This is a genomic window from Microbacterium sp. PI-SA-G, from assembly GCF_057215335.1.
Genome location: NZ_CM170103.1, coordinates 562,889 through 1,016,047 on the forward strand (window position 1 = coordinate 562,889; position 453,159 = coordinate 1,016,047).

Genomic DNA, 453,159 nt, shown 5'->3' on the forward strand with positions numbered 1-453,159 from the left:
GAGCCGTGCGCTCCGGGCGCTGAGCGATGTAGGCGTTGAGGGTCATCGCGTCGTCGCGCAACGCCAGCGCCGCGATGTCGAACTGCGCCGCGTGGAGGTCTGCGACGGCTGACTCCCAGTCCGTGATGCGCGTCCACGGCACCTGGAAGACGGTGCCCATGCTCACCCGCACACTGCGGCGATAAAGCGGATCCGCTCCCCCCGGCGATACCAGCACAGCGTCGGCCCCGAGAGCGGCGGCCGCACGGAACGCGGCACCCACGTTGGTGTGGTCGCCGATGTTCTCGAGGACGAGCACGACCTTCGCGCCCTCGATCACCTCACGGACGGTGGGCAGCTGCGGACGATGCATCGAGGCGATCGTCCCCCGGTGCACGGCGAAGCCGGTCACCGCCTCTGCGACATCGTCCGGAACGACGTACACGGGCACGTCGAGAGCGCCGACGACCTCGCGGATGTCGTCCACCCGCTTCGCCTGCACGAGCACCGAGCGCGGAACATGCCCGGCCGCGACAGCGCGGGCGATGACCTTGGTCGACTCGGCGATGTACAACCCTCCGGAGGGCTCCTGCCGAGTGCGCAGAGCCGTGTCGGTGAGTCCGCGATAGTCGTTGAGGCGTGGGTCGTCGGCGGAGTCGACGGGATGCAGTTCCATAGATCTCCACTGTCGCACGTGCGCGGGGCCGCTGACGCCTCCTCCCATGGTCGGGCACCGTAGAATCTCTCGAGGAGGTGCTGTGAGCGCGATGACGGATGATGAGCGGGATGCTCGCATCGCCGACGCTGCGGAGCTTCTTCGCGGACGGCGCATCGCCCTCCTGACCGGAGCCGGGATCTCGACCGACTCCGGCATCCCCGCGTATCGCGGCCTGGGCGCTCCGGCCCGCAACGATCCGATGACCATCCAGACGTACCTCGGTGACGAGCGTGCGCGGCGTCGGTACTGGGTCGGCGGCCACCTCGGATGGCGTGCGTTCGCGCAGGCCGCGCCGAACGCCGGCCACACTGCGGTCGCCGAGATGGAGCAGTCCGGCGTCGTCTCGGGCGTCATCACGCAGAACGTCGACGGTCTGCATCTGCGCGCCGGCAGCTCGCACGTCATCGAAGTGCACGGCACCATGCGCCGGGTGCACTGCCTCCACTGCGGACAGGTCTTCGACCGGCGTGACATCGCGGTGCAGATCGAGGAGCTGAACCCCTGGATCACCGTGCCCGAGAACATCGCCCTGAACCCCGACGGCGACGTGCTGCCCGAGTCGATCGACGGCTTCGTCATCCCGGTGTGCACGGTGTGCGAGGGGATGTTGAAGCCCGACGTCGTGTTCTTCGGCGAGTACGTGCCGCAGGACCGGTTCCGGGCGGCGGAATCACTGCTGCGTGCCAGCACCGCGCTGATCGTGGCGGGCTCCTCTCTCGTCGTCAACTCCGGAGTGCGTCTGGTCGAACGGGCACGTCGTCGCAGCATTCCGCTGATCATCGTCAATCACGAGCCGACTCGCGCGGATCCCTGGGCGCATGTGACCATCGCCGCGGGCACCAGCGATGTGCTCCCCGCGCTCCAGGAGCTTCTCCGATGACTCTGCTCACCCTCGTCCGTCACGGTCAGACCGACTGGAACCTCAGCCGTCGCATCCAGGGGTCGACCGACATCCCGCTCAACGAGACCGGCCGTGCTGACGCGCACGCGGCCGCCGATCGGCTCGTCGGAACCACGCACCACGCGGTGTACTCCAGCCCGCTCGTGCGTGCGCGGGAGACCGCCGAGATCATCGCCGAGCGACTCGGACTGCCGCTGGCCGACCCGGTGGGCGACCTGCGCGAGCGCGAGTTCGGCGAAGGCGAGGGGATGCTCGTCGAGGAGTACATCGCGGCCTATGGCGACTGGCACTCCCCCGTTCCCGGCGCGGAATCGCTCGACGCCGTCGGACTGCGCGCCCGCGATGCGCTGCACCGCATCGCGCGGGAGGCACGGCGCCGCTCGGCACCCGCCGCCGAATCGGTCATCGTCGTCGCACACGGGGGCGTCATCCGCGCGCTGATCGACCAGGTCTCCGGCGGGACCCTCCCGACGCTCGGTCAGGTGATCGCGAACGGATCGGCCCACCGCTTCGAGGTGTCGCCGGACTCGCTGCGGCTGCTCGATCAGTACACGCTGGTCTGATTCGTCCGGTGCCCGCGACGCTCAGTCGGCGCGCGCCACGACCGACCGGGCATGCCGGAGCACCGGCTCGTCGATCATGCGTCCCTCGAAGCGGAACACCCCGCGTTCCTCGGCCGCAGCGGCGAGCACGCCGCGCGCCCACGTCACCATGGCGTCGTCGGGACGGTAGGCCGCTCGGATGACGGCGACCTGACTCGGGTGGATGCACGCCGTCGCGGCGAACCCCGAGGACGCGGCATCACGTGCTTCGCTCTCGAGCCCGTCGACGTCACCGATGTCGACGTGCACCGCATCGATCGCGCCCTTGCCGCGCGCACCCGCTTCGAGGAGAACTCGCGAACGCGCGTACCTGGCGACATCGCGGTAGGTGCCGTCCGGATGACGGCTGGAGGTGCCGCCGAGCGAGGCGACCAGGTCCTCCGCCCCCCACATCATCGCGACCACGCGCGGATGCGCCGCGATGGTGTCGGCCGCGTGCACGCCGCGAGCCGTCTCGCACAGCGCGATCAGCGAATGCCGCTCGTCGAACGCTGAAAGGGCCTCCGGATCCTCGGTCTTGGCAATCATCACCGTCTGGAACGGAGTCTGACGCAGAGCGTCGAGGTCTGCCGCGAACTCGTCACTCGTCGGTGCGTTCACGCGCACGATGACCCGTTGCGGATCCAGGTCTGCCGCGGTCAGGTTCGCCCGGGCCTCAGACTTGGCGGCCGGGAGCACCGCATCCTCAAGGTCGATGATCACGGCGTCGGCCCGATCGAGCGCTGTACCGAAGCGCTCCGGTCGGTCGCCGGGACAGAACAGCAGCGCGGGTCCGAGCGAGAACGTCATGCCGCGGGTGTCCTTCCCTCAAGTGTGCGCACCAGGACGGTGCGGTGGGCCGTGGCGACGACGGTGTCGTCCTGTGTGCGGCCGGTGTGCGCGATCTCGACGATCCCCTGGCCGGGGCGTGACGACGAGAGCCGCTTCGAGACGATGACGCTCTCGGTGTACAGCGTGTCGCCGGGGAACAGCGGATTCGGGAAGGAGATGTCGCTCAGCCCGAGCTGCGCCACGAGCGTGCCCTGCGTCAGCTGAGCGACGGAGGCGCCGACCATCGTCGACAGTGTCCACATCGAGTTCATCAGGCGCGCGTGGAACGGTTCCTGCGTCTCGGCGAATGCCGCATCGAGGTGCAGCGCCTGCGTGTTCATGGTGAGCGTGGTGAAGAGCACGTTGTCGGCCTCCGTGGCCGTCCGCCCAGGGCGGTGCAGATAGCGGGCCCCAACCACGAACTCCTCGAGGTACAGCCCCCGCTGCACGATGTCGTGACCGGTCATACGGCCACGCTACCCGGTGAGTCCGAGCGCGCGAGCGATCACGAGCAGCTGCACCTCGGTCGTGCCCTCGCCGATCTCGAGGATCTTGGAGTCGCGATAGTGCCGCGCCACCGGGAACTCGTTCATGAAGCCGTTGCCGCCGAAGATCTGTGTCGCGTCGCGCGCGTTGTCCATCGCGGCCTCACCAGACACCAGCTTCGCGATGGCGGCCTGCTCGGCGAACGGCCGGCCCGCGTCTCGCAGTCGCGCCGCGTGATGCCAGGCCAGGCGTGCGGTGTGCACGCGCGCTCGCATGCGCGCCAGGGTGAACTGCGCGTTCTGCCGAGTGCTGAGCGCACTGCCGAAAATCGTCCGGCTCTTGGCGTAGTCGACCGCCGCTTCGAGGCATCCTTCCGCGGCACCGGTCGACAGCGCGGCGATGGCGATGCGGCCCTCGTCAAGGATGCTGAGGAAGTTGCGGAACCCGCGACCCTCGTCGCCGAGCAGGTTCGATGCGGGCACACGGGCGCCGACGAACGTGAGCGGATGCGTGTCGGAGGCATTCCACCCGACCTTGTCGTACGGGGCCTCGACCGTGAACCCCGGGGTCGAGTTCGGGACGATGATGGTGGAGATCTGCTTGCGACCGTCGGAGATGCCCGTCACCGCGGTCACCGTCACGAAGCGTGTGATCGGCGTGCCCGAGTTCGTGATGAACTGCTTGGAACCGTCGATCACCCATTCGTCACCCTCCAGGCGCGCGGTGGTGCGGGTCGCACCCGCATCGCTTCCGGCCTCGGGTTCGGTGAGCCCGAAGCCGGCGAGAGCACGGCCGGCCAGCAGATCCGGGAGGTACTCCTGCTTCTGCTCATCGGTGCCGAAGCGGTGGATGGGCATCGCGCCCAGGCTCACCCCGGCCTCGAGCGTGATCGCGATCGACTGATCGACGCGCCCCAGTGCCTCGATGGCCAGGCAGAGCGCCATATAGTCGCCGCCCTGCCCTCCATGCTCCTCGGGGAACGGGAGACCGAACAACCCGAGGTCTCCCATCTGTGCCACCACATCCATCGAGAGGGTATGCGTGCGGTCGGCCTCGTAGGACTGCGGGGCGACGACGGTGTCAGCGAACTCCCGCACCATCGCGGCGAGTTCACGCTCTTCGTCGGTCAGATCCTCGATCATCGGTTCTCCTCCGTGGTGTGGTCGTCTGTGTGGTCGTTCGTGTGGTCGTCTGACCGGCCGTCGGCGCCCTGCGTCGTGTCGACGACGCGGGCGACGACCTGATCGCGCCGCACCTGGTCGCCGGGTGACACCAGCAGATGCACGGTGCCGTCGTGTGGGGCGAGTACCGGGTGCTCCATCTTCATCGCCTCGATCGAGAGCAGCGGGGCGCCGGTCGTCACGCGCGCTCCCTCCACCACGTGCACTGCGACGACGGCTCCGGGCATCGGTGCTGTCGCTTCCGGTCCGGTGGCGCCCGGACCGGAGTGCTCGGCGGCGAGTCGTCGTCGCAGCCGTGCCCGCCGGTCGAGCGGGCGCAGTCGTGCACCATGCCCGGCATGCATGACCCACACGGCGCCGTCGCGGTCGATCGCCGCCCGGGCTCCCTCGGCCCCGTCGGCATCCGCGGGGCTCTCCTCGATCACCTGGTCATCGTCGGTGAGAAACGCCGCCCTCGTCGCCGAAGCCGCGAGCGCCCCGAGCCGCCAGCCCGGCAGGTCTCGCCACAGCCCACCCGAGCGCTGCGGGGCACCGGTCGGCGCGCTCACCCGCGCGGCCTCTGCGAGCAATGCTGCGCCGGGTCGCTCGGGCGTCCACGGGAGCAGCGTCTCGATCAGCCCCGTGTCGAGGTCGCCCGCGACCACGCGCTCGTCACGGCACAGGCGGCGAAGGAACGCGATGTTCGTGTCGACGCCCAGCACGACGGTGTCGGCAAGAGCACGATCCAGTCGCGCGAGCGCGGTGGCGCGGTCGGGGGCATGAGCGATCACCTTGGCGATGAGCGGGTCGTAGAAGCCCGAGACCACGCTGCCCGTCTCGATCGCGGCATCCACCTGCACGCCCGTCGGCGGCTCGAACAGCAGCACCGTGCCGGTCGAGGGCAGGAACCCGCGCTCGGGCGACTCGGCGTAGATACGTGCCTCGACCGCGTGTCCGCGCAGCTGCGGGGTGATGTTCAAGGGCCTGCCCGCCGCGACCTGCAACTGCAGCGCGACGAGGTCCAGGCCTGTCACCGCTTCGGTCACCGGGTGCTCGACCTGCAGCCGGGTGTTCATCTCGATGAAGAACACTTCGTCCGGAGCGTCGGCATCGATCAGGAACTCGACTGTCCCCGCTCCGACGTAGTCCACGCTCTGCGCGGCCTGCACGGCGGCCTCGAGGAGAGCCTGCCGCGTGGCATCCGCGAGCCCTGCGGACGGAGCCTCCTCGATGACCTTCTGGTGTCGGCGCTGCAGCGTGCATTCACGCTCGCCGATCGCGATCACCTGGCCGTGCGCGTCGCCGAACACCTGCACCTCGATGTGACGCGGGCGTCGGATGAGCCTCTCGAGGATCAGCGCGTCGTCTCCGAAGGCCGATGCCGCGACGCGTCGTGCCGACGCGAGAGCGGTCGGGAGCCCGGCCGCGTCGGCGACGACCTCCATGCCCTTGCCGCCGCCGCCCGCGCTCGGCTTGACCAGCAGCGGGTACCCGATCCGCTCTGCGGATTCGGCGATCTGCTCGTCCGTGAGACCTGCGGCGTCGAAGCCGGGAACGACGGGGACCCCGTGGGCGACCACGTGTTCGCGTGCGCGTGCCTTGTCGCCCATGATCTGGAGCGCCGTGATGCCCGGACCGACGAAGACGATGCCGTTCTGCGCACACGCCTCGGCCAGGCCCACGCTCTCGGACAGGAACCCGTAGCCCGGGTGAACGGCCTGCGCCCCGGTTCGGAGGGCTGCCGCGATGACCGCGGACACGTCGAGGTACGACTCCGTCGCGGGCGCCGGTCCGATCCGCACGGCGACATCGGCCTCGCGGACATGTGGGGCATCCGCGTCGGCGTCGCTGTACACCGCGACGCTGCGGATGCCGCGTGCGCGGAGGGTGCGAATGATGCGCCGCGCGATCTCTCCGCGATTCGCCACGAGCACGGTGTCGAACCCGGTGTCGAACTCGCTCTCGGACTCTCGGCGGAGTTCTGGTCTCTGGATCTCAGTCATCAGGCTCACATCCGGAAGACGCCGAAGTTCGGCGTGGGAAGAGGGGTGCGGGAGACCACGTCGAGCGCCAGCCCGAGCAGGTCACGGGTCTGTTCAGGATCGACGATGCCGTCGTCCCAGAGGCGGGCGGTCGCGTAGTACGGCTCGCCCTGCTCCTCGTACTGGGCCCGGATCGGCGCCTCGAACTCGGCGCGCTCCTGTTCGGACCACTCCGCGCCGCGGGATGCGAGCTGATCCTCGCGGACCGTGGCGAGCACCGACGCCGCCTGCGGACCGCCCATGACAGAGATCCGGCTGGCCGGCCACGTCCACAGGAAGCGGGGCGAGTACGCCCGTCCGCACATCGAGTAGTTGCCCGCGCCGAAGGAGCCGCCGACGATCACGGTGAGCTTCGGCACGCGGGTGCTGGCGACGGCGGTGACCATCTTGGCGCCGTCCTTGGCGATGCCACCGGCCTCGGCGTCGGATCCGACCATGAACCCGGTGATGTTCTGCAGGAACAGCAGCGGGATCCCGCGCTGATCGCACAGCTCGATGAAATGCGCACCCTTGAGCGCGGACTCGCTGAACAGCACCCCGTTGTTGGCGACGATGCCCACGGGGTGGCCATGCAGTCGAGCGAATCCGGTGACGAGCGTCGTGCCGTACTCGGCCTTGAACTCCCGGAAGCTGTCGCCGTCGACCAGTCGTGCGATGACCTCGCGCACGTCGTACGCGGCGTTCACGTCGACCGGCACCACGTCGTACAGCGACGACGTCTCGGCCGGGGCCACGGACTCGTGCACCTCCCACGCGGGGGGCAGGGGCGGCGGAAGCGTCGCCACGATGTCGCGCAGGATCTCGAGGGCGTGCTCGTCGTCTTCCGCGAGGTGATCCACCACACCGCTCCGGCGTGCGTGCAACTCGCCCCCGCCGAGCTCCTCCGCCGTGACGATCTCGCCGATCGCGGCCTTCACCAGCGGCGGCCCGCCGAGGAAGATCGTGCCCTGGCCGCGCACGATCACCGTCTCATCGCTCATCGCCGGAACGTACGCGCCACCCGCGGTGCAGGAGCCCAGTACAGCCGCGAGCTGCGGGATGCCGTCGGCCGACATCCGGGCCTGATTGAAGAAGATCCGTCCGAAGTGGTCGCGGTCCGGGAACACCTCGTCCTGCTTCGGCAGGAACGCTCCCCCCGAGTCCACGAGGTACAGACACGGAAGGCGATTCTCGCGCGCGATCTCCTGCGCACGCAGATGCTTCTTGACGGTGAGCGGGAGATAGGTGCCGCCCTTGACGGTCGCGTCGTTGCAGACCACCATCACGTGCCGGCCGTGCACGAGGCCGATTCCGGCGATGACGCCGGCTCCGGGAGCCTCTCCCCCGTACAGCCCGTCGGCGGCGAGCGGGGCGACCTCGAGGAAGGGGCTTCCTTCGTCGAGCAGGCGGTCGACGCGATCGCGCGGCAGGAGCTTGCCGCGAGCGATATGGCGCTCGCGCGATGCGTCCGGTCCGCCTCGTGCGGCGACCGCGAGGCGCGCGCGCAGCTGCTCCGCCAGGGACTCCTGGGTGTCGGCCATCGTGAAGTCCTCCTCGACCCACGCCGGTGCACGCGTCATACGGTGGCGCGCCCCATGCTGCTTCGGTTAGTGTGCACTAACCCGTTCATTCAGGTTAGCGAGGATTAACTGAGATGACAACCCCGACGACCGCCCGTGATCGCGCGAAAGCGGAGCGTTCCGACGCGATCCTGCACGAGGCCGCGCGGCTCTTCGCCGAGCGCGGATACAACGGTGTGAGCCTGGAGGACATCGGCGCCGCCGTCGGTGTGTCCGGCCCCGCGGTGTACCGACACTTCGCCGGCAAGCAGGCTCTGCTCGGAAGCGTGCTGGTGAAGGTCAGTGACGACCTGGTCAGCGGCGGGACGGCCGTCGCGGCATCCGCACCGGACGAGGTCGAGCGGATGCGCGCGCTGATCCGATTCCACGTGGAGTTCGCGCTCGGCAGCGCCGATGTGATCCAGGTGCACGACCGCGATGTCGCGCACCTCGATGACACCGACCGTGCCGCCGTCCGCCGCCTGCAGCGCGCGTACATCGAACTGTGGATCGACGCGCTGGCCCCTCTGCTCGAGGCGAGTCCCGAGGAGCTCCGCCTGCGCGTGCAGGCCTGCTTCGGCCTGATCAACTCCACGCCCCACAGCACGCGTTCGGCCTCGCGCCGGCACGCCGCCACCGCGACGGTGCTCGCCGCGATGGCGGAAGCCGCACTGCGAGCTCCCTGCTGAGCGCCGGCTCTCACCCGAACAGCATCGCCCGACCCGGCTCCTCGAGGACGTCGGCGACGTCCTTGAGGAATCGCGCGCCCTCGGCACCGTCGACCAGACGGTGATCGAACGAGAGGCTCAGCGTCATCATCTGACGCAGGGCGATCTCACCGCGGTACTCCCACGGTTGACGACGAACGGCCCCGACGGCGAGGATGCCGGACTGCCCCGGAGGCAGGATCGGCGTGCCCGCATCGACGCCGAACACGCCGATGTTGGAGATCGAGAACGTCCCGCCCGCCAGTTCCGCCGGCGACGTCCGGCCGGCGCGAGCCGTGTCGGCCAGCGACTTCAGCGCCGCGCTCAGCTGGCTCAGCGTCATCGCCTCGGCGTTGCGGATGTTCGGCACGATGAGGCCGCGATCGGTGGCGGCGGCGATGCCGAGATCGACATAGTCGTACTGGACGATCTCACCGGCCTGCTCGTCCCAGTGCGCATTCAGGCCCGGAGTGCGGCTGAGTGCCAGGCACACGACCTTCGCGATCACCGCGAGGGGGCCGATGCGCAGCTCGCCGAGAGAGCGGTCGTCGCGCAGTCTCGCGAGCAGGTCCATGGTCTCCGTGACATCGACCGTGTGGAACACCGTCACGTGCGGGGCTGTGAAGGCACTCTGCACCATCGCCGCCGCGGTGTGCTTGCGCACGCCGCGGATCGGCGTGCGGGTCTCGCCGCGCGTGCCGCGGGTCGGTCCGGTGTCCGCAGCGGAGGGGTTCCGGGCGAGATGGCCCTGGTCGGACGAGGGCGCTTCGGCCGCCCTGTCGGAATGCCGTTCGGCGTACGCATCGACGTCCCGACGGGTGATCACGCGATCGCCGACCCCGGCAGCCACCAGCACGAGGTCGACACCCAGTCGCTTCGCGTGGGCGCGCACCGGCGGCGTCGAGCGCGGGCGCTCGAACACCCGCTCCACCGTCACCGAGGGAGCCGCGTCGTGCGGTGCCGCCTCGAGCACAGCGGTGTCGGTGACGCGTGACCCAGCGGTGGATCGACGCGTGCGCCGTGCCGGCCGACCGCTGTTCGCCGGAGCGGCTCCGTAGCCGACGAGATTCGGCTGCGACTTTTCTTGGGTCTCCTCCCGCGAGGTTTCCCCGGTCGGCGCAGCCGGGGCGGCGTCATCCTCCCCGACGACCTCGAAGGCGATGAGCGGCGAGCCGACAGCGACCGTCTCCCCCGCCTCGGCGTGCAGCGTCGTGACCGTGCCCTCGTAGGGCGACGGCAGCTCGACCACGGCCTTCGCGGTCTCCACCTCGGCGAGCGTCTGGTTGAGTGCCACCGCGTCACCGGGAGCGACCAGCCACTGCACCACCTCCGCCTCGGCGAGACCCTCGCCGAGGTCGGGCAGCCGGAACTCCGCGATCATGCGTGCACCCCTGTCATGCTGTTCGGGCGGTCGAGCACTCTGTCGACCGCATCGAGAAGTCGGTCGAGGTCGGGCAGGTGGTACTTCTCGAGCTTGGCGGGCGGGTAGGGGATGTCATGTCCTGTCACGCGCAGCGGCGCGGACTCGAGGTACTCGAAGCAGCGCTCGGTGATGCTCGCGATCACCTCGGCGGCGACGCCGGCCTCGCGCGATGCTTCATGCGCGACGACGACTCGACCCGTCCTGCGCACCGACGCGGCGACGGAGTCGTAGTCCACCGGCGAGAGGGATCGCAGATCGATCACCTCGATCGACACCCCCTCGTCCTCTGCGGCCTCGGCCGCCTGCAGAGCCGTCGACACCATCGCACCGTAGGTGATCAGCGTCACGTCGTCTCCGGCACGCACGACGTCGGCGAGGCCCATGGGCGGGGCGTCGGCGAGCGAGGCGGCGAGGTCGACCTCGCCCTTGTGGTGGTAGAGCCGCTTGGGCTCGAAGAAGATGACCGGGTCATCTGAGGCGATCGCCTGGCGCAGGCTGCGGTAGGCGTCGGCGGGATTCGACACCGTGATCACGCGCAGCCCCGCGGTGTGCACGAAGTACGCCTCGGGCGACTCGGAGTGATGCTCGGCGGCCCCGATCCCTCCGGCCCACGGGATGCGGATGGTGATCGGCATCTTCACGCGTCCCTGCGTGCGGTAGTGCAGCTTGGCGACCTGCGCCACGATCTGATCGAAGGCGGGGTAGACGAATCCGTCGAACTGGATCTCGACCACGGGCCGATACCCGCGGAAGGCCAGTCCGACTGCAGTTCCCACGATGCCGGACTCGGCGAGCGGGGTGTCGATGACGCGCTTCGAGCCGAACTCGTCGAGCAGTCCGTCGGTGATGCGGAACACCCCGCCGAGCTTGCCGATGTCCTCCCCCAGCAGCACGACCCGGTCGTCGTCGCGCATGGCCTGACGAAGCCCGGCGCCGAGGGCCTTGCCCAGTGTGAGCTCGGTCATCTCAGGCCTCGCTCTCGAAGGACTCGAGATAGGCGGCGTACTCGTCGCGCTGGCGTCCGAGCCCGATGTGCGGCTCGGCGTAGACACCGTCGAACACCGCGAGTGGCGGTCGCGTGACCATGCCCAGGCACGCCGCGCGCATCTCCTTGGCGACGGCATCGGCCGCCGCCTGGGTGTCAGCGAGATGCTGCTCGTCGAGCTCGCCGGCCGCACGCAGATGCGCCTCGATCCGCGAGATCGGGTCGCGCCGGCGCCAGGACTCCAGCTCCGCCTCGTCGCGGTATCGGGTCGGGTCGTCAGCTGTCGTGTGCGGACCCATCCGGTAGGTCACTGCCTCGATGTAGGCAGGGCCCTTTCCTGAGCGCGCGTGCGCGAGCGCCCAGCGCATCGCGGCCATGCAGGCGAGCACGTCGTTGCCGTCGACCCGCAGGCTCGGGATGCCGAATCCCGGAGCCCGGCCGGCGATCGGGTACTGCGACTGCACAGCGACGGGCTCCGAGATCGCCCAGTGGTTGTTCTGGCACACGAACACCACGGGCGCCTGGTAGGAGGCGGCGAAGATCATGGCCTCGTTCACATCGCCTTGACTGGTCGCGCCGTCGCCGAAGTACGTCACCGCGACCTCGTCGGCCTCGTCGTGGCTGATGCCGAGCGCGTAGCCCACCGCGTGCAGGGTCTGTGCTCCGATGATGATCTGCAGCGGCGCGACGCGCAGGGCTGCGGGGTCGTATGCGGCACCCTCCTCGCCGCGCCACATGCGGACGTAGTCGCCCGGCTGCGCGCCCCGGGCGTAGATCACTCCGGTCTCGCGGTAGCTGGGGAAGACGTAGTCCCGCGCCTCGAGCGCTCGAGCCGTCCCGATCTGGGTGGCCTCCTGCCCCTGGCATGGCGCCCACAGCCCGAGCTGTCCCTGGCGCTGCAGCGCGACCCCCTCTGCATCGATGCGGCGCAGGATGACCATGTCGCGATGCAGCGACCGCAGCCGCGCGGCGTCGACGTCGGTGATGAACGGATCCAGTCGGGGGTTCGCGATGCGCGTCCCGTCCGGCATCAGGAGGCGCTCGGAGAGCTCCAGGTCCTGGGCGGTGTCGGCGATGGGGGTGATCTGCGGTGACATCATCGTCCTCCAGTCTCGGCGGCCTTCGTGGGGCTGTGCGTGACGCACGCGGCGTCATCGCCGGCCTGCTCCGAGGGTACGTCCGCTCATCACGTCGCTCAAGCAATGCGTGACGGCTTGAGCATGTTGCTCAATTTCGACCCGATCGACCCTGCTATGGTTTGGCACTATGTCCGGACTCGATCGCATCGACCTCGAACTGCTCGCCGCGCTGTCGGACGATCCGCGCATCACGATCGTCGCTCTGGCCGAGACTCTCGGCCTCTCTCGCAACACCATCCAGGCGCGCATGGCGCGGCTGGAGCAGAGCGGGATCTTCCTCTCGTACGAGCGATCCTTTGCCCCGGAGGTCCTCGGCTTCCCGCTGCAGGCGTTCGTCAGCATCGGCGTGCGTCAGATCGAGCTGCCTCGGATCATCAGCGAACTCGCGCGCATCCCCGAGGTCGTGCAGGCGCATGGGCTCAGCGGGTCGATCGATCTGCTCGCCCGCGTCGCGTGCCGTGACGCGCGCCACCTCTTCGACACCGACGCGCGCATCCTCTCGATCGAGGGTGTGGAGCGCACCGAGACCTCACTCGCCATGGGCGAGGTGATCCCGTTCCGGGTGGCCGGGCTCATCGGCCTCGCGCGACGGGAATCCTGAGGAAGCGACGGATGGCGCCCGCGGCTTCGGCGGGCGTCTCGTAGTGGATCAGATGCCCGACGTGGGCGATCTCGACCAGGGTGGCGTCGGCGAACAGTGTCGCGAGCACGCGCTCCGCTTCGATGGGCGTGATGTCGTCGCGCTCGGCGGCCACCAGAAGCGTCGGGACGGAGATCAGGGGCGCGAACTCACGGACGTCGTTCGAGACACTCGCCACGAACGCGTCGCGGAGCACATCGCGATCCGCGAAGCGCGAGAAGTAGGTGTCGTGCTGATCATGGATGAAGCGGCGCAGCGCGCGGTCTCGGGTCTTCGCCATCGAGATGCTCATCACCCGGACGATCACGCGGTTGCGCAGGAGCGCCGTTCCCAGACGAGCCGGGAGGCGGGCTCCGAGCCCGTAGTACAGCACCGCCAGGCGCGTCAGCACGCCTTTGGGACCCTCTAGCGCGGGCGCGCCGATGGGGTTGATCAGGATGAGCCGCGGGGTCGCGAGTCCACCGGCGACCGCGGCGGAGACGACGATCGATCCGAAGGAGTGTCCGAGGATGACGGCGCCGGGAGCGACGGCGGCGGCGAACTCCGTCAACCAGCCCGCATAGGCGTCGAGGTCATGGGTGCGATCAGGCAGCGGCGCCGTCTCGCCGAACCCCGGGAGGTCGGGCGCGATGACGCGCGCCTCGGGCAGGAAGGCGAGCACGGGCTCGAGCCCATGATGATCGCCGCGAAAACCGTGCACCGCGATGACCGTGGTCTCGGCGTCGTCGGGGCCGTAGACCCAGTAGGCCGTCGTTCCCCCGGCGACCTCGACCTCTGCGCGTCGCACCGGAAGTCGACCCAGTCGTTCGGCGTACGGAGAAGGAGCGGTCATGGGTCGATTCTACGGAGTCGCCGGTGGGCGTCTCGCGGATGTCGGGGGTCCGTCCTACGGTGAGGTCATGGCGACCCCACCTGTGCTCCCCGGCTGGCTGACCCGCGTCGCGGTGTTCGATCTCGAGACCACCGGCATCGACGTCACGCGTGATCGCGTCGTCACCGCACACATCGGCGTGCTCGACGCGCAGGGCGACCAGATCGCGGCCCGCTCCTGGATCGCCGACCCGGGCGTGCCGATTCCAGAGGGGGCGACCGCCGTGCACGGAGTCACGACGGCCTACGCACGTGAGCACGGTCGTCCGGCCGTCGAGGTGGTGTACGAGATCACGTCGGCGTTGCGATCGCTTCTCGATCAGGGCGTGCCGGTCGTGGCCTACAACGCCGCCTACGACTTCTCGCTGCTGTCGCACGAGGCGCGACGGCACGGCGTCGAGCCCCTCGACGACCCGTCGCCGGTCATCGACCCGTTCGTGATCGACAAGGCCTACGACCGCTACCGACGAGGCAAGCGCACCCTCGAGGTGGTCGCGGCGCACTATGCGGTCGTCCTCGACGGCGCACATGAGGCGTCCGCCGACGCGATCGCCGCCGGACGTGTGGCGCAGGCTCTCGCCCGGCAGTTCGTGCTGCCCGACAGCCTCATCGAGCTGCACACGCGTCAGATCGGGTGGGCGCGCACGCAGGCGGCCAGCCTGACCGAGTACTTCATCCGCATCGGGCGGCTCGACCCCGAGGAGATGCGGTCGTACTGCGCGATCGTGGTCGTGTACAGGCGAAAGAGCAGGCTCGCGGCCAGCAGCACCGCGATCGTCGAGCTCGCCCCGAAGGTCATCCACCGGAAGCGCGGGTGCCGCACATTCGAGGAGAAGTACGACAGGCACGCCAGCGCCAGCACCACGACGAGGGCGAGCAGTGGCCAGCGCACGATCCGCCAGGTGATGAGGACCGCGTCGCCCCAGCCGAGCTGATCGTCGATCGCTTCGACGACCCGATCCGAGACGCCGAGCACGATGACCGCGACGACGCCTGCGACCAGCAGAGCGAGAGCGATCAGCAGATGGGTGACGCGCATCTTCCACAGCCGTCGGCCCTCGTCGGCTCGGTAGATCTCGTTCATCGATCGTCCGAACGCGGCGGCGTACCGCGCGCCGCTCCAGAGCGTGAGCGCCAGGCCGCCGAGCAGCGCGATCCAGGCGATCGACGACGACGCCAGCTCCTCGATCAGGTCTCGCAGCAGGTCGGATGCCTCGGAGGAGACGAGCGTCGAGACCACAGTCACGACCAGGCGCAGCAGCTCGGAGTCCGATCCGAGGATGCTGACCAGCGACACCACGACCATCGCGGCAGGGATCACCGCGAGGATCGCGTAGAACGTCAGCGCCGCCGCCGCGTCCGGGCAGCGATCAGGGACGAACCTACGCACGACGGACCGCGCGACGTACGCCCAGGACGCCGCATCCAGATCCCGGATCGTGGTGTCCTCGCCGGTCGCCTTCGACGCGCTCATCGGCGCATCCGTCTCTGCCCGCTCGCGTGCCTCATCGCCGGATCCTGCCTTCCTCGTCGCCACCCCGACCATCCTCGCCCCTGTCGGGCCTGCGACCGCGCAGGCCGCGTCGAGCGCGCCCCATCCGATCGTCGTCCCAGCCTGATCCGATATCCTGCTGCCTCGCCTGTATCGAGGCGAGGGGAGGACCAGCAGTGCGTTTCACTTCGCGCGATGTCTCACGCGTGGAGACGACATGGCGGGACTACGTGCCGTCCGCGGTGCTGCAGAAAGCCGATCCGCAGCGTTTCCGCTTTGCCTGGCACTCTGCCGACCTCGCAGGTGTGAGCCTGGTGCGCTACGCACTCGCCGCGGAGATCCGCTCCCTCGTGGAGCCTCAGGACCAGCTGCTCGTCTGTCGCGTGGACGGACCGGACGCCGCGGTGTGGTCAGGTCGCGACGACCTCGACCCGACGATGCCCTGGGTGACCGACGGCGCGCAGGTGCGGGCGCGATGGGAGCAGGACGCCGAGGTGCGCGCCCTCATCTTCGATCGCGACGCCGTCAACGCTTTCGCGCGTCAGCTCAGCGGCGACGATCAACTCATCCTGCGCGTGCAGGATCTGCGTCCGCGCGACGCCGCGTCTGCGGCGCAGTGGGAGCGCACGTTCCGCTATCTCGAGCAGAGCGTCGACGACGACTCCCCCGACCCGCTTCTGCGCGCCGAACTCGGCCGTCATGCGCTGTCGGTCACTCTGGGCGCCTTCGCCACATCTCTGTATGACCTGGTCGGTCGCCCTGCTCAGACCAGCCCCGCCCCGGCCGCCGTGCGGCGCGCGCTGGCGTACATCAGTGAGAACGCCCACCGCGCCATCACCGTCGACGATGTCGCCGCGGCCGTCCACATGTCGACGCGCGGGCTCCAGTACGCCTTCCGGCGCTCTCTGGATGCGACACCGGCGGAGTCTCTGCGTCGCGCCCGACTCGAGGGAGCCCACCGCGATCTGCGTTCATCGCCTCAGGATTCCGTCGCGACCATCGCGCGCCGGTGGGGCTATGCGCACCCGTCGCGATTCGCTGCCGCCTACCGAGCGGTGTACGGCGTGCATCCGTCGGAGACCCGTCGCCGCAGCGGATGATGACATAACGCGCAATACCTGTGCGCGCCGTCCGCGAGTCGTCCTCGAGTCGAACGAACGTTTCGCGCACGAAACATAGGGTCGGAACGTGGGCAGTCTCTACTACGGCAACTCCGGTGACCCGATCCAGATCGAGGACCGCGCTCTCGCGCACCTGAAGGTGGTGACCGCGACCAAGCTGCGAAGGAACGAGAGCTTCACGCTGTCGTGGCGGCATCCCGAGCACGACGCACCCGGGCGCTCGACCATCTGGCTGCATCCGTCGATTCCGCTCCGGTTCGACTTCCAGGAGCCGAACACGCCCGAACTCAGCCGGCAGTGGATCGAAGACCTGGCGCTCTCCGCCAACACCAGCGGCGGCATCACACTGATCGAGGAGCACCTCGAGGTCGGACCGCCCGACTGATCGGGCCGCAGGGAATCCGGGCCCGATCCGCCGTGCGCATCGGTAGGGCGGGTGGGACTTGAACCCACGATCGTCGGGTTATGAGCCCGCTGCCTTGACCAGCTTGGCCACCGCCCCTTGCACTTCCAGCCTAGCGCCGAGCGGCCCTCAGACCGGAGTCGCGCCGCTGTGCGTCTTCCGGTGGCCGAGGTAGATCTGCGCGTTCGCGATCAGCCCAGCCTTCTCGTCGTCGTCCAGCATTCGCCGTACCTTCGCCGGGACCCCGGCGACCAACGATCCGTCGGGGACGACCGTGCCTCCCAGCACCACCGCCCCGCCGGCGATCAGGCACCCCACCCCGATCACGGCTCCGCTCAGGATCACCGCTCCCGTGCCGATCAGCGAACCGTCGCCGATCGTGCAGCCGTGCACGACGGCGTTGTGACCGATCGACACCCGCGCGCCGATCACGACCGGGTGCCCGTCGTCCACATGCACCGACACGTTGTCCTGCACGTTGCTGTCGTCGCCGACCGTGATGGATGACGAATCCGCCCGCAGCACCGCGTTGTACCAGACGCTCGATCCGGGTCGCAGCTCGACGCGGCCGACGACGCGCGCGCCGTCGGCGATGAATGCGTCAGCGGCGATGTCCGGCGTGCCGGTCGGCAGGGCGAGGACCGAGGCTCCCGATGCGATGCTCATAAGGCGAGACTACCCTCAGATGCCCGGTATTCCGCGGGAAAACGGACCGGTAAGCGGAGCCTCAGCTTGCTTGCGGAATGTCTGAGGCTGAGTAGCGTTGTGTCCAAGACATACGATTCGGCATCCCTGGAGGAGCACATCATGAGCAAGGTACACACCGTTTCCACCACCGCCGGCGACCCGACCGTCGCGGCAGCAGCCGCGCAGTTCCTCTCCCCTGTCGTCCTCGGCCTCGAGGCCCTGACCGTCAACGGCAAGCAGGCGCACTGGCACGTGCGCGGCGCCAACTTCATCGGCGTCCACGAACTCCTCGACACGATCGTCTCCCACGCCGGAGACTTCGCCGACACCGCAGCGGAGCGCATCGTCGCTCTCGGCCTCCCGATCGACGCCCGCCTCAGCACGGTCGCCGAGAAGGCCGGCACGAGCGCTGTCCCCGCCGGGTTCACCCAGTCGGACGAGCTCGTCCGCGCCGTGATCTCCGACATCGACGCGATCCTCGTCGACGTGAAGGCAGCCATCGACGGACTCGACGAGGTCGACCTCACCAGCCAGGACGTCGCGATCGAGATCATGCGCGGACTCGAGAAGGACCGCTGGTTCCTCGTCTCGCACATCGCCGCGTAACACCGCTCGAATCGCGAAGGGCCCCGGGGTGCGATCCCCGGGGCCCTTCGCGTTGCGTCACGCGCGCTGCGTCATGAGCTGTAGGTGAGACGACCGCCCAGCACCGTCGCCTCTACGGGCATCCCCCTCAGCCGATCGCCGGATGCGGTGAGCGGATCCTCTGCGCACACGACGACATCCGCCATCTCGCCAGGACGGAGTGCCGACCGCACGCTCGCCGCCAGAGCCTCGTCGATGCTGAGACGCTCTTCCGGGTGCCAGGGCTCACGCTCGTCATCGGTACGGGTCACCGCGGCGCCGATCGCCTGCCACGGGTCGAGAGCCGCCACCGGTGCGTCCGACCCGAAGCGCAGTTCGACGCCGGCCGCGCGGAGGGACGCCAGCGGATAGCCGATCGACGTCTGCTCCGCCCACAGCCGGTGCGCCAGATCACGGTCGTCGAGCGCATGCTGTGGTTGCACGCTCGCGATGACTCCGAGCCGAGCGAAACGGGCGAGGTCCGCATGGCGGACGAGCTGGGCATGCTCGATCGTGCCGCTCGCCCCGGTGGCGGTGAAGGCGTCGAGCGCCGATGTCGTGGCGCGGTCGCCGATCGCGTGCAGGGCGACCCCGAGGCCCGCACCGGTCGCGCGCATCAGCAGCGCATGGAGCTCTTCTGGCTGCACGTTCAAGACGCCGTGACCGGCCTCGACGCCGGGGTAGGCATGCGAGCACGCGGCGGTGCGGGTGCCGAGCGAGCCGTCGGTGATGATCTTGAGCGGGCCCATGCGCACGAGTCCGCGCGCGTGCTCGGCGGTGTCAGCGTCGTCCAGCAGCTCGCCCGTCTGAAGCCCGGCCGCGATCGCCCGTTCCAGGTCGAAGGGGTACACCGCGAACTCGACCCGGTGCGCCGCGAAACCGGCGGCGACCCGGCGCGGCCATGCCTCGGCGCTCCACGCCATGTCGAAGTCGACCAGTCCCGTCACTCCCCGAGCGGCCGCCCGCTCCCCCGCCGCGCGCACCGCGCGGTCGCCGTGATCGGCCTCGACGGCGTTCAGGCGTCGCGAGATCTCGAAGGCGTCCTCTTCGCGCAGCACCCCGTCGTCGGCGACGAACCCCTCACGACGCAGCGCGGCGGAGTTCAGCCAGACGCTGTGGACGTCGGCGTTGATCAGGTAGGTCGGCACGACTCCGGTCGCGCGGTCGAGCAGGGCCAGGCTGGGCTGGTCCGGCCACAGCGCGTCGCGGTACCCGCTGCCCACCCGACGCCCGTCGCGCAGCGGCGCGACATCTGCCATGCGGGCCGCGGCCCCAGCCGCCGTGGTCGTGTCATCCAGCGGCTCGCGTTCCGACGAGAGAGCCCACTGCACCGTGTGCACGTGGTTGTCCCACAGCCCCGGCACCGCCCAGGCGCCGGCGCCGTCGAGCACCTCGCCCTGCGCACGGAGCGCTCCTGTCGGCGCGATGTCGACGATGCGGTCTCCACGGATGTGGATGTCGACGGGTTCGTCATCGATCAGGAACTCGCGCCCGGGACCGGCGATGCGCACGGCACGGATCATCGAGACGGGTTGGCCCACCGCGGTCATGTCGTCGCCTGGCACCGCGGGCACCAGTAGAGCTTGCGGGCGCCGATCTCCTCGAGGGCGATCTCGGTGCCGCACACCCGGCACGGGAGCCCGGCCCGGTGGTACACCCAGTGGCGATCGTCGCGGTGCGCCATCGCGGCGCGGTACTGCTCGGACGACAGATCGTCCATGGTCATCATCTGACCGGTCTCGACGCCGATGGCCAGCAGACGCACCCAGTCGCGCCAGAGCTCCCGCACGAGTTCTTCGGGCACGTCGCGGCCCGGCGTGTGCGGGTTCAGGCGCGCACGGAACAGCATCTCGGCGCGGTACACGTTGCCGATGCCGCTCACCACCGCCTGGTCCATGAGCAGGAGTGCGATGGGCGTGGGCTTCTTGCGCACGGCCCGTACGAAACGCTCCTCGTTCTCGGCCGGGTCGCCCACGAGCGGGTCCGGGCCCAACCGTGCCACGGACGCGAGCATCTCGTCGGGGGTCTGCAGCACGCACGCGGTCGGACCGCGCAGGTCGGCAGCCGTGATGTCGGTCATCAGGCGCAGCCGCACCTGTCCGACCACCGGCGGCGGCCACTCCGCGTCGTCCTCGTCGGCCAGCCCGCGCGTCTGCTCCGACATGCGCACGTGCACGCGGGCGCGACGGGGAGCGCCGATCGATGACAGCGAGTTCTCGCCGGCATCATCGAGGATCGCCTCGTCGTCTGAGCTCTCGTCGGCGTTCAGGTCGGCGACGTCGGGAGTCTCGTGCGCGACGCCGGTGAGGTCGGTGCCGCGCTGATTCGTCTGTCCCATCCGCCCGTTCGCCGAGGCGATGGTCGGATCGAGCAGGATCTCTCCCGCGAAGTCCCAGGCTCCGTAGAGTCCGAGGTGCACGCGTAGCCAGAGGTCGCCCTCAGCCTCGAGGAACATCTGCTTCCCGACGGCCTTCACGCTCATCGCGGTGCGACCGTCGAGCTCCGCAGCGCCCTCGGCGAATCTCCCCTGCGGGCTCGAGGCGTGCAGGACCTTCCCGATGAAGTTGCGATCGAACTGGCGCGCGATCCGATGGACGGAGTGACCCTCAGGCATGTCAGGCTCGCGGGTCCGGCAGCAGCGAGCCGTCGCGCTCGAACTGCGCGATCTGCGCGATGCGACGCGCGTGGCGCTCGTCACCCGAGAACGGCGTCTGGATGAACCGATCGATCAGCGCGATGACCTCGTCATAGGTGTGCTGGCGCGCACCGATCGCGATCACGTTCGCATCGTTGTGCTCGCGGGCGAGTTCGGCCGTCGACAGGTTCCACACCAGCGCAGCACGCACACCCTCGACCTTGTTCGCCGCGATCTGCTCGCCGTTCCCGGAACCGCCGAAGACGATGCCGAGCGTCTCGACGCCCGTGGCCTGATCACGCACGACCGCCTGTGCTGCACGGATGCAGAACGCCGGGTAGTCGTCCACCGCGTCGTACACGATCGGACCGTGATCGACGACCTCGTGCCCGGCGGTGCGCAGGTGCTCCTGCAGCTGGGTGGAGAAGTCGAGACCGGCGTGATCGGTGGCGATATGGATGCGCATGGCTCCCATCCTAGAAGCGCCGAGCGGTCATCGTGATGTCAGGGTGCGACACCGGATGCGGCGGGCTTGAAGCCTGCGCGGACGTTCTCGCAGCAGCCGGGACGGCAGACATCGAAGCCGCCCGGAAGCGACGTGACGTGCGGGCGCTCTTCGTTGGGGCGTCCCTGCAGACGCTCTTCGATGAGATCGACGATCCCGGCGACGAAGGTCGCAGACACACCCGGGGTCGGCGTGCGGGTGAAGCGCAGCCCCGCCTCCTCCGCTGCTTCGGACGCCTCGGTGTCGAGGTCCCAGAGGACTTCCATGTGGTCGCTCATGAACCCCACCGGGACGACGGCGACGGCCTTGCGCCCGAGTGCGGGAAGTTCGGCGATCACGTCGCAGACATCCGGCTCGAGCCACGGCTGCGACGCGGGTCCCGACCGGGACTGATACACGAGCTGCCACGACACGTCGGCGGACTCGGGCACCGAGGCACGGACCTGGTCCATGACCCACGCGGCGACGGCGAGGTGCTGGGCCGCATACGCGCCGCCCTCGCCCCAGTCGATGTCGCGGGCGCCGGAGCGCTCGGCGTCGGCGGTGGGGATGCTGTGCGTCGAGAAGAGGATCTCGATGTCGGATGCCGCGACGCCCTCGGCGAGGAAGGTCTCGATGGCCTCGCGGACGCCGGTCTCGAACGCGTCGACGAATCCAGGGTGGTCATAGAACGGGCGGATCTTGTCGATGGTGACGCGCTCGCTCAGGCCGGTGTCCAAGAGGACGCGGGCGAAGTCCTCGCGGTACTGCCGGCAGCTCGAGAACGAACTGTAGGCGCTGGTGGCGAAGGCCAGCAGCGTGGTGCGTCCCTCATCGGCGGCGGTCGTGATGACCTCTTCGAGGTACGGGGTCCAGTTGCGGTTGCCCCAGTACACCGGCAGATCGATGCCGCGGCGCCGCAGCTCCGCTTCGAGAGCAGCTTTGAGCACGCGGTTCTGACCGTTGATCGGGCTCACACCGCCGAAGTGACGGTAGTGATGCGCGACCTCTTCGAGGCGCTCGTCGGGGATGCCGCGGCCGCGCGTCACGTTGCGCAGGAACGGGATCACATCCTCCTGCCCTTCCGGCCCGCCGAACCCGGCGAGAAGAATGCCGTCGTAGGCGACCGGGGTCGTCACGAAGGGGCCACCAGCCGAAGCTGCGGCGGAGGAGAAGTGGACGGTGTTCGGCTCGATCGCGGTCACCCCTCCATCCTTCCATCTCCGAAGGAGTGAAGGCGCACGCCTCCTGGCGTAGGCTGTCAGGGTTGCCGTCGGCGCCAACTGCGCCACCCTCCGGTGACATCCCCTCACCCCTGGGAGTAACGCTGTGCCTGGAGAGAACCTCACCCGTATCGAAGCGCAGGAGCGCCGTGACGTCGTCGACACTCAGTCGTACGAGGTCGCCCTCGATCTGACGAAGGGCGAGGAGGTCTTCGGATCTCGGAGCGTCGTGCGCTTCACAGCCACACCCGACAGCTTCACCTTCATCGACCTGATCGCGCGCGACGTGCGGGAGATCTCGCTGAACGGTGAGCAGCTGGACCCCGCCGCGGTGTTCGCGGATTCGCGGATCGCGCTCAACGGCCTGCGTGAAGAGAACGTCCTCGTCGTCGACGCCGACTGCGAGTACACGAACACGGGCGAGGGACTGCACCGCTTCGTCGACCCGGTCGACGGCGAGGTCTACCTCTACTCCCAGTTCGAGGTGCCCGACTCGCGCCGCGTGTTCGCCGTGTTCGAGCAGCCCGACCTCAAGGCGACGTTCCAGTTCACGATCACGGCTCCCGCCGCGTGGAAGGTCATCTCCAACTCGCCCACGCCCGAGCCCATCGTGCACGACGACCCCACGATCGCCACGTGGGGCTTCGAGCCCACGCCGCGCATCTCGTCGTACATCACCGCGCTGATCGCCGGTCCCTACGAGTCCACCTTCTCAGAGCTCACCAGCGCCTCCGGCCGGGTCGTCCCGCTCGGCGTCTACGGTCGCCGGAGCCTGTGGCAGCACCTCGACGCCGACTACATCTTCGACAAGACCCGTGAGGGCTTCGCCTACTACGAGTCGAAGTTCGGTGTGCCGTACCCCTTCGCCAAGTACGACCAGCTGTTCGTCCCCGAGTTCAACGCCGGTGCCATGGAGAACGCCGGTGCAGTGACGTTCACCGAGACGTACGTGTTCCGCAGCAAGGTCACGGATGCGGTCAAGGAGCGTCGCGTCGTGACGATCCTGCACGAGCTCGCCCACATGTGGTTCGGCGACCTGGTCACCATGAAGTGGTGGAACGACCTGTGGCTCAACGAGTCCTTCGCCGAATGGGCCTCGACCATCGCCACCGCCGAGGCCACCGAGTGGACCGAGGCGTGGACGACGTTCAACGCCATGGAGAAGACCTGGGCCTACCGTCAGGATCAGCTCCCCTCGACCCACCCGATCGTCGCGGAGATCAACGATCTCGAAGACGTGCAGGTGAACTTCGACGGCATCACCTACGCCAAGGGCGGATCCGTGCTCAAGCAGCTCGCCGCGTGGGTGGGCATCGAGGCGTTCTTCGGCGGCGTCTCGCAGTACTTCCAGAAGCACTCCTGGGGCAACACCGAGCTCAGCGACCTGCTCGTCGAGCTCGAGTCCACCAGCGGCCGCGACCTCAGCACCTGGTCGAAGAAGTGGCTCGAGACCGCGGGCGTCAACACGCTTGAGCCGGTCATCGCCGACGACGCGAACGGCGCCATCTCACGATTCGCCGTCACGCAGACCGCTCCGGCGGACTATCCGACGATCCGCCCGCACCGCCTGGGCATCGGCTTCTACACCCTCAAGGGTGGAGCTCTCACCCGCACCCACTACGTCGAGGTCGACGTCGACGGCGACCGCACCGAGGTCCCCGAGCTGCAGGGTCTGCAGCGTCCCGACCTCGTGCTGCTCAACGACAACGACCTGGCCTACGCCAAGATCCGCCTCGACGAGCGCTCGCTCGCCACCGCGATCGCCCACCTCGCCGACATCACCGACCCGCTGGCCCGCTCGCTGGTCTGGGGTGCAGCTTGGGATCAGACGCGCGACGCCGAGACCGCGGCATCCGAGTACATCGACCTCGTCCTGGGCAACATCGGTCGCGAGACCGAGTCCACCACGGTGCGCACGACGCTCGCCCAGTTGCGCACGGCCGCAACGCTCTACGTCGATCCCGCGCAGCGCACGCATGCGCGGGTGAAGGTCGCCGACGGACTCTGGGCCCTCGCCGAGGCGGCCGAGGCCGGCAGCGACAGCCAGCTGCAGTTCGTCACCGCGTTCGCGAACTCGCTGGTCACCCCGGAGCACGCCGGCATCATCGGGCGCCTGCGCTCCGGCGAGGAGACGCTCCCCGGTCTGGAGATCGACGCGGACCTCAGCTGGCAGCTGCTGGTCGGCCTCGCGACGATCGGTGCGACCGACGCGGCGAAGATCGACAACGCCCTCGCGTCGGACAACACCGCCAAGGGCGCCGAGTTCGCAGCGCAGGCACGCGCAGCTCTCCCCGACGTCGACTCGAAGAAGGCCGCCTGGGCGTCGCTGATCGAGCGCGATGACGCACCGAACACGATCGTGCGCTCGGCCGCGCTCGGCTTCGTGCACCCGGCCAGCGTCGACGCGCTCGCGGAGTTCGTGCCCGCGTACTTCGACATGCTGCTCCCGATCTGGGAATCCCGTAGCTATCAGATCGCGCAGTACCTCGTCGTCGGGCTGTTCCCCACCGCGCTGGCGAACGTCGCACTCCGCGACGCGACCCGCGGCTGGTTGTCGGCCAACTCGGATGCCGCGCCGGCTCTGCGCCGTCTGGTGCTCGAGAACCTTGCCGATGTGGAGCGTTCGCTGGCTGCGCAGGCGTTCGACTCGGAGGACTGACCCCGTCGGGTGGGCTCGGGAATCCCTGAGCCCACCGCAGCGCGCTGATCCCGTCGCGCCGCTGCTGAGCGTATGACGCATCCAGCCCGTGCAGAGACCCGCTCGGTAGAATCAGCGGTGATGATGCTCCCGTTCGAAGTCACTCCCCCGCCCGAAGAGACCCCTGTGCCCGTCTGGTGGTCGAACACGCTCGAGGTCCTGGGCCAAGTGGGCGGCAAGGCCCTCGCGGTCGCCATCATCATCGCGAGTTGCGCACTGATCGGTCTCGTGCTGCGAGTCGTCATCCGCCGTGTGGTGCACCGCATCGTCGACAGCGCGAAGAACAAGGCATCGGTCGACGATACGCAGGCGCTCGAGCGGTCGCCACTGGCCGATATGCGTCTGGTGCAGCGCACCCGCACGCTCGGCTCGATCCTGCAGAACATCGTCAACGTGATGCTCGTGGTGGTCGCCCTCGTGCTGGTGGTGAACGCGGTAGACACCAGTCTTCTCGGCTCGCTCACGCTGCTCACCGCCGCTGTCGGCGCGGGCCTGGGCTTCGGCGCGCAGAACATCGTGAAGGACGTGCTGAACGGCATCTTCCTGGTGGCAGAGGATCAGATCGGCATCGGCGACGTCGTCGATCTGGGGCTCGCCAGCGGTGTGGTGGAGTACGTCAGCGTGCGCATCACCCAGGTGCGCGACGTGAACGGCACCCTCTGGTACGTCCGCAACGGCGAGGTGACCCGGATCGGCAACATGTCACAGGGGTGGGCGCGCGCCATCATCGACATCGGCGTGCCGCCGGAGTCCGACCTCGACCGCGTCGAGGAGATCATGCTCGACACCGCGGTGGGCCTTTCGAAGGACTCGAAGTGGCGCACGCGCATCATCGAGAAGCCGGAGCTGTGGGGCCTCGAGTCCATCGACGGCGACGCACTCGTGGTGCGGCTGGTCATCAAGACCCGCGCCAACGCGAAGGACGATGTCGCCCAGGAGCTCCGCAAGCGCGTGCGCGCCGCGCTGCTCGAGAACGAGATCACGCTCCCCCGGATGACCACCGTGACTCCGACCGGCCTCGAGGGGGCGCGTCGCGTTCGGGGAGCGAACCCGCCCAAGACCCGTCCGAACGCCGTGACCGGTGTGCCCACCGTGCCCGACCGGGGCATCTGGCGTCGCAAGAAGCTCACGGACGGCAAGACGACGAAACCCACCGATGACGGGAGCACCCACCAGTGACGTTCTATGACGAGGTCGGCGGGCGCGACACCTTCGCTCGGATCGTGTCGGTGTTCTACCGCGAGGTGGCACTGGACCCGGTCCTGAAGCCGATGTACCCCGAAGATGATCTCGGCCCCGCCGAGGAGCGGCTGCTGCTGTTCCTCGAACAGTACTGGGGCGGCCCGACGACGTACGGCGATACCCGAGGGCACCCGCGACTGCGCATGCGGCACATGCCGTTCCACGTCGACCCTGACGCGCGTGATCGGTGGTTGCGGCACATGCGGACGGCTGTGGACGAGGCGCAGTTGTCGCCCCTGCACGAAGCCACGCTCTGGGACTACCTCGAGCGCGCGGCATATGCCATGGTGAACACACTCGAGCCGTCGGGCATCGGCACCGCAGCCGACGGGCGTCCGACGCTCGACGCCCGCTCACGTCAGGAATCAACGGAGAACACATGACGAACGCGCCCCTGTCCACAGATGTCCTGGTCATCGGATGGGGGCTGTCGGGGCTCGTCGCGGCGGTCGAAGCACTGGAGGCGGGACGCCGCGTCGTCATCATCGACCAGGAGCCGCGCACGAACCTCGGCGGGCAGGCGTGGTGGTCGTTCGGTGGGCTGTTCTTGGTCGACTCTCCGGAGCAGCGACGGCTCGGCATCCGCGACTCGCTCGAACTCGCCACGCAGGACTGGTTCGGCAACGCCGGCTTCGACCGCGCGGAGGACGAGTGGCCACGGCGGTGGGCCGAGGCGTATCTGCAGTTCGCCGCGGGAGAGAAGCGCGCATGGCTCCGAGAACGCGGAGTGGGGTTCTTCCCCGTGGTCGGCTGGGCGGAACGCGGCGGATACGGTGCGATCGGCCCCGGCAACTCCGTGCCGCGCTTTCACATCACCTGGGGCACCGGCCCCGGCATCGTCGCCCCCTTCGCCCGGGCGGCGGAACAGGCCGAACGGGAGGGCCGCCTGACCGTCCTCCCCCGCCACCGGGTCGCCGAGCTGATCGTGACCGACGGCGGGGTCACCGGCGCACGCGGTGCCGTGCTGCAGTCGAGCGGCGCGGTGCGTGGGGCGGTCTCCTCGCGCGAGCCCATCGGAGAGTTCGAGATCCGTGCCTCGGCGACGATCGTGGCGTCCGGCGGCATCGGCGGCAATCACGATCTCGTGCGTGCGGCCTGGCCCGCGCGGCTCGGCACCCCGCCGCAGCAAATGCTCACCGGCGTCCCCGCCTACGTGGACGGCTCGATGCAGGCCGTCAGCGCGCACGCCGGAGCCCGCCTCATCAACGGCGACCGGATGTGGCACTACGTCGAGGGCATCACCAACTGGGACCCGGTGTGGCCGGCCCACGGCATTCGCATCCTGCCCGGCCCGTCCTCGCTGTGGCTCGATGCGACGGGATCGCGCCTGCCGGTGCCGCTGTTCCCCGGCTTCGACACTTTGGGCACGCTCGCCCACCTGCGCAAGACCGGTCACGACCATTCCTGGTTCGTCACGTCGCGGCAGATCGTCGAGAAGGAGTTCGCGCTCTCGGGCAGCGAGCAGAACCCGGACCTGACCGGCAAGGACGTGGGACTGCTGCTCCGCTCGCGCCTGGCGAAAGGGCCCACCGGCCCCGTGCAGTCGTTCCTCGACGAGGGAGCGGATTTCATCGTCGAGAACGACCTCGAGGCGCTGCTCGAACAGATGCAGCGTCATCCCGGCGGCGAGGCGCTCGACATCGACACCGTCCGGCGCGAGGTCGTCGCCCGCGACCGAGAGATCGACAACGACTTCACCAAGGATGCCCAGATCGCCATGCTGCGGTCGATGCGCGGCTATCGCGGAGACAAGCTCATCCGCACCGCAGTCCCGCATCGACTGCAGGATCCCTCCGCGGGACCGCTCATCGCGGTCAAGCTGCACGTGCTGACGCGCAAGTCGCTGGGTGGCATCAACACGGACCTCGACGGGCGTGCGCTCGACGCGAACGGCGACGCGATCCCCGGGCTCTTCGCCGCAGGCGAGGCCAGCGGCTTCGGAGGCGGGGGCGTTCACGGCTATCGCGCGCTGGAGGGCACGTTCCTGGGCGGATGCCTGTTCTCGGGTCGCCAGGCGGGGCGCGCGGCGGCGCGCTGACCGCCGCGATCAGTCTGTCGAGCCGGTCCCGCGTACGGCAGTGAGTCCCGTGGCGACCGGGCCTCGGCAGAGAACGTGCCCGCGTCGGAAGGCCAAGCGTGTCCACCGCCCGGAACGGGTGACCGGCACCTGCTCCTCGCCGGAGATGAACCCGAGCGCGTCCGCGGCGAAGGCGACTCCGCGGGGAAGGCCCGCGAGATCCTCGTCGGGCTCGCCCCAGATCGCCGCTCGCAGGGCGCGCACGGCCTCCTCCCCCGCGCCGGGAGTCGCTCCGCGGGCGACGGCGGAGATCCCCCACTGGGCGCGCTGAGCGATCATGGATGCCGGGAGGGACGACGCCTGCTCCCATCCGGAGCGCGGTGGCGCGACGCCCACCCAGGACGGCGAGAGTCCGGTGTCGGGCAGAGCGAGGCTGTGCGCGGAGTCACCGGCCCCAAGCTCGGAGACGACGATGTCGCACTGCAGTTCCGGATCGGCATGCACGATCCGCATCGCGAGGACGGTCGGCGTCTGATCGAAGAGTCCGTGCGGTGCGAGCGCCGCCGTCGTCAGCGCCAGCACGCCGTTCGCCGCCTGCAACCGCACCCCCTCGTCGCTGATGCGGGCGGCCCGTCCGACGAAGGTCAGAACGTCCTTCGAGGTCTCGGAGTCGGCGAGGAGAAGCTGATGGGGCACGCGTTCTAAACTATCAACCGTGCCGTGCCCGCGGTCGCAGAGAGGTTCAGATGAGCGCCGAGAAGCATGCCGCCGACACCGTCGAGCGGTTCCTGCAGGTCCTCGATCTCGACGCGTCGCAGGCGCGCACCACCGAGGACATCTTCACCGGGGCCTCGCACCCGATGCCGACCGGTCGGATCTACGGCGGGCAGGTTCTCGCGCAGACTCTGATCGCGGCGGAGCGGACCCTGCCCGAGAACAGGCCGGTGCACTCTATGCACGGCTACTTCCTGCGCGCCGGCGACGCGAGCCAGGGAATCACCATCGCGGTCGACCGCATCCACGACGGCCGTTCGTTCTCCACACGACGCTCGCAGGCCTATCAGAACGGCGTGCCGATCTTCTCGATGATCGCGTCGTTCCAGGATGAGGATCCGGGCGTCGAACATGCGGAGCCGATGCCGAAGGGCGTGCCCTCGCCCGAGGACCTCGCGCCCGACGAGGAACGGGTGGTGGGGCTGCCCGGCGGCACCGCACGCATGTTGAGCGAGCGGCCCGCCGACATCCGGCACATCGATCATCCGCTCTACATGCCGAGCAGCGACGAGAAGGTACCCCGCCAGGGGGTGTGGATGCGCATGCGGGCGCCTCTGCCCGACGATCCCCGTCTGCATCGCGCGGCGCTGGCGTACCTGAGCGACATGACGATCCAGGAGTCGATCCTGCGGGCGCACGGCGTGTTCTGGGCGATGCCGGGACTCAAGGTCGCAAGTCTTGACCACGCGATGTGGTGGCATCGTCCGGCGCGGGTCGACGAGTGGCTGCTCTACGTGCAGGAATCGCCGAACGCGCGGGGTGGGCGCGGACTCGCGACCGGACGCATCTACACGCAGGACGGCACGCTCGTCGCCAGCGTGGCGCAGGAGATCATGATTCGCGTCCCGTCGGGAGACTGACCCGGGAGCAGCCTCGGCTGCGGTCGTGGTTATCGGTGCGCGTACTCGATGGAGGGCCCGGTGAAGGGCTCCCACGCGTCGCGCATCTCCTGGGTAAGCCGCGTCGGGCGTCCGCTCGCGGCGTCGACGAGCACGATGACGGCGGTCGATCGAGCGTAGAGCGTGCGCGGTTCGGCACTGGGATCGTTGTGCACCTCGTAGCAGACCTCGACGCTGGAGCCGCCGAGCTTACCGAACCACATCTGCACCTCGAGCGGGCGCCGCTGGTACGGCACCGGGGCGAGATACTCGATCTCCTGGCGGGCGATGAGCGTGAGGATGCCCTCGTCGATCCCGGAGTCGAGTACCGCGGTCGACGGCGCGACCTCGCCCGGACCCGCCCGCCAGAACGCGCGCACCCGCGCCTCCTCGAGAAGTTTGAGCATCGAGGTGTTATTGACGTGGTTGAACGCGTCGAGATCGCCCCACCGGAGTTGGATCGGGACGTGCAAGCGGGTTCCGGGCGTGGTGTCCGTCATCGTGAGGGTTCCCTGAGCCGTCGCCGGATCAGTCGCGCGTGAGCTTGCGGTGGGTGGAGCGGTGCGGGTTGGCGGCATCTGCTCCCAGTCGCTCGATCTTGTTCTCCTCGTATGCTTCGAAGTTGCCCTCGAACCAGTACCACTTCGCCGGCTCCTCGTCGGTGCCCTCGTAAGAGAGGATGTGCGTCGCGATGCGGTCGAGGAACCACCGGTCGTGGGTGATGACCACGGCGCAGCCGGGGAACTCCAAAAGGGCGTTCTCGAGCGAGCCGAGCGTCTCGACGTCCAGGTCGTTGGTGGGCTCATCGAGGAGGAGCAGGTTGCCGCCCTCCTTGAGGGTGAGTGCGAGGTTCAGACGGTTGCGCTCTCCACCGGAGAGCACGCCTGCCTTCTTCTGCTGGTCCGGGCCCTTGAACCCGAACTTCGACACGTATGCGCGCGACGGGATCTCGGTCTTGCCGACCGTGATGTAGTCGAGGCCGTCAGAGACGACCTCCCAGAGCGTCTTGGTCGGGTCGATGTTGGAGCGTGACTGGTCGACGTAGCTGATCTTGACGGTCTCGCCGATCTTCAGGTCTCCCGCGTCGAGGGGCTCGAGTCCGACGATCGTCTTGAACAGCGTCGTCTTTCCCACACCGTTCGGACCGATCACGCCGACGATGCCGTTCGGCGGCAGGTTGAAGCTGAGCCCGTCGATGAGCATGCGGCCGTCGAAGCCCTTCTGCAGCTTTTTCGCGTCGATGACGATGCTTCCCAGACGCGGGCCTGCGGGGATCTGGATCTCCTCGAAGTCCAGCTTCCTGGTCCGCTCCGCCTCGGATGCCATCTCCTCGTAGCGGGCCAGACGAGCCTTGGACTTGGTCTGACGCCCCTTCGCGCTCGAGCGCACCCACTCGAGTTCTTCCTTGAGCCGCTTGGCGAGCTTCGCGTCCTTCTTGCCCTGGACCTCGAGGCGCTCGCCCTTCTTCTCGAGATAGGTCGAATAGTTTCCCTCGTAGCCGATGAGGCGACCGCGGTCGACCTCGGCGATCCACTCGGCGACGTGGTCGAGGAAGTACCGGTCGTGGGTGATCGCGATCACCGCACCCTTGTAGGCCTGGAGGTGCTGCTCGAGCCAGAGCACGCTCTCGGCGTCGAGGTGGTTGGTGGGCTCATCGAGGAGCAGCAGATCGGGCTTCTGAAGCAGCAGCTTCGCCAGTGCGACGCGTCGCTTCTCACCACCGGACAGCGGGGCGATGGCGGCGTCCGCCGGCGGCGTGCGCAGCGCGTCCATGGCCTGGTCCAGCTGCGAGTCGAGGTCCCAGCCGTCGGCCGCGTCGATCTCCTCCTGAAGCGTGCCCATTTCGGCGAGCAGTGCGTCGAAGTCGGCGTCGGGGTCGGCCATGAGTTGAGAGATCTCGTTGAACCGGTCGACCTTCGCCTTGATCGCGATGCCCTCCTGGATGTTCTCCAGCACGGTCTTGGTCTCGTCGAGCACGGGCTCCTGCATCAGGATGCCGACGCTGAACCCGGGCGAGAGCTTCGCCTCGCCGTTGGACGGCGTGTCGAGACCCGCCATGATCTTCAGAATCGTCGACTTACCGGCACCGTTCGGTCCCACCATGCCGATCTTCGCCCCTGGGAGGAACGCCATGGTGACGTCGTCGAGGATGAGCTTCTCACCCACCGCCTTGCGCGCACGAACCATCGAGTAGATGTACTCAGCCACCGAAAACCGCTCCTTCTGTTGGCGTCGAAGATCGACACTCCAGCCTACCGGCCCTCCCGGAGATCACCAGTCGATCGGACGCGTCGTCCCGATCAGGCAACGTCCCTCGGCGAGCTGTGGCATCACCGCGGTGACCGCCTGCCCGGTCGACGGGCCCACCTGTCCGATCAGGCACTCGGTCTCACCCCAGCGAACCGAGAACTGCAGGCTCTCCGCCGGGTTGCCCACCGTGGTCGCATCCTGCGTGACCTGCATCGCCTCGCGGTCGAAGCCGGCCGCGACGAGTGCGTCGATGTAGGCCCGCCCCGCCCCGCGAGAGTCCGTGGCCCACACGCTCTGCGCCACAGCTGTGAAGAGCGGGAGGTTGTCGTCTGCCGTTCCGTCCGGCACGAGCACGGGTCCGGCGGGTGCGACTGATTCCGCAGGTGTCGGTGCGGGGGTCTCGGCGGTCCCGGTGTCGCCGCCGGGCGTGCACGCGACGAGGCCGATCGCGAGTGCGGCGAGTGCCGCGGCCGCCCAAGCGTGATGCGAAGCAGAGGAACGGGATCGACGGAGCACGTGCCGAGTCTACGTGTCGGGCTGCAGCGACTGCTCGACCGCAGCCCGACACCCGCGCCTGCGCTCGGCAGACTCAGTAAGCCACCGGTTCCGGTTCGGACTCGGCTGGCATCCACGTCACAGCCAGGTCCGCGGCACCGTCCTCGTCGGATGCGGACGAGTCCTCATCCGCGCGGTCCTCCGTCACTGCTCGCTGTCCGCCGTCATTGGCTGCGGCACGAGACGCCCGCAGGTACGCGGAGGTGCCCCACCGGAGGTCGTGCCCGATCGCGTCCGCCTCGATGTCGACGCTCGTGCCGCTCTTGCCGTTGCCCTCCCAGTTGCGGATCTTGAGACGTCCCGTCACGATCACGCTGTCGCCGCACCGCAGAGACGCCTTGGCATGTTCGCCCAGCTGCCGGAAGGCGGCGACCGAGTACCAGTTGGTGTTCACGTCAACTACATTTACGCAGTATGAGCACACGACGCAGGGCGGCGATCTACGCCCGCATCTCCCAGGACGCTGAGGGCACCCAGGTTGGCGTCACCAATCAGCTGGACAGCTGCCGCGCGCTGGCCGATGAGCACGGTTTCGAAGTGGTTACGACCTTCACAGACAATGACCGTGGCGCGTCCAGCTTGTCGCGGAAGAAGCGCCCTCAGTTCGATGCGCTGCTCGAAGCCGCGGAGCGCCGTGAGTTCGACGTGATCCTCGCCTACTCGATGAGCCGCCTCACCCGGCGCCCTTCGGAGTGGGAAACGCTCATCACGCTCGCGCAGACGCACGGCATCGAGTACACATACAAAGTCAGCCCGAAGTATGACCTGAACACCGCCGACGGGCGCGGCGTGGCCCGCACGGTTGCCGCGTGGGATGCCGCCGAGGCCGAGCGCACGGGCGAGCGCGTGAAGGTGGCCAAGTCCGCGGCGCTCGCGCAGGGCAAGGACATCGGCGGGCCGCGCCCGTTCGGCTGGGAGCCGGACAGGCGGACGCATAGGGCGGCCGAGGCGGCGCTCATCCGCTCAGGCGTGGCCGCTGTCCTCGAAGGGGCGTCGATCAAATCGATTGCGCACGCATGGAATGACTCGGGTGTCCTACCGCCACGCGCGGGCCGGCCTAGCCGCGGTGATCGGTCAGCTAGCGCTCACTGGCGCCCGCAGACCGTGCGCAACATCTTGAGTAACCCGCGCCAGGCGGGGCACATGGTGGTGAAGGGTGTCGACTACGGGCAGGTAGCTGAGCCCATCGTCTCGGACGCCGACCACGCGGCACTACTCGCAATCCTCTCCAACCCTGCACGCAAGCCGAAACGTGGGCCTGAGCCGATGTCGTCGAGCGCTCAGCAGCTCGTGCGCTGCGGAGCGTGCGGCGGCCATATGGGCATGGGGCACTCGCGCGGTGCCAGCTTCATCCGGTGCAGTGACACTTCGTACGTTCCAGGGAGCCACCCGTCGGTCGCTCTGCACATCACGGAAGACCAGCTTGGCATTGGAGCGCTCTGGGCGATCCTCGCTCTCCAGCCTGATGAGATCACGGACGCTCGACCCGAGGTGGCGACGCTGCAGCTGCAGATCGCGGAATTGAAGCAGCGACTCGGGCGGATTACTGCCGCCTACGTGGCTGGAATCGGAGACCTTGACCACCTAGGCCGAGAGTCGGCAACGACCAACCTGGAGCTAGCCGCAGCTCAAGGCCGTCTCGACGAGTCACTCGCGTCCTCCGACTCCACCGCCGCCGTCCTGATGGCGAAACAGTTCGTACCCGCCGGCTGGGGCGCCGATGCGAGCTTGGTCGACTTCACCCACGAGAACGCCGAGCGCTGGCTAGTGGAGTACTGGCGCCCGCTCGACGTCGCTGCCCGTCGGCGCCTACTGCGCGGACTCTTCCGCGAGATCCGCACGCTGCCGGCCGACAGAACGGACCCGTCCCGATTCGAGTTCGACGGAAGGCGCCTGCTCATTGGGCGCACGACGAATTCCCCGTACGAAGTTGGTCACCTGGCCGACGAAGCCTTTTAGACTGCGCCGCACAACACCGAATACCACCCCAGAAAGGAAGACCCCATGGTCTACACCCTCCCCCTCCAAGGACGCGTGATGTCTGCATGAGCGACCACCGCCTCAGCGACTCCGAATGGTCCAACGCACTGGATGCCGCCTTCTCGGCCCACCGCAGAGAGTTCAGCAAGATGATGGAAGGCGAGGACCCGGAGGATGGGAACCCAGCCATCACCGCCATCCTGGCCGGCCGCAAGCACGGCGATGAGTCGGCCTTGCTTCACGAACTCGTGAAGGGTCGCGAGAAAGCGATCGCAATCATCGCCGACGCAAAGCGGCAGGGTCAGACGGACCTCATCGCTCAGGGCGAGGCGGCAATCAAGCTCACCGATGAGGAGATACGCAAAATCATCGAGGGAAGATCGGCGCGTAGCTCATGACCGAGGCGAAGCGAGTTGTATCTGTCTCCGAGCTGCGCGACGCTGACCGTGCCCTCACCCTCATCCGCCAGTGGGATGGCATGACCCCGACGCAAAAAGACGCCGAGCGCGCGAAGGGATCCGAGTCAGCGTTCAGCGACGTGGCCGGATCGCCTGAGCTTGGCTTCGACGGCTTCGAGGTCAACGCATGACCGTCCGGCTGCTTGAAAGCGGCGAGACTGCCGCGGCCGGGCGTTTCACACGGGCCGTCGAGATCGATGCAAGCGCCCCAGACTCGGAGTACGTCTTCATCGAGACCGTGCGAGCGGTCGGCGGCGGCGAGGAGAGGCATTGCTTCGCTCTCGACCGCGCGGAGTTCATCGCGGCGGTGAAGGCCGAGTTCGGCCTGATGGATCCGCTCGAGGTAGCGCTCCTCGCCGCGTAGGAGACTGGACGCATGGAACCCCTGCTTCACACGCTCCAAGAGGCCGCCGAGATACTTCGGCTGCCCTATCGGAAAGTCCGTGATGAGGTGTTCGCCGGGCGATGGCCTCACGTGCGGGTCTCCCCGCGAAAGCGGCTGATGACCGACCGTGATATCAAGGCGGTGATCGAGGCGCTGCACCAAGCCCCGACTCCGCCAATCAGCACGGCGCGGTATTCACGCGACGCGGTTCTGCAATACCTGAACCGTTAGCGCCGCCATCAAGAAGCACCCGAGACAAGATCAGTGTCTCGGGTGCTTCTTGATGGGGCAGTCTATGCGGCCGCTTGCGTGCGTGATGCGTCGGTCAGCGCGCAGTACATCCCGCGCGACACACGATTGAGCTGCCCCGATGACGCCAGACGCGTGAGCGTCCTTGTGATGATGTCGCGGCCGCTCGTGCCTTGGTAGCTGTTCACAATGTCCTCCACGCTCCATAGCCTGGAAGCATCGGACTCGACGAGCTGCAGAACACCGTGCGCGACGGAGCCCAGGCGCTCGCGCTCGCGCTGCGAGGCGACACGCTCATGCTCGCGCTGGGCTTCGGCCGGATCCCCGCCCACGAGCTGCCATCGGAGATCACGGAGCGTCATGGCGAACTCGCCGCCTTCGAAGTCGCGGGCCATCACATTCAGCACACCATCGGGCGAGTGACGGTCGGGCCTGTCGAGCACGATCGGAGTATCGACGGCGCCGGCAATCCCGTTCGTGCCGCTCACGCGGTCCATCGGGTCATCGCCCGTCATCTTCCGCGTGTGGTGAGCGATGATGAACGCAGATCCCGGGTCGGACTTCGTCAACCGCTGGAACTCGGCCAGCGTCTCATACTCGTGCTTGTACTGAGTGCGATCCTTCGGCTTATCGCTCATCACGCCTGCCAAGGTGTCGAGCACGACGAGCGGGCGCCCGCCCTCATGGCGCAGCATGAATTCCGAGATAATCTCCATCGCACTCTCACGCTCGAGCAAGTACTCGAAGCTGCCGTAGCTCGTCCACCCTTGCTTGCGCACTCGGTCCTGGAACCGGCGCTCCCCGCTCTCCAGGTCGACGTACAGGACCGGGCGGGGCTCGCCTACCTTGATCCCACCGAGCGCCGCTCCCCCGGTGGCCGCCGCGAGGGCAACGTCCAACACAAGCCAGGACTTACCAGCCTTCGGCGGGGAAACGACGAGCGTCGTCCCCTCCGGGATGATGCCGGGAACAACCCAGTCCAGCGGAGCGAACTCTCGGTCCATCAGCGCGGACAGGTGGCGAGTCCGAGAAGCGGCGGCGATCGGCGTGACCGGTGCCAGCACCGGCACGTCGGGAAATAGCTGCTCAGGCATCCCATCGACCGCGATCGCGCGATCGAAGGCGCGGGCGGCCGCACGCCGGTGCTCGGCGGTCGCCCAGGCGCCAGAGGCGTAGAGCGCAATGAATCGCTCGCGAGCGGCTCCACCACCGGGCGCCCAGTCGGCGGCCCGGACAATACTCAGCGCGAGCGGCACGAGCTGATCGTTAGACCACCCCGCCGACCCGTGTTCGGGTAGCTGGCCGAGCGCTTCCGCCACCCCGCCCGCGGGCTCGCCGGGATGGCCCGCAATCCAATCGCCGGCATCCGGCCCGGTGGCCTCCACAGAGGCGGCGCTGCGCGCGCGATGCATCCACGCTGGTGCCGATGGGAACACCCACACCTCGGGAACGTTGCCGTTCCATGCGACCCACGATGACCCCGCCTTGACGTCTACACCGGGCATGAGGTTGCCGGGTGCGATCTCGACACCATCGGGCGCGGAGAAGATGACGTGTTCCCCGAGGCCGCTCACAGACGAATAGCGCGTCGGGGACTCCGGGACATCGATCGCCTCGGCTTCGAGCGTGGCGTAGCCGTCGGCGCCGCCAGCATGGCGGTCGATGTCGAGCACTGCGATCCCGTTCGCGCCGGTGGGCACGCCGACGCCGTTCGCGCCGTTCGCCGCGAAGAACATGTCCGCGACCACCTGCGGATCAGCCGACGCATCCAGGTGCCCTCGCGCGGTGAGCGGACGCTTGCGCCAGGCTCCGGCCGAGTCTTGCTCGATGCGAATCGGGAACGTCGCCACTCCGAGCGTCGCGAACCGCTGTGCAACCGTCTCCGGCGCAGCGGTCCCTGCAGCGCCCATCAGGCTGCCCGTGCCGCTTGGCGCTCGGCGAGAAGCTCGCCTGCTTGCGCCATGATGCCACGCCAACGCTCGTGCCGGCGCCGTTCTAGGTGGCCCTGTTCCCACGCCTCCGACGCCATCTCAGCGATCATGGCCCTCGCGTCCGCGCGTCGCTGTTCGTACGTCGCCGCGCGATCGGCGACTACCGCAAGCGCGGCACAATCGTCGGCCGAGATCGACGTTACGTTCGCCAGGCCGGGCACGTCGAGGACGAAGTCGCGCCCGGTCATCGACCAGATGCGCAGCCCCGTGTCACCAATCGTGCGGTCGAAGACCGGCTCGCTCATCACGCAGCCTCTCGCGTCACCTCGATGCGTGCGATTTGACTCCAGGGCACGACGTGATCGTAATGACCGTTTCCGTGCACACGCAGCGCCAGCTCGTCATCCTCGATGACTTCGCCGATGATCGGGTGCCAGTCTGCCGTAGCGATTGGCCGAATCTTGACGCGTTCGCCTGCCTTGATCATGTTTCACACTTCCTGTCGAATCCTGCGGCCGAATGCCGCCTCACAGATTCAGGCTACGTGCGATGACAGACACTAATAATGGCGGCCCGTGACCGCCTATTACACATTCGCGTCACTACTTACATATTCCCGTCGGTATTACACATTCGAACCGCTAGGGGCACGCATCTGCGGGAATAAGTACATATTCCTTTCGCCCGTTCAGCAGATTCCCAGGTCCGGCTTCCCGCTGCCACGGCCGGGTCTCCACAGGTGTCCGAAGTGTCCGAAGTGTCCGTAAGCCTTTGAGCGAATCCGTTCTCCTGCAAGTAATATCGCGAGATTTCGGGTTTTATGTCGACAACTGAAGCGCGGGACACTTCGGGCACTTCGGACACTCATGTCGATGAGTGTCCCCAGAATTAGCGTCCACGATCCTGCCTAGGCTTGGAATGTGGATACCGGGAAAGCAATTGTTGGGCACGAGTTGGTTGATCACGACCGCACGTCCTTTTCGGAGGTGGCTCTCTGCCAGTGCGGCCGCTCGTTCCTGGGAGGAGTGGCATCGGCTCGTGCGCAATGGCGTGCGCACGCCATCGGCGAGACCGGAACGGCGAGCCCACATCCTCCGAAGCACACCCCCGCTGCCACGCTCAGCGAGCTTGTTGCCGGGATCGACCCCCGGCACGTCGTGCTGTCGGTGCCATGGACCCTGAGCGGCCCCGCCAGTCGTAAGCAGTCGGCCGCATGAGTAAGCAATCATCGCGCGGTGCCGCATGGCAACGCCTGCGGCGTGAGGTGCTGGACCGCGACGGCTGGACCTGTCAGTACTGCGGCAACGATCTGCACGAGGACGATCCGAGGCCTGAGCACGATGCAACGGCTGACCACATCACGCCTAAGACCTCAGGCGGACGCGATGAGCGCTCGAATCTGGTCGCCGCGTGCCGACGATGCAACGGCATCAAGTCAGACAAGACCCTCGTACGCGTCGATTGGCTCAACCCCGAATGGCTGGCGGGCGCGGCGTGAACGTCCGATTTATTCGACCAGCGGTGCAGATCACCCCGCCCCACGTGTTCTTTTTACCGACAGGCCCGAAATATTCGGGAGAACGGCGCAGATCATGACGGATAGCACCCCAGACAGCTTCGGCGACGCCGTGGCCGAGTTCCAATCGTCCGCACCATGGCTGGGACCGGCGCACATGCCCGCGCTCGTCACGCTACGCAAGCTCGCCGAGGCGCTCGACACTGGCGACCTCACCCCCGCGCTCGTCGCACAGTTCGGGCTGACGTACCGCAACCTCGCAAAGCTCGCGCCCAGCGCCAGCGGTCCCGAGAGCCCGCTCGGGCAAGCGCTTCGAGAGGCAGGCGGGGGGTGACCGTGCCGCCGTTCGCCGACATCGCCGCGTGGCCGCCCCCGAGATTCACCCCGCCGCTCTCCGCAAACTTCGAGAGCGCGTTCGATCGATACGCGAAGGTATTCGCCGTCGCATGGGTAATGGCGTTCGGCTACGCGCTCGAAGAGTGGCAAGTACAGCTGATCCGAGCGGTGCTCGAGATTTACCCATCGGGGCACGCCCGTGCCGGCCAACTGCGCTGGCAGCAAGCTGTTATCTCGCTCGGCCGCCAGAACGGAAAGAGCGAGATCGCGGCGGCGCTCGGGCTCTGGCGTCTGCTCTCTAAGCCGACTGCTCTCGTCATCGGCATCGCATCCAATGCTGATCAGGCGGGGCTCGTCTATAACCGCGCGCGCCGCGCTATCGACAACAACCCCGAGATCGCCGAGATGTTCACGCGCTCGACCGAGACGCGCGGTCTACAGATGAAGGCGGGCGGCTCGTACAAAATCAAAGCCGCGAAGAGCGCTGCGCTGCAGGGTCTCCCGATCGACCTCGGGCTCGTGGATGAGTTGCACCTCCTCCGCCGCGCGCTCTGGGGCGATCTACTGTCAGGCACGGGCGGGCGGCCGAGTTGCCTCGTCGCTGGCATCACGACCGCGGGCGACAGCGACAGTGAACTCCTCATCGACCTCTACCGTCTCGGCGAGCAGTCGATCGAGGACGGCGGTGCCGCTCGAGTGTTCTTCGCGGTCTGGGAGGCGCCAGAGGCACGCGTGCCGGACGATGAGGAGACTCTCGGACGCTGGCTGGCGATGGCTAACCCTGCGGTCGCCAGCGGGCGCATAGACCTCGAAGCGCTGATCACTTTGGTGCGCACCAAGCCGCCGACGGATGCCGTTCGCTATCACCTGAATCGGTTCCTCACCTCGACCCGCGCTCCCTTCGTCGAGCCCGCGCTCTGGGTCAGTGCCTTGCGCCGGCCGGATGCCACGTTCCCGCGCGACGCGCGCCTAGTATTTAGCGTCGACGCCACCCCCGGTCTCGACTTCGCCTCCATTGTCGCCACCGCCCGTGCGACGAACGGACAGGTGCACTCCGAGCTGGTGGCGTCACTCCGCGCGCCGTCGATCGACCGCCTACTCGCGATCTGCCTGCACCTCTGGCGGTACCACCCCGCGACGTTCGCCATCGACGGCGGAGCGGCGAAGGCGCTCGGCAAGCGCCTCGCAGAGCGAGGCCTCCCCGTGATGATGGGCAGCTACTCCGACGCGATCAGCGCATCGGCGATGCTCTACCGCCTCATCTCGACCCGCAAACTCGAGCACGGCGGCGACCCTCTTCGAACGGTTCAGATCCAGCGCGCCACGCGCAAGAACGTAGGCGACGCCTTCGTGATCGCTCGCACGCCTGGTGGCGAGGTGGACGCGCTCAAAGCCACCGCTCTGGGAGTGCTGGCGCTCGAAGCGGCACCCGCCGCGACCGGCGTCCAGGTCTTCTAGCTGCTCAGAATTAAGGCCCCAAATCCGCCCTAGCCTTGGATACAGGGAAAGCATTTCCCGGTATTGAGTTTAGGGGGATCGGTTGGGTTTCGTCTCGAAGATGTTCGGGCGAGGCGAGCTTCAGGCCCGCGCCGAGACTCCTGAGATCCCAACGCGATCCGACGCCGCATCGCCGGATGTCTCCCCTGCTGAAGCTCTGACGCTGGGCGCGGTGTATCGCGCGGTTGCCATCCGTGTCGCGGCACTCTGTCAGCTCTCGATCGATGTCGAGCGGGCGGGGCAGGTCATCGACTCGCCGTCCCTGCTCCGCCGTCCGGACATCGATACTTCCTACCGCGCGTTCATCGAACAGACAGCCGTCAGCCTCTCGCTGAGCGGCAATGCCTATTGGCGCATTCGTCGCAATGATCGCGGCGAAGTGCTGACGCTCGAGGTGCTCAACCCCCACGACGTAACCATTCGCACGACAAGCGGCGGACGCATTGCGGGCTTCACTCACCTCGGGTACGACCTGAAACGCGAAGAAGTGAAGCACCTCTCAAAGCTTCGAGTCCCCGGCACCCCCTACGGCCTCGGCCCGATCCAGGCAGCTCGTGCTGAGCTGCGCGGTGCAATCGACCTCCGCGACTACGCCTCCAAGGTGCTCACCGAGGACGACCGCCCGTCCGGAGTGCTGTCGATCGATTCGCCAATCTCCGACGACGAAGCCAAGCAGACGCGGCAGCGTTGGGATGAGAGCCACGGTGGCAAGCGCGGTGTCGCTGTGCTCGGCCATGGCGCGGCGTACCAGTCCGTCTATCTCTCCCCCGCCGACGCCCAGTTCTTGGAAAGTCAGCGATTCAGCATCATCGCGATTGCTCGCCTCTTCGGAGTGCCGGCATCGCTCATGCTCTCCGGCATCGACGGCTCGGCGCTGACCTACGCAAACATCTCGCAAGAGTGGCTCGGCTTCGTGAAGTTCGGCCTCGCCGATGACATCGCGGAGATCGAAGAGGCGTTCACCGATCTGCTGCCCCGCGGGCAGCGCGCCCGCTTCAACGCTGAGGCCCTGCTCCGCCTTGACACCGCCGCCCGCTACACCGCGCACGCCGCCGCGATCGCGGCCGGCTGGCTACTCCCCAGCGAGGTACGCACCATCGAGAACCTGCCCGAGGTATCGGGCATTGACGATCGCGTGCCGCCCGCACGCCCAAGCGAGAAGGCGGCAGCATGACCGACCTCGAAACACGATCTTTCGCCGTCCGCGCGAGCGCTGATGACTCCGAGCGGACCTTCAGCGGCATTGCGGTGCCGTGGGACTCACCTGTCGACATCGCTGGCCTCTACAGCGAGAGCTTCGAGCGCGGCTCGGTCGAGCTTCCGGCATCCGGCCGCGTCCTCGTCTACTGGCGACACTCCGAGCCCATTGGCGTCCTCACGGCGCACGGCGATACCGACGCTGGCTGGGAGGTCACCGGCAAGCTCTCGGACACCCCGCGAGGCCGCGAGGCATACACGCTGCTGCGCGATGGCGTCCTCGACGAACTCTCGATCGGCTTTCTGCCCGTCGATCACCGCGAGGACGACGAGACCGGCGACATCACCCGTACTCGCGTCGAAGCTCGCGAAGTCTCCCTCGTGCCGTTCGGCGCCTATGGCCGAGATGCACTCATCACCGATGTTCGCGCGGCGAACTCGACCAACGCGGCAGACGCCGCAGAAAGGGCAACCATGCCTGAGACCGACAACACCGCCGCGGAGATCGTAGAGATCCGCTCGGCAATCGACGAGATCGACCGCAAGATGTCGACCCTGAGCGTCCGCGAGGACGACCGACCGCGCGTTGACTCGCGCAGTGCCGGCGAGATCCTTAAGGCGATCGCCTCCGGCGACGAGTCGACCATCCGCGAGTATGAGGCCCTGTACGAAGAGCGCGCCTACAGCGGCGGCACCACCTCCGATGCCGTGGTCAAGCCTCAGGGCATCGTGAACCTCGTCCGACTCTTCGACTCCTCGTCCGGAGTCCTCTCCAACATCTTCGGCACCGGCACTCTGCCGGCGACCGGCAACTCGATCGAGTACGCCGAGATCGCTTCGAACACGATCACCGTCACCGAGCAGGTCCAGGAAGGCGACGACATTCCGTTCGGAAAGGTCGCCATCACGACGCGATCGGCTCCCGTGAAGACCTACGCCGGTGGCACCGAACTGACTCGACAGAGCATCGAGCGCTCGTCGGTCGGCGTGCTGAACACGTCGCTGGAGGCGCTCGCCACGGCTGCCGGTGCACGCAAGAAGGCTGTGCTCCGCGCGGCGTTCAACGCGCTCGTCGCCCAGCGGAAGGCCATCGCCTCCAACGGCGGTGTTGTCGTCCTCGGCGCCACGCTGGCCAACGCTTCCGCCTTCGACTGGACGGACATCGTCATTGACGCCGCCATTCGCTTCGAGGCGGAGAATCTCGGCATCGACGCGCTGGTGGTCTCGCCGAACGTGTTCAAGCGGTTCAACCGCCTGTCCTCGGTGGTCGACGGTTCGTCGACCGGCGAGCGCCTGTTCAAGGTGTCGAAGGCCGACCGTGGCGTCGGCGAGCTGTCACTGCCTGGCCTCGAAGGTGACCTCGCGGGCATCCGCGTGGTTGCCGACACGGGCGCCACCGGCGACGAGGCAGCGTTCGTCAATGGCCGCGCGATCCGCGCCTATGACTCGCCCCTTGTCTCGCTCACCGACGAGAACATCGTCAACCTCAGCAAGAGCTTCGCGGTGTACCGCTACGGTGCGGTGGCTCCGGAAGTTCCCGCCGCCGTCGTGCCGGTGAAGCTGGCTGCTTCCTGACCATGGCCGCCGCCGATCTGCTCGCGTACGTCTCCACGACGGGGCTCACACCGACCCCTGCCGAAGAGACGTTCGCGGGCGCGTGCTGGGCGCAGGCCGCCGCGCTTGTCGCCCAGCACGTCGGCGCTGCCGAGATCCCCGAGGCGATCAGCGAACGCGCCACGCTCGAGGTCGGCGCCGAGCTGTTCCACCGCCGCGACACCAAGAATGGCGTCTCGCAGTTCGCGAGCCCCGACACGGGCGCGGCCATCCGCATCGCCCGTGACCCGATGGTCGCCGCCTATCCGATCCTCGCCCCGTTCGCCGGAAGAGGGATCGCGTGAACCTCACCGCAGAGCGCCAGGCAGTAGCCGACCTCCTCACCACTGGAGGCGTCAGGGCGATCACGCATGTACCCAGCAAGGTCACGCCGCCTTTCGCCATGGCCCTCCCCGGTTCCCCGTACCTCAGCGCCGCTGAGACCTTCGGCGGCGCCAAGACTTTCCGAGTCGATGTCTGGCTCGTCGAAGGCACCGCCGCGAGCAATGCGGCACTCACCGACGCGCTGGACGCTCGCATTGCCGAGACGCTCACGATCCTCGAAGCCGATGAGTGGCTTGTCGAAGACGTGCAGATCGACGAGTGGCAGCCGAGCGCAGGCGGCAAGTTCCCCGTCGCGATCATCGGCATCCGCACCACCCTCACCCCCTAACACGATTGGACAATCGCATGTCAACACGCATCAAGGGCAAGCGGCTCGGGCTCACGCTCGGCACGCCCAGTACTCAGGTCTGGCAGGACATCCGCGGCCTGACTCTCCAGTCCGACGAGCCCGACGACCCCACCTTCGGCGACATCGCGGCGGGCCTCGCCAAGTGGCTGCTCTCGGGCAATGCCATCCAGTCGACCGACCCGACGTCTTTTTGGTCCTACGTCTGGGAGAACTCCGGTCAGCGCGTCGCGTACACCTACGCGGTGCACGGCAATGCCACGCCCAGCCCGGCACAGCCCCACTTCACCGGCTACGTCTACATCGGCCGCAAGCCTTCGCTCGGTGGCGAGGCGAACTCGGCCGGCTATGAGTTCGAGTTCGAGTGGGAGGTCGACGGCGAGCCCGAGCGCGACACCGGTGTCTATGCGAACTGGAGCGCCACCACGGCGTACCCGCTGAACCGCCGCGTCAAGGTTGGCGCGGCAACCCTCGAAGCCGCGGTCGCCGGCACGTCCGGTGCCGCCGCTCCCACGGCGCCAGCCACCGTCGGCGGCACCGTCGTCGATGGATCGGTCACCTGGAAGAAGATCGCGTAGCCGTGACCTTCCGCAGACTCGGCCCGCGCTCTCGACCGTCGATCACCCTCGACGGCCTTGAGCGCGCGGTCGAGCTGCTCGACTACCGGCTGACCCCGACGCCGAGCGAAGACATGACCATCCTCGACCCGTTTCCCGAATCGGAATGGGCGCTCAGAGGCTCGGCGTATCAGTCGCTCGACTCGGGCAGTCTCTATCGCTACGCCCGAGACCACTCCGGCGAAACGGTGGCGTTCATTGTGCGGCCACTCGGCAACACGGTGCCGACCATGAACGCACCGCACTACGCGGGCCAGGTTGTGATTGGCCCGAAGCCGGAACTGGGCGGCGGCGCAAGCTCCCGATCGTTCCTCTTCGAATTCGCATGGCTCGTGCCGGACGAACCCACCGAGGTCACCGCGTGAGCGATATCCAGCTGAGCCTGTCGGGCGGGCGAGTCCGCGTCGAAGGCCTCCGCAAGGCGATCCGAGCACTCGATCAAGCGGGTGTCGACGCGCAGGACATGCGCGACCTCATGCACTCGATCGGCATGCTCGTCGTCAACGCCGCAACGCCACCCACAGCGTCCGGCAACCTCGCTGGCACCCTGCGCGCCGGACGCGGCAAGACAAAGGCCGTGGCCCGCGCTGGAGGCGCTCGCGCGCCGTATGCGGGCGTCACTCACTACGGCTGGCCCGCCCGTGGCATGCGGGCTCAGCCGTTCCTCACGGAGGCACTCAGCCGCAAACGTGGCGAAGTCTTCCGCACGCTCGATCAGGGCGTCTCTCAGATCCTCGAATCCAACGACCTGTAACACCCACCCTCCGAAAGCGAGACCATCATGGCCAAGGCCACCGCACCCGAGTACGACTTCAACTCCCTCACGATGCGCGAGATCAGCCAGCTCGAGCTGCTCTCCGGTCAGGGACTCTCCAGCCTGAGCGATGACGAGCGCCCCAAGGGTCTCGTCCTCGCCGCGATCGCGTACACCTTCCGCCGTCGCGAGAACCCCGCGTTCACATGGGATGAGGCGCAGGATCTCACGCTCAAGGAGGTCTCGGAGATCACCGCAGCTCTCAGAGACCTCAACGCCTCCGACGCCCTCCCTGAGGCCGCCTGAGTCGATGGACGACGCGGCCGACGAGCGCTTGCGAGACATGGCCTCTTTCGTCGTGAGTTTCCACTGGCGTCCCACGGACTACTGGTCGATGACACTCGCGGAGCGCGAGGCCATCCTCACCGAACACCGCCGCCAGTCGAAGCGGAACTGAACCGCCTGCCCGGCAACTCGCGCCGGGCAGGCCCCACCCTCTTGAGGAGGCGCGCCGCATGGCCGGGCAGAACATCGTCATCAGTGTCCTAGCCGACACGAAGAAGCTCGCCAGCGGACTGAACGAAGCCACCGGCATGCTCGGCGGCCTCGGCAGCGTCGCGGCCACGGGCGCCAAAGTCGCGCTCGGAGCACTTACCGCTGTCGGCGTCGCCGCTGCCGGCGTCGGCATCAAGGCGGTCTCCAGCGCCTCCGGCCTCGAACAGGCAATGGGCGCCATGGGCTCGGTGTTCAAAGACAGCACCGGCCAGATGACGGAGTGGGCCAACAGCGCCGCCTCCAATGTCGGCCTCGCCAAGAGCGAGTACGCAGGCCTGGCCACCACCCTCGGCGCGCAGCTCAAGAACATGGGAGTGAGCACCGACGCGCTCGGCGGGCAGACCAATGACCTGATCGGCCTCGGCTCCGACCTCGCCGCCCAGTTCGGCGGCTCGACCTCTGAAGCAGTCAGCGCGCTGTCATCGCTGCTCCGCGGAGAGCGCGACCCGATCGAGCGCTATGGCGTCTCGATGAATGAGGCCGCGGTCAAGGCGAAGCTCGCCGAGATGGGCCTGTCCGGACTCACCGGCGAGGCCGAGAAGAACGCCAAGCTGCAGGCCACCCTCGCGCTGCTGTATGAGCAGACCGCCGACGCGCAGGGCGCATTTTCTCGGGAATCGACCACGCTCGCTGGCGCTCAACAGCGCCTAGGCGCTGGCACCGAGAACCTGTACGCCACCCTCGGCACGTCTCTGCTACCCGCGGTCACTGCGGTCACCGCAGCGATGGGCTCGCTCATCAACCGCGTGCAAGAGTCGGCCGCGTTCCAGGCCCTCACCGGCTGGCTCACCGAGGCCTCCAACAGCTTCGCCGACTTCGTCTTCGGGCTCATCAACGGCACCGACTCGCTCGACTTCTCAGGCATCCTCACCGGGATCCAGAACGGGATCGGCAACGCGCTCGCCTGGCTCGCAAACGGCGGGCTGCAGAGCATCTTCACCACACTCTCCAGCGCTCGTGAAGGTATCCTCGGCGCGGCACTCAACGCCTTCCCCGGCATCCTCCAGGCGCTCGTACTCATCGCCCCGCAGGTGGTCGCCACGGTCGCCGCGCTCATCACGCAGATCGTCGCATTCCTAGCCACCAACGCCACCACTCTCCTCGGCGCTGCTGTAACCATGCTTTCCGGGCTCATCGACGCCGTGGCTCAGATCCTCCCGCCGATGATCTCTTCGCTGATCAGCGTGCTGCCGATGCTCGTCACCACGATTCTGGCGATGGTGCCGCAGATCCTCGATTCGGCAATCCAACTGTTTGCGGCACTGGTCAATGCGATCCCCGAAATCGTGCCTCCGCTGATCGCCGCCATCGTGCAGACTCTTCCGGTCTTGGTCGAGTCGCTTCTCGGCATGATCCCTGGCATCCTCGATGGCGCGATAGCCCTCTTCGCGGCTCTAGTCGAGGCGCTTCCGGTCATTTTGCCGCTGCTGATCACGGCGATTCTCGATCTGCTGCCGAAGCTGATCACGACCGTTCTCGGAATGATCCCGAAGCTGCTTGATGCGGCCGTGAAGCTGTTCACTGGCCTCGTCGAGGCTGTATCGAAGATTGTGCCCAAGCTGATCCCCGCACTGCTCGATCTCGCGCCCAAGATGATCTCGACCATCATCGGCCTCATTCCCCAGCTACTGCAGGCGGGCGTCGACCTCATCGGCGGACTCATCAGCGGCCTCTGGAAGGCCGCGGGCTCGGTCGGGAAAGCGCTGCTCGACATCGCCAAGGGTGCTATCGACGGCTTCCTCGGCTTCCTAGGCATCCACTCGCCGTCCCGACTCTTCGCCGGCTACGGCAAGAACCTCGTGCAGGGCCTCGTCGGCGGTCTCGACGCCAACCGCGGACTCTTCGAGCGCTCGCTAGACGGACTGGCCGGCATGGCCTCAGACTTCAGCCCCGAGCCGCTCAGCATCTCGCCCGCTGGCGCGCTCTCCGCTCAGACGGTGACCAGCACGCCCAGCGTGACCACCACACCGAGCGAACCGGCCATCGTCGATCTGTCCGCGCAGAGCGCCCGTCTACTCGCCGACCTGATCGCGGCCGGGCTCACCGTGGTGCTCCCCGGCGCTCAGCTCGCGGGATCGGTCGGCGCGCACAATGTCGTGCGGGCGGCGCGGGGGAACGGCTAGCCGAAGCCGGACTAGCGTCCCTGCAGAACATCGGTCAAGTTGTTGGCGATGATACTCAGCACGACCGCACCGACGGCGCCGCCTAGCCACGCAACAACCAAGCGTCCCCTCGACCTCGCGCCATCAGCGGTGACCTCGAACGCACGAATCCACCGCCTGGCAGCTGTCACAGCTATCGTCGCAGCCGAAAGCGTGACGATCGTCCAGATCAGCCAGGCCCAGGAACCAGCGTTGTCAGCGAACTTGCCGGATTCGTTCGTAAGCTTCGCGACGAAATCGAACACGTTGTAGAAGACGAAACCGAACACCACTAGGAAGAACGGGAAGAGCACCCCCGTCATGCGCATGAAACGCCACCAAGGCGCCGCCGTCTTCGCTTCCGCGGTGAGGTAGGTCATGACCGCCGTTGCCCACCCGTCTTCGGTTGAGAAGACCCGGAACCGCAGGCCACCTTCGCGGTTAGCGGCGAGGACGATCTCGTAGTCGCGCGAGCCAAACGCGGGGGCATCCACTTGGATAGATTCATAGTCCCTCCCGACGAGGCGCGCAACGCAGGATTCGGCGTCACCGCTGAATACGCGGCGTCCACCTTTTTCCTCGATCGCCAGCGTTAACAAAGGAACGGCCCCCGCATCAGCTATCTGCTGCTCGAGGACTCGGGTTGCATTCTCAAGTCTCTCCTTGTAGTCCTCCGAACGGGCTTGCTCAAAAGGGAGGGGGTCGCTGCCTCGCATCACAAGCTCAGCGGTCAAACTCTCGAGCGAGTCACGGTACCGCTCGACGTCCAGTCGCGCACTCCGAGTTTTTGCGTCGACGTGGATCGGCAGCAAGGACGCGGCCTCGCGTTCCATGATCGACAATATGCGCGTCATATCCGAATGGTTACCAGTCCACATCGGGTAGCGCTGATTGAGGGTCACGTGCTCTTGCGAAATCTCCACGATTCAGACACTAGCGGCAGCGCCCGCGAAACTCGCACACGTGCCTGCGCGCGCAGGCACCCTAAGCTCTGGCTCTATGAGCGACCGTTTCTCGCAAGACATCGACCTGGACTTCGCTACGCCCGTCGCGCCCTGGCCCATCGCTACCGATGTGGAGGCTGTACTGGAGGGGGCCTTCGGAACACTTTGGAAGGATCTCGAGAAGAGATACGTCTCCACAACTAAGTCGCAGATCCAGTTCGAAGCCGATGACTTGATCGCCTTACGCGATGATGTCACGCGCCACGGTGGCGACTTGCGCGACATCGTGATCGATGTGAGCTACTGGGATGGCAGCGCCTGGCTCCTGTGTTCAACCTACGTGTGGCCCCGTGAATCGCAACTAGTTCCGCGCGTGCATATCGCGATTAGAGGACCAGTTCGTGTCGAGATCGAAGCTTTCGGGCTCGCTGTCGAGCGAATGGTTCAGGCGCTGCGTAGGCGCAAGCGTTGGGAGGAGGCGACCGTTAATATCCGCCCTCTCGAGGTCAGTAGCAGCGCCAAGGCGGCTGCCCAAGCGCAGCGTCCTTCCCTGATCGTCGCAAATGGGATGCGGTCTCGCGGGCGGCGGTGGCTCGTGCGCAACCGGGACGGGATCATCGTGAGCCTCGGAGGGTCGCTCGTCGTAAGCGTCGGCATCATCGTGGTTCAAGCGTTGTTGCCCCGCTAATTCGAACTGCCTGATTTGACTTAACGCCTTCACGTCGACCCAGGTCTGCGTCGCCTGGTCGAGACGACGATGCGTGGTCGCGAGCCGGAAGTTCGTCACGGGGATGCCTCCGCCCGTCCTCCCCTGAGTCGGATCCGTGGCCACCTTGCCGACGATGGTCAGCGTGTCTGTCATGTTGACTCCTCGAGAAGCCGGATCGAAAGTCCGGATGGAGTCCAGGATGCGCGGCGAGATGCGCACGGAATCGCGGATGGAGTTCGGTGCCGCGCGATCGGTGGAGAACCCGCTGTCCGCCGCATCCGCGCAGGACCAGAGCGGGTCGCGCGTCCGCGTGCACCCGTTGCACATCCACGCCCAGGCGTCTCGGCCTCGGCGTGTCGAATGTCGGTGGTCGGTCATACGTTCGAATCACGAAAGGAGAACCACATGTCCGACCTGCAGACCACATCCCTTCCCGAGATCCCCTACGCCTCTCCCCCACTGACCTCGACGCGCGAGCATCTCGTCCGCGCCTCCGATCACCTGTGGCGCGTCCTCGACCGATCCGACCGCGTGCTCGGACACCTCCGGATCGTCGCCGATCCGCTCGGGCTGCGCTACCGCGCCGAGCGTCTGCACTTGGCCACCGGCTCCTTCCGCATCGTCGGCGAGTTCTGGCGCGCCGACGATGCTGTCTCGGTGCTTCGGTATTCCTGACAGCTCCGGTCGACACTGATGCCGAAGAACTCCGAGCAGGCGAGTAATCTGGAAACGCCCCCTCGTAGCTCAATGGATAGAGCAACGGCCTTCTAATCCGTCGGTTGCGCGTTCGAGTCGCGCCGAGGGGACCAGTTCGTCGACTGCCCCTGCGGTGTCTGCGCCAGTTCCCATGCGCAGGCAGTCGATGTCGGTGGCGTCGATAAGATGACGACATGGTATCTGCGTCGGAGAATGATCGACTCGTCTGGATCGACTGCGAGATGACGGGACTCGATCTCTCGGTCGACGAACTCGTCGAGATCGCCGTCGTCATCACCGATTTCGAACTCCGCCCCATCGACCCCGGGTTCCAGGTCGTGATCCGCCCGAGCGCCGAGGCACTGTCGAACATGAACGACTTCGTCACCAAGATGCACGAGACATCGGGCCTGATCGAGGAGATCCCCCACGGCGTCTCGCTCGAGGAGGCGCAGGAGCAGACACTCGCGTACATCAAGCGGTTCGCTCCCGTGGAGCGGAGGGCGCCTCTCGCGGGCAACACGATCGGCACCGACCGAATGTTCCTCGCCAAGTACATGCCACACGTCGACCACTGGCTCCACTATCGCAACGTCGATGTGTCGAGCATCAAGGAGCTCGCACGCCGCTGGTACCCGCGGGTGTTCTTCCAGGCCCCGAGCAAAGACGGCGGTCACCGGGCACTGGCCGACATCCTCGAGTCGATTCGCGAGCTCCGGTACTACCGCGAGGCGGTATTCGTCGACGAGCCCGGACCCTCGAGCGACGACGCGCGTGAGATCGCCACCCGCACGGTGTCAGAGTTCACTCCAAACCTGTAATAGACTTGTCTGGTTGCCCGGTTGCCCGGGCACATGGTGGGTATAGCTCAGCTGGTAGAGCGCTGGCTTGTGGTGCCGGATGTCGCGGGTTCGAGTCCCGTTACTCACCCCACCGACGAGAGGCCCGAATCACTGCGATTCGGGCCTCTCGTGTCTCACCGCGCCCTCGGGTCTGAACGTCCGTCCGTGAATCGACCTCGGCTAGTCGGACCTAGACTTGCGACGTGTCACTCGCGGTCTGGTTCTCTCTTCTCACCGCGTCCGTGGTGATCAGCTTCACGCCCGGTGCCGGCGCCATCAACACGATGTCGAACGCGCTGAGCCAAGGTTGGCGACGGTCGATCTGGGGCATCATCGGACAGCAGCTCGCACTGATCGTGCACGTCGCGGTCGTCGCGGCCGGTGTCGGGCTCCTCGTGTCCCGCTCCGAACTGCTGTTCAACGGGATCCGGTACGCCGGCGCCGCCTATCTCGTGTTCCTCGGCATCCGCCTGATGCTGTCGAAGCCCACGGGTCTCGAGTCCGACGAACTCTCCCTGGTCGATGCGCGCGAGGGACACTGGTCGATGATCCGCCGCGGCTTCTGGGTGAATCTGCTCAACCCGAAGGCGATCGTGTTCTTCCTCGCCTTCATCCCGCAGTTCATCCGTCTGGACCAGCCTCCGCTTCCTCAGTACCTGGTACTGATGACCACGGTGATCGTCATCGACGTGATCGTGATGTGGGGCTTCTTCGCCGCCGCGGCACGCCCGTTCCGTCGTCTCACCCGGTCGGCCCGGGGCCAGCGAATCCTGAATGCGGTCTTCGGCTCCCTCTTCATCGGTGTCGCGGCGCTCCTTCTGGTGATCCACTGACGCTCTCTGTGACCTGGCCGCCCACCGCGCGTCTAGGCTGGACCGTGATGGAGATGGATGCCGCAGCCTTCGAAGCGCTCGTGATCGACGAGCTCGACCGTCTACCGGATGACATGGTGGACGGACTCGACAACGTGGTGTTCGTGGTCGAGGACCGCCCAGAGGACGGCAGCCTCGACCTGCTCGGCCTCTACGACGGACTCGCTCTGACGGAGCGGACGCAGTACGGCATGGGCGAGCTGCCGGATCGGATCGTGCTCTTCCGCGAGCCGCACCTGGCCGGATGCGAGAACGATGACGAGTTGCGCGACGAGATCCACACCACGCTCGTGCATGAGATCGCGCACTTCTACGGGATCGACGACGAGCAGCTGCACGAGATGGGCTGGGCATGAACGTGCCCCTGGCGAGTCCCGAGATCGACGAGACGGTGCGACTCGACGCCGCGCCGCTCGAGCCCTGGCAGGTGGTGGTCTGGAATGACCCGGTCAATCTGATGAGCTACGTCGTACGCGTCTTCCGGACCTATTTCGGGTACTCGAAGGACCGCGCGACCACGCTGATGCTCGCCGTGCACCATGACGGCCACGCGATCGTCGCGACGGGTCCACGCGAGACGATGGAAGTGCATGCGCAGGCGATGCATGACTACGGGCTGTGGGCGACCGTCAGAAAGGCACCGCAGTGACCGCTCGTCAGATCACCACGACGTTCGCGTTCCTCGAAGGGCTGCACCTCTTCCGCCTGGTCCAGGACTTCCGCGAACTCATCGGAGCCGACCGCGACCTCGCAGACCCTGCAGTGGTGCGTCTCACCCCGACTCCCTACCCCGACGATGCCGAGGCCGCACAGGCATTCGCATCGAGTACGCGTGAGGAACTGCTGGACCGCCGCGTTCTCGACGCCGACACCGTGCGGCTCGCTCTCACGCTGTTCGAGGTGGACTCCGATTCCGTCCGCGAAGAGGACGCCCTCGCAGCCCACGACATCACGATCGACGAGACCGATGTGGATTCGTGGTTGCGAACGCTCACCGCGATCCGTCTCGTCATCGCCGAGCGTCTCGGAATCACCGCCGACGATCAGCCCATCGACGACGACGAGCGATCGGGTGTGTACGAATGGCTCGGATATCGATTGGAACTGTTGATCCAGGCCGCCGACGAACTCGACGCCTGACCTACGGGATCTCGATCACGCGGGTGGCGTGAGCGCGCGGGTCGTGAAGACGCAGGTGCTCCTGTTCCTGCGCGGCCCACCGATCCCAATGCGGACGATACGTGTCGCCGTCGCGCGCCAGCGCTCGCGACTTGCGCACGGATTCCGCCGCGTCCAACCAGATCCGGATGTCGGCGAGCCGCGAGGTGGCAGCTCGGAGAATGCCGCTGCCCTCGAGGATCACGCCGAGGGCGGGGTCAACCGCATGGCTCTCAGCCTCTTCACCGCGCGTCCAGTCCCAGCGCTGCCAGCTGCCGAGGTACCCACGACCGTGCGGTTTGAGGATGCCGTCGACGGCCTTCTGCACGCCCGCCTCGAGCCCGCCCCACCCGGGATAGAGCGAGTCGAGTGCCACCACCTGCACGCGACCCTTCAGAGGCCAGCGCGCGGCCAGCATGGCGGCCAGAGTCGACTTGCCGGCTCCGCTGCCCCCGTCGATCAGGACGACCGGGTTCGCCGCTGCCAGCTCGCGGATGTCCCCGTCGATCAGCGATGCCGCGCGGTGGAGTGCGCGGGCGACCGCATCGTCACTTCTTGAGTGCACGGATGATGCGCGAGAGAGCCGGACCGGTGACCCAGATGAACGGCACAGCCACCGCGAGGAGCGTCACGAGATTCGGCTCGAACCGCAGCCCCTCCTCCCGGCGCACGTAGACGCCGACGGGAATCGAGACTCCTCCGCCACCGCCTCCTTCAGCCCCGTCGCCGCTCCCGCCGCCGAAGGCGGCATATGTGAAGGCGACCGGCGTGATGCTGACGCCGTCGACATCCTGCGGCTCTCCGTAGGCGGTCTTCACTCCGAAGGACGCGACGTGCTTTCCGAGTTCCAGTGCAATGTTCGGCATGGGTCCACGCTAGTCGAGACCGTGGTCCTTCGGGTGCCTGGCCGCACCCCGTCCGTCACCACGGCCCAGATGCCGGGCGCGGGTGATGGTCGCATTGCCGAAGCGCGCCACAGCCGAGTCCATCGCGCCCTCCACGCGGCGCCAGTCCTCATCGTCGTCCCAGAGCCCGAGACCGCCGCCGCCGGCCGGTCGGAGCTTCTCAGCGCGGACACCGACCAGTCGCACTGGGTCGCGTCGATCGATCTGCTCGAACAGCGTCTGAGCGGCCTCGCCGATCCGCTGCCCCACCGCCGTCGGCTCCGTCAGCGTCTGTGAGCGGTTCACCGTGCGGAAGTCATCGAACCTGATCTTGATCGAGATGGTGCCGGCCTCCCAGCCGGCACGCCGCAGGCGCGCTGCGACGCGATCGGCCAGGCGCAGCAGCTCTGCCCGCAGGAACACTCGATCGGCGGTGTCCTGCTCGAACGTGTCCTCGTGGCCGACGCTCTTCTCGATCCGATCGGTTTCGATCTCCCGCGCGTCCTCACCCCGGGCGAGATGTCCCAGACGCTCGCTGAGTGCCGGTCCGACCGCCCGCTCGAGCATGTCGCGGGGAGCTTCACGGATGTCACCGATCGTCCGGATCCCACGCGCTTCCAGAGCCTCAGCCGCCTTCGGTCCGACGCCCCACATCGCACGTACGGGACGGGGCGAGAGGAAGTCGATCGTGTCAGCCGCCGCGACGACGAGCATGCCGTCGGGCTTGGCGACGGTGGACGCCATCTTCGCAACGTGCTTGGTCGCCGCGACTCCCACACTGCAGGTGATGCCCACCTCCTGCTCCACCCGCTCGCGGATCAGCTCGGCGATCTGGGCGGGGCTCCCCCACAGCCGCCGAACGCCCTGCACGTCGAGGAAGGCCTCATCGACCGACAGCGGCTCGACGAGAGGGGTGAAAGACTCGAAGATCGCCATCACCTGGCGCGACACCGCCTGATACCGCGGGAAGTGCGGGGGGACGATGCGCGCCGTCGGGCACAGTCGCATCGCCTGCGACACCGGCATCGCCGCGCGCACGCCGTAGCGTCGGGCTTCGTACGACGCGCTCGACACCACCGAGCGGCCGTCCGGGGATCCGATGATCAGGGGCAGGCCGCGAAGAGTCGGATCGTCGAGCACCTCGACCGCCGCGTAGAAGGCATCCATGTCGACGTGGAGGATTCGAGTGCCACTGTCATCCGCGTTCTCGGCGGAGACGACGCGCCCTCTTCCGTCACCGTGTCCCATCGGGATACATCCTCTCCCGGACCACCGACATCGCGGGCGGAGGGGCTCAGCGGATCAGATCCGCCGAGCCCATCCACGCGCTACTGAGCTGCGCGCTCGAGGATCAGCTCGCGAACGCGCGCGGCGTCGGCCTGGCCCTTCATCGCCTTCATGACCGCTCCGATCACGGCGCCGGCTGCCTGGACCTTGCCGTCCTTGATCTTCGCCATGACGTCCGGCTGCGCGGCGAGTGCCTCGTCGATGGCGGCGATCAGCGCGCCGTCATCCGACACCACGGCGAGGCCTCGCGCGTCGACGACCTCCTGCGGGGTGCCCTCGCCGGCGATGACGCCCTCGAGCACCTGGCGTGCGAGCTTGTCGGTGAGCGTTCCCGCGTCGACCAGCTGCTGCAGCGCCGCGACGTTCTCGGGACTGATCGACCCGGCCGCATCCTTCTCCTGCGCGTTGGCCAGGCGTGTGATCTCGCCCGTCCACCACTTGCGGGCGGCCGCCGGAGACGCGCCGGCGGCGATCGTCGCCTCGACCTCGTCGAGCAGGCCGCCGTTTCGCACGTCCTGGAACTCCAGGTCGGTGAAGCCCCACTCCGTCATCAGCCGGCGGCGGCGCGCGACCGGCTGCTCCGGCAGGGCTGCACGCAGCTCCTCGATCATCTCGAGTGCGGGGCGCACCGGCAGCAGATCGGGCTCCGGGAAGTAGCGGTAGTCGTCCGCGTCGGACTTCGGACGCCCCGGCGAGGTCGTACCGGTGTCCTCGTGCCAGTGCCGGGTCTCCTGCGTGATGGTGCCGCCCTCCGAGAGGATCTGGGCCTGACGCTGGATCTCGTAGCGAACCGCGCGCTCGACGGAGCGCATCGAGTTGACGTTCTTCGTCTCGGTGCGGGTGCCGAGCTTCTCGGCGCCGCGCGGGCGGAGCGAGATGTTCGCGTCGCACCGCAGGTTTCCGCGCTCGAGACGTGCCTCGGAGATGCCGAGTCCGCGCACGATGTCACGAATGGTCTGGACGTACGCCTTGGCGACCTCGGGGGCGCGGTGCTCGGTGCCGGTGATCACCTTGGTGACGATCTCGACCAGCGGAACGCCCGCGCGGTTGTAGTCGACCAGCGAGTACTCGGCACCCTGGATGCGTCCGGTCGCTCCTCCCATATGGGTGAGCTTGCCGGCGTCCTCCTCCATGTGCGCGCGCTCGATCGGGATGGTCACGATCGTGCCGTCCTCGAGCTCGACCTCGACGGAGCCCTCGAAGGCGATCGGCTCGTCGTACTGCGAGATCTGATAGTTCTTGCCCAGGTCGGGGTAGAAATAGTTCTTGCGCGCGAATCGGCTCGATTCCGCGATCGAGCAGCCGAGCGCGAGGCCGAGGCTGATCGACGAACGGATGGCGGTCTCGTTCACCACAGGCATCGCCCCGGGGAGTCCGAGATCGACCGGTGCGATCAGGGTGTTCGGCGCTGCGGCGTGATAGGCCTCGTTCGCGGGGTTCGGAGCGTCGGAGAACATCTTGGTGTTCGTGTTGAGTTCGACGTGCACCTCGAAACCGAGGACCGGCTCGTACAGCTCGAGCGCCCTGTCGAAGTCCATGAGCTTGGCGGTGGCGGCCATCAGCGGGTTCCTCCGTTACTGAGTCCCTGAGCGTGTCGGAGTTCCGGGGCACGGCTCAGGAGCGGAGCGCCCCAGGAATCGACGAGCAGTGCTTCGAGTGCGGCACCCACACGGTAGAGGCGCGCATCCTCCCGCGCCGGTGCCAGGAACTGGATGCCGACGGGCAGCCCGTCCTCGGCGGCGAGGCCGCTGGGGATCGAGATGCCGGGAACGCCGGCGAGGTTCGCCGGGATGGTGGTGATGTCGTTCAGGTACATCTGCAGGGGATCGTCGATCTTCTCGCCGATCTTGAACGCCGTGGTCGGCGCGGTGGGCGTGGCGATCACGTCGACGTCGGCGAAGGCCGCTGTGAAGTCCTGCTGGATGAGCGTGCGGACCTTCTGCGCGCTGCCGTAGTAGGCGTCGTAGTACCCCGCCGAGAGCGCGTAGGTGCCGAGGATGATGCGACGCTTCACCTCGTCGCCAAAACCGGCGTCACGGGTCGCGGACATGACATCCTCGACGGTCGGGTTGCCGGCCGGCGTCACGCGCAGACCGAACCGCACCGAGTCGAACTTCGCCAGGTTGCTGGAGGCCTCGGCCGGGAGGATCAGGTAGTAGGCGGCGACACCGTACTCGAAGTGAGGGGCGTCGATCTCGACGATCTCGGCTCCCTGCGCCTCCATCATCGACAGAGACGCGCGGAACGATGCCGCGACACCCGACTGGAAGCCGCTGTCGGGGAGCTCGCGGATGACTCCGACCTTGAGGCCCTTCAGGACATCTCCCCTGGCACCCTCACGGGCGGCCTCGGCGAAGGACGGCCACTCGTCGCGGAGCGAGGTGGAGTCCTTCGGGTCATGCCCGCCGATCGCGTCGTGCAGCAGGCCGGCGTCGAGGACGGTGCGCGTCACAGGGCCGACCTGGTCGAGACTCGAGGCCAGCGCGATCGCGCCGTAGCGGCTGACGCCTCCGTAGGTCGGCTTCACACCCACCGTGCCGGTGACATGTGCCGGCTGACGGATCGAGCCGCCGGTGTCGGATCCCAGGGCCAGCGGGGCTTCGAAAGCGGCGACAGCAGCCGCCGAGCCGCCGCCCGAGCCGCCGGGGATGCGGTCGAGATCCCACGGGTTCCTGGTCGGTCCGTAGGCCGAGTGCTCAGTGGAGGAACCCATCGCGAACTCGTCCATGTTGGTCTTGCCGAGCGGGATCAGTCCCGCCGCGCGCGAGCGGGCGACCACGGTCGCGTCGTACGGCGAGCGGTAGCCCTCGAGGATCCGCGAGCCGCTCGTCGTCGGCTGATCGTTCGTGACGAGCACGTCCTTGATCGCGAGCGGAACGCCGGCGATCGGGCCGAGCTTCTCACCCGCGGCACGCTGCGCGTCGATCGAAGCGGCAGCCTCGAGCGCATGCTCGTTGATGTGCAGGAAGGCGTGCACGTCGCCGTCGACTGCGGCGATGCGATCGAGATGCGCCCGGGTGGCCTCGACGCTCGAGACCTCGCGCGACTCGAGCTTGGCGGCGAGCTCCGCCGCGGTCAGCCGGATGATGTCGCTCACTGCTCTTCTCCCAGGATCGCGGTCACGCGGAAACGGCCGTCCGCGGCGTCCGGCGCGTTCTGCAGCACCTGTTCGTGGGTGAGCGTCTCGCCGACCTCGTCGGGACGGAAGACGTTGCTCAGCGGAATCGGATGGCTCGTGGCGACGACGTCGGCGGTGGCGACCTCGGACACCTTCGCGATGTTGTCGACGATGGCGTCGAGCTGGCCGGTGAGCCGCGACACCTCGTCGTCGCTCAGCTGGATGCGCGCGAGCACGCCGAGATGACGTACAAGATCAGGGGTGATTTCAGACACGTCGCAAGTCTAGTTGGCGCGTCCGCCCGCCCGTGCTCGCCGCCGGAGCTCGCCCCTAAGCTGGGCTCGTGAGCACCTTCCAGCCTCCTCGTCCGTGGGTCGCCAGCTACGCCGCCGGGGTGCCGGAGGACCTCGACCCGGTCACCGGCTCCCTCATCGACATCGTCGCAGCCTCAGCGCGGGACTACCCCGACGCGCCCGCGCTGCAGTTCTTCGAACGGGAGACGAGCTACGCGCAGCTGCAGGACGCCATCGAGCGCGCGGCCACCGGGCTCCGCGACCTGGGCGTGCGAGCGGGCGATCCCGTCGCGATCGTGCTGCCGAACTGCCCGCAGCACATCATCGCGTTCTATGCGGTGCTGCGCCTCGGCGCCGTCGTCGTGGAGCACAATCCGCTGTACACGCCGCGGGAGCTGCGCAAGCAGTTCGAGGACCACGGCGCGAAGCACGCGATCGTGTGGAACAAGGTCGTCGCGACCCTGCAGGAGTTCCCCGCCGACCTCGCCGTCGCCTCCCTTGTCTCCGTCGACATCACCCGCGCCATGCCCTTCCTCACCCGCGCGGCTCTGCGTCTGCCTGTGGCGAAGGCGCGCGAGTCGCGGGCGGCCCTCACCGAGAAGGTGCGCGGGACGGTGCCGTGGGAGACCCTCGTCGCGGCTTCTCCGCTGCCCGCCGGTTACCCGTCGCCGTCGACCGACGACCTCGCCATCATCCAGTACACCTCGGGGACGACGGGCACGCCGAAGGGCGCCGCGCTGACCCACCGCAACCTGCTCTCGAACGCGGCGCAGTCCCGAGCCTGGGTCCCCTCGATCCACCGCGGCGAGGGATGCGTCGTCTACGCCGTGCTGCCGATGTTCCATGCCTACGGGCTCACGCTCTGCCTCACGTTCGCGATGTCGATGGGCGCCCGTCTGGTGCTGTTCCCGAAGTTCGATCCCGATCTGGTGCTGGCCGTCATGAAGAAGCATCCGGCGACCTTCCTGCCTCTCGTGCCGCCGATCGCGGATCGGCTGCTGTCCGCCGCGACGGCGAAGGGCGTGTCGCTGGCCGGTGTGGAGGTGGCGATCTCGGGTGCGATGGCGCTGCCGCACGAGTTGGTCGTCCCGTTCGAGGCTGCGACGAACGGCTATCTCGTCGAGGGATACGGACTGAGCGAGTGCTCCCCCGTGCTCATGGCCAACCCGGTCGCCGAGCATCGGGTGCCCGGGACCGTCGGGCTGCCGATTCCCGGTACCGAGTGCCGCGTCGTCGATCCGGAGAACCCGACGCAGGATGTCGCGGACGGCGCCCCCGGTGAGTTGCTCGTGCGCGGACCGCAGGTGTTCTCGGGGTACTACGGCAAGCCCGAGGAGACCGAAGCGGTGTTCGTCGACGGATGGTTCCGCACCGGCGACATCGTCACGATCGATGCCGCGGGGTTCGTCCGCATCGTCGATCGCATCAAAGAGCTCATCATCACGGGTGGCTTCAACGTCGCGCCCACCGAGGTCGAGAGCGTGCTGCGGCAGCACCCGCGCGTCGTGGATGCCGCCGTCGTGGGGCTGCCGAGCGATCACTCGGGCGAAGAGGTCGTCGCGGCGATCGTCGTCGACGGAGAAGGCGACGTCGACGTCGAGGCCATCCGCGAGTACAGCCGCACGATCCTCACCCCGTACAAGGTGCCGCGGCGGATCTTCGTGGTCGACGAACTGCCGAAGTCCCTCATCGGCAAGGTGCTCCGACGCCAGGTGAAAGAGAAGCTCGTCGCCCTCACGACCGACGGCTGAGGCGTGCCTCACAGGCACGACGCGGCCAGGGGCGCTACCCTTGGTCAGTGACTCCTGAAGATGCAGTGCTGACCGACGCCCCCGACGAATCCCCCGCGACCCCCGGATTCGAGGAGCTCGGCATCACCGGGCCCGTCCTCAAGGCGATCCGTGATCTCGGATACGAGACCCCCTCCCCCATCCAGGCCGCGACGATTCCGACGCTGCTCGCCGGCCGCGACGTCGTGGGCCAGGCGCAGACCGGCACGGGCAAGACCGCCGCCTTCGCGCTTCCCGTCCTCGAACGCCTCGACGTGTCGCAGAAGTCGCCGCAGGCGCTCGTTCTCGCACCGACCCGTGAGCTTGCGCTCCAGGTGTGCGAGGCCTTCGAGTCGTACGCCTCGAAGATGAAGGGCGTCCACGTCCTTCCCGTCTACGGCGGCCAGGGCTATGGCGTTCAGCTGTCGGCTCTCCGCCGCGGCGTGCATGTGATCGTCGGCACGCCCGGTCGCATCATGGACCACCTCGCCAAGGGCACCCTCGACCTGTCGGAGCTGAAGTACCTCGTGCTCGACGAGGCCGACGAGATGCTGAAGATGGGCTTCGCGGAGGACGTGGAGCAGATCCTTGCGCAGACGCCGTCGACGAAGCAGGTCGCGCTGTTCTCCGCGACCATGCCCCCGCAGATCCGACGCCTGGCGCAGAAGTACCTGAGCGACCCCGAAGAGATCAGCATCAAGTCGAAGACCGCCACCGGAACCAACATCACCCAGCGGTACCTCGTCGTCTCGTACCAGCAGAAGGTCGATGCGCTGACCCGCATCCTCGAGGTCGAGAACTTCGACGGCATGATCGTGTTCGTCCGCACCAAGAACGAGACCGAGACCCTCGCCGAGAAGCTCCGCGCCCGCGGCTACTCCGCGACAGCGATCAACGGTGACGTGGCGCAGGTGCAGCGCGAGCGCAGCGTCAACCAGCTCAAGGCCGGCAAGCTCGACATCCTCGTCGCGACCGACGTCGCGGCCCGAGGTCTCGACGTGGAGCGCATCAGCCACGTCATCAACTTCGACATCCCGACCGACACCGAGTCCTACGTGCATCGCATCGGCCGCACGGGTCGCGCCGGCCGCTCGGGTGACGCCATCAGCTTCATCACCCCGCGCGAGCGCTACCTGCTCAAGCACATCGAGAAGGCCACGCGTCAGCAGCCGACTCAGATGCAGCTGCCGAGCATGGACGACGTGAACACCACGCGTCTGGCCCGGTTCGACGACGCGATCACCGCGGCGCTGGGTGACTCGGCCCGGGTCGAGAAGTTCCGCGACGTCATCTCTCACTACGTGCGTAACCACGACGTTCCCGAGACGGATGTCGCGGCGGCACTCGCCATCGTCGCGCAGGGCGACACACCGCTGCTGCTCGACCCGGCCGACGACCCGCTGTCGAGGGCCGTCGAGGCCGACAACCGTCCCGCGCGCGAGCGCGCGGACCGTGGCCCCCGTGAGACGCGCGAGCCGCGCACGGAGCGTCGTGGGCGTGGCGACTACACCGCCTACCGCATCGAGGTCGGTCGGCGCCATCGCGTCGAGCCGCGTCAGATCGTGGGCGCGCTCGCCAACGAGGGTGGGCTCGGACGTGATGACTTCGGCGTGATCAACATCCGTCCCGACTTCTCGACCGTCGAGCTGCCGTCGAGCCTCAGCCCGTCAGTGCTCGAGAAGCTGCGCGACACGCGCATCTCCGGTCGACTGATCGAGATCAAGCCGGATCGCGGTCCGGTCGGCCGTCGCGACCGCGACGAGCGTCCTGCACGCACCGATCACGACGACCGTCCGGCGCGCACCGACCGCGACGAGAAGCCGTTCCGCAAGCCGCGCCACAAGGCCTGATCGTCTGAACGCTCGTTCGTGCCGTCTTCCGCGGCACGGACGAGCGTTTCTCTTTGCCGGCACTGGATGCGGGACCTTGCGTCGCGTCGCACAGACAGCGCGACGTGGTCTAGGTGGAGGTGCGAGCCATCCGCGCAGCGATGTCGATCAGCGGCTCGGGGTGTGCGAGAAGTGCGCGCTGTGCGGGCACGTCGATCAGGTGCGCCAGCAGGCGATGCGCACCTGTCACTGTCGGATTCCAGTACCCGCCGACGTGGTGCCGACTCAGCGGCGAGATGCGCGATTCGCCGTCGACGGTGAGCGTGACGTGACCGTCGTCGGGGTCGGCGCCGAGGTCCGACAGCACCAGCACCGTGAGCGCTCCCAAGGCGAGGGTACTGACGAGTCCGGGCAGGCGGAACCGCGTGGTGGGCACGTCGAGGGTGATTCCCTCGACGCTCTCCCAGGCGACGATGCCGCGATTCTCGGTCCCCGCGCGAAGGATCACCGCTTCCGGCGTCAGCCTGAGGTGGTTCCGGCCTGGGTCGCCGACAGCCAGAGCGTTCGGAACAGCGATCAGCGGACCATAGCGCCTCACGACTCGTCAGGTGCAGCGGCGTCCAAGGCTCCGGGCCCCTGGGTGACGAGCACGTGGAACTGGGCAGCGTCGAGGATGCGCAGCCCCAACTCCTCCGCCTTGGCCAGCTTGGAGCCGGCACCGGGGCCAGCCGCGACGAAGTCGGTCTTCTTCGAGACGCTCGACGCCGCCTTGCCGCCCGCGCGGATGATGGCCTCCTGGGCACCGTCGCGGGTGTATCCCTCGAGCGACCCGGTCGCCACGACCGTGAGCCCTCCGAGCACACCGCCTTCGACGACGGCGGCACCCGGCCCCGGGTGCCCGGGCGTCGCCCACTGCACTCCCGCGTCGGCCCAGGCCTGGATGATCTCCTGATGCCAGTCCACCTCGAACCAGTCGAGCAGCGAATCGGCGATGATGCCGCCCACGCCCTCGACGGCGGCGAGCTCTTCGCGAGATGCCGCTCGGATCGCGTCGAGCGAGCCGAACCACTGCGCGAGTGCTCGGGCGGCGACCGGACCCACGTGACGGATGTTCAGGGAGACCAGCAGTCGCCACAACTCCTTGGTCTTGGCCTTCTCGAGCTCGGCGATCAGCGTGAGCGCCTGCGATGAAGGCTGCGGGCCGTGCCGACCGTTCTTCTTCTCCGCCGCCGAGGCGTTGCGACGGAACGGTGCTCGCGTCTTGACCAGACCGTCGTCGTCTTCCTTCGGCAGCCCCGTCTCGGCGTCGCGCACGACGACCTCGATCGGAACGATCTGCTCGAGGGTCAACGCGAACAGACCGGCCTCCGTGACCAACGGCGGCACCTCGGGCGTGGTCGGCTGGGTCAGCGCGGCGGCGGTCACCTCACCGAGCGCTTCGACGTCGAGGGCTCCGCGCGAGCCGATGTGCTCCACGCGTCCTCGGACCTGCGCCGGGCAGGAGCGCGCGTTCGGGCAGCGAAGGTCGATGTCGCCCTCCTTCATCGCGCGCAGGGGTGTGCCGCATTCCGGGCATTCGGTCGGCATCACGAATTCGCGCTCGGTGCCGTCTCGTCGCTCCACCACCGGCCCGAGGACCTCGGGGATGACGTCGCCGGCCTTGCGCAGCACGACGGTGTCGCCGATGAGTACGCCCTTGGCCTTGACCACGTCTTTGTTATGCAGCGTGGCCTGGCGGACCACCGACCCCGCCACATGTGCGGGCGCCATCACGGCGAACGGTGTCGCGCGTCCGGTGCGGCCGACCGAGACGACGATGTCGAGCAACGTCGTCTGCACCTCTTCGGGCGGGTACTTGTAGGCGATCGCCCATCGCGGGGCTCGGCTGGTCGCGCCCAGCTCGTCGTGCAGCGCGAGTTCGTCGACCTTGACGACGATGCCGTCGAGCTCGTGCTCGATGTCGTGGCGGTGCTCGCCGAAGTACTCGACGAACGCCGACACCTCGTCGATGTCATGGCACACCTTCGTGTGCGGGCTGGTGGGCAGCCCCCACTCCGAGAGCAGCTCGTACACCTCGCTCTGCGCACCTACCGGGGGGTTCTCCCAGGCGCCGATCCCGTGCACGTAGAGCGCGAGCGATTCGATGCGCAGAAGTCCCGCCTCGAGCTCGAGTCCGTCCTTCTTGTCGATCTGCTGACGGAGACCGCCGCTGGCTGCGTTGCGGGGGTTCGCGAAGGCGGGAAAACGGCGCGCCGCGGCGGTGCGAGCCTTCTCGTCGTCGAAGGGCTTCTTCGCTCCCCCTCCGCGAGACTCCCAACGAGCCAGGGCATCGGCATAGGCGCGCTCGCGGAACTCCGCCTGCGCGGCGTTCAGCCTCTCGAAGGCGGCGACAGGGATGAAGACCTCGCCGCGTACCTCGACGATCGGCGGGTGCCCCTCACCGTCGAGGTGCTCCGGAATCTCGGGCAGCCGCAGAGCGTTCTCGGTGACGATCTCACCCACACGACCGTCTCCGCGCGTGGCTGCGGAGGTGAGGCGGCCGTTCTCATAGCGCAGGTTGATGGCGAGTCCGTCGATCTTGAGCTCGGTGAGCCAGGCGACGTCGCGCCCGGCAGAGGCGCGCGTCTTGACGGCCCAATCGCGGAGTTCGTCGATCGAGAACACGTTGTCGAGGCTCAGCATCCGCTCGGCGTGCTCGATGGTCGCCAGTCCCGTCGCCTCGGCGGCGCCCACCATCTGCGTGGGCGAATCCTGCCCCTGCACTTCCGGGTGCAGGCGCTCGAGCTCCTCGAGGCGGTGCATCCAGCCGTCGTACGTGGCGTCGTCGACGAGCGAGGTGTCGCGACCGTAGTACGCGTCCTTTGCTCCGAGGATGCGCGTCGTCAGCGCCTCGGCTTCGATTCGGGCGTCTTCCAGCGAGATGTTCTCCGGCACCCCGTCAGTCTACGAGCGGCGTCCGACATCGACCGAGTCCCGGTCAGACGGTGGCCGGCACCGCCGAGACCGTGCGATCGATCGTGAACTGGCCGAGGACGCGTGTCGCGACATAGAGCACCGCCGTCTGTCCGGGCGCGACGCCGTCGAGCGGCTGTTCCGGCACGACCCGCACGCCGTCGGCCGACGCGAAAGCGGTGGCGGCCACGGGCTCCGCATGCGCGCGGATCTGCACCTCGCACGAGAACTCCGCCTCCGTCGGCGCGGCGCCGGCCCAACTGAAACGCTCTCCCGAGATCTCGCCGATGGCGAGGGCTTCCTTCGGACCCACCACGACGGTGTTCGACACCGGACGCACCTCGAGCACAAAGCGCGGCTTGCCGTCGGCTGCGGGCACACCGAGCTTGAGCCCCCGCCGCTGTCCGACGGTGAATCCGTGCGCGCCCTCGTGTGAGCCCACGACGGCGCCGGAGCGATCGACGATCTCTCCCGTGGCCGTGCCGACCTTCTCGGCCAGCCAGCCGCGCGTGTCGCCGTCGGGGATGAAGCAGATGTCGTGACTGTCGGGCTTCTGCGCCACGGTGAGGCCGCGTTCAGCGGCTTCGGCGCGCACGACCGCCTTCGATGGCGTCGTGCCCAGGGGGAAGTAGGTGTGCGCGAGCTGCTCCGCCGTGAGCACGCCGAGGACGTATGACTGGTCCTTGGCGTTGTCCGCGGCTCGATGCAGCTCGAGACCGTGCTCGCCGTCGATCAGCGTGGCGTAGTGCCCGGTGCAGACGGCGTCGAAGCCGAGTTCGATCGCGCGCTCGAGCAATGCGGCGAACTTGATCTTCTCGTTGCACCGCATGCAGGGGTTGGGTGTGCGTCCGGCCTGGTACTCGGCGACGAAGTCGTCGATCACGTCGTCGCGGAAGCGCTCCGAGAAGTCCCACACGTAGAACGGGATGCCGAGTCGATCCGACGCCCGGCGCGCGTCCATGGCGTCTTCGATGGTGCAGCACCCACGGCTGCCCGTCCGAAGCGTTCCTCCGGCACGCGAGAGCGCCAAGTGAACGCCGACCACCTCGTGCCCGGCGTCGACGGCACGGGCGGCCGCGACCGCAGAGTCCACGCCACCGCTCATGGCCGCCAGAATACGCATGAAGCCAGTCTACGAGCGCGCGGCTGTGCCGGACCCGGATGCCCGCAGGTAGACGTCCGAGATCGACGCGAGCACGGCGTCGACGTCAGCGTCGGTCGAGGTGCGTCCGAGCGTGAAACGCAGCACGCTGCGTGCATCCGCGGCGGAGCGGCCCATCGCGATCACGACGTGCGAGGGCTCGGCGACCCCCGCCTGACAAGCCGACCCTGTCGACGCCGCGACGCCGACGGTGTCGAACAGGAACAGCAGGCTCTCTCCCACGGCGCCCGGAAAGAGGAAGTGCGCGTTGCCGGGCAGCCGATCGACAGGGTCCCCGAGCAGCACAGCCTCGGGAACGCGGGTGCGGATGCCGGGGATGAGGCGGTCGCGCAGGACCGCGAGGCGGGCGGTCTCCGACTCCCGCTCGATCTCGGCCAGCTCGAGCGCGGTCGCGAATGCCACGGCGCCCGGGACATCCTGGGTTCCGGCCCGGAGTCCGCGCTGCTGAGCACCACCGCGCAGCATCGCCTCCAGACGCGCCGTACGGGCCACGACGAGCGCGCCCACCCCGACAGGAGCGCCGATCTTGTGGCCGGCCACACTCAAGGCGACGAGCCCTGCACCCGCTCGCGCCCCGCCCCGCAGGCGCCGGAACGACAGCGGAAGATGGCCCAGCGCGGCGACGGCATCGAGGTGCAGAGGAACACCAGCGTCTGCGGCCGCAGCGGCGAGGGCGCCGGCATCGTTGACCGTGCCGACCTCGTTGTTGGCCACCAGCGCCGTGGCCAGAGCTGCGCCCGGCAACGCCTCGGCGAACGCGGAGGGATCGATGCGTGCCTGGTCCGTGACCGCCACGCGGCGCACGGTCGCTCCGTGTCCGGCGATGGCCGCGACCGTGTCCATGGTCGCGTGGTGCTCCGCGTCCGGCAGGACGATGGCCTCGCTCCCCTCGCCTCTGGCGTTCCAGAGCCCTTGGAGGGCGAGGTTGATCGCCTCAGTTCCCCCCGAGGTGAAGACGACCTCGATCGGGTCGGCGTCGAGCACGGCGGCAGCACGCTCGCGCGCTTCCTCCAGCACCCTCCGAGCATCCTGCCCCGCACCGTGGGTGGACGAGGCATTGCCCACGGTGTCCGACGCGGCGAGCCACGCATCGCGGACTTCGGCGCGCAGCGGCGTGGTGGCCGCGTGATCGAGGTAGTGCCGCATTCCTCCATGTTCTCGCATCTGGCGCCCCCCAGGTCGCGGGGAACTGGGAGCACGCTGTCCGGACAGGCCCAGAGCGCCCTCTAGTGTGTATTCATGCCCGCGACTCGAGACTTCACTGCGCCCGGCGGTACGTCCCTCGACAACCTCGGTGTCCGCCTGCACGACGGCGTCGGGACCCTGCGTGTGTGGTCCCAGAACGCGTCATCGGTCGAGCTGATCGTCTTCGACTCGACCGACCTCGACTGGGCCGTCGACCAGGTCGGCCTCTCCCGCCTCCCCGGGGGAATCTGGGAGGTCACCACTCCCCTGCTCCAGGCAGGAACGCGGTACGCCATCCGCGTCGGTGGTCCGCACGGCCCCGGCAACACCTTCAACCCCGAGACCATGCTGCTCGACCCCTATGCGCGGGGGCTGGCGCAGGGCGACGGCTACGAGGAGTGGCGCAGCGTCGTGATCGTCGACGGGTTCGACTGGGGTGACTCGACCAAGCCGCGCGTTCCTCTGGACCGCACGATCATCTACGAGGGTCATCTCAAAGGTCTGAGCAAACGCCACCCGGGGGTTCCACCCGCGCTGCACGGCACCTACGCGGGTCTCGCGCATCCGGCCATGATCGAGCACTTCCACTCACTGGGCATCACCTCAGTCGAGCTGCTCCCGGTGCACGCGTTCGTTCCGGAGCCGCGCCTGCTCGAGCGCGGGCTCACCAACTACTGGGGCTACAACACCCTCAACTTCTTCACCCCCCACACCGCCTACGCGACCGAGGCGGCCCGACGGGGCGGTCCGGAGGCCGTTCTCGCAGAGTTCAAGGGAATGGTGCGTCTGCTCCACGAAGCGGGACTCGAGGTGATCCTCGACGTGGTCTACAACCACACCTCCGAGGAGGGCATCGGCGGGCCCCGCTCGAGTCTGCGCGGCATCGACAACTCCGGTTACTACCGCCAGGATCCGTCCGGCGTCTACATCGACACGACCGGCTGCGGCAACACGCTCGACACGTCAACCGATGCCGGAGCGCGTCTGGTCCTCGACTCGCTGCGCTACTGGGCCCAGGAGATGCAGATCGACGGTTTCCGGTTCGACCTCGCGACGGCGCTCGCGCGCGACGCGGCGCACACCTACACGCCCGAGCACCCGCTGCTCACCGCCATCGCGGCGGACCCGGTCCTACGCGACACCAAGCTCATCGCCGAACCGTGGGATGTGGGTCTCGGCGGCTGGCAGACCGGGAATTTCCCATCGGGCTGGCATGAATGGAACGACCGCTACCGCGACCGGGTCCGCAACTTCTGGCTCAGCGACATCGACTACGCGCGCCGTGCGTCCGCGCCCGTCGGCATCGGCGGTTTCGCCCCACGCCTCGCGGGATCGTCGAACACCTTCGCCGACGAACGCGGCCCTCTCGCCAGCGTGAACTTCGTCACCGCGCACGACGGCTTCACGCTGCATGACCTGGTGTCGTACGACGTCAAGCACAACGAGGCGAACGGCGAACACAATCGCGACGGCGCCGACACCAACCGCGCGTTCAATCACGGACTCGAGGGCCCGACCGACGATCCGGCGATCGTGGCGGCGCGCCGCAAGGCGATGCGAAATCTGCTCGGAACGCTCCTGCTCTCGGCGGGAATCCCGATGCTCACCGCGGGCGACGAGGTCGGCCGGACGCAGCGGGGCAACAACAACGCGTATGCGCAGGACTCGGCACTCACCTGGCTCGGCTGGGACCTCGAACCGTGGCAGCAGGACCTCCGCGCCCATGTGGCCCGCCTGATCCGCCTGCGCGACGAGAATCCCGCGCTGCGCCCCAGCAGATACGCACGTCTGGGCGAGCACATCCCCAACGCCTCGGTCATGGACTGGTTCGACCAGAACGGCGAGACCATGGAGAGCGGTCAGTGGAACGACCCCAGCAATCGCACGTTGCAGTACGTCGCCGCGTCGACGCCCGAGAACGAGGCGTTCAATCGAATCCTCCTCATCGTGCACGGCACGGAGTCGCCGATCGACGTGCGTCTTCCCGACCGGATCGACGACGCGACGAGATTCGTGTCGCTCTGGTCGAGCGCTGACGACCGCCCGTCCGATGACGCCGTCGTGCACGCGCCGGGAGACGTGCTCCCCATCCCGGGCACGTCGATGCACCTCTTCCGCGTTGAATGATGCGGGTGCCGACGCACCCTGTCAAGACGTTTTCTGCATCTGCCGGCGGACGGTACATTCGGGGTGTGGCTGCACGTAGTGGTACCCGTCCCCCTGCTCTTCGGAGTTCCTCCCAGATCCCCACGCGTCCTCTGGGCGCGGCAAGCGGTCGTTCCGACACGATCGCTCCTCGTATCCCGCTGGTCGGCGGGACCCCCGTCGTTCCCGGCGGATATCCGGCGAAGGCATTCGTCGGCGAGGTCGTTCCGTTCAGCGTGGTCTCCTTCCGTGAGGGGCACGACGCGATCGGCGTGCATCTGCGGCTGACCGATCCTGAGGGCGGTGAGACACTGCATCGCCTCACCGCCCGCGCCGACGGCACGGACCGGTGGGCTACCGAGGTCGCGATCGATCTGCAGGGCAGCTGGACCTATCGGTTCGAGGCCTTCGCCGACGACTTCGCCACGTGGGCGCACGCCGCATCGCTGAAGGTCGCCGCCGGCGTCGACGTCGAGGTGATGGGCGCTCTCGGCGCCGAGATCCTTTCGCGCGCCGCCGCCGAGACCGACCGTCCCGCGGCGGAACGACGCAGGCTCCTGGCCGATGCCGAGGTGCTCGGCCGCGGCGAGTCGGAGCCGACGCTCGCGCTGTCCCTCGACCCCGACCTCGCCCGCATCTTCGCCGATCGTCCCGTCACGTCGCTCCGTTCCGCGAGTGAGCCCCATGCGCTGGCGGTCGATCGGACGACGGCGGGCGTCGCCTCGTGGTACGAATTCTTCCCCCGATCCGAAGGCGCCAAGCGTCTCAAGGACGGCAGTGTGAAGAGCGGAACGTTCCGTACGGCGATGAAGCGCCTGCCCGGCGTCGCCGCCATGGGCTTCGACGTGCTGTACCTGGTGCCGATCCATCCGATCGGCACGACCAACCGCAAGGGTCGCAACAACACCCTCGTCACCGAGCCCGGCGACCCCGGCTCCCCGTACGCCATCGGTTCCGCCGAGGGCGGGCACGACGCGATCCATCCCGATCTCGGCACGCTTCAGGATTTCCGCGCCTTCGTGAAGGCCGCGCAGAAGCAGGGTCTCGAGGTGGCGCTCGACCTCGCACTGCAGGCGTCGCCGGACCACCCCTGGGTCGCCGAGCACCCGGAGTGGTTCACCAGCCTCCCCGACGGCTCGATCGCCTACGCCGAGAACCCGCCGAAGAAGTATCAGGACATCTACCCGGTCAACTTCGACAACGACCCGGCGGGCATCTACGCCGAGGTGCTGAGGATCGTGCAGCACTGGGTCGCGCAGGGCGTGAAGATCTTCCGCGTCGACAACCCGCACACCAAGCCCCTGCAGTTCTGGGAGTGGCTCATCGCCACCGTGAACGTGCAGGACCCCGACGTGATCTTCCTCGCGGAGGCCTTCACTCGCCCGGCCGTCATGCGCGCGTTGGCCGCCGTCGGATTCCAGCAGAGCTACAGCTACTTCACATGGCGCAACACGAAGGACGAGCTCGAGGAGTTCCTCACCTCCGTGTCGCAGGAGACGAGCGACTATATGCGCCCGAACCTCTTCGTGAACACGCACGACATCCTCACGGAGTATCTCCAGTACGGCGGACCGGCGGCGTATCGCATCCGCGCCTGCATCGCCGCCACGGCAGCGCCGCTCTGGGGTGTCTACGCCGGCTACGAGCTCATCGAGAACGTCGCGCGTCCCGGTTCCGAAGAGAATATCGACAACGAGAAGTACGAGTACAAGTTCCGAGACTGGGACGGTGCCGAGGAGCGCGGAGAGTCCCTCGCTCCCCTGCTGCGCAGACTCAACGCCATCCGCCACGCGCACCCGGCGCTCCGCCAGCTGCGCAACTTCCAGGCTCACTGGAGCGACGACGAGGCGGTGCTCGTGTACAGCAAGCATCTCGACGCCGCGTTCACCGGCACGGGCCGAGCGGACACCATCATCGTCGTCGTGAACGTGGACCCGCACTCGATGCGCGAGACCACCGTGCACCTCGACAGCACCGTGTGGGGCGTGCCGAACGGCGAGCCCTTCGAGGTGGAGGATCTCCTCACCGGCCAGGTCTGGACCTGGGCGGACCACAACTACGTGCGGCTCGACGCCTTCGCCGAGCCCGTGCACATCCTGAAGGTGAGGGAACGAGCATGAGCCATACCGAGGACATCACCGCATCGGCCGAGTGGGCGGCTGTCGCCGGCGGAACCCACCACGACCCGCACTCCGTGCTCGGGGCGCACCCGGAGAAGGACGCCTCCGGTCGCACCTCAACCGTCATCCGGGTTCGTCGGCCGCTGGCCGACTCGGTCGCCGCGGTCTTCGCAGACGACAGCCGTCTCGAGCTCGACCATGTCGCCGACGGAATCTGGGAGGCCTCTCACGACGGCCCGCCGGTGCCGTACCGAGTGGCCGCCGTCTACGGAGACGAGCCCGAGTGGATCGTCGGCGACCCGTACCGGCATCTGCCGACCCTCGGCGACATCGATGTGCACCTGATCGCCGAAGGGCGCCACGAGCGCCTCTGGGACGCGCTGGGAGCGCATCCGCGCACGATCGGCGGCGATGATGGAGTCGCGTTCGCCGTCTGGGCGCCGAACGCCAAGGCGGTGCGCGTCGTGGGCGACCACAACGGGTGGAACGGTGAGATCCACGCGATGCGCTCGATGGGCGTGAGCGGGCTCTGGGAACTCTTCATCCCGGATGTTCCGGTCGGAACCCGATACAAGTACCACATCCGGACGCGCTCAGGCGACTGGATCATGAAGGCCGACCCGATGGCGCTGCTCGCCGAGACTCCGCCCGACACCGCCTCGGTCGTCACCGCCGGACACCACGAGTGGTCGGACGGCGCGTGGATGACCCGCCGGGCCGCGACGCACGCCGTGGCGCAGCCCCTTTCGATCTACGAGATCCACCTCGGCTCGTGGAAGACCGGCCTCGGCTATCGCGAAGCGGCCGATCCCCTGATCGCGCACGTCCTCGAGACCGGCTTCACTCACGTCGAGTTCATGCCGCTCTCCGAGCACCCGTTCGGCGGTTCATGGGGCTACCAGGTCAGCGGCTACTACGCCCCGACCAGCCGGTACGGCACCCCGGACGACCTGCGGTATCTCATCGACCGCCTGCACCAGGCCGGCATCGGAGTGATCATGGACTGGGTGCCCGGCCACTTCCCGAAGGACGCCTTCGCCCTGGCCCGGTTCGACGGCCAGGCCCTGTACGAGCACCCGGACCCCCGTCGCGGTGAGCACCAGGACTGGGGCACCCTCATCTTCGACTACGGCCGCCCCGAGGTTCGCAACTTCCTGGTCGCGAACGCCCTGTACTGGTTCAGCGAGTTCCACGTCGACGGTCTGCGTGTCGACGCAGTGGCGTCGATGCTGTACCTCGACTACTCGCGCAACGCAGGCGAATGGGAGCCGAACATCCACGGCGGCCGCGAGAACCTCGAAGCGATCCGCTTCCTGCAGGAGGTCAACGCCACCTCTTACCGGCTGCACCCAGGGGTCATGATGATCGCCGAGGAGTCCACGAGCTTCCCGGGCGTCACCGCCCCCACGAGTCACGCCGGTCTGGGCTTCGGCTTCAAGTGGAACATGGGCTGGATGAACGACTCGCTGCAGTACATACAGCGCGATCCGATGTTCCGCGCGCATCACGAGGGCGAGATGACGTTCTCGTTCGTCTACGCATTCGGCGAGAACTACCTGCTGCCCATCAGTCACGACGAGGTCGTGCACGGCAAGGGCAGTCTGGTCACCAAGATGCCGGGTGACCACTGGCACAAGCTCGCCAACGTCCGCGCCTACCTGTCGTACATGTGGGGGCACCCCGGCAAGAAGCTGCTGTTCATGGGTCAGGAGTTCGGCCAGCTCGGCGAGTGGTCCGAGGGCCGGGAACTCGACTGGTGGCTGCGTGAGCAGCCGGCTCACCACCAGCTGCAGACGTTCGTCGGGGCGCTCAACGACACCTACCGCGCGCAGGCGCCGCTCTGGGAGCGCGACAACGACGCGACCTCGTTCACTCGACTCGGCGCACCGAGCTGGGATCCGACGGTGATCGCGTTCGAACGGCGAGACGCGCACGGAGGACGGCTCGTGGTCATCACGAACTTCTCCGGTGTCGAGCACGCCGGCTACCGGCTCGCGCTGCCCCGTGAGGGCGTGTGGCAGGAAGTGCTGAACTCCGACGCCGGCGAATACGGCGGCCGCGGTTCGGGCAACCTCGGTATGGTCATCGCGCACGCGGAAGGCGATTCCGCAGTGGCGACGATCACCCTTCCGGCGCTGTCGACGCTGTGGTTGCGCCACGAGCCGGAGCCACACGTGCCGACGATCAGCAAGGGCTGACGACAGAACCCCTCTGGCCCGCGGTATCACCGAGGTCAGAGGGGTTTCAGTTTGTGCGCGAACGGGCGAGAAGCCCGCTCAGAAAAGCAGCGAGGTGAGTCGGTTTCGCGCGGCGACGACCCGCGGGTCGGTCACACCGATGAGGCCGAAGAGCTCGACCAGGCGCTCGCGCACGGGAGCGCGCTCGTCGGCAGGGAGCTGCGGGAACAAGGCCAGCAGGCGCGCGAACGCGTCGTCGACGTGACCGCCGGCCAGGTCGAGGTCGGCCACATCGAACTGCGCCTGCACGTCGAGAGGCCCGGCCGCTGCCGCCGCACGTGCTGACTGCAGGTTGAGACCCTGCACGCGGTGCAGCAGCCGAACCTGTCCGAGCCCGGCGATCGCATCCTCGTCGCGCGGGTTCTCGGCGAGAGCACGCTCGTACGCGGTGATGGCGCGCGCGTAGTCGCCGTTCTCGATGGCCGCGAAGGCCTCGGCGTGCAGCGGCGGAAGCTCCGGTTCCTCGGCCGGGGCATCTGTCGCGGGATCGGCGTCGCCGGTCGGGAGCGTGCCGGTGACGCCGTTCTGGGCGGCCACCTGCAGGAGCTGAGCGAAGACCTCGCGGACCTGGGCCTCGGGCACCGCCCCCGTGAACATCGGAACGGGCTGACCGGCGATGAGTGCCACCACCATCGGGATGGACTGCGCACGAAAGCTCTGGGCGAGCTGCGGGTTCGCATCGACGTCGACCTTGGCGAGCAGCACGCGTCCGCCGAGCTCGCGCGTCACCTTCTCGATGATCGGACTGAGCTGCTTGCAGGGGCCGCACCATTCGGCCCAGAGGTCCACCACGACGGGAACCGTCCGGGAGATCTCGAGGATCTGGCCGAAGGTCGCATCGGTCACATCCACCACGACATCCCCGACGCGCGGCTGTGCGCCACCGTCGGCGGGCGCGGACGCACCGCCCGCTGGAGCGGCACCCGACGGCCGATTGCGAAGAGAGGACAGGTCGACGGCACCGCGGAGGGCCGCAGGAGAGATATCGGTCACTTGATCACCTTCACGGAGACGAGGTCCTGACGGACGGCGAGGAGTCGGATCTGCTCGGACGAGCCCTGGGCGGGAACCGAGAAGAAGAGCTGGAATTCGTACGTGGTCTCGACGCCCTTGGCCGACTCGGAGACGCCGGTCAGTGCTTTCGCCTGCGCGTTGTCCCCGAACCGGATCACCGCGTCTGCGGACGTCGGCGCGATCGTCTCGGCGTCTGTCAGAGCCACGCTCACGATCGCTCCGCTGTCGAGGGTGGTCAACGAGACGGGAGCGTCGCCGGTCGGCGCGATGTCGAACGTCGCGGTCGAGGTTTCGGCCGCGCCGTTGTCGGCGAGCGTCTGGACGACCGCCTGGCGGCTGTCGCGGATCGAGGTCGCCAGGCTGAGCGCCTGCTCGTCGAACAGGCTGGAGAAGGCACTGGTCTCGCCGGTGTCCACGACATCGGCGAACGCGGCGGCGATGTCCGCCGGCGGCAGCGTGAGGAAGGCGGAGTCTGCGGGTACCATCGACGTGCCGAGCCACGCGGCTGCGACGTCCGGCAGCGCGACGTCGGCGGCCATGTCGGCGATGTTCGTCACCTTGTAGGTCGACCAGGGATCCTGCTGCGTGGCCGTCAGGATGACCGGCGGCACCGTGTCATCGGTGGTGCTCTTGGAGAGCAGCAGGACGGTCCGCGGCCAGCGATCCGTTGCCTCCGGGAGCACGACCTCGACCTTGTCGGTGGGGATCGCCGCCGGTGGCGTCGACTCGGGCAGCGCGGTCCGCAGCGCGTACTCGGTGGTCCGCGCGGTCAGCGCGGGACCGTCGAGCCGCGTCGCCGCAAGATCGATGTCCATGGTGGCGTCCGCCTCCGCGACTGTGGCCGAGATCTCGGTGAGGATCCGCATCGCCTGTGACTCCGTGACGGCGGGCGGCTTCTGGTTCTCGGGGGCGATGACGGTGGGAGACGGAGAGGGCGTGGGCGTGGCTCCCTCGAACTGGGGCCAGGAGTCCGACGAGCATCCGGCCACGAGCAGCGCCGTGAGACCGAGCGCGGGGATGGCCAGCAGGCGACGTCGCGGACGGTGCGCGCGAATCGCGTTCGCCGCTCCGCCCTTGTTCTCCTGCGCCACATCGGCCTCCGGTGAGTCATCGGGCGTCGTCGGTGCGTCCGGCGTGGCCGACGCGGGCGGCGCGATCGCCTCGCGCTCAGCAGGCGGCAATGACGCGAGATCGATCGGCTCGGTGACCGGAAGCGGACCCGGACCCTTGCGGCGCGGACCGCGACCGCGACGCTGATGACGGATGCCGAGCACGTACAGGATCAATCCGACGAGCAGGACAACCGCTCCCGCGGCCATCAGCGGGCCGGCCAACGGCGTCGAGCGGTCCAGCGGCCACGAGACGACGACGTCAGAGGGAGCGTTCCGCAGGCCGTCATACGCGATGAGCACGCTGACACCCTCCGGCAGCTGCATGTCGTCCGAGATGAGCCTGTCGGTCTCGGTGAACGAATCCAGCCAGAGATCGGAACCGACCGGGTTGCGCGTCACCGGCTCTTCGGTGGGCGTCTCCGTCGCGTCGGTCTCCGGCGCAGGCGCGGTGATGTGCTCGACGTCGAGCGCCCCCTCATCACCGACCGACACCTGGTTGTAGTCGGAGTCGGCGAGCCAGGCCTCCATGTCGTCGGTGCGGCCGTAGGCGGCGAAGATCTCGCCCTCGCCCCGGATCAGCAGCGTCTGCGAGCCGGGGTTGGTACGCAGAACATCACCGTCCATCAGCAGGAACGGGGCGGGCTCTTCCACCTCCACACGGGTCTGCTGCGTTTCCGGGCCCAGGAAGACGGTTCGCTGAGCGATTCCGGCTCCGATGAGCAGCGCGGCCAGGACGAAGGCCACGACGGCCCATACGAAACGCACGAATAGTCTCCTCACGCACCCCGGGACAACGCCCGAGACGCCACTCTCGACATTCCAGACTAGCGACATCATCTGTGTGTTGCCCACGAGGAGCCTCGACTGCCTCCCCCACGGCACGTCGCGGGTCACGAAGGGCCGCCTCTCGATAGCCTGACAGCAGCCGTTTCGAGGAGCACACATGAAGATCCATAACCCGTTCCGCACGGCCCTCGTGGCGACGCTCGGCGTCGGTCTGGGCATCCTCCTGATCGGGAGCCTGCAGAGCCTTTCGACGGTGCTCCTCTATGTCGGAACCGCGCTGTTCCTGAGCCTCGGTCTCGACCCGCTGGTCACCTTCCTCGAGCGCCGAAAGCTGCCGCGCTGGCTTGCCGTGCTGGTCACGATCCTCGGCGTGCTGGCGATCTTCGTCGGGATCATCCTGATCGTGCTGCCGGTGCTGGTGGAGCAGATCTCCCAGCTGGTCAGCGAGATCACCACCATCGCGCTACGTGGCACGCTCCTCGACGACGTGCGCCAGTGGATGGAGACCGCCTTTCCGAACCTGCAGGTCGATGTCGTCTTCGCCTACGTCGCCGACTGGCTCGAGACGAACCTGACGACGATCGGCGGGTCGATCGGCCAGGGGGTGATCGCCGCCAGCGGGGCGCTGCTCGCCGGCACCTTCGGAGCGTTCATCGTGCTGATCCTGACCATCTACCTGACCGCGTCCACACCGTCGCTGAAGCGTGCGGTGTACCAGCTCGCGCCCGCTTCGAAGCGCGAGCGCTTCATCGACCTCGCGGACCAGATCACCGACTCCGTGGGCTACTACGTGATGGGTCAGGTCTCTCTCGGCGTCATCAACGGCGTGCTCAGCGCGATCTACCTGTCGATCATCCAGGCGCCGTTCCCCGCCGTGCTCGCCGTCATCGCCTTCTTCTTCTCGCTCATCCCTCTGGTGGGAACGCTCACCGGGTCGACGCTGATCGTGCTGATCTGCCTGCTCCCCGGGCTGGGATCGCCCGAGACGGCTCTCGCGGCCGGCATCTACTATCTGATCTACATGCAGATCGAGGCGTACGTCATCTCTCCGCGCATCATGAGCCGTGCGGTGTCGGTGCCCGGCGCGGTCGTGGTCGTCGCGGCTCTCGCAGGCGGAAGCCTGCTGGGTCTGCTCGGGGCGCTGATCGCGATCCCGGTCGCGGCGAGCATCCTGATCATCTACCGCCAGGTGCTCATCCCCCGGATGAACGAGCTCTGACCCGGATCAGTCCTCGGCGGGCCAATGCGTCGCGAGCGGCAGGGCTGCGGGGTTCACGGCCGCGACGATCTCGGTGAGCACCGTACGGGTCTGGGTCTCACCGACCCAGAGGTGCTTCCCTCCCTCGACCGGGATCAGGGTGGCGTGCGGGACCGATGCGAAGCGCTCTCGCGCCTCGTCGGGGCGCAGGTAGTCGTCGAACTCCGGCACCAGAACGATGAGGGGGACATCGGTGTGCGCCCATGCCGCCACGTCAGCGGCTGTCGCCCTGTGCAGAGGTGGAGACAGCAGAATCACGCCGGCGATGTCGTGATCACGGCCGTACTTCAGCGCCAGCTCCGTGCCGAACGACCACCCGAGCAGCCAGGGCGCGGGAAGACCGCGCTGCCGCACGAAGTCCATCGCAGCGGCCACGTCGAACTGCTCCGCCGCTCCCCCATCGAAGGCTCCCTGACTCACGCCACGCGGCGATGCCGTGCCGCGCGTGTTGAATCGCAGAACCGCGAGGTCCGCGAGGGCAGGCAGCCGCGCAGCCGCCTTGCGGAGGATGTGCGAGTCCATGAAGCCGCCTGCCGTCGGCAGCGGGTGCAGGGTGACGAGGGTGGCCACAGGAGGCCGCTCGGCGGGGGACGCGAGTTCACCGACCAGAGTCAGGCCGTCCGCCGTCTCCAGCTCGATCTCCTCGCGCCGGGCCGGAAGCTCCAACGGTCCGCGGATCTCCATGCTCATGCCATCCTCCAGCAGTGTGTGTGCCAATGCCTGCGGGCCGCCAGGTCGGCTGCGTCGCCCAGGACGCCGTCTGCGCGCCACACCACGAGGTGCGCTTCCGCGACCTCGATCGGCCGCACGCATCCGGGGCAGACGTAGGACTTCTGCGCCTGCGCTCCCGAGATCGGCTGAACGCTCCACTCAGTCCCGCGCCGCGTCTCCGTCCGCTTCCACCCCGCGATGAGTCGGTTCAGGGAGTCGTCGGGATCAGGGCGCGCCGGAGTCCTTCGTCGTGAGCGTGGCATCGCGCCGACTCACCACCAGTGGTTGTTGATCCAGAAGTCGTACGCGCCGGACCAGCTTCCGTAACGTCCGGTCGCGTATCCGTTCGCCCAGCGGAGATTGTCGACGGGATCGTAGCCGTTGCCGGGCACCTTGCTGCAGGGCAGCGCCTGCACGAGACCGCAGGCGCCGGAGGACTTGTTGGTGGCGTTGGGGTTCCAGCCGCTCTCGCGCGACACGACGTAGTCGACGTAACCCCAGTCCGACTCGGCGATGCCGGCCGCGGCCATCCACTCGGCGGGGGCACCACCGCCGGTGTAGAACACCGGCCCGCCGCCGCCGTTGTCGTTCGAGGTCGTCTTGGTCTTCGTCGACGTCGTCGTGGGCGGAGGAGGCGGAGGGGGCGTGGGCTTCGGCGTGACGTACACCTCGAAAGTCCCGCGAGCGACCGGTGCGATCGCGGCACCCTCGACGGTGACGGTGAGGTTCTGCGTGTCTTCGAGAGCGACGGAATACGCGCTGTCCGGGGCGTCGGGAGTGATCGGGTCGGCCAGCGCGATTCCGGTCGGCGCCACGATCGCACCCGCGAACGCGACGACGGCGAGAGTGGCGAAGACACTGACGACCCCGCGCCGCCGTGACCACCGGCGCGTGCCGGCGCGCGGGGACGCCGCGACCGCCGCGGGCACCGGCGAGGCGTCGCTTCGTTCAGGAGTCATGTCGATTCGGGAGTTCACGATGCAGAACAGTCTACGCAATTCGGGCTGGGACGACCATGGGAGCTGTCACCGCACCGCCAGGATCACGTCGATCGTGGCATCCAACAGGGCATCGACCTGCTCTTCGCGGTAGCCGCCGCGCTGCATGCGGAAGGCCGCAGAGCGCAGTTGCTCGGCTGAGAGCGCCTCGCCGTCACGCAGGTACCGCACGACGCGATCCGAGACGTGGTCAACCTCGTCCAGACGGTAGCCGAACGTGAGGAGGCCCGTGCGTGCGAACCGGTGGCGCGGCGGTCGCGCCAGGTGGTCGAGGATCGTCTGGGCATCCTGACGCGCCTGCTCGACCCACACGCCCGCGCCCCGTGTGCGCACGATCCGCTCGCGTTCGCGCGCGGCGAAGGCGTCTTCCACGCGACCGAGCGCGGCATCGACGTCGGCCACGACATAGCCGCCCTTGACCAGTGGGAACGACGCGGTACGCACGTCCGCTGCCTCGAGCTGGTCTCCCCCGGTCTCGAACTCACGACGAGCGGATGCCAAGAAGTTGTCGACCGCGGAACGGTGGTAGCCCAGCGTCTTTCCCGTCGTCAGTGCGAACGCCGGGGGCGTATCGCTCACGGCGTTCTCGTCGACTGCCTGATCGTCGGTCACAGCACCACCCAAGGAGAGAAGAGGAAATAGAGTGCCAGCGCAGGAATCGTCGACGGCAGGATGCTGTCCAGCCGGTCGAGGAGGCCGCCGTGCCCGGGCAACCAGGAACTCATGTCCTTGATGCCGATGTCGCGCTTGAGCATGGACTCGCCGAGGTCACCGAGAGTCGCCGTGAGCAGAATCGATGCGCCGAAGATGAGGCCGAACCACCACGGAAGCTCGAGCAGGAAGAGTGCGAGCAGCACACCGGCCGCCAGCGATGCGACGACGGCGCCGCCGAAACCCTCCCAGGTCTTCTTGGGACTGATCCTCGGCGCCATGGGGTGTCGCCCGAAGGCGAGACCGGCGGCATACGCGCCGGTGTCGGCCGCGACCGCCACCGCGATGAACCCGAGGACCCACCACTGGCCGCCGTCCTGCTTCAACAGGATCAGCGCGACGCCGGCGAGGAACGGAACGTAGATCTGGACGAAACCTCCGACGATCGCATCCGTCAGCACGTCGCCGTATGTGCGACCGTCCTGCTCGAGCATCTGCGCCATCAGACGCCACACGATCACGAAGGCGACCGCGAGGAACAGCACGATCCAGCACAGCCAGACTTCGGCGAAGTAGGCCGAGAGCACCAGGAGCGTCGCCGCGATCAGCTGCGGGATGACGTCGATACGGCGTCCTGAGGAGCGCAGCGCCCGCGAGAGCTCGTACGTGCCCAGCAGCGCAGCCGCCAGCGCGAACGGCACGAACAGGATCTTGATGAACAGCAGGGATCCGAGCAGTGCGGCCCCGAAGCCGAGGCCGATCAGGATCGCGAGGATCAGGTCGCGACCGGTTCGTTGCTTGATGCGCTCGTTCGCCTGATCGAGCTGATCACGCGCGTACGAGACATGCGTGCCGAGTTCGTCGCGCGCCGCGCGCCACTGCTCGCGGATCGCATTGTGATCGGCTGTGTCGAGGACGTGCACGCCAGGAGTCGCCCCGGCAACGGGGTTCTGGTGGTCGACGGGCAACGGCGGCCGCGGGGGCACACCCGTCGTGTCGAAGCCGGAGATCGAGCCGTCGGCCAGCGGGACACCGCCGTCGGAGACGGACGCGTCGCGCACCGGTCCTTCGTGCTCGGCGTCTCGCTTGTCGTCGGTCATCCCGCTTACACCTCGAGGAGTTCGGCCTCTTTGCGCTTGAGAGCGTCGTCGATCAGATCCACGTGCTGACGGGTCAGAGCATCGAGCTCCTTCTCGCCGCGCGAGATCTCGTCTTCGCCCAACTCGCTCTTCAGCGCATCGAGTTCATCCTTCGCCTTGCGACGGATGCCCCGGACGTGCACCTTCGCGTCCTCGGCCTTGGTCTTGACGAGCTTGACGTACTCCTTGCGGCGATCCGCCGTGAGCTCGGGCATCGAGACGCGCACGATGTTGCCATCGTTGGAGGGGTTAGCGCCGAGGTTCGGCATGTCGCGGATCGCCTGCTCGATCGCCTTCAGCGCCGACTTGTCGTAGGGCGTGACGACGAGGGTGCGCGCCTCCTGGTTCGCCAGCGAAGCCAGCTGTCCGAGGGGGGTCGGCGTGCCGTAGTAGTCGACGAGGACCTTCTGGAACAGCTGGGGGTTGGCCCGACCGGTGCGCACCGTGGAGAAGTCCTCCTTGGCGGCCTCGACCGCCCGTGCCATTCGGGAGGTGGTTTCAGCGAGGACATCCGCGATCACGGTGACTCCTATCGTCGAGGTGTTCTGAAATTCTATCGCCCGCGAGAGGCGACGCCCGCCCGCCGCTCAGGCGGTGACGAGAGTGCCGATCGGCTCGCCGAGCAGCGCGCGGGTCACATTGCCCGCCGGCTCCATGCCGAACACGCGCATGTCCATGTTGTTGTCCATGCACAGGCTGAAAGCGGTGGAGTCGACGACCTTGAGGTCGCGCTGCAGCGCGTCGCGGTATGTGACCCGTTCGATGCGCTCCGCGTCGGCATGTTTGTTCGGGTCTGCGGTGTAGATCGCATCGACGCCGTTCTTGGCGACGAGGACCTCCTGCGCGCCGATCTCCAGCGCGCGCTGCGCGGCGACGGTGTCGGTCGAGAAGTACGGAAGCCCCGCTCCGGCGCCGAAGATCACGACGCGCCCCTTCTCGAGGTGCCGTTCGGCGCGACGCGGGATGTAGGGCTCGGCGACCTGGGTCATCGAGATGGCGGACTGCACGCGTGTGGCGGCTCCGGCCTGCTCCAGGAAGTCCTGGAGGGCAAGGGCGTTCATCACCGTTCCCAGCATGCCCATGTAGTCCGCACGGCCGCGGTCCATGCCGCGCTGGCTGAGCTCGGCTCCGCGGAAGAAGTTGCCGCCGCCGACGACGATCGCCACCTCGACACGGTCGACCGCTGCGGCGATGTCGCGGGCGATCTGCGAGACGACGTCCGGGCTGACGCCCAGCTGACCGGCTCCGAATGCTTCGCCGGAGAGCTTGAGAAGGACGCGACGGCGTCCGGTTCGTTCAGTCATGGGTGGGGGTGTCCTCTCGTCCCGATTCAAGATAGTGCCTCGTGGGCATGAAGAAGGGGTTCGGATCTCGATGATCCGAACCCCTTCGACGGTGCTACGCGCCGACCTTGAAGCGCGCGAAGTCCGTCACGGTGATACCGGCGTCCTTCGCCACCTGGGCGACGGAGAGCTTGTTGTCCTTCGCGTAGTCCTGCTCGAGCAGTGCGACCTGCTTGATGAACGCGGACACGCGACCCTCGACGATCTTGGGCAGAGCCGCTTCCGGCTTGCCCTCGTTGCGGGAGATCTCGGTGACGATCGCGCGCTCCTTCTCGACGGCGTCCGCGGGGACGTCCTCACGAGACAGGTACGACGGGTTCGCGAACGAGATGTGCTGGGCGATGCTGCGCGCAGTCTCGGCGTCGTCACCCGTGTAGGCGACGACGACACCGATCTGCGGCGGCAGGTCCTTGCTGGTGCGGTGCAGGTAGACCTCGACGTTGTCGCCGACAATCGTGCGCACGCGACGCAGTTCGACCTTCTCGCCGATGATCGCTGCCTCTTCCGAGATCAGCTGGTCGACGGTCTGGCCGCCGGCCGTGGCGGCGAGTGCCGCCTCGACCGAGTCGGCCTTCACGGCGGCGACAGCGTCGGCGACCTTCTCGGCCAGTGTGATGAACCGCTCGTTCTTCGCGACGAAGTCGGTCTCGCAGGCGAGCTCGATGAGCGTCACGGAACCGTCCTGCTCGCGAGCGACGATCAGTCCCTCGCTCGTCGAGCGGTCGGCGCGCTTGGCGTTGCCCTTGGCACCCTTCAGACGCAGGATCTCGGTGGCCTTCTGGACGTCGCCGTCAGCCTCCTCGAGCGCCTTCTTGGTGTCGACCATTCCCGTGCCGAGCTGCTCACGCAGCGCCTTGAGGTCGGCGATGGTGAAGTTGGCCATGTGTGGTGGCTCCTTGCTTCGTGATGTGTAAGTGGTCGCGGAAATTACTTGGCGTCTGCCTCGGCGGGGGCGACCTCAGCGGTCTCCTCAGCGGAAGCGTCAGCAGCGGGCGCCTCAGCGGCGGCCTCGTCGGCTGCAGGTGCCTCGACGGCGGCCTCATCGGCTGCGGTCTCGACGACCTCGGCCTCAGCGGCGGGTGCCTCAGCCTCGACGGCGGGTGCCTCGGCGTCAGCCGCGGGTGCCTCGTCGGCGGGAGTCTCGAGAAGCTCCTTCTCCCACTCGGCCAGCGGCTCAGCGTCGCCGGACTCGGGGTTGTGCTTCTGCTGCAGGCCCTCGGCAGCGGCGTCCGCGATGATGCGGGTCAGCAGCGAGACGGACCGGATCGCGTCGTCGTTGCCGGGGATCGGGTACTGGAAGTCATCCGGGTCGGCGTTCGTGTCGAGGATTCCGATCACGGGGATGCCGAGCTTCTTGGCCTCATCGATCGCGAGGTGCTCGCGCTTGGCGTCGACGACCCAGATGGCGGACGGCGTCTTGGTGAGGTTGCGGATACCGCCGAGCGACTTGTGCAGCTTGTCGAGCTCGCGCTTCTTGAGCAGGAGCTCCTTCTTGGTGAAGCCGCTGTTCGCGGGGGTCTCGTAGTCGAGCTCCTCGAGCTCCTTCATGCGTGCGAGACGCTTGGAGATCGTCTGGAAGTTCGTCAGGAGTCCACCGAGCCAGCGCTGGTTTACGAAGGGCTGGCCGACGCGCGTCGCCTGCTCGGCGAGGATCTCCTGCGCCTGCTTCTTGGTGCCGACGAAGAGGATCGTGCCACCGTGAGCGACGGTCTCCTTGACGAAGTCGTAGGCCTTGTCGATGTAGCCGAGCGACTGCTGCAGGTCGATGATGTGGATGCCGCTGCGCTCGGTGAGGATGAAGCGCTTCACCTTCGGGTTCCACCGGCGAGTCTGGTGTCCGAAGTGCACGCCGCTGTCGAGCAGCTGGCGGATGGTGACCACAGCCATGGTCGTCTCCTGGTTCTGGCGCGTCAGGCGCCGTTGAGGTTGTCAAGCCGATCGGTGGATCGGACTTCCTGGTGCCCGGCGCACACCCGCCTTCTCGGAAGAAGGACCTGAGGGAGTGGATGCCACGACCGGAGTCGCTCTGGGCACGCGTAGTCACCTCGAAGTCGAGGCGCCCTTCCAGCATACAGGACACCGACGGTGGGCCGATGCTGGGCTACGTGTTCATCCGGACTGCACGGAGTCCGTGATCGAGCGATCTCTCCCCCGCCCGCGTGGAGCGCTGTCGCACCTCGCTCCCCCGGGGGCCCAGGGCGACGACGATATCGCCATGACCGTTCGTCCCCGCCTGCTGGGCCCGCTCGTCCTCCTGCTGCTGCTGTCACCGCTCGGAGTGACAGCCGCTTCCGCGGCTCAGCCGCATCGTGCGACGACTGTGCCCGCCCCGCCGTGGATCTGGCCGGCGCAGGAGCCACGCGTGATCGTCGAGCCCTACCGCGCTCCGGCGCACGCGTACGGCACAGGGCACCGCGGAGTCGATGTCGTTGCCATGCGAGGCTCTCCCGTGCTCTCGCCAGCGGCCGGCGTCGTGGCCTTCCGCGGGACCGTGGTCGATCGCCCGCTCGTCACGATCACCCACGACAGCGGGGTGGTGACCACTCTCGAGCCGGTGGAGTCATCGTTGACGCCCGGCGACGTCCTGACCGCAGGTGACCAGGTCGGCACGGTGGGCACCGGTGGTCATAGCGCGGCGGACACCCTGCACATCGGCGTTCGGGTGGACGGCGCGTACGTCGATCCGCTTTCGATGTTCGGCGGGGCGGAGCGAGCGGTGCTGCTTCCGTGCTGCGACCCGTGACTGCGGACGAGTCCGTGCTCGCTCGTACTTATGCCCGGGGGTGCGCGAGGCGGTATGTCGCCGTCAGTCGCTCCGCCGAGACGTGGGTGTAGATCTGAGTGGTGCCGAGGCTCGCGTGTCCGAGGATCTCCTGCACGGCGCGGAGGTCGGCGCCGCCGTCGAGGAGGTGTGTCGCGGCAGTGTGACGGAGCGCGTGCGGGCCGACAGTCTCGGCGCCCACCAGCGGCGACAACACCCGCGCGACGAGCTCGTACACGGCCCGCGGCCCGATTCGCGCGCCCCGGGCGCCGAGGAACATGGCCGGGGTCGACGCCGCCCCCCGCGCCACGAGCACCGGGCGCCCGCGCGTCAGGTGCGCCGAGATCGCGTCTCGGGCCGGTCCCCCGAATGGCACGACACGCTCCTTCGACCCTTTGCCGAGCACGCGCGCGGTGCCGCGGTCGAGGTCGATGTCATCGACATCCAGCCCGCACAGCTCCGAGACGCGGATGCCGGCGCCGTAGAGCAGCTCGAGCATCGCGTGATCCCGCAGTGCGAGGGGGTCCCCGTCCGCGGCGTGAGCCCGGTGCTCCTCGAGGAGCCCGGACATGGTGTCGCGCGAGGCGACGGTGGGAAGCGACCGCCCGCGTTTGGGAGCGATGAGGCGCAGGCTCGGGTCATGCTCGATGAGCTCGCTCTCGTGCGCCCACCGGAAGAAAGAACGCGCAGTGGCGGCACGCCGAGCGAGCGTCGCCCGGGCGTCGCCGCGCTGAGTCGCCTGCCATAACCATTCGCGGAGCGTCTCGAGATCGACGGCATCCAGTGCGACATCGCCGGCGGCACGCTCGAGATCGGCCAGGTCCGAGCGGTAGGCGCGCGCGGTGGCCGGCGACAGACGCCGCACCTGCTGCAGGTGTTCGACGAACGCGTGCGTGGCTGCCCCGAGTTGCATGCTCACAGCTTGCAACGGATACGTCGGCTCCGGGTCACGCCCCGCCGTTGCCGGCGTGCGGTCGCGTCGAGAACGATGGCACGACCGCGTCTCACCGCACCGCCGAACGCCGCCAGCCCTCCCTCACGCGACGGACGACGCCCTCGAGTTCGAGCAGGCCGAGCCCCGACAGAACGGCCGTGGTCGACAGTCCGGACCGACGCGCCAGCTCCGCCACCGACACTGAGGTACGCGTGCTCATCGCGTCGAGCAGCCGTGCGCGTTCCGGATCGAGGCTCTCAGCGGCGGGGACGCTCGCCGGTGCTCCCCCGCACAGTTCCCGCACATCGCTGGACGACGTCACGCAGACCGCGTCATACTCCCGCAGCAGGCGGTGGCACCCTGCTGAGGTCGCCGACGTCACCGGCCCGGGCACGGCGCCAAGCGGTCGGCCCAGCGTCGACGCGTGGCCGGCGGTGTTGAGCGATCCGCTACGCCATCCGGCTTCCACCACCACCGTCGCGTCGCCGAGCGCGGCGATCAGTCTGTTCCGCGAGAGGAACCTCCACTTTGTCGGTGCGGCGCCGCAGGGCAGTTCGCTGACGACGGCCCCGTGGTCGACCACCCGCCTCAGAAGCTGCGCGTGACCCGCCGGATACGCGCGGTCGACGCCGCCCGCGAGGAACGCGACCGTGGGTCCTCCCACCCCGAGGGCAGCGCGGTGAGCGGCGCCGTCGATCCCGTACGCGCCGCCGGAGACGATCACGGTTCCGGTGTCGGCCAGGTCTCCGGCGATCTCTGACGCGAGCAGGTCGCCATACGCGGTCGAGGCCCGCGCTCCGACGATTGAGAGGTGCTGTCCTTCGCCGACCAGGCGAGAGTCGCCGCGGACCCAGAGCGCTCCGGGAGCATTGATACCGAGGTCGTCGAGCGCCGTGGGCCAGTGCGCATCGCCGGGGATCAGCAGCGTGGCGTCGACCTCACCGGCGCCGCGGAGAGCGTCGTGAACGCCTTGCGCCGACGCCCGGGGTCGCCACCGTGCGCGCGCCTCACTGAGCGCACGCGTCGAGCGAGCCGACGACGAGGGAGGAATGAGCAGCCCACGCCGGTCATCGACGCCGACGCGCAGCGCCTCGGCCGCTCCCAACTCACTGATGAGCGCTCCGGCGACCCCGTCGCCCGGCTCGGCGAGCACACTCCATGCTGCCCGTGCGATCGCATCGGTCACGTCGTCGGCGGCGGGTCGCAACGCTCTCGCCGCGGCGACGATGTCGGCGTCTTCCGTCAGAACATCGATCATGCCGTGCCCGCCCGTCGGAGGTGCAGAGCGCGCCCGACGTCATCGAGTCCGGGGCGCTCGCGCTCCCCCAGATCCGCCATCGTCCACGCGAGTCGCAGGACCCGGTCGTACCCGCGAAGTGTGAGCAGTCCTCGCTCGAGGGCTCTGTCCAGCGGCGCGCGATGGGCGGCGGCCAATCGCAGCGCGCCCTGCCGCATCCATGCACCGGGAATGTCGGCGTTGCGCTGCCAGGGCGTCGCTCGCCAGCGCTCCGCTGCTCGCGCACGCGCCAGCCGCACGCGCTCGGCCGCGGCCTCCGTCGTCACCGGAGACCCGCCTCCAGCCATGGCGGTGCGCGCAGACACCCGAGCCACCTGCAGATCGATGTCGATCCGATCACGCAAGGGACCGGAGAGTCGCGTGGCGTAACGCCGGATTGCCACGGGCGGGCAGACGCACTCCGCCCCGCGCACTCCGTAGTTGCCGCACGGGCACGGATTCATGGCGAGAACGAGCTGGAACCGCGCAGGGAAGCGAGCCGTGAAGCCTGCTCTGTGCACCTCGATCGATCCGGATTCGAGCGGCTGGCGCAGGGCATCCAGGGCGACTCGCGAGAACTCCGCAGCCTCGTCGAGAAACAGCACGCCGCGGTGTGCGCGTGCGATGGCGCCCGGGCGCGCCGTCCGGGAGCCGCCGCCGACGAGCGACGCCACGGATGCACTGTGGTGCGGCGACTCCAGCGGGGGCCGCGGGTCGAGGTGCACCGGAGCTCCCCCGCTGAGTGAGCGCACGGCCGCCACTTCGAGGGCGCCGTCGTCGCTGAGCCGTGGCAGGATTCCGGGCAGGCGGCGGGCGAGCATCGTCTTGCCTGCTCCCGGAGGTCCGCTCAGCAGCATGTGGTGTCCACCCGCGGCCGCCGCGATGAGCGCCTCGACGGCTTCCTCCTGCCCGACCACATCTGCCAGATCGAGCGGCTCGTGCTGTGGTTCGTCGTCAGCAGCGGAGGTCACGACGTCGACGTCGGGAACCTCGACGTCCGCGCGGTGCCACACCGCGACCTCTGCGAGTGATGCGGCCGCGCGCACCTCCACCCCGGGCACGAGACGGGCCTCCTCCTCGTTCGCCTTCGGAACGATCACTCGCTGGAACCCCGCCTTCGCGGCGGCGAACACCGCGGGAAGGACCCCCGGCACGGGACGCAGTCGGCCGTCGAGTCCGAGCTCTCCGATGTGCACGGTGCCGGCGATCGAGCGCCCGCTGAGGGCGCCGCCCGCGGCGAGTGTCGAGACGGCGATGCTCAGGTCGAACCCCGCACCCTGCTTCGGCAGGCTGGCCGGGGACAGGTTCACGGTCAGGCGTCGCCGCGGCAGATCCAGGCCGGAGTTCTTACAGGCGTTGTGCACGCGCTGCACCGCCTCGCCGAGCGACTTGTCAGGGAGACCGATGATGTGGAAATCAGGGGTCTGGTTCGACAGATCCGCTTCGACCTCCACCATATGGCCGTCCACCCCGGTGAGCGCGACCGCCCAGGTGCGCGCGGTGCTCACGCGATGTCCTCGAGGTGCTCGACCACGGCGGACGCCGGGTTCGGACCGGTGATGCCGATGATCTCGAGACGGAGCACCAGCCCTCGCGCCTGATCCGGATGCGCCTCCCGCCACGCGTACCCGAGCTTCCACAGACGACGGCGTTTGCGTTCGTCGACCGCCTCGAACGGATGCCCGAAGGCGTCCGATCTGCGGGTCTTGACCTCGATCACGCACAGGTGCGCGTCGCACATCGCCACGATGTCGATCTCGCCCTGATCGCACCGCCAATTGCGATCCAGCACCACATACCCGAGCGCAGTCAGATACCGTGCTGCCCGCTCTTCACCTGCACGTCCGAGGAGATCTTTCGCTGCCATGAGGTCAGCATCTCAACGCCCCGACCCGTCACACGAAGGCGATCGGGCGGCATCACGGCAACCGCGGAGAACTCCGCGGCATCACCGTCTGTGGAGAACAACCGGATGGCGGCCGGTCACTCGCCGTCGAGAGACAGCTCCTGCGGCAGTTCGAACTCGCGCCGCTGCAGTTCTTCGACGTTGACGTCCTTGAACGTGAGCACGCGCACCGCCTTGACGAAGCGGTCGGCGCGGTAGATGTCCCACACCCAGACATCGGTCATCGAGATCTCGAAGTAGAAGTCGTGTTCGGTGTCGCGACGGACGACGTTGACTTCGTTCGCGAGGTAGAAGCGACGTTCGGTCTCGACGACGTACTGGAACTGCGACACGACATCCCGGTACTCCCGGAACAGCGCCAGCTCGAGTTCGCGGTCGTAGTCGTCGAAGGCTTCCTCATCCATGATGACTCCATCCTAGAGTCGCCGCGACACGATGCCGCACTCAGAAGAGAGTGGGTGCGTCCGTGATGGCCCACGACGACCGGTGGAAAGGCGACAGCCCGCGCTCCCGGATCGCCTCGCGATGCTCGAGGCTGGCGTATCCCTTGTTGCGATTCCATTGGTACGCGGGGTGATCGACGTGCAGCTCGGCCATGTAGGTGTCGCGTGCGACCTTGGCGATCACCGACGCGGCGGAGACCGAGGCGCAGTCGCGGTCCGCCTTGATCACCGGGCGCACCCGGAGCGCTCCGGGATGCACGGCTGACACGTAGTCGTGGTTCCCGTCCAGCAGCACCACCGCGTCCTCGGTGGAGACACCCTGCGCCATGACGCCCAGGACCGCCCGCGATGCCGCGAGTCCGAGTGCGCGCATGATGCCGATCTCGTCGACCTCCGCAGCGCTCGCCCACCCCACCGACGACGCCTGCACCCAGGCCGCGGCGCGGGACGCCACGTCCGGGCGGCGCTTCTCGGTCACGAGCTTCGAATCACGCAGTCCTTCAGGCACGCGGCGGCGGGCGCCCGCGGCATCCATCACGGCGGCGCCGACGGCGACCGGGCCGGCAAGGGCACCGCGTCCGACCTCATCGAGGGAGATGATCAGAGCGCATTCCCCCAGCAGCCGGCGCTCCAGGGTCAGCTTCGGCGCGATCACGGTCATTCCGGATCCGGCACGCCGTTGAACGTCTGGTGGTGGCCGTCGATCGCGCCCACGCGATCCAGTGGCCACGTGGTCAGGAATGCCTTGCCCACGATGTTCGCGATCGGCACGAAGCCCCCGCTGGGAAGGTCCTGATGCGCACGGGCGTCACGCGAGCGATCGCGGTTGTCGCCCAGCAGCCACACCGACCCCTCGGGGACCACGACGTCGAAGGGCTCGTTCGACGCGGCCGTGTCGCCGTCGGGCAGGTTCAAGTAGCCCAGCTCGTCGATGGGCGCGCCGTTGACGGTGATCTGTCCGAGGGCGTTGCAGCACACCACATGATCGCCGGGGAGTCCGATGACGCGCTTGACGAGGTGGTCCTGCGAGTCGGATGCGGAGATCCCGACGAAGTTCAGCACCCAGTCGATCGCCTCGGTGAGCGGCGGACCGGCGGGCGTCTGCGGCATGGCGTCGAGCCACCCGCCTGGATCCTTGAACACCACGACGTCGCCGCGCTCGTAGCTCGACCAGCGCGGCGTCAGCTCGTCGACGAGGATGCGGTCGTTGACCAGGAGCGTCCGCTCCATCGAGGCCGACGGGATGTAGAAGGATCGGACCACGAAGGTCTTCACGACGAAGGAGACCACCGCGGCGATCACCACGATCACCAGGACATCCCGGAGGAAGATGAGGAGACCTCGGCGGCGTCGCGACGTGGAAACCGCCGGAGAGTCAGTCGTCATCAGGTTCCTTCGAGATCAAGCACCGCAAGAAGGGCGGCCGTAGTCAAGGTTCGCACACGGCGGAGAGAACACAGCACCCCGGGACATCGTGTCCCGGGGTGCTGTGGAGAACCTGCGCGTCAGCGGTCGCGCTTCTCCTTGATCTTGGCCTTCTTGCCGCGAAGCTGGCGGAGGTAGTAGAGCTTCGCGCGACGCACGTCACCGCGGGTGACGACCTCGATGTGGTCGATCACCGGCGAGTGCACCGGGAAGGTACGCTCGACGCCCACCTGGAAGCTGATCTTGCGGACGCAGAACGTCTCGCGCACGCTGTCGCCCTGGCGGCCGATGACGACGCCCTGGAAGACCTGGATACGAGAGCGGGTGCCCTCGGTGATGTTGACGTGCACCTTGACGGTGTCACCCGGGAAGAAGTCCGGAATGTCTGTACGAAGGGAAGCCGCGTCTACGGCGTCGAGGATCTGCATGATCATCTCTCTCTGCACTCGCCACAGGTCGGATGCGTGATGGAAGGAACGAAAAGGTGTGTGTGCCGAACGGCGCTGATGCGACCGCGGGCTCCCCTGTGGCAGAGCGGATCACGGCACAAACATCCATTCTGCCACGGATGGGAGCCGCGGCCAAAACGGCATAGTCAGAGTCGGGTGTCGTCCTCGCGCACCACGATGACCTCTGGGGTCCGGGTCCTCGGATTCTCATCCCCGGCCTGCGGGATGGTCTGCCAGGTGATGGTCTCGCGCAGGCGCACTCCGCTTCCCTTGGCCTCGTTCCACAACTGCCAGAACTGCAGCCAGAACAGGCCGATCCCGACCACGATCGCTGCGGTGAGCAGCCATCCGAAAGCGCCGTCGATGAAGAATCCCACCGCGATCGTGAGACCGTGCCAGAGCGCGAACCCTGCGACGTCCCACCACGAGACCGCACGCTCGGAACGCACAGACGGCCGCGAACGGGTGAGCAGCGTCAGCAGGAGCTGGCCCACCAGGACGGAGGGGATGGCGATGAAGAGCACCCAGAGGATCGCCCACCCTCCCTGGAACACGGCCCATCCGATGAACAGCCAGAGGGGCAGCAGGAACGCCGCCGGAAGAAGCCAGCGGAAGAACGCCTGTCGCAGCCACATGGCTCGATCGTACGGCGCTCCCCTGCGCGACGCCCCGATGTTCGCTGTGAGCGCGCGGCATCTGAGGCGGCGTTCATCGGAGAGAATGGAGAGGACGGAAGGACACCGATGATCGAACTGCGCACCCCCGCCGAGATCGAAGAGATGCGCGCGGCAGGACGCTTCGTGGCCGAGACACTCGCGACGCTGCGTGCCGACACGAAGGTGGGAACGAACCTGCTGTCGATCGATCGTCGCGCGCACGAGCTGATCCGCAAGGCCGGCGCGGAGTCCTGCTACATCGACTACCACCCGTCGTTCGGGGCGAGCCCCTTCGGCAAGGTGATCTGCACCTCCATCAATGACGCCGTCCTGCATGGACTCCCCCACGACTACACCCTCCGCGATGGCGACCTGGTGTCGCTCGACTTCGCGGTCTCGGTCGACGGCTGGGTCGCGGACTCCGCCGTCTCCTTCGTCGTGGGCACCGCTCGAGACGAGGATCTCCGGCTGATCGACACGACGAAGCGCGCTCTCGACGCCGCGATCGGTTCCGCGGTCGTCGGCAACAGGATCGGCGACATCTCGGCATCAGTCGCCGCGGTCGCCCACGGCGAGGGCTACTCGATCAACACGGACTTCGGCGGTCACGGCGTGGGGCGCACCATGCACGGCGATCCGCACGTGCCGAACGACGGTCGCCCCGGCCGCGGTTTCCCGCTGCGCGACGGCCTCGTGCTCGCGCTGGAGCCCTGGTTCCTCGCCACGACCGACGAGCTCGTCACCGATCCCGACGGCTGGACCCTGCGCAGCGCCGACGGGTCTCGAGGCGCGCACTCCGAGCACACCGTCGCGATCACGGCCGACGGCCCCATCGTCCTGACCGACAGATCGTTCCTCGGCGTCGACTGACCTGGGGACGCGGATCCACCGGTCCTCAGTCGGGCTCGAGCACGCGCTCCCACGAGGCGACCGGGCCCTCGACCACGGTGAAGAGCGGGTGGGGTACGGGGAGGACGACCCCGCTCCAGCGCTCCAGGAGATGGGGGTTGCGAACGCGCAGCTTGCCGCGCAGGTGCGCCCATTCGAGTTCGAGCTGCCCGGTCGTCACCGGGATCAGCTCCATCGCCGTCGACGAGGCATCGTCGATGCGTATCCGGTCGAATCGATATCCCCGCGCGTCGGCCTCGACCGCGACTTCCTCGAGGTAACGACCGATCGCCGCCACAGGCGCGCTGACCGAACGGAACCGCTCCAGCTGCGGGTGAGCCACGTAGCCCTTCGTCCTCCCGGCGAGCACCGCCTGGGCGAGCAGCGTCTCCCGCCAGCACGCGACGAGTCCTTGACGATCGAGATAGCGCGGATGCAGCGACCAGACCCTCATGCCCGGCGATACACGAACACGTCGGTCACCTGCGGCAGATCGAGCTCCATCCGTCCCCTCGTGTCGGCGGCATGGTCGAGGACGGATTCGACCTCGGTCAACATGCGAGCGCGTTCGGCCTCGTCGGCGACCAGGAAGGCGCTGACGGTCGTCCAGCGACGCACGTAGTGGGTACGAGCGATGCGCTCGCTCCAGCGCACCTCCTCGTGCCGCACGAACACGAAGCCGGGCAGCTCCTCGACCGCCGTGTCGGTCGTCGTGTCGGACACCCCCACCGCCGGATGCACGATCCGGTGGCACGCGCGGTCCCAGTCGCATGCCGGGTCGGAGTGGTTCCACAGCAGTCCGAGCACGCCGCCGGGGACCAGCGCGCGAGCGATCTCGGCACAGGCCGGGTCGCGATCGAACCAGTGGAACGCCTGTGCCACGGTCACGGCGTCGACGGATTCGTCCGGTACCGGTATGTTCTCGGCCGTTCCGAGACGCGCGTCGACGTCGGGCAGCTTGTCGCGCAGCACCGCCAGCATGCGCTCGGACGGCTCGATTGCGATCACCGCATCCGCCCGCGGCGGGAGGAGTTCGGTGAACTTCCCCGTCCCGACACCCAGGTCCAGGACGGTCTCCACCGGCGCAGGAATGATGATCTCGGCGGCGCGGGGAGGGAACCCAGGACGGTAGCGGTCGTAGTCGTCGCCGATGGTCTCGAACGACCGGGCGAGGGCGTCAGCGGTCATGCTTCGACGCTACCAGCGACTCCGGAGCGCGCGGATCGCGTCACGCCTGGTCAGCGGGCGGCAGGAGATCCGGGCGACGACGCCGCGTGCGCTCGATCTGCTGTTCACGGCGCCAGGCGGCGATCGCGGCGTGGTTGCCGCTCAGGAGGACATCGGGCACCGGATGCTCACGCCAGGTCGAGGGCTTGGTGTACGACGGATACTCGAGGAGTCCGTCCTCGTGCGATTCCTCGACCAGGCTCTCGGGGTTGCCGACGACGCCCGGGATCAGGCGAACGATCGCCTCGATCATCGCCATGGTCGCGACCTCTCCCCCGTTGAGGACGTAGTCGCCGAGGCTGACCAGGCGCACCTCGCCGAGTGTCGCGGCGTAGTCGAACACGCGCTCGTCGATGCCCTCGTAGCGACCACAGCCGAACACCAGGTGCTCGCGCGTGGAGAGTTCTCGGGCGGTCGCCTGGGTGAACACCTCGCCGGCGGGCGACGGGAAGATGATGGTGGGACGAGAGTCGCGACTGAGCTCGTCGAGCGCCAGCGCCCACGGCTCAGGCTTCATCACCATGCCTGCGCCGCCGCCGTAGGGAGTGTCGTCGACCGTGCGATGCCGGTCGACGGTCCAGTCGCGCAGATCGCGCACCCGCAGGTCGAGAATCCCCGCGGTGCGCGCCTTTCCCAGAAGGGAGAGCGTCAATCCGTCGAAATACGACGGGAAGATGGAGACGACGTCGATGCGCACGGGAGCCGTAGCCGCTGTCACTCGGCCGCGTCAGCGTCCGGCGAAGCCTCGTCGGCGGACTCGGACGTGTCGTCCGCGAGGTCCTCGAAGAGCCCGGGCGGAGGCGTCACGATCACGCGGCCGTGAGCAACATCGACGGTCGGAACGATCGCCTTCACGAACGGCACCATGATCTCGCGCTCGCCCGCCTTCACGATCAGCAGGTCCTGCGCAGGAAAGTGCTCCACCCGCATGACCTTGCCGAGGACCGTGTCGTCGCGCACGACGTCGAGCCCCACCAGCTGGTGGTCGAACCATGCGTCGTCCTCGACCTCATCGTCGTCCTGGTCGATCCACAGGATCGCGCGAACGAGGGTCTCGGCGCCGTCACGGTCGTCGACATCGTCGAAGAACACGACGGGGTTGCCGTTCATCACGCGGTACTCACGCACGGTGATGGTCTTGCCATGCCACGGCGATGCCTCCGGCACCTGCAACGTGAACTCGGCCCCGGTGAAGAACCGACGTTCCGGGTTGTCGGTGTACAGCTCCAGCTTGAGCGCGCCCTTGAGGCCATGCGCCTTGACGAGGCGACCGACGCGCAGCTGGTTCTTGCCGTGGGTGCCGTCTTTCTCCACCACGTCAGTCGTCCGCGACGTCGACACGCACGCGGCGTCCGTCGGCGAGGGCTGTGATGAGCGTCCGCAGTGCCTTCGCTGTGCGGCCGCCGCGCCCGATCACACGTCCACGATCATCGGGGTGCACGCGCACCTCGAGGAGATCGCCTCTCGGCGACGTGGATTCGTTGATGCTGACATCCTCCGGGTGATCGACGATCCCCTTGACGATGTGTTCGAGCGCGGCGGCGAGCACGACGGATTACTCTGCGTCGGCGGCGGAAGCCTCAGCGGCCTCCGCGTCGGCGGCCGGAGCCTCCGCAGCGGGAGTCTCCTTCTTCTCGGCCTTGGGCTTCACGACGGACTTCTTGGCGGCGTCGATCTCGAACGGAACCTTGGGCTCCTTGACCTTGAGCGTGGACGTCGCGTCCTTGTCGCCCTTGAACTTGCCCCAGTCGCCGGTGATCTTGAGGATGGCGGCGACCTGCTCGGTCGGCTGCGCGCCGACGGAGAGCCAGTACTGCGCCCGCTCGGAGTCGACCTCGATGAACGAGGGCTCCTCGGTGGGGTGGTACTTGCCGATCTCCTCGATCACGCGACCGTCGCGCTTGGTCTTCGAGTCGGCGACGACGATGCGGTAGTACGGCGCGCGGATCTTGCCCAGGCGCTTGAGACGAATCTTTACAGCCACGATTCTCCTGAATTGTGTGGAAGGAAGGAACTGGTCGCCTGGAGCGTGGGGTGCACACCCGGCGGAAGCTCAGAGGGAGGAAGACTGCTGGATAGAGGGTCGAGCAGGTCGTCCGACCTTCTATTCTGCCAGATGGCGGGGCTGGGCGCGAAACGAGGCGACACGGGGGTTGCTCCGCCGAGGGAAGTGCGTGTCAGACTGTGCTCGTGACGCTCGATTTCGCCCCGTCTGCCCGTTCCACCGTCGGGCTGGAATGGGAGATCATGCTCGCCGATCCGGTGAGCGGTGACCTCGCCGGGCGCGCACCCGAGCTGCTGGCCGCCCTCGAGGCCGAGAGCGCCGAGGAGCGTCACACCGTCACGGGCGAACTGCTGACGAACACCATCGAGGTGACCAGCGGCGTCGGCGACTCGGTGGGGCACGCGGTCGACGACATCGCGCACGCCATCGCGCACGTGCGCGGCGCGACCGATCCTGCCGGGATCGAGCTGCTGTCGGCGGGAAGCCACCCGTTCGCTCAGTGGTACGACCAGGAGGTCACCGACAAGACCCGCTACCACACGCTCATCGAACGGACCCAGTGGTGGGGACGCAACATGATGATCTGGGGCATCCACGTGCACGTCGGCGTGGAGGACGTCCGCAAGGTTTTCCCCATCATCAACGCACTCACCGGATACCTCCCGCACCTGCAGTCCATCGCCGCCTCCAGTCCCTTCTGGGCAGGAGAGCGGACGGGATACGCATCGAACCGAGCACTCGTGTTCCAGCAGCTGCCCACGGCGGGGCTCCCCTGGCCGCTCCAGGACTGGGAGCAGTTCGAGGGGTATCTCTCCGACATGACGAGCACGGGGGTGATGGCCGACGCCTCCGAAGTGCGCTGGGACATCCGCCCGGCCCCGCGCTGGGGCACGATCGAGATCCGCGCCTGCGACGGTGTGTCCACGCTGCCGGAGCTGGCCGCCATCGCCGCCCTGGTACAGGTGCTGGTCGAGCACTTCTCGCGAGAGCTCGACGCGGGCCGTGACCTCGCTCAGATGCCGGCGTGGTTCCACCGCGAGAACAAGTGGCGAGCGGCGCGATACGGGCTCGACGCCCGAGTCATCATCGACGAGAAGGGCTCACAGCGATCGGTGCGCGATCATCTCGCCGAGACGATCGATGAGCTGGCCCCGATCGCCGTCGAGCTGGGATGCGCGCGGGAGTTCGGCAGCATCCACACCACCCTCGCCGACGGCGCAAGCTATGCACGTCAGCTCGCTGTCGCCGATGCATCCGGCGGCGATCTGCGCGCCGTGGTGCACCACCTGATCCGTGAGTTCCGCACCGGCCCGGAATCGTCGACCGGCGACGTGTGACCCTCAGTCCTCGACCAGCTGGCGCGCGAGCCCTTCATCGAGCACCACGTCGGTGATGAGGTCGGCGGCGATCGCTGCCCGCAGGCTCACCAGCTTCGGAATGCCCGACACCACGCACACTCGGCGCGGGACCCGGCGCAGTCGATCGAGCCCCGGCCCGGTCGCCCTGGCGTTGACGCGGATGTCGCGCCATGAGCCGTCCGCTCGGAAGAAGACGGTGGCGACGTCGCCGATGGCGTGGTCCTCCCGCAGGCTCTGGTAGTCGTCCCGTCCCAGATAGCCGCCGACGTAGACCCGGCTGGGGACCTCGGCGGCGGGTGAGCCGAGGCTGAACACCGCGATGTCCATCTTGGACTGCAGATCGAGCACCCGCCGCGTGCTCCGCTCGCGCCACATCGCCTCGCGCGTCGCGGGGTCGTCGAAGAACGCCGGCACCGGGAACTGCTGCACCTGCGCGCCGAACGCGCTACCGAACCGCTGGAGGATGTCGCTCGAATACTCGACACCGCTGGTCTGGGTGTTGCCGGCGCCGTTGAGCTGTACGAAGGTCGTGTTATGCGTCTCTTTCTGCGTGAGCCCGCGACTCACGGCGCTGATGGTCGATCCCCACGCGACGCCGACGATCATGTTCGAGTCCACGAACTGCGACAGCAGGCGTCCGGCCGTGAGCGCGACGCGCTCGAGTCGTTCGACCTCGCTCACGATCTCCGACATGGGCACCACGTGCGCCGCGACCCGGTGACGATCGCGAATGCGCTGCTCCAGGATGCCCAGACGCTCGAGCGGCGAGTTGATGCGGATGTCGACCAGCCCGCTCTCGCGCGCGTAGCTCAGCAACCGCGACACCGACGACCGAGAGGTTCCGAGCTCCTGGGCGATGACCTCCATGGTCTTGTCCTGCATGTAGTAGAGCTGCGCGGCCGTGAGCGCCGCGATCAGCCTCTGGTCGCGGGATTGTGCGCGCGCATCTGGCATGACGACCTCCGCATCCAGCATACTTGCACATATGTGCAACCGACTTGCGCGCAGCCATATACAGGTCGATGCTGAGGGCAAGCAACGAAAAGAGGTCGAGGATGATCGAGTCGACACACTCATCACCCGAACGCGCTGCAGTACGCGCGGTTCGTGAATCCGGACGCACGAGCGTCCTTGTCATCGGCGGCGGGATCAACGGCATCTCGGCGTTCCGTGATCTGGCCCTACAGGGGGTCGATGTCGTTCTCGTCGAACGAGGCGACTTCGCCTCCGGCGCGTCCGCGGCCTCGAGCCACATGATCCACGGCGGCATCCGCTACCTGGAGAACGGCGAGTTCCGCCTGGTCCGCGAGTCCGTGGAAGAGCGCAACGGTCTGCTCAAGATCGCGCCCCACTACGTGAAGCCGCTGCAGACGACGATCCCGATCTACTCCACGTTCTCGGGAATCCTCTCCGCTCCCCTGCGCTTTCTGACGCACAAGAGCGGCAAGGCGCAGGAGCGCGGTGCGTTCCTGATCAAGATCGGCCTGACGATCTACGACACCTTCTCGCGCGACGGCGGCACCGTGCCGCGTCACCGTTTCCTCGGGCGCAAGCGCTCGCTGGCCGAGCTCCCCTCGCTCGACCCGAACATCAAGTACACCGCCACGTACTACGACGCCTCGATGCACGACCCGGAGCGCCTCGCCCTCGATGTCCTGCAGGACGGACTCGCCGCGCACCCCGGCGCGCGTGCGCTCAACTACGTCGAGGCGATTGGCCGCGACGGCGACACCGTGCTGCTGCGCGACCGCGAGAGCGGCACCGAGTTCTCGGTCGCCGCCGACGTGGTCGTCAACACGTCGGGTCCGTGGACCGACCTCACCAACGACGCACTCGGGACCGACACGCGCTTCATGGGCGGCACGAAGGGCTCGCACATCGTGCTCGACCACCCGGAGCTGCTGGAGGCCACGCGGGGACGCGAGATCTTCTTCGAGCACTCCGACGGCCGCATCGTGCTGATCTACCCGCTCAAGGGGCGTGTGCTCGTCGGCACGACCGACATCGACGCGGATCCCGCCGAGATCGCCGTCTGCACGGAAGAGGAGGTCGACTACTTCTTCGATCTCATCCACCACGTCTTCCCGACGATCCCCGTGTCGCGCGATCAGATCGTGTACCGCTTCTCCGGCATCCGCCCGCTCCCCCGTCATGAGGACACAGCTCCGGGATTCGTGTCGCGCGACTACCGCATCGAGGTCGACCGGACCGGATCGGTACCGCTGGTCAGCCTGGTCGGCGGGAAGTGGACCACCTTCCGCGCTCTGGGCGAATCGCTGTCGGACGTCGTGCTGGACCTTGTGGACCGCACGCGCACCGTCTCGACCTCCGGTCGGGCGATCGGTGGCGGACGCGACTTCCCGCGCACCGAGAAGGCGAAGCGCGTCTGGATCAAGGAGTACCTGCCCGGGGCCGACGAGCGTGCCGAGAAACTGCTCGCCCGCTACGGCACCCGCGCCGCCCAGGTGTGGGAGCACATCCACCAGGGCGAGGACGCCCCGCTGGCTGACGGCGACCTGTCGACGCGCGAGCTCCAGTGGATGGTCCAGAACGAGATGGTCACGCGCCTGCAGGACGTCGTCCTGCGCCGCACCAGCATCGCCTTCATCGGAAACGCCGACACCGATGTGCTCGACGAGATCGCCGATGCACTGGCACCGCTGCTGGGCTGGGACCGCGACCGTCACGACGCCGAGCTCGACCAGACTCGAGAACTCCTCAACGAGAGGCATGGACTCCACCTCTCCTCCCGCACCCGCGGCTGACGAGGGTTCCGACCGTCGCCCTCCTCGCGACGCATTCCCAATGAAGGGTCAGGGCAGAGGGGCCCTGACCCGTGAGAAAGGTCAATGAAGACATGGCTGATGTCAATCTCGGTCTCTACTTCCTGTCGGAGTTGGTGGGCACAGCGATGCTCATCATTCTCGGATGCGGTGTAGTGGCCAACGTCGCGCTCGCCAAGAACAAGGGCTTCGGCGGCGGCTTCCTGATGGTCAACTGGGGCTGGGGACTCGCGGTGTTCGCCGGTGTCCTGGTGTCCGCCTACTCCGGTGCCATCCTGAACCCCGCCGTCGGTATCGGACTGCTGATCTCGGGAACCATCGACTTCCCGATGTTCCTGGTCGCGACCGGCGCAGAGCTGCTCGGTGCCATCATCGGAGCCATCGTGGTGTGGCTCGCCTACAAGCAGCACTTCGACGAGGAGCCGGACGCCGCGAACAAGCTCGGCGTGTTCTCCACCGGCCCCTCCATCCGCTCCTACGGCTGGAACCTCGTCACTGAGATCATCGGCACCTTCGTGCTGGTGTTCGTGATCCTCGCGTTCGCGGACTACGGCGACGTCGAGGTCGGCACGCCCGGGGGCCTCGGCCCGCTCACGGCTCTTCCTGTCGCCCTCCTCGTGGTCGCCATCGGCGCATCGCTCGGCGGACCGACCGGTTACGCCATCAACCCTGCCCGTGACCTCGGCCCGCGTATCGCTCACGCGATCCTGCCGATCAAGGGCAAGGGCTCGAGCGACTGGTCGTACTCATGGGTCCCCGTGGTGGGTCCGCTCATCGGCGGCGCCATCGCCGCCCTCGCGGCGCCCGTCCTGCTGCACCTCGCCTGACCCACCTGAATTCAAAGGAGAACACCAATGGCTGACTACATCATCGCCATCGACCAGGGAACCACCTCCAGCCGCGCGATCATCTTCGACAAGAAGGGCAGCATCATCGCGTCGGGCCAGAAGGAGCACGAGCAGATCCTGCCTCGGGCCGGGTGGGTGGAGCACGACGCGTCGGAGATCTGGCGCAACGTGCAGGAGGTCATCGGTCTGGCACTGAGCCGTGCCGACCTCACGCGCCATGACATCGCCGCGGTGGGCATCACCAACCAGCGCGAGACCGCGGTCGTCTGGGACAAGACGACCGGCAAGCCGGTGTACAACGCGATCGTCTGGCAGGACACGCGCACGCAGGAGATCGTCGACCGCCTGGCTGCCGACGGCGGCGGCGACCGCTTCAAGGACATCGTCGGGCTCCCGCTTGCGACGTACTTCTCGGGAACGAAGATCTCGTGGATCCTCGAGAACGTCGAGGGCGCCCGCGAGAAGGCGGAGGCCGGCGATCTGGTCTTCGGCACCACCGACTGCTGGGTTCTCTGGAACCTCACCGGCGGCGTCGACGGCGGCGTGCACGCGACCGACGTGACCAACGCCTCGCGCACCATGTTCATGGATCTCGAGACGCTCGAGTGGCGCGACGACATCCTCGAGGTATTCGGCGTGCCGCGTTCGATGATGCCGGAGATCCGGTCGTCGTCCGAGGTCTACGGCGCTGCGGAGGACTCCTCGCTGCTGCGCGAGACGCCCATCGCCGGCATCCTCGGAGACCAGCAGGCGGCGACCTTCGGTCAGGCGGCCTTCAAGACCGGTGAGAGCAAGAACACCTACGGCACGGGCTGCTTCCTGATCTTCAACACGGGCGAAGAGATCGTGCGCTCGAAGAACGGTCTGCTCACCACCGTCGGGTACAAGCTCGGCGACGGCCCGACCCACTACGCGCTGGAGGGCTCCATCGCCGTCACGGGATCGCTGATCCAGTGGCTGCGGGACCAGCTGGGCATCATCTCCTCGGCGCCCGAGGTCGAGCAGTTGGCCGAGCAGGTCGACGACAACGGCGGCGTGTACATCGTTCCGGCGTTCTCCGGTCTGTTCGCCCCGTACTGGCGTCCGGACGCCCGCGGTGCGATCGTGGGTCTGACCCGCTACGCGAACAAGAACCACATCGCTCGCGCCGCTCTCGAGGCCGTCGCGTTCCAGACCCGTGACGTGCTCGACGCCGTGAACGCCGATGCGGGTGTCGACCTCACGGAGCTCAAGGTCGACGGCGGCATGGTCGCCAACGACGCGCTGATGCAGTTCCAGGCGGATGTGCTGGGCGTGCCGGTCGTCCGACCGGTTGTCGCCGAGACGACCGCGCTCGGGGCGGCCTACGCCGCCGGTCTCGCCGTCGGCTTCTGGAGCGGTCTCGACGACCTCGCCTCCAACTGGCAGGAAGACCGTCGCTGGGAGCCGTCGATGGAAGACGGAGAACGTGACCGTCAGCTGCGTCTGTGGCGCAAGGCTGTCTCGAAGTCGATGGACTGGATCGACGAAGACGTGAAGTAGTCGGTCTGCTCAACCAGACGAGGCGGGTCCGGAGTGCTACTCCGGGCCCGCCTCTTCGTGTTCGGCATGGGTCATCGCGAGCACCTCGAGGAATGTCCGGGTGACGGTGCGGGGCGCGCTGGCGCTCCACGCGACATGCTCCCGCCGGATCGGGCCGTCCTGCAGTGCGACGGAGACGACCCGCGCCACCGAACGCGAGACCACGTCAGGCGCGAGCAGAGTCACCGCCAGACCCGCAGCCACGAGACTGAGGATCAGCTCGGCCGAATCCGCTTCGAAGGCGACGTCGCGTTCCACGTGCGCCCTGGCAAACGCGTCGTCGCTCTGTGAGCGACCGGACGTCCCCGCAGGGAAGTCGGCGAACGTCATCCCGGCGAGATCGTGCAGCCTGACCGACGGAGCACCGGTCAGCGGGTGTCCTTCCGGAAGAACAGCGACGAGACGTTCGGCGGAGAGTTCGCGCGATGCCACGCCGTTCGGGCGCACGTCCTCTCGCAGACCGAGCAGCGCCACGTCGAGATCATCTCGCCGCACCTGCCCCATGAGCGAATCGCTGTTTCCGACGCGCAGCTCCACCCGCGCCGCGGGGTGCCTCGCGCGGTAGGCCGCGAGGACCAGCGGAACATCGACTGCGGCGACCGTGGGGATGACGCCGATGCGCAGAGTGCCCACGATGTCGCCGGCCGCCGCCGCCGCGTGCTCCTTCGCCTGCTCAGCCGCCCGAAGCGCGGCCCGGGCGTGCGGCACGAAGGCCTCGCCAGCCTCGGTCAGGCGGACGCTGCGGCTGGAGCGCGCGAACAGCCGCTGCCCGAGCTCGCGCTCGAGCGCCGCGATCTGGTGGCTCAGTGCGGACTGCGTCACGTGGCACCGCTCGGCCGCGCGAGTGAAGCTCAATGCCGATGCCACTTCGACGGCATAGCGCAACTGCTGGAGTTCCATGACTTCATGATGCAGCGTCATGGATGGCATGACAAGCATGCGTTGGACTCATCGGCGAGGCAGGACGAGTCTGAACACATGACCCGCCTCACTGTCATCCTGCTGACCGCTCTGGCCCCCATCGCGTGGGGGACGACGTACCTGGTGACCACCGAACTCCTGCCTGCGGGTCATCCGCTCTTCGCCGCGCTCCTGCGCTCTCTCCCTGCGGGCCTGCTCGCCCTCGCTCTCGGTCGCCGTCTGCCGCGTGGGGCATGGTGGGGCAAGTCGCTGGCACTGGGCGCACTGAACATCGGGGCGTTCTTCCCTCTGCTCTTTCTCGCGGCGGAGCGGCTGCCCGGCGGGGTCGCGGCGGCGGTCGGCGGCGCGCAGCCCCTGATCGTCCTCGGCCTCGGCGCCCTCGTGCTGAACGAGCGGATCCGTCCGGCGACCGCGGTGGCAGCGGTGGCCGGCGCGGGCGGCGTGGCTCTCGTGGTTCTCGGGCCGGCCGCGGGGTTCGACCTCTGGGGAATCCTCGCCGCCGTCGGAGGCGTCTCGGCGACCGGAGTGGGGATGATCCTGACGAAGCGTTGGGGGCGGCCGGCGAACGCCGGCCCCGTCTCCTATGCCGGCTGGCAGCTCACCGCGGGCGGCGTCCTGCTGCTGCCGCTGACGTTCGTCCTCGAAGGAGCGCCACCGGCGTCGATCGATCTCGGCGCGGTGCTCGGATACGTCTGGCTCGGGACCGTCGGCGGGCTCCTCGCCTACACGCTGTGGTTCCGCGGCATCCAGCAGTTGCCCGTGATCGCACCGGGGCTGCTCGCGCTGCTCTCCCCCATCGTCGCGACCGCTCTGGGCGCTCTCGTCGTGGGCGAGGCCTTCACGCCTGTACAGGCGATCGGGTTCGTAATCACACTCGGCGCGCTCATCGCAGGGCAGTTCCTGACGGCACGCGCCAGAGCATCCGGTCGTCCCGCCGACGTGCCGAGCGCACCCCTCGTGAACGACCGGCGATGACCGCGATCAGTTCTTGCCGAAGAGCTTCTGGATCTCTGCCAGCTCCGCCTCGGTGGGTGCGGCTTTGCCGCCGCCGCCCAGGCCGAAACCGGAACCGGTGGGGGCCGCCGTCGCCGCGATTCCGGCGTTCTCGGCAGCGCGCTTCGCCGGGTTGCCGGAGCGCGATCCGGAGGAGGACTTGCCCTTCTTGCCGCGCTTCGACGAGGCGCCGGGACGCCCCATGCCGGGCACGGGCCCCATGCCGGGAATGTTCGGCGTGCCACCGCGAGCGACGGTCTTCATCATCTTCGCCGCCTGCTCGAACCGCTGCACCAGCTGGTTCACATCGGTGACGGTCATGCCGGATCCCCGAGCGATGCGCAGACGACGCGAGCCGTTGAGCACCTTGGGGTTGCGACGCTCACCCGGGGTCATCGAGCGGATGATCGCCTCGGTGCGGTCGATCTCCCGCTCGTCGAAGTCGTCGAGCTGCTGCTTCATCTGGCCCATGCCGGGCAGCATGCCCAGCATCTTCTTCATCGAGCCCATCTTCTTCATCTGCTGAAGCTGGTCGAGGAAGTCCTCCAGCGTGAAGGACTCGGTCGCCAGCTTCTCGGCCATCTTCGTGGCCTCTTCCTCGTCGAAGGCCTGCTGGGCCTGCTCGATGAGGGTGAGGATGTCGCCGAGGTCGAGGATGCGACTGGCCATGCGATCGGGGTAGAACGGCTCGAGATCCTCGAGGCGCTCTCCGGTCGAGGCGAAGATGATGGGGCGACCCGTGACAGAAGCGACCGACAGCGCCGCGCCACCGCGGGCGTCTCCGTCGAGCTTCGACAGGACGACTCCGGTGAAGTCGACGCCCTCCTGGAAGGCCTTGGCGGTGTTCACCGCGTCCTGACCGATCATCGCGTCGATGACGAAGAGCACCTCGTCCGGGTCGACGGCCTTGCGGATGTCGGAGGCCTGCTTCATGAGCTCGGCATCGACACCGAGGCGTCCGGCCGTGTCGATGATGACGACGTCGTGCTGCTGGCGGCGCGCATGCTCGACGCCGTCGCGCGAGACCTTGACCGGGTCTCCGACGCCGTTGCCGGGCTCGGGCGCGTAGACGGTGGCACCCGCCTGCTGGGCGACGACCTGAAGCTGGTTCACGGCATTCGGACGCTGCAGGTCGGCGGCGACGAGCAGCGGGGTGTGGCCCTCGCTCTCGAGCTGCTTGGCCAGCTTTCCGGCGAAGGTCGTCTTTCCCGAGCCCTGGAGACCCGCCAGCATGATGACGGTCGGCGCCGTCTTGGCGAACCGCAGACGACGCTGCTCGCCTCCGAGGATCTGCACCAGTTCTTCGTTGACGATCTGGACGACCTGCTGGGCCGGGTTGAGCGCCTTGCTGACCTCGTCGCCGAGGGCACGCTCGCGGACCTTGGCCGTGAAGTCCTTGACGACGACGAGCGCGACGTCGGCGTCGAGCAGAGCACGGCGGATCTCGCGGACCGTGCCGTCGACGTCGGCCGCGGTGAGCTTTCCCTTCGTGCGCAGATTGCGGAAGGTCTCGGTGAGCCGGTCGGAGAGCGTGCCAAAGGTAGCCATGGTGCTGTCGATTCTACGCGAGACCGCCGCTGTCAGTGGCGCAGGCGCGAGGCGCGGTCACACGCCCCAGGGAAGCCGGTGGACAGCGCCGAACGCCTCCTGCAGGAGCGCCTCAGGGCTGCCCCGCCCCGCGCCCTGCTCGGCCCACACCCGCAACGACGTCATGACCGCAGCCGCGTAGGCCGCCCCGAGGATGTCGGAGCGTACGAGATCGATGCCGGTCGACACGGCGGCGTCCGAGATGGCGGCGGCGAGGCGAGCCTGCCGGAGTCCCGTGTCGCCGAGCAGCTCCTGCTCCAGACCCATCGCGTCGGCATTGCGCAGCGCGAGAGCGAGAGGATCCGGCGCGAAGTCGCGGACGATGCCGATCAGTGCTTCACGCACCGACGCCCCGTCGGCGTTCGGGCCGAAAGCCTGCAGCGCGGCGACGGCCGACCCGATGCGCTCGTCCATTGCCGACCACAGTACGTCGCTCTTGGACGTGAAGTAGTTGAAGAAGCTGGAGCGGCTGACTCCGGCGCGCTGGGTGATGTCGGCGATCGACGTCGCGTCGTATCCGCGCTCCAGGAACAGCTCGCAGGCAGCTTCGGCCAGCGTCTCGCGCGACGACGCCTTGGGGCGCCCTGCGCGACCGGTCATGCTCATCCCCTCACGCTACCGTGCGTGCGCATCACGCGCCCAGACTGCGTCGGAGGAGTATTGTTGGACCCACTCCATCTACCGCTGACAGCGAGAGAAGCGCATGCTCGACATCCTCACACCCGGACTCGCGCCGCACTGCGTTCCGTACACCGAAGGCTGGGAACTGCAGAGGCGCATCCATGCCGACGTCGTCGACGGCACGAGACCCGACACCCTGATCCTGCTCGAACACGAGGCGGTGTACACCGCCGGAAAGCGAACGGAGCCGCACGAGCGTCCGCAGGACGGCACACCGGTGATCGACGTCGATCGCGGTGGGAAGATCACCTGGCACGGGCCGGGTCAGCTCGTGGGGTATCCCATCGTCCGTCTCCCCCAGCCGATGGACGTCGTCGCGCACGTGCGCCGACTGGAGCGACTGCTGATCGACATCCTGCGCCCGCTCGGGGTGGACGGCTATCAGGTCGACGGCCGCAGCGGGGTCTGGGTCCGTCGACCTCTCTCCGAGGACAAGGTCGCCGCGATCGGAGTGCGCGTCCAGCAGGGCGTCACCATGCACGGCTTCGCCCTCAACTGCGACAACACCCTCGCCGGATTCCGTGGCATCATCCCCTGCGGCATCACCGACGCAGGCGTCACGACGGTGAGCGAGATCGTCGGAGCCCACCTTTCCCCCGCCGACATCGCCGAACGCGTGGCGACGGCCTTCGCCGACGAGTACGAAGGAGCCACCGCATGACTGCCGCACCCGAGGGACGCAAGCTGTTGCGTCTGGAGATCCGCAACGCCGAGACGCCCATCGAGCGCAAACCCGAGTGGATCAAGACCAAGGCGAAGATGGGCCCGGAATACACCGCGTTGCACTCACTGGTGAAGACCGAGGACCTGCACACGGTGTGCCAGGAGGCGGGGTGTCCCAATATCTTCGAGTGCTGGGAAGACCGCGAGGCGACCTTCCTGATCGGAGGATCGCAGTGCACACGGCGCTGCGACTTCTGCCAGATCGACACCGGCAAGCCTGACGCGTACGACACCGACGAGCCCCGCCGCGTCGCGGAGAGCGTGGCGCGCATGAACCTGCGCTACGCGACCGTGACCAGCGTCGCGCGCGACGACCTTCCCGATACCGGTGCCTGGCTGAACGCCGAGACCGTCCGGAAGATCCACGAACTGAATCCCAACACCGGAGTCGAGCTGCTGGCGAACGAGCACAACGCCGACCCGGCCTTCCTGGGCCAGATCTTCGATGCCCGCCCCGAGGTGTTCGCGCACAACGTCGAGACAGTGCCGCGCATCTTCAAGCGGATCCGACCGGCCTTCCGCTACGAGCGCTCGCTGGACGTGCTGACGCAGGGACGCAACGCCGGACTCATCACCAAGTCGAACCTCATCCTGGGCATGGGCGAGGAGCCGGAGGAGGTCGTTCAGGCGCTGCAGGATCTGCACGACGCGGGATGCGACATCATCACCATCACGCAGTACCTGCGCCCCTCGCCCCGTCACTTTCCGGTGGCGCGGTGGGTCAAGCCCACGGAGTTCGTCGAGTTCAAGGAGGAGGCGGAGCGCATCGGCTTCCTCGGAGTCCTCGCCGGTCCCCTGGTGCGATCGTCCTATCGCGCCGGACGACTGTGGGCGCAGTCCATGCGGTCGAAGGGCCGCGACATCCCGCCGCACCTCGCGCACATCGCGGAGAGCGCCGACCTCGGCTTCGCGCAGGCGGTGTGACCGGGGTCAGTCCGCACTCATGACGGACTGCACGCCGCCGTCCGAACCCAGGTTCACCAGCAGCACGTCATCGGTCGTCGCTCCGTCGAGCGCGTACTCGAGGACGGCGAACGGCTCCGAGCCGCCGTGCTCGTCGGCGAGGATCGTCATGCTCATGAATCGCATGGATCGGATGATGTCGACCGCCGGGTCGCCGGAGACATCGACCAGGACCTCTTCCAGCTCATCGCCGTAGGCCTCCTGCTGCTGCAGGATGTACTCGGTGACCTCGCTGGTGCGATCGTCGACCTCGGCGAGCATCCCGCGGCGGGCTGTGTCGTCGACACTCTCGATCCCGGCGATCAGCGATGCGGCGATGTCGAGCGCGTCGGACGAGACGTCGTCCTGATCCGGAGCGGTGAGATCCACGGTGACGCTCTGATCGCCGAGTTCCACTGTCTCCGACCAGAAGATGGAGCCGTCGGGTCCTGACGAGAGAAGCCCGAAGTAGTCGTGTTCGATCGCCATAACGCTATGAAACCAGCCCTGTGCCCACGGCGGTACCCCCGTCGTCAACCGACAAGGGACTGCACGAACACGTGAGGGGTGAATCCGGTGAGGTCGTCGATGCCTTCGCCCTGTCCGAGAAGCTTGACCGGGATGCCGGTGCGCTCCTGCACGGCGAGAACGAAGCCGCCCTTCGCGGAGCCGTCGAGCTTGGTGAGCACCAGGCCCGTGACGCCGGCGTGCTGCAGGAAGGACTCGGCTTGGAGCACGCCGTTCTGCCCGGTGGTGGCATCGAGGACCAGCAGCACCTCGCTGATGGGCGCCTGCTTCTCGATCACGCGACGGATCTTGCCGAGCTCGTCCATCAGGCCGCCCTTGGTGTGCAGACGGCCGGCGGTGTCGATGATGGCGATCTCTATACCCTCGCGCTTGGCGTATTCGACGGTCTGGAAGGCGACGGACGCCGGGTCCTGACCCTCCTGCTGCGGCCGTACGATCGCGGCGCCGCCACGCTGAGCCCAGGTGGCGAGCTGGTCGACGGCCGCCGCACGGAAGGTGTCGGCCGCGCCCACGACCACGCTTCGCTGGAAGCCGCGGAGGAACTTGGTGAACTTGCCGATGGTGGTGGTCTTTCCCACCCCGTTCACACCGACCACGAGGACCACAGCGGGCCGCTCGGTCAGCTTCAGCGTGGTGTCGAACTTCGCGAAGTGCTCTTCCAGGGTTTCGCGGAGCATTCGCTGCAGATCTCGCGGATCGGTCGTGCGGTAGCGCTCGACCTTGGCGCGGAGTTCGTCGACCACGCGCTCGCTGATGTCTGGACCGAAGTCCGCCGTGATCAGTGCGGTCTCGAGGTCCTCCCACGTGGTCTCGTCGATCGTGGGCTTGACGAACATGCCGCGCAGTGCGCGACCGAGGGACCAGGACTTCTCCGCCATACCCCCAGCCTACGGGGCCGCCTACGGGGCCGGTGCCACGACGCCGCGCAGGGCGGCGGACCTCAGCCTGCAGCTGCCGCGACCCGATCGCCGACCCGCTGCCCCACCACCGCCGAGACGCCGTCCTGACGCATCGAGACGCCGTACAGGGCGTCGGCGATCTCCATCGTGCGCTTCTGGTGCGTGATCACGAGCAGCTGTGAACTCTCACGCAGCTGCTCGAACACGGTGAGCAGTCGGCCGAGGTTCGCGTCGTCGAGCGCGGCCTCCACCTCATCGAGGATGTAGAACGGGCTGGGGCGGGCCTTGAAGATCGCCACCAGCAGCGCCACGGCCGCGAGTGAGCGCTCCCCGCCCGACAGCAGAGACAGGCGTTCGATCTTCTTTCCCACGGGGCGCACCGAGACCTCGATCCCGGTGGTCAGCATGTTCTCGGGGTCGGTGAGCGAGATGCTTCCGGTCCCTCCGGGGAAGAGAAGCGGGAAGACCTCGCCGAACGCCTCCTTCGTGTCCTCGAAGGCGCTGGCGAAGATCGTCTGCATGCGCTCGTCGAGGTCCGCGATGATGGTCAGCAGATCCTGTCGCGTCTGAGTGAGGTCGGTCAGCTGCTCAGTGAGGAACGCGTGACGCTGCTCGAGTGCGGCGTATTCCTCCAGGGCGAGCGGATTGACGCGTCCGAGCTGCGCGAGCTTGCGTTCGGCGTCTGCGAGTCGCCGCTGCTGAATACGCCGGTCGAAGGGGATCGCCGTGTCGTCAAGCGCGCCGTCGTCCTGATCTGCGCTCGGGTCACGAGGAACCGGCTGATCGGGACCATATTCCGCAACGAGAATATCTTCGTCGAGCGCAAGTTCGGAGGACACCCGCTCCAGCAGGCTGTTGAGATGCAGCTTCTTCTCGTGGATCTGGAGTTCGAGGCCGTGCACACTCTCGGTCAGACCCGCCAGGCGCTCCCGCAGAGACGTCTCCTGGGCACGGAACGCGGTGAGCTCCTCGTTCTGGGCTGACCGCGCCGCTTCTGCTTCCGCCAGGGCGACCCGCGCCTCTGTCACCGAGCGATCGATCGAGTCGAGGATCCGCGGCAGTTCGGCCGCCACGCTCGCGGCCGACTCGCGCTGAGCGCGCCGGATCACGGCCCTGCGCGCGGCCTCGGCGGCAGCATCCCGCTCCTGCTCCCGCTGCCGCTCGAGTGCTGCGACCCGGGCCTGGCCCGCGCGGACGCGCTCGCGCAGTGTCTCGATCTCGAGCCGTGCGCGAACCTCGGACTCGCGCGCGGCGTCGAGCGCCTCGAGGAGCCCGTCGCGCGCCGACGCGTCGAGCACCGGGCGCGGTGCGGCGACCGCGTCATCGACGGCTCTGCGGGTCGACTGCGCCTTCTCTTCAGCCTCGGCGACCGCCGCCTGCGCCTGCGCGAGGCCGCTCTCCAGTCGCTCGCACTCCGCGACGGCCGCCTCGTGCTGCACCGTGATCCGGTTCACCTGCTCGGCGTGGCTGGCCAGCGCAGCGTCGTGCTCCCGCAGCTCGCGGAGTGCATCCTTGGCACGTCGGCGACTGGTCTCGACGACCTCGTTCGCCTCTTCCCGCGCCTCGCGGAGCGAGTCGACCACCACCTGGATCTCGGCCAGACGTTCGGTCGCCGCGTCACGCTCCGCCGCGAGCTCAAGTCGCGAACGCTCGCCGCCCGAACCGGTGCGCAAAGTCTGTGCTGTGATCACGTCGCCCGTGACCGTGACGATCGTGGTCGTCGTATCGCCCATCGTGTCGAGGGTTGCACGGGCAGCCCGTGCCGCGTCGAGGTCGTCAGCGATCAGCACGTGCGCGAGGATCCCGAGCACCCCCGGCGGCGCCGTGACGGCGTCCATCGCCGGAGTCACGCCCGAAAGCTGCGGGAGCACGACCGACGGGCGCGCGGCGTCGGCGACCACGAAGTCCACCACTCCCCTGCGCGCATCGGCCGCTTCCTGCGCGAGCGCGAACGCATCGCGTGATGTGTCCACGAGGACACCCTCGGTGAGCGGCCCCAGCACAGCCGCCACCGCCGCTTCGAAGCCGGAGCGCACCTGGACGGCATCGCCGACGAGTCCCCGCACCCCCGCGGCGCCCGAGCTCACGACCTCCGCGGCGCCGCCCGACAGCGCCAGCGCACTGCTGAGCGCCGACGCCTTCGCGGTGAGCGAGTCCGCTTCTCGTTCCGCAGCGTGCAGCCGCTCCCGCAGCGCCTCGCGTTCCGTCTCGGCAGACGTCGCCGCACGCTGCGCGGCCTCATATGCTGCGGCATGCTCGGCGGCGGATCCGTCCGGCGCCTCGGCATCATCGATCGATTCGAGCGCCTCGGTGGCATCGCGCCGTCGCGCTTCGGCGGCTTCGAGCGCGTTCTCCTGACGCAGCACGGCGCCACGCACGGCGGCGAGAGCGGATGCTGCGGCGTCGGCGGTGCCGCGCAGCGTCGAGACGTGCATGTCGTACTGCGACACCAGCGCGCTCTGCTCCGCGATGTCGACGTCGAGAGTGTCGAGCTCGGCGCGAGCGTGGATGACCTCGCGGCTGGCCGCGGCCGCTGCATCCTGCGCATCGCCCAGGCCGGCGGAGATCTCGGTGATCTCATCCTTCGCCTCGTCGATCGTGGCCTGCGTGACCGTGACCGCGGTGACCGCTGCGTCGTCCTCCTCCGAACCGAGCAGCGCGAGCCGCTGGTTCGCGAGCGTGTACAGCCCGCGCATCCGCTCCTGGGCCTGTTCGAGCCCGAAGGCGACGCTGCGCGCGCGATCCACACCGACCGAGTTCTGCTGCTGCTCGAGTCGTGCGATGCCGGCTCGCACCGCGTCGGCCTGGTCCGAGAGCACCAGTCGCTCGGTGTGCCGCTCGTGCTCCGTGCGGGTGTGGTCGGCGAGAGCGGTCCGCAGCGCCACGACGTCGTCGGCGAAGATGCGCGCCTTCGCGTCGCGCACCACCGCGGCGATCCCCTGCGCCTCGCGCGCGATCTCCGCCTGGCGGCCAAGCGGCTTCAACTGCCGTCGGATCTCGCCGGCGAGATCGCTGAGGCGGGTGAGGTTCGACTCCATCGCGGTGAGCTTGCGCAGGGTCTTCTCTTTGCGGCGTCGGTGCTTGAGGATCCCGGCGGCTTCCTCGATGAAGCCGCGACGATCCTCGGGGAAGCCTGCAGAACGGTGTCGAGGCGCCCCTGTCCGACGATGACGTGCATCTCGCGGCCGAGACCGGAGTCGCTGAGCAGCTCCTGCACGTCGAGCAGACGACAGCTCTCGCCATTGATCGCGTACTCGCTGGATCCGCTGCGGAACAGCGTGCGGCTGATCGTGACCTCGGCGTAGTCGATCGGGAGAGCACCGTCGGCATTGTCGATCGTCAGCTGCACCTCCGCGCGCCCCAGAGGGCCACGGGTCGAGGTGCCGGCGAAGATGACGTCCTCCATTTTGCCGCCGCGGAGCGTCTTGGCCCCCTGCTCGCCCATCACCCAGGCGAGGCCGTCGACGACGTTGGACTTGCCCGAGCCGTTCGGGCCGACGATGCACGTGACACCCGGCTCGAAGACGAAGCTGGTCGGCTGCGCGAAGGACTTGAAGCCTTTGAGCGTCAGGCTCTTCAGATGCATGCGCACGCCGATCGTCGGGGGAGAATCACGCCTGAACGCTACCGGAATTCCGCGCCAGCACTGGCATCCCGCGCGGTTCAGAGCCAAAACAACGACGCTCGCGACACGCCGAGCGCAATCCGATGCTTGACGTTTGCTCTGAACTCTCGCTACCGTTGGCCACCGGATCGCCACACGAAAGGAGGTTACCGATGATCACTCAGCTGAACGCACAGGCCACTGGCCTCGCCGCGCCCGCGCACTCTGCGCCGCGCCTTGCGCCCTCGGTAGCCGCCGGCGACCGTCTCCTCACGCGCGATTAGACCCTTGTCGATGTCCCTCCCCCGTCGGGGATCGGACACTGCTCGGTCATGCCGCCACTCGACCGCCTGATCATCTGATCGGCGTCTGCGCCGCATCGGCATCCGCCGCGTCGCGCACCCGGTCGCACCTCACCGCGACCCTCCGTCGAGCGACTCCCCCGGAGTCTCGCCTCGACATCGTCATCGCACACTTCGTGTCAAAGGACCCACCGTGAATACCACGCTGCCTCTCAGCGCCATCCGCCCGCCCGATACCAAGGACCGAGAGGTCCTCCACATCCCCGCCCCCGCCGAGCTACGCGAACTCGCGTTCGCGGACCGACTCTCCTTCCGCATCGGCCTCTGGCTGCTGCACCGCGCACAGCGTCCTCACCGGCGTCGTGCTCGGATCGAGATCGATCCGATCCTGCTCCGCGACCGCGCGATGAACCCGCGCGATGCCCTCGCCCTCCAGACCTTCGACCTGCACCGGCAGATGCGTTGATCGGGATGCGCAACGGCACTCGCCGCGACACCGATGTCCCGTCCCGTCGCGTCCGCCTGCACTCTTCACAGGTGAGACGCGGCGGGACTCACCACCCGCCGCACACGACGGCACTGGCAAGAAGGAACTGACATGACCGACGCCGATCTGACGATCGCGCCCCTGATCGTGCCCAGCTCGCTCGACGCCGCGGACGCCGCGGACTTCGTCGCGTTCGGGGCCTTGAACCGCCTGGTCTGCGACGAGGAGACCGGCCTCCCGGATCTCGCGCCCACCGCGGCACAGATGCTGCGCTCGTGGCAGGACACGAGCGATTCGCTGCACACCGGATTCGTCGCTCGGCGCGGCGACGAGATCGTGGGGATGGCCTCCGCGGCGTATGCCCAGGAGGCCGGGTCACGGGCGGCCGAGTTCGACATCCTGGTACCGGCGGCGAACGTCGGCACGGGCGTCGACGAACGACTGCTGCACGCGGTCGAGGACGACGCGCGACGTCGTGCTCGCGACGTGCTGCAGACATGGACGCTGCACCGCGCCGGGTCCGTCGACGAGATGCTCGTTCCGAAGACCGGATGGGGAAGGATTCCCGGCACCGCGCTGTCGTCTCTGCTCATCGCTCACGGCTACGTGCTGGAACAGGTGGAGCGCAACAGCGAACTCGACCTGGCGGATGTGGCCGTGCAGGAGACACTGCGGCAGTCGCTCGATGCGGCGACCGAGATCGCCGGGCCGGACTACCGCGAGGTGTCCTGGGTGCTTCCGACGCCCCCGGAGCGGCGCGCGGGGTACGCGGGGGTGCTCGCGCGACTGACCACCGATGCTCCCAGCGGCGAGATGGAGTTCGACGCGGAGGTGTGGGATGCCGCGCGCGTCGTCCGCCGCGACGAGCGCATGACCAGCGCAGGGCAACTCGTCTCGGTGTCAGCGATCGAGCATGTGCCGTCAGGGGATCTGATCGCCTACAACGAGCTGCTGATCGGTGCGGACCGCTCGGGAGTGACCCATCAGTTCGGCACTCTGGTGGCGCAGGCACACCGCGGCCACCGCCTGGGGATGATCGTGAAATGCGCGAATCTGCTGCGCTGGCGCGAGCTGGTTCCCGGATCGACGCGGGTCTCGACGTTCAACGCCGAGGAGAACCGGCCGATGCTCGACATCAACGAGGCGCTGGGGTTCCGCCCGGTCTCGTACGCCGGTGCCTGGCAGAAGAAGCTGTGACAGCACGCGCGTCGTGACGGGGTGCGGCGCCGAACTCATCCTCGAGGATGACGCCGGCGCCGCACTGTCACTCGCCGGAGCGATGACGTCGGATCGCGCTCGGGCGAGGCTGGAGACATGAACATTCCCGTCATCGAAGCCCATGCCCTCATGAAGTCCTTCGGCGCGACCCGAGCCCTCGCCGGTGTCGATCTCGCGATCGCGCGTGGAGAATCCGTGGCGATCATGGGTGCCTCCGGCTCCGGCAAGACGACCCTGCTGCATGTGCTGGCCGGCATCACCGCGCCGGACTCGGGAGCGGTGACCTTCCGACCCGCCCAGGGCGCCCCGATCGAGGTCACCGAACTCAGTGAAGTCGGCAGGTCACGGCTTCGACGCGAACGCTTCGGCTTCGTCTTCCAGCAGGGCCTTCTCATTCCGGAACTCACCGCCGTCGAGAACGTCGCCCTCGCGAGCATGATCAACGGCGTGGCGCGCAAGGACGCCCTCCCGCACGCAGCTTCGTGGCTCACGGCACTCGGACTCGCCGGCATGGAGGATCGTCGGATCGGCGAGCTCTCGGGCGGCCAGGCCCAGCGTGTCGCGATCGCCCGCGCACAGGCGACAGGCGCGGAACTCGTCTTCGCGGACGAGCCGACCGGAGCACTCGACTCGCAGACGTCGTCCGAGGTGATGGACGCACTGCTGTGGTCGACCACCGGCCAGGGGCGCACTCTCATCGTGGTCACACACGATGCCGACGTCGCCGCGCGCTGCACACGCACCGTCGCCGTCCGCGACGGTCGCATCATCTCGGCGGCGGTGTCAGCATGAACCGGCATGTTCTCGCCCTGCTCCTGCGTCCCGGGTCCGGCCAACGCAGCCTGATCGCCCTGCCGATCATCGGCTTCGGCGTGGTGACGGCGCTCGTGCTCACCGTCATCGGCGGCGCGCAATCGTTCTGGGCGTGGACCGACGACATGGCGCCGGTCTATCAGGCGCTCGCCGCCCTCGCACTCGTGCTGCTGGTGGTCCCGCTGATGTCGCTCGGTGGTGCCGCCGCTCGGCTCTCGGCGCGGCGCCGCGACGAGCGACTATCGACACTTCGCCTTCTCGGTGTGTCTCCTGCAGGCGTCACCGTGGCGACCGTGGTGGAGTCCGTTCTGCTCGCCGGCGCGGGAGCGTCGGCCGGGCTTCTCGGCTACCTTGCATCGACCCCGCTGATCGGACTGATCCCCTTTCGTGGCGAGGCGCTGGGCTTCTCCGCTGTGCTTCTCTCCCCTGCGATCGTCGTCATGATCATCGTCGGTGTCCTCGCTGTCGCGGCGATCAGTGCGATGGTGGGTCTGCGTCAGGTCGTGATCTCGCCGCTGGGCGTCCGCATGCGCACCACGGTGTCGAAGGTGCACTGGATCCGCGCCGTGATCGCCCTCCTCGTTCTGGCGATCGCGTTCGGGGTGATCTCCGTGTTCCCTTCGGTGGCGGCCTTCGTCGCCACCGTGGCGGTGCTCTGCGGCATGTTCGCCGCCGGCCTCGCCGTCCTGAACCTCGTGGGACCGTGGGTGCTCCGTGTCACGGCATCCGGTCAGCTGCGTCGGGCAGAACGTCCCGAGCGCCTGCTCGCCGCGCGCCTCGTGCTGGACTCGCCGAAGGCGGCGTGGCGACAGATCGGCGGCGTCGCCATGACCAGCTTCATCGCGGTGTTCGCGGGCACCGGAGTCTCGCTGTTGACCGTGATGGGGGCATCTGACGCCGATGCTGAGCTCGCGGTCGACATGCGAACGGGCCTGATCATCACTCTCGTCGGGTCTTTCCTGATGGTGGCCGCGTCCGTCGGCGTCAACCAGGCATCGGACGTGCTCGACCAGCAGGAGCTCCACCGGAGCCTGCATCATCTCGGCATGCCACTCGATACCGTCGACCGCGCACGGCGGAGAGCGATCATGTCACCTCTGCTGATCACGGCGCTCGGTTCGTCGGTCTGCGCCGGGGTGCTGGTGCTCCCGCTGATGGGTCTGGCGGTAATCACTGCCCCCGCATCGATCCTCACCATCGCCGCCGTCGTGGCTCTCGGCATCGGCATCGTGTGGCTGACGACGCGAGCGACACGACCGCTGCTGGCGCGATCCTTCGCCGCGGCGTGATGGATCAGCGAACGCGTCGCTGGCAGCGCGGACAGTAGTGGCTCGACCGGTTCATGAACGCCTCGCGTCGGATCGCTGTACCGCAGCGGGGGCAGGGCTTGCCACCGCGGCCGTACGCATTGAGCGAATGAGCGAAGTAGCCGGCCTGTCCGTTCACGTTCACGTACTGTGCGTCAAAGCTGGTGCCGCCCTCGGCCAACGCCTTGACGAGCACCGCCCGCACTTCTGCGAGAAGTCGCCGCACAGCCTGGGTCGAGAGCGACGATGCCGGCGTCTCGGGGTGGATGCGAGAGGCCCAGAGCGACTCGTCGGCGTAGATGTTGCCGATGCCGCTGATCACCCCCTGGTCGAGCAGCACACGCTTGATCGCGCTGCCGCGCCGGGCCAGATCGACTCGGAACTGCTGGTCGTCGAACAGCACGTCGAGAGGATCTCGGGCGATGTGGGTCACCTGCGAGGGAATGAGGGAGGCGCCGTCGACCACGAGAGCGTCAACCGCCAGCGATCCGAACGTGCGTTGGTCGGCGAACACCACCGCCAGTTCGCCGTGGGTGGGATGCTCGAGGTTGATCCGCACCCGCTCGTGCCGTTCGGGCGGAGCATCGGGCGCGCGCAGCAGCATCTGCCCGCTCATGCCCAGATGCGCGATCAACGCGGAGTCATCGGTGTCGAGCGGTAGCCAGAGGAACTTGCCGCGACGCGACGCTCCCGTGAACGAGCGCCCTTCGAGCCGCGCGACGAAGTCGGCGGCGCCCGGTGTGTGACGGGTCAGTGCGCGCTCATCGAAGACGCTGACCGCGGTGATGACCGAGTCGACCGCCGCGGGCGCCAGTCCGGCACGGACGACCTCGACCTCGGGAAGCTCAGGCACGCTCGCTGAGCATGCGCCAGGCGCTGAGTGCAGCGGCCATCTCGGCCGTCTTCTTGCTGCTGCCGACACCGCGCATGCGCACGTCGCCCACGATCACCGTCGCCGTGAACCGGCGATCGTGATCCGGGCCGCTGGCCTCGATGAGGTACTCCGGCGGGCTCGATCCCACACGGGCCGCGAGTTCCTGCAGGCTCGTCTTCGGGTCCATCGCGGCGCCGTAGCGCTCGGGGTCCGCGAGCAGCGGTGCGGTCAGGCGAAGCACGAGATCGGTCGCGGCCTCAGGGCCGGCGGAGAGATACGTCGCTCCGATGACGGCTTCCATCGTGTCGGCCAGGATGGAGTCCTTGTCGCGACCGCCGGTCTGTTCCTCGCCACGACCCAGCAGCAGATGACTGCCGAGGTCTATGCCGCGCGCCACCTCTGCGAGAGCGATGGTCGACACCACGCTCGCCCGCCGCTTGGCCAGCTGGCCTTCGGACAGATCGGGGTGCGTGGTGAACAGCATTACCGTGACGGCCTGCCCGAGGACGGAGTCGCCCAGGAACTCGAGGCGCTCGTTGTGCGGAAGGCCCCCGTGCTCGTACGCGTACGAGCGATGAGTCAGCGCCAACTCCAGAAGCTCCGCGTCGATCTCGACGCGGAGCTTTTCTGGGAGAGGTCGCGTCCCCCCGGGGACCTCCGTCACAGTCTTAGCTCGAGGCTCAGACGTCGGCGACCTTGCGACCCTTGTACTCGAGGAACAGCTCGGTGCCCTGCGAGTCGGTGACGACCTTCGCCTGGTGAGGACGGCTGTAGACGGTCTGGCCGTTCTCGATCGTCTTCACGAGGGCGATGGGCGCCGCCTTCCACTGCGCGCGGCGCGACCGGGTGTTCGAACGGGATACCTTGCGCTTCGGGGGGTTACCAGCCATGACTAGCTCTCTTCTTTCTCGGCGGCACGCGATTCTCCGGTGCCGTCTTGGTCTGTGATCTGTTGCAGCGCGCTCCACCGAGGATCGATGGGAGCCGCCTGCTCCTTGTCGGTGCTCACGGCCAGTCGTTCACCCGTCTGCGGGTCGAGACCCGGGCAATCCGGCTGGCACACCGGCTGAAAAGGAAGCGACAAAACAGTCGCATCCCTGACCAGAGTTTCAAGATCCACGTGGTCGTCTTGAACCTCGAAGTCAGTTTCTTCCTCACCAGGATACGCGAAAAGCTCCTGGAACTCGACTTCGACGGGCCGAACGATGTCGATCAGGCATCTTCCGCACACGCCGGAGTACTCTCCGTCGACCGTTCCGGTGACGAGAATGCCCTCGTGGACGGACTCGAGTCGCACGTCGAGATCGAGCTGGCTGCCTGCGTCGAGGGCCACGATCCCCTCGCCCCAGGCTTCGGGAAGGGTGACCGAGAACTCATGCTCGCGCATCTCGCCCGGACGCCGGACGATGTCGCGGGCGGGCAGGACGAAAGGGCCGTTCAGTCGGGAGCGCACCCGTCAATCGTACCGGCTCCTCCTGAACGCGGCATCAGTACGCCCGCCGCCGACTCGCTCGGTCAGATGCCGCGCGACCCGGTGTCGAGGAATGCCGCCACCGCGGGCGGGACGAACGGTGACACGTCGCCGCCGAGCGAGGCGACCTGACGCACGAGCGAGCTGGACACCATTGCGTGGGCCGGGTCGGGCAGCAGGAACACGGTCTCGATGTCGGCGAGGTGGCGGTTGACGATCGCCATCGGTGACTCATAGGCGACGTCGATCTGCGAGCGGATGCCCTTGACCAGGACCCCGGCGTTCACGTCACGGGCGTAGTCGACCAGGAGACCCATGCTCCAGGAGCCGATCACGATGTTGCCGGCCATGCCGTCATCGGCGATCGAGCGCTCGAGCAGGGTGAGGCGCTGCGCGATCGGCAGCATCGCCTCTTTGCCCGGATTGTGCACCACCAGTACGTGCAGCTCGTCGAAGAGACTGGCCGCTCGGCGGATCACATCCAGGTGGCCCAGAGTGGGCGGATCGAAGGAACCCGGGACGACGGCGATCCTGCTGCTCATGATCCCACCCTAGGGCACGCCGCGAATGAGCACGCTGAGCGCGAGGCGGCATCAGTTCTTGGCGAGGGCCGCGCGATCGGCGTCGGTGACGCGACGACCGATGACCTCGCGGAGGCCGTCGTGCCGGGCGAGGTCGGGATCGTCGGCGAGGATCTGCTCGGCGATGTCGCGGGCCTGCGCGATGAGCCCCGCGTCCTTCACGACCCGCAGGAGCTTGAGGGAGGAGCGGACACCCGCCTGCGCGGCGCCGAGCACGTCTCCCTCACCGCGGAGCTCGAGATCGACCTCCGCCAACGCGAAGCCGTCGAGAGTGGCGGCGACGGCATCGACACGCTCGCGCGCCACCGAGCCGGCCTCGGCCTCGGTCACGAGCAGACACAGCCCTGGAACGCCGCCTCGGCCGACACGGCCGCGGAGCTGATGCAGCTGCGAGACACCGAAGCGGTCGGCGTCGAGGACGATCATGGTCGAGGCGTTGGGCACGTCGACACCGACTTCGATCACGGTCGTGGCGACCAGCAGGTCGATCTCTCCGCGGGCGAATGCCTGCATCACGGCATCCTTCTCGTCGGAGGGCATGCGCCCATGCAGCACGGCGCGGCGGACACCGCCGAGAGTGGGGTGCGTCGCGAGCACCTCGTCGAGTTGCACGACACCCCAGCGCGGGCCGTTCCCCCCTTCGGGTGCCAGGGTCGGTGCGGGTGAGGCCGGTTCGGCCGCCTCCGCCGCCTTCTTCGTCGTGTCGATGGCCGCGCACACGGCGAAGACCTGCCGGCCCTGGGCGATCTCTTCGGCGGCGCGCTCCCAGACGCGGTTGAACCAGCCGGGATGCTCGGCGAGAGGAGCGACGAAGGACTCGATGCCGGCGCGACCAGCCGGCATGGTACGGATGACCGAGGTGTCGAGGTCGCCGAACACCGTCATCGCCACGGTGCGCGGGATCGGCGTGGCCGTCAGCACCAGGGCGTGCGGGCTGGACCCCTTGGCTCGCAGGGCCTCGCGCTGCTCGACCCCGAAGCGATGCTGCTCGTCGACGACGACGAGTCCCAGATCGGCGAACGTGGTCTTCTCCCCCAGCAGCGCATGGGTCCCGACCACGATCAGCGCCTGCCCCGAGGCCACGCGCAGCGCCGCCCGACGCCGGTCCGCCGCGGGCATCTGGCCGGTCAGCAGCGTCGGCATGACGAGCGGGGCGAGTTCCGGGCCGAGCATCTTCGTGATCGAGCGCAGGTGCTGACCCGCCAGCACCTCGGTCGGCGCGATGAGCGCCGCCTGCCCGCCGCTCTCGGCGACCTGCAGCATCGCACGCAGGGCGACGAGGGTCTTGCCCGAGCCGACCTCGCCCTGGACCAGCCGGTTCATGGGCCAGTCCCCCACCAGATCGACGGCGATCTGCGCCCCCACCGTCTCCTGGTCGGGGGTGAGCGTGTAGGGAAGCGTCGCGTCGAAACGCTCGAGGAGTCCGCCCGGCGTCGCCGCGCGCGGAGTGGCCGAGAGTGCGCGCACCGCGCTGCGCTGCTGCAGGAGCGCCGTCTGCAGCGTGAGCGCCTCATGCATGCGCAGCGTGCGTACGGCCGGGTCGATGTCGTTCTTGGTGCGGGGGCGATGGATGTGCTCGAGGGCGACCGCTGCGGTCAGAAGCTCCTCGCGCTCACGCACCGACTCGGGGAGCGGATCGGGAATGGCCGCGAGGTCGTCGAGCACGCGGCCGATGAGCCGGGCAATCTGCCAGGTCTGAAGAGCCGACGTCGCCGGATAGATCGGGATCGGCACCGCGGACCGTGCGTCGGCTCGGCGACGCGCTGAGTCCTCGTCGTCGAAGAGCTCGTATTCGGGATGGGCGAACTGGGTGACGTTGTTGAACATCCCCACCTTGCCCGAGAACACACCGCGACGGCCGACCGCGAGGTCCTTCGACCGCCACTCGGCCGCACCGGCGTTCTTCACGAAGAAGGTCAGCGACATGCGCCCGATGCCGTCGCCGATCACGACGTCGACCATCGCTCCCGGCCGGTTGCGCATGCGGCGGAAGCTCGAGGACAACACTTCGGCGACGATGGTGACGGTCTCGCCGAGAGGCAGATCGCGGATGGGCGTCAGCTCGCCCGGATCGGCGTATCGCCGCGGATAGTGCGAGAGCAGGTCGCCGACCGTGGCCATGCCGAAGGCGCGGTCGAGCGACTTGGCGGAGGCCGCACCCAGGGCTTCCTCGATCGACGAATCCAGCGTGAGCGACATGCTCCGAGTCTAGGGAACCCCGCCGACACCCCGATCGCCCGGCGGTGGGTATCGTGGTCGAGTGACTAGGATCATCTCCGGCCGTGCCGGCGGGGCGCGCCTCGACGTCCCCAGCGCCGGTACCCGACCCACGAGCGACCGCGTGCGGGAGTCGCTGTTCGGCTCGCTGGAGTCCGCCGATGCCATCGCGGGAGCCCGCGTGCTCGACCTGTACGCGGGCTCCGGCGCACTCGGTCTCGAGTCGCTCAGTCGCGGCGCCGTGAGCGTCGAGCTGGTCGAGAGCGGTCGGGCCGCGGCGGCCGTCATCCGGCGGAACATCGCGAGCGTGCAACGGGCCGGGGTGACGTCGTCTGCGCGTCTGCACGAGAGCTCCGTACGCGCATATCTGCAGCGAGCCGCCGGCCCCTTCGACCTCGTGTTCACCGATCCTCCGTACGATCTCGAGGATGCGGCGATGGACGACGATCTGCGGCTCCTGGCGCCGCTGCTCGCCCCCGATGCCCTGGTGGTCATCGAGCGGGCCAAGCGGTCGAAGGCCCCGGCGCTCGTTTCGGCGGGTCTCGAACTGATCCGAGAGAAGAACTACGGCGACACGACGCTCTGGTGGGCGAGCCCGCCCGCCGAGACCGCGGACGAGACAGATCAGCCCGCGGCCGAATCCCAGTCGCGGTAGGGATCCCATCCGGCGGCATCCACCGGTCGATCGTCGCAGACCAGCTCGCACTGACCGCGCTCGCGCACCACACCGATCACGCGGAACCCGGGTGCGAGCACGTCGGGCGGGAAGGTCGCCAGCAGCGCGTGGTCCTCACCACCGGCCAGAGCGAGGTCGGGGTCAGGGCCGAGCGCTGCGCGGTCGAGCGCGATCGTGATCCCCGACGCGTCAGCGAGCCGACGCGCGTCGAGCGCGAGCCCGTCGGAGATGTCCATCATCGCCGTCGCGCCGGCGGTCGCCGCAACCGGACCGAGACCGATCGGCGGCGACGGCCGCAGCTGCGCCGAGAGCGCGCCGCGCTCCCCCGCCGCGAGCTGCGATGCGTCGACCGGCACGGGTGCCCCGTCGGCGTCGGTGAATCGTCCGAACAGGATGGACAGTCCTCGTGCCGCGTGCCCGAGCTCGCCGGCCACCGCCACGACGTCGCCGACACGGGCCCCGGAGCGCGTGACGGCGCGCCGACCTCCGAGGTCACCCAGCGCCGTCACCGCGACGGTGAGGACGTCAGACGTGGTCAGGTCGCCACCGACGACGGCGCAGCCCGGCGCGAGAGCGGCGCACGCTTCACGGAAGCCGTCCGCCAGCCTCTCGACGAACGACAGCCGCAGGTCGCGAGGGATCGCCAGCGCGACGAGCAGCGCCGTGGGCGTGGCACCCATCGCCGCGATGTCGGCGAGGTTGACGGCGGCGGACTTCCAGCCCAGGTCGTATCCGCTCGTCCACGCCAGACGGAAGTCCGGGCCGTGCACGAGGGTGTCCGTCGTCGCCACCACCGTGCCCGAGGGAGCAGCGATCACCGCGGCGTCGTCGCCCGGGCCGATCAGCGTGTGCGTCGCCTGCGCGGTGCGCGACAGGATCGCCTGCAGGATGCGCCCCTCGGAGAGATCTCCCAGGCGCGGGTCATCGGCTTCGGGTCGGGAGGACATGCTGTCAAAGGTAGCCTGTAAGCATGCTTCGTCCTCGCCGTCTCGCAGCCGCCGCCGGCGCGGTGATCGCGGCCGCTCTGCTGTCCGGCTGCTCGACCACCGTGCACCTCGAGCCCGCCGAGGACGCGAATGATCCGGGATGCGCGACGGTGGCGGTTTTGCTGCCCGACAACGTCGGAGGCTTCGAGCGGGTGTGGACCGATGCCCAGGCGACCGGCGCATGGGGCGACCCGACGATCGCACTGCGCTGCGGCGTGGAGCCCCCGGCCCCCTCCGCCCTGGTGTGCACCACGCTCGGCGGCGTCGACTGGCTGGTGCTGGAGCAGGAGCAGAACCGGCAGCGCCTGGTGACCTATGGCCGCGAGCCCGCGATCGAGGTGACGATCAAGCGCGGCGAGGAGATCGACTTCGCCACGATCGTCGACTCGCTCTCGTCGAACATCCAGGCAGGGCTCGCCCCCGCCACCGCGAAGTGCACCGACCGCGTGGACGCGCCCGCGAGCTGAGCGTCAGCGTCGCAGGCCGGCTTCGATCAGCTCGGAGATCAGCTCGCCGTAGCCGAGCCCGGAGGCGACCCAGCACTTCGGGAACATCGAGATCGGTGTGAACCCCGGCATCGTGTTGAGCTCGTTCACGACGAGGTCACCCGCCGTTGTCAGGAACATGTCGACGCGGGCGAGACCGCGCCCGTCGACCGCCTCGAAGGCACGCACACCGATGTCCTGGATGGCGGCCACCTCGGCGTCGGACAGATCCGCAGGACAGACCACGTCGACGCCGTCGCCCCCGAGGTACTTGCCCTCGAAGTCGTAGAAGCCGCGCGAGGTCAGCACGATCTCGCCCGGGAGCGAGGCGCGCGTACCGTCGGCACTCTCGAGGATCGCGACCTCGATCTCGCGTCCGATCACACCCGTCTCGATCAGCACCTTCTCGTCCTCGAAGAAGGCCAGAGCCAGAGCGGCATCGAGGTCCTCGGGCGCGTCGACCTTCGAGACGCCGACGCTGGAACCCGCGCGTGCGGGCTTCACGAACAGCGGCAGGCCGAGATCGGCGACCGCGGAGCGCACCGATGTAGCGTCCGCCTGCCACTGCCGACTCCGCACGGTCACCCACGGCGCCACGGCGATTCCCGCGGCCTGCAGGGCGATCTTCATGAAGTGCTTGTCCATGCAGAGCGCCGAGTCGAGCACGCCGCCTCCGGCGTACGGGATCTCGAGGGTGTCGAAGTACCCCTGGATGGTGCCGTCCTCGCCGTGCGTGCCGTGCAGGATCGGCAGCACGATGTCGATCTCACCGAGGTCCTCGAGCGAACCGTCGGCGCGCACCACCCGCAGCGTCCGGTCGCCGCCGGGCTCCGGCCAGCGCACCCTGCTGCCGTTGTCGACGACCTCCGGGAGGTGCTCGGCGTCGAGGGGGAACTTCGCCGGGTCGTCGTCCTCCAGGACGAACGCGCCTTCGCGCGTGATCCCCACCGGGATCACCGCGTAACGGTCGCGGTCAATCGCGCCCAGCACGCCCCCCGCCGTGGCGGAACTGATCGAATGCTCGCTGGAGCGCCCTCCGAAGAGCACCACCACCGTCTGCTTGTCCATGGTTGGTCCTCTCCCCTTGCGGGGTGTCGTCGTCGGTGGTCAGGTGGGGTGCGATGTCGCGGGGGTCCATCTTCCCGTCGAGCACCATCTTCACCTGTTCGACGATGGGCATGTGCACGTCGGATTCGCGAGCCAGCTGCAGGATCGGCGCGACGGAGGCGAGCCCCTCGGCGGTCTGCTGCATCTGCTTCACGACATCCTGGAAGCTGTATCCCTGTCCGAGCAGACGCCCCGCCGTGTTGTTGCGGCTGAGCGGCGACTGGCAGGTGGCGATCAGGTCGCCCAGACCGGCCAGACCCTGCAGCGTCTCGGGATGCGCGCCGTTGGCGACCGCGAAGTCGGTCATCTCGACGAGGCCCCGCGTGATGATCGAGGCCTTGGTGTTCTCGCCGTAGCCGACGCCGTCGACGATGCCGATGGCCACCGCGATCAGGTTCTTCAGGACGCCGCCGAACTCGGTTCCGATCACGTCGGTGTTGACGAACGTGCGGAAGTAGCTGTTGCGGGCGGCGCGGGCGACGATCTCGGCCGTCTCCTGGCTGCGCGAGGAGATGACGGCGGCGGTCGGCTGCTCGCGGGCGATCTCGAGCGCGAGGTTCGGACCGGAGGCGACGGCGATGCGGTCAGGGTCGCAGCGCAGCTCCTGGTGGATCACCTGGCTCATGCGCAGACCCGTGGTGCGCTCGACGCCCTTCATCAGGCTGATGATCTTGGCGTCGGTGTCGACCAGCAACGGGCGGAGCGCCTTCAGGTTCTCGCGCAGGGACTGGCTCGGCACCGAGAGATACACCTGCTCCGCACCCTGCAGAGCGGTGGCGAGCTCGTGCGTCGCGGCCATCGAGCGCGGCAGATTGATCCCCGGCAGGTACCGGGAGTTGCGCTTCGCCTCGTCGATCTCGTGCGCGAGTTCGGCGCGACGGGCCCACATCGTCACCTGCGCGCCGCCGTCGGCGAGGATCTTGCCGAACGTCGTCCCCCAGCTGCCGGCACCGATCACGGTCACCCGCGGACCGGTCGCGACGGTTCTCTTAGGAGTCAAGGCGACCCGTCTCCTTCTGGCCGTGGGTCGAGGGGTTCCAGCGTTCAGCGGGAGCCTTCTCGCCGCGGAGCTCCTCGAGCAGCTCGGTGATGGCGTTCATCAGACGGGTGGTGGCCTCGTTGAGCGCCGCCTGCTCCCCGGCGCGTCCGCGCAGGTCCGAGACGTCCACGGGGTCGCCCACCAGCACACGGACGGGCTTGCGCAGCGGCCACAGGCTGAGGCCCTTCTGATACCGCCTCATGATCTCCTGCGTTCCCCACTGGGCCATCGGGATCAGCGGGATGCCGTCGGCCAGCGCCAGACGCACGGCGCCCGACTTGCCACGCATCGGCCACAGCTCGGGATCACGGGTGAGCGTGCCCTCGGGGTAGACGATCACGCCGCGTCCGTGCTCGACGAGAGCCTCGGACTGCTTCATCGTGAGCTTCGCCGAGGCGGCCGAGGAGGTGCGCGCCACGGGGATCATGCCCGTGCGGGTGAGAAACCATCCGAGGACGGGGACCTTGAACAGGCTTTCCTTCGCCATGAACCGCGGCGCGCGGCCGATGCGCCAGACGGCGAGTGCCACGATCAGCGGATCGAACTCCGAGTAGTGGTTCGGCGCGAGGACGAATGCTCCCTCGCGCGGAAGCTTCTCGGCACCCGTGATGCGGATCTTCGCGAGCAGCGAGATCAACGGCACGGCGACAGCGGCGAGCGGCCAGAAGACGCTCGGTCGCGTCGTCTCCGGTGACCTGGCACCCATGCCGGTCACCGGATGACGTCGAAGTCGGCGCCGACCGCGTCGAGCTTGGCGAGGAACTTCTCGTATCCGCGGCTGAGGATGTCGACGCCGGAGACCTGAGACTCGCCGGACGCCGTGAGCGCCGCGATCACGTGGCTGTAGCCGCCGCGCAGGTCCGGCACGACGATGTCGGCGGCGTGCAGCGGCGTCGGTCCGGTGATCACGGCCGCCTGCTCGAGGTCGCGACGCGGCACTCGGCGGGGTCCGTCCTGCAGGCCGCGCGGATGCACGACGATGTCGGCGCCCATCTTGACCAGTGCCTCAGTGAAGCCGAGGCGGTTCTCGTAGACCGTCTCGTGCACGACCGAGCGGCCGTTCGCCTGCGTCAGCGCGACCACGAGGGGCTGCTGCCAATCCGTCATGAAGCCGGGGTGCACGTCGGTCTCGATCACCACGGGCTTGAGCTCGCCGTCGCGACGGAAAAGGATCCCGTCCTCCTGGATGTCGAACCATCCGCCTGCCTTGCGGAAGACGTTGAGGAACGTGAGCATCTCCTGCTGCTTGGCGCCGCCGACGAAGATCTCACCGTCCGTCGCCAGAGCGGCGGACGCCCAGGACGCCGCCTCGTTCCGGTCGAAGATCGAGCGGTGGTCGTAGCCACGCAGCTTCTCGACGCCCTCGATGACGATGACCCGGTTGGGCTCGTACGAGATGATGGCGCCCATCTTCTGCAGCACCGCGATGAGATCCATGATCTCGGGTTCGATCGCGGCGTTGCGGAGCTCAGTGACGCCCTCGGCGCGCACGGCCGTGAGCAGCACCTGCTCGGTGGCGCCCACGCTCGGGTACGGAAGGTGAATGTTCGCGCCGTGCAGACGGTGCCCGCCGGTGGAGAGGCGGATGCCGCTGGGGAGCTTCTCGACGATGGCGCCGAACTTGCGCAGCGCATCGAGGTGGAAGTCGATCGGCCGGTCGCCGATGCGGCAGCCGCCGAGGTCCGGGATGAAGGCCTGACCCAGACGATGCAGGAGTGGGCCGCAGAACAGGATCGGGATGCGCGAGGCACCCGCATGCGCGTCGATCTCCTCGAAGTGCGCGGACTCGACGTCGCTGGGATCGAACCGCAGCGAACCGGGCTCGTCACCCTCGCTGACGCGGACGCCGTGCACCTCGAGCAGAGAGCGCACCACGGCGACGTCGCTGATGGCGGGGACGTCGCGCAGGGTGCTGACCGTCTCACCGAGCAGCGATGCCACCATCGCCTTAGTGGCGAGGTTCTTCGCACCCTTGACGTCGACGCGACCGCGGAGAGGGCGCCCACCTCGGATGGCGAGCACGTCGCCGGTGAGAGCGGGGACTCCGTCCGGAAGAGCATCGCGCACGGGTGTCGTCATTCGGAGCCTCACTTCATTCACGGAAATCGGGAGGCGGATGCCACCCTGGCCCACCCGTCTTCTCCCGTCTTATCGAACAGGGAGAGTGCGGGGCCGCCACGACTCGCGACGGGCCTCGAACTGCGTGATCTTGTCTTCGTTGCGCAGGGTGAGCCCGATGTCATCGAGCCCTTCGAGGAGCCGCCATCTAGTGTAATCGTCGATCATGATGTCGGCCTGGACGTCGCCGATCGTGGCAGTGCGTGCCTCGAGGTCGACCGTGATCGTCGTGCCGGGATTCCGGTCGATCTCGGCCCAGATGCGCTCGAGATCCTCCTCAGAGATCGTGGCCGCGAGCAGACCCTGCTTGCCCGAGTTCCCGCGGAAGATGTCGGCGAATCGGGGGCTGAGGACGACGGTGAAGCCGAAATCGCGAAGCGCCCAGACCGCGTGCTCACGACTCGATCCGGTGCCGAAGTCGGCCCCGGCGACGAGCACCGACGCGCCGGCGAACGACGGCTGGTTCAGCACGAATTCCGGGTCCCGGCGCCACTCGTGGAAGAGCGCGTCCTCGAAGCCGGTCTTGGTGACCCGCTTGAGGAACACGGCGGGGATGATCTGGTCGGTGTCGACGTTGGACCGCTTGAGCGGTGCGGCGATCCCGGTGTGGGTGAGGAACTTCTCCATGGTCAGATCCCTTCCTCGATCAGCAGATCGCTCGGACTCGACAGCGTGCCGCGGATCGCGGTCGCCGCGGCGACGAGCGGCGACACCAGGTGAGTGCGCCCGCCCTTGCCCTGGCGGCCCTCGAAGTTGCGATTCGAGGTCGAGGCGCAGCGCTCCCCCGGGGCCAGCTGGTCGGGGTTCATGCCCAGGCACATCGAGCATCCCGCGAAGCGCCATTCCGCACCGAAGTCCTTGATGATGCGGTCGAGGCCCTCGGCCTCGGCCTCAAGACGCACGCGGGCGGAGCCGGGCACGACCATGACGCGGACGCCGTCGGCCTTCTTCTTGCCCTCGATGATCGAGGCGAAGGCACGCAGATCCTCGATGCGGCTGTTCGTGCACGAGCCCATGAAGACCGCATCCACCGGAACCTCCTTCAGCGGAGTGCCGGGTGCGAGGTCCATGTACTCGAGCGCGCGCTCGGCGGCCGCCCGCTCGTTCGCGTCCTCGATGTCGCTCGGATCCGGCACGGACGCCGACAGCGAGCTGCCCTGACCGGGGTTCGTGCCCCAGGTCACGAAGGGCTCGAGCTCGTCGGCGTCGATGAACACCTCGGCGTCGAACTGCGCGTCCTCGTCGGTGGGAAGCGTGCGCCAGTAGGCCACCGCGTCATCCCAGTCCTGCCCCTCGGGCGCGTGCTGTCGGCCCTTCAGGTAGGCGAACGTCGTCTCGTCGGGCGCGACCATGCCGGCGCGGGCGCCGGCCTCGATCGACATGTTGCAGATGGTCATGCGGCCCTCCATCGACAGCGCGCGGATCGCGCTGCCCCGGAACTCCAGCACGTACCCCTGGCCGCCGCCGGTGGTGATCTCGGCGATCACGGCCAGGATGATGTCCTTCGCCGTCACGCCGGGGCGCAACGTGCCCTCCACCGTGATGGCCATGGTCTTGAACGGCTTCAGCGGCAGCGTCTGCGTGGCCATCACGTGCTCGACCTCGCTGGTGCCGATCCCGAACGCCATCGCGCCGAAGGCGCCGTGGGTGGAGGTGTGCGAGTCGCCGCAGACGACCGTGATGCCGGGCATCGTCAGTCCGAGCTGCGGACCGACCACGTGGACGATCCCCTGCTCCGCGTCGCCCAGCGAATGCAGACGCACGCCGAACTCGGCGGCGTTGCGGCGCAGAGTCTCGATCTGCGTGCGGCTCGTCAGATCCGCGATCGGCTTGTCGATCTCCCATGTCGGAGTGTTGTGGTCCTCCGTGGCGATGGTGAGGTCGAGGCGGCGCAGCGGACGCTTCTCGCTGCGCAGACCGTCGAACGCCTGAGGGCTGGTGACCTCGTGCACGAGGTGGAGGTCGATGTAGATCAGGTCGGGCTCGCCGTTCTCGCCCTTGAGCACGAGGTGGTCGTCCCACACCTTCTCGGCGAGCGTGCGGGGGCGGCCGTGATCGGCGCGGACTGCGGGGGTGTTCATGGCGTGTCTCCTGAGGATGGCGGTTCGGCCCGCAGTGGACTCCGCGACGAGGAGGGGCTCAGAACGAGGTCTCGTCGCGGCCGCTAAGAAGGAGCACGATCCGCATGACGTCAGATTACCACCGCTTCACCGGCCGATGACGCGCCGTGACACTCTCGATGTCACCCGAATGATCGAGAGGCTCCGCATGACCGTCGACTCCCCGCGTTTCGTCACCCGAGCGGTCCACGCCGGTCGCGTGCGCGAGACCGCCGCATCTCGTGCCACCCCGATCTACCTGACCGCGGGCTTCGAGTTCGAGGACTTCGACCACGCCGCCGACCACTTCGGAACCGGGTCGGGATTCGGATACACGCGCACGGGCAATCCGACCGTCCGGGCCGTCGAGCGCCAGCTGGCCGCCCTCGAGTCCGGCGTCGACGCGGTACTGGTGGCGAGCGGCCAGGCCGCCGTCTCGACGGCTCTGCTCACGGTCGCCGGGGCCGGCGATCACATCGTCAGCTCGACGCACATCTACGAGGGGACCCGCGGGCTCCTGCTCGACAATCTCGCGCGCCTCGGGATCGAGACCACATTCGTGGACGACATCGGCGATCCGGAGGCCTGGCGCTCCGCGATCCGGCCGAACACCCGGGCGCTGTTCGCGGAGTCGATCGCGAACGCCCGCAATGACATCCTCGACATCCGGGCCGTCAGCGCGATCGGCGACGACGCGGCCATCCCCCTGATCGTCGACAACACGATCGCCACGCCGTATCTGCTGCGCCCGATCGAGCACGGTGCTGCGATGGTGGTGCACTCCGCCTCGAAGTTCCTCGCCGGTCACGGGTCGGTGCTCGGCGGCGTGGTCATCGACGACGGGCGCTTCGACGCCGAACGCGCCGGCCACAATGCCCCGCACCTGGTGCTGCCGGGGCGCGGCGGCCTGCCGAGTGTGGTGGCGCGCCACGGCGGCAGCGCCCGCATCGCGTACGCCCGCGAGTCGGTAGCTCCGCGCTTCGGCGCCTCGCCGTCTCCGCTGAACGCGTTCCTGATCGGCCAGGGCACCGAGACTCTCGGATTGCGCGTGGAGCGTCAGTCCCGCAACGCGCTCGAGATCGCGCGCTGGCTGGAGGGGAGGGACGAGGTCGAGAGCGTGGACTACGCCGGGCTCGAGTCGCACCCCGATCACGCGAAGGCGCAGCACTACCTCGACGGGGGCTTCGGATCGATCTTCACCATCACCCTGCGCGACGGGCTGCCGGCGGCGCGGCGCTTCGTCGAGCAGGTGCGGGTGTTCACGCACATGACCCACATCGGCGACGTGCGCTCCCTGGTCCTGCACCCGGGATCGACCAGTCACGCGCAGCGCTCCGAAGCGGAGCGGGAGGTGCTCGGCATCCGCCCCGGAACGCTGCGGCTGTCGATCGGCATCGAAGACGTCGATGACCTGATCGGGGACCTCGCGCAGGTGCTGCAGGCCGTGCCGGAGACGGTGGCATGAGCCGTCTTCAGCACTTCGGCTGGTTCCTCGCACGCGGGTTCGGCCCGCAGGGCTGGGGATATCCCGCCCTCGAGTGGGACTACGACTGGACACGACCCGAGATCTATCAGGAGGCCGCCCGCACGCTCGAGCAGGCCGGCTTCGACCTTGTCATCATCGAGGACGCCCCGTCACTGGGGTCTGCGGAGACCCTCGACCTGCGCATCCGCCACGCGTTCGGCGGTCCGAAGCACGACCCACTGCTGCTGGCGCCCTATCTGTTCCAGGCGACGCGGCACCTCGGCGTGGTCCCGACCGTGAACCCCGCCGCCTTTCTGCCGTACACGGCTGCCCGGCAGTTCGCGACGCTGCAGCATCTGAGCGGTCATCGCCTGGGGCTCAACGTCGTGACCGACACCGGCAGCGCACGGCACTTCTCGGCCGCGGACCAGCTCGGGCACGACGAGGCCTACGATCGCGCGACGGAGTGGCTCGACGGCATCCGCTCGCTCTGGCACAGCTGGGACGACGGCGCGCTCGTGCGCGACCGCGACACCGACGTGTACGCGGACGGCTCGAAGCTGCGGCCCGTGCGACACCGCGGCGCACACTTCGCGTTCGACGGTCCGCTGAACGCGCTGCCCTTCCCCTCCGGCGAGCCCGCGATCGTCTCACCCGGCGGATCCGGGCGGGGATTCGGCTTCGCCGGTGAGAACTCCGACGTACAGCTCGCGCTCGCGCCGCTGGACGAGGCGTCCGTGCGCGCATACCGCGCCAAGATCCATGATGCCGCCGTCGCCGCAGGGCGCCGCGCCGAGGACATCAAGATCCTGTTTACCATCCAGCCCGTGATCACCTCGTCCGCAGAGGAAGCCGACCGGATCGTGGCGGCATCGGCGCATCCCGATGACGCCGCCCTGCAGCAGATCGCCCGCAAGCAGTCGAGTGATCTCGAGACCGACCTCACGGCGCTCGATCTCGACCGGCCGTTGGACCTGTCGATCTTCGGAGCGCACGTCTCGCGCGGCAGCATTCAGCGGCTGGTCGGCGATCGGGGCGAGGATGCACCGCTTCGAGCACACCTGACCGCGCTCGCGCGCACGGGACGGATCAGTGATCGCACGGGATTCGTCGGCACCGCCGAGGAGTTCGCCGACCTGATCGAGGAGCTCGGCGAGTGGGGCAACGACGGTGTGCTGCTGTGGGGCGACTTCCACCCGGTGACCCTGCACCGCACACTCGACGAACTCGTCCCGATCCTGCGTCGCCGCGGCATCCTCCGCCGTGAGTACATCGACGGGGGTCTGCAGGCGAACCTGCGCGCATTCTGAGCGAGCGCGCGCGCCGGACTGCTACCAGCCGAGTGAGCCGGGAATGCCCTTGAACGGTCCGACGACCGACGACGTGACCCACCCGCCGTAGAACCCGCCCGGCTGCGGGGTGACGACCTCATCGCCCACGATGCACTCGTCCATCGGCCCCGCATACACGGCGACCCGGTCGGTCAGAGCCTCGAACCCGCAAGACGGCTGCGGGTAGTTCCACGCCACGCCGTCGCGCACGATACCTCCGCCGCGCACATCGAAGTAGCGCGCGGCACCCTTGAACTCGCAGAACGATGTGCCGGAGGAACCCGTCAGAGCTCCCGCGGCGAAGTCAGCGATCGGAAGGTAGTAGACCGGAGGGTGGCTCGTCTCGAGCACCCGGACCGCGTTGCGCGTGTCGGCGATCAGCTCACCGCCGAGACGGATGGTGACGCGTTCCGGGACCTGCTCGACCCGCGGCGGCCTCGGATAGTCCCAGACGGATTCCTGTCCGGGAGCCGGGGCGACGGGTGTGGGTCTGCGCATCTGTTCACTGTACGTCTCTCGGTGTTGACTGGGGTCATGATCGCGATACCGATGTTTCCGCTCGGCTCGGTGCTCTTTCCGCACACCCCACTCGCGCTGCGCGTGTTCGAGCCGCGATACCTCACCATGATCGGGCGGCTCCTCGATGAGGACGACGCGGAGTTCGGCGTCGTCCTCATCGAGCGAGGCCACGAGGTCGGCGGCGGCGATCGGCGCAGCAGCATCGGCACGACGGCTCGGCTGGTCAGCGTCGCCGCGGGTGCGGAGATGCTGCACACCGTCGCGGTCGGCACGGAGCGCTTCACGATCGAGAGGTGGCTGGACGACGACCCCTATCCCCGTGCCGAGGTCACGCCGCTGCCGGAGTTCGAGTGGAACGACGCCCTCACCCCGCTGCGCGACGAAGCCGAGGCGCTCGTGCGACGCACGCTCGGGCGCGCGCCCGAGGCGCGGTGGGATGCCGACACCGAACTCTCCGACGACCCGCTCGCCGCCGCGTGGCAGCTCGCGGCCATCGCTCCACTCGGCGAATACGACAGGTACACGCTGCTGCAGTCGACGACGGCCGGGGCCCTGCTTCGTCAGGTCATCGACCTCACGATCGAGGCAGAACTCCTCTGGTCAGCTGAGTGAGTGGTCCTGCGATCAGCTGAGCGAGTCTCGGTCGACGATCGCCGTCTTCTTCGCCGCCCGCGTCTCGCGAGACGAGGCGACGAGGCTGGCGATCGTGGCACCGGCCATGGCGACCACGATCACGGTCAGCGAGAGCCAGATGGGGATGTCGGGCGCCCACTCGATGTGCTCGCCGTTGTTGATGAACGGCAGCTCGTTCTCGTGCATCGCGTGCAGGATCAGCTTCACGCCGATGAAACCGAGGATGATCGCGATGCCGTAGTGCAGGTACCGCAGGCGGTCCAGCAGGTCGCCCAGCAGGAAGTACAGCTGGCGGAGACCCATCAGCGCGAAGATGTTCGCCGTGAACACCAGGAAGCTGTTCTGGGTGATGCTGAAGATCGCAGGGATCGAGTCGATCGCGAACATCAGGTCGGTCACGCCGATCGCGACGAACACGATCACCATCGGCGTCCAGACCCGCTTGCCGTCGACCATCGTGCGCAGCTTGTTGCCGTCGTACTCGTCGCTGATGTCGATGCGACGGCGGAGCAGACGGACGATGAAGTTCTCGCGCTTCACCTCGCCGTCGTGGTCGCCCTCGGGCATGGCCTGCTTGATGGCGGTGTAGATCAGGAAGGCGCCGAAGATGTAGAAGATCGGCGAGAAGTTCTCGATGATCGTCACACCGAGCAGGATGAACAGACCGCGCAGCACCAGCGCGATGATGATCCCGACCATGAGCACCATCTGCTGCAGGCGTCGCGGCACCGCGAACTGCGCCATGATGAGCACGAAGACGAAGAGGTTGTCGATCGACAGGCTGTACTCCAGCGCCCACCCGGTCAGGAATTCACCGGCGTACTGTCCTCCCGCCACCGCGTACAGCAGCCCCGCGAACGCGAGAGCGAGTCCGACGTAGAACGCCACCCAGAGAGTGGACTCCTTCGTGGAGGGGATGTGCGGCCGCAGACGCACCAGCATCAGGTCACCGATGAGGATGACGATGAGCACGACCAGAGAGCCGACTTCGAACCAGACGGGGATGTTCACGCGCGCACTGCGCCTTTCGAGAGAGGTCGACGATTTTTCGAGAGTCTCTCCCCCGCACAGTGTGCGGCGCGCGCCCGGAGCAGCGATGGCGGTGCTCGTGATGACGTTACGCGCGGATTCGGGATACTCCCTCTCGCGTGGACCATCGTAGCCCCTGCCGGGCTGTCGGGTCCGCCGTCGATTCTGAGACGATGGGCTCGTCCTCGACACTTCCCTGGTGAGAGACACCGAACGGAACGGGATGACCGTGCAGACGAGTGATCAGAGATGGGCGGCGCAGGCCGCGGCGGGTGACGAGAGCGCCTTCCGCGAGCTCTACCGCGCGCACGTGCGTCCTGTGTACTGGATCGCCCACGGCATCCTCGCATCGCCCGCCGACGCCGAGGATGTGACGCAGGAGACCTTCGTGGTCGCATGGCGGAAGCTGCCGGGCTTCGAGCTGCAGGGAGAGTCGATCCTGCCTTGGCTTGCGACGATCTGCCGCTTCCAGGCCGCGAACAGGCTGCGTCAGCGACGTCGGGATCAGGCGCACACCACCGACGCCCTCGATGAGGACCTGCCCGACACTGTCAGTGTCGAGGAGCAGGTGATCACGGCGGCCCTCGCCGCACGGATCGCCGCCGAGGTCGGCACGTTGAGCGAGCTCGATCGCGAGATCTTCCGCCTCTGCGCGTCGGAGGGCTATGCCTATCAGGCGGCGGCGGAAGAGCTGGGTGTGAGTCACGCCGTCGTCCGGAACCGTCTCTCGCGAGTGCGCACGCAGCTGCGAGGCGCCGTCCAGGAAGTGAGAGACGCATGAACGACCAGTCCCGCACCGATGCCCTTCCGACGCTGTCGGATGCGGCCGTGCTCCGCATCGAGAACGCCGTCTTCGATGAGATCGCGGGCGAGCGTCAGCCGGTGAACACCGCTGGCGCGCGCGCCCGACAGCGACGACGACGCTGGCTCACCGGCGTCGGCGTTGCCGCGGCATTCGTTGTGGGGGTGCTCGTCACTCCCCCGATCCTCGGCGCCGTCGGCGGCGGATCCACGACGAGCGCGAGCGACGCCGGCTCCCTGCCGAGCGTGGCCGTGCCCGAGGCCGGGGTGGGCGCGCCCGACCGCGGTGCCGAGATGGCCCCGGACCAGTCGGCTGCAGCAGACAGCAGCAGTTCCACGCAGGTCGGAGCGGACTCGGCCACCGGCGACCGTGAGATCATCGCCACCGCGTCCGCCACCGTCGAGGTCGAGGACATCGCGGGCGCGACGGTGGAGATCCGCGCGCTGGCCGAGGACAACGGCGGCTACGTCGAGAGCACGGAGATCGGGCGGTCGCTCGCGACGGATGACGAGTCGGTGCCCGCACCGACGGGTGCGTCCTCCGGCTGGATCAGCATCCGTGTGCCGTCGGCTGACCTGCCGACAGTGATCACCGCACTCGGCGACACCGGCGAGGTGGTCTCCTCATCGACGTCACAGCAGGACGTGACCTCGGTCGCCATCGATCTGCGAGCACGCGTCGACGCCACGCAGGCATCGGTGACGCGCCTCACCGAGCTGATGGCCCAGTCCGGCAGCGTGGCGGAGCTCATCGAGGCGGAGGTCGCCCTCACGGAGCGTCAGGCGCAGCTGGAGTCCTACGAGCAGCAGCTCGCCGCCCTCGAGGACCAGGTCGCGATGTCATCGCTCCAGGTGCAGCTCACGCTCGCCGCGAGCACCACGACCGCAGATCCCGCCGGGTTCGGCGACGGCCTGCTGGCCGGGTGGAACGGGCTGATCGTGTCGCTGAACGCGGTCGTGATCGCGCTCGGTTTCATCCTCCCCTGGGCCGCCATCGCCGGAGTGATCGTGCTGGTGGTGTGGTTCATCCGTCGGACGATACGGCGCCGCCGCGCCTGATCCGGCGCGGTCGGGAACGCACCGGAAACGACGAAAGCCCTCGGGAAACCGAGGGCTTTCGTGTGTTGTGTGACCCCAGCGGGATTCGAACCCGCGTTACCGCCGTGAGAGGGCAGCGTACTAGGCCGCTATACGATGGGGCCGTCTGGCGGAACGTTTCCGTGCCGCGACAACCGTTCAAGTATGCCACGGAGATTCTTGGAGCGCCAAATCGAGCCAGCGGAAGCGCTTTTCCCGGGCGTGGCGCGCCGAGAACGGTTTGCCGCACGGCGCGCGAAGGAGTTGACTCGTCGTATGCGCGTCACCAAGTTCGAACATGCCGCCCTCCGCATCGACGAGGGCAACGAGACCCTGCTCATCGATCCGGGTTCCTTCACGACTCCCCACGCCGATCTCGCCGGAGTCGTCGCCGTCGTCCTCACTCACGAGCACCCCGATCACTGGACTCCCGAGCACCTGGACCGCATCCTGCGGGCAGCCCCCGGCACGCCGATCTACGCACCGGCCGGTGTCGCGGCGGCCGCGTCAGACTACGAGATCACGGTGGTCTCCCCCGGTGACCGGATCGAGGTCGGTCGCTTCGCACTGAGATTCTTCGGCGGCACACACGAGGTCATCCATTCCTCGATCCCCGGCATCGAGAACGTCGGCGTGCTCGTCAACGACCGCCTGTACTACCCCGGCGACTCGTACGCGGTGCCCGAGGGAATCGAGGTCGACACGCTCGCCGCGCCGCTGGGTGCACCGTGGCTCAAGATCGGCGAGGCCATGGACTACGTCCTCGCAGTCGCGCCGCGACGAGCGTTCGGCACGCACGACATGACCCTGTCGGTGGCGGGCAAGACCATGCACCGTGCCCGTCTGCAGTGGGCGACGGAGCAGGGCGGCGGCGAGTTCTTCGCGCTGGAGCCCGGCGACGCGCTCGACGTGTGATGGCGGCAGTCACCCGCCTGCTCCCTGGGCCGACCGCACGGCTGCGCTTTCGCGAAATGATCGAGTCGGATCTCGACGACATGGCCGAGATGCTCGGGGACTCCGACCTGATGGTCTACTACCCCGCGCCGAAGACACGAGCGCAGAGCCTCGAGTGGATCACGCGGATGCAGGAGCGATATTCCGAGCACGCCCACGGGCTGTGGGTCATCGAGACGCACGACGGTGACTTCGTCGGCGACTGCGGGATCACGTGGCAGTCCGTGAACGGCTCACCCGTCCTCGAAGTCGGATATCACGTGCGCTCGGCCATGCAGCTCGAGGCCGACCGCTCCGCCTGAGGCGCGTTCAGCTCGCGTGGCGCTCGCGCACCCGCAGATCGCGCGCGCGGTGATCCCGCTGCTCGACGACGAGTCGTCGCAGTGCGGCCGGAGCATCCTCGTGCGCCGACAGCCAGCGATCGACGAGGTCGAGGGAGTCCGTGGCCGGGAACAGTCCGGTCACGAGGCGTCGCGCCAACTCGATGCTGCGCTCGGACCACACCGTACTGATGCAGTCGAAGTACGCGGTGTCGAACTCCGAGGTGAGGTCTCGCCGCCCGCCGGCACGGAAGCCGGCGATCTCCGCGTCGAGGTGATCGTTGCTGAGCGTGGCATCGTTCCACGCCGCCTCCCACGCGGCACGGCGCACGCCGGCATCCGGACGCGAGGCCAGTGCTCGACGGGCCGCCGTCCGCCCCGTTCCCGTCTCGTCACGGCTCAGCTCTGCCGCGATCTCGTCTGCGCCTGCGTGTCCGGTCGTGACGAGCGCGGTGAGCAGCTGCCAGCGGAGATCAGGATCGACAGTGAGGCCCTCCGGAGCATGACCCTCCCACAGCGCGCGGACGTCGGTGGCCCGCGCGTCGTCGAAGGCGGACGCCGACGCGAACGCCCGCGCCCAGGACAGCTGGGCGTCGCTGCCGCCCTCGGCCTGGATCAGCGCGCTCCAGGTGGCCTCGACCCATGACCGCTGCTCCGCCGCCGCGCGGCTCGCGTCGACGTAGTGCCGCACGGCGTAGGCGGCATTGCCGAGCACGCCCGCCAGCAGCCCGATGTTCGACTCGTGGGGAGCGTGTGCGCGGACGATCGCCAGGTAACGCACCGGGTCGATCTCACCGTCGCGCGTGGCATTCCAGAGCGAGGACCACACGAGGGCACGCGCGAGCGGGTCCTCGATCGCCGACAGCGACGCCTCCACCGTCGCGAGCGACGCCTCGTCGAGACGAGCCTTGGCGTAGGTGAGGTCGTCGTCGTTCAGCAGCACGAGCGGCGCCGCGGCGATGTCGATCGGCGTACGCTCGTCGGCGATGTCGAGCGACAGTTGATCGCGACGCACCAGACGAGCGTCCACCCAGTCGTAGACACCGATGCGGAGCCGGTGCGGACGTGGATCCGACTGCATCAGCGCCCGCGATCCCCCGTCGCCGTCCTCCAGCCACAGGGTCGACATACCGGTGGTCTCGAGCCAGGCGGCCGACCACTCGCGCAGATCGCGACCCGAGACATCGCTCAGGTGCACCAGCAGATCATCGAGCGTCGTGTTGCCGAAGGCGTGCGCTCTGAAGTACCGTCGTGCACCCTCGAAGAACGCCTCGTCGCCGACGAACGCCACCAGCTGCTTGAGCACTGCGGCACCCTTGGCGTAGGTGATGCCGTCGAAATTGAGCTTGGCGGCCTCGAGATCGGTGATGTCGGCGACGATCGGATGCGTGGTCGGCAGCTGGTCCTGCTGGTATGCCCAGGCCTTGCGGTTGGCGGCGAACTTCACCCACGCGTCCGAGAACCGCGTCGCCACGGCCGACGCGTGCGAGCCCATGTAGTCGGCGAACGACTCCTTGAGCCACAGATCGTCCCACCAGCGCATGGTCACGAGATCGCCGAACCACATGTGCGCCATCTCGTGCAAGATCGTGTTCGCCCGAGCCGCGCGCTGCGCGTCGGTGGCGGCGCCGCGCGAGATGTACGCCTCGGTGAACGTCACCAGTCCCGGGTTCTCCATCGCGCCGAGGTTGTACTCCGGGACGAAGATCTGGTCGTACTTGCCCCACGGGTAAGCGTAGGCGAACGCGTCGGAGAAGAAGTCGAGCCCCTGTCGCGTGACCTCGAGGATCTCGTCGGACTCGAGGTGCTGCGCGAGAGAGCGGCGGGCGAACACCCCGAGGGCAATGTGCTGGTCATCGCGCGTCCATTCGCCCTCAACTCGTACGTACGGGCCGGCGGCGACGGCGGTGATGTAGCTCGAGATCGGCAGCGTGGCCGCGAACTCCACGCGCTGCACTCCGACACCGCGGTCGACATGCACCGTCGACTGGTTCGACAGCACCTCCCAGTGCGCGGGCGCATGCACGACGAAGGTGTACGCCGCCTTGATGTCGGGCTGTTCGAAGCAGGCCATCACCCGGCGCGCGTCGGCCGGCTCGTACTGCGTGTAGAGGTATGTCTCCTCGTCTGCAGGGTCGTGGAACCGATGCAGTCCCTCGCCGGATCGGCTGTAGGCCGCCACCGCCTCCACGACGACCACGTTCGTCGGTTCCAGCCCGGTCAGCCGGATTCGAGCGCCGTCCCACTCGACGTCGGAGGGAGAGCCGTTGATGGTGACGCGGTGCACCTCTTCGCCGATGAAGTCCAGCCACGTCTCGGCACTCGTGGACTCGAACTCAAGAGTCGTGGTGCTCGGGAATCCTGTGCGCGCGCGCTCCGGAGCCCCGGTGAGGTCGAGTTCGACGCGGATGCTGCGCGCGGTGATCGCGGCGGATCGCGCAGCGGTCTCTTCGCGGGTGAGGTTGGCGGAGTGCATGCTTCCATCCTGTCATCGGCGCGGGTGCCGGTCGTGCGCCTGCCTACGCCGCGTCGACGACCTCGACCCCGTCGCGCTTCGACGCGCCTCGCCGCGTGACACGGCGCCCGGTCTTGTCGTTGATGAGGAGGCGCCGGATGGCCGTCTCGGGCGCCACGGTGAGATCGAGCGTCTTGCCGCGGGCGTAGAGGCTGAAGACCCGGGGATCGATGTAGCTGGCGCGCGCCACGGAGGTCGTGTTGCCGAGCGCTGTGGCCGTCGCCTGAACGGCGAGCCGCTCGGCGCGCTGGCGATCGGTCTTCGTGTCGAGGGGCCCGATGCGTGCCAGAGCGTCAGCCGCGAGGATCGTGCCGTGCAGCGTGCGGAAGTCTTTGGCCGAGAACACCCCACCCGTGACGTCGCGCAGGTACGTGTTCACTTCCGTCGGAGTGATCCGCATGCGGCGCCGCCCCTTGCGGTAGGCGAGCAGCAACGACCCCGGTGATCCCTTCGACATCTCGGTGAGCACCGCGGCGAGCGGCCCGTCGGTGATCTCGATGGCGGCGCGCTGGCCGCTCTTGGCAGGAAACGAAAGCGCCACGGTGTCGCCGTCGATGCGCACGTCTCGTCGTCGCAAGGTCGTGAGACCGCGGCTGCCGTGCTTCACGAGGTATCGCTCCGAGCCGACCCGCAGCGCCGCGTCGTCGAGAAGCCGGAAGGCGGTGGCCAGCACGCGCTCTTTGGTGAGGCCGTCGCTGCTGAGCGCACGGGTGACCCGGGCCCGTGCGCGCGGAAGGCGTTCCGCAAGATCGAGGGCTCGGCGGAACTTGCTGCGGTCCCGTCCGACCCGCCACAGCGGGTGGTAGAGGTACTGTCGGCGTCCGGCCTCGTCCGTGCCGACCGCCTGGATGTGCGCGAGCGGATCCGCGGCGATCCACACGTCGGTCCACGCGGGTGGGATGACGAGATCATGGATGCGTTCCCGATCGGCCTCCGGCGCAGGATCGTCGTTGTAGTCGAGGTAGCGGAAGCCCGACCCGGTCTTCTTGCGTCGATACCCGAGATCTTCGCCCGGAACCACGCGTACGAGCGCGCTCACGCGGGGATCCTCGGCGCGCGAGACGTCTGTACGGGATCGACAAGTCGGTGCATGCGCTCAACATTCCCTCGCATGACGACCGCCCGGAAGGGGCTGGCTTCGCACCGACCGGTGCTGGTAGGCGCGTCGAGGGATTCGCAGGCACAAACGAAGAAACCCCCGCCTGAGCGGGGGTTTTCACCTTGCTGGGGTACCTGGACTCGAACCAAGAACAACGGAACCAGAAACCGCCGTGTTGCCAATTACACCATACCCCAAGGGCGAAAATCGCTTCCCGCACCGAGAGTCAAGCTTACCCGACCGATCTCCCGGAACCAAACCGAGCGGGTCGCGCCCGCGCGTCGCAGTCCGAGAGAAGCCGCGAGGAAGACCACCTTCGGCAGCCCTCCTCACCGGCTTCAGCGAGATCAGCCTGCGAGCATCGCTGACAGCGTCCGCAGACGGCGCAGCGACTCGTCCTTGCCCAGCAGCTCCATCGACTCGAACAGCGGCGGCGAGATGCGACGACCCGTGATGGCGACGCGCGGCGGGCCGTAGGCCACACGCGGCTTGAGCTCGAGGTTCTCCACGAGCGCGGTCGCCAGTGCCTCCTGGATCTTCTCCGGAGTGAAGTCGTCGAGCGGCTCGAGCGCGGCGATGCAGGCGTCGAGCACCTCGGCACCGTTCGCCGGCAGACCCTTCAGCGCGTCGGCGTCGTAGGAGATCCCGTCCGTGAAGAGGAAGCCGACCATGCCGGGCACCTCACCCAGCAGCTGCACGCGCTCCTGGACGAGCGGGGCAACGCGGAAAGCCAGCACGAGCTGCTCGTGCGACGGCTCGTCGAAGAGCCCGGCGGCGGCGAGATACGGGATCGTGCGCTCCGCGAAGTCCTTCTCCGACAGGCGACGGATGTGGTCGCCGTTGATCGACTCGGCCTTCTTCTGATCGAAGCGCGCCGGGTTCGGGTTCACGTTCACGATGTCGAAGGCCGCGGTGAACTCCTCGAGCGAGAAGATGTCGCGGTCGGGACCGATCGACCACCCCAGCAGCGCCAGGTAGTTCAGGAGTCCCTCGTGGATGAAGCCACGGTCGCGGTGCAGGAAGAGATCCGCCTGCGGGTCGCGCTTGGAGAGCTTCTTGTTGCCCGTCTCTCCGAGCACCAGTGGCATGTGCGCGAAGCGGGGAACGAACGTGGTCACCTCTGCCTCGATCAGCGCCGCGTAGAGAGCGAGCTGACGGGCGGTCGACGGCATCAGGTCCTCGCCGCGCAGCACGTGGGTGATGCCCATCAGCGCATCGTCGACCGGGTTCACGAACGTGTACAGCGGGATTCCGTTCGGGCGGACCACGACGAAGTCGGGGAACGAGCCGGCGGGGAACGTGACCTCTCCGCGAATCAGGTCGACGTACGTCAGATCCTCATCCGGCACCCGCAGACGCAGCGCAGGCTGGCGTCCCGCAGCGCGGAAGGCATCTTTCTGCTCCTCGGTCAGGTCGCGGTCGAAGTTGTCGTAGCCGAGCTGCTTCGCGCGACCGTTGGCCTCGTTGCGAGCGTCGATCTCGGCCGCGTCGGAGAAGCTCTCATACAGCGCGCCCGAGGCGAGGAGCTTGTCGATCACGCCGCGGTAGATGTCGTGACGCTCGGACTGGCGATACGGGGCGTGCGGGCCGCCCACCTCGACGCCCTCGTCCCAGTCGATCTTGAGCCAGGTGAGCGCGTCGACGAGCTGGCGGAAGCTCTCCTCGCTGTCGCGGGCGGCATCGGTGTCTTCGATGCGGAAGATCATCTTGCCGCCGTTGTGCCGGGCGTAGGCCCAGTTGTACAGCGCGGTGCGCACCATGCCGACATGCGGCAGGCCCGTCGGCGAGGGGCAGAAGCGGACGCGGACGTCAGCGCCGCTTGCGGTCGTGGTGAGGGGGTGAGGAGTAGCCATATCCCTTCGATTCTAGGCGGGGCGCCCCACGGCCACCGCCGCCGTGTGCGCCAGGGGCACCGTGCCGCGGTCCGCACGTTCCGCGCACAGGGAATCGAAGCCGCGACGGAACCGCTGCCGCTCCTCGGCATCGAGACCTCGGTAGAAGAGACCGGCCGACGCGACTTCGCCTTCCGCGGATCGCCAGAGTGCCGCGGCGGTCGGGCGCCACGTCCACGACATCTCGCGAGCGCTCACCTGACCCCAGCCCGCGTCGCCGAGCATGACCGCGAAACCCTGAGCCGTGCGGGGAAAGTCCTTCTCCGGCGCGAGCCTCTCCCCCGGTGCAGGCTCCAGAGCGGCGCGCACGCACACCTCGCGCCAGAACCAGGAGGGCGATTCGACCCAGACGGTGGCCCCCAGTCGCCCACCCGACGCGCCCACGCGACGCATCTCCGCCGCCGCCGCGCGGGGGTCGGACACGTGATTGAGGACGAAGTTCGCCGTCACCCCGTCGAACGCCGCGTCGGAGAAGGGCAACTGCGGGAGCGCGGCGTCGACGAGTGCGAGGTCTGGATGGACGCGGGCGGCGACCGCGCGCATCGTCGCCTCCGGTTCGCACCCGATGACGTGCCACCCTTCGGCGGCGAACCGAGCGGCGAGTTCCCCTGTTCCGGCGCCGACGTCGAGCAGCCGCCGCCCGTCCGCGTCCTGCAACGCGGTGATCAGCGGGTCGATCGTCTCCGCGCACAGGGCGGCATAGGTGCGCGCGTAAGCCTCACCGACGCCCTCCCACGACTTCACCGCGGAGTCATCCGACTGAGCGGCGCGAGCACGACGATCACCAGCACCAGCACGGACGCGGCGATCCCGAGACCTGCGTACTGGAAGTTCGAGAGGATGACGCCGGCGAGCACGGCACCCGCGGCGGCGCTGAGACTCATCAGCGAATCGCTGCGCCCCTGGCGGCGGGTGCGCAGTTCGGGCGCGGAGGCCTCGGTGAGAAGAGCCGCGCCCGCGACGGTCGCCGCACTCCAACCGAGGCCGAGCAGGATCAGTGCGACCATCACGCCCCAGGCCTGATCGTTGGCGAAGATGGCGAACACCAGTGACGCGGCCAGCAGCGCCTGACCGAGCAGCACCACACGCAGGCGACCCCACCGGTCGGCCAGCACACCGAACACCGGCGACAGCGCGTACATCCCGGCGACATGCAGCGCGATCGTCACGCCCACGAGCTGAGAGATGTCAGCCGACGTCGGCGGCATGCCGTGCGCACCGTGCGCCATGTGCGCCAGGTGGATGGGCGTCATCGCCATGACCGAGGCCATCACCACATGCGAGCCGGCGACCGCGAAGATCGCATAGCGAGCCGTGCGGGGCCGGTCCGCTATCGGGGTCGCGGTCGTCGAGCCGGCCGAGCGCGCGAGGAGTTGGGCAGCGAGGAGCGGGTCGGGACGCAGCGCCACCAGGTACAACGCCAGAGCCGCCGCCTGCGCCACGAACGAGAAGGCGTACGACCCTGTCTGCGGCGGCATCCCGAGCGCCTGACCGACCACCTCACCCGGCCCGAGCAGCAGCGGGCCCGCGACGCCGCCGACGGTGGTCGCCCAGACCACGATGGAGAGATCGCGGCCCCGGTGCGTCGGCGCCGCGAGGTCGGTCGCGGCGAACCGCGACTGGAGGTTGCCGGCGTTGCCCGCACCGATCATCAGGATGCCGATGAGCAGCAGCGGGAACAGCCGCAGGGAGGCAGCGAGGATCACCACGCCGATTCCGACCAGCGCGAAGAGATTGCCGAGCGTGAGGGCGCGTCGGCGTCCGAGGCGTGCCGCGAGCCGAGCGAGCGGGATCGCGCACAGCGCAGCACCGAGCGTGACGGAAGCGGTCGCGAGTCCCGACAGCGCGTCGCTCCCCGAGATATCGGCCGCGAGCAGCGCGCCCAGCGAGACCGTCGCGCCGAATGCGGTCCCGCCGAGCACCTGTCCGACGGAGAGCACCAGGACGGTGCGGCGCTGAACGTCCGCCTGCTCCGACGGCGTCAGAGCGACAGTGGTCATGACGCGGGTCGTGCGTCGCGCACCGCGTTGCGCAGGATCCCCAGACCCGTGATCTCGACCTCGACCGTGTCGCCCGCCTCGAAGGTGCCGACGCCCGCGGGAGTGCCGGTGAAAATCACGTCGCCCGGCAGCAGCGTGAACACGGCGGACGCGTACTCGATGATCTTCTCGACCGAGTGGATCATGTCGCTCAACGGAGCCTTCTGGCGCACCTCGCCGTTCACGCGGGTCTCGATCGTCGCCTCGGCGGGATCGAAGTCGGTACTGATGGTCGGACCCAGCGGGCAGAAGGTGTCGAAACCCTTCGCGCGCGCCCACTGGCCGTCCGCGCGCTGCAGGTCGCGTGCCGTGACGTCGTTGCCGATCGTGTACCCGAGCACGTGATCGAGCGCGTCCTTCGCAGCCACGTTCTTCGCGATTCTGCCGATCACGACCGCGAGTTCTCCTTCGTACTCGGTCTGCTGCGAGGTCGCCGGCCGCACGATGGTGTCGCCCGGTCCGATGACGGCGGTGTTCGGCTTGAGGAACAGCAGCGGCTCCTCAGGGGCGACTCCCCCCATCTCGGCCGCGTGGTCGTGATAGTTCTTGCCGACGCACACGATCTTCGAGCGCGGGATCACGGGAGCCAGGATCACGGCGTCGGCGATCGGCACTCGGACGCCGGTCGGCTCGTATCCGGCGAAGAGCGGGTCGCCCGACAGGACGACGAGGTCGGTCTCATCGACGATTCCGAAGAGGATGGCGTCGTCGTGGCTGAATCGTGCGATCTTCATGCCGTCCAGCCTAGCCAGCGCTGGTCTCGGCGCAGAAGCGGCAGGGAGGCTCAGGCGTCGAGGCGCAGGAGCCAGCCGTGCGTGTCCTCGCGACGGCCGTACTGGATGTCGGTCAGCTCTTCGCGCAGCGACAGCGCGAGTTCGCCCAGCGGCTGGGCCTCGTCGAAGCCGTCGCCCACGAGCGCGCCGATCGGCGTCACGACCGCGGCGGTGCCGCACGCGAACACCTCGACGATGTCACCCGACGCCACGCCGGAGCGCCACTCGTCGATCGAGACGGGACGGCTCTCGACCGTGTACCCGCGGTCTGCGGCGAGCTGCAGCAGCGAATCGCGCGTGATGCCGTCGAGGATGCTGTCGGACTTCGGCGTGACCACGCGGCCGTCCTTGAACACGAACACCACGTTCATGCCGCCGAGCTCTTCGACGTTGCCGTGCTCATCGAGGAACACGACCTGGTCGCAGCCCTGCGCTGCCGCGAGCGTCTGCGGCAGCAGGCTGGAGGCGTAGTTGCCTCCGGTCTTGGCCTTGCCCGTGCCGCCGCGCCCCGCGCGCGAGTGCTCAGCGGAGAGCCAGATGCGCACCGGCTTGATACCGCCTGCGAAATAGGCGCCCGCAGGGCTCGCGATCACGTAGTACGCGACCTTTTGCGCCGCACGGACGCCGAGGAACGCCTCTTTCGCGAACATGAACGGGCGCAGGTACAGGCTCTGGTCGGCTCCGGACGGCACCCAGCGCCCGTCGACGGCGATCAGCTCACGCAGCGACTGGATGAAGTACTCGGTCGGCAGCTCGGGAAGAGCCAGGCGGCGCGCGCTCTGCTGCATGCGTGCGGCGTTGCGGTCGGGGCGGAAGGTGTGGACGGAGCCGTCCGCGTGGCGATACGCCTTGATGCCCTCGAAGATCTCCTGCGCGTAGTGCAGGACCGACGCCGCGGGGTCGAGCGGGATCGGGCCGTACGGCTGCACGCGCGGACGGTGCCAGCCGCCCTTGACCGACCAGCAGATGTCGACCATGTGATCGGTGAAGACGACACCGAAGCCCGGGTTCTCGTGAACCTCGGCCACGCGCGCCGGCGAGGCGGCTGCGAGGTTCTTGGTGACTGCGAAATCGAGCGGCGCCAGGGCCGGCTGTGCATCGATGGTCGTCATGTTCCTCATCCGTTCCTTGAGTGTGCGCGTCCTCGCGCGGTGTCCAGCCTACGCCGCCGGTCAGAGGCGCGAGGTGATGGCGGAGCCGATCTCCGCCGTGGTGCGAGCGCCGTCGCGGCTCTCGATGTCGGCTTCCACCGCGGCCGACACGCGCGCGGATTCGGCGGCGAGACCGAGGTGGTCAAGCAGCAGCGCGACCGAGAGGATCGCGGCGGTCGGGTCGGCCTTCTGCTGACCGGCGATGTCGGGCGCCGACCCGTGCACTGGCTCGAACATCGACGGGAACACGCCGTCCGGATTGATGTTGCCGGATGCCGCGAGCCCGATGCCGCCGGTCACAGCTCCCGCGAGGTCGGTGAGGATGTCACCGAAGAGGTTGTCCGTGACGATCACGTCGAAGCGGGATGGGTCGGAGACGAGGAAGATCGTGGCCGCGTCGACGTGCAGGTAGTCGACGGCGACGTCCGGGTGCTCGGCGGCGACCTCATCGACGACACGCTTCCAGATCGCTCCCGCGTGCACGAGCACGTTCGTCTTGTGCACCAGCGTGAGCTTCTGCCGGCGCCGGGAAGCCAGAGCGAAGGCGTGGCGCACGACCCGCTCGACCCCGAAGGCCGTGTTCACCGATGTCTCGTTCGCGACCTCGTGCGGCGTGCCGACGCGGATCGCGCCGCCGTTGCCGACGTACGGTCCTTCGGTGCCCTCGCGGACGACGACGAAGTCGATCTCGCCGGGGTTCGCGAGCGGGCCGGGGGCGCCCGCGAAGAGCTTCGACGGGCGCAGGTTGACGTAGTGGTCGAGGGTGAACCGCAGCTTCAGCAGCAGCCCGCGCTCGATGTTGGCGTCCTTCAGGCGCGGGTCGCCGGGCGTGCCGCCGACCGCGCCCAGCAGGATCGCGTCGTGCGAGGAGATCGCCGCGAGGTCGTCGTCGGTGAGCGTGTCGCCGGTCTCGAGGAACCGGGCGGCACCGAGCGAGAAGCGCGTCTTGTCGAAGCTCACGTCGCTGTCGGCCGTCACGGCATCGAGCACCTTCTCGGCTTCGGCGATGACCTCCGGGCCGATCCCGTCTCCGGGGATGACAGCCAGTTTCACGACACGCGACATGACACTCCTTGCAACCGATGGGAACCGGCCCGGTGTCCTCACGGACCCCTCAGACCGGTCCCCCCAGCGTAGTGCTCAGTGGGAAGTGCGCGTGCGCAGTGTGACGGCCGCGATGACGCCCGCCAGCACGACGAGACCGGCGCCGATCAACGAGGTCAGCATGACGCCGGAGCCGAAGGCCGTGGCCGCGGCATCCCACAGCGCAGTCCCCACCTGAGAGGGGAGCTTCTCGGCGGCGATGTAGGCGCCCGCGAGCGTCTCGCGCGCGGCATCGGCGATGTCGCCGGGGAGGCCGTCCGGCAGCACGAGCGCACCGCGGTAGAACGCGGTGATCAGACCGCCCAGCACGGCTGTGCCGAGCACGGCACCCAGCTCGTACGCGGTCTCGGACACGGCGCTGGCCGCACCGACCTTCGCGGCGGGAGCGCTCGACAGGATCAGCTCGTTCGAGATGGTCTCGGCCGCGCCGATGCCGATGCCCAGCACGACGAAGGCGATCACGAGCGGCACGACGCCGTCGGCCTGCGAGGTGAACGCGACGATGAGGTACCCCGCGACCGAGAACACCAGCGCGGTCGGGACCACGATATGCGGGGCCACCCGACGCGAGATCGGCACGACGCCGAGGCCGGCGATGATCATCGCGACCATGCCGGGGACCAGTGCGAGGCCGGCGACCATCGGAGACAGTCCCAGCACGAGCTGGAGATGCTGCGACACGAAGTAGAGGAAGCCGACCAGTGCCACGACGCTGAGGAGGTTCACCAGGATCGCACCCGAGAACGTTCCGCGACGGAAGAGCGCCATGTCGAGCATCGGAATCTCGGCGCGGAGCTGACGGCGCACGAAGAGCACACCCATCACGATGCCGAGCAGTGCCCAACCGCCGGCGTACAGGCTCGGACCGTCGACCGCGAGCGACTTGATCGCGTACACGACCGGGATCATGGCCGCCATCGACAGCACGATGCTGACCGCATCGATGCGCCCGGGTTTCGGGTCGCGGCTCTCGGGGACGAGCAGCGGCGCCGCGATCAGCAGCGGGATCAGCACCGGCACGGCGATCAGGAAGACCGAGCCCCAGGCGAAGTGCTCGAGCAGGAATCCGCCGACGACCGGGCCCAGGGCGGAGCCGGCTGAGAACGCCGAGGCCCACACCGCGATCGCCAGACGGCGCTGATCGCGGTTCTGGAAGATCGAGCGCAGCAGCGACAGCGTCGACGGCATCAGCATCGCGCCGAAGAAGCCGAGCAGGGCGCGCGCGGCGATCAGCAGCCCGGCGGTCGGGGCGAACGCCGCCAGCGCCGACACCGCGGCGAATCCGGTGGCACCGATCAGCAGCATGCGACGACGGCCGAAGCGGTCGCCGAGCGTGCCCATCGTCACCAGCAGCCCAGCGAGGACGAGCGGGTACACATCGATGATCCACAGCTGCTCGGCTCCGGTGGGCGCGAGGGCGATCGAGATCTCGGGCAGCGCGAAGCTCAGCACCGTGTTGTCCACCGACACGAGCAGCACAGGGAGCATCAGGACGACGAGCGCCGCCCATCCGCGCGCGCCGGCGCGCGGAGCATCCGTCTCCGTCGTCGAAATCGACGCAGTACGGTTCATGGCACACCTCTCAGATCTGCGGACGCCTCGTTACTAAACCGTCCAGCTGGTATAGTAACAGAACCGCCCGAATGAAGGGAACTCCATGCCCCGACCACCTCTGGCCCGCGAGCGTGTGCTCGACGCCTTCGAGGCGATCGTCATCGCCGACGGTGAGCGGGCGGCGACGCTCGACGCGACGGCCAAGGCCGCAGGGGTCTCGAAGGGCGGGCTCCTCTACCACTTCGGCTCGAAGGACGAGCTCGAAGCAGGACTGCTTGCGCGACTCGACGCCCTCACGACCGCCGACCTCGCGCGCATGTCCGTCGCCCCCGAAGGACCGGTCGCCTACTACGTCCGCACCTCCGTGATGGAGGATGACGCTCTCGACCGTGCTCTCATCGCCGCATCACGCCTGGCGCAGGGAGGATCGTCCGCGGCCGCCGACATGCTGCGTCACACCCGTCGCCTGTGGGCTGACGCGATCCGTCCTCACGTGCGCGACGTCGCGAGCCTCGATCTGGTGATGCTGCTCAGCGACGGACTCTACTTCAACAACTCGCTGGACCTCCACGGCCCCGAACGCCTGGTCCCCCACGATGACGAACTCGACGAGCTGATCGCGCTCGTGCTGCGCGTCACCGCCCGCGACTCGTCCTGACGCGACGAAGGCGGGAGCGCGATCGCGCTCCCGCCTTCGTCGTGATCCCGAGTCAGACCTCGGTGATCTCGATCTGTCGGAAGAGGTCCGCGTCGATCGCGGCGCTGACGTCCTCGAGCAGGGACTCCGAGACGGGCGAGTCGAGCGTCAGCACGCTCAGCGCCTGCGCACCGGCTGCCTCTCGGGCGATCTGCATACCGGCGATGTTGATGCCGGCCTCACCGAACTTCTGTCCGTACACAGCGACGATTCCCGGGCGGTCGGTGTACAGCATCACCACGTGGTGCTTCTCGATCGGCAGCTCGAGGGCGTAGTCGTTGATGCCGATCAGCTTCTCGGCCTGCTTCGGGCCGGTCAGTGTGCCCGAGACCGACAGCTGCGAGCCGTCAGACAGTGCGCCGGTGAGCGTGATGACGTTGCGGTACTCGTCGCTCACGTCGTCCTTGATCAGACGCACGGCGATCCCGCGCTGCTCCGCGAGCAGCGGCGCGTTCACGTACGACACGGTCTCGCTGACGATGTTCGTGAAGACGCCCTTGAGCGCGGCGAGCTTGAGCACGCTCACGTCGTACCCGTTCAGCTCGCCGTGCACCTCGACGTCGAGGCTCGTCAGCGGAGACGTCGCGAGCGAGGCGAAGATCTGACCGAGCTTCTCGACGAGCGAGATGCCGGGGCGGACGTAGGGGTCGATCACGCCGCCCGCCACATTCACGGCGTCGGGCACGAGGTCGCCGCCGAGCGCGAGCCGCACCGACTTGGCGACGGAGACGCCGGCCTTCTCCTGGGCCTCTTCGGTGCTGGCACCGAGATGCGGGGTGACGACGACGTTCGGCAGGTCGAGCAGCGGGCGAGCCGTACCCCCCTCTGCGGGAGGCTCGGACGTGAAGACATCGAGGCCCGCTCCGGCGATCTCACCGGCGACGAGAGCCTCGTGGAGGGCGACCTCGTCGATGAGACCGCCGCGAGCGACGTTGACCACGAACGCCGTGGGCTTCATCGCGGCGAACTGCTCCGCGCCGATCATGCCCGTGGTCTCGGGCGTCTTCGGCATGTGGATCGTGAGGAAGTCGGACTCGGCGACCAGTTCGTCGAGCGACAGCAGCTGCACGCCCAACTGCTGCGCACGGGCGGAGGTGACGTAGGGGTCGTAGGCGACGACGCGCATGTCGAAGGCGGCGAGACGCGCGGCGACCAGTGCGCCGATGCGGCCGAGGCCGACGATGCCGACGGTCTTCTCGAACAGCTCGGTGCCGGTGAAGGAGCTGCGCTTCCAGGCGCCGGAGGACAGCGAGGCGTGTGCCGCGGGAATGCGACGGGCGAGGCTGAGGATGTGTCCGACGGTGAGCTCCGCTGCCGAGACGATGTTCGAGGTCGGCGCGTTCACGACCATCACACCGGCGGCCGTGGCTGCGGGGATGTCGACGTTGTCGAGACCGACGCCCGCACGTGCGACCACCTTGAGCTTCGGCGCGTGCGTCAGCGCCTCCTCGTCGATGCGCGTCGCGGAGCGCACGAGCACCGCGTCGGCGTCGGCAAGGGCCGCGAACAGCGCCTCACGGTCGGTGCCGTCGACGTCGCGGACGTCGAAGTCGGGGCCGAGGGCCTCGATCGTGGCGGGAGAGAGCACTTCGGCGATGAGCACAACGGGCTTCGGCACAGAGAATCCTTCGGGGCAGCGCGACAGGCGGGAGGGTCCGATGCGCCGCACACCTGGGGGCGCGATCGGTCTCCACTGTACCGGAGCGGCTTCGACGCTCTGACCCGTGTGACGCCCTACGACAGTGGCGCGACGGTGATGAGGTCGTCCATGTTCAGCACGCTGTACCCGAGCAGGCTCAGCCAGAACACCGCCACCACACCGAGCCCCGCGAGAAGCACGAGGGCGAGTTCGCCCACATCGCGTCGTCGACCGATCGCGGCGCCGAAGGCGAACACCATCGCCGGGAACACGACGCCGAACAGCAGCGTCACCCAGCCGATGCCGGTCAGACCGCTGCGGGCGAAGCCGATCAGGTGCGCGACCGCGTTCCACACGGCGTAGGCGTAGAACAGCCCGGCCAGACCGAGCACGACGTACCGGAGCCAGCGCGGACCACGCCGCGCACTCGGGTCCGCGGGGCCGTCGACAGAGGCATCGCTCATGATCCGATCACCCCCACGGTGACGAAGGGCCAGGGCACGAGGAGCACCACGCCCAGCACCAGCAGCGACAGCCGGATCCAGGTCGCTCTTCCCCTGGTCAGCAGCCACGAGGCGAGGAACCAGAGCAGCGGAGCAGCCACGGCCAGCACGAACCAGGGCACGTACATCGCATCGGCGACGATCAGGTTCGCGAGTGGCTTCAGTCGGATTCCCCCGACGACCCACCCGACGGTGTAGAGCAGATAGACACCGCCGACCACGCCGAGGGTGAGCAGCAGGCCCGTGCTCAGCGGCGGCGCACCCTCATCGTCTGCCGGAACAGCGTCGCCGTCCCCGCTCAGTGCGTCATCGGGTGCGGAAGTCATCTCCCCAGCGTAGGACACCCGGCCCACTATGCTCGGGGGCATTGGGGCGCGGGCGCCCCTCCGTCGGGAAGGAACACCGTGGCCACGCAGAAGAAGAAGGTCGTCACCGCATCGCCGACGTCATCGGACGAGACTGCGGAGCCGCCCGCCGGCTGGACCCCGACCGACGACGCCAGAAAGCGGGCGACGACGTTCCGCTGGATCGCCGCTGTCCTCTGGGCGCTCGCGATCATCGGCGAGGCCGTCGCCATCTTCTGGCTCCTGCGTCAGCGGGAGTTCGTCGGCGAGGACGGCACGCTGGTCCGGGATGCCGAGACCGGGCTCCTGCAGGAACAGGGCGTGACGGCACAGTTCCCGCAGTGGGCGTTCATCGCCCTCATCATCGCCCTCGTCGTCATCGCCGCGCTCTCGATCACCGGCTCGATCCTCTGGAAGAAGGCGAACAGGCTCGACCCCGCGCGCCGGTCGGACAAGACCCGCTTCTTCGTGCAGAACCAGCTGGGTGCGATCATCGCGGTCGTGGCGTTCCTGCCCCTGATCATTCTGATCTTCCTCAACAAGGACATGGACAAGGGTCAGAAGGCGACCGCTGGCGTCGCGGGCATCGCGCTCGCCGCTCTGGCTGTCGTGCTCGGCATCGATTTCGACCCGCCCTCGGTCGAGCAGTACACCGCCGACCAGTCCGCCGTGATCCAGCTGCTCGGCGCAGACGAGGTCGTGTGGGTCGACGGCGGCGAGGTCTACCACGTCTGCGATGAGGTCTCCGCGATCCAGACCGGCAGCGAGATCCGCACTGGGACGACGGCCCAGGCGGTCGAGGCGGGCAAGATCCGTCTGACCCTGCAGTTCACGTCGGAGATGAACGCCTGCGGGCTGACCGTGCCTGAGAACACCGAAGAGATCACCGAGGCGCTGCGCGCGATCCAGGCGGGTCAGGTCGACACTCCCCTGCCCGCTCCGGTCTGGGCAGATCCGGCGGACGCGCCGATCGTCGTGCAGGAGGCCTCAGCCGAGTGAGTTGAGGTCGCGGCCGCTAGTCGGCGCGCATTGCCTCGATCAGCCTCTCCTCCGCCGACGAGAGGTGATGATGCAAGATCTCCGCGGCCCGATCTGCCTCTCCGGAGGCGACAGCGGCAAGGATCTGGGCGTGCTGTGCGGCGATCACCGACGCGTCCAGCAGCCGCCGACCCTGCACCTGCGCCATGCACAGGCGCGCCTCATCGAGCACGCTGCGGTACATCCGCGCGGTGCGCTCGCTGCCGAGCGCATCGATCAGCGCCGTGTGGAAGCGCAGGTCGGGGTCGACCGTTCGCGCATCGGGCCCGGGCGGCATGGCGAGGATCTCGGCGTTCGCGTCGATCGCCGACTGCGGCACCGACCGCGCCGCCGCCAGCTCGCGCAGCGCCGCGCTCTCGAGCCTCGCCCTCGTCCGATAGACGTCGCGGACGACTTCCGGGTCGATCGCGCCGACGCGCGCCGTGCGATGGGCGGTGCGCACCAGCAGCCCCGAGGCGACGAGCTGCTCGATGGCCGCCTTGGCACTGGGACGTGCGACGCCGTAGCTCTGCGAGACCGCGGCCTCGGTCAGCGGCTCCCCGGAGCGGATGTCTCCGCTGAGAATTCGTGAGCGGAGCCGTGCCGTCACGGCATCCACCACCCCGACGATTCCCAGCGTTGCGTCCTCTGCGGCCATGTGCACAGCCTAGCGAGAAGAGCGGCTGCCAGTACACTTGTCTGACAATCCGTCCACTCACTGAGGAGCAGCGTGCCGACCACTCTCACCGGACCCCTCGATGTCGCGCTCCTCGGGGCGTCGACCCAGGTCCACAGCCGCTCGATCGACCGCTTCTCGCGCGCGCACGACGCGTCGCACTACCTGCGCATCCCTGACGCCGTGCTCTCCCCGGTAGACGCCGACGGGGTCGCGCGGGCATTCGGCGCCGTGCGGGCCGCCGGACGCACGATGACTTTCCGCTCCGGGGGAACCAGCCTCTCGGGGCAGGGCATCAGCGGCGACATCCTGGTCGACACCCGCAGCCACTTCGGTGGCATCGCAGTCGAGAACGACGGTGCTCGGGTGCGTGTCGGGCCCGGCGCCACGGTGCGGCAGGTCAACACGCGACTGGCCCGGTATCGACGCAAGCTGGGTCCGGATCCCGCGAGCGAGATCGCCTGCACCATCGGCGGCGTCGTGGCCAACAACTCCAGCGGCATGGCATGCGGGATCACTGAGAATTCGTACCGGACCATCGAATCGATGACGGTGGTCCTGCCGAGCGGAACGATCCTCGACACCGGCCATCCGGATGCTCGCGCGCAACTGCAGGCCGCGGAGCCCGCGCTGGCCGCGGGACTGATGGCCCTGCGTGCGCGCCTGCTCGCCTCTTCCGCACACGTCGCGTTCCTGCGTCAGCAGTTCTCGATGAAGAACACGATGGGCTACGGCCTGAACGCGCTGCTCGACTTCGACGACCCCGTGCGCATCCTCGAGCACCTGATCATCGGCTCCGAAGGCACACTGGCCTTCGTGGCCGAGGCGCGTTTCCGCACGATCGAGATCCGCCCGGCGATCGCCACCGGGCTCCTCGTGTTCTCGACGCTGTCCGACGCCATGGCCGCGCTCCCCGCCCTGACGGAGCTCGGCCTCGCCACGGTGGAGCTGCTGGACGCCGCCTCGCTGCGTGTCGCGCAGGGGCTGAGCGACGTCCCCGCGACCATCGCAGACATCGAGGTCCTCGACCACGCCGCGCTTCTGGTCGAGGTGCACGCCCAGGACGATCAGGCACTCGCGGCCGCGCGCGAGCACACGCAGGCGCACTTCGAGGCGCTCCCCCTGGCCGTCGCGCCCCGACTGACCACCGACGCGGCCGAGCGCGCCGCCCTGTGGCATGTGCGGAAGGGGCTGTACACCGCCGTCGCGGGAGCGCGTCCCTCCGGAACGACCGCGTTGCTGGAGGACATCGTGGTGCCGGTCGAACGCCTGCTCGTGACCTGCGAACGGCTGATCGAGCTGTTCGCGCTGCACGACTACGAGGGGTCGGTGATCTTCGGGCATGCCAAGGACGGCAACGTGCACTTCCTGCTCAACGAGCGCTTCGACGACCCCGAGAGCGTCGCGCGCTACCGCCGCTTCACCGACGATCTGGTCGAGCTCGTCCTCGGCCAGCAGGGCTCGCTGAAGGCAGAGCACGGAACAGGACGCATCATGGCTCCGTTCGTTCGGCGCCAATACGGCGATGAGCTGACCGACATGATGTGGGAGATCAAGCGGCTGTTCGACCCCGACCTCATCCTGAACCCCGGCGTGGTGCTGTCGGACGATCCCGACTCGTACCTGCAGGACCTCAAGCGGGTGCCGACGGTCGAGTCCGAGGTCGACCGCTGCGTCGAATGCGGCTACTGCGAGCCGACGTGTCCGAGCAAGAGCATCACGCTCACCCCGCGTCAGCGGATCGTGATCCGGCGCGACATGGCGTGGGCCGAGGAGCAGGGCGACACCGCGCTGCTCGAGGACCTGCGAAAGGACTACGACTACGACGGTGTGCAGACCTGCGCGGTCGACGGCATGTGCGCCGTCGCGTGCCCGGTCGACATCAACACCGGTGATCTGGTGCGCCGCCTGCGCGCGGAGGAGGCGTCGAAAGTCGAGGGCGTGGTTTGGGATGCTGCAGCGAAGAGCTGGGGTGCGGTTACCCGTGTGGGCGGTATGGCCCTGACGGCGGCCGCCGCGGCGCCCGCCCCTCTCGTTACCGCCGCGACGCGCGTGGGCAGGGCGCTGCTCGGTAGCGACACCGTGCCGCTCTACGACGGCGGACTCCCCCGCGGCGGCACGAAGCCGCCCGAGGCGCAGAACCCGGCCGATGCGCAGGCGGTCTTCTTCGGCGCCTGCATCGGCACGATGTTCGGTGCCGAGGGCCACGGAGACGGCTCGCGCGATGCGGTGCGCGCCCTGCTCGACCGGGCGGGCATCGCCGTGGTCATCCCGGATGACGCACGCGGACTCTGCTGCGGCACCCCGTGGAAGTCGAAGGGTCACCTCGCCGGCTACGACAGGATGACCCGCCGCGTGCTGTCGACGCTGTGGGAGACCAGTCGCCACGGCACACTGCCCGTGGTCTGCGACGCAGCATCGTGCACCGAGGGTCTGCACACGATGCTCGCGAAGTCGCTCGCCGAATACCCCGAGTACGCCGGACTCGTGATCGAGGATGCGACGACCTACATCGCACGCGAGGTGCTCCCCCGTGTCACCGTGTCGGCCCGCCTCGACAGCGTGGCGGTGCATCCGACCTGTTCCACGACCGCGCTCGGGGCGACCGGCGCGCTCACTGCGATCGCTGCTGCCGTCGCCTCCGACGTGTTCGTGCCGGAGGGTTGGGGATGCTGCGCGTTCGCCGGCGACCGCGGCATGCTGCATCCCGAGCTCACCGCCAGCGCGACCGCCGTCGAATCGGCCGAGGTCCGCGCGGCCGACGCCGAGCGGGGCGGATTCGACGCCTTCGTCTCGGCGAACCGCACCTGCGAGATCGGCATGACCCGCGCGACCGGCCAGCCGTATCGGCACGTCGTCGAGGTGCTCGAGGAGCTCACGCGCGGCTGACCGCTGGCGGCAGACGAAAACGGGCACCCCCGCGGGGTGCCCGTTTCTCGTTCAGATCAGATCAGGTCAGGTGAGATCCCGGATCAGCGCGCGGCCGAACCGTCGATGTAGTCCTCATCCTGCTGCTTCCACGCGAAGAGCGAGCGCAGTTCCTTGCCCGTGACCTCGATCGGGTGCTGCTCTTCCTTGGCGCGCAGCGCCAGGAACTCCTCGGCACCGTTGTCCTGGTCGTCGATGAAGCGCTTCGCGAAGGCACCCGACTGGATGTCGGCGAGCACACCCTGCATGCTCTCCTTGACGCGGGCGTCGATGACGCGCGGGCCCGAGACGTAGTCGCCGAACTCGGCGGTGTCGGAGATCGACCAGCGCTGCTTAGCGATGCCGCCCTCCCACATCAGGTCGACGATCAGCTTGAGCTCGTGCAGAACCTCGAAGTACGCGATCTGGGGCTGGTAGCCCGCCTCGGTGAGGGTCTCGAAGCCGGCCTGCACCAGGTGGCTGACGCCACCGCAGAGCACGGCCTGCTCACCGAACAGGTCGGTCTCGGTCTCTTCGGTGAACGTGGTCTTGATGACGCCGGCGCGGGTGCCGCCGATGGCCTTCGCGTACGAGAGCGCCGTGTCCCAGGCCTTGCCCGAGGCGTCCTGCTCGACCGCGATGATGTCGGGGATGCCGCGACCGGCGACGAACTCGCGACGGACGGTGTGGCCCGGCGCCTTGGGAGCGACGAGGATCACGTCGACGCCCTCAGGAGCGTCGATGTAGCCGAAGCGGATGTTGAAGCCGTGTGCGAACGCGAGGGTCTTGCCCGCAGTCAGGTTCGGCGCGATGGACTCGCTGTAGATGATGCGCTGGTGCTGGTCCGGCGCGAGGATCATGATGAGGTCGGCCCACTCGGTCGCCTCGGCGACCGTCTTGACCGCGAAACCGGCCTCCTCGGCCTTGGCGGCGGACTTGGAGCCCTCCTTGAGCGCGATGGCGACCTCGACGCCCGAGTCGCGCAGGTTCTGCGCGTGGGCGTGACCCTGCGATCCGTAACCGACGATCGCGACCTTCTTGCCCTGGATCAGGGACAGGTCGGCGTCTGCGTCATAGAAGATCTCGGTGCTCACAGTGTGTTTCTCCTTGTTCGTGGTTGATGCGGACCTGATCGGCCCTGAGTCTGGAAAGTGTCAGCCGCGCAGCACGCGCTCGGTGATGCTCTTGCCGCCGCGGCCGATGGCGAGGAGGCCGGACTGCGCGATCTCCTTGATGCCGAACGGCTCGAGCGCGCGGAGCATCGCGTCGATCTTGCCCTTGTCGCCGGTCACCTCGATGACGAGTGCGTCGGAGGCGTAGTCCACGACCGAGGCGCGGAACAGGTTCGCCACCTCGATCACGTTCGAGCGCGTCGCGTTGTCGGTGCGCACCTTCACGAGCATGTGCTCGCGCTGCACCGAGGTGGAGAAATCGAGCTCGACGATCTTGATGACGTTGATCAGCTTGTTGAGCTGCTTGGTCACCTGCTCGAGCGGGAGCTCCTCCACGTCGACGACGACGGTGATGCGCGAGATGCCGGGCACCTCGGTCACGCCGACGGCGAGGGAGTCGATGTTGAAGCCGCGGCGGGCGAACAGCCCCGCGACACGGGTGAGGAGACCGGGGGTGTTCTCCACCAGGAGGCTCAGTACGTGGGTCGACATGGGTCAGTCCTCCTCGTCGAATGCGGGCGCGTGCTCGCGGGCGTACTGGACGTAGCTGTTGCTGACGCCCTGCGGCACCATCGGCCACACCATGGAGTCGGCGCTGACGACGAAGTCGATCACGACCGGGCGGTCATTGGTCTCGAGCGCGAGCTGGATCGCAGCGTCGACCTCGTCCTCCTTCTCGACGCGGATCGCGAGGCAGCCGTACGCCTCCGCGAGCTTGACGAAGTCAGGGATCCGGATCGACCCGTGCCCGGTGTTGAGGTCGGTGTTCGAGTGGCGGCCGTCGTAGAACAGCGTCTGCCACTGACGCACCATCCCCAGGGAGGAGTTGTTGATGATCGCGACCTTGATCGGGATGTTGTTGATCGTGCAGGTGGCGAGCTCCTGATTGGTCATCTGGAAGCAGCCGTCGCCGTCGATCGCCCACACGGCGCGGTCGGGCTCGGCGACCTTCGCCCCCATCGCGGCCGGAACGGAGTAGCCCATCGTGCCGGCGCCGCCGGAGTTCAGCCACGCGTTCGGGCGCTCGTACTTGATGAACTGCGCCGCCCACATCTGGTGCTGGCCCACCCCCGAGGCGAAGATGCCCTCGGGTCCGGTCAGCTCGCCGATGCGCTGGATCACGTACTGCGGCGCCAGGAGGCCGTCGGTGGTCGGCGCGTAGCCGAGCGGGAACTCGGTGCGCAGACCGTCGAGGTAGGACCACCACTCGTCGATGTCGGGCTTGGTACCGCCGGTCACGCCCCGGAACGCCGCGTCGAGGTCGGTGAGCACATCGTGCAGATCGCCCACGATCGGCACGTCGGCGATGCGGATCTTGGAGATCTCGGCCGGGTCGATGTCGACGTGCACGACCTTGGCGTTGGGGGCGAACAGCGCCGCCTTGCCGGTCACACGATCGTCGAATCGAGCGCCCAGCGACACGAGCAGGTCGGCCTCCTGCAGCGCGAGCACGGCCGGAACCGTGCCGTGCATGCCGGGCATGCCGAGGTGCTGCGGGTGGGAGTCCGGGAACGCACCGCGCGCCATCAGCGTCGTCACGATCGGGGCGCCCGTGGACTCGGCGAGGGCCAGGAGCTCCGCCGATGCGCGGCCGCGGATCACGCCGCCGCCGACGTACAGCACCGGCTTCTTGGCCTCGGCGAGCATGGCGGCGGCGGCCTGGATCTGCTTGCCGTGCGCCTTGGTCACCGGCCGGTAGCCGGGGAGGTCGATCTTGGGCGGCCAGACGAACGGCGCCATGGCCTGCTGCGCGTCCTTGGTGATGTCGACGAGCACGGGTCCGGGACGACCGGTCGAGGCGATCTCATAGGCCGCCGCGATCGCACCGGGGATCTCCGCGGCATCCTTCACGAGGAACGAGTGCTTCGTGATCGGCATGGTGATGCCGACGATGTCGGCCTCCTGGAAGGCGTCGGTGCCCATCAGCGTCGAGAAGACCTGGCCCGTGATCGCGAGCAGCGGCATGGAGTCCATGTAGGCGTCGGCGATCGCCGTCACGAGGTTGGTCGCCCCCGGACCGGAGGTGGCGATGCACACGCCGACCTTGCCGGAGGCCGCGGCGTATCCCTCAGCGGCGTGGCCTGCACCCTGCTCGTGACGCACGAGGATGTGGCGCAGATCAGTGGAGTCCATCAGCGGGTCGTACACCGGGAGAATCGCTCCTCCCGGAAGACCGAAGACGTCCGTGACACCCAGCATCTCAAGGGACCGGACGACGGCTTCGGCGCCGGAGATCTCCGGCGCGGTGGACGGGCGGGCAGGTGGTCTCGGCACGGCCGAGACGGAATCAGCAGTCATGAGTTTCCTTCGGGTGGTCTGTGTGACGTCGGAGCCGACGCTGTGCGGCGGAGCCGGCAGCGAGCCGACGAGGATCAGCCGGTGGTGGCGCCTTCGGCGGCGGACCGCACGAGGCGCGAGTACTTGGCAAGAACGCCACGGGTATAGCGCGGGGGAAGCGGCTCCCAGCCGGAACGGCGGGAGGCGAGCTCTGCCTCGTCGACGAGTAGGTCAAGAGAGCGAGCTGCGATATCGACCCGTATCAGATCACCATCGCGCACGAAGGCGATGGGACCTGCGTCCACCGCTTCGGGTGCTATGTGGCCGATGCACAGGCCGGTTGTGCCGCCTGAGAATCGTCCGTCTGTCAAGAGTAGTACATCTTTGCCGAGACCAGCGCCCTTGATGGCCGCGGTGATCGCCAGCATCTCGCGCATGCCGGGGCCGCCCTTGGGGCCCTCGTAGCGGATCACGACGACGTCTCCCGCGGAGATCTCACCGTTGGCGAGAGCGTCCATCGCACCACGCTCGCGCTCGAACACCCGCGCGGGCCCCTCGAACACGTCGGCGTCGAAGCCGGCGGACTTCACGACGGCGCCCTCGGGAGCGAACGAGCCATGCAGGATCGTGATGCCGCCGGAGGCGTGGATCGGGTTGTCGAACGTGTGGATGACGTCACCGTCGACCGGGGCGGGGTTCAACTCGCGCAGGTTCTCGGCGACCGTCTTGCCGGTGACCGTGAGAGCGTCACCGTGCAGCAGACCCTCGTCGAGCATCGCCTTCATCAGCACGGGGATGCCGCCGTGCCGGTCGACGTCGTTCATGACGTACTTGCCGAACGGCTTCATGTCGGCCACGTGCGGGGTGCGGCTGCCGATGCGGTTGAAGTCGTGCAGGTCGAGGTCGATCTCGGCCTCTCGCGCGATCGCGAGCAGGTGAAGCACGACGTTGGTGGAGCCGCCCAGCGCCATGGCGATCGCGATCGCGTTCTCGAAGGACTCCTTCGTCAGGATGTCCTTGGTCGTGATGCCCTGACGGAGCAGGTTCACGACGGCCTCGCCCGAGCGGTGCGCGAAGTAGTCGCGGCGGCGATCCGCCGAGGGCGGCGCGGCCGAACCGGGAAGGCTGAGTCCGAGCGCCTCGGCCACGGACGCCATGGTGTTCGCGGTGTACATGCCGCCACAGGCGCCCTCCCCCGGTGCGAACGCGCACTCGATGCGCTTGAGGTCCTCTTCGGACATGCGACCTGCACGGCAGGCGCCGACTCCCTCGAAGGAGTCGATGATCGTGATCTCCTTCTCGGTGCCGTCCGAGAGCTTGACCCAGCCGGGCGCGATCGACCCGGCGTACAGGAACACGCTCGACAGCCCCAGGCGGGCACTCGCCATCAGCATGCCGGGGATCGACTTGTCGCAGCCGGCCAGCAGAACGCTGCCGTCGAGGCGCTCGGCCATGATCACCGTCTCGACGGAGTCGGCGATGACCTCACGCGACACGAGCGAGAAGTGCATCCCCTCGTGGCCCATCGAGATGCCGTCCGAGACAGAGATCGTGCCGAACTGCAGCGGGTAGCCGCCGCCGGCGTGCACGCCCTCCTTCGCGCCCTGCGCCAGACGGTCCAGGCTCAGGTTGCAGGGGGTGATCTCGTTCCAGCTGGAGGCGATGCCGATCTGGGGCTTGTCCCAGTCCGCATCGCCCATGCCGACGGCGCGGAGCATGCCGCGCGATGTGGTGGCCTCGATCCCGTCGGTGACCACGCGACTGCGCGGCTTGATGTCGATGGACGCGTTGGCGGCAGCTTCGTGCGGGGACATGGAGGAAGTCTATTCCCGCGCCGCGGTGCGCTCGTCCGCCAGGGCCTCCAGAAGGAGCGCCATCTGTTGTGGGTTCTCGACACGTAGTGCGGCATGGCTCTCGCCGGGGCCGACCCGCACTCCCAGATCGCCCTCGCCGAGCACGCGCATCCCGTCCTCGTCGGTGACGTCATCGCCGGCGAACAGGATGCCGGTGGCATCGAACTTCTCGCGGAGTGCGACCATCGCGGAGTCCTTGCCCTCGGCGCGCGAGGAGAACTCGAGCACACGGTGGCCGGCGCGACGCCGCCAGTGCGGGAAGCGTTCGGCGACCAGCGCGTCGATCTCGGCGAACACCTTCTCCTCGACATCGCGTTCGGCACGACGCGTGTGTACGCCCATGCCGAACGTCTTGGGCTCGAACTCCGCGCCCTCATAGCTCTCGATGATCGGTCGCGCGGCGGCCCACAGTTCCTCGCGCGCACCCTCCTCGGTCGCCTCGCCGGTCAGCGCGGCCTCGCCCTCACCGGGGAACCAGTACTGCGCACCGTGCGATCCTGCGAGCACGATGTCGGAGTCGTCGGCGTGCTCGGTGATGATCCGCAGGTCATGCAGGCTGCGACCCGACACGTACGCGACGACGGTGTCCGGCAATGCCGCCAGGCGAGCGACCTGCGTCGCGACCTCGGGAAGCGCGCGCGCCGCCATGGGGTCGGGAACGAGAGGCGACGCCGTGCCGTCGAAGTCGAGCGCCACGACGAGCCTCTCGGTGCGGGCGATCGCCGTCAGCTCGTCGTCGTTGACACCGGGGGTCCAGGCGCGCGTCACAGTTGTCTCCATTCGCAGGGGGTCGTATTCAGTATCGCCGTGGGTGCCGAAGCGCCGTGGTCAGTGGGGGTGAACGGCGTCCAACGCCGCGAGGAACGAGGAGGACCAGGCGTTCACGTCGTTGTCGAGCACGCGCCGACGCAGTGAGCGCATGCGCCGGGACTGCTCGGACGGCGACATCTCGATCGCCGTCATGATCGCGTCCTTGACGCCCTCGATGTCATGGGGGTTGACCCGGACGGCTTGACGGAGCTCATCCGCGGCGCCGGTGAACTCGCTGAGCACCAGCACGCCGCGGTTGTCTGCACGCGTGGCGATGTACTCCTTGGCGACGAGGTTCATGCCGTCGCGAAGCGCGGTGACGAGCATGACGTCGGCGGCCAGGTACAGCGCCACCATCTCCTCACGAGGGTAGCCCTGGTGCAGGTAGCGGATCGCGGAATGGCCCATGGTGTCGGTGTCGCCGTTGATGCGGCTGACGGCGAGTTCGATCTCGTCGCGCAGGTGCATGTACGCGTCGACGCGTTCACGGCTCGGACTCGCCACCTGCACCAGCGTCACGTTCTCGACGTTCAGACGCCCCTCGGTCAGCAGTTCGCCGTACGCCTTGATGCGGTGGCGGATGCCCTTGGTGTAGTCCAGTCGGTCCACGCCGAGGAGGATGCGATCGGGGTTGCCCAGGCTCTCGCGGATCTCGGCCGCACGTGCCTGGATGTCCGGGCGCGCCGCGAGCTCGAGATACGGCGCGGTGTCGATCGAGATCGGGAAGGCCTTGGCGAGTGCGATGCGCGTGCCACCATCACCGTCCGGGACGGCGACGTTCGAGCCGCGCACCTCGTAACGCAGGCGACGCTTGACCGCGGTGAGGAAGTACGTCGCGTCCTGCACCCGCTGGAACCCGATCACGTCGGCGCCGAGGAGCCCGCGGAGTACCTGGTCACGCCAGGGCAGCTGCGCGTAGAGGCCGTGTGCCGGGAACGGGATGTGGTGGAAGTAGCCGATCGTGACGTCGGGCCGCATCTCGCGCACCATCTGCGGCACGAGCTGCAGCTGGTAGTCGTGCACCCACACCGTGCCGTTCTCGGCGACGGCGGCCACCGCTGCGGACGCGAAGCGACGGTTGACGGTGACGTAGGCATCCCACCATTCGCGGTGGTACTGCGGTGGCGCGATCACGTCGTGATAGAGCGGCCAGATGGTGTCGTTCGCGAAGCCCTCGTAGTACTCCGCGACCTCCTCCGCACTGAGCCCGACGGGGATCAGATGGATTCCGTCGTTCTCGAACGGGGCGATCTCGACGTCGGCCTGCCCGGCCCACCCCACCCAGGCGCCGTGCACGGTGCGCATCATGGGCTCGAGGGCGGCGACGAGGCCGCCGGGAGACACTCGCCAGAGATCCTCGCCGTCGGGGCCCTCGACTCGGTCGACCGGAAGCCGGTTGGCGACGACCACGAACTCTGCAGCGACCAAGATGACTCCTCACACCAGCGGTACTCCCAGGCTATCGAGGATGCCGGCCGCCGGTGGCCACCTCAGGTCGTGGCGGACGGCGTGGGGCGCGGAGCGCTGAGCATCCAGTTCACGACACCGGCGACGAACGTCACTCCCGCTGCGAGCACCGGCAGCACCAGGGCGCTCGTCGTTCCCACGTTCTCGGCGATCTCGCCGGCAACCGCAGCGCCGATCGACTGCCCGACCACGACACCCGATCCGAGCATCGTCATCACGGTCGCCGAGCGCCCCAGTGGGCTCAGCCCCGCACCGAAGCTGTACTGGGTGACGAGCGTCGGTCCGATGCCGATGCCCATGATCGCCAGAGCGACGATCATCATCGCGGGCGAGTCGACGAGTCCCAGCAGCAGCGTTCCCGCGAGCAGGATGCCGGAGAACATCAGCCACCGTGCCCGGAGCGAGAATGCGGGCGGCAACCAGGCCACTCCGAGCGCGAGGATCGCTGATCCGACCCCCATCACGCCGTAGAGAAGGCCGGCCTGCTCGGCCGCACCGCGATCGGCCATGAACGAGGTGAGCGCGGTGAGCATGGAGCCGAAGAACATCCCGACGCCGAGGATGCCGAGCACGACGATCAGCAGCTGCGGTCGGAAGAGCTCCGACACGGCCGAGAGCGCCTTGCCATCGGCGTCGCGATCATGCGAGACGTGACGACCGCTCGGATGCAGGGCGAAGGCGCCGACGAAGACGACCGTGAGCACGGCGGCCCCCACGAGCGGCGCCCAGGGCGCGATCGCCGACGCCAGGAGGCCGACGATGAACGGCCCGAAGACGAACACGGTCTCATCTGCCGCAGACTCGTACGCCATGGTGCCGGAGAGCGTTCGCGCCCGTCGTTCCTCTGACATGCGGTCGCGGATGATCGTGACCAGACGCGACCGCGACAACGGCGCCACCTGGGGTGCCGTGGCGCCGATGCCGACAGCGGCGAGCAGCACGAATCCGTCAGCGGCCGTGCCATAGACGACCAGCGTGAACAGCACCAGCATCGAGCCGTTCGCGATCGCGAGGATCAGGAGTACGAGACGCTGACCGAAACGGTCGGCCGCAGCGCCGAGCAGCGGTCCGAAACAGGCGGTGCCCAGCCCGACGGCGGCGGATGTGAGACCTCCGAGCGACAGCGAGCCGCGCGCCGAGACGACGACGGTGAGGACGCCGACGACCATCATCGCGAACGGCAAACGCGCGATGAAGGCGATCAGGAAGTAGGGGAATCCGGCGATGCGGAGCAGGTTCGGCTCCGCGGAGGTATTCGTGTGTGTCATGGCTCTCGCGCGCCCGCAGACGCGGAATCGGGTGCCGCCGCTGTCCGTCGGATTGCCGACGGCCGGTAGATACACGGTGTGCGGCCGCGGACCTGCCGCGACCTGTCCATGGTAGCGCGTCACCCCGTTGTACCGCTGAAAGCATGGCTGCGCTGGGTACGGCACGCGGGGTTGTCAAGCCTCGGACGCCGTGAAGCGCAGGCGGGTACCGTAGGGGCATGCGCTACCTCTTCAGCACCGGACTCATCGCGGCGATCTCGGCGGGCATCTCCCTGCTGCGCGGAACCCGCGAGGAACCCATCACCTGGCGCTCCGCCCTCTCGTGGCTCAGCTGGGCCATCACCATGGCCCTCGCCGTCGGCGCGACGGTCGACATGCGCCGTGCACGTCGTGGCGCTCGCGTCGATGCCGACTCCCCGCAGTCGGTCAAGAAGTCGAAGAAGGCGCAGCGGCTGCAGTTCCGCTCGCAGAAGGCGCTCGCCGACGCGCAGGGGCACGCCCAGGAGAAGCGCCGCTGATCCGCGGCACCGCCGCACGTCAGCGCGTCGTGAGAGTCAGCGCGTGAGGATCAGCGCCTCGCCCTGACCGCCGCCACCGCACAGACCGACCGCAGCCGTTCCACTTCCTCGGCGCGCCAGTTCATGCGCCAGGTGCACCACGAGACGGTTCCCGGATGCGCCGATGGGGTGTCCGATGGCGATGCCTCCGCCGTGGATGTTCACGATGTCGGAGTCGAGCCCCAGTTCGACCTGGGATTGCGCGACGACCGCACCGAAAGCCTCATTGATCTCGACCAGGTCGAGATCCGCCGGCGTGATCCCCTGCTTCTCGCAGGCGCGCTCGATCGCTCGGGCGGGCTGAGCATGCAGAGAGTTGTCCGGCCCCGCGGTCTGACCGCTCGCGCCGACGGTCGCGAGAATCGGCCAGCCCTTCGCTGCAGCATTGGCCCTGGTCGTCACGATGACCGCCGATGCTCCGTCGGAGATCGGTGAGGCGTTGCCCGCGGTGATGGAGCCCCCCTCGGCGAACGCGGCGCGGAGTCCGGCGAGCGTCTTCGCCGTCGTGCCCGGGCGCACGCCCTCGTCCGCCGTCACCAGCACCGGTTCCCCACGTCGCTGCGGGACGGCGACCTCCACGATCTCGTCGGCGAAGACGCCGGCGCTCTGCGCGGCGGCTGCCCGCTGATGCGACAGCACCGCCACGGCATCCTGCGTCTCGCGGGTGAGCTGATAGCGGGCGTTGTGACGCTCGGTCGACGCCCCCATGCTCTCGTGGTCATAGGCGTCGGTCAGACCGTCGTATGCCATGTGATCGAGCACTTCGACGCTTCCGTAGGTCCATCCGTCGCGGGAGCCCATCAGCAGATGTGGCGAACGGGTCATCGATTCCATGCCGGCGGCCACCACCGTTCGAGCATCACCCGTGCGGATCATGCGAGCCGCGTCGATGATCGCGGTCAGGCCGGACAGACACACCTTGTTCACCGAGTGCGCGGGGACGTCCCAGCCGATGCCGGCGCCGAGTGCCGCCTGACGAGCGGCGTTCTGACCGGAGCCGGCGGCGAGCACCTGGCCGACGATGACCGCGTCGATGTCGGCGGGATCGACGGAAGCCTGCTCGAGCGCTCCCCGGATCGCGAACGACCCCAGCTGCGGAGCGGTGAAAGCGGCGAGCTGTCCTTTCAGGCGACCCTGCGGGGTGCGCGCGGCGGCCACGATGACGATCTCCGTGTCGGGCGTGCGGGCGTTGAGGTCGGTCATGATGCTCCCGTCCTTTCAGTTCTTCAGTCCATCGGCGATGATCAGCGGCGGCTCCGTCGCTGCGACCACCTCGTCGATCGACACGCCCGGTGCCGTCTCGACGAGCACCAGACCCCGGTCGGTGACATCGATCACCGCCAGATCGGTGATGATGCGGTCGACGACGCCGCGCCCGGTGAGGGGCAGGGAACACTGGTCGACGATCTTCGCCGAGCCGTCTTTGGCGACGTGCTCCATCAGAACGATCACGCGACCGGCGCCATGCACGAGGTCCATCGCGCCGCCCGGTCCCTTGACCATCTTGCCCGGGATCATCCAGTTGGCGAGGTCTCCTCCGGCCGAGACCTGCATGGCGCCGAGGATCGCGGCGTCGATCTTGCCGCCGCGGATCATCCCGAAGCTGAGCGCCGAGTCGAAGAACGCAGACCCGGGAAGCACCGTCACGGTCTCCTTGCCGGCGTTGATCAGGTCGGGGTCGACCGCGTCCTCGTGCGGGTAGGGACCGACACCCAGGATGCCGTTCTCGGACTGCAGCACCACCGTGACCCCCGCGGGCACGTGGTTGGGCACCAGCGTGGGGAGCCCGATCCCCAGATTCGCGTAGGCGCCGTCGGTCAGCTCCGCCGCCGCACGAGCGGCCATCTCATCACGCGTGAGCGCCATCTCAGACTCCTTCCGCGGCCACGGTGCGCCGCTCGATCCGCTTGGGAATGTCTCCGCCGACCTCCACCAATCGGTGCACGAAGACGCCGGGCAGATGGATGCGGTCGGGATCGAGCTCGCCCGGCTCGACCAGCTGTTCCACCTGAGCGATGCAGATCCGCCCGGCCATCGCCGCGAGCGGGTTGAAGTTGCGCGCAGCCTTGTTGAAGATCAGGTTGCCGTGTCGATCGCCCACCAGCGCGTGCACGAGGGAGAAATCTGTCGTGATCGCCTCTTCCAGGACGAAGTCCCGGGGCTCTCCGTCGACGTCGAACGAGCGCACGTCCTTCTGCGGTGACGCGACGGCGATCGTGCCGTCCGGGTGGTAGCGACGCGGCAGTCCGCCCTCTGCGACCTGGGTGCCGACGCCGGTCTGCGTGTAGAACGCGGCGATGCCCGATCCGCCGGCGCGCAACTTCTCTGCCAGCGTGCCCTGAGGGGTGAGCTCGAGCTCGAGTTCGCCCGTGAGGAACTGCCGCTCGAACTCCTTGTTCTCTCCCACGTACGACGAGGTCATCTTCCGGATCCGGCCGGCGCCCAACAGCACGCCCAGCCCCCAGTCGTCGACCCCGCAGTTGTTGCTGACGACGCTGAGGTCGCGGGTGCCCTGTGCGAGCAGGGCGTCGATCAGGGCGATCGGGTTGCCCGAGAGGCCGAAACCGCCCACCGCGAGCGATGCACCGTCGGGGATGTCGGCGACGGCCTCCGCCGCCGTGGCCCACTGCTTGTCGATCACGCGCACTCCTTCGAACCGTGTCCTCTCAGCCTCGCGCGCCGGGGGCGCCGCGCGGAAGCCTTTTCTTGCGATGTGGTCATTCCGAGGACTAGCGTCCACATCATGGAACACACCTCGCCCAGCGTTCCCGGCGCGCAGGCGATCGCTCGCGCCGCGCGACTGCTTCGCCTGGTCACGGCCGCCGGCGCGGAGGGTGCGGGACTGCAGGAACTCGCACGGAACGCAGAGCTTTCGCGGTCCACCGCGCACCGGCTTCTCACCGCACTGAAGGCCGAGGGCCTCGTCGACCGCGATGCGGACAGCACCCGGTGGATGCCAGGCCCCGAGCTGTTCCTGATGGGGATTGTCGCGGCGGCTCGTTACGACGTGACCACGCTCGCCCGCGATCTCGTGCGCTCCCTCGCCGTCAAGACCGAGGAGAGCGCGTTCTTCTCCGCGCGGCGTGCGGACGAGACCGTCTGCCTGCTCCGCGAGGAGGGGTCCTTCCCGATCCGCTCCTTCGTGTTGAGCGAAGGAGTGCGCTTCCCGCTCGGTGTCGCGAGCGCGGGACTCGCCATCCTCGCGTTCCTTCCTGACCACGATGTGGATGCCTACTTCGAGCGTCACCCCAAGCTCTCTCAGGCCTGGGGCGCGTCGCACGACGCCGTCTCCCTGCGCACCCGCCTGGCCGAGACCAAGGAGCGCGGCTACGCGATCAATCCGGGACTGATCGTCGAAGGCAGTTGGGGCATGGGCGCCGCGGTCTTCGACCGGTCCGGGCGACCCGAATGGGCGCTGAGCCTCACCGGCGTGCAGTTCCGCTTCGGGCCGGATCGCATCGCGGAACGCGGTCGCACCTTGCTGGCGCATGCGCACGAGCTGTCCGCGCGGATCGCCAACGCCCGACGCTGACGCCGCCGTTCCGCACGCTGGAAGCATACCCTGGGGTATATACTCGTTGGTATGAATCGAGTCGACGTCATCCCCTCGCTCGTGCTCTCGGCGCACGCGCTGACGCGCATCGCCGCCAAGGAGGCGGGAAACGAGGCCCCCGCCGTCCAGTGGCGCGTCCTGAGCCTGCTGGAGCAGCGCGGGGGCAGACGCGTCGGCGAACTCGCCAGCGCGGCGCGGACCACGCAGCCGGGCATGACGCGCCTCATCGGAACCCTCGAGCGCGAGGGCCTGGTCCGCCGCTCCCCCGATGCCGCTGACTCCCGCGGGATCGTCGTCGACATCACCGCCGCAGGATCCACCGCCCTGAGTCACTGGCGCGCGGAGTTCCGAGACATCCTCGCACCCCGCTTCGCTGAACTCAGCGACAGCGATTGGGAAGCCCTCCTGCGGGCGGCAGAGATCCTTGCCGCACACACCGACACGACAGCGGGCACAGACACGACCGCGACCGCACAGAACGGAGAACGATGATGAGCGGCACCCCCACTGCATCTCCCTGGAAACAGCCCGCGCGGGTCTGGGCGGTCGCGTTCGCGTGCGTCGTGGCCTTCATGGGCATCGGTCTGGTCGACCCGATCCTGCCGGCGATCGCCGAATCGCTGCAAGCGAGTCCGGTCGAGACCGAACTCCTCTTCACCAGCTATCTCCTGGTGACCGGCCTCGCCATGCTGGTGACGAGTTGGATCTCGAGTCGTATCGGCGCCAAGGCGACCCTCCTCATCGGGCTCGGACTGATCGTGGTGTTCGCCTTGCTCTGCGCCGTCAGCGGCAGCGTCGATGCGGTGATCGGCTTCCGTGCCGGGTGGGGACTCGGCAACGCGCTCTTCATCTCGACGGCGCTCGCCACGATCGTGGGAGCGGCATCCGGTGGCAGCAGCGCCGCGATCATCCTGTACGAGGCGGCCCTCGGGCTCGGCATCGCCATCGGGCCGCTGCTCGGCGGCCTTCTGGGCGAACAGAGCTGGCGCGGGCCCTTCTTCGGCGTCGTCGTGCTCATGGCCATCGCGTTCGTCGCTGTGCTCGTCCTGCTCCGCGGCCCGCGTGAGACCCGCACTCCCGTGCCGTTCTCGGCACCGTTCACGGCCCTGCGTCATCCGGCACTGGCCGTGCTCGCCGCCGCGGCGTTCTTCTACAACATCGGGTTATTCGTCCTGCTGGCGTTCTCACCTTTTCCGCTCGGCTTCGGCGCGATGGGCATCGGCCTCACGTTCTTCGGCTGGGGCGTGGCGCTCGCGGTCACGAGCGTGTGGGTGGCGCCGGTGCTGATGCGCCGTCTGTCACGCACCCGCATCATTCTCATCTGTCTTCCTCTACTCGCCCTCGATCTCGTGGCCGCCGGCCTGGTCGTCTCGAGCCCCGGGCTCCTGGTCGGGTGCATCGTGGTCGGCGGACTGCTGCTGGGCGTGATGAACACGGTGCTGACCGAGGCTGTGATGGAGGCGACGGACCTGCCCCGCTCGGTCGCTTCGTCGTCGTACTCCGCGGTTCGCTTCCTCGGGGGCGCGATGGCTCCCCCGATCGCCGCTCTGCTCTGGCACGCGTTCAACGCGACGGTGCCCTACCTGTTCGCCGCAGCGGCGGTACTCATCGCCGCGCTCACCGTGTTCCTGGGTCGGAACGTGCTTGCACACATCGACGACGAGCCAGCCGATGCTGCGGCAGAGGACGCGGAGGCCATCCTGATCGGCGACGCCACCTGAGCCGACGCGCCCGGGTGTCCGGGGGAACGACCGCGGATTTCATTTGCCGACGATCGACTGGTAATGTAATTCCTCGGCCGGGGTAATCCCGGACAACGCACCTCTAGCTCAATCGGCAGAGCAACTGACTCTTAATCAGTGGGTTCTCGGTTCAAGTCCGAGGGGGTGCACGGATCAGCCTCACGAATCTCTCGCCAGATTCGTGAGGCTTTTCTGCTTTCCCACAGATACCTGCAACGCTTCCTCGCGTGACGCCGCCGCACTGCATTCTCCGAGGGCTGACGTATCCTGAAACGGTGACCGCCTCCCCCCGTGCCGAAGCCCTTCCTGCCGACCTCGACCAGGATCTCGCGCTCGCTCTGCGCCTTGCGGACGCCGCGGACGCACAGTCCTTCCCGCGGTTCGATGCCGCCGATCTGGTCGTGTCGACCAAGGCCGACAACTCGCACGTCACCGATGCCGATCTGGCGACCGAACGCGCGATCCGCGCGATTCTCGCGGACGAGCGCCCCGCGGACGGCATCTTCGGCGAGGAGTTCGGCGCCGAAGGCGACACGCACCGCCAGTGGATCATCGACCCGATCGACGGCACCGCCAACTTCCTGCGCGGCGTTCCGCTGTGGGGCACGATGATCGCGCTCGCCATCGACGGTATCCCCCAGGTCGGAGTCGTCAGCATGCCCGCTCTCGGCCGACGCTGGTGGGCCTCGACCGGCTCCGGAGCATGGACCGACACGACAGCAGGACCCCGCCGCGTGCAGACCTCGGCGGTCTCGTCGCTCGATGACGCGAGCATCAGCTTCCAGAGCATCGGGCAGTGGACGGATGCCGGTCGCGGCGATGCTCTGCAGTCCATCGCCGCCCGTGTCTGGCGCGACCGCGCCTATGGCGACGTGTACGCGTACATGCTGCTCGCCGAAGGGCGCATCGACATGGTCGCGGAATTCGATGTCAAGGAGTACGACATCGCCGCTGCGGTTCCGATCGTGCGCGAGGCGGGCGGGCGGATGACGTCGGTCGACGGCATCGAGACGATCTCGGCGCGCTCGACACTCGCCACCAACGGCATCCTTCACAATGCGTTCCTCTCCCTGCTGCACGAGTGATTCCGCCCCGAGGCCACCGATGACATCCCGCTTCACGCTCTCCACCGCCGGAGCACTGCTGCTCCTGGTGGTGACGCTCGCGGCGTGCGCACCCCCGGATGCCTCTCCGCTCACCCCGCAGCCGACAGCGACCGCGGCCGATGCGGCACCGAGCGTGGCTCCGGTGTCGACTCCCTCACCGACGGACGCCGGGTCGCAGATGTCCTGCGAGTCGATGATCTCTCCGGGCACGGTCGAGGCACTGACCGGTGCCGGATGGACGGCGCAGCCGACCCCCTTCGTGATCGGAGAGGTCGAGCTCACCGAGGGCTTGCTCTGCTTATGGGCCGACTACTCGGTGGGATCCGATCATGGTCAGCTGTACGGATGGTCCGAGATCAGCGCCGATGACGCCGCGAAGGCGCAGGCCGATCTGATCGCGGCCGGATGGACGCGTGAGGACGGACCCGAAGGGGTGCACATCACAGAGGACCCGCGGTACTCCATGGGCACCGACGGCGAGGGTTACGGCATCACGTATCTCTTCGGCGACGGCTGGGTGAAGATGGCCGACACGAAGCAGAGCCTCCTCCTCATCGAGGGCGTCGGCTGATCGAGCGCCGGTCGCCGCCGCTGTCGGAGGCCCCTGGCATGCTCCGGGTATGCCCTCCCTCTCCTTCCGTCCGTGGCAGATGACGGATCTTCCGCTGCTGCACCGCGCCAACACGCCCGAGATGACATCTCACCTCGGCGGCCCCGAGACCGAGAAGCAGCTCACCGAGCGTCACCGGCGCTACCTGAGCTACATGGAGACGGGCGAGGCGCGCATGTTCGTCATGGTGTCCGACGATCATGCGGTGGGCTCCATCGGATATTGGATGACGCGCTGGAGGGAGCAGGAGTCGCTCGAGACCGGCTGGTTCGTCGTGCCGGAAGCGCAGGGTCGGGGATTCGCCGCACAGGCTCTCTCGCTCATGATCGCCGACGCCCGTGCGCACGCGGGCGGACGCCGGACCTTGGTGGCGTTCCCGCGCGTGACCAATCGAGCATCGAACGCACTCTGCCGAGGCGCCGGGTTCGAGCTCACAGGAACGGTTCTCGAGACATTCCGCGGAACGCAGCTGACGCTCAATGAGTGGATGCTCGACCTCGCCTACCCTGGAGGGATGACACCTGCCACAGATCCGGTTCGATGACCTTGTTCACCGGACTGAGCGCCTTCCCTCTGACTCCCCTCGCTGACGACTCCATCTATGAGAGCGCCTTCGCTCGACTGGTCAGGCGTCTCGCGACCGCCGGTGTGGACTCCATCACGGCGCTCGGCTCGACCGGATGCGCCCCCTACCTCACCACAGCGGAACGCACCCGGGTCGCACGCGTCGCCGTCGAGAACGCCGAGGGCACGCCGCTTTTCATCGGTGTCAGCGATCTGCGCACCTCGCAGGTGCTCACGCATGCCGACGCCGCCGAGGACGCGGGTGCTCAGGGACTGTTGCTCGCGCCGATGACCTATCAGCCGCTCACCGATGACGACGTGTTCGAGTTGTACAGGGCCGTCTCCGAGCACACGCGTCTTCCCGTCATCGTCTACGACAACCCGGGAACGACGCACTTCTCCTTCTCGATCGATCTCTACGCGCGCATCGCGGCCCTCCCGGGCGTGGCGTCGATCAAGATTCCCGGTGTTCCGGTCGACCCCGCCAAAGCGCGCGACCGCATCGACAGCATCCGCGACGTCATCCCGGCGAACGTCACCATCGGCGTCTCCGGCGATGCCTTCGGCTCTGCCGGACTGATCGCCGGCTGTGACGCCTGGTACTCCGTCCTCGGCGGTACGCTGCCTGAACTCGTCCTTCCGATCGTGCGGGCTGCGCAGAACGGACACCTCGATGAGGCGAAGGCAGGCTCGATTCGGCTGGATCCGCTCTGGCGCCTGTACGCCGAGTTCGGCGGAAGCCTCCGCGTGATCGCAGCGATCGCGGAACACCTCGGCCTCGCGCCCGAGAGGTGTCTGCCGCGCCCCATCCAGGGGTTGGATTTGGGCGATCGGGCGCGGGTGCACGCCGTGATGGACGAGCTGGGCCTCGCCTGAGTACCGACGCCGGCGAACGAAGAAAGCCTCCCTCCCGTGAGACACGGAAGGGAGGCTTTCTCATTTCGCGACAACGGCTTGGTGGAGCTGGGGGGAATCGAACCCCCGTCCAACGCTGTTAATCCACGCCTTCTCCGGGCGCAGTCTGTGGAGACGTTCTGCTCGGCTCCGACCTTTGTCACAGACACCTAAGTCGACGAGCCCAGCCTGGGAAGAGTCCCGCGTGACGTCCAGACGCCGTCACACAGCAAGATTCCTAAATGACGCCAGGGTCCGTGGCGGAATCACCCACGGTCTGACGGACTATCGGGCTCGCTTATGCAGCGAGGGCGAAGTCGTTGCGCTTGGTTTCGGCAACTATGTTTTTGCAGAGAGCGTTTACGAGATAACTCTGCATCCTCGGCCCGCTTCTCGTGGATACACAGGCGCTGTCGAAACCGATCAGCCCCGTGGTCCTTCTCACGAAGGAGCCGTTGTCGCACTGTTGATTTTTCATGTCCGGGCCTCGTAGGCCCCGGCTACACAGGATACAACGGATGCCGATCCCCCGCCATTCCCAGCCGGCCCCGATGACTTCACCCAGCTGGCGTAGAGTCGCCGCATGAGCGAAGTCACCGTCACCGTGCGCGGCGAGCATGAGGTACGAGTCACCCCGGAACGCGCGACCATCCGCGTGAGTGTGCGCGCCGAAGGCTCTGACCGCGCCACCGTCGTCGATTCCGCGATGCGACTGACCGATCCCGTGCGCGTGAGCATCACGGACCGGGTCGACGCAGGTACGGTCATCGACTGGTCGAGCACACGCCTGTCAGTGCGCGCCGAGCGTCCATGGAACGCCGAGGGCACCCGTCTCGCCCCCGTGTACTACGCCAGCATCGACCTCACCGCGAGCTTCGTCGAAGCATCCGAACTCTCGGTTTGGGTGGCTGACATCTCGGCCTGGGACGGGGTCGAGATCGGCTGGGTCGACTGGCACCTCACACCTGAGACTCGAGCACGTCTGGAGAGTGAGGTCGCGGCCGCAGCCGTGGGCGTGGCCGTCACGAGGGCCACCGCCTATGCCGCGGCGCTCGGCCTGTCGGACGTGACTCCGCGCGAGATCGCGGATGTCGGCCTGATCTCGAGCGGGCAGCCGGGCGCTGTCTCCCCGATGATGAAGGCTCGGGGCTCCGCCTTCGCCGCCGATACGGCAGCCGTGATGGAGTACGAGCCCGAGGACATCGTGGTGGCGGCCACGGTCGAAGCCCGCTTCATCGCCCGCTGAGACGAGGGTCCCGTCCGTCGGACAGGACCCTCGAGGTCAGCGCGCGTAGGGTGCGAGCTCGGCCGCCAGGCGCTCGGACACGTGAGCGTGGACCAGGGTGCCATCCTCCTGATGCTCGACCCCCAGCAGCATGCCGGTCTCGTGGATCGCTGCCACCAGGTCGCCTCGGTCGTAGGGGACGACGACATGAACCTCGACGGCGGGCTTCGGAAGCGCCTCTTCGATCGTCGCCCGCAGTTCCTCGATGCCCTCGCCGGAGCGAGACGACACGAAGTGCGCCTTCGGCTGCAACCCACGCAGCACCAGACGCTCGTCGTCCGAGATCAGGTCGGCCTTGTTGAAGACGACGATCTCGGGCATGTCACGCACTCCGACGTCGCCCATGACATCGCGCACCGTCTGCAGCTGACCGGCAGGATCGGGGTGCGAACCGTCGACGACGTGCAGCACGACGTCGGCGTCACCGACTTCCTCGAGCGTCGAACGGAAGGCTTCCACCAGCTGATGCGGGAGGTTGCGCACGAAGCCGACGGTGTCAGTGATCGTGTAGACACGGCCGTCCGAGGTCTCCGAGCGACGCACGGTCGCATCCAGCGTCGCGAACAGCGCGTTCTCGACCAGCACTCCCGCGCTCGTCAGGGCGTTCAGCAGGCTCGACTTGCCCGCGTTGGTGTACCCGGCGATCGCGACGGAGGGGATCGTGTTGCGGCGACGCTCCGCGCGCTTCGCCTCGCGCGCGGGCCCGTAGTCACGGATCTGACGACGCAGCAGCGCCATCTTGGTACGGATGCGACGGCGATCGAGCTCGATCTTGGTCTCGCCGGGGCCACGAGAACCCATACCGGCGCCACCCGCGCCGACCTGGCCACCGGCCTGCCGGCTCATCGAATCACCCCACCCGCGAAGACGCGGAAGAAGGTACTCGAGCTGAGCGAGCTCTACCTGCGCCTTGCCCTCGCGGCTCTTGGCGTGCTGGCTGAAGATGTCGAGGATCACCGTGGTGCGGTCGATGACCTTCACCTTGACGACGTCCTCCAGGGCTCGCCGCTGGCTGGGCGCGAGCTCGGTGTCGGCGATCACGGTGTCAGCGCCGGTCGCCGCGACGATGTCCTTGAGCTCCTGCGCCTTGCCTCGACCGATGTAGGTGGCGGCATCCGGGTGGGGACGACGCTGAAGCACTCCGTCCAGCACGACGGCCCCCGCCGTCTCGGCCAGAGCGGCGAGTTCGCGCAGCGAGTTCTCGGCGTCCTCCTGCGACCCCTGCGGGTAGACACCCACCAGCACGACATTCTCGAGTCGCAACTGCCGGTATTCGACCTCTGTGACGTCTTCAAGCTCCGTGGACAGACCGCCGACGCGTCTGAGCGCGTGTCGATCCTCGAGATCCCACTGGTTGCCGTCGGACGACCCGTGCGCCGCCGTGGAGTCGTCCTGCAGCGCCTGCGCTGCTCCGAACACCCGCACGTCGGTGCGCGTTTCCGCATTCGCGAGCACGCGGTCGAGCGCGCCGTCATCGGTGGAGTGTGTACTCGTCTCCGTCATCCGTCCCTTGTCTCTGCCTGCTGCTTCGAGCCTTAACCTTATCCCCCGTGTCCGGTACGCTCACCGTATGGGGTCTGACCACTACTTCACTGCGACCCCGGCTAGTCCCGAGAACCTGCGTGCGATCCGTGTGACGCTCGCGGGCCGCGCGCTGGAGCTCACCACCGCCGGTGGCGTCTTCAGCCCGGATCGCCTGGATGCCGGCACCGCAGTGCTTCTCGCCAACACGCCTCCGGTTCCACCGGGAGGTCATCTTCTCGACCTCGGCAGCGGCTGGGGACCCATCAGCCTGTCGATGGCGATGGCATCGCCACACGCGACAGTCTGGGCCGTCGACGTGAACGAGCGTGCGCTCGACCTCGTCCGCCGCAATGCTGCAGCGCTCGGCCTCACCAATGTCAACGCTGCGCTGCCCGACGATGTTCCCGCCGGCGTCACGTTCCGCACGATCCGCTCGAACCCGCCGATCCGGGTGGGGAAGAACGAGTTGCACGGGCTGCTGGAGCGGTGGATTCCGCGCCTCGACGACCGGAGCGACGCATGGCTCGTCGTGCAGCGCAACCTCGGCGCCGACTCGCTGCAGCGCTGGATCGGGGCGACATTCCACCCGGGGTACAGCGTGTTCCGCACCGCCACGGGCAAGGGCTACCGCGTACTCAAGGTGCGCAAGCACGGCAGCCCTCCGACCGAGCCGATCACGATCGCCTGAGGCGCGGCACGACGGCCTCCGGCCGCGCTCCGTGTCAGATCAGGTCGACCTCGCCCTGGAAGACGAGTTGCGCCGGGCCGGACAGGGCGACGTGCTCGCCGTCCTCCGCGGCGAACATCCGGACGCCCAGCGTGCCGCCGGGGACCTCGACGCGCCAGTGGTCGGGCGCGTGCTCACCGGCCCAGTATCGAACGGCCAATGCCGCGGCCGCGACTCCCGTGCCGCAGCTGAGCGTCTCGCCGACGCCTCTCTCCGACACGCGCATGCGCACGTGTCCGATCCCATCGCGGACCAGTGGGTCTCCGGGCACGACGAACTCCACGTTCGCTCCTTCCGGCAGAACCGGATCGAGCTCCGGCGATCGGTGCAGCTGCAACGACGCCAGCTCGACGTCGGACGCCAGTGCCACGACCACATGCGGGTTACCGACGTCGATGCCCAGACCGGGGCGGGCGACCGTCAGACCATCAGCGGTCACGAGCGGGTCGACTCCCGCGAGGCGCCACCGGCCGAGATCGACCTGGTAGCCGGACGCGCCGGCAGTGACGTCGCGCACACCGGCGCGGGTGCCGATCGGCAACGTGGAGCCGGATTCGATCATCGCAAGTCCCGACCGCACCAGATAGTGCGCAAAGACTCGAATGCCGTTGCCGCACATCTCGGCGATCGAACCGTCAGCGTTTCGGTAGTCCATGAACCACTCCGCAGCGGGCTCCTCCGCCAGGCTCGCGGCCCCGTCGGCGATCGCGGCCGAACGCACCACGCGCAAGACCCCATCTGCGCCGACGCCGAAGTGCCGGTCGCACAGGGCAGAGACCTGCTCGGGCGTCAGATCGAGTTCGCCGTCGACGTCCTCGATGATGATGAAGTCGTTGCCCGTTCCGTGCCCCTTGGTGAATGCGACCATGCCCCCAGTCTAGGGACCGGGCTCACGCGTCGACGACGAGCCGTTTCCCCGTCTGCGAGACCGAGAAGCGCTCGTAGCCGAGCGCATCGTAGAAGCCGAGCACATGCTCGTTCCCCTCGCGCACCATCAGCTGCACCTTCGGACATCCCATCGCGCCGAGCACGGCTTCCGCGACGTCGACGAGGCCACGGGCGACCCCCCTGCGGCGATGGGTCTGCGCGGTCGCCAGATAGTAGAGCCAGCCACGATGACCGTCGTATCCGGACATCACGGATCCGATCACGACTTCGCTCGCTGCGTCGCGGCGGTCGCCCTCTGCGCTAGTGACTGCGACGAGGAAGCCCTCAGGCTGCACCGCCATCTTGCGCGCGATGTCAAGCCGTGGGTCATTCCAGGGGCGGGTGAGCCCGGATTCCTCCCACAGCGCGATCACCGCGTCGGTGTCGCTCTCCTGGAAGGGACGGATCGAAAAATGCATGGCGTTCTCCCCGAGTCGATGCCGCGACTGTCGAGTCTAGGAGACGAGGTTCAGCCGCGGATCACCCGATACCGTCCGCAGAGGAAGCTGCGGTTGCGAGCGACATCGAGCAATTCGAGGTCCAACCGACGCGGGAGCAGTGGCGCTCCCGCGCCGAGCGTCACGGGGGCGTATTGCACCCACACTTCGTCGACCAGCCCCGCATCGGCGAACTGTCCCACGAGTTCGCCGCCGCCGACGATCCAGATGTCCTTCTCTCCTGCGGCCTCGAGCATCTCGGCGTGGACCGCCACGACATCGTCGCGGACGAGACGCACGTCGGCTCCTTCCGGCACCGGAAGATGCCGGTGCGTGAACACCCACGTCGGCTGGGAATACGGCCACGGGTTGTCCGCCTCGTGCTTCAGAACCCACTCGTACGTGGAAGCGCCCATCGCCACGGCGCCGATCGTCGCTTCGAAGGTGCCGTAGGACATCGGTCCCTCGTGGTCGATGTCCTGTGAGAGCAGCCAGTCGAGCGAGTGCTCCGGCGTGGCGATGAATCCGTCAAGGCTTGAGGCGGTGAAGTAGTGGGTCGTCATGCCCACATCATGCCTCCGGCCACCGACATCGGCGCGGTCAGCCGGCGCGACCGTCGATGTCGACGAGAAGCGACGCGGCGTCCACCGGCGCCTCATGCCAGACGAGACCTCGGTAACGCTTGAACCACGACACCTGCCGTCGCGCATAGCGGCGGGTCAGGGCCTGCGTCTCGGCGATCGCCTGGGCGCGTGTGAGGGTTCCCTCGAGCTGCCCCAGCGCCTGGGCGTACCCGATCGCGCGGCGAGCAGTCACTCCCATCTCGAGCCCGGCTTCGCGAAGCGCCTCGACCTCGTCCACGAGCCCGGAGTGCCACATCTGCTCGACACGCTCGTCAAGTCGATGCACGAGCCGTTCGCGATCCACGTGCAGCCCGATCAGATGCGCCTGCGGGTGCCAGAGCAACGGTTCCGAGGGCAGCGCGGCACCATGCGTCGCACTCCCCTGCTCGAGAACCTCCAGCGCGCGCATCACGCGTCTGCTGTTGCGCGGATCGACCCGCGCAGCGGTCTCCGGATCGAGGGAGCGCAGGCGCTGGAGCAGCGCCTCCAGACCGTCCCGCACCAGCTCGTCCTCCAACCGGCCGCGCAGCTCCTCGTCGCGGGGCGGAAAACGGAAGTCGAAGACGACGCTCGACACGTACAGCCCGGAGCCGCCGACGAGGATCGCATCGCCTCCGCGTTCGTGGATGCCCTCCACCGCTGCGCGGGCCAGCGGCTGGTACCACGCCACCGCGGCTTCTTCGCTGACCTCCCGCACGTCCAAGAGGTGATGCGGTATGCCTCGACGCTCCTCGGGGCGCAGCTTGGCGGTGCCGATGTCCATGCCGCGATAGAGCTGCATCGCGTCGGCGTTCACGACTTCGGCAGGAGTTCCACGGGCGCTCAACGCTTCGGCGAGGTCGAGTGCGAGCTCGCTCTTGCCCGTGCCGGTCGCGCCGACGACCACCCACAGACGCGGTGGCCGAGCAGGCCTGACGTTCTCCGGATTCGTGCTCACACGCCGACGCGCAGCGTGGGGAGCCCGAGCGAGACCTGGCGAGGAGAGCCATCGGCCGTCGGAGTCGGAACAGCGCAGGACTCCGCCTGCGCGCGATCCCACGCGTCGCCGCCCCGTGTGCGGCGGATCATCAGTGGACGTCCGGACGGATCGTCGGCGAGCAGGTGGAAGGGGGCTGCATGCGTGATCGTCACCGAGACGACATCGCCGGGGCGGGGAACCTCTGACCCCGGAGTGACTTCGAAGTGCACCAGGCGGTTGTCCTCGGCGCGTCCGCTCAGGCGGTGCGTCTCGGCATCCTTCTTGCCCTCTCCCATCGACACGAGGACCTCGACCTCGCGGCCGACCTGCTTCTGGCTCTCCTCGAGCGAGATGCGCTCCTGCAGTGCGATCAGGCGGTTGTAGCGCTCCTGAACCACAGCCTTCGGAACCTGCTCCTCCATGGTCGCCGCGGGTGTGCCCTCACGGATCGAGTACTGGAAGGTGAAAGCACCGGAGAAGCGAGCCTGCTCGACGACGCGCAACGTTTCTTGGAAGTCCTCTTCGGTCTCGCCCGGGAACCCGACGATGATGTCGGTCGTGATCGACGCGTTAGGAATTCGCTCGCGCACACGATCGAGAATGCCGAGGAAGCGCTCGCTCCGGTAGGAGCGCCGCATGGCCTTGAGAATGCGATCACTCCCGGACTGGAGCGGCATGTGGAGTTGCGGCATCACGTTCGGCGTCTCGGCCATCGCGTCGATGACGTCATCTGTGAACGCGGCGGGATGCGGGCTCGTGAAGCGCACGCGTTCGAGCCCGGGAATCTCGCCCGTCGCGCGCAGCAGCTTGCCGAATGCGTGCCGATCTCCGAACTCGACCCCGTAGGAGTTGACGTTCTGCCCGAGGAGCGTGACTTCCACGGCGCCGTCTTCGACGAGCAGACGGATCTCGTTGAGGATGTCGCCCGGACGGCGATCTTTCTCCTTGCCGCGCAGGCTCGGAACGATGCAGAAGGTGCAGGTGTTGTTGCAGCCGACGGAGATGGACACCCATCCGCTGTGGGCGGCATCGCGCTTGGTCGGGAGCGTGGACGGGAAGACTTCCAGGGATTCGAGGATCTCCAGCTCCGCCTCGCCGTTGTGCCGAGCACGCTCGAGAAGACCCGGAAGCGAACCCATGTTGTGGGTTCCGAACACGACATCGACCCACGGAGCCTTGTCGAGCACCGCCTGCTTGTCCATCTGTGCGAGGCAACCGCCCACCGCGATTTGCATGCCGTCTCTGCGACGCTTGGTGGAGGCGAGCTGGCCGAGGGTTCCATACAACTTGCCTGCGGCGTTGTCTCGCACGGCGCACGTGTTGATGATCACGACGTCTGCCTCGTCGCCAGCGGCAGCACGGACGTAGCCGGCGCTCTCCAACGATCCCGAGAGCCGTTCGGAGTCGTGCACGTTCATCTGGCAACCGAAGGTGCGGACTTCATAGGAGCGCTGACGCCCGTCTGCATCGACGGACGCAGAAGATGCCGCGATGATCGTCGGCTCACTGCGAGGAATAGTCATGATCCCACCATTCTACGAGCGCATTCGAAGACGCACCCCGAGGAACGCGTGAGGCGTGGTCAGTCAGAATCGACGAAACGCACCCCGGTGGTCGGGCCGCCAAGGGTCGCTTCTCGCAGTGCCGTCTTCGCCGCCGTCATGGCGACGGAGCCGCCGTATCCCCTTCGGGCGAGCTGGCCCATGAGGCGTCTGAGTGCCGTGTCAGGGTCGAGGCGGCTCATCGACCGCGCTTTGGTGCGCGCGAACTCGAGTGCGCGCTCCGCGTCGTCGTCGGGCAGCTCGCCGAGCACCGCGTCGACGACATTGCGCGGGATTCCTCGCTGCGAGAGCGCCCGCGACAATGCCACGCGACCCTGCCCCTTGCGCTGAGACCCGGACTCGACGAGGTTCTCAGCCAGAGTCATGTCGTCGAGGTATCCGCGGCGCGTGAACTCGTCGATCACGTCGTCGATCTGGCCGGACTCGAGATGGTGCCCGCGCAGAACGAGTCGTGCTTCGGAGATCGAGAGCGAACGAGCCCGCAGCTTGCGGACGAGGCTCTCGGACGCGACCTGCTGCTGACGCTCGGGATCGATCGCCTCATCGTCATTCTCGATGGAGGCGGCGGCGCCACGCAGTGCTCGCAGTCGCGGAGGCGTGTCCTTCGCCGCCGCTCCCCCGCGTGCTGGATGCCGCTCGCTGGGGCTCCCGGCGTCGGGCTCGCCGCGTGATTCTTGCGGTCGCAACGGCACGACCCGATCGACGGGCTCGGAATCGACGAGCGACATTCCGCCCGCCGGGCGCGGTGCATCGGCCTGGGCATCTGACAGTGCAGGAGCGTCATCGCCCGGAGGCACAGCGGCGCCGCCGAACAGCGGGATGACGGGGGCGAGCTTCTCCTGTGCGGAGCGCGACCCGCCCCCGTTCTCCTCAGTCATGATCAGGCCGGACGACGCTCGGCGAGCTCGTCTGTCGCAGGAGCGGCCGGCGCCTGCGGTCCGATGCCCAGCTTCTGCTTGATCTGGGTCTCGATCGCCAAGGCGACGTCGGGGTTGTTCAGGAGGAAATTACGCGCGTTCTCCTTGCCCTGTCCGAGCTGATCGCCGTCGTAGGTGTACCACGATCCGGACTTCTTGACGATGGCGTGCTCGACACCGAAGTCGATCAGGCTGCCCTCTCGCGAGATTCCGATGCCGTAGAGGATGTCGAACTCCGCCTGCTTGAACGGCGGCGCCATCTTGTTCTTGACGACCTTGACGCGGGTGCGGTTACCCACCGCGTCGGTGCCGTCCTTCAGCGTCTCGATCCGGCGGATGTCGAGGCGGACGGAGGCGTAGAACTTCAGCGCCTTACCGCCAGCGGTGGTCTCGGGGGAACCGAAGAACACACCGATCTTCTCGCGCAGCTGGTTGATGAAGATCATGGTGGTGTTCGTCTGGTTGAGGCCACCGGTGAGCTTGCGGAGTGCCTGCGACATCAGGCGAGCCTGGAGACCCACGTGCGAGTCGCCCATCTCTCCCTCGATCTCGGCACGCGGCACGAGCGCGGCCACGGAGTCGATCACGATGAGGTCGATGGCACCTGAACGCACCAGCATGTCGGCGATCTCGAGCGCCTGCTCTCCCGTGTCGGGCTGGGAGACGAGCAGGGCGTCGATGTCGACGCCGAGCTTGGCCGCGTAGTCGGGGTCGAGCGCGTGCTCGGCGTCGATGAACGCGGCAATTCCGCCGGCGCGCTGCGCGTTGGCGATCGCGTGCAGCGTCAGAGTGGTCTTACCCGAGGATTCCGGTCCGTAGATCTCGACGATGCGGCCTCGCGGCAGTCCGCCGACACCGAGAGCGACATCGAGGGCGATAGAGCCGGTGGAGATGACGGCGACAGGAGCACGCTCATCGCTGCCCAGCCGCATGACCGAGCCCTTGCCGAATTGACGATCGATCTGGGCGAGTGCGGTCTCGAGGGACTTCTCGCGGTCTGCGGGTGATGGCATGATGTGCTTCTCTCTGCTCGCGTGATGCCGCCTGTAGGCTGCCGCGGCACTCCCGAGTGGGAGCAACTCTCCGGCAAGGCGTATGGCTCAACGGCCATGTATTCACCGTACGAGGGGCCACCGACATCAGGTCGACGGGACCACCGAACAGTGGAGAACACGGTTGTTTGACCACTTGTGCAGAACACTACGCCCGCTTCGAACGAATATTCGACGACACGCCGACAGAGTGGCGGGATTGTCCGGACCATTCGAACAGGCAGATGTCAGCGTCGCCGGGGCTCCAAGCGACCGGCACCGTAGCGACGCGCCTCCGGCACATCCATCTCGGTGCAGAGTGCAAGCCAGATATCGCGCGGCGGAACGCCGGCGTCCAAGGCTTCCTCTGCCGTGCGGGTCTCGAGTGCGGAGAGGACGAGGTCGCTCACGAGAGACGGAGCCTGCCCGCCGAACTCGCCGTCGACCGCTCTCAGGAACTCGCTACGACGCATTCCGGACCGTGACGAACGGGCTCAGCGGAGCGAGAACTCGGGCTCGACCGACGCCACGAGGTCGTCGGGGACGACATCCGGGAAGACCTGGATGCCCTCGAGGACCGAGATACGGTCACCGACCTCGCGCATGATCGTCGAGATGGGAACGTCGAGTGCATCAGCGACCGAGGCGAGAATCTCGCTCGATGCTTCTTTCTGACCACGCTCGACCTCACTGAGGTATCCGAGAGCGACGGATGCCTTGCTGGCGACCTGACGAAGGGTGCGCCCCTTCTGCAGGCGGAAGTCCCTCAGCACATCGCCGATTTCCTGTCGTACGAGAATCATCGGAACCTCCTCTCCGTTCGAGTTGCCGGATATATCTCCGACGAGACGGCCAGTCTAATACGCCCGACCTGCACAGAATCTACTGTTTCACTCTGTGGTTTAAATGTGAACACGTAAGAAATAACGGTGCTGAGCCTTCACCTATTCCCGAGGACTTTCACGACCGCCGCCAGCACGGCATCCACCGTCGCCGCGCGGATCTGGTCCCGATTCCCCTCGAGCTGGAGCGACACCGTCGTGGTCGCCTCCGGAGTGACCACGCCGACATGAACGGTGCCGACGGGCTGACCGTCCGGGGACTCCGGACCGGCGATCCCCGTGGTCGAGATGCCCACGTCAGCGGCGATGCCATCGATCGCCACCGCCCGCCGCACGCCGTCGGCCATCTGTCGTGCCACCTCGGGATGCACCGGCCCTTCAGCGGAGAGGAGCTCGGCGTCGACGCCGAGCAGCGACGTCTTCAGCGGCGTCGCGTAGGCGACCACCGCGCCGCGCAGCACGGACGACGCACCCGAGACGGAGACCAGCGCCGCGCTGACGGCTCCTCCGGTGAGCGACTCCGCGACCCCAAGAGTCCAGCCACGACGGCGCAGCGCCTCGAGAGCCGTGGCAGCGGTCGAATCGGTCATGACCGCGAGCGGGCCCCGCGGACCTGCGCCACGATGTAGTCGATCCCGCTCGCGACGGTCAGGATCAGCACCACGACCATCAGCACGGCCGTGATCAGGGTCCACGGTTCGAGCCCGATGACCACATGCAGGGGCAGAAGCGCCCAACCCAGCGCCACCGCTTGCACAGCCGTCTTCAGCTTGCCCATCCATGCGGCCGCGACCACGTGCTCGCGGGCCACCACGAGCCGATGCACCGTGATGCCCCACTCGCGAATCAGGATCACGAGGACGATCCACCACTGCACCTCGCCGAGGATCGCGAGTCCGATGAACCCCGAGCCCGTGAGCAGCTTGTCGGCGATCGGGTCCCACAGCTTGCCGAAATCGCTCACGATCTCGTAGCGCCGGGCGAGGTAGCCGTCCACCCAGTCCGTGGAGATGGCGACGATGAAGAGGATGCCTGCGGCCCAGCGGATGCCGGGCTGAGGGAGACCGTACGTGCCGCCGAGAAGCAGCAGCACGAAGAACACCACCGCGAGCGGGATGCGCGCGACGGTGATCGCGTTGGGAAGCTGAGGATGGATGGCCATCAGTCTCGACCCGTCAGTCCCCAGGCGTCGTCGTCGCCCTCAGCCTCGACGACCGGCAGTCCGTCGAACTGCGCTTCGGTGGGGTCGAGTGATGCGTGTGTCGCGGAGGTGGCGGGTGCCGCCTGAGGGGCCGGGGCCGCCGCGGGCGTGTCATCGCCACGAAGCCTGGCCATCACCTGAGGAAGCTGCTCGGCCGTGGCAAGCACATCGCGCGCCTTGGATCCCTCCGATGGTCCGACGATCTCCCGGGACTCCAACAGGTCCATCAGACGCCCCGCCTTTGCGAACCCGACGCGGAGCTTGCGCTGCAGCATCGAAGTCGAGCCGAATTGGGAAGAGATGATGAGCTCTGCCGCCGCGAGCAGAAGTTCGAGGTCGTCGCCGATGTCCTCGTCGACCTCCTTCTTCTTCGTCGGCTCGAGTGCCTCCTGCACATCAGGTCGGTAGTCGGGCTGCGCCTGACGGGTGACGTGCTTGACGACCGCGTCGATCTCCTTCTCATCGACCCAGGCGCCCTGCAGGCGGAACGGCTTCGAGGAGCCCATCGGCGAGAAGAGCGCATCACCCTGACCGATGAGCTTGTCGGCTCCCGGGCTGTCGAGGATCACGCGGCTGTCGGTCACGCTGGTGACCGCGAAAGCAAGTCGTGAGGGCACGTTGGCCTTGATGAGGCCCGTCACGACGTCGACGCTCGGACGCTGGGTCGCGAGCACGAGGTGGATGCCCGACGCGCGGGCGAGCTGGGTGATGCGCACGATCGAGTCCTCGACGTCGCGCGGAGCGACCATCATGAGGTCCGCAAGCTCATCGACCACGACGAGGAGGTACGGGTAGGGCTTGAGCACTCGTTCGCTGCCGACGGGGAGGTTGACCTCGCCGGCGCGCACCGCGCGGTTGAAGTCGTCGATGTGGCGGTAGCCGAACGACGCGAGGTCGTCGTACCGCATGTCCATCTCCTTCACGACCCACTGCAGCGCCTCGGCGGCCTTCTTAGGGTTCGTGATGATCGGCGTGATGAGGTGAGGGACGCCCGCGTAGCTCGTCAGCTCGACGCGCTTCGGGTCGATGAGGACCATGCGCACGTCAGCGGGACGCGCCCGCATCAGCAGGCTCGTGATCATGGAGTTCACGAAGCTGGACTTACCCGACCCGGTCGATCCGGCCACCAGGAGGTGCGGCATCTTGGCGAGGTTGGCGATCACGATGTTGCCGCCGACGTCCTTGCCGACGCCGATCGTCATCGGGTGCGTGCTCTTCTGCGCGGCCTGCGACCGCAGAACGTCGCCGAGGGCCACCATCTCCTTGTCGGCGTTGGGGATCTCGATGCCGATCGCGCTCTTGCCCGGGATGGGCGACAGGATGCGCACGTCGTTGGATGCGACGGCGTAGGCGAAGTTGTTGCTCAGCTGCAGGATCTTCTCGACCTTGACGCCGTGACCGACCTCCACCTCGTACTGCGTGACCGTCGGGCCGCGCGAGAAGCCGGTGACCTTGGCGTCGACCTTGAACTGCGACAGCACGCTCGTGATCTGCTCGATGACCTTGTCGGTCGCCTCCGACCGTTCCACGGGCGGCGGTCCCTCGACCAGCAGCCCGGGCGAGGGCAGGATGTACGGGGTGACCGGCGCCTGCGGGCCACGGTCCCCCGGTCCGTCGGTTCCGAAACCGTCGAGACCCGGAAGCTCCGGCATCTCGCCGGTGTCGGACTCGTCATCGAGCAGGGCGGTCGTCTGCTGCCCCGCCAGCGAATCCGTCACCGAGCGCACCTCGGACAGGACCTCGGTCGCCGCGTCGTACGGATCGGCGACGATGACGGCCTGGTCGTACGCCGGGGTGGGGTCCTTGGTGGTCAGCAACGCCGTAATGTCGTCGGAGCCGAGCGTTCCCTCGTCCGGGTCTTCCTCTCGGCCGGTCTTGTTGCGACGCCACCAGGGCAGCACGTCGGGATCATCCGTCTTGTCGGCATCTTCGATCGTTGCGGATGCAGCATCCTTCGACGGCTTCGCAGGACGCTCGGCGTCGAACATCCAGGCGTAGAGGTCGCCGAGTCGAGCACCGATGCGGTTCGGCGGCGTCTTGGTGAGGATCAGGATGCTGAGGGCCGCGAGCAGCGACAGGACGATGTACGCCGGGATGTCGGTGAGATACGTGAGCGGCTGACCCAGCATCCATCCGAAGAGACCACCCGATTCGCTGAGCGCGAGCATGCCTTGGTTCGGATGTGGACGCGGACCGGCGACGTGGAACATCCCCGCGAGCGCCACCACGAACAGACCGAAACCGATTCCGATACGGCCGTTGTCGTAGACAGACGAAGGGTGACGGAACAACCACCCGGCGAGCAACAGAAGCAGAACCGGCATGAAGAAAGCCACGCGACCGACGAAAAGACCGACCGAGAACGCGCTGATGTTCGCGGCGATCTCCGCGCCGATGAAGAACCACTCGTTCACGGCGCCGAGCACGGCGAGAAGCACAAGGAAGAACGGGAATCCGTCGCGACGGTCGTCCTTCTGCAGGGTCTCGGGACCGAACGCACGGAAGAGCCCGCCCACGCCGTGGGCGAGTCCGACCCAGGCTCGGACCGCGACCGGGGGCTTGTCGACCTCGTCGATGTACTTCTTCGGCGCGGGCTGAGCCTTCGGAGCGGCCTGCCTCTTCGGGCGAGCCGGTGCGCTCTCGGACGCGCGCTCGGATTTCGTGGTGCTCCTGGCCATGCCCTCACGTTACGTCCTGGCACCGACATTCCCCCGCAATGACGCGGCTTTCCGGGAATCCGACGACGGCATCTCACCCCGTGCGACGCACCATCGTCTCGCGAGACGGGGTCTGCGAGGCGACCGTGAAGCCCTCGGCGCGGTACAGGTTGCGGGCGAAGTTGTCGCGCTCGACGCTCAGGGAGATGCGGGCATGACCTTCCGTGGCGGCGAGCCGCACGAGTTCACGCAGCAGGGTCCGACCGACTCCCTGAGCTCGCCAGAGCGGGTGGACGCCGATGATGAGTTCGGGCACTCCCCCGCCCACGAATCCGAGACCCGGAGCGTCCTGCGGCAGCATCCGATACCACGCAGCACCGACCGGCCGGTCGTCGCTCATTGCCACCAGTCCTGCGTCGGCCGCGCGCTGCCATCCGGCGAGGTAGCGACGATGTTCCAGCGAGTTCAGGACCTCATGACGTGGCCGCACTCCCCCGGCGCGCCAGTTGGCGGCCTCGACGAGCATGTCGCCGAGGAAGCCGGCATCGGCCTGCGCCGCCGGTCGCGTGGAGAAGCCCGTGGACATGCCGCGAGCATAGACCCGACCTGTTACGACCGCGTGTCGGCTCAGGCCTCGATGACGAGCGGAACGATCATGGGACGACGACGCAGCTTCTGGTTCACCCAGCGCCCGATCGTGCGGCGGATCACCTGAGAGAGCGAATGAGTGTCGCGTACGCCGTTGCCGGCGGCCTCCTTGAGCGCCGCGACGATCTTCGGCGTCACGTCGTCGAAGACGGAGTCATCCTCGGCGACACCGCGCGCGTGGATCTCCGGACCCGAGATGATGCGTCCGGTGGCGGCATCCACGACGACGATGATCGAGATGAAACCCTCCTCGGCGAGGATCCGGCGGTCCTTGAGGTCTGCGTCGGTGATCTCGCCGACCGTCGAGCCGTCGACGTACACGAAGCCGAGGTCGAGCTGTCCGACCACGCGGGCGACACCGGCCTTGAGGTCGATCACGGTGCCGTTGGAGGCGATGATCGTGTTCTCCTCAGGGATGCCGGTGTCCTGCGCCAGCTTGGCGTTCGCGATCAGGTGGCGGTACTCGCCGTGCACGGGGAGCACGTTCTTCGGCTTCAGGATGTTGTAGCAGTAGAGAAGCTCGCCCGCTGCGGCGTGCCCGGAGACGTGCACCTTGGCGTTCGCCTTGTGCACGACGTTCGCGCCGAGCTTGGTGAGTCCGTCGATCACGCGATAGACCGCGTTCTCGTTGCCGGGGATCAGGCTGGACGCCAGGATGACGGTGTCACCCTCGCTGACCTCGATCGCGTGATCGAGGTTCGCCATGCGGCTCAGCACGGCCATCGGCTCGCCCTGCGAACCGGTGGACATGTAGACGATCTGGTCGTCGGGAAGATCACGGGCCTTCTTGTAGTCGATCAGCACGCCGGCGGGGACCTTCAGGTATCCCAGCTGCTCGGCGATGGTCATGTTGCGGACCATGCTGCGCCCCAGGAAGGCGACGCGGCGGCGGTTGGCGTACGCGGCGTCGATGACCTGCTGCACGCGGTGCACATGGCTCGAGAAGCTCGCGACGATCACGCGACGGGGCGCCTTGGCGATGACCTGGTCGAGCACCGGTCCGATCGAGCGCTCGGTGGGCGTGAACCCGGGCACGTCTGCGTTGGTCGAGTCGACGAGGAACAGGTCGACGCCCTCCTCGCCCAGACGCGAGAACGCGCGGAGGTCGGTGATCCGGCCGTCGAGAGGAAGCTGATCCATCTTGAAGTCACCCGTGGCCAGCACCATGCCCGCGGGCGTGCGGATCGCGACGGCGAGGGCATCGGGGATCGAGTGGTTCACCGCGACGAACTCGAGATCGAACGGACCGACCCGCTCCTCCTGGCCCTCGGTGACCGTGAGCGTGAACGCCTTGATCCGGTGCTCCTTGAGCTTCGCCTCGACGAGGGCGAGCGTGAGACCCGAACCGATCAGGGGGATGTCGCTCTTCAGACGCAGCAGGTACGGGACCGCGCCGATGTGGTCCTCATGGCCGTGCGTGAGGACCACGCCGACGATGTCGTCGAGGCGCCCACGGATCGGCTCGAAGTCGGGCAGGATCAGGTCGACACCGGGCTGGTGCTCCTCTGGGAAGAGCACGCCGCAGTCGACGATCAGGATCTTGCCGTCGTACTCGAAGATGGTCATGTTGCGACCGATCTCCCCGAGGCCGCCGAGCGGTGTGACGCGCAGGGTCCCCTCGTCGAGTGCGGCAGGGTCTGTGATGGGGATGGACATGCTGTCTCCTCAGTCGGACACTGAGCGCGTCCGTTCGTTCGTGGGGACGCGGGTCAGCGCGTCGTGCCGTGCACCTTCGGCAGGGCGCCACCGGCGGCCGCGTTGCGGTCGGGGCGGAAGTTCGAGAAATCGGCACCCTGGACGTTCTTCACGAGATCGAGCTCATCCTCGATCAGCGCGGCCTCCCATTCCTCGGGACCGACCAGGGGCAGACGCACGCGTGGGCTCGAGATGCGGCCCAGCCCGTGCAGGATGTACTTCGCGGCGACGGTGCCGGGCACGTGCGTCATGACGGCGCGTACCAGAGGCTCGAGACGCTTGTGCTGGGCGGTGGCGGTCGCGAGATCGCCGGCGTTCACGGCGTCGATCATCGTGCGGTACGGAGCTGCGGCCACGTTGGCGGTCACGCCGATCAGACCGGTCGCGCCGATCGAGAGGTGCGGGAGCGCGTTGGCGTCGTCACCGGAGAAGTACATCAGGTCGGTCTGGTTGAGTACCCGGCTGACCTCGGAGAAGTCGCCCTTGGCATCCTTCACCGCGAGGATGTTCGGGTGCTTCGCGAGACGCAGGATGGTCTCGTACTTGATCGGTACGCCGGTGCGGCCCGGGATGTCGTACAGGATGACAGGCAGGTCCGTGGCGTCTGCGACGAGCCGAAAATGCGTGAGGATTCCGGCCTGGGTGGGCTTGTTGTAGTACGGCGTGACGATCATGATGCCGTCGGCGCCGGCCTTCTCGCTGGCCTTGTAGAGCTCGATAGCGTGCGCGGTCTCGTTCGACCCACCGCCGGTGATGATCTTCGCGCGTCCGGAGGCGACGGACCGGCCGACCTCGACGAGCTTCAGCTTCTCGGGGTCCGTCAGGGTCGAGGTCTCGCCGGTCGTTCCCGTCACGACGATTCCGTCGGCACCGGCGGTGATGACGTCATCGATGTGCTTCTCGACGGCGGGCCAGTCGACTTCGCCGTCGGCCGTCATCGGAGTGACGAGCGCGACGAGAACCTGTCCGAAGGGGTTGCCCGAGTGCGTCATGCCTCCAGCGTATCGCCTCGGATGCCGCTCCCGCGGACGTCACGGCGCGGATGCTGTCGCCCCTCGGCGCCTCACCGTGTCTAGGCTCATCCCATGGCCTGGGTGACGCACGATTCCGAGACGAAGTACGCCAACCGATGGATCCATGTCCGCGAGGATCGGGTGACGGGGCCGGGCGGCGACGGCATCTACGGCGTCGTGACCATGCAGCACCCCGCCGTGTTCGTCGTGGCACTGGACGACGAGGACCGCGTGTGTCTGGTCACTCTCGACCGATACACCACCGGCGTCTCCGTCGAGGTGCCCGCAGGCGGCAGCGACGGCGACGCTCCCCTGTTCGCCGCGCAACGGGAACTCCGCGAGGAGACCGGCTTCGAGGCCGCGGACTGGACAGAGATCGGCCGCATGCACGCGCTCAACGGGATCGCCGACGCGAGCGAACACGTCTTCCTGGCTCGCGGGGTGCGCCGCGCCACATCGGCTGCGGAATCCGCAGAGACGCAGGGAGAAGAGGGGATCGAGTCCGTCCGGTGGGTTGCATTCCCGGACGTGCTCCGGATGATCGCGGACCGCGAGATCACGGACGGCGAGACGATCGCGGCGATCGCCTACGCGGGGATTCGGCTCGGTCGATTCGCCTGACCGGGCTCAGACGCGACCGCGGCGTGCGACGCCGGACGTGACCGACGCGGGCAGCACCCGCCCCAGCGCGGCGAGCACTTTATACCGCACCGACGGGATCGACACGGACTTGCCGAGAGCAGCATCGCGGAGTCCGGCACGGACGACGTCGGCCGCGTTCAACCACATGATGCGGGGAACGCCCTCCTGCCCCACCGGCATGCCCATGCGCTCGTGGAAGCTCGTGTGGGTGAAGCCCGGGCACAGCGCCGTCACGCTGACGCCGTCTCGCGCGTACTCGAGGTTTGCCCAGCGACTGAAGCCGATCAGCCAGGCCTTGCAGGCCGAATAGGTGGAGCGCGAGATGAAACCGGCGACCGAGGCGACGTTGATGATGCGGCCGCCCCGGCCGCGCATGACCTGGAGCGCCGCGTGCATGAGGCGCATCGACGCCTCGACGTGCACACGCAGATGGCGCACCTCGTCGTCGATATCGTTGTCGGCGAACTGCAGCGGAAGCCCGAAGCCGGCGTTGTTGATCAGCAGGTCGATGGGGTCGTCGCGGTCCTCGAGACGCTGCGCCACCGATCGAACCCCGTCTTCATCGGCGAGGTCCGCGGCGAGCACCTCGACCGCGACTCCGTGAGCGCTGCGCAGTTCGGAGGCCAGTTCATCGAGCGCCTCTGCGGAGCGCGCCACCAGCACGAGATCCGCTCCACGGCGGGCGAGTTGACGGGAGAACTCCGCGCCGAGTCCGGCGCTGGCTCCTGTGATGAGTGCGTTCGGCATCAGCGCTCGTATCCCAGGAAGCGGTAGCGGACACCGGAATTCGAGGTCTGCCACTCCCCCTCGTCGACGAGGCGCCATCCGGCCTTCGCGGGCGCGTACGCGTCGCCGCCGACCTCGAGATCCAGCTCGGTGACCTCGAGTCTGTCGGCGTCACCGATGACCTGACGGAAGATCTCGGATCCGCCGATCACCCAGACTCGATCCTGCCCTCGAACGGCCTCGGCCACCGTGGCCGCTCGACGTGCTCCCTCGGCGGCCCAGTCCTGCTGGCGCGTGATGACGATGTTCTCGCGACCCGCGAGCGGGCGGAAGCGCTCCGGCAGCGAGTCCCAGGTCTTGCGTCCCATCACGACGGTGGCACCGAGGGTGACCTGCTTGAAATGGGCGAGATCCTCGGGGACGTGCCAGGGCATGCCGCCCTCCGCGCCGATGACCCCGCCGTGCGCCTCCGCCCAGATCAAACCCATCCAGGTCATACCGCGACCGCCGCCCGGATCGCGGGGTGGTGCTGATAGCCCTCGATTACGAAGTCGTCGAACCGGTAGTCGAGGATCGAGTCGGGCTGGCGGGCGAAGCGCAGCGCGGGTGCCGGGTAGGCCCCGCGCGTCAGCTGCTCGCGGACCTGATCGACGTGGTTGTCGTAGATGTGGCAGTCGCCGCCGGTCCAGACGAAGTCGCCCGGCTCGAGTCCGACCTGCTGCGCCACCATGAGGGTCAGCAGCGCGTACGACGCGATGTTGAAGGGCACTCCGAGGAACAGGTCGGCACTGCGCTGGTAGAGCTGACAGGAGAGCTTGCCGTCGGCGACGTAGAACTGGAACAACGCGTGGCAGGGCGCGAGCGCCATGTCGGGGATGTCAGCCGGATTCCACGCCGACACGATGAGTCGACGCGAGTCCGGCGAGCGTCGGATCTGCTCGATGACATCGGACAGCTGGTCGATGCTCTTGCCGTCGGGCGTCGGCCAGGACCGCCACTGCACACCGTAGACCGGCCCGAGGTCTCCGGAGGCGTCGGCCCATTCATCCCAGATGGTGACGCCGTTCTCCTGCAGCCAGCGCACATTCGATTCCCCGCGCAAAAACCACAGCAGCTCGTAGGCGATCGACTTGAAGTGCACGCGCTTCGTGGTGATCAGCGGAAAACCCTCGGCGAGATCGAAACGGATCTGGCGACCGAAGACGCTGGTGGTGCCCGTGCCCGTGCGATCGGACTTGCGGGTTCCGTTCTCCAGGACGTCGCGGAGGAGGTCTTCGTACGGCGTCGGGAGGGCTGCGCTCATGAGAGTCAGAATACCTCGTGGGTCGGACAGCGGGGCTGGCGACGCTTGGCCGCAGGGTGTCATCATGCGACATATCGGATCCCGCCCGCCGTGCGCGCGCGTACTCTCGACCCATGTCACCGCTTCTGGCCCTCGCGATCGCGGCCGCACTCCTCGTGCTCGCCACGGCGATCGGCGTGGCGAGCCGGCTCCGTGACGGCAGACGGCGTGAGGTCGCCTCGGTGCGCTTCGATCCGCAGGATGCGACACCGGCCGCTCTGGGTCATCGAGCGACGCTCGTGCAGTTCAGCACCGAGATGTGCACGCGTTGCCCCCAGGTGAGGCGCCTGCTGCGCACCTACACGAACGACGACGGTGTGACCCACGTCGAGGTCGATCTCACGCACCGCCCCGACCTTTCGACGCGATACCGGGTGCTGCAGACGCCCACCACCTTCGTCGTCGACCAGTCCGGAGCTGTCCGCGCGCGGTTCCACGGCGTCCCCCGGCGCGACCAGCTCGCCGACGCGCTGGCCTCCGTCTGACCTGCTTCCATCCGACCCCTGAGAGAAGAGCAGAACATGAGCACACCGGCCGGCATCGACCCGCGCGGACCGCGCTTCGCCGCCACGATCACCGCCGTCCTGCTGCTGGTCGCCACGTTCCTGGCGTTGATCGGGATCTCGACGCAGCGTGACGCAGCAGCGTTCGGATGGTTCGCCTACCAGCCTCTCGCGGACTCGACGTTCGTGCCTGGCGCCGGATGGGCGATCAGTTCTTCCTCGATCGGCGCCCGGGCGCTCGATCCGGGCTTCCTCCTGGCACTCGTGATTGCGCTGCTATTCCTGTGGAGCGTCGTCTCGCCGTCGACGGCGCCGTGGGGTGTGCTGTTCCGTCGCGCCATCCGCCCGCGTCTCACGCCGCCGAGCGAGCTCGAGGACCCGCGACCGCCGCGTTTCGCGCAGGGCGTCGGACTCATCGTCGTCGGTATCGGCCTGCTCCTACATCTCGCCGGTGTGCCCTGGGCGCTGCCGATCGCCACAGCCGCCGCCTTCATCGCCGCGTTCCTGAACGCCGCGTTCGCGTTCTGCCTCGGATGCCAGATCTATCTGCTGCTGCAGCGTGCGGGGATCCTCGGCCGCTCGGCATCGACGGCGTGACGGCTGTTCCCGTCACGAGACGCGGTCGCTAGGCTGGCCGGAACGCGCCACGCACTTCCGCGCCCGGTGCGAGAACCGGAGGAATCATGCCCGTCACCAGTGAAGCGACCACCACCTGGACCGGATCCCTCGCTGAGGGCTCGGGAACGGTCGCGTTCTCGTCGTCGAACCTCGGCACCTTCCCCATCAACTGGAAGGCTCGCAGCGAGGGCAGCGACACGACCACGACCCCCGAAGAGCTCATCGCCGCGGCTCACGCCTCGTGCTTCAGCATGGCGCTCTCGCACGCCCTGAGCGAGAACGGCACCCCGCCGGAGCGCGTCGACACCAGCGCGTCGGTCACCTTCAAGCCCGGCGTCGGCATCAGCGGCAGCCACCTCAACGTCAACGCCGTGGTTCCCGGGCTCACGCCCGAGGCGTTCCAGGAGATCGCGAACGAGGCGAAGACCGGCTGCCCGGTCTCCCAGGCGCTGTCCGGGATCGAGATCACCCTCGAGGCCACCCTCGCCTGAGCGCACGCCAGCCGTCACGCGAAGACGTCAGGAGCGAGAGAGGCGGATCGCCTCGCGGATGCTCGCCCTGGCGTCTTTTCGTCGCCCGGCGGCGTCTTGCACCACGCCGAGGCGGAAGCGCGCACGCCATTCCGTGGGCGCCGCCTCGACCTCCGCGGCATATCGGGTGACGAGCGGATCCGCGTCGGCACGAGCGAGGCGCCCGCTCGGCGTGAGCTCCGTCTCTGCCTGCGGCATCCCGCCCTCGGCCTCGAGTGTGCGGCCCAGTCGGTCGGCGGCGAACCCGAACTGCATCTCGCGGACCAGCGCCCATGCTCCGACGAGAGGCATCACCAGCAGGGCCACTCCGAGAGCGATCGCGATGGGCTGCCCGGTCGCGAGCATCAGGACGGCACGCTGACCGACCACAACGATGTAGAGCGCCAGGCACACCGCCATGATGCCGACACCGATGCGCGACATCATGACCGGATGCCGATGTCGATCATGTTCTCGAGCCCGACGACGACACCGGTCGCGCCCACGGCGAACGGCACGGCGAGACGGATGCCTGGCGCGTACGCGAGCGCCGGGTCGATCGTGTCGTGCGTGAAGGTGAGGGACTCCCCGGGACCGGCGAGGATGACCTCCTGCTTAGCGATGACACCCGGCCGACGCAGCGAATGGATCGGCACGCTTCCGACCTGCTGCCCGCGCGCCCGCTGGTCTGCATGAGGCGCGCTGACCGGGCCCTGGTCGACGCGCGCGGCGGCGAGGAGCTCAGCCGTGCGCACGGCGGTGCCGCTCGGTGAGTCGATCTTGGTCTCGCGGTGTGCCTCGACGATCTCGGCGGAGCCGAAGAAGGGAGCGGCAGCGGCCGCCAATGCGGAGCCGAGCACGGATCCGAGGGAGAAGTTCGGGATGAACACCGCACCTGTGCCGGCGGCATCGACGAGCGGGCGCACCAGCGCGATGCGTTCCGCCGACCAGCCGGACGTCGCGACGAGGACGTTGACCCCGTGCTCCACGGCCGTGCGTACGACGTCGATGCTCACCTGGGGCGTCGACGCATCGATCACGAGGTCGGTGCCCGAGATCTCCGACAGATCGCTCGCCGAGGTCAGCACTCGGCTCACCTCGAACCCTTCGAGCTCGTCGACCACCGCGTGGATGATCGTTCCGAGCTTCCCGGTTCCGCCGATGAGGGCTACCTGCGTGGTCATGGCTCCAGTCTAAGGAGCGCACGCTCCGGCTCGGACGGGGCGCGCGGCCGCGGATCAGACCGGAAGCGGGTCGGGGATGCCGGTGCGCAGCTCGAACGGCAGGTGGCCGGTGTCGTTGTGGGTCAGCAGCGTCCACGGACGCCCCTGCTTCTGCGCGATGATCGTCAGCCCGCAGTGCGCCTGGTTGAGAGTCATCCATCGCCACTCGGGTGCGCCGAGCACCTCGCGGACGAACCACGCGATCACGAAGTTGTGCGTGATGAGCACCTCGTGCACATCACCGTTCTTGCGTACCAGGAACTCGTTCACGGCGTCGTACATCTGCGCACCGCCCGCCTCGATCTCGGCCTCGCTGACCGAGCCGAAGAACGGCTCGAACGCCGCCGGGGTCTCCTCGGTCATCCCGGTCGGGACGCAGTCGAAGAGCAGTGCGGTCGGCTCAGGGTCCACCGACGGCAGACGCCCGGCGATCGCACGCGCCGTCTCGGCGGCACGCAGCAGAGGAGAATGCCAGACGGCGTCGAGCGGGAGCCCGGACAGCCGATCGGCGATCAGTTCGGCCTGGCGCTGGCCCCGCGGCGAGAGCGGTCCGTCGGCGAGCCCGTACTCGGCATCCTGATGTTCACCATGCCTGACCAGATATATGTAGTGCGTCACAACCCGCTCGCTTCATCGCCAGCATTCGCCCGGCTTCTCTGTTCCACCCTACGTCACCGGTCGACGGATGCTCAGTTGCCCGCCCGGGTGAGCTCGGTGACCTGCGCGCGGGAAAGAAGCACGCCCGCGCCCTGCATCAGCTCGTCGACGTGATCGGTCGCGAAGGTGTTCACGATCGGCGCCGCGATGGTGCGCTGCGCCAGGAGCCATGCGATCGAGACCGCGGCGACGGGAACGGAGAGCTCCTCGGCGACCTGGTCGAGCGCACGCAGGATCTTGATGCCTCGTCGGTTGAGGTGACCGCGCAGCTGCTCGCCGCGGATGCCGGGCGAGGTCAAGGCCTTGCGACGGTGCCGACCCGAGAGGAAGCCGTGCTCGAGCGCGTGCGACGGCGTCACGGCGAGGTTCTGGGCGCCGGCGACGAGCCGCAGGTCGCCCTCGAAGGGTTGCCGGCGGAGCAGGTTGTACGGCGCGTCGATCACCTGGATGCGCGGGTAGCCGGCCGAGGCGAGGATGCGAGCCTCGACGAGGCGTTCGGGGGCGAAGCCGTAGGCGCCGACCGCGCCGACCTTGCCGGCGTCGGTGAGCCATTCGACGGTCGCCAGCGTGTCCTCGAGGTTCGTCGTGGTGTCGAGGGTCGCATCGAGATGCAGCACGTCGATGCGATCCACGCCGAGACGGGTGAGAGACCCCTCGACCGCCCGAACCAGATTGACGGAGCCGAGCCCGGGATTGTCGGCGTGCGCCCCGATGCGCACGCTCAGCAACGCGTGATCGCGGAGTCCGCGCGAGCGCAGCCACTGGCCGATGATGTGCTCGCTGCGGCCGCCGGAGAACCCGTCGGCCGTGTGCACGGCATTGCCGCCGAACTCCACGTAGCGGTCGAGGATTCCATGGCTGGTCTCGAGGTCGACGTTCCAGCCGAACTCCGCGGCGCCGAGCATGAGCGGGAACGTCTCGAGCCCGGTCTCACCGAGCGCCACGCGAATCGACTCCCCGACGCCGGGACCGACGATCGGGATGGGCGCGGAAGGGTGCTCTGCGCCCTGCGTCTGCGCGTGGTCTTCTGACGCTCCTGCGCCTACGCCGAACAACCGCATTCCCTCACCCCCGCGTCGACCGGTGCTGCCGATCTGCGTACCTGCCGATTCGTGCACCCCCCGGTGCGTACTTCGAGGGTAAGGGAGTTACGAGAACGCGCTGACCAATCCCCGGAACGGCGTGCAAACTTCCCATAACAGTTTGGTCACGCCGGAAAAGACAGAACCCGGGCGCCCTCTCGCGAGGACACCCGGGTTCTGATCGAGCGACGGATTACTCCGCGGCGGACTCTTCTGCCGGAGCGGCCTCAGCCGCGGCCGACTCGTCGATCACGGGCTCGAGGGAGAGCTTGCCGCGGTCGTCGATCTTCGTGATCTTCACGAGGATCTTCTGACCGACCGAGAGCACGTCGTCGACGTTCTCGACACGCTTTCCACCGGCGAGCTTGCGCACCTCGGTGACGTGCAGCAGGCCGTCCTTGCCGGGCAGCAGCGAGACGAACGCACCGAAGGTGGCGATCTTGACGACCGTGCCGAGGAACTGCTCGCCCACCTCGGGGTTGGTCGGGTTGGCGATCGCGTTGACCTGGGCACGAGCGGCCTCGGCCGAAGGACCATCGGTCGCGCCGATGTAGACGGTGCCGTCCTCCTCGATGGAGATCTGCGCACCGGTCTCGTCCTGGATCGAGTTGATCGTCTTGCCCTTCGGGCCGATCAGCTCGCCGATCTTGTCGACCGGGATCTGCACGCTGATGACGCGAGGCGCGGTGGGCGCCATCTCGTCGGGAGCGTCGATCGCGGAGTTCAGCACGTTGAGGATCGTCAGACGCGCGTCGCGTGCCTGAGTCAGCGCGCCGGCGAGCACCTGCGTCGGGATTCCGTCGAGCTTCGTGTCGAGCTGGATGGCCGTGACGAATTCGCTGGTACCGGCGACCTTGAAGTCCATGTCGCCGAGGGCGTCTTCCGCACCGAGGATGTCGGTGAGCGCGGCGTAGCGCGTCTCGCCGTCGACCTCATCGGACACCAGGCCCATGGCGATGCCGGCGACGGGAGCGCGCAGCGGCACACCCGCGTTCAGCAGCGACAGGGTCGACGCGCAGACGGAGCCCATCGAGGTCGAGCCGTTGGAGCTCAGCGCCTCGGACACCTGACGGATCGCGTACGGGAACTCCTCGCGGCTCGGCAGCACCGGCACGAGTGCGCGCTCGGCCAGGAAGCCGTGCCCGATCTCGCGACGCTTCGGCGAACCGACTCGGCCGGTCTCACCGGTCGAGTACGGCGGGAAGTTGTAGTGGTGCATGTAGCGCTTGCTCGTGACAGGCGACAGCGAGTCGATCTGCTGCTCCATCTTGAGCATGTTCAGCGTGGTGACACCCAAGATCTGGGTCTCGCCGCGCTGGAAGATCGCGGAACCGTGCACGCGCGGGATGACCTGCACCTCGGCGTCGAGCGGACGGATGTCGGCCAGGCCGCGACCGTCGATGCGCACGCTCTCCTTGAGGATGCGGCTGCGCACGATCTTCTTGGTGACGGACTTGTACGCCGCGGAGAACTCCAGCGGGGCTCCTGCCGGGAGCGAACCCGACTCGGTGGCCTCGATGAGCTGGGCCCGGACGCGATCCTTGATGGCGTCGTCGGCGCTCTGGCGCTCCTGCTTGTCGGCGATCTGGTAGACGCCCACGAGGTCGTCGTACGAGCGGCCGGCCACGAAGTCGTAGACCTCCTGGCTGTACGGCAGGAAGACCGGGTACACACCCGGCTCCTTCGACGAGCTGGCTGCGAGCTCGGCCTGAGCCTTGACCAGCTGAGCGATGAAGGGCTTCGATGCCTCGAGACCCTGCGCGACGATCTCTTCGTTCGGCTTCGTGGCGCCGGCCTTGATCAGGTTCCAGCTGCCCTCGGTCGCCTCGGCCTCGACCATCATGATGGCGACGTCTTCGGTGCCGTCGGACTTGGTGACGACGCGACCGGCGACGATCAGGTCGAACACTGCTTCGCTGACCTGCTGGGCGGTCGGGAACGCGACCCACTGGTCGGCGTGCTCGCCCTGGCCGGGGATGAACGCCAGGCGCACGCCGGCGACCGGACCCGAGAAGGGCAGGCCGGAGATCTGCGTCGACGCGGAAGCCGCGTTGATCGCGAGCGCGTCGTAGAACTCGCCCGGAGCGATCGAGAGGACCGTGATGACGACCTGGACCTCGTTGCGCAGTCCGTCGACGAACGACGGACGCAGGGGGCGGTCGATCAGACGGCAGACCAGGATCGCCTCGGTGGAGGGGCGGCCCTCGCGGCGGAAGAACGAGCCGGGGATCTTGCCGGCGGCGTAGGAGCGCTCCTCGACGTCGACCGTCAGCGGGAAGAAGTCGAAGCCCTCGCGCGGGTGCTTGCCTGCGCTGGTGGCCGAGAGGAGCATGGTCTCGTTGTCGAGGTAGGCGGCGACTGCGCCCTGCGCCTGCTGCGCGAGGCGGCCGGTCTCGAAGCGGATGGTGCGGGTGCCGAAGCGGCCGTTGTCGAGAACGGCCTCGGTGGCAGTGATTTCAGGACCTTCCAAGAGGTCTCTCCTTCTTTGTTTAGACTCGCGAATCCGTGTGACGCGCGAGCTCATTCTGAAGGAGCGGATGCGGCCGGATACGGGCGCGCGGGCATTCCCGCGAATCTCACCTGCGCTGGCCACCGGTGGAAGGCCACCCGACGATGCCCGCCGAGGAACCCACCACAGGGGACCAGCTCTCCGCCGATCGCTCCATGAGTCGATATGAAATTGGATCGGTTGACACAAGGCAACCGCATCCACACTACCAGCGGCTGCCTGAAAAACGACGTCACGGCGGGCCGCGCGATTCCCGCGCAGTCCATCTTCTTCCGTTCACTCGCCCGTTACCCACGGGGACGATCCGTGGGGTCTACTGGGTTCATGCGCATCTCAGTGATCGGCTGCGGGTACCTCGGTGCCGTGCACGCCGCAGCGATGGCCTCGATCGGACACGAGGTGATCGGCATCGACGTCGATTCACGGAAGGTCGACGCACTGGCGGACGGCACGGCGCCGTTCTTCGAGCCGCAGCTCACTGAACTGCTGGCGGCAGGTCTAGCGTCAGGACGACTGCGCTTCAGCACGCGCGTGGAGGATGCCGCCGGAGCGCGAGTGCACTTCGTCGCGGTCGGCACCCCGCAGATTCCGGGCGGCCGAGCCGCGGACCTGCGCTTCGTGGATGCGGCGGTCGACGCACTGCTCCCCCATCTGCAACGCGGTGACGTCGTGGCCGGGAAGTCCACGGTTCCGGTCGGCACCGCCGAACGCCTGTCAGAGCGTGTCTCCGCCGCGGGCGCGACACTGGTGTGGAATCCAGAGTTCCTGCGCGAGGGGTGGGCCGTGCACGACACGCTCACGCCTGACCGCATCGTGGTGGGCGTCCCCGGAGGCGACGAAGGGACCGACGCGGCGGACCTGCTCGCCGAGATCTACGCCCCCGCTCTCGCCTCCGGCACGCCGTATCTGGTCACGGACCTCGCGACCGCCGAACTCGTCAAGGGCGCGGCCAACGCCTTTCTCGCGACGAAGATCTCCTTCATCAACGCCATGGCCGAGATCGCCGAGGCGGCTGGAGCGGACGTGACGCTGCTCGCCGACGCGCTCGGCCACGACACACGCATCGGTCGGCGGTACCTCGGGTCGGGCATCGGATTCGGCGGAGGGTGTCTGCCGAAGGACATCCGGGCATTCACTGCTCGGGCCGAAGAGCTCGGACGCAGCGAGGCCGTCGGGTTCCTGCGGGAGGTCGACGAGATCAACCTCCGACGGCGCGACCGCGCCGTGCAACTGGTGATCGACGCGCTCGGCGGCATGGTCTTCGGGCGGCGCATCGCCGTGCTCGGGGCGGCGTTCAAGCCGTTCAGCGACGACATCCGCGACTCCCCCGCGCTCGAGGTGGCGGTGCGGCTGCGCGGATTGGGAGCGGACGTCGTGGTCACGGACCCTGCCGCGATCGCGAATGCCTCGGCTCTGCACCCGCAGCTCGGCTACGCACACGACCGCGACGACGCGCTGCGCGACGCCGACGCCGTGGTCGTCGTCACGGAGTGGGACGAGTACCGCCGCGACATGTCGCCGGTGCGAGCCGCAGGACTGGTGCGCAGGCAGATCATCATCGACGGCCGCAACTGCCTCGACCCGGCGGCGTGGCGTGCGGCGGGGTGGGACTATCGGGGCATGGGCAGGCGCTGAGAGCTTTGCGCGGGGGCCGGTGTTGGTTGCTGTATATCGGGATACTGGTTGTGAGCTGGGTTTTCTGGGTCTGAATGTCGGTGGCCCCGGGTTGACTGGGGGTATGAACAGCACTGCGGAGATCTTGGAGCGGGTCGTCGCCGACCTCGCTCGGGTCGTCGATCCCGATGCTGTGGGCGCGCTGTCGAACGATGACCGGATGCAGGTGCTGCGGCTCGCGGGAGAGGCCCAGCGGCACCTGGATGCGGTCGTGGTGGAGACCGTGGCAACGGCCCCCGGCGGGGCCGGTGATGGGTCGTTGTGTGCCGGGTTCGGGTGCCGGAGTATGAACGAGTTGCTGCAGCGGGTGCTGCGCACCGATGCGTTCGGGGCCGGGCGGGTGCTGAAGGCGGCGCGCGCAGTTCACCGGGAGGCGAACCTGTCCACGGGTGGGATGCAGCCAGCGCGGTGGCCCGCGTTGCGGGAGGCGTTGCTGGATGGGACGATCGGAATCGCGGGGCTGCTGGCCGCTGTCGGGCCGATCGACGCCGCGCACCGCCGGATCGGAGACGAGGCGCGGTGGCGGGCGGACGCGGAGCTCGCGAGCCTCGCGCGGGGACTGGTCGCGGCGGACTCCGAAACGGACGACGACGGGCCGGATGACGGGACGGGTGATGATGATGACGCTCCGACGTGCCCGCCGGCGACGCCTGAAGACTTGCGGTTGTTCGCGCGGGTGATGCTGGCATATCTCGACCCGGACGGTCCCGAACCGTCAGACGATACGGCGATGCGGGGTCGTGGGGTGCGGTTCGGGCGGGAGAAGAACGGTCTCATCCCCCTGCACGGGGACCTGCTGCCCGAAGTCGCCGCGCAGATGCAACGCATCTGGGACGCGTACTTGAACCCGAAGGTCGACGGGCCGCCGCTCCCGGGCGTGCACTTCGCCCCCTCCGTCAGCAGCGCCGTCGACGCCGCCGCGGACGACGACTTCGCGGAGGGGTGGGTGAAGGACCCGAACTTCGACCCGGAGACCCTCCCGTCCGGTGACGCCGGGGGGATGGTCGACACCCGCTCCCGCGAACAGAAACAGCACGACGCCCTCGCCGCGGTCCTCGGGATCGCCGCCCGGCATGACGAGATGCCGAAACTCGGCGGTGCCGCCCCCACGCTGGTCGTGTCGGTCACCGCGCAGGACTACGCCACCGGACGCGGGTGGGCGCACTTCGACGGGATCGACACCCCCGCATCCACGTCCACCGCCGCACACACCGCCTGCGGCGGAAGCGTGCAGCGAGTGCTGTTCGATCCCGAGGGGCGGATCATCGGCATCGGGGTCACCGACCGCATCTTCACCGCCCACCAAAGACGCGCGATCACCCTCAGAGACAAGGAATGCCTCATCCCCGGATGTCACGTCTCCGCATCCTGGTGTGAGATCCACCACGTCCAGGAACATTCACGCGGCGGGCCGACCCACACCGACAACGGTGTCGCCCTGTGCTGGCACCACCACCGCACCCTCGATACGTCCGGGTGGGAGATCCGCATGCACAACGGCACCCCACACGTTCGCGGACCCGCCTGGTGGGACCCCGCACGACGCTGGCGCACACCACGCCCGAACCTGACCCTCGCCGTGCCAAGGTCGGCACCGGCGCGGGAACGCAGCGCGATGTTACGCCGGACACACGTGCGAACGTCCGCGAGGGCTCGCGCCAACGCTCGGGCCGATGCTCGCGTCGGGTGAGCGCAGAGGCCGGCAGTGTCAGCGCACGAAGCCGGTCTGCACACGTCCGCCGGCACGCTCGAGCTCCGCCTCGACCGCATCGGCGAACGCGGCGAAGTCAGGCTCCAACAACGGACGCGCCAGTGCGTGCGTACGATCTGGGCTCAACTCGCGCAGTCGCCGCGGCAGGTACTTGCCTGCGCCGATCCATCGGCGCTCCGTGAGGAGCATCAACTCCGCGGTCTTCTCGAACAGGACGCTGGCGAGGACGCGCTGTTCCAGCGGATCACGAGCGTCGCGCAGATCGTCGAGTTGATCGGTGATCACGTAGCGACGGAGATCCAGCTCGTGCGCGTCGAGCGCGGGTCCTACGGCGAGCGCCGGTGCCCATCGCGCACGGAGATCACGCAGAGGCTCACCTCCTCGAATCTCCACGCCTTCGACCAGCATGTGCACGATCACCGGCCGGTACTGTGCCAATGCCCGTGCGGCCCATTCCGTGAATCCTTGCCCCGTATACGCGAACACTTCGAAGAACTCGCCCTCGAACGCGAATCCCCCGGCCATGCTCTGACGTGCGTCATCGAACACCCCGTCTCCGACGAGCAGCAGATCGATGTCGCTGCTCGCGGTGCGCTCTCCGCGAGCCGTGCTGCCGGCGACGATCGCGATCGATGCGCCGGGGAATCGAGTGGCGATGAATCGTTCGACGACGTCTCGGTGCTCCATGTCGAACAGCATAGGAACGGTTCAGCTCACCGACACACCCTGAGCCGCCGAGGAACGTCCGAGATAGACGTAGTCATGGTGCTTGGCGGAGCGGCCATCGCCTGCCGCGCGACCGTGCAGACGACGCCAGACCCAGGGCAGCGCGTGCTGACGCCACCACGCGCCGGTGCCGATCGACTCGTGCTCATGCAGCGCGGCATCGAGCATGCCGAGCGCATCCGCGTCGGGGACGCCCAGCACCTCGGCGACGCGGTAGGCGAGGAAGCGGTGCCCTCTGCTGCTGAGGTGCACCAGGTCCTCGCCCCAGTGCGGCCGCTCGCGCAACGTCGGGTACAGATCGGTGTCTACCAGGATCGCGCCCGTGCGCGCGGCGACCCCCACCAGCGCGGTCGCGAACGCTGAGAAGCGTGCCGTGTAGATGCCGGCGGCGCGTCGCCCGGGCAGAAAGGGCGTCACGAGGAGCACATCGGCCCCCGTCGCACGAAGCCGCGCGACGGCGTCTTCCACCCGCGCGGCGAGTGCGGCGACGTCGGCGCGGTGCTTCACGAGATCGTTGGCGCCGACCAGGATCGACACCAGATCGGGCCGCAACTCCAGCGCCCGTTGCAGTTGCGATCCGCACACGTCCGACACCCGCTTCGACCGGATCGCCAGATTGGCGTAGTGCAGTCCGCCCCGCGCGGCCAACAGCAGCGCCAGGCGGTCAGCCCATCCGCGCAGCGCGCCGTCGGGTGCCGGATCACACAGCCCCTCGGTCAGCGAGTCACCCAGCGCGACGTAGCGCCGCCATCGGCCTGCCGCGGCAAGACGGGGTGTCTCCGGCCGCGCGCTGCGGCGCGCGCGGAGCGTGCCATCGACGGACTGCAGAGACCGCGCCTCGTCGTAGTGCCCGAGAAGCTGATCGCAGACGCTCGCCCACGACCGCCCCTGCACGGCGTGGTGTCCTGCCTCGCCGAACGCGCGCCGCTTGCGTGCGTCGCCCGTGAGGTCGGCGACGCGCATCCGCAGGTCATCGAGATCGCCTGGCCGGTACAGCCATCCGTCGATCCCCATTCGCACGAGGTCGAGTGGGCCACCGCGGCCGGTGGCGACGACGGGGATGCCGCTGGCGTGCGCCTCCTGCAGCGTCTGCCCGAAGGTCTCGCTCTCTCCGGGGTGCACGAAAACATCGAACGAGGCCATCGCCGCGGCGAGCGCCTCGCCGTCGAGATGTCCGAGGAACAGCGCACGGGGCAGCAGCGACTGCAGACGCGCCCTGCTCGGGCCGTCGCCGACGATGACGAGACGGACACCGGGGATCGAATCGAGAACGGCGAGGTCTTCGACCTGCTTCTCGGGAGCGAGACGACCCACGTATCCGACCACCACCTCCGGACCGCGCTCCTGCGACGACTGGGCATCCCATCGGGCGCGCAGTGCGGCATCGCGACGATCCGGGTGGAACCTCTCGGCATCGACGCCTCTCCCCCAGTGGCGCAGGCGATCCACGCCCAGGCGTTCGAGCTGCTGGGCGGATTCCGTCGACGGGGTGAGCGTCATGGTCGCCCGACGGTGCAGGCGCGCGATGTGCGTCTGGGCAAGGTGTGTCGTGGCGGCCACTCGATATCGCTCGGCATACGCGGCGACATCGGTCTGGTACGCAGCCACGGCTGCGACGGACAGGCGTTCCGCGGCGAGCACACCGCGCCAGCCGAGAGCGAACGGCGAGGCGAGGTGCACCACGTCGGGCTGAAACGCGCGGAGCGACGCGGCGACGCGGTAGGCGGGCGACGTGCCGACGCGCACATTGCGGTACCCGGGAAGCGGCACGCTCGGGATCGCCTCGACCCGGGCGCCCGTGACTTCAGTGGGCATGCCGGCGGCTGCGGGCGCGATCACGTGCGCCTCATGCCCTGTGCGCTCGAGGTGACGCAGGATCTGAAGGACCGATCCGGTGACACCGTTCATGTGGGGAAGGAAGGACTCCGTCACGATGGCGACTCTCACCCCTTCAGGATGACGGCGGGGCTCCGCTCGTGCAGCCGGAATAGGCCTCTCGCACCAGATGTTCACCGGATGCTGGATCGGCGGTCACCGGCTATGCGCTCGTTGGTTCCCGTTCACCGGCGAACGGCAGGGTGTGCCTGTGCCCGCCGACTTCCTCGACGCCGATCTCCTCGACAGCGTGCTCGCCGGTCCGTGGAGCCTCGCTCTCATGGCTCTCCTCGTGCTCGGCGACGCGTTCCTGGTGGTGATCCCCGGAGAGGTCGCCGTCACCGTGCTGGGAGCACTCGCCGTCAGCACAGGATCCCCGCCGCTGTGGGCCGTGATCGCGTGTGCAGCGGCCGCCGCCGTGCTGGGTGACGGCGCGTGCTATCTCGTCGGTCGCTTCGTCGGGTTGGAGCGCTGGCGCTGGATGCGCGGTCCCCGCGTACGGCAGGCTCTCACGTGGGCACAGAGCCGCCTGGACGCCGGCACGGCCACCGTGCTGTTCACCGCGCGCTTCGTGCCGTTCGCGCGACTCGCGATCAACCTCGTGGCCGGCGCCTCGCGCATCCATCCCCCGCGGTACCTGGCGCTCGTCACGGTCGCCGCGAGCGGGTGGGCCGCCTACCAGGCATCCATCGGCGCCGCGGTGGCGGCGATCCTCCCGGGCGGGCCGATCGTGGCCATCCCGGTATCCATCGTGGTGGCCGTCGGCATCGGGCTTCTGATCGATCTCTGCACCCGTCGACTGCGCAGGTGAGGGTCCCGTCTCCCCGGGCAGTGCCCTAGGCTGGCGGACATGAGCACCGAAGAAGGCGCCTCCTCCTCTGAGGAGATGAAGCGCAAGTTCAAGGAAGCGCTCGAGAAGAAGAACGCGCACCACCGTCAGGGCGAGTCGCATCTGGATGGCGACTCCGCCGTCCACGGTGCCGCTGCCCCGCAGACGCGGCGCGAGTTCCGACGCAAGAGCGGTTGACCGCACGGATGCGGGAGCCGAGATCTCGGCTCCCGCATCCTCATCTTCCGGCCCGTCAGCCCTGTGCAGCGCGTGCGCGGGCCCTGGCCTCCTTGGCCTGCATCTCGGTCAGCGCGGAGTCCTTGAGCTCCTGCACATCCGCAGCGTCGGGCGCAGAGGACATCCCGTGCTCATCGACGCCGTCGAGCTGTGACTCCTCGAACGGAAGCTCGCCGCTGAGCACCTGACGTACGCGTTCCCGATCGATCTGCTTGGTCCAGGTGCCGATCAGCAGAGTCGCGACCGCATTGCCGGTGAAGTTGGTCAGTGCGCGTCCTTCCGACATGAAGCGATCGATACCGACGATCACGCCCACGCCGTCGACGAGGTCGGGGCGGTACGCCTGGAGTCCTCCGGCGAGCGTCGCCAGGCCGGCACCGGTGACACCGGCGGCTCCCTTGCTGGCGATGATCATGAACACCAGCAGGCCGATCTGCTCGCCGATCGACATGGGCTGCCCCATCCCGGCGGCGATGAACAGCGACGCCATCGTGAGGTAGATCGCGGTGCCGTCGAGGTTGAACGAGTATCCGGTCGGCACGGTGATGCCCACCACGGGCTTCGAGACGCCGACGTGCTCCATCTTGGCGATCAGACGCGGCAGCGCGGACTCCGACGACGACGTCCCGACGATCAGCAGGTACTCGCGACCGAGGTACTTGATGAGGCTGAAGATGTTCACCCGCGTCACCGCCCACAGCAGCGTTCCCAGGATCACGGTGATGAAGAGGATGCACGTGATGTAGAACGCGATCATCAGCGTCCCCAGGCTCCAGATGGCCGCGACGCCGGTCTTGCCGACGACCGCCGCGATCGCTCCGAACGCCCCGAGGGGTGCGAGCCACAGGATCATGCCGAGAATGCGGAACACCAGCTTCTGCAGGTGCTTCACGGCATCCATGATCGGAGCTCCGCGCTCCCCCAGACCCTGGAGGGCGAAACCGACTAGCAGCGCGATGAACAGCACCTGCAGCACGCTCTCACCGGTGAACGCCGAGAAGAAGGTGGTGGGGATGATGCCGAGGATGAACTCCTGCGTCGTCTTCGCCTCGGTCTCGGTCGCGTCGTACGTCGACGACGCCATGTCGAGTCCGGCGCCGGGGTGGATGATGTTGCCCACGACCAGCCCGATCGCGAGGGCGAAGGTCGACATGATCATGAAGTAGAGCAGCGCGAGTCCGCCGATCTTGCCGACGGTCGCCGCCTTCGCGATCGAGCCGACACCCACCACGATCGTGCAGAAGATGATCGGCGCGATCATCATCTTGATCAGCGCGACGAACCCTTTGCCCAGTGCCTCGAAGCCCTGACCGACCTCGGGCCAGATGAGCCCGACCGCGGCTCCGAGCACCACGGCGATCAGCACCGACACGTACAGCCACGTATGCCGGTCCCAGGACTGCTTGTTGCGCCGCCAGTGGAACCCCGGGAGCGAGAAACCCGTCGTGATGGCCATGTTTCCTCCTTGATCATGAACGTCTTCGTGTCATGTGCGTCAGCGTCCGTGCTGACCGATGCCCCTACCGTCGCCGACTTCACACACGGGGACCATTTGTGGTCGTATTGGTCATCACCCGCCACGGACGACGATCGGAGACGCGATGGCGCATGCCACGACCGCACGCAGCGCGGCGTCTCGAGTGTTCCTGGTGCTGCTGCTCGCCGCCGTCGTCATCGGCGCTCTCGTGGCCGTGTTCCTCGTCGTCGAGACACAGCGCGCGACACGCGCCGAGGCGGAGCGGGTCACGGCCGCCACCGCCGCGACGATCGCTGCCTCCACCGCCACGGTGGAGGCGCTGTCCGCCGTGGCGGACGCTGTCGGCGACGGTGCTGCGCGTGCCGATGCGACCCGCGTGCTCGAGCCGCATGCACTGGACGTGATCGATACCGCGCACCTGGACTTCGTCACCATCATGACCGTCGACGGCGTGCGCATCACGCATCCCGACCTCGCGGTGATCGGCGAGCCCTACCTCGGCACGATCCCTGCGCGACCGCGTCAGCTGACGGAGGTGTTCACGGGCACGCTCGGGCCCTCCGTCCGGTCGATCGTGCCCGTCGAGACGGCGAACGGCGCACTCGTCGGTTGGGTGGCCGCCGGCGTGACGACGGAGTCGATCGCCGACACGCTGGTGCGCCGACTGCCTCTGTCACTGGGCATCACGGCCGGGCTGGTCGCGCTCGGCGCACTCGGCGCATGGGCCGCACGGCGGGCGACCCGGCGCATCGCCGGTGATCTGCCTCCCGGACAGGTGCGCGATGCGGTCTCGTCGTACGAGTCGATCCGCACGCTCGGCGAGGCGCTGCGGGCGCAGACGCACGAGCACGGAAACCGGATGCACACGGCCGTCGCCCTGCTCGAGCTCGGACGCACGCCGGAAGCGATCGAGATCCTCACCGAGACGTCGCGCGCCAGCCAGTCCCTCGTCGACCAGGTGACGGCGCGGCGACATGGGGATCCGGTGGTCGGAGCGCTGCTGCTCGGAAAGGCGTCACAGGCGAAAGAGCGCGGCATCGAGTGGCGGGCCCGCATCGAGCCCGACACCCCTCGCTCCCCGCTCTCGACGGTCGACAGCGTCGCCGTGCTCGGCAACCTCATCGACAACGCCATGGATGCCGCCACCGACACCACCGGCGACGTCGATGACATGGACGCCGCCGAGCGCTGGGTCTCGGTCCTGCTCCGCCCAGCGGATCACGGGGGCATCGTGCTCGAGGTCGCCGACAGCGGACCGGGCGTGCCGGAGCACCTGCGCGACCGGATCTTCGACTCCGGGTTCTCGACGAAGCCATCGGGGACCGAGGGACGCGGCGTGGGTCTCGCTCTGGTGCGATCGATCGTCTCCGACGCCGGCGGCTCCGTCGAGCTCCGCGCTGAGCCGACGACGTTCCGGGTCGAACTGCCCGCCGCGCCCACGCCCCGGAGGCGCTCATGATCCGCACGCTGTTGGTCGACGATGATGCTCTGACCCTCGAGCTGCACCGTGACTATCTGGCTCGTCTCGACGGATTCGTCGTCGCCGGTGAGTGCACGGGGGCCCGCGCCGCCGTCTCCGCCGTGCTCGAGCGACCCGGACCCGATGCGTTCGACCTGGTTCTTCTCGACATGACGATGCCGGACGGATCCGGACTCGACGTGCTGCGTGCCCTGCGCTCGCGCGCGGCTGCCGTCGACGTCATCGCCGTCACGGGCGTGCGCGATGCCGACACCGTGCGGCAGATGGCCGCGCTCGGGGTGTTCCAGTACCTGGTCAAGCCGTTCGCCTTCGCGGTGTTCCAGGAGCGGATGCAGCACTACCGCGAACACCGGGACCAGGCGCGGTCGACCGACGGCGAAGCGACACAGGCCGAGATCGACGCGCTGCTGGGCCGGAGCACGGGAGCGATCCGGCTGCCGAAGGGATTGTCCGCGACCTCGCTCGAACGCGTGACGGCGGAGGTGCGCGAGGCCGGTCCGCTCTCGGCCAGCGAGGCCGGCGCACGTTTGGGCATGTCGCGCGTCGCGGTTCGGCGCTACCTCGAGCACCTCGCCGCGGACGGTGTGCTCGTGAAGACCGCACGATACGGGGCGCGCGGGCGCCCCGAGACGGAGTACGGCTGGAAGCGCGGCGCCGCCGACCAGAGGTGAGCCTCCGGCCGGCGGCGGGCGGTCACTCCCCCGCGAGACCTCCGAGCATGTGGCCGAAGGATCGGCCCTCGCCCAGGTACGTCGCAGGGTCGTAGGGGTCCACGACCTCGACGGTGTCGCGGCGCGCGATCGCATCGGCGAGTTCGCGGGCGCCCTTCTCGATCCGCTTGGCGAGCGGCGCGACGTCGTCGCCCGCGTCGCCCCAGTCGCTCGAGGCGGCGAAGACGCCGGTGGAGACGGCCTCGGCGTGCAGGTAGGCGAACAGCGGCCTGATCGCGTAGTCGATCGCCAGCGAGTGCCGAGCGGTGCCCGCGTTCGCACCGATCAGCACGGGCTTGCCGGTGAGGGCGTCGGGGTCGAGCACGTCGATGAACGACTTGAACAGACCCGAGTAGCTCGTCGAGAAGATCGGGGTCACGGCGATCAGGGCGTCGGCAGACACCACCGTGTTGACCGCGGTGTCGAGTGCCGGCGGGGCGAAGCCCGTGAGCAGATTGTTCGTGATGTCGTGCGCGTAGTCCCGCAGCTCGATCACATCCACGCTCACCTCGATGTCACGCGAGCGGAGCACCTTCGCCGTCTCTGCGGCCAGCCGGTCAGCGAGCATGCGCGTCGACGACGGGTTCGACAGGCCGGCGGAGACGACCGCGATACGACGCGTGGTCATCTCAGGCGCCCTTCCGGCTGAGGCCGAACGCGGCGCCGGCCGGGGCCGGGGTGTCCTGGTAGGGCGAGTCGCCGGTGAGGTTGTCGCCGCGGTTGGCGCCGGGCCGGGCCTGACGGGTAGGTCCGTCGCCGAACTCCGCCGCGACCCGAGCCGCATGCGTCGGCGCGTCCGGAACGTTCGCCGGGCGATCTTTCGCCAGCTCCCTGCGCAGGACCGGAACGACCTCCGAGCCGAGGATGTCGAGCTGCTCGAGCACCGTCTTCAACGGAAGCCCGGCGTGATCGATCAGGAACAGCTGACGCTGGTAGTCGCCGTAGTGCTCGCGCATCGCGGCGTAGCGGTCGATCACCTGCTGCGGAGACCCCACGGTCAGCGGGGTCATCTCGGTGAAGTCCTCCATACTCGGACCGTGGCCGTAGACGGGCGCGTTGTCGAAGTACGGACGGAACTGGTTGACCGCGTCCTGCGACTTCGCAGCCATGAACACCTGCCCGCCGAGTCCGACGATCGCCTGCTCGGCGGTGCCGTGTCCGTAGTGCGCGTAGCGCTGACGGTACAGCTCGATCAGACGCTGGTAGTGCTCCTTCGGCCAGAAGATGTTGTTCGCGAAGAAGCCGTCGCCGTAGTACGCCGCCTGCTCCGCGATCTCGGGCGTGCGGATGGAGCCGTGCCACACGAACGGGGCGATGCCGTCAAGCGGACGCGGCGTGGAGGTGAAGCCCTGCAGCGGGGTGCGGAACTTGCCTTCCCAGTCGACGACGTCTTCGCGCCAGAGCTTGTGCAGCAGGGCGTAGTTCTCGATCGCGAGCGGGAGCCCCTGGCGGATGTCCTGACCGAACCACGGGTAGACGGGGCCGGTGTTGCCGCGACCGAGCATGAGGTCCATGCGGCCGTCGGAGACGTGCTGGAGCATCGCGTACTCCTCGGCGATGCGCACGGGGTCGTTCGTCGTGATGAGGGTGGTCGATGTCGAGACGATGAGGCGTTCGGTCTGCGCGGCGAGGGCGGCGAGGAACGTCGTCGGGCTGGAGGACCAGAACGGCGGGTTGTGGTGCTCGCCGATCGCGAACACGTCGAGCCCGACCTCTTCGGCGTGGGTGGCGATCGCGAGGGTCGCCTTGATGCGCTCCTGCTCACTCGGCGTCACGCCGGTGGTGGGGTCGCGGGTGATGTCGCTGACCGACATGATGCCGAACTGCATCGCCGGGGCGGCTGACTGCTCGCTCATGATTACTCCGTCTTCTCCGAGCCGGATGTCTCGGCATCCGGTTCTATTCATTTGAATGTATATGAGTCAACGCGATCCCGACAACTTTATTCCCCGCGGTAGCCTCACAGTATGAGCAGCGCCGGCGCCCACACCGCAGACCCTCCGACGGGTGCGGCACCGAAGCCCCGCCGACGCGTACCGTTCTGGGACAACGCGCGATACGCCTGCATCGTGCTCGTGGTGCTCGGGCACGCGATCCAACGCCTGATCTACGACTCCGACATCGCTGCGGCGTTCTACCTCACGCTCTACGCCTTTCACATGCCGGCCTTCGCCATCATCTCCGGCTACTTCTCGAAGTCCGGCTCCCCGACCAAGACGCAGATGGCGCGGGTGATCACCGACATTCTCCTGCCCTATCTGATCTTCGAGCTCCTGTGGACCCTCACGAAGTGGATCGTCAAGGGACAGGCCGACCCCAACATCACCCAGCCGTCCTGGACGCTCTGGTTCCTGCTCGCTCTCGGCATCTTCCGGCTGGTGCTGCCCTACCTGGCGCTCCTGCGCTGGCCGCTGCTGTGGACGATCGTGATCTCGGTCGGCGCGGGGTACCTGCCCAACGTCGACAGCACGTTCTCGCTGTCGCGCACGCTCGGCCTGCTCCCTTTCTTCGCCCTCGGCTGGTGGCTGCGCGACCGCGACATCGTGGAGCGACTGCACATGCTGGACTTCCGGCCCTGGTGGCTCCGCATCTGCGCCGTCGCCGTGATCGCCGCGACCGGATGGACGGCATGGCATTGGCTTCCCGTGTGGCAGGAGTTCGATCTGCGGCGCTGGCTGTTCTACGAGGACTCGTACTCGGATCTCGGCGGGGAGCAGTGGTGGGCCGGCGGCGTGCGCCTGGCGCTGATGGTCCTCGCCCTCCTGCTCAGCGCCGCGTTCTTCGCGCTCATCCCCCGGAGCACGTACTGGTGGACCACGTTCGGCCAGTACACGATGTACGTCTTCCTCCTGCACTCCTTCGTGCTCTACCCCTTCCGCGAGACCGGCGTCCTGCGCGACCTCGAGCCGACGTGGCTCTGGCTGCCGCTGATCACGGTGCTTTCGGTCGTCGTCGCGCTCGCGCTGGCGACCAAGCCGGTTCGGCGCATCTTCCGACCGTTGGTGGAACCCCGCCCGACCTGGCTCTTCGCGGATCCGGAACTGACGAAGAAGGACGGCCGCCGCAACGACCCCACCGGGTCTCGCCGTCCTCGCGAGGTCGGTGCGCCACGTCCCCCGCGCGAGTCACGTCGTGGCGACCGCTAGCCTGTCGTAGTGAATCGCGCAGAGATCGTCCGTGACCGCATCGTGCGCCAGGTGGATGCCACCGGCTTCATCGCACACGGACTGCACGTGCTCACCGGACCCGACGTCGCCGAGCACCGGTGGACCGAAAACATCCGCGAGGACGTCCACTCCGCCGCCAAGGGCGTGTGCGTCCTGGCAGCGGCCTTCGCCGCCGACGAGGGCCTGGTCTCCCTCGACGAGCCGGTCGCCTCGCTCATGCCGGACATCGCCATGGGAGCCGGGGTCGAGGCGGTGACGCTGCGGCACCTTCTCAGCATGTCGAGTGGGATCGACCTGCCCTGGTCCGAGACGATGATGACGGATTGGCCGGATCTCGCCGTCGAGTTCCTCGGTCGCCCGTCGCGGGGGCGCGTGTTCCAGTACTCCAACGCCAGCACGTACACGGCGATGCGCGTGCTCGCCGCACGCGTCGGCGACGTGCACGACTATCTGGCCACTCGCCTGTTCGCACCGCTCGGCATCGACGACGTCACCTGGGACCGGTGCCCCCAGGGGTACATCCTCGGCGGCAGCGGCCTGTACCTGCGCACCGAGGAATTCGCGCGCCTGGGACGACTCATCCGAGACCGCGGCGTGTGGGACGGGCGTCCTCTCGTCTCACCCGAGTGGATCGACGCGATGCACACCGATGGCGTGGTCGCCGGCGTGAACCCCGGATACGACCGCTACGCCCTCGCGGGATGGAGCGGACCTGGCGACGCCTGGCGACTGCACGGTGCGCACGGACAGCTGATGATCTTCGTCGACGATGCCGTCGTCACGCTGACCGCCCACGACCATTTCGGCGCCGACGCGATCGCCGCCTTCGCGGTCGAGACGCTCAGCGGCTGAACACGGACTCAGGCGAAGAGCCCCGCACCGACGTAGGACCCGGCGGTGACCCCCGGCGGGATCACCCAGATGCCCGAGCCCACCGGCCGGATGTACTCGTTCAACCGATCGGTGGCCAGGCGGCGTTGCAGGGTGATGAACTGCGCGGGATCGCGCTGATACGACAGGAAGAACAGGCCGGCGTCGAGACGCCCGAGATCGTTGTTGCCGTCGACGTAGTTGTAGCCCCGACGCAGAACCCGCACTCCGTCGTTCTGGTCCGGATGCGCCAGGCGCATGTGACTGTCGGCGTCGATCGCTGATCCGTGGAAGTCGGGCGCCGTGAACTCGTCACCCCCCGACAACGGTGCGCCCTCGCCCTTGTCTCGCCCGATGATCGTGTCCTGCTCTGCCAGCCGCACCCGGTCCCAGGTCTCGATCAGCATCGCGATCTTGCGTGCTACCAGGTAGGAACCACCGGCGAGCCAGGCAGGCTCGTCATCGGGCGCCACCCACACGTGCGCGTCGAGCGCCTTCCGGTCATCGGCGAGGATGTTCGCCGTGCCGTCCTTGTACCCGAACAGGTTGCGCGGCGTCGCCTGCGTCGCGGTGGTGCGCGACGTCTTGCCGAATCCGAGCTGTGACCAGCGCAGCCGGGCGCGTCCGAACGCGATCCTGCTGAGATTGCGGATCGCGTGCACCGCCACCTGCGGGTCGTCCGCGCATGCCTGGACGCACAGGTCACCGTGCGACTTCTGCGGGTCGAGGTCGTCGCCGAGGAAGGCCGGGAGTCGTTCCAGCCCGGCGGGGCGACGAGACGCGATGCCGTAGCGGTCGCCGTCCTCGTTCTCGAAGAGTCCGGGCCCGAAGCCGAAGGTGAGAGTGAGACCCGAAGCCGGGAGCCCGAGAGCCTCGCCGGTGTCGTCCGGAGGTGATTGGGCGGGACCACCGATGGCACCCGATGCGCTGACCTCGAGGCCCTGCGTCATGCGCGAGGCGGCGTACGACCAGTCCTGCAGCAGCGAGATCAGGTCATCGCGGTCCGTCCGCGGCATCATGTCGAACGAGGCGAAATGCAGGTGATCCTGCACCGCGGTCGTGATTCCGGCCTGATGCGCACCGAAGTAGGCGTGCGGGTCGTCGGTCGCCGCGGCGGCACGCGCACGCCCGAGCGCCACTCCCCCCCGCGAGACCGGCGCCTGCGCCGACGGCGAGTCCCGCGACGCCGCCGCCGATCGCGAGACCGAGCAGTCCGCGCCGGCTCAGTCCGGTCGGCGCGGCCGCCCCGGCCTGCTCTGCGCTCGACGCGTCGTCGGCCGCCGCATCCGTTCCTGGTTCAGTCACGTCGTCGATCGCCGTCCGTCGCCGGGATCAGTCCAGCACCGTGCCGGTGAGCTGCGACAGCGGCTCGGCCAGAGCGTTGATCAGATCGGTGAACTCGCGCTTGTCGTCGTCGGTCAGCTCGCGGTAGCCGACGAAGCCGTCGGTCAGTGAACCGTGTGCGGCGAGCGACTGCTCGAGCGCGGTGTATCCCGCCTCGATCTCGGAGACCAGGGCGGCACCGTCGTCTCCCTGCGCGCTGGCGAAGTCCTGAACCAGGGAGAAGGCCATCTTGGACCCCTCGACGTTCGCGGCGAAGTCGTAGAGGTCTGTTCCGGACCACCAGTCCTCCTCGCCGGAGATCTTGCCGGTGGCGACCTCGTCGAGCAGGGCGATGGCACCGTTGGAGATGCCGCCGATGCCCTGGTCGTCGAGCGAGGTGGTGAAGTCGTCGGAGTGCACGTAGTCGTAGAGCTCCTGCACGTCGGCCAGCAGCAGGTCGCCGAAGTCGGCGCGCTGCTCGGGTGTCGACGGCGCCCAGTCCTGCCAGGCCGGCGTCTCGCCGTCGGCGTTCAGCGCGTCCTGCGCGGGCACCCAGAGGTCCTTCTCGATGCGGTGGAAGCCTGACCAGTCGAGTCCCTCGGCGACGGCGTCGACCTCGCGGTAGTCGATACGCGGGTCGAGGTCGCCCAGCGCCTCGGCGACGGGCTCGATCCGCTCGTAGTACGCCCGCGTGAGCGGGTACAGCGAGCGAGCCGTCTCGTCCTCACCGGACTCGTACGCGGCCACGAAGTCTTCCACGGCGGGAACGAGCTGACCGACCTGGTCCTTCACGAACGCGGCATAGAGGTCGACGGCCTTCTGCTTCTGCTCGGCATCAGGCCCCTCGACCTGGATGCGATCACCCGTGACGGTGAAGGCGGTCTTGCCGACGCCCTCGCCGATCATGCCCGGCTTGCACAGCGTGAAGTACTCGCCCGGCTGCGCGACCACGGTCAGCGTGCGCGATGCGGCCGGGGCGATGTTCTCCACCTCGCCGACGATGCGCAGGCCGTCTTCGGCGAGCAGGTAGAACTCGGACACCTGATCGGTGTCGTTCTTGACCGCGAAGGTGAGCGTGCCACTGGTGGCCGTCGACTCCGAGACCGCGCAGGCTCCGTCGGTCGACGACACGTCGAAGGCGGCTGCCGCGCCGGCGTCGCTCTTCGCGACGCATCCGCTCAGGATGAGGGCGGCCGCGCCGGTGGCCGCGAGAGCCATGAGGATGCGAGGGGAGGTGGTCATGCTGCTCCTTGTGATGAGAGAGATCCGGACGCGTCGTCGGCCAGCACCGGAGATGTCCGCGCAGTGGAGGGACGGCGCGAGCGGAGTCCGCGGATGTACGACGATCCGACGATGGTGAGATAAAGGGTCCACGCCACGACCTGCAGCCAGGTCATCGCGGGCATGAAGCCGACGGTCGCCTGCAGGATCGCGGCGAGCGGGCCCCCGGGGGCGATGGACGCCGAGACGTCGAAGGCCCAGCCGAACGGGAACGCCGCCCAACCGATCGCGACGCTGCCCGAGGCAGGGTCGATCGGCGCGGCTGCCGTGAACGGCCCGGGCAGCGCGCCGGCTTCCTGCAGATCCATGAGCGCATAGGCGAGCACGCCCGCGGCGACGATCACCAGGAAGCCTCCGGTCCAGGCGAAGAAGCGGCGCAGGTCGAGCTTCACGGCTCCGCGGGCGATCAGCCAGCCGGCCACCGCGGCCACGGCGAGACCCAGCAGGGCACCGAGCAGGGCCGAGGGTGCGTCGCCGAACGACTGCACCATCGACCACAGCAGCAGCGTGGTCTCGATGCCTTCGCGCGCGACCGAGACGAATCCGATCGCGACGAGCGCCCACACGCTGCCGGCCGTGAGCGCGCGGTCGACGCCGCCTTCGAGCGTCGCCTTCATGGTGCGGCCGGCCCGCTGCATCCAGAAGATCATCCAGGTGACCATCGCGACCGCGACCAGAGAGAGCCCTCCGCCGATGAGCTCCTGCGCTTCGAATGTCAGCGAGTACGCACCGAATGTGAGGACCGCACCGATACCGAGCGCCAGGATGATGGCCAGCGCGACCCCAGCCCACAGGCGCGGGAGCACGTCGCCGCGGCCCAGGCGCCGAAGATAGGCGACCAGGATGCCGACGACGAGCGCGGCCTCGAGGCCCTCACGGAGCCCGATCAGGAAGGTGGCGAGCACGAAGACACTCTCTGAGAGAACAAAGGTAAGGCAGCCCTTACCAACGAGTGACTCTAGCACCCCCGGGCGGTGCCGACGGAACCCGTGATATTCCGGCCGTCGCATCCGCGATCACGGTAATGCGACGCAACACTGGGCCGAGTGCCCGGCGAGCGGATCTACCCTCGTGACATGGCTGATCTCTCGCTCCCCATCCTCGACCTCTCCCGGCTCGACGACGGCCCCGAGGCCGCCGCGCAGTTCCGCGACGACCTGCGCGCGGCGACGCACGACGTCGGGTTCTTCTACCTGACCGGGACGGGCATCTCCCCCGAGCTCGAGGCGCGACTGCACCGGGCGGCACTGGACTTCTTCGCTCTACCCGAAGCACAGAAGCTTGCGATCGAGAACATCAAGAGCCCGCACTTCCGCGGCTACACCCGCGTGGGCGGCGAGCGGACCCAGGGCAAGGTCGACTGGCGCGAGCAGATCGACATCGGCCCGGAGCAGAAGGCCGTCGAGGGAGGCCCCGCGTACAACCGACTCCTCGGCCCGAACCTGTGGCCGGAGGCGCTGCCTGAGCTGCGCGCCGTGGTCGGCGAGTGGCACGACACCCTCACCGTCGTCGCCCACAAGCTGCTGCGCGCGTGGGCACAGACCCTCGGCGCCCCGGCGGGCTTCTTCGACGAACACTTCGACGACCCTTCGACGCTGATCAAGATCGTGCGCTACCCCGGCACGCACGAGCCCGAGCCGCAGCAGGGCGTCGGCGCGCACAAGGACTCAGGCGTCCTCACTCTGCTGTGGGTCGAGCCGGGCGTGGGCGGTCTGCAGGTCGAGCGAGACGGCGGGTGGGTCGACGCGCCGCCCGTGCCGGGCGCGTTCGTCGTCAACATCGGCGAGCTCCTGGAGTACGCGACCGGTGGCTATCTGAAGGCCACCAACCACCGCGTGGTGTCGCCGCAGGCGCCGAACGAGCGCATCTCGATCCCGTTCTTCTTCAACCCGGCACTCGACACCCGGATGCCGCTGATCGACCTCCCGCCGGAGCTGGCCGCCGAGGCGAAGGGCGTCACCGACGACCCGAGCAACCCGATCCACGCCACCTACGGCGAGAACGCCATCAAGTCGCGCCTGCGCGCACACCCGGACGTCGCCGCCATCCATCACCCCGACCTCGTGGGCGCTCAGACCTGACCGACCCCGAACGCAAAACGAAGGCCGCCCCACACCAGGGACGGCCTTCCAAGAATGTTCTGCGCGATAGTACGCAGGTTCAGCGGTGCTGTGCTCAGCGACGAAGACCCAGGCGTTCGATCAGCGAGCGGTAACGCGCGATGTCGATGTCCTGGAGGTAGCCGAGCAGACGACGGCGCTGACCCACCATGAGGAACAGACCACGACGCGAGTGGTGGTCGTGCTTGTGCTCCTTGAGGTGTTCGGTGAGGTCCTTGATGCGCTGCGTCAGCATCGCGACCTGCACCTCGGGGGATCCGGTGTCACCGGGGTGCGTCGCGTACTCTTCCATGATCGCCTTCTTGGCGTCAGACTCGAGTGGCATAGATGGGATCCCCTTTCAGTTCGTTGCGCGGCGCCCGACGCCTGATGCGAGGGCTCTCTTTATCCGCGGCCGATCAAACGGCAACCTTGACAGTCTACCAGCCCGAGGACCTGCTCGACGACGCAGAGAACCCCGAGCCCTGAGGGGCCCGGGGTTCTGGGATCGGATCGCTCGCGCGGTCGATCAGTCCTGCTGCAGAGCGCCCTGCAGGTCGAGCGTGATCGTGACGTCCTTGCCCACGAGCACGCCGCCGGTCTCGAGAGCCGAGTTCCAGGTGAGGCCGAAGTCCTCACGGTTGATGACGGTCTTCGCCGAGGCGCCCGCCTTGTAGTTGCCCCACGGGTCGCTGCCGAAGCCGCCGAAGTCCAGCTCGAAGCTGACAGGCTTGGTGATGCCGCGGATGGTCAGGTCGCCGTCGACGAAGAGCTCGCCGTCCTCGGCACGCGCACCGGTGGAGACGAACTCCATGGTGGGGAAGTTCTCGGTGTCGAAGAAGTCGCCGGAGCGCAGGTGCGTGTCGCGGCCCTCGTCCTTGGTGTCGATCGAGGTCACGTCGACGCTCGCCTCGACCTTGGCCTCGAGGGGGTTCTCGGGGGCGATCAGGGTGGCGCTCTTCACGCCGAAGGTGCCGCGCACCTTCGAGATCATCATGTGGCGGACGCTGAAGGTGACCTCGCTGTGCGACGGGTCCAGCACCCAGGTGCCAGAGCGGTAACCGGGGATGTCGATGGTGGTCATGGGATCTCCTCACGGGACGGGGGCCGCGATCGCGGCATACGAGATCAAACTCGCATTCACGAGAATACATTCCCGAGTTGATGATTCTCATCCATATGGCCCGCACGACAACGAGAACGCGCCCCTCTCGCTGACGGAGAAGGGCGCGTTCGAGACGATGCGGGAGGTCAGCCGACTGCCACCAGATCGATGATGAAGATGAGGGCCTTGCCGGACAGGAAGTGGCCGGAGCCCGCGGGTCCGTAGGCCAGGTGCGGCGGGATGACCAGCTCGCGGCGTCCGCCGACCTTCATGCCGGGGATGCCGTCCTGCCAGCCCTGGATCAGGCCGCGCAGCGGGAACTGGATGGTCTCGCCACGGCCCCACGAGGAGTCGAACTCCTCGCCGGAGTCGTACTCCACGCCGGCGTAGTGCACGGTCACGGTGTCGCCGGGCTTGGCTTCCGCGCCGTCGCCCTCGATGAGGTCGCGGATGACGAGCTCCGAAGGAGCGGGACCGGCGGGGGCGTCGAACTCAGGCTTTGTGCGATCAGTCATGTCTCCATCCAAGCGGAGCCGCGCGAGCGGGTCAACGCGAGCGCACCCGCTGACAGCGAACACCCTGCCCGAAGTCGCTCTTGACACCTCGCGATACCAGGAGCACCCTGATTACAGACCAACTCAGCGCCCGGTAGACATGCAGGCATCGCCGCAGCACCGGGCGCTGAGTCTGTCCCGGGACGTGCTCGTCATTCGGCCGCGTAAGCGATGAGGCGCTCCGCGAGTTCGACCGTCGCCATCTGACAGATCCTCTCCGCTGAGTCTCTGCGAGGAGGCTACTCCGGATCGACAGCGGTCAGTAGGCCAGCAGTGCGGCCCGAGCCGCACGCGTGCGGATCAGGAGGGCGCGCTCATCGTCGGCGGCCAACGGGTCGCGCCCGGTCAGAGCGCGCTGACGCACCGAGGCGAGCGCCGTCGCATCCTTGATGAACTCGCGCATGAGCGCACGTCGGTCCCCGCGCAGCTGCGCCGCCCACGAGAGTCCGACCTTGCGCCCCGCGGGCGTGGCGAGCATGGTCACCTCTTCGGGCGTGAACCACCCCGCTGCCGCGTACTCGCCGAGCCGGGCCCTGGTCAGACGCGCCTCCTCACGCTTGAGCGCGACGATGCCCAGGATGAACGCCACGAAAAGCGGCACCTGCAGGGTGATGTACAGCGCGAAGAAGTCGGCGAAGGTGGCAGAGCCGTTCCACAGGGCGTGCAACAGGATCGCCCCGACGAGTCCGACCAGACCTGCGCCCAGGGCACCGCCCGCGGAGGCGTGCCGACGAGCGGCCAGACCGATCGCGAAACCGGTCAGCGAGGTGAACATCACGTGCGCGAACGGCGAGAGCAGGCCCCGCACCACGAAGGTGGCGGTGAGCTGCGCCCCTCCCCCTTCGATCAGACTGATGGCGAAGTACTGGATGTTCTCGGTGAACGCGAAGCCCGCCCCGACGAGCGCGCCGTATACCACGCCGTCGACCGGACCGTCGAAGGCACGACGGGCGACCAGGAACACCAGGAAGACGCCGAAGCCCTTCCAGAACTCCTCGACGACCGGAGCCTGGAAGACGGCGCTCACCGTTTCGTCGCGGTTGCCGACGAGGACCGTGATGCCGAGGTCCACCAGGAGTGTCAGACCGACCGATGCGACCGCGCCCCAGGCGACCGCGAAGAGCACGAGGCGCTTCGGCTCCGGCTCCCACCGGTCGATCAGTCGGATGAAGAGGAACACGATCGTGAGCGGGATCAGCGCCAGCACCAGGCCGACGACGGAGGCGACAGCGCCGAGCGCCCAGACGAAGTAGCCGACCAGGGCGATCAGAAGGAAGCCGAGGACGCCGAACAGCCAGAGGGAGACCGAGCGCCCCTTCTTCGTCGGGACGGGAAGCGCGGGGAGCGCTTCCGCCGGCGCCGGTGCCACGGGCGCGGGCGGCGTGTACGACACCGGCTGCGCGAGGGCGGACGGATACGACTGGGGCTGAGCGGGCGGCGGCGTGTACGGCGACGGCTGCTGCGGCTGGGACGGTCCACCGAAAGTCATAGCGACAGCCTATGGCTCACAAGGGATCCGCTCGCGATCTGAAGGACCCCGCAGAGCGGCTGCCGGAGCGTACCGGTAGCGTAGGAGCATGCGGTTCGCTCATCTGCGCCGTGCTGACTCCCCTCGCCCGGTTCTGGCCGTGGTGGAAGACGCCGACGCCATCCTCGTCTCCGACCTCCTGACCGACGCTCCTGCGACCCTGCAGCAGCTCATCGAAGGAGGGAACGAGACACTCGACGCACTGCGCGCTGCCCTGTCGTCCGGCGACGCGCCGCGGCATCCGCTCGCCGGGTGGACGTTCGACTCCGCCGTCATCGCCCCTCCCGCCGTGCTCGCGGTGGGCCTGAACTACGCCGCCCACTCGAGCGAGCTCGGGTTGAAGACCGACACCGCGCCGACGGTGTTCACGCTGTGGCCGAACTCGCTGACCGGGCACGAGCAGACCACGTCCTGGCCGCGGTCGCTCAGCGAGGCCGTCGACTACGAGGCCGAGCTCGGCGTGCTGATCGGCACCCCGGCCAAGAACGCCACAGAGGACGAGGCGCTCTCGCACGTCTGGGGCTACACCGTGGTGAACGACATCACGGCACGCAACATCCAATTCGCCGAGGCTCAGTGGTCTCGCTGCAAGTCCTTCGACGGCTTCACCCCCACGGGCCCCTTCGCGGTCACCGCCGACGAGGTGACCGACCCGCAGGATCTGCACATCTGGACCGTGGTCGACGGACACACCGTGCAGGACGCCTCGACCGACCAGATGGTGCGCTCGGTCGCGAAGCTCATCGCCCATCTCTCGCAGTCGCTCACCCTGCTTCCCGGCACGCTCATCTCGACGGGCAGCCCCGGCGGCGCGGGCTACTCGCGTGACCCGCAGATCTTCCTCCGTGACCGGTCCACCGTCACGGTGGGCATCGACGGACTCGGTTCGCTGACCACGCACTGCCGCATCCTCGACTGAGCGAATCCGCCGCCGACTCGTCGGCGCACGAAGAAGGCCCCGGTGCATGCACCGGGGCCTTCTTCGCGGATCAGATGTCGACCAGGTCCTCCGGCGAGATGATCGGGATGGCCGCGGTGACGGCCTCGAGGCCCGACAGGCGAGCAGGCGAGAGCTGCTTGATGACGTCCTCGCGGGACATCAGCCCGGCCTCGACGACCAGATCGGCGACGTTGCGGTTCGTGAGCAGTGCGGTCTTCGCCAGCGCGGCGGCAGCGGCGTATCCGATGAACGGCGTCAGAGCGGTGATCACGCCGACCGAGGCGCCGACCATCGCGCCCAGGCGGTCGCGGTTGGCGGTGATGCCGTCGACGCAGTTGACGCGCAGCGTCCACATCGCCTGACGCATCCAGGTGATCGACTGGAAGATCGAGTGCGCGATCACGGGCTCGAAGGCGTTCAGCTGCAGCTGTCCGCCTTCGACCGCCATCGTCACCGTCATGTCGGCGCCGACCACGGCGAACGCCACCTGATTGACGACCTCCGGGATCACCGGGTTGACCTTGCCGGGCATGATGCTGGATCCGGCCTGCATCGCGGGGAGATTGATCTCTCCGAAGCCCGCCTGCGGACCCGACGACAGCAGTCGCAGGTCGTTGCAGATCTTCGACAGCTTGATCGCGTTGCGCTTGAGCGACGAGGAGAACGACATGAAGGAGCCGGTGTCGCTGGTCGACTCGACGAGGTCGGTCGCGGTCTCGAGGTCGAGTCCGGTGATCTCGCGCAGGTGACGCAGCACCGCGGGTGCATAGTCGGCGTGGGTGGTGATGCCGGTGCCGATCGCCGTGGCGCCCATGTTGATCTCGAACATCAGCGAGGCGTTCTCGGTGAGTCGGCTGTGGTCCTCGCCGAGCGTTGTGGCGAAGCCGTGGAACTCCTGACCCAGCGTCATCGGCACCGCATCCTGAAGCTGGGTGCGCCCCACCTTGAGGATGTCGTGGAACTCGACGGCCTTGCCGAGGAACGAGCGCCGCAGCAGGTCCAGCTCGTCGAGCAGCGAGCGCAGGGTGAGCGACAGCCCGATCTTGACCGCCGTCGGGTAGACGTCGTTGGTGGACTGGCTGCGGTTCGTGTGGTCGATCGGCGACAGGAAGGCGTAGTCGCCCTTCTCGCGCCCGCTCATCTCGAGTGCGATGTTGGTGATGACCTCGTTCGCGTTCATGTTCGTCGAGGTACCGGCACCGCCCTGGATGACGCCGACGGTGAACTGGTCGTGGAACTCGCCGTCGATGACGCGCTGCGCGGCCCGGTCGATCAGATCCGCCCGCTCGGGGTCGAGCACACCGATCTGGCGGTTTGCGCGGGCGCTGGCCTGCTTGACCATCGCCAGGGCGCGGACCAGATCGGGATACACCGAGATCGGGCGCTTCGTGATCGGGAAGTTCGCGTCGGCGCGGGCGGTGTGGATCCCCCAGTACGCGTCGACGGGAATCTCCATGTTTCCGAGCGAATCGGTCTCGGTGCGGGTCAGGGCAGGCGCGGCAGAAGCCATGTCACATCCTCGTGGGTCGTGGCGGGTGAGAAAGGGTGGGGGATGCCACCAGTCTACGCGGCCGCCGCCGCGAGACCCGGGGCGACGCCCTCGGAGGGGCTTCCCGATCAGCGCCCGGGCTTGCGCGAGAACGCCTCGAGCCGCTGCTCCGGGGTCAGCTGCGCCATCCGCTGCAGCCATTCCTCCGAGAAGAAGTCGCCGGTGGGCGCGTCGGTCACCGGCACCACGGTGTGGGTGATCGTGTCGGGGTGCACATGCACCAGCTGGAACGCCTGGGCCGCGTCCATGCCGTTCACATCCGCAGCCGGCAGCGCCACGTTCATCGTGTAGCAGGTGGCGGATGACACGCTCACGGGCACTCCCGCGAAGGTCCCGTGCGATGAATAGTGCAGGTGGCCCGCGAGGATGCCGCGCACATCGCTCCCCCGGATCACCTCGGCCAGCTCGTCCTGATGCTGCAGCTCGAGGATGTCGAAGAGCGGGAGGTGGCTGGGCAGCGGAGGGTGGTGCATCGCCAGGAGCGTGCCGTGCGGGGCAGGCTCCGCCAGAACCTCGGCCAGCCACGACCGTTGCTCCTCGTCGATGTCGCCGTGGTGCCACCCCGGCACGCTCGTGTCGAGGGCGATCACGCGGAGTCCGTCGAGATCCCAGATGCCGGTCACCGGCTCCTCTGTGGCGGGCAGATCGAGCAGACCGTGCCGAAGCGCGGGGCGCTCATCGTGATTGCCGGCGACCCAGATCACCACGGTGCCGAGCTCCGCCGCGACGGGCTCGACCGCCGCGCGCAGACGTCGGTAGGCGTCGGGCTCGCCGAGATCAGCGAGATCACCGGTGACCACGATGGCCGCCGGGTGCGGGTGCACCCTGCGGACGGCATCGAGTGTGCGGGCGAAGTTCTCCTCGACGTCGAAGCGTCCGCCGAGCGACGCTCCCCCGGCGAGGAAGTGTGGGTCGCTGACATGGATCAGCACGTGCGAGGCGGGCCGATGACGGCCGAAGACGTACTCGTCGGCGGAGTGCGCGGTCATGGCATCAGCCTAGAGCGCGCGTACGACTCGGCGTCGGGTGCGGGCAGATCAGTGCCCGACGACCAGGATCAGCACACCCGTGACCACCGCTGCGGCACACAGGGCGAAGCAGGCGTAGGCGCCGACCAGCGCCAGTCGTTTCTGTCCCTCGGTGAGCGGGCTCTTGCGCGCCTGCTTGGCAGCCTGCTTCGCCGCGCGCTTGAGCTCCTTCTCGGAGATCACGGTGATGGCGTCGGTGAACTCCGCCGGGCTGACCACCGGCGCATGGCCGCTGCGGACCAGGAGCCGCAGACCCACCGCGTAGGACGTGACGATCGTGGACGCACCGATCAGGGCGACCGCGAAGACCAGCCCGAAGGCGTTCCAGTCGATCACGACGTTCACTTCGACTCCTCCTTGCGACGGGCCTTGGCCTCGGCCGCGCGCTGCTGACGCCGTGTCGGCGGCGGGGAGTCGGGCGTCTCGACCGCGAGTCCGGACTCGGCGACGTCGCTCATCGCGTTGGCGGGGGTCACGGCATCCCGACGCGAACGCAGGAACAGCCCGACGATCACCACGAGTGCGAGCACCGCGTCGAGCGCGATGCCCCAGATGCCGAACCAGTTGATCAGCAGTGCCGCGGCGGCGCCGACCGCACCGGCCGCGGGGAGAGTCAGCAGCCATCCGATCGCGATGCGACCCGCTGTCCGCCAGCGCACCGTGGAGCCACGCCGACCGAGGCCCGAGCCGATCACCGAGCCCGAGGCGACCTGCGTGGTCGACAGCGCGAAGCCGAAGGCGCTCGAGGCGAGGATGGTGGCTGCGGTCGAGCTCTCAGCCGAGAACCCCTGCGCGGGCTTGACCTCGGTCAGACCCTTGCCGAGAGTGCGGATGATGCGCCAGCCGCCGAGGTACGTGCCGAGCGCGATCGTGACGGCGCAGGCGACGATGACCCACAGGTACGGGTCGGCCTGATCCTGGCTCTGCCAGCCCACCGTGATCAGCGCGAGAGTGATGACGCCCATCGTCTTCTGCGCGTCGTTCGTGCCGTGCGCGAGAGCGACCAGCGAAGACGTGAAGATCTGCCCCCAGCGGAAGCCGTCGCGACCGTCGGGCTTGCCATCGTAGCGTCGGGTGATCGCGTACGCGATCTTGGTGGCGACGAAGGCGATGACCAGCGCCGTCACGGGCGCGATCAGCGCAGGCAGGATGATCTTCGACAGCACCATGCCGAAGTCGATCCCGCCGACGCCCACACCGACGAGGGTGGCTCCGATCAGGCCGCCGAACAGCGCGTGCGAGGAGCTCGAGGGAAGACCGAGCAGCCACGTGAGCATGTTCCAGGTGATCGCGCCGATCAGGCCGGCGAAGATCATCGGCAGGAAGATCTCCGCCTGCTGTTGGATGCTCTCCTCGCGGATGATGCCGTGCGAGACGGTCTTCGACACCTCCGTGGAGAGGAAGGCGCCGACGAGGTTCAGTGCGGCTGCGAGCAGCACGGCGGTCTTGGGCTTCAGCGCACCGGTGGCGATGGGCGTGGCCATCGCGTTCGCGGTGTCGTGGAAGCCGTTGGTGAAGTCGAAGAAGAGTGCCAGCAGGATCACCAGCACGACGATGAGGGCTGCGGTTTCCACCGTTCGCTTTCGGTCGTTGAGGAAGAGGGAGATGTCGACGGGATCGACGTGATGAACGAAGAGTTCACCGTGGGTTTGACTTCCGTTAACCGGCCCCGTTGAATCCTCCCACCGTCCCCGGTGCCGGTCAACTCGACCTGGGATAGCGTGGAGCGGTGACTGAAGCCCCGCTCGCCGATCGCCGCCCGACCGTCCGCACCCACCACGGCGACACCGTGAACGATCCCTACGAGTGGATGCGCGAGAAGGAATCTCCCGACGTGATCGCGCATCTCGAGGCCGAGAACGCGCACACCGAGGCGGCAACCGCGCACCTCGCCGAGCTGCGGGAGCGACTGTTCCAGGAGATCAAGGGCCGAGTGCAGGAGACCGATCTGTCGGTGCCGACCCGTCGTGGCGACTGGTGGTACTACAGCCGCACCGAGGAGGGCGCGCAGTACGGCATCCACTGCCGCGCGGCGGCCGCGCCCGACGACTGGACTCCCCCGGTGCTTGAGCCCGGCGTCCCGGTCCCCGGCGAGGTCGTGCTGCTCGACGGCAATCGCGAGGCGGAGGGGCACGAGTTCTTCTCCCTCGGCGCCTTCGACACCACCGACGACTCGTCGAAGCTGCTGTGGTCGACCGACTTCGACGGCGACGAGGTCTACACGGTGCGAGTCCGCGACCTGACCACGGGCGAGACGCTGGCCGACGAGATCCCGAACACCGGAAGCGCGTTCTTCACTCCCGACGGCGCATCCGTCATCTACACGACCCGCGACGACGCCTGGCGGCCTGACACGCTCTGGCTGCACCGAATCGGCACGCCCGTCAGCGACGACGTCACCCTGTTCCACGAACCCGACGAGAAGTACTGGCTGGGCGCCGGGATCACACGCAGCCGTCGCTACCTGGTCATCGGCGTGGGGTCGAGCATCACCAGCGAGGAGTACCTCGTCGACCTCACCGGCGATCTGACGGCGACCCCGCGTATCGTGTGGCCGCGAAACGAGGGTGTCGAGTACTCGATCGACCACGCGGTCGTCGACGGCGAGGACCGCCTGCTGATCCTGCACAACGACGGAGCGCTCGATTTCGAGCTCGTCTCCGTCGCCGCTTCCGATCCGCAGGGCGACCGTCGCGTCGTCATCCCCCATGTCGCGGGCCGTCGCCTGCTCGGCATGGACGCCTTCCGGGACTTCGCGACGGTCGAGTATCGCAGCGAGGGCCTGGAGCGCGTCGGCCTGCTCGACTACACGACCGACGCGGTCGAAGAGCTCGCGTTCGACGAGCCGCTGTACTCCGCCGGCGTCAGCGGCAATCCGGAGTGGCACTCCCCGTTCCTGCGACTGGGGTTCACCTCGTTCGTGACCCCCGGAACCGTCTACGACCTCGATCTGTCGACACGCGAGCTGCTGCTGCGCAAGCGCGCCACCGTGCTCGGCGGCTACGAACCGGGCGACTATGGGCAGCAGCGCGCCTGGGCTACCGCGGAGGACGGCACGCAGGTGCCGATCTCGCTGGTCTGGAAGCGGTCGTTCGGCACCCCGGGCGATGAGCCGCGAGCACTGCACCTGTACGGCTACGGCTCCTACGAGCACTCGATCGATCCGGGCTTCTCGGTCGCGCGACTCTCGGAGCTCGACCGAGGAGTGATCTTCGCGGTCGCGCATGTGCGCGGCGGCGGTGAGATGGGCCGTCAGTGGTATGAAGACGGCAAACTCCTGCACAAGAAGAACACCTTCACCGACTTCGTGTCGTGTGCGCGGCACCTGGTAGACGCTGGGGTGACCTCACCGGACCGCCTGGTCGCCGAGGGCGGCAGCGCCGGCGGACTGCTGATGGGCGCGGTCGCCAACCTCGCGCCCGAGCTCTTCGCCGGCATCCTCGCAGCCGTCCCGTTCGTGGATGCGCTGACGACGATCCTCGACCCCTCGTTGCCGCTCACGGTCATCGAGTGGGACGAGTGGGGCGACCCGCTTCACGACCCCGACGTGTACGCGTACATGAAGTCGTACACGCCGTATGAGAACGTCCGCGACGGCGTGCGCTACCCGCGCATCCTCGCGATGACGTCGCTCAACGACTCCCGAGTGGCCTACGTCGAGCCCGCCAAGTGGGTGGCCCGTCTGCGTGAGGCGGGTGCGTCTGACGTGCTGCTGAAGTGCGAGATGGTGGCCGGCCACGGTGGCGTCAGCGGCCGGTACAACTCCTGGCGCGAGCGTTCGTTCGAGCTCGCGTGGCTGCTCGACACGCTCCGACTGGCCTGAGGGCCGTGGGTCAGCCGAACAGCGCCGAGGCCTCTTCGTAGCGGCTGAGCGGCACGGTGTTGAGCTCGCCCAGCGCCTCAGCGAAGGGAACGCGGACGATGTCGGTGCCGCGCAGGGAGACCATCTTGCCCCAGGCCTCTTCGACCAGAGCGTCGGCTGCGTGCAGGCCGAGTCGCGTCGCGAGCACGCGGTCGAAGCCCGAGGGTGATCCCCCGCGCTGGATGTGACCGAGCACGGTGGATCGCGTCTCGATGCCGGTGATGCGCTCGATCTCGGGAGCCAGAACCTCGCTGATGCCGCCGAGACGGGGGCGGTTGAACGCGTCGAGGCCCTTGTCACTGTAGGCCTCGTCCATGCCGGTGAGCGTGAAGCCCTCCGACACGACGACCAGCGGCGCACGGCCGCGGTCGTGGGCGCTGCTGACGAGCGCGGTGATCTCGTCGATCGACATCGGCACCTCGGGGATGCAGATCACGTGCGCACCGGCCGCCATACCGGCATGCAGGGCGATCCAGCCGACGTGGCGGCCCATGACTTCGGCCACCATGCAGCGCTGGTGGGAATCACCGGTGGTGCGGAGGCGATCCATCGCGTCGGTGGCGATGTTGACGGCGGTGTCGAATCCGAAGGAGTAGTCGGTGGCGCGCAGGTCGTTGTCGATCGTCTTCGGAACCCCGATCACGTTGATGCCGTCGACCGCGAGCCGGTTGGCCGCGGCCAACGTCCCCTCGCCGCCGATCGCGACGATGCCGTCGATCCGATGCGCGGCGAGCGTCTTCGCGATGTTCTCCGCCCCGCCGCGAGGACCCTCGTACGGGTTCGTCCGGCTGGTGCCGAGGATCGTTCCGCCGACCTTCGACAGACCCTTTACCTCATGCCGTGTGAGCGGGAAGAAGTCGCCGTCGACGACGCCTCGCCACCCGTCGCGGATACCGACGAACTCCAGGTCGTACGTCGTGGTGCCCTTGAGCACGATGCCGCGGATGACCGCGTTGAGACCGGGGCAGTCGCCGCCGCTCGTCAGGATGCCGATCTTCATGCTGCCGCCTTCAGACGTTCAGGGAATGGGTGGGAGGAGGCGACGTTGCCTGGATCGACCCTAGCGCCCCGACGCCGCTGGGCGCCATTCGACCACGACGAAAAGCGCCGATCTTGACGGGCGAATTCGAGCGAAACGAAGAAGTTCCCGAAGAACAGGACTCGGAGCTCGAAAACGACCGCAAGAACGGCGCTTCTTAACGCCTTTATGCAGCGCCCAATGCCTGCCTCAACAGGTGCATCAGAGCCGCGAGCTGAATCGGCTCGGCCGCCGTCTCGTCTGCCGCCTCGCCGTCGAGCGCGCGTGCTGCGAGACCCTGCTTCTGGTCGATGAGCTCGGCGATCTTGGTGTCGATCGTGTGCGCCGCGATGATCCGCCACGCCGTGACCGGCTCGTCCTGACCGATGCGGTGCACGCGGTCGATGGCCTGCGTCTGCTCGGCAGCGGTCCACGACAGCTCGGCGAGCACGACGTTGGAGGCGGCCTGCAGGTTGAGTCCGACTCCGGCGGCCGTCAACGAGCACACGGCGATGCCGACGCCGGGGTCGCCGTTGAAGTCGTCGATCGCCTGCTGACGCGTCGTCGAGGTCTGATCCCCACGGATCGAGACAGCGCGGATGCCGACCGACGCGAAGTGCGCCTCGGCCTGATCCATCACGTCGATGTGCTTGGCGAAGAAGACGACCTTGCCGACGGAGCGCTGCAGTTGCGCCGCGTAGTCCGCCGCGAGCTGCGCCTTGGCCTGACCGATGCGGCGCACCATCGTGAAGACGTTGTCTCCCCCGGTGCCTGCGGCTTTCGACTCCTCGAGCTCGTTGTGCGCGACCAGGCGCACGATGTCGTCGTCGATCTCGCCGGGCGCCAGACCGCGGTCTCCGCGTGCCTCGAGGATGCGGCGGTACTTCGCCGCCAGTCGCTGCCCGAGCTCGCGTTCGGCTTGACGGATGCTGCGACCGAACTCGTCGTCCAGCTGCACGGGCAGGTCTGCGACGAGCTTGTCCGGAAGATCGGCGGCGACGTCCTTCTTCTTGCGCCGCACGATCCCCATCGAGATCACGGCGTCGCGCGCCTCGGGATAGAACGCCTTGTCGGCCGGGGTGAAACCTGTCGCGTCGAGCTTCTCCATCAGCTCGGGACCGGGCTTCTCGCCCGTCGTCCAGCCGAGGAAGCGCCAGATCGCGTCGAAGTCCTCGACATCGTTGATCAGCGGAGTACCGGTGAGCGCGAGCATCAGCGGGTTTCCGCCGGGCGTGCGCTCACGCACCCGAGAGGCGAGTGACAGCACGTTCTGCGATCGCTGCGAGCTGAGGTTCTTGATGAAGTGCGCCTCGTCGACGACCATGCCGCGCAGACCGATCGACGCGAGCCACGAGAGGTGACGGTCGAGGATCTCGTAGTTCACGATGAACACGTCGGCGAAGGCGTCGATGTCGGCTCCGTCGCCCTGGATCACCGTGGCGCGCCGCTGCGGGGTCCACCGCTCCACCTCACGCGCCCAGTTCATCTTGACGACGTTGGGCACGACGGCGAGCAGCGGGTAGGCGTCGGCGACCGAGGCCGCGAGCAGCGACTGCGCCGTCTTACCGAGACCCGGCTCGTCGGCGAGCAGGAAGCTGCGGTGTCCCGACCGCACGGCTTCGATGAAGCGCGACTGGTGGACCATGACCTCGAGGCCCTTGGGCGACAGGTGGTCGTACTCGGGTGCGGGCGGAAGCTCCATGCTGGCCGCAGAGCCGCCGGCTCCCGTCTCGAACGCCTTGTAGAGCGGACCCATCAACTCCCAGCCGTCGAGGCGCCGGCGCGGCGTGGTGGTGGCGCGGGGCGTCAGGTCGGGGGCGAGGAAGGGATTCGCGAGCTGACGCGCCTCGACCGAGGGCGGCGTGACCTGTCGCTCGGCGATGGCGGCCGACACGACCGGCATCTGCACGGGCGCGATGTCGGCGATGATCAGCTCTTCGGGGGCGAGCTCCGCGCCGGATTCGAGCAGCCAGTCGCGACGCATGCGCTTGGCGACGGGCGAGGTCGCCTGGTCGGCTTCGAGGAGCTGGATCAGCGACGTGTCGCGGGCTGCCGTCTTGGCGAGGATCGTCGCGACGCCGTCGAGCCGCTTGAGCAGCTCGGCGCGGGCGGGATCGCCGATCTCGGCATCTGCCTTCACCCTGGCGCGCTCCTCGCGCACCAGGAACGCGATCACCTGGAACTTGACCCGGTTGGTGGGCCCCAGCTTGCCCCGCTGGGACTTCGCCTCGATCTCGCGCACCTTGCGCGCGAGGATCGGGATCAGAGGGGCCTCGTCATCGCGACGGGACGTCTTCTTTCGCCGCGTGGCGGCGGTTGCCGTAGTCGGCATGCTCCTCCTGAGCGTGAAGGCTCCGCGTCACGACGCGAAAGCCGTTCTCGGTGTCCGCGTGTGGCGTGGGCCATGACCGTACGGACGTGTCTGCGTTCCGTCCGATGCACGCATGGCGTGAGGATCGGAGAGGAACCGTCGTCAGTCTACGCCATCGGCGGCCGGACGCGCGAGAACGCCGCGCCTACCGGCTGACGCCCAGCACGCGGGCGGCATCGGTGACGTCATCCGCCATCTGCTCCGCCAGCTTGGCCATGCCCTCGAAGGCCACCATGCCGCGCAGCCGCTCCACGAACTCGACGGTCACATCGTGCCCGTAGAGGTCCAGACCGGTCTCGTGGATCACATGCGCCTCGACCTGTCGCACGAGGACATCGTCGAAGGTCGGGTTCGTGCCGACCGAAATCGCGGACGGATGCCGGATGCCGGTGTCGTGATCGACCAGCCATCCGGCATAGACGCCGTCGGCCGGAACGAAGGCGTCGGTGATGGTCGAGAGGTTGGCGGTCGGGAATCCCAGCTCGCGACCGCGCTTGAGCCCGTGAACCACTTCGCCGCGCACGTCGGGGTGGCGGCCGAGCACTCGCGCCGCAGCGGCGACATCGCCGTCCATCAGCAGTTCCCGGATCCACGTGGACGACACGCGTCGCGGTGAATCCGCGAGATAGACGTCATCGACGACCTCGACCGAGAAGCCGTTCGCAGGGCCGAGCTCGCGCAGCAGGTCCGGGGTTCCCGCTCCACCGCGGCCGAAGCGGAAGTCGGCACCCACCAGCACGGTCGACACCTGCAGCGCCCGCACCAGGATCTCGGTGACGAACTCCTCGGCGGGAAGCGCGGCGAGGGCATCGTCGAAGGCGAGAACCAGCGTGGCATCCAGTCCGAGCTCTCCCAGCAGCTGCAGCTTTCGTTCGACCGACACCACGTTCTCGGGGCACCGGTCCGGACGCAGCACGGCGAGCGGATTGCGATCGAACGTCACCGCGACGGCGCGCGCACCGGTCTGCGATGCGCGCTCGTTCAGCCGGGCGATCACGGCGCGATGACCCGCGTGCACCCCGTCGAACTTGCCGATGGCCACGGCGCTCGGGCCGAAATCCGCCGGCACCTCCGAGACGTCGCGGAAGACGATCACGCCGGGACCTCGACGCGCGCTCTGCCGACGTCGGCGGGTCGATGCGTGCGCAGCCACCAGATGCCGAAGACAGGCAGCACGAGAGGGATGAACAGGTAACCCCGCCCGAACAGCGACCAGACGGTCTCGTGCTGGAAGAGAGCCGGATCCACGATGCTGAGCGTCCCCACGACCAGGACGCCGGTGAGCTCGAAGACGATCGCGACCCAGGCGACCGTGTACCACCCGCCGCGGCGGGCGAGCACGAGCGCGAGAGTCGCCAGGATGTACACCACCGCTGCCAGCGCCGAGAGGGAGTACGCGAGCGGAGCCTCGTCGAAGCGTCGGACGATCTGCACGAAGCTGCGACCGGTCGCGGCAAGCGCCATGACGGCGTAGACGATCACCAGGACGCGACCGATTCCGGTCATTCGAGTGGCGGGGGCGGTGGGGCTCATAGCGCATACCATCCTAGAGCCGCCGGGGACCCCGGGCTCGCGCGGCGACGCCTCACGCGACCTGGATCGTCCAGATCACCTGCATACGCCACAGCATCACCGCGATCGCGAGTGCGGCCACCCCGAGGATGACCGTGCTCCATCGACTGCGCTCCATCAGTGCCCAGAGCACCGCACCGATCGGCAGCAGTGCCGCAGAGACCAGGTACACCCAGAACTCCAGCAGATCACCGGTGGGCGGGTTTCCGGCGAGCGGAGCGATGATCGCGACCACCACCTGGACGACGAGCAGCGCCTCCACGAGCGCGAGTGCTCCGACGCTGACGTCGCTGGGGCGACGGCCGACCAGACCGGCGATGAGGCAGAACACGCCGGCGGCGCAGGCGACGACGATCTGGGCGATCGTCAGCCACAGGATCATTCGGCCACCCGCGGCATGTTCATCGCACTCTTCAGATCAGGGCCGCGCTTCTCGACGATGCCCACGAGAACGCCGTCCTCGTCGATGGCGGCGGCCAGAGGACCGACGAGCTGCGCGGCCTGTCCCCCGAGACGTTTGCCGTGGAGGAGGTCGCGAGCCTCATCCGCCGAGACGGCGAGTGCCGGGAGGATCCGCGCGGCGGCCTCGGCCGGCGTCAGGGTCGCAGCTCCCTCGAGCGCATCGATCAGCACCGCGTCCGAGACGTCGAACGGACCGACCCTGGTGCGTCGGAGTGCGGTCAGGTGTCCGCCCACGCCCGTCGCCGCACCGAGATCGCGCGCCAGCGAGCGGATGTACGTGCCCGACGAGCAGTCAACGACCACGTCGAGGTCGAGGAACCCCTGTCCGGAGCGCTCCGCTGTCACGTCGAAGCGCGACACCACGACGTCGCGAGCGGCGAGGACGACCTCTTCGCCTGCACGCACGCGGTCGTAGGCGCGACGCCCGTCGACCTTGATCGCCGAGACCGAACTCGGCACCTGCGAGATCGGGCCGCTGAGGGCCGCGACCCCCGCGGCGATGCGCTCAGGCGACACAGCTTCCCAGGCGGCGTCATCCGCGCGCGTCACGATCTCGCCGTCCGCATCATCGGTGCTGGTCGTCTGCCCGAGGCGGATCGTCGCCTCATAGGTCTTGTCGGCCCCCACCACGTAGGTGAGCAACCGGGTCGCGCCCTCGATGCCGATGACCAGGAGTCCCGTGGCCATGGGGTCAAGCGTGCCGGCGTGGCCGACCTTGCGGGTGCCGAAGGCTCGGCGCGTGCGTGCGACCACGTCATGGCTGGTCAGGCCAGCGGGTTTGTCGACGAGGAGGATGCCGGGCGAGACCATCCATCCAGCCTACGCGGGAGTGCCAGGCGCACTCGCATAGGCTGTCGTGGTGCCTCCGATGACGTCTTCCCGTGCCGCGGAAGCGCTGCCGTTGGCCGACTGGTATCGCGCGAACGCCCGCGACCTGCCGTGGAGACGCGCCGAGTTCCACGAGGAGTTCGGCGCCTGGGGCGTGCTCGTGAGCGAGTTCATGCTGCAGCAGACGCCGGTCGCCCGTGTCATCCCGCACCTGCAGGCATGGCTTCAGCGGTGGCCCACGCCGACGGCGATGTCGACGGCGTCACCCGCCGAAGTCGTGCAGCAGTGGGCAAATCTCGGGTATCCACGACGGGCGCTGTGGCTGTACCGTGCGGCCGTCGAGGTGACGGAACGCCATGGCGGGGTGGTGCCGCGTGACGTCGACGCCCTCCTGGCTCTGTCGGGCATCGGCGATTACACCGCCCGCGCCGTCTCGGTCTTCGCCTACGGCGACCGGCATCCGGTCGTCGACACCAACACCCGGCGCGTCCTCGCCCGGGCGGTCGACGGACGGGCGCACCCGGCATCGCCGTCACGGCGCGACCTGGTGCTGATGGAGTCGCTGCTCCCCGCATCCGATGCCGAATCAGCGGTCTTCAACGCCGCCGCGATGGAGCTCGGGGCGACCGTGTGCACCGCGCGATCGCCGCGCTGTGCGATCTGCCCGCTGCTCGCACAGTGCGCATGGGTGGCCGAAGGGCGCCCCGACACCGGCGACGATCGGCGACGGCAGGCAGCGTACGAGGGATCCGACCGGCAGGCACGCGGCGCAGTGCTGCGCGTCTTGCGTGCCGCCGACGCCGCAGGGGTGCCGCTGGAGGCGGTGATCCCGGACTGGCCCGACGCGGTGCAGCGCGATCGCGCCATCGACTCACTCATCGCCGACGGTCTGGCCGAGGCCACCGACGGCATGCTCGCACTCCCCCGCTGACCGCGCCGCGCGATCCCCGGATCTGCCCGCGCCGCTCCGGTCCCAGTTCCTGCCGCCCGCGCGCGCATCGGGCGGCAAGAACTGCGACCGGAATCAGGCCAGTTGATTCGTCCGATGTGCCAGCACGGTCAGCCCCACCCGCGTGCGCACGTCGAGCTTCGCGAACACCCGACCGAGATGCACCTCGACCGTGCGGACCGAGACGCCCAGCGCATCGGCGATCTCTCGGTTGCTCGAGCCGCCGACCGCCCGCATGGCCACTTCGTTCTCGCGGACCGTGAGGACCGCCGCCCACGCACGCCGGCATCCGGCCAGGGAGTCCTCGGGGAGCGCCTCGGGGTCCGCGACGTCGTCCCACCGCGCCAGCCTCTCCTGCGCCGAGCGCGCCCAGGCTGTCGCGCCCGAGATCTCGTACAGCCGCAGAGCCAGGCGCAGATGCTCCCGAGCGGCGACGTGGTCGCCGTGGATGGCGCTCTGCGCGCCCAGCGCCGCCTCGATGTGGGCGCGAGAGAACGGAGAGCGCACACCGCGGGTCAGTTCGCGGATCTGCTCCCGCTGCACTCGCCAGTCGCTCTCGGTCATCGAGGCCACGCGTCGCTGCAACTGCGCAGCCAGGATCAGGTCGGGCGGACGCACCACGCGCCGCCTGTCCCGCCCATCAGACGTGTCCTCGGCGCCGTCGATCCCCGGCACCGCGAACCCGCTCTGCGGCGAGCCGCGATCCAGCCAGAGTCGCCGCGCGGCGTCGGCGTCGGCGAACGCCCCGGCGAGCGACGACTGCAGGCTGCGATCCACGAGCAGGTCGATCACCACCTGCGGAGGCAGCGCGCGAGTGAGCGCTCGTGCGAAGGGCCCGATCTCGCCCAGAACGGCCACATCGAGCCGGCGCGCGAGGACCACCCCCAGCCCGGCGAAGGGAATCGCGATGGGCAGACGCAGCGCCGCCTGGATCAACAGCTCGCGGGCGATGCCGATGTCGCCTCGCCAGACGAGCATCAGCACCTCGGCGACGGCGAGATACGCCTGCACGACAGGGCTGTGCTCGAAACCCGCGATGAGGGGGTCCGCCTCCGCGTCCATCCCGGGCCCCTCCCCCGCGAGCAGATGGAGACCGTGCTCGATCTCGCCCGCGACCGCCGATCGCAGACCGCGCAGCAGCCGCCCGCTGAACGGGCCGGTGCCCGCGACGTCGTCCAGGTCCTCTTCGCCGACCAGCAGCCAACTCAGCGCCACGGCGGGGTCGCGCAGTTCGCGTTCGGCACCGACCCGCGCGGTTCCCTCCCGCACGGCGTCCAACCACACCCGCATGCGCGAGCGGTCTCAGCGCTCGGCGCAGAGGAGGGCGCCCAATGCCGCAGCTCTCGTCCAGGCGTACCAGTCGTCGCTGTCGTCCGTACGGGGTCGGAAGGCACTCGGACGCACGTCGGGAACACCACCCTGAACGAACGACTGGGCGACGAGAAGGCCGCCGAGTCCCTGCAGACGCCACCGCTCCATGCCGTCCGGGAACAGGCTCCCGAGTCGCTCCGCGGCTTCCAACGCGAGACCGGCTCCTGTCGCCGACGTTCCGGCTACCAGTTCAGCTTCATCTCGCACCGCGCCGGATGCATGAGCCGCCGCCTCACGGGCTAGCTGAAGTGCCCGGGCGGGGTCGCCGGTCTCGGAGAGCTCCCGCGCGATCCTGATCAGTTCCGGGGCGCTCTCGGGGCTCTCCTGCAGCGACGCGCGGGCCCGGTGCCAGTCGCAGCTGACCCGATCGCCGAGGTCGGCGAACACCACGCTGAGCCGCTGATGCACCGCAGCCAGCTCGTGGGGCGTCGCTGTGCGCTGCAGCCAGATCGCGAGTCGCGGGTCGAGGAGACGGATGCGCCCCGCTCTGATGTGCAGGTCCGCCCGGAGTCCGCTCGTCGCGATCTCGCGCGCGCACCGCCCGTCGAATGCGAGGAGGGGCGCGAGCCGATCGTCGAGACACAGCGCCGACGCCAGCGCGAACTCACGATCGCGGACGGTCAGATCTCGCTGTCGGAACAGCCGGGAGATGGCGTCGACCACCGGCAACGGCGCAGGCAGCGGCCGGAGTCCCTGCCGTTGCGCGGACGTCAGCGTGGCGGCGACCTGACGCACGCTCTCAGGGTCTCCCCCGAGTTCACGCGCCAGCGCTGTCAGCACATGCGGTGCACAACTGAGCCCGGAGGCGATGAGGTCGTCGAGCAACGACTCCATCGCCGAAGGCACGACGAACAGATCTGGGTGTACGCGCGACGCGTCGATGCCGGTCCCCCTCAGCTACGCGAGCCACCCATCTCGCACCGCTGAGACTAGCAAACCGGAGAGTCAGTCCTCGTCGGACTCCTCGGCGCGTCGGTACGGGTCAGCCTCTCCGGCGTGGGATGCCGACGACGCCAGCTTCGCCACCTCGGTGTCGCGGTCGCGCGCTTCACGCAGAAGCGCGGAGATGTGATCCGCGTTCTCCGGCAGCGCGTCGGGGATGAACTCGAGCGTCGGCACCAGCCGGGTGCTGAGCTGACGTCCGACCTCGCTGCGCAGCATCCCCGTCGCCGAGGCCAGGGCAGCACCGCTGGCGATGCGCTCCTCTTCGGTGCCGAGCACGGTGTAGAACACCGATGCGTGCTGCAGGTCGCCGCTCACACGGCAGTCGGTCAGCGTCACGAAACCGAGCCGCGGATCGCGCAGCCCCTTCTCGAGACGTTCTGCGAGGATCACACGGATGCGGTCCGCGAGACGGGCCTGTCGTTCACCAGCCATTTTCTCTCCCTCTTGACGACGCCTTCGGGCGCCCTCCGTCTCGCTGCTCCCGAAGGAGCCGGAGCGGAGGACGCCCGAAGATGTCGAACGTGACTATCAGCCTCGCGGCTTCTCGACGAGCTCGATCGTCTCGATCTCGTCGCCGATCTGGATGTCGTTGAACTTGCCGAGTCCGATACCGGCCTCGTAGTCGGTGCGGACCTCGGTGACGTCGTCCTTGAAGCGGCGGAGCGACTCGATGGCGAGACCATCGGCCATCACGACGCCGTCGCGGATGACACGCGCCTTGGCGTTTCGAGTGATCGTTCCCGATCGCACGATGACACCGGCGATGTTGCCGAACTTGGAGGAACGGAAAACCTCGCGGATCTCCGCGACGCCCGACTGGACCTCTTCGTACTCCGGCTTCAGCATGCCCTTGAGCGAGTTCTCGACCTCGTCGATGGCGTTGTAGATCACCGAGTAGAACCGGATGTCCACGCCCTCGCGCTGAGCGCGCTCGCGCGCCTTCGTGTCGGGGCGGACGTTGAAGCCCACGATGATCGCGTTGTCGATCGTCGCCAGGTTCACATCCGACTCGGTGATGGCACCGACGCCGCGGTGGATGATGCGCAGCTGCACCGAATCATCGACCTCGATCTTGAGGAGCGACTCCTCCAGCGCCTCGACGGCACCGGAGACGTCACCCTTGATGATGAGGTTGAGCGACTCGACCTTGCCCTCCTGGAGAGCACGGGTGAAGTCCTCGAGCGAGATGCGCTTGCGGGCCTTGGCCAGCTGGGCGTTGCGCTCGACGGCTTCACGCTTCTCGGCGATCTGACGAGCCATGCGGTCTTCCTCGGTGACGATGAAGACATCGCCGGCGCGGGGCACGGAGTTCAGACCCTGTACCTGCACCGGACGCGACGGGTAGGCCTCGAGGACCGCATCGCCGTTCTCGTCCGCCATCGCACGCACACGACCGTAGGCCGTGCCGGCGACGATCGCGTCACCGATCCGAAGTGTTCCGGACTGGATGAGCACAGTCGCGATCGAACCGCGGCCCTTGTCGAGCTTCGCCTCGATGGCGACACCACGAGCGGCCTTGTTCGGGTTGGCCGTGAGGTCCAGACCCGCGTCAGCCGTGAGCAGCACAGCGTCGAGGAGCTCCTGGATGCCGGTGCCGGCACGTGCCGACACGTCGACGAACATGACGTCTCCACCGAACTCCTCGGCGACCAGACCGTACTCGGTGAGCTGCTGGCGCACCTTGGACGGGTTGGCGTCGGGCTTGTCGACCTTGTTCACCGCGACCACGATCGGCACGTTGGCCGCCTGGGCGTGGTTGAGCGCCTCCACCGTCTGCGGCATGATGCCGTCGTCGGCGGCGACCACGAGGATCGCGAGGTCGGTCACCTGCGCACCACGAGCACGCATGGCGGTGAACGCCTCGTGACCCGGGGTGTCGATGAAGGTGATCGCGCGCTCGATGTTCTCGTGCTCGGTCCAGACCTGGTACGCACCGATGTGCTGGGTGATGCCACCGGCTTCGCCCTCGATGACGTTGGTCTGACGGATCGCGTCGAGCAGACGGGTCTTACCGTGGTCGACGTGACCCATGACGGTGACGACCGGCGGACGGATCTCGAGGTCGTCCTCGCTCTCCTCCTCCAGCTCCTGGTCGAGGTTGAGACCGAAGCCCTCGAGGAGCTCCTTGTCCTCGTCCTCGGGCGAGACCATCTGGATGTTGTAACCCAGCTCCTGACCCAGGACTTCGAACGTCGCCTCATCCAGCGACTCGGTGGCCGTGGCCATCTCGCCGAGGTTGAAGAGGATCGTCACGAGGGTTCCCGGCTGGACCGTGTAACCGGTCAGCGTCTCGATCTTGTCCGCGAAGTCCGCGATCGATGCGCCACGACGCATGCGGATGATCTCCCCGTTACCGCGGGTGACGTTGACGCCACCGACGACCGGGGCGCTCCGCATCTCGAATTCCTGCCGCTTCGCCCGCCGCGACTTGCGCTGCTTGCTCTTGCCGCCGCCCTTGCCGAAGGCACCTGCGGTACCTCCACCGGGACCACGGCCACGACCGCCGCCACCACCGGGACGCCCGGCGAAACCGCCACCGGGACGAGCACCGGGACCACCTGCGCCACCGGGTCCACCGGCGCCGCCGGGACGACCGGGGCCGCCGGGACGCTGCTGGAACGGTGCGCCACCGGGACGACCGCCCTGACCGCCGCGCGGAGCGCCGGGACGAGGCGCACCCGGACGCGGCGCACCCGGACGCGGGGCGCCGGGACGAGGCGCCTGCGGACGCGGGATGTTGCCGGGGGTCGGGCTCGGGCGCTGGCCCATGCCCTGTGCCGACGCGAACGGGTTGTTACCCGGACGCGGACCGGCGGGACGCTGTCCCATGCCCTGCGCCGACGAGAACGGGTTGTTACCCGGACGCGGAGCGCCCGGCTTCGGCGCGCCGCCGTCGGACGACTTCGCCGCAGGTGCGGCGGCAGCCTCGGATGCTGCTGCCGGAGCAGCCTCGGCCGGTGCCTTCTCTGCGGGAGCCGGGGCCTCGGGAGCCGGGGTCGGCTCCGCGGGAGCGGGGGCAGGCTTCGGGCCCGGCTTGGGGCCGGGGGTCGGAGCCGACGATGCAGCGGGCTTGGAACCCGATCCGCTCGACTTCGCCGCCGGCTTGGCAGCGGGTGCCGCCTCGGGGGCGGACTTCAGTGAGGCATCTGCCTCGATCGCCGCACGGAGCTTGCGCGCTACGGGCGGTTCGATGGTGGATGAGGGGCTCTTGACGAACTCGCCGAGTTCCTTGAGCTTTGCAAGTGCGATCTTGCTGTCGACACCGAGTTCGGCGGCGATCTCATGTACGCGTGGTTTACCAGCCACAATTCTCCTGTCTGAGTTGGTCCACCCAGACAGGGCAGACCACTAGTCGCGGACGGGTCTCATTTCGAGCCGTTCACTTTGTTTCCATAGCTGTTCAGCCTTTGTTTCTTGGTGGGTTCTGTTCGAAGGTCCGCGTGTCCAGCTGAGTGGCCACACGCAGTGCCCTCCCGAAGGCCCGACGTCGCAGAGCGAGATCGATGCACTCGGGTGTCGGATGCACCCACGCGCCGCGCCCCGGCAGAACCGCACTCTCATCAGCGATGAGGGTGTCGTTCTGGCTCACCACCCGGAGAAGGGAGGAGCGGGAAGCACGCGTGCGGCAACCGACGCACGTTCGTACGGGTTCCATCTTACACCTGCGTTTCGTCTCGCCGCCCCAGGAAGGGGCCGCGTCGCCGGGAAGGGACGGCGATCAGTCGAGGACGCTGTCCGGCTGGATGTCGATCTTGGCACCCGTGAGCTTGGCGGCGAGACGGGCGTTCTGCCCCTCCTTGCCGATCGCGAGCGACAGCTGATAGTCCGGCACGAGCGCCCGCACTGCCTTGGTACCCGCGTCGAGGATGAACGCGCTCGTGACCTTCGCCGGCGAGAGGGCGTTCGCCACGAACGGTGCGAGTTCGGGATCGTAGTCGACGATGTCGATCTTCTCTCCCGAGAGCTCCTCGGTGACGGCGCGCACGCGGCGACCCATCTCACCGATGCAGGCCCCCTTGGCGTTGATCGCCGGATCCTTCGCGATGACGGCGATCTTGGTGCGGTGGCCTGCCTCACGTGCCAGGGCGACGATCTCGACCAGACCGGCGGCGATCTCGGGCACCTCGAGTGCGAAGAGCTTGCGGACCAGGCCGGGATGGGTGCGCGAGACGGTGATCTGCGGCCCCTTCATGCCCTTGGCGACGCTCGTCACGTAGACGCGGATGCGCGTGCCGTGCGTGTACTGCTCGCTGGGGACCTGCTCCTCCGGGGGCAGAATCGCCTCGACCGAGCCGAGGTCGACGTGGATCATGCGAGGGTTCGGCCCCTGCTGGATCACGCCGGCGACGATGTCGCCTTCCTTGTCCTTGAAGTCGCCGAGCACAACATCGTCCGCGATGTCGCGCAGGCGCTGGCTGATGACCTGCTTGGCCGCGAAGGCGGCGATGCGACCGAAGTCGTCGGGGGTGGCATCCTCTTCGCCGATGATGGCGCCCTCTTCGTCGCGCACGACCTGCAGGACGGCGACGTGGCCGTTCTTGCGATCGAGGTGCACACGCACGCCCTCGACGGGAGCGCCGTCGAACGAGACGTGCTTGGCGTACGCCGTCAAGATGGCCTGTTCGATGATCGAGACGAGTTCATCGAAGGGAATCGCCTTCTCCTTCTCGATCCCACGCAGCAGACTCAGTTCGATGTCCATGACGGCCCTCTCTATTCAGCTCTCGTCGCGTCTGTGTGCACACGCGACATCCGTACAACGATACCTTGTGCGCCGGACTGCTGCCACGACGCGGCGGTGTCGTCGGGTCGCGATCAGGCCGCCGGCGCTGAGGACAGGGCGTTGAGCGCGCCGATCAGTCGGAAGAGGTTCCCCACCTGGCGCTGATCGAGGTGCAGGGCGAGACGCGGCAGATGCAGCAGGTCGTCGTCGGCGACCTCGACCGCATGCGGCTGTGCGCGTTCGATCCGGCCCGACGCGAGCATCGCGGCGAAGTCCTCGTTCAGCGCCTCGATCTCTGTGTCCGTCGGGTCGGCGCGCAGCCGCAGCACGAGCGTGGAGCCGATCCACCGCAGCGAGTCGTAGTTGCGCCAGAAGCCCGCGATCCGGCGACGGGCCTCGTCGACGGAATCGGTGATCGACACGCGATCGAAGTCGCCTGGGGAGATCACACCCATCGGCGCCAGATGCTCGTCGACGAACCGACGCATTCCCTCCCAGAAGCCGCCGCCCTTCTCGTCGAGCAGCACGATCGGAGTCGGCTCCGCCTTGCCCGTCTGCTGCAGCGTGAGCAGTTCGAACATCTCGTCGAGCGTGCCGAACCCGCCGGGCAGACAGATGAAGCCGTGCGACTCCTTGATCAGCATCAGCTTGCGCGTGAAGAAGTACTTCATCGCCACGACCTGGTCCTGACCGGCGACGACGCTGTTGGGCTTCTCCTCGAAGGGAAGACGGATCGAGACCCCGAGCGACAGCTCCGGCCCGGCTCCCTCGGCCGCTGCCTGCATGATGCCGGGGCCCGCGCCCGTGACGACCATCCAGCCGTCTTCGGCCAGCGCGGCGGCGACGTCCCGCGCCTGGCGGTAGAGCGGATCGTCCTGCAGGGTGCGCGCCGAACCGAACACCGTGACCTTCGGCACGCCGCGGAACGGTGCGAAGAGCCGGAACGCATCGCGCATCTCGGCGAGAGCCGCCGACGCGATCTTGAGATCCAGCCGCTCAGTGTCGTCCTCGCCGAGCAGGATCGACGTGCGCAGCAGTCGCATCACCAGCCGACGGTCGGCATGCACACCCGCCTCGTCGAGCACGGCGTTAACCTCGGCGCTCAGCGCCGCGGGGAGAGCCTCGTCTGTCATCGCATCAGCTTCCGGTGAGTCGCGCGACCGCCTCCGTGACGGATACCGCGTCGCGCTCGCCCGAACGGCGATCCCACAGCTCGACCTGCCCGTCGGCCGCACCGCGTCCGACGATCAGGATCTTCGGAACACCGACGATCTCGGCATCGCCGAACTTCACGCCGGGTGAGACCTTCGGACGATCGTCGTAGAGCACATCGAGGCCGGCGGCCTGCAGCTGCGCCGAGACGCTCTCCGCGACCTCGAATGCGACCTGGTCACGGCCCGCGGCGACGACCTGCACGTCGAACGGCGCGACCGAGGCGGGCCAGATCAGGCCCTTCTCGTCATTGTTGAGCTCTGCGATGATCGCCAGGATGCGGGTGACTCCGATCCCGTAGGAGCCCATCGTCACGGTGACGAGCTTGCCGTTCTCGTTCAGTACCTTTAGCCCCAGTGCCTCGGCGTACTTGCGGCCGAGCTGGAACACGTGTCCGATCTCCATGCCCCGGGCGATCTCGACCGGTCCCGAACCGTCGGGCGCGGGGTCCCCGGCACGGACATCGGCGATCTCGACGATGCCGTCGGCCTCGAAGTCCCGACCCGCGACCACGGAGTGCGCATGCTTCTGGTCGACGTTGGCACCGGTGATCCAGCTCGTGCCCTCGCTGACCCGGGGATCGACGAGGTAGCGGATGCCGGTGGCGGACTCCTCGCCCAGAACAGCGCCCGTTTCGGACCAGGGACCGATGTAGCCCTTCACCAGGAGCGGATGCTTCTGGAAGTCCTCGGAGGTCGCCGTCTCGACCTCGGCGGGCGCGAACGCGACTTCGGCGCGCTTCTGGTCGACGTCACGATCACCGGGAAGGCCGACGACGACGAGCTCGCGGGACCCGTCGAGATGCGTGAGCGCGAGCACGACGTTCTTCAATGTGTCTGCCGAGGTGTACTCGCCGTCGAGGACGGTGTTGGCGTGCGCGACGAGGGTCGTGATCGTGGGGGTGTCGGGCGAGTCGAAGATCACGGGACGGGCATCGGCGTCGAACGGCACCGCGTCGGGCACAGCGGTGGTGAACGCCTCGACGTTGGCCGCGTATCCCCCGGCACTGCGCACGAAGCTGTCCTCGCCGACCGGCGTCGGGTGCAGGAACTCCTCGCTGCGCGAGCCGCCCATGGCGCCGGCATCGGCCTGCACGATGACGTACTCGAGCCCGAGGCGCTGGAAGATGCGCTCGTAGGCGTCGCGCTGCGCCTGGTAGCTCACGTCGAGGCCTTCATCGGAGGCGTCGAAGGAGTAGGCGTCCTTCATCGTGAACTCGCGACCGCGGAGCAGACCGGCGCGCGGGCGTGCCTCGTCGCGGTACTTGTCCTGGATCTGGTAGATCGTCAGCGGCAGGTCCTTGTACGACGAGTAGAGGTCCTTCACGAGCAGTGTGAAGGCCTCTTCGTGCGTGGGAGCGAGAAGGTAGTCGCCGCCCTTGCGATCTTGGAGGCGGAAGAGCAGGTCGCCGTACTCGTCCCAGCGACCGGTCGCCTCGTAGGCCTCGCGCGGCATCAGCGCCGGGAAGTGCACCTCCTGGGCACCGGCCTCGGCCATCTCCTCGCGGACGACGGTCTCGATCTTCGCCTTCACCCGGAGGCCGAGAGGCAGCCAGGCGAAGATGCCTGCGGCCTGCGGTCGGATGTATCCGGCGCGGATCAGCAGCTTGTGACTGGCGATCTCGGCGCCGGCCGGGTCTTCGCGGAGCGTGCGGAGGAAGAATTTCGAGAGACGAGTGACCACGGGCCAAGTCTACTGACCCGTGGCCCTCGCCTTCCGTCGTCGCGTCAGTTCAGCGCGGGGAGGCCCGAAGGCACCACTCCGCCCTTGTACAGGCTCACCGCGAGCTCCTGCAGCGCGGTCAACGCGACCCGCTGCGGAAGAGGTCCGTACGAGATGCGGGCGACGCCGATGTTCTCGTACTCCGAGGCCGCGAGAGCACCGGGGACGCCGATGACGCTCACTTTCCGCTCACCGATGCCCTCCACGAGCTGACGGGTCACGTTCGCGTCGAGCAGCCCCGGCACGAAGACCGATGTGGCTCCGGCGTCGATGTAGGCGCGACCGCGCTGGATCGCGTCTGCGACACTCTCCTTGACGGGGCGTCCGCCCGCGCGCACGAACGCGTCGGTGCGCGCGTTCAGGGCGAACGGCACACCCTCCGCCTCCGCGGCCTTCACGATCGCCGCGACCGCTGCCACCGACTCGCCGAGGGGCTTCAGGCGGTCTTCGACGTTGGCTCCCACGACTCCGACGCCGATCGCGAGGCGAGTGGTCTCCCCCGCGTCGCCGTAGCCGTCGTCGAGGTCGGCTGAGACCGGCACGGGGACCGACGCGGCGATGCGCCCGACCATGTCGATCATGAGGTCACGAGGGGTGGCTCCGTCGTCGTAGCCGAACGAGGCGGCGATGCCGTGTCCGGCGGTGGCGATGGCACGGGTCTCGGGCAACATGGCGACGGCGCGCGCCGACACGACGTCCCACACATTGACGACACGGAGGATCTCCGGGGCGTCGTAGAGTCCGATGAGGGTCTGGGCCTTGGCAGCTGGAGTGGTCATGCCCTCCACGCTAACGCGGATGGTCCTCCTCGGGCCGAATTCGTCCGTCCCCGCACGCTTAGGGTGGGGACATGCCCCAGCGCCGATCGCACGTCGCCCCGTCCGCCGCCCAGACCGAGCTCGCCGCCGCGCTGGCCGCGCTCCGCGAGTCGGTGGAGGCTCCCGTGGAGTTTCCGGATGCGGTGATCGCCGAGGCGCAGGACGCCACCGCCGCCGCGACGACACTCGACCTCCGCGACGTGCCGTTCGTGACGCTCGACCCGCTCGGTGCCCGAGACCTCGATCAGGCGTTCCATCTGGAGCGAGCGGGCTCCGGTTTCACGGTGCGCTACGCCATCGCCGATGTTCCGGGCTTCGTCACGCCGGGCGGCGCCGTCGACCTCGAAGCACGCCGCCGCGGTCAGACGTTGTACGCGGCCGACGGATCGATCCCGCTGCATCCGCGCGTGCTCAGTGAGGATCGTGCCTCGCTGCTCGCCGATGTGGACCGCCCCGCGCTGGTGTGGACCTTCGCTCTCGACGAGGCCGGGGTCGTGACGGATCACCGCCTGGAACGCGCGACGATTCGTTCGCGCGCTCAGCTCGACTACGTCTCGGCTCAGGAGAAGCTCGATCGTGGCGAGGAGGGTCCGTGGACGCTTCTGCCCGTGATCGGCGCGCTGCGCATCGAGCAGGAGCGCGTACGGGGTGGGGCCAGCCTCAACCTTCCCGACGAGGAGGTCGTGGTCACCGCCGATGGCGGGTACGGCATCGAGCGCCGCCACCCGCTTCCGGTCGAGGAATGGAACGCACAGCTGTCGTTGATGACCGGCATGGCCGCGGCATCGCTGATGCTGGAGGCCGGCGTCGGAGTGCTGCGCACCATGCCCGAGCCCGATGAGAAGTCATTCGACGTCTTCCGCCGTCAGACCGAGGCGCTCGGCAGGCCCTGGACCACCGGCCGCTACGGCGACTACCTGCGCGAACTCGACCGCGCCGATCCGATGACGCTTCCGGTCCTGGAGGCCGCGGCCACGCTGTTCCGCGGGGCCGGATATCTCGTGTTCGACGGGACCGCTCCGACCGACGCGATCCAGGCGGCGATCGGCGCCCCGTACGCCCACGCCACCGCTCCCCTGCGCCGGCTGGTCGACCGTTGGTCCCTGGCGATCTGCCTCGCCGTGTCGAGCGGTCTTCCCGCACCTGCGTGGGCACGGGAGTCGTTGCATGAGCTCCCCGCGCTCATGCAGGAGTCCGGTCAGCGCGCGTCGCGGTTGAACACCGCCACCGTCAACGCCGTCGAAGCAGCATTGCTCACGCCGCTGGTGGGCAGTGAGGTGCAGGCGACCGTCATCGAGCTCCGCGGGGACGAGCGAGCGTCCGTCCAGCTCGCGGAGCCGGCCGTGACCTCCTCGGCTCCCGTTCCCGCAGAAGCCGCCCCGGGCGACGTGATCTCGCTGCGAGTCGTGCGGGCGGACATCGCGCGCGGAGAGATCGAGTTCGCGCTGTGACGGCGCGGGACGCCAGGTTCGGGCTCAGTCCGCCGACGTCACAGTCGTGGTCATCACGAGCAGCTGCGGGTCGCTGAGGTCCAGCGCGACGGTCACGGCGTCGAACGCCGCGAGAGACGCGACGTGCGTGCCTCCGCAGAGGATCACCGCTTCACCCTCGGGCAGCTCGCAGTGCCAGCGGCGGCGGTCGACGATCGTCGGCCCCTCGGTCACGAGTCGGCTGGCGGCGGCCGAGGCCACCCATGCCGCGAGCTGCGTGTTGACGCGCGCCTCGCGCTCGGCCAACGTGGCCCCGAAGCTCTCAGTGTCGAAGCCCGCGCGACGCAGGCTCTTGCCCAGGCGGTACTCGTCGACGCTGCCGTCTTCGTGGATACGACTGCTCTGGTTCGCCCGTCCCTCGAAATCAGGAGTGCCGAGCGCGTCCGCGCCTGGATCCTTGCGCCAGAGATCCGCCAGTGCGAGGTCGAGGGCCAGGGAAGCGAGATGACACGCGGTGTGCCCGCGGCTGAGAGCTGCGCGGCGAGCCGCATCCACCTGCAGACCCACGGTGGCGCCCGGCACGATGCCCGCCGGGACGTCTCCGGCGATCCGGTGTCCGACCAGCCAGGTCCACCCCTCGGCTCCACGCTTGACCGGGATGTCCGCTCCGACTGCGAACACGCCCTCGTCACTGATCGCCGCCATGACCGCTTCCGTCACCAGGGCGCTTTGCGCACCGGCGACGATGACCCCCGAGTCGCCCGGCTGGTCCGGCCAGGTGTGATCGACCGGGTGGAACGGTGTGGCGTCCACGACGACGATCGTCGTGCCATCAGGGGCTGACTCGACCCGCGTGACGACGCCGTCACCCGTGACGGTTCCGTCCGCGAAGGACACGCGCGTTGCAGACATGGTTCTCCTCCGGAAGGGCGACGAGCGTCGCGAGGGCGTCAGACCGTGATGACCTGTGCGGTGCCGAGGGCCGCGTCCGGGCCCATCTCGGCGGCGATGCGGTTGGCCTCTTCGATCAGAGTCGCGACGATGTCGGCCTCGGGCACGGTCTTGATGACCTCGCCCTTGACGAAGATCTGTCCCTTCCCGTTGCCGGAGGCGACGCCGAGGTCGGCCTCGCGAGCCTCGCCCGGACCGTTCACGACGCATCCCATCACGGCCACGCGCAGCGGCACCGTCATGTCCTTGAGTCCCTCGGTCACGTCTTCGGCGAGCGTGTAGACGTCGACCTGCGCACGCCCGCACGACGGGCACGAGACGATCTCGAGCTTGCGCTCGCGCAGGTTGAGCGACTGCAGGATCTGGTGCCCGACCTTGACCTCTTCGGCGGGCGGGGCCGACAGCGAGACGCGGATGGTGTCTCCGATGCCCTCGCTGAGAAGGATGCCGAACGCGGTCGCGCTCTTGATCGTTCCCTGGAAAGCGGGTCCTGCCTCGGTGACGCCGAGGTGCAGCGGCCAGTCGCCCCGTTCGGCCAGCTGGCGGTAGGCCTTGACCATCACGATCGGGTCGTTGTGCTTGACCGAGATCTTGAAGTCGTGGAAGTCGTGCTCCTCGAACAGCGAGGCCTCCCACACGGCGCTCTCGACGAGGGCCTCGGCCGTCGCCTTGCCGTGCTTCTCGAGGATGCGGCGGTCGAGCGACCCGGCGTTGACTCCGATGCGCAGCGACACACCGGCTGCCTTCGCAGCCTCGGCGATCTTGCCGACGTTGCCGTCGAACTCGCGGATGTTCCCGGGGTTCACCCGGACAGCGCCACAGCCGGCATCGATCGCCGAGTAGATGTAGCGGGGCTGGAAGTGGATGTCGGCGATGACTGGGATCTGGCTCTTCATCGCGATGATCTTCAGCGCGTCGGCGTCGTCCTGGTGCGGCACGGCGACGCGCACGATCTCGCAGCCAGACGCGGTCAATTCGGCGATCTGCTGGAGCGTTCCGTTGATGTCCGTGGTCTTCGTCGTCGTCATCGACTGGACGCTGACGGGAGCGTTGCCCCCGACCAGCACCTTGCCCACCTTGATCTGGCGGGTCTTGCGGCGCGGGGCGAGGACTTCGGGGACTTTCGGCATCCCGAGATTGACTGCTGGCACACATCGATTCTACGTCGCCCGGATGCGCGCGGGCTGGATGCGGCGAGAAGCCTCGCCCCGCGCCGGGGAGACGCCCGCACGGTGTGGTAGTTTCGGCCCATGCTCGCGAACTTCACCTGGTGGCCCGCCTTCTAGGCGGTGTGTTCGCGTTCCCACGAATTCAGACCGCCTCCGGGGCGGTCTTTTCGTTGCGCCGAGCCGGAGCCCTGCACAGGAGACATCGATGACCCTCTCACGACTCGCCGAGCTCAGCCGCGATCCGGACGCGCCCTTCGTGCTCATCGCGCGCGACGGCGCCGACACGGTCGAACTGCTCACCGGAGACGTCGTCGACGTCGACCTGCTGGCTGACATCCCGCTGACGGTCGACGGCACACCGCGCGAGGTCTTCTCGCTCGTGCCATACCGCCAGGTGCGGGAGCGAGGTTTCGTGGCGCAGGACGACGGCGCCCCACTGCGCTGCCTGATCGTCGACGAGCACCTGCACCTGCCCACCGCCGAACTGCTCAGCGCGCTGCCGTCCGAGTCGGTGCCGCTGCAGGAGGGCGGGTTCGACATCGCCGATGAGGAGTACGCGGCGATCGTCGAGACAGTGATCGCCGACGAGATCGGCCGGGGCGAAGGCGCGAACTTCGTGATCCGTCGCGATTACACCGCGCGCATCGATGTCGACGACCGCACCGCCGCGCTGACCTGGTTCCGCGCCCTGCTGACGCACGAGCGTGGCGCCTACTGGACCTTCGCGGTGTTCACGCCCGGCCACATCGCGGTCGGCGCGAGCCCCGAGGCTCATGTGGTGGCGCGCGAGGGCGTCGTCACGATGAACCCGATCTCGGGCACCTTCCGTCACCCCGCCGGCGGCTCGACCCGCGAGACCCTGGTCGACTTCCTCTCCTCCACGAAAGAGACGGAGGAGCTGTTCATGGTGGTCGATGAGGAGCTCAAGATGATGAGCGCGGTCTGCTCCGACGGCGGACGCATCACCGGCCCGCACCTGAAGGAGATGTCGCGCCTGACGCACACGGAGTACATGCTCCGCGGACGCAGTCGCCTCGATCCGCGCGACATCCTGCGCGAGACGATGTTCGCCCCGACCGTCACAGGGTCGCCCATGCAGAACGCCTGCGCCGTCATCCGTCGCCATGAGCGCGAGCCTCGGGGCTACTACTCGGGCGTCGCCGCACTCTTCACCCCCAACTCCGAGGGCGGCCACGATCTCGACGCGCCGATCCTGATCCGCACCGTATATCTGCAGGACGGTGCGCTGCGCGTGCCGGTCGGTGCGACGCTCGTGCGGCACTCCGACCCGCACGGCGAGGTCAGTGAGACGCACGGCAAGGCGGCCGGAGTCCTCGGGGCCATCGGAGCGATCGACCGCGATCGCGTGGCAGAGGCTCGAAGCGACGCGGATGCGCCCGGCGCGTCCGTCCGGCTCGCCGACGATCCCGTCGTGTCGGAACTGCTCGCATCCCGCAACTCCCGCCTCGCGGAGTTCTGGCTCAACCCGCAGGACGACGGCTCCGCCGCACGCTTCACGGGGCGCTCTGCCGTCGTGGTCGACGCTGAGGACCGTTTCACGACGATGCTGGCGCATCAGCTGCGACACCTCGGTCTCGCGGTGTCGATCGTCCCCTGGAGTGCCGTCACGGACGAGGAGCTCGACAGCGCCGATCTCGTCGTCACCGGCCCGGGTCCGGGCGACCCGCGCGATGCCGGGAGCGCCCGCATCGCCCGTATGCGCGCCACGGTCGATCGACGGCTGGATGCACATGCCCCGCTGCTGGCGGTGTGTCTGAGCCATCAGATCCTCAGCGACCGACTCGGGATTCCGCTCATGCCGCTCGCCGCGCCGCACCAGGGGCTGCAGAAGTCCGTTCCGGTGTTCGGAGAGGACGCCTCAATCGGGTTCTACAACACCTTCACTGCTCGCGTCGCACCCGGCACGACCGAGATCAAGGGCGCCGAGGTCTCGGCCGATCCCGCGACCGGAGACGTCTACGCCCTGCGCGGTGACGCGTTCGCGTCGGTGCAGGGCCACCTCGAGTCGATCCTGTCGCGCGACGGCATCCGCACGCTGGAGCGACTGGTCGCCCATGCGCTGAGCTGAGCTCAGCTGAGGTCAGCCGAATCGGCGAGGTCTCAGCCGAGGATGTCGATCGGCTTGAACAGGTCAGCGATGATCAGCAACGCACCCATCGCGATCAGCAGGGTGGCGACCACGACGGTGAGCGGAACCAGGCGCGTCGCGTCGACGGGAGCGGGCGGGGGCCGACGAAAGAGCTTCGCCCAGGCCCGCCGGATGCCCTCCCACAGCGCGACCACGATGTGCCCGCCGTCGAGCGGCAGCAACGGGATCAGATTGAACACGAACAGTGCGATGTTCAGGGATCCGAGCAGTCCCAGCAGCACCGAGAGCCGATTCAGGACCGGGGCTTCGGTGGCGGCGACCTCTCCCGCGAGACGCCCGACGCCGACGACGCTGAGGGGGCCGTTCGGATCCCGCTCCCCGTTCGTCACGAGTGCGACGCCGACATCCCACAGTCGCACAGGAAGCGTCGCGATCAGCGTGCTCACCCGCACGACCGTGTCACCGGTCATCTGCACCCCGGCGGTCAGCGGCTGCTGGACGAAACCCATCTGAGAGGCCATGCCGACGTACCCGACCTCCTTGACGATCTCCTCGCCGTCCGCGTCGAGCAGCGGCTGCCCGCTCGCATCGGTGAGGGTGCGCTCGGCGGAGATCGGTGTGATGCGCAATGTCTCTGGTTCGCCGTCACGCTGCACCACGACATCGAGAGCCTCGCCCGGAGCCGCCTGCACGATCGAGGTGGCCTCCGCGAACGTCGACACCGGGCTCCCGTCGATCGACACGAGCACGTCGCCGGGCATGATGCCCGCTTCGGCCGCAGGCGTCGCAGGGTCTTCAGGACCGCACCCGGTCTGGGTGGAGCCGGCCGGCACCACGCACTCGTTCACCGACGCGATCGTGGTCGTGCCCTGCTGCATGCCGATGCCGGAGAGGAGCACCGTGAAGATCACCAGCGCCAGCAGCAGGTTCATCAGCGGGCCGCCAAGCATGACGATCACCCGCTTCCACACCGGCAGACGGTAGAACACCCGGTCCTCGGCGCCCACCGCGATCGTCTCGTCGTTCGCGGAGCGTGCGTCCTGCACCAGCGAACGGAACAGGCCCTTTGCCGGGCCCGTGTTGGTGGAGGCGGGGTACATGCCCGACATCGAGATGAAACCACCGACCGGCAGCAGCTTGAAGCCGTACTCGGTCTCGCCGATGCGCTTCGACCACAGCCGAGGACCGAAGCCGATCATGTACTGGCCGACGCGCACGCCGAAGAGCTTGGCAGGGACGAGATGACCGACCTCGTGCAGACCGATCGAGAGGCCGAGGCCGATCAGCATGAACAGGATGCCACCCACATAGAGCAGGATTTCCACGTGCCCACGCTACTGCGCTCCCCTGAGGAATCCGCCCACAACGGCCGACCTGCCCTGAGCGCTCATCCGGCCGACGGCTCCGCGACCCCAGAGGTCGTGCCGCACGGGCAACGCGGCGATGCCATGAGATCATGGATGCGACATGTCGATTGAACAACAACCGAGCCTGCCTCCCGTGCTCCGCCCCGCGAACCCGCCCCGGCGTGAGCTGTCCGAACTCGCCTCTCGATTCGCGCACCAGGTGCGTGGCGACCTCACGGGCGTCGCCGTCTCCGGCATCACGCTGGCGACGGCGGATCTGCGCCCCGGCGAGGCGTTCGTCGCGATCAACGGGGTCAACCGGCATGGCGCTGAGTTCGCCGCCACGGCCGCCGAGAAGGGTGCCGTCGCGATCATCACCGACGGGGCCGGCGCAGACCTCGCCGCATCCGCCGGGCTTCCGATCCTCGTGGTCGACGATCCTCGGGCGGTCCTGGGAGAGCTCAGCGCCTGGGTGTACGGCACCGGAGCGCACGACCCTCTCCCCCTCCTGTTCGCGACGACCGGCACGAACGGCAAGACCAGCGTCTCGCACCTGCTCGAGGGCATCCTGGAGCAGATCGGCGTCGTCGCCGGCCTGTCATCGACCGCCGAGCGCCACATCGCGGGCGAGGTGATCGTGTCACGGCTCACCACACCCGAGGCCTCCGAGATGCACGCCCTGCTCGCCCTCATGCGTGAACGCCGGGTCGAAGCCGTCGCGGTCGAGGTCAGCGCTCAGGCCCTCTCACGCCACCGCGTCGACGGCCTGATGTTCGACGTCGCAGGTTTCACGAACCTCAGTCACGACCACCTCGACGACTACGCCGACATGGAGGAGTACTTCGAGGCGAAGCTCCCCCTCTTCCTTCCGGATCGCGCACGCCGAGCGGTGATCTGCATCGACTCGCCGTCGGGCGCGATCGTCGTCGAGCGCTCCGGAATCCCCACAGTCACGGTCGGCACCCCGTCGATCGCCGCGGATCCCCATGCCGCGGAGCAGGCGGACTGGGTCGTCGTGATCGACGACGAACGCGCCGCGGGCACCACGTTCACGATGACCGGACCCGCGGGCTCGCTCACCACGACCGTGCCGGTGATCGGACCCCACATGGCCGCCAACGCCGCACTCGCGATCGTCATGCTCCTCGAAGGCGGCTACGCCTGGGAGCGGATCGTCGATGCGCTCGAACGCGACCACGGCATCCACGCCTACCTGCCCGGACGCACGCAGCTGGTGTCGGGCGACCGCGGCCCCGCCGTCTTCGTCGACTTCGGGCACTCCCCCGACGCGTTCGAGAAGACGCTCGCGGCCGTTCGCCGGGTCACCCCGGGGCGGGTCGTGATGCTCTTCGGCGCCGACGGCGACCGTGACGCGAGCAAGCGATACGACATGGCGCGCACGGCCGTCGAAGGAAGCGACGTGCTCGTCGTGACCGATCATCACCCGCGGTTCGAGAACCCGGAGTCCATCAGGGCCACGCTCGTCGCGGGAGCACGCAAGGCGCGTCCGGACGCGGAGATCCACGAGTACTCGCCGCCGGAGCGGGCGATCGTGGCCGCTGTCGGACTCGTCGGCGAGGGCGATGCGATCCTCTGGGCGGGGCCCGGGCACCAGGACTACCGTGACATCCGCGGGGTACGAACGCCCTACTCGGCGCGAGAGCTCGCTCGACGCGCGCTGCGCGCCGCAGGATGGCCGGTTCCCGAGTCGCGCTGGCCCGTGCCGTACCCCGACGACGAGTGACGTCCGATCCGAGGTGATCCGGCGCGTCGCCTCAGCGGCTCAGGCCGCGGCGATCAGCCGGTCGGCCGTCGCGCGTGCCCACAGCTCCGCGGCAGCCAGCGACTCGACCGTGAGGGTGTCGGGCGGCTCGTGCGCGTCGACCACACGAGCGATCGTGTCGACGATGCCGAGGAACGGCAGCCGACCCTCGTGGAACGCATCGACGGCCTGCTCGTTCGCCGCGTTGTAGACCGCGGGGAACGTGGCGCCGGCGCGCCCGACGGATTTCGCCAGAGCCACCGCCGGGAATGCGGAGTCGTCGAGCGGCTCGAAGGTCCATGCCGTGGCGGCCGTCCAGTCGATCGGCGTGCCGACTCCGCCCACGCGGTGCGGCCAGTCGAGACCCAGGGAGATCGGCAGGCGCATGTCCGGCGGCGATGCCTGTGCGATCGTCGATCCATCGATGAACTCGACCATGGAATGCACGACCGACTGCGGGTGCACGACCACCTCGATGTCGTCGTAGGGAACGTCGAACAGCAGGTGCGCCTCGATCACCTCGAGGCCTTTGTTGACGAGCGTCGCCGAATTCGTCGTGACCATGCGCCCCATGTCCCAGGTCGGGTGCGCGAGGGCCTCGGCCGGGGTCACCGCGGTGAGCTCCTCGCGGCTGCGACCGCGGAACGGTCCCCCCGACGCCGTCACGATCAGACGACGCACCTCGGAGGGGATGCCGCTGCGGAGCGCCTGCGCCAGAGCGGAGTGCTCGGAGTCGACCGGAACGATCTGACCGGGAGACGCGGCGGCCTGCACGAGCGCGCCGCCCACGATCAACGACTCCTTGTTCGCCAGGGCCAGGGTGCGCCCCGCGGTGAGGGCCGCCAACGTCGAGCCGAGACCGATGGAACCGGTGATGGCGTTGAGCACCACGTCGGCATCGACGTCGCGCACCAGCTGCTCGGCCTCAGCGGCGCCCAGGGCGGTGTGCTCCACCTGGAACTGCTCGGCCTGCGCCCGCAACATCTCGGAGTTCGTGCCCGCGGCCAGGCCGACGAGTTCGAACCGTCGCGGGTTCGCACGGATGACATCCAGTGCCTGGGTGCCGATGGAACCGGTCGAGCCGAGGACGATGATGCGACGCATGCGGCCAGCCTATGTCACGGCGTGACCGCTCACCGCCTACTGCTGAACAGGTGTGGTCGCCAGGATGTCGACCACGAAGACGAGGCTCTCCTTCTGGAGCTCATTGCCCTCGGCGGCACCGTAGGCGTCGGCGGGCGGCATCTGCACGACGACCTGTGAGCCCACCTTTTGACCCTCGAGCGCCAGGCGGAAGCCGGTCACCACACCCGTGGTCTGGAACTGCGTCGGCACGGCGTCACGGCCCCAACTGGAGTCGAACTCCTCGCCGTCGGACCACTTGACGCCGCGGTACTGCACGACGACGAGGTCGCCGGGGGCGACGGTCGCGCCATCGCCCTGTTTGAGCACTGCGACCTTGGTCTCGGTCGGCTCCGGGCCGTCGGGCAGCGTGATGGTGGGCGAGCCCTCGTCATCGAGCTCGACGGTGGGCATGCCGGGAGTGGGGTCGACCGGCGTGCCGGTGGCGACCTCGGGCAGCTGCTCGACGGCCTCGGCGTAGACGACCTTGTTCGTCTGCCCCTGCCCGAACACGCTGCCCGGAAGGGTGAGGACAACTGTCGTTCCGACCGGCTCACACTCGAGTGCGGCGACGAAGAGCGAGGACTGGTTCGTGTCGAGGAGCACGGGCAGGAGACCCTCCTCACCGCGAGCGGAGGAGTCGAGCACCTCGCCGGTCGAGGCTTCGAGGATCTGATAGCGGACCGAGACGAGATCGTTCACGAAGATGTCGTCGCCGTCACCCTCGCTCAGGACGGTGCGCTCGACACCCGCGAATGCGGCGTCGGCCGGCACGGTGACTTTCGCGTCAGCGCCTTCGCCGTCGACGACGACCGAATCCGAGGTCGCACCGGGCTGCGCGTCCAGCGCGCACTCACTCGATGCGGTCGGCTCGGGAGTCGCGGAGCTCTCGGGCGAGCCCCCTCCAGCGCATCCCGCCAGCAGCAGGGTCGCCGCGGCGACGGTGGACAGGACGACGAGCGGACGCTTGCGCACAGGGAGACCTCAGGGTTCGCGGGCAGGAACTCCCATCCTCTCTCATCGCCCTTTGCCCGGGCTGTGAGGCACGGCGCGTCGTCCATTCCCGCGCGAGCATGGATCCGGGAGTAACCTGCTCTGATGACCTCTGAGCCGTTCGTCGAGCCCGAATCCGCGCCGGAGGAAGAATCGGCGGCGACTCCGGAGACCTCCGTGAAGCCCCGCCACGCCGGCTTTGCCTACTCACTCGGGCGCAGCCTCATCACTCCGCTCGCGCGCCTGGTCTACCGTCCGCGCATCGAGGGGCGAGAGAACGTCCCGCCGACGGGTGCCGTGATCTTCGCCAGCAACCACCTCTCGTTCATCGACTCGATCGCGATCCCGGTCGCCGCTCCGCGGCCTGTGCACTTCCTCGCGAAGTCGAGCTACTTCGAGGGCACCGGGTTCCAGGGGTGGATGAGCAAGACGTTCTTCCAGTCCATCGGCGCGATCCCGGTCCGCCGCGGCGCCGGCCAGGCAGCGCTCGACGCGCTCGACCTGCAGAGGCAGCTGCTCGACGAGGGCCTTGCCGTCGCGTTGTACCCGGAGGGAACCCGGTCCACCGACGGTCGCCTGTACAAGGGCCGCACCGGTGTGGCGTTCCTCGCCCTGCAGACCGGAGCACCCGTGGTTCCCGTCGGTCTCGTGGGCACGGACAAGGCGATGCCCGTCGGCGGGAAGATTCCCCGGTTATCGGCGCGCATCACCGTGCGCTTCGGTGAACCGCTCGATCTGTCGCCGCACGGTCCGGCGACCAGCGGACGCGCGCGTCGTCTCGCGACGGACGAGATCATGGCGGCGATCCACACGCTGTCGGGCCAGGAGCTCGCGGGCGCCTACAACGAGGCCCCGGCGCAGGGCACCATCGAGAAGATCAAGCAGGCGCTGCCCCACGAGCGCCGCTGATCGATCGCCGCGCGCACACGGCGGAGTCAGGCCTGCGCGGTGACCGTCGCTTCGTGGCGCACGGGGAAGTTCACCGAGTTGGCGATGAAGCACCATTCGTTCGCCTGTACGTGCGCACGCTCGGCCGCCTCGATCATCGATGCCTCGGCCACCACCACTTCTGGCCGTAGCGTGACCTCGACGAACGCGCCGCCGCCGGCACCGTTCTCGCGCATCATGCCGGAGGCGCGGTCGCGGTAGGAGAGGACGACGACTCCGGCCGTGACGCACGCGTGCAGGTAGGACAGCAGATGACATTCCGAGAGCGAGGCCAGCAGCAGATCCTCCGGGTTCCATCGCGTCGGGTCACCGCGGAACGGCTTGTCTGCCGAGGCGAGGAGCTCGGGCTTGCCGTCGACCTCGATCGTCACGTCGCGACGGTAGTCGCGGTAGCCGCTGGTGCCGGAGCCGGAGTTCCCCGTCCAGGTCGAGGTGAGTGCGTACCGGTGCTCGCCGAGCACGTGTGCGTTCGCTGCCATGCGGCCAGTCTGCCACCCACCGCCGACACGGGTGCGGCACGCAGAGCGGACCTGATCGGACGGGACCCGACGGTAGGCTTGTCGGGTGCTGGAGACTCTCACTGTGCAGGATGCCGTCGAACTCGCTGTCGTCGAACGGAGCGGCTTCATCGAATCCCGTCACGCCGGTGCGGCCGTGGTCCTCTCGTCCGACGGTGACGTCATCGCGCGGCACGGCAACCCGGACGCGCTGATCCTGCCGCGTTCGAGCCTGAAGCCCCTGCAGGCCATCGCCTGCATCACCGCCGGCGCCGTCCTCGAGGGCGAGCATCTCGCGATGTCGACGGCGAGCCACACCGGCACCGACCGCCACGCCGCCGCGGTACGCGACATGCTGACCGAGGGCGGCCTGACCGAAGACCACCTCGCGTGCCCTCCCGCCTGGCCGAGCGACACCGCGACACGTGATGACATGGTCCGCGAGCACGGGCAGCAGGCTCGCATCCGCATGAACTGCTCGGGCAAGCACGCCGCGATGCTGCGGGCGTGCGTCGCGACGGGCTGGCCCACCGACGGATACCTCGACGCCGCACACCCCCTGCAGGCGCACATTCGCGACGTCATCGAGCGTCTGACGGGCGAGAAGGTGGCCCACCTGGCGATCGACGGCTGCGGTGCACCCGTGTACGCCTTGACCCTGACGGGATTGACCCGAGCGATCCACCGCGTGGGCACCGCGTCCGACCGCTCCCCGTTCGCTCTGCACCGCGTCGCCGGCTCCCTCGTGCGGGCGGTGCGGGAGAACCCCTGGACCATCGAGGGACCCGGACGCCCCGACACCATCGCGATCGAGAAGCTCGGCGTCTTCACGAAGGGCGGCGCCGAGGGCGTCATGGTCATGGTCGCGCCCGACGGCACGACGGTCGGTCTGAAGATGCTCGACGGAGCGGCACGCGCCTCGACGATCGTCGCGGCGACGCTGCTTTCCCGTGCCGGAGCGCTGAGCGACGCGGACGTGACCACTCTGACGGAGGCGCTGCCTCTCACCGTGCTCGGCGGAGGCGGCGTCGTCGGTCAGATCCGTCCGGGCAGCGGCATCTGACACCGGATCCTCGACGCTCGTCATCGCGCCTCGCGCCGCAGTCGTCGACGCAGCGGCGGTGGGTCATCCGGCCGCGGGGCGTCGTCCGCCGCTGACACCTGTGGGGCCTGATTTCGGATCTCCCCCTGCGCAGGCGAGGTCAGCGACGGAATGACCACCCGCCGCGGCCCGTCCTCGCCCCGCAGCATCCAGGCTCTGCCCGCATGCGGAAGCGCGAACGGCGGCAGCTCGCGGATGCCGGCGAGCAACCGGAGGTCAGCCGGGTTTTCGACCCGCAGCAGCACGGTTCCCTCGATGCGGGCACGTTGCCAGACCTGCGGGTGCCGCTGCCAGCTCTCGGCGTCTCCCACGATCAGGGTGGCATCGGTGTGCCCGACGGCAGGATCGCCCAGCAGCACCACCTCACGCTGCGGGTATGCCGAGCGGAGCCGCGCCGCCACCGCTGACGCACTCGATGTGACCAGGCCGGTCAGCCCCGGTGTGGGCGTCCAGAGCGGGGTCGAGGGATCCGGTCCATGGGTGGAGGGTGTCTCCTCGACCCAGGCGAGCTGCACCTCGCGCTCTCCGATCCGCGCACGACCAGGCGGTCGCTCGCGCAGGTATCCCGACGACTCTCCGCCTGCGGCCAGGTGCTCCACCCGGCTCGTCATCCGCAACAGCGCGCGCCGGGGCAAGGCATCAAGCACGCGCGCCACTCCCCCCGACGCGCGCGAGGCGGTCAGGACGAACGTCGCGCCCGACCCCTGACGGATCACCTGCTCCCAGGCCTGGAGGAATCGCTGTGCGTGCTCCGGCGGAAACCCGTTCGCCAGGTGATCGAGGTCGTCACACAGAACCAGCGGGGGTGGGCGATGCACCCCGTCCGCCCAGCCGCAGACAAGATCCCCTGCGCCCTCGAGGTCGCGCGGCACCCAGCACGCGTCGGTTCGCTGCGCGGCCAGTGCGCGGAGAGCTGTTGTGCGTCCGGAACCGGCGGCTCCCAGGACCGCGATGCCTCGGTCGACGCCGATGCGCAACGTCTCCTCCGGCTGTCGCTGGCGAGACGGATCATCGGCTCGCCCCATCACCAGCAGATCACCGCGACGAGCGTCACCGACGACATCCTTCAGCGGCAGCCTGGCGGGAAGCGCGGGCAGCCACGGGCTGTGCGGGGCAGCGGAGCCCGACCACCGCCGCACGATGCGGTCGAGATCCGCCGGCTCGGTGCGCGCGACCCGGACCGCACACGGCTCGGTGTCCTGCGGCCGCCGCACGAAGCCGAGTCCGCGCGATTCTCTGCCGCCTGCGATCTCGGCCGCCGCGGCCGAGCCGATCACCAGCCGACTGTCGGCGGCGTCGACCACCCGCAGCCCGATGCGCAACGGACAGTTCGTCGCCAGCGCATCGCGGATCACCCCGGACGCGCGCTGGGTGCCGAGGATCAGATGCATGCCCAGGGCGCGGCCGCGCGCGGCGACATCTGTGAAGACGGCACCGAGATCCGGATGCTCCTGCAGAAGCGCGGCGAACTCGTCGACCACCACGATCAGCCGCGGCATCGCCACCTCGCTCACGTCGCGTGCTCCAGCTCGAGCGAGCAGCGCCTCTCGTCGTCGGAGTTCTGCGGTGAGGCTCGACACTCCCCTGCGCGCGCCCTCCTCGTCGAGGTCCGTGATCACGGCGGCGACCTGCGGAAGGGCACGCAGGGGGTCGAACGCGGTCCCGCCTTTGAAGTCCGCGAGCACGAACGACACCCGCTCGGGCCCGTTGGCGTGCGCGATCGCGGCCACCCAGGAGACGAGCAGTTCGCTCTTCCCGGTCCCGGTCATGCCGGTGACGATCGCATGCGGTCCGTCCTGCACGATGTCGAGCACCACCTCGCCGCGTTCCCCGATCCCGATGGTCGCCGGCAGCCCGTCCGGCGACTCTTTCTGGTCGAGTCCTGCGAGCGCGACACGCGCAGGCACCTCCTCCGCCGCGGGCACGCCGGCCATCCGCTCGTGCATGACGGCAGCGAACTGCGCGCGCGACATCGCCTCCACACCGAGGTCGGTGGTGGTGTCGGGCGTTCGCATCGACGCGCGCAGCGGATCCTCGACGTCGATGACCGTCGAGATCCCCTCTGGTACGTCTTCGCTACGTGACAGCAGCCAGATCACGGCATCAGCGTCTGCCGCACCGCCCTTCTCACTCAGGGCGAGACGGAGCGCTCCGCGACGCACAGCACCGGCGGACGGAAGCGCCGTGATCCCCCAACTGTCGAGACCGTCCGCCAGGACCGAGAGCTGGACCGGGCTGAATCGCAGACTGAGCTGTGCGAGGAGGGCCCGTGCCGCTGCGGCCACGACCGGGCGCGGACCACGCAGACACAGTCCCTGACCGAGCGGAACCTTGATCGGAGCTCCCGTCAGCGTCGCGCAGCGTGCCGCGAACTCTCTGGCACGCTCGCCCTCGCCACCACTCGTCCGGATTCCACTCGGGACCGAGCCCCGCCCGACGACCACCTCGGTCGTGGCATCAGGAGACTCCGTGCCCCGGAGCGGCGGTCGCACGAGACACGACATCGCGTCGGGGTACCGGTGCCAGAGCCGCTCGCGCGCCTCGTCGTGTCTGCGAAGCAGGTCCCGTTCGGCCCGCCCCCAGCCCGCCTCGAGTTCCGCGTCGTTCGTGCGTCGCTCGCGGCGCCGACTGCGGGCGCCGTCCAGCACGGAGGCCACGAGCATCAGGGGCCCGAGAGCGGCGAAGCACAGGGCGTACAGCGAGCCCGAGACCAGCCACAGCACGATGCCCGCGGCGACGGGGACCACCGCCGCGATGAACGGCAGCGGCGGCCGTCTCGACGGGGGTGGCGCAGCGGGCAGCGTGATCGGCAGGGAGTCCATGTCGACCATTCGACCCCGCGCTGGCGGGGTGAGCCGGGCTGTCCACAGCCCGAAGCCGCTATTCGGCGGATTCGCCGTTCGGGGAGGAGGAGTCAGCGGACTCGTCGACCTGCACGATGATGAGGGTCACGTTGTCGCGGCCCCCGTTCTCCAGCGCGGCGGCGAGCATCGCGTCGACTGCCGGTCCGGGCTGGGCGTGCTCGCGCAGGAAGTGCTGGATGCCGTAGTCCGTGAGCTCTTTGGTGAGCCCGTCGGAGCAGATCACGAAGCGGTCCCCGGAGCGCACGTCGATCGTGATGTAGTCCGGAGCCGTGAGCTCGCTGGCTCCGACCGCGCGCGTGATCACGTTGCTGTACGGGTGCCCCTCGGCCTCTTCGGGGCTGAGCTTGCCCGCCGCGATGAGTTCCTGGACCACAGAGTGATCTGTGGTGACCTGCAGAAGCCGGTCGTCACGCAGCAGATAGACGCGCGAGTCTCCGATGTTCAACGACACCCACTGCGGCTCGTCGCCCTCGAGGTCGAGGAACACGCCCGTCAACGTCGTGCCGGTGCCCTCGTCGGTCGTCTCCGGGTGGTCGGCGATGTCGGCCACGGCACGCTCGAGTGCGTGTTCGATCGCCGGCCGGCTCACCTGACCGTCAGTGACCATGCCCTGCAGCTGCGTGACGGTGCTCTGGCTGGCGATCTCGCCGCCGGCGTGGCCACCCATCCCGTCCGCGACGATGAACAGCGGATACTCCGCCAGGAATGCGTCCTGATTGTTGTCGCGGCGGCGACCCTGATCGGTGATTCCCGCCCATGACAGCAACAGACTGCGCTGCGCAACCGTGACGCTGCGCGTCGTCGTCGTCGTTTCAGCCACGTGCTGCCTCCGATGGACCTGCAGCCAGTCGGGCGGGCGCAGGATACTCACACATCGTACTGGAACTCCTGCGCGTCACCGGACTTCCCACAGCACTCATACGCGTGCCCCCGGGTCTTCCGGAAGCGGGAAGAGCACGTCGATCTCCGCGAGTTCCTGAGCATCCGGAGTCCACGCAGCGCCGGCCGCGGCATTCGCCTCGATCTGCGCCGCCGACGTCGCGCCGGCGATCACGCTCGACACGACGGGGTTGGCGAGGAGCCAGCCGAACGCCGCCTGGACCATCGTGATGCCGCGTTCATCGCAGAACCGCTGGAACTCCTCGAGAGCATCCCATGGCGCGTTCTCCCAGACGTGACGACGGCTCGACATGATGCGACTGCCCGCGGGACCACCCTCGCGAGTGAACTTGCCCGTGAGCAGTCCGTTGTGCAGCGGGAAGAACGGGAAGAAGCCGAGGCCATAGCGTGCGACCGCGGGAAGCACCTCGCGCTCCGCCGCCCGAGCGAGCAGCGAATAGTGGTTCTGCGCCGAGATGAAGCGGCCGGTCGAGCGCTGCTGCGACGTGAACTCCGCCTCCGCGACCTGCCACCCCGTGAAGTTCGAGTGCCCGTAGTAGCGGATCTTGCCTTCGCGGACGAGCTCGTCGAGCGCATCCGTCGTCTCGGCGATCGGTGTCTCCGGATCGGGAAGGTGCAGCTGGTAAAGATCGATCCAGTCGGTGCGCAGGCGGCGCAGCGACTCCTCGACCGCGCGCCGCACGTAGCGGCGGGATCCGCGACCCGCCGGGAAGTCATAGCCCATGTCGCGCTCATGCCCGAACTTCGTGGCGAGCACCACGCGATCGCGGCGACCCTCGAGGGCCTCTCCCATCAGCGTCTCGCTCGTGCCCGCGATCGCGCCGTACATATCGGCGGTGTCGAACAGGGTGATTCCGTTCGCGATCGCGGCGTCGATCACCTCACGCGTCCCTGCAAGCGACTCGGTGGCCGTGCCTGCCCGACCGAAGTTGTTGCAGCCGAGGCCGGTGGGAGACACCAGGAGACCGGACGCGCCGACGCGGCGCTGCGTGATGACCATGTGCTCCACGTTATCTCAGGGCTCGGACCCGGACGCGCGCACGAGTGGATCCGGAAACGGAACAAGGCCCCGGACCGGAGTCGGGGGCCTTGTTCCGTTTCTCAGGCCGGAGGCTGAGTCGGGTTCGTCGGCGGGGCCGGAGGCGCCGGCGGAGCCGCGGGAGGTGCCGGCGGAACCGGAGGGACCGCAGGGGCTCCGGTCGGGGGCACGGCGGGCGGCGTGTAGCCGGGCTGCGCCGGGGGCGCGTAGCCGGGCTGAGCCGGAGGGGCGTACCCCTGCGGTGCGGGCGGCGCGTAGCCCTGGGGCGACGGCGCCGAGTAACCCTGGGGGGCGCCGTAACCCTGCGGTGCCGCGGCAGCGGAAGGCTGAGAAGGAACGCCGTCCCAGCTCGTGCGGTCACCCAGGAACCCGTTGCCGGCCCACGGGGCCGGGGGCACGCTGTTGTTCCAGCGCGACTTGTCGAACGCGTTGATGCCGAGCCAGACCACCGAGAGGAAGATGTAGAGGATGACCCAGACGGCGTCCTTCTGCAGCTTGAGTCCAACGCGCCATGCGGCCAGGACGGACAGCACACCGAGAGCGAGCGAGAAGATCGCGCCGATACCGATCCACGACAGCAGGATGGTGCCGCCGAGGCCGTAGAGAACGAGCCAGGGGCTGAGGTCCGCCAGCTTGAAGAAGATCATGGTGTTGTACACCGGGATCCACGCACGCCACTTGCCCTGCACGCCTGCCTTCTCGAAGATCTTCATCAGGAACAGCGAGCCGATGACGTAGCCTGCGATCGCGGCGATGAAGCTGATGAGCAGCACGACGCCGATCACCGCAGCATATTGCGCGTCGTTGTAGTAAGAATCCATGATCCCCTCCGGATGGGAATGATCGGGCGCTGGGCGCGCCGCGACACCAACATATCGGTAGCACCCATACCCGGCAACGATCCACGCGGGAAGAACTCCCCATGCGCCGCCTGGGCACATCACTCCGAGACGACGAGCTCCAGGGTTCCCGCCGCGGATACGTCACGCAGAACGATGCCCCGCTTCAGCGCCCAGGAGCGCAGTGCCCGAAGCGAGCCGACGCGCGGTCGGTCTTCGGCCAGCGCCCGCACGAGCAGGCCCTTGGACTTCTTGTTGAAGTGGTTCAGCGCTCGGGACCCGCCTTCGTCATCGACCACCACCCGCACGTACGCCGAGGGCACGCTCGCGGGAATCGGGCCCAGCGCCACATAGGCCTCGCTCCGCAGGTCGAGGACGAACGACAGATTCTCCTCGACCATCGCAGCTGTCGTCGCATCCGCCCAGTGCCGCCGCAGAGCCGCCACGCCCGGCAGCGAGGTGCCGGCGGCGAGCCGGTATGCCGGGATCTGGTCCAGCGCACCAATCGGGCCGAAGGGCGCGCTGTGGATCCAGACGTGAGCCCCAAGCCACTTCCGAGATGCCCCGGTCAGCGTCGACGCGTCGAGCGCATCGAAGAGCACGCCGGTGTACCGGTCCACCGCCGGCATCGTCGCCGCGGAACGCAGCGCCCGATTGTGCGCGATGTCGTCAAGCTGCCGCGCGCTGAGCTTGAGCACGCGTCGAGCGGTGTCCTCGTCCGCGGCCAGTTCGATCAGGGCATCCACCACGTCACGGCGGTGTGCCCCGAGCCCCGGGAGCGCCAGCGCATCGAGGTCGAGCGGCGCGCCCTCGCCGCCGGGGCGCTTCGTCTCGGACGGCGGAAGCAGGACTTTCATGAGACCTCCAGGGGTGCAGACAGAAGCGTCCGCCTCGGATCCCGGTGAAGGGTTCCGAGGCGGACGCGTCGAGAAGAACTGCTCAGGCGATGAGAGCCGCGTTGCCGGCCACGATCGTCAGGGTGTCGCCCTCCATGGAGAGGAACCCGTCCTGCGCGTTGGCCAGCACCTTGGTGCCATCCGTCTGGGTGATGCGGACCTGGCCTTCGGCGAGGATGGCCAGGACGGGCTCGTGGCCCGTCATGAAGCCGATCTCACCCTCGACGGTCTTGGCGACCACGAGGCTCGCCTCTCCCGTCCAGACCTCCGCGTCCGCGGAGACGAGGCTGACGTTGAGCGCCATGGTCAGCCGTTCTCCTTCTGGATCTTCGCCCACTGCTCTTCGACGTCGTTGATGCCACCGACGTTGAAGAAGGCCTGCTCGGCGACGTGGTCGAAGTCACCGCGGGTGATCGCATCGAACGACTCGATGGTCTCCTTCAGCGGGACGGTCGAACCCTCGACACCGGTGAACTTCTTCGCCATGTAGGTGTTCTGCGAGAGGAACTGCTGGATGCGACGTGCACGCGACACGACGATCTTGTCTTCCTCGGAGAGCTCATCGACACCGAGGATGGCGATGATCTCCTGCAGCTCCTTGTTCTTCTGGAGGATCTGCTTGACGGTCGTCGCGACGCGGTAGTGGTCGTCGCCCAAGTACCGGGGGTCCATGATCCGCGACGTCGAGGTCAGCGGGTCGATGGCCGGGTACAGACCCTTCGAAGCGATCTCACGAGAGAGCTCGGTCGTCGCGTCGAGGTGGGCGAACGTGGTCGCCGGAGCCGGGTCGGTGTAGTCATCGGCCGGCACGTAGATCGCCTGCAGCGAGGTGATCGAGTGGCCACGAGTCGACGTGATGCGCTCCTGGAGGAGACCCATCTCGTCGGCCAGGTTGGGCTGGTAGCCCACGGCGGACGGCATGCGACCGAGCAGCGTCGAGACCTCGGAACCGGCCTGCGTGAAGCGGAAGATGTTGTCGATGAAGAGCAGCACATCCTGCTTCTGCACGTCACGGAAGTACTCCGCCATCGTCAGAGCCGAGAGGGCGACGCGCAGACGCGTTCCCGGCGGCTCGTCCATCTGGCCAAACACGAGGGCCGTCTTGTCGAAGACACCCGCCTCTTCCATCTCGTGGATCAGGTCGTTGCCCTCACGGGTGCGCTCACCGACACCGGCGAACACCGACACACCACCGTGGTCCTGCGCGACGCGCTGGATCATCTCCTGGATGAGGACCGTCTTGCCGACACCGGCGCCACCGAACAAACCGATCTTTCCACCCAGCACGTAGGGGGTCAGGAGGTCGATCGACTTGATGCCGGTCTCGAACATGGTGGTCTTCGACTCGAGCTGGTCGAAGTTCGGAGCCTTGCGATGGATGGGCCAGCGCTCCGTGACCTCGATCGTCTCGCCGGGCTCGAGGTTGAGCACCTCGCCGATGACGTTGAAGACCTTGCCCTTGGTGACGTCACCGACGGGGACCGAGATGGCCTCTCCGGTGTCGCGCACTTCCTGGCCGCGGACGATGCCGTCGGTCGGCTTCAGGGCGATGGCGCGGACGAGGTCGTCGCCGAGGTGCTGCGCGACCTCGAGCGTGATCTCGACCGAGGACTCACCGATGGTGATGGTGGTCTTGAGTGCGTTGTAGATGTCGGGGATCGAGTCGTGCGGGAACTCGATGTCGACAACCGGACCGTTGACGCGTGCGACGCGCCCGACGACCGCGGTCGCCGGCTGGTCAGCCGGAGCGGTGAGGGTCATTTTCGTCTCTTTCCTGATGGTCTATTTGCTCGACGAGAGGGCGTCGGCGCCGCCGACGATCTCTGCGATCTGCTGCGTGATCTCCGCCTGACGCGCGTTGTTGCGCAGACGGGTGTAATCGGTGATGAGCTTGTCGGCATTGTCGCTGGCGGACTTCATGGCCTTCTGCGTCGCTGCCTGCTTGGCGGCGGACGACTGCAGGAGGGCGTTGAAGACGCGGCTCTGGATGTACACCGGCAGGATCGCGTCCAGCACGGTCGCGGCATCCGGCTCGAACTCGTAGAGCGGGTAGACGGTGGTTCCCGCCTCCGACTCGTCGGCTTCCGAGATCTCCAGCGGAAGCATGCGCACGGATTCCGGCGACTGCGTCATCATGCTGACGAAGCGGTTGTAGACGAGGTGGATCTCATCGAGACCGCCGTCCTCGCCACCGCGGGAGAAGTCCTCGAGAAGCTTCTGCGAGATCTCCTTCGCCGTGTGGAACGTCGGGGTGTCGGTGTCGCCGGTCCACTCCGCGGCCGCCGCGATGCGGCGGAACTGGAAGTAGCCGACGGCCTTGCGACCGATGAGGTAGAACACCGGCTCCTTGCCCTGTCCGCGCAGGAGCTCCGCAACCTCGAGACCCTCACGGAGGATCTGCGAGTTGAAGGCTCCTGCCAGACCGCGGTCCGACGAGAAGATCACGACCGCGGAGCGGCGGATCGTCTCGGGCTCGCGAGTGAGCGGGTGGTCGACATTCGAGTGCGTCGCGACGGCCGACACGGCCCTCGTCACGGCTCGCGCGAAGGGGCTGGACGCTTTGACGCGTGCCATGGCCTTCTGAATGCGCGAAGCCGCGATGAGTTCCATCGCCTTCGTGATCTTCTTGGTCGTCTGAGCAGAAGAGATCTTCTGCTTGTAGACCCGGAGTTGAGCGCCCATGAGTTCAGTACCTCACGCGGTTACGCGCGACGACCCTTGACGATCTTCTCCTGGTTGACGTCGTCCGCCTCGGCAGCCGCGTGCTCCTCGTGGCCCGGAGCGCCGATGCCGGCTCCCTTGCCACCCTGGAACTCCAGGATGAAAGCGTCGGTGTGCTTCTCGAGCTCCGCCACCGTGTCGTCATCGAGGACGTTGGTGTCGCGCAGCGTGGTGAGCACCTGCGTGTTGCGACGCAGGTAGTCCAGCAGCTCGCGCTCGAACCGCAGCACATCGGAGACCTCGATCGTGTCGAGCTTTCCCTTGGTACCGGCCCAGATCGAGACGACCTGCTCCTCGACGGGGTACGGCGAGTACTGGGGCTGCTTGAGCAGCTCGGTCAGACGCGCACCGCGGGACAGCTGACGACGCGACGCCTGGTCGAGGTCGGACGCGAACATCGCGAACGCCTCGAGCGAACGGTACTGCGCCAGCTCGAGCTTCAACGTTCCCGAGACCTTCTTGATCGACTTGACCTGTGCGTCACCGCCGACTCGCGAGACCGAGATACCCACGTCGACCGCCGGACGCTGGTTGGCGTTGAAGAGGTCGGACTGGAGGAAGATCTGGCCGTCGGTGATCGAGATCACGTTGGTCGGGATGTAGGCCGAGACGTCGTTGGCCTTGGTCTCGATGATCGGGAGACCCGTCATCGATCCCGCGCCGAGCTCGTCGGAGAGCTTCGCGCAACGCTCCAGCAGACGGGAGTGCAGGTAGAAGACGTCACCCGGGTAGGCCTCGCGGCCCGGCGGACGACGCAGCAGGAGCGACACGGCGCGGTACGCCTCAGCCTGCTTCGACAGGTCGTCGAAGATGATCAGGACGTGCTTGCCGCCGTACATCCAGTGCTGGCCGATGGCCGAACCGGTGTAGGGAGCGAGGTACTTGAAGCCGGCGGGGTCGGATGCCGGAGCTGCCACGATCGTGGTGTACTCCAGGGCTCCGGCCTCTTCGAGCGCGCCCTTCACCGAAGCGATGGTCGAGCCCTTCTGCCCGATGGCGACGTAGATGCAGCGAACCTGCTTGTTGACGTCGCCGGACTCCCAGTTGTCCTTCTGGTTGATGATCGTGTCGATCGCGATCGCGGTCTTGCCGGTCTGGCGGTCACCGATGATCAGCTGACGCTGACCGCGGCCGACGGGGATCATCGCGTCGATGGCCTTGATGCCGGTCTGCATCGGCTCGTGGACCGACTTGCGCTGCATGACGCCAGGCGCCTGCAGCTCGAGCTCACGGCTGCCTTCGGTCGCGATCGAGCCGAGGCCGTCGATCGGGTTGCCGAGCGGGTCGACGACACGACCGAGGTAGCCGTCACCGACCGGAACGGAGAGGACCTCACCGGTGCGGGTGACTTCCTGACCGGCCTCGACGCCGGTGAAGTCGCCCAGGACGACGACACCGATCTGGTTCTGGTCGAGGCTCAGGGCGAGGCCCTTGGTGCCGTTGCCGAAGGTCACGAGCTCGTTGGCCATGACGCCGGGCAGGCCCTCGACGTGCGCGATTCCATCCGCGGCGTCGATGACGGTGCCGACCTCGGTCGCCGCGGCCCCGGTGGGCTCGTAGGCGGCGGCGAAGTCCTTCAGCGCGTCACGGATGACGTCGGGGCTGATCGATAGTTCTGCCATTGTCTTCCCTTTGTATCTGGGTGCGCGGTTCCCCGCGCGAAGTCGTGTTAGCCCGCGAGCTTCTGGCGAAGGTCTGCGAGTCGAGCGGAGATGCTGCCGTCGATGACGTCATCGGCGATCTGCACGCGCAGGCCTCCGAGGACGGCAGGGTCGATGACGACGTTGAGCGAGACCTTGCCGTCGTAACGACGCGAGAGAGCGTCGCTCAGACGGGTGCGCTGAGCCTCGTTGAGCTCGGATGCACTGTGGACGGTCGCGACGACCCGACCGTGCTGGTCCGAGACGATACGCATGGCGCGGTTGAGCAGCTGGCGGATGCGACGCCCGCGCGGCAGGCGCACGAGCGACGAGACGATCAGCGTGGCCGGAGCACTGGCCGACCCGGCGAGCAGGCGCTCGACGAGGTCGCCCTTGGCGGCTCCTCCCCCGAGGCGGCTGCCCAGGGCGAGTTCGAGTTCCGAGTTCGCGGCGACGACGCGGGAGAAGCCGAACAGCTCCGCCTCGATGTCGGCGTCGCTGTCGGCGATCGCCGTCGCCCGGATCGCGAGTTCCTCGATGCCGTCGACGAGCTCGCCCGCGTCGGACCAGCGCTCGCTCACGACCGCCCGCAGAACGCTCTGCGCGTTCTGCGAGAAGCCGCCGAAGACCGCCGAGACGACGTTCTGCCTGGCCTCGGCCGGAGCCGAGGCATCGGCCAGCGCGCCGCTCAGATGCGACGACTCGCCCACGGCATGCGCCGCGGCGAAAAGCTCCCGCGCGGTGTCGAGGGTGACGCCGGATGCCGCGGCAAGCGCCTGAACGGATGCCGCAAGCGCCTGAGTGGTCGCGCTCCCCATTACTGGGCCGCCTTCTCGGATGCTTCGAGGTCGGCGAGGAAGCGGTCGACCACGGCCGTCGCACGAGCGTCGTCGGACAGCGTCTCTCCGACCACACCACCGGCGAGGTCGATGGCGAGCGTTCCGACCTCGCTGCGGAGCGAGACGAGAGCGGTCTGACGCTCGGCCTCGATCTGCGTGTGCGCGGTGGCGGTGATGCGTGCCGCTTCGGTGGTCGCGGCGTCCTTGGCCTCGGCGACGATCTTCTTGCCGTCCTCACGGGCGGCCTCACGGATCTCACCGGCTTCGGTGCGTGCCTCGGCCAGCTGACGCGTGTACTCCTCGAGCGCGGCCTCAGCCTGCTTCTGAGCCGCGTCGGCCTTCGCGATGTTGCCCTCGATGGCGGCGGACCGCGCGTCGAGCAGCGCATACAGCTTGGGAAGTGCGACCTTCCACACCACCGCGAGGATCACGATGAAGCAGACCGCAGACCAGATGATGTCATACCACGCGGGGATGAGCGGGTTCTGGTCCGCCCCCTCGGCAGCGTGTGTGACAAGAGCGTTTAGCATCCTGTCTCCTTGTCGAAGCTCGAAGTCAGGACTGGAAGATGAAGTAGGTAGCGATGCCGATGAAGGCGAGCGCCTCGGTGAAGGCGATACCGATGTACATCAGGACCTGCAGGCGACCTGCCAGCTCGGGCTGACGGGCGACGCCCTCGATCGTCTTCCCGACGACGATGCCGACGCCGATGGCCGGACCGATCGCGGCGAGGCCGTAACCGACGGTGCCGATGTTGCCGGAGAGTTCAGCGAGAACCGTAGTGGTGTCCACGGGTTTTTCCTTTCAGTTGGGTGGACAGGCAGGTGCCTGTCCGCTCAGTGCTCTTCTGCAACCGCGAGCTGGATGTAGACCGCGGTGAGGATGGTGAAGACGTAGGCCTGCAGGAAGGCCACGAGGACCTCGAACAGGGTGAAGGCGAAGCCGAAAGCGAGCGTGCCGGCGCCGAGAGCGATCCAGCCGCCACCGAGGGTGATCACGAAGAACTGCGTCGCCGAGAAGAACAGCACGAGCATGAGGTGACCGACGACCATATTCATCAGCAGTCGCAGCGTCAGCGTGATCGGACGGATGATGAACGTCGAGAGAATCTCGAGCGGCGTCACGATGATGTAGAGGAACGGCGGGACGCCGGAGGGGAAGAGCGAGTTGCGGAAGAAGTTCTTCGGGCTCTTCTTGACACCTGCGTAGATGAAGGTCACGTAGCTGACCAGCGCGAGCAGCAGCGGGACGGCGATGATGCTCGTGCCGGCGATGTTCATGAAGGGGATGATGCCCGTGAGGTTCATGAACAGGACCATGAAGAAGATCGTCGCGAGGATCGGCAGGAACCGGCGCCCGTCCTTGCGCCCGAGCAGGTCTTCGGCGACGTTGACCCGCACGAAGTCGAGCCCCATCTCCGCGACGGTCTGGAAGCGGCCGGGAACGACTCGCATGCGGCGGGTGCCCAACCAGAGGAACAGCACCACCGCGATAGTGGCGATGAACTGGACCAGGTGGATCCGGTTGATTACCAGATCGCCGATCTGGAAGACGGCGTCGGGGAAGAACTCAGCGATGGACGGAGCGTGGAACTCGTCATCCGTGGCGAGTCGGGGCATCAGGTTCGCAGCAAGATTGAACAGCGCGGGCTCCAGCTTCGGGGCACCGGTCAAAACCGGGGCGACGATGGTCGGTGTGCTTCAGGCGCAAGCGCTCGCGAGCGAGCGGCGGGGGCGTGTAAACACTATCAGACTCCAAGGGTGGCCTAAGAACTCGGCGGACCGTCTCCGGAGGAGGCGACGCCGGGCGCGGTGTCTTCAGGAACCTCCGTCGGCAGCGTCGAATCGCTCACGACGGGCAGACGCATGGTGCTGATGACAACCGCATCGACGATGAGCGACACCAAGACGCCCGCGACGATAGAGACGAAGAAGACGACCGGGTGGATCCACTGCTGATCCTTGAGCACCACGATCACCAGGAAGAAAACGATCAGCTTCAGTATCCATCCGCCGAGCACGAGGGCGAAGAAGAACTGCACGTACAGCGGCTCCCCATACCAGCGATTGGCGATCAGGATGCTGATGCCGGTGATGCCGAGGAAGACCGCAGAGAGCAGGACTCCGAGCAGTCCGCTGACAAGCCCCTCCCTCTGCGCGACGATGTTTCCGACGATCGCCGCGACGATGGCGAGGAGTACGGTCGCCGCCGCCGACCAGAGGAGGGCTCTGCGGAGGATCGGCGTGCTGGATACGGGGTTCGGGCTCATCAGGACTCCAGGGATGTCGGGTCGGGCGCGTGTGCCGGCGCCGGCTTCTTGCGTCGGGAAGGCAGCAGGGTGATCAGCAGGCAGGCGACGATGCCCACCGCTCCGAAGGCGACGCCGGGAAGGTACTGGCCGGGCCAGTCCTCACGCGCGCCGACGTACATGAGCAGCACGGCGAGGGAGATGACGGCGGTCCATGCGTAGAAGATGAGGACCGCGTCACGGTCGCGGTGCCCGAGATCGAGCATCCGGTGATGCAGGTGCTTGCGATCCGGCGAGAACGGCGAGCGACCGGCGCTCATGCGTCGGAGGACGGCGAGACCGAAGTCCAGCAGAGGCAGCAGCACCACCAGCAGCGGCAGCAGGATCGGGATGAACGCACCCAGCAGCTGCGAGCGGCCGATGCGCTCGGGGTCGAGGGCCGACGGCTCGAGCTGGCCGGTCACGGCGATGGCGGACGTGGCCATCAGCAGGCCGATCAGCAGCGCGCCGGAGTCCCCCATGAAGAGCTTTGCCGGACTCCAGTTCAACGGCAGGAAACCGAGGCAGGCGCCGATCAGCACCGCGGCGAGGAACGTCGACAGGTTGAAGTAGCTCGACGCCCCCGAGTCGCGGGTCAGGATGTATGAGTAGGCGAAGAAGACGCCGTTGGCGATCAGACACACGCCGGCGACGAGCCCGTCGAGTCCGTCGATGAAGTTCACCGCGTTCATCACGATCACGATCGCGAACATCGTGATCGTGATGCTCAGCCAGCTCGAGAACACGATGAGGTCGCCGAACGGAAGCGACAGGATCTGCAGGCCCCCTCCGACCGTGATGATCCCGGCCGCGAGGAACTGCGCCCCCAGCTTGATCATCCAGTCGATGTCCCAGAGGTCGTCGACGACGCCGACCACGGCGATCAGGAGCGAAGCCCCGAGGATCGACCACATGGTCTGCGGCGGCATCCAGATCGAGTGGAAGAACGGGTTCAGGGACGAGACGAGGCATGCGATCGCGATACCGAAGAAGATGGCAACACCCCCCAGTCGGGGGGTCGGCGTGGTGTGCACGTCGCGATCACGGATGCCCGGATAGAGCTTGAAGCGGAGACTCAGCCGCCAGACCGCCCAGGTCAGCGCGAGGGTGACCGCGGCGGTGATGATGATCGTGAAGAGATACTGCTTCACGAATCCTCGTCCTGGTGCTCCCCCTGCGTCGGCTCGTCGGTCGCCGACGTCGCCTCCGGTTCGAGCACGTCGCCGAGCACCTCCTCGAGCTGCGCGCGGGTCACGACGCCGTGACGGAGGATGCGGATCACTGCGGGCTCGGTGTCGTCTTCTGCGGGGCGGACCAGGGAGGTGGCATCGACGATGGTCGACGCGATCCCGTCGCGACTCATACCGTCGGCGAGATAGACGGCGACGCTCTCACCGAGCATCTGCTCGGCGTCGTGCGCCGACACCGCGGCATCCTTGCCGGTGAGGTTCGCACTCGAGACCGCAAGCGGACCGGTCTCGGCGAGCAGTTCGAGAGCCACACGCCCCTCGGGCATGCGCACGGCCACCGTTCCGAGGGTCTCCCCCAGGTCCCACACCAACGAGGGCTGTGCGGGGAGGACGATCGTCAGCCCGCCCGGCCAGAACGCGTCGACGAGACGCTGCACGGGCTCCGGCACCGACTCGGCGAGGGCCGTGAGGGTCTCCTTGGTGCCGATCAGCACGGGCGGCGGCTGGTTGCGACCTCGTCCCTTCGCGTCGAGCAGCCGCTGCACGGCGGCAGGCGAGAATGCGTCGGCGGCGACGCCGTAGACGGTGTCGGTGGGCATGACGATGAGCTCGCCGCGGGCGATCGCCTGGCGCGCGTGCCGCATGCCGGCGAGGAGCTGAGCCTCGTCGAGGCAGTCGAAGATGGAGGACATGACCGTTCGATTCTATGCGTCGTCGGCGTGGCGAATGCTCGGAGCCGTGTGATCAGGGTCGGAGAGCGGTCGTGGCGCGATCACGCAGCGTCAGATCGCGATGGGTCGCGGTGGCGCGCCAGCCGTCGGCGGTGAGGATCCCGCGGATCGATTCGCCCTGCAGTTCACCGTGCTCGATCACCAGCAGCCCGCCCGGATGCAGCAGCTGCAGCGCCCGAGTGCTCAGCACCCGCACGATGTCGAGACCGTCCGCTCCTCCGTAGAGCGCCATCGCCGGATCGAACAGCCGCACCTCGGGGTCGCGCGGGATCGCGGCGTCGGGCACATACGGAGGATTCGAGATCACGACGGCGGCCGTGCCGTCGAGCTCCGGGAACGCGGTCGCGAGATCGGACAGCACGAGGGTGACGTTGTCGACTCCGCTGATGTTCCTGCTCGCCCACGCGTGGGCGTCGGGCGAGAGCTCGGCCGCATGGATTCGCGCGTGCGGCACCTCGGTCGCCATCGCGAGGGCGATCGCTCCGCTGCCGGTGCCGAGATCGATGCCGATCGGGGCCGGGTCGGACGAGTTGAGCAGGGCGTCGATCGCGAACTGCACGACGGTCTCGGTCTCGGGGCGCGGCACGAACACCCCGGGGCCCACCGCGAGTTCCAGATGCCGGAACGGCGCCATACCGGTGATGTGCTGCAGCGGCTCCCGTGCCGCGCGGCGGGTGGCCAGTGCCTCGAGACGCTCCACGGAGGGCGCATCGATCGAATCGCCTCGGATGATCGCCGCCTGCACCTCGCCGCGCCGGCGTTCGAGCACATGTCCGGCCAGGAGCTCCGCATCGACCAGAGGATCCGGCACACCGGCGTCGGCCAGTCTCTGAGCCACGGAGCGCACCAGGGACGCGAGGGAATTCTCAGGCATGGTTTCCAGCGTAGGGCGCGGGAGGGTGTCACAATGACTCCCCCCTCAGCGACCTCGAATAGGCTGAAGCCCCGCTCCCCGACGAAGAAGGCGACTCCATGACCGGCATCCACCCCGACATCACGACCGCATTCGGCAACACTCCGCTCGTGCGCCTGAACAAGGTGACCGCGGGCCTGGGTGCCACGGTCCTGGCCAAGCTCGAGTACTACAACCCGGCGTCGAGCGTGAAGGACCGTATCGGCATCGCGATGGTCAACGCGGCCGAGGCCTCGGGTGAGCTCAAGCCCGGGGGCACGATCGTGGAGTCGACCAGCGGCAACACCGGCATCGCGCTCGCGATGGTCGGCGCGGCGCGCGGCTACCGCGTGATCCTCACGATGCCCGCGTCGATGTCGAAGGAGCGCCGGGTACTGCTCAAGGCGTTCGGTGCGGAGATCGTGCTGACGGACCCCACCAAGGGCATGAGCGGTGCGATCGAGGTCACGAAGCAGATCGTCGAGGACAACCCCGGATCGGTGTGGATCCGTCAGTTCGAGAACGCCGCCAACCCGCAGATCCATCGCGAGACGACCGCGCAGGAGATCCTCCGCGACACCGACGGAGACGTCGACATCTTCATCGCGGGCGTCGGCACCGGCGGGACCGTCACCGGAACCGGCCAGGCGCTCAAGGCGGCCAAGCCCGATGTGCAGGTCATCGCGGTCGAGCCCAAGGACTCCCCCGTGCTGAGCGAGGGCCACCCCGGCCCGCACAAGATCCAGGGAATCGGCCCGAACTTCGTTCCCGCGATCCTCGATCGCGACGTGATCGACGAGGTCATCACGGCGGAGTTCGACGAATCGATCCAGGTGGCGCGTCGGCTGATGGCCGAAGAGGGCCTGTTGGTGGGCATGTCGTGCGGTGCGGCCGTGTCGGCGGCGTTGAAGGTGGCCGCGCGCCCCGAGAACGTCGGCAAGACGATCGTCGTGATCCTGCCCGACAGCGGGGAGCGCTACCTCTCCACGGCGCTGTTCGAAGACCTGCGCGAGAGCTGAGCGTGGATGCCGTCAGCCGAATGCGCGAGGACATCGCGGCAGCGAGACTCCGTGATCCCGCAGCGCGAAACAGCTTCGAGGTCGCGCTGCTGTATCCGGGTCTGCACGCGATCTGGGCGCACCGACTGAACCACGCGCTCTGGCGCCGAGGCCTGCGCTTTGCCGGTCGACTCGGCTCGCAGCTCGCTCGGGTCCTGACCGGCATCGAGATCCACCCCGGGGCTCGGATCGGACGCCGCTTCTTCATCGATCACGGGATGGGTGTCGTGATCGGCGAGACGGCGGAGATCGGCGACGACGTGATGCTCTATCACGGCGTCACGCTCGGCGGCAGGACGCGCGACTCAGGCAAGCGGCATCCGACCATCGGTGACGGCGTCGCCGTGGGCGCAGGAGCGAAGATCCTCGGCCCGGTCACCGTCGGCGCGCACAGCATCGTGGGCGCGAACGCGGTCGTCACCAAGGACGCCCCGGCCGACAGCGTGCTGGTCGGTGTGCCGGCGAAGGCGCGCTCGCGGATTCGCGGCGAAGACACCCGGGCGCTTCTCGCGGCGCCGGACTACTCGATCTGACGGTGCGCTGAGCCTGGAGCTCAGGACTCGGAGCCGACGGCGGCGAGACGGGCTTCCTCGTCGGCGGCGATCGCGGACTCGATGATGGGTTCGAGGGCGCCGTCCATGACCTGATCGAGGTTGTACGCCTTGAAGCCGGTACGGTGATCGGCGATCCGGTTCTCGGGGAAGTTGTACGTGCGGATGCGCTCGGAGCGATCCATCCCGCGAATCTGCGACTTGCGCGCGTCGGAGGCGGCAGCGTCGATCTCCTCCTGCTGCTTCGCGAGGATGCGAGCGCGGAGCACGCGCATGCCGGCCTCGCGGTTCTGCAGCTGCGACTTCTCGTTCTGCATCGACACCACGATACCTGTCGGCAGGTGGGTGATGCGCACGGCGGAGTCGGTCGTGTTGACCGACTGGCCGCCCGGTCCGGACGAGCGGAACACGTCGATCTTCAGGTCGTTCTGGCTGATGGCGACCTCGTCGGGCTCATCGACCTCGGGGAACACGAGCACGCCCGTGGTGGAGGTATGGATGCGGCCCTGCGACTCGGTGGCCGGCACTCGCTGCACGCGGTGCACGCCACCCTCGTACTTGAGATGCGCCCACACCCCTTGCGCCGGGTCGGTGGAGGATCCCTTGATCGCGATCTGCACGTCCTTGTAGCCGCCCAGATCGGACTCGTTGCGCTCGAGCAGCTCGGTCTTCCAGCCCTTCGAGGCGGCGTACTGGATGTACATGCGCAGCAGATCCGCGGCGAACAGCGCGGACTCCGCCCCGCCCTCCCCCGCCTTGATCTCCATGATCACGTCACGCGCGTCATCGGGATCGCGCGGGATCAGCAGACGACGCAGCCTCTCCTGCGCGCTCTGCAGTCCCTCTTCGAGCACCGGAACCTCGGCGGCGAACGTCTCGTCCTCACGAGCGAACTCACGGGCGGCCTCGAGGTCGTCGTTCGCCGCCGACCAGGCGTCGTAGGCCGCGACGATCCGCGACAGCTCCGCGTAGCGACGGTTGACGCGTTTCGCCCGCGCGGCATCGGCGTGCACCGCCGGGTCGGAGAGCTCCTCCTGGACCCGGCGATGCTCGTCGATCAATGCCTGAACGGACTCGAACACGAGGACTCCGGTCAGCGGATGTTGTTGTCGTGCCCGTGCGCGCCCGAGGGCAGCGTGGGGATCGACTTCTGCATCTGGACGAGGAACTCGACGTTCGAGTGCGTCTCGCGCAGCTTGCCCAGGACGACCTCGAGAGCCTGCTGCTGGTCGAGACCGGCGAGGGCGCGGCGCAGCTTCCACGTGATCTTGACCTCGTCAGCCGAGAGCAGGATCTCTTCGCGGCGCGTGCTCGACGCATTCACGTCGACGGCCGGGAAGATGCGCTTGTCGGCGAGCGAGCGCGACAGGCGCAGCTCGCTGTTGCCGGTGCCCTTGAACTCCTCGAAGATGACCTCGTCCATCTTGGAGCCGGTCTCCACGAGTGCGGTCGCGAGGATCGTGAGCGATCCGCCGTTCTCGATGTTCCGCGCGGCGCCGAAGAAGCGCTTGGGCGGGTAGAGAGCAGATGCGTCGACACCACCGGTGAGCACGCGACCCGAAGCCGGGGCGGCCAGGTTGTACGCGCGGCCGAGACGGGTGATCGAGTCGAGGAGCACGACGACGTCGCGACCCAGCTCGACGAGACGCTTGGCACGCTCGATGGCGAGCTCGGCGACCGTCGTGTGGTCCTCGGCGGGACGATCGAAGGTCGAGGCGATGACCTCGCCCTTCACCGTGCGCTCCATGTCGGTGACCTCTTCGGGGCGCTCGTCGACGAGCACGACCATGAGGTGGACCTCGGGGTTGTTCTGCGCGATCGCGTTGGCGATCTGCTGCAGGACGATGGTCTTGCCGGCCTTGGGCGGTGCGACGATGAGTCCGCGCTGGCCCTTGCCGATCGGCGCGACCAGATCGATGATGCGCTGGGTGAGCTTCTCGGGCGCGGTCTCCAGGCGCAGACGCTCCTGCGGGTAGAGCGGCGTGAGGTTGCCGAACTCGACGCGGGTCGCGGCGTCGTCGACGGACAGACCGTTGATCGAGTCGACCTTGACCAGCGCGTTGTACTTCTGACGCCCCTGCTGCTCGTTCTCGCGCGGCTGCTTGATCGCGCCGACGATCGCGTCGCCCTTGCGGAGGTTGTACTTCTTGACCTGTCCGAGCGAGACGTACACGTCGCTGGGGCCCGCGAGGTACCCGGTCGTGCGCACGAAGGCGTAGTTGTCGAGCACGTCGAGGATCCCGGCGATCGGGATGAGGACGTCGTCCTCGCCGATCTCGGTGTCGAACTCGTCGACCGGGGCGCCGCTGCGGCGCTTGTTGCGCTGACGGTTGCGTCCGTTGCCGCCGGCCTGGTCATCGTCCGCGGCGGGCTGCTGCTGCTGTTGCTGCTGCTCCTGCGCTGCGCCGTTCTGACCGCGTCCGCGGTTGCGGCTGCGGTTGCGGCTGCGGTTGCGTCCGCCCTGCTCGTCGCCCTCGCCGGAATCGGCATCGGAGGAGGACTCGGAAGGAACATCGGAATTCTGCGTGGCCGCAGGAGCCTCGGCATCGGCGGCGGGCTTCTGCGCACCGCGACGACCGCGACCGGTGGTCTTGGGGGCAGGTGCGTCACCGGAGTCGGCGGCGGGCTTGTCGCCGGCACCCTTGTCGGTGCTGTTCGCGTCGGCGGCGTTGTCGGCGTTGCGCGTGTCTGCGCCCCTGCCCGCGTTCCGCGTCTCTGCGTCGTTGTCAGCGTTCCGCGCGTCGGCACCGTTGTCGGCGTTCCGCGAATCGCTGTTCGAGGCGGCGGGCGTCTCAGCCGCCGACGACTCGGCGGCGGGCGCCTCGGCATCGGTCTTCTTGGCACGGCTGCGACGGGGGGCCTTCGCCTTGGGAGCGGCCTCGGCGGCCTCTCCGTCGTTGCTCACCGCGACAGGCGCGGGGGCTTCGGTCTTGGCCTCGGCAGCGGCGGCTGCCTTCTCGGCCTTCGCAGCGGCGGTCGCGCTGGTGGCACGACGCGGTGCGCGCTTGCGCGCCGGTGCGGCCTCTGCAGTCGCGTCGGCGCTGGCGGCCGGGGCAGTGGCGGACGATGCCGCCTGGTCGTTCTGGGTCTCGGAGAAATTCTCCACGAGCACTTCCTCTATGTCATGGGAAATGAGCGGTGTACGCGCACAACGGGTGCTGCGCGCGATCGCACGGGCTGACGCTCGGCGTCAGCCGGCCTTGGGCACGTATGCCGTGGGGGTTGGCGTGCGGGTCTTGCAGAGTTGCAATGGGGCCAGATTCACGAAGCTACGTGGAAGCCCTCCGCTCGATCCCCCACTGTACCACCACGCACGTCGACCGCCAGCAGCAGTGCGTCCCACGGGGTGTCGGTCACGCTGTCGGCGAGTTCGACCGCGGCCTGACGGCTGCCCGGTCCATCGGCGAGCACGAGCACGCTCGGCCCCGCCCCCGACACCACGGCCGCGAACCCGGCCGCACGCAGGGCCTGCACAAGGCGCTGCGTCTCGGGCATCGCCTCGGCGCGGTAGTCCTGATGCAGGCGGTCCGCCGTCGCGTCGAGCAGCAACTCCGGGCTCTGCATCAGCGCGGCGATCAGCAGTGCCGAGCGCGAGACGTTGAAGATCGCGTCCGCGGTCGAGACCTGTGGCGGCTGGAGCGACCGCGCCTGGGAGGTCGACATCGTGTATGAGGGCACGAGCACGAGGGGCGAGACGCCGCGGTGCACGAGGAGCTTCTTGTGCTGTGGCCCGCGCTCCCCCACCCAGGCGATCGTCAGGCCGCCGAACAGGGCGGGCGCCACGTTGTCGGGGTGCCCTTCGAGTTCGGTCGCAAGGCGCAGCAGGTCGTCGTCGCTGATCTCGACATCGCCGGCCAGCAGGCCCTTCGCGGCGAGCACACCGGCCGTGACGGCGGCACCCGACGAACCGAGGCCTCGTCCGTGCGGCACGGTGTTCTCGGCGACGATCCTCAGGCCGGGCATCGGGCGACCCGCGTCGGCGTAGACATGCGCGATCGTGCGCACGATGAGATTCGAAGCATCGGTGGGAATCTCGTCCGCACCGGTTCCGGTGACCTCGATCTCGAGCTGCCCCGCCGGCAGCTCGGTGACCTCGAGGGTGTCGTAGATGCTGAGGGCCAGGCCCAGCGTGTCGAAGCCGGGGCCCAGATTCGCGCTCGTCGCGGGAACGCGGACGTCGAGCGTGCGCCCCTGCGCCACGGTCACTCGCCTTCCACGCGCAGCACGGAGACCACGCGGGCGACGACCGGGCTGTCGGCGAGTGCGTCGACGGTCGCGCTCAGCGCGCTCTCCGTCGCGCGATGCGTGCCGATGATGAGGCGTGCGGTGGGCTCGTCCTCGCCCTCGACCGTCTGCACGACCGTCGCGACCGAGACGCCGCCGTCGCTGAGGGTGCCGGCGACCGTGGCGAGCACACCCGGGGCATCCGCCACCTCGAGGGTGATCTGATAGCGGGTCGTCACGTGTCCGATCGGAACGACCGGAAGGTTGGCGCGCGTCGACTCTCCCACGCCCACGCCGCCGGCGATGTGCCGGCGTGCCGCGGAGACGACGTCGCCCAGCACGGCGGACGCCGTCTGGACGCCACCGGCGCCGGCACCGTAGAACATCAACGATCCGGCGGCCTCGGCCTCGACGAAGACCGCGTTGTTCGCGCCGTGCACGCTCGCGAGCGGGTGCGACTGCGGCACCAGTGCCGGGTAGACGCGCACCGAGATCGACTCGTCGCCGTTCGCCTCGATGCGCTCGCACACGGCGAGCAGCTTGATCACGAATCCGGCCGTCCGGGCCTCGTCGATCATCGACGCGGTGATCGAGGTGATCCCCTCTCGGTGAACCGCGTCGAGCGGCACAGCGGTGTGGAACGCCAGGCTCGCGAGGATCGCGGCCTTCTGAGCGGCGTCGTAGCCCTCGACGTCGGCGGTCGGGTCGGACTCGGCGTATCCGAGGCGCTGCGCGTCGGCGAGCACATCGGCGAAGTCCGCTCCCTCTGTCTCCATCCGATCGAGGATGTAGTTGGTCGTGCCGTTCACGATGCCCATGATGCGCACGACCCGGTCGCCCGCGAGAGAATCGCGCAGCGGGCGGATGATCGGGATGGCTCCGGCAGCGGCGGCCTCGTAGTACACCGAAGCGCCCACCCGGTCGGCGGCCTCGAAGAGCTCGGGGCCATGCGTGGCGAGGAGGGCCTTGTTCGCCGTGACGACATCGGCGCCTGAGCCGATCGCCTGCAGGATGCTGGTGCGGGCGGGCTCGATCCCACCGATGAGTTCGATGACGATGTCGGCACCGAGGATCAGCGACTCGGCGTCGGTGGTGAACAGCTCCTTCGGGAGGTCGACGTCGCGCGGAGCGTCGATGTCGCGCACCGCGATGCCGGCGAGCTCCAGCGAGGCACCGGCGCGGTCGGCGAGCTCGTCGCCGTGCCGCAGCAGCAGCCCCGCGACCTGAGAGCCGACGGCTCCGGCGCCGAGAAGTGCCACTCGAAGTCGTCGGTACTCTGTCATCTTGCTCCTTCAGGGGTGGACGGACGGGATCCGTCGGAGAGGTTCGCCGCGTCGATGCCGGGGTCGCGCGCGAGCAGGTCGGCGACGGTCTCACCGTGCACGATCACTCGCGAGTGGCCGTCGCGCACGGCGACGACGGGCGGACGAGGGACGTGGTTGTAGTTGCTGGCGAGCGAGACGCAGTAGGCGCCCGTCGCGGGGACGGCGAGCAGGTCGCCGGGGACGAGGTCTGCGGGAAGGTACTCGTGGTCGACGACGATGTCGCCCGACTCGCAGTGCTTGCCGACGACGCGGCTCAGCTGAGGCGCGCCCTCGCCGACACGCGAGGCGATCCGAGCCGAGTACTGGGCCCCGTAGAGCGCGGTGCGCGCGTTGTCGCTCATGCCGCCGTCGACGCTCACGTAGCGACGGACCGCTCCGGTCTCGATCGTGACGTCCTTGGTCGTGCCGACCTCGTAGAGCGTCACCCCGGCCGTGCCGACGATCGCCCGACCGGGCTCGAACGAGAGAGCGGGGATGTCGATGCCGCGGGCGGCGCAGCCCTCGGCGACGGATGCCACGATGGCTGCCGCGAGGTCTTCGATCGGCGTCGGGTCGTCGACGCGCGTGTAGGCGATGCCGAAGCCGCCGCCGAGGTTCATCTGCGGCACCGGTCCCCCGGCCAGCAGGGTCTCGTGCAGCTCGAGCACGCGTGAGGCGGATTCGCGGAAGCCTGCGACACCGAAGATCTGCGAACCGATGTGGCAGTGCAGGCCGGCGAAGTCGAGACCGGGCAACTCACGGATGCGGGCGACCGCAGCCTCGGCATCCGGCAGCGAGAAACCGAACTTCTGATCCTCGTGGGCGGTCGCGAGGAACTCATGAGTCTCGGCGTGCACGCCGCTGATCACCCGCACGAACACGCGCTGCACCGTGCCGGTGCGTGCCGTGATCGCGCCGAGGCGCTCGATCTCGATCGCGCTGTCGACGATGATCGATCCCACACCGATCTCGACGGCCCGTTCGAGCTCGCCGACGGACTTGTTGTTGCCGTGGAAGCCGATCGATGCCGGCGCGACACCCGCGGCGAGAGCGACCTCGAGTTCACCACCTGTGCAGACGTCGACACGCAGGCCCTCGTCGACGACCCAGCGGGCGACCGTCGCGCACAGGAACGCCTTGCCGGCGTAATAGATCTGCGCGGTGGTGCCGTGCGCGGCGGACGCACGGTCGAACGCGTCACGGAACGCCCGAGCCCGCGTGCGCACCTCGTCCTCGTCGATGACGATGAGCGGGGTGCCGTAGGTCTGCACGAGTTCGCCGGCGGTCATCCCGGCGAGGACGAGCGCGCCGTCGGCGTCGCGCGACGCGGATGCCGGCCACACACCGGCCGCGAGGTCATTCGCGTCGTCGGGCTGGACCAGCCATTCCGGGGCGAGCGAGTCGGCAGGGGAAAGCAATGATCACCAATCGTGGGACGGATCTCGGGCTGAACACGCACATCGAGGATGACCCGATTCTAGAGCACCGGCATCCGGAGAGCTGTCATGGTGACGCTTCACGTCAACCCCCCGGACGCGCACCCTCGCGTCCTCGTAGGGTGGGGCTGTGACGAACACCGAAACGCGGTCCGACGCCCCCGCCCGTCCCGGCCTGATCGCGCGCGTCAGCGGAACCGCCATCCGCTGGGCGCTCGCGCGCCGCCCCGTCCGCGCCGGACTGCTGTACTCCGAGCGTCGCGGGCCGATGCTGGCCGACAGCGTGACGTATCGCGCGCTGTTCAGCGTGTTCGCCGGCGTCCTGCTGGGGTTCTCGCTCGCCGCCCTCTGGCTCGCGGGAAACCCCGACGCCTGGCAGTCGATCATCACTGCGGTGCAGTCCGTCGTGCCCGGCCTGATCGGCGAGGACGGCATCATTGATCCGTCCGATCTCGAGGCACCGGCCTCACTGTCGCTCGCCGGGATCATCTCCCTGATCGCGCTCGTCGGTGCCGCGCTCGGCGCGATCGGGTCGCTACGCACCGCGGTGCGCGTGATCGCCGGCACCACGCATGACGACATCCTGTTCATCTGGGTGATGCTGCGCAACCTGCTGCTCGCGATCGGCATCGGGGCGTCCTTCCTCGCCGCAGCCGCCGCCACCTTCATCGGACAGCTCGGAATCACGTGGATCACCGGGCTGCTCGGGCTTCCGGCAGACTCCGACGTCGCGAGCTGGACCGTACGGCTGCTCTCGCTGCTCGTGGTGTTCGCCCTCGACACCGTGCTGGTCGCCGCGATCTTCAGAGTGCTCTCAGGTGTCAAGGCCTCGGCACGCTCCCTGTGGACCGGCGCCCTGATCGGCGGTGTCGGGCTGATCGTGCTCCAGCAGCTGTCGAGCCTGTTCGTCGGCGGAGCCACGAGCAATCCGCTTCTCGCCTCGTTCGCCTCACTGCTGGCACTGCTGATCTGGCTGAACTTCTCGAGCCAGGTGATCCTGTTCTCCTGCGCCTACATCGTCACCGCCGAAGAGGAGAAGAAGGACCGTGTGCACGCGCGCTACGGAGCCGCCACCTTCATCCAGCGCCGCGTGCAGCGCGCCGAGGTCGACGTCAAGATCGCACAGGACGAGCTGCGTGCGGCCCAGAAGGCCGTGGCAGACGAAGCTGCGAGTTGAGATCAGCGAGCGGGGCAGACGCCCTTCTCGAGCAGGCTCTCATCCGTGGCGATCGCGCCGTCCACGTCGATGTCGATCACGGCGGCGCTGCCGACGATCTGCAGACCGGTCAGCGTGAGCCCCGCCGGGAGCTGGTCGGCGATGCAGATGCGTTGCGTCTGCGTGAGATCGGATCCGATCGCACCGAGCGACGAGTCCACCTGGTCGGCGTCGATCACGATGCCGCCGACGCTCACCTGCACCGGCGTCAGCTGCAGGTCGCCGTCGACCGCACCGGGCGTCACCGTGAGCGCGAACGGGATATCCACGCCGAACAGTGCGAAGGAGCCGCCCACTGTCGCGTTCGGCGCCTCGAGCGTGACGGTCTCGATCGGGATGTCGGTGGCGGAGACGAGGGTGGTGAACTCGGCCTCGTTGATCCGGATGGTGCCGGCCGCTCCCCCAAGGTCTCCGCCGCGCAGCGGTACTCCCGTCGCGGTGACGTCGGCGGCACCCGTGATCCCCTCGAGGGTGATCGAGTCGGTCGACAGATGCAGGCTGTCGAGCGTGCCGCCGATGAGTTGGGGCAGCAGGATTCCGTCGGCCTCGACCGCGAGCTGCTGGTCGGCCGGCAGCTGAAGTTCGTCGATGACGATCGAGCGGACGATACCGGGCAGAACGGCACGCGCGATGAGCTCGGCCACCACCACCAGCACGGCCAGCAGCACCACCACGATCAGCAGCACCCACGGCCAGCGACGGCGACGACGCGGCGCCGCCGCCCGGTCGCCTGAGCCGGGGATGACGAGCGTCTGATGCTCCGCCGCCGCGTCCGGGTACGGAAGGGTGTGGTTGTCGTCGCTCATGACCCAATCCTGCCCTACCGCCCGGGCGCGGCCGGTGGTCGTTCCTACATGCGCTCCGGAGCGGAGACGCCGAGCAGGTCGAGCCCGTTGCGGAACACCTGACCTGCGGCGTCGTTCAGCCACAGGCGAGTGCGGTGCACGGTCTCGATCGGGTCGTCGCCCTGCGGGATCACGCGGCAGTTGTCGTACCAGCGGTGGTACAGCCCCGCCAGCTCCTCGAGGTAGCGCGCGACACGGTGCGGCTCGCGCACCTCGGCGGCGAACGCCACGATGCGCGGGAACTCCTGCAGCGCGCCCAGGAGCGCCGCCTCGGACTCGTGCGTCAGCGTCTCGGGCGCGAACTCCGAGCGGTCGACACCCGAATCCCCCGCGTTGCGAGCCACGTTGTGCGTGCGGGCGTGCGCATACTGCACGTAGAACACGGGGTTGTCGTTCGTGCGCTTCTGCAGCAGTTCCGGGTCGAGTGCCAGCGGTGAATCGGCGGGCGAACGCTCCAGCGAGTACCGCAGCGCGTCGGTGCCGAGCCATTCGCGCAGGTCGTCCATCTCGATGATGTTGCCGGCGCGCTTGCTGAGGCGCGCACCACCGACCGAGACGAGCTGGCCGATCAGCACCTCGACATCCTTCTCGGGGTCGTCGCCGGCCGCGCCCGCCAGAGCCTTCAGACGGTGCACGTATCCGTGATGGTCGGCGCCCAGCAGGTAGATCTTGTGCGCGAAGCCGCGGTCGCCCTTGTTCAGGTAGTAGGCGGCGTCGGCGGCGAAGTAGGTGTACTCGCCGTTCGAGCGACGGATCACGCGATCCTTGTCGTCGCCGAAGTCGGTGGTGCGCACCCAGACAGCGTCCTCGTCGTCGAACACGTGGCCCTGCTCGCGCAGACGATCGACAGCCTGATCGACGAGGCTGACCCCGTCGGCGTTCTTCGCGTGCAGCACCCGCTCGGAGAACCAGACGTCGAAGTGCACGTTGAACTTCGACAGCGACTCCTGCTGCTCCGCGAGCTGATATTCGTACCCGAGCTCGCGGGCCACGACGACCTGATCGTCCTCAGCCAGCTCGAGCAGATCCGGGCGCGCGGCCAGCACGCGGGCAGCGAGGTCCTTGATGTAGCTGCCCGCGTAGCCGCCCTCGGGCGTGGGCTCGTCCTTCGCCGCGGCGACGATGGAGCGGGCGAACCGCTCCATCTGCACACCGGCGTCGTTGATGTAGAACTCCCGGGCGACGGTCGCACCCGATGCGGCGAGGACACGGCCGATGGCGTCGCCGAGCGCCGCCCAGCGGGTGTGCCCGATGTGCAGCGGACCGGTGGGGTTGGCGCTCACGAACTCGATGTTGATGCTGCGACCGGCCTGCGATTCGTTGGTGCCGTAGGCGACTCCGGCATCGACGATCGTCTTCGCCAGCGCACCGGCGGCCGCGGCGTCGAGACGGATGTTGATGAAGCCGGGTCCGGCGACCTCGGCGCTCGCGACGCCGTCGACCGCGGAGAGGCCGTCGGCGATCTGCTGGGCGAGCTCGCGCGGGTTCGTGCCGAACGGCTTGGCCAAGCGCATGGCGATGTTGGATGCCCAGTCGCCGTGGTCGCGGTTGCGCGGACGCTCGAACACGAGGTCGGGCGCGGCGAGTCCGAGGGGCTCGCCCGGACGTCGCTCGTCTGCGATGGGCGTCAGGACGGCGAGGAGGGCTTCGGCGAGCATTTCAGGAGTCATAGACTGCCCAGTTTACGGCGCGTCGCGCGGTCGAATTTGCGATGACGCCCGCGTGACTTACTCTCATGCCATGAAGGCCCGAGTCCTCCGCCGCCCGCTGCGCTCCGCGGGCGTCGCTGTCGCGATGGTCCTGGTGCTCGCGGCGGTCGCTCTCGGCATGTGGCGTCCGTGGTCGTCGCTGTCGTCGTCGGCGCCGGTCGGAGCCTCCGCGCAGGGCGAGGGCGCCGCCCCGGCATCCGTCGTTCCGGCCCCTCTCGCACTGCCTGAGAACCCCACCGTCCTCGTGTTCGGAGACTCGTGGACGTACGGCTCGGCCGCGACGCTGCCGACCGAGGGCTACGCGTATCGCCTCGCGGAGCTGCTGAAGGGCCGGACGATCGTGATGGGCGTGCGCGGCAGCGGCTACCTCAAGCCCGGCATCGACGGACCCGACTTCGGTGACCGGATCGCCGCACTCGACCCGACACTCGCGCCGGACCTCATCGTGATCCAGGGGTCCATCAACGACCGCAAGCAGGGTGAGGTCGGCTATCGCGAAGCGGTGACGGCTGCCTGGGAGGCGATGGCCGCGAAGTACCCGCAGGCCACCATCGTCATCCTCGGGCCGGCACCGCACGAACTTCCCGTCGGAGCCGCCACCGCCCGTATCGACGCCGACCTCGCCGAACTCGCCGGGGCACGCGGCTGGTGGTACATCTCCCCCATCGCGCAGGACTGGATCACTCCCGAGAACTACCTCCAGGTCATCGACGTCGAGGTGGGGCGCAAGCATCCCTCCAGCGACGGACACCGCTACCTGGCCGAGAAGGTCGCCGCGGCCCTGGCCGAGTTGAGCGGCGCGCCGGTCACCGTGGCCGGTGAGTCGGAGACCACCCCCGAGCAGTGATATTGTCGACCGGTACGCCTCCGTAGCTCAGTGGATAGAGCGCCGGTTTCCGGTACCGTAGGTCGCAGGTTCGACTCCTGTCGGGGGCACAGCAGACGATCAGAAGGCCCCGCCCATTCGGGCGGGGCCTTCTGCGTGCGTTGCCTGCGGCACGCGTCGCGCAGGGGACGCAAGTGGCCGCTATCGATGCTGTGACGCGGCCATCTGCGACCCCTGCCGTGCGAACGACTCAGTCCGCGACGATCTCCTCGATCGCTGCGAGCGGGATCGAGATCCACGCCGGTCGATTGCGCTTCTCGTAGATCGCCTCGTACACGGCCTTGTCGGCGACGTAGGCGTCGAGCAGCACGTGCTGATCGGCGAGCGCCCGCTCGTCATCCGTGTCGAGTGCCGCGACGTATGCGTCGAGGAAGCTGCGACGCGACCGCTCCGACCACTCCCGGCCGCGCGCCGCACGGAGCTCGCTTTCGTCGTCGTCGATCTGACTGGGGCCGGACTGCGACAGCTCGACGACGCCCGGTGCGTAGTCGAACGACCGCAGCATTCCGGCCACGTCGCGCCACGGCGAGTCCGGCAGGGCGCGCTCGAGGAACGGACGCCCCGGCTCCCCCTCGAAGTCCACGATCCGCCAGCCGTGCGCGGTGCGCAGCGTCTGGCCGAGGTGCAGATCGCCGTGCACTCGCTGCACATCGAGCCCCTGGAGCGCGGCCACCGCGCGATATGTGGCGCGCAGCTGCTCGGCGAACGGCTCGAGCTCGGGCACCGCACGCAGCGCGTTGTCGAGTCGATCGTTCATCACACGAGCAAGTTCCGCCACTGCCTCCGCGCCCCGCCGCTCGGACGGGAAGCGCTCACGCAGCATGGCGTGGATCTCGGCGACGGCAGCACCCAGACGCGCGGCTTCGCCGGCGAAGTCCCCGCCCGATTCGGCCACGCTCTGCTCCGGGTCCGCGAAGAGCGTGCGAACGCTGCCGGTGGCGAGCTCGAAGCCGTCGGCGGCGGTGCGCAGGAACTCCTGCAGCATCGCCAGCTGCACGATCTCGCCGTCCACCTCGGCCTCGATCCAGCCGTAGAGGTCGGCGATCGCGTCGGATTCTCCGCGCGTCAGCTCCTCGTGGATCTCGATGTCGGGGTTCAGCCCGGGGCTGACCTTGCGGAACACCTTCATGATCGCGGTGTCGTCGAAGCGGACGGACGAGTTCGACTGCTCGCCCGACAGCGGGGATCCGCGCCACTCCGGGCTCAGTGGCTGCCCGCCCTCCACGCGGCGGAACCGGAGTCCGCCGACCTCCGCGCGGCCGTCGGACTCGGCGGCGATGAAGCCGTCGAGCCAGAGCGCCATCGCGTCGCGGTCATGCACCGCGTCGAACAGGTACTGCGGGTGCTGGTCGTGCTCGACCTTGCCCACGAACGCGTGTCCGATGCGCTCCTGATACTCCGAGTACCACGACAGCGGCACCTGGTACGTCTCACTGCCGCCCTCGTGGTCCGAGTACTCCACGGTGACGAGCGACACGCTCACGTTCGTGCGACCGTCATCGCCGGACAGCTCGGCGATCGGCTGCACGCGGTGGACGTGGAACGGACGGCTCTTCCCCGCGAACCAGCGGGTGCGCACCAGGTACTCCTGCAGCGCGGCATGATCGATGGAACTCACAGCATCCTCGTCTCATCCGACTCATCCGGTCCGACCTGCAGCTGGAACCAGAAGAATCCGTGGCCTCCGAGCGTCAGCAGGTAGGGCAGCTCGCCGATCCGCGGGAACGGCACGCCGCCCACCAGCTCGACCGGGACCAATCCCTCGAAGCGGCGGAGGTCGAGTTCCACCGGCTGCGGGAACTGCGACAGGTTGTTGACGCACAGGATCACGTCGATCGAGCCGTCGTCGTTCGTGTGCTCGCGCGAGTACGAGAGCACGGCGGGGTTGGAACCGCCGAGGTCGTTGAAGCTGCCCAAGCCGAACGCCGGGTGCTTCTTGCGTGCGTGGATCATGTCGCGGGTCCAGTGCAGCAGCGAGGAGCGGTCCTCCTGCTGTGCCTCGACGTTCACCGCGAGATACCCGTAGACGGGGTCCTGCACGAGCGGACGCGAGAGCTTGCCGGGGTTGGCGCTCGAGAATCCGGCGTTGCGATCGGAGGTCCACTGCATCGGGGTGCGGACTCCGTCGCGGTCGCCCAGCCAGATGTTGTCGCCCATGCCGATCTCGTCGCCGTAGTAGAGCACGGGCGAACCCGGGAGCGAGAGCAGCAGCGCCGTGAAGAGCTCGATGCGGTCGATGTCGTTGTCGAGCAGCGGCGCCAGGCGGCGGCGGATGCCGATGTTCGCCTTCATCCGCGGATCCTGCGCGTACTCGCTCCACATGTAGTCGCGATCTTCGTCGGTGACCATCTCGAGCGTCAGCTCGTCGTGGTTGCGCAGGAAGATGCCCCACTGGGTTCCCGACGGGATCGGCGGGGTCTCGGCGAGGATCTCGCTGATCGGGTACCGGGACTCGCGGCGCACGGCCATGAAGATGCGCGGCATCACCGGGAAGTGGAAGCACATGTGGCATTCGTCGCCACCGACTTCCGGGTCGCCGAAGTAGTCCACGACGTCGGCCGGCCACTGGTTGGCCTCGGCCAGCAGCACGCGGCCCGGGTAGTCGCGATCGACGAAGCGACGCACCTCCTTGAGGAACTCGTGCGTCTCGGGCAGGTTCTCGCCGTTGGTGCCCGGGCGCTCGAAAAGGTAGGGGACCGCGTCGAGGCGGAAGCCGTCGAGCCCCATGTCGAGCCAGAAGCTCATGGCGTCGATCATGGCCTCCTTCACCTTCGGGTTGTCGAAGTTGAGGTCGGGCTGGTGCGAGAAGAAGCGGTGCCAGAAGTACTGCTGACGCACGGGATCCCACGTCCAGTTGCTCGGCTCGGTGTCGACGAAGATGATGCGGGCGTCCTCGTAGAGGTCGTCGGTGTCGCTCCACACGTAGAAGTCGCCGTAGGGGCCGTCCGGGTCCTTCCGCGACTCCTGGAACCACGGGTGCTCGTCGCTCGTGTGGTTCATGACGAAGTCGATGATCACGCGCATGTCGCGGGCGTGAGCCTCGTCGAGGAACTCCTGGAAGTCGGCGGTGGTGCCGAGATCTTCCTGGATTCCGGTGTAGTCCGAGACGTCGTAGCCGCCGTCCCGCAGCGGAGAGGGGAAGAACGGCGGGATCCAGAGGCAGTCCACGCCGAGCCACTGCAGATAGTCCAGCTTCTCGATCAGACCTCGGAAGTCTCCGGATCCGTCGCCGTCGCCGTCCTTGAACGAGCGTACGAGCACTTCGTAAAACACCGCGGTCTTGAACCACTCGGGCGCAGGACTGCCCGGGGTGTCGGGGAACGGCTCCTGCGTCAGGATCGGGATGGATGCCGTCTGGGGTGCCGGCTCTGCAGCAGTGGTCATGCGGTTCTCCTCACGCTCAGACGGGGAGAGACATCGACGAGGTCGAGGCGCGTCGAGGACGCGCGGTCTCTGAGCACGTCCAACCTGTCACATCCGCCACCCGCCTGCCTCCCCTTGCGCCGGCGGTTGCGCAGGGTGTACCGGCGCAACTTAGGTTGTGCACAATTTAAATGTGTGCAAGACTTCGGGCATGTCCGTGACCGATGAGATGGTGTGCTTCTCGCTCTACTCCGCCGCTCGCGCGACGACGCAGGCGTATCGCGCCGTGCTCGCCCCCTGGGGCCTCACCTATCCGCAGTATCTCGTGCTCGCGATCCTCTGGCACGAGGGCGAGCAGACGATCGGATCCCTGGGCGACGCGATGCAGCTCGACTCCGGAACGCTCTCTCCGCTGGTGCGGAGGCTGGAGCAGGCCGGATTCATCGCGAAGACGCGGAGCCCGCTCGACGAGCGCGTCGTCCTGGTGCACCTCACGCCTGACGGACAGGCGCTGCGCACCGAACTCGCCCGAGTACCCGCGCAGATCGCCGAGTTCTCGGGCATCCGCGACGACGCGCACCGTCGCCGCCTCATCAGCGAACTGCACGAGCTCACCGCTCTGCTGCAGGACGCCACCGCTGGCGCCTCCGCTCGGGGCGCCTCCCCCGCGAACCCCTCCTGACCGCGACCCGAAAGGAACCAGAACATGGAAGCCATCTACACCGCAGAGGCCCTCGCCACCGGCGCCGGCCGTGCCGGACACGTCGCCACCGACGATCGCCGTGTCGAGTTCGACCTCGCGATCCCGAAGGAGATGGGCGGCAGCGGCGACGGCGCGAACCCCGAGCAGCTGTTCGCCGCGGGCTACGCAGCCTGTTTCCACTCCGCACTGCAGTCCGTCGCGCGCGCCCAGAAGGTGTCGATCGCCGACTCGTCGGTCGGATCGCGCGTGAGCATCGGCTCAAACGGCCAGGGCGGCTTCGGCCTGGCCGTGGAGCTCGAGGTCGTCATCCCCGGCCTCCCGCACGAGCAGGCGCAGGCGCTCGCCGATGCCGCCCACCAGGTCTGCCCGTACTCGAACGCGACGCGCGGAAACATCGACGTCACGATCACGGTCTCCGACGACTGATGACGAACGCTCCTGAGGAGAACACCATGAAGGCACTCATCCACCCCACCTTCGGCGAAGCCGAAGACGTCCTCGCGCTCGAGGAGCAGCCGCTCCCGGAGCCCGGCGCCGGACAGGTCCGTCTGCGCGTCGTGCTTTCTCCGATCCATAACCACGATCTGTGGACGGTGCGCGGCACCTACGGCTTCAAGCCCGACCTGCCCGCGCGCTCCGGCACCGAGGCGCTCGGCATCGTCGACGCACTCGGCGAGGGCGTCGACCACCTCAGCATCGGGCAGCGCGTCGCCACGGGGGGAACCTTCGGCGCCTGGGCCGAGTACATCGTGACGACCGCCGCCGGACTCATCCCAGTGCCTGACGCGCTGTCGGACGAGAGTGCCGCGCAGCTCGTCTCGATGCCGTTCAGCACCATCAGCCTGCTGCAGTTCCTCGACGTGAACGAAGGCGACTGGATCGTCCAGAACGCGGCCAACGGCGCGGTGGGGCGGATGCTGGCGCAGCTCGGTGCCGCCCGCGGCATCAACGTGCTGGGTCTGGTGCGCCGCACCGATGGCGTGGAGGAGCTCCGCGCGCAGGGCATCGAGAACGTGATCGCGACCGATCAGGGCGACTGGCGCGAGCAGGCGGCGCGCCTTGTCGGCGACGCCCCGGTCGTGGCAGGCGTCGACTCGGTCGGCGGCTCGGCCTCGGGCGACGTGCTGTCGCTGCTGAGCGAGGGGGAACGCTCGTGGCCTTCGGCGCGATGAACTCCCCCGTGATGGAGATCGCGTCGTCCGACGTGATCTTCAAGCAGGCCACGGTGAAGGGATTCTGGGGCAGCAAGGTCATCCAGCAGCTCGACCGCGCGAACCGCGGCGCGCTGTTCGGCGAGCTGATCCAGCGCGTCACCGACGGCACGCTCACGTTGCCGGTCGCGGGAGTCTTCGATGCCGCCGATGCGGCCGATGCCGTGCGGATGAGCAAGACGCCCGGCCGGGTCGGCAAGGTGCTGCTGCGGTTCTGAATCGGCGGCTGGTGCGAAGGGGTCGTCCGACGGGCGGCCCCTTCGCGCGTCCGGTCAGTTGAGTCGGTCGACCTCCGCGATCAGGGCGAGTCGTTCGAGCAAGAGCGCTCCGGCGTCCTCCATCGCGGTCAGCGCCGACGCCACGACGAGCAGCAGGACCAGCCCGAAGAAGATCACGCCGGCCCAGGGGCGCCGGTACGCGATCGTGACCACGATCGCCGCCAGTGCCCCGAGGATCGCCACCGTCTGTCCTGCGACGGTCGCGAACGCCATGCGCAGCGCCGTGTCGACGGTCAGGGGGCCATAGCTGTTGAGCAGAGCGCTCAGTCCGAACGGAATCACCCCGAGTGTGACGAGCAGGATGAGGCGGCGACGTGCCCACCAGGGGACGGAGGCGCGACGGACCGGAGCATCCGTCAGCGTGGCAGTGGTCATGCGGTCACCCTAGCGACGCCGCGCCCACGAGGTCGAGACCCGCTTCAGCCACGCCCCGTCTCGGAGCCTGCCCGTCTCATATCCTGCCCCGCACCGGCGTCCGCTCCACCGGGTCCCCGCTCGCGGGCATGGCCATCTCGGCACGCACTCCGAGGAGGCGGACCTCGCGCGCGGCATCGAGGGTCGCACCGAGCGCGGCTACGGCGGCGATCACATCGGCACGATCCGTGGTGGGAGCCGTGAGCTTGCGCCCGAAGGTCTTCGTCTCGAACGGGGCGTAGCGCACCTTCAGATGCACCCGGATCACCGGTCGTCCCTCCGCGGCGCAGTCATCGAACGCAGCGCTCGCGAGCTCGCGGATCGCCGCATCGACCTGCTCCGCCGTGATGAGGTTCTCCTGGAAGGTCGTCTCGCGGCTGTGGCTGCGCGCCACCCACGGCGTGGCGTCGACGACGCGAGGGCCGAGACCCGACCCCAGGCCGTGATACCAGACGCCCATCCGCGGACCGAACTCGCCCACCAGCTCTTGCTCGTCGGCATCGGCGAGCTCGCGGACCGTGTGGATGCCGTGCTCTGCGAGCCGCTTCTGCACTTTGGGCCCGACGCCCCAGAGGTCGCGGGTGGGCTTCTCCCCCATCACCGCGAACCAGTTCTGCTCCGTGAGCCGGAACACGCCCCGTGGCTTGCCGAACTCGGTGGCGATCTTGGCGCGCACCTTGTTGTCGCCGATGCCGACGGAGCAGTGCAGCGCGGTCGCCTCGAACACGGCCGCCTGTGCGTCGACGGCGAGCTGCTCGGGGTCGTCGGTCGTCGCCCCGAGGAAGCATTCATCCCACCCGATGACCTCCAGCGTGACGCCAGGGAGCCCTCGAAGCGCCGCCATCACCTCGGCGGACGCCGCCTCGTAGGCGGCATGGTCGACGGGCAGGAAGACCGCATCGTCCGGCGCCTTGCGCGCCGCGATCTTCAGCGGCATCCCTGACCCGATGCCGAAGGCGCGCGCCTCGTAGGACGCCGTCGACACGACCGCGCGCTCCGTCGGATCTCCACGGCCGCCCACGATCACCGGGCGACCGGCCAGCTCCGGTCGTCGCAGCACCTCCACCGCGGCGATGAACTGATCCATGTCCACGTGCAGCACCCAGTCGGCCATGCAACGAGTGTGACGGGTGGGACGGGCGTTGTCACCCGTCGTGCGCGGGAGCGGGTCCGGATGTTTCCCGGCGGAGTCGGCGCGGGGGTGTCGGCGCGGCGGTGTCAGCCGGTTGAGACGCCGATCGCCGTCAGCACGATCGCGAGGAGCGGGAGGGTGCCCTGCATGATCGCGGCGCGCGCCTTCGTGCGATCCGAGAGGATCAGCACCAAGGCGGCGGCGAGCATCATGCCGGTTCCGGCGAACACGAGCGTGAGGCCGATGGTCTGCGCGCCGACGATGGTCAGACCGACGCCGAGCAGCGCGGTGAGCGCCAGGAACAGGTTGTAGAACCCCTGGTTGAACGCCAGCGCCTTCATCGTGATGGCGTCGGCCTCGCTGGCGACACCGAAGATCTTGCGGGTCTCGGGGTCGGTCCACCGCAGCGACTCGAGCGCGAAGATGAAGACGTGAAAGGCCGCGGCGGCCGCGGCGAGGATGAGACCGACGATGAGCATGGCCTGATTGTCCCGCGCCGCAACCGGCAGCGGCAACACGGTGACCGGCGGCGTGTCCGTGCGGCGCGTGCGGCGGGCACCGAGACGCCGTCCCGCCTAGACGAGGAAGATCGGCAGCAGTCCCGGGTTATGGGCGTGAACGAGCACCGCGAACACCACCGCGTCGAACAGCAGGTGCACCGTCACGACATACGCGAGCGAGTGCGTGCGCAAAAAGATGAACCCCTGCAGCAGCGCGAACGGGATGGTGAGCAGCGGCCCCCATTCGCGGTATCCGAGCTCCCACAGGAACGACACGAAGACGATCGACTGCAGGACGTTCGCGAGCAGGTTCGGAAAGTGTCGGCGTAGCAGCGCGAAGACCGTGCAGATGAAGAACAGCTCATCCCAGATGCCGACGGCCCCCACCCCGACGAACAGCCGCGCGATCAGGTCGGGCGTGTCGACGACGGGCCAGTTCTGGTACACGCCGCTGGTGATGAAGTAGAAGGGCAGGATCAGCCATCCGAGGATCAGCACGGCGATCAGCCAGCCCCACTGCAGTCGTCCCCAGCGCCTGCCGGTGCGCCACGGGAAGCTGATGGCACGGTCGCGGTACACGAAGCGCGACACCACGTACGGGACCGCGACGGCGCCGCCGAGGGCCAGGGTGAACCGCAGCATCGCGAGGTTGTCGAGCTCGGCCGCGAGCGGGATGACGCTCACGATCAGGAGTCCGAGCGCGATCAGGGAGAGGTCGCGCGTCAGCGACGGTGCGGATGCGGTGACGCGCCCCCGCTCGAGCAGCCAGGCCGACGCGATGCCCAGAGCCAGCAGCATCCACCCGAGCCACGGGATCTCCAGTACGAAGAACGCGGGCGCGGCGGCGCATACCAGCACCGCCGGCACGATCCCGGGCCAGACATCGGTGGTCGGCGTCGTGTCCGAGAGACGGGACGTGCTCATGAGCGCGTGCGCCGTCGGTACACGAGGTCGCGGATGTCGCGTCCCTTCACGATGCCCTTGCGTTCGAACGCCGTCATCACGCGGCCGTCGAAGCGTTCGGCCCAGTCGCCCTCGAACGCCCGCTCGAACAGCGGCTCGGCGTCGAGGACCTCGCGCATCTGCAGCGCGTAGTCCTCCCAGTCGGTGGCGAGGCGCAGCAGCCCGCCGTCGACCAGCGCCCGCGCCCCGTTGTCGGCGAAGCCCGCGCGCACCAGACGTCGCTTGGTGTGCTTCTTCTTGTGCCAGGGGTCGGGGAAGAAGATCCACGCTTCGCTCACCACCGCTTCGGGCAGGTAGGACGACAGCACCTCGGGCGCGTTGGCCTCGACCACACGCAGATTGCGCGTGCCCTCGCGGTCGGCGTCGAGCATGGTGCGGGCGAGTCCGGCACGGAAGACCTCGACCGCGAGGAAGTCGACGTCCGGACGCGCGGTCGCCGCAGCGACGATGGCATGCCCCTGTCCCGAGCCGATCTCGACGATCAGATCCGCGGACCGGCCGTATTCGGCGGCGACGTCGAGGCGCGCCTCGGGGTGAACCGAGGTCCATGCGACATCACGCGGCACGTCCAGGAGGTAGTGCGGCGCGAGGTCTGTGAAGGCGCGTTCCTGCGCCTCCGACATCCGGCCGCTGCGGCGTACGAACGACACCGGCTCATCACGGAACGTGCGGGGTTCGGGCATGGTTCCAGGGTAGTCGGCGGGCACGCCCGCGCTGCCCGCGCTGTCCGCGAGCCTCAGCTCGGGGGCGCGGTCACGAAGTCGATGAGCTCCTCGACGCGGCCGATGAGCTCCGGCTCGAGGTCGCGGAACGTGTGCACCTTGCTGAGGATGTGCTGCCACGCCCGTCCGGTGTCGCCCTGCGTCTCATGAGGCCAGCCGAAGGCGCGGCAGATGCCCGTCTTCCAGTCCGTGCCGCGCGGGATCTCGGGCCAGCGGGCGACGCCGAGTGCGCGCGGGGTGACGCACTGCCACACGTCGACGAACGGATGGCCGACGATGCGCACGTGGCGACCGTGCGGTCCTCGGGCGACGGCGTCGGCGATACGCGACTCCTTCGACCCCGGCACCAGGTGATCGACGAGCACTCCGTACCGGCGCGTCGCGCTCGGGGGCTCGGCGGCGAGCAGCTCATCGAGCAGATCGACGCCCTGCAGGAACTCGACCACGACACCCTCGACGCGCAGGTCGGCGCCCCACACCTTCTCCACGAGCTCGGCGTCGTGCTTGCCCTCGACCAGGATGCGGCTGGGCAGCGCCACGCGAGCGCGCTGATCGCCCGCGACGAAGGATCCGGATGCCGTGCGCCGCTTTCCCTGCGAGGCTGCAGCCGGAACGATCAACCGCACCGCGGCACCGTCGATGAGAAAGCCACCGCCCAGCGGGAACAGCCGTCGGCGGCCGCGTCGGTCCTCCAACTCGACGGTGCCGCCCTGCACCCGTGTCACCGCACCGCAGAACCCGTCGTCCGCGACCTCCACGACCAGATCGACCTCGGCGGGCACCTGCGGCACGGGCTTGGCGGCGCGTTCGCGCCATCCCGCAGCCAGCACATCGGATCCGTACCTGTCTTCCATGCCATCCAGCGTATGTGCCTCCGCTCAGGGCGAACGGCGATGCGGCTCCGGATGCTGTCGCGTGTCGGGGTCTGTGAATAGACTCGGGGCATGGTGCACGCCGGCGAGTCGGAGGTAACACGTTGAGGACTCGATGGCTGGCGCTGGCCGCACTGACGGCGGCGATCATGACCGGGGCGCTCTCCGCCTCCGCAGCATCTGCCACTGACCCCGTGACGCTCGACTCCGGGTACGTCACCGATGAGGCGGGAGTGCTCAGTCCGTCGGAGGAGCAGGCCGTGGAGGCGCGGCTGCAGACTCTGAGCGAGAGCTCCTCCTCGGATCTCTTCGTGGTGCTCGTCGACGACTTCACGTCCCCGTCGGACAACGTCGCCTGGGCAGACACGGTGGCCCAGAACAACAACCTGGGCTCCGAGCAGTACCTGCTCGCGATCGCTGTGGAGGGCCGCAGCTACTACATCTCGGCCGCTCCCGACGGACCGCTCAGCGACAGCAAGCTCGATGACGTGGAGAACAAGATCCAGTCGCTGGCGGCGCAGGAGGACTGGGACGGCGCGATCGTCCTCGCCGCCGATGAGATCCAGGGCGACGGCGGCGCTGGCGCGATGCGGGTGTTCCTGATCGTGCTCGCCCTTGTGGGCGTCGGACTGCTGCTCTGGCTGATCATCACGCTGGTGCGCCGACGCCGCCGTGCGGCTGCCGTGCGTGCGCGGGGTGCGATGCCCGAGACACCTGATCCGAACGACCCGTTCTCCACTCTCACCGACGCACAGGTCGAGACGCAGGCGGGCCTGGCTCTCGTGCAGGCGGATGACGCGATCACCTCCAGCCGCGAGGAGCTGGGTTTCGCCGTGGCGCAGTTCGGCGACGCGGCGACCGCAGAGTTCACACACGTGGTCGAGGCCGCCAAGGCCAAGATGGCGGAGGCCTTCGATCTCAAGCAGAAGCTCGACGACGAGGTCGAGGACACGATCCACGACCGCCGCAGCTGGCATATCCGCATCATCGGCATCGCCGACGAAATCGACGACATCCTCGACGACAACACCGAGGCCTTCGACGCCCTCCGCAAGCTGGAGCAGAACGCGCCGCAGGAGCTGGAGCGGGTCCGCGGCGAGCGAGCGAGTCTCGCAGCCGCGCTCCCCGACGCCGAGTCCGCGCTCGCGGCGCTGAGCGCGAGCTATGACGCATCCGCGCTGAGCACGGTTGTCGACAACCCGGCGCAGGCCCAGGAACGTGCGGCGCTGGCGGACACATCCATCGCCGCGGCCGCACAGGCGATCGCCGATGGCACACCGGGCGAGGCCGCGTTCGCGATCCGCACCGCCGAGCAGGCCGTGGCGCAGGGCGTCCAGCTCGTGCAGGGCATCGCCGCATTGGGCGCGGACCTCCAGTCCGCCGAGACCCAGGCGCACGCGCTCGTGGCAGAGCTGCAGGCCGATGTCGCATCCGCCCAGCAGCTGCCCGATCCCGACGGCTCCCTCGCGGCGGCGATCTCGGCGACGACGCAGCAGCTGCAACTCGCCCAGGCGCACCTCGCCGGCACGAACCGGGACCCGCGACGGGCATTCGACGCGCTGTCGGCGGCCAACACGCAGATCGACACCGCGATCGCGCAGGGCCGCGCCGGCGTCGAGCGCGAGCGCCGTGCACAGCAGATGCTCGATCAGACCCTCGCGCAGGCCGGCGCCGAGATCCGCTCGGCGCGCGAGTTCATCGAGACGCGTCGCGGGTCGGTCGGACCGACCGCGCGCACGCGCCTCGCCCAGGCAGACGCCAGCCTGACGCAGGCGCTCAGCCTGCGCGCCACATCGGCAGAAGCGGCGTTGACCGAGGCGACGCGCGCGCTCGATCTCGCACGCCAGGCCACCGCTTCCGCATCATCCGACGTGTCGGCCTACTCCTCCCGCTCGTACGACAGCGGATGGGGCAGCGGGCCGTTCGGCGGCGGTTCAAGCGGGGGCGGATCCGGCATCGGTGGCGACATCCTCGGCGGCATCATCGGCGGCCTACTCTCCGGAGGCGGCGGCGGCGGCGGGAGCCGATCCTCGTCGCGCAGCAGCAGTTGGCGCTCGAGCGGGGGCGGCGGCTTCCGCAGCTCCGGCTTCGGCGGCGGCGGTGGCGGTCGTTCACGCAGTCGCAGCGGCCGATCGGGAGGTCGACGCTTCTGACTTCTCATAGACGACTCGTACAGACTCGACTCAGACCCACTGAAAGGAACCACGCATGACCAAGCAGTCCATCTTCGGGCGTATCTCCACCCTCGTCCGCGCGAACATCAACTCCCTCCTGGACTCTGCGGAAGACCCGCAGAAGATGATCGACCAGCTCGTGCGCGACTACACCAACAGCATCGCCGACGCGGAGTCCGCGATCGCCGAGACCATCGGCAACCTGCGCCTGCTCGAGCGCGACCACGAAGAAGACGTGCAGGCGTCGACCGAGTGGGGCAACAAGGCGCTCGCCGCCAGCCGCAAGGCCGACGAGATGCGCTCCAGCGGCAACGCCGCCGATGCCGACAAGTTCGACAACCTCGCCAAGATCGCCCTGCAGCGTCAGATCAGTGCCGAGCGCGAGGCGACCGGCGCCGAGCCGCAGATCGCCGCGCAGACCGAGATCGTCGACAAGCTCAAGAGCGGCCTGAACGGCATGAAGGACAAGCTGGGCGAGCTCAAGAACAAGCGCAGCGAGCTCCTCGCCCGCGCCAAGGTCGCCGAGGCGCAGACCAAGGTGCAGGATGCAGTCGGCTCGATCAACGTGCTCGACCCGACCAGCGAGCTGGGCCGTTTCGAAGACAAGGTCCGTCGCCAGGAGGCCATCGCGCAGGGCAAGATCGAGCTCGCGGCATCCAGCCTCGACGCGCAGTTCGAGAGCCTCGAGGACCTCGGTGAGCTGACGGAGGTCGAGGCTCGTCTCGCCGAGCTGAAGGCCGGCGGCAGCGCTCCTCGTCAGGCCATCGAAGGTTCCTGACCACCACCTGCGGATGCCCCGGACTCGGTGTCCGGGGCATCCCCCTTTCTTCGGAGGCACCATGGCGCGATTCCTCGTCGTCCCGCAATGGCAGGGCTCGCCCGCCGCGCGCGCAATGCTGCTCACCGACGGCGCGTCCGCGATCGCCGGCGATCTGCCCCGCTCGTCGACCACCGTGCTCGATGTTCCCGTCGAGGCAGGCGAATCGCTGGGCACAGGAGTCCGCCGCCTGAGCGCCCTGCTCCGCACCCGCGAGCTCGTGCGCGAGCATCTCGTCGACGGCACGGTCGTGATCGGCGGCGACTGCAGCGTCACCGTCCCCGCTCTCGCTGCCCTTCCCGGTGGAACCGACGACCTCGCAGTCGTCTGGTGCGACGCCCACGCCGACCTCCACTCTCCTGATTCCTCGCCATCCGGCGCCTTCTCGGGGATGGCGCTTCGCGCCGTGCTCGGAGAAGGAGAGAGCCAGCTCGCGCTCTCCCCCGGCATTCCCCGCGATCGCATCGTGACGGTCGGCATGCGCGATCTCGACGACGGCGAGGTCGACGAGTACGACCGACTCACCAACCTCTCGGCCTCCGAGATCGATCGCGTGGATGCACTCGCCGAAGCGGTTCGAGCCACCGGCGCCTCGCGCGTCTGGGTGCACATCGACGTCGAGGTGCTCGATCCGACCGACTTCACCGGCGTCTCGTCCTCGGTGCCGTTCGGCGCCTCCGCCAGCTCACTGAGCGCAGCGATCCGGCGCCTCCGCGAGGAGATCCCTCTCGCGGGTGCGACCGTCTCCGGATTCGCACCGCGCACGCCGGCCGATGCCGTGGACGACCTCGGTTCGATCCTGCGCCTGATCGGAGCCGTCGCGTGACCGCCGACTGGCGCCCCGCCGCCGAGGAGATCGTCGCCCGCGGTCGCCGGTTCGACCGTCGCATTCCCTCATTCCTGCTGCGCTCGCCGATCAGCCTTCTCGGCTACGGCTGGGGCACCGCCGTCGGATGGATCTGGGGCTCGATCTGGAGCACCGGCGAGGTCGAACGCCGCAACGGGCTCTGGGTGTTCCGCGGGCTTCCGACGTGGGCGTTCAACCGTGGCGGGGTATGCGTGGGCGGCTGCTTCCTGACCGGCGATGCGCGTCCGACCGATGCCGTGCTGCGACACGAAGCCGTCCACAAGGCGCAGTGGCTGCGCTACGGCGCGCTCATGCCGTTCCTCTACCTGCTGGCCGGCCGCGATCCGCTGCGCAACCGCTTCGAGATCGAAGCGGGGCTGGAAGACGGCAACTACGTTCGTCGCTCCCGCTAGCGCTTCGAGAGCCTGACGCGCGCGGTCGGATCAGCGCTCGGCGGGGAACAGGCCGAATCGCTCCGGTGCATGGATGTGCGCGGACTCGACCTCGAGCGCCGTGGTGAGGTGGTCGATGATGTCGGCGGTGCCCAGGTAGCCGCCGAGCAGGGTGACCTGCGTCTCGAACTCGTCGTCGCACAGCATCTCGTCGGCCCAGGCGCACGTCGCGCGCGCCAGCGCCTGCCCCGGTGCGCAGGCACGGCCGGTGCCGGGGGCGCCCGACCGCAGCTCACGGGCGAGCCAGGTGACCGTCATGCGTCCGGGAGCATCGATCACGCCGATGTCGGCGACCGAGGGCACCTCGATGAAGATCCGGCCGGATGCACACAGCGGCAGGGTCGCGAGGAAGACCTCGAGATCTCCGAGCGAGCGCTCGTCCGCTGTCACCAGATGGTGCGAGCGCCGACGAGCGGCACGTCGCTCGGCGCGCGTGCTGCGTGTGGCGAAAGACGTTTCCATGGTGCATCCATCGTACACCAAGTGAAGGCTTGCCTAACCTTCGTCGTCGGTCTCCACGAGCGCGGTGTGGAGCGCTGCCAGCTCGTCATCGGTGAGACCCTGCGCGCGCAGGTAGCCGGCGGCCGATCCCCAGCGCTCGTCGATCTTCTCGAGCAGGCGACGCATCACCGGAGCCGGCGATTGCGTGGCGAGAGCGACGGCGTGCACAGCTTCGGGATGCTGCGCCTTCAGATACGCGGTGATCTGACGCGAGCGTTCCGGCGGCAGCTGGGACTCGGTGAGCGCGTAGTCGGCGATCACGGCCTCCCGATCGGCTCCGACCGCCGACAGTGCGAGGGCGACCGTCACACCGGTGCGGTCCTTACCGACCGTGCAGTGCACCAGTGTCGGCTCCCCGGCGGCGATGATGCGCACGGCGTCGGCGAGGCGCTCCCCGCTCTCCTCGAGCAGATGCAGGTAGAGCTCGTCGAGGCTGGTGTCGCTCTCGAAGAAGGAACGCACGGATCCGAGGAACAGCGGCAGATGCGTCGTGTCCGGGCCGATGATCTCCGATGGCTCAGCCGCGACCTCCTCCCCGTCGCGCAGGTCGATGATCTGGCGCACACGTTCGCGCAGCGCCGCGGCACCCTTCGCACTGGCGCCGGAGAGATGCCCCGAGCGCAGCAGCACCCCTGAGCGGATGCGTCCGTCCGGAGTGGGGATGCCGCCGACGTCGCGGACGTTGTTGATGCCGCCGAGTTCCAGAACACTCATGCGGGCGCCTGCGCAGGACGGGCGGGCACGGGGTAGCGGCCAGCGATCACGATGCGGTTGAAGGCGTTGATGGACACGCATGCCCAGCTGAGAGCCGCGTACTCCTTCTCGGTGAACACGCCGCCCACGGCGTCGTAGATCTCGTCGGAGATCCCGTCCTCGGCGATGAATGTGAACGCCTCGGCGAGTTCCAGCGCCGCACGCTCGCGGTCGCTGAACACGCCGCTCTCACGCCAGGTGGGGATCTGGGTGAGGGTGTCGACATCGATGCCCACGGCCAGCGCCCGGTCGACGTGGATACGTGCGCAGTAGGCGCAGCCGTTGAGCTGCGAGCAGTGGATCATGACGAGTTCCTTGAGCCGGTCATCGATGCCGTTGTCGGCGCAGATCTTGCCGACGGTGCGCGAGAAGGCGTCCAGAGCCTTGTACGCCTCCGGCTCGGTCTTGGACAGGTGCACTCGCGTCTCGCTCATCGGTCCATGATATTCCCGGCGCTGCCGCTGAGGAGAGCCGGCTTCCCAGGTGTCGAAATGCAGAAAGCGCAACAGCCGAGCCAAATTCGAATCAAATCGCCAACCAATTTGCCACTTTTGCCATGCACATCGATCCCGCATTTCTTTCGCACCGCGTGTCGGGAGCAGAATGAAGGCGTGGCGATCGACATCTCCGAGTTCAGCTATCTTCCCGCACAGGCCGAGGCACTGGGTGTCTCGCTGCCTCCCGTGGAACGGCTCAGCCTTGCACTCCCCGACGGTCGCACGGTCAGCGCCCTGCGCTTCGGCACCGGGTCACCTCGCGTGACGCTGCTGCACGGTGCGGGGCTCAACGCCCACACCTGGGACACCACGGCACTCGCCGTCGGACTGCCGCTCCTCGCGATCGACCTGGCCGGTCACGGCGATTCCTCGTGGCGCGACGACCGCGACTACACTCCGCGGCCCCTCGCAGCCGACGTCGCCGCGGCGCTGGACGCGTGGACGACCGAGCCGCAGATCGTCGTGGGCCAGTCGCTGGGCGGGCTCACCGGCGCCGCCCTCGCATCGTCGCGTCCTGACCTGGTGTCCGAGCTCATCGTCGTGGACATCACTCCGGGCATCGACGTGTCGGCGGGACCCGCGGCACTGCGGGAGTTCTACGCCGGTCCCACCGACTTCGCCACGCGCGACGAGCTGGTCGACCGGGCCATCGCACTCGGCTTCGGCGGCACCCGCCCCGAGACCGAGCGCGGCGTGTTCCTGAACACCCGCGTGCGCCCCGACGGGCGCATCGAGTGGAAGCACCACTTCGCCCACCTGGCCGCGCAGGCGCTCGCCGCGCACGACCGTGGCACCGAGCACACGCCTTCCGCTCTGCACGAGACGGGATGGGACGACCTGGCCGGCGTCACCGCTGCGCTCACGCTCGTCCGCGCAGCCCGCGGCTTCGTCAGTGAGGCCGATGCCGCCGAGTTGCAGCGACGCCTCCCCGACGCGCGAGTCGTCGTCCTCGACGCGACGCACAACGTGCAGGAGACGGCGCCGCGGGAGCTCGCCGCTCTGATCGTCTCCGCAGCGACAGCCGCAACCGATCCCGCAGCGACACCGTCCGGTTTGTGACGTTCCGTTCCACCCCTGAACCGCCCTTCATCCCTGATCCCTAGGCTCGACTCACCGGCACACAGCAACTGCCGTACCGAGAGGAAATGTCCATGTTCCGACGCACCCGTCGCCTCGCGCTGATCTCCGCGCTCGCGGTCACCGCCGTGATTCTCAGCGCCTGCTCCGGCTCCCCCGAACCGGCGGCGACGACCGCCACGGGAGAGCCCGACCCCGACGGCACCCTCCAGGTCGGGCTCGTACTCGAGCCCACGAACCTCGACATCCGACGCACCAGCGGCGCCGCGATCGAGCAGATCCTCATCGACAACATCTATGAGGGGCTCGTCACCCGCACGCAGGAGAACGAGATCGAGGGCCGCCTGGCCTCGGACTACGAGGTCTCGGCAGACGGCCTGACCTACACGTTCACGCTCAACGAGGGCATCGTCTTCCACGACGGCACGCCCCTGACCTCCGCCGACGTGGTCTCCTCGTACGAGGCGGTGCGCACCGACGCCACGCTGCAGGGCAACTCGGACTTCGCGGCCGTGGCGTCCATCACCGCCCCCGATGCGACCACGGTGCAGATCGCGCTCACGCAGCCGAGCCAGAACTTCCTGTTCGCGCTGACCGGTCCGGCCGGCCTCGTCTTCAAGACCGGGGACACCACCGACCTCAAGACCGCCGAGAACGGCACCGGCCCCTTCACGCTCACCCGCTGGAACAAGGGCAGCACGATCACGTTCGCGCGCAACGACGCCTATTGGGGCGAGCCGGCCGGAGTGGCCTCGGTTGAGTTCCAGTACATCCCCGACTTCACCGCCGGCGTGAACGCGGCGCTGGCCGGCGACGTGCAGGTGCTCACGGCGGTCGACCCCAACCTCGCTCCGCAGCTCGAGGACTCGGGCGACTTCACGCTCACGAAGGGCCGCACCACCGACAAGGCGACCCTCGCGTTCAACAACGCCAAGGCGCCGCTCGACGACGAGCGCGTGCGCGAGGCTCTGCGGCTCGCGATCGACCACGAGGCGCTGATCGAGGCCGTCGGTGCGGGAACCCCGCTCGCGGGCCCGATCCCCGAACTCGACCCGGGCTACGAAGACCTCTCCGACGTCATCTCGTATGACCCCGAGAAGGCGAAGGATCTGCTCGCCGAGGCCGGACAGGAGGATCTCGAACTGACGCTGACGATCCCCTCGTTCTACGGAACGACCGTTCCCAAGGTGCTCATCTCGGACTTCGCCAAGGTCGGCGTCACACTCGAGGTCGACTCGGTGGAGTTCCCGGCCTGGCTCGAGGACGTCTACACGAACCACGACTACGACCTGAGCTTCGTGCTGCACGTCGAGCCCCGCGACTTCGGCAACTTCGCAGACCCGGAGTACTACTTCGGCTACGACAACGCCGAGGTGCAGGAGCTGTACACCCAGGCGCAGGCCGAGGTCGACCCCGAGAAGGCGGCCGAGCTCCTCGCGCAGGCGGCACGCATCGTCTCGGAGGACCACGCGGCGGACTGGCTCTACAACGGCGAGACGCTCACCGCGGTCAGCCCCGTCGTGTCGGGCTTCCCCGAGGACTCGATCAACTCGCGCATCAACCTCGCGGGCGTCACCGTCTCGGCTGAGAACTGAGCCGCGGTCACCCTTCGTGCTCCGCTACGCGCTCGTCCGAGGAGCCCTGCTGATCGCAGGGCTCCTCGTCTCGAGCGCGCTGATCTTCCTCACGCTCCGGGTGTTCCCCGGCGACGTGGCACAGCTGATCGCCGGCACGCAGGCCTCTCCGACCGAGGTCGAGGCACTGCGCGAATCGCTCGGACTCAACCGGCCGCTGCTCACCCAGTACACGGACTGGATCGGCGGGATCTTCCGCGGTGATCTCGGGACCTCGCTTCTCTCGGGCGCCTCCGTGGGCGAGGAGCTGTTGCTCAAGGCGCAGGTCACCGTCCCCCTGGGCATCATGTCCCTACTGATCGCGGTGGTCATCGCCGTGCCCTTCGGCATCCTTGCGGCACTGCGGCGCGGGCGGCGCGGCGGAACGGCGCTCAGCGTGGGCGCGCAGGCACTCGCCGCCGTTCCCGTCGTCTGGGCCGGCATGATGCTGATCGTCGTCTTCAGCGTCTGGCTGGGGTGGCTCCCGCCGCAGGGCTTCCCCCGCACCGGCTGGTCGACGCCGGGCGAGGCGATCCGCGCACTGCTGCTGCCGGCGCTCACGATCGGCATCGTCGAGGGCGCGATGCTCATGCGGTTCGTCCGCAGCGCGACGCTGCAGGCAGCAGGACAGGACTTCGTCCGGACGGCGGCGGCCAAGGGACTCACGCGCACGCGCGCTCTGATCCAGCACGGCATCCCCGCGGTCGGACTCTCGATCGTGACGGTGCTCGGCCTGCAGGTGGCCGGGATCATCGTGGGCTCGGTCGTGATCGAACAGCTGTTCACGCTTCCTGGGATCGGGCGGATGCTGGTCGCCGATGTCGGCACCCGCGATCTCATCAAGGTGCAGAGCGAGCTGCTCGTGCTGACCGGGTTCGTGCTCGTGGTCGGCTTCCTCGTCGATCTGCTGCACCGCACCATCGACCCTCGACAACGGGAGGCCGCATGACTCCGCGCTGGCTCCCCCGACTCTGGGCGACCGCGACCGGTCGCTTCGGGCTGATCGTCGTGGCGCTGATCGCCCTGACAGCCCTCGTCTCGGTGTTCTGGACCCCGTTCGATCCGCAGGCGTCCGAGATCCGTGACCGCTGGCTGGGGCCGAGCTGGCCGCACCTGCTCGGCACCGATGACACCGGCCGCGACATCCTGAGCCTGATCATGGCCGGCGCGCGCACCACCGTGTTCGTGAGCGTCGGCGCGGGACTCGTCGCCACCGTCGTCGGGATCAGTCTCGCGGCGCTGGGAGCGCTCACCGCCCGGTGGATGCGCGAGACAGTCGCCGTGCTGGTCGACATCCTGATCGCCTTCCCGGTGCTGCTGATCGCCATGATGATCTCCTCGGTCTGGGGCGGATCGCTGTGGGTCGTCATCTGGGCCGTCGGCATCGGCTTCGGCGTGAACATCGCCCGTGTCACGCGTCCCGAGATCCGACGCGTGCAGCAGAGCGATTTCGTGCTGGCGGCGCGGGCGTCAGGTCTCACTCCGGCGCAGACGCTGACGCATCATCTGCTCCCCAACGTCGCTCCGGTGTTCATCGTGCAGCTCTCGTGGTCGATGGCGGTTGCCGTGCTCGCCGAGGCAGGGCTGTCGTACCTCGGATTCGGAGCGTCGGTGGTCGAGCCCAGCTGGGGCATCCTGCTGGCGGACCTGCAGCGCTACATCGGAGTGCACCCGCTCTCGGTCATCTGGCCCGGTCTCACGATCACGGTCACCGTCCTCGCGCTCAATCTGCTCGGCGACGGGCTGCGCGAGGCGACCGACCCGACGCTCCGTCACCGCGCGGCCGAGATCCACACCCCGGCGGTGGTCGCATGACGCTCTCGGTGCAGGACCTGGTCATCGAGATCGACGGGCGCCGCGTCATCGACGGCATCTCGTTCGAGGTCGCCGACGGGGCTCGGCTCGGGCTGATCGGCGAATCCGGATCGGGCAAGTCGCTCACCGCGCTTGCTGTGCTCGGGCTGCTCCCCGACGGGGCGACGGCCCGCGGCAGCATCCGCTGGAACGGCACCGAGCTGATCGGCATGCCCGACCGGGAGCTGGCGCAGCTGCGCGGCGACGACCTGGGCATCGTGTTCCAGGAGCCCCGCACGGCGCTGAACCCCATTCGCACGGTGGGCCGCCAGATCGCCGAATCCATCCGCATCCACGAGCGGATCGGCCGGCGTGACGCGCGAACGAGAGCGGTCGCCGAGGCCGCACGCGTGCGCTTGCCCGATCCCGAGTCGATCGTCGACCGCTACCCGCATCAGCTCTCGGGTGGCCAGCGCCAGCGCGTCGCGATCGCCATGGCACTTGCCTGCCGTCCGCGGCTGCTGATCGCCGACGAGCCGACGACCGCGCTCGACGTCACCATTCAGGCCGAGATCCTCACCCTGCTGCTCTCCCTGGTCGAGACCGAGGGGATGTCGCTGATGTTCATCACGCACGACCTCGCCGTCCTCGCACAGGTCGCGACCGACGGGGTGGTGCTCGAGCACGGGCGAGTCGTGGAGTCGGCGTCCGTGCAGACGCTGCTGACCTCGCCCACCTCACCCGTGACGCAGGGGCTGCTGCGCGACGCCACCGCCACCCTGTGGCGTCCGGACGGAGGCCCGGCATGAGTCTGATCGAGGCCCGCGGTCTGAGCCGGGACTTCTTCGTCCCCAAGAAGGCCGCGTTCGAGCGCACACGCACGCAGACCGCCCTGGCGCCGACCGATCTCGACGTCGTCGAAGGCTCGTCGGTGGGCATCATCGGCGAGTCGGGATCCGGAAAGTCGACCCTCGTCCGCCTGCTGCTCGGTCTCGACCGCCCCACAGCGGGCACGGTCATGATCGGCGGACGCCCCGTCGACGCCACGGCATCGGCGAAGTCGCTGCACTGGCTGCGCCGCGAGACCGGCCTGGTGTTCCAGGACCCGTACGCCTCACTCGACCCGCGGCTCACCGCCGCCCAGATCATCGGCGAGCCGCTCTGGGCGCTCGGGATCGACGGCGACCACCGCGCACGCATCCGCGACGTACTGGTGCAGGTGGGACTCGAGCCCGACATGGCCTCGCGCTACCCTCACGAGTTCTCCGGCGGGCAGCGTCAACGCATCGCGATCGCCCGTGCAATCGTGCACGGACCGCGCATCCTGGTCGGCGACGAGCCGCTGTCCGCGCTCGATGTCACCGTGCGTGCACAGATCCTCGACCTGCTGATCGAGCTGCGCACGACGAGCGACATGACGCTGCTGCTGGTCTCGCACGACATCGGCGTGGTGCAGAACCTCTGCGACACCGTGATCGTGATGAAAAACGGCGAGATCGTGGAGCGCGGGTCGACAGCCGATGTGCTGCTGCGCCCGCAGCACGCGTACACGCGGGCTCTGCTCGCGGCGATCCCGGTGATCCCCTCGCGCGATCAGTGAGAACGCGATGACGACAGCAGGCGCCAGCGACGACCGGTCGGCTTCAGCACCCGTTTCATGTAGACGGTTCCCAGCTCACGTCCGTACTTGACGCCCACGCGTCCCATCCGCCCGGCCTCCACGAAGCCGAGCTTGGCGTGCAGCCGGATCGATGCCTCGGCACCGTCGTCGCTGATCACCGCCACCATCTCGCGGATGCCCAGCTGCTCGCAGGCGTCGATCAGAGCCTGCAGCAACACTGCACCGAGCCCTTTGCCGCCGGCGCCCGGGCCGAGATAGATCGAGTCCTCGACCGTGTAGCGGTAGGCGTTCTTGCCGGCCCACGGCTGGGCGATCGCGTAGCCCAGCAGTACCCCCGCGGGCGATACGGCCACCAGAAGGGGCAGGCCCAGGCGGGTCTGCAGCGCGAACTTCTCGCGCCAGTACGGGATGCTGCTGCGCCGCTCGTCGAGCGTCACAGCGGAGTTGCTCACGAAGTGGTTGTAGATCTCGCGGATGTAGGGCAGGTCCGCTGCGCGAGCCGGGCGGATGGAGTAGGCGAACACCTCGGGCTCCGGAGCGGGCCGCAGGTGACGCGGCAGGACTCGGCGACGGTCCCCCGGTTCGAACTGCATGCGCTCAGCTTAGAGAGCCGGAGGTCTCGCCCTCCACCCTCCAATCCACCGGGTCGGCACCCTGCTCCTCCAGCAGCGCGTTCGCGCGAGAGAACGGGCGGGATCCGAAGAAACCACGACGGGCGGACAGCGGCGACGGGTGGGCCGACGCGATCACCGGCGTGTCACCCAGAAGCGGCTGCAGATTCGCGGCGTCCTTGCCCCAGAGGATCGCGACCAGCGGCTGCTCTCGGGCGACGAGTGTGCGGATCGCGAGTTCGGTGACCTGCTCCCATCCCCAGCCGCGGTGCGACGCCGCCGCGCCCGGCTGCACCGTGAGCACGCGGTTGAGCAGCAGCACGCCCTGATCGCTCCAGGCGGTGAGGTCGCCGTGCGGAGCGGGCGGGAGGCCGAGGTCGGTCTCACGCTCGCGGTAGATGTTGGCCAGGCTGCGCGGGATCGGCCGGACTTCCCGGTCCACCGCGAACGACAGCCCGATCGGATGCCCCGGCGTGGGGTACGGGTCCTGCCCGGTGATCAGCACCCGTACGTCGCTCAGCGGACGCTGGAACGCGCGCAGCACGTTCTCGCCGGCGGGGAGGTACCCGCGCCCGGCGGTCTGCTCCGCGCGAAGACGCTCGCCGAGAGCCGAGATCACGTCCTGCACCGGGGTGAGCGCCTCCGCCCACTCCGGGTCGATCCGCCCGCTCGCGGCGAGTTCCGCGAGGTTCTGCGGCACCGTCAGAGGTCCCGGCGCACGCGCAACGGACCGCGGGCGAGCAGGTGCTGTGCCGACTGCGCGACCGGACGCATCGTGATCAGGTCGAGGTTCACGTGGGCGGGAGCGTTCAGGGCGTAGGCGATGACATCGGCCACATCCTCGGCGAGCAGCGGCGCTTCGACGCCCGCGTACACCGCTTCGGCCGCGACCGAGTCGCCGCCGAGGCGGTTCAGCGTGAACTCCTCGGTGTGCACCAGGCCCGGTGCGACCTCGACGACACGGATGGGCTCGCCGTTCAGCTCCTGACGCAGCACGCGCACCAGCATCCCCTCTGCCGCCTTCGCGGCGTTGTAGCCGCCGCCTCCGGCGTACGCGGTCTGCGCCGCCGTCGAGGTGACGAACACGGCGTCTGCGTGGCCGTCGTCGTCGGCCGCCGCTCGCAGCAGAGGCAGGAGTCCCGCCACGAGCCGCTGCGTCGCGAGCACGTTCGCATCGAACATCCACTGCCAGTCGTCGGTGGAGGCGTCTTCCACGCGGTCGGTGCCGCGGGCTCCCCCCGCCACCTGCACGAGCGCATGCACCGGACCGGACTTCTCGAGCTCGACGATCAGCGCGTCGACCGCCACGGGGTCGGTCAGGTCGCAGGCGATGGCCGATGCGCCCGTGTCGGCCACGAGTGCGGCCAGGCGCTCCTCCCGTCGGGCGACGCCGACGACGTCCCACCCCTTCGACCGCAGGGCACGCACCGTCGCGGCGCCGATACCCGAGCTTGCTCCTGTCACCACTGCACGTCTGTTGGCCATACCTCCACCGTACGATGTCCCACGAGGATTCGTCGGCACTCACTGTTACGTCACATTTCCCGACCATTGTTGACAGCAACCGGTATTCCGTACTGTCGCTTCAACGGCATCCGCCACTTGACCTTCCGACCGTTCCAGGGGGAACACATGTCCGCACCCGAGACCTGGCGCTTCGAGACCAAGCAGATCCACTCGGGCGCCGCACCCGACCCGGTGACCAAGGCCCGCGCCACGCCGATCTACCAGACCACCTCATACGTCTTCGACAGCGCCGACCACGCCGCGAACCTGTTCGCGCTCGCCGAGTTCGGCAACATCTACACCCGCATCCAGAACCCGACGCAGGACGTGCTCGAGCAGCGCCTCGCCGCCCTCGAGGGCGGAACCGGCGCCCTGGTGCTGGCCAGCGGCCAGGCAGCGTCGACGTTCGCGGTCCTGAACATCGCCGAGGCTGGCGACCACTTCGTCGCGTCGAGCTCGATCTACGGCGGCACGTACAACCTGTTCAAGTACACGCTGAAGAAGCTCGGCATCGAGGTCACCTTCGTCGAGAACCAGGACGACGCCGAGGAGTGGCGTCGGGCCGTGCGCCCGAACACGAAGCTCTTCTTCGCGGAGACGATCGGCAACCCGCAGATCAACATCCTCGACATCCGCACGGTCGCTGATGTCGCGCACGAGAGCGGCGTGCCGCTCATCGTCGACAACACGATCGCCACGCCGTACCTGATCCGCCCCTTCGAGTTCGGCGCCGACATCGTCGTGCACTCGGTCACGAAGTTCCTCGGCGGTCACGGCACCACGATCGGCGGCGCCATCATCGACGGCGGCACGTTCGAGTGGTCGAAGAACGTCGACAAGTTCCCGGGCCTCACGGTTCCGGACCCCTCCTACCACGGCGCCAGCTACACCGCCGCGGTCGGCGACCCGCTCGCCTACATCATCAAGGCTCGCGTGCAGCTGCTGCGCGACCTCGGCTCCGCCATCTCGCCGCAGAGCGCGTGGAACCTGATCCAGGGCATCGAGACGCTGTCTCTGCGCATCGAGCGCCACGTGCAGAACGCGCAGGAGATCGCCGAGTGGCTCGACAGCCGCGACGACGTCGCCACCGTCAACTACTCGGGGCTGCCCTCGTCGCCGTGGTACGCGAAGGCGAACGAGTACGCGCCCAAGGGTGTCGGCGCGGTGCTCTCGTTCGAGCTGAAGGGCGGTGTCGAGGCGGGTCGTGAATTCGTGAACAGCCTGTCGCTGTTCAGCCACCTCGCCAACATCGGCGACGTGCGCTCGCTCGTCATCCACCCGGCGTCGACCACGCACGCCCAGCTCACCCCCGAGCAGCAGCTCACGGCCGGCGTGACCCCCGGTCTCGTGCGCCTCTCGGTCGGCATCGAGAACGTCGAAGACCTCAAGGCCGACCTCGACCAGGCACTCGCGGCAGCACGCCGTGTGTCGGAGGCCGCTCGCGCCTGAGCGACGTCATCTCGAAGATGCCCCGGACCCGTGTGGTCCGGGGCATCTTCGCGTCTGGCCCGCGGCTGGTCTCGGCGTACATGCCCGCGACGGACGCGGAGAACGCGCGGACGTAACCTGCGGCCGCGCCCCCTCACGCCAGGCGACAATGGAGGAATGGACTGGCAGACGACCTCGGAAGACACGGTCCCGTCTGCGCCCGTTCCCGAAGCCGACGTGCGGCTGCTGCGCGCTCGTCCTCCCGCCACCGGGGCCTGGCGCGACGGCGACCCCGTCGGCGGGCGGCGTTTCGCGACGTTCGGGGCCTTCGCGACCGAGAGCGGAACCGAGCTGCCGGGCATCCGCATCGCCTACGAGTCGTGGGGCGAGCTCAATGCCGCCCGTGACAACGCGGTGCTCGTGCTGCACGCGCTCACGGGCGACAGCCACGTGCGCGGCGACGCCGGTTCAGGGCACCCCACCGCCGGGTGGTGGCAGGACCTGATCGGACCGGGCGCCCCGCTCGACACGGACCGCTGGTTCGTGATCGCGCCGAACATGCTCGGCGGATGCCAGGGCTCGACCGGGCCCGCCAGCGTGGCGCCCGACGGGTACGAGTGGGCGTCGCGTTTTCCGTATCTGACCATCCGTGACCAGGTCGCCGCGCAGGTGCGCCTGGCGGATGCGGTGGGCATCGATCGCTGGGCCGGCATCATCGGCGGATCCATGGGCGGCATGCATGCCCTCGAGTGGGCGATCACCCATCCCGAGCGCGTGGAGCGCCTCGCGGTGCTCTCCTCTCCCCCGGTGACCACCGCCGACCAGATCGCGCTCAACACCGTGCAGCTCGAGACGATCCGCATGGATCCGCGGTTCCAGGGCGGCGAGTACTACGACCTCGCCGACGGCGACGGCCCCCACCGCGGGCTCGCTCTCGCCCGCCGCATGGCACTGCTGAACTACCGGAGCCCGATCGAGCTGAACCAGCGCTTCCAACGCTCGTGGCAGTCCGACGTCTCCCCCTCGGACACGGCGGACGCTTCGCCGTGGAGTCGTACCTCGACTTCCACGGCAACAAGTTCACCCGCCGCTTCGACGCCAACAGCTACATCACGCTTGTCGAGGCCATGAACTCGCACGACGTCGGCCGCGACCGCGGAGGCGTCGAAGACGCGCTGCAGATGGTGACGGCCACGACGCTGGTGCTCGGCATCGACACCGACCGCCTGTTCCCCGTCGACGGCCAGCAGCGCATCGCCCGCAGTATCCCGAACACCCTCGACGGCAACGAGGCGGTCGTGCTGACCAGCGACTTCGGGCACGACGGCTTCCTGATCGAGAGCGAAGCGGTCGGAGCCCACCTGCGGCGACTGTTCGCCAGCTAGTTCTCGACCCCGCCCGGCCCATCAGCTGCGTGGAAGCGCCAGGGCAGCGCCGCGGCATCCAGTTGCCCCTGCTCCCAGGCGAACGCACGGCCCGCCTCGGTGTCGAGGACGCGGGTCCGGAAGAGCTCTGCAGAGCCAGCGGAGCCGGCAGACGACATCGCCGAGTCCGCATCCGCGAAGGCGGACAGCTGATGCAGCGTGAGCCAGGTGGGCGGGAACAGCTTCCATTCGCCGGCACCGTGCCGCGCGAGGGCGTCTACCGGGCGGATCCAGGCGAGCTCCCGCACCTCGTCGGGCGACGGGATCGGATCGGCTTGCGGCGCCATCGCGAGGAAGAACCAGGTGCGGATGCGGGTCGGCGCCTCGACGGGCGGATGCCACTGCGACAGCGGGACCAGCGCATCGACGCGGAGTCCGACCTCTTCGAACGTCTCGCGGATGCCGGCTCTGCGAGCATGCTCGCTCTCGGGCTCGCCCTCACGCACGTCGAGCGGCTCGACCTTCCCGCCCGGGAACACCCAGGCGCCCGCGAACGAGCCGCGAGAGGGACGGCGCAGCAGCAGAACCTCGAACCCGGTCGCCGCCGGACGCAGCAGCACCACGGTTCCGGCGATGGGCAGCGATTCCTCGGGCGATACCTCGGTGGCGTCCACCCCGCCACTCTAGGACGCGACGAGCACGCCGGGAGCGCTGGAGCGGGCCTCGGCGCGGTACGACAGCAGAGCAATGAGCAGTCCGACGAGGGCGAGCGCGACGCCGATCCACGCGGGTGCCGCGAATCCCCAGCCGGCCGCGATCACCACGCCGCCGAGGAAGGCGCCGAGACTGTTGCCGATGTTGAGAGCCGAGTGATTCATGGCCGCGGCGATCGACTGGTTGTCGCCTGCCACGTCCATCAGGCGCGTCTGGATCGTCGGGCTCAGCACGGCCGACACGAAGCCGACCACCAGCACGAGCAGACACAGGCTCACGATCCAGAACGACAGCGCCGCCAGGAGCGCGTAGGCGGTGGCGGAGGCCACGAGACCCCACAGCAGCGTGCGACGCAGGTCGATGTCGGCCAGGTGTCCGCCGACCAGGTTGCCCGCGGTCATCCCGAGCCCCATCAGCACCAGCACGATCGGCACCACCCACTCCGGAGATCCCGCGACACCGGTCACCAGCGGTGCGATGTAGCTGTAGACGGCGAAGAAGCCGCCGAAGCCGATCGAGCCGACGCCCAGGGTGAACCACACCTGGCGAATGCGGAAGACCCCGAGCTCCTGCCGCATCGTGCGACCGGGAGTGCCGGGGTGACGCGGCACGAACAGCGCGATGCACCCGGTCGCGAGCGCGAACACCAGCGCCACGACCGCGAAGGCGGCACGCCACCCCCACTGCTGGCCGAGGAAGGTCCCCAGCGGCACACCCACGACGTTGGCGACGGTGAGCCCGGTGAGGATGAACGCCACGCCCTTGGCGCGGTTGCCCGGGCCCATGACGTCGGCGGCGACGAGAGCTCCGATGCCGAAGTACGCGCCGTGCGGAAGACCGGCGAGGAAGCGGGAGACGCCCACGAGCTCGAAGGTCGGCAGCACCACCGTGAGCGCGTTGAACACCGTCAGGGCGAGGGCGAGCACGAGCATCACGCGGTGCCGCGGATAGCGGGCGACGAAGCCGGCGATCGTGGGAGCGCCGATCACCACGCCCAGGGCGTAGAGCGAGATCAGCCAGCCGGCCTGACTCAGCGCGTCCTCCTGGCTGCTCGACCAGAGGGACGGCAGGAGGTCGCCGGCGATGTCGGGCAGCAGGCCCATGATGACGAACTCGGTCATGCCGATTCCGAAGCTGCCGATGGCGAGGGAGAGGAGCGCCCACTTCGCCGCACCCCTCGATTCAGTCGAGGGATTCACCGGATCAGTTTAGTCGCTTGCGCGGAGCACCGAACGCCCCCGGCGGGTGCGCCTACTCCGTCGCGTCCTCGATCGCCGCCTCGAGCCGGTCCAGCTTCGCGTCGAGCTCGCCGGAGTAGCCGGGTCGGATGTCGGCCTTGAGCACGAGCGAGACGCGGGACCCGAACGGCATCACCGCCTCGGTGGCGCGCTTGACGACGTCCATCACCGTGTCCCAGTCGGGGCCTTCGACCTCGGTGAACATGCTGGTTGTGCGGTGCGGAAGCCCGGATTCGCGCACCACGCGCACGGCGGCGGCCACCGCATCATGCACCGAGGCATCGATACGTTCGATTCCCTCGGCAGGGGTTCCGCTCGGTGCGACGGAGAAGGCGATCAGCATGGTTCACTCCCGGTGGGTCGATGGACGGACGGGCACCCGCACGAGTGCGCGGATGCCGACGATGAGAAGGACGAGCAGCAGCGCATTGCGCAGCGTGAGGACGAGAACCGGCAACAGCTCGGCACGCAGCAGCGCGTCGTAGCTCAGCGGGTACACCAGGCACGTGAGCGCGCAGAGGACCAGCACCAGGACGGCAGGCACGCGAGCGCGGGCCCCATCGAGCACGAGCCACAGCAGGATCGGCGCGACCAGCCACGTCTGGAACTGCGGGGAGCCGACCTTGTTGCCGACGATCAGCGCGGCGACGATCGAGAGGGCCAGCGGCGGAAAGGCGTGCGCGAAGGACGCACCGCGACGCACCAGGAACACACCGATGGCGGCGAGCGCGGCGACCAGCACCAGCATCACCGGGGTCAGTGCGGCGGAGACGTGGTTCACTCCCTCGGCCGTGATCTGGAAGGTCAGGATGTCGAAGCTGTACTCGATGCGGGCGGAGCCGGTGACCGCGAGCCACAGGAACGGCGTCGCGGCGACCGCTTCGATCTGGAGCCCTCGGCCGGCCTGCGCGGTGAGGAACCCGAACACCTCACTGTCGGCGCCCAGCAGGAGCAGGGAGACGATCACGGCGGCGGACACCGCGGCGGCAGCGACCAGCATGCGGATCCGTGCGCGCAGAGCGATGACGGCGGCGACCAGCAGCGCTCCCGGCCAGATCTTGATCCACGCCCCGACGGTCAGCAGAGCGGCGGCGAGCGCGGGCCGGCTCACCAGCCACAGGCCGCCGACCAGAGCGAGCGGCACCGTCACCGCGTCGATGCGGTACACCGCGATCGGTCCGAGCAGCAGCAGCGCCGCACTCCAGAACCAGGCCGCACTCGCGCGCGGGCGCGACGGCGAACGGCCGAGCAGCACCGCGAACGCGAGAGCGTCGAGCACGGTGACCAGCACCGCCCAGGCGATCAGGTAGGCCCCCGAGACCCCGAGGATCGGGATCAGCGGCATCGACAGGACCTTCGTCAGCAGCATGGGCACCAGAGCCAGCTGCGGATACACCCAGGTCTCGGTCACCCCCACGACGGCGCCGCCGCTGAGCGCGTCGGACGCCCACGGCTCGTACACCAGCACCACGTCGCCCATCGGCTGGCTCGGGTAGATCCACCCAGTCCATGCGGTGACGAGGTGCACCGTCAGGAACACGCACCACAGCAGCGTCAGCCGCGCGATCGCGGAGCGCCTCATGCCAGCAGATCCGCGATCGCCCTCGGCAGCGCCTGCGCCACGTCGAGGGCGACGATCGGATGCCCGGGGGTGACCGAACCCGCGCTGTCGGAGGCGAGTCGTCCGGCACAGCCGTGCAGCCAGGCGCCGGCCGCGGCGACCTCGGCGACGGAGGCGCCGGTATTCGCCGCCAGCAGGGCACCGAGGATGCCGCCGAGCACGTCTCCCGTGCCGGCGGTCGCGAGCCACGGGGTGCCGGCCGCAACCTCGATCACCTGCCCGTCAGATCCGGCGACCACCGTGCGCGCGCCCTTCAACAGCACCGTGGCGCGGAGCGCGGTCGCGACCTCGACAGCGGCCCCCACGCGGTCGCCGTCGTCGGACTCCCGCATCCGCAGAGCAGTGCGCAACCGGGCGAATTCCCGCGCATGCGGGGTGAGCAGCAGGGGGGCACGACTGCCGGGCACGAGGTCGAGGGCGCCGGCATCCACGACCACGACCGCGGAGCCCGAGAGGATTTCGCGCAGGGCCGACGTCTCGGCATCGGAGCGCTCGTCGGGATCCGTTCCGGAGCCGATGACCCAGGCGTCGATCCGCGAGCGACCGGTGTCGGCTCCGACGACCGTCTCGGGCCGTCGCGCCAGCACGGCGTCCGCAGGCCGCTGCTCGCCGACGTAGCGCACGAATCCGGCACCGGCGCGCCACGCCGCCTCGACACCCAGCACCGCGGCTCCCGGGTATGCGGCCGAGCCCGTGCGCAGCGCGACGACGCCGCGTGAGTACTTGTCGTCGTCCGGCGTCGGCACCCGCAGGAATCGGGCGGCGTCGCTCCGGGACCACTCGCGAACCTCGACCATGACTCCACGTTAGCCCGACGGCCTTGGCGCCACTCACCGCGTTGTACCGTCGAGAGGTGAGCATTCTCTTCTCTCCTCTTCGCATCCGATCCCTCACCGTCCGCAATCGCCTGTGGGTCTCGCCCATGTGCATGTACAGCGCCGTCGACGGTGTCGTGCAGGAGTGGCACCACACGCATCTGGCTCAGTTCGCCTCCGGAGGTGCGGGGCTGATCGTGGCCGAGGCCACGGCGGTGCTGCCCGAGGGCCGGATCTCGCCGCGTGACACCGGCCTGTGGAACGATGCCCAGCGCGACGCGTGGGCACCGATCGTGCAGGCGATCCACGATCGCGGCGCGGCCGCCGGCGTGCAGCTCGCGCATGCGGGACGCAAGGCGTCGACGTGGTGGCCCTGGGCTGACGAGAGCGGATCCGTTCCCGACGACCAGGGCGGGTGGACGACCAAGGCCCCCTCCGCCGTCGCCTACGAGGGGTTCGCCGAGCCGGTCGCGCTCGACGCCGCGGGCATCGACGAGATCGTCTCCGCTTTCGCCACCGCCGCTCGTCGTGCGATCGACGCGGGATTCGACGTGCTCGAGCTGCACGGCGCGCACGGCTACCTCCTGCACGAGTTCCTGTCACCGCTGTCGAATCAGCGCGAGGACGAGTACGGCGGCACGCTCGAGAACCGCGCGCGTCTGCTGCTGCGCGTGCTCGACGCCGTGCGCGCCGAGGTCGGCGACGACGTGCCGGTGTTCGTGCGCATCTCGGCGACCGACCACGCCGAGGGCGGCTTCACGGCTGACGAGGCGGCGCAGGTCGGCGAATGGGCGGCCGCGCACAGCGCCGACCTGATCGACGTCTCCAGCGGCGGTCTCGTCGCACACCAGCAGATCAGCGTGTTCCCCGGGTATCAGGTGCCGCTCGCTGAGAGTGTGCGCCAGGGCGGCCGCATCCCGGTCGCGGCCGTGGGCCTCATCACCGCTGCCGAACAGGCGGAGCAGGTGCTGGCGGAGGGCGCGGCCGATGCGATCTTCTCCGGCCGCGAGTGGCTGCGCGACCCGCACTTCGCTCTGCGTGCCGCGCACGAGCTCGGTGCCGAGATCACCTGGCCGCCGCAGTACGACCGCGCGCACTGGCGCTGAGCCCGGACGCGACGACGGAGGCCGCCGATCCCCTCGGGGTTCGGCGGCCTTCGTGCGCGTGGATCGGTGGCGGGACGGTCAGCGGCCGCGGATGCGACGCGTCGCGTCCTGCACCTCGCCGACCAGCTCCTCGAGGATGTCCTCGAGGAACAGCACGGCGGTCGTCTGCCCGGAGGCGTCCCGCACCTTCGCCAGATGGCGTCCGGCTCGCCGCATGAGTGCGAGCGCATCCTCGAGATCCGTGTCCTCCTGCACCGGCACCATGTGGTGCACGCGCTTGGCCGGAACGGGCTGCACCATCTTGCGCTCGGCCTCGGGGCCCTCGGACGCGCGCAGGATGTCCTTCAGGTGCACGTAGCCGATCGGAGTCGCTTCGTCGTCGACGATCACGTACCGCGAGAATCCGTAGCGTGCCACGGCCTTCTCGATGTCATCCGGTGTCGTCGACTGCGGCAGCGTCACCAGATCGCTCAGCGGAACGGCCACGTCGCGGGCCTTCTTGTCGGTGAACTCCACAGCGGCCGCCACGGTACCCGCGGTGTCCATCAGCACGCCCTCACGGCGCGACTGGTTGACGATCGTGGCGACCTCGTCGAGTGTGAACGTCGAGGCGGCCTCGTTCTTCGGCTCCACCCGGAACAGACGCAGCACGCCGTTCGCCGCGGCGTTGAGCACCCAGATCACCGGCATGAACACCTTCGACACCCACACCAGTGCGGGGGCGAGCAGCAGCACGGCCCGGTCGGGCACCGAGAACGCGAGGTTCTTCGGCACCATCTCACCGAACACGACGTGCAGGAACGACACGATCAGCAGCGCGATCGTGAACGAGACGACGTCGACGACCCCGTCCGACCAGCCGAACGCGTGCAGCGGCACGGCGAGCAGATGATGGATCGCCGGCTCTGAGACGTTCAGGATCAGCAGCGAGCAGATCGTGATGCCGAGCTGCGACGTCGCGAGCATGAGCGTCGCGTGCTCCATCGCGTACAGCGCGGTCTTCGCCGATCGCGACCCCGCTTCGGCACGCGGTTCGATCTGCGAGCGCCGTGCGGAGATCACCGCGAACTCGGCGCCGACGAAGAATGCGTTCGCGACCAGCAGCACGACGAGCCAGGCGAGTCCTCCCCAATCGCTCATCGGGCGGCCTCCTCTTCGCTCTGCTGCGGACTCGCGACGTACTTCACACGATCGACGCGGCGACCGTCCATGCGGACGACCTGCAGCCGCCCGCTGTCGACCGGCACTTCATCGCCCACGACCGGGACGCGCTCGAGCACACTCATCACGAAGCCTCCGACCGTGTCGTAGACCTCGCCCTCCGGCACCTCGACGCCGGCGCGCTGGCGCAGCTCGTCGGGGCGAAGCTCGCCGGGGAAGGTGATGCCGTCGAGGTTGCGGACCACGCCGGCGCGGGTGCGGTCGTGCTCGTCGGCGACCTCGCCCACCAGCTCCTCGACGAGGTCCTCGAGGGTCACCAGGCCCGCCGTTCCGCCGTACTCGTCGACCACGATCGCCAGCTGGTAGCCGCGGGCACGCAGCTCCGAGATGAGGGCGTCGACGTGCACGGTCTCAGGCACGCGCAGAGGGTCGGTCGACAGCGCGCCGACCGGCACTTCGGTGCGACGTTCGCGCGGTACGGAGATCGCGGCTTTGAGGTGCACCACGCCCGTGATGTCGTCGAGGTCGTCGTCGTACACCGGGAACCGGCTGTGGCCGGTGCGCCGGGCGAGCTGGATGACGTCGTCGGCCGTGTCTCCTGCCGCGATCGCGTGCATGCTCGGGCGGGCTGTCATGACGTCGGCCGCCGAGAGACGCGAGAAGGTCAGGGTGCGATCGAGCAGCGTCGCGGTGTCGGCCTCGAGCACACCGGCGCTGGCCGAGCGGCGCACCAGCGACGACAGCTCCTCGGCGCTGCGGGCGCCCGAGAGCTCTTCCTTGGGCTCGATGCCCATGCCGCGCAGCACCCCGTTGGCGCTGCCGTTGAGCACGACGACGGCCGGACGGAACACCGCCGTGAACGCGGTCTGGAACGGGATCACGAGCTTGGCCGTGGCACGGGGCAGGGCCAGCGCGAAGTTCTTGGGAACGAGTTCGCCGAGGATCATCGAGAGCACCGTGGCCACGAACATGGCCACCACGGTGGCGATGGGAGCGACGGCGGGCTCGGGGATGTTCCAGGCGACGAGAGTCGGACGCAACAGGTTCGACAGCGCCGGCTCCATCGTGTAGCCGGTGAGCAGAGTGGTCAGCGTGATGCCGAGCTGTGCCGACGACAGATGCGTCGACGTGTGCTTCAGGGCACTGATCGTGAGGGAGAGTCGGGTCTCCCCGCGCTCCTGCCGCGCTTCGAGCTCAGCGCGGTCGAGATTGACCAGCGCGAACTCGCTCGCGACGAACAGGCCGGTGCCGATCGTGAGCAGCAGCCCCACGCCCAACATGATGTAGTCCATCAGAGGTTCCCCTCCGGATGGAGGGGCGGACAGTGGGGCGAAGTTCTGCAACTGGGAGGGTCGTCCATGGTGACGACGATTCTATCGAATCTTCACCAGCTGACGGGCAGCGCCTTCCCCTCCTCGTATCCCGCGGCCGACTGCAGGCCCACCAGCGCCCGCTCGTGGAACTCGGCGACGGAAGCGGCGCCGGCATAGGTGAACGAGGAGCGCACGCCCGAGGTGATCATGTCGAGAAGATCCTCCAGCCCCGGGCGCAGCGGGTCGAGATAGATCTTCGACGACGAGATGCCCTCGGCGAAGAGCTCCTTGCGCGCCCGCTCGTAGGCATCGAGGCGACCGAAGCGCGCCTGCACCGCTTTGGTCGAGGCCATCCCCCACGACTCTTTGAAGATCCGTCCGTCGGCATCGCTCTGCAGTTCACCCGGCGCCTCGATCGTGCCGGCGAACCAGGAGCCCACCATGACGGATGCCGCGCCGGCCGCGAGCGCCAGCGCCACGTCGCGCGGGTACCTGACGCCACCGTCTGCCCAGACATGTGCTCCCAGCTCTCGAGCGGCCTCGGCGGTCTCGAGCACAGCAGAGAACTGGGGCCGTCCGACCGCGGTCATCATGCGCGTGGTGCACATCGCCCCCGGTCCCACGCCGACCTTGAGGATCGACGCCCCGGCGTCCACGAGATCCTTCACGCCCTCGGCGGTGACGATGTTGCCCGCGACGATCGGCAGACCGAGGCCCAGTGCCGACACGGTGCGCAGGGCCCGCAGCATCGAATCCTGATGGCCGTGCGCGGTGTCGAGCACGAGCACGTCGACGCCGGCCGCCGCGAGTGCCCGCGCCTTCGCGGCCACATCGCCGTTGATGCCCACCGCCGCAGCGACCGCGAGGCGTCCGTCCGCATCGACCGCGGGACGGTACAGGGTGGAGCGCAGCGCGCTGCGTGCGCTGAGGGTGCCGACGAGGTGTCCGTGGTGCACGACGGTCACCATCTCGACGTCGGCGTCGGTGATCACGTCGAATGCGTGCCGCTCCGAGCCGATGTCGTCCGCGTCGATCGACGGCGTGCCCGACCGCACCAGGTCGCCGAGCTGCGCATCAGGCAGCGCGGTCGCGAGTCGCGTCGCCGGCAGGATGCCCCGGATGCGGTCGACGTGCACGGGCGACGGGCCGTCGGCGACGACGATCCCGTGTCCTGCGGTCGGGGGCAGCAGGCGCAGCGCATCGGCGACCGATGCCTCCGGCGGCAGCACCAGCGGCGTGTCCCAGAGCACCGGCTGCGCCTTGACGTCTCGGATGGCCGCGTCGAGCTCCTGCAGCGGCATGTCCTGCGGGAGCACGGCGATCCCGCCGCGTCGGGCGATCACAGCCGCGAGCCGCGGTCCGGTGACGGAGTTCATGTTCGACGCCACCAGCGGGAGCGTGGCTGGCGTGCCGTCGCCCGGGGCAAGGTCCACCTGCAGGCGGCTCGTGACCTGAGACCGCCGTGGCACCAGGAACACATCTGAATACGTCAGATCGACAGTGGGCAGCGCGCCGGAGAACTCCATGCCTCCACGGTACCGAGATCCACGGGTCCCTGGTCGGTGCGTTCCACGACGGCCGGAGGGAAACACGTTAGGCTGGGAAGTCGAGAGTGTGCGAACCCGGGCGCAATCCGCGCCCTTCGTGAGCACAGTGAGCTTCAGCGATGAAAGAGGGCGATCGAGAGTGTCGAACCAGGTGACCGGCGTCGGGGGCGACGGGGGGTTCGGAGCCAATTCGTGGCTCGTCGAAGAGCTCTACGAGCAGTTCAAGGAGAACCGCGACTCGGTCGACAAGGAGTGGTGGCCGATCCTCGAGAAGTACCACTCCGACACCGCGGTTCCAGCGGCTGCCTCTGATGCACCCGCAGCACCGGCACCCGCCGATGCCCCGAGCGCCGCGCACCCTGTCACCGCACCGATCCCCGTGATCGGATCGCAGCCGGTGGCCCGCACGACCACCAAGCCTGCAGCTGCCGCTCCCATTCCCGCGCAGGCCCCGAAGCCCGCGGCGAAGGAGGCCGTCGACGCGGCCGAGGAAGACAAGGTCACGCCGCTGCGCGGTCTGCCCAAGACGCTCGCCGCCAACATGGACGAGTCGCTCACCGTCCCCACCGCGACCAGCGTGCGCACCGTGCCCGCCAAGCTGATGATCGACAACCGCATCGTCATCAACAACCACATGGCCCGCACCCGCGGCGGCAAGATCAGCTTCACCCACCTCATCGGCTGGGCCCTGATCCGCACGCTCGACGAGTTCCGCAGCCAGAACGTCTTCTACGCCGAGATCGAGGGCAAGCCGTCCGTCGTCTCCCCCGCGCACGTGAACCTCGGCATCGCGATCGACCTGCCCAAGCCCGACGGCACACGCGCGCTCATGGTGCCGAGCATCAAGCGCGCCGACACGATGAGCTTCTCCGAGTACCTCGTCGCCTACGAAGACCTCGTCACCCGCGCACGCAACAACAAGCTGACCGCCGCGGACTTCCAGGGCACCACGGTGTCGCTCACCAACCCCGGCGGCATCGGCACGGTGCACTCGGTGCCGCGTCTGATGAAGGGCCAGGGCTGCATCATCGGCGCCGGGGCCCTCGAGTACCCGGCCGAGTTCCAGGGCGCGAGCGACCGCACGCTCAACGAGCTGGCGATCGGCAAGACGATCACGCTCACGAGCACCTACGACCACCGCGTCATCCAGGGTGCGGGCTCCGGCGAGTTCCTCAAGAAGGTGCACGAGCTGCTCATCGGGCAGCGCGGCTTCTACGACGACATCTTCGCGGCACTGCGCATCCCGTACGCGCCGATCCGCTGGAACCACGACATCGCCGTCGATCTCGCCGAGCGCGTCGACAAGCAGTCCCGCGTGCAGGAGCTGATCAACTCCTTCCGCGTGCGCGGCCACCTGATGGCCGACATCGACCCGCTGGAGTACGTGCAGCGCTCGCACCCCGACCTCGAGATCGAGAGCCACGGGCTCACCTTCTGGGACCTCGACCGCGAGTTCGTCACGGGTGGATTCGGCGGCCGGCGCATCGCCAAGCTGCGCGACATCCTCGGCGTCCTGCGCGACTCGTACTGCCGCACGCTCGGCATCGAGTACATGCACATCCAGGACCCCGAGCAGCGGCGCTGGTTCCAGGAGAAGGTCGAGGTGAAGTACCAGAAGCCCGGCCACGACGAGCAGCTGCGCGTGCTGCGCAAGCTCAACGAGGCCGAGGCGTTCGAGACCTTCCTGCAGACGAAGTTCGTCGGTCAGAAGCGCTTCTCGCTCGAGGGCGGCGAGTCGCTGATCCCGCTGCTCGACGAGATTCTCCAGGGGGCGGCGACGGCCGGCCTCGACGGTGCGGCGATCGGTATGGCGCACCGCGGTCGCCTCAACGTGCTCACCAACATCGCCGGCAAGACCTACGGCCAGGTGTTCCGCGAGTTCGAGGGCACGCAGACGCCCGGCAACCAGCGCGGCTCGGGTGACGTGAAGTACCACCTGGGAACCCAGGGCACCTTCGTCGCCGACGATCAGTCCGAACTCCCTGTGTACCTGGCGGCCAACCCCTCGCACCTCGAGACGGTCGACGGCGTGCTGGAGGGCATCGTCCGCGCGAAGCAGGACCGCAAGCCGATCGGCACCTTCGCGTGGCTCCCGATCCTCGTGCACGGCGACGCGGCGTTCGCCGGTCAGGGCGTCGTGGTCGAGACGCTGCAGATGTCGCAGCTGCGCGGCTACCGCACCGGTGGCACCATCCACGTCGTCGTCAACAACCAGGTCGGCTTCACCACGACCCCGAGCGACGCGCGCACCTCGATCTACGCCACCGACGTGGCGAAGACCATCCAGGCGCCGGTGCTGCACGTCAACGGCGACGACCCCGAGGCCGTCATCCACGTCGCACAGCTCGCGTTCGAATACCGCGAGCGCTTCCACCGCGACGTCGTCATCGACCTGGTGTGCTACCGCCGACGTGGCCACAACGAGGGCGACGACCCCTCGATGACGCAGCCGCTGATGACCGACCTGATCCAGGCCAAGCGCTCGGTTCGTCGCCTGTACACCGAGTCCCTCGTCGGCCGTGGTGACATCACCGAAGAGGAGTACGCCGAGGCCAAGGCCGACTTCCAGAACCGCCTGGAGATCGCCTTCGCCGAGACGCACGCCGCCGAGACCGGCGCCACGCCGATCGCGGCGCAGAGTGCGGCTCCCGCCGAGGAGCAGACCGGTGCCCCCGATGTCACCGGAGTTCCCAACGAGGTCATCCAGCTGATCGGTGACGCATTCGTGAACAAGCCCGAGGGCTTCACGGTGCACCCGAAGATCAACCAGCTGCTCGAGAAGCGTCTCGACATGAGCCGCAACGGCTCCGTCGACTGGGGCTTCGGCGAGCTGCTCGCCTTCGGCTCGCTGCTGGTCGAGGGAACGACCGTGCGTCTCGCCGGTCAGGACGCGCGCCGCGGCACCTTCGTGCAGCGCCATGCCTCGCTGCACGACCGTGCGAACGGTCAGGAGTGGCTCCCGCTGTCGAACCTGTCCGACGCACAGGGCCGCTTCTTCGTCTACGACTCGCTGCTCAGCGAGTACGCCGCGCTCGGCTTCGAGTACGGCTACTCCGTCGAGGCTCCCGAGGCGCTCGTGCTTTGGGAGGCGCAGTTCGGCGACTTCGTCAACGGGGCCCAGTCCGTGATCGACGAGTACATCTCGGCGGCCGAGCAGAAGTGGGGTCAGCAGTCCAGCGTCACCCTGCTGCTCCCCCACGGATACGAGGGTCAGGGGCCGGACCACTCGTCCGCGCGCATCGAGCGCTTCCTGCAGATGTGCGCGCAGGAGAACATGATCGTCGCGCGTCCGTCGACTCCCGCGTCGTACTTCCACCTTCTGCGTCGCCAGGCTTACGCTCGGCCGCGCAAGCCGCTCATCGTGTTCACCCCGAAGGCGATGCTGCGTCTGCGCGGAGCGACCAGCCCGGTCGAGGCGTTCACGCAGGGCCGCTTCGAGCCGGTCATCGACGACGACCGCGCTCTCGATCGGTCCGCGGTCAAGCGCGTGCTCGTGCACTCCGGCAAGGTCCACTGGGATCTGCGCACCGAGGTCGAGAAGAACCCGAACCCCGAGGTCGCTCTGGTCCGTCTGGAACAGCTGTACCCGACGCCGATCGACGAGCTCAAGGCCATCACCGACTCGTACCCCAACGCCGAGCTGCTGTGGGTGCAGGAAGAGCCGGAGAACCAGGGTGCCTGGCCGTTCCTGGCACTGGCGTTCGCCGATGTCCCGGGTGACCGGACCTTCCGTCCCGTCACCCGCACGGCATCCGCTTCCCCGGCCACGGGCTCGTCCAAGGTGCACGCGGCCGAGCAGGCGACCCTGCTGCGCGAGGCTCTGACCATCAGCTGAGCCGCGTCTCGTACGCGAAAGGGGCGTCCCGACCTTCTGGTCAGGACGCCCCTTTCGCGTCTGTGCTCAGCGAGCCGGAGCTCAGTACCAGATGTCGAGCGACGGGGCGGGGAACGCGACGAAGGCCCGGTCCAGGGCCTCGACGGTGAGCTGCTCGGCAGCGAGGCGTCCGGCTCCGCGCAGCGACTCAGCGCGCACTCCCCCGGCGTACAGCGACGACAGCGCCGCGACGCCCATCGTCGCGTCCGGGGTGTCGTCGCTCTTCGCCACCGTCGCGCGGCCGTCTGCGTCGATACGGAGTCGCCAGGTACCTGAGGTGAAGTCCAGCGGATCCTCCACGCGGATCACGAGGTCGACCGGCGCGCTGTATCGCCGGGCCTCGAGCGTGCGCGGCAGGTCGATGATGCGCAGCCATCCGTGGTCGTGGATCTCCTGCGTCACGCCACGCGGATCGGCGACGAGCCACGGCAGCGGGTCATCGGGCGTCTGCAGATCGGCCGTCACCTCGTCGACCAGGTCGTGCTGCACGGCGAAGCGCCACAGGGCCGCGCGGGCATCCGCGGTGTCGGCGAACAGCGCGCGCACGCGGAGCGCGTGCCGGAACGTGGTGCCCCGCTCCTCGAGCGCGTAGACGAGGACTCCGTGGACGTCGCCTGCGACATCGAGGTATCGGACGCCACGGATCTTCTCGCGGTCGGTCTCGCCGGGGGCGACACCGGCGAAGCCCTCCCAGCGCTTCGGCCACCCGGGGATGCGTCCCGACCGCGAACCGCGATCGCTCTCGTGCACCGCGGCGAGGTCGTCGACCAGCTCGGCCTGCTCGCGGTACTCGACGCGGCCGGCCGGTTCGAAGCCCGCCCAGCCTGCGCGGCGGGTGTCGACCGTGTAGCGGACGGCGGGAAGCGCCGATCCGAAGCCGTAGCGCCCGTAGATCGTCGCCTCGGAGACAGTGAGACCCGCGATCGGCACGCCGGCGGATGCCGCGGCCCGTAGTTCGCCCTCGAGGAGTGCCCGGGCGATCCCGCGACGTCGGTGCGTGGTGGCCACGGTCACGCCGCTGATCGCCCACATGTCGAGCTCACCGCCGGGGATGGTCATCGGGGTGACCCAGGCGTCGACGGTTCCGATCGGGCGAGCCGCGGTCGAGGCGTCGGCCTCGTAGACGCCCACTGTGCGACGCGTGCTGAGGGTCGATCGCTCGTGCGCGAGAACCTCGGCGGTGGGTTCGCCGCCGAGGAAGCCGCGGTGCACGGCCCGCTGATACGGCTCCGCCCCGGTCTCGTCGGCCAGGTCCACGACCCGGTAGTCGAGCGAGCGAGCACGGAGCCGTTCGCGCGAGATCTCGTCGGCAGGAACGTCACGGGAGTCGATGATCGTCATGACTCCAGCCTAGAGTCGTCGACCGACATCGCCGACGACAGCAGCGCTCAGTGCTGAGACGCCTGCACCTCGCGCAGGCGGGCGAACACCTGATCGCGCAGCTCCTCAGGAGCGGTCTCCTTGCAGGCCCGTGCCACGACCTCGGTCAGGGTGGTGGCGACCAGCGCCTCGTCCCGGCAGGATGGGCAGTTCTCGAGATGTTCGCGGATCTCGGTGTGCTCGGTCTTGCACACCTCGTTGCGGAGGTACTCCTCCAGATCCAGACGCGCTTTGTCGCAACCGCAGTCGCTCATTCCGTGCTCCTCATCTTCGTCGCCGCGGCGATGCCTCGCTCAGCGGCATAATCAGCCAGCAGCTCCCGCAGCATCCGTCTGCCACGATGCAGACGGCTCATCACGGTGCCGATGGGGGTCTTCATGATGTCGGCGATCTCCTGGTAGGCGAAGCCCTCGACGTCGGCGAGGTACACCGCCAGCCGAAAGTCCTCCGGGACCGCCTGAAGGGCGTCCTTGACGACGGATGCCGGCATCCGATCGATCGCCTCGGCCTCCGCCGAACGACCGTGTGAGGCCGTCGTGGATTCCGCGCCGCCCAGCTGCCAGTCCTCGAGCTCGTCAATGGTGCCCTGGAACGGCTCTCGCTGCTTCTTGCGGTAGATGTTGATGTACGTGTTGGTCAGGATCCGGTACAGCCACGCCTTGAGGTTCGTGCCCTGCGAGAACGTCGCCCACGACCCGTAGGCCTTGACGAAGGTCTCCTGCACGAGGTCAGCGGCGTCGGCGGGATTGCGGGTCATGCGCATCGCGGCGGCGTAGAGCTGATCCATGAACGGGATCGCCTGCTCTTCGAATTCGCGTCGCGGGTCGCCGACAGTGGCTGCGGTTACGGTGTCATCCATCACCGGCCAGTCTAGGCCGCTGATGTCCACCGTTTCGCGCTCCAACGTGGCGAGCATGCTGTCTCCTTCTCGGCGGGTACGTCGCCGTTCACTAAGGTGGAAACCGATGAGCGCCAACCGGTATTCCCCTCCCCCCGCCCGGGGCGTCTACGCCGCGCCCACGACCGCCGACGCCGTGCACGCCACACTCACCATTCCCGGGTCGAAATCGCTGACGAATCGCGAACTGATCATCGCCGCGATCGCCGACGGGCCCGGCCGGCTGGTGGCACCGCTGCACTCAGACGACTCCCGCCGGATGATCGAGGCGCTGCGTGCACTCGGCGTCGGGATCGAGGAGGTCGACGACGGCGGCGAGTTCGGTCCTGACCTCATCGTGACCCCGGCGAAGCTCACCGGCGGCGTCACCGTGGACTGCGGCCAGGCCGGCACTGTGATGCGGTTCATCGCGCCGCTGGCCGGACTCGCGGCGAACGACGTGCATCTCACCGCGCACGAGACGGCTCTGCATCGTCCGATGGGCGGGCTGATCAGCGCGTTGCGCGACCTCGGCGTCGACATCGACGACGAGGGAACGTGGGCGCTGCCGTTCACGATCCGCGGTCATGGCCGCATCCGCGGCGGTCGCGTCGAGATCGACGCCTCGGCGTCCAGCCAATTCGTGTCCGGTCTGCTGCTCGCCGCGCCGCGCTTCGACGTCGGGCTCCACCTGGTGCACACCGGTGAGCGCCTGCCCAGCCTTCCGCACATCGACATGACCATCGAGGCCCTGAGTCGGAGGGGCATCCGCATCGAGCGGCCCGCCGTCGGCGAGTGGCTCGTCGAGGCCGGCGTGCCGCGCGCGAAGGAGATCGCGATCGAGCCGGACCTCTCCAATGCCGCACCGTTCCTCGGCGCCGCTCTGGTCGCCGGCGGATCCGTCACCATCACCGGCTGGCCCGCGCATTCGACCCAGCCCGGAGCCCTGCTCCCCGAGATCCTGCAGGCGATGGGTGCGCACACGAGCCGCCACGGTGGCGCACTCACGGTGCGCGCGGGCAGCAGCATCCACGGCATCGACATCGATCTGTCCCCCGCGAGCGAGCTCACTCCGACCCTCGTCGGACTCGCCGCGTTCGCCACGACGCCCACGACCATCCGGGGCATCGGCCACATCCGACTGCACGAGACCGACCGCATCGCCGCGCTCATCGCGAACATCCGCGCGCTCGGCGGCGAGGCCGAGGAGCTCTCGGACGGCCTGCGCATCATTCCCCGCCCGCTGCACGGCGGCACGTGGGCCGCGCACCACGATCACCGGATGGCGACCACCGGCGCGCTGATCGGCCTGCGCGTGGCGGGTGTCGAGATCGACGACATCGGTACGACCGCGAAGACCCTCCCCGAGTTCACGCTGCTCTGGGAACGGATGCTGCGAGGCGCGGACGCGTGAGCTGGCTCGACGACACGAATGACCTCGATGACGACTTCGAGGACTACGACGAGAGCAGAATCCGCTCCCGCCCGAACCCGAAGGCCAACAGGCCGCGCACCAAGCGACGACCCGCCCACGCGGACGCGACGGTCGGCCGCGTGCTCGGGGTCGACCGCGGCCGCTACACCGTCCTGATGGACGAGGGAACCGACGACGAGCGCACCGTCTCGGCTACCCGCGCCAGGGAACTGCGACGCAACCCGATCGTCACGGGCGATCAGGCGCGCGTGGTGGGCGACACGAGCGGCGCCGAGGGCACGCTGGGCCGCATCATCGGCATGCTGGACCGCACGTCGCTCCTGCGCCGCAGCGCCGACGACACCGACCAGGTCGAGCGCGTGATCGTCGCGAACGCCGATCAGATGCTGGTCGTCGTGGCGGCCGCCGACCCCGAACCCCGGGCACGCCTCGTCGACCGCTATCTCGTCGCGGCTCTCGACGCCGGCATCCGTCCCCTGCTCGTGGTGACCAAGACCGACCTGGCCGACCCCACCAACTTCCTCTCCCACTTCGACGGGCTGGATCTGCGGGTGTTCACCAGCGCCCGCGACGAGATGCCCACCGAGGAGATCGGTGCCGCGCTCGTCGGCCACTCGACCGTGTTCGTGGGTCATTCCGGCGTGGGCAAGTCGACGCTCGTCAACCAGCTCGTGCCGACCGCGCTGCGCGCCACCGGCCACGTCAACCAGGTCACCGGCCGCGGTCGCCACACGTCATCCTCGACCGTGTCGCTGCGGTATGAGGGCGCCGAGGGAAACGGCTGGGTCATCGACACCCCTGGCGTGCGCTCCTTCGGCCTCGGCCACGTCGACCCCGCGAACATCCTCGCCGCATTCACCGAGCTCGCCGAGATCGCCCAGGACTGCCCGCGCGGATGCACGCACCTGACGGATGCCCCCGACTGCGCGCTGATCGAGGCGGCCGAGCGAGGCGATCTCACCGAGACCGGACGCGCGCGTCTGGACTCGCTGCAGAGACTGCTGCAGACGTTCTCCGACAAGGCAGAGCAGACGCCCGGCCGATAGGCTGTGACGGTGACTCAGCGCCTCGACACCGGTAACGCCGCTCCCGACTTCACCCTGCTCGATCAGGACGGCTCGACCGTCCGCCTCAGCGACCTGCGCGGGCAGAAGACGATCCTCTACTTCTACCCCGCCGCCATGACCCCGGGCTGCACCACGCAGGCCTGCGACTTCCGCGACAGCATCTCGTCGCTGCAGGGTGCCGGGTACCGCGTGATCGGCATCTCCCGTGACGAGCCCGCGAAGCTCGCCGAGTTCCGCGAGCGCGACGGGCTCACCTTCACGCTGCTCAGCGACCCCGACCATGCCGTCCACACGGCGTACGGCGCCTGGGGCGAGAAGATGAACTACGGCAAGACGGTCGAGGGAGTCCTCCGCTCCACCTTCGTGCTCGACGAGGAGGGTGTCATCACGCTCGCCCAGTACAACGTCAAGGCGACGGGACACGTGGCCCGGCTGCGCAAGCTTCTCGGCATCGACGCCTGAGCGGGCGCGCCGGTCGACCTCGATTCGTCACGGCCTGCCGCGGAGAGGCCGCACCTCAGTCGGCTGAACGCTGCTGGCTCTCGCTGCGCGCGCTCGAGATCAGCAGGGCGAACCCGACAAGCCCCGGCAGTCCGACTCCCGTGGTGAACGCCCACGGGATCGGCTGCAGCGTGAGCGATGCGAGGGCGAGCGCCACCGCCAGCACCTGGAACACGACTCCACCCGACCGCGCCCAGGAGCGGCCGGAACGTACGCCGGCGGCGAAGGCGAACAGGCACACCGCCCCGATGAGGGTCAGCACGATCAGAGCGATGGCGGTCGGGAGTGACGCCGCGTCACCCGCGCCGAGGCCCACGAGCTCGATCACGGCGAAGATCAGCAGCACCGCGCCTTCGAGAGCGAGAACGGCGGCGGCGGTCAGTGCCAGTCGCGGTGCGCGCACGTCATCTCCTGAGAATCGGATGGGAAGGACGAAAACCCTTGATTTCGCTGGTTTCATGTAACAGAATAGACAGCGTCATGTGCTCCCACAGCGGCGTGGGGCGGACGCTTCGTCCGCATCACAAAACGCGGGCATCCGTCCGCATCTGAATAGGGTAGCGGAACCCGAGCCGTCACCCGAATCCGAGCCATCGCGTCGCGATCGTTCTAGATAATCCACACCGAGGAGCCCCCATGGATTGGCGCGATAAGGCCGCCTGCTTGACTGTCGACCCGGAACTGTTCTTCCCTGTGGGGAACACCGGACCCGCGGTCGATCAGATCGAGAAGGCCAAGACCGTCTGCGCCACCTGCACTGTCACCGAGATCTGCCTGCAGTACGCACTGGAGTCCAGCCAGGACTCCGGCGTCTGGGGCGGTCTCTCCGAAGATGAGCGCCGCGCGCTCAAGCGTCGCGCCGCTCGCGCCCGCCGCGCTTCCTGACCGCGCAGACCGAGAGAACCCGACGTGCCTGAGGGCATGTCGGGTTTCGCCGGTTAAGGGGCGCCCCACCCCGCCCGCGGCTCAGTTGTCGAGCCACCGCAGCGGAATGTCGATGACCACCTGCGTGCCGACGCCATCGCTGCCATGCCACTCGATGCTGCCGCCGAGCTCGCCCTGGATGAGCGTGCGGATGATCTGCGTCCCCAGGCCCTGACCGATACGCCCCTCGGGCAGCCCGCTGCCGGTGTCGTGCACCGTGACCCGGAGGTTCTCCTCGGTACGCGTCGCGTCGATGGTGACCATGCCCTCCTGACCCGCGAGACCATGCTCGACCGCATTGGTCACGACCTCGGTGAGGGCGAGTGCGAGCGGCGTCGCATACTCGCTGGGCAGCACGCCGAATCGTCCGGTGGACCGGGTCTGCGCGCGGGTGTTGGGCGCCGAGGCCACTTCGGCGACCAGCTTCAGCACGCGGTGGAACACCTCGTCGAAATCGACCTTCTGAGTGAGGCCCTGCGCAAGGGTGTCGTGCACGACCGCGATCGAGTCGACTCGGCGCATGGCCTGGGTGAGCGCCTCACGCGCCTCGTCGGAGTGCGTGCGTCGTGCCTGGATGCGCAGCAGCGACGCCACGGTCTGGAGATTGTTCTTCACGCGGTGGTGGATCTCGCGGATCGTCGCGTCCTTGGTGATGAGCTCCTGCTCCTGGTGACGCAGCTCCGAGACGTCGCGACACAGCACGATCGCACCGATCCGCGTGCCGTGGTCCTTGAGCGGGATCGCCCGCAGCGACACGGTGACGCCTCGGGCCTCGACATCCGTGCGCCACGGCGCGCGGCCCGTCACGACGACGGGAAGCGACTCGTCGACCTGGCGGGAGGGAGGCACGAGACGCGTGGTGACCTCGGCGAGCGACTCCCCCTCGAGCTCGTCGTCGAAGCCCATGCGGTTGAAAGCGGAGAGCGCATTGGGGCTCGCGAACGTCGTGACGCCGTCGACGTCGATGCGGATGAGACCGTCGGACGCGCGAGGCGCTCCGCGCCGTGGCGACGTGGGGGCGGCCAGGTCGGGGAAGCTCCCGTCGGCGATCATGCGGAAGAGATCGTTCGCGCACTCGTCGAAGGTGATCTGCTGACGCGAGGGCGTGCGCGCCTCGCCGAGGTTGGTGTGCCGGGTGACGACGCCGATGACCCGCGGACCGTTCTCATCCTTGCGACGTTCGATGACGATCGGCACGGCTCTGACCCGCGTCGGCGTCTCCTCGAACCAGTCCGGGGAGGAGGAGTCGACGATTTCGGCGGTGTCGAAGGCGCCCTGAACCTGTGTGCGCCACTGGGGTCGCACACGCTCCCCCACGATGTCGCGGTAGAACAGGGTCGCGGCGCCGCTCGGTCGCGCATGCGCGACCGCGATGAAGGAGCTGTCATCGGCCTGGATCCACACGACGATGTCGGCGGAGGCCAGGTCGGCCAGCAGCTGGCCGTCGCCCGCGAGCCTGTGGAGCCACTCCACGTCGCTCTCGGTCAAGAGTCCCTGGGCCTGGGCGAGATCACTGAGCGTCGACACACTCCCAGCCTAGGGTGAGTTGCCTCAGAGAACCGCCAGGGACGTGGCTCGCCACCGGCGGTCGAGGCCCTCCAGGCGCACGGCGACGGCTCTCGTGCGGCCGGGGCCTGCGACCACCACGACCGCCTCGATGATGCCGTCGACCGGCTCGGTGACCCTGATGGAAAGAATCGAGAACGTCGGCCGCGCCGGGGCCACGCCGCGCGCGCTGCGGGCACGCGCCGACAGATTCGATCGACTCACCAGGGTGCGAAAGGCGTCCTCGCTGAACCAGCGGGCCAGCTGATCGACCTCGCGAACGCCCGCGAGCACTTCGAGCACTCCCGTGGTCAGGCTGCGCAGCAAGGGCGCCGGGTCGGGCAGCGCGGCGGTCGAGGTCGGTTGCGGGGCGAAGTACTCATGAAGCGTCATCATCTCGTGCTCTCGGTCGGGGATCTGCGAGACAGTGGAGCACGCCCGCACCACCGCCGACCGGCGGTTCGGGAGGGAATGTGGATAACTCGTACAGGCGCTTCCGGCCTGTCCTACGCTCGATCCCGTGCACTGGGACCGACTGTTCGAAGACCTCGAAGGTCAGCTCGCCGCGGAGTGGGAGACCGAGCGAGCCGCCCTGAGCGCCGAGTCCGAGCGCCTGCGCATCTCCCGACTCGACCTGCGCACCCGGCTCCGGCAGATCTGCGCGTCCGCGTCAGCGGCGGTGATCGAACTCTCCAACGGACGGCGCCACCCGGTGACGTTGCGCTCCCTCGGGGCCGACTGGGTCATGGTCGACTCGGCACCCGGCGACGGCACATCGCTCGGCCGCACGACGCGCATCGTTCCGCTGACCGCGATCGTGGGTGTCCGCACCGATCACGGGACCATGCTGGCGAGTCTCGATGACGCCACGGATGCGAGCAGCTCCGTGCGCGAGCGCATGACATTCGGCTTCGTCCTGCGCGACCTCGCGCGACGACGGGTCCCCGTGCACCTCGACGTGCTCGTCGGAGACGACGTCCATGGCACGATCGATCGGGCGGGGGCCGATCACCTCGATCTGGCCGTCCACGATGCCGGAACAGCACGTCTCGCCAGCGCGGTCCAGGGATTCCGGATGATTCCGTTCGCCGCCGTCGTCGCGGTGCGAACGCTCTCGGATCAGCGCCGCTGAGCGCTCGTGGTCCCCCACATCTCGGGGAAGCTCGCGGTCTGCGACTGGCGCCACAGCGCCATCCGGCGCGCCACCTCGGACTGCTCGGAAAGATATTCGCCGAGACTGGACTCCTCGACGCGCCACCGCGCGGGTGATCCGAGCTGCGCTCCGCGTAGTCGTCCTTGCTGGATCAGATCGACCACTTCGTCGATGCTGAGCTGCAGCAGCTCCGCCACCTGAGCGGGAGCGAGATACTGCGGGACGGAAGCGAGCGGCTCGGGCATGACCCCATTGTCCCGCACCGATATGCACTCCACCGAGGCGATCACCGCCTGTGGATAACTCCGGAGCAGCGGCACCGCGATCTGTGACGATATGGCCATGACATTCCTCAGCCGATCTCGTCGGGCTTTCCGCGGAGACGTCCGCTTCCTGATCGGCATCGCCATCGTGGCGGCCTCGATCACCGGCGTCTGGTTCCTCGTCGCAGCCTCCGACGACGTCACGCCGGTGCTCCAGGCATCCCGCACCATCACTCAGGGAGAGGTGCTCGCAGCCGACGACTTCCAGGTCGCGGAGGTAGGGCTGGGCGCGCTCTCTGATCGCTACCTGTCTCCGGGCGGTCTGAAGGACGGGCAGGTCGCCGCACGGACCGTGCGCAAGGGCGAACTGGTCCCCTCATCCGCGGCGGCATCGGCGTCCGAGGCGAGGACGACCACGATCGTCGTCGAGAGCAGCTCTCGGATCTCACAGGATGTGGAGGCAGGCAGCGTGGTGGAGCTGTGGGGGGCACCCCCTCTCGAGGACGGTCGCGCCTTCGATGTTCCTCAGATTCTCGTCGCCGACGTCGCGGTGCGCGACGTGGTCACGGCGGAAGGCGTGCTGGCGGACTCCGGCACATCGGTCGAGCTGGTGATCGACAGAGCAGATGTCGCCGACGTGCTCGCCGCGATGACCGGCGGCTACGCGCTGTCGGTGGTGCCTGTCGGGGCCCGCTCGTGACGTCCGTCATCGTCGCCCTCTCCGAACCGCGGGCCCGCGAGCTTTCCGCCGAGCTCGAGCTCGAGGCGTCCGTGTGATCACGACGGTCGACCCGCGATCCCCGACTCTGGTCGCTCTGCTTCCCCGGGCTGAGGCCATCCTCCTTCCCGCCGAACGCGATGTCGTCACGCCGGAGCTGCTCGTGGCCTGCGATCGAGCGGGCGTGCGCGTCCTCACGATCGGCGACCCGGACAGTCGTGCGCTGGGCCGGCGGGGACTCGGTGGCACGCTCCCCCACGACGTCTCCGGGTGGGAGGTCGCCACGGCACTCGCCGACGACCCACCTGCTGCTCCTCGGGAAGATCAGGCCGCTGTCACACCACGACGGATCACCGCCGTCTGGGGCGCTCAGGGCGCGCCCGGACGATCGACTGTCGCGATCCAGCTCGCGGCCGAACTCGCGCGCCGCGGTCGCCGCACCGCGCTCGTCGACGCTGACACGGTGGCACCGTCGATCGCGCTTCTCCTCGGTGTGAACGACGACGCGCCGGGAATCGCGGCGGCCTGCCGCCGCGCCGAACTCGGCGGACTGGACTCCGCGGAGCTCACCCGACTCGCCACCGGATTCGAGACGAGCGGCGGCGTCGTCCAGGTGCTCCCCGGGATCAATCGCCCGAGCCGATGGCCCGAGCTCTCCGCCACCCGTCTCACGTCCGCTCTGCAGGCATGCCGGGAGTGGGCGGACGAGACGATCGTCGACGTGGCCGGCGCCTTCGACGCCGACGACGAGGCGACCTACGACCTCACGGGGCCGCGACGGCATGCCGCCACCACGGCCGCTCTTCACGAGGCGGATCGGATCGTCGCCGTGGCCTCAGCCGACCCCGTGGGGATCAGTCGGTTCTTGCGCGATCATGCGGAGCTGCGCAGCCTCACCTCCGCCACACCCACCACCGTGGTCGTCAACCGGGTGCGCCCCGGACCGCTCGGGGTCGACGCGCGGGGGCAGGTGCGTCGCACACTCGAGCGGTTTGCGGGCATCACCGACGTGGCGTTCCTGCCGTTCGATCAGAAGGCCGCAGACGCCGCACTGCTGCATGCCCGACCGATGGCAGACCTCAGCCCGCGATCGCCTTTCGTGGCGGCGATCCGGGCGCTCGCGGCGTCGATGTCACCAGAGGCGACGGCTGACGCTACTGGCGGTAGCTCGCGAGGAAGTTCCCGAGGCGCTCGACGGCTTCGCTCAGCACTCGGGTCTCGGGAAGCGTGACGATGCGCAGATGGTCCGGCGTGGCCCAGTTGAATCCCGTGCCCTGCACGAGCAGCATGTGCTCGGAGACCAGCAGATCGTAGACGAGCTTGGCGTCGTCGCGGATCTCATGCACGTTCGGGTCGAGCTTCGGGAAGGCGTAGAGCGCGCCCTGCGGCTTCACGCACGACACACCGGGGATCTGCTCGAGACCCTGCCACGCCACATCACGCTGCTCGTGCAGGCGCCCGTTGGGCGCGATGAGCGCGTCGATCGACTGCACACCCGACAGCGCGGCCTGCACTGCGTGCTGAGAGGGCACGTTCGGACACAGCCGAGTCGACGCCAGCAGGGTGATTCCCTCGATGAAGCCCTTCGCGTGCGCCTGCGGTCCGGTGATGACGAGCCATCCGGAGCGGTACCCGGCGACACGGTAGGTCTTCGAAAGGCCGTTGAAGGTCAGGCACAGCAGATCCGGCGCGAGGGTGGCGGTGGGAATGTGCACCGCGTCGTCGAAGAGGATGCGGTCGTAGATCTCGTCCGACAGCAGGAGCAGCTCGTGCTCGCGCGCGATCTGCACCAGGCCTTCGAGGATCGCCCGCGAGTAGACCACACCGGTCGGATTGTTCGGGTTGATGATGACGAGCGCCTTGGTGCGCGGCGTGATCTTCGACCGGATGTCTTCCAGGTCGGGCTGCCACTCGTCGTCCTCGTCGCAGAGGTAGTGCACGGGAGTGCCCCCGGCGAGACTGGTCATCGCCGTCCAGAGCGGATAGTCCGGCGCAGGGATGAGCACCTCGTCGCCCTCGTCGAGCAGAGCCTGCATCGTCATCGTGATGAGCTCGGAGACGCCGTTGCCCAGGTACACGTCATCCGGATCGAAGCGCGGGAAGCCCTCGATCTCCTCGTAGCGGCTGACGACGGCGCGGCGCGCTGAGATGATGCCCTTGCTGTCGCTGTAGCCGTGCGCGTCGGGCAGGGCGGCGAGCATGTCGCGGACGATCTGGTGCGGAGCGTCGAAGCCGAAGATCGCCGGATTGCCGGTGTTGAGCTTGAGGATCTTGTGACCCTCGGCTTCCAGACGCGCCGCCTCGACGAGCGCGTTTCCGCGGATCTCGTACAGGACGTTCTTGAGCTTCGACGACTGGTCGAAGTGGCGCGAAGGTGTCATCGCGCAAGCCTACAGGGACGACGAGAGGGCCAATCCACACGGATTGGCCCTCTCGTTCACGCCGTCTACTTCTTCTTCTTGCCCTGCGCGCGTCGCTGCTCACGGTTGCCCGCGGCAGGAGCTGCACCGTCCGTGCGCTGGCCGAAGGCACCCCGAGCAGCCGGCTCCTCGGCGGGTTCGGCGGCGTCACGCGCGACAGCGGCCTGACGCAGGCGATCGGTCGCCGCCTGCTGGACCTGGCCGCGGTCGTTGCGGACCTCGACCTCGCCGGCGTCGTTCGCGGCGGAGTACTCGAGGCGCTGATCGCCGGCACCGTCGGCGAGACCCTTGGCCTCGACCTCGGGCGTCTCAGCGTCTTCGGCGCGACGCACCTCGACCTCGAGGTTGTAGAGGTAGCCGACCGACTCCTCCTTGATCTGTCCCATCATCGACTGGAACATCGAGTAGCCCTCGCGCTGGTACTCGATCAGCGGGTCGCGCTGGGCCATCGCGCGCAGGCCGATGCCGTCCTTGAGGTAGTCCATCTCGTACAGGTGGTCGCGCCAGCGGCGGTCGAGCACCTGGAGCACGACGCGACGCTCGAGTTCGCGAGTGGCGGCCTCCCCGAGGGTCGCCTCACGCTTCTCGTACGCGATCATCGCGTCCGACAGCAGCTCGCGCGTGAGGCCCTCGGCCGTGATTCCGCCCTTGCGGCCACCGGCCTCGGCGACGACCTCGTCGATCGTCACGCTCACCGGGTAGAGCGTCTTGAGCTCGGTCCACAGCGCGTCGAAGTCCCAGCTCTCGTTGTGTCCTTCGCCGGTGTGGTCGTTGACGACTCCGGTGATCGCGTCCTCGATGAAGTGCTGCACCCGGCCGGCGATGTCATCGCCCTGCAGGATGTGACGGCGGTCGGCGTAGATCGCCTCACGCTGGCGATTGAGGACGTCGTCGTACTTGAGCACGTTCTTACGCATCTCGGCGTTGCGCGACTCGACCTGCGACTGCGCGCTGCGGATGGCGCGCGACACCAGACCGGACTCGATCGGCACATCGTCGGGGAAGTTGGTCCGCGCCAGAATCGCCTCTGCGGCGCCGGACTGGAACAGACGCATGAGGTCGTCGGTGAGGCTCAGGTAGAACCGGCTCTCACCGGGGTCGCCCTGACGGCCCGAACGTCCGCGCAGCTGGTTGTCGATGCGGCGGGATTCATGCCGCTCGGTGCCGAGCACGTAGAGACCGCCGGCCTCGATGACCTTCTCGGCCTCTTCGGCGACGACGGACTTCATCGACTCGTATGTCTCGTCCCAGGCGACCTCGTACTCCTCGGGCGTCTCGACCGGATCGAGACCCTTGCCCTTGAGCTCCTGCACCGCCAGGAACTCGGCGTTGCCGCCGAGCATGATGTCGGTGCCTCGTCCGGCCATGTTCGTGGCGACGGTGACAGCGCCGAGGCGACCGGCCCGTGCGACGATCTCGGCCTCGCGCGCGTGGTTCTTCGCGTTCAGCACCTCGTGCTTGACGCCCTTCTTGGCGAGCAGACGCGAGAGGTACTCGCTCTTCTCGACGCTCACGGTGCCGACGAGGACCGGCTGACCCGACGCGTGGCGCTCGGCGATGTCCTCGACCACCTGTGTGAACTTCGCGGTCTCGTTCTTGTAGACGAGGTCCGACTGGTCCTTACGAACCATGGGCCGGTTGGTGGGGATCGCGATCACGCCGAGCTTGTACGTCGACATGAACTCGGCCGCCTCGGTCTCGGCGGTACCGGTCATGCCGGCGAGCTTGTCGTAGAGACGGAAGTAGTTCTGCAGCGTGACCGTTGCCAGCGTCTGGTTCTCGGCCTTGACGGGGACGCCCTCCTTGGCCTCGATCGCCTGGTGGATGCCCTCGTTGTAGCGGCGTCCGACGAGGATGCGACCGGTGTGCTCGTCGACGATCATGACCTCGTCGTTCATCACGACGTAGTCGGTGTCCTTCTTGAACAGCGCCAGCGCCTTGATGGAGTTGTTGAGGAACGAGATGAGTGGGGTGTTCGCCGACTCGTAGAGGTTGTCGATGCCGAGGTAGTCCTCGACCTTCTCGATACCGGGCTCGAGAACCCCGACCGTGCGCTTCTTCTCGTCGACCTCGTAGTCCTCGCCCGCGACCAGGGTGCGGGCGATCTTGGCGAACTCGGCGAACCAGCGGTTGGCCTCGCCCGAGGAGGGTCCGGAGATGATCAGCGGCGTGCGGGCCTCGTCGATGAGGATCGAGTCGACCTCGTCGACGATCGCGAAGAAGTGATCGCGCTGGACGAGGTCTTCCTTGCGCCACGCCATGTTGTCGCGCAGGTAGTCGAACCCGAACTCGTTGTTCGTGCCGTAGGTGATGTCGGCCGCGTACTGCTCGCGACGGACGGCGGGGGTCTGGCCGGAGACGATGATGCCCGTCGTCATGCCGAGCGCGCGGAACACGCGGCCCATGAGCTCCGACTGGTAGCTGGCGAGGAAGTCGTTCACGGTGATGATGTGGACGCCCTTGCCGGCGATGGCGTTGAGATAGGCCGGGAACGTGGCCACGAGCGTCTTTCCCTCACCGGTCTTCATCTCGGCGATGTTGCCGAGGTGGAGCGCCGCGCCACCCATGATCTGCACGTCGTAGGCACGCATGCCCAGCGTACGCTTCGCAGCCTCACGCACGGCGGCGAAAGCCTCGGGCATGAGCTGATCGAGGCTCTCGCCCTTCTCGAAGCGCGCACGCAGTTCCGCGGTCTCGTTGCGGAGCTCCTCGTCGGTGAGCCGGGAGATGTCGTCCTCCAGGGCTCCCACTGCCTTGACCACCTGGTTGAGACGGCGGATGACCCGCCCTTCTCCGGCACGCAGCAGCTTCTCAAGAGGATTGGCCACGGATGTCTTCTCCCTGTTGGTAGTCAGAGCCTGCGCCGATCCGGCGTTCGCCAGGCATATCCTGTCATGTTACCGGGCCGTGACCTGCACGTCGCCTGCGAGGTCCGGCGGTCGACCGCCCCGCGACACACGCGACTGCTCGGATGCCGGAGAACCATACCCGGTATCCATATACTCGGTATCGCTTTCCCAGTACGAACGGAGACTCCATGTCGGTGCGCCAGAGCCTGCTCGCGATCCTCGACCAGGGCCCCTGCTACGGCTACCAGCTCCGGCACGAGTTCGACCGTCGCACCGGCTCGGTGTGGCCGCTGAACGTGGGCCAGATCTACAACACGCTGGAGCGCCTGGAGCGCGATGGCCTGGTCGCCCGTGGGGGCGCCGACGATCTCGGACACGTCTACTGGCACATCACGTCGGCCGGGTCTGCCGAAGTGGCGCACTGGCTCTCCTCGCCCGTCACCCGCAGTCTCGCGACGCGCGACGAGCTCGCGGTCAAGCTCGCCGTCGCCGCGACCCTCCCCGGAGTCGACGTGACCGGCCTCATCGACGCGCAGCGCCAGGTGGCTGCCCGCCGCCGCGCTGAACTGACCGCCGGAGAAGACGCCGACACTGACGCAGACGCCCCCGAGGCCCTCGCCCGATCCCTCATCCTCGACTCACTGCTCTTCGCCGCCGAAGCCGAGGAACGCTGGCTCGATCACGTCGAACGACGGCTCGCCGCGCACCCGCGTCATGCGATGGCGCTCGAGCTCGCGACCGAGCGACCCAAGCGGGGCCGACCGGCGAAGGCCGCAGCGGCATGACCCTCCGACCACACTGCGGCGTTCGCCTCAAGCGGATGCCCAGCCACCGCATCGTCCACGGAAAGTAGGATCAGCACATGGCAGGTTTCTGGGGTAAGCGCAAACGCGATCAGGAGACACTCGCCGCACAGGATGCCGATCTCGCGCGACGCGCGGAACAGGCGCTGGTGGCGGCCGACGAACGCATCCGCACGACCTCCGACGAGCTCTCCTTCGCCGAGGCCGAGCTGGGCGAATCGCTCACGACGGATCTGCGCAAGGCGCTCGCTGCGGTGCGCACTCATCTGCGCGAGGCGTTCCAGATGCACCAGTTGAATCACGACGAGATCCCCGACACCCCGGAGGAGCTGCGCACCCGCAACGCCCGCATCATCCAGCTGTGCGACTGGGCTCAGGATCTCCTCGATGAGAAGACGGATGTGCTCGCCGCCTCGATCGCCAAGGTCCGGCGGGCGCCCGAGATCATCGCGCAGGTCCGTGCCGATGCCGCGACGCTCAGCGAGCGCATCCCGCAGACCAACTCGGCCATCGAACGTCTGTCCCGCCGCTACGCCGACTCGGCGATGGCGCAGATCACGGCGAGCGCCTCCGAGGCCGAGCAGCTGATCGCCTTCGCCGTGCACGGCACATCGGTGTCGGAGCGGCGTCGCGCCGCCAAGCAGAACGAGGAGGCGAACGTCGCGCTCGAGACCGCGACCGAGGCCACCCGACGAGCGGCTGCGCTGCTCGACGCCGTCGAGGACTTCGAGATCGAGGCGCTTCGGGCCGAGTCGACCCTCGCCGAGGTGGTGGCGGATTCTCGCAACGATCTCATCGCAGCCCGGACCGCCCCGCGCGTGCCCCCCGTCGCCGAGGCCGAGGCGGAGCTGCAGGCCGCACTCCGTTCGCTCTCGCCCGCGGGGTCGCCCAACGACCCGTTCGCCGAGCTCTCGCGCCTGCGCGCCGCGAACACCGCCCTCGACGATGCGATCGCCACGGCACGGCACCGTGTCGAGAACCCGCTGCCGTCCGTCGCCCAGGTGCAGCACGCCATCGACGACGCCGACCGCCAGCTGGGCGTCGCGCGCGGTCTGATCGCGGGTCATCGCGGCTGGATCGGCGCCGATGCGCGGACCCGCCTCGCCGAGGCCGAGCGCCTGCGGATCGACCTGTCGGATCTGCTTCCGGCCGAGGAGACGCGCGAAGCGGCACTGACCGGCGCCCGCCGAGTCGCGTACCTGGCTTCCGAGGCTCTCCAGCTCGCGCAGCGCGACATCGACGCATCGCGTCCTCAAGACGACGGCTGGGGCGGCGGCGGCGGTTGGGGCGGCGGTGGCGGCGGACGCCGCGGCGGTGGCGGCGGAGACATCGCCTCCGGTCTCCTCGGCGGTCTCGTGATCGGCAGCCTGCTGGACGGCATCTTCGACTGACGCGGGTTCGCCTCGCGCAACGAAAACGGCCCGCTCCCCGAGGAGAGCGGGCCGTTTCGATGTCCGATTACGAGGCGAGCGCCTGGTCGGGCGGCGCCTGAGTGCTGAGTCCGATGACTCCGTAGTCCCAGCCCTTGCGACGGTAGACGACGCTCGGGTGATCGGTGCTCGCGTCGACGAACAGGAAGAAGTCGTGGCCGACCAGTTCCATCCGGTCGACCGCCTCCTCCACCGTCATCCACTCGGGATCGAAGCTCTTCGTGCGGATGACCACCGGCGAGTAGGCCTCGTCCTCGACCTCCTGCACGGGCACTGTCCCGGTTGCGACCGCGTCGATCACGTCGACCGACGCGGGTTGCACGTCGATTCCCTCGAGGGCTCCGGTGCCCTTCTCGAAGTGTGCGCCACGCGGATGCTGTCGATTGTCGACACGCTTCTCCTTGGCCCGGCGCAGCTGCTCCGCCATCTTGTCGACCGCGAGGTCGAGAGCGACGAATTTGTCGCCGTCGGTCGCCTCCGCCCGCACCACCGGTCCTTTGCTCACCAGGGTGAGCTCGACCGTCTCATCCGGCACGTGGCCGTTGCGGTACGCACGGTGCGTGACCTTCACGTCCAGACGCTGCGCCTTCGCGGCGAACGTCTGCACTCGGGCGATCTTCTCCTCGACAACGGTGCGGAAGCGATCGGTGATACCCACTCCGACGCCAACGATGCTTGTTTCCATTGCTGCCTCCTTGTCCCGGTCCTCCCGGCCAAGGGCGGACCGTGGTCGCCTTGTGGTCCCCAACCGTAGCCCGCCTTCGACCGGAAGTCACGGGCCAGTTGCTCCGTGTCGCCGATGAGTCCCCGATGAATGCTCGGCGAACAGACGCTGTGGCGGCGTGGCGGCGAGCGCGACGGCCGACATCACCCGATACCCTGCCGCGGTGAGCGCGCGCGCCGCCTCGTCGAGCGTCGCCCCCGTGGTGACGACGTCATCGACCAGGATCACACCGGCCCCGCCGCCGCCGCTGTGTGCGGCCATGCTGTGCCGCACATTGTCGGCGCGTGCACGGACCCCCAGCCCCCGCTGGTCCGCTCTTCCGCCGCGGACCGTCAGCAGCCGCCAAGGGCGATCGCCGGCATGCCGGATCAGCAGATCGGGCACACGGTACCCGCGCCGACGAAACGCCGCGCGCGACGTCGGAACCGGCACGATTCCCGCTGCCGATCCGGCGACCTCTTGGAGTGCCGATGCCAGTGCGCGCCCGAGCGGACGTGCCAGCAAGGTCTCCCCCTCGCCCTTCAGACGGCGGATGCAGCGTGCGGTGACTCCCTCGAACGCGAGGGCCGCGCGCACGGACATTCCGTTCGGGGTGCGCAGCACGACGGGTCGCGGCGCCAGCGCCGTGCGGCATTCAGCGCAGAGGACGTCGCCGGGCTGATCGCACCCGGCACACGAGGCGGCGAGCAGGAACGCGGCAACCTCTGCCAGGAGGGTGCGAGAGACCGGAGCGAGGGGCGAAGGGCTGATGTGCGGCATCCGACGATCCTCGCCCTGGCGAGCCCCGACGACCGGCCGGGAACCCGCCTTCCGCGAGCAGTCGCCTCGCAAGAGACGCGGTGCAGGACGAGTGCTTGCTCACTCCCCCGCTCGCGTGGCCAACACCTTGACCTCGGTCGCGATCTCGCGCCACGCGGAACCCGCACTGGCGAACAGCGAACCGCGGGCATCCAGCACGCGAAGCCCCGTGACCGTGCGTGCGCCCGCGATCGAGACCGCGTCCGCCGGCGGCACCTCGGCCGATGCCGGGCCCGCCACGATCTGCGTCAGCAGAAGCGGTCCTGCCGCGTCGGTCAGGACACCCACGTTCTCGGAGCCGAGCCAGACCAGGCCTCGGGCCTGGCCGTCGATGCGCGTCAGCTGCTTGACGGTCGTCCCGAGCTCGACCGGCACACCGGCGTCATCACGGACCACCGCGGCGACCACGACCCAGTGCTGTCCGCCGACCGTGACCACGGCCGCGACGCGCGCGCCGTCGGCGGATACCCGCAGCGCCGAGATCGACGAGGCGTCCGGCCACGCCTTGGCGATCGCGAGGGGCGCGGCGTCGCTCCCCCACGCCTGAACAGCGGTCGGGGCCGCAGCCGGCACCGTCCAGGTGTATCCGTAGGGGTCGATCGACGGCTCGATCAGACCCGGCGGCGCGTCGAGCTCGTCGATACGCCCCTCCCCGAGCAGGTACACCCGCCCGTCGGCGAGCTGAACGGCCGCGAGCAGCGAGTCCGAGGCGAGATCGATCGCCCGCACCTCCTGCGGAAGGCCGAGGATCTGGGCGGTGATGCCCTCGATGGGCGACACCTCATCGCCGACGATGGTGCCGAACGCGTCAGCGGTCAGCACGACGGCACCCGCATCGGCCGCCTGCTCCGGAAGGTCGACGACACCGGCCTCGAGCGTGCGGCCGTCCACCGAGAACTGCACCTGAGAGATCCGTACACCGGCCTGCTCGAGGGTCTCCTGCAGCTGCGTGCGCATGCGCGCGAGCGTGGTGGGGTCCAGCCGTGCCGCGGCACTGGTCAGCGCGACCTCGGCCACCTGCTGCCTGTCGATCGGCACGGCCTCCTGTGCGAGCTGCACGTCGGCGGGGAAGGCGGTGCGCACGGCCGGCTCGAGCCAGTCGCTGGGAGCACCGCCGACGAGAGCCTGCGTGACCGTGGTGGCGATACTGGCGCGGCGCGGGAACCACCGCGTGTCGGGTACCAGGTGCGTCCAGCTCTGGTCGAAGTACTGCAGCGCGTAGCCGTCGAAGACCTGCGTGAACCGCGCCTTGTCGATCATGATGCCGTCGGGCGCCTGCGCGATGCGCCACTCGCCGTCCTCGTCGCGTTCGAGCGCGAACGGCACACTCGACGCTCCCTGCGACTCCGAGTAGGCGCCCGTGCCGTCGACGCTCGCGATCAGGTCGAACTGCACCTGGACGTCTCCGTCCGTGGCCGTGTCGACCTGATCGTCGGGGACCGACGAGGTGACTGTCCGCGTCGCCACGGTCTCGTCGATGGAGACGCCCGCGGCCGGACGCCACGTCGCCTGGAGCTCGGGGGTGAGGAACTTGCGAGCCGTGCTCCAGTTCTCGGCGGGAGAGATGGCCGCCTCGAGGAACCCCTCGACGATCTCCTGAGGACCGGATCCGGGCGCGGGCCCCGCGGCGATGAAGAGGAAGTCGTTGTCCTCCGGCGCAGCGCCGAGCTCGAGCCCGACGTTCACGTCGCCGCTCATCGGCAGGCCGGCGCAGGCAGACAACACGAGCGCCGTCGCGGCCACGGCGATGCCGCGCAGCATCCGCGACAGGGACCGGTCCTTCATCGTCGTCTCCCGTCGTCGCGCAGATCGGCGGGCAGATCCACCAGCGAGATCGGCTGAGTGGCGTCGGCGAAGTCGACCAGCGGCTCCTGAGGCTCGAGCGCGATGGGACTCGCCCCCTCCGACACGACGCCGTGTCGGGGCAGCGTCAGCACGAAGTTCGTCCCCTCGCCCAGTGCCGACCACACCGCGAGCGTTCCGCCGTGGATGGTGGCATCACCCAGTGCGATCGACAGGCCGAGACCGGTGCCGCCGATCGTCCGCTGCCGCGAGGGGTCGGCGCGCCAGAACCGGTCGAAGACCCGTTCTGCATCACCGGGGGCCATCCCGAGCCCGAAGTCGCGCACACCGGCCGCCACCGCGTGCTGGTTGCTGTCGACGGTGACGACCACGGGCCGTCCTTCCCCGTGCTCGATCGCGTTGCCGATGAGGTTGCGCAGCACCCGCCGCACGCGCCGCGGGTCCATCTCGACGGGAGAGTACCCGCCGGGGGCGACGAGCCGCAGCTCGGTCCCATGGCCGTCCGCCAGCGGGCGCATCTGCTCGATCACGTCTTCCGCGACGTGGGCGAGGCTCGTCTCCTCGAGCTCGAGCTGCACGGATCCCGCGTCGTAGCGGCTGATCTCGAGCAGGTCCGACAGCAGCACATCGAAGCGCTGCACCTGCGCGTGCAACAGCTCCGCCGTCCGCGCCATCGTGGGATCGAAGTCCTCGCGCTGGTCGTTGAGCATGTCGGCCGCCAGGCGGATGGTCGTCAACGGCGTCCTGAGCTCGTGCGAGACGTCGGAGACGAACCGCTGCTGCACCATCGAGAGCTCCCCGAGCTCCTTGATCTGTCCTTCGATGCTGTCGGCCATGGCGTTGAAGGACCGGCCGAGCGTCGCGAGCTCGTCCTCGCCGTGCACCTCGATCCGCACGCCCAGATCCCCCGCCGCCAATCTCGCGCTCGTCTCGGCGGCCTGCACGATCGGCGTCGCGACCGCGCGGAGCACGATCCACGAGATTCCGGCGACGATCGCGACCAGTGCGATCCCCGCGATCCACAGCGTCCGCTGCACGAACAGCAGCGTCTGATCGGCATCGCCGAGCTCATAGGCGAAATAGATGGCGAACGGCCCCGCCTCAGGAACCTGCAGCTGCTGTCCGACGACGATTCCCGGCGCCTCGCGACCGCCGTCCATCGGCAGCCCGACGGACTGCCACGCCTGGCGGTCGTCGAACTCGGCCACCCTGGTCTCGAGACCAGCGCTGAGCTGGTTGCGGCTGAGCCCGTTCGTGAAGCCGTTGAGTGTCGTCGTGCTGGGGTCGATGTCGGCCTCGAGTCGGAAGCCCGCGAGCTGATCCGCACTCGAATTGCGCGCGAGCTGCTCCTGGATGCTGGTCCACAGGTCCTGCAGGGCTGTCGGGTCGTCGCCGATCTCGGCGACATCGAGCGCGTTCTGCGCCTGGTCGATCGCGCGTCGGGCGTCTTCGAGAGCGACGTTCTTCTGCGACACGAACAGGTCGTTCTGGATCACGAGCGCCATGGTGACGCAGGTGACGAAGATCGCCACGGAGGTGGCGGCGAGCGTGATGGTGAGAGTGCGGAACCGCAGCGATCGACGCCACAGGGTCGCGAGGACGGTCGGCCATCCGCGCCAGTCGCGAAGCACCGCGACCGCCGTGGTGGTCGTGCCGGTCACGGCCACGGGTGCCTAGCCGACGCTGCCGGCGCGGTAGCCGACGCCGCGCACCGTCATGACGATCTTCGGGTTGTCGGGATCGAGCTCGACCTTGGCGCGCAGACGCTGCACGTGCACGTTCACCAGACGGGTGTCGGCCTTGTAGTGGTATCCCCACACCTGCTCGAGCAGCATCTCGCGGGAGAACACCTGCTGCGGCTTCGACGCGAGCGCGACGAGCAGCTGGAACTCGAGAGGAGTGAGCGCGATCGGGGTCGCGCCGCGGCGCACCTCGTGCGCATCGACGTCGACGGTCAGGTCGCCCACGCGCAACTGCTCGCTCGTCGCCTGCGGCGCTGGACGCAGGCGGGTGCGGATGCGCGCGACGAGCTCCTTCGGGTTGAAGGGCTTGATCATGTAGTCGTCAGCCCCGACCTCGAGGCCCCGCACCACGTCGGCGGTGTCGCTGCGCGCGGTGAGCATCAGAATCGGCACGCCGGATTCTGCGCGGATGCGCGTGCAGATCTCGATACCGTCCATCCCCGGGAGCATGAGGTCGAGCAGGACGAGATCCGGACGCTGCGCGCGCCACTCGTCGACGGCTCGTGCGCCGTCGGCGCAGAACACCGGCTCGAAGCCTTCGGTGCGCAGCACGATGCCGATCATCTCGGCGAGAGCCGTATCGTCGTCGACCACAAGGATGCGTGAGGTCATAACTGTTACCTTATGGCACTCAGTCCCGGCATCCGCAGGTCTGCGCACCAGCCACAGGGGATATGACACGATGGGAGCGCACGACGGAGGGAATGCCTGTGAGTGGCCAGACGTGGACCCCTGCCCCGAAGAAGGGGATCATCCCCCTTCATCCGCTGACATTCGGGATGCTGCTGGGTAAGGCCTTCGCAGCGCTCCGCCACAATCCCAAGGTTCTGTTCGGCTTCGCCGTCGTGATCCAGCTCATCGTGGTGCTGGCGACCGCCGGGGTGATGGGTGTCGTGCTGTTCACCAGCTTCGCCCGCCTCGAGACCGTGCCCCCCGGGTCTGCGGACTTCGAGGCGGTGCTCGCGGGCACCGTCGCGGTCAACATCGTCGCCGGACTCGCGGTGGGCCTCGCCTCGATCGCGTTCACCGCGATCATGCAGGGCGTGGTGGCAGCCGAGATCGGCTACGCCGCGATCGGTGTCAAGGCGACCCTGAGGATGCTGTGGCGCCGGATGGCTCCCGCATTCTGGCGCCTCGCCGGATTCGCGGCGCTGTCGGTCATCGCGATCTTCGGATTCCTGGCGATCCTGGCCGGGATCATCGCCGCCTTCATCGCGGGCGGGCTGGGCGGGAGCCCCGAGCTGATCGGCCTGCTCGTGGTCGTGGTGATCCTGATCGCCGTGGCCTGCATCCCTCTCGTCGTGTGGCTGTCGACGAAGCTGCTGCTGGTTCCTTCGATCCTGGTGCTCGAGCATGCACGGTTCCGCGAAGCGCTGGTGCGCTCCTGGAGGCTCACCCGCGGCCGGTTCTGGGTCGCATGGGGCGTGACCTTCCTAATCAGCGCCATCATGGGTCTCGCGATGCAGGTCGTCGGCATTCCGGTCTCCCTGTTCAGTTCACTTCTCGGCTCGGTGGTCGCTCCCACCGGCTCCACGGAGCCCACGGCGGCGATCGGATTCGTCTTCGCGCTCATCGCCCCGCAGATTCTCCTGCTGGTCCTGCAGGCGATCACACTCGTGGTGCAGAGCACCGGTGCCGCGCTCGTGTATCTGGACTGCCGGATGCGGTACGAGGGACTCGACCAGGCGCTCATCTCGCATGTGGAACGTCGCGACCTCGGCGCCACCGACGAGCAGCTCGGCGACCCGTACGCGGTCGACCCCACCCGAGCCGTCTCGAGCGCACCGCCGCCGCGTCAGGTTCCGGAGCACATGATGATGTCGCCCGGGTACCCGCAGCCGTACCCGCCGCAGCAGTATCCGACGCAGGGGTATCCAACGCAGCAGTATCCGACGCAGGGGTATCCAACGCAGCAGTATCCGTCGCAGCCCTCCGCCCAGCAGCAGCCGTACGCTCAGCAGCCCCCGTACGCGCAGCCGTACGCGCCGCAGAGAAATGAGACTCCGCCGTCATTCGCCCCTGCCCCGCCAGCGGCCGGTGCGGACGCCCCGCCCCGCCCTGCCGGCGCTGCCCGCGAGAGCTGGGCCGCCCCCGGTTCCTCGGAGGGATCGTCGGGCGGCGACGGCTCGGCATGATGCATCCGTTCGACGACCTGTTCGTACCCGACGGGGACGAAGCTCGGCGTTGGGCGGAGGAGGAACTCTCGAATCCTCGCTACGCCGACGCGAAGCCGACCTGGTTCGACCTGATGGCGCGCGACATCGGAAACTTCATCCGCGACCTGTTCACGTCGGGAAACGGCGCGAGCATCGGCCCGTCTGCACTCATCATCGTGACCGTCGTGATCGCGGCGGCGCTGATTGCGGCGCTCATCATCTGGGGACGGCCGCGCAGTGCCCGTGCGGTGCGTCGGCCCCACGCCGGGCTGCTGGGTGCGAGCGACGACCGATCCGCCGCACAGCTCCGTGCCGACGCCGAGCGGAGCGCACGCGCCGGTGACTGGGACGCCGCGACGATCCTGCGGTTCCGCGCCATCGCGCGCTCGCTCCTCGAACGCGATCTGATCGACCCCGCGCCCGGTGCCACGGCGCAGGCGATCGCCCGCGAGGCGAGTGGCGTGTTCGCGCAGGAGGCGTCCGCCATGCGCACGGCCGCGACGGCATTCGACGATGTCCGCTACCTCGGCCACCCTGCCGATGAGCAGGTCTATCGCGCGATCGCCGCCACGGACGATCGACTCCGCGCTCTCCGCCCCGAGGCGGTGCCCGCATGACTGTCGTCGGCACCGCGCCGGACGCCGCCACACCACCCTCGACCGCGGAGCCGCGGCCGCGCCGCATGCGGACCATCGTGGGCTGGCTCGTCGTCGCTGTCCTCGTCGTGGCCGTCACCGTCGTCGCGATGAGTGTGAGCGCCACCGCACCGGGACGCCACGGCGCTCTCGACCCCGAGGGCAGGAACGACGCCGGCGCGCTCGCCCTGTCCGAGATCCTGCGCGACCGCGGAGTGGAGGTCGACGTCTTCCGATCGCGCGAGGACGCGCGCGCCGCGCTCGACGACGGCACCACGCTGGTGATGGCCGATCCGTACAACCTGTCGGACGAGGGACTCGCCGCGCTCATCGAGCCCGCGGACCGCGTCGTCTTTCTCTCGTCGAGCAGTCGCCTACTCGATGCGCTGGAGATCGGCGAGAGCGCACCGGGAAGCGCGGCGACGGCCCGGCCGGAGTGCCGCGTCCCCGAGTTCGCCCAGGTGGGCACGATCCGGCCCGGCCGCCTGTTCGCTGCGGACGACGGAGTGACGGCATGCTTCGGTGACGCGGCGGGTGCAGCCGTGCTGATCGACGATCGCTCCGACCGCCTGCGGGCCGTCGTCGACGGCTCCAAGCTCTTCACCAATGCGTATCTGGCCGAGAACGGCAACGCCGCCCTCGCGCTCGCGCTGCTCGGACAGACCGAACGCGTCGTCTGGTACGTGCCGAGCTTCGCCGACACCGACATCGAGGGGGAGCAAGCCGACACCCTCGGCTCGCTTACTCCCCCGTGGCTGACGCCCGTGATCCTCCTGCTTCTGCTCTCCGGCGTGTCCGCCGCCCTCTGGCGCGGTCGCCGCTTCGGTCCGCTCGTCGCCGAGACGCTGCCGGTCACCGTCCGTGCCTCCGAGACGATGCACGGCCGGGCTCGACTGACCGCCAAAGCCGGCGACGCGGCCCACGCGGCGGCAGCACTGCGCGATGGATCACGCCGACGCCTCGCACGACGGCTCGGACTCGCGGCCCACGCGAGTGCCGACGAGATCGCCGATGCCGCCGCGGATCGACTGCGAGTGCCGCGCGGCACGCTGCAGGCGCTGCTCGACGGGCCACTCCCCTCCGACGACTCCGGGCTGATCGACCTGGCACGTCGACTGCGCGATCTCGAATCGTCGGTCGCGGCGACCGCACCGCACGCCGGAGGTTCTGCGTGATCCCCACCGACCCACAGTCCACCCATCCCGACGGAAGCCGAGGGCACCCCGTGACCGCTGACACCCATTCCGCAGACGACGCAGCCCTCCGCGAGGCCATGCACCGAGTGCGCGCCGAGGTCGACAAGGCCGTCGTCGGTCAGGCCGGCACCGTGACCGGGCTCCTCGTGTCCTTGCTCGCCCGGGGACATGTGCTGCTCGAGGGGGTGCCCGGCGTCGCGAAGACTCTCGTCGTGCGCTCCTTCGCCCGCGCGCTGGGTCTCGACACGAAACGGGTGCAGTTCACGCCCGACCTCATGCCCGGCGATGTGACCGGCTCGCTCGTGTACGACGCGCGCACCGGGGAGTTCGACTTCCGCGCAGGGCCGGTGTTCACGCACATCCTGCTCGCCGACGAGATCAACCGCACGCCGCCGAAGACGCAGGCCGCGCTGCTGGAGGCCATGGAGGAGCGCCAGGTGTCGGCCGACGGCGTCAGCCGCACGCTCCCCGACCCGTTCCTGGTCGCCGCGACGCAGAACCCGATCGAACACGAAGGAACGTATTCCCTGCCGGAAGCCCAGCTCGACCGCTTCCTGATGAAGCTCGTGGTGGGCATGCCCGAGCGCGACGCCGAGGTCACGGTGCTGCGACGCCACGCGGCGGGATTCTCACCTCGCGAGCTCACCGGCGTCGAGGCGGTGGTCACCGCAGAGGAGATCCGTGCAGCGCAGCAGGCCGTCGGCCGTGTCGAGGTCACCGACGATGTGCTCGGCTACGTGGTCGACCTGGCGCGCGCCACACGCCAGTCGCCCTCGGTCGAGCTCGGCGCGAGCCCCCGCGCTTCGACGGGGCTGCTCGCCGCTGCCAAGGCGTGGGCCTGGCTGAACGCCTCATCGGCCGTGACGCCCGATCACGTGCAGACGATGCTCGTGCCCGTGTGGCGGCACCGGCTGCAGCTGCGACCGGATGCGCAGATGGAGGGTGTCTCGGCCGATGCCGTGCTGACCTCGGTGGTGCAGCAGACCCGGGTGCCGATCTAGGTGTTCGTCACCGGTCGTCTCGCCGTCGCCGTCCTCGTCGGTGTCATCCCGCTGATCCTCGCCGGACTGGCGGGGTATCCGTCGTACGCCGTGCTCGGCGCCTGGGTCGCACTCTGCGTGCTGATCGTCGCGCTCGACACCGCTCTCGCGGCGAACCCCCGGAGCGTGACCGTGACGCGTCGGGTGCCTGCGCGCGCGCGGCTCGGTGAGCCCGTCCCGGTGAGCGTGGCCGTGCACAATCACGGCTCTCGCACGCTCGTGGCCGTGCTGCGCGATGCCTGGCAGCCGACGGCGGGAGCGAGCTCGGAACGACAGCGACTGCGGATCCCGGCGGGAGAGCGCGGTCGGGTGGCGATCCCGCTCCTCCCCCGACGACGTGGCGAGCTGGTCAGCGAGTTCGTGATGATCCGATCTCTCGGTCCGATGGGAGTGGCCGGACGGCAGGCCCGACACAGCGTGCGAGGGGTCATCCGCGTGCTGCCCGCGTTCTCGTCACGCAAGCACCTGCCGTCGCGGCTGGCACGCCTGCGCGAACTCGACGGCAACACCAGCATCCAGGTCCGCGGTCAGGGCACCGAGTTCGACTCGCTCCGCGAATACGTGCGGGGCGACGATGTGCGCTCGATCGACTGGCGTGCCACCGCGCGCGCCGACACGACGATGCTGCGCACTTGGCGGCCCGAGCGCGACCGCCACGTCGTCATCATCATCGACACGGGGCGCACCGCGGCGGCACGCGTCGGCGACGGCACTCGCGTGGACGCGGCGCTCGAGGCCGCTCTGCTGCTCGCCGCGCTCGCCTCTCGCGCCGGCGACCACGTGCACCTGCTGATGTACGACCGCGTCGTGCGGGCGCGCGTGACCGGCATCGACGGCACCGCGCTGCTCCCGGCTCTCACCGACGCCATGGCTCCGGTGCACGCCCGCCTGGTCGACACCGACTGGCACGGCGCTTTCGCGGCGGTCCGCACGCTGACCAACCGGCCGTCCCTGATCGTCGTTCTCACCGCGCAGGATGCAGCGGAATCCGCCCGCGGGTTCCTCGGTGCCTTCCCCGACGCCTCGCGCGCCACCACGGTGCTCGTCGGCTCTGTGACCGACGACGACGTCGAGGAGCTCGCCCAGCAGCGAAGCTCGCGCGAGGAGGTGTACCTCGCCGCGGCCGCCGAACGCACCCTGCGGGATGCCGAGAACGTCGCCGACGCCATCCGTCGCGCCGGCGGCGAGGCCATCGCCGCCGACCCCGAAGATCTGCCCCCGCGGATCGCCGACCGCTATCTGGAGCTCAAGGCCGCCGGACGCCTCTGATCTCGGTGCGGACCGGGGGATTGATCACCCGCTGATCAGTCGCGGCGTGCCGGCCTCGTACTCGACGAGGTCTCCGGTCTCCCCGCGCCGGTGGGCGCGTCCGCCGATGACGACCATGTAGATCAGGAAGACGGCCAGGGCGGCGGCTCCGATGCCGATCTTCACGGGCCACGGAAGCGCCCATCCCGTGACGAAGCCCTCCACCAGCCCGGCGAGGAACAGCGCGAAGACGAGTCCCATCGCGACCGTGGCCAGAGCGCGCCCCTCGGCGGCGAGCGACTCACCGCGGGTGCGGTGCCCCGGCGCGACCCAGGCCCAGAACACGCGCAGACCCGCGGCGGCGGCCACGAAGATGCACGTCATCTCCAACATGCCGTGCGGAAGGATGTAGAGCACCATCAGGTCGGCCTTGTCGTAGGCGGCCATCACCGCACCCGACGTCCCGAGGCCCACCGCATTCTGCACGAGCATGTAGACCGGCCAGATGCCGGTGACCCCGAACAGCACGCACTGCATGGCGATCCAGGCGTTGTTCGTCCACACCATGCCCATGAACACGGCGGCCGGGTTCTCGGTGTAGTACCCCACGAAGCTCTCGTCGGCATACTGCTCGAGAGCGCTCGGCGGACCCAGCGTCGCGATCAGGGCGGGGTCGTTCGAGATCCACGCCGCGGTTCCCACCACGACGGCGATGAACGAGACGGCGATGATGAGGGTGAGCCAACGCAGCCGGTACAACGCCGCCGGCAGCTGACGCGCGAAGAAGCGGGTGGTCTGGGTGACGATGTTGTCCGAGGCGCCCGTCAGACGCAGCCGTGCCCGCACCAGGATCGTCGACAGATAGGCGCCCTGCGGTGAGTCGCCCACCGAGGTCTTGAGCTCGGCAAGGTCGGCCGAGGCCGCGCGGTACCGCACGATCAGTTCGTCGACGCCCTCGCCGTCGAGACGCGCTCGACTGAGCTCCTCGAGCCGCTGCCACTCGGCGCGGCGTGCATCGGTCAGCGCGTCAGCATCCACCTGATTTACTGTACTCATGTCCACGCCGATCGATGCCTCGGATGAGGTGCTCTCCGGAGAAGCGGTGGCCATCGACGTGCAGCCGGTGGGCTTTCTGCTGCGGGCGCTGGGCGCCCTGATCGACATGCTGCTCGGCTTCGCCGTGTTCATCTTGTGGATTTTCGTACGCATCTGGCTGCTCGACGCGGGTGTGCTCGACGAGGCGACCGATCGGATCGCCGTCGTCTCGGCATTCGTGGTGAGCTTCGTGGTGCTCCCCATCACGATGGAGGTGGCGCTCAAGGGCCGCAGTCTCGGCAAGCTCGCCGTCGGCGGACGCATCGTGCGCATCGACGGAGGCGCGGCAGGCTTCCGTCATGCGTTCATCCGCGCGCTGCTCGGAGTCCTCGAGATCTACATGACCTTCGGCGGTCTGGCTGTTCTCACCGGAGCGTTCACCGCCCGTTCGCAGCGTCTCGGTGACCTGGTGGCCGGCACGTACAGCCAGCGGGTGCGCACTCCGCAGCTCGTCGCGCACGCGCCGGTGCTGCCTGCCGGCCTCAATGGATGGGCGCAGATCGCCGACGTCGCACGAATGCCGGATCGCCTCGCACGCCGCATCTCGCAGTTCCTGCAGAGTGCTCCGCGCATGGTTCCTGCCGCACGAGCCCGGGTCGCCCACGACCTGCTCGGCGAGGCCGCACCCTACGTGTCGCCGATGCCCGCGGCCCCCGCGGAGGAGGTTCTGGTCGCGATCACCGTGCTGCGGCGCGAGCGCGAGCGCCGCGCCCTCGAGAACGCGGATCGTCGCGCCGAGAAGCTCACCGGACGCCGCGTCGGCGTCTGACTGCCGCTCGGGCGCCCTCCGCGTCGGGAATCGGGTCAGGCGCGGAGCGCCTCGTGCCGCACGACGAGCCATCCCGCGGGCACCGAGAGACGATCCGCATGCGGTGCACACAGGTCGTGGGCGTGCGGGTGGTGCGCCAGCCCCAGGGGTCCGAGCGCGGCCATCTGGTCACCGTAGTCGTAGGTGAGGGTCGCCACGGCTTCGCGCGCGCAGGCCACCTTCGAGCAGAGTCGTCCGTCCATCTCCGTCAGAGTACGACCCTCGACGAGGGCGACGGGGTTGCCGCGCCGCGATGCGACAGAGCACCGCCTAGACTTTCAGACATGCCTCGTCGCCGCAGTGCATCCGCACCTCCCGCTCCGCGGCGAGGCGCTCGTCACGGACGCCACGGACGACTCGGGCGCAGCGAGGTCGTCCGCCCGCCGCTCGCGCCGCTCGACGGGCGGCTGGATCGCTTCGACCTCACCGTCGGCACAGCCGTGGAGTTCCTGCGCGGCACCTGGCCGGAGCTGCAGGAGGTCCGGTTCGAGATCGGCTCCATGCCCTCATTCGACGCGGTCGACGAAGTCCCCCGGTGGTATCTGGATCGCGCTCACGCGCGAATCGTGCTGTTCCGACTGCCGATCGAACGGCTGCTTCCGCCCGGGCATGACGACTCGGCGCACCGGCGGATGGCCATCGAGAGCGCCGTGTTCCGCGCTGCCGCCGAATACGTGGGTCGCGAGCCCTGGGACCTCGGGCACGACCACTGATCTCCTGTCGTCACAGAGACGCCGCGGCCGGGGCCCGTCAGGGGTAGACGCGGATGCTCTGCGCCGCGCCGGGGCTGGGCTGCACCGGCCATGCAGCGAGTGCACCCGCTGACGCCATGGTGACGGCGGAGTGCACGGTCCCGCTCGTCTGCAGCAGGTACGTCGTCTGCGCGGTCACGTCGACCTCCACCGAGCTGCCGGCACCCACCGTGACCTGCTGAGGCTCGCCCCGACCCTCGTCGGGGGTCACCGTGACCGTCGCATCGACGTCTGTCGTGTTCATGAGGTGCAGCTGGGCCTCGGGCCCGGCCGGGACGGCGACCAGGGCGTCCTCATCGATCTCGGGGGCGGGAGTCACCCACGCGAAGTCGGTTCCGGCGCCGAGGCCGTCCTGCTGACGCACGGCCGAGAGCACCGGGGCGCCCGCGTCGATCTCGAGCGTGTACGACCCGGGGGCCACTCCGCTCAACGACACATCGGCCGGTAGACCGGCAGTCAGCGCCACCGCGAACTCCGTGGCGACAGCCGTCGAGCCTGCAGCGCGAACGATCACGCGTGCCTCTGCGGTGTCCTGCGGGGCCAGCAGACGCAGCACCGTCATGTCGGCGTCGTCGCCGTCGCCGCCGAAGACCTGCACGCCCGCGATGACCGGGTTCTGCTGGGGACCCGCGACCGCATCCTGCAGGTCGACACCGGCCGCGTCGAGCGTCAGCACCCGCGACGACTGCAGAGCCGCGCGCACGGGTGCTCCGTCGGATTCGACGTGCACGACGGGCGCAGTGTTGCCGGCGGCGACCGACGCGAGCGAGGTCGAGACCTGCGTCCGAGCGGGTACGAGAACGGTGCGCGTGCTGCGGCTCTCGCCGAAGACCGACAGGGTGACGGTCGCGGTCACCTCGGCGGCGTTGGTGAGCACCACGATGTCGGAGGTGCCCGTCGCGACGCTGCCGCCGACGAGCCACGACTCCAGACGCGGCGTGCCGCACGGCAGCGCGGCGAATCCGGTGAGGTCGTCCGACGTCACCGCGATCGACTCGGTGGCCGTGATCAGCGGCGCCGTGCGTCCGGACACCGCGCCGGTCAGCACCGACGCGTCCTGCGCGTCGACGACCTCGGAGACGCGGATGGGCGCCGACGTCGGCTCGTCTGTGGTCGACCCGGTCGTGACCGCCGGGGACCCCGCCGTGCGCATCGCGAGCGGGTCGGAGGAGTTCCGACCGATGGCCCGGAGATCTCCGTTGCAGACGAGGGTGCTGTCGCCCGCCAGCGGAGTGACATCGACGTGCGCCGGGGTCTGGGCGAGAGTCGGCCACGGGGCGTGGATGCCGGCGACCACTCCCGCGACGCAGGCTGCTGCCACCACCGCACCGACGACCAGCCGGGCGCCCGTCGCCACGACGTGGACGTTGCGGGTGGCGTTCATCGCTTCTCCTCGGTGTCAGTGTCCGTGTCCGTGCTCGGCTCGACATCGGCAGCCTCGTCATCCGCGGGGGCCGACGAATCGACGTCTGCGGGATCCTCCTCCGCCGGTCGATTCGTCTCGTCGGGCACGGGATCCGCGATGGGCTCGGCGGCAGCGGTCGTGTCCGCGTCGTCCTCGCGGTCGTCCTCGCGGTCGTCCTCGCGGTCGTCCGGATCACGGTCCTCGGCTCGGCGCGGGAGCACCAGCAGCTCTTCGGGAACCTGTCCGACGATGCGCGACCGCGAGCGCGCGGCTCGGCGCGAGGCCCGAGTGGGGACCGACAGCAGCAGCGCGGCGAAGACGACCAGCAGCTGCAGGGTGATCACGAGCCGCGCCGACCCCGTCTGCGCGCTCGTCAGAGCGGTGCGGTCAGCGACGTCGCCTTCCACCTGCCAGAGCACGCCACGGTCGGTGCTGCCCGCGTGAACGAAGCCGGCACGCTGATCGATCGACGCGATGGCCGTGGTTCGCAGCGCGCGGGCCTTGTCGCCCTCGCCAGAGCTCTGTTCCGCCAGAAGAACGTACGAGATGCCGTGTGCCGCCAGCTCACCCGGCGCATCGAAGACCCGCGCTGAGAGCAGATCGACCGACAGCGCGGCGATGTCGGTCCCCTGCGGCTCGGTCGCGGTCGACAGCAGGGTCGTCTGGGCGCCCAGCGTCTCGCTCGCGCCCCAGACCACGTCTGTTGCCAGCCCGCCGTCGTTCTGGGGCGTGAGCACGAGGGTGCCCAGATCTCGATCGGCCGACGCCTGCGCGGCGACATAGGCAGGGAGGGTCGATTCGGGGCCATTGCGCAGCAGCGATCCGCCGAGGTGCAGCGCGGTCAGCGACGGAACCGCCACGACCACGAGGGCGAGAGCGGCGACGGAGGTGGCGATGACCCGCATCCGCGGAAGCGTCACCGCCGTGTCGAGGGTCACCACGGCAGCACCCACGACACCGACCCACGCGAGGCTGAGGCCGGCGCCGGGCCAGATCGGCACGGGCTGTCCCTGCGCGAAGCTGACCGTGATGCCGACGGCGAGGAACGCGGTCGCCAGTCCGGCGAGGGCGACCACGAGCAGCGTGATACCGGCCCGCCACCGGGGTGCGATCGCCGACGCCAGCGCCAGGAGCGCGAGAGGGGCGCACAGCACCGCGACCCATGGTCCCAGCGGCACCGCGTCGACCATCATCCAGCGGGCCAGATCCGTCGTGGGGAATCCCGTGGCGAGCGCGAGCCTGCCGGCCGCATCGGCTCCTGCCTGTGACCCGGCCCAGATCAGACCCGGGTCGCCGAGGAGTGCGAGCGGGGTGCCGTGCACCAGCTGCCACTGGACCAGCGGAGCGAACATCGCCACAGCGGGGATCGGAAGCCACAGCAGGCGACCCGCGCCGCGGAACTGCGCGGTGCCGAGCGTGATCGCCAACGCCACCAGCCACAGCAGCACGAGGGCGGGCACCGCCGACGGCGCGCACGCAGCGACGGCGGCGAAGAGCAGGGATGCCGCGCCGGCCGCTCCCCAGGAGCGGTGGGCCACCGCGGCCGCGTGGAACAGCCACGGCAGCAGGAGGTGCAGCAGCACGGCGGCCGGTCGGCCCTCGATCAAGGCAGTCAGGAACGTCGGTGCGAGCGCCCAGGCGACCCCGGCGAAGATGCGGAGGCCTGCGCGGTCCGTCACGCGTGTCGCAGCGAACCATCCGGCGAGCACGGCCAACGGCAGAGCCAGGACCCACAGGAGAACGAGCGCGAACGAGGGGGCACCCGGCCAGAGACTGCCCAGCACCGCCACCACGGCGGCGAACGGATCAGCAGGCCCGACCACGTCGACGCCCACGCCGCGCAGTCCCCATCCAGCGTCGGCCCAGAGAGCTGACACCGTCTCGCGCAGAGGCAGGAGCCCACCGCCGCCGAGTGCCGGCCAGGCCAGCAGGGTGGTGAACGAGGCGACGCTGACGACGAGGGCACCCAGGACGGCCCAGGCTCCCCCACCCGAGAAGAAGTGCAGTTCACTCACCGCACCGCCTTCGCTGCCGTGTCCGTCGTCGAGCCGACGACGCATGTCGGAGGCGGTGACCCGGAGCGGCGTGATGCTCGCCCACGACGACGTGCGGAACGCGCGGATGCTGCGACGAGAGCGAGCGATCGCCCCAGGGCGGACCATCGCGGTCAGCGCGGCGCCGAGTTCCGGAAGAACGGCCTCGGGGCGTTTGCCGATCAGATGCGTGATCGAGCGCCACAGCGCGAGCGGGATGAGCGAGAGCCAGTGCAGGAGCACGACGGCGGCGGGTGCGTAGGCGAGCCGGCGGTGCAGCTGGGCGAGCCGCGTGACGAACGCGCGCCGTGTTCCTCCCGTGGGGAGGGCCGCCGGGCCGTCGGGGGTGACCGTGACCCGCGCATCCGGGGCGAGGACGACGCGTCCGCCCCCCAGGCGCGCACGCACGCCGAGGTCGAGACCTTCATCGGCTCCGGCGAGCGCCGGGTCGGGGCGAAGCGCGTCGCGCACCTCGCTGCGGATCAGGATTCCGCGGACGTCGGATCCGAGCACATCGTCGCGTCCGTCGTGCTGCCCCTGGTCGAGTTCCCCGGCTGCCAGCTCCACCGAGCGGCCGAGCGCGGTCATGCTCACACCGAGCGAGACGATCTCGCGGTCGTTGTCCGACGAGACGAGCTTGGGCGCACTGATGGCCGCCGACGGCGAGCGCTCGAGGGTTCCGCTGAGACGCTCGAGCGCGCGCGGGTGCGGTGCCGTGTCATGCGCGAGCAGCCACACCGCCGATCCCTCGGCCACGCGCGGACGGGCGAGCTCGACGGCCTCTGCGAACGATGTCGTGGAGCGCGCCTCGATGATCCCCTCGACCGTGCGGGCGACGGAGTCGCTCTCGCGCGCCGACGAGGCGTCGCCGCACATCACGAGGGTGACCGCGGCGGGCGGGGTGGTCTGGGAACGCAGTGCTTCCAGGGTGCGGAGCAGCTGGGCGCGGGCCGATGATCCGGGGCGCGCGACGATGATGGCGTGAACTCGGGCTGGCATGACGTGGTCAGCCTAAGCGTGCGATGCGATCGGCACCGGCAGGCGCACGGCGCGCCCACCAAGCTCTGAGAACGAGGATGAGCCGGTCAGACCAGGGTGCGGGCGTTCAGCTCGCGCGGCGCTTGAGCTTGCGGCGCTCGCGTTCGGAGAGGCCACCCCAGATGCCGAAGCGCTCGTCGTTGTTGAGCGCGTACTCGAGGCATTCTCCACGGACATCACACGTGGTGCAGATCCGCTTGGCATCGCGGGTCGATCCGCCCTTCTCGGGGAAGAAGGCTTCGGGGTCGGTCTGCGAGCACAGTGCATCGCTCTGCCAGGCGAGAGCGTTGTCGTCGTCGCCGCTCGGCTTCCGGACCCCGGGAACGCCGAGGTTGATCGGGTCGACGAACCAGTTCTCCGGTACGTCGGAACGGTATCCCGTCATGTCGATCTCCAACCCTGTCTGCGCCCCCCCGTGGGCTTCTGCTTCACTAATTACACCCGTGTCATTCGCTCCGGTCAAGTCGCGGATCGTAAACCCTCAACGGCGTCTTGAATGTTCTTGAGCGTCTGCGGCGTGTCGCGTCCGGGCGTGTCGCGGCGACACGCCCGGACGACCGTCACGAGAGGGGTCAGCGCCCTGGCGTCGCGACGAAAGCTTCGCCCGAGCCGGTCAGGCGAAGCAGACGCTCGTCGGCCGACGCGAATGCCGCAGCGCCCACAGCGACCTCCTGCGCCTCGCCCTCGGCCGTCTGCACCTGGACCGTCCCGGCCGTCACCAGGACCATCGACGGACCGGAGACCTCGACCTCCACCGGCGCGCCGGTCAGGGTGACGCGCTGCAGGGCGAAGTCGGGAACGGGAGCCGGGTACACGGTGATCGCCTCGTCACCTGCGGGGCGCATCACGGGAACCTCGCTCGGCGTCGCGTCGAGGATCGAGAGGAGCTCGGGCACATCGATGCGCTTGGGAGTGAGACCGCCGCGCAGCACGTTATCGCTCGCCGCCATGATCTCGACGCCCAAGCCCTCCAGGTACGCGTGCAGCAGTCCGGCACGCAGGAAGATCGCTTCACCCCGGCGCAGAGTGACGTGGTTCATCAGCAGCGCGACCACGACACCCGGATCCCCGGGGTACGTCCGGGCGATGCCGGCGACCGCGTCGAGAGTGGCACCCCACTCCCCCGCGGCACCGCGAGCGGCGGCATCCGCGACCGCGTCGATGATCCCGTTTACCGCGCCCTGCGCTCCGCCGCCGAGGAGCCATCCGATGGTGTCGCGGAGCACCTCCCCTTCACCCTCCAACCGTGCGCGCAGCTCGGCGATGGCGGCACCGTCGCCGAGCTGGTCGAGCAGCGCGAGCGTGCGATCGACCGGCCGCAGTCCGCTCAGCGATTGGAAGGTGTCGCTCAGCGCCACGATCAGCTCGGGCTTGTGGTTGTCGTCCCGGTAGTTGCGCGTCGGGTCGTCGGCGGGCTTCCCACTCTCACGGGCCCACCCGTCCTGCGCCTGGGCGATCGTGGGGTGCACCTGGATCGAGAGGGGCTGCGCGGCCGCCAGCAGCTTCAGCAGATACGGCAGCGACCCGCCCGTGACCTGATCGAGCGTGCCACCGTCGACGAGGTCTGCGGGGTCGCCGGGGTGATCCCCGAACCAGACCTCCGCCTCGGGTGCGCCCGATGCAGCGCGCCCCTCCAGATCGGCCAACAGCGAGGTCGAGCCCCAGGCGTAGTCGCGGGGAGTGTTCGTGATACTCAGCAGCATGCCCCCAGCGTAGAGCCGGGCGATGTTCTTCAGCGACGCCGTGGGCGGGCGCGGTAGCCTGAACGCGATGGCCCAGTACACCAAGCGTCCGGTTGCGGCCCTGCCCTCCGCCCCCGAGCGCGAGTCGACGGGGCATCTGCTCCTGCGCGCCTATGTGATCCTCGTGCTGGTCGCGATCTTCGCCCACGCTGCGGTGTACAACCTGTTCGGGCCCGTGGGCGCTGCCATCACCCTGGTCGTCTTCACGCTCGCGACCGCGGCGATCGGCGTGCCGATGCTGTCGCGTCGACGCCCGCAGCCGTTCCGCTGGCGCCGGCTGCCGTGGACGGCTCTCGGCTACACGACGCTCGCGCTGATCTCTGTCGCGTGGTCACAGTGGCGAGTGCCGACGCTGATCACCTGGTTCCTGCTCGCCGCGGTGACGGTCAACGCGCTCTTCATCGCGCACGTCCTGACCTGGCAGGAGATCGTGCGGGCTCTGTCGTCGGCGTTCAAGTGGATCCTCGGCCTGTCCCTGGCACTCGAGCTGTGGGTGTCGCTGGTGATGAACGGTCCGCTGCTGCCGAACTTCCTCCCCCTCCCCGAGGGCAAGGTCGACCCGCAGTGGTACTGGGTGCGCGACAACCTGCTCGACGGCGGACGGATCCAGGGCATCGTCGGCAACGCCAATCTGCTCGCGATCGTGTCGCTGTTCGCGATCATCACCTTCGGCGTGCTGTTCGCGGCCCGGGCGCGCTGGCGCACGACGCTGGCGCTGTGGATGCTGCTCGCGGCGTACTTCCTCTTCCGCACCTCGTCCGCCACCGCGCTGGTGTGCGCCGCAGCTGCGTCCGTGGTGCTGGTCGTTGCCCTCGTCATGCGCCGCGCCCGCACGCCCGGAGCACGCACTCGCATCTACGCGGTGGCCATCGGCGGCACCGTCGTCGGCGTCGCGGCGGTGCTGCTGCTCCGCGAGCCGCTGCTGGCAGCGCTCGGACGCAGCTCGGACCTGACCGGCCGCTCCGAGAAGATCTGGTCGGCCGTGATCGAGCGCGCCGCACAGCATCCGATCATCGGCAACGGGTTCGCGAGCCCCTGGATCCCCATCGATCCCGCATTCGACCATTGGATCGTCGACCACGGGATCACGGTCTTCCACGCGCACAACATGTGGCTCGACGTCTTCCTGCAGCTGGGAGCGCTCGGCGTCGTGCTGATGGCCCTCGCCTACCTCAGCCTGCTCTGGCGCTCGTGGTTCTTCGCGGTCGATCGGCCCCGCTGGGATCTCAACTCCGCCCGCAACTACTCACCGCTGACGCTTCTCCCGAGCCTGTTCACGGTCGTCCTCCTGGTGCAGGGGCTCACCGAGTCCACGCCGATCATGCTGTGGGGCTGGCTGCTGGTCATCCTGCTCAGCTTCAAACTCAAGTCCGTCCCGCTGGTCGGCGTCGGAGAGCGCGACCTGGTCTTCGAACGCGGCACACGGCAGCGGCGGGTCCCGTGACGCCAGCGCGGCGGATGGCTCGGCTCCTCGCGTCGGTGGAGATGGCGCGCGCCTTCACCCTGGCCTGCCTCGGCGCCGTGTTCTCCTCGTTCGCGATCGAGAGCCTGAGTTCCACCGCGACGCTGTCGGCGATCGTCGCGGCCCTCTGCCTGATCGGCGGCGCGATCCTCTGGGTGCGGCGCGACGAGCTCTCGCCCCTGAGGATCGCCCCCTCGTCTCTGCTCGCCTTCCTCGTGTGGGCGCTCGTGAGCATGATCTGGAGCACCGACCGCTCCGACACGTTCTTCGGCTGGGCGTCGCTGTTCGGCTTCGCGTTCCTCGCCATCACGGTGGGACACATCCGCGACACGCTGCAGACGGTCCGCGCACTCGGCGACACGCTGCGAGTCCTGCTCGGCATCTCGCTGGGCGTCGAGATCCTCTCGGGCATTCTGATCGACATGCCGATCCCGATGCTGGGCGTCGAGGGGCTGCTCGCCGAGGGCGGCCCGGTGCAGGGCATCTTCGGCAGCCGGAACATGCTGGGCTTCGTCGCGGTGCTCGCGTTGATCACCTTCGTGGTCGAATGGCGCACGCAGTCCGTGAAGTCGCCGCTGGCGATCGGATCGATCTCGCTCGCCGGCGCTCTCGCGTTCTGGTCGGCGTCCCCCACCGTGCTCGTGCTGGCCGCCGCCGTGGGCATCGTGACGGTGGCGCTCACGATCGTGCGGCACACCTCCCCGGAACGCCGGAACCTCGTGCAGTGGATACTGGGGTTGCTGGTGACGATCGGACTCGTGGTGGCCTTCGTGCTGCGGCATCAGATCATCGCGCTGCTGGACGCCGGCTCCGACTTCTCGCTGCGCGGCGACCTGTGGAACACCATCTTGGACTTCTCAGCGCTCAAGCCCATCCAGGGCTGGGGCTGGTTCGGTTCCTGGGCCCGGGGCGAGTATCCGTTCACCTACATCAACTTCCAGCTCGACGACCGCCACCAGAGCGCACTGAACGCGTTCTTCGACGTGCTGCTGCAGCTCGGCGCGGCCGGTCTCGTGCTGTTCCTGCTGCTGGGCGGCATCGCGCTGATCCGCTCATGGCTGGTCGCGAGTGTGCGGCGCTCGGTGGTCTACGCCTGGACGCCCATCACGCTGGTCACGCTCGCAGTCGAGTCGATGTTCGAGAGCTTCACGCTCGTCGGCGCCGGGTGGTTCATGCTCGTGCTGTGCGCCCTGCGTGCAGGCCAGTCGCGCTCGTGGCGCGAGAGCATCGACGCCGCGAACACCGGGGTCATCCCGACTCTGCGCCCGCAGGGCTGAGCGTCGTTTCGATCGCGGCGATCGCGGTCAGTCCAGCGTGCGCAGCTTCTGCGCCCAGGCGAGCGCATCCCGCACGCCGTCATCGACGGAACGCTCGGCGCGCCAGTCCAGGACATCCGCCGCGCGATCGACGACGGCGAACGCCCCGGCCTGATCACCCGGGCGGCGCGGTGCCTCCACGACCGGGAGGTGCGTGCCGCTGACACGCTCGAACGCGGCGACGAGCTCGCGGACGGTGACGCCGTCTCCGGTACCGATGTTGATCACCTGATACGGCGCGTCATCGGTGGCGACCTCGTCGAACTTCTGCACTGCCGCGACGTGAGCGAGCGCGAGATCCCACACGTGGATGTAGTCGCGGAGTCCGGATCCGTCGCGGGTCGCCCAATCGGTCCCGGTGATGGAGAACACTCCGCCCTCGGCGCTCGTGCGCATGATCATGCCGAGCGCGTGCGTCGGCACCGGGTTCTGCAGTCCGGTGCGCAGAAGCGGGTCGGCCCCGATCGGATTGAAGTAGCGCAGCGCGATGGCGCGGAATTCGCCGGCCGCCGCGGAATCGCGCAGCACCTGCTCGACCATGGCCTTGGTGGTGGCGTAGGGACTGGCCGGAGCCAGTTCGCCCGTCTCCACGACGCCGTCTCCGCCCTCTGCGGCGTAGACCGCCGCCGAGGAGCTGAAGACGATGCGGGTGACGCCCGCGTCTCGCAGACGGGCGAGCAGCACGATGGTCTTGCCGACATTCGTGTCGTAGTACCCGAGCGGATCCGTGACGGATTCCGACACCACGATGCGGGCCGCACAGTGGATGACGGCGTCGATGTCGGGGTGGTCGGACAGCACCCGATCGAGGAGCGGAACGTCCGCGATGTCGCCGACATACAGATTGCGGCCCTCGCCGAAGTCCCGACGACCGGTCGACAGGTCATCGATCAGCACGGTCTCGATCCCGGCCTCGATACAGGCCGTCGCGACGGTGGATCCGATGTATCCGGCGCCGCCGGTGATCAATACCTTCATCGCCGTCATCCTATCGCGAGCCTTCCGGACGCCCGGAGGGGCCTGCTCCTCCGCAGATCCGAAGGTCGCGGACGGTAGGCTGATTCCTGCTCGTCGAGTCACTGAATCCTGCCGAGAACAGCAGTCGGTGAAACAACATCGGAGAACCGCCCCGTGGCCCACGTCCTGCAGAACGTCGTCTTCCCGCTCGATCGCGACCCCGATCTCCTCCCTCTCTACGCCGACCCCGAGACCTGGTCCGTGATCGAGGGTGAGCCCGTCCGCGTGTCGAATCGCGCCCACCTCGGCGACGTCCTGGGCCGCCACCGGGCACGCATCGCGGCCGGTCGCCGCGTCTCCTTCGGCTCCTACTTCAACGCCTTCCCCGCCTCGTACTGGCAGCACTGGACCAGCATCCGCCAGGTGCAGCTCACCGTGCGCACCTCGGGATCCGCGACGATCCTGGTCTACCGCTCCAACGGCTCGGGCATCCGTCAGCGCATCTCGACGAGCGAGGTCACCGGCGACGCGACGACGACGTTCGACCTGCCCCTCACGCAGTACAGCGACGGTGGCTGGATCTGGTTCGACATCGTCGCCGAAGCCGAGACCGCCGTACTCGAGGGCGCCGAATGGACCACCGCGCAGGAGCCCGCCCGCACCGGCAAGGCCTCGCTCGGAATCACCACATACAACAAGCCCGACTACTGCGTCGAGACGCTGCAGGCGCTTGCGGACTCCCCGGGCGCGCTCGAGTTCGTGGACCGGATCTTCCTGATCGATCAGGGCACGCAGCTGGTTGCGGAGCAGGAGGGCTACGACGACGTCGCGACCCGGCTCGGCGACACGCTCCAGGTCATCCGTCAGGCGAACCTGGGCGGCTCCGGCGGGTTCGCCCGTGCCATGCACGAGACTCTCCAGCGTCCCGAGAGCGACTTCGTGCAGCTCCTCGACGACGACGTGCGTCTCGAGCCCGAATCGCTGCGCCGATCGATCGTGTTCGGCCGGTACGCCACCACGCCGGTGCTCGTCGGCGGGCACATGTTCGATCTGCTCGACCGGGCCAAGCTCCACGGCTGGGCCGAGGTCGTCGACGAGGGACCGTTCATGTGGCGCAACCTCTACCAGGAGGAGATGCCGCACGACTTCGGCGTCGCGAACCTGCGCCAGTCCACGCTGCTGCACATGCGCATGGATGCCGACTACAACGGCTGGTGGATGTGCCTGATCCCGCTGGACGCCATCCGCAAGGTCGGCCTGTCACTGCCCGCCTTCATCAAGTGGGACGACGCCGAGTTCTGCCTTCGCGCAGGGGAAGCGGGATTCTCCACCGTCTCCATGCCCGGAGTCGCTCTCTGGCACGTCTCCTGGGTGAACAAGGACGACACGATCGACTGGCAGGCGTACTTCCACGCCCGCAACCGCATTGTGGCCGGACTGCTTCACTCCGATGCGCCACGCGGCGGCCGTCTCCTCGTGCACAGCCGCCGTGTCGACCTCAAGCATCTGATGATGATGCAGTACTACCCGGTGGCACTGCGCGCTCGCGCGCTCCGGGATGTCCTCTCCGGACCCGATCACCTGCGGCGCGATCTCGCCACCGCCATGCCGACAGCCCGCGCTCTCGCCGCCGACTTCCCTGAGACCGTCGTGCACCGCGATCCGTCGACCGTGCTGCATTCACGCCGTGGCCGTCAGGTGTACAAGCAACTTTCGAAGAACAATCTCGACAACCCCACGGGAATGCGTCTTCGCTGGTTCACCGTGTCCACGCTGCTCTCGCACTGGCTGCACCGGCCTGACCCGGCGAACCTCGCGCAGCCCGAAGTGGAGTTCGGCAAGGAGGACGCGTACTGGTGGCGTCTGCCCTTCTTCGACAGCGCTCTGGTGAGCGCTGCCGACGGATCCGGGAAGAATGTCTACACTCGCGATCGCCGCAGATATCGGCAGATGCTGCGCGAGACCATCCGGCTGCACGCAGAGCTGCGCCGTCGGTGGCCAGAGCTCCAGCGGCAGTATCGCGCGGCGCTCCCGGACCTCGTGTCCCCCCAGTCCTGGCAGCAGATCTTCGAGGAGAAGGCATGACCGCGGCACCCGCTGCATTCGACCCGAGCACGGCGACGATCGTCATCGTGACGTTCAATCGTTCCCATCTCCTGACCGGTCTGCTCACCAGCATCACCGCGATGGACCCGAAGCCCGGGCACGTCGTGATCATCGACAACGCCTCCTCCGACGACACCACCGACGTCGTGGAGTCCTTCCGCGACGACATCGGCACCGAGATCGTCTACCGCCGCCTCGAGACCAACACCGGCGGCTCCGGCGGGTTCAGCGAGGGCATGCGCACCGCCTACGAGTTGGGCTCCGAGTGGATCTGGATGATGGACGACGACGTCGAGGTCCTGCCCGACGGACTCGCTCGCATGGGCAAGTGGACGCCGCGATTCAAAAGCATCCAGGGCCGCCGATACGACTACGACGGCAGCGAGTTCTACTGGCAGTACCGAATCGCGGAGCGCATGGGCATTCCGATCCCGTTCGCACCGTCCGGGTTCGACGCCTCCGGGTACAAGGAGATGAACAGCGGATGCTTCGAGGGCATGTTCATCCATCGCTCCGTCGTGCAGCAGATCGGTCTGCCCGACCCCCGGTTCTTCATCTACTGGGATGACCAGATGTACGGGTGGCTCGCCTCGCGACGCACCACCGCGGTGATCGTGGACGAGTTCGTTCTGCGCCGCACTCGTGAGATCAAGCAGTGGGACATGGGCATCCGCCACATGAACGCTTCGAGCAACGCCTACCGCTTCTACATCATGCGCAACCGCGGGTACATGAAGCAGTACTACCGCGCGCACCGCGTCTACAACCCGGTGCTGTTCGGGCTCGGCACGACGATGACGTTCGCGAAGGAGCTCATCCGGCTGGTCTTCGTCGAGCGCACGGTGCGTGGAACGAGCAACCTGTTCCGCGGGCTGAAAGAGGGCGGCCGGCTCGGCCGAGACCGCTCCTGGCAGCCGATGGCACCCCTGGAGGCATGACCGATGACCGACCCGCAGCCTGATGTCCGCTGGGCCCCCATCCCTCCGAAGCCGAGCAATCGCGGCCGCGTCTGGCTGATCGTCGGGCTCTCTGTCCTTGCGGTCGCGATCGTCGCCGCGCTGCTGTTCTTCCTGATCCCCCGTGGTGAGATGACCGTCCCCGATGCGACCGCTTCGCCGTCGCCCTCCGCGTCCGCCACGGAGATCGCTGTCAGCCCGCCTCCGTCCGAGACCACGGAGCCCACCGAGCCGACCGAGCCGAGCGAGCCCACTCCTCCTCCGCCGATCGACCCCGATATCGCCACCTTCCGCGACCAGGTCTCACCCCGACTCGATGACGCGAACACCGGACTGGGCTTCGTCGCGGATGCGGGAAGCCAAGAAGAAGCCGCGTCGATACTCGAGCAGTTGCAGATCGACGCGCAGCAGCTCGTCGAGATCGTGCCGCCTTCCTCGATCGCCTCCCAATGGCGCGACGCGGTCGCGGCGTACTCCGCCCGACTCGAGGAGTTGCGCTCGAGCGCAAGCGGCGCCGGAGCAGACGGCGCGTTGGACGACGCTCGTCGAAGCCTGGAAGATCTCCGCAGCCTCCTCGCCTAGCGCGACGTCCTGCTCCGGTTCACATCGCTTCGGCAGCAGCGTCCGCATAGAGACGCTCGGCGAGTTCTGCTTTGCGCGCCCCGAACACGCGCGCTTTCGCAGGAAAATCCGCTGCGACAGTGGCGGCGGGAGCCGGGTCGTTGCGCACGGCCGCATCATCGGCGTAGTCCCATGACGTCCACCCCGTGCCCAACTCCTGCAGTGAGCCGTGTTTGACGTCGTAGTACCCCGGGCGGGCGTTCAGCACCATCCCACGCGCGCCCGCGGCCGCGGCGAGCAGGTGAAAATGAAACCGGGTGGTCAGCCAGGTCTGGCCCTCGTGAGCCGGGAACCCCTCATCCCAGATCCTGATGAAGGGGAAGAACGGGGCGCCTGCCTCGACGAAGCCCTCGGCGTGTCGGTGATCATCCGGCGGGATACCTTCCGCGAAACCGATTGTATGCGTCGAACCGCTCTCGGCGACGAACCGCGACATCGCGCGCCGTAGCTGATCGTCACGCTGGGGATCCGCCATATCGCCCTGCACCAGCACCATCGTGGCAGGCAGGCCATGACCAGGTGCGTAGACGGGGCGCTCATTCGCGAATGCGAGGAATGCGTCGTCCAGTCCATGCGGCACTTCGAACGCCCGCGCACCCTCGGCATCTCGGGATTCAACAAAATCGAAGGTCTGAAATTGCCCGCGCAACCATTCGAAGCCGGGGCCGTCGTGCGGCATCAGCCCCTGCCCGGTGGCGAAGAGAGGGATACCGTGATCCTCCTTGAGTGCGGTCATCGCGGCGATGATCCCGAGATTCTCCGGCCAGATACCGTTCATGTATCCACCTCCCAAGAGGTGAATGGAGCCCATCCCGCGCAATTCCCTCAAACCGAGATCGAAACGCGGCGACCCGAGGTCGCGCACCAGCGCGCGCATCCTCGCAGCGGCCGCTTCGAGGTCCTCCGCCGGGCCGCTGTGGGTCGCGTGCCACAGCGTGTTGGTCGTGCGCAGTCGGGGGTGCGTGTCCCGAAAGAGGTGCGATGCGCGACCGGGCTCGATCGTATCCAGCCAGACGTCGCGGTCCGGCTGATGCGCGGCGAGCCAGTCGAGCCATGACCGAGTGATGAACTCATCACCGAAGTTGGGCTGGCCGCCGGCCGACACGAGATATATCGGAGCCTGTGGAATATCGGGCGTACTGAAGAGTTCCTGGCTCGCGCGTTGGATCCGACGGACCGCGCGCGCGGGGAGAGACGACACGTGAAACAACTCCTCGGGTCGGGGAGAACGCGCCCGGGTCAGCGCGCGGTTGCTCCCCTCGAGCTTATCGTTCGCGGCTGGCGGTCAGCACGTTGCAGCTCATCGCCCGCTGTCGCTGTTGTACCGGTCGAGTACCGCGTCGATCGCGGCATCGAGCACCAACTCACCCCGATCCAGGTAGAGCCCCCGCGTGCAGAAGCGCCGAAGGTCCCGTTCGTTGTGCGAGACGAAGAAGAGCGTGCGCCCGTCAGCGAGAAGTTCGTCGATGCGCTTGTAGCACTTGTCTCGGAAACCCTTGTCGCCCACCGCGAGAACCTCGTCGACCAGGAGGATGGGCTCGTCCAGCTGCGAGACGACGGCGAACGCGAGACGCACCTTCATTCCGTTGGACAGGTGCTTGTACGGCGTATCCTCGAAACCTTCCAGCTCCGAGAAGGCGATGATGCTGTCGTAGCGACGTGAGACCTCTGCACGCGACATCCCGTGCAGGCCGGAAGTGAGACGGACGTTCTCACGCACAGTGAGGTCACCCACGAAGCCGCCCGTGATCTCGATGAGCGGAGCCACGCCACCGTTCACGGTGACGGTGCCTTCGTCGGGGAGAAGAACTTTGGCGACGAGGCGAAGCAACGTCGACTTACCCTGACCGTTTCGACCCACCACGCCGATCGCCTCACCCGGCTTCACGGCGAACGTCACGTTCCGCAACGGCCAGAACTCATTCGGCTTCGATCGACGGGAGCGCCCCGCGAACAGATCCTTGAAGTTGCGGCGTCCGCGTCGGTTCCGTCGAAAACTGACTCCGAGGTTGTCGACCGCGATCGCGACATCGTGCATCGGTTCCGTCATCACAACTCCTTGAGAATTGTGCGCTCGAGCCGGCGGAAGACGAAGATCCCGAGCGCGAGTATGCCGAAGGTCATTGCGACGCCGATCAGGACGGCACCCGTGCTCCATTGATCAGGGAAGAACCCCACCCGGTACAGAGTGAAGATGCCCGAGAGCGGGTTGAATGCTCCGAGCACATCGAAAGGCGCGGGCAGGTCAGCGACCCCATAGATGATCGGCGTGGCGTAGAACAGGGCACGCAGGATGAGCGCCGTCGTGCGCTCGAGGTCGGAGTACAGAACGCACAGAGGCGCGACGAGCAGACCCAGACCGACGAGCAAGATGGCCTGCAGCACGGCCGCGAGCGGGAACCACAGCAGTCCCCACCCGACCGGAGCACCGGCGACGATCGCGAAGAGCACCAGGACCGGCAGAGAACACAGGAACTCGACGCCTTTACTCAACACGATCCGGTTCACCCAGATCGAGCGCGGGATCGCCGTCGACCGCACCAGGCGCGCGTCCTTGCGGAACGCGCGGGTGAAGTCCGAGACGGACGTGTTGAACCACACCCACGGCAGCAGTGCGGTGATGAGGAAGACGATATACGGCTCTTCACCCACGGACCGGTGGAAGACCACTGTGAAGACGAACCAGTAGATCCCGCTCATCACCAGGGGATCCAGCACGGACCAGAGATACCCCAGCAGGCTGGTGGCGTACCGGACGCGCAGATCCCGGGCAGAGAGCAGCCACAGCGAGTGCAGGTAGCGCCGGGGCGTGCCCGGAGCTCCCACTGTCGTACCGATCATCTGGCTCCTGTGTCCGAATAACGTCGCCGTACGCCAGCGCGTCAGGCGTCGCTCTGCACGGTGTCGAACATCTGGCGCCACCTGTCCGGCGACGTGATCTTCGGTGACTCCTCACCGTACTCGGCCGCCAGACGCTTCCACTCCCGCGAGAGCTTCCAATGCAGTCTGATGCTCCGCCAGAGGAACCGATGCATCATGGCGCGATCCCGCTGATACCAGGCGACTCCGACGCCGTCAGGAGATGTGACCAGCGCCGAGTCGATGTCGGCGAAACGCCACCAGGTGATGTCCTGGGCCGAGATGATGCGCTCCGGGTTGCGCCTGCTGCCGGCGGCCTGCTTCACGAACAGCTGCCGAGCTGCCACGCGAGCCGCCAGTGCGATCGCCATCACGGGGTTGGTGGGTCGGCTGACGCCACCGAGCAGGGCTACGGAGGACCGGCGCACCGGCGGAACCTTCGAGAAATCCTCCACCACCTTGGCGTCGATGTACTGCGTGCGCATCTCGCGGATCTCACCCTGCTTCCCCGCGAGCAGGTCGGGCAGGCGAGCAGGACCGCCGAAGACATCTCGCATGGCCTCGTGCCGGAGTCGGACCGCGGAGTACTGCAGCATGAAGAGCAGTTTGATGTCGCCGAGGAAGGAGTGCAGCGGCATTCGTCCACCACCGCGCACATGCGAATGAAGCAACGCCGTGATCGTCCGGTTGCGGTGGATGAAGTACTCCTCCCAGGTGCGGGTGGGGTCCTTGTCATGCCAGGCCATGTGCCAGACGGCGACGCCCGGGAGGCACACCGTCGGGTATCCGTGGTCGCGTGCGCGCAGAGAGAACTCGATGTCGTCGAACTTCAGGAACACCGGAAGCGACAGCCCGATCTCGCGAAGAATCCTCGTGGGGATCAGGCACATCCACCAGCCGTTGAAGTCGGCGCCGAGGTGGCGATGCAACTCCGGCGTCGAACGAAGCGTCTCCTCCGCGAAATCGTGGTCATACTCGCTGTCGCCGGACGGCCGCATCCACGAACTCCGCTGGTCCCAGACCTCGCCCTGCGTGTACAGGACGGAACGATCGTCGAGGTGCAGCATGCCGCCGCCCACGATCGTGGGCGTGGAGGCGAAGTCGGCGAATCGCACGGCGCGCACGATGGCCTCAGGTTCAGAGATGGCATCGTCGTCGAGGAGCAGCACATAATCACTGCCCCCGTCGAGCGATTCGAGCATCGCCCGCGAGAAACCACCGGAGCCGCCGAGGTTGGGCTGCCTGATGATCTGCAGCTTGTCGCCCAGCTTCTCGGCCGCGTCGTCGAAGCCCGGCTGCTCGGAAACCAGGTCGGTGCCCTGATCGACGACGACGACACGATCCAGCACGTCATGCACGTGCTCGTTCTGGCCGACGGCGATGATCTGGTTCAGACAGTACGAGGGCCGATTGAAGGTCGTGATGCCGACCGTCGCCTTGCCCGGATTCCAGTCCTCCGGCTCCGCCACCTGCCACTCTGCGGCGACGAGCGTCGCGTCGCTGTTGCCGGCGGCGATGTCGAACCAGTAGAAACCCCCGTCGATGAACGACGTGACCGGAAGGTCGAAGATCACGGTTTCGTCCGTGAACGTCTTCGACGCATGCGCCGACGCGCGGCCGCGCGCGCTGGACTTGTACACCGAGATGAGGCCTCGTCCCCTCACGGTCGCGACCAGGCGGACAGCCCGAACCGGAGTGGAGTGCTGCCAGTCGCTGGCCGGGAAGGCGTTGAAGTACGTGCTCAACGAGATGCGGCGATGCGCATAGACCTTGATCCCGCGCCGATCGACGATCTCATAGGCCTCGCCCGGCTGAGACCCGTCGCCTGAGCCGGTGTCGACATACAGCGCAGACACCTCTGCCACTCCCTCGGAAGGAAAGACGGTGTGGTTGACGGTGACGTAGTTCTTCTCGTTATCGACCATGCTGTTCGTCTCCTCAGGCGAGGTGATTGTTCCACATCGAAAGCGCGGATCCGATGGCCATGTGCATGTCGAGATACTGGTACGTGCCGAGGCGCCCGCCGAAGTGCACGTCGCGCTCGCCCTTGGCAAGCTCGCGGTACGTGAGCAGACCGTCACGGTCGCTCTGCGTGTTCACGGGGTAGTACGGCTCGTCGTCCCGGGTCGCGAACCGCGAGAACTCGCGCATGATGACCGTCTTGTCCTGGGGATAGCGGTCGGCGCGCTCGGGGTGGAAGTGACGGAACTCGTGGATGCGCGTGTAAGGCACGTTCGCGTCCGCGTAGTTCATGACCGGTGTGCCCTGGAAGTCTCCGGTGGGGAGCACCTCTTCTTCGAAGTCGAGCGTGCGCCACGAGAGCTCGCCCTCGGAGTAGTCGAAGTAGCGGTCGACCGGACCCGTGTAGACGATCGGCACCTGACCGACGGTGGCCTTCTTGTTCAGCGGCTGCGACTCGTCGAAGAAGTCCACCGAGAGCTTCACCTCGATGTTCGGGTGATCCGCCATGCGCTCGATCCAGGCGGTGTAGCCGTCGGTGGGCAGCCCCTCCCAGGTGTCGTTGAAGTAACGGTTGTCGTAGGTGTAGCGAACGGGCAGCCGGCTGATGATCTCCGCGGCGAGCTGCTTCGGATCGGTCTGCCACTGCTTCGCGGTGTAGTCGCGGATGAACGCCTCGTACAGCGGGCGTCCGATCAGACCGATTCCCCGCTCTTCGAGGTTCTGCGCCTGCTTCGCATCGAACTCTCCGGCGAGCTCGTGCACGAGAGCGCGAGCCTCGTCCGGGGAGTAGGCCGCGTTGAAGAACTGGTTGATGGTTCCCAAGTTGATCGGAAGCGGGAAGACGACGCCCTTGTGATTGGTGTACACGCGGTGCACGTAGTTCGTGAAGCTCGTGAAGCGATTCACGTACTCCCAGACCGTCGGATTCGAGGTGTGGAAGAGGTGCGCACCGTAGCGGTGCACCTCGATGCCGGTTTCAGGCTCGTTCTCGCTGTACGCGTTTCCGCCGATGTGGTTCCGTCGGTCGATGACCGTGACCTTGCGTCCCGCTTCAGCGGCACGTTCAGCGATGGTGAGGCCGAAGAAGCCCGACCCGACGACGAGGAGATCCATTGATGCAACTTTCTTGATGCCGACGACAAGTGTTCTGCGCAGCTCCGTCACGGGCACGCACTCTCACATTTTAGGGGGCCGTACTTGCGATCATGCTGAGGGCCGGGCCACGTCGTGCGTTTCCGCCAGGATTCGTTCGAGGATCGGCGCCAGGGTGCGCGCATACGTGCGCGACAGGTGATTGTCATCGATGTAGACCGCCACGTTGCCGATCGCCGCCTCGCAGACGTCCCACGGGCAGAACCACGGCGTGAAATCCACCACGGTGATCAGCTGCTCAAGCGCAGCAGCCGGGTTCTGATCGGCGAGGACCTGGTCGCGCGGCACGGAGCACGCCATGTCGGGGTCGATGGCGCATTGATACATGTTGAACGAGAAGCGGGGGTTGTCGCGGACCCCGATCACAGGGATGTCGGCCAGACGCATCTGGGCGACCGCGTCCTCGATCCCGTCCAGTAGGCGCTCCGGTGCCGCAGCGTCGGCGCGCGTCACGACGAGGTACACCGCATCGGGTGCGATCTGCGTGGCATGGTCGAGGGCCGCCCGCACCCAGGGTTCGCAGGTGGTCAGTGTGGTGCTCCGCGACTCCTCGAAGAGGCCCGCGGTGCAGCCGCCCTGCAGCAGGGTGATGACAGCCAGGTCTCGATCCTCCGACAGCGCGATCAGGGGCGCCGACAACTGCTGCGCATGAGAATCACCGATCACGACGACCACACGCTCAGCGTCCCCTGCATCCGGGCTCTGGTTGCAGGTGCCGTCGAGCACCTCGGCGCGCGGTGCGAACGGCCCTTCACAGGCAGGTCCTACCGCGGCCCATTCATCGTCCAGAGAGGTCGGCAGCGGAATCATCGGAAGACTCGGGTCGTCACCGATCTCGATCGCCGCATCGACTTGCGCGGCGCCCGGATAGTCCGCGTCAGCGGCCGCATCCGCGATCGCTGTCGCCCGCATCTGCTCCGCTCCTCGCCACGTGCCGGTCACTCCAGCAACCACGACGACCGAGGCCGCGATCACAGCCACGCTCTGCAGGGCTCCTGCGCGCCCCGGGCGCGACGGTTCGCGAAGCGGGGCTTCGACCAGTCGCGAAAGCAGGCGCGCGGACACAAGGGAGAGCGCGATGACGCCGAGCCCTGCCCGAACATCGAGCCGATCGACGTCGAACACCACCATCCACGTGACGAGGATCGGCCAATGCACGAGGTACAGCGCATACGCGTCTCGAGAGAGGTATGTCACCGGCCTCGATGCGAGCAGCCTCGCGGGTCCACCGGTCGAGGTTCCCGCCCCCGCCATGATGACCGCAGCAGTGCAGAGCACGGGCCACAGGGCGAGGTACCCGGGAAATCCTCCCCCGACGTCCAGAACGATGCCGCACAGCACGATGCCGGCGAGTCCGAGCCAGCCGAGTGCGGCACGCACCCGGCCGTCAAGACGGACGTACGGCAAGGCGAGGGCCAGCAGGGAGCCGGCCGCGAACTCCCACAGCCGGGTACGGGTGTCGAAGTACGCGAAGGCCTGGTCATCGCGAGTCTCCGTCACCGAGAACCACAGAGACCAGACGAAGATCGCCAGGAACACGGCGAACAGTACCGGGCGTACGAGCCCGCGCCGATTCCGAAGCAAGACTGCGACCGCTGCGATGAGCAGAGGCCAGAGCACGAAGACCTGCCCCTGGATCGAAAGCGACCAGAAGTGCTGCAGCGGGCTGGTGGAGGCGCTGTCGCGCGCGTAGTAGTCGACTTCAGAGAATGCGAGCTGCCAGTTCTGGACATAGAGAAGACTGGCCCACGTCTCGTTCCAGATCCGTGTCCATAGCGTGGGCGGGAAGAACGCGGCCGCCGCCGCCAGGACTGCGAGCAGCGTCACCGCCGCCGCGGGAATCAGACGCCGGAACCGACGCGTCCAGAACTCCGACAGGTCGAGCGGCTCATCCGTCGTGGCGCGTCTCGTGAGTGACCCGGTGAGCAGGAAGGCGGACACCATCAGGAAGACGTCAACGCCTCCGGACACCCGGCCCAGCCAGACGTGGTAGACGACCACGAGCACGATGGCGAGCGTGCGCAGACCGTCGATGTCGGCACGATGACCGGCGCTGCGGGGCAGTTCCGTCGGGGGCACTGGAAAACCTCGGTCAGACCTTGATGACCTCGCCACATTCGGGGGCGCGAGGTCTGTCGATCCAGCCTAATACACCGATACTTCGGCTCTCAGCCCGCTCCGTCCGAGACGCCTGCGAGCGCAGCGTCCACGTGGACACGGAGATGTGCGCTGAGCGTCGCGGCATAGGAGCTGCTCAGATGGTCGGAGTCGTAGAACACCGGCTCACCCCCGACGGCCGCGAAGCACTCTTGCTCGTCGCAGAGCAGAGAACTCATGTCGACCGGCCAGAGTCCGGGTCGAGGGTCGCGCGAAGCCAGGGAGACCGGGTCCGGAGGGAGCGCCTTCTCGCGCGGGACGGCGCACGTCCGAGGATCTTCGCGGTTCAGGAGCAGGCAATCGACGTCACGGACGTCGGCGTTCAGCGGAGTGTCGGCGATAGGCATCACGGCGATGCCCGCGCCGATCCAGCGATCCCACGTGCGATGCAGGCCGTCGACGAAGTGACGGTCGTGGGACCGACCCTCGGGGTCGTCGACCAGCTGCTGCCTGGCGGCCATGGAAGTGACGACGAGATCCGGGCTCGCCGTGACAACCGCTTCGGTCAGAGACTCCGACCAGTCTCGGCAGCGCAAGTGGTCATCCGGACCCCACAAGTCATCGAAGCCGACGAAGGCGACGTCGGCAGGCGGGCAACCCGGGAATGAGCTGATAGTGAGGCGCCACCCTTCGGCGCGCGCGATCGGGTAGAGCGCCGCCTGCCATTGCTCGGCATGAGAATCGCCCACGAGCCAGACGTCGAGCCCGTGCTCGCCCCCGGAGAAGTCGCACTCTCGCGTCGTCTGTCGACCGTCGAAAGACAGACGATCCGTGAGGTCTCCGCACTCCGGCGCCAGTGTGAAGTACGCATCCGTCGCGGTGACCACCGGATCGGCGACCGACATCGAGGGCTCGCACTCGTCGGCATTCGCGAGAGCCGCAGCTCCGCTGCAAGACCCCGCGGCGACGTTCATCTCCTCGAGCGCAGTGGCCGCTGATCCTTTCTGCGCGGCCGCACCCAGCAGCAAGGCCGCGAGCAGCACGACCACGGTCATCATCACTCCGGCCCCGAGGAATGAGCGCCGAGTCGAGGTCCACCCCCGCGCACGCAACGCGGGCACCTCGACCCAGCGTCGCGTCGCGGCGGCGAGAACCAGCGACGCGACGAGCGCGGTGAGGCGGGACCCGTCGGACAACGGCGCAGCGATGATGAACGGCGTCAGGACGATCAGCGGCCAGTGCCAGAGGTAGAGCGAGTACGACACATCGCCGAGCCACTGGACCGGTCGGTTGTCGGTGAGGCGAGATATCCCCCATACCGGCGCCCTGCGGCCCGTTCCCGCGGCGATCACGACGGCCGTCGCCAGAACGGGCAGCAGCGCGGCGACGCCCGGGTAGGCGGTCCGCGGTCCGAAGACGAGAGCCGCACACGCGATTCCTGCGTATCCCCCGGCAGCCAGCACGCAAGCGCCGAGGGCGTTCAACCTCCCGAGCCGCATCGCAGGGATCAGTGCGATGACCGCGCCGACGGCGAACTGCCAGGCCCGGGTGAAGGTGACGAAGTACGCCTGGGAAGGAAGAGCGTTGGTGAAGATAACCCCCGCCACGAACGAGGCGAGCCCGATGCCCAGCACCACGATGAGGATCGCCGGTCGGCGCCGTCGCCCCGCACGCGCGGCGACCATGGCCGCTCCCAGAAGCAGGAGCGGCCATGCCAGATAGAACTGCTCCTCGACGGACAACGACCAGTAGTGCTGCACCGCGCTCGCGGCAGCGTTATGCGCCGAATAATCGACGGCGAGACCGGCCAGCGTCCAGTTCTCGACGTACAGTGCACTCGCGATCGCCTGGACCGCGTTGTCCGTCCACCGCGTGTACGGCAGCAACAGCCAGACGCCGACGAGCGACACGGTCAGCACCAGAAGCGCCGCGGGCAGAAGCCTGCGAACGCGACGCGCGTAGAAGGTGACGAGCCGGATTTTCCCGGTCCGTTCCAGGTCACCCACGAGATGTCCGGTGATGAGGAACCCCGAGATCACGAAGAAGACATCGACACCGACGTATCCGCCCGGTAGCTGTTCGGGCCACAGGTGGTTCAGAACGACGAGCAGGATCGCCACGGCGCGGAGCGCCTGGATGTCGGTGCGGAACCGAGGGGTTCGCACCGACACCCGAGAGAGTGGCACCGCCGCAGCGGGCGCGCTCACGTGGTCAGGTATTCCTTCAGCTGTTCACCGGCGTCACGGGGCAGGAACCCGGTCGACTCGAGCTTCGCCAGATCCAAGCGGCTGTTCAGTGGACGTGGAGCGACCGGACCGGCGGCGTTCGCGAAGTAGTCCGCCGTGCTCACGCCGGACACACGGGCCGGATCTGCGCCGACGAGGTCGAAGATGTCAGCAGCGATCTCGGCCCACGTCCGTACCTCGCCCGCACCCGTCACGTTGTACGTACCGTAGGGTGCATTCGAGTTCAGCAGATGCACGATCGCTCGTGCGATCTCATCGGCGAAAGTGAGTCGGCCGCGCTGGTCGTCCACCACCTTCGGATCGATGCCCCGCTCGGCGAGCGATGCCATCGTGCGGACGAAGTTCTTGCCATCGCCGATCACCCAGGAGGTTCGCACGATGTAATGACGCGGCACGACGGCGACGGCGACATCGCCTGCGGCCTTCGTCTGTCCGTACACACCCAGCGGGCACATGCTCTCGTCTTCGGTGTACGCGCCATCTGCGGTTCCGTCGAACACGTAGTCGCTGGAGACGTGCACCAGTGTCAGTCCGTACTCCGCCGCGATGCCGGCAAGGGCTGCTGGACCTGCGGCGTTCGCCGACCAGGCATCACGCCGTCCCTCAGGCGTCTCGGCGAGATCGACCGCCGTGTAGGCACCGGCGTTGATGATCACGTCGTAGTCCCGCCAGCGTCGTGCCATACGGAGGTTCCGGTCGCCGAGGTCGAAATCAGCCCGGGTCGTCCACTCGACATTCACCGATTCGCCCAGCTGCTGACGCAGCGCGCGACCCAGCTGACCTGCAGCTCCAACGACGAGGGTCTTGCGCGCACCGATCGGCGTGACATCCGCGAGCCGCGGATGGGCGAGGTCCTTGGCAGAGATCTCCACGTCGGACAGCGGAATGGGCCAGTTGATCGCGACCGTTTCATCGGCGAGGTTGAGAAACGAGTACGACGCATCCGGCGACCAGTGGTCGTTGACCAGGTAGGTGTACGCCGTGTCGGCCTCGAGTGTCTGGTAGGAGTTCCCCACGCCTCGCGGCACGAAGATCGCCCGTGAGGGGTCGAGCTCGGCCGTGAACACCGCACCGAACGTCGGTCCCTCACGCAGGTCGACCCAGGCGCCGAAGATGCGCCCGGTGGCCACTGAGACCCACTTGTCCCAGGGCTCCGCGTGGATTCCCCGGGTCGTGCCGATCGCATCGTTGAAGGAGACGTTGTTCTGAACCGGCCCGAAATCAGGCAGCCCCTGCGCGATCATCTTCTCGCGCTGCCAGTTCTCCTTGAACCACCCACGAGAGTCGCCGTGCACCGGCAGCTCGAACAGGACCAGCCCGGGGATGCCTGTCTCCACAGGCGCCAGCTGCTTGCCGAAATCGATGTCACTCACCGTGGCCTACTGCCCCTTCGTCGCGTAGAACGCTTCGGTCGCGTCCTTCGAGGGCGCCCACCACGATTCGTTGTCGCGGTACCAGGCGATGGTCGCGGCAAGGCCTGACTCGAAGTCGGCGAAGCGCGGCTCCCACCCCAGCTCGGTCCGCAGCTTGGTCGAGTCGATCGCGTACCGCAGGTCGTGGCCGGCGCGGTCCGTCACGTGATCATAGGCATCGCGCGGCTGTCCCATGCCCTCAAGGATCAACTCGACGACCTCTTTGTTGTTGCGTTCCCCGTCGGCCCCGATCAGGTAGGTGTCGCCGATGCGTCCCTTGTCGAGGATCGTTAGCACTGCAGAGGAGTGGTCGTTGGCGTGGATCCAGTCGCGGACGTTCTCGCCGGCGCCGTACAGCTTGGGCCGGATTCCCCGGATCACGTTCGTGATCTGCCGCGGGATGAACTTCTCGACGTGCTGGTAGGGGCCGTAGTTGTTCGAGCAGTTCGAGATTGTGGCCTGCACGCCGAACGATCGCACCCACGCACGGACCAGCAGGTCGCTGCCCGCCTTGGTGGAGGAATACGGCGATGACGGGTTGTACGGCGTCTGCTCGGTGAAGCGCTCAGGGTCGTCGAGCTCGAGATCGCCGTAGACCTCGTCGGTCGAGATGTGGTGGAAGCGCGTCTCGTGACGGCGAGCCGCCTCCAGCAGCGTGTAGGTGCCGATGATGTTCGTGTCGAGGAACGGGCGCGGGCTGTGCAACGAGTTGTCGTTGTGTGACTCCGCTGCGTAGTGAACGACGGCGTCCGCATCCGCTGTGAGGCGGTCGACGAGTTCGGCGTCCGTGATGTCGCCGTGAACGAACTCCACACGGTTCTCCGGGAGAGACGCAAGCGACGCCCGGTTACCGGCGTACGTCAGCGCGTCGAGCACGGTGACGGTGTGATCGGTGTTCTCGACGACATGGTGCACGAAGTTGGATCCGATGAATCCGGCACCCCCCGTCACGAGCAGGCGGGTCATGCGTGTCCTCTCTTGAGCAGATCCAGAAGGTACGCGCCGTATCCGCTCTTGACGAGCTTCTCCGCGCGCTCACGGAGCTCGTCATCAGTCAGGAACCCCTGACGCCACGCGACTTCCTCCGGCACACCGATCTTCAGCGACGTGCGGCGTTCCATCGTGCGCACATATTCAGCGGCATCCGTCATCTGATCGAACGTTCCGGTGTCGAGCCACGCAGTGCCGCGAGGCAGTACCTCGACCTGCAGCTTGCCGCGCTCGAGGTACGCGCGGTTGACATCGGTGATCTCGTACTCGCCGCGTGCAGACGGCGAGAGGTTGCGCGCGATCTCGACGACGTCGTTGTCGAAGAAATACAGCCCGGGAACCGCGTAGTTGCTCTTCGGCTGAGCAGGCTTCTCCTCGAGCGACACCGCAGTGCCGTCCGCGTCGAACTCCACGACGCCGTAAGCCTCAGGCTCGGCGACCCAGTAAGCGAAGATCGCTCCCCCGTCGATGTCGCCGAAGCGCTGCAGCTTGTTACCGAGGCCGGGGCCGTAGAGCAGGTTGTCTCCGAGGACCAGGGCGACACTGTCGTCGCCGATGAAATCCGCACCGATCGTGAACGCCTGCGCCAGGCCATCCGGCGAGGGCTGCTGCGCGAAGGTCAGATTGATGCCGAACTGCGAGCCGTCGCCCAGCAGACGCTCGAAATGAGCGGCGTCGTGCGGGGTGGTGATCACGAGGATGTCCCGGATGCCGGCAAGCATCAGGGTCGACAAGGGGTAATACACCATCGGCTTGTCGTAGACGGGAATCAGCTGCTTTGAGACGCCCAGAGTGATCGGATGCAGTCGAGTGCCCGATCCTCCCGCGAGAATAATGCCTTTCACCCCAACATCGTGCCACATCCCGCCTGAGAGCTCGGGATCCACGGCATGTTGACTTGCGTCACATCAATCACACTGGCATCATCCGTAGCTTTCCGCCACAATGGGGCGTGTGACCGGATCCCCAACTCCCCGACTGCGCTCGCTCATCTCTGGCGCCGCAGCGATAGTCTTCGCCGCCTCGCTCCTCATCGCGAGCCCCGCGGGAGCCGCAGTTCCCTCGAGCTCCGGATCCGCGTCCTCTGATGTCACGACGTCGGCGACGACGACGAACATGTCGGCAGCGCCCGTGAAAGCAGCGCCCGTGAAGGCACTGATCACCGACGGGTTCCGTGCCGGCAACATCATCTCCAACGAGGTGTTCTTCAATTCCGCGACGATGACCCCGGCGACGATCGACACCTTCTTCCGCTCTCAGGTCTCCTCGTGCCGCACCGGATACGTCTGCCTCAAGGACTATCGCCAGAACACTCCCAACCGGGCGGCAGACAAGTACTGCAACGGCTACCAGGGCTCAGCAAACGAGTCCGCCGCGACGATCATCCACAAGGTCGCCCAGTCCTGCGGGATCAACCCGCAGGTATTCATCGTGATGCTCCAGAAGGAGCAGGGACTCGTCACTCACACCTGGCCGAGCGCTTGGCGCTATTCGATGGCGCTTGGGCAGGGCTGCCCCGACACTGCTCCGTGCGACCCCGCCTTCTCAGGGTTCTTCTACCAGATCTACGGTGCAGGCCGGCAGATGAAGATTTACACCGAGGGCCGCTACTTCAAGTACTACGAGCCGGGCAAGACCTGGAACATCCTCTACAACCCGAATTCGGCGTGCGGCCGCGGTCCGGTGTACATCGAGAACTCCGCCACCTCTGCGCTCTACTACTACACGCCGTACCAGCCGAACGCCGCCGCACTGCGGGCCGGGTTCGGCGAGGGCGATGGATGCTCCGCCTACGGCAACCGCAACTTCCACAACTACTTCACCCAGTGGTTCGGATCGACGCACGGGCCCGCGAACCCGACCCGAGGAGCCATCGTGGCCCCCGGCGGCGACAAGATCTATCTGCTGATGGCAGGAGCGAAATACCACATCGCCTCCCCCGACGACCTCGCCCCGTTCACGGCGCGTTTCGGCCCCGTCTCGGTCGTGTCGGCGGCCTTCATGAACTCACTCCCTGAGCGTCAGCCCATTACCCGTTTCGTTCACGATCCCCGCAACGGCACCCTGTACCTGCTGGAGCCAGACGGCTCGAAGCACCGCTTCGCCAGCCAGGCGCAGATCCTACGATTCGGATATCCGCTCGCGTCGTATGTCAATCTCGATGCGGCGACGGCAGACGCGTTCGTGGGCGGAGCCGATGTCAACGACTACTTCCGCCCCGGGTCCTCTCCTCAGACATATCTCCACCAGAACAATGCGAAACGCTACATCGCGACCGCCGAGACGTGGAAGGTGCTCACCGGGGGCGCTGCGACATACGCTGCGACGATGAATCCGACCATCGCTGCAGCCATCCCCTTCGGCCCGGTCGCGATTCCCGCCAACAGCATGGTGCGCGAGACCAGTAAGGCGCCCATCCTCCTCACTCTCGTCCGCGACCGACACGTGCATGTCCCGTCGCTCGCTCTTGCCGCGGAGTATGGTCCCTCCACCTACACCGAAGTCCCCGACGGGTCTCTGGCCGCCAATGCGCGGGTATCCGGGGTCCTCACGCCCATCCTCCAGTGCGGTGACGTCCGGTACCTCGCGGCGGGCGGAACGCTCTACCGCGTCACCGGAAGTGACCTCGGCGGAATCACACCGCTGCGCGTGAACGCCGACGAGTGCGCGGGCTTCAAGATGTCGACCACCACGGTGAGTGCTCCGTTCCTCGTTCAACCGCGTGGAGCCGCGGAGGTCTACACGATCTCGGGCGGCCAGCTTCGTCACGTGCAGACAACCGCCGATCTCGTGGCTCTGAACGGCAATCGCCCGATGCAGATCCTCCCGTGGTCATCGGCGACCGCGAACTGGTTCGGGATCGGCAGCGCTTATGTGCCGGAGAACACCTTCGTGCAGTTCCAGGGACGCAATGAGATCTTCCGCTTCACCAAGGGGTCTCTGCATCACGTGCGCAGCGCGACCACTCTGCTCGCCCTCGGCGGAGGAAAGAATCCCCCGGTTCGGGTCCTTGCCGGGGAGCAGTTCGCCCGCTTCACCGTCGGCTCGCCGCTCCTGACGAACAATGAGGACTTCGTCCAGTTCCAGGGCCTGCCCGAGGTATACCGCTACGAGAACGGCGCGCTCCGACATGTTCAGTCGATGGAATCGCTCATTCGCCTCGGCGGCGGACGAGTGCCCTCCATCCTCATGCTGGCAACCGGTTTCAAGGCGGAGTACACCGTCGGCACTCCGATCCCGTAGCCGAAGCCCGGACACCGCGTCGGGTAGGATCGGAGAACTATGACCTCTGCGCTGGGCCGTGTCCTCATCATCGTCCCCGCATGGAACGAAGCTCGAACGGTCGGTGCGACAATCCGTGAGATCCGCGCCGCTGGCGACGACTTCGACGTGATCGTGGTCGATGATGGCTCGGACGATGACACGGCAGATGTCGCACGCGCTGCAGGCGCAACGGTGATCCCCCTTCCTTTCAATCTCGGCGTCGGGGGTGCCATGCGTACGGGATTCACGTACGCGCGCCGAAACGGCTACCAGCGTGCCATCCAGGTCGATGCGGACGGTCAGCACAACCCTGCCGATATCTCCAAGGTGCTGTCCGGGCTCGAGCACGCGGACATATCGATCGGCGCGAGGTTCGCCGACGTGGGTGAGTACTCCGTCCGCGGGCCACGGCGCTGGGCGATGGTCTTCCTCGCCGGAACCGTCTCGCGCGTCGCCAAGACACGTCTGACCGATGTGACCAGCGGGTTCCGTGCCGCTAACTCCCGCGCCATCGACCAGTACGTGCGCTACTACCCAGCGGAGTATCTGGGTGACACCATCGATTCCCTCGTGGCCGCGTGCCACGCCGGTCTCTCTGTCACACAAGTGCCCGTGGCTATGCGTCCCCGCACTCACGGCACCCCGAGCCAGGGGCCCATCGGCGCTTCCGTCTATCTGCTGCGCTCCGTCTTCGCGCTCGGGTTGTCGATGCTTCGACGGCCGAAGAAGCGCGATCACGAGATCGTCATCCCCGAGGAGATCGTGCGATGATCGTCGTCGCCGGCATCGCTCTCGCACTCCTCGCCCTCGTGCTCGTCGGATGGATGCTCGTCACTCGTCGACTTCGCGAGAAGTACGCCGTGATGTGGATCGTCATCGCCCTGTGCGTGCTCACGCTCGGTCTGTTCCCGCAGCTGTTGCTCGGGGCGACAACGTTGCTCGGCGTTCAGGTACCCGCGAATCTGCTGTTCGCTCTCGCGATCGTGCTGCTGCTCGGCGTGTCACTTCATCTGTCGTGGGAGCTGTCGCAGGCGGAGGACGAGATCCGCCGAGTGGCAGAAGAAGCGGCGATCTCGCGCGCCGAGATCGATCAGCTCGAAGATCGTCTCGACGCGCTCGAGAGAGATCGCGATAGTAGACCGCACCTCGAAGACTGAGGCGCGAGGATCGGCGTCAGTCCCGCGAGAGCTGTGTCGGCTCGAGAATCCGGCCCGAGACCGTGATTCCCGCCATCCAACTCGCCACGTAGGCGACGGTGAAGGCCCGCGGAACCGCTCCTGCGCGACGAGCAGCCTGAAGCAGTCGCCGTGTGTCCGCGACGCGGCGTCCACGACCGAAACTCCGAACGAGCCCTCGGACGACCGTCTGGTCCGCACCGGGATGCGAAGCGCTCCGTATAGCGAGGGTTTCGGCCATCAGTTGTCGCCACCCGACGTAGACCCAATAGAGCATCCGCGCCATCGCTCGCGGGGAGGCCGAGCCCTCGTAGCGTCGCGCGAATCCGACGACGTTCGTTGCCGCACGCTTCACGGTTCGCAACGTGCCCGCGCGCAGCCCACTCGGGTCGCCGAAGACGTTCGCGTCGTGCTGGACGTAGTCCTGCACGACCTCGTCTATGACGCGAGCTCCCCCGTGCGCGAAAGCGACCATCGCCAGCCAGTGATCGTGGGCGACTGTCCGCGAGGACAACACCGGGAAGGGCAACGCGGCAGCGAGGAGATCCGCTCGGAAGACGCAGAGCGATCCGGTGTACTGGTTCACAAGCATCGTGAGTTCCGGGCTGAGGTCTCGGCGATCGGTCACACCGATCTCGCGTTCTGCCGGGTACTGCACAAGGCGGGCTTGCCCTGAGACCAGCGCGACCTCGGCGAGATACGGAAGTAGGACCTCGAGCTTGCGCGGGTACCAGAAGTCGTCCTGGTCGCTGAGGGCGACCCATTCAGCGTCATCCGGCACAGCTTGCAGGCCGCGTTCGAAGTTGTGGTAGAAGCCAAGCCGACGGCCGTCCGCGACGACCTGGAACCGCGGATCATCTCTGACGGCCTCGGCAATGCATCGACGGACGACGTCCTCACCGCCGTCGACGGTGATCACGCACACCCAGTCGTCGACCGTCTGCGCGCGGATGGATCGCAGCTGCCTGATCAGCAGTTCGGGCGCCGGCTGGTAAGCGGCGAGTACGATCGCACCGGTCATCCGCAGTCTCCCCGATTCCACTCATAAAGCCTTCGATAGTCTAGGCGAGCACCGTCTCTCGGCCTGCATTCCACCGCCTGAAGGAGACTCGTTTTGGACGAGACCCAGCCGCGCACCTCGACCGTGAGCGTGTGCATGGCGACGTACAACGGCGCCGCATACCTTCGCGAGCAGATCGACTCGATCCTCCCGCAGCTCGGGGACGATGACGAGCTCGTCATCGTCGACGATGCCAGCACCGACGACACGCGGAGGATCATCGCCTCCTATACGGATGACCGCATCCGCATCGTCGAACAGAGCAGCAACCGTGGCTACGTGCGCACCTTCGAGAACGCGCTCAGCGTGTCGGTCGGCGACGTCGTGCTCCTCAGCGATCAGGACGATGTATGGACCGAGGGCCGTCGCGACCTCCTAGCGCGCGCAGCGCAAACCTCGGGAGTAGCGGCGTCGAACCTGCGGCTCTTGGGCTCCGAGGAGCCGTTGCGGTCACCTCTCACAGGTCGGCCCTGGCTGCTGCGTGCCGCGGACAGCTCCAGGAACGTTCGCAACGAGTTGGCCATGCTTGCGGGCAACATGCCGTACTTCGGGTGCGCGATGGCGGTGCGCCGGGACATGCTGGACCTCGTCCTGCCCTTCCCTGAAACGTTGACCGAGTCACACGATCTCTGGATAGCGACCGTCGCGAACGTCGCCGGGCGCATGACGCACGTGGAGGCGACGAGTCTGTACCGCCGCGTGCACGACGACAACGCCTCCTCGTCGCAGCCCCGAGGCATCAACGCCGCCATCCGTTCGCGTCTTCTCCTGATGCGGTTGTTCCTGATCGCGCGCTCTCGCCTGCGCTCGCGGAACGCCCTGCCCAGCACTGCGAGAGACAGTTTCCGCGGTCGATAATGTAACCTGAGGATTCCGCCCGAAGGCGTGGCAAGTACGGCTTCGCACCCTTCGCTTCTGTTTGGACACGCCCCTTCGCCATGACCACTGAGCACTCTCGAACGCGCGTCTTCGCCGTCGTCACAGCATTTCGCGCCCCCCAGGACCTCGTCGATCGTGTGCGCGCGCTCAGTGAACAGGTGGAGCGTGTCGTGGTCGTGGACGACGGGTCCCACAGCCTTGGCGGCCTCGCCTTCTCAGATACGAACGTCGTGTCCCTGGAGCTTCCCGAGAACGTGGGCATCGCTGCCGCGCTCAACCGAGGAATCGATCGCGCGAGGCAGCTCGGAGCAACACACATCGTCACGATGGATCAAGATTCCACTCTTCCCGACGGCTACGTCGACGCGGCGCTGAGCCATCTGGACCGGTTGGCCGTCGCGGGGATGCGCCCCGCCGCGGTGGTCCCCGCGCGTTTCGGTGACTTCGTGGTCACAACAACCGGCTCGCCGGATCATCCTCGCGACCCGATCCAGTCCGGACAGGTGATACCCGTAGACGTCTTCGCGGAAGTCGGCAACTTCGATGAGCGGCTCTTCATCGACGGCGTCGACACGGAATACACCCTGCGGGCCCGCGCGGCCGGACTCGAATTCTGGATCCTGCCGGACAGCATGCTCGAGCACAGTCTCGGCGAGCAGGTGCCGATCGTCGTGTTCGGCAAGCACCTGAGCGTGTTCGGCAAGAAGCGGCACCACTACTACCACGCCCCCTTCCGCACGTACTACGCGATGAGGAACGGTCTGGCTCTCTGGCCGCTCCATCGCAAGAACAACGTTCGCTGGTTGGCGCGCCGGACGCTGGGCTTGTTCTGGGCCACGTTCCTCGCCGTGTCACTCTCTTCTGATCGCGGGGCGCAGTTCGTGGCGGCGGCGCACGGCTTCGGTGACGGAGTGCGCATGCGACTGGGGCGCATCCCTCAGCGCACGCTTCAGGCGATCGACGCGCGGCGTCGACCGTGAGCGGGACCGTGCCGACGACGCCGATGCGCAGCATCCTGATGCCGCTCCAGCGGCTCGGCGGCTTCTCAGCGTCTATCTTGCTGAGCTCGGTGATCGGCGTCTTCGCGATTCCTCTCCTCGTCGCGGCCCTGGGGCCCGACGGCTGGGCTTCTATCGCCGTGATGCAGACGACCGGGCAGCTCACCGCAGTCTTCGTGGCCTTCGGCTGGGGAGCCACAGGTCCGAGCATCGTCGCCAGCACCGCCGCGGGAGACCGCGTGGCGTTCTATCGTCATTCGTTCCGCATCCGCGGCATCCTCTACCTGACCGCTGTGCCTGTGGCAGCCGTCCTGCTGTTCTTCCTGCTGCGGGGCGATCTCGTGCTCGCTCTGCTCGGTGCCCTCGCGTACGTGCTTCCCGGCCTCGGAGCAGGATGGTATTTCACCGGGATCGCCCGGCCCATGGTCTTCTTCCTCTGCGAAGCACTGCCGAGTGCGATGGGCACGGTGGCCGGCGTGGTCGCTGCGATGTTGACGGGCGAGGTGCTGCTGGTTCCCGCCTGCCAGTTCATCGGTTCGGGTGCCGCCGTCCTCATCTCCTACACCGTCATCTCACGTGAGCGCGCTGCGCGCGAGACCGAAGCGAAGCACCCGCGATTCTGGTCCGCACTCCGAGAGCAGCGTCACGCGATGACGACGGCCGTCACCAGCGCGGTGTACGTCGCGATGCCCGTACTCCTGGTCACCGTCTTCTACCCCACCGCGCTCCCCGTCTACTCGATCGCCGACCGGCTGTTCCGCTACGCGGCCATCGCCTTCCTTCCCATTCAGCAATTCTTCCAGGGCTGGGTGCCCTCAGAGGCAGACCGGGTCGACCGTCGGGCCCGGATCGCCTTGATGGCCGGAATCGTGGTCGGCACCATCGGCGGAGCGTGCATCGCCGTCCTGTCGCCGCTCGTGTCGCCATGGCTGGGCATCGCCGTACCCTTCGAGGTGTCCCTTCCCCTCGGTATCGCTTTCATCGGGGTCGCGCTGTCCGGCCTGGTCGGCTACGCATGCCTGGTCGTGCTCGGACACACGCGGTTCCTCGCTCGCTCGACGGTCATCGGTGCAGTCATCGGCATACCCGCGCTCATCATCGCTGCGGCCTTCCAGTCGCTACCGGCTGTAGCGAGCGCTGTCGCTCTCACCGAACTCATCGTCGCCGGTGTCCAGATCATCGTGATGCTCGGGACGCTCCGGCAACGCCGTCACACCCCGGCCTAGAATTCGGTCACTGTGAGATCAGAGGGGCGAGCTCGCGAGCAAACCATCCGGTCAAGCTGAGCGCATAGGAGGCGCTCAGGTGATTCTCGTCAGCGTAAGCGATCACACCGCCGACGACGGCGTGACAGGTTCCGTCCGGGCAAAGCACGGAGCGCAGGTCTACGACAGCGATCCCCGAAGATCTCGCGGCTTCGACAAGCCAGTCACCTTCGGACACGTCGGGCCATGAGCACGCATCGTCTACGGCACCGGCCTCCAGAACGCATGCAGGGCCCGTTATAAGCGCACCGTCCGATGCCAAGCGACCATCGACATTCGGTACATCTGTCACCATGATCACCGTCTTCCCTGCCGCCACGAGCGCTTCGAACCCGGTCTTCGCGTTCTCTACCCAGACCCCGCTATCTGAACGCGTACTGACGATCACGACATCGATATCTTCATCGGAGACCGCATCCGCGATGGTCGACGCACCCCACTGCGCACAGCGTGCCGAGTTCTCGTCGTCGTCTGCAGCGCTGAGCCGGAACGGATTGCAGGCCTGGCGGGTCTCAACGTGCAGACTCCACCCGTTGGACGCCGCCAGGCGCTCGAGCGGTGAGATGATGTGGTCCGCGTGCGAATCCCCCATCACGAGGACGTCGGTCTCTGTAGCCGCTCGGTCCCCGGGGAATGAACACGACCGCTCGATCCATGATCCGACCGTGCGGCTATCGCAGGACAGCGCGGGCTCGGACTCGAACCACGCCCAGGGACCGTCGCCCTGCGCGAAGGTGGGATCCACAGACTCGGTATATTCAAATGGCGATGCGCAGTCGTTGTACACGGCCTGGGCTCCGACACAGCCGGACGCTCCATTCGGACCATCCCCTGTGATCTGACCTTGCAGTTCCTGCTGACGCTCGTCGATCGACGCTTTGATGGCGAATGCCTGCGGAACGACGACTGCCATGATCACAGCGATGCTGGCGAACATCGCGATGAAGGTCACCGAGCGCTTCCCCAGGAGCCCTGTCGGTCGCCTGAACGGACGCTCGACAAAGCGCTCGGTCAGGAGCGCAAGAGCCAGAGTGGCGGCAACGATGATGAGACATCTCATCCACAGCGGCAGGTCCACGAACGCGGTCACCAGTATCACGAGCGGCCAGTGCCAGAGATAGATCGAGTAGGACAGGTCGCCCAGGACCTGCACAGGGGCGCCCTGAGCCATGCGTTGAGGGGAGAATCGTTGCGCATGGTCCCCGAGCCAGATCAAGACCGCGGTTCCCCCTACCGGCACCAATGCAATGGAACCGGGAAACGCAGTGTCAGGGCCGAACGCGAAGGCGGCCCAGATGATCGCGGCCAACGCCACCCATCCGATAGCGATACGACTCCTCTCGCCGACCCGCGCCGATGGCATCAAAGCGACCAGCGCCCCCAGCGCGAACTCCCACGCGCGAGTGGTCGTGATGAAGTACGCAGACGGCTGGGACCGGGCGGTCTCGACAATCGAGAAGAGGAACGAAAGCACAAAGACCGCGAGCAGGACGATCCACACTGCGCGTCGCACTGCGATCGACGCTGAAGGATGCGGAGTCCCGCCCGCTCGAGCCCGCTTGACGTTCCTTCGCAGGGCGATCGCAGCCGCCGCTGCCAGCATGAGCGGCCAGACAAGATAGAACTGCTCTTCTACCGACAACGACCAGTAGTGCTGGACGAGGGAGGTAGGGTTCGTAGCGTTGAGATAGTCGATCGCTCCCGCTGCGAGGTTCCAGTTGAGTGCGTACCCCGAGGCGAAGGCGATCTCGATGAGATTCTGCTCACGCGTGATCCCCGGCATGACGAAGAGTGTGAGCAAAGCGCACACAGCGAGCACGAGCAAGGACGCCGGCAGGAGCCGCCGGACTCTGCGTGCCCAGAACTCGGCGATGTTGACGGTGCCGCTTCTCTCGAGTTCTCGCAGGAGATGACCTGTGATCAGAAATCCGCTGATGACGAAGAACACGTCTACGCCGATGTATCCGCCCGGAAGAGCTGTCGGCAGCAAGTGGAAAACAACCACCAGAGACACCGCGAGAGCACGGAGGCCCTGAATATCTCGCCTTTTTCCGACGGCGGAAGTGCGTGGGAAGTCGCTTCGCGTCTTCGCGAATCGCCGATCGGGCGGTGCTGACGTCACTTCAGGAGGTTCCGCTTGCTCATCTCGTCGAGGGAGCGCTGGTAGCCGTCCTCTTCGACGGGCTCCGTGAGGACCCAGTCCACGAAGGCCGCGACACCTTCGCGGAAGTCGACCTGCGGCGTGAAGCCGAGGGTGGTCGCGAGACGGGTGGTGTCGGCGACGTTGTGTCGGATGTCACCCAGACGGTAGTTGCCGGAGATCCGCGTGGGCACCTCGCGCCCAAAGGCCTCGAAGAGAGCTGCCACGACGTCGTTCACCGTGGTCGCGACGCCCGAGCCGACGTTGAAGGTCTCTCCTGCCGCACGCGCGTCAGTGGCTGCGAGGTAAGTCGCTTCGACGACGTCGTCGATGTAGACGAAATCCCGGCTCTCCTCGCCGTCCTCGAAGATGTTGATGTCCTTGCCCTGACGGATAAGCGTCGAGAAGATCGAGAGGATGCCCGTGTAGGGGTTCTTCAACGACTGCCCCGGGCCGTAGACGTTCTGATAGCGCACCGACGTCGCCTCGACACCGATCGTCGGAGCGACCGTCATGATGAGCGACTCCTGCATCTGCTTCGTGATGCCGTACACGGAAGACGGGTGCAGCAGGGCGCTCTCATCCGTCGGGACGAGCCGAAGTTGCCCCTCGCCCGGGGCGTGAACGTCGAAATCGCCGGCGGCCATGTCCGTGTCGGCGCGGTGACCCGGATAGACCCGGCGGCCGTCGGCGGTCTCGTACGCGCCCTCGCCGTAGATGGAGCGCGAAGACGCGATGACGACTCTCCGCACGTCGGTGTCGTCGTTCGCCAGGATGTCGAGCAGCTTCGCGGTACCGCCCACATTCGCCTCGACGTAGCGATCGATCTCGTACATGGACTGCCCGGTCCCCGTCTCGGCTGCGAGGTGCACCACGATGCTCGCACCCCGAAGCGCGGTGCGCAGGTCATCCTTCGACGCGACGGTTCCGACGATGACGTCGGCCACGCCGTCGAGCGAACGCAGCAAGGGCGACGTCTCCGTCGGGTTCTCACCGTGGACCTGCGGGATCAGAGAGTCGAGGACCGTGACGCTGTGCCCGTCTGCCGCAAAGCGAGCCGCGAGACGGGTGCCGATGAAGCCCGCGCCGCCGGTGATGAGCACGTGTTCGGACATACGGGGATCCTCCTGCGAGTGAGTCGGCACGGCGTTCGCTGCGCGCCTGTCTGCGGCTCAGATGGCGAAGATGTGCGCCAGCGTCGATTCTAGCCCAGCACGGTTCCCGTGTCGGAGGACGCCCGGCAGCTCGGAGACGGCGTGCAAGCGCGACATCAGGCGCACGCGCGCTGTGCGACTCGTTCGTGCCCAGCGCTTGTCGACAGCCAGCCCTCGAGCGATCGCGAAGTAGGCCCGCTCATCGCGGAAGCGACGTCCGTCCAACAGCGTCTTCTGCGACGCACTCGATCCGTGACGACGGTACGAGAAGGCGAGTTCCGGCACGTAGGCGAGGGACCCTTCATCGAATGCGATGTCCATCAGAAGAGCCAGGTCCTGGATGATCGGCAGCCCGTCGCGGAAGTCGATGCGCCTCAGGGTCTCGGTTCGGAAGGTCAGCGAGGGCCAGTACAGCCAGTCCCCGCGGATCAGGCTTGTGGCCATCTGCTCCCCAGCCAGCAGAGCGATCCCTTCGCCACCGCGCGGGGCGAGGAGGCCCTGCTTGACGCGGTCGACGAGCGGGCGGATCACGACGCCGCTCTCATCGATGACCTGCACTCCGGGCTGAATCACGTCGACGGTCGGGATGCGCTCGATCACTCGGCCGATGACGTCGACGTAGTTCGGATGCAGCAGATCGTCGCAGCCGAGGATAGTGACATGAGACGTCGTCGCCCGGCGGATGGTCTCACGATAGTTCTCTGTGATTCCGAGGTTCGTCTCATTGCGAACGTACATAATGCGGTCATCCGAGATGGCAGCGAAATAGGCAGGCACAGACTGGTCCGGGTAGCAGTCGTCGATGACGATCAGTCGCCAGTCACCGTTTCGCTGCGCGCGCACAGAGTCGACCGTCTTGTAAAGCAACTCGGGATCGCCCCAGAACGGAACGAAGATCTCCAACGTCATCGTGCTCTCTCATCTCCCGCTGTCTTCCACTGAGCGTCTGTCGCTCGGGACATCACTCGCACACCACGACCTCGTAGAGGACCGCCTCGCCCTCCGCGTCGACCTCCGCGACAGCGCGGGACGAGCTCAGCCGATCCATTCCCTGGTAGCTGTGCTCCCCGCCGTTGACCTCCTGCGTTCCGAAGTCGAGCACATACTCGATTCCGAGCCGATCCACGGCGTCGCAGACGTCGGATCCTGGGCGAGCGGTGTCCAGACCGTCGAGGACGAGTGACATGTCCTCGGTGATGTCCATCAAAGTATGCGGCAGCACCACGTTGCGGTCCGCAAGCGCATACGCGAGCGCTGTTCCGGTCCACGGGCTGCCGAGAATCGCAGCGTCCTCCGGCACCTGATCATCGAGACGATCGAGCAGAGCGAGCTCGTCGGTGGTCAGCAACTGCGATGCGTCGGTCACGGCGAACGCTCCACCAGCGCTCGACACCGCCTGGCGGATGTTGCCGACCTGGGGTATGACGACGAGGGTGACCACGGCAACCGTCGCGGCGAGCGCCGTGCGCAGACGAGGCTGCGTGACGCGCGCCAGCCAGCTCCCCAGTACCTCCCACATCCGTGCACCTCCGACCGCCGCGAGCGGGACCCACGCGAGGGGAAGAAGCGCAGCGAGACGCGGTGCGTTGTTGTACCAGGCACCGGTGAGGATGTCGCGCGGCACCAGATACTGGAGACCGGAGACTGCGATATACAGTCCGGCAGCGGCTGCAAGGAAGCCGAGCGCCGTCCAGTCGGCCGCGGTGCGTCGTCGCACCGCCACCGCTCCGCCGACGATCACGAGCACTGCGACGACGAGGTTCATGGGCGCGGCCCAGACCGACACGGTGAGCACCTCTCCGATCGCTTGGCCCACGGTCTCGTCCGGAAGCCAGGTGCGGGCGGCGGCAGGCGGGCGCAGCACGTACCAGAAGGTAACCGCAGCCGCGATGTAGCCGGCGGCCCCGAGCGAGGCCATGGCTTTCTCCCTGCGCGACGCAGTCGAGAAGAGCAGCCGAACCCAGACGACGCCGAGCAGCACGGACGTGAAGACCAGGAGCGCTACGAAGCCGCCGGGATGCGCGATGGCGATTCCCGGAAGGCTTCCGAGCGCGCCCACGATGAACGGCCACCGCTCCCGCCAAGTGGCGCGTCGGCATGTCTCGAAGACGAGGGCAATGGGCACAGCGATCAGACTCAGCGACATCATGTACGGGAAGAGAACCCCGTACTCGATGAGCAGCAGCGGAAACGCCGGGAGCGCGACACTGACCGCCGCAGCGGTGACGAGCATGGCGGTCGAGGGCCCGAACAGCGTCCGTACCAGGAACACGACACCGAGCGGCCAGGCTACCGCTGCGAAGAAGATCATGATCGCGTTGGATGCCAGCGGGATCGTGACACCGGTGATGTGCACCACGAGCGACGCCACCGCATGCCACCCGGACGGATAGAACGGCAGGCCCCCACTGGGGCCACTGGTCATGGAGCCGATCGTCAGTGGAGAGACGGCTCCTGTGTCGAGGGCGTAACGAATCGCGTTGAGGTGGAAGATGTTGTCGAATGTCTGCGAGATGTTCTGCGGGTCATGGATCACGGCGACCAGCTGAATGATCACGATGAGGCACGCCCCAGCGATCGCAGCGATCGCCCCTCGCGGACTCCCGGTGAACGCGGGAGCAGACGAGCGCCAGAGCGCGAATCTGAGCACTGCCGCGACGATTGCGATGATCACAGTCATCAACCCGACGGGGAGGATTCCCCACGACATCCCGACGAAGGGTGCGGCAAGCGCTGCCATGACAACGATCGTCGTTCCTGCCGGAAGCGCGAGCGCCCATAACGTGAGACCACGCATCCCGAGCACGAAGGCGACCAGGAGTCCTGGAATCCCGATGACGCCGATGCTGGCGAGGACGGCCACTACGAGGTCGAACCACACGATGAGAGCGGCACCTTTCTTCCGGGGAACGGAGGACATCCGCAGGCGTCGATCTTAGCCACGGCGCCTGAGCGCGGGCCGACACACCGCCGATCACGACGCTGAAAGACCGGACAGCGACGACAACCTATGATTGACGAGGCGTTCGCCCCCCGAACTCAGAACGCTAACGGAGGTGATGAGAACGCCGTGTCCGAGATTACTCTGTCGACTGATCAGAAGCTGACGCAACCCGGCGGGACGAACGGTCTCTTCGACGTGTTCCGCCGCAAGTATCTGCTCAGCCTCATCGTGCGCAAAGAGGTCGGCATCCGGTATCGCGGATCCGTCCTGGGCTGGCTCTGGTCGTATGTGAAGCCATTGATCCAGTTCCTCGTGTTCTACTTCGCTCTCGGGGTGTTCCTCAACCTGAACGACAGCATCGAGTACTACCCGCTGTACCTGCTCTCGGGGATCACCGCGGTGACGTTCTTCAACGAGTCGTTCGCGAACGCGACGCGATCGCTCGTCGACAACGCCGCGCTGATCAAGAAGATCTACTTCCCCCGCCAGATGTTCCCCATCGCCAGCACGATGGTGGCGGCGATCAATACTGTTCCGCAGATCGTGGTCGTCGTGGTCATCGCGCTCTTCTTCGGGTGGGTGCCGACCCCGGAGGGGGTGCTGGCGCTGCTGCTCGGCCTCGTGATCATCTCCCTGCTGGCGACCGGCCTCGGTCTGCTCTTCGGCGCCATCAACGTGACATTCCGTGACGCGCAGAGCTTCGTCGAGATCATCGTGATGATCTCCGTCTGGGCATCGCCGGTGATGTACCAGTGGCAGATGGTGGCCGGAAAAGTGCCGGACTGGCTGTTCCAGCTCTACGCGCTGAATCCCATCACCGCGGCGGTCGAACTCTTCCACTTGGGGATCTGGCACCCGCTCGCGCCCGCCGGCGCCGAGACGCTCCCCTCGTTGTGGCTCCACGCCGCCATCGCGCTCGGAGTCTCTCTCGTCATCCTGATCATCGGGGAGCTCGTCTTCCGCCGCCTGGAGGGTCGCTTTGCTCAAGATCTCTGACACACCCGCACCGCGCATCTTCGTCGAGGATGTCCACAAGCACTTCAAACTGCGTCACACCCACTCGATCAAGGAGACCTTCGTCGCAGCAATGCGTCGCAAGCCGCTCACCTCAGAGTTCCAAGCGCTGGACGGTGTCTCCTTCTCCATCGGCGAAGGAGAGGCCGTCGCGCTCATGGGCTTCAACGGGTCGGGTAAATCCACCATGCTGAAGCTGATCTCGGGTGTGCTGCGCCCCGACGAGGGCCAGGTGCTGACACGAGGCCGCGTCGCCGGGCTCATCGAGGTCGGCGCCGGGTTCCACCCGGATCTGTCCGGACGCGAGAACGTGTACCTCAACGCGGCGATCCTCGGCATGTCGAAAAAGGAGACGAAGGAGCAGTTCGACGCGATCGTCGAGTTCAGCGAGATCGAGAAGTTCATCGACACCGAGGTCAAGCATTACTCCTCAGGGATGTTTCTGCGCCTGGCCTTCTCCGTCGCCATCCACACGCACGTCGACATCCTGTTGATCGACGAGATCCTCTCCGTCGGCGACGAGCCGTTCCAGCGCAAGTGCATCACGCGCGTCCGTGAGCTGCACTCCCAGGGAAAGACTCTGGTGGTCGTGAGTCACGACCTCAACATGGTCTCTGACCTGTGTGAGCGCGGCATCGTCATCGGAAACGGCAAGGTGCGCTTCGACGGGCCGAGTAAGGACGCCGTCGAGCTGATGCGCGCCTGACGCGAGATCGCTCCGCTCAGAGTTCGGCGTGCAGCGCCCAGACGCGTTCGGCCGCGCTCGCCCAGGAGAATGCGCGCGCCCGATCGGATGCCAGCACCCGCAGTCGCTGCGAGCTGTCGCCGACGGCCTCAGCCACGGCGTCGGGGAGGTCTGATGCGGCAACCAGCGAGCCGCCGTCGACGATGACGTCGCGGTTCACCGCGGAATCGATCCCGACCAGGGGAACGCCGAGACTCATGGCCTCCACGGCGCGCCACGGCCATGCCGCGACACCGTCGGTGGCCACGAATGCCGCCGCTCCGCCGATCACGGCAGCACGGTCCTCCTCGTCGAGCGTGCCGCGGATGTGCGCCCGGTTCTCGGGCAGGCCGGCCGCCGAGGCGATCTCGGCCAGCGCGGGCTCCGATCCCTCCGGCGCGTCGAGCACGACGGCTTCCGTTCCGGCGGCCACGGCGCCGCGGAAACCGTCGGCCAGCGTCGCGCGGGAGCCGGTCAGCACCACGTAGTCCTGCGGCACCGCATGGCTCTCGCGCCGCTGGGTCGCGTTCGAGGGCACGGCGAACCCGTGCGGAGGGGCCCCGGCGATCACACGGATCCGGCCGCCGAACTTCGCCAACTCCCCCAGCCGCTCGGCGACGGCATGTGAGGGAACCACGACGGCGTCGGCATGCTTCACAGCGCGACGCAGCATCGCGCGCTGCCAAGCGACGGTGTTGCGGGGCAGGGAGTCGGGCTCGTCCCAGGCCCGCAGGTCCCACAGGGTGACGGTCGTCTGATCGTTGTCGTGCAGCCGGTCATGCCTCACGAGAGGGGCCATGAGCGTCGCTGAGTGGATGAGGCCGCCGCCGACACCCGGCGCGATCCCCATCTGCCAGGACGCGGCGAGTTCCCGGCGGGCGAGGGAGAGCGTGCGCACCGACGACACCCCGGCGACCGGAACCTCGGCACCGGCGGGCACGATCGCATCCACAGCAGCGCCGGACGGCGTGGTCGCGAGCAGGCCGCGGGTCAGATCCAGCGCGGCGGACGCGTGGTCGGCGTCGACGACATGCACGAGCTGATCCAGAACAACACGCAGTCGAGCACCCATGGCCCCAGGTTAACCGCCCGGGCCTCCAAGCCCGTGGAGCGTTGACACCGAGCCGCGGGAATGTCAGCAATCCCTCAGCAATCAGGCCGCACGGCGGGGCAATCGGGCTGTTCATGCTTGAATGCTCACGTGAGCGACGGCCGACTTCCTGTACGCCGCCGATGGATCGGATGGACCATCGGCATCTTCCTGACTCTTCTGGTGGTGTCGCTCGGCTGGGTGGGTATCCGCGGGATCGGTGCAGTGAGCGATCTGCAGCAGGTGGCCACGAGCGGGTCCGCCCTGAAGAAGGCGATCGCCGCGGGAGACCTCGAGGGTGCCGAGCCGATCGCGCAGCGCATCGCGCACCACGCACGGTCGGCGCATGAGCTCACCTCCGACCCGGTCTGGCTCGCCTACGGCTTCGTGCCGTGGCTCGGACCGAACTTCCGAGCCGTGAGCGACATCGCCGATATCGCGGACGACGTCGCCGACGGCGCGCTCACTCCCCTGCTCGACGTCACCGACGGCTTCGATCTGGGAGGTCTCGGCTTCGCCGGTGGCACGATCGATCTCACGCCCTTCGCCGCGATCCAGAAGCCTCTCGGACAGGCCAGCGACACCTTGAGTGCCGCAGATTCCCGCGCGAAGAAGATCGACGCCGACGCCACCCTCCCTCCACTGGCCGACGCCGTCCGCGAGATGCGCTCGACCGTCTCGCAGGCCGCGACGGCGATCGGCGCGCTGCACGGCGCATCCGTGCTGCTGCCGAGCATGCTGGGCGGCGAAGGTCCGCGCAACTACGTACTGGCCATGCAGAACAACGCCGAACTGCGATCCTCGGGCGGGATCATCGGCTCCATCGCTCTCCTCCACGCCGAGAACGGCACCGTCTCACTGGTGCAGCAGGCCTCGACCCTCGACTTCCCCTCGCTCGACGAGGGGTTGCCCGTCAGCGACTCCACGCTCGCACTGTTCGAGGACCGGCCCGGGCGATACCTGCAGAACATCACGAGCATCCCGGACTTCGCCGAGGCGGCACCGACCATCGCGGCGCGCTGGCAGGGACGATTCGGCGGCCAGATCGATGGCGTCATCGCCGTCGACTCCCTTGTCGCGGCGAATCTCATGAAGGCGACGGGTGATCTCACGTTCGGGCCTTTCACCGCCACCGCCGACACGATCGTCGACATCCTGCTCTCCGAGATCTATGCCGCGATCCCCGATCCGGCCAGTCAGGACGCGATCTTCGCGCAGGCGTCGAGCGGGCTGTTCGGCGCCGCCCTCTCCGGCGGCGATCCGGCGGCGCTGATCGGCGCGCTGTCGCAGTCGGCCGATGAGGACCGCATCCGCATCTGGAGCGCCCACGAAGACGAACAGGCCGTCCTCGCCGCCTCCACGCTCGGCGGCACCCTGCCCACGGACGGCGAGGACGCGACGTACGTCGGTGTGCTGATGAACGACAGCACCGGCGGCAAGATGGACTACTACACCCGGGCGTCGATCCAGACGGCGATCGGCACCTGCGAAGGACAGCCGACCACGCAGGTCACGGTCACCTGGACGAACACGGCGCCGGCGGACGCTGCGACGGCGCTTCCCGCGTACGTCACGGCGAACGGCTTCTACGAGGACGGCGTGCCGGCGGGCTCCGTGCGCACTCTCATCGCCGTGTACGGACCGGAGGGAGCCATGCCCTCCCACATCGATCGCGACGGTGCCGAAGAGGGCGTGCAGACCACGACCCTCGGCGACCGCTCCGCAGTGCAGCATGAGGTCGTGCTCGCCCCGGGCGAGTCGACAACGATCACCGTCGAGTTCCAGGGAACCGGCGCCGGAGAGCGGCTCACGCAGGTGCAGCACACCCCGCTGATCGTGGAGCCTAAGACGACACGCAGCGAGCTGACCTGCGCATCGTGACTTTCGACCCTCGATAGGGTACTGTCATCTCACTGGGGAATATATTGGGTTCTGTCATCCTGCCGTGGGGGCAGGGGAATCCACGCCATCGAATGCAGGGGTGTATTCGAGGCGATTCCGCGTGAAATCTGGGGAGAATCATGCTGAAAAAAATGGCTGCCATCAGCCTTACCGTCGGCGCACTCGTGCTCATCGCACCGGCCGCCGCCACCGCCGCACCGTCATCGGTGCCGACCGCATCCGGTTCGTATTCCGACGCGCCTGGCGCCAAGGTCAACGACCCGATCATCGACACCTGCGAGGTGTCCACGGTCGTCTTCGGCGCGGGATACTTCCTGCCGTCGGAGAACGTGGGCGTCTCGGTGTCAGGTCTCAACGCCGCCGACTCGGCCGTCTCGGGTAACACCGCAGGCTCCGACGGCGGACTCACGCTGACGTTCCGTCCGCCGTCCGACGGTGACGGATCGTACGCACTCGCCTTCTCGGGCTCGCGCTCGTACACCGCGACCATCACGGTCTCGCAGGGCGCCGGCGCAAGCTGCGCGAACGACCCGGCCGCCGCTGCCGCGGCGGGCTCGGAGCTTCCGCTCACCGGTTCGGGTCTCGAACTGGCACTCACCGGCGGAAGCGTGTCGCCGTGGATCCTGGGCGGCGGCGCTGTCGCGCTCGTCGCCGGTGGCGCTCTCGTCGCTGCAGGAGCCGCGCGCCGCAAGCGCGCCTAGATCCGATCGCCGCTCGCGCGGTGGTCGACTGGACGACGGTGATCCCTCCCCCTCCGATCACCGTCGTCTGGTGACTCCGGTCCACGTACCGGAAGCCCACGGCCGCTCCTCGCCTGTCGAGAGCGGCCGTGGGCTGCTCTGCGCCATCGTGCCGAGCCGAAGCGGGTGGGAGAGCCCGAAGGTCAGGGAGTCGGCGTCGGCGTCTCGGTCGGCGGGTGCAACGCCTGCTGCATCATGGAGTGGATGTACCCGTAGTCCGGCTGGAACTCGTCCACGCCGTTCTCGGGCGTGAGCTCGATCGTCGCGACAGTCTGCTCTTTGGCCTTGAGCATCAGGTCGAAGAACTCCGGCAGCTTGTCCTGCGGCAGGTCCGTGTCGATCAGCGCCGTGCCGGCTGCCGCGACCTCGTTGAAGCGGGTCAGGACGGTCTGCGGCGTGAACTGGCCGAGGATCGCCTCCTGCAGTTCGCGCTGACGCTTCATGCGGTCCCAATCGCTCGTGGTGTAGCGCGATCGCGCGTACCACTGGGCGGTGTCGCCGTCCATGTGCTGCTGGCCGGGCTCGATCCATCCGATCGCCCATTCATTGACGTCGGAGCCGCTCCATCCCTCGGGCGGACCGCCCTTGGGCAGACGCTCGGTGACGTTGATGTCGACGCCCCCGAGCGAGTCGACGAGCTGCGCGAATCCGTGCATGTCGACGAACACGTAGTAGGGGATCTCGATCCCCAGCACGCCTTCGGCGGCATCCTTGGTCGCCTCGATGCCGGGATCGGACCCCAGCGCGTCCGCGTCCGGGTAGAGCCCGGTGCCCTTGTCGTCGCGGCAGATCTCCGCGGCGTTGCGCACGTGGTTCATCCATCCGTTCCACCCGCAGTTCGACGAACCGTGGCCCTCGAAGCCGTTCGGGTAGAGCTCCTGCATGGGGCTGCCCTCACTGAAGGGCGCGTTCGGGAGCTCGCGCGGGATGCCGGTGATCGTGACGGCGCCGGAATCGGCGTTGACCGAGACGACGGAGATGCTGTCGAACCGCATGGAGTCACGGCCGTCGCCGCTGTCGGCTCCCAGGAGCAGGATGTTGTAGTAGCCGTCGCTCGGCGGCAGGCTCGGGGCACTCTGGCCGAAGATCGAGCCGATCGTGTTGCGGGTCGACCCGACGACGGTCGCGCCGTACGCGACGGCACCGCCGACCAACCCCATCAGGATGAGGGCGACCACCGGGATCGCGAGCCGGTGAGCTCCGGGAACCTTCACCAGACGCACCAGCCGCAGCGTGTCGAAGGTCAGCACGACCCACAGCACGGCGAAACCCACGAGCGCGACCTGCACGAAAGTGAGGATCAGTGCCGAGAACCATCCGGCGCCGATCGTCAGCCAGAGCAGCACGGGGCGCGCGAAGAGCGCGAGACCCGCGGCGACGACGACGAGGAGCCAGGCGGTCAGCGTCGCTCCGATGCCGATGCGGCCGAGTCGTCGATTTCCCGCCAGCACCTGCGCGGATCCGGGGATCAGCAGATTGAGAATGATCAGCCACCAGCCGCGCTTCGACATGGTGCCGGCGTCGGCGGAATTCGGATGACGCAGCGGACGGGTCTCGATCAGCGGTCGAGCCGAGACGCGCGGCGGCGCCAGGGTCACAGCGAGTCCTTCAACCGTTCGTTCTTCTCCTCGACCTGCGCCTCGAGGTCCTTCGCATACGCTTCGACGCGGTCGGCCAGGTCGTCGTCGGCCACCGCGAGGATGCGAGCCGCGAGCAGGCCGGCGTTCTTCGCGCCGCCGATGGAGACGGTGGCGACCGGGATGCCGCCGGGCATCTGCACGATGGACAGCAGCGAGTCCATGCCGTCGAGATAGGCGAGCGGGACGGGAACGCCGACGACGGGCAGCGCGGTCATCGACGCGAGCATGCCCGGCAGATGGGCCGCTCCCCCGGCACCGGCGATGATGACCTTGAGTCCGCGCGAGCGCGCCTCACGGGCATAGCTCATCAGCTTGTCGGGCGTGCGGTGAGCCGACACCACCTCGACCTCGTGGGGGATCCCGAAGTCGGAGAGAGCCTGTGACGCGTCGCTCATCACGCGCCAGTCGGAATCAGAACCCATGACGACGCCGACGAGGGGCGCGGCGGATGAATGCAGTGGCTCGGTCACCCACTCAGGCTACGGTCTGGCGCTGAACATTCCCCCCACGGCACGCGGCTGCACACGCAGAACTCGCCGGACTCAGAGGAAATGCGCGGCTGCGGCTCGAGCTTCGTACACCGCATCGTCGAGGTCATCGCCCACGACGTTCACATGGCCGACCTTGCGCCCGGGACGGGGATCCTTGCCGTAGGTGTGGATCTTGGCGGCAGGATGCTCGGCCATCGCGGCAGTGAACCGGTCACCGAGGCTCCCCTCCGTCGGGCCGCCGAGGATGTTGACCATGACCGACCAGTCGGAGCGGGGGCTCGTGCTGCCCAGCGGCAGATCCGCCACCGCGCGCAGATGCTGCTCGAACTGTCCGGTGACCGCGCCGTCCTGGCTCCAGTGGCCGCTGTTGTGCGGCCGCATGGCCAGCTCGTTGACGAGGATGCGGTCGTCGTCGGTCTCGAACAGCTCGACGGCGAGCATGCCGGTGACCTGCAGGCCGTCGGCGATGCTGCGGCCGATGCCCTCGGCGACCTCGCTGAGCCGTGCGGACGCGGCAGGTGCCGGGGCGATGACCTCGGCGCAGACGCCATCGCGCTGCACGGTCTCCACCACCGGGTAGGACACAACGTCTCCGTTGACTCGCCGGGCGACCTGCTGCGCGAGTTCGCGGACGAACGGCACCAGCTCCTCGACGAGGAGTGCATCGTCGTCAGCGAGAGCGTCGAGCCAGTCCTGCGCGTCGCCCGCCGCACGGATCACCCGTACCCCCTTGCCGTCGTATCCCCCCCGCGGTGTCTTGACCACGCCGGCACCGCGGTGCGCGTCGAGGAAGGCCGTCAGCTCGTGGGCAGTGCGGACGGCGGCCCAGTCCGGCTGCGGAACGCCCAGCTCCGCGAGCTTGGCGCGCATGACGAGCTTGTCCTGCGCGTACTGCAGGGCGTCGGGACCGGGATGCACGGCGACGCCGTCGGCGACGAGCGCGCGAAGCACATCCTGTGGCACATGCTCGTGGTCGAATGTGACGACGTCGACGTCCTGCGCGAAGCGTCGGACCGTGTCGATGTCGCGATAGTCCCCCACGGCCGTCGCTGCGAGCTGGGCGGACATGCCCTCGCCCTCGGCCAGGACTCTGAGATCCAGCCCCAGTTCGACCGCCGGAGCGATCATCATCCGAGCGAGCTGTCCTCCGCCGATCACGCCTACACGCAGCGCCATGTGCCGCCTCCATTCGTCGTGATCATTCTCTCGCATCCGAGGCGCACGCATCACCAGCGAAGACAGGACGGACTCAGCGCTCGGAGACCCCGTCAGTCGATGACTGCGCGTCGCGGTGGGCCAGGATCTGACTGACCTCGATCTGATCGGCGAGCGTCTCGTGCACCAGGGTCACGTTCGGCACGTTCAGCAGGCGCATCGGCGAGTCGACGCCGTTGGACAGGGTGATCGAGCCTGTTCCCCACAGTCGCTGCAGCGGTCCGCGGCGGACGGAGATCGTGTAGCCGCGCGCATGCGACATCTCGCGTCGCTGCGCTGAGCCGATGCCATGGTGCGAGATCACGCGACGGGTGGTGACGGTCGTGCTCCGTGAGAACCACACGACGAACGGCACGATCACCAGAAGCAGCAGGGCTCCCCCGGCGGCGGCCAGCAGCATCCAGTTCTCGAAGGGCTCGGGGAGGTTGTCGTAGAAGTACGCCGTCGCCCCGAACACGGCGATCATGACCAGGGCCGACCAGAACAGCCGACGGGCGTGACCGCGGAACCGCGCGATCATCAGCTCTTCCGACGGCACGCCGGGCGGCGGCATCATCGGGCGCCCTCCGAGAGTCACAGGCTGCGTCACCCCACCATTGTGCCTGTGATCGCCGACGTCGGCGGCTGCCCCGCGGCGTGTCAGGGTCAGATGAGTCGCGCGTGCACGACGTCTCCGGCCGAGATCGCGTGCTGTACGCCCTCGGCCGTGACGAGCAGACGACCGTCGATGTCGAGCCCCGTGGCCTCACCGTCGAGCACCCGATCGCCCGGCAGCGAGACGCGCACGCGGCGCCCGAGAGTGGCGCATCGTCGAGTGACCTGCGCGTGGACCCCGCTGCGCACGGCGTCGTCGGATGCCGTGAGCGCCGCCAGCTGCGCGCCGAGCGACTCCAGATAGTCACTGATCAGACGATCGGGGTCGACCTCGGCGCCGAGAACAGCGAACGAGGTGGCGGTCGGCACGGGCAACTCGTCTGTCGTCATCGCCGTGTTCACGCCGGCTCCCACGATCACCGCGTCAGCGACCCCTTCGGCCAGGATCCCGCAGATCTTGCGGTCGTCGACCAGCACATCGTTCGGCCACTTCACCGCCACCTCGTGGCCGTCGAGCTGTGCGGCCACGGCGTCGGCCATGGCGACCCCCGCGATCAGCGGGATCCAGCCGCGTGCCGTCGGATCCGAAGGAAGCCGACGCAGCAGCACCGAGACGGCCAAGGACGCACCGGGCGGCGCGGTCCACACGCGGTCGAGGCGCCCCCTTCCCGCTGTCTGATTGTCGGTGACGAGAGCCGACAGATGCGGCCAGGCGTCCTCGTCGGCCGCATGCGTGCGCAGATCTGCGTTGGTCGAGCCGGTGGCGGGCACCGTCTCGAGGTGACCGGCGACCTGTCGCGCGCGAGGAAGTTCCACGATCAGAGCTCTTCCTCGTCGGCTTCTTCGTCGTCGTCGTTCTCATCGGCGGCGACCACACCCATCTCGTGCGCGTGCCAGTGATCCCACTCGCCGAGGAGCTGCTCGATCGCTCGATGGAACTTCGCGGTGGCGACGCCCGGCGTGGTGTCGCCGAAATAGTGGCGCACCCACATCTGCAGTCGCGCCACGGCGGCCTCGTCGTCACGGACGCGCTGGACCTCGGCGAGGATGTCGCCCGCGGCATCCGCCGTCAGCCACTCGCAGTCGGACAGATAGCCCTTGTCGTCGATCGATGCCTGCTCGTCGACGGGACGCGTGATCATCAGCGGCTTTCCGGCGGCGAGACGGTCGTACACCATGGCGGAGATGTCGACGATCGCGACGTCAGGCTCAGCCAGCTGCCAGCCGAGCTCGGCTCCGTCGTCGTAGACGTGCTGCGCGCGCGGATCGGCGGCGTTGGCGGCAGCGATCGCCGCGACGATGCGGCGGTGCGCGGCGCCGTATGCGTCGTCGACCACGCCGCTGCGCGGGTGCGGGCGGTAGATCAGACGGTGGGCGTCCGACGCGAGCAGTCGCGCGACGAGTGTCTCGCCGTGCGTCGCGATCGAGCCGTAGTGCGCGCTCGGGCGATCGCCCTCCCACGTGGGGGCGTAGAGCACGACGCTGCGCTCGTCGGGCGTGTACGGCAGCGTGCCCGAGAAGTGGTCGGCCTGCGGACGGCCGATCTCGATGGTCCGCCGATCGATGTCGTAGTCCCAGAGCGTCCGCGACAGGCGATCGCGGGCCGCCTGACCGGCCACCAGCGCGTAGTCGTACGCCTTGTACTGGTTCGTGGTCATGTACATCTTGTCGGATTCGCCGTGGTTGATGAAGACGTGGAAACGGCGTCCGTAACGGAACATCTGGAAGTTCCGGGTGTTCTGATTCACATACAGCACGACCCGGATGTCCTGGGCGGCGATGAACCGCTCGAGGTCGCGGATCGTGGGGACGAACGCGACGGGCGGGGCCTCTTCGTCGAGGAGCTTCTCGGCCCCGGCGGCCTGACGCGCGAGCACCACCACGGGCCACCGACGAGCGAGTTCGGCGAGCGGACGGTACCACTGCCGCATCTGGTACATGTTGACCGCGCCGTCGGCGAAGTACACCGCGATCTTGTAGTGACCGGGGGCATGAGGGGGCACATCGGCGAGCCGTCGACGCACCCGCTGCACCGCCGACCGGGAGGCGATCGCACGCTTCAGCAGACGGTACGCCTTCTTCGCGTCAGACACAGCACCCATCCCTCCAGAGTACCGAGTGCATCGAAGTTCCAGGCAGCGCTGCCACCACCGTGACATGATCGAGAGGTGCACGACAGTCAAGCCGCCGGAGCCGCGACAGGGGTCTCCTTCGTGATGCCGGTGCTGAACGAGAAGGCCTATCTCGCACACGCGGTCACCTCCGTGCTGGCACAGGAGCTCGACGTTCCCGCCGAGCTCGTGCTCGCCCTCGGGCCCTCGAGCGACGGCACCACAGAGCTCGCACGCGAACTTGCGGCGGGCGACGATCGCATCCGCCTGGTCGAGAACCCGGCAGCGCACATCCCCGTGGGCCTGAATGCGGCGATCCGCGCCAGCCGGTACGCCACGATCATCCGCGTCGACGCGCACTCGGAGCTCTCCCCCGGCTACGCGGCACAGGCGCTGCTCGCACTCGAGCGCACAGGGGCGGCGAACGTGGGCGGCGTGATGCACGCCGAAGGACGCTCCCCCTTCCAGAAGGCCGTCGCGCGGCTCTACAACTCCCCTGTCGGCCTCGGCGGCGGCGCGTACCACGGCGGCGCGACAGCGGGCGAGGCCGAGTCGGCCTACCTGGGCGTGATGCGGCGCGAGGTGCTCGACGAGGTCGGGCTGTTCGACGAGACCATCCGCCGCGGCGAGGACTGGGAACTCAACCTCCGCATCCGTCAGGCCGGGCACCGCGTCTGGTTCGACCCGACGCTCTCGGTCATCTACTGGCCCCGCGAGAGCTGGCTGCGACTCGCGCGCCAGTTCCGTGCGACCGGTGCGTGGCGCGGTGAGCTCGTGCGCCGATTCGGCAGGCGTAACGGATTGCGCTACTTCGCCCCGCCCGCGCTCGTGCTGCTGGTCGCGGTAGCCGTGGTCGTCGGCATCCTGCAGGTGACGGGCGTGCTCGCCGGTCTCGCATCGCTGATCGCCTCGGTGGTGTACCTGCCGCTCGCGATGTACGTCCTTCTGGTGGCGGCGGTCGCGCTCGCCCCGGGCGGCGGCAGCATGCGCCAGCGTCTGTGGACGCTGGTCGTGCTGCCGACCATGCACTTCTCCTGGGGGCTCGGATTCCTGGCCGGCGTCATGCGCGGTGCCGACGACACGGTCGACACCTCGCGGCTGGGCACCCGCAACACCCCGCTGCCCTGACCTCCCACCCCGCTGGACGCACGGCGAGACGATCGCGACGACGCGCCGCGGTCAGCGCGAGACGAACCCGAGGTCGAGGATGCGATCGACGACCCGTCGCGTGGCGTGCCCGTCGTCGCGCGCATTGAACTGGGCTCGCCAGGCGGCATAGCGCTCGGCGTAGGCGGCGACGTGTCCGCCGTCGGCGAGAGCCGTGACGAGCTCCTCCTGCGATCGCACCAGCGGCCCCGGCGCCCGCGCCGCCAGGTCGAAGTAGAAGCCGCGCAGCTGACCACGGAAGTGATCGAGGTCGGGAACCAGGAAGTACATGGGCTTGCCGGTCACGCTGAAGTCGAACATCACCGACGAGTAGTCCGTGATGAGGGCGTCGGCGGCGAGCAGCAGCTGAGCCGTCTCGGGGTAGCCGGTCACGTCGATCACCCGGGCTCCGGCGTGGTCGCGCCCCTGCGGGAGGGTGCGGGAGTGGCCACGCACCAGCACCACGGCATCGGCGTCCCGGGCGAGCTGCTCCGCGTCGACGAAGTCCACCATCTCACTGCGGTCGTCGCGCCACGTGGGGGCGTACAGCAGAACCCGCTCGTCTGCGGCGATCCCCAGGGCCGATCGCACCGCGATCGAGTCCCCGGCCACGAGCGCGTCGTTACGGGGGTATCCCTCGATCCAGATCGGCCGACCGAAGAACGCGTACGCCTTCTTGAGGATCCGTGCCGAGTACGGGTTCTGCGCGAGCAGCACATCCCAGCGACGCGACTCCTTGACGACGGCGGCCATGCGCCGAGGGGCGAAGCCGGGACGATGCAGTGCGAGGCGCTTGAGCGGTGAGCCGTGCCAGGTCTGCAGCACCTTCTGTCCGGCCTTGCGCACGAACCGCCGGCGCAACCAGTCGTTGACCACCAGGAGGCGGGACGAGGCCCGGGCGCGCCACCATTCGGGGCTGCCTTCAATGACCGCGACGGCCCCCTCCGGCACCGGTACCGACAGGTCCACGACGCTCCAGTAGCGCCGCACTCCGGGTGCCCGCACCGCCAGCTCGCGATCGATCGCCTGCGGGTTGCAACCGACGCTGCGGCCGTAGAAGCTCTCGAAGAACACGGCGTTCTCGGTGCCGCCCTCCTGCTGCGCGTACCGCTCCTCGAGCGTCGCCTGACCTTCAGGGCTCTCGTACATCGGGTCGATGGGAGCGGCGATCCCGACTGCTGAGCCATCCACGGCGATCCGCACGCCGGGGAGGACGATCGACGGAATTCGCAGCGCGTCGAGGTCGACGTCATCGATCTGCAGCGCATACGCGCCGGACGGCAGTGGCAGCGTCGGTCCTCCCCAGCGCGCGGCCTCCAGCGGGAAGGCCGCCTTCCAGGTCTTTCCGCCCCCGGTCACACGAGCCTCCACGCGGGCGCGCGGCCCGATCAGGTGAGCGCTCACCGGACGCGGGCCGGTCCCTGCGATGATCAGCGACGCCGCCGCCTCATCGATCCGGGCCGTTGTCATGCTGCTCCCTTCGGCGCGGAGGCACCTCGCGCGCGGATTGCCTGATACACCCTGAGGGTGTTGCGTCCATCGCGGTACGCGTGCATCTCTGCGCTGAGCGTATCGGAACGGTCGGACCGCTCGGCGAACACACCCGGGTCCGAGAGCAGAGCATCGAGCTGACGCAGGAGTCCCGCCCAGTCCTGTGCGGCGTCGGGGCCGGCGACATCGTCGAAGCGTCCGTAGAAGCCGCGCGTGCGTGCGTAGTCCTCGGCATCGGGCGCCAGATAGAGCACGGGCATGCGCAGCAACCCCACGTCGTACGCCAGCGAGGAGTAATCGGTGATGAGCACGTCGACTGCCGGAAGAGCCGGAGTGACGTCCGGAAGCAGCCCGGCGCCCAGCATCCGCACCCGTGCACTGGGCTCAGCGGGTGCGTAGCCGCCCTCGCCGAGCGGGTGGGAGCGCACCAGGAGGATGGCGTCGTTCGCCTCGAGGACGCGGACGATCTGCTCCCATTCTGCGTCGTTGGGCACGGCAGGATCCGGTGCACCGTCACGCCAGGTGGGCGCGTAGAGCACGATCCGCGCCGTCTCGGGCAGCGCCCCGACCGCGCCGCGCAGCACCGCGGAGGCGCGTTCTCGGCGCTCACCGGGGTCGCCCATGGAGAGCACGTCGACGCGGGGTTCACCGGTGACGATCACCCGGTCGTCGTGCAGGCCGAAGGCCGACTCCAGTCGGCCGCGGGAGCGGTGAGACGCCGCGGGGAGAACGCGGATGCGCTGCGCCGCCCGGCCGTACAAAAAACCGATGAGACGCCGCAGCACCGACGCACCCGGGACCGCCGGTACCTGCGTCGTCGCCGGGGAGTCGAGTCCGATCCGCTTGAGCGGGATGCCGTGCCAGAGCTGCACCACGAAGGCTCCGGAGTTCGCATAGCGATTGACATCGCCGAGCCCGTGCGTGACCACGAGCACTCCTGCCCGTGCGGTGGCCCACCAGCCGCGCAGTCCGGTCTTGCGGATGGTCGGGATGCCCAACGCCTGCGCATCGCGGTCTTCGCGCTCGGACGACGTCAGCCACAGCGTCGGGTGGCCGGCTTCCGCAGCCACGCGCTGCAGCGCCAAGGCTCCGTCGCCGATTCCCGCGCCGCAGCCGAAGACCCAGGTGCGGCCGCGCGGCACGACCGTGGTGCCCAGGCGACCGACGACGTACAGCGGGATTCGGAGCAGCTTGGCCGCATTGCCGGAGCCGAAAGAGAAGGACGCCACCCCGCGAGCCTATCGCGGGGTGGCGTCCTGCTTCGTGCGTCGGAAGGTCGGCCGCGTCAGCCGCCGAGTGCGCCGAGGGTGACCTCAGCCTCGTACTCCTTGCCGCCGCGGTTGTAGGTGACCGACGCCTCACTGTTCGCCGCAGCGGCACGCACCTGCGCGGTCAGGTCGCTGGCGTTGGTGATCGGCACACCGTTGAACGCCGTGACGATGTCGTCCGCCTTGAGCCCGCCCTTCGCCGCCGCGCCACCGGGAGTCGCCTCGGCGATGTACGCGCCGGAGACCTCGGCGCCCTCGACACCGGAGGCGTCGCGGACCGAGGCACCCAGCAGACCGTGCGTGGCTGCACCGTCGGCGATGATCTCCTTCGAGACCCGCTCGGCGATGTTCGACGGGATCGAGAAGCCGAGGCCGATGGATCCACCCTGTTCGGAGTCGCCGGAGCTCGCGATCGCGACGTTGATGCCGATCAGCTCGCCCTTGCTGTTCACGAGGGCGCCACCGGAGTTGCCGTGGTTGATCGCGGCGTCGGTCTGGATGACGGCGATCGAGATCGTCTCGGTGCTCTGCTGCGCACCCGAGCCGGGCAGATCGAACTGGAACGGTCCCTGGTCGCCCTCCTCGGGCGCCTCCTGCTGCGGGGAGTCCTCGGCCGAGGAGTCGGGCACCGCCGACGAGGCGATCTGAATGCTGCGGTTCAGTGCGCTGACGATGCCCGTGGTCACCGAGTTCGCGAGCCCCAGCGGAGCGCCGAGTGCGACCGCCGTATCACCCACGTTCAGCTTCGACGAGTCGGCGAACTCGATCGGCGTCAGACCGTCGGCGTCCTCCAGCTTGATCACGGCGAGGTCGTACACGGGGTCGGTGCCCACGATGGTGGCGTCGAAGATACGTCCGTCCGACGTCGTGACGCGGATCGTGGCGTCGGCGGCCTCTCCGCCGAGCGTCACGACGTGCGTGTTGGTGAGGACGTAGCCGTCGTCGCTGATGATGACACCGGAGCCGCTGCCGGCCGCGCTGGCGCCGGCGACCTCGATCGTGACGACGGACGGCAGCGCTTTCGACGCCACAGCCGTGGTCTCGTTGACCGATCCCGGGTTGTTCACGGTGACCGTCTGCGGTCCCTCCGCCACACCGGATGACGGCGCATCGCCGACGGCGGTCCAGATCGCACCGCCACCGAACCCGGCGACACCGCCGACGAGGGCGGCGGCCACGACCAGCGCGGCGATCTTGACGCCGCCCCGGGGCTTCGTGCCCTGGGCGGTCGCGCCGCCCGAGGAGTTCTCGCCGCTGTTCCGTGCCGAGTCGTCGAGCGGCACGGTGGGCTGCGTGTGCGCCGTGGCGGACGGGATGCCGAATGCTGCTCCGTTCGGAGCTTGGCTCGGCGCATGCGGGGCCGCGAACTGCTGCGGGGCCCCCTGCGGCGCAGGCGACGCGAACGTCCGCGGCATCTCGTGCCCCGCGGACGACGCGGGGGCAGCCGGGGATGGGGTGGGCGGCACGTCGGGTGCCGAGTGGTCCTGGGGGGTGTCTTCATTCATGATGTGCTCCTTCTACGACGCTCTTACAGAATGCCGCCCATGTCTGTGCGTTTCGTATGGCGTAGATGAGTTTCAGCTATGGCATTAGCGTGGTGTTCATGAGTGTCATTCGCGGCGCGTGGCGGCGCACGGCATCGGGTGCGGGCCTGTTGTCCGACGACGGAGCAGTGGCCCCCACCATCTTCGCAGAGATGTCTGCCGCAGCGGCGAGAACCGGCGCCATCAACCTCGGTCAGGGATTCCCCGACGAGGACGGTCCCGCGGCGGTCCTCGAGGCCGCGCGCGAGGCGATCTCCCACGGCGCGAACCAGTACCCGCCCGGGCGTGGCATCCCCGATCTCCTCGCGGCGATCAGCGAGCATCAGAAGCGCTTCTACGGCCTCGACGTCGATCCCGACACCGAGGTCATCGTGACCGCCGGCGCCACCGAGGCACTGACGGCGACGCTGCTCGCGCTGATCGACGGCCCCGACGACGAGATCGTGGTGTTCGAGCCGTACTACGACTCCTACGCGGCGGCCGTCGCGCTCGCCGGCGGGCGGCTGCGGACCGTCCCCCTGCGCGCCCCGGACTTCCAGCCCGACCTCGACCAGCTCGGGTCCGCGGTCACCGACCGTACGCGGATCATCCTGCTCAACGACCCGCACAACCCCACCGGAGCGGTGTTCGGGCTCGACGTCCTGCAGGAGATCGTGCGGCTCGCCCACCGTCACGATGCGGTGATCGTCACGGACGAGGTCTACGAGCACCTCGTGTTCTCGTCTCGTCACACGCCCATCGCCACCCTGCCGGGCGCTGCGGAGCGCACCCTGACGATCTCCTCTGCCGGCAAGACCTTCGCGGTCACGGGCTGGAAGATCGGGTGGGTGCACGGCCCGGCGGCGCTGATCACCGCCGTCCTCACCGTGAAGCAGTACCTCACCTACGTGAACGGCTCGCCCTTCCAGCCGGCCGTCGCCGTCGGACTCCGGCTCGACGACGCCTCCTTCACGGATGCGGCCGCCACGCTCGCACGCAAGCACGAGATCCTGGGCAGCGGGCTCCGCTCGGCCGGCTTCACCGTTCATGCTCCGCGCGGCGGGTACTTCACTGTCGCTGACGCGACAGAGCTCGGCGGCGCCGATGCGGCCGCATTCTGTCGGCGGCTCCCCGAGCGTGCCGGGGTCGTCGCCATTCCTCTGTCGGCATTCGTCTCGCGCGAGCACCGGCACGACTACGCCGGTCTCGTGCGCTTCGCCGCCTGCAAACGCATCGACGTGCTCGAAGAGGCAGCAGCCCGCCTGGTGGCCGCGACGGGTTGAGTCGCCTCAGCCGGGGACGACGCGGTAGCGGCGCGCCCGCAGCGACGGGTTGACCGCACGCACCCGGTCGATCGCCGACCGCTCGATCGCCGCGACGGCGATGCCCTCGGCCGTTCCGACGCCCGCCAGCACCACGCCCTGGGGGTCGATGATCTGCGAGTGCCCGACGCCGATCGGCGTCGGGTGGTCGGCGGCGACGACGAAGGCGGTGTTCTCGATCGCCCGTGCCGCGAGAAGCGTGGTCCAGTGGTGCTCCTTGAGCGGCCCGCGCACCCACTCGGCCGGCACGAGCAGGACGTCGGCCCCGGCATCCATGAGCGTGCGAGACACCTCGGGGAAGCGCAGGTCGTAGCAGGTCATCAGACCGAACCGCAGACCACCGAGATCGAACGTGGCCGGAGCACCGAGCTCCCCGGGCTCGACCCAGTCCGACTCGCTCTGGCCGAACGCGTCGTAGAGGTGCTGCTTGCGGTAGGTGGCCAGCAGTCCGTCGCCACGCACAGCCACGATCGTGTTGCGCACGCGATCGCCGTCGGATGCCCGTTCGGCAAGACCCGCGACGATCACCACGCCGTACTCGCCCGCGAGTCCGATCAGTGACGACACGAACTCACCGTCGAGGTTCTCGGCGTTCGCGGCGAGAGTCTCATCCATCGGATCCACGAAGTACGCGGAGTACTCGGGGAAGACGACCAGCCGCGCGCCGCGCCCGGCGGCGTCTGCCGTCATCGCGGCGATCCGCTCGAGATTGCCGGAGCGGGAGTCGGTGGGCGCGAACTGGCACACGGCGACGGGGACGGCGGAGGGCTCGGTCATGCGAACCATCCTCGCGCATCGACGCGATGGACGCCTCGATTCGCCAAGTCTCAGATCCCGTGATAAGTTATCTCTTGTGCCGCGGGGTGGAGCAGTTCGGTAGCTCGCCGGGCTCATAACCCGGAGGTCGCAGGTTCAAATCCTGTCCCCGCAACGAGAATGCGACACAAGAAAGGCCCCTGATCAGGAGAAATCCAGATCGGGGGTCTTTCGCTTTGCCCCCTCAGAGCACCCGTGCGTGCTCAGAGCGCCCGTGCATGGCCCTTCGGAACGACCGCGTGGACGCGTCCGCGGATGAAGAACACCAGCACCAGGCCGACCAGGATCACCACGACGTTGCCCGCTCCGCCGATGGCGTCGAGAGGCCCGCCCGACGGGTATCCGGTCGATAGGAAGATCGTCGGGTCGGTGCTCGCGTGCAGCAGGATCGGCGCGATCAGCGTGCCGGTCACACGCATCGCCAGGTACATCAGGATGCCGAAGCAGAACGTGTAGCCGACCTGGAACAGCGTCGCAGAGAGGCCCTGGGTCGAGGTGAACAGGTTGCCGAGGTGCATCGCGGCGAACAGCCCGGCCGAGACCAGCGCGACCGCGACCTCGCGGTGGCCGGCCTTGCGCATGAGATCCACGACGATGCCGCGCGTGAGGACCTCTTCCGCGAAGCCGACGAAGAGGCCCGTGAGCATCCACGTCGCGACGATCTCGAATCCGGCTGCGCCGTAGTCGATCGAGAACAGATGCAGGATGTTGAACACCAGCACGGCGGCCACCGCGATCCACATCCATCCCCGTCCGCGGATCGGCTGCGGGGAGAAGATCGTGCGCAGCCACCCCACCGAGGCCAGGAACACCACCAGCACGATGCACGCGAGAAGGATCGGCAGCGCGATCGTGAAGAAGATGAACCCCGCCGTGCCCGGCTTCGCGGTCCACTCGTCGCCGAACAGCGGACGCACGAGGAAGAAGGCCATGCCCTCGTACAGCGCGTAGTAGACGACGACGGCGAGGAGCGCCTTCCACCACCCGCCGCGATCCCAGAAACGGGACCAGCCAGACGACGCGGGGCGGGGGCTCTCGGCTGTGTTCACGCCTCGATCCTCCCAGAGACGCGCACGGTTCAGAGCAGTTCGCCGACCAGTGTCTCGATGCGCGCGCGGATGTCGTCGCGGATCGGGCGGACGGCGTCGATCCCCTGTCCCGCCGGGTCGTCGAGGGTCCAGTCCTCGTACCTCTTGCCGGGGAAGAACGGGCATGCGTCGCCGCACCCCATGGTGATCACGACGTCCGAAGCCTGCACGGCCTCGGTGGTGAGCACCTTGGGCGCCTCGGCGGTGATGTCGATGCCGAGCTCAGCCATCGCCGCCACGGCGGTCGGGTTGATCTGGTCTGCGGGCATGGAGCCCGCGGACCGGACCTCGATGCGGTCTCCGGCGATGTCGCGCAGGAAGCCCGCTGCCATCTGGGAGCGCCCGGCGTTGTGCACGCAGACGAAGAGGACGGACGGACGGGTGGCTTCTTCAGACACGGGAGCTCCTGCGGGTTGTCGACGGGAAGACTGTCTCGGACGCGAATGGGCGCCCCCGGAGGGACGCCCATTCGATGCGGTTCACGGGGTGGTCACTCCCCCGCGGCGGCTTCCAGCTCGAGAAGCTTCTCGACGGCCGCAGTGAGGCGCTTGTCGGCCTCGGCGAACGCCGTGAGGTCTCCCGAGGTGAGAGCGGTCTGACGGTCGAGCAGCGCCTGCTGAGCTGCGGCGAGGGCATCAGCCTGCTCGTCGGTCGGCTGAGTCGGCTCGGTGGGCGTCTCGGTGCCGGTGCCCGCGTCATCCGGGTTCTCGGGAACCTCGGGATCGGTCGGCTCGACCTCGTCATCGCCACCTGTCGCGCCGGAATCTCCACCGAACAGCGCATCGAGGGCCTCGGTCAGAGTGTTCTCGAAGGCGACCCGATCACCGAAGGCGACCAGCACCTTCTGCAGACGCGGCAGCTGCGTTCCCTCCGACGACTGCACGTACAGCGGCTGCACGTAGAGCAGACCGCCACCGACCGGGAGCGTGAGCAGGTTGCCGTAGATCACCTCGGACTCACCCTGTTGCAGCAGGTTCAGCTGCGGCACGACGGACGTATCCGAGTTGTAGGTGTTCTGCACCTGACCGGGGCCGGGAACCGTGATCTCGTCGTTGATCTCGAGCATTCGCAGCTGACCATAGCCTTCAGCCTTCACGCCCTTCTCGGATCCGGCGTCAGAGTCCACGGCGAGGTAGCCCATCAGCACGTCTCGGCTGCTTCCCGCGCCCTGCGACGACGGGATGAACGTCGAGAACATCGAGAAGCGCGGTGCATCCTGACCCGGCATCTGCATGGTCAGGTAGTACGGCGGCTGCAGCATCGCGTCGCTGCGCGGGTCGTTCGGCGTCTGCCAGCGGTTGTCCTGCTGAGCGAACGAGCCGGCGGTGTCGATGTGGTAGACCCCGAGCATCTCGCGCTGCACCTTGAACAGGTCGGTCGGGTACCGCACGTGGCTCATGAGCTCGCCGGACATCTCGCTGATCGGCTTGAGAGTCGTCGGGTACACGTTCTGCCAGGTCTTGAGGATCGGGTCCTCGTCATCCCAGGCGTACAGCGTGACCGATCCGTCGTAGGCGTCGACCGTGGCCTTGACCGAGTTGCGGATGTAGTTGATCTCGTCGATCGCGAGCGTCGGCGGGTTCGTGTTCGAGTCGGCGATCGCGTCGGAGAGGCTCACGCTGGTCGAGTACGGGTACGTCGAGCTGGTCGTGTAGCCGTCGACGATCCAGACGATGCGGCCGTCGACCACGCTGGGGTACGGGTCGCTGTCGAGTTCGAGGTACGGGGCGACCTTCTGCACGCGCGTCTTCGGGTCGCGGTCGTACAGGATCTGCGAGTCCTCGTTCACGAGGTTCGAGAACAGGATCTGCTCGGACTGGAACTTCAGCGCGTAGAGCAGCTTGGTGAAGGTGTTCCCGATCGCCGGGCCACCCTCTCCCTCGAACGTCGTCTTCGTCTCGCTCGCGCCGTCCTTGCCGCGCGGGTAGTCGATCTCGGCCGGCTCCGCGCCCTCGGGCGCTCCGACGATCGAGTACGGCGGCGAGTTCTCACCGAAGTACACGCGCGGCTCGAAGTTCTCGCGGTCGGTCAGAAAGCCCGACGACGGGATGCCGCGCTCGAGGAAGACGGGCTCGCCGTCGGTCGTGCGCTGATTGCCGGCGGCGGCCACGAGGCCGTAGCCGTGCGTGTAGACCGCGACACGGTTGTTCCAGTTGTCTCCGTCGCCGAGCTTGGTCACGTCGAGGTCGCGGACGGCGACCACGGTGTCCTGCGAGACGCCGTCGATGTCGTAGCGGTCGACGTCGAGCGTCTCTTCGAACTGGTAGTACGCACGGTACTGCTCGAGCTGACGCACGGTCGGGCTGATGACCTTCGGGTCCATGATGCGGATCGAGGCGGTGGTCTCGGCATCCTCACGCAGCTGACCGGCCTCGGCGTCGGTCTCGGCCTGGAAGCTGGTCGTCTCGAGGTTCGCGACCCCGTACGCCTCCTTGGTGCCGTCGATGTTCCGCTGGTAGAACTCGGCCTGGTACGCGTTCTGGTTCGGGCGCACCTGGAAGGTCGTGACCACCCAGGGATAGCCGACGCCGACCACGAGCGAGGCCACGATGAGCAGCGCCGTGGCGGCGAGCGGGAAGCGCCAGCGACCGATGACCGCGGTGACGAAGAACAGCACGGCGACGAGAGCCGCGATGATCGCAATGATCGCAAGACCCGGGATCGTCGCGTTCACGCCGGTGTACGCGGCACCCGTGATGCGGTCATCGGGGGCGACGAGCGTCTTGTACCGATCGAGCCAGAGGCTCGCAGCCTGCACCAGCAGGTAGAGCCCGGCGATGATGGCGAGCTGGATGCGGGCCGACTTCGAGATGCGCAGCTCGCCCTGGCCGATGCGCACGGCACCGTAGAGGTACGACACCAGCGCGGTCACCAGCAGCGAGAGCAGCAGCACGGCCGAGACGAATGCGAGCAGCATCGAGTAGAACGGCATCGCGAACATGTAGAAGCCGGTGTCGAGACCGAACTGCGGGTCGACGTCGCTCGTCGCGACGCCGTTGGCCCAGAGCCAGACGGTCTTCCAGTTGCCGGCGGCGGCGAAGCCCGCGAAGAGGCCGAAGAAGATCGGCATGCCCCACATCGCCAGACGGCGCAGCGGCTCGATGACCTCCTGGTAGCGATCGAGCTGCGAGCTCAGTCGCACGTACACGGGCCGGAGCCGGTATGCGAGCTGGATCACCACGAACATGGGCACGGCCATGGCGAGGAATCCGACGACGAACATCACCGCCGTCGCGATCCATTGCGTCGTCAGGACACCGGTGAATCCGATCTGGTCGAACCAGAGGAATTCGGTGTAGAGCGAGGCGAAGACGAAGAACGCCGCGATCAACGCGGCAATGATCACCAGTGAGATGCCGAGAATACGTCGGGACGTTCGAGGCGTGGCCGGGTTCTGAGCTGAGGTCGAGGTCACCGTCCCATCTTAGGCGGGCCTCACTGGACGCGGGCTGTCATCCCGATCACGGGGAGGTCACGACGCGGTGCATGCCGGCAGCGCCGAGACGTCGCCGCCGTCGGCGATCACCGAGAGCGCGTCGAGCGAGTCGTCGAGGGAGGCGGTGCTGATGACCTGCAGCCCGTCGGGGACGTGACCGACGACCTCGTCGCAGTTCGCCGACGGCGCGAGGAAGTACTCGGCCCCGGCGTCGCGGGCGCCGAAGAGCTTCTGCCGGATGCCGCCGATCGGCCCGACCGTGCCATCGGCCTCGATGGTGCCCGTGCCGGCGATGTTCTCGCCGCCGTTGAGCTCGCCCTCGGTGAGGCGGTCGACGATGCCGAGCGCGAACATCATGCCCGCACTCGGGCCGCCGACGTTGTCGAGCTGGATGGCGACGTCGATCGGGAAGTCGTAGTCGGTGCGCAGCGTGATGCCGATCACCCAGGTCGACACGTCGCCCTCGGTGCGCTCCTCGGGGGTGACAGTGACCTGCTGCTCCTCGCCGCGGCGCAGCACCGTGAGCTCGATCGGATCGCCTCCCGCGTCCTGAATCGTCTGGCGCAGCTGCTTCGCGGACTCGACCTCGGTGCCGTCGATGCCGGTGATCACGTCATCGGGCTCGAGCAGGCCCGCGGCCGGAGTGTCGGCGACCGCCTCCACCACGACGACCTCGGCGCCGGTGTCGTAGTCGAGCTCGTTGAGCGCGGCCGCGGTCGCCTCGTGCTGCGAGTCGACCATCAGCGTCGCGTTGCGCTCGTCGCGCTGCTCGGTGGTCACCCCCTCGGGGAAGACGGAATCGAGCGGGACCACGGCACGAGAGGAGTCGGTCCAGGCCAATGCCAGCTCGAACCAGCTGGGTGTGCGCTCGCGGTTGCCCACGACCTGCACGGTGGTGAGATCGAGCGTGCCGGCGGTGTCGAACGTCTCGGCGCCCTCGATGCTGATCAGGGGCACCTCCTCGCCGTCGGGACCCGCAGCGGTGCCGAGGGTGTCGTAGACGGGGCCCGGCCGCTGGATCACGTACGGCGTGGGGAGGAAGGTCAGCACGACGAGCGCGACGAGCGCGACGATCAGCGCCCAGACTCCCAGTCCGGGCTTCACAGACCGCGTTCGATCCACAGCATTCCTCCGTCGTTCGCGAGCGGCGTACAGCGATCTGCTCGCGTCGGGGTCACGCGCAGAAACCTGTGACTAGCGTAGATGCCACGGCTATAGGCGTGCTGAGAGGGCGATCGACATGGCAGACAACGACCCCACCCCCGAGGACTTCCAGGAGTTCCTGCGACGGATGATGTCCGGGCAGGGCGGTGACATCGATCCGGACGCCCTGCGCGGCGCGTTCGAGGGCATGGAAGGCATGCAGTTCGACCCCGCGATGATGCAGACGATCATGTCGCAGTTGCAGGGCGCGTTCGGCGCCGACCCGTGGGACGGCGCTCTTCGCCAGGCCCTGCACATCGCCAACCGCGAGGGACAGGGCGTCTCCGACGGCTCTCGCACGTCGCTGGTGGACTCGTTCGCGCTGGCGAACCTCTGGCTCGGCGAGGCGACGACCATCTCCGAGCTGTCCGAGACCCCCACCGCGATGACCCGCGGCGAATGGGTCGAGAAGACGCTGCCGGTGTGGAAGGAGATCGCCGGCCCCGTGTCGACGAGCATCGCCGACGCGCTGACCAGCGCCCTCGACACCCAGGTGCCCGACGAGATGCGCGGCGTCGTGCAGGGCGCAGGCAAGCTGATGCGCGGACTCGGCGGGTCCGTGTTCGCGGCGCAGTTCGGCCAGGTGCTCGGCAACCTCTCGCTCGAGGTGGTGTCGGGTGGAGACGTCGGCATTCCGGTGCTTCCCGCCGGGACTGCCGCAGTGATCCCCCAGAACCTCACCGCGTTCGGCGAGGGGCTCGAGATCCCGGAAGACCAGATCGCGCTGTATCTGGCCACGCGTGAGCTCGCGTCGGCCCGTCTCTATCGTCACGCCAAGTGGCTCCACCTGCACGTCATGGCGCAGATCACCGACTTCGCCCGCGGCGTGACGGTCGATGTGGACGCGCTCGAAGACGTGGCCAGCCGTCTCGACCCGTCGAATCCCGAGGAGCTGCGGGCGGCCATCGAGGGCGGCGCACTGCTTCCCGTGCAGACGGAGGCGCAGCGCGAGGCGCTCGATCGGCTCGAGAACCTCATCGCGACGATCGACGGGTGGGTCGACGTCGTCACGGCCGAGGCCACCTCGCGCCTTCCCGACGGAACGCGGATCGCCGAGGCCGCTCGTCGGCGACGCGCCGTGGGAGGGCCGGCGGAGGACGCTCTGGGCGCACTCGTCGGGCTCAAGCTGCGTCCCCGGCGCATCCGCGAGGCATCCGCCATGTGGAAGACCGTGACCGACGCGGTCGGGATCGCCGGGCGTGACTCGCTCTGGGACTACCCGGACCTCATGCCGACCGCCGAGGACATCGATGACCCGACCGCTCTGGTCGCTCGCCTGCAGGCGGCTGTGCGAGGCGAACAGCCCGTCGCCGACGAGTTCGACGAGGCGCTGGCACGACTGCTCGACGGCGAGGACTTCTCGTCGGAGCAGCCCGAGCCCACGGCGTCGGATGGCAGCACGGGCGGCGCGTCCGACGGCACAGCCGACGGAACGCCTGACGACGACGCGACCGACGGGGAGCGCCCGGTCTGATCCGCGCGAGGACTCGGCACTCGCCCTGCACACAGACGCGGACGGTGCCGAGTTCTCCACGGAGGCGTCTTTTCCGTCATCCCCCCTCGGCGCTTTCCTGAGAATCAGGGGGTGTCTCCGCTCAGCTCTCCGACTCTCACCCGCCTCGACCCGGGGCGCCCCCTGCTCTGGCGAGACGGCGACACCCTGCAACTGGGCGATGACGGCGGCATCCGGGTGACGGTGAATGCCGAGTGGATCGAGCTGCTGCTGAGCCGTCTGCGCACCGGTTTCCGCCGCAGCGCCTTCGACGTCATCGCGCATCGACTCGGCGCGCCCCGCGACGAGGCGCGGGCGCTGTTGACGCGACTCGAGAGCGTGTTGATCGATGACCCTGCTCCCCGCCCCGCCGTGTGGGTCGAGAGCGTCAACATCACGGACGGGCGCACCGAATACCGCATGCGCGAGGCGTTGGAAGACGAAGAGGTGCGTTCCGGCGACCGCGCCCGGCAAGACCACATCGGGCTCATTCTCGTGGAGGGCGCAGCCGCGGCGCTGCAGCTCGCGCGCTACCTGCGCGACGACATTTCCCACCTCCCGGTCTCGTTCGAGCGCGGGAGAGTGAGCGTCGGGCCGCTCGTGGTTCCCGGAGCGACGCCGTGCCTGTCGTGCCGTGATGCCCAGGAGCGAGACAGAGACGCGGCGTGGCCACGATTGCACGCCCAGCTGATCGCCCGCGTCGCCGGTCCGATCAGCGCGGCGCAGGTGGCGGAGGCGGCGACTCTCGCCGCGCACCTTCTCGTCACGGGGACCGAGAGCGGAGCATCCGCGATCGGGATCAGCGCGAACGGCTCCCGCGAGTGGCGCCCGGTGACATTTCACGAAGAATGCCGGTGCCGCGCGCTGTCGTCCCCATCTCCGCCAGGAACCGTGACGGGGCCCTCTCCCCTCGACCTGCCGAACGCGACCATGTCACCGCCAGCGTTCGCGCGGCGCGCGTGACGCCGACGTAGGCCAGTCGCCGCTCCTCGTCGATCGACTCGAACGTCGTCGCGTACGAGATCGGAAGGGCGCCCTCGGCCCATCCGGCGAGATGGACATGCGGCCATTCGAGTCCCTTGGCAGCGTGCAGGGTCGACAGCGTCACGGTGCGCATCGTCGGTTCGTGCTGGTCCTTCGCCCGCGCCATCAGCGCATCGCTGAAGCTGCGCAGATCCGCGTTCGGCCCGGCTTCCTCGGCGAGGCGCAGGATCGCCCGACGCGCCTCCCACCCGTCGCGTTGCGCTCCCCCCGCGGCGGGCGGCTCCTCCGTGAGCCCGAGCTCGCGCAGCACGCGCTCGACGCCGGGAAGGAAGCCCTGCTCGGTGGGTGCGACCGCGGCGGCGCGGAGCGCCAGGATCGCCTGCCGCACCTCGGGCATCGCGAAGAAGCGGGTGCCTCCGAGCACCGTGGTCGGAATCCCCTCCGCCGCGAGTGCCTGCTGCAGGGCGGCGGACTGCGCATGCGCCCGGTAGAGCACGGCGATCTCGGACGGAGACGCTCCGGCGGCGATACGAGCCGAGATCGCCTGCGCGACGCCGACCGCCTCCTGCATCTCGGTGTCGTAGGCGGTGACCGTGGGGGCGTCGGCCGAGAACTGCTCCCGCGCCGGCACGAGCTCGAGCGCACCGGGGCGGCCGCGCATGAGCGCGTTCGCCGCCGTCAGGATCGGCGCCTGCGAGCGGTAGTTCGTCTCGAGCCGCACCACGGTGGCATCAGGGAACCGGCGCTCGAACTCCAGCAGATAGCGCTGCTCGGCGCCCGCGAAGGAGTAGATCGTCTGGCTCGCATCCCCCACCACGCAGATGTCCCGCCGGTCGCCCAGCCACAGCTCCAGCAGCCGATTCTGCAGCGGCGACACATCCTGATACTCGTCGACGGTGAAGTGCCGGTACTGTTCATGCACCGAGGCGGCGACCCGTGACTCCGCCTCGAGCATGCCCGCGCACGCCAGCAGCACGTCCTCGAAGTCGAGCTGATGCCGCTCGTCCTTCAGCGCCTCATAGCCGCGTTGCAGCTCGACGAGCTGCGTGGCATCGACACCGTTGACGGTGCGTCCGAGTTCGGCATGCTTCTCGATCGAGACCATCGAGACCTTCCGCCACTCGATCTCCGACGCGATGTCGCGCAGGGTCGCGGTGCTCCGCTTGAGTCGCAGACCGTCGGCCACCTGCCCGAGCATGCGCACCTTGTTGTCGATGATCGACGGCGCGGGCGAGCCGGCGAGCGTCGGCCAGAAGAAATTCAGCTGCGCGAGCGCGGCGGCGTGGAAGGTTCGCGCCGCCACGCCTTCGACGCCGAGCGCACGCAGACGCCCGCGGAGCTCCCCCGCCGCCTTCGCGGTGAAGGTCACGGCCATCACCCGGGCGGGAGAGTAGGCGCCCGTGTCGACGCCGTGCGCGATGCGATGGGTGATCACCCGCGTCTTGCCGGTCCCGGCGCCCGCGAGGACCGCGACGGGTCCGCGCAGCACGGATGCCGCTTCCCGTTGCCTGTCGTCGAGCGCGTCGAGCGCGCTCACCCGCGCCCCTCGTACCAGGCGCGGATCAGAGCGCGCGCGATCGACGCCTGGCCCGGCAGACCGACCGGTCCGTCGCCCGCGAGGGCCGTGCCGATCTCGTCGCGGGTGAACCAGCGCACGTCGATGATCTCCTCGCCATCCGGGCGCGCAGCGGCTTCGTCAGCGACGACGGCGCGGAATCCGACCATCAGCGACCGCGGGAACGGCCAGGCCTGCGACGAGACGTAGTGCAGGGCCGACACCTGAACTCCGGACTCCTCCTCGAGCTCGCGATGGACGGTGGACTCGAGCGATTCGCCCGCCTCCACGAACCCCGCGAAGCACGAGTACATGCGGCCGCCCCAGTTCGCATTCGCCCCCAGCAGCAGACGCTCCCCGTCGACGCTCTCGACGGCCACGATCACAGCCGGATCGGTGCGGGGGAAGTGATCGCGCCCGCAGACGAGGCAGCGACGGGACCAGCCGGCCTGGCGCACCTCGGTGCCGCCTCCGCACCGCGGGCAGAACTGCGAGTCGCGCAACCAGCCGGCCAGGGCGATGGCCTCGACGAGAACGTCGGTCTCTGCGGCATCGATGCGACCGCCCAGATCCCGCAGGCTGAGCCAGATCTCGTCCGGGACCGCGTCGACCGCCTCGGGCTCTGCCGGCAGAACGGCGAGCAGCAGCACGGCGCCCTCAGAGTCGCGTCCGAGTAGTGCCCAGTCGGCGTCGAGCACCTCGGCGGCGCCCACACGCTGGAGCATCCCGTCGACGACACGCACCCGTCGGTCGCGCACGACGATCACGCGGGTCGCGGCGTCAGCGCGCAGCCGATCCAGCACGCCGGGCTCCTCGCGCAGTTCGGCGGCACGGTCGAGAGTTGAACGCTGATTGGTCATCGACTCCCTCTCTCACGGGCGTGGCGGGAGCGGGACCGCCCCTGCGCCGACCTACCCTAAGGGCATGGCACGCTCTCCATTCACTCTAGCCGCGGCAGTGACGGCCGCTTCGCCCGGAGCGGAGGTCACCGGCGCTCGCACACTGAGCGCGCACGTCGACGGACGTTTCGACTCCGCAGTCGCCACGCTCGCCGACGGTCGCGAGCTCGCCATCCGCATCGCCGACGACGACGAGGGCGCGCGCGAGCTGGCTGCCGAGGCCCTGGCGCTGCGCGCGCTGACCGCGGGCGCTCGCGCGATGCTCCCCTTCCGCGCCCCGGAGTACATCGGCGAGACGCGGGTCGGCGAAGGCCGGGCGCTGGTGACGGAACTGCTGCCGGGCTTCCAGATCGAAGCCTCGATGGTTCCCGCCGGTCGCGGGGCCGCGGAATCGATGGGGGCGGCGATCGCCTCCGTTCACGGACTCCCCACGTCAGTGGTGCGCGGCGCCGGTCTTCCGAGCCGCTCCGCCGAGGAGAGCCGCCAGGACCTGGCGCGCCTCGTCGACACCGCCGCCGCCACCGGCCGGGTTCCCGCGCGGCTCACGGTGCGCTGGCGGGATGCGGTCGCCGACGACGACCTCTGGCGTTTCGAGTCGACGGTCGTGCTGGGCGGCGTGCAGTCCACGTCGTTCCTGTTCGACGACGATCCCGACCGCGGCCCCGAGGTCACGGGCCTGCTCAACTGGCACAGCCTGTCGGTCGGCGACCCGGCGATCGACCTCGCCTGGCTCTCGGCGGCCCCCGAAGCTGCGGCCGACGTGCACGCCTCGTATGCGCGCACCGTCGAGCGTGTGCCGGATGCCGCTCTCGACCAGCGGGCGCGCCTGCTGGCGGAACTCGATTTCGCCCGCTGGCTCGTGCACGGAGACTCGCTGCGACGCCCCGACATCGTGGACGACGCCGCCGCTCTGCTCGTCTCCCTCGCCGAGGGGTTGCACTCCGACGATCTGAGCGTGATCGCCGATCGCACGGACGGCGTGGACTCGGCGCTGGACGCTCTCTCGCGCGTGCCGCAGTCCGCCGGAGCCCAGATCGACACGTCGATGCAGACCGATGCGTACAACCCCGACGAGCTGTGGAAAGACGACACGGACGACGAGTCGCCTCGCGGCGCCGACACCGACTCCGGCACCGACTCGGGGCTCCCGAGCAGGGAGACGGATTCGGTGCCCGTACCCTTCGTCGCACCGCATGACGACGCGTCAGCCGATGACGCGGCCGCGCATCGGGCGACGATGCTGAACGTCGAGACGGAGGACCTCTCGGGGGTCTCTGCGCTGTTCGCCGGTACCAGCGGCGCGGCCGGCGCACGCGAGGACTCGCATCCGCTCCCGGCGTCCGCCGCTCGAGACGCCGCCGAGGGCGACGACGGTCAGAACCCCGAGGACGAGGCTCAACGTGCCGCGCGCGCAGCGCTCCAGCGCTGGAAGAGCTCGAGCTCGGAGTAGATGCGGTCCTCTCGGATCACGAGATCGTCGGCGACGTAGTACAGCGCCACGTCGATCTCCTCCAGCGGCACGTCGAACCGGCGGTGGTAGGCCAGGCGGTAGAGGGCCAGCTGCAGCATCCGATCGTCACGCTCCTGCGCCGTCTTCGGGGCCTTGCCGGTCTTCCAATCCACGATCTCGATCCGCCCGCCTCGGTCGTCGCGCCGGTACACCGCATCGAGCTTGCAGATGACGATGTGCTCGCCCCCGGCATCTGCGACGCCCGCACCGAGAGCGAAGTCGATCTCGATCTCGACAGCGATCGGCGAGAGGTCTCCCCACTCGCTGTGCTCGAACGTTCGCTGCAGGGCCGCGAGATCCAGATCGTCGGCCGAGGTCCTCGTGCTGTCGGCCGCCACAGGCGTATCGTCCGACAGATCATCCGCGTCGATCTCCCACAGAGCCTCGTCGATGCGTGTACCGATGCCCACCAGTTCGGAGCGACGCTCCACCCACGCGTGGAAGAGCGTGCCGAGGCGGGTCTGCCGATAGGGGCGCTCAGGCATCGGTCGCACGATCGAGGACAGAGTGCCCGAGAAGTCGGTGACGTAGTCCTTGAACCGGGATGCCGGCACGCGGGTCGGCGGCGCAGCGTCGGCGCCGCGCATGCGCGCGGCACGTTCGGCGAGCAACCTCGCGAGCTCGGGAGAAGGCTGCAGAGCGTCGCCATCGCGCGCGACCTCGTCAGCCAGGTGCGCCGCCGCCGCCACCACGGCCCGTCGTCCGCCGAGCGGATCGAGCGGCCATGCGAGCGTGGAGCCGGGACCGTCATAGGGGTTGTCTTCGGGATCGACCGGGTCGATGTCATCGAGACCCAGCACCTCGATCGCCTCGACGAGGAAGGGGCTCGGCAGCCGAGGAGCCTTCTGCCCGGCCCAGTGCGAGCCGCTCAGCAGCAGATCGGTGCGCGCCCGGGTGATCGCGACGTACGCGAGACGTCGTTCCTCCTGCTGCTGGTAGGCGCGGTACCGATCCTTGAATCGTCGCAGCGCACCGCCCTGCGGATTCGCTTTCGTCACCCCGCCCGAGAGCGAGGACTGCGCCAGCGCCTGGCGCTTCTTCGGGTCGGTCTCGTCGCCCATCGCGTCGTCGGGATCCCAGGTGAACACGGGTAGCGCATCGCGATCACCCCGCAGCGCGAACGGCACCACGCCGAACCCGAACCACCCCGAGGTGTCGGACACGCGGCCGGGGAGTTCGTCGACCACGAGTCGCACGACCGCCACGGCGTCCCATTCCAGCCCCTTCGATCCGTGGATCGTGAGCAGCTGCACCACGCCGGGCTCGGGCGGCTCCGGGCGCGGCATCAGCTCATCGGTGCTCTCGGCCTTGTCGAGCCACGCCAACAGACTGCCGATCGTGCCGCGCTCGTCGGCGGAGAGGAAGGCGCGCACCTCGTCGGAGAACGCGCGCAGCTGCGTCGCCGCGATCCTCGCCGGTCCTCGGGTCTCGTTGGCCGCGAGCTCGATGTCGAGGCGCAGCTCCAGCTCGATCAGCCGGATCAGCTCCGGGATCGGCTGGGAGGCCGCTCGCCGCAGTCGCTCGAGCATCTCGCCCGCCGCGCGGATGCGCTGCCGACCGTCGGGCGTGATGCCCGCGAGCAGGCGGTAGTCGTCGCGGACCGCGCGCACGACGTCGACGGCATCGACGATCGACACGGCCTCATCGGCGCCACGCGAGGACCGCAGGCGCGCACGCACTTCCTCGGGGAGCGGTGACAGCGCGGTGTCGCGCTCCGCGAGCGTGCGTCCGAGGTCGTACAGGGCGGCCATGTCGGCGACACCGACGGCGAAACGAGGACCCGTCAGCAGGCGGATCAGCGCGGACCCCGCCGTCGGGTCATGCACCACGCGGAGCACCGAGACCAGATCGACCACCTCGGGCGTGGCCAGCAGGCCGCCGAGACCGAGGATCCGATGCGGGATGCCGCGCGCGGCGAGCGCGGCGGCGAACGTCTGCATGTGCCGCTTCGAGCGGAACAGCAGCGCTCCGGTGTGCGGGCGCTGCGTCTCGGGATCGGCGTCGTGCGCAGCGCGGCGCTCGAGGAACCAGTCGGCGACGGCGTCGGCCTCGTCGTCGACGGTGAAGGGGTAACGGACCTCGACGGCACCCGCTCCCGCTCCGGGGCGCGCCTCGAGCGGGGGCACGTCGAGTCCGGGACGCCGCAGCGGTTCGAGCACGCGGTTGGCGACGTCGAGGATGCGGCTGTCGTTGCGCCAACTGGTCATCAGGCTGTAGGTCTGAGCGTTGCCTGCGCTCGAGAACGAGGCCGAGAACGCGTACAGGTTGTCGGCGCTGGCGCCACGCCAGCCGTAGATGGACTGGTGGGGATCGCCGACGGCCATGACGGCCGAATCGCGGAACAGCTCGGCGAGGAACCTCGTCTGGATGACCGAGGTGTCCTGGTACTCGTCGAGCAGCACGACGCGATGCTGCTCGCGCAGCTCGGCGCGCACATCGGGCGCCGACTCGACGATGTCGTAGGCACCCCCGACCTGGTCGGCGAAGTCGAGGACCCCGCGGCGCTGCTTCTCGCTGATGTACTCGCGGACGAGCTGGACGAGCGTCGGAAGGCTCAGCAGGTTCGTGGCGGCCTTGTCGACATCGGTGTTGCTCCGGTACGGCTCGAAGGCGCGTGCCTGTTCACGGGCGATCAGCTCGGCCTTCGCGAGGTCGACGCGATGGTCGAGCGCATCGCCCGCCAGGCGCTGCACGGCATCGATCACGGTGCCCAGTGCGTAGTCGATGCTCTCGAGCTCGGGCAGGTCGGATCGGAGCACAACCTCGCGGGCCAGCATCCACGACGCGGCCTGACTGAGCATGGCGACGTCGGGATCACGGCCGATCCGCGCCGCGTGTTCGCGCACGATGCCGTCGGCGAAGGCGTTGTAGGTCGACACTCGCGGGCGGATCATCATGTCCTCTGCCGCGCGAGGGGTTCCCGGATTCCATCCGGTCGAATGAGTGACCGCGAGCTCGTCGAGTACATGCGCCCGCACGAGTTCACGCTGACGCCCGGGTGCCGCATCGTCGACGCGGCGCAGCGCCCCCGACCGCACGATCTCGGCGAGATGCGGCAGCAGACCGCGGCGACCGTACTCGTCGATGACGGCCAGGCGCGCTCCGATGCGCTCCGCGAGCTCTCCCGCCGCCTTGCGGGTGAACGTGAGACCGAGGATCTCGTCTCGGCGCACGTGGCCGTTCGCGACCAGCCACACTACGCGGCCCGACATGGTCTCGGTCTTGCCGCTGCCCGCCCCCGCGACCACGAGGGCCGGTTCCGGAGGCGCCTCGATCACGCGCTGCTGCGCCGGCGTCGGCGACGGCTGACTGAGCGCGGCCGCCACGTCCGTCGCAGAGATCCCGAACGCGCCCGGCCACCCCGTCACGCGCTCACCGCCGGCACGGTGTGGATGCGGCAGGGGTAGACGCGGCGCTGCGTGTCGGCGCAGTGGGATTCCACCTGCGCCGTGAAGCTCGACGCCGACATCCCGCGCGCTGCGTCGGCCACGCGGCGCAGGAACGCGGAACGCGCCTCGTCGCCGAGCGGATGCTGGTGCGCGACGCGGTAATCGCTCTTCGCGAGGGTCTTCGACACGATCACCAGCCGGGCTCCGGCGAGCGAGGTCGGCACCGCTCCCTCGACGAACCCCTGCTGCACGGCGATCTGATACGCCGCGAGCTGAGCGTGCTCGATGACGCCGCCGTCTGCCTCCGGATCGTTCTTGCCAGTCTTGAGGTCGACCACCACCGACCGCTCCCCCGCAGTGGAGGCGGCCATCTCGACCCAGCCCCGACCGCGCGCGTGCGAATGTTCGCCGCGCTCTTCGGGGTACGCCTCGATGCGGTCGATGTAGCCGCTCACCACGGCACGGGGACCCACGTCGGCCTCATCGATGGAGTGCACCTCGGGGGGCGTCGTCTCATCGCCCAGCGCCACGGCGAAATCGAAGCGTGCCTCGCTGCCGATCACACGACCGCCCTCGGCACGGACGTCGCCCAGATAGGTGTGCAGGCGGTCGACGAAGAGGTCGGCACGCCGGCGCTCCTTGCGGCCGATCCACTCGGTCTCGAAGTCGAGCTCGGGCCACTGTTCTTCGACCACGGCCCGCATGCGCTCGAGGTCGCCGTCAGGCACCTTCTCCATCGCCTCGTGGATGATCGTGCCGATGCCGGCCGTCGGGGGCATCACGGTGTCGCCGCCGAGGGCCGAGACCACCCAATTCAGGCCGCACTCCTCATAGGACTCCATCTTCGACGGCGAGACCCGCGCCCCCTCGGCTTCGAGGTCGCGCAGCGGTGCGTCGGTCGTGACCGGGCTCACGCCGTACCAGTCGGCGGTCGCCGCGCCGGGCACTCCTTCGCGCGCCAGAACCGCGAGCTCTTCGGCGGCGCGTCGTCGCGTGGCGTCCGACGAGGAGGTCGTGAGCACACGCCGGTTTCTGGCCACCAGCCCGCGCAGGGTCAGCGGATGCTCTGCCGACACATGCCGGTCCGGCGGCTCGGGCGCGGGCAGGAAGCCGAAGAAGGCACTCGGGCTCGTGTCGTCGTCGTCGACCGCCGTGATGAGAAGCCGATTGCGAGCGCGCGAGACCGCGCGGACGAAGAGCCGGAGCTCGTCGTGCAGCGCAGCACGGCGCCGATCGAGGGGGCTGGCCGGCTCGACCGCACTCCCGGTCCGCGCCGCCGCGAGCGCGTCGGGCAGCAGCCACGTCTGCAGAAGGCCGCCGCGCAGGCGCACGTTGGGCCAGATGCCGTCCTGCACCCCGGCGACCACCACCGCGTCGAACTCGGTTCCGAGAGCGGTGGCCGGGGTCAGCAGTGTGACCTTTCCGGGGCGGTCGGGTGTCGACAGCGAGTCCTCCGGCACCTCGCTGTCGAGGATGTCGCGCACGAACACCTCGGGGCTCTCGTTCGGCGTGCGTTCGACGAACCGTTTCGCCGCGTCGAACAGCGACACCAGCGCGTCGAGCGCTCGTGCGGTCTCGGCGCCGGTCGGCTGCAGCGAGATCTCACGCCAGGCGACGTGCAGGCGTCGTCCGTCGACCGCCTTGGCCTGATCCCAGATGCGCCACAGCAGATCGTGGATGGTCTCGCCCGCCGACGCCGCCCGCGCGACCTCCGCGACCGTGTCGGCGAAGCGAGCTGCCGTGCGGGACTCCGGGGAATCGATCAGCGTGAGGTGTGCGGGACGCATCATGGCCTGGCGCAGCAGTTCGCGCGCCGGCGTGGAGCCGCCCTGCTCGAGCTCGAGGTGCCGCAACCGTGCCCGCAGCCGCCGCAGCCCGATCGCGTCCATCACGCCTAAGGGTGTGCGCAGCGCCTCTTCCCACTCGAGCGGAGTCCGCAGCCCTTCAGACGTCAGCGCGAGCCGCACGATGCCCACGATGTCGCGCACGATGCCTTCGCTGCCCAACGGTCGCTGCACGCCGGCCGCGCGCGTCGGGATCTCGCGTGCCGCGAGCTCGGTCTCGAGCTGGGTCACCTGACGGGTGTCATGCGCGATGACCGCCATGCGATCCCATCGAACGCCCGCGGAGAGATGCCAGTCACGCATGACTCCGGCGATGCGGTCCAGCTCCTCATGCGGGGAGGGCGCGACGAACGTCGAGACGACCGGATCAGCGGCTGAGTCCTCCCCCACCACGGGAAGCGGCGCCCGTCGGTGCTCGACCCGACCCGAGACGCCGATCGCCTGCGTGACCGTGCGGGTCAGGGCGGTCAGCGACGGCTTCTGGCGGTGCGGGCCGTCGAGCACGTGCACGTCGCCGAGCGCACCGGCCAATTGCGCGAACAGCTCGGGAGTCGCGCCCCGGAACGTGCCAGAGGAGATGTCGGGGTCGCCGAACGCGAGGACGGCGATCCCGCGGCCGCGCAGCGCGCGCACCACGGCGATGCCTCCGCGGGTGAGCTCCTGCGCATCGTCGATCAGCACCACGCGCAGCGGGGCGAGTGGTCCGAGCGTCGCGTCATCGGCGGTCTGCAGGATCGTGACGGCCTCGCTCAGCAGATCCGCGGCATCGCGATGGGCGGAGCGCAGCGCGTCGATCACCTCCCGGTACTCCTCGAGGAAGTCGGCCGCCGCTGTCCAGACCGCGTTGCCGGTTCCGCGGAGTTCGTCGGGGTGCGCGCCGATCTCGGTGCACTCGGCGAGGAACGCGCGCAGCTCCGACCGGAATCCCTTCGACGCCCGGACCGAGGGGCTGAGCGCCTCGGGCCAAGCGATGCGCTCGTCCTCGGCGTCTCCGGCGAGCAGCTCGGCGATGATGCGGTCCTGGTCGGCGCCGGTCAGCAGCGCGGGCGGCTCCGCGCCGGCGCGCACCATGGCGCCGCGCACGATCTGGAAGGCGAAGGACCCGAGCGAACGCGCCAGCGGCCCGGGCGTGGCCTGGGCGATGCGCACGCCGATGCGGTCGCGGAGGGCCGTGGCCGCCTGGCGACTCGGCGTCAGCACCAGCACCTCTTCGGGACGCAGCCTGTCGTGCTCGAGCAGGTGCACCACGCGGTCGACGAGCGTGTGCGTCTTGCCGGTGCCGGGCGCGCCGATGATGACGCCCGACGCCTGGGCGGCAGCGGCGACGACGGCTCGCTGTGCGGCATCCTCTGTCATGTCCTCCACGCTAACGCGACGCACCGACACCGCCTCGCGCGGCGGGATCTGGTCTGTGCGCTCAGGGCGAAACCGGCCGCGACGGCGGATCCCGGGTCGGACGCCCGCGATAGAGTTGGGCCAGTCCTCGAACGACGCGCGCCTCGGCGCACGGACGTTCCGTATCGCAAGGAGCACGCGTGGAAATCCGCATCGGCATCATCAACACCGGCCGCGAGCTGAGCTTCGACACCGGCACCAGCGCTGACGACATCCTCAGCCAGGTCGCCGCCGCCCTCGAGCAGAGCGCTCCGCACCTGAGCTTCTCGGACGTGAAGGGCAACTCCTACATCGTCCCCACCGCCAACCTCGCCTACATCGAGCTGGGCACCGAAGAGTCGCGGCGCGTCGGCTTCGTCGCCTGATCCGACCGTGTACATCCTTCTCGCGCTGGTCGGCGCGTGCGCTCTCGGCATCGCCGCGCACTTCCTGATCGGCGGTCGCGAGCTGCGCGGCGTCGCCGTGACCCCGGCGATCGCGACCGCCGCAGCCGCTGCGCTCTACACCGCGCTGCAGTGGGCGGGAATCAGCGAGGGCGACATCGTCCTGTGGCTCGTGAGCGTGCTGGGTGCGGTCGCCGTCGCGGTGGTCGCGACGCTGGCGATCGTCGCGGCGCGCCGTCGCTCGGACGCGGCGACACAGGCGGCGCTGGGCATCTGAACCGCGCTGGGCATCTGACCCACGACGAGGCTGGCGAGACGAGGGTGGGCTAGGAAGCCAGCCCCATCGCGTCCATGCGGCGTGCGTGCGCGCCCATCAGCTCGGTGTAGACCGGTTCGATGCGCTCGTCGTTCTCGGCGAGGCGCTCCGGGCGCAGAGCCGAACGGCACACCAGGATGGTGTCTCCCACGAGACGCCGCGCCCACATCGACAGCAGCGAACGCCATTCCTCTTCGCTCTCGATCGTCTCCTGGATGATCGCGACGATCTCGTGGCGGGCGTCGTCTTCGCGCAGGATCGCCGCCACGCGACGGCCAACGTCGCCGTAGCTCGAGGCGAGCGCCAGATAGAAGTCGTCCAGCATGCCGGCCGTGATGTAGACGGCCAGGAGGGTCTCGCGCGGTCGCGCGCCGATCGTCTTGCGGCGGAAGGCGTCGAGATTCTCGCGGAACGGCAGCATCAGCTGCGTGGGGTCGTCACCGCGCTCGACGATCAGATCGACGATCGCGCGGTGCTTCGTGAGGGTCGCGCCGGCCGCGCGAGAGAGCGACTCCTTCTCGGAGAGCTCGGGCGTCGCGCGGATCAGTCGGCTCAGCGTCTCGAAGTACCCGAGCTGCAGGTACGCAGCCTGGCCGAGGAACCGCGGCAGCTCGGGAGCGAGCTCGGCGAAGTCGACGCGCGTCGCATCTCCCTGATCACCACGACTGCGCAGGGCGAGGGTGCGCCGAGGGGCGTCATCACGCTGCCAGAACCACTTGACCACGAGGCCTCCTCACCTGTTCCGCTCCGACGTTCAGACTACTCGTGCGCGGCACCACTCCCGGGTCTTCGCACCCCCTCGGGTAGGCTGGGCGTGTCCCCGCCGTCGGAGCGGGGCCCGCGCCTGTGGCACAAGAGACGGCGTGGATCGTTTACGTGGCGGTCAGAGCACGACCGCCGGACAGGCAATCTGAATACAGTGACTACTTTCACCGACCTCGGCGTCGATCAGGACATCGTCGAGGCACTCGCCGCCAAGGGAATCATCGATGCGTTCCCCATTCAGGAGCAGACCATCCCGCTCGGGCTCCCGGGCCAGGACATCATCGGCCAGGCGAAGACCGGTACCGGCAAGACCTTCGGATTCGGCATCCCCGTCGTCCAGCGCCTCGGGCTGAACCCCGAGCACGGCGTCAAGGCCCTCATCGTCGTCCCCACCCGCGAGCTCGCGGTGCAGGTGTACGAGGACATCGATCTACTCACCAGCAATCGCTCCACCAGCGTCGTCGCCATCTACGGCGGCAAGGCGTACGAGGGCCAGATCGACCAGCTCAAGGCCGGCGCGCAGATCGTCGTCGGCACCCCCGGTCGACTCATCGACCTCGCCGGGCAGCGTCTGCTCGACCTCTCGAACGCGACCGAGGTCGTTCTCGACGAGGCCGACAAGATGCTCGACCTCGGCTTCCTCGCCGACATCGAGAAGATCTTCCAGAAGGTGCCGGACGTCCGCCACACTCAGCTGTTCTCAGCGACGATGCCCGGACCGATCGTCGCCCTGGCGCGGCGCTTCATGTCGAACCCCATCCACATCCGCGCGACGGACCCCGACGAGGGCCTCACACAGGCCAACATCAAGCACCTCGTCTACCGCGCGCACTCGATGGACAAGGACGAGATCATCGCCCGCATCCTGCAGGCCGAGGGGCGCGGCAAGACCGTGATCTTCACGCGCACCAAGCGTGCGGCGCAGCGCCTGGTCGACGAGCTCGGCGACCGCGGCTTCAACGTCGGCGGCGTGCACGGCGACATGGGTCAGGATCAGCGCGAGCGTTCGATGGCGGCGTTCAAGGCCGGCAAGCGCGACGTGCTCGTCGCGACCGACGTCGCAGCCCGCGGCATCGACGTCGACGACGTGACCCACGTGATCAACCACACGATCCCCGACGAGGACAAGACGTACCTGCACCGCGCCGGTCGCACCGGCCGCGCGGGCAAGACCGGCATCGCCGTGACGTTCGTCGACTGGGAGGACCTGCACAAGTGGGCCCTCATCAACCGCGCCCTCGAGTTCGGCCAGCCCGATCCCATCGAGATCTACTCGTCGAGCCCTCAGCTGTTCGAAGACCTCGACATCCCGCAGGGCACCAAGGGCCGCCTGACCACCGCTCCCAAGGCCGACCCGAAGCCGCCGCGCACCCCGCGCCCGGAGCGCGCCGTGGACGCCGCCGCAGAGGGCACTGACGAGGGAGGCACGCGCCGTCGTCGTCGCCGTCGCGGCGGCGAGAACCCGGTCGGTTCGACCTTCGCCGAGGGTGCGCCCGCCGAGGCATCCGCTGAGAACGATGCCCCCGCAGCCGAGCGTGATGCAGACGGCGGCGGCACCCACGACGGCGCCGGCAAGGAGCACCACGACGGAAAGCCCGCTCCTGCGCGCCGTCGTCGCCGCCGTCGCGGTGGCTCGGGTGCGGGAGCCGCGCCCGTCGCCGGAGCCTGACGATCAGTCCGAAGGGAGCGGATGCTGCGCACGCGGCATCCGCTCCCTTCGGCGTTCCGCCGGCGGACTCAGGAGCGATGCGGGAACCTGCGGCGGATACACCCAGGCGACCAGCACCACCGAGATGATCATCAGCAGGAACCACGACACGAGCTTGCTCGGCGACACCAGCTGCCATCCCGCGGCCTGATCCGGATACATCCACGCGCCGGCCCACGTGCCGATGTTCTCGGCGAGATAGATGAACACCGCGACGCCGGCGAACACCGCCAGCAGTGGCAGCCTCAAGG

General features: G+C 68.4%; 424 protein-coding genes, 8 tRNA genes, 1 other RNA gene and 5 pseudogenes (2 of these 438 only partly in view). 163 read left to right on the forward strand and 275 right to left on the reverse strand.

Annotation, left to right across the window (positions count from 1 at the left end; translation table 11 throughout):
• A protein-coding gene (locus AC2D10_RS02865) for a TrmH family RNA methyltransferase (protein ID WP_484710343.1) crosses the window boundary here: on the reverse strand, positions 1-655 show its 5' portion. Its footprint begins 146 nt before the window's first position; the window shows 655 of its 801 coding nt (coding positions 1-655); it begins with the start codon at positions 653-655; its stop codon lies off the left edge, out of view.
• A 91-nt stretch (positions 656-746) separates the two neighbouring features.
• On the opposite strand from AC2D10_RS02865, the gene AC2D10_RS02870 reads away from it, so the two are divergent.
• Together AC2D10_RS02870 and AC2D10_RS02875 are read left to right on the forward strand one after the other, a co-directional pair.
• The gene (locus AC2D10_RS02870) at positions 747-1,577 is read left to right on the forward strand and encodes a Sir2 family NAD-dependent protein deacetylase (RefSeq protein WP_484711791.1); all 831 of its coding nucleotides are present in this window, start codon (positions 747-749) and stop codon (positions 1,575-1,577) included.
• Complete coding sequence (locus AC2D10_RS02875; protein WP_484710345.1) at positions 1,574-2,161, forward strand: histidine phosphatase family protein; 588 nt, start codon at positions 1,574-1,576, stop codon at positions 2,159-2,161. Before AC2D10_RS02870 ends, AC2D10_RS02875 begins: the two co-directional genes overlap by 4 nt.
• Positions 2,162-2,182: 21 nt before the next feature.
• On the opposite strand, the gene AC2D10_RS02880 is transcribed toward AC2D10_RS02875, so the two are convergent.
• The 5 genes from AC2D10_RS02880 to AC2D10_RS02900 are packed head-to-tail and all read right to left on the reverse strand — an operon-like array spanning position 2,183 to position 8,218.
• Positions 2,183-2,989, reverse strand: coding sequence for an HpcH/HpaI aldolase/citrate lyase family protein (locus tag AC2D10_RS02880; protein ID WP_484710347.1), 807 nt, complete (start codon positions 2,987-2,989; stop codon positions 2,183-2,185).
• Positions 2,986-3,477, reverse strand: coding sequence for a MaoC family dehydratase (locus AC2D10_RS02885; RefSeq protein WP_484710348.1), 492 nt, complete (start codon positions 3,475-3,477; stop codon positions 2,986-2,988). The genes AC2D10_RS02880 and AC2D10_RS02885 overlap by 4 nt, the downstream gene beginning before the upstream one ends.
• A gap of 9 nt (positions 3,478-3,486) precedes the next feature.
• Positions 3,487-4,638, reverse strand: coding sequence for an acyl-CoA dehydrogenase family protein (locus AC2D10_RS02890; protein WP_484710350.1), 1,152 nt, complete (start codon positions 4,636-4,638; stop codon positions 3,487-3,489).
• A complete protein-coding gene (locus tag AC2D10_RS02895; RefSeq protein ID WP_484710351.1) occupies positions 4,635-6,659 on the reverse strand; it encodes an acetyl/propionyl/methylcrotonyl-CoA carboxylase subunit alpha in 2,025 nt (674 codons plus the stop codon). Before AC2D10_RS02895 ends, AC2D10_RS02890 begins: the two co-directional genes overlap by 4 nt.
• 5 nt (positions 6,660-6,664) lie before the next feature.
• Positions 6,665-8,218: a carboxyl transferase domain-containing protein gene (locus AC2D10_RS02900; RefSeq protein WP_484711792.1), complete on the reverse strand. Its 1,554-nt coding sequence runs from the start codon at positions 8,216-8,218 to the stop codon at positions 6,665-6,667.
• 113 nt (positions 8,219-8,331) lie between these two features.
• Here AC2D10_RS02900 and AC2D10_RS02905 point away from each other — a divergent pair, with 113 nt between their 5' ends.
• Positions 8,332-8,925, forward strand: coding sequence for a TetR/AcrR family transcriptional regulator (locus tag AC2D10_RS02905; protein WP_484710352.1), 594 nt, complete (start codon positions 8,332-8,334; stop codon positions 8,923-8,925).
• A gap of 10 nt (positions 8,926-8,935) precedes the next feature.
• Here AC2D10_RS02905 and AC2D10_RS02910 read toward each other — a convergent pair whose 3' ends face one another.
• The 3 genes from AC2D10_RS02910 to pdhA are packed head-to-tail and all read right to left on the reverse strand — an operon-like array spanning position 8,936 to position 12,448.
• Positions 8,936-10,324, reverse strand: a complete 1,389-nt coding sequence (locus AC2D10_RS02910) for a dihydrolipoamide acetyltransferase family protein (protein ID WP_484710353.1) — start codon at positions 10,322-10,324, stop codon at positions 8,936-8,938.
• A complete protein-coding gene (locus AC2D10_RS02915; RefSeq protein ID WP_484710354.1) occupies positions 10,321-11,331 on the reverse strand; it encodes an alpha-ketoacid dehydrogenase subunit beta in 1,011 nt (336 codons plus the stop codon). Before AC2D10_RS02915 ends, AC2D10_RS02910 begins: the two co-directional genes overlap by 4 nt.
• Before the next feature lies 1 nt (position 11,332).
• Positions 11,333-12,448, reverse strand: coding sequence for a pyruvate dehydrogenase (acetyl-transferring) E1 component subunit alpha (gene pdhA, locus AC2D10_RS02920; protein WP_484711793.1), 1,116 nt, complete (start codon positions 12,446-12,448; stop codon positions 11,333-11,335).
• A gap of 169 nt (positions 12,449-12,617) precedes the next feature.
• On the opposite strand from pdhA, the gene AC2D10_RS02925 reads away from it, so the two are divergent.
• The gene (locus AC2D10_RS02925; RefSeq protein ID WP_484710356.1) at positions 12,618-13,091 is read left to right on the forward strand and encodes an Lrp/AsnC family transcriptional regulator; all 474 of its coding nucleotides are present in this window, start codon (positions 12,618-12,620) and stop codon (positions 13,089-13,091) included.
• On the opposite strand, the gene AC2D10_RS02930 is transcribed toward AC2D10_RS02925, so the two are convergent.
• The gene (locus AC2D10_RS02930; protein ID WP_484710358.1) at positions 13,063-13,962 is read right to left on the reverse strand and encodes an alpha/beta fold hydrolase; all 900 of its coding nucleotides are present in this window, start codon (positions 13,960-13,962) and stop codon (positions 13,063-13,065) included. The genes AC2D10_RS02925 and AC2D10_RS02930 overlap by 29 nt on opposite strands.
• Positions 13,963-14,029: 67 nt before the next feature.
• Here AC2D10_RS02930 and AC2D10_RS02935 point away from each other — a divergent pair.
• A pseudogene (locus AC2D10_RS02935) lies at positions 14,030-14,704 on the forward strand (exonuclease domain-containing protein); the annotation flags it as partial.
• Here the strand turns inward: AC2D10_RS02935 and AC2D10_RS02940 are convergent.
• Positions 14,626-15,546, reverse strand: a complete 921-nt coding sequence (locus tag AC2D10_RS02940; RefSeq protein ID WP_484710359.1) for a YihY/virulence factor BrkB family protein — start codon at positions 15,544-15,546, stop codon at positions 14,626-14,628. The pseudogene AC2D10_RS02935 and the gene AC2D10_RS02940 sit on opposite strands and share 79 nt — an antisense overlap.
• Before the next feature lie 122 nt (positions 15,547-15,668).
• Between AC2D10_RS02940 and AC2D10_RS02945 the strand changes: the two genes are divergently transcribed.
• Complete coding sequence (locus AC2D10_RS02945; protein ID WP_484710360.1) at positions 15,669-16,592, forward strand: AraC family transcriptional regulator; 924 nt, start codon at positions 15,669-15,671, stop codon at positions 16,590-16,592.
• An 88-nt stretch (positions 16,593-16,680) separates the two neighbouring features.
• Positions 16,681-16,998, forward strand: coding sequence for a DUF7882 family protein (locus tag AC2D10_RS02950; RefSeq protein WP_484710362.1), 318 nt, complete (start codon positions 16,681-16,683; stop codon positions 16,996-16,998).
• A gap of 43 nt (positions 16,999-17,041) precedes the next feature.
• On the opposite strand, the gene AC2D10_RS02955 is transcribed toward AC2D10_RS02950, so the two are convergent.
• Both AC2D10_RS02955 and AC2D10_RS02960 read right to left on the reverse strand, forming a co-directional pair.
• A tRNA-Ile gene (locus tag AC2D10_RS02955) sits at positions 17,042-17,115 on the reverse strand.
• 30 nt (positions 17,116-17,145) lie between these two features.
• The gene (locus AC2D10_RS02960) at positions 17,146-17,682 is read right to left on the reverse strand and encodes a gamma carbonic anhydrase family protein (protein WP_484710363.1); all 537 of its coding nucleotides are present in this window, start codon (positions 17,680-17,682) and stop codon (positions 17,146-17,148) included.
• 141 nt (positions 17,683-17,823) lie between these two features.
• Between AC2D10_RS02960 and AC2D10_RS02965 the strand changes: the two genes are divergently transcribed.
• Entirely contained in the window at positions 17,824-18,309 is a 486-nt protein-coding gene (locus tag AC2D10_RS02965; RefSeq protein ID WP_484710365.1) for a Dps family protein, read from the forward strand.
• Between the two features lie 71 nt (positions 18,310-18,380).
• Here the strand turns inward: AC2D10_RS02965 and AC2D10_RS02970 are convergent, their stop codons facing one another.
• Genes AC2D10_RS02970 through AC2D10_RS02985 form a run of 4 tightly spaced genes read right to left on the reverse strand, consistent with a single transcriptional unit; the run spans position 18,381 to position 22,651 of the window.
• Positions 18,381-19,877, reverse strand: coding sequence for an amidohydrolase (locus AC2D10_RS02970; RefSeq protein ID WP_484711794.1), 1,497 nt, complete (start codon positions 19,875-19,877; stop codon positions 18,381-18,383).
• Positions 19,874-20,941, reverse strand: a complete 1,068-nt coding sequence (locus tag AC2D10_RS02975; RefSeq protein ID WP_484710366.1) for an Fpg/Nei family DNA glycosylase — start codon at positions 20,939-20,941, stop codon at positions 19,874-19,876. Before AC2D10_RS02975 ends, AC2D10_RS02970 begins: the two co-directional genes overlap by 4 nt.
• A 1-nt stretch (position 20,942) precedes the next feature.
• Entirely contained in the window at positions 20,943-21,428 is a 486-nt protein-coding gene (locus AC2D10_RS02980) for a ribose-5-phosphate isomerase (protein ID WP_484710367.1), read from the reverse strand.
• A gap of 38 nt (positions 21,429-21,466) precedes the next feature.
• Positions 21,467-22,651, reverse strand: a complete 1,185-nt coding sequence (locus AC2D10_RS02985) for a ferrochelatase (RefSeq protein WP_484710369.1) — start codon at positions 22,649-22,651, stop codon at positions 21,467-21,469.
• 124 nt (positions 22,652-22,775) lie between these two features.
• Between AC2D10_RS02985 and pepN (AC2D10_RS02990) the strand changes: the two genes are divergently transcribed.
• The 4 genes from pepN (AC2D10_RS02990) (at position 22,776) to AC2D10_RS03005 (ending at position 28,647) form a co-directional block, all read left to right on the forward strand.
• Positions 22,776-25,328: an aminopeptidase N gene (pepN, locus tag AC2D10_RS02990; protein ID WP_484710370.1), complete on the forward strand. Its 2,553-nt coding sequence runs from the start codon at positions 22,776-22,778 to the stop codon at positions 25,326-25,328.
• A 120-nt stretch (positions 25,329-25,448) separates the two neighbouring features.
• On the forward strand, positions 25,449-26,546 hold the full coding sequence (locus AC2D10_RS02995; RefSeq protein WP_484710371.1) for a mechanosensitive ion channel family protein: 1,098 nt from the start codon (positions 25,449-25,451) through the stop codon (positions 26,544-26,546).
• Positions 26,543-26,992 carry a globin gene (locus AC2D10_RS03000; RefSeq protein ID WP_484710372.1) on the forward strand — a complete coding sequence of 150 codons (450 nt, stop codon included), beginning with the start codon at positions 26,543-26,545 and terminating at the stop codon, positions 26,990-26,992. Before AC2D10_RS02995 ends, AC2D10_RS03000 begins: the two co-directional genes overlap by 4 nt.
• Positions 26,989-28,647: an FAD-binding dehydrogenase gene (locus tag AC2D10_RS03005; protein WP_484710373.1), complete on the forward strand. Its 1,659-nt coding sequence runs from the start codon at positions 26,989-26,991 to the stop codon at positions 28,645-28,647. Before AC2D10_RS03000 ends, AC2D10_RS03005 begins: the two co-directional genes overlap by 4 nt.
• A gap of 9 nt (positions 28,648-28,656) precedes the next feature.
• On the opposite strand, the gene AC2D10_RS03010 is transcribed toward AC2D10_RS03005, so the two are convergent.
• Positions 28,657-29,322, reverse strand: a complete 666-nt coding sequence (locus AC2D10_RS03010) for a DUF8185 domain-containing protein (protein WP_484710374.1) — start codon at positions 29,320-29,322, stop codon at positions 28,657-28,659.
• A 50-nt stretch (positions 29,323-29,372) separates the two neighbouring features.
• Between AC2D10_RS03010 and AC2D10_RS03015 the strand changes: the two genes are divergently transcribed.
• On the forward strand, positions 29,373-30,260 hold the full coding sequence (locus tag AC2D10_RS03015) for an acyl-CoA thioesterase (RefSeq protein ID WP_484710375.1): 888 nt from the start codon (positions 29,373-29,375) through the stop codon (positions 30,258-30,260).
• Positions 30,261-30,289: 29 nt separating this feature from the next.
• Here the strand turns inward: AC2D10_RS03015 and AC2D10_RS03020 are convergent, their stop codons facing one another.
• From AC2D10_RS03020 to AC2D10_RS03035, 4 genes are all read right to left on the reverse strand, one after another.
• Positions 30,290-30,778 carry an acyl-CoA thioesterase gene (locus AC2D10_RS03020; protein WP_484710376.1) on the reverse strand — a complete coding sequence of 163 codons (489 nt, stop codon included), beginning with the start codon at positions 30,776-30,778 and terminating at the stop codon, positions 30,290-30,292.
• A gap of 28 nt (positions 30,779-30,806) precedes the next feature.
• Entirely contained in the window at positions 30,807-32,486 is a 1,680-nt protein-coding gene (ettA, locus tag AC2D10_RS03025) for an energy-dependent translational throttle protein EttA (protein WP_484710377.1), read from the reverse strand.
• A gap of 63 nt (positions 32,487-32,549) precedes the next feature.
• The gene (locus AC2D10_RS03030) at positions 32,550-33,044 is read right to left on the reverse strand and encodes a DUF6993 domain-containing protein (RefSeq protein ID WP_484710378.1); all 495 of its coding nucleotides are present in this window, start codon (positions 33,042-33,044) and stop codon (positions 32,550-32,552) included.
• A gap of 73 nt (positions 33,045-33,117) precedes the next feature.
• Positions 33,118-33,477, reverse strand: a complete 360-nt coding sequence (locus AC2D10_RS03035) for a single-stranded DNA-binding protein (RefSeq protein WP_484710379.1) — start codon at positions 33,475-33,477, stop codon at positions 33,118-33,120.
• Positions 33,478-33,497: 20 nt separating this feature from the next.
• On the opposite strand from AC2D10_RS03035, the gene AC2D10_RS03040 reads away from it, so the two are divergent.
• The 5 genes from AC2D10_RS03040 (at position 33,498) to AC2D10_RS03060 (ending at position 36,137) form a co-directional block, all read left to right on the forward strand.
• Complete coding sequence (locus AC2D10_RS03040; RefSeq protein ID WP_484710380.1) at positions 33,498-35,042, forward strand: recombinase family protein; 1,545 nt, start codon at positions 33,498-33,500, stop codon at positions 35,040-35,042.
• 86 nt (positions 35,043-35,128) lie between these two features.
• A complete protein-coding gene (locus tag AC2D10_RS03045) occupies positions 35,129-35,461 on the forward strand; it encodes a hypothetical protein (protein WP_484710381.1) in 333 nt (110 codons plus the stop codon).
• Entirely contained in the window at positions 35,458-35,652 is a 195-nt protein-coding gene (locus tag AC2D10_RS03050; RefSeq protein ID WP_484710382.1) for a hypothetical protein, read from the forward strand. Before AC2D10_RS03045 ends, AC2D10_RS03050 begins: the two co-directional genes overlap by 4 nt.
• Positions 35,649-35,885 (forward strand): hypothetical protein, encoded by a 237-nt coding sequence (locus AC2D10_RS03055; protein WP_484710383.1) that lies wholly within the window; start codon positions 35,649-35,651, stop codon positions 35,883-35,885. The genes AC2D10_RS03050 and AC2D10_RS03055 overlap by 4 nt, the downstream gene beginning before the upstream one ends.
• Positions 35,886-35,897: 12 nt before the next feature.
• Positions 35,898-36,137, forward strand: coding sequence for a hypothetical protein (locus tag AC2D10_RS03060; protein ID WP_484710384.1), 240 nt, complete (start codon positions 35,898-35,900; stop codon positions 36,135-36,137).
• Positions 36,138-36,199: 62 nt separating this feature from the next.
• Here AC2D10_RS03060 and AC2D10_RS03065 read toward each other — a convergent pair whose 3' ends face one another.
• From AC2D10_RS03065 to AC2D10_RS03075, 3 genes are read right to left on the reverse strand one after another with little or no spacing between them, the layout of a single operon-like run.
• A complete protein-coding gene (locus AC2D10_RS03065; protein ID WP_484710386.1) occupies positions 36,200-38,065 on the reverse strand; it encodes an AAA family ATPase in 1,866 nt (621 codons plus the stop codon).
• Entirely contained in the window at positions 38,065-38,391 is a 327-nt protein-coding gene (locus AC2D10_RS03070; RefSeq protein WP_484710387.1) for a hypothetical protein, read from the reverse strand. Before AC2D10_RS03070 ends, AC2D10_RS03065 begins: the two co-directional genes overlap by 1 nt.
• Complete coding sequence (locus AC2D10_RS03075) at positions 38,391-38,573, reverse strand: hypothetical protein (protein WP_484710389.1); 183 nt, start codon at positions 38,571-38,573, stop codon at positions 38,391-38,393. The genes AC2D10_RS03070 and AC2D10_RS03075 overlap by 1 nt, the downstream gene beginning before the upstream one ends.
• Positions 38,574-39,299: 726 nt before the next feature.
• Between AC2D10_RS03075 and AC2D10_RS03080 the strand changes: the two genes are divergently transcribed.
• The 12 genes from AC2D10_RS03080 to AC2D10_RS03135 all read left to right on the forward strand — a co-directional run bounded on the left by AC2D10_RS03080 (position 39,300) and on the right by AC2D10_RS03135 (position 48,965).
• Positions 39,300-39,584 carry an HNH endonuclease gene (locus tag AC2D10_RS03080; protein ID WP_484710391.1) on the forward strand — a complete coding sequence of 95 codons (285 nt, stop codon included), beginning with the start codon at positions 39,300-39,302 and terminating at the stop codon, positions 39,582-39,584.
• A 94-nt stretch (positions 39,585-39,678) separates the two neighbouring features.
• On the forward strand, positions 39,679-39,936 hold the full coding sequence (locus AC2D10_RS03085) for a hypothetical protein (protein WP_484710392.1): 258 nt from the start codon (positions 39,679-39,681) through the stop codon (positions 39,934-39,936).
• Positions 39,933-41,396: a terminase large subunit domain-containing protein gene (locus AC2D10_RS03090; protein WP_484710393.1), complete on the forward strand. Its 1,464-nt coding sequence runs from the start codon at positions 39,933-39,935 to the stop codon at positions 41,394-41,396. The genes AC2D10_RS03085 and AC2D10_RS03090 overlap by 4 nt, the downstream gene beginning before the upstream one ends.
• 82 nt (positions 41,397-41,478) lie before the next feature.
• Positions 41,479-42,609 (forward strand): phage portal protein, encoded by a 1,131-nt coding sequence (locus AC2D10_RS03095; RefSeq protein ID WP_484710394.1) that lies wholly within the window; start codon positions 41,479-41,481, stop codon positions 42,607-42,609.
• Positions 42,606-44,207, forward strand: a complete 1,602-nt coding sequence (locus AC2D10_RS03100; protein ID WP_484710395.1) for an HK97 family phage prohead protease — start codon at positions 42,606-42,608, stop codon at positions 44,205-44,207. Before AC2D10_RS03095 ends, AC2D10_RS03100 begins: the two co-directional genes overlap by 4 nt.
• Before the next feature lie 2 nt (positions 44,208-44,209).
• Positions 44,210-44,530, forward strand: coding sequence for a hypothetical protein (locus tag AC2D10_RS03105; RefSeq protein WP_484710397.1), 321 nt, complete (start codon positions 44,210-44,212; stop codon positions 44,528-44,530).
• Positions 44,527-44,898 carry a hypothetical protein gene (locus AC2D10_RS03110; RefSeq protein WP_484710398.1) on the forward strand — a complete coding sequence of 124 codons (372 nt, stop codon included), beginning with the start codon at positions 44,527-44,529 and terminating at the stop codon, positions 44,896-44,898. Before AC2D10_RS03105 ends, AC2D10_RS03110 begins: the two co-directional genes overlap by 4 nt.
• A 17-nt stretch (positions 44,899-44,915) precedes the next feature.
• A complete protein-coding gene (locus AC2D10_RS03115; protein WP_484710400.1) occupies positions 44,916-45,494 on the forward strand; it encodes a hypothetical protein in 579 nt (192 codons plus the stop codon).
• A 2-nt stretch (positions 45,495-45,496) separates the two neighbouring features.
• On the forward strand, positions 45,497-45,898 hold the full coding sequence (locus tag AC2D10_RS03120) for a hypothetical protein (protein WP_484710401.1): 402 nt from the start codon (positions 45,497-45,499) through the stop codon (positions 45,896-45,898).
• Positions 45,895-46,287, forward strand: a complete 393-nt coding sequence (locus AC2D10_RS03125) for a hypothetical protein (protein ID WP_484710402.1) — start codon at positions 45,895-45,897, stop codon at positions 46,285-46,287. Before AC2D10_RS03120 ends, AC2D10_RS03125 begins: the two co-directional genes overlap by 4 nt.
• Positions 46,288-46,314: 27 nt before the next feature.
• Positions 46,315-46,593: a hypothetical protein gene (locus tag AC2D10_RS03130; RefSeq protein WP_484710404.1), complete on the forward strand. Its 279-nt coding sequence runs from the start codon at positions 46,315-46,317 to the stop codon at positions 46,591-46,593.
• A 209-nt stretch (positions 46,594-46,802) separates the two neighbouring features.
• A complete protein-coding gene (locus AC2D10_RS03135; RefSeq protein ID WP_484710405.1) occupies positions 46,803-48,965 on the forward strand; it encodes a phage tail protein in 2,163 nt (720 codons plus the stop codon).
• An 11-nt stretch (positions 48,966-48,976) separates the two neighbouring features.
• On the opposite strand, the gene AC2D10_RS03140 is transcribed toward AC2D10_RS03135, so the two are convergent.
• Entirely contained in the window at positions 48,977-49,906 is a 930-nt protein-coding gene (locus AC2D10_RS03140; protein WP_484710406.1) for a hypothetical protein, read from the reverse strand.
• A 76-nt stretch (positions 49,907-49,982) separates the two neighbouring features.
• On the opposite strand from AC2D10_RS03140, the gene AC2D10_RS03145 reads away from it, so the two are divergent.
• The 9 genes from AC2D10_RS03145 to AC2D10_RS03185 all read left to right on the forward strand — a co-directional run bounded on the left by AC2D10_RS03145 (position 49,983) and on the right by AC2D10_RS03185 (position 54,186).
• On the forward strand, positions 49,983-50,615 hold the full coding sequence (locus AC2D10_RS03145; protein ID WP_484710407.1) for a hypothetical protein: 633 nt from the start codon (positions 49,983-49,985) through the stop codon (positions 50,613-50,615).
• Between the two features lie 426 nt (positions 50,616-51,041).
• Positions 51,042-51,311, forward strand: coding sequence for a hypothetical protein (locus AC2D10_RS03150; protein ID WP_484710408.1), 270 nt, complete (start codon positions 51,042-51,044; stop codon positions 51,309-51,311).
• 58 nt (positions 51,312-51,369) lie between these two features.
• A tRNA-Arg gene (locus AC2D10_RS03155) sits at positions 51,370-51,445 on the forward strand.
• Between the two features lie 81 nt (positions 51,446-51,526).
• Positions 51,527-52,153: an oligoribonuclease gene (gene orn, locus AC2D10_RS03160; RefSeq protein WP_484710409.1), complete on the forward strand. Its 627-nt coding sequence runs from the start codon at positions 51,527-51,529 to the stop codon at positions 52,151-52,153.
• 36 nt (positions 52,154-52,189) lie between these two features.
• Positions 52,190-52,265: transfer RNA gene (locus AC2D10_RS03165), tRNA-His, on the forward strand.
• A 112-nt stretch (positions 52,266-52,377) separates the two neighbouring features.
• Positions 52,378-53,007 carry a LysE family transporter gene (locus AC2D10_RS03170; protein WP_484710410.1) on the forward strand — a complete coding sequence of 210 codons (630 nt, stop codon included), beginning with the start codon at positions 52,378-52,380 and terminating at the stop codon, positions 53,005-53,007.
• Positions 53,008-53,054: 47 nt separating this feature from the next.
• Positions 53,055-53,402: a metallopeptidase family protein gene (locus tag AC2D10_RS03175; RefSeq protein WP_484711795.1), complete on the forward strand. Its 348-nt coding sequence runs from the start codon at positions 53,055-53,057 to the stop codon at positions 53,400-53,402.
• A complete protein-coding gene (clpS, locus tag AC2D10_RS03180; RefSeq protein WP_484710411.1) occupies positions 53,399-53,695 on the forward strand; it encodes an ATP-dependent Clp protease adapter ClpS in 297 nt (98 codons plus the stop codon). Before AC2D10_RS03175 ends, clpS begins: the two co-directional genes overlap by 4 nt.
• On the forward strand, positions 53,692-54,186 hold the full coding sequence (locus AC2D10_RS03185) for a DUF2017 family protein (RefSeq protein WP_484710412.1): 495 nt from the start codon (positions 53,692-53,694) through the stop codon (positions 54,184-54,186). Before clpS ends, AC2D10_RS03185 begins: the two co-directional genes overlap by 4 nt.
• Before the next feature lies 1 nt (position 54,187).
• On the opposite strand, the gene AC2D10_RS03190 is transcribed toward AC2D10_RS03185, so the two are convergent.
• The 6 genes from AC2D10_RS03190 to gatC form a co-directional block, all read right to left on the reverse strand.
• On the reverse strand, positions 54,188-54,769 hold the full coding sequence (locus AC2D10_RS03190) for a nucleoside/nucleotide kinase family protein (protein ID WP_484710413.1): 582 nt from the start codon (positions 54,767-54,769) through the stop codon (positions 54,188-54,190).
• On the reverse strand, positions 54,753-55,070 hold the full coding sequence (locus AC2D10_RS03195; RefSeq protein ID WP_484710414.1) for a hypothetical protein: 318 nt from the start codon (positions 55,068-55,070) through the stop codon (positions 54,753-54,755). Before AC2D10_RS03195 ends, AC2D10_RS03190 begins: the two co-directional genes overlap by 17 nt.
• A gap of 9 nt (positions 55,071-55,079) precedes the next feature.
• A complete protein-coding gene (dinB, locus tag AC2D10_RS03200) occupies positions 55,080-56,336 on the reverse strand; it encodes a DNA polymerase IV (protein WP_484710415.1) in 1,257 nt (418 codons plus the stop codon).
• A gap of 80 nt (positions 56,337-56,416) precedes the next feature.
• A complete protein-coding gene (gatB, locus tag AC2D10_RS03205) occupies positions 56,417-57,934 on the reverse strand; it encodes an Asp-tRNA(Asn)/Glu-tRNA(Gln) amidotransferase subunit GatB (RefSeq protein WP_484710416.1) in 1,518 nt (505 codons plus the stop codon).
• Complete coding sequence (gene gatA, locus AC2D10_RS03210; protein WP_484710417.1) at positions 57,934-59,472, reverse strand: Asp-tRNA(Asn)/Glu-tRNA(Gln) amidotransferase subunit GatA; 1,539 nt, start codon at positions 59,470-59,472, stop codon at positions 57,934-57,936. Before gatA ends, gatB begins: the two co-directional genes overlap by 1 nt.
• Entirely contained in the window at positions 59,469-59,768 is a 300-nt protein-coding gene (gene gatC / locus AC2D10_RS03215; RefSeq protein ID WP_484710418.1) for an Asp-tRNA(Asn)/Glu-tRNA(Gln) amidotransferase subunit GatC, read from the reverse strand. Before gatC ends, gatA begins: the two co-directional genes overlap by 4 nt.
• Positions 59,769-59,836: 68 nt before the next feature.
• On the opposite strand from gatC, the gene AC2D10_RS03220 reads away from it, so the two are divergent.
• A complete protein-coding gene (locus AC2D10_RS03220) occupies positions 59,837-61,537 on the forward strand; it encodes a long-chain-fatty-acid--CoA ligase (protein WP_484710419.1) in 1,701 nt (566 codons plus the stop codon).
• A 65-nt stretch (positions 61,538-61,602) separates the two neighbouring features.
• Positions 61,603-63,405: a DEAD/DEAH box helicase gene (locus tag AC2D10_RS03225; protein ID WP_484711796.1), complete on the forward strand. Its 1,803-nt coding sequence runs from the start codon at positions 61,603-61,605 to the stop codon at positions 63,403-63,405.
• Between the two features lie 109 nt (positions 63,406-63,514).
• Here the strand turns inward: AC2D10_RS03225 and AC2D10_RS03230 are convergent, their stop codons facing one another.
• The 4 genes from AC2D10_RS03230 to AC2D10_RS03245 all read right to left on the reverse strand — a co-directional run bounded on the left by AC2D10_RS03230 (position 63,515) and on the right by AC2D10_RS03245 (position 68,644).
• Positions 63,515-63,892: a hypothetical protein gene (locus AC2D10_RS03230; protein ID WP_484710420.1), complete on the reverse strand. Its 378-nt coding sequence runs from the start codon at positions 63,890-63,892 to the stop codon at positions 63,515-63,517.
• Positions 63,893-63,978: 86 nt separating this feature from the next.
• Positions 63,979-66,318 carry an NAD-dependent DNA ligase LigA gene (ligA, locus tag AC2D10_RS03235; RefSeq protein WP_484710421.1) on the reverse strand — a complete coding sequence of 780 codons (2,340 nt, stop codon included), beginning with the start codon at positions 66,316-66,318 and terminating at the stop codon, positions 63,979-63,981.
• Positions 66,319-66,361: 43 nt separating this feature from the next.
• Positions 66,362-67,459 (reverse strand): tRNA 2-thiouridine(34) synthase MnmA, encoded by a 1,098-nt coding sequence (mnmA, locus tag AC2D10_RS03240; protein WP_484710422.1) that lies wholly within the window; start codon positions 67,457-67,459, stop codon positions 66,362-66,364.
• Between the two features lie 9 nt (positions 67,460-67,468).
• Positions 67,469-68,644, reverse strand: a complete 1,176-nt coding sequence (locus AC2D10_RS03245) for a cysteine desulfurase family protein (protein WP_484710423.1) — start codon at positions 68,642-68,644, stop codon at positions 67,469-67,471.
• A gap of 93 nt (positions 68,645-68,737) precedes the next feature.
• Here AC2D10_RS03245 and glgX point away from each other — a divergent pair, with 93 nt between their 5' ends.
• The 3 genes from glgX (at position 68,738) to glgB (ending at position 75,146) form a co-directional block, all read left to right on the forward strand.
• Positions 68,738-70,810, forward strand: coding sequence for a glycogen debranching protein GlgX (gene glgX / locus AC2D10_RS03250; RefSeq protein ID WP_484710424.1), 2,073 nt, complete (start codon positions 68,738-68,740; stop codon positions 70,808-70,810).
• 65 nt (positions 70,811-70,875) lie between these two features.
• Positions 70,876-72,948 carry an alpha-1,4-glucan--maltose-1-phosphate maltosyltransferase gene (locus AC2D10_RS03255; RefSeq protein WP_484710425.1) on the forward strand — a complete coding sequence of 691 codons (2,073 nt, stop codon included), beginning with the start codon at positions 70,876-70,878 and terminating at the stop codon, positions 72,946-72,948.
• Positions 72,945-75,146: a 1,4-alpha-glucan branching protein GlgB gene (glgB, locus tag AC2D10_RS03260; RefSeq protein WP_484710426.1), complete on the forward strand. Its 2,202-nt coding sequence runs from the start codon at positions 72,945-72,947 to the stop codon at positions 75,144-75,146. Before AC2D10_RS03255 ends, glgB begins: the two co-directional genes overlap by 4 nt.
• 78 nt (positions 75,147-75,224) lie before the next feature.
• Here glgB and AC2D10_RS03265 read toward each other — a convergent pair whose 3' ends face one another.
• Together AC2D10_RS03265 and AC2D10_RS03270 are read right to left on the reverse strand one after the other, a co-directional pair.
• On the reverse strand, positions 75,225-76,178 hold the full coding sequence (locus AC2D10_RS03265) for a tetratricopeptide repeat protein (protein WP_484710428.1): 954 nt from the start codon (positions 76,176-76,178) through the stop codon (positions 75,225-75,227).
• Entirely contained in the window at positions 76,175-78,076 is a 1,902-nt protein-coding gene (locus tag AC2D10_RS03270; RefSeq protein WP_484710429.1) for a DUF8094 domain-containing protein, read from the reverse strand. Before AC2D10_RS03270 ends, AC2D10_RS03265 begins: the two co-directional genes overlap by 4 nt.
• A gap of 178 nt (positions 78,077-78,254) precedes the next feature.
• Here AC2D10_RS03270 and AC2D10_RS03275 point away from each other — a divergent pair, with 178 nt between their 5' ends.
• Positions 78,255-79,316: an AI-2E family transporter gene (locus AC2D10_RS03275; RefSeq protein ID WP_484710430.1), complete on the forward strand. Its 1,062-nt coding sequence runs from the start codon at positions 78,255-78,257 to the stop codon at positions 79,314-79,316.
• Between the two features lie 6 nt (positions 79,317-79,322).
• Here the strand turns inward: AC2D10_RS03275 and AC2D10_RS03280 are convergent, their stop codons facing one another.
• The 9 genes from AC2D10_RS03280 to rpsB all read right to left on the reverse strand — a co-directional run bounded on the left by AC2D10_RS03280 (position 79,323) and on the right by rpsB (position 86,084).
• Positions 79,323-80,039: an alpha/beta hydrolase gene (locus AC2D10_RS03280; RefSeq protein ID WP_484711797.1), complete on the reverse strand. Its 717-nt coding sequence runs from the start codon at positions 80,037-80,039 to the stop codon at positions 79,323-79,325.
• A 2-nt stretch (positions 80,040-80,041) separates the two neighbouring features.
• On the reverse strand, positions 80,042-80,329 hold the full coding sequence (locus AC2D10_RS03285; protein ID WP_484710431.1) for a hypothetical protein: 288 nt from the start codon (positions 80,327-80,329) through the stop codon (positions 80,042-80,044).
• 9 nt (positions 80,330-80,338) lie between these two features.
• A complete protein-coding gene (locus tag AC2D10_RS03290; protein WP_484710433.1) occupies positions 80,339-81,043 on the reverse strand; it encodes an aggregation-promoting factor C-terminal-like domain-containing protein in 705 nt (234 codons plus the stop codon).
• Between the two features lie 48 nt (positions 81,044-81,091).
• On the reverse strand, positions 81,092-81,676 hold the full coding sequence (locus AC2D10_RS03295) for a DivIVA domain-containing protein (RefSeq protein WP_484710435.1): 585 nt from the start codon (positions 81,674-81,676) through the stop codon (positions 81,092-81,094).
• Entirely contained in the window at positions 81,673-82,815 is a 1,143-nt protein-coding gene (locus AC2D10_RS03300; protein ID WP_484710436.1) for a phosphatidate cytidylyltransferase, read from the reverse strand. The genes AC2D10_RS03295 and AC2D10_RS03300 overlap by 4 nt, the downstream gene beginning before the upstream one ends.
• A 5-nt stretch (positions 82,816-82,820) precedes the next feature.
• On the reverse strand, positions 82,821-83,375 hold the full coding sequence (gene frr / locus AC2D10_RS03305; protein ID WP_484710438.1) for a ribosome recycling factor: 555 nt from the start codon (positions 83,373-83,375) through the stop codon (positions 82,821-82,823).
• 66 nt (positions 83,376-83,441) lie between these two features.
• On the reverse strand, positions 83,442-84,158 hold the full coding sequence (pyrH, locus tag AC2D10_RS03310; RefSeq protein ID WP_484710439.1) for a UMP kinase: 717 nt from the start codon (positions 84,156-84,158) through the stop codon (positions 83,442-83,444).
• Between the two features lie 94 nt (positions 84,159-84,252).
• Entirely contained in the window at positions 84,253-85,080 is an 828-nt protein-coding gene (gene tsf, locus AC2D10_RS03315) for a translation elongation factor Ts (RefSeq protein ID WP_484710441.1), read from the reverse strand.
• 44 nt (positions 85,081-85,124) lie between these two features.
• Positions 85,125-86,084, reverse strand: a complete 960-nt coding sequence (gene rpsB / locus AC2D10_RS03320) for a 30S ribosomal protein S2 (protein ID WP_484710442.1) — start codon at positions 86,082-86,084, stop codon at positions 85,125-85,127.
• A gap of 328 nt (positions 86,085-86,412) precedes the next feature.
• Between rpsB and AC2D10_RS03325 the strand changes: the two genes are divergently transcribed.
• Entirely contained in the window at positions 86,413-86,940 is a 528-nt protein-coding gene (locus AC2D10_RS03325) for a M23 family metallopeptidase (protein ID WP_484710443.1), read from the forward strand.
• A gap of 28 nt (positions 86,941-86,968) precedes the next feature.
• On the opposite strand, the gene AC2D10_RS03330 is transcribed toward AC2D10_RS03325, so the two are convergent.
• The 9 genes from AC2D10_RS03330 to AC2D10_RS03370 all read right to left on the reverse strand — a co-directional run bounded on the left by AC2D10_RS03330 (position 86,969) and on the right by AC2D10_RS03370 (position 94,026).
• Complete coding sequence (locus tag AC2D10_RS03330; protein ID WP_484710444.1) at positions 86,969-87,871, reverse strand: tyrosine recombinase XerC; 903 nt, start codon at positions 87,869-87,871, stop codon at positions 86,969-86,971.
• A gap of 91 nt (positions 87,872-87,962) precedes the next feature.
• Entirely contained in the window at positions 87,963-89,150 is a 1,188-nt protein-coding gene (gene dprA, locus AC2D10_RS03335) for a DNA-processing protein DprA (RefSeq protein ID WP_484710445.1), read from the reverse strand.
• Complete coding sequence (locus AC2D10_RS03340) at positions 89,147-90,676, reverse strand: YifB family Mg chelatase-like AAA ATPase (RefSeq protein ID WP_484710446.1); 1,530 nt, start codon at positions 90,674-90,676, stop codon at positions 89,147-89,149. The genes dprA and AC2D10_RS03340 overlap by 4 nt, the downstream gene beginning before the upstream one ends.
• Positions 90,673-91,035 carry a YraN family protein gene (locus tag AC2D10_RS03345; protein WP_484710448.1) on the reverse strand — a complete coding sequence of 121 codons (363 nt, stop codon included), beginning with the start codon at positions 91,033-91,035 and terminating at the stop codon, positions 90,673-90,675. The genes AC2D10_RS03340 and AC2D10_RS03345 overlap by 4 nt, the downstream gene beginning before the upstream one ends.
• 116 nt (positions 91,036-91,151) lie before the next feature.
• The gene (locus tag AC2D10_RS03350) at positions 91,152-91,478 is read right to left on the reverse strand and encodes a DUF2469 family protein (RefSeq protein WP_017830719.1); all 327 of its coding nucleotides are present in this window, start codon (positions 91,476-91,478) and stop codon (positions 91,152-91,154) included.
• A gap of 40 nt (positions 91,479-91,518) precedes the next feature.
• Positions 91,519-92,178 carry a ribonuclease HII gene (locus AC2D10_RS03355; RefSeq protein ID WP_484710450.1) on the reverse strand — a complete coding sequence of 220 codons (660 nt, stop codon included), beginning with the start codon at positions 92,176-92,178 and terminating at the stop codon, positions 91,519-91,521.
• Positions 92,175-92,903 (reverse strand): signal peptidase I, encoded by a 729-nt coding sequence (gene lepB / locus AC2D10_RS03360; protein WP_484710451.1) that lies wholly within the window; start codon positions 92,901-92,903, stop codon positions 92,175-92,177. Before lepB ends, AC2D10_RS03355 begins: the two co-directional genes overlap by 4 nt.
• Before the next feature lie 119 nt (positions 92,904-93,022).
• Entirely contained in the window at positions 93,023-93,370 is a 348-nt protein-coding gene (rplS, locus tag AC2D10_RS03365) for a 50S ribosomal protein L19 (protein ID WP_484710453.1), read from the reverse strand.
• Between the two features lie 167 nt (positions 93,371-93,537).
• On the reverse strand, positions 93,538-94,026 hold the full coding sequence (locus AC2D10_RS03370) for an MFS transporter permease (protein WP_484710454.1): 489 nt from the start codon (positions 94,024-94,026) through the stop codon (positions 93,538-93,540).
• Positions 94,027-94,134: 108 nt separating this feature from the next.
• Here AC2D10_RS03370 and map point away from each other — a divergent pair, with 108 nt between their 5' ends.
• Entirely contained in the window at positions 94,135-94,917 is a 783-nt protein-coding gene (map, locus tag AC2D10_RS03375; RefSeq protein WP_484710456.1) for a type I methionyl aminopeptidase, read from the forward strand.
• 25 nt (positions 94,918-94,942) lie between these two features.
• Here map and AC2D10_RS03380 read toward each other — a convergent pair whose 3' ends face one another.
• The 6 genes from AC2D10_RS03380 to rpsP are packed head-to-tail and all read right to left on the reverse strand — an operon-like array spanning position 94,943 to position 98,146.
• Positions 94,943-95,389: a pyrimidine dimer DNA glycosylase/endonuclease V gene (locus AC2D10_RS03380; RefSeq protein WP_484710457.1), complete on the reverse strand. Its 447-nt coding sequence runs from the start codon at positions 95,387-95,389 to the stop codon at positions 94,943-94,945.
• Entirely contained in the window at positions 95,386-96,123 is a 738-nt protein-coding gene (locus AC2D10_RS03385; protein ID WP_484710458.1) for a class I SAM-dependent methyltransferase, read from the reverse strand. Before AC2D10_RS03385 ends, AC2D10_RS03380 begins: the two co-directional genes overlap by 4 nt.
• A 40-nt stretch (positions 96,124-96,163) precedes the next feature.
• On the reverse strand, positions 96,164-96,859 hold the full coding sequence (gene trmD / locus AC2D10_RS03390) for a tRNA (guanosine(37)-N1)-methyltransferase TrmD (protein ID WP_484711798.1): 696 nt from the start codon (positions 96,857-96,859) through the stop codon (positions 96,164-96,166).
• 17 nt (positions 96,860-96,876) lie between these two features.
• Entirely contained in the window at positions 96,877-97,479 is a 603-nt protein-coding gene (gene rimM / locus AC2D10_RS03395) for a ribosome maturation factor RimM (protein WP_484710459.1), read from the reverse strand.
• Position 97,480: 1 nt separating this feature from the next.
• Positions 97,481-97,711, reverse strand: coding sequence for an RNA-binding protein (locus tag AC2D10_RS03400; protein WP_363553403.1), 231 nt, complete (start codon positions 97,709-97,711; stop codon positions 97,481-97,483).
• Between the two features lie 6 nt (positions 97,712-97,717).
• Positions 97,718-98,146 carry a 30S ribosomal protein S16 gene (gene rpsP, locus AC2D10_RS03405; protein WP_484710460.1) on the reverse strand — a complete coding sequence of 143 codons (429 nt, stop codon included), beginning with the start codon at positions 98,144-98,146 and terminating at the stop codon, positions 97,718-97,720.
• 206 nt (positions 98,147-98,352) lie between these two features.
• Between rpsP and AC2D10_RS03410 the strand changes: the two genes are divergently transcribed.
• Entirely contained in the window at positions 98,353-99,504 is a 1,152-nt protein-coding gene (locus AC2D10_RS03410) for a glutamate--cysteine ligase (protein WP_484710461.1), read from the forward strand.
• A 3-nt stretch (positions 99,505-99,507) separates the two neighbouring features.
• Here the strand turns inward: AC2D10_RS03410 and AC2D10_RS03415 are convergent, their stop codons facing one another.
• Positions 99,508-100,479, reverse strand: coding sequence for a sugar-binding transcriptional regulator (locus AC2D10_RS03415; RefSeq protein ID WP_484710462.1), 972 nt, complete (start codon positions 100,477-100,479; stop codon positions 99,508-99,510).
• A 101-nt stretch (positions 100,480-100,580) separates the two neighbouring features.
• On the opposite strand from AC2D10_RS03415, the gene AC2D10_RS03420 reads away from it, so the two are divergent.
• The 3 genes from AC2D10_RS03420 to glpK all read left to right on the forward strand — a co-directional run bounded on the left by AC2D10_RS03420 (position 100,581) and on the right by glpK (position 104,677).
• Positions 100,581-102,290, forward strand: coding sequence for a glycerol-3-phosphate dehydrogenase/oxidase (locus AC2D10_RS03420; RefSeq protein ID WP_484710463.1), 1,710 nt, complete (start codon positions 100,581-100,583; stop codon positions 102,288-102,290).
• Positions 102,291-102,382: 92 nt separating this feature from the next.
• Positions 102,383-103,135: an MIP/aquaporin family protein gene (locus AC2D10_RS03425; protein ID WP_484710464.1), complete on the forward strand. Its 753-nt coding sequence runs from the start codon at positions 102,383-102,385 to the stop codon at positions 103,133-103,135.
• Positions 103,136-103,162: 27 nt separating this feature from the next.
• Complete coding sequence (glpK, locus tag AC2D10_RS03430) at positions 103,163-104,677, forward strand: glycerol kinase GlpK (RefSeq protein WP_484710466.1); 1,515 nt, start codon at positions 103,163-103,165, stop codon at positions 104,675-104,677.
• Positions 104,678-104,713: 36 nt separating this feature from the next.
• On the opposite strand, the gene AC2D10_RS03435 is transcribed toward glpK, so the two are convergent.
• Positions 104,714-105,616, reverse strand: a complete 903-nt coding sequence (locus AC2D10_RS03435; protein ID WP_484710467.1) for a LysR family transcriptional regulator — start codon at positions 105,614-105,616, stop codon at positions 104,714-104,716.
• Between the two features lie 78 nt (positions 105,617-105,694).
• Here AC2D10_RS03435 and AC2D10_RS03440 point away from each other — a divergent pair, with 78 nt between their 5' ends.
• Positions 105,695-106,612 carry an EamA family transporter gene (locus tag AC2D10_RS03440; protein WP_484710468.1) on the forward strand — a complete coding sequence of 306 codons (918 nt, stop codon included), beginning with the start codon at positions 105,695-105,697 and terminating at the stop codon, positions 106,610-106,612.
• A 6-nt stretch (positions 106,613-106,618) separates the two neighbouring features.
• Here AC2D10_RS03440 and ffh read toward each other — a convergent pair whose 3' ends face one another.
• Together ffh and AC2D10_RS03450 are read right to left on the reverse strand one after the other, a co-directional pair.
• The gene (gene ffh, locus AC2D10_RS03445) at positions 106,619-108,178 is read right to left on the reverse strand and encodes a signal recognition particle protein (RefSeq protein ID WP_484710470.1); all 1,560 of its coding nucleotides are present in this window, start codon (positions 108,176-108,178) and stop codon (positions 106,619-106,621) included.
• 57 nt (positions 108,179-108,235) lie between these two features.
• On the reverse strand, positions 108,236-108,817 hold the full coding sequence (locus tag AC2D10_RS03450) for a TetR/AcrR family transcriptional regulator (protein WP_484710471.1): 582 nt from the start codon (positions 108,815-108,817) through the stop codon (positions 108,236-108,238).
• Positions 108,818-108,920: 103 nt separating this feature from the next.
• Here AC2D10_RS03450 and lipB point away from each other — a divergent pair, with 103 nt between their 5' ends.
• Both lipB and lipA read left to right on the forward strand, forming a co-directional pair.
• Complete coding sequence (gene lipB / locus AC2D10_RS03455) at positions 108,921-109,559, forward strand: lipoyl(octanoyl) transferase LipB (protein WP_484710472.1); 639 nt, start codon at positions 108,921-108,923, stop codon at positions 109,557-109,559.
• On the forward strand, positions 109,556-110,545 hold the full coding sequence (lipA, locus tag AC2D10_RS03460; RefSeq protein WP_484710473.1) for a lipoyl synthase: 990 nt from the start codon (positions 109,556-109,558) through the stop codon (positions 110,543-110,545). The genes lipB and lipA overlap by 4 nt, the downstream gene beginning before the upstream one ends.
• A gap of 6 nt (positions 110,546-110,551) precedes the next feature.
• Here the strand turns inward: lipA and AC2D10_RS03465 are convergent, their stop codons facing one another.
• The 3 genes and pseudogenes from AC2D10_RS03465 to smc all read right to left on the reverse strand — a co-directional run bounded on the left by AC2D10_RS03465 (position 110,552) and on the right by smc (position 115,576).
• Complete coding sequence (locus tag AC2D10_RS03465) at positions 110,552-111,052, reverse strand: DUF2004 domain-containing protein (protein WP_484710475.1); 501 nt, start codon at positions 111,050-111,052, stop codon at positions 110,552-110,554.
• A 44-nt stretch (positions 111,053-111,096) separates the two neighbouring features.
• Positions 111,097-111,969, reverse strand: a complete 873-nt coding sequence (gene ftsY, locus AC2D10_RS03470; protein ID WP_484710476.1) for a signal recognition particle-docking protein FtsY — start codon at positions 111,967-111,969, stop codon at positions 111,097-111,099.
• A 62-nt stretch (positions 111,970-112,031) separates the two neighbouring features.
• Positions 112,032-115,576 (reverse strand): annotated as a pseudogene (smc, locus tag AC2D10_RS03475) (chromosome segregation protein SMC).
• A 513-nt stretch (positions 115,577-116,089) separates the two neighbouring features.
• Between smc and AC2D10_RS03480 the strand changes: the two are divergent.
• The 4 genes from AC2D10_RS03480 (at position 116,090) to AC2D10_RS03495 (ending at position 119,703) form a co-directional block, all read left to right on the forward strand.
• On the forward strand, positions 116,090-116,362 hold the full coding sequence (locus AC2D10_RS03480; protein ID WP_484710478.1) for a hypothetical protein: 273 nt from the start codon (positions 116,090-116,092) through the stop codon (positions 116,360-116,362).
• Between the two features lie 132 nt (positions 116,363-116,494).
• Positions 116,495-117,580, forward strand: coding sequence for a GNAT family N-acetyltransferase (locus tag AC2D10_RS03485; protein ID WP_484710479.1), 1,086 nt, complete (start codon positions 116,495-116,497; stop codon positions 117,578-117,580).
• A 117-nt stretch (positions 117,581-117,697) separates the two neighbouring features.
• Entirely contained in the window at positions 117,698-118,393 is a 696-nt protein-coding gene (locus AC2D10_RS03490; protein WP_484710480.1) for an ABC transporter ATP-binding protein, read from the forward strand.
• The gene (locus AC2D10_RS03495) at positions 118,390-119,703 is read left to right on the forward strand and encodes a permease (protein WP_484710481.1); all 1,314 of its coding nucleotides are present in this window, start codon (positions 118,390-118,392) and stop codon (positions 119,701-119,703) included. Before AC2D10_RS03490 ends, AC2D10_RS03495 begins: the two co-directional genes overlap by 4 nt.
• 4 nt (positions 119,704-119,707) lie before the next feature.
• Here AC2D10_RS03495 and mutM read toward each other — a convergent pair whose 3' ends face one another.
• The 6 genes from mutM to AC2D10_RS03525 all read right to left on the reverse strand — a co-directional run bounded on the left by mutM (position 119,708) and on the right by AC2D10_RS03525 (position 124,846).
• Positions 119,708-120,574: a bifunctional DNA-formamidopyrimidine glycosylase/DNA-(apurinic or apyrimidinic site) lyase gene (mutM, locus tag AC2D10_RS03500; RefSeq protein WP_484710482.1), complete on the reverse strand. Its 867-nt coding sequence runs from the start codon at positions 120,572-120,574 to the stop codon at positions 119,708-119,710.
• Positions 120,567-121,259, reverse strand: a complete 693-nt coding sequence (rnc, locus tag AC2D10_RS03505; protein ID WP_484710483.1) for a ribonuclease III — start codon at positions 121,257-121,259, stop codon at positions 120,567-120,569. The genes mutM and rnc overlap by 8 nt, the downstream gene beginning before the upstream one ends.
• A 16-nt stretch (positions 121,260-121,275) precedes the next feature.
• Entirely contained in the window at positions 121,276-121,485 is a 210-nt protein-coding gene (gene rpmF, locus AC2D10_RS03510) for a 50S ribosomal protein L32 (RefSeq protein WP_102191973.1), read from the reverse strand.
• Between the two features lie 2 nt (positions 121,486-121,487).
• The gene (locus AC2D10_RS03515; protein WP_484711799.1) at positions 121,488-122,036 is read right to left on the reverse strand and encodes a YceD family protein; all 549 of its coding nucleotides are present in this window, start codon (positions 122,034-122,036) and stop codon (positions 121,488-121,490) included.
• 74 nt (positions 122,037-122,110) lie between these two features.
• Complete coding sequence (coaD, locus tag AC2D10_RS03520) at positions 122,111-122,608, reverse strand: pantetheine-phosphate adenylyltransferase (RefSeq protein ID WP_484710484.1); 498 nt, start codon at positions 122,606-122,608, stop codon at positions 122,111-122,113.
• Between the two features lie 51 nt (positions 122,609-122,659).
• Positions 122,660-124,846 carry an ATP-dependent DNA helicase RecG gene (locus AC2D10_RS03525; protein WP_484710485.1) on the reverse strand — a complete coding sequence of 729 codons (2,187 nt, stop codon included), beginning with the start codon at positions 124,844-124,846 and terminating at the stop codon, positions 122,660-122,662.
• A 61-nt stretch (positions 124,847-124,907) separates the two neighbouring features.
• Here AC2D10_RS03525 and rsmD point away from each other — a divergent pair, with 61 nt between their 5' ends.
• On the forward strand, positions 124,908-125,519 hold the full coding sequence (gene rsmD / locus AC2D10_RS03530; RefSeq protein ID WP_484710486.1) for a 16S rRNA (guanine(966)-N(2))-methyltransferase RsmD: 612 nt from the start codon (positions 124,908-124,910) through the stop codon (positions 125,517-125,519).
• Here the strand turns inward: rsmD and thiL are convergent.
• Positions 125,489-126,487, reverse strand: coding sequence for a thiamine-phosphate kinase (gene thiL / locus AC2D10_RS03535; RefSeq protein ID WP_484710488.1), 999 nt, complete (start codon positions 126,485-126,487; stop codon positions 125,489-125,491). The two genes, rsmD and thiL, sit on opposite strands and share 31 nt — an antisense overlap.
• A gap of 23 nt (positions 126,488-126,510) precedes the next feature.
• On the opposite strand from thiL, the gene AC2D10_RS03540 reads away from it, so the two are divergent.
• Positions 126,511-126,993 carry a DUF3515 family protein gene (locus tag AC2D10_RS03540; protein ID WP_484710489.1) on the forward strand — a complete coding sequence of 161 codons (483 nt, stop codon included), beginning with the start codon at positions 126,511-126,513 and terminating at the stop codon, positions 126,991-126,993.
• 3 nt (positions 126,994-126,996) lie between these two features.
• Here AC2D10_RS03540 and AC2D10_RS03545 read toward each other — a convergent pair whose 3' ends face one another.
• The 6 genes from AC2D10_RS03545 to leuC form a co-directional block, all read right to left on the reverse strand.
• Complete coding sequence (locus AC2D10_RS03545; RefSeq protein WP_484710491.1) at positions 126,997-128,079, reverse strand: D-alanine--D-alanine ligase family protein; 1,083 nt, start codon at positions 128,077-128,079, stop codon at positions 126,997-126,999.
• Positions 127,985-129,118, reverse strand: a complete 1,134-nt coding sequence (locus tag AC2D10_RS03550) for an NAD(P)H-dependent glycerol-3-phosphate dehydrogenase (RefSeq protein ID WP_484710492.1) — start codon at positions 129,116-129,118, stop codon at positions 127,985-127,987. Before AC2D10_RS03550 ends, AC2D10_RS03545 begins: the two co-directional genes overlap by 95 nt.
• On the reverse strand, positions 129,108-129,863 hold the full coding sequence (locus tag AC2D10_RS03555) for a lysophospholipid acyltransferase family protein (RefSeq protein ID WP_484710493.1): 756 nt from the start codon (positions 129,861-129,863) through the stop codon (positions 129,108-129,110). The genes AC2D10_RS03550 and AC2D10_RS03555 overlap by 11 nt, the downstream gene beginning before the upstream one ends.
• Positions 129,864-129,868: 5 nt before the next feature.
• Complete coding sequence (gene murA, locus AC2D10_RS03560) at positions 129,869-131,236, reverse strand: UDP-N-acetylglucosamine 1-carboxyvinyltransferase (protein WP_484710494.1); 1,368 nt, start codon at positions 131,234-131,236, stop codon at positions 129,869-129,871.
• Positions 131,237-131,305: 69 nt separating this feature from the next.
• Positions 131,306-131,902 carry a 3-isopropylmalate dehydratase small subunit gene (leuD, locus tag AC2D10_RS03565; protein ID WP_484710495.1) on the reverse strand — a complete coding sequence of 199 codons (597 nt, stop codon included), beginning with the start codon at positions 131,900-131,902 and terminating at the stop codon, positions 131,306-131,308.
• Between the two features lie 2 nt (positions 131,903-131,904).
• Positions 131,905-133,356, reverse strand: coding sequence for a 3-isopropylmalate dehydratase large subunit (gene leuC / locus AC2D10_RS03570; protein ID WP_484710496.1), 1,452 nt, complete (start codon positions 133,354-133,356; stop codon positions 131,905-131,907).
• 187 nt (positions 133,357-133,543) lie between these two features.
• Here leuC and AC2D10_RS03575 point away from each other — a divergent pair, with 187 nt between their 5' ends.
• Positions 133,544-134,839 carry an O-acetylhomoserine aminocarboxypropyltransferase/cysteine synthase family protein gene (locus AC2D10_RS03575; RefSeq protein WP_484710498.1) on the forward strand — a complete coding sequence of 432 codons (1,296 nt, stop codon included), beginning with the start codon at positions 133,544-133,546 and terminating at the stop codon, positions 134,837-134,839.
• Positions 134,836-136,149 carry an LLM class flavin-dependent oxidoreductase gene (locus AC2D10_RS03580; RefSeq protein WP_484710499.1) on the forward strand — a complete coding sequence of 438 codons (1,314 nt, stop codon included), beginning with the start codon at positions 134,836-134,838 and terminating at the stop codon, positions 136,147-136,149. The genes AC2D10_RS03575 and AC2D10_RS03580 overlap by 4 nt, the downstream gene beginning before the upstream one ends.
• Positions 136,150-136,170: 21 nt before the next feature.
• Here the strand turns inward: AC2D10_RS03580 and AC2D10_RS03585 are convergent, their stop codons facing one another.
• Positions 136,171-136,668 (reverse strand): DUF427 domain-containing protein, encoded by a 498-nt coding sequence (locus AC2D10_RS03585; RefSeq protein ID WP_484710500.1) that lies wholly within the window; start codon positions 136,666-136,668, stop codon positions 136,171-136,173.
• A gap of 36 nt (positions 136,669-136,704) precedes the next feature.
• Between AC2D10_RS03585 and AC2D10_RS03590 the strand changes: the two genes are divergently transcribed.
• Positions 136,705-137,301 carry an LON peptidase substrate-binding domain-containing protein gene (locus AC2D10_RS03590; RefSeq protein WP_484710501.1) on the forward strand — a complete coding sequence of 199 codons (597 nt, stop codon included), beginning with the start codon at positions 136,705-136,707 and terminating at the stop codon, positions 137,299-137,301.
• Positions 137,302-137,313: 12 nt separating this feature from the next.
• On the opposite strand, the gene AC2D10_RS03595 is transcribed toward AC2D10_RS03590, so the two are convergent.
• Entirely contained in the window at positions 137,314-138,333 is a 1,020-nt protein-coding gene (locus tag AC2D10_RS03595) for a TerC family protein (RefSeq protein WP_484710502.1), read from the reverse strand.
• Positions 138,334-138,574: 241 nt separating this feature from the next.
• Here AC2D10_RS03595 and AC2D10_RS03600 point away from each other — a divergent pair, with 241 nt between their 5' ends.
• Together AC2D10_RS03600 and AC2D10_RS03605 are read left to right on the forward strand one after the other, a co-directional pair.
• Positions 138,575-139,132, forward strand: a complete 558-nt coding sequence (locus AC2D10_RS03600; RefSeq protein ID WP_484711800.1) for an RNA polymerase sigma factor — start codon at positions 138,575-138,577, stop codon at positions 139,130-139,132.
• A complete protein-coding gene (locus AC2D10_RS03605; protein ID WP_484710503.1) occupies positions 139,129-140,211 on the forward strand; it encodes a DUF4349 domain-containing protein in 1,083 nt (360 codons plus the stop codon). Before AC2D10_RS03600 ends, AC2D10_RS03605 begins: the two co-directional genes overlap by 4 nt.
• Before the next feature lie 70 nt (positions 140,212-140,281).
• Here the strand turns inward: AC2D10_RS03605 and AC2D10_RS03610 are convergent.
• Positions 140,282-140,354 (reverse strand) — tRNA-Glu (locus AC2D10_RS03610).
• Positions 140,355-140,505: 151 nt separating this feature from the next.
• Between AC2D10_RS03610 and AC2D10_RS03615 the strand changes: the two genes are divergently transcribed.
• Positions 140,506-141,144, forward strand: coding sequence for an MBL fold metallo-hydrolase (locus AC2D10_RS03615; RefSeq protein ID WP_484710504.1), 639 nt, complete (start codon positions 140,506-140,508; stop codon positions 141,142-141,144).
• Positions 141,144-141,485 (forward strand): GNAT family N-acetyltransferase, encoded by a 342-nt coding sequence (locus AC2D10_RS03620; protein ID WP_484710505.1) that lies wholly within the window; start codon positions 141,144-141,146, stop codon positions 141,483-141,485. The genes AC2D10_RS03615 and AC2D10_RS03620 overlap by 1 nt, the downstream gene beginning before the upstream one ends.
• 7 nt (positions 141,486-141,492) lie before the next feature.
• Here AC2D10_RS03620 and pepN (AC2D10_RS03625) read toward each other — a convergent pair whose 3' ends face one another.
• From pepN (AC2D10_RS03625) to AC2D10_RS03670, 10 genes are all read right to left on the reverse strand, one after another.
• Positions 141,493-143,979 carry an aminopeptidase N gene (gene pepN, locus AC2D10_RS03625; protein ID WP_484710506.1) on the reverse strand — a complete coding sequence of 829 codons (2,487 nt, stop codon included), beginning with the start codon at positions 143,977-143,979 and terminating at the stop codon, positions 141,493-141,495.
• A 43-nt stretch (positions 143,980-144,022) separates the two neighbouring features.
• Entirely contained in the window at positions 144,023-145,057 is a 1,035-nt protein-coding gene (locus AC2D10_RS03630) for a DNA topoisomerase IB (protein WP_484710507.1), read from the reverse strand.
• A gap of 185 nt (positions 145,058-145,242) precedes the next feature.
• Positions 145,243-145,314, reverse strand: a tRNA-Gln gene (locus AC2D10_RS03635).
• Positions 145,315-145,464: 150 nt separating this feature from the next.
• Positions 145,465-146,970, reverse strand: a complete 1,506-nt coding sequence (gene gltX, locus AC2D10_RS03640) for a glutamate--tRNA ligase (RefSeq protein WP_484710508.1) — start codon at positions 146,968-146,970, stop codon at positions 145,465-145,467.
• A 12-nt stretch (positions 146,971-146,982) separates the two neighbouring features.
• Entirely contained in the window at positions 146,983-147,753 is a 771-nt protein-coding gene (locus AC2D10_RS03645; RefSeq protein ID WP_484710509.1) for a class I SAM-dependent methyltransferase, read from the reverse strand.
• The gene (locus AC2D10_RS03650; protein WP_484710510.1) at positions 147,750-149,009 is read right to left on the reverse strand and encodes an MFS transporter; all 1,260 of its coding nucleotides are present in this window, start codon (positions 149,007-149,009) and stop codon (positions 147,750-147,752) included. The genes AC2D10_RS03645 and AC2D10_RS03650 overlap by 4 nt, the downstream gene beginning before the upstream one ends.
• Complete coding sequence (locus AC2D10_RS03655; protein WP_484710511.1) at positions 149,006-149,782, reverse strand: fumarylacetoacetate hydrolase family protein; 777 nt, start codon at positions 149,780-149,782, stop codon at positions 149,006-149,008. The genes AC2D10_RS03650 and AC2D10_RS03655 overlap by 4 nt, the downstream gene beginning before the upstream one ends.
• Positions 149,783-149,832: 50 nt before the next feature.
• Positions 149,833-150,933, reverse strand: a complete 1,101-nt coding sequence (locus AC2D10_RS03660) for a branched-chain amino acid aminotransferase (protein ID WP_484710512.1) — start codon at positions 150,931-150,933, stop codon at positions 149,833-149,835.
• Between the two features lie 60 nt (positions 150,934-150,993).
• Positions 150,994-152,037: a 3-isopropylmalate dehydrogenase gene (locus AC2D10_RS03665; protein ID WP_484710513.1), complete on the reverse strand. Its 1,044-nt coding sequence runs from the start codon at positions 152,035-152,037 to the stop codon at positions 150,994-150,996.
• Between the two features lie 75 nt (positions 152,038-152,112).
• A complete protein-coding gene (locus AC2D10_RS03670; protein WP_484710514.1) occupies positions 152,113-153,648 on the reverse strand; it encodes an MFS transporter in 1,536 nt (511 codons plus the stop codon).
• 85 nt (positions 153,649-153,733) lie between these two features.
• Here AC2D10_RS03670 and AC2D10_RS03675 point away from each other — a divergent pair, with 85 nt between their 5' ends.
• Positions 153,734-154,288: a TetR/AcrR family transcriptional regulator gene (locus tag AC2D10_RS03675; protein WP_484710515.1), complete on the forward strand. Its 555-nt coding sequence runs from the start codon at positions 153,734-153,736 to the stop codon at positions 154,286-154,288.
• Between the two features lie 52 nt (positions 154,289-154,340).
• Here AC2D10_RS03675 and serA read toward each other — a convergent pair whose 3' ends face one another.
• From serA to AC2D10_RS03690, 3 genes are all read right to left on the reverse strand, one after another.
• Entirely contained in the window at positions 154,341-155,945 is a 1,605-nt protein-coding gene (gene serA / locus AC2D10_RS03680; protein WP_484710516.1) for a phosphoglycerate dehydrogenase, read from the reverse strand.
• Positions 155,946-156,061: 116 nt separating this feature from the next.
• Positions 156,062-156,430 carry a hypothetical protein gene (locus AC2D10_RS03685; RefSeq protein ID WP_484710517.1) on the reverse strand — a complete coding sequence of 123 codons (369 nt, stop codon included), beginning with the start codon at positions 156,428-156,430 and terminating at the stop codon, positions 156,062-156,064.
• Positions 156,427-156,795, reverse strand: coding sequence for a hypothetical protein (locus AC2D10_RS03690; RefSeq protein ID WP_484710519.1), 369 nt, complete (start codon positions 156,793-156,795; stop codon positions 156,427-156,429). The genes AC2D10_RS03685 and AC2D10_RS03690 overlap by 4 nt, the downstream gene beginning before the upstream one ends.
• Positions 156,796-156,873: 78 nt before the next feature.
• Here AC2D10_RS03690 and AC2D10_RS03695 point away from each other — a divergent pair, with 78 nt between their 5' ends.
• The gene (locus AC2D10_RS03695) at positions 156,874-157,812 is read left to right on the forward strand and encodes a hypothetical protein (protein WP_484710520.1); all 939 of its coding nucleotides are present in this window, start codon (positions 156,874-156,876) and stop codon (positions 157,810-157,812) included.
• A gap of 16 nt (positions 157,813-157,828) precedes the next feature.
• On the opposite strand, the gene AC2D10_RS03700 is transcribed toward AC2D10_RS03695, so the two are convergent.
• Positions 157,829-158,488 carry a GntR family transcriptional regulator gene (locus tag AC2D10_RS03700; RefSeq protein ID WP_484710521.1) on the reverse strand — a complete coding sequence of 220 codons (660 nt, stop codon included), beginning with the start codon at positions 158,486-158,488 and terminating at the stop codon, positions 157,829-157,831.
• Positions 158,489-158,560: 72 nt separating this feature from the next.
• Here AC2D10_RS03700 and AC2D10_RS03705 point away from each other — a divergent pair, with 72 nt between their 5' ends.
• On the forward strand, positions 158,561-161,395 hold the full coding sequence (locus AC2D10_RS03705) for an FAD-binding and (Fe-S)-binding domain-containing protein (protein WP_484710523.1): 2,835 nt from the start codon (positions 158,561-158,563) through the stop codon (positions 161,393-161,395).
• 83 nt (positions 161,396-161,478) lie between these two features.
• Here AC2D10_RS03705 and ilvC read toward each other — a convergent pair whose 3' ends face one another.
• The 7 genes from ilvC to AC2D10_RS03740 form a co-directional block, all read right to left on the reverse strand.
• On the reverse strand, positions 161,479-162,507 hold the full coding sequence (ilvC, locus tag AC2D10_RS03710) for a ketol-acid reductoisomerase (protein ID WP_484710525.1): 1,029 nt from the start codon (positions 162,505-162,507) through the stop codon (positions 161,479-161,481).
• Between the two features lie 60 nt (positions 162,508-162,567).
• Positions 162,568-163,077, reverse strand: a complete 510-nt coding sequence (ilvN, locus tag AC2D10_RS03715) for an acetolactate synthase small subunit (RefSeq protein ID WP_484710527.1) — start codon at positions 163,075-163,077, stop codon at positions 162,568-162,570.
• Positions 163,078-163,080: 3 nt separating this feature from the next.
• Positions 163,081-164,883, reverse strand: a complete 1,803-nt coding sequence (locus AC2D10_RS03720; protein ID WP_484710528.1) for an acetolactate synthase large subunit — start codon at positions 164,881-164,883, stop codon at positions 163,081-163,083.
• A gap of 74 nt (positions 164,884-164,957) precedes the next feature.
• Positions 164,958-166,676, reverse strand: a complete 1,719-nt coding sequence (ilvD, locus tag AC2D10_RS03725) for a dihydroxy-acid dehydratase (RefSeq protein ID WP_484710530.1) — start codon at positions 166,674-166,676, stop codon at positions 164,958-164,960.
• Between the two features lie 9 nt (positions 166,677-166,685).
• A complete protein-coding gene (gene otsB / locus AC2D10_RS03730; protein ID WP_484710532.1) occupies positions 166,686-167,495 on the reverse strand; it encodes a trehalose-phosphatase in 810 nt (269 codons plus the stop codon).
• Between the two features lie 48 nt (positions 167,496-167,543).
• Positions 167,544-168,953 (reverse strand): alpha,alpha-trehalose-phosphate synthase (UDP-forming), encoded by a 1,410-nt coding sequence (locus AC2D10_RS03735; protein WP_484710534.1) that lies wholly within the window; start codon positions 168,951-168,953, stop codon positions 167,544-167,546.
• Between the two features lie 62 nt (positions 168,954-169,015).
• Positions 169,016-170,260, reverse strand: coding sequence for an MFS transporter (locus AC2D10_RS03740; protein WP_484710535.1), 1,245 nt, complete (start codon positions 170,258-170,260; stop codon positions 169,016-169,018).
• 218 nt (positions 170,261-170,478) lie between these two features.
• Between AC2D10_RS03740 and AC2D10_RS03745 the strand changes: the two genes are divergently transcribed.
• The gene (locus tag AC2D10_RS03745; protein ID WP_484710537.1) at positions 170,479-170,778 is read left to right on the forward strand and encodes a hypothetical protein; all 300 of its coding nucleotides are present in this window, start codon (positions 170,479-170,481) and stop codon (positions 170,776-170,778) included.
• Positions 170,779-170,814: 36 nt separating this feature from the next.
• Here the strand turns inward: AC2D10_RS03745 and AC2D10_RS03750 are convergent, their stop codons facing one another.
• The 3 genes from AC2D10_RS03750 to AC2D10_RS03760 are packed head-to-tail and all read right to left on the reverse strand — an operon-like array spanning position 170,815 to position 173,458.
• Positions 170,815-172,020: an acetyl-CoA C-acetyltransferase gene (locus AC2D10_RS03750; protein ID WP_484710538.1), complete on the reverse strand. Its 1,206-nt coding sequence runs from the start codon at positions 172,018-172,020 to the stop codon at positions 170,815-170,817.
• A 15-nt stretch (positions 172,021-172,035) separates the two neighbouring features.
• The gene (locus AC2D10_RS03755; RefSeq protein WP_484710540.1) at positions 172,036-172,683 is read right to left on the reverse strand and encodes a 3-oxoacid CoA-transferase subunit B; all 648 of its coding nucleotides are present in this window, start codon (positions 172,681-172,683) and stop codon (positions 172,036-172,038) included.
• A gap of 1 nt (position 172,684) precedes the next feature.
• The gene (locus AC2D10_RS03760) at positions 172,685-173,458 is read right to left on the reverse strand and encodes a CoA transferase subunit A (RefSeq protein WP_484710542.1); all 774 of its coding nucleotides are present in this window, start codon (positions 173,456-173,458) and stop codon (positions 172,685-172,687) included.
• A gap of 102 nt (positions 173,459-173,560) precedes the next feature.
• On the opposite strand from AC2D10_RS03760, the gene AC2D10_RS03765 reads away from it, so the two are divergent.
• The 8 genes from AC2D10_RS03765 (at position 173,561) to AC2D10_RS03800 (ending at position 179,268) form a co-directional block, all read left to right on the forward strand.
• The gene (locus AC2D10_RS03765; RefSeq protein ID WP_484710545.1) at positions 173,561-174,349 is read left to right on the forward strand and encodes an IclR family transcriptional regulator; all 789 of its coding nucleotides are present in this window, start codon (positions 173,561-173,563) and stop codon (positions 174,347-174,349) included.
• Positions 174,350-174,400: 51 nt separating this feature from the next.
• A complete protein-coding gene (locus AC2D10_RS03770; protein ID WP_484710546.1) occupies positions 174,401-174,862 on the forward strand; it encodes a MarR family winged helix-turn-helix transcriptional regulator in 462 nt (153 codons plus the stop codon).
• Entirely contained in the window at positions 174,862-176,091 is a 1,230-nt protein-coding gene (locus AC2D10_RS03775) for an MFS transporter (RefSeq protein ID WP_484710547.1), read from the forward strand. The genes AC2D10_RS03770 and AC2D10_RS03775 overlap by 1 nt, the downstream gene beginning before the upstream one ends.
• Positions 176,092-176,188: 97 nt before the next feature.
• A tRNA-Lys gene (locus AC2D10_RS03780) sits at positions 176,189-176,261 on the forward strand.
• Between the two features lie 126 nt (positions 176,262-176,387).
• A complete protein-coding gene (locus AC2D10_RS03785; RefSeq protein ID WP_484710548.1) occupies positions 176,388-177,197 on the forward strand; it encodes an inositol monophosphatase family protein in 810 nt (269 codons plus the stop codon).
• 19 nt (positions 177,198-177,216) lie between these two features.
• Positions 177,217-177,789: a hypothetical protein gene (locus AC2D10_RS03790; protein WP_484710549.1), complete on the forward strand. Its 573-nt coding sequence runs from the start codon at positions 177,217-177,219 to the stop codon at positions 177,787-177,789.
• Positions 177,790-177,838: 49 nt separating this feature from the next.
• Complete coding sequence (locus tag AC2D10_RS03795; protein ID WP_484710551.1) at positions 177,839-178,372, forward strand: GNAT family N-acetyltransferase; 534 nt, start codon at positions 177,839-177,841, stop codon at positions 178,370-178,372.
• Positions 178,369-179,268, forward strand: coding sequence for a dihydrodipicolinate synthase family protein (locus tag AC2D10_RS03800; protein ID WP_484710552.1), 900 nt, complete (start codon positions 178,369-178,371; stop codon positions 179,266-179,268). Before AC2D10_RS03795 ends, AC2D10_RS03800 begins: the two co-directional genes overlap by 4 nt.
• Before the next feature lie 79 nt (positions 179,269-179,347).
• On the opposite strand, the gene ssrA is transcribed toward AC2D10_RS03800, so the two are convergent.
• Positions 179,348-179,717, reverse strand: a transfer-messenger RNA (tmRNA) gene (gene ssrA / locus AC2D10_RS03805).
• 152 nt (positions 179,718-179,869) lie between these two features.
• Between ssrA and AC2D10_RS03810 the strand changes: the two genes are divergently transcribed.
• Complete coding sequence (locus AC2D10_RS03810; protein WP_484710553.1) at positions 179,870-180,532, forward strand: SIMPL domain-containing protein; 663 nt, start codon at positions 179,870-179,872, stop codon at positions 180,530-180,532.
• Between the two features lie 36 nt (positions 180,533-180,568).
• Here the strand turns inward: AC2D10_RS03810 and hflX are convergent, their stop codons facing one another.
• Positions 180,569-182,074, reverse strand: coding sequence for a GTPase HflX (hflX, locus tag AC2D10_RS03815; protein WP_484710554.1), 1,506 nt, complete (start codon positions 182,072-182,074; stop codon positions 180,569-180,571).
• A gap of 67 nt (positions 182,075-182,141) precedes the next feature.
• On the opposite strand from hflX, the gene AC2D10_RS03820 reads away from it, so the two are divergent.
• Entirely contained in the window at positions 182,142-182,783 is a 642-nt protein-coding gene (locus AC2D10_RS03820; RefSeq protein ID WP_484710556.1) for a class I SAM-dependent methyltransferase, read from the forward strand.
• Between the two features lie 34 nt (positions 182,784-182,817).
• Here AC2D10_RS03820 and dapF read toward each other — a convergent pair whose 3' ends face one another.
• The 15 genes from dapF to dapA all read right to left on the reverse strand — a co-directional run bounded on the left by dapF (position 182,818) and on the right by dapA (position 197,312).
• A complete protein-coding gene (dapF, locus tag AC2D10_RS03825) occupies positions 182,818-183,690 on the reverse strand; it encodes a diaminopimelate epimerase (RefSeq protein WP_484710558.1) in 873 nt (290 codons plus the stop codon).
• Between the two features lie 22 nt (positions 183,691-183,712).
• Positions 183,713-184,168: a GNAT family acetyltransferase gene (locus AC2D10_RS03830; protein WP_484710559.1), complete on the reverse strand. Its 456-nt coding sequence runs from the start codon at positions 184,166-184,168 to the stop codon at positions 183,713-183,715.
• Between the two features lie 50 nt (positions 184,169-184,218).
• Complete coding sequence (locus AC2D10_RS03835) at positions 184,219-184,749, reverse strand: dihydrofolate reductase family protein (RefSeq protein ID WP_484710560.1); 531 nt, start codon at positions 184,747-184,749, stop codon at positions 184,219-184,221.
• Between the two features lie 37 nt (positions 184,750-184,786).
• Positions 184,787-185,746: a tRNA (adenosine(37)-N6)-dimethylallyltransferase MiaA gene (miaA, locus tag AC2D10_RS03840; protein ID WP_484710561.1), complete on the reverse strand. Its 960-nt coding sequence runs from the start codon at positions 185,744-185,746 to the stop codon at positions 184,787-184,789.
• Complete coding sequence (gene miaB / locus AC2D10_RS03845) at positions 185,743-187,290, reverse strand: tRNA (N6-isopentenyl adenosine(37)-C2)-methylthiotransferase MiaB (protein ID WP_484710563.1); 1,548 nt, start codon at positions 187,288-187,290, stop codon at positions 185,743-185,745. The genes miaA and miaB overlap by 4 nt, the downstream gene beginning before the upstream one ends.
• A gap of 59 nt (positions 187,291-187,349) precedes the next feature.
• Positions 187,350-188,207, reverse strand: coding sequence for a regulatory protein RecX (locus AC2D10_RS03850; protein WP_484710565.1), 858 nt, complete (start codon positions 188,205-188,207; stop codon positions 187,350-187,352).
• Positions 188,208-188,209: 2 nt separating this feature from the next.
• Complete coding sequence (gene recA, locus AC2D10_RS03855) at positions 188,210-189,259, reverse strand: recombinase RecA (RefSeq protein ID WP_484710566.1); 1,050 nt, start codon at positions 189,257-189,259, stop codon at positions 188,210-188,212.
• Between the two features lie 266 nt (positions 189,260-189,525).
• The gene (locus tag AC2D10_RS03860; RefSeq protein ID WP_484710567.1) at positions 189,526-189,750 is read right to left on the reverse strand and encodes a DUF3046 domain-containing protein; all 225 of its coding nucleotides are present in this window, start codon (positions 189,748-189,750) and stop codon (positions 189,526-189,528) included.
• A gap of 21 nt (positions 189,751-189,771) precedes the next feature.
• A complete protein-coding gene (locus AC2D10_RS03865; protein ID WP_484710568.1) occupies positions 189,772-190,080 on the reverse strand; it encodes a helix-turn-helix domain-containing protein in 309 nt (102 codons plus the stop codon).
• 137 nt (positions 190,081-190,217) lie between these two features.
• Complete coding sequence (locus tag AC2D10_RS03870) at positions 190,218-190,709, reverse strand: CinA family protein (RefSeq protein ID WP_484710569.1); 492 nt, start codon at positions 190,707-190,709, stop codon at positions 190,218-190,220.
• Positions 190,706-191,281, reverse strand: a complete 576-nt coding sequence (gene pgsA / locus AC2D10_RS03875) for a CDP-diacylglycerol--glycerol-3-phosphate 3-phosphatidyltransferase (RefSeq protein WP_484710570.1) — start codon at positions 191,279-191,281, stop codon at positions 190,706-190,708. The genes AC2D10_RS03870 and pgsA overlap by 4 nt, the downstream gene beginning before the upstream one ends.
• On the reverse strand, positions 191,281-193,998 hold the full coding sequence (locus AC2D10_RS03880; RefSeq protein ID WP_484710572.1) for an FtsK/SpoIIIE family DNA translocase: 2,718 nt from the start codon (positions 193,996-193,998) through the stop codon (positions 191,281-191,283). The genes pgsA and AC2D10_RS03880 overlap by 1 nt, the downstream gene beginning before the upstream one ends.
• Before the next feature lie 73 nt (positions 193,999-194,071).
• Complete coding sequence (locus AC2D10_RS03885; protein ID WP_484710574.1) at positions 194,072-194,563, reverse strand: GNAT family N-acetyltransferase; 492 nt, start codon at positions 194,561-194,563, stop codon at positions 194,072-194,074.
• Between the two features lie 41 nt (positions 194,564-194,604).
• The gene (locus tag AC2D10_RS03890; RefSeq protein WP_484710576.1) at positions 194,605-196,281 is read right to left on the reverse strand and encodes a ribonuclease J; all 1,677 of its coding nucleotides are present in this window, start codon (positions 196,279-196,281) and stop codon (positions 194,605-194,607) included.
• A gap of 53 nt (positions 196,282-196,334) precedes the next feature.
• Positions 196,335-197,312, reverse strand: a complete 978-nt coding sequence (gene dapA / locus AC2D10_RS03895) for a 4-hydroxy-tetrahydrodipicolinate synthase (RefSeq protein ID WP_484710577.1) — start codon at positions 197,310-197,312, stop codon at positions 196,335-196,337.
• Between the two features lie 93 nt (positions 197,313-197,405).
• Between dapA and AC2D10_RS03900 the strand changes: the two genes are divergently transcribed.
• On the forward strand, positions 197,406-197,954 hold the full coding sequence (locus AC2D10_RS03900) for an NUDIX domain-containing protein (protein ID WP_484710578.1): 549 nt from the start codon (positions 197,406-197,408) through the stop codon (positions 197,952-197,954).
• 6 nt (positions 197,955-197,960) lie between these two features.
• Here the strand turns inward: AC2D10_RS03900 and AC2D10_RS03905 are convergent, their stop codons facing one another.
• From AC2D10_RS03905 to AC2D10_RS03915, 3 genes are read right to left on the reverse strand one after another with little or no spacing between them, the layout of a single operon-like run.
• Entirely contained in the window at positions 197,961-198,722 is a 762-nt protein-coding gene (locus tag AC2D10_RS03905) for an SDR family NAD(P)-dependent oxidoreductase (RefSeq protein ID WP_484710579.1), read from the reverse strand.
• The gene (locus AC2D10_RS03910; RefSeq protein ID WP_484710580.1) at positions 198,722-199,198 is read right to left on the reverse strand and encodes a dihydrofolate reductase; all 477 of its coding nucleotides are present in this window, start codon (positions 199,196-199,198) and stop codon (positions 198,722-198,724) included. The genes AC2D10_RS03905 and AC2D10_RS03910 overlap by 1 nt, the downstream gene beginning before the upstream one ends.
• Positions 199,195-200,004: a thymidylate synthase gene (locus AC2D10_RS03915; RefSeq protein ID WP_484710581.1), complete on the reverse strand. Its 810-nt coding sequence runs from the start codon at positions 200,002-200,004 to the stop codon at positions 199,195-199,197. Before AC2D10_RS03915 ends, AC2D10_RS03910 begins: the two co-directional genes overlap by 4 nt.
• 113 nt (positions 200,005-200,117) lie before the next feature.
• On the opposite strand from AC2D10_RS03915, the gene AC2D10_RS03920 reads away from it, so the two are divergent.
• From AC2D10_RS03920 to AC2D10_RS03930, 3 genes are all read left to right on the forward strand, one after another.
• The gene (locus AC2D10_RS03920) at positions 200,118-200,528 is read left to right on the forward strand and encodes a TlpA family protein disulfide reductase (protein WP_484710582.1); all 411 of its coding nucleotides are present in this window, start codon (positions 200,118-200,120) and stop codon (positions 200,526-200,528) included.
• A gap of 36 nt (positions 200,529-200,564) precedes the next feature.
• On the forward strand, positions 200,565-201,143 hold the full coding sequence (locus AC2D10_RS03925) for a DUF4395 domain-containing protein (protein ID WP_484710584.1): 579 nt from the start codon (positions 200,565-200,567) through the stop codon (positions 201,141-201,143).
• 86 nt (positions 201,144-201,229) lie between these two features.
• Entirely contained in the window at positions 201,230-201,655 is a 426-nt protein-coding gene (locus tag AC2D10_RS03930) for an OsmC family peroxiredoxin (RefSeq protein ID WP_484710585.1), read from the forward strand.
• A 27-nt stretch (positions 201,656-201,682) separates the two neighbouring features.
• On the opposite strand, the gene AC2D10_RS03935 is transcribed toward AC2D10_RS03930, so the two are convergent.
• From AC2D10_RS03935 to AC2D10_RS03955, 5 genes are all read right to left on the reverse strand, one after another.
• Positions 201,683-202,120, reverse strand: a complete 438-nt coding sequence (locus tag AC2D10_RS03935) for a hypothetical protein (protein WP_484710586.1) — start codon at positions 202,118-202,120, stop codon at positions 201,683-201,685.
• Positions 202,117-202,857, reverse strand: a complete 741-nt coding sequence (gene dapB, locus AC2D10_RS03940; RefSeq protein WP_484710588.1) for a 4-hydroxy-tetrahydrodipicolinate reductase — start codon at positions 202,855-202,857, stop codon at positions 202,117-202,119. The genes AC2D10_RS03935 and dapB overlap by 4 nt, the downstream gene beginning before the upstream one ends.
• A 54-nt stretch (positions 202,858-202,911) precedes the next feature.
• Positions 202,912-203,514 carry a histidine phosphatase family protein gene (locus AC2D10_RS03945; protein ID WP_484710589.1) on the reverse strand — a complete coding sequence of 201 codons (603 nt, stop codon included), beginning with the start codon at positions 203,512-203,514 and terminating at the stop codon, positions 202,912-202,914.
• A gap of 71 nt (positions 203,515-203,585) precedes the next feature.
• On the reverse strand, positions 203,586-204,614 hold the full coding sequence (locus AC2D10_RS03950; protein ID WP_484711801.1) for an aldo/keto reductase: 1,029 nt from the start codon (positions 204,612-204,614) through the stop codon (positions 203,586-203,588).
• 214 nt (positions 204,615-204,828) lie between these two features.
• Complete coding sequence (locus AC2D10_RS03955) at positions 204,829-207,105, reverse strand: polyribonucleotide nucleotidyltransferase (protein WP_484710591.1); 2,277 nt, start codon at positions 207,103-207,105, stop codon at positions 204,829-204,831.
• A 363-nt stretch (positions 207,106-207,468) separates the two neighbouring features.
• On the opposite strand from AC2D10_RS03955, the gene AC2D10_RS03960 reads away from it, so the two are divergent.
• Positions 207,469-208,779, forward strand: coding sequence for a UDP-glucose dehydrogenase family protein (locus AC2D10_RS03960; RefSeq protein ID WP_484710592.1), 1,311 nt, complete (start codon positions 207,469-207,471; stop codon positions 208,777-208,779).
• Between the two features lie 103 nt (positions 208,780-208,882).
• A complete protein-coding gene (locus AC2D10_RS03965) occupies positions 208,883-210,508 on the forward strand; it encodes an HNH endonuclease signature motif containing protein (protein ID WP_484710593.1) in 1,626 nt (541 codons plus the stop codon).
• An 18-nt stretch (positions 210,509-210,526) separates the two neighbouring features.
• On the opposite strand, the gene AC2D10_RS03970 is transcribed toward AC2D10_RS03965, so the two are convergent.
• The gene (locus tag AC2D10_RS03970; protein ID WP_484710594.1) at positions 210,527-211,216 is read right to left on the reverse strand and encodes a nucleotidyltransferase domain-containing protein; all 690 of its coding nucleotides are present in this window, start codon (positions 211,214-211,216) and stop codon (positions 210,527-210,529) included.
• A gap of 21 nt (positions 211,217-211,237) precedes the next feature.
• The gene (locus tag AC2D10_RS03975; RefSeq protein ID WP_484710596.1) at positions 211,238-213,187 is read right to left on the reverse strand and encodes a GDSL-type esterase/lipase family protein; all 1,950 of its coding nucleotides are present in this window, start codon (positions 213,185-213,187) and stop codon (positions 211,238-211,240) included.
• A 154-nt stretch (positions 213,188-213,341) separates the two neighbouring features.
• Here AC2D10_RS03975 and AC2D10_RS03980 point away from each other — a divergent pair, with 154 nt between their 5' ends.
• A complete protein-coding gene (locus AC2D10_RS03980) occupies positions 213,342-213,941 on the forward strand; it encodes a DedA family protein (protein WP_484710598.1) in 600 nt (199 codons plus the stop codon).
• A gap of 39 nt (positions 213,942-213,980) precedes the next feature.
• A complete protein-coding gene (locus AC2D10_RS03985) occupies positions 213,981-214,157 on the forward strand; it encodes a DUF5302 domain-containing protein (RefSeq protein ID WP_484710600.1) in 177 nt (58 codons plus the stop codon).
• 55 nt (positions 214,158-214,212) lie between these two features.
• Here the strand turns inward: AC2D10_RS03985 and AC2D10_RS03990 are convergent, their stop codons facing one another.
• Positions 214,213-215,652 carry a cation:dicarboxylate symporter family transporter gene (locus AC2D10_RS03990; RefSeq protein WP_484710602.1) on the reverse strand — a complete coding sequence of 480 codons (1,440 nt, stop codon included), beginning with the start codon at positions 215,650-215,652 and terminating at the stop codon, positions 214,213-214,215.
• 145 nt (positions 215,653-215,797) lie between these two features.
• On the opposite strand from AC2D10_RS03990, the gene AC2D10_RS03995 reads away from it, so the two are divergent.
• Together AC2D10_RS03995 and AC2D10_RS04000 are read left to right on the forward strand one after the other, a co-directional pair.
• Positions 215,798-217,132 (forward strand): sensor histidine kinase, encoded by a 1,335-nt coding sequence (locus AC2D10_RS03995; protein ID WP_484710604.1) that lies wholly within the window; start codon positions 215,798-215,800, stop codon positions 217,130-217,132.
• Positions 217,129-217,824, forward strand: coding sequence for a response regulator (locus tag AC2D10_RS04000; protein ID WP_484710605.1), 696 nt, complete (start codon positions 217,129-217,131; stop codon positions 217,822-217,824). Before AC2D10_RS03995 ends, AC2D10_RS04000 begins: the two co-directional genes overlap by 4 nt.
• Positions 217,825-217,846: 22 nt before the next feature.
• On the opposite strand, the gene AC2D10_RS04005 is transcribed toward AC2D10_RS04000, so the two are convergent.
• Together AC2D10_RS04005 and AC2D10_RS04010 are read right to left on the reverse strand one after the other, a co-directional pair.
• On the reverse strand, positions 217,847-218,491 hold the full coding sequence (locus AC2D10_RS04005) for an FMN reductase (RefSeq protein WP_484710607.1): 645 nt from the start codon (positions 218,489-218,491) through the stop codon (positions 217,847-217,849).
• A gap of 1 nt (position 218,492) precedes the next feature.
• Positions 218,493-219,719 carry an LLM class flavin-dependent oxidoreductase gene (locus AC2D10_RS04010; RefSeq protein WP_484710609.1) on the reverse strand — a complete coding sequence of 409 codons (1,227 nt, stop codon included), beginning with the start codon at positions 219,717-219,719 and terminating at the stop codon, positions 218,493-218,495.
• Between the two features lie 111 nt (positions 219,720-219,830).
• Between AC2D10_RS04010 and AC2D10_RS04015 the strand changes: the two genes are divergently transcribed.
• Both AC2D10_RS04015 and AC2D10_RS04020 read left to right on the forward strand, forming a co-directional pair.
• Entirely contained in the window at positions 219,831-221,009 is a 1,179-nt protein-coding gene (locus tag AC2D10_RS04015; protein WP_484710610.1) for an acyltransferase family protein, read from the forward strand.
• A gap of 9 nt (positions 221,010-221,018) precedes the next feature.
• The gene (locus tag AC2D10_RS04020) at positions 221,019-221,882 is read left to right on the forward strand and encodes a serine hydrolase domain-containing protein (RefSeq protein ID WP_484710613.1); all 864 of its coding nucleotides are present in this window, start codon (positions 221,019-221,021) and stop codon (positions 221,880-221,882) included.
• A gap of 8 nt (positions 221,883-221,890) precedes the next feature.
• On the opposite strand, the pseudogene efeB reads toward AC2D10_RS04020, so the two are convergent.
• The 3 genes and pseudogenes from efeB to efeU all read right to left on the reverse strand — a co-directional run bounded on the left by efeB (position 221,891) and on the right by efeU (position 225,409).
• Positions 221,891-223,127: pseudogene (gene efeB, locus AC2D10_RS04025) on the reverse strand (iron uptake transporter deferrochelatase/peroxidase subunit).
• A 105-nt stretch (positions 223,128-223,232) separates the two neighbouring features.
• A complete protein-coding gene (gene efeO / locus AC2D10_RS04030) occupies positions 223,233-224,465 on the reverse strand; it encodes an iron uptake system protein EfeO (RefSeq protein WP_484710616.1) in 1,233 nt (410 codons plus the stop codon).
• On the reverse strand, positions 224,462-225,409 hold the full coding sequence (gene efeU / locus AC2D10_RS04035) for an iron uptake transporter permease EfeU (protein WP_484710617.1): 948 nt from the start codon (positions 225,407-225,409) through the stop codon (positions 224,462-224,464). Before efeU ends, efeO begins: the two co-directional genes overlap by 4 nt.
• A gap of 171 nt (positions 225,410-225,580) precedes the next feature.
• Between efeU and AC2D10_RS04040 the strand changes: the two genes are divergently transcribed.
• Positions 225,581-226,585, forward strand: a complete 1,005-nt coding sequence (locus tag AC2D10_RS04040) for an isopenicillin N synthase family dioxygenase (protein ID WP_484710618.1) — start codon at positions 225,581-225,583, stop codon at positions 226,583-226,585.
• Positions 226,586-226,679: 94 nt separating this feature from the next.
• Here the strand turns inward: AC2D10_RS04040 and rpsO are convergent, their stop codons facing one another.
• The 4 genes from rpsO to AC2D10_RS04060 form a co-directional block, all read right to left on the reverse strand.
• On the reverse strand, positions 226,680-226,949 hold the full coding sequence (gene rpsO / locus AC2D10_RS04045) for a 30S ribosomal protein S15 (protein WP_045280509.1): 270 nt from the start codon (positions 226,947-226,949) through the stop codon (positions 226,680-226,682).
• A gap of 183 nt (positions 226,950-227,132) precedes the next feature.
• Positions 227,133-227,687: a YceI family protein gene (locus AC2D10_RS04050; protein WP_463796826.1), complete on the reverse strand. Its 555-nt coding sequence runs from the start codon at positions 227,685-227,687 to the stop codon at positions 227,133-227,135.
• A 167-nt stretch (positions 227,688-227,854) separates the two neighbouring features.
• Positions 227,855-228,223 carry an FKBP-type peptidyl-prolyl cis-trans isomerase gene (locus AC2D10_RS04055; RefSeq protein WP_484710619.1) on the reverse strand — a complete coding sequence of 123 codons (369 nt, stop codon included), beginning with the start codon at positions 228,221-228,223 and terminating at the stop codon, positions 227,855-227,857.
• A 298-nt stretch (positions 228,224-228,521) separates the two neighbouring features.
• Positions 228,522-229,751, reverse strand: coding sequence for a PrsW family intramembrane metalloprotease (locus tag AC2D10_RS04060; protein ID WP_484710620.1), 1,230 nt, complete (start codon positions 229,749-229,751; stop codon positions 228,522-228,524).
• Positions 229,752-229,839: 88 nt separating this feature from the next.
• Between AC2D10_RS04060 and AC2D10_RS04065 the strand changes: the two genes are divergently transcribed.
• Entirely contained in the window at positions 229,840-230,709 is an 870-nt protein-coding gene (locus tag AC2D10_RS04065; protein ID WP_484710621.1) for a fumarylacetoacetate hydrolase family protein, read from the forward strand.
• A 70-nt stretch (positions 230,710-230,779) separates the two neighbouring features.
• On the opposite strand, the gene AC2D10_RS04070 is transcribed toward AC2D10_RS04065, so the two are convergent.
• The 4 genes from AC2D10_RS04070 to AC2D10_RS04085 form a co-directional block, all read right to left on the reverse strand.
• Entirely contained in the window at positions 230,780-232,240 is a 1,461-nt protein-coding gene (locus AC2D10_RS04070; protein WP_484710622.1) for an aspartate ammonia-lyase, read from the reverse strand.
• Between the two features lie 107 nt (positions 232,241-232,347).
• The gene (locus tag AC2D10_RS04075; protein ID WP_484710623.1) at positions 232,348-233,268 is read right to left on the reverse strand and encodes a metallophosphoesterase; all 921 of its coding nucleotides are present in this window, start codon (positions 233,266-233,268) and stop codon (positions 232,348-232,350) included.
• 48 nt (positions 233,269-233,316) lie between these two features.
• Positions 233,317-233,652 (reverse strand): peptidase, encoded by a 336-nt coding sequence (locus AC2D10_RS04080; protein WP_484710624.1) that lies wholly within the window; start codon positions 233,650-233,652, stop codon positions 233,317-233,319.
• Positions 233,649-234,881 (reverse strand): anion permease, encoded by a 1,233-nt coding sequence (locus AC2D10_RS04085; RefSeq protein ID WP_484710625.1) that lies wholly within the window; start codon positions 234,879-234,881, stop codon positions 233,649-233,651. Before AC2D10_RS04085 ends, AC2D10_RS04080 begins: the two co-directional genes overlap by 4 nt.
• 155 nt (positions 234,882-235,036) lie before the next feature.
• On the opposite strand from AC2D10_RS04085, the gene AC2D10_RS04090 reads away from it, so the two are divergent.
• Positions 235,037-237,130, forward strand: coding sequence for a S9 family peptidase (locus tag AC2D10_RS04090; protein WP_484710627.1), 2,094 nt, complete (start codon positions 235,037-235,039; stop codon positions 237,128-237,130).
• A 10-nt stretch (positions 237,131-237,140) separates the two neighbouring features.
• On the opposite strand, the gene AC2D10_RS04095 is transcribed toward AC2D10_RS04090, so the two are convergent.
• The 6 genes from AC2D10_RS04095 to truB form a co-directional block, all read right to left on the reverse strand.
• The gene (locus AC2D10_RS04095; protein ID WP_484710629.1) at positions 237,141-238,169 is read right to left on the reverse strand and encodes a 6-phosphofructokinase; all 1,029 of its coding nucleotides are present in this window, start codon (positions 238,167-238,169) and stop codon (positions 237,141-237,143) included.
• A gap of 205 nt (positions 238,170-238,374) precedes the next feature.
• Positions 238,375-240,519 (reverse strand): DEAD/DEAH box helicase, encoded by a 2,145-nt coding sequence (locus tag AC2D10_RS04100; RefSeq protein ID WP_484710630.1) that lies wholly within the window; start codon positions 240,517-240,519, stop codon positions 238,375-238,377.
• Positions 240,520-240,703: 184 nt separating this feature from the next.
• Positions 240,704-241,654 carry a bifunctional riboflavin kinase/FAD synthetase gene (locus AC2D10_RS04105; protein WP_484710631.1) on the reverse strand — a complete coding sequence of 317 codons (951 nt, stop codon included), beginning with the start codon at positions 241,652-241,654 and terminating at the stop codon, positions 240,704-240,706.
• Positions 241,651-242,064 carry a hypothetical protein gene (locus tag AC2D10_RS04110; protein WP_484711802.1) on the reverse strand — a complete coding sequence of 138 codons (414 nt, stop codon included), beginning with the start codon at positions 242,062-242,064 and terminating at the stop codon, positions 241,651-241,653. Before AC2D10_RS04110 ends, AC2D10_RS04105 begins: the two co-directional genes overlap by 4 nt.
• A 79-nt stretch (positions 242,065-242,143) precedes the next feature.
• Positions 242,144-242,512, reverse strand: a complete 369-nt coding sequence (locus AC2D10_RS04115; protein ID WP_484710632.1) for a hypothetical protein — start codon at positions 242,510-242,512, stop codon at positions 242,144-242,146.
• Positions 242,509-243,402 (reverse strand): tRNA pseudouridine(55) synthase TruB, encoded by an 894-nt coding sequence (truB, locus tag AC2D10_RS04120; protein WP_484710633.1) that lies wholly within the window; start codon positions 243,400-243,402, stop codon positions 242,509-242,511. The genes AC2D10_RS04115 and truB overlap by 4 nt, the downstream gene beginning before the upstream one ends.
• A gap of 58 nt (positions 243,403-243,460) precedes the next feature.
• Here truB and AC2D10_RS04125 point away from each other — a divergent pair, with 58 nt between their 5' ends.
• Positions 243,461-244,351, forward strand: coding sequence for an HhH-GPD family protein (locus AC2D10_RS04125; RefSeq protein WP_484710634.1), 891 nt, complete (start codon positions 243,461-243,463; stop codon positions 244,349-244,351).
• Between the two features lie 93 nt (positions 244,352-244,444).
• Here AC2D10_RS04125 and AC2D10_RS04130 read toward each other — a convergent pair whose 3' ends face one another.
• The 9 genes from AC2D10_RS04130 to AC2D10_RS04170 form a co-directional block, all read right to left on the reverse strand.
• A complete protein-coding gene (locus AC2D10_RS04130) occupies positions 244,445-245,659 on the reverse strand; it encodes a response regulator transcription factor (protein WP_484710635.1) in 1,215 nt (404 codons plus the stop codon).
• A gap of 12 nt (positions 245,660-245,671) precedes the next feature.
• Complete coding sequence (locus tag AC2D10_RS04135; protein ID WP_484710637.1) at positions 245,672-246,574, reverse strand: hypothetical protein; 903 nt, start codon at positions 246,572-246,574, stop codon at positions 245,672-245,674.
• A 111-nt stretch (positions 246,575-246,685) separates the two neighbouring features.
• Positions 246,686-247,117: a 30S ribosome-binding factor RbfA gene (rbfA, locus tag AC2D10_RS04140; protein ID WP_484710639.1), complete on the reverse strand. Its 432-nt coding sequence runs from the start codon at positions 247,115-247,117 to the stop codon at positions 246,686-246,688.
• 96 nt (positions 247,118-247,213) lie between these two features.
• Positions 247,214-249,991, reverse strand: a complete 2,778-nt coding sequence (gene infB / locus AC2D10_RS04145; RefSeq protein WP_484710640.1) for a translation initiation factor IF-2 — start codon at positions 249,989-249,991, stop codon at positions 247,214-247,216.
• A 94-nt stretch (positions 249,992-250,085) separates the two neighbouring features.
• Positions 250,086-250,340, reverse strand: a complete 255-nt coding sequence (locus AC2D10_RS04150; RefSeq protein ID WP_484710641.1) for a YlxR family protein — start codon at positions 250,338-250,340, stop codon at positions 250,086-250,088.
• Positions 250,341-250,403: 63 nt separating this feature from the next.
• Entirely contained in the window at positions 250,404-251,387 is a 984-nt protein-coding gene (gene nusA, locus AC2D10_RS04155) for a transcription termination factor NusA (RefSeq protein WP_484710642.1), read from the reverse strand.
• Positions 251,388-251,500: 113 nt separating this feature from the next.
• The gene (locus tag AC2D10_RS04160; protein ID WP_484710643.1) at positions 251,501-252,541 is read right to left on the reverse strand and encodes an LOG family protein; all 1,041 of its coding nucleotides are present in this window, start codon (positions 252,539-252,541) and stop codon (positions 251,501-251,503) included.
• 4 nt (positions 252,542-252,545) lie between these two features.
• Positions 252,546-254,303, reverse strand: coding sequence for a proline--tRNA ligase (locus AC2D10_RS04165; protein WP_484710644.1), 1,758 nt, complete (start codon positions 254,301-254,303; stop codon positions 252,546-252,548).
• A 44-nt stretch (positions 254,304-254,347) separates the two neighbouring features.
• Entirely contained in the window at positions 254,348-255,121 is a 774-nt protein-coding gene (locus AC2D10_RS04170) for an isocitrate lyase/PEP mutase family protein (RefSeq protein WP_484710645.1), read from the reverse strand.
• A 71-nt stretch (positions 255,122-255,192) separates the two neighbouring features.
• On the opposite strand from AC2D10_RS04170, the gene AC2D10_RS04175 reads away from it, so the two are divergent.
• Positions 255,193-256,611, forward strand: a complete 1,419-nt coding sequence (locus AC2D10_RS04175; protein WP_484710646.1) for an RNB domain-containing ribonuclease — start codon at positions 255,193-255,195, stop codon at positions 256,609-256,611.
• Positions 256,612-256,635: 24 nt separating this feature from the next.
• Here the strand turns inward: AC2D10_RS04175 and AC2D10_RS04180 are convergent, their stop codons facing one another.
• Positions 256,636-257,502, reverse strand: a complete 867-nt coding sequence (locus AC2D10_RS04180) for a hypothetical protein (protein ID WP_484710647.1) — start codon at positions 257,500-257,502, stop codon at positions 256,636-256,638.
• 38 nt (positions 257,503-257,540) lie between these two features.
• Entirely contained in the window at positions 257,541-258,692 is a 1,152-nt protein-coding gene (gene ispG, locus AC2D10_RS04185) for a flavodoxin-dependent (E)-4-hydroxy-3-methylbut-2-enyl-diphosphate synthase (protein ID WP_484710650.1), read from the reverse strand.
• A 223-nt stretch (positions 258,693-258,915) separates the two neighbouring features.
• Between ispG and AC2D10_RS04190 the strand changes: the two genes are divergently transcribed.
• Positions 258,916-260,799: a chorismate-binding protein gene (locus AC2D10_RS04190; protein WP_484710652.1), complete on the forward strand. Its 1,884-nt coding sequence runs from the start codon at positions 258,916-258,918 to the stop codon at positions 260,797-260,799.
• Between the two features lie 32 nt (positions 260,800-260,831).
• Here the strand turns inward: AC2D10_RS04190 and AC2D10_RS04195 are convergent, their stop codons facing one another.
• Positions 260,832-262,145, reverse strand: coding sequence for a M50 family metallopeptidase (locus AC2D10_RS04195; RefSeq protein ID WP_484710654.1), 1,314 nt, complete (start codon positions 262,143-262,145; stop codon positions 260,832-260,834).
• Between the two features lie 142 nt (positions 262,146-262,287).
• Here AC2D10_RS04195 and AC2D10_RS04200 point away from each other — a divergent pair, with 142 nt between their 5' ends.
• Positions 262,288-263,910, forward strand: coding sequence for a Mur ligase family protein (locus AC2D10_RS04200; RefSeq protein WP_484710657.1), 1,623 nt, complete (start codon positions 262,288-262,290; stop codon positions 263,908-263,910).
• Between the two features lie 39 nt (positions 263,911-263,949).
• On the opposite strand, the gene dxr is transcribed toward AC2D10_RS04200, so the two are convergent.
• Together dxr and AC2D10_RS04210 are read right to left on the reverse strand one after the other, a co-directional pair.
• Complete coding sequence (gene dxr / locus AC2D10_RS04205; protein WP_484710658.1) at positions 263,950-265,032, reverse strand: 1-deoxy-D-xylulose-5-phosphate reductoisomerase; 1,083 nt, start codon at positions 265,030-265,032, stop codon at positions 263,950-263,952.
• A 36-nt stretch (positions 265,033-265,068) separates the two neighbouring features.
• A complete protein-coding gene (locus AC2D10_RS04210) occupies positions 265,069-266,025 on the reverse strand; it encodes an FKBP-type peptidyl-prolyl cis-trans isomerase (RefSeq protein WP_484710659.1) in 957 nt (318 codons plus the stop codon).
• Between the two features lie 123 nt (positions 266,026-266,148).
• On the opposite strand from AC2D10_RS04210, the gene AC2D10_RS04215 reads away from it, so the two are divergent.
• Positions 266,149-266,952, forward strand: coding sequence for a lysophospholipid acyltransferase family protein (locus AC2D10_RS04215; RefSeq protein WP_484710661.1), 804 nt, complete (start codon positions 266,149-266,151; stop codon positions 266,950-266,952).
• Between the two features lie 26 nt (positions 266,953-266,978).
• Here AC2D10_RS04215 and AC2D10_RS04220 read toward each other — a convergent pair whose 3' ends face one another.
• Positions 266,979-267,470, reverse strand: coding sequence for an OsmC family protein (locus AC2D10_RS04220; RefSeq protein ID WP_484710662.1), 492 nt, complete (start codon positions 267,468-267,470; stop codon positions 266,979-266,981).
• Positions 267,471-267,555: 85 nt separating this feature from the next.
• Here AC2D10_RS04220 and AC2D10_RS04225 point away from each other — a divergent pair, with 85 nt between their 5' ends.
• On the forward strand, positions 267,556-268,551 hold the full coding sequence (locus AC2D10_RS04225) for an asparaginase (protein ID WP_484710663.1): 996 nt from the start codon (positions 267,556-267,558) through the stop codon (positions 268,549-268,551).
• 20 nt (positions 268,552-268,571) lie between these two features.
• On the opposite strand, the gene AC2D10_RS04230 is transcribed toward AC2D10_RS04225, so the two are convergent.
• From AC2D10_RS04230 to prmC, 17 genes are all read right to left on the reverse strand, one after another.
• A complete protein-coding gene (locus AC2D10_RS04230; protein WP_484710664.1) occupies positions 268,572-271,412 on the reverse strand; it encodes an FtsK/SpoIIIE domain-containing protein in 2,841 nt (946 codons plus the stop codon).
• Between the two features lie 58 nt (positions 271,413-271,470).
• On the reverse strand, positions 271,471-272,274 hold the full coding sequence (locus AC2D10_RS04235; RefSeq protein ID WP_484710665.1) for a PP2C family protein-serine/threonine phosphatase: 804 nt from the start codon (positions 272,272-272,274) through the stop codon (positions 271,471-271,473).
• Positions 272,275-272,370: 96 nt separating this feature from the next.
• Entirely contained in the window at positions 272,371-273,354 is a 984-nt protein-coding gene (locus AC2D10_RS04240; protein ID WP_484710666.1) for an aldo/keto reductase, read from the reverse strand.
• 101 nt (positions 273,355-273,455) lie between these two features.
• Complete coding sequence (locus AC2D10_RS04245; protein WP_484710667.1) at positions 273,456-274,214, reverse strand: large exoprotein; 759 nt, start codon at positions 274,212-274,214, stop codon at positions 273,456-273,458.
• Between the two features lie 119 nt (positions 274,215-274,333).
• A complete protein-coding gene (locus AC2D10_RS04250; protein ID WP_484710668.1) occupies positions 274,334-275,089 on the reverse strand; it encodes a YaaA family protein in 756 nt (251 codons plus the stop codon).
• Between the two features lie 82 nt (positions 275,090-275,171).
• Positions 275,172-275,432: a F0F1 ATP synthase subunit epsilon gene (locus AC2D10_RS04255; RefSeq protein WP_046014456.1), complete on the reverse strand. Its 261-nt coding sequence runs from the start codon at positions 275,430-275,432 to the stop codon at positions 275,172-275,174.
• Positions 275,433-275,434: 2 nt separating this feature from the next.
• On the reverse strand, positions 275,435-276,889 hold the full coding sequence (gene atpD / locus AC2D10_RS04260; protein ID WP_484710669.1) for a F0F1 ATP synthase subunit beta: 1,455 nt from the start codon (positions 276,887-276,889) through the stop codon (positions 275,435-275,437).
• A gap of 21 nt (positions 276,890-276,910) precedes the next feature.
• The gene (locus AC2D10_RS04265; RefSeq protein WP_484710670.1) at positions 276,911-277,810 is read right to left on the reverse strand and encodes a F0F1 ATP synthase subunit gamma; all 900 of its coding nucleotides are present in this window, start codon (positions 277,808-277,810) and stop codon (positions 276,911-276,913) included.
• A 20-nt stretch (positions 277,811-277,830) separates the two neighbouring features.
• Positions 277,831-279,471, reverse strand: a complete 1,641-nt coding sequence (gene atpA, locus AC2D10_RS04270; protein ID WP_484710672.1) for a F0F1 ATP synthase subunit alpha — start codon at positions 279,469-279,471, stop codon at positions 277,831-277,833.
• A gap of 47 nt (positions 279,472-279,518) precedes the next feature.
• Positions 279,519-280,307 carry a F0F1 ATP synthase subunit delta gene (locus tag AC2D10_RS04275; RefSeq protein ID WP_484710673.1) on the reverse strand — a complete coding sequence of 263 codons (789 nt, stop codon included), beginning with the start codon at positions 280,305-280,307 and terminating at the stop codon, positions 279,519-279,521.
• A complete protein-coding gene (locus tag AC2D10_RS04280) occupies positions 280,307-280,858 on the reverse strand; it encodes a F0F1 ATP synthase subunit B (protein ID WP_484710674.1) in 552 nt (183 codons plus the stop codon). Before AC2D10_RS04280 ends, AC2D10_RS04275 begins: the two co-directional genes overlap by 1 nt.
• A 25-nt stretch (positions 280,859-280,883) precedes the next feature.
• Positions 280,884-281,120 (reverse strand): ATP synthase F0 subunit C, encoded by a 237-nt coding sequence (atpE, locus tag AC2D10_RS04285; RefSeq protein WP_484710675.1) that lies wholly within the window; start codon positions 281,118-281,120, stop codon positions 280,884-280,886.
• A gap of 44 nt (positions 281,121-281,164) precedes the next feature.
• Complete coding sequence (gene atpB / locus AC2D10_RS04290) at positions 281,165-281,947, reverse strand: F0F1 ATP synthase subunit A (protein ID WP_484710677.1); 783 nt, start codon at positions 281,945-281,947, stop codon at positions 281,165-281,167.
• A 146-nt stretch (positions 281,948-282,093) separates the two neighbouring features.
• Positions 282,094-282,597 (reverse strand): Cg1360 family ATP-synthase-associated protein, encoded by a 504-nt coding sequence (locus AC2D10_RS04295; RefSeq protein ID WP_484710678.1) that lies wholly within the window; start codon positions 282,595-282,597, stop codon positions 282,094-282,096.
• Positions 282,597-283,766: an MraY family glycosyltransferase gene (locus tag AC2D10_RS04300; RefSeq protein WP_484710679.1), complete on the reverse strand. Its 1,170-nt coding sequence runs from the start codon at positions 283,764-283,766 to the stop codon at positions 282,597-282,599. The genes AC2D10_RS04295 and AC2D10_RS04300 overlap by 1 nt, the downstream gene beginning before the upstream one ends.
• Entirely contained in the window at positions 283,763-284,497 is a 735-nt protein-coding gene (locus tag AC2D10_RS04305; protein ID WP_484710680.1) for an L-threonylcarbamoyladenylate synthase, read from the reverse strand. The genes AC2D10_RS04300 and AC2D10_RS04305 overlap by 4 nt, the downstream gene beginning before the upstream one ends.
• A 52-nt stretch (positions 284,498-284,549) precedes the next feature.
• Positions 284,550-285,410 (reverse strand): peptide chain release factor N(5)-glutamine methyltransferase, encoded by an 861-nt coding sequence (gene prmC, locus AC2D10_RS04310; protein ID WP_484710682.1) that lies wholly within the window; start codon positions 285,408-285,410, stop codon positions 284,550-284,552.
• 98 nt (positions 285,411-285,508) lie between these two features.
• Here prmC and cysK point away from each other — a divergent pair, with 98 nt between their 5' ends.
• Positions 285,509-286,447 (forward strand): cysteine synthase A, encoded by a 939-nt coding sequence (gene cysK / locus AC2D10_RS04315; RefSeq protein ID WP_484710684.1) that lies wholly within the window; start codon positions 285,509-285,511, stop codon positions 286,445-286,447.
• A 20-nt stretch (positions 286,448-286,467) separates the two neighbouring features.
• Positions 286,468-287,019: a serine O-acetyltransferase EpsC gene (epsC, locus tag AC2D10_RS04320; RefSeq protein ID WP_484710686.1), complete on the forward strand. Its 552-nt coding sequence runs from the start codon at positions 286,468-286,470 to the stop codon at positions 287,017-287,019.
• Positions 287,020-287,039: 20 nt separating this feature from the next.
• Here epsC and prfA read toward each other — a convergent pair whose 3' ends face one another.
• The 5 genes from prfA to lysA form a co-directional block, all read right to left on the reverse strand.
• The gene (gene prfA / locus AC2D10_RS04325) at positions 287,040-288,119 is read right to left on the reverse strand and encodes a peptide chain release factor 1 (protein WP_484710687.1); all 1,080 of its coding nucleotides are present in this window, start codon (positions 288,117-288,119) and stop codon (positions 287,040-287,042) included.
• Positions 288,120-288,130: 11 nt separating this feature from the next.
• On the reverse strand, positions 288,131-290,143 hold the full coding sequence (rho, locus tag AC2D10_RS04330; RefSeq protein ID WP_484710688.1) for a transcription termination factor Rho: 2,013 nt from the start codon (positions 290,141-290,143) through the stop codon (positions 288,131-288,133).
• A 155-nt stretch (positions 290,144-290,298) separates the two neighbouring features.
• The gene (gene thrB / locus AC2D10_RS04335) at positions 290,299-291,243 is read right to left on the reverse strand and encodes a homoserine kinase (protein ID WP_484710689.1); all 945 of its coding nucleotides are present in this window, start codon (positions 291,241-291,243) and stop codon (positions 290,299-290,301) included.
• Positions 291,240-292,544 carry a homoserine dehydrogenase gene (locus tag AC2D10_RS04340; protein WP_484710690.1) on the reverse strand — a complete coding sequence of 435 codons (1,305 nt, stop codon included), beginning with the start codon at positions 292,542-292,544 and terminating at the stop codon, positions 291,240-291,242. Before AC2D10_RS04340 ends, thrB begins: the two co-directional genes overlap by 4 nt.
• Positions 292,541-293,983 carry a diaminopimelate decarboxylase gene (gene lysA, locus AC2D10_RS04345; protein WP_484710691.1) on the reverse strand — a complete coding sequence of 481 codons (1,443 nt, stop codon included), beginning with the start codon at positions 293,981-293,983 and terminating at the stop codon, positions 292,541-292,543. The genes AC2D10_RS04340 and lysA overlap by 4 nt, the downstream gene beginning before the upstream one ends.
• 148 nt (positions 293,984-294,131) lie before the next feature.
• Between lysA and AC2D10_RS04350 the strand changes: the two genes are divergently transcribed.
• Positions 294,132-295,178 carry a YihY/virulence factor BrkB family protein gene (locus AC2D10_RS04350; protein WP_484710692.1) on the forward strand — a complete coding sequence of 349 codons (1,047 nt, stop codon included), beginning with the start codon at positions 294,132-294,134 and terminating at the stop codon, positions 295,176-295,178.
• Between the two features lie 2 nt (positions 295,179-295,180).
• Here AC2D10_RS04350 and AC2D10_RS04355 read toward each other — a convergent pair whose 3' ends face one another.
• A complete protein-coding gene (locus AC2D10_RS04355) occupies positions 295,181-296,023 on the reverse strand; it encodes an LmeA family phospholipid-binding protein (RefSeq protein WP_484710693.1) in 843 nt (280 codons plus the stop codon).
• Between the two features lie 44 nt (positions 296,024-296,067).
• Entirely contained in the window at positions 296,068-297,732 is a 1,665-nt protein-coding gene (gene argS, locus AC2D10_RS04360) for an arginine--tRNA ligase (protein ID WP_484710694.1), read from the reverse strand.
• 70 nt (positions 297,733-297,802) lie between these two features.
• Here argS and AC2D10_RS04365 point away from each other — a divergent pair, with 70 nt between their 5' ends.
• Positions 297,803-298,618 carry an SGNH/GDSL hydrolase family protein gene (locus AC2D10_RS04365; protein WP_484710696.1) on the forward strand — a complete coding sequence of 272 codons (816 nt, stop codon included), beginning with the start codon at positions 297,803-297,805 and terminating at the stop codon, positions 298,616-298,618.
• A 16-nt stretch (positions 298,619-298,634) separates the two neighbouring features.
• Positions 298,635-298,707 (forward strand) — tRNA-Arg (locus AC2D10_RS04370).
• A 140-nt stretch (positions 298,708-298,847) separates the two neighbouring features.
• On the opposite strand, the gene AC2D10_RS04375 is transcribed toward AC2D10_RS04370, so the two are convergent.
• Positions 298,848-300,275 carry a maltokinase N-terminal cap-like domain-containing protein gene (locus AC2D10_RS04375; RefSeq protein ID WP_484710697.1) on the reverse strand — a complete coding sequence of 476 codons (1,428 nt, stop codon included), beginning with the start codon at positions 300,273-300,275 and terminating at the stop codon, positions 298,848-298,850.
• Positions 300,272-302,041, reverse strand: coding sequence for a maltose alpha-D-glucosyltransferase (gene treS / locus AC2D10_RS04380; RefSeq protein WP_484710698.1), 1,770 nt, complete (start codon positions 302,039-302,041; stop codon positions 300,272-300,274). Before treS ends, AC2D10_RS04375 begins: the two co-directional genes overlap by 4 nt.
• Before the next feature lie 190 nt (positions 302,042-302,231).
• Between treS and AC2D10_RS04385 the strand changes: the two genes are divergently transcribed.
• The 3 genes and pseudogenes from AC2D10_RS04385 (at position 302,232) to AC2D10_RS04395 (ending at position 304,152) form a co-directional block, all read left to right on the forward strand.
• Positions 302,232-302,702 (forward strand): MarR family winged helix-turn-helix transcriptional regulator, encoded by a 471-nt coding sequence (locus AC2D10_RS04385; RefSeq protein ID WP_484710699.1) that lies wholly within the window; start codon positions 302,232-302,234, stop codon positions 302,700-302,702.
• A gap of 24 nt (positions 302,703-302,726) precedes the next feature.
• Complete coding sequence (locus tag AC2D10_RS04390) at positions 302,727-303,149, forward strand: organic hydroperoxide resistance protein (protein WP_484710701.1); 423 nt, start codon at positions 302,727-302,729, stop codon at positions 303,147-303,149.
• Positions 303,150-303,175: 26 nt separating this feature from the next.
• Positions 303,176-304,152 (forward strand): annotated as a pseudogene (locus AC2D10_RS04395) (zinc-binding dehydrogenase).
• 54 nt (positions 304,153-304,206) lie between these two features.
• Here AC2D10_RS04395 and AC2D10_RS04400 read toward each other — a convergent pair.
• From AC2D10_RS04400 to AC2D10_RS04425, 6 genes are all read right to left on the reverse strand, one after another.
• A complete protein-coding gene (locus AC2D10_RS04400; protein ID WP_484710702.1) occupies positions 304,207-304,587 on the reverse strand; it encodes a hypothetical protein in 381 nt (126 codons plus the stop codon).
• Positions 304,588-304,663: 76 nt separating this feature from the next.
• Positions 304,664-305,740, reverse strand: coding sequence for a DNA polymerase IV (locus AC2D10_RS04405; RefSeq protein ID WP_484710703.1), 1,077 nt, complete (start codon positions 305,738-305,740; stop codon positions 304,664-304,666).
• Positions 305,741-305,844: 104 nt separating this feature from the next.
• Positions 305,845-306,237, reverse strand: coding sequence for a DUF1304 domain-containing protein (locus AC2D10_RS04410; protein WP_484710704.1), 393 nt, complete (start codon positions 306,235-306,237; stop codon positions 305,845-305,847).
• Between the two features lie 96 nt (positions 306,238-306,333).
• Complete coding sequence (locus AC2D10_RS04415; RefSeq protein ID WP_484710705.1) at positions 306,334-307,182, reverse strand: CPBP family intramembrane glutamic endopeptidase; 849 nt, start codon at positions 307,180-307,182, stop codon at positions 306,334-306,336.
• Complete coding sequence (gene trmB / locus AC2D10_RS04420; protein ID WP_484710707.1) at positions 307,179-307,904, reverse strand: tRNA (guanosine(46)-N7)-methyltransferase TrmB; 726 nt, start codon at positions 307,902-307,904, stop codon at positions 307,179-307,181. The genes AC2D10_RS04415 and trmB overlap by 4 nt, the downstream gene beginning before the upstream one ends.
• A gap of 53 nt (positions 307,905-307,957) precedes the next feature.
• Positions 307,958-308,797 carry a DUF3097 domain-containing protein gene (locus AC2D10_RS04425; RefSeq protein WP_484710710.1) on the reverse strand — a complete coding sequence of 280 codons (840 nt, stop codon included), beginning with the start codon at positions 308,795-308,797 and terminating at the stop codon, positions 307,958-307,960.
• 122 nt (positions 308,798-308,919) lie between these two features.
• On the opposite strand from AC2D10_RS04425, the gene AC2D10_RS04430 reads away from it, so the two are divergent.
• The 4 genes from AC2D10_RS04430 to AC2D10_RS04445 all read left to right on the forward strand — a co-directional run bounded on the left by AC2D10_RS04430 (position 308,920) and on the right by AC2D10_RS04445 (position 313,066).
• Positions 308,920-310,968, forward strand: coding sequence for a TPM domain-containing protein (locus AC2D10_RS04430; protein ID WP_484710711.1), 2,049 nt, complete (start codon positions 308,920-308,922; stop codon positions 310,966-310,968).
• 55 nt (positions 310,969-311,023) lie between these two features.
• Positions 311,024-311,767, forward strand: coding sequence for a PspA/IM30 family protein (locus tag AC2D10_RS04435; RefSeq protein ID WP_484710713.1), 744 nt, complete (start codon positions 311,024-311,026; stop codon positions 311,765-311,767).
• A gap of 61 nt (positions 311,768-311,828) precedes the next feature.
• On the forward strand, positions 311,829-312,632 hold the full coding sequence (locus tag AC2D10_RS04440) for an arginase family protein (protein WP_484710714.1): 804 nt from the start codon (positions 311,829-311,831) through the stop codon (positions 312,630-312,632).
• Positions 312,629-313,066, forward strand: a complete 438-nt coding sequence (locus AC2D10_RS04445) for a Fe-S oxidoreductase (RefSeq protein ID WP_484710716.1) — start codon at positions 312,629-312,631, stop codon at positions 313,064-313,066. Before AC2D10_RS04440 ends, AC2D10_RS04445 begins: the two co-directional genes overlap by 4 nt.
• 30 nt (positions 313,067-313,096) lie before the next feature.
• Here AC2D10_RS04445 and AC2D10_RS04450 read toward each other — a convergent pair whose 3' ends face one another.
• The 3 genes from AC2D10_RS04450 to AC2D10_RS04460 are packed head-to-tail and all read right to left on the reverse strand — an operon-like array spanning position 313,097 to position 314,793.
• Complete coding sequence (locus tag AC2D10_RS04450) at positions 313,097-313,567, reverse strand: SIP domain-containing protein (protein ID WP_484710718.1); 471 nt, start codon at positions 313,565-313,567, stop codon at positions 313,097-313,099.
• 33 nt (positions 313,568-313,600) lie between these two features.
• Entirely contained in the window at positions 313,601-314,320 is a 720-nt protein-coding gene (locus tag AC2D10_RS04455; RefSeq protein ID WP_484710719.1) for a tyrosine-protein phosphatase, read from the reverse strand.
• Positions 314,317-314,793, reverse strand: coding sequence for a carboxymuconolactone decarboxylase family protein (locus AC2D10_RS04460; RefSeq protein ID WP_484710720.1), 477 nt, complete (start codon positions 314,791-314,793; stop codon positions 314,317-314,319). The genes AC2D10_RS04455 and AC2D10_RS04460 overlap by 4 nt, the downstream gene beginning before the upstream one ends.
• Before the next feature lie 177 nt (positions 314,794-314,970).
• Between AC2D10_RS04460 and AC2D10_RS04465 the strand changes: the two genes are divergently transcribed.
• The 6 genes from AC2D10_RS04465 to AC2D10_RS04490 all read left to right on the forward strand — a co-directional run bounded on the left by AC2D10_RS04465 (position 314,971) and on the right by AC2D10_RS04490 (position 320,940).
• The gene (locus AC2D10_RS04465) at positions 314,971-315,915 is read left to right on the forward strand and encodes an alpha/beta fold hydrolase (protein WP_484710722.1); all 945 of its coding nucleotides are present in this window, start codon (positions 314,971-314,973) and stop codon (positions 315,913-315,915) included.
• A 92-nt stretch (positions 315,916-316,007) separates the two neighbouring features.
• Positions 316,008-317,528 (forward strand): ABC transporter substrate-binding protein, encoded by a 1,521-nt coding sequence (locus AC2D10_RS04470; protein ID WP_484710723.1) that lies wholly within the window; start codon positions 316,008-316,010, stop codon positions 317,526-317,528.
• Between the two features lie 16 nt (positions 317,529-317,544).
• Positions 317,545-318,495 (forward strand): ABC transporter permease, encoded by a 951-nt coding sequence (locus AC2D10_RS04475; protein WP_484710724.1) that lies wholly within the window; start codon positions 317,545-317,547, stop codon positions 318,493-318,495.
• Positions 318,492-319,361, forward strand: coding sequence for an ABC transporter permease (locus AC2D10_RS04480; protein WP_484710726.1), 870 nt, complete (start codon positions 318,492-318,494; stop codon positions 319,359-319,361). The genes AC2D10_RS04475 and AC2D10_RS04480 overlap by 4 nt, the downstream gene beginning before the upstream one ends.
• Positions 319,358-320,149, forward strand: a complete 792-nt coding sequence (locus AC2D10_RS04485) for an ABC transporter ATP-binding protein (protein WP_484710728.1) — start codon at positions 319,358-319,360, stop codon at positions 320,147-320,149. Before AC2D10_RS04480 ends, AC2D10_RS04485 begins: the two co-directional genes overlap by 4 nt.
• On the forward strand, positions 320,146-320,940 hold the full coding sequence (locus tag AC2D10_RS04490; RefSeq protein ID WP_484710730.1) for an ABC transporter ATP-binding protein: 795 nt from the start codon (positions 320,146-320,148) through the stop codon (positions 320,938-320,940). The genes AC2D10_RS04485 and AC2D10_RS04490 overlap by 4 nt, the downstream gene beginning before the upstream one ends.
• On the opposite strand, the gene AC2D10_RS04495 is transcribed toward AC2D10_RS04490, so the two are convergent.
• Genes AC2D10_RS04495 through AC2D10_RS04505 form a run of 3 tightly spaced genes read right to left on the reverse strand, consistent with a single transcriptional unit; the run spans position 320,934 to position 323,057 of the window.
• The gene (locus AC2D10_RS04495) at positions 320,934-321,554 is read right to left on the reverse strand and encodes a GNAT family N-acetyltransferase (RefSeq protein WP_484710731.1); all 621 of its coding nucleotides are present in this window, start codon (positions 321,552-321,554) and stop codon (positions 320,934-320,936) included. The two genes, AC2D10_RS04490 and AC2D10_RS04495, sit on opposite strands and share 7 nt — an antisense overlap.
• Positions 321,555-321,558: 4 nt before the next feature.
• The gene (locus AC2D10_RS04500; protein WP_484710733.1) at positions 321,559-322,272 is read right to left on the reverse strand and encodes a uracil-DNA glycosylase; all 714 of its coding nucleotides are present in this window, start codon (positions 322,270-322,272) and stop codon (positions 321,559-321,561) included.
• A gap of 2 nt (positions 322,273-322,274) precedes the next feature.
• Positions 322,275-323,057, reverse strand: coding sequence for an SDR family oxidoreductase (locus AC2D10_RS04505; RefSeq protein ID WP_484710734.1), 783 nt, complete (start codon positions 323,055-323,057; stop codon positions 322,275-322,277).
• Between the two features lie 147 nt (positions 323,058-323,204).
• On the opposite strand from AC2D10_RS04505, the gene AC2D10_RS04510 reads away from it, so the two are divergent.
• A complete protein-coding gene (locus tag AC2D10_RS04510; RefSeq protein ID WP_484710735.1) occupies positions 323,205-324,527 on the forward strand; it encodes a bifunctional o-acetylhomoserine/o-acetylserine sulfhydrylase in 1,323 nt (440 codons plus the stop codon).
• Between the two features lie 156 nt (positions 324,528-324,683).
• Positions 324,684-325,891: pseudogene (gene metX, locus AC2D10_RS04515) on the forward strand (homoserine O-acetyltransferase MetX).
• On the opposite strand, the gene AC2D10_RS04520 reads toward metX, so the two are convergent.
• The 5 genes from AC2D10_RS04520 to AC2D10_RS04540 are packed head-to-tail and all read right to left on the reverse strand — an operon-like array spanning position 325,888 to position 330,240.
• On the reverse strand, positions 325,888-326,544 hold the full coding sequence (locus tag AC2D10_RS04520; RefSeq protein ID WP_484710736.1) for an NUDIX hydrolase: 657 nt from the start codon (positions 326,542-326,544) through the stop codon (positions 325,888-325,890). The pseudogene metX and the gene AC2D10_RS04520 overlap by 4 nt on opposite strands.
• A gap of 9 nt (positions 326,545-326,553) precedes the next feature.
• On the reverse strand, positions 326,554-327,783 hold the full coding sequence (locus AC2D10_RS04525) for an MFS transporter (RefSeq protein ID WP_484710738.1): 1,230 nt from the start codon (positions 327,781-327,783) through the stop codon (positions 326,554-326,556).
• Between the two features lie 52 nt (positions 327,784-327,835).
• On the reverse strand, positions 327,836-328,165 hold the full coding sequence (locus AC2D10_RS04530; RefSeq protein ID WP_484710739.1) for a thiamine-binding protein: 330 nt from the start codon (positions 328,163-328,165) through the stop codon (positions 327,836-327,838).
• Between the two features lie 3 nt (positions 328,166-328,168).
• Complete coding sequence (locus tag AC2D10_RS04535; RefSeq protein ID WP_484710740.1) at positions 328,169-329,404, reverse strand: hypothetical protein; 1,236 nt, start codon at positions 329,402-329,404, stop codon at positions 328,169-328,171.
• Positions 329,401-330,240 (reverse strand): NAD(P)H-hydrate dehydratase, encoded by an 840-nt coding sequence (locus AC2D10_RS04540; RefSeq protein ID WP_484710741.1) that lies wholly within the window; start codon positions 330,238-330,240, stop codon positions 329,401-329,403. Before AC2D10_RS04540 ends, AC2D10_RS04535 begins: the two co-directional genes overlap by 4 nt.
• Before the next feature lie 56 nt (positions 330,241-330,296).
• Here AC2D10_RS04540 and AC2D10_RS04545 point away from each other — a divergent pair, with 56 nt between their 5' ends.
• Positions 330,297-331,364 (forward strand): NADH:flavin oxidoreductase/NADH oxidase, encoded by a 1,068-nt coding sequence (locus AC2D10_RS04545; protein WP_484710742.1) that lies wholly within the window; start codon positions 330,297-330,299, stop codon positions 331,362-331,364.
• 78 nt (positions 331,365-331,442) lie between these two features.
• Here the strand turns inward: AC2D10_RS04545 and AC2D10_RS04550 are convergent, their stop codons facing one another.
• From AC2D10_RS04550 to guaB1, 3 genes are all read right to left on the reverse strand, one after another.
• A complete protein-coding gene (locus tag AC2D10_RS04550) occupies positions 331,443-332,504 on the reverse strand; it encodes a hemolysin family protein (RefSeq protein WP_484710743.1) in 1,062 nt (353 codons plus the stop codon).
• Positions 332,501-333,817: a hemolysin family protein gene (locus AC2D10_RS04555; RefSeq protein ID WP_484710744.1), complete on the reverse strand. Its 1,317-nt coding sequence runs from the start codon at positions 333,815-333,817 to the stop codon at positions 332,501-332,503. The genes AC2D10_RS04550 and AC2D10_RS04555 overlap by 4 nt, the downstream gene beginning before the upstream one ends.
• Before the next feature lie 92 nt (positions 333,818-333,909).
• Positions 333,910-335,364, reverse strand: coding sequence for a GMP reductase (gene guaB1 / locus AC2D10_RS04560; RefSeq protein WP_484710745.1), 1,455 nt, complete (start codon positions 335,362-335,364; stop codon positions 333,910-333,912).
• A 160-nt stretch (positions 335,365-335,524) separates the two neighbouring features.
• Between guaB1 and AC2D10_RS04565 the strand changes: the two genes are divergently transcribed.
• Positions 335,525-339,220: a multifunctional oxoglutarate decarboxylase/oxoglutarate dehydrogenase thiamine pyrophosphate-binding subunit/dihydrolipoyllysine-residue succinyltransferase subunit gene (locus AC2D10_RS04565; protein ID WP_484710746.1), complete on the forward strand. Its 3,696-nt coding sequence runs from the start codon at positions 335,525-335,527 to the stop codon at positions 339,218-339,220.
• A gap of 81 nt (positions 339,221-339,301) precedes the next feature.
• Here the strand turns inward: AC2D10_RS04565 and AC2D10_RS04570 are convergent, their stop codons facing one another.
• The 3 genes from AC2D10_RS04570 to AC2D10_RS04580 are packed head-to-tail and all read right to left on the reverse strand — an operon-like array spanning position 339,302 to position 341,555.
• Positions 339,302-340,600, reverse strand: a complete 1,299-nt coding sequence (locus tag AC2D10_RS04570) for a GNAT family N-acetyltransferase (RefSeq protein ID WP_484710747.1) — start codon at positions 340,598-340,600, stop codon at positions 339,302-339,304.
• A gap of 47 nt (positions 340,601-340,647) precedes the next feature.
• Positions 340,648-340,893 (reverse strand): zf-HC2 domain-containing protein, encoded by a 246-nt coding sequence (locus AC2D10_RS04575; protein WP_484710748.1) that lies wholly within the window; start codon positions 340,891-340,893, stop codon positions 340,648-340,650.
• Complete coding sequence (locus tag AC2D10_RS04580) at positions 340,890-341,555, reverse strand: sigma-70 family RNA polymerase sigma factor (protein WP_484710749.1); 666 nt, start codon at positions 341,553-341,555, stop codon at positions 340,890-340,892. The genes AC2D10_RS04575 and AC2D10_RS04580 overlap by 4 nt, the downstream gene beginning before the upstream one ends.
• A gap of 49 nt (positions 341,556-341,604) precedes the next feature.
• Here AC2D10_RS04580 and aroA point away from each other — a divergent pair, with 49 nt between their 5' ends.
• Genes aroA through bcp form a run of 3 tightly spaced genes read left to right on the forward strand, consistent with a single transcriptional unit; the run spans position 341,605 to position 344,480 of the window.
• The gene (gene aroA / locus AC2D10_RS04585; RefSeq protein WP_484710751.1) at positions 341,605-342,930 is read left to right on the forward strand and encodes a 3-phosphoshikimate 1-carboxyvinyltransferase; all 1,326 of its coding nucleotides are present in this window, start codon (positions 341,605-341,607) and stop codon (positions 342,928-342,930) included.
• Positions 342,927-343,997 (forward strand): ribosome small subunit-dependent GTPase A, encoded by a 1,071-nt coding sequence (gene rsgA, locus AC2D10_RS04590; protein WP_484710752.1) that lies wholly within the window; start codon positions 342,927-342,929, stop codon positions 343,995-343,997. The genes aroA and rsgA overlap by 4 nt, the downstream gene beginning before the upstream one ends.
• Positions 343,998-344,006: 9 nt before the next feature.
• On the forward strand, positions 344,007-344,480 hold the full coding sequence (gene bcp / locus AC2D10_RS04595) for a thioredoxin-dependent thiol peroxidase (protein ID WP_484710754.1): 474 nt from the start codon (positions 344,007-344,009) through the stop codon (positions 344,478-344,480).
• A 55-nt stretch (positions 344,481-344,535) separates the two neighbouring features.
• Here bcp and AC2D10_RS04600 read toward each other — a convergent pair whose 3' ends face one another.
• Complete coding sequence (locus AC2D10_RS04600; RefSeq protein ID WP_484710755.1) at positions 344,536-344,922, reverse strand: hypothetical protein; 387 nt, start codon at positions 344,920-344,922, stop codon at positions 344,536-344,538.
• Positions 344,923-345,155: 233 nt separating this feature from the next.
• On the opposite strand from AC2D10_RS04600, the gene AC2D10_RS04605 reads away from it, so the two are divergent.
• A complete protein-coding gene (locus tag AC2D10_RS04605) occupies positions 345,156-345,404 on the forward strand; it encodes a WhiB family transcriptional regulator (protein ID WP_028503730.1) in 249 nt (82 codons plus the stop codon).
• Between the two features lie 81 nt (positions 345,405-345,485).
• Here the strand turns inward: AC2D10_RS04605 and AC2D10_RS04610 are convergent, their stop codons facing one another.
• Both AC2D10_RS04610 and AC2D10_RS04615 read right to left on the reverse strand, forming a co-directional pair.
• On the reverse strand, positions 345,486-346,970 hold the full coding sequence (locus AC2D10_RS04610) for a sensor histidine kinase (RefSeq protein WP_484710756.1): 1,485 nt from the start codon (positions 346,968-346,970) through the stop codon (positions 345,486-345,488).
• 24 nt (positions 346,971-346,994) lie between these two features.
• Positions 346,995-347,381 carry an Rv3235 family protein gene (locus AC2D10_RS04615; RefSeq protein WP_484711803.1) on the reverse strand — a complete coding sequence of 129 codons (387 nt, stop codon included), beginning with the start codon at positions 347,379-347,381 and terminating at the stop codon, positions 346,995-346,997.
• Positions 347,382-347,508: 127 nt separating this feature from the next.
• Here AC2D10_RS04615 and AC2D10_RS04620 point away from each other — a divergent pair, with 127 nt between their 5' ends.
• Complete coding sequence (locus tag AC2D10_RS04620; protein ID WP_484710757.1) at positions 347,509-348,120, forward strand: hypothetical protein; 612 nt, start codon at positions 347,509-347,511, stop codon at positions 348,118-348,120.
• Here the strand turns inward: AC2D10_RS04620 and AC2D10_RS04625 are convergent.
• Positions 348,108-348,386, reverse strand: coding sequence for a helix-turn-helix domain-containing protein (locus tag AC2D10_RS04625; RefSeq protein ID WP_484710758.1), 279 nt, complete (start codon positions 348,384-348,386; stop codon positions 348,108-348,110). The two genes, AC2D10_RS04620 and AC2D10_RS04625, sit on opposite strands and share 13 nt — an antisense overlap.
• Positions 348,387-348,483: 97 nt before the next feature.
• On the opposite strand from AC2D10_RS04625, the gene AC2D10_RS04630 reads away from it, so the two are divergent.
• Together AC2D10_RS04630 and AC2D10_RS04635 are read left to right on the forward strand one after the other, a co-directional pair.
• Complete coding sequence (locus AC2D10_RS04630) at positions 348,484-349,104, forward strand: SAF domain-containing protein (protein WP_484710759.1); 621 nt, start codon at positions 348,484-348,486, stop codon at positions 349,102-349,104.
• A 73-nt stretch (positions 349,105-349,177) separates the two neighbouring features.
• The gene (locus AC2D10_RS04635; RefSeq protein WP_484710760.1) at positions 349,178-350,353 is read left to right on the forward strand and encodes a CpaE/TadZ family protein; all 1,176 of its coding nucleotides are present in this window, start codon (positions 349,178-349,180) and stop codon (positions 350,351-350,353) included.
• Here the strand turns inward: AC2D10_RS04635 and AC2D10_RS04640 are convergent.
• Complete coding sequence (locus AC2D10_RS04640; protein ID WP_484710761.1) at positions 350,277-351,503, reverse strand: pyridoxal phosphate-dependent aminotransferase; 1,227 nt, start codon at positions 351,501-351,503, stop codon at positions 350,277-350,279. The genes AC2D10_RS04635 and AC2D10_RS04640 overlap by 77 nt on opposite strands.
• 65 nt (positions 351,504-351,568) lie before the next feature.
• Complete coding sequence (secA, locus tag AC2D10_RS04645; protein ID WP_484710763.1) at positions 351,569-354,370, reverse strand: preprotein translocase subunit SecA; 2,802 nt, start codon at positions 354,368-354,370, stop codon at positions 351,569-351,571.
• A gap of 209 nt (positions 354,371-354,579) precedes the next feature.
• Here secA and AC2D10_RS04650 point away from each other — a divergent pair, with 209 nt between their 5' ends.
• Both AC2D10_RS04650 and AC2D10_RS04655 read left to right on the forward strand, forming a co-directional pair.
• Positions 354,580-355,176: a PadR family transcriptional regulator gene (locus AC2D10_RS04650; protein WP_484710764.1), complete on the forward strand. Its 597-nt coding sequence runs from the start codon at positions 354,580-354,582 to the stop codon at positions 355,174-355,176.
• 77 nt (positions 355,177-355,253) lie between these two features.
• Complete coding sequence (locus AC2D10_RS04655; RefSeq protein ID WP_484710765.1) at positions 355,254-356,585, forward strand: coiled-coil domain-containing protein; 1,332 nt, start codon at positions 355,254-355,256, stop codon at positions 356,583-356,585.
• A gap of 67 nt (positions 356,586-356,652) precedes the next feature.
• Here AC2D10_RS04655 and hpf read toward each other — a convergent pair whose 3' ends face one another.
• The 5 genes from hpf to mtrA all read right to left on the reverse strand — a co-directional run bounded on the left by hpf (position 356,653) and on the right by mtrA (position 362,303).
• Positions 356,653-357,309: a ribosome hibernation-promoting factor, HPF/YfiA family gene (gene hpf, locus AC2D10_RS04660; RefSeq protein ID WP_484710766.1), complete on the reverse strand. Its 657-nt coding sequence runs from the start codon at positions 357,307-357,309 to the stop codon at positions 356,653-356,655.
• A gap of 87 nt (positions 357,310-357,396) precedes the next feature.
• Positions 357,397-358,107 (reverse strand): ComF family protein, encoded by a 711-nt coding sequence (locus AC2D10_RS04665; protein ID WP_484710767.1) that lies wholly within the window; start codon positions 358,105-358,107, stop codon positions 357,397-357,399.
• A gap of 99 nt (positions 358,108-358,206) precedes the next feature.
• A complete protein-coding gene (locus tag AC2D10_RS04670; protein WP_484710768.1) occupies positions 358,207-359,931 on the reverse strand; it encodes an LpqB family beta-propeller domain-containing protein in 1,725 nt (574 codons plus the stop codon).
• On the reverse strand, positions 359,928-361,616 hold the full coding sequence (gene mtrB / locus AC2D10_RS04675) for an MtrAB system histidine kinase MtrB (protein ID WP_484710769.1): 1,689 nt from the start codon (positions 361,614-361,616) through the stop codon (positions 359,928-359,930). Before mtrB ends, AC2D10_RS04670 begins: the two co-directional genes overlap by 4 nt.
• Positions 361,617-361,622: 6 nt before the next feature.
• Positions 361,623-362,303 carry an MtrAB system response regulator MtrA gene (gene mtrA, locus AC2D10_RS04680; protein ID WP_484710770.1) on the reverse strand — a complete coding sequence of 227 codons (681 nt, stop codon included), beginning with the start codon at positions 362,301-362,303 and terminating at the stop codon, positions 361,623-361,625.
• 98 nt (positions 362,304-362,401) lie between these two features.
• Here mtrA and AC2D10_RS04685 point away from each other — a divergent pair, with 98 nt between their 5' ends.
• The 5 genes from AC2D10_RS04685 to AC2D10_RS04705 all read left to right on the forward strand — a co-directional run bounded on the left by AC2D10_RS04685 (position 362,402) and on the right by AC2D10_RS04705 (position 367,987).
• Positions 362,402-363,826: a glycerophosphoryl diester phosphodiesterase membrane domain-containing protein gene (locus AC2D10_RS04685; RefSeq protein WP_484710771.1), complete on the forward strand. Its 1,425-nt coding sequence runs from the start codon at positions 362,402-362,404 to the stop codon at positions 363,824-363,826.
• Positions 363,823-364,464: a DUF4129 domain-containing protein gene (locus AC2D10_RS04690; RefSeq protein ID WP_484710772.1), complete on the forward strand. Its 642-nt coding sequence runs from the start codon at positions 363,823-363,825 to the stop codon at positions 364,462-364,464. Before AC2D10_RS04685 ends, AC2D10_RS04690 begins: the two co-directional genes overlap by 4 nt.
• Entirely contained in the window at positions 364,461-365,657 is a 1,197-nt protein-coding gene (locus tag AC2D10_RS04695) for a DUF4350 domain-containing protein (RefSeq protein ID WP_484710773.1), read from the forward strand. Before AC2D10_RS04690 ends, AC2D10_RS04695 begins: the two co-directional genes overlap by 4 nt.
• 98 nt (positions 365,658-365,755) lie before the next feature.
• Positions 365,756-366,679 carry an AAA family ATPase gene (locus tag AC2D10_RS04700; protein ID WP_484711804.1) on the forward strand — a complete coding sequence of 308 codons (924 nt, stop codon included), beginning with the start codon at positions 365,756-365,758 and terminating at the stop codon, positions 366,677-366,679.
• Positions 366,680-367,987 carry a DUF58 domain-containing protein gene (locus tag AC2D10_RS04705; RefSeq protein WP_484710774.1) on the forward strand — a complete coding sequence of 436 codons (1,308 nt, stop codon included), beginning with the start codon at positions 366,680-366,682 and terminating at the stop codon, positions 367,985-367,987.
• A 24-nt stretch (positions 367,988-368,011) separates the two neighbouring features.
• Here AC2D10_RS04705 and AC2D10_RS04710 read toward each other — a convergent pair whose 3' ends face one another.
• On the reverse strand, positions 368,012-369,004 hold the full coding sequence (locus AC2D10_RS04710; RefSeq protein WP_484711805.1) for a stage II sporulation protein M: 993 nt from the start codon (positions 369,002-369,004) through the stop codon (positions 368,012-368,014).
• A gap of 16 nt (positions 369,005-369,020) precedes the next feature.
• Here AC2D10_RS04710 and AC2D10_RS04715 point away from each other — a divergent pair, with 16 nt between their 5' ends.
• The gene (locus AC2D10_RS04715; protein WP_484710775.1) at positions 369,021-369,830 is read left to right on the forward strand and encodes an RDD family protein; all 810 of its coding nucleotides are present in this window, start codon (positions 369,021-369,023) and stop codon (positions 369,828-369,830) included.
• A 35-nt stretch (positions 369,831-369,865) separates the two neighbouring features.
• On the opposite strand, the gene AC2D10_RS04720 is transcribed toward AC2D10_RS04715, so the two are convergent.
• A complete protein-coding gene (locus AC2D10_RS04720) occupies positions 369,866-370,072 on the reverse strand; it encodes a DUF3499 family protein (protein WP_484710776.1) in 207 nt (68 codons plus the stop codon).
• An 81-nt stretch (positions 370,073-370,153) separates the two neighbouring features.
• On the opposite strand from AC2D10_RS04720, the gene AC2D10_RS04725 reads away from it, so the two are divergent.
• Positions 370,154-370,582: a hypothetical protein gene (locus AC2D10_RS04725; RefSeq protein ID WP_484710777.1), complete on the forward strand. Its 429-nt coding sequence runs from the start codon at positions 370,154-370,156 to the stop codon at positions 370,580-370,582.
• Between the two features lie 37 nt (positions 370,583-370,619).
• Here AC2D10_RS04725 and AC2D10_RS04730 read toward each other — a convergent pair whose 3' ends face one another.
• The 4 genes from AC2D10_RS04730 to manA form a co-directional block, all read right to left on the reverse strand.
• Complete coding sequence (locus AC2D10_RS04730; protein ID WP_484710778.1) at positions 370,620-372,005, reverse strand: DUF5719 family protein; 1,386 nt, start codon at positions 372,003-372,005, stop codon at positions 370,620-370,622.
• Positions 372,002-375,058 (reverse strand): glycosyltransferase family 2 protein, encoded by a 3,057-nt coding sequence (locus tag AC2D10_RS04735; protein ID WP_484710779.1) that lies wholly within the window; start codon positions 375,056-375,058, stop codon positions 372,002-372,004. Before AC2D10_RS04735 ends, AC2D10_RS04730 begins: the two co-directional genes overlap by 4 nt.
• Positions 375,059-375,164: 106 nt before the next feature.
• Positions 375,165-375,482 carry a WhiB family transcriptional regulator gene (locus AC2D10_RS04740; protein ID WP_082071713.1) on the reverse strand — a complete coding sequence of 106 codons (318 nt, stop codon included), beginning with the start codon at positions 375,480-375,482 and terminating at the stop codon, positions 375,165-375,167.
• Between the two features lie 187 nt (positions 375,483-375,669).
• Positions 375,670-376,800, reverse strand: coding sequence for a mannose-6-phosphate isomerase, class I (gene manA, locus AC2D10_RS04745; protein ID WP_484710780.1), 1,131 nt, complete (start codon positions 376,798-376,800; stop codon positions 375,670-375,672).
• 67 nt (positions 376,801-376,867) lie between these two features.
• On the opposite strand from manA, the gene AC2D10_RS04750 reads away from it, so the two are divergent.
• Positions 376,868-378,283, forward strand: a complete 1,416-nt coding sequence (locus AC2D10_RS04750) for an O-antigen ligase family protein (protein ID WP_484710781.1) — start codon at positions 376,868-376,870, stop codon at positions 378,281-378,283.
• Between the two features lie 14 nt (positions 378,284-378,297).
• Positions 378,298-379,578 carry an O-antigen ligase family protein gene (locus AC2D10_RS04755; protein ID WP_484710783.1) on the forward strand — a complete coding sequence of 427 codons (1,281 nt, stop codon included), beginning with the start codon at positions 378,298-378,300 and terminating at the stop codon, positions 379,576-379,578.
• Between the two features lie 27 nt (positions 379,579-379,605).
• Here AC2D10_RS04755 and galE read toward each other — a convergent pair whose 3' ends face one another.
• Positions 379,606-380,595, reverse strand: a complete 990-nt coding sequence (gene galE / locus AC2D10_RS04760; RefSeq protein WP_484710784.1) for a UDP-glucose 4-epimerase GalE — start codon at positions 380,593-380,595, stop codon at positions 379,606-379,608.
• 153 nt (positions 380,596-380,748) lie between these two features.
• On the opposite strand from galE, the gene AC2D10_RS04765 reads away from it, so the two are divergent.
• Genes AC2D10_RS04765 through AC2D10_RS04775 form a run of 3 tightly spaced genes read left to right on the forward strand, consistent with a single transcriptional unit; the run spans position 380,749 to position 384,218 of the window.
• Entirely contained in the window at positions 380,749-382,659 is a 1,911-nt protein-coding gene (locus AC2D10_RS04765; RefSeq protein WP_484710785.1) for a glycosyltransferase, read from the forward strand.
• On the forward strand, positions 382,656-383,618 hold the full coding sequence (locus AC2D10_RS04770) for a glycosyltransferase family 2 protein (RefSeq protein ID WP_484710786.1): 963 nt from the start codon (positions 382,656-382,658) through the stop codon (positions 383,616-383,618). Before AC2D10_RS04765 ends, AC2D10_RS04770 begins: the two co-directional genes overlap by 4 nt.
• Positions 383,619-383,621: 3 nt before the next feature.
• Positions 383,622-384,218 (forward strand): hypothetical protein, encoded by a 597-nt coding sequence (locus tag AC2D10_RS04775; RefSeq protein ID WP_484710788.1) that lies wholly within the window; start codon positions 383,622-383,624, stop codon positions 384,216-384,218.
• A 19-nt stretch (positions 384,219-384,237) separates the two neighbouring features.
• On the opposite strand, the gene AC2D10_RS04780 is transcribed toward AC2D10_RS04775, so the two are convergent.
• The 11 genes from AC2D10_RS04780 to AC2D10_RS04830 form a co-directional block, all read right to left on the reverse strand.
• Positions 384,238-385,458, reverse strand: coding sequence for a polysaccharide pyruvyl transferase family protein (locus AC2D10_RS04780; RefSeq protein WP_484710789.1), 1,221 nt, complete (start codon positions 385,456-385,458; stop codon positions 384,238-384,240).
• Positions 385,459-385,557: 99 nt separating this feature from the next.
• On the reverse strand, positions 385,558-386,307 hold the full coding sequence (locus tag AC2D10_RS04785) for an ABC transporter ATP-binding protein (RefSeq protein WP_484710790.1): 750 nt from the start codon (positions 386,305-386,307) through the stop codon (positions 385,558-385,560).
• Positions 386,307-387,098, reverse strand: a complete 792-nt coding sequence (locus AC2D10_RS04790) for an ABC transporter permease (RefSeq protein WP_484710792.1) — start codon at positions 387,096-387,098, stop codon at positions 386,307-386,309. The genes AC2D10_RS04785 and AC2D10_RS04790 overlap by 1 nt, the downstream gene beginning before the upstream one ends.
• Positions 387,099-387,139: 41 nt before the next feature.
• Complete coding sequence (locus AC2D10_RS04795; protein ID WP_484710793.1) at positions 387,140-389,041, reverse strand: glycosyltransferase; 1,902 nt, start codon at positions 389,039-389,041, stop codon at positions 387,140-387,142.
• Between the two features lie 13 nt (positions 389,042-389,054).
• Positions 389,055-390,191 (reverse strand): UDP-galactopyranose mutase, encoded by a 1,137-nt coding sequence (gene glf, locus AC2D10_RS04800; RefSeq protein WP_484710794.1) that lies wholly within the window; start codon positions 390,189-390,191, stop codon positions 389,055-389,057.
• Positions 390,192-390,281: 90 nt separating this feature from the next.
• A complete protein-coding gene (locus AC2D10_RS04805) occupies positions 390,282-392,309 on the reverse strand; it encodes an acyltransferase family protein (protein ID WP_484710795.1) in 2,028 nt (675 codons plus the stop codon).
• Positions 392,310-392,398: 89 nt separating this feature from the next.
• Positions 392,399-394,534, reverse strand: coding sequence for an acyltransferase family protein (locus tag AC2D10_RS04810; protein ID WP_484710796.1), 2,136 nt, complete (start codon positions 394,532-394,534; stop codon positions 392,399-392,401).
• Positions 394,531-395,946, reverse strand: coding sequence for a sugar nucleotide-binding protein (locus tag AC2D10_RS04815; RefSeq protein ID WP_484710797.1), 1,416 nt, complete (start codon positions 395,944-395,946; stop codon positions 394,531-394,533). Before AC2D10_RS04815 ends, AC2D10_RS04810 begins: the two co-directional genes overlap by 4 nt.
• Positions 395,947-395,952: 6 nt before the next feature.
• Entirely contained in the window at positions 395,953-396,951 is a 999-nt protein-coding gene (rfbB, locus tag AC2D10_RS04820; protein ID WP_484710799.1) for a dTDP-glucose 4,6-dehydratase, read from the reverse strand.
• Complete coding sequence (gene rfbA, locus AC2D10_RS04825) at positions 396,948-397,820, reverse strand: glucose-1-phosphate thymidylyltransferase RfbA (protein WP_484710800.1); 873 nt, start codon at positions 397,818-397,820, stop codon at positions 396,948-396,950. The genes rfbB and rfbA overlap by 4 nt, the downstream gene beginning before the upstream one ends.
• 78 nt (positions 397,821-397,898) lie before the next feature.
• The gene (locus AC2D10_RS04830; RefSeq protein WP_484710801.1) at positions 397,899-398,093 is read right to left on the reverse strand and encodes a hypothetical protein; all 195 of its coding nucleotides are present in this window, start codon (positions 398,091-398,093) and stop codon (positions 397,899-397,901) included.
• Positions 398,094-398,121: 28 nt separating this feature from the next.
• On the opposite strand from AC2D10_RS04830, the gene AC2D10_RS04835 reads away from it, so the two are divergent.
• The 3 genes from AC2D10_RS04835 to AC2D10_RS04845 are packed head-to-tail and all read left to right on the forward strand — an operon-like array spanning position 398,122 to position 401,396.
• Entirely contained in the window at positions 398,122-400,218 is a 2,097-nt protein-coding gene (locus AC2D10_RS04835; protein ID WP_484710802.1) for a hypothetical protein, read from the forward strand.
• 39 nt (positions 400,219-400,257) lie between these two features.
• Positions 400,258-401,010, forward strand: coding sequence for a glycosyltransferase family 2 protein (locus AC2D10_RS04840; RefSeq protein WP_484710803.1), 753 nt, complete (start codon positions 400,258-400,260; stop codon positions 401,008-401,010).
• Positions 401,007-401,396, forward strand: coding sequence for a DUF2304 domain-containing protein (locus AC2D10_RS04845; RefSeq protein ID WP_484710804.1), 390 nt, complete (start codon positions 401,007-401,009; stop codon positions 401,394-401,396). The genes AC2D10_RS04840 and AC2D10_RS04845 overlap by 4 nt, the downstream gene beginning before the upstream one ends.
• 16 nt (positions 401,397-401,412) lie before the next feature.
• Here AC2D10_RS04845 and AC2D10_RS04850 read toward each other — a convergent pair whose 3' ends face one another.
• Entirely contained in the window at positions 401,413-402,435 is a 1,023-nt protein-coding gene (locus tag AC2D10_RS04850) for a glycosyltransferase (protein ID WP_484710805.1), read from the reverse strand.
• A gap of 93 nt (positions 402,436-402,528) precedes the next feature.
• Here AC2D10_RS04850 and AC2D10_RS04855 point away from each other — a divergent pair, with 93 nt between their 5' ends.
• The 3 genes from AC2D10_RS04855 (at position 402,529) to AC2D10_RS04865 (ending at position 405,577) form a co-directional block, all read left to right on the forward strand.
• A complete protein-coding gene (locus tag AC2D10_RS04855; protein ID WP_484710806.1) occupies positions 402,529-403,332 on the forward strand; it encodes a glycosyltransferase in 804 nt (267 codons plus the stop codon).
• Positions 403,333-403,412: 80 nt separating this feature from the next.
• On the forward strand, positions 403,413-404,333 hold the full coding sequence (locus AC2D10_RS04860) for a glycosyltransferase (protein WP_484710807.1): 921 nt from the start codon (positions 403,413-403,415) through the stop codon (positions 404,331-404,333).
• Positions 404,330-405,577: a polysaccharide biosynthesis protein gene (locus AC2D10_RS04865; RefSeq protein ID WP_484710809.1), complete on the forward strand. Its 1,248-nt coding sequence runs from the start codon at positions 404,330-404,332 to the stop codon at positions 405,575-405,577. Before AC2D10_RS04860 ends, AC2D10_RS04865 begins: the two co-directional genes overlap by 4 nt.
• A 7-nt stretch (positions 405,578-405,584) precedes the next feature.
• Here AC2D10_RS04865 and AC2D10_RS04870 read toward each other — a convergent pair whose 3' ends face one another.
• From AC2D10_RS04870 to AC2D10_RS04885, 4 genes are read right to left on the reverse strand one after another with little or no spacing between them, the layout of a single operon-like run.
• The gene (locus AC2D10_RS04870) at positions 405,585-407,738 is read right to left on the reverse strand and encodes an acyltransferase family protein (protein WP_484710810.1); all 2,154 of its coding nucleotides are present in this window, start codon (positions 407,736-407,738) and stop codon (positions 405,585-405,587) included.
• Positions 407,735-408,871 (reverse strand): NAD-dependent epimerase/dehydratase family protein, encoded by a 1,137-nt coding sequence (locus tag AC2D10_RS04875; protein ID WP_484710811.1) that lies wholly within the window; start codon positions 408,869-408,871, stop codon positions 407,735-407,737. Before AC2D10_RS04875 ends, AC2D10_RS04870 begins: the two co-directional genes overlap by 4 nt.
• Before the next feature lie 57 nt (positions 408,872-408,928).
• Positions 408,929-409,819: a glycosyltransferase gene (locus tag AC2D10_RS04880; RefSeq protein ID WP_484710812.1), complete on the reverse strand. Its 891-nt coding sequence runs from the start codon at positions 409,817-409,819 to the stop codon at positions 408,929-408,931.
• Between the two features lie 52 nt (positions 409,820-409,871).
• Positions 409,872-411,830, reverse strand: coding sequence for a DUF6541 family protein (locus AC2D10_RS04885; RefSeq protein ID WP_484710813.1), 1,959 nt, complete (start codon positions 411,828-411,830; stop codon positions 409,872-409,874).
• Positions 411,831-411,980: 150 nt separating this feature from the next.
• Between AC2D10_RS04885 and AC2D10_RS04890 the strand changes: the two genes are divergently transcribed.
• On the forward strand, positions 411,981-412,850 hold the full coding sequence (locus AC2D10_RS04890; protein ID WP_484710815.1) for an ABC transporter permease: 870 nt from the start codon (positions 411,981-411,983) through the stop codon (positions 412,848-412,850).
• The gene (locus AC2D10_RS04895) at positions 412,834-413,574 is read left to right on the forward strand and encodes an ABC transporter ATP-binding protein (RefSeq protein WP_484710818.1); all 741 of its coding nucleotides are present in this window, start codon (positions 412,834-412,836) and stop codon (positions 413,572-413,574) included. The genes AC2D10_RS04890 and AC2D10_RS04895 overlap by 17 nt, the downstream gene beginning before the upstream one ends.
• 16 nt (positions 413,575-413,590) lie before the next feature.
• Here AC2D10_RS04895 and AC2D10_RS04900 read toward each other — a convergent pair whose 3' ends face one another.
• Positions 413,591-414,664 (reverse strand): glycosyltransferase, encoded by a 1,074-nt coding sequence (locus AC2D10_RS04900; protein ID WP_484710820.1) that lies wholly within the window; start codon positions 414,662-414,664, stop codon positions 413,591-413,593.
• A 129-nt stretch (positions 414,665-414,793) separates the two neighbouring features.
• Here AC2D10_RS04900 and AC2D10_RS04905 point away from each other — a divergent pair, with 129 nt between their 5' ends.
• The gene (locus AC2D10_RS04905) at positions 414,794-416,563 is read left to right on the forward strand and encodes a DUF4012 domain-containing protein (protein ID WP_484710821.1); all 1,770 of its coding nucleotides are present in this window, start codon (positions 414,794-414,796) and stop codon (positions 416,561-416,563) included.
• Positions 416,564-416,715: 152 nt separating this feature from the next.
• Entirely contained in the window at positions 416,716-417,285 is a 570-nt protein-coding gene (locus tag AC2D10_RS04910; protein WP_484710822.1) for a hypothetical protein, read from the forward strand.
• Between the two features lie 182 nt (positions 417,286-417,467).
• On the opposite strand, the gene AC2D10_RS04915 is transcribed toward AC2D10_RS04910, so the two are convergent.
• The 6 genes from AC2D10_RS04915 to AC2D10_RS04940 form a co-directional block, all read right to left on the reverse strand.
• Positions 417,468-418,922 (reverse strand): LCP family protein, encoded by a 1,455-nt coding sequence (locus AC2D10_RS04915; RefSeq protein WP_484710823.1) that lies wholly within the window; start codon positions 418,920-418,922, stop codon positions 417,468-417,470.
• Positions 418,919-419,386 (reverse strand): 5-(carboxyamino)imidazole ribonucleotide mutase, encoded by a 468-nt coding sequence (gene purE, locus AC2D10_RS04920; RefSeq protein WP_484711806.1) that lies wholly within the window; start codon positions 419,384-419,386, stop codon positions 418,919-418,921. Before purE ends, AC2D10_RS04915 begins: the two co-directional genes overlap by 4 nt.
• Before the next feature lie 120 nt (positions 419,387-419,506).
• A complete protein-coding gene (locus AC2D10_RS04925; RefSeq protein ID WP_484710824.1) occupies positions 419,507-420,631 on the reverse strand; it encodes a 5-(carboxyamino)imidazole ribonucleotide synthase in 1,125 nt (374 codons plus the stop codon).
• Positions 420,632-420,704: 73 nt separating this feature from the next.
• The gene (locus AC2D10_RS04930) at positions 420,705-421,259 is read right to left on the reverse strand and encodes a PH domain-containing protein (RefSeq protein WP_484710825.1); all 555 of its coding nucleotides are present in this window, start codon (positions 421,257-421,259) and stop codon (positions 420,705-420,707) included.
• Positions 421,260-421,315: 56 nt separating this feature from the next.
• Complete coding sequence (locus tag AC2D10_RS04935; protein ID WP_484710827.1) at positions 421,316-422,080, reverse strand: biotin--[acetyl-CoA-carboxylase] ligase; 765 nt, start codon at positions 422,078-422,080, stop codon at positions 421,316-421,318.
• A 2-nt stretch (positions 422,081-422,082) separates the two neighbouring features.
• Positions 422,083-423,366, reverse strand: coding sequence for a CDP-glycerol glycerophosphotransferase family protein (locus tag AC2D10_RS04940; protein ID WP_484710828.1), 1,284 nt, complete (start codon positions 423,364-423,366; stop codon positions 422,083-422,085).
• A 114-nt stretch (positions 423,367-423,480) separates the two neighbouring features.
• Here AC2D10_RS04940 and AC2D10_RS04945 point away from each other — a divergent pair, with 114 nt between their 5' ends.
• Positions 423,481-424,503: a glycosyltransferase gene (locus tag AC2D10_RS04945; protein ID WP_484711807.1), complete on the forward strand. Its 1,023-nt coding sequence runs from the start codon at positions 423,481-423,483 to the stop codon at positions 424,501-424,503.
• 51 nt (positions 424,504-424,554) lie between these two features.
• Here the strand turns inward: AC2D10_RS04945 and AC2D10_RS04950 are convergent, their stop codons facing one another.
• Genes AC2D10_RS04950 through AC2D10_RS04960 form a run of 3 tightly spaced genes read right to left on the reverse strand, consistent with a single transcriptional unit; the run spans position 424,555 to position 428,785 of the window.
• Positions 424,555-425,991 carry a CDP-glycerol glycerophosphotransferase family protein gene (locus AC2D10_RS04950; protein WP_484710829.1) on the reverse strand — a complete coding sequence of 479 codons (1,437 nt, stop codon included), beginning with the start codon at positions 425,989-425,991 and terminating at the stop codon, positions 424,555-424,557.
• Positions 425,988-427,241 carry a CDP-glycerol glycerophosphotransferase family protein gene (locus AC2D10_RS04955; protein ID WP_484710830.1) on the reverse strand — a complete coding sequence of 418 codons (1,254 nt, stop codon included), beginning with the start codon at positions 427,239-427,241 and terminating at the stop codon, positions 425,988-425,990. The genes AC2D10_RS04950 and AC2D10_RS04955 overlap by 4 nt, the downstream gene beginning before the upstream one ends.
• A gap of 56 nt (positions 427,242-427,297) precedes the next feature.
• Entirely contained in the window at positions 427,298-428,785 is a 1,488-nt protein-coding gene (locus AC2D10_RS04960; RefSeq protein WP_484710831.1) for a S1C family serine protease, read from the reverse strand.
• Between the two features lie 98 nt (positions 428,786-428,883).
• Between AC2D10_RS04960 and AC2D10_RS04965 the strand changes: the two genes are divergently transcribed.
• Positions 428,884-430,086, forward strand: coding sequence for an aminotransferase class I/II-fold pyridoxal phosphate-dependent enzyme (locus tag AC2D10_RS04965; protein WP_484710832.1), 1,203 nt, complete (start codon positions 428,884-428,886; stop codon positions 430,084-430,086).
• A 6-nt stretch (positions 430,087-430,092) separates the two neighbouring features.
• Here AC2D10_RS04965 and AC2D10_RS04970 read toward each other — a convergent pair whose 3' ends face one another.
• Positions 430,093-430,902 (reverse strand): carbon-nitrogen hydrolase family protein, encoded by an 810-nt coding sequence (locus tag AC2D10_RS04970; RefSeq protein ID WP_484710833.1) that lies wholly within the window; start codon positions 430,900-430,902, stop codon positions 430,093-430,095.
• A gap of 80 nt (positions 430,903-430,982) precedes the next feature.
• On the opposite strand from AC2D10_RS04970, the gene AC2D10_RS04975 reads away from it, so the two are divergent.
• A tRNA-Met gene (locus tag AC2D10_RS04975) sits at positions 430,983-431,056 on the forward strand.
• 88 nt (positions 431,057-431,144) lie between these two features.
• Here the strand turns inward: AC2D10_RS04975 and AC2D10_RS04980 are convergent.
• The 4 genes from AC2D10_RS04980 to AC2D10_RS04995 all read right to left on the reverse strand — a co-directional run bounded on the left by AC2D10_RS04980 (position 431,145) and on the right by AC2D10_RS04995 (position 436,587).
• Positions 431,145-431,990, reverse strand: coding sequence for a CPBP family intramembrane glutamic endopeptidase (locus tag AC2D10_RS04980; RefSeq protein ID WP_484710835.1), 846 nt, complete (start codon positions 431,988-431,990; stop codon positions 431,145-431,147).
• 29 nt (positions 431,991-432,019) lie between these two features.
• Positions 432,020-432,427, reverse strand: a complete 408-nt coding sequence (locus tag AC2D10_RS04985; RefSeq protein WP_484710836.1) for an arsenate reductase ArsC — start codon at positions 432,425-432,427, stop codon at positions 432,020-432,022.
• A gap of 92 nt (positions 432,428-432,519) precedes the next feature.
• Complete coding sequence (locus tag AC2D10_RS04990; RefSeq protein ID WP_484710837.1) at positions 432,520-435,444, reverse strand: UPF0182 family membrane protein; 2,925 nt, start codon at positions 435,442-435,444, stop codon at positions 432,520-432,522.
• Between the two features lie 57 nt (positions 435,445-435,501).
• Entirely contained in the window at positions 435,502-436,587 is a 1,086-nt protein-coding gene (locus AC2D10_RS04995; protein WP_484710838.1) for a YlbL family protein, read from the reverse strand.
• 118 nt (positions 436,588-436,705) lie between these two features.
• On the opposite strand from AC2D10_RS04995, the gene AC2D10_RS05000 reads away from it, so the two are divergent.
• Entirely contained in the window at positions 436,706-438,142 is a 1,437-nt protein-coding gene (locus AC2D10_RS05000) for a zinc-dependent metalloprotease (protein ID WP_484710839.1), read from the forward strand.
• 817 nt (positions 438,143-438,959) lie between these two features.
• On the opposite strand, the gene AC2D10_RS05005 is transcribed toward AC2D10_RS05000, so the two are convergent.
• Together AC2D10_RS05005 and nudC are read right to left on the reverse strand one after the other, a co-directional pair.
• The gene (locus AC2D10_RS05005) at positions 438,960-440,681 is read right to left on the reverse strand and encodes an ATP-dependent helicase (protein ID WP_484710840.1); all 1,722 of its coding nucleotides are present in this window, start codon (positions 440,679-440,681) and stop codon (positions 438,960-438,962) included.
• Entirely contained in the window at positions 440,678-441,559 is an 882-nt protein-coding gene (nudC, locus tag AC2D10_RS05010; protein ID WP_484710842.1) for an NAD(+) diphosphatase, read from the reverse strand. Before nudC ends, AC2D10_RS05005 begins: the two co-directional genes overlap by 4 nt.
• 64 nt (positions 441,560-441,623) lie before the next feature.
• Here nudC and AC2D10_RS05015 point away from each other — a divergent pair, with 64 nt between their 5' ends.
• The gene (locus AC2D10_RS05015; RefSeq protein WP_484710844.1) at positions 441,624-443,048 is read left to right on the forward strand and encodes a phosphotransferase; all 1,425 of its coding nucleotides are present in this window, start codon (positions 441,624-441,626) and stop codon (positions 443,046-443,048) included.
• Here the strand turns inward: AC2D10_RS05015 and AC2D10_RS05020 are convergent.
• Both AC2D10_RS05020 and AC2D10_RS05025 read right to left on the reverse strand, forming a co-directional pair.
• On the reverse strand, positions 442,994-446,476 hold the full coding sequence (locus AC2D10_RS05020; protein WP_484710846.1) for an ATP-dependent helicase: 3,483 nt from the start codon (positions 446,474-446,476) through the stop codon (positions 442,994-442,996). The genes AC2D10_RS05015 and AC2D10_RS05020 overlap by 55 nt on opposite strands.
• Entirely contained in the window at positions 446,473-449,697 is a 3,225-nt protein-coding gene (locus AC2D10_RS05025) for an ATP-dependent helicase (protein WP_484710847.1), read from the reverse strand. The genes AC2D10_RS05020 and AC2D10_RS05025 overlap by 4 nt, the downstream gene beginning before the upstream one ends.
• 179 nt (positions 449,698-449,876) lie before the next feature.
• Here AC2D10_RS05025 and AC2D10_RS05030 point away from each other — a divergent pair, with 179 nt between their 5' ends.
• Positions 449,877-450,101 (forward strand): DUF3107 domain-containing protein, encoded by a 225-nt coding sequence (locus AC2D10_RS05030; protein ID WP_484710849.1) that lies wholly within the window; start codon positions 449,877-449,879, stop codon positions 450,099-450,101.
• Between the two features lie 7 nt (positions 450,102-450,108).
• On the forward strand, positions 450,109-450,396 hold the full coding sequence (locus tag AC2D10_RS05035) for a hypothetical protein (RefSeq protein ID WP_484710851.1): 288 nt from the start codon (positions 450,109-450,111) through the stop codon (positions 450,394-450,396).
• A 49-nt stretch (positions 450,397-450,445) separates the two neighbouring features.
• Here the strand turns inward: AC2D10_RS05035 and AC2D10_RS05040 are convergent, their stop codons facing one another.
• Positions 450,446-451,159: a ferritin-like fold-containing protein gene (locus tag AC2D10_RS05040; protein ID WP_484710852.1), complete on the reverse strand. Its 714-nt coding sequence runs from the start codon at positions 451,157-451,159 to the stop codon at positions 450,446-450,448.
• 195 nt (positions 451,160-451,354) lie between these two features.
• Here AC2D10_RS05040 and AC2D10_RS05045 point away from each other — a divergent pair, with 195 nt between their 5' ends.
• Positions 451,355-452,869 carry a DEAD/DEAH box helicase gene (locus tag AC2D10_RS05045; RefSeq protein WP_484710854.1) on the forward strand — a complete coding sequence of 505 codons (1,515 nt, stop codon included), beginning with the start codon at positions 451,355-451,357 and terminating at the stop codon, positions 452,867-452,869.
• A 3-nt stretch (positions 452,870-452,872) separates the two neighbouring features.
• Here AC2D10_RS05045 and AC2D10_RS05050 read toward each other — a convergent pair whose 3' ends face one another.
• Positions 452,873-453,159: the 3' end of a DUF817 domain-containing protein gene (locus AC2D10_RS05050; RefSeq protein ID WP_484710855.1), read on the reverse strand. The gene runs 634 nt beyond the window's last position; only the last 287 of its 921 coding nucleotides appear in the window; the start codon falls outside the window, past its right edge — the gene reads right to left on this strand; it ends in the stop codon at positions 452,873-452,875.

What these genes read in the sequence shown, in the direction of transcription:
- AC2D10_RS02870 (WP_484711791.1), top strand. Translation starts at nt 747, where the DNA reads ATGACGGATGATGAGCGGGATGCTCGCATCGCCGACGCTGCGGAGCTT.
- AC2D10_RS02875 (WP_484710345.1), top strand. Translation starts at nt 1,574, where the DNA reads ATGACTCTGCTCACCCTCGTCCGTCACGGTCAGACCGACTGGAACCTC.
- AC2D10_RS02880 (WP_484710347.1), bottom strand. Translation starts at nt 2,989, where the DNA reads ATGACGTTCTCGCTCGGACCCGCGCTGCTGTTCTGTCCCGGCGACCGA.
- AC2D10_RS02885 (WP_484710348.1), bottom strand. Translation starts at nt 3,477, where the DNA reads ATGACCGGTCACGACATCGTGCAGCGGGGGCTGTACCTCGAGGAGTTC.
- AC2D10_RS02890 (WP_484710350.1), bottom strand. Translation starts at nt 4,638, where the DNA reads ATGATCGAGGATCTGACCGACGAAGAGCGTGAACTCGCCGCGATGGTG.
- AC2D10_RS02895 (WP_484710351.1), bottom strand. Translation starts at nt 6,659, where the DNA reads ATGACTGAGATCCAGAGACCAGAACTCCGCCGAGAGTCCGAGAGCGAG.
- AC2D10_RS02900 (WP_484711792.1), bottom strand. Translation starts at nt 8,218, where the DNA reads ATGGCCGACACCCAGGAGTCCCTGGCGGAGCAGCTGCGCGCGCGCCTC.
- AC2D10_RS02905 (WP_484710352.1), top strand. Translation starts at nt 8,332, where the DNA reads ATGACAACCCCGACGACCGCCCGTGATCGCGCGAAAGCGGAGCGTTCC.
- AC2D10_RS02910 (WP_484710353.1), bottom strand. Translation starts at nt 10,324, where the DNA reads ATGATCGCGGAGTTCCGGCTGCCCGACCTCGGCGAGGGTCTCGCCGAG.
- AC2D10_RS02915 (WP_484710354.1), bottom strand. Translation starts at nt 11,331, where the DNA reads ATGACCGAGCTCACACTGGGCAAGGCCCTCGGCGCCGGGCTTCGTCAG.
- pdhA (WP_484711793.1), bottom strand. Translation starts at nt 12,448, where the DNA reads ATGTCACCGCAGATCACCCCCATCGCCGACACCGCCCAGGACCTGGAG.
- AC2D10_RS02925 (WP_484710356.1), top strand. Translation starts at nt 12,618, where the DNA reads ATGTCCGGACTCGATCGCATCGACCTCGAACTGCTCGCCGCGCTGTCG.
- AC2D10_RS02930 (WP_484710358.1), bottom strand. Translation starts at nt 13,962, where the DNA reads ATGACCGCTCCTTCTCCGTACGCCGAACGACTGGGTCGACTTCCGGTG.
- AC2D10_RS02940 (WP_484710359.1), bottom strand. Translation starts at nt 15,546, where the DNA reads ATGGTCGGGGTGGCGACGAGGAAGGCAGGATCCGGCGATGAGGCACGC.
- AC2D10_RS02960 (WP_484710363.1), bottom strand. Translation starts at nt 17,682, where the DNA reads ATGAGCATCGCATCGGGAGCCTCGGTCCTCGCCCTGCCGACCGGCACG.
- AC2D10_RS02965 (WP_484710365.1), top strand. Translation starts at nt 17,824, where the DNA reads ATGAGCAAGGTACACACCGTTTCCACCACCGCCGGCGACCCGACCGTC.
- AC2D10_RS02970 (WP_484711794.1), bottom strand. Translation starts at nt 19,877, where the DNA reads ATGACCGCGGTGGGCCAACCCGTCTCGATGATCCGTGCCGTGCGCATC.
- AC2D10_RS02975 (WP_484710366.1), bottom strand. Translation starts at nt 20,941, where the DNA reads ATGCCTGAGGGTCACTCCGTCCATCGGATCGCGCGCCAGTTCGATCGC.
- AC2D10_RS02980 (WP_484710367.1), bottom strand. Translation starts at nt 21,428, where the DNA reads ATGCGCATCCATATCGCCACCGATCACGCCGGTCTCGACTTCTCCACC.
- AC2D10_RS02995 (WP_484710371.1), top strand. Translation starts at nt 25,449, where the DNA reads ATGATGCTCCCGTTCGAAGTCACTCCCCCGCCCGAAGAGACCCCTGTG.
- AC2D10_RS03005 (WP_484710373.1), top strand. Translation starts at nt 26,989, where the DNA reads ATGACGAACGCGCCCCTGTCCACAGATGTCCTGGTCATCGGATGGGGG.
- AC2D10_RS03015 (WP_484710375.1), top strand. Translation starts at nt 29,373, where the DNA reads ATGAGCGCCGAGAAGCATGCCGCCGACACCGTCGAGCGGTTCCTGCAG.
- AC2D10_RS03020 (WP_484710376.1), bottom strand. Translation starts at nt 30,778, where the DNA reads ATGACGGACACCACGCCCGGAACCCGCTTGCACGTCCCGATCCAACTC.
- AC2D10_RS03040 (WP_484710380.1), top strand. Translation starts at nt 33,498, where the DNA reads ATGAGCACACGACGCAGGGCGGCGATCTACGCCCGCATCTCCCAGGAC.
- AC2D10_RS03045 (WP_484710381.1), top strand. Translation starts at nt 35,129, where the DNA reads ATGAGCGACCACCGCCTCAGCGACTCCGAATGGTCCAACGCACTGGAT.
- AC2D10_RS03050 (WP_484710382.1), top strand. Translation starts at nt 35,458, where the DNA reads ATGACCGAGGCGAAGCGAGTTGTATCTGTCTCCGAGCTGCGCGACGCT.
- AC2D10_RS03055 (WP_484710383.1), top strand. Translation starts at nt 35,649, where the DNA reads ATGACCGTCCGGCTGCTTGAAAGCGGCGAGACTGCCGCGGCCGGGCGT.
- AC2D10_RS03060 (WP_484710384.1), top strand. Translation starts at nt 35,898, where the DNA reads ATGGAACCCCTGCTTCACACGCTCCAAGAGGCCGCCGAGATACTTCGG.
- AC2D10_RS03065 (WP_484710386.1), bottom strand. Translation starts at nt 38,065, where the DNA reads ATGGGCGCTGCAGGGACCGCTGCGCCGGAGACGGTTGCACAGCGGTTC.
- AC2D10_RS03070 (WP_484710387.1), bottom strand. Translation starts at nt 38,391, where the DNA reads ATGAGCGAGCCGGTCTTCGACCGCACGATTGGTGACACGGGGCTGCGC.
- AC2D10_RS03075 (WP_484710389.1), bottom strand. Translation starts at nt 38,573, where the DNA reads ATGATCAAGGCAGGCGAACGCGTCAAGATTCGGCCAATCGCTACGGCA.
- AC2D10_RS03080 (WP_484710391.1), top strand. Translation starts at nt 39,300, where the DNA reads ATGAGTAAGCAATCATCGCGCGGTGCCGCATGGCAACGCCTGCGGCGT.
- AC2D10_RS03085 (WP_484710392.1), top strand. Translation starts at nt 39,679, where the DNA reads ATGACGGATAGCACCCCAGACAGCTTCGGCGACGCCGTGGCCGAGTTC.
- AC2D10_RS03100 (WP_484710395.1), top strand. Translation starts at nt 42,606, where the DNA reads ATGACCGACCTCGAAACACGATCTTTCGCCGTCCGCGCGAGCGCTGAT.
- AC2D10_RS03105 (WP_484710397.1), top strand. Translation starts at nt 44,210, where the DNA reads ATGGCCGCCGCCGATCTGCTCGCGTACGTCTCCACGACGGGGCTCACA.
- AC2D10_RS03115 (WP_484710400.1), top strand. Translation starts at nt 44,916, where the DNA reads ATGTCAACACGCATCAAGGGCAAGCGGCTCGGGCTCACGCTCGGCACG.
- AC2D10_RS03130 (WP_484710404.1), top strand. Translation starts at nt 46,315, where the DNA reads ATGGCCAAGGCCACCGCACCCGAGTACGACTTCAACTCCCTCACGATG.
- AC2D10_RS03135 (WP_484710405.1), top strand. Translation starts at nt 46,803, where the DNA reads ATGGCCGGGCAGAACATCGTCATCAGTGTCCTAGCCGACACGAAGAAG.
- AC2D10_RS03145 (WP_484710407.1), top strand. Translation starts at nt 49,983, where the DNA reads ATGAGCGACCGTTTCTCGCAAGACATCGACCTGGACTTCGCTACGCCC.
- AC2D10_RS03150 (WP_484710408.1), top strand. Translation starts at nt 51,042, where the DNA reads ATGTCCGACCTGCAGACCACATCCCTTCCCGAGATCCCCTACGCCTCT.
- orn (WP_484710409.1), top strand. Translation starts at nt 51,527, where the DNA reads ATGGTATCTGCGTCGGAGAATGATCGACTCGTCTGGATCGACTGCGAG.
- AC2D10_RS03175 (WP_484711795.1), top strand. Translation starts at nt 53,055, where the DNA reads ATGGAGATGGATGCCGCAGCCTTCGAAGCGCTCGTGATCGACGAGCTC.
- clpS (WP_484710411.1), top strand. Translation starts at nt 53,399, where the DNA reads ATGAACGTGCCCCTGGCGAGTCCCGAGATCGACGAGACGGTGCGACTC.
- AC2D10_RS03195 (WP_484710414.1), bottom strand. Translation starts at nt 55,070, where the DNA reads ATGCCGAACATTGCACTGGAACTCGGAAAGCACGTCGCGTCCTTCGGA.
- dinB (WP_484710415.1), bottom strand. Translation starts at nt 56,336, where the DNA reads ATGGGACACGGTGACGGAAGAGGGCGCGTCGTCTCCGCCGAGAACGCG.
- gatB (WP_484710416.1), bottom strand. Translation starts at nt 57,934, where the DNA reads ATGGCCGCCACCGCCAAGCTCATGGACTTCGACAGGGCGCTCGAGCTG.
- mnmA (WP_484710422.1), bottom strand. Translation starts at nt 67,459, where the DNA reads ATGCGTATTCTGGCGGCCATGAGCGGTGGCGTGGACTCTGCGGTCGCG.
- AC2D10_RS03245 (WP_484710423.1), bottom strand. Translation starts at nt 68,644, where the DNA reads ATGCGGCACTACCTCGATCACGCGGCCACCACGCCGCTGCGCGCCGAA.
- glgX (WP_484710424.1), top strand. Translation starts at nt 68,738, where the DNA reads ATGCCCGCGACTCGAGACTTCACTGCGCCCGGCGGTACGTCCCTCGAC.
- glgB (WP_484710426.1), top strand. Translation starts at nt 72,945, where the DNA reads ATGAGCCATACCGAGGACATCACCGCATCGGCCGAGTGGGCGGCTGTC.
- AC2D10_RS03275 (WP_484710430.1), top strand. Translation starts at nt 78,255, where the DNA reads ATGAAGATCCATAACCCGTTCCGCACGGCCCTCGTGGCGACGCTCGGC.
- AC2D10_RS03280 (WP_484711797.1), bottom strand. Translation starts at nt 80,039, where the DNA reads ATGGAGATCCGCGGACCGTTGGAGCTTCCGGCCCGGCGCGAGGAGATC.
- AC2D10_RS03285 (WP_484710431.1), bottom strand. Translation starts at nt 80,329, where the DNA reads ATGCCACGCTCACGACGAAGGACTCCGGCGCGCCCTGATCCCGACGAC.
- AC2D10_RS03300 (WP_484710436.1), bottom strand. Translation starts at nt 82,815, where the DNA reads ATGACCGACGACAAGCGAGACGCCGAGCACGAAGGACCGGTGCGCGAC.
- pyrH (WP_484710439.1), bottom strand. Translation starts at nt 84,158, where the DNA reads ATGACTGAACGAACCGGACGCCGTCGCGTCCTTCTCAAGCTCTCCGGC.
- tsf (WP_484710441.1), bottom strand. Translation starts at nt 85,080, where the DNA reads ATGGCCAACTTCACCATCGCCGACCTCAAGGCGCTGCGTGAGCAGCTC.
- rpsB (WP_484710442.1), bottom strand. Translation starts at nt 86,084, where the DNA reads ATGGCTGTGGTCACCATCCGCCAGCTGCTCGACAGCGGCGTGCACTTC.
- AC2D10_RS03325 (WP_484710443.1), top strand. Translation starts at nt 86,413, where the DNA reads ATGACCGTTCGTCCCCGCCTGCTGGGCCCGCTCGTCCTCCTGCTGCTG.
- AC2D10_RS03330 (WP_484710444.1), bottom strand. Translation starts at nt 87,871, where the DNA reads ATGCAACTCGGGGCAGCCACGCACGCGTTCGTCGAACACCTGCAGCAG.
- dprA (WP_484710445.1), bottom strand. Translation starts at nt 89,150, where the DNA reads ATGATCGATGTTCTGACGGAAGACGCCGACATCGTCGCCGCGGCGAGA.
- AC2D10_RS03345 (WP_484710448.1), bottom strand. Translation starts at nt 91,035, where the DNA reads ATGGCAGCGAAAGATCTCCTCGGACGTGCAGGTGAAGAGCGGGCAGCA.
- AC2D10_RS03350 (WP_017830719.1), bottom strand. Translation starts at nt 91,478, where the DNA reads ATGGATGAGGAAGCCTTCGACGACTACGACCGCGAACTCGAGCTGGCG.
- AC2D10_RS03355 (WP_484710450.1), bottom strand. Translation starts at nt 92,178, where the DNA reads ATGACCGTGATCGCGCCGAAGCTGACCCTGGAGCGCCGGCTGCTGGGG.
- lepB (WP_484710451.1), bottom strand. Translation starts at nt 92,903, where the DNA reads ATGACGACTGACTCTCCGGCGGTTTCCACGTCGCGACGCCGCCGAGGT.
- rplS (WP_484710453.1), bottom strand. Translation starts at nt 93,370, where the DNA reads ATGCAGATCCTCGACGCCGTAGACGCGGCTTCCCTTCGTACAGACATT.
- AC2D10_RS03370 (WP_484710454.1), bottom strand. Translation starts at nt 94,026, where the DNA reads ATGTGGCTGCGACAGGCGTTCTTCCGCTGGCTTCTTCCGGCGGCGTTC.
- map (WP_484710456.1), top strand. Translation starts at nt 94,135, where the DNA reads ATGATCGAACTGCGCACCCCCGCCGAGATCGAAGAGATGCGCGCGGCA.
- AC2D10_RS03380 (WP_484710457.1), bottom strand. Translation starts at nt 95,389, where the DNA reads ATGAGGGTCTGGTCGCTGCATCCGCGCTATCTCGATCGTCAAGGACTC.
- AC2D10_RS03385 (WP_484710458.1), bottom strand. Translation starts at nt 96,123, where the DNA reads ATGACCGCTGACGCCCTCGCCCGGTCGTTCGAGACCATCGGCGACGAC.
- AC2D10_RS03415 (WP_484710462.1), bottom strand. Translation starts at nt 100,479, where the DNA reads ATGCCAGATGCGCGCGCACAATCCCGCGACCAGAGGCTGATCGCGGCG.
- AC2D10_RS03420 (WP_484710463.1), top strand. Translation starts at nt 100,581, where the DNA reads ATGATCGAGTCGACACACTCATCACCCGAACGCGCTGCAGTACGCGCG.
- AC2D10_RS03425 (WP_484710464.1), top strand. Translation starts at nt 102,383, where the DNA reads ATGGCTGATGTCAATCTCGGTCTCTACTTCCTGTCGGAGTTGGTGGGC.
- glpK (WP_484710466.1), top strand. Translation starts at nt 103,163, where the DNA reads ATGGCTGACTACATCATCGCCATCGACCAGGGAACCACCTCCAGCCGC.
- AC2D10_RS03435 (WP_484710467.1), bottom strand. Translation starts at nt 105,616, where the DNA reads ATGGAACTCCAGCAGTTGCGCTATGCCGTCGAAGTGGCATCGGCATTG.
- AC2D10_RS03440 (WP_484710468.1), top strand. Translation starts at nt 105,695, where the DNA reads ATGACCCGCCTCACTGTCATCCTGCTGACCGCTCTGGCCCCCATCGCG.
- ffh (WP_484710470.1), bottom strand. Translation starts at nt 108,178, where the DNA reads ATGGCTACCTTTGGCACGCTCTCCGACCGGCTCACCGAGACCTTCCGC.
- AC2D10_RS03450 (WP_484710471.1), bottom strand. Translation starts at nt 108,817, where the DNA reads ATGACCGGTCGCGCAGGGCGCCCCAAGGCGTCGTCGCGCGAGACGCTG.
- lipB (WP_484710472.1), top strand. Translation starts at nt 108,921, where the DNA reads ATGCTCGACATCCTCACACCCGGACTCGCGCCGCACTGCGTTCCGTAC.
- lipA (WP_484710473.1), top strand. Translation starts at nt 109,556, where the DNA reads ATGACTGCCGCACCCGAGGGACGCAAGCTGTTGCGTCTGGAGATCCGC.
- AC2D10_RS03465 (WP_484710475.1), bottom strand. Translation starts at nt 111,052, where the DNA reads ATGGCGATCGAACACGACTACTTCGGGCTTCTCTCGTCAGGACCCGAC.
- ftsY (WP_484710476.1), bottom strand. Translation starts at nt 111,969, where the DNA reads ATGGCGGAGAAGTCCTGGTCCCTCGGTCGCGCACTGCGCGGCATGTTC.
- AC2D10_RS03485 (WP_484710479.1), top strand. Translation starts at nt 116,495, where the DNA reads ATGACCGACGCCGATCTGACGATCGCGCCCCTGATCGTGCCCAGCTCG.
- AC2D10_RS03490 (WP_484710480.1), top strand. Translation starts at nt 117,698, where the DNA reads ATGAACATTCCCGTCATCGAAGCCCATGCCCTCATGAAGTCCTTCGGC.
- AC2D10_RS03495 (WP_484710481.1), top strand. Translation starts at nt 118,390, where the DNA reads ATGAACCGGCATGTTCTCGCCCTGCTCCTGCGTCCCGGGTCCGGCCAA.
- rpmF (WP_102191973.1), bottom strand. Translation starts at nt 121,485, where the DNA reads ATGGCTGGTAACCCCCCGAAGCGCAAGGTATCCCGTTCGAACACCCGG.
- coaD (WP_484710484.1), bottom strand. Translation starts at nt 122,608, where the DNA reads ATGAGCAGCAGGATCGCCGTCGTCCCGGGTTCCTTCGATCCGCCCACT.
- AC2D10_RS03525 (WP_484710485.1), bottom strand. Translation starts at nt 124,846, where the DNA reads ATGTCGCTCACGCTGGATTCGTCGATCGAGGAAGCCCTGGGTGCGGCC.
- thiL (WP_484710488.1), bottom strand. Translation starts at nt 126,487, where the DNA reads ATGTCCTCCCGACCCGAAGCCGATGACCCGCGCCTGGGAGATCTCTCC.
- AC2D10_RS03540 (WP_484710489.1), top strand. Translation starts at nt 126,511, where the DNA reads ATGCTTCGTCCTCGCCGTCTCGCAGCCGCCGCCGGCGCGGTGATCGCG.
- AC2D10_RS03545 (WP_484710491.1), bottom strand. Translation starts at nt 128,079, where the DNA reads ATGGACAAGCAGACGGTGGTGGTGCTCTTCGGAGGGCGCTCCAGCGAG.
- AC2D10_RS03555 (WP_484710493.1), bottom strand. Translation starts at nt 129,863, where the DNA reads ATGGGTGCCAGGTCACCGGAGACGACGCGACCGAGCGTCTTCTGGCCG.
- murA (WP_484710494.1), bottom strand. Translation starts at nt 131,236, where the DNA reads ATGACGACACCCGTGCGCGATGCTCTTCCGGACGGAGTCCCCGCTCTC.
- leuD (WP_484710495.1), bottom strand. Translation starts at nt 131,902, where the DNA reads ATGGAGAAGTTCCTCACCCACACCGGGATCGCCGCACCGCTCAAGCGG.
- leuC (WP_484710496.1), bottom strand. Translation starts at nt 133,356, where the DNA reads ATGAACACCCCCGCAGTCCGCGCCGATCACGGCCGCCCCCGCACGCTC.
- AC2D10_RS03575 (WP_484710498.1), top strand. Translation starts at nt 133,544, where the DNA reads ATGACCGTCGACTCCCCGCGTTTCGTCACCCGAGCGGTCCACGCCGGT.
- AC2D10_RS03580 (WP_484710499.1), top strand. Translation starts at nt 134,836, where the DNA reads ATGAGCCGTCTTCAGCACTTCGGCTGGTTCCTCGCACGCGGGTTCGGC.
- AC2D10_RS03585 (WP_484710500.1), bottom strand. Translation starts at nt 136,668, where the DNA reads ATGCGCAGACCCACACCCGTCGCCCCGGCTCCCGGACAGGAATCCGTC.
- AC2D10_RS03590 (WP_484710501.1), top strand. Translation starts at nt 136,705, where the DNA reads ATGATCGCGATACCGATGTTTCCGCTCGGCTCGGTGCTCTTTCCGCAC.
- AC2D10_RS03600 (WP_484711800.1), top strand. Translation starts at nt 138,575, where the DNA reads ATGACCGTGCAGACGAGTGATCAGAGATGGGCGGCGCAGGCCGCGGCG.
- AC2D10_RS03605 (WP_484710503.1), top strand. Translation starts at nt 139,129, where the DNA reads ATGAACGACCAGTCCCGCACCGATGCCCTTCCGACGCTGTCGGATGCG.
- AC2D10_RS03615 (WP_484710504.1), top strand. Translation starts at nt 140,506, where the DNA reads ATGCGCGTCACCAAGTTCGAACATGCCGCCCTCCGCATCGACGAGGGC.
- AC2D10_RS03620 (WP_484710505.1), top strand. Translation starts at nt 141,144, where the DNA reads ATGGCGGCAGTCACCCGCCTGCTCCCTGGGCCGACCGCACGGCTGCGC.
- pepN (WP_484710506.1), bottom strand. Translation starts at nt 143,979, where the DNA reads ATGCACTCCGCCAACCTCACCCGCGAAGAGACCGCTGCGCGATCCGCC.
- gltX (WP_484710508.1), bottom strand. Translation starts at nt 146,970, where the DNA reads ATGGCTACTCCTCACCCCCTCACCACGACCGCAAGCGGCGCTGACGTC.
- AC2D10_RS03650 (WP_484710510.1), bottom strand. Translation starts at nt 149,009, where the DNA reads ATGACCACTGTCGCTCTGACGCCGTCGGAGCAGGCGGACGTTCAGCGC.
- AC2D10_RS03655 (WP_484710511.1), bottom strand. Translation starts at nt 149,782, where the DNA reads ATGAAGATCGCACGATTCAGCCACGACGACGCCATCCTCTTCGGAATC.
- AC2D10_RS03660 (WP_484710512.1), bottom strand. Translation starts at nt 150,933, where the DNA reads ATGACGACCATCGATGCACAGCCGGCCCTGGCGCCGCTCGATTTCGCA.
- AC2D10_RS03665 (WP_484710513.1), bottom strand. Translation starts at nt 152,037, where the DNA reads ATGTCGCGTGTCGTGAAACTGGCTGTCATCCCCGGAGACGGGATCGGC.
- AC2D10_RS03670 (WP_484710514.1), bottom strand. Translation starts at nt 153,648, where the DNA reads ATGAACCGTACTGCGTCGATTTCGACGACGGAGACGGATGCTCCGCGC.
- AC2D10_RS03675 (WP_484710515.1), top strand. Translation starts at nt 153,734, where the DNA reads ATGCCCCGACCACCTCTGGCCCGCGAGCGTGTGCTCGACGCCTTCGAG.
- AC2D10_RS03685 (WP_484710517.1), bottom strand. Translation starts at nt 156,430, where the DNA reads ATGAGCGATGCCTCTGTCGACGGCCCCGCGGACCCGAGTGCGCGGCGT.
- AC2D10_RS03690 (WP_484710519.1), bottom strand. Translation starts at nt 156,795, where the DNA reads ATGACTTCCGCACCCGATGACGCACTGAGCGGGGACGGCGACGCTGTT.
- AC2D10_RS03700 (WP_484710521.1), bottom strand. Translation starts at nt 158,488, where the DNA reads ATGGCCGCAGAGGACGCAACGCTGGGAATCGTCGGGGTGGTGGATGCC.
- ilvN (WP_484710527.1), bottom strand. Translation starts at nt 163,077, where the DNA reads ATGTCGACCCACGTACTGAGCCTCCTGGTGGAGAACACCCCCGGTCTC.
- AC2D10_RS03720 (WP_484710528.1), bottom strand. Translation starts at nt 164,883, where the DNA reads ATGACTGCTGATTCCGTCTCGGCCGTGCCGAGACCACCTGCCCGCCCG.
- ilvD (WP_484710530.1), bottom strand. Translation starts at nt 166,676, where the DNA reads ATGTCCCCGCACGAAGCTGCCGCCAACGCGTCCATCGACATCAAGCCG.
- otsB (WP_484710532.1), bottom strand. Translation starts at nt 167,495, where the DNA reads ATGGAGACAACTGTGACGCGCGCCTGGACCCCCGGTGTCAACGACGAC.
- AC2D10_RS03740 (WP_484710535.1), bottom strand. Translation starts at nt 170,260, where the DNA reads ATGACACACACGAATACCTCCGCGGAGCCGAACCTGCTCCGCATCGCC.
- AC2D10_RS03745 (WP_484710537.1), top strand. Translation starts at nt 170,479, where the DNA reads ATGCGCTACCTCTTCAGCACCGGACTCATCGCGGCGATCTCGGCGGGC.
- AC2D10_RS03750 (WP_484710538.1), bottom strand. Translation starts at nt 172,020, where the DNA reads ATGACCGACCTCAACGCCCGCACGCCCGACACGGAGATCGTCATCGTG.
- AC2D10_RS03755 (WP_484710540.1), bottom strand. Translation starts at nt 172,683, where the DNA reads ATGGCGCTCACGCGTGATGAGATGGCCGCTCGTGCGGCGGCGGAGCTG.
- AC2D10_RS03765 (WP_484710545.1), top strand. Translation starts at nt 173,561, where the DNA reads ATGGAACACACCTCGCCCAGCGTTCCCGGCGCGCAGGCGATCGCTCGC.
- AC2D10_RS03770 (WP_484710546.1), top strand. Translation starts at nt 174,401, where the DNA reads ATGAATCGAGTCGACGTCATCCCCTCGCTCGTGCTCTCGGCGCACGCG.
- AC2D10_RS03775 (WP_484710547.1), top strand. Translation starts at nt 174,862, where the DNA reads ATGAGCGGCACCCCCACTGCATCTCCCTGGAAACAGCCCGCGCGGGTC.
- AC2D10_RS03790 (WP_484710549.1), top strand. Translation starts at nt 177,217, where the DNA reads ATGACATCCCGCTTCACGCTCTCCACCGCCGGAGCACTGCTGCTCCTG.
- AC2D10_RS03795 (WP_484710551.1), top strand. Translation starts at nt 177,839, where the DNA reads ATGCCCTCCCTCTCCTTCCGTCCGTGGCAGATGACGGATCTTCCGCTG.
- AC2D10_RS03800 (WP_484710552.1), top strand. Translation starts at nt 178,369, where the DNA reads ATGACCTTGTTCACCGGACTGAGCGCCTTCCCTCTGACTCCCCTCGCT.
- AC2D10_RS03810 (WP_484710553.1), top strand. Translation starts at nt 179,870, where the DNA reads ATGAGCGAAGTCACCGTCACCGTGCGCGGCGAGCATGAGGTACGAGTC.
- hflX (WP_484710554.1), bottom strand. Translation starts at nt 182,074, where the DNA reads ATGACGGAGACGAGTACACACTCCACCGATGACGGCGCGCTCGACCGC.
- AC2D10_RS03820 (WP_484710556.1), top strand. Translation starts at nt 182,142, where the DNA reads ATGGGGTCTGACCACTACTTCACTGCGACCCCGGCTAGTCCCGAGAAC.
- dapF (WP_484710558.1), bottom strand. Translation starts at nt 183,690, where the DNA reads ATGGTCGCATTCACCAAGGGGCACGGAACGGGCAACGACTTCATCATC.
- AC2D10_RS03830 (WP_484710559.1), bottom strand. Translation starts at nt 184,168, where the DNA reads ATGCATTTTTCGATCCGTCCCTTCCAGGAGAGCGACACCGACGCGGTG.
- AC2D10_RS03835 (WP_484710560.1), bottom strand. Translation starts at nt 184,749, where the DNA reads ATGACGACCCACTACTTCACCGCCTCAAGCCTTGACGGATTCATCGCC.
- miaB (WP_484710563.1), bottom strand. Translation starts at nt 187,290, where the DNA reads ATGACTATTCCTCGCAGTGAGCCGACGATCATCGCGGCATCTTCTGCG.
- AC2D10_RS03850 (WP_484710565.1), bottom strand. Translation starts at nt 188,207, where the DNA reads ATGACTGAGGAGAACGGGGGCGGGTCGCGCTCCGCACAGGAGAAGCTC.
- recA (WP_484710566.1), bottom strand. Translation starts at nt 189,259, where the DNA reads ATGCCATCACCCGCAGACCGCGAGAAGTCCCTCGAGACCGCACTCGCC.
- AC2D10_RS03860 (WP_484710567.1), bottom strand. Translation starts at nt 189,750, where the DNA reads ATGCGTCGTAGCGAGTTCCTGAGAGCGGTCGACGGCGAGTTCGGCGGG.
- AC2D10_RS03865 (WP_484710568.1), bottom strand. Translation starts at nt 190,080, where the DNA reads ATGATTCTCGTACGACAGGAAATCGGCGATGTGCTGAGGGACTTCCGC.
- AC2D10_RS03870 (WP_484710569.1), bottom strand. Translation starts at nt 190,709, where the DNA reads ATGACCGATTCGACCGCTGCCACGGCTCTCGAGGCGCTGCGCCGTCGT.
- pgsA (WP_484710570.1), bottom strand. Translation starts at nt 191,281, where the DNA reads ATGGCCATCCATCCTCAGCTTCCCAACGCGATCACCGTCGCGCGCATC.
- AC2D10_RS03880 (WP_484710572.1), bottom strand. Translation starts at nt 193,998, where the DNA reads ATGGCCAGGAGCACCACGAAATCCGAGCGCGCGTCCGAGAGCGCACCG.
- AC2D10_RS03885 (WP_484710574.1), bottom strand. Translation starts at nt 194,563, where the DNA reads ATGTCCACGGGCTTCTCCACGCGACCGGCGGCGCAGGCCGATGCCGGC.
- AC2D10_RS03890 (WP_484710576.1), bottom strand. Translation starts at nt 196,281, where the DNA reads ATGTCCATCCCCATCACAGACCCTGCCGCACTCGACGAGGGGACCCTG.
- dapA (WP_484710577.1), bottom strand. Translation starts at nt 197,312, where the DNA reads ATGACGCACTCGGGCAACCCCTTCGGACAGGTTCTCGTCGCGCTCGTC.
- AC2D10_RS03900 (WP_484710578.1), top strand. Translation starts at nt 197,406, where the DNA reads ATGGCCTGGGTGACGCACGATTCCGAGACGAAGTACGCCAACCGATGG.
- AC2D10_RS03905 (WP_484710579.1), bottom strand. Translation starts at nt 198,722, where the DNA reads ATGCCGAACGCACTCATCACAGGAGCCAGCGCCGGACTCGGCGCGGAG.
- AC2D10_RS03910 (WP_484710580.1), bottom strand. Translation starts at nt 199,198, where the DNA reads ATGACCTGGATGGGTTTGATCTGGGCGGAGGCGCACGGCGGGGTCATC.
- AC2D10_RS03915 (WP_484710581.1), bottom strand. Translation starts at nt 200,004, where the DNA reads ATGAGCGCAGCCCTCCCGACGCCGTACGAAGACCTCCTCCGCGACGTC.
- AC2D10_RS03920 (WP_484710582.1), top strand. Translation starts at nt 200,118, where the DNA reads ATGTCACCGCTTCTGGCCCTCGCGATCGCGGCCGCACTCCTCGTGCTC.
- AC2D10_RS03925 (WP_484710584.1), top strand. Translation starts at nt 200,565, where the DNA reads ATGAGCACACCGGCCGGCATCGACCCGCGCGGACCGCGCTTCGCCGCC.
- AC2D10_RS03930 (WP_484710585.1), top strand. Translation starts at nt 201,230, where the DNA reads ATGCCCGTCACCAGTGAAGCGACCACCACCTGGACCGGATCCCTCGCT.
- AC2D10_RS03935 (WP_484710586.1), bottom strand. Translation starts at nt 202,120, where the DNA reads ATGATGTCGCGCATCGGTGTCGGCATCATGGCGGTGTGCCTGGCGCTC.
- dapB (WP_484710588.1), bottom strand. Translation starts at nt 202,857, where the DNA reads ATGACCACGCAGGTAGCCCTCATCGGCGGAACCGGGAAGCTCGGAACG.
- AC2D10_RS03950 (WP_484711801.1), bottom strand. Translation starts at nt 204,614, where the DNA reads ATGCGGTTGTTCGGCGTAGGCGCAGGAGCGTCAGAAGACCACGCGCAG.
- AC2D10_RS03960 (WP_484710592.1), top strand. Translation starts at nt 207,469, where the DNA reads ATGCGCATCTCAGTGATCGGCTGCGGGTACCTCGGTGCCGTGCACGCC.
- AC2D10_RS03965 (WP_484710593.1), top strand. Translation starts at nt 208,883, where the DNA reads ATGAACAGCACTGCGGAGATCTTGGAGCGGGTCGTCGCCGACCTCGCT.
- AC2D10_RS03970 (WP_484710594.1), bottom strand. Translation starts at nt 211,216, where the DNA reads ATGGAGCACCGAGACGTCGTCGAACGATTCATCGCCACTCGATTCCCC.
- AC2D10_RS03985 (WP_484710600.1), top strand. Translation starts at nt 213,981, where the DNA reads ATGAGCACCGAAGAAGGCGCCTCCTCCTCTGAGGAGATGAAGCGCAAG.
- AC2D10_RS03990 (WP_484710602.1), bottom strand. Translation starts at nt 215,652, where the DNA reads ATGGCCATCACGACGGGTTTCTCGCTCCCGGGGTTCCACTGGCGGCGC.
- AC2D10_RS03995 (WP_484710604.1), top strand. Translation starts at nt 215,798, where the DNA reads ATGGCGCATGCCACGACCGCACGCAGCGCGGCGTCTCGAGTGTTCCTG.
- AC2D10_RS04000 (WP_484710605.1), top strand. Translation starts at nt 217,129, where the DNA reads ATGATCCGCACGCTGTTGGTCGACGATGATGCTCTGACCCTCGAGCTG.
- AC2D10_RS04005 (WP_484710607.1), bottom strand. Translation starts at nt 218,491, where the DNA reads ATGACCACGCGTCGTATCGCGGTCGTCTCCGCCGGCCTGTCGAACCCG.
- AC2D10_RS04010 (WP_484710609.1), bottom strand. Translation starts at nt 219,719, where the DNA reads ATGAGCGAGCAGTCAGCCGCCCCGGCGATGCAGTTCGGCATCATGTCG.
- AC2D10_RS04015 (WP_484710610.1), top strand. Translation starts at nt 219,831, where the DNA reads ATGAGCAGCGCCGGCGCCCACACCGCAGACCCTCCGACGGGTGCGGCA.
- efeO (WP_484710616.1), bottom strand. Translation starts at nt 224,465, where the DNA reads ATGACCACCTCCCCTCGCATCCTCATGGCTCTCGCGGCCACCGGCGCG.
- AC2D10_RS04040 (WP_484710618.1), top strand. Translation starts at nt 225,581, where the DNA reads ATGGCTGATCTCTCGCTCCCCATCCTCGACCTCTCCCGGCTCGACGAC.
- rpsO (WP_045280509.1), bottom strand. Translation starts at nt 226,949, where the DNA reads ATGCCACTCGAGTCTGACGCCAAGAAGGCGATCATGGAAGAGTACGCG.
- AC2D10_RS04050 (WP_463796826.1), bottom strand. Translation starts at nt 227,687, where the DNA reads ATGACCACCATCGACATCCCCGGTTACCGCTCTGGCACCTGGGTGCTG.
- AC2D10_RS04055 (WP_484710619.1), bottom strand. Translation starts at nt 228,223, where the DNA reads ATGACTGATCGCACAAAGCCTGAGTTCGACGCCCCCGCCGGTCCCGCT.
- AC2D10_RS04060 (WP_484710620.1), bottom strand. Translation starts at nt 229,751, where the DNA reads ATGACTTTCGGTGGACCGTCCCAGCCGCAGCAGCCGTCGCCGTACACG.
- AC2D10_RS04065 (WP_484710621.1), top strand. Translation starts at nt 229,840, where the DNA reads ATGCGGTTCGCTCATCTGCGCCGTGCTGACTCCCCTCGCCCGGTTCTG.
- AC2D10_RS04070 (WP_484710622.1), bottom strand. Translation starts at nt 232,240, where the DNA reads ATGGCTTCTGCCGCGCCTGCCCTGACCCGCACCGAGACCGATTCGCTC.
- AC2D10_RS04075 (WP_484710623.1), bottom strand. Translation starts at nt 233,268, where the DNA reads ATGACCGCGCACTCCGCCGACGAGTACGTCTTCGGCCGTCATCGGCCC.
- AC2D10_RS04095 (WP_484710629.1), bottom strand. Translation starts at nt 238,169, where the DNA reads ATGAAGATCGGCATCCTGACGAGCGGCGGCGACTGCCCCGGTCTCAAC.
- AC2D10_RS04100 (WP_484710630.1), bottom strand. Translation starts at nt 240,519, where the DNA reads ATGCCGACTACGGCAACCGCCGCCACGCGGCGAAAGAAGACGTCCCGT.
- AC2D10_RS04110 (WP_484711802.1), bottom strand. Translation starts at nt 242,064, where the DNA reads ATGACCGGAATCGGTCGCGTCCTGGTGATCGTCTACGCCGTCATGGCG.
- AC2D10_RS04115 (WP_484710632.1), bottom strand. Translation starts at nt 242,512, where the DNA reads ATGATCCTGTGGCTGACGATCGCCCAGATCGTCGTCGCCTGCGCCGCC.
- truB (WP_484710633.1), bottom strand. Translation starts at nt 243,402, where the DNA reads ATGGTCTCGCCCGGCATCCTCCTCGTCGACAAACCCGCTGGCCTGACC.
- AC2D10_RS04125 (WP_484710634.1), top strand. Translation starts at nt 243,461, where the DNA reads ATGACGTCTTCCCGTGCCGCGGAAGCGCTGCCGTTGGCCGACTGGTAT.
- AC2D10_RS04130 (WP_484710635.1), bottom strand. Translation starts at nt 245,659, where the DNA reads ATGCGGGTGTGGTTGGACGCCGTGCGGGAGGGAACCGCGCGGGTCGGT.
- AC2D10_RS04135 (WP_484710637.1), bottom strand. Translation starts at nt 246,574, where the DNA reads ATGGAGTCGTTGCTCGACGACCTCATCGCCTCCGGGCTCAGTTGTGCA.
- rbfA (WP_484710639.1), bottom strand. Translation starts at nt 247,117, where the DNA reads ATGGCTGGTGAACGACAGGCCCGTCTCGCGGACCGCATCCGTGTGATC.
- AC2D10_RS04150 (WP_484710641.1), bottom strand. Translation starts at nt 250,340, where the DNA reads ATGGAACCCGTACGAACGTGCGTCGGTTGCCGCACGCGTGCTTCCCGC.
- nusA (WP_484710642.1), bottom strand. Translation starts at nt 251,387, where the DNA reads ATGGACATCGAACTGAGTCTGCTGCGTGGGATCGAGAAGGAGAAGGCG.
- AC2D10_RS04160 (WP_484710643.1), bottom strand. Translation starts at nt 252,541, where the DNA reads ATGACAGACGAGGCTCTCCCCGCGGCGCTGAGCGCCGAGGTTAACGCC.
- AC2D10_RS04170 (WP_484710645.1), bottom strand. Translation starts at nt 255,121, where the DNA reads ATGACCACTCCAGCTGCCAAGGCCCAGACCCTCATCGGACTCTACGAC.
- AC2D10_RS04175 (WP_484710646.1), top strand. Translation starts at nt 255,193, where the DNA reads ATGCCCCAGCGCCGATCGCACGTCGCCCCGTCCGCCGCCCAGACCGAG.
- AC2D10_RS04180 (WP_484710647.1), bottom strand. Translation starts at nt 257,502, where the DNA reads ATGTCTGCAACGCGCGTGTCCTTCGCGGACGGAACCGTCACGGGTGAC.
- AC2D10_RS04190 (WP_484710652.1), top strand. Translation starts at nt 258,916, where the DNA reads ATGACCCTCTCACGACTCGCCGAGCTCAGCCGCGATCCGGACGCGCCC.
- AC2D10_RS04200 (WP_484710657.1), top strand. Translation starts at nt 262,288, where the DNA reads ATGTCGATTGAACAACAACCGAGCCTGCCTCCCGTGCTCCGCCCCGCG.
- dxr (WP_484710658.1), bottom strand. Translation starts at nt 265,032, where the DNA reads ATGCGTCGCATCATCGTCCTCGGCTCGACCGGTTCCATCGGCACCCAG.
- AC2D10_RS04215 (WP_484710661.1), top strand. Translation starts at nt 266,149, where the DNA reads ATGACCTCTGAGCCGTTCGTCGAGCCCGAATCCGCGCCGGAGGAAGAA.
- AC2D10_RS04220 (WP_484710662.1), bottom strand. Translation starts at nt 267,470, where the DNA reads ATGGCAGCGAACGCACACGTGCTCGGCGAGCACCGGTACGCACTCACC.
- AC2D10_RS04230 (WP_484710664.1), bottom strand. Translation starts at nt 271,412, where the DNA reads ATGGACTCCCTGCCGATCACGCTGCCCGCTGCGCCACCCCCGTCGAGA.
- AC2D10_RS04240 (WP_484710666.1), bottom strand. Translation starts at nt 273,354, where the DNA reads ATGGTCATCACGCAGCGCCGCGTCGGCGCGTCCGGTCTCCTGGTGTCT.
- AC2D10_RS04245 (WP_484710667.1), bottom strand. Translation starts at nt 274,214, where the DNA reads ATGGATTCTTACTACAACGACGCGCAATATGCTGCGGTGATCGGCGTC.
- AC2D10_RS04250 (WP_484710668.1), bottom strand. Translation starts at nt 275,089, where the DNA reads ATGAAAGTCCTGCTTCCGCCGTCCGAGACGAAGCGCCCCGGCGGCGAG.
- AC2D10_RS04255 (WP_046014456.1), bottom strand. Translation starts at nt 275,432, where the DNA reads ATGGCGCTCAACGTCAGCCTCGTCTCCGCGGACGCGGAGGTCTGGACG.
- atpD (WP_484710669.1), bottom strand. Translation starts at nt 276,889, where the DNA reads ATGACCCTCACCGCTCCGGCTGACCAGCCGGCGACCGCGGTCGTCGGG.
- AC2D10_RS04265 (WP_484710670.1), bottom strand. Translation starts at nt 277,810, where the DNA reads ATGGGCGCTCAACTCCGGGTCTACAAGCAGAAGATCTCTTCTGCTCAG.
- atpA (WP_484710672.1), bottom strand. Translation starts at nt 279,471, where the DNA reads ATGGCAGAACTATCGATCAGCCCCGACGTCATCCGTGACGCGCTGAAG.
- AC2D10_RS04275 (WP_484710673.1), bottom strand. Translation starts at nt 280,307, where the DNA reads ATGGGGAGCGCGACCACTCAGGCGCTTGCGGCATCCGTTCAGGCGCTT.
- AC2D10_RS04280 (WP_484710674.1), bottom strand. Translation starts at nt 280,858, where the DNA reads ATGCTAAACGCTCTTGTCACACACGCTGCCGAGGGGGCGGACCAGAAC.
- atpB (WP_484710677.1), bottom strand. Translation starts at nt 281,947, where the DNA reads ATGCCCCGACTCGCCACGGATGACGAGTTCCACGCTCCGTCCATCGCT.
- AC2D10_RS04295 (WP_484710678.1), bottom strand. Translation starts at nt 282,597, where the DNA reads ATGAGCCCGAACCCCGTATCCAGCACGCCGATCCTCCGCAGAGCCCTC.
- AC2D10_RS04305 (WP_484710680.1), bottom strand. Translation starts at nt 284,497, where the DNA reads ATGTCCTCCATCTTCGACTGCCTCGACGAGGCTCAGCTCCTCGCCGGC.
- prmC (WP_484710682.1), bottom strand. Translation starts at nt 285,410, where the DNA reads ATGCCTGAGAATTCCCTCGCGTCCCTGGTGCGCTCCGTGGCTCAGAGA.
- cysK (WP_484710684.1), top strand. Translation starts at nt 285,509, where the DNA reads ATGACCGGCATCCACCCCGACATCACGACCGCATTCGGCAACACTCCG.
- epsC (WP_484710686.1), top strand. Translation starts at nt 286,468, where the DNA reads ATGCGCGAGGACATCGCGGCAGCGAGACTCCGTGATCCCGCAGCGCGA.
- AC2D10_RS04340 (WP_484710690.1), bottom strand. Translation starts at nt 292,544, where the DNA reads ATGACAGAGTACCGACGACTTCGAGTGGCACTTCTCGGCGCCGGAGCC.
- AC2D10_RS04355 (WP_484710693.1), bottom strand. Translation starts at nt 296,023, where the DNA reads ATGAGCGACGACAACCACACCCTTCCGTACCCGGACGCGGCGGCGGAG.
- argS (WP_484710694.1), bottom strand. Translation starts at nt 297,732, where the DNA reads ATGACTCCTGAAATGCTCGCCGAAGCCCTCCTCGCCGTCCTGACGCCC.
- AC2D10_RS04365 (WP_484710696.1), top strand. Translation starts at nt 297,803, where the DNA reads ATGAAGGCCCGAGTCCTCCGCCGCCCGCTGCGCTCCGCGGGCGTCGCT.
- treS (WP_484710698.1), bottom strand. Translation starts at nt 302,041, where the DNA reads ATGACCACTGCTGCAGAGCCGGCACCCCAGACGGCATCCATCCCGATC.
- AC2D10_RS04385 (WP_484710699.1), top strand. Translation starts at nt 302,232, where the DNA reads ATGTCCGTGACCGATGAGATGGTGTGCTTCTCGCTCTACTCCGCCGCT.
- AC2D10_RS04390 (WP_484710701.1), top strand. Translation starts at nt 302,727, where the DNA reads ATGGAAGCCATCTACACCGCAGAGGCCCTCGCCACCGGCGCCGGCCGT.
- AC2D10_RS04400 (WP_484710702.1), bottom strand. Translation starts at nt 304,587, where the DNA reads ATGACCACTGCCACGCTGACGGATGCTCCGGTCCGTCGCGCCTCCGTC.
- AC2D10_RS04405 (WP_484710703.1), bottom strand. Translation starts at nt 305,740, where the DNA reads ATGGCCGACTGGGTGCTGCACGTGGACATGGATCAGTTCATCGCCGCG.
- AC2D10_RS04410 (WP_484710704.1), bottom strand. Translation starts at nt 306,237, where the DNA reads ATGCTCATCGTCGGTCTCATCCTCGCCGCGGCCGCCGCGGCCTTTCAC.
- AC2D10_RS04415 (WP_484710705.1), bottom strand. Translation starts at nt 307,182, where the DNA reads ATGAGCACGTCCCGTCTCTCGGACACGACGCCGACCACCGATGTCTGG.
- trmB (WP_484710707.1), bottom strand. Translation starts at nt 307,904, where the DNA reads ATGCCCGAACCCCGCACGTTCCGTGATGAGCCGGTGTCGTTCGTACGC.
- AC2D10_RS04425 (WP_484710710.1), bottom strand. Translation starts at nt 308,797, where the DNA reads ATGGAAGACAGGTACGGATCCGATGTGCTGGCTGCGGGATGGCGCGAA.
- AC2D10_RS04435 (WP_484710713.1), top strand. Translation starts at nt 311,024, where the DNA reads ATGACCAAGCAGTCCATCTTCGGGCGTATCTCCACCCTCGTCCGCGCG.
- AC2D10_RS04440 (WP_484710714.1), top strand. Translation starts at nt 311,829, where the DNA reads ATGGCGCGATTCCTCGTCGTCCCGCAATGGCAGGGCTCGCCCGCCGCG.
- AC2D10_RS04450 (WP_484710718.1), bottom strand. Translation starts at nt 313,567, where the DNA reads ATGGAAACGTCTTTCGCCACACGCAGCACGCGCGCCGAGCGACGTGCC.
- AC2D10_RS04455 (WP_484710719.1), bottom strand. Translation starts at nt 314,320, where the DNA reads ATGAGTGTTCTGGAACTCGGCGGCATCAACAACGTCCGCGACGTCGGC.
- AC2D10_RS04460 (WP_484710720.1), bottom strand. Translation starts at nt 314,793, where the DNA reads ATGAGCGAGACGCGAGTGCACCTGTCCAAGACCGAGCCGGAGGCGTAC.
- AC2D10_RS04470 (WP_484710723.1), top strand. Translation starts at nt 316,008, where the DNA reads ATGTTCCGACGCACCCGTCGCCTCGCGCTGATCTCCGCGCTCGCGGTC.
- AC2D10_RS04480 (WP_484710726.1), top strand. Translation starts at nt 318,492, where the DNA reads ATGACTCCGCGCTGGCTCCCCCGACTCTGGGCGACCGCGACCGGTCGC.
- AC2D10_RS04485 (WP_484710728.1), top strand. Translation starts at nt 319,358, where the DNA reads ATGACGCTCTCGGTGCAGGACCTGGTCATCGAGATCGACGGGCGCCGC.
- AC2D10_RS04490 (WP_484710730.1), top strand. Translation starts at nt 320,146, where the DNA reads ATGAGTCTGATCGAGGCCCGCGGTCTGAGCCGGGACTTCTTCGTCCCC.
- AC2D10_RS04495 (WP_484710731.1), bottom strand. Translation starts at nt 321,554, where the DNA reads ATGCAGTTCGAACCGGGGGACCGTCGCCGAGTCCTGCCGCGTCACCTG.
- AC2D10_RS04505 (WP_484710734.1), bottom strand. Translation starts at nt 323,057, where the DNA reads ATGGCCAACAGACGTGCAGTGGTGACAGGAGCAAGCTCGGGTATCGGC.
- AC2D10_RS04510 (WP_484710735.1), top strand. Translation starts at nt 323,205, where the DNA reads ATGTCCGCACCCGAGACCTGGCGCTTCGAGACCAAGCAGATCCACTCG.
- AC2D10_RS04530 (WP_484710739.1), bottom strand. Translation starts at nt 328,165, where the DNA reads ATGCTGATCGCCTTCTCCGTCGCACCGAGCGGAACCCCTGCCGAGGGA.
- AC2D10_RS04535 (WP_484710740.1), bottom strand. Translation starts at nt 329,404, where the DNA reads ATGAGGCGCTCCGCGATCGCGCGGCTGACGCTGCTGTGGTGCGTGTTC.
- AC2D10_RS04540 (WP_484710741.1), bottom strand. Translation starts at nt 330,240, where the DNA reads ATGGTCGAGGTTCGCGAGTGGTCCCGGAGCGACGCCGCCCGATTCCTG.
- AC2D10_RS04550 (WP_484710743.1), bottom strand. Translation starts at nt 332,504, where the DNA reads ATGAGCGATTGGGGAGGACTCGCCTGGCTCGTCGTGCTGCTGGTCGCG.
- AC2D10_RS04555 (WP_484710744.1), bottom strand. Translation starts at nt 333,817, where the DNA reads ATGGACTACATCATGTTGGGCGTGGGGCTGCTGCTCACGATCGGCACC.
- guaB1 (WP_484710745.1), bottom strand. Translation starts at nt 335,364, where the DNA reads ATGGAGTTCTCCGGCGCGCTGCCCACTGTCGATCTGACGTATTCAGAT.
- AC2D10_RS04570 (WP_484710747.1), bottom strand. Translation starts at nt 340,600, where the DNA reads ATGACGATCATCGACTCCCGTGACGTTCCTGCCGACGAGATCTCGCGC.
- AC2D10_RS04575 (WP_484710748.1), bottom strand. Translation starts at nt 340,893, where the DNA reads ATGAGCGACTGCGGTTGCGACAAAGCGCGTCTGGATCTGGAGGAGTAC.
- AC2D10_RS04580 (WP_484710749.1), bottom strand. Translation starts at nt 341,555, where the DNA reads ATGCTCGCCACGTTGGAGCGCGAAACGGTGGACATCAGCGGCCTAGAC.
- aroA (WP_484710751.1), top strand. Translation starts at nt 341,605, where the DNA reads ATGAGCGCCAACCGGTATTCCCCTCCCCCCGCCCGGGGCGTCTACGCC.
- AC2D10_RS04605 (WP_028503730.1), top strand. Translation starts at nt 345,156, where the DNA reads ATGGATTGGCGCGATAAGGCCGCCTGCTTGACTGTCGACCCGGAACTG.
- AC2D10_RS04615 (WP_484711803.1), bottom strand. Translation starts at nt 347,381, where the DNA reads ATGACGCTTCATGAGTACTTCGCCCCGCAACCGACCTCGACCGCCGCG.
- AC2D10_RS04625 (WP_484710758.1), bottom strand. Translation starts at nt 348,386, where the DNA reads ATGCCCGAGCCGCTCGCTTCCGTCCCGCAGTATCTCGCTCCCGCTCAG.
- AC2D10_RS04630 (WP_484710759.1), top strand. Translation starts at nt 348,484, where the DNA reads ATGACATTCCTCAGCCGATCTCGTCGGGCTTTCCGCGGAGACGTCCGC.
- AC2D10_RS04640 (WP_484710761.1), bottom strand. Translation starts at nt 351,503, where the DNA reads ATGACACCTTCGCGCCACTTCGACCAGTCGTCGAAGCTCAAGAACGTC.
- AC2D10_RS04650 (WP_484710764.1), top strand. Translation starts at nt 354,580, where the DNA reads ATGTCGGTGCGCCAGAGCCTGCTCGCGATCCTCGACCAGGGCCCCTGC.
- AC2D10_RS04655 (WP_484710765.1), top strand. Translation starts at nt 355,254, where the DNA reads ATGGCAGGTTTCTGGGGTAAGCGCAAACGCGATCAGGAGACACTCGCC.
- hpf (WP_484710766.1), bottom strand. Translation starts at nt 357,309, where the DNA reads ATGGAAACAAGCATCGTTGGCGTCGGAGTGGGTATCACCGATCGCTTC.
- AC2D10_RS04665 (WP_484710767.1), bottom strand. Translation starts at nt 358,107, where the DNA reads ATGCCGCACATCAGCCCTTCGCCCCTCGCTCCGGTCTCTCGCACCCTC.
- AC2D10_RS04670 (WP_484710768.1), bottom strand. Translation starts at nt 359,931, where the DNA reads ATGAAGGACCGGTCCCTGTCGCGGATGCTGCGCGGCATCGCCGTGGCC.
- mtrA (WP_484710770.1), bottom strand. Translation starts at nt 362,303, where the DNA reads ATGACCTCACGCATCCTTGTGGTCGACGACGATACGGCTCTCGCCGAG.
- AC2D10_RS04690 (WP_484710772.1), top strand. Translation starts at nt 363,823, where the DNA reads ATGATGCATCCGTTCGACGACCTGTTCGTACCCGACGGGGACGAAGCT.
- AC2D10_RS04695 (WP_484710773.1), top strand. Translation starts at nt 364,461, where the DNA reads ATGACTGTCGTCGGCACCGCGCCGGACGCCGCCACACCACCCTCGACC.
- AC2D10_RS04700 (WP_484711804.1), top strand. Translation starts at nt 365,756, where the DNA reads ATGCACCGAGTGCGCGCCGAGGTCGACAAGGCCGTCGTCGGTCAGGCC.
- AC2D10_RS04715 (WP_484710775.1), top strand. Translation starts at nt 369,021, where the DNA reads ATGTCCACGCCGATCGATGCCTCGGATGAGGTGCTCTCCGGAGAAGCG.
- AC2D10_RS04720 (WP_484710776.1), bottom strand. Translation starts at nt 370,072, where the DNA reads ATGGACGGACGACTCTGCTCGAAGGTGGCCTGCGCGCGCGAAGCCGTG.
- AC2D10_RS04725 (WP_484710777.1), top strand. Translation starts at nt 370,154, where the DNA reads ATGCCTCGTCGCCGCAGTGCATCCGCACCTCCCGCTCCGCGGCGAGGC.
- AC2D10_RS04730 (WP_484710778.1), bottom strand. Translation starts at nt 372,005, where the DNA reads ATGAACGCCACCCGCAACGTCCACGTCGTGGCGACGGGCGCCCGGCTG.
- AC2D10_RS04735 (WP_484710779.1), bottom strand. Translation starts at nt 375,058, where the DNA reads ATGCCAGCCCGAGTTCACGCCATCATCGTCGCGCGCCCCGGATCATCG.
- AC2D10_RS04740 (WP_082071713.1), bottom strand. Translation starts at nt 375,482, where the DNA reads ATGACGGGATACCGTTCCGACGTACCGGAGAACTGGTTCGTCGACCCG.
- manA (WP_484710780.1), bottom strand. Translation starts at nt 376,800, where the DNA reads ATGCTGCTGAGTATCACGAACACTCCCCGCGACTACGCCTGGGGCTCG.
- AC2D10_RS04750 (WP_484710781.1), top strand. Translation starts at nt 376,868, where the DNA reads ATGGCCCAGTACACCAAGCGTCCGGTTGCGGCCCTGCCCTCCGCCCCC.
- AC2D10_RS04755 (WP_484710783.1), top strand. Translation starts at nt 378,298, where the DNA reads ATGGCTCGGCTCCTCGCGTCGGTGGAGATGGCGCGCGCCTTCACCCTG.
- galE (WP_484710784.1), bottom strand. Translation starts at nt 380,595, where the DNA reads ATGAAGGTATTGATCACCGGCGGCGCCGGATACATCGGATCCACCGTC.
- AC2D10_RS04770 (WP_484710786.1), top strand. Translation starts at nt 382,656, where the DNA reads ATGACCGCGGCACCCGCTGCATTCGACCCGAGCACGGCGACGATCGTC.
- AC2D10_RS04775 (WP_484710788.1), top strand. Translation starts at nt 383,622, where the DNA reads ATGACCGACCCGCAGCCTGATGTCCGCTGGGCCCCCATCCCTCCGAAG.
- AC2D10_RS04785 (WP_484710790.1), bottom strand. Translation starts at nt 386,307, where the DNA reads ATGACGGAACCGATGCACGATGTCGCGATCGCGGTCGACAACCTCGGA.
- AC2D10_RS04790 (WP_484710792.1), bottom strand. Translation starts at nt 387,098, where the DNA reads ATGATCGGTACGACAGTGGGAGCTCCGGGCACGCCCCGGCGCTACCTG.
- AC2D10_RS04795 (WP_484710793.1), bottom strand. Translation starts at nt 389,041, where the DNA reads ATGGTCGATAACGAGAAGAACTACGTCACCGTCAACCACACCGTCTTT.
- glf (WP_484710794.1), bottom strand. Translation starts at nt 390,191, where the DNA reads ATGGATCTCCTCGTCGTCGGGTCGGGCTTCTTCGGCCTCACCATCGCT.
- rfbB (WP_484710799.1), bottom strand. Translation starts at nt 396,951, where the DNA reads ATGACCCGCCTGCTCGTGACGGGGGGTGCCGGATTCATCGGATCCAAC.
- AC2D10_RS04830 (WP_484710801.1), bottom strand. Translation starts at nt 398,093, where the DNA reads ATGTTCGTCGTCGTCGCCGACGTCGTGACATCAGAGGACGCGGATCCG.
- AC2D10_RS04840 (WP_484710803.1), top strand. Translation starts at nt 400,258, where the DNA reads ATGACCTCTGCGCTGGGCCGTGTCCTCATCATCGTCCCCGCATGGAAC.
- AC2D10_RS04845 (WP_484710804.1), top strand. Translation starts at nt 401,007, where the DNA reads ATGATCGTCGTCGCCGGCATCGCTCTCGCACTCCTCGCCCTCGTGCTC.
- AC2D10_RS04850 (WP_484710805.1), bottom strand. Translation starts at nt 402,435, where the DNA reads ATGACCGGTGCGATCGTACTCGCCGCTTACCAGCCGGCGCCCGAACTG.
- AC2D10_RS04860 (WP_484710807.1), top strand. Translation starts at nt 403,413, where the DNA reads ATGACCACTGAGCACTCTCGAACGCGCGTCTTCGCCGTCGTCACAGCA.
- AC2D10_RS04875 (WP_484710811.1), bottom strand. Translation starts at nt 408,871, where the DNA reads ATGTCCGAACACGTGCTCATCACCGGCGGCGCGGGCTTCATCGGCACC.
- AC2D10_RS04880 (WP_484710812.1), bottom strand. Translation starts at nt 409,819, where the DNA reads ATGACGTTGGAGATCTTCGTTCCGTTCTGGGGCGATCCCGAGTTGCTT.
- AC2D10_RS04885 (WP_484710813.1), bottom strand. Translation starts at nt 411,830, where the DNA reads ATGTCCTCCGTTCCCCGGAAGAAAGGTGCCGCTCTCATCGTGTGGTTC.
- AC2D10_RS04900 (WP_484710820.1), bottom strand. Translation starts at nt 414,664, where the DNA reads ATGGGTGCTCGACTGCGTGTTGTTCTGGATCAGCTCGTGCATGTCGTC.
- AC2D10_RS04910 (WP_484710822.1), top strand. Translation starts at nt 416,716, where the DNA reads ATGGCTGCCATCAGCCTTACCGTCGGCGCACTCGTGCTCATCGCACCG.
- purE (WP_484711806.1), bottom strand. Translation starts at nt 419,386, where the DNA reads ATGGGTTCTGATTCCGACTGGCGCGTGATGAGCGACGCGTCACAGGCT.
- AC2D10_RS04925 (WP_484710824.1), bottom strand. Translation starts at nt 420,631, where the DNA reads ATGGCGCTGCGTGTAGGCGTGATCGGCGGAGGACAGCTCGCTCGGATG.
- AC2D10_RS04940 (WP_484710828.1), bottom strand. Translation starts at nt 423,366, where the DNA reads ATGGGTGCTGTGTCTGACGCGAAGAAGGCGTACCGTCTGCTGAAGCGT.
- AC2D10_RS04945 (WP_484711807.1), top strand. Translation starts at nt 423,481, where the DNA reads ATGCCGGTGCTGAACGAGAAGGCCTATCTCGCACACGCGGTCACCTCC.
- AC2D10_RS04950 (WP_484710829.1), bottom strand. Translation starts at nt 425,991, where the DNA reads ATGACAACGGCCCGGATCGATGAGGCGGCGGCGTCGCTGATCATCGCA.
- AC2D10_RS04960 (WP_484710831.1), bottom strand. Translation starts at nt 428,785, where the DNA reads ATGAATGAAGACACCCCCCAGGACCACTCGGCACCCGACGTGCCGCCC.
- AC2D10_RS04965 (WP_484710832.1), top strand. Translation starts at nt 428,884, where the DNA reads ATGAGTGTCATTCGCGGCGCGTGGCGGCGCACGGCATCGGGTGCGGGC.
- AC2D10_RS04970 (WP_484710833.1), bottom strand. Translation starts at nt 430,902, where the DNA reads ATGACCGAGCCCTCCGCCGTCCCCGTCGCCGTGTGCCAGTTCGCGCCC.
- AC2D10_RS05000 (WP_484710839.1), top strand. Translation starts at nt 436,706, where the DNA reads ATGGCAGACAACGACCCCACCCCCGAGGACTTCCAGGAGTTCCTGCGA.
- nudC (WP_484710842.1), bottom strand. Translation starts at nt 441,559, where the DNA reads ATGACCAATCAGCGTTCAACTCTCGACCGTGCCGCCGAACTGCGCGAG.
- AC2D10_RS05015 (WP_484710844.1), top strand. Translation starts at nt 441,624, where the DNA reads ATGGCACGCTCTCCATTCACTCTAGCCGCGGCAGTGACGGCCGCTTCG.
- AC2D10_RS05025 (WP_484710847.1), bottom strand. Translation starts at nt 449,697, where the DNA reads ATGACAGAGGATGCCGCACAGCGAGCCGTCGTCGCCGCTGCCGCCCAG.